Annotated in this window: 428 protein-coding genes, 9 pseudogenes and 3 riboswitches (1 of these 440 running past the window's edge); of the genes and pseudogenes, 221 read left to right on the top strand and 216 right to left on the bottom strand. The window is 53.1% G+C overall.

What is annotated here, in order from left to right; all coding sequences use genetic code 11:
- Positions 1–292 carry the end of a LacI family DNA-binding transcriptional regulator gene (locus ACX8ZY_RS21665; RefSeq protein ID WP_045140186.1) on the top strand. 722 nt of this gene lie to the left of the window's left edge, so only the last 292 of its 1,014 coding nucleotides appear in the window; its start codon lies beyond the left edge, outside the window; it ends in the stop codon at positions 290–292.
- Between the two features lie 235 nt (positions 293–527).
- Here the strand turns inward: ACX8ZY_RS21665 and ACX8ZY_RS21660 are convergent, their stop codons facing one another.
- From ACX8ZY_RS21660 to ACX8ZY_RS21645, 4 genes are all read right to left on the bottom strand, one after another.
- The gene (locus ACX8ZY_RS21660; RefSeq protein ID WP_323168692.1) at positions 528–1,004 is read right to left on the bottom strand and encodes a glutathione peroxidase; all 477 of its coding nucleotides are present in this window, start codon (positions 1,002–1,004) and stop codon (positions 528–530) included.
- 161 nt (positions 1,005–1,165) lie between these two features.
- Positions 1,166–2,188 (bottom strand): NADP-dependent oxidoreductase, encoded by a 1,023-nt coding sequence (locus ACX8ZY_RS21655; protein WP_199267459.1) that lies wholly within the window; start codon positions 2,186–2,188, stop codon positions 1,166–1,168.
- Between the two features lie 200 nt (positions 2,189–2,388).
- The gene (locus ACX8ZY_RS21650) at positions 2,389–3,171 is read right to left on the bottom strand and encodes an SDR family NAD(P)-dependent oxidoreductase (protein WP_158132228.1); all 783 of its coding nucleotides are present in this window, start codon (positions 3,169–3,171) and stop codon (positions 2,389–2,391) included.
- Positions 3,172–3,246: 75 nt separating this feature from the next.
- Positions 3,247–4,335 carry an alkene reductase gene (locus tag ACX8ZY_RS21645; protein WP_022624673.1) on the bottom strand — a complete coding sequence of 363 codons (1,089 nt, stop codon included), beginning with the start codon at positions 4,333–4,335 and terminating at the stop codon, positions 3,247–3,249.
- A gap of 127 nt (positions 4,336–4,462) precedes the next feature.
- Here ACX8ZY_RS21645 and ACX8ZY_RS21640 point away from each other — a divergent pair, with 127 nt between their 5' ends.
- Positions 4,463–5,011: a TetR/AcrR family transcriptional regulator gene (locus ACX8ZY_RS21640; protein ID WP_421665422.1), complete on the top strand. Its 549-nt coding sequence runs from the start codon at positions 4,463–4,465 to the stop codon at positions 5,009–5,011.
- Between the two features lie 180 nt (positions 5,012–5,191).
- Here ACX8ZY_RS21640 and ACX8ZY_RS21635 read toward each other — a convergent pair whose 3' ends face one another.
- On the bottom strand, positions 5,192–5,992 hold the full coding sequence (locus tag ACX8ZY_RS21635) for an SDR family oxidoreductase (RefSeq protein WP_022624674.1): 801 nt from the start codon (positions 5,990–5,992) through the stop codon (positions 5,192–5,194).
- 433 nt (positions 5,993–6,425) lie between these two features.
- Positions 6,426–7,052, bottom strand: a complete 627-nt coding sequence (locus ACX8ZY_RS21630; protein ID WP_060678999.1) for a LysE family translocator — start codon at positions 7,050–7,052, stop codon at positions 6,426–6,428.
- A gap of 472 nt (positions 7,053–7,524) precedes the next feature.
- Between ACX8ZY_RS21630 and ACX8ZY_RS21625 the strand changes: the two genes are divergently transcribed.
- A complete protein-coding gene (locus ACX8ZY_RS21625) occupies positions 7,525–7,998 on the top strand; it encodes an Lrp/AsnC family transcriptional regulator (RefSeq protein WP_010259098.1) in 474 nt (157 codons plus the stop codon).
- Positions 7,999–8,490: 492 nt separating this feature from the next.
- Here ACX8ZY_RS21625 and ACX8ZY_RS21620 read toward each other — a convergent pair whose 3' ends face one another.
- Entirely contained in the window at positions 8,491–9,465 is a 975-nt protein-coding gene (locus ACX8ZY_RS21620) for a nitrilase family protein (RefSeq protein WP_033760089.1), read from the bottom strand.
- 100 nt (positions 9,466–9,565) lie between these two features.
- Between ACX8ZY_RS21620 and ACX8ZY_RS21615 the strand changes: the two genes are divergently transcribed.
- Positions 9,566–10,441 carry a LysR family transcriptional regulator gene (locus ACX8ZY_RS21615; RefSeq protein WP_421665421.1) on the top strand — a complete coding sequence of 292 codons (876 nt, stop codon included), beginning with the start codon at positions 9,566–9,568 and terminating at the stop codon, positions 10,439–10,441.
- A gap of 152 nt (positions 10,442–10,593) precedes the next feature.
- Here ACX8ZY_RS21615 and ACX8ZY_RS21610 read toward each other — a convergent pair whose 3' ends face one another.
- A complete protein-coding gene (locus ACX8ZY_RS21610; RefSeq protein ID WP_064690707.1) occupies positions 10,594–11,064 on the bottom strand; it encodes a DUF1203 domain-containing protein in 471 nt (156 codons plus the stop codon).
- Positions 11,065–11,540: 476 nt separating this feature from the next.
- Between ACX8ZY_RS21610 and ACX8ZY_RS21605 the strand changes: the two genes are divergently transcribed.
- Positions 11,541–12,881: an MFS transporter gene (locus tag ACX8ZY_RS21605; protein ID WP_158132234.1), complete on the top strand. Its 1,341-nt coding sequence runs from the start codon at positions 11,541–11,543 to the stop codon at positions 12,879–12,881.
- A gap of 162 nt (positions 12,882–13,043) precedes the next feature.
- On the opposite strand, the gene ACX8ZY_RS21600 is transcribed toward ACX8ZY_RS21605, so the two are convergent.
- On the bottom strand, positions 13,044–13,973 hold the full coding sequence (locus ACX8ZY_RS21600; RefSeq protein ID WP_124890743.1) for a LysR family transcriptional regulator: 930 nt from the start codon (positions 13,971–13,973) through the stop codon (positions 13,044–13,046).
- Positions 13,974–14,062: 89 nt separating this feature from the next.
- Here ACX8ZY_RS21600 and ACX8ZY_RS21595 point away from each other — a divergent pair, with 89 nt between their 5' ends.
- Together ACX8ZY_RS21595 and ACX8ZY_RS21590 are read left to right on the top strand one after the other, a co-directional pair.
- Positions 14,063–15,079, top strand: a complete 1,017-nt coding sequence (locus ACX8ZY_RS21595; protein ID WP_421665420.1) for an NADP-dependent oxidoreductase — start codon at positions 14,063–14,065, stop codon at positions 15,077–15,079.
- Positions 15,080–15,142: 63 nt separating this feature from the next.
- Positions 15,143–15,445: a putative quinol monooxygenase gene (locus ACX8ZY_RS21590; RefSeq protein ID WP_010670690.1), complete on the top strand. Its 303-nt coding sequence runs from the start codon at positions 15,143–15,145 to the stop codon at positions 15,443–15,445.
- Positions 15,446–15,586: 141 nt separating this feature from the next.
- Here the strand turns inward: ACX8ZY_RS21590 and ACX8ZY_RS21585 are convergent, their stop codons facing one another.
- Entirely contained in the window at positions 15,587–16,189 is a 603-nt protein-coding gene (locus ACX8ZY_RS21585) for a LysE family translocator (protein WP_029519298.1), read from the bottom strand.
- Between the two features lie 165 nt (positions 16,190–16,354).
- Here ACX8ZY_RS21585 and ACX8ZY_RS21580 point away from each other — a divergent pair, with 165 nt between their 5' ends.
- Positions 16,355–16,957 carry a site-specific integrase gene (locus ACX8ZY_RS21580; protein ID WP_010669698.1) on the top strand — a complete coding sequence of 201 codons (603 nt, stop codon included), beginning with the start codon at positions 16,355–16,357 and terminating at the stop codon, positions 16,955–16,957.
- A gap of 78 nt (positions 16,958–17,035) precedes the next feature.
- Here ACX8ZY_RS21580 and ACX8ZY_RS21575 read toward each other — a convergent pair whose 3' ends face one another.
- The gene (locus ACX8ZY_RS21575; protein ID WP_029518932.1) at positions 17,036–17,401 is read right to left on the bottom strand and encodes a VOC family protein; all 366 of its coding nucleotides are present in this window, start codon (positions 17,399–17,401) and stop codon (positions 17,036–17,038) included.
- A gap of 57 nt (positions 17,402–17,458) precedes the next feature.
- On the opposite strand from ACX8ZY_RS21575, the gene ACX8ZY_RS21570 reads away from it, so the two are divergent.
- Together ACX8ZY_RS21570 and ACX8ZY_RS21565 are read left to right on the top strand one after the other, a co-directional pair.
- The gene (locus ACX8ZY_RS21570) at positions 17,459–18,175 is read left to right on the top strand and encodes a helix-turn-helix transcriptional regulator (RefSeq protein WP_421665419.1); all 717 of its coding nucleotides are present in this window, start codon (positions 17,459–17,461) and stop codon (positions 18,173–18,175) included.
- A gap of 209 nt (positions 18,176–18,384) precedes the next feature.
- Positions 18,385–18,891, top strand: coding sequence for a GNAT family N-acetyltransferase (locus tag ACX8ZY_RS21565; protein ID WP_033780375.1), 507 nt, complete (start codon positions 18,385–18,387; stop codon positions 18,889–18,891).
- Positions 18,892–19,031: 140 nt separating this feature from the next.
- On the opposite strand, the gene ACX8ZY_RS21560 is transcribed toward ACX8ZY_RS21565, so the two are convergent.
- The 3 genes from ACX8ZY_RS21560 to ACX8ZY_RS21550 all read right to left on the bottom strand — a co-directional run bounded on the left by ACX8ZY_RS21560 (position 19,032) and on the right by ACX8ZY_RS21550 (position 23,928).
- Positions 19,032–20,672, bottom strand: coding sequence for a methyl-accepting chemotaxis protein (locus ACX8ZY_RS21560; RefSeq protein ID WP_191919104.1), 1,641 nt, complete (start codon positions 20,670–20,672; stop codon positions 19,032–19,034).
- A gap of 420 nt (positions 20,673–21,092) precedes the next feature.
- Positions 21,093–21,296, bottom strand: coding sequence for an Hha/YmoA family nucleoid-associated regulatory protein (locus tag ACX8ZY_RS21555; RefSeq protein WP_191919105.1), 204 nt, complete (start codon positions 21,294–21,296; stop codon positions 21,093–21,095).
- A gap of 985 nt (positions 21,297–22,281) precedes the next feature.
- Positions 22,282–23,928, bottom strand: a complete 1,647-nt coding sequence (locus ACX8ZY_RS21550; protein WP_191919106.1) for a methyl-accepting chemotaxis protein — start codon at positions 23,926–23,928, stop codon at positions 22,282–22,284.
- 895 nt (positions 23,929–24,823) lie between these two features.
- Between ACX8ZY_RS21550 and ACX8ZY_RS21545 the strand changes: the two genes are divergently transcribed.
- The 5 genes from ACX8ZY_RS21545 (at position 24,824) to ACX8ZY_RS21525 (ending at position 31,647) form a co-directional block, all read left to right on the top strand.
- Positions 24,824–25,402, top strand: a complete 579-nt coding sequence (locus ACX8ZY_RS21545) for a TetR/AcrR family transcriptional regulator (RefSeq protein WP_235038349.1) — start codon at positions 24,824–24,826, stop codon at positions 25,400–25,402.
- A gap of 457 nt (positions 25,403–25,859) precedes the next feature.
- The gene (locus tag ACX8ZY_RS21540; protein ID WP_459261234.1) at positions 25,860–27,338 is read left to right on the top strand and encodes a SulP family inorganic anion transporter; all 1,479 of its coding nucleotides are present in this window, start codon (positions 25,860–25,862) and stop codon (positions 27,336–27,338) included.
- Between the two features lie 18 nt (positions 27,339–27,356).
- Complete coding sequence (locus ACX8ZY_RS21535) at positions 27,357–28,184, top strand: universal stress protein (RefSeq protein WP_191919108.1); 828 nt, start codon at positions 27,357–27,359, stop codon at positions 28,182–28,184.
- Between the two features lie 109 nt (positions 28,185–28,293).
- Positions 28,294–29,463, top strand: a complete 1,170-nt coding sequence (locus ACX8ZY_RS21530) for an MFS transporter (protein WP_421665417.1) — start codon at positions 28,294–28,296, stop codon at positions 29,461–29,463.
- A 543-nt stretch (positions 29,464–30,006) separates the two neighbouring features.
- Positions 30,007–31,647, top strand: a complete 1,641-nt coding sequence (locus ACX8ZY_RS21525; protein WP_191919110.1) for a methyl-accepting chemotaxis protein — start codon at positions 30,007–30,009, stop codon at positions 31,645–31,647.
- Positions 31,648–31,778: 131 nt separating this feature from the next.
- On the opposite strand, the gene ACX8ZY_RS21520 is transcribed toward ACX8ZY_RS21525, so the two are convergent.
- The 3 genes from ACX8ZY_RS21520 to ACX8ZY_RS21510 are packed head-to-tail and all read right to left on the bottom strand — an operon-like array spanning position 31,779 to position 34,576.
- Positions 31,779–32,639 carry an SMP-30/gluconolactonase/LRE family protein gene (locus tag ACX8ZY_RS21520; protein WP_010259089.1) on the bottom strand — a complete coding sequence of 287 codons (861 nt, stop codon included), beginning with the start codon at positions 32,637–32,639 and terminating at the stop codon, positions 31,779–31,781.
- A 57-nt stretch (positions 32,640–32,696) separates the two neighbouring features.
- Positions 32,697–33,164 carry a DMT family transporter gene (locus ACX8ZY_RS21515; protein ID WP_010259088.1) on the bottom strand — a complete coding sequence of 156 codons (468 nt, stop codon included), beginning with the start codon at positions 33,162–33,164 and terminating at the stop codon, positions 32,697–32,699.
- 14 nt (positions 33,165–33,178) lie between these two features.
- Positions 33,179–34,576, bottom strand: coding sequence for an amidohydrolase family protein (locus ACX8ZY_RS21510; RefSeq protein WP_010259087.1), 1,398 nt, complete (start codon positions 34,574–34,576; stop codon positions 33,179–33,181).
- Positions 34,577–34,706: 130 nt separating this feature from the next.
- On the opposite strand from ACX8ZY_RS21510, the gene ACX8ZY_RS21505 reads away from it, so the two are divergent.
- On the top strand, positions 34,707–35,624 hold the full coding sequence (locus ACX8ZY_RS21505) for a LysR family transcriptional regulator (RefSeq protein ID WP_010259086.1): 918 nt from the start codon (positions 34,707–34,709) through the stop codon (positions 35,622–35,624).
- 94 nt (positions 35,625–35,718) lie between these two features.
- On the opposite strand, the gene ACX8ZY_RS21500 is transcribed toward ACX8ZY_RS21505, so the two are convergent.
- The gene (locus ACX8ZY_RS21500; protein WP_029519302.1) at positions 35,719–36,909 is read right to left on the bottom strand and encodes an MFS transporter; all 1,191 of its coding nucleotides are present in this window, start codon (positions 36,907–36,909) and stop codon (positions 35,719–35,721) included.
- Between the two features lie 87 nt (positions 36,910–36,996).
- On the opposite strand from ACX8ZY_RS21500, the gene ACX8ZY_RS21495 reads away from it, so the two are divergent.
- Positions 36,997–37,791 (top strand): AraC family transcriptional regulator, encoded by a 795-nt coding sequence (locus ACX8ZY_RS21495; protein WP_010259082.1) that lies wholly within the window; start codon positions 36,997–36,999, stop codon positions 37,789–37,791.
- A 137-nt stretch (positions 37,792–37,928) separates the two neighbouring features.
- Here the strand turns inward: ACX8ZY_RS21495 and ACX8ZY_RS21490 are convergent.
- The 4 genes and pseudogenes from ACX8ZY_RS21490 to ACX8ZY_RS21475 all read right to left on the bottom strand — a co-directional run bounded on the left by ACX8ZY_RS21490 (position 37,929) and on the right by ACX8ZY_RS21475 (position 41,171).
- A pseudogene (locus ACX8ZY_RS21490) lies at positions 37,929–38,525 on the bottom strand (glutathione S-transferase family protein).
- Between the two features lie 228 nt (positions 38,526–38,753).
- Entirely contained in the window at positions 38,754–39,152 is a 399-nt protein-coding gene (locus tag ACX8ZY_RS21485) for a TonB family protein (protein WP_231113934.1), read from the bottom strand.
- Between the two features lie 376 nt (positions 39,153–39,528).
- On the bottom strand, positions 39,529–40,479 hold the full coding sequence (locus ACX8ZY_RS21480; RefSeq protein WP_010247525.1) for a hydroxyacid dehydrogenase: 951 nt from the start codon (positions 40,477–40,479) through the stop codon (positions 39,529–39,531).
- Positions 40,479–41,171, bottom strand: a complete 693-nt coding sequence (locus ACX8ZY_RS21475) for an RraA family protein (protein ID WP_010247523.1) — start codon at positions 41,169–41,171, stop codon at positions 40,479–40,481. The genes ACX8ZY_RS21480 and ACX8ZY_RS21475 overlap by 1 nt, the downstream gene beginning before the upstream one ends.
- Before the next feature lie 172 nt (positions 41,172–41,343).
- Between ACX8ZY_RS21475 and ACX8ZY_RS21470 the strand changes: the two genes are divergently transcribed.
- The 3 genes from ACX8ZY_RS21470 (at position 41,344) to ACX8ZY_RS21460 (ending at position 44,556) form a co-directional block, all read left to right on the top strand.
- Entirely contained in the window at positions 41,344–42,054 is a 711-nt protein-coding gene (locus ACX8ZY_RS21470; protein ID WP_010247520.1) for an IclR family transcriptional regulator, read from the top strand.
- 462 nt (positions 42,055–42,516) lie between these two features.
- The gene (locus ACX8ZY_RS21465; RefSeq protein WP_033786847.1) at positions 42,517–43,497 is read left to right on the top strand and encodes a DUF1852 domain-containing protein; all 981 of its coding nucleotides are present in this window, start codon (positions 42,517–42,519) and stop codon (positions 43,495–43,497) included.
- A gap of 27 nt (positions 43,498–43,524) precedes the next feature.
- Entirely contained in the window at positions 43,525–44,556 is a 1,032-nt protein-coding gene (locus ACX8ZY_RS21460) for a methionine synthase (protein WP_062759120.1), read from the top strand.
- 927 nt (positions 44,557–45,483) lie between these two features.
- Here the strand turns inward: ACX8ZY_RS21460 and ACX8ZY_RS21455 are convergent.
- On the bottom strand, positions 45,484–45,942 hold the full coding sequence (locus ACX8ZY_RS21455; RefSeq protein WP_459261226.1) for a hypothetical protein: 459 nt from the start codon (positions 45,940–45,942) through the stop codon (positions 45,484–45,486).
- 3 nt (positions 45,943–45,945) lie between these two features.
- Positions 45,946–46,800 carry a transcriptional regulator gene (locus tag ACX8ZY_RS21450; RefSeq protein WP_158149951.1) on the bottom strand — a complete coding sequence of 285 codons (855 nt, stop codon included), beginning with the start codon at positions 46,798–46,800 and terminating at the stop codon, positions 45,946–45,948.
- Between the two features lie 446 nt (positions 46,801–47,246).
- Here ACX8ZY_RS21450 and ACX8ZY_RS21445 point away from each other — a divergent pair, with 446 nt between their 5' ends.
- The 10 genes from ACX8ZY_RS21445 (at position 47,247) to ACX8ZY_RS21400 (ending at position 59,901) form a co-directional block, all read left to right on the top strand.
- Positions 47,247–47,795, top strand: coding sequence for a hypothetical protein (locus tag ACX8ZY_RS21445; RefSeq protein WP_158132245.1), 549 nt, complete (start codon positions 47,247–47,249; stop codon positions 47,793–47,795).
- A gap of 40 nt (positions 47,796–47,835) precedes the next feature.
- Positions 47,836–50,853 carry an autotransporter outer membrane beta-barrel domain-containing protein gene (locus ACX8ZY_RS21440; RefSeq protein ID WP_459261223.1) on the top strand — a complete coding sequence of 1,006 codons (3,018 nt, stop codon included), beginning with the start codon at positions 47,836–47,838 and terminating at the stop codon, positions 50,851–50,853.
- Between the two features lie 481 nt (positions 50,854–51,334).
- Positions 51,335–51,949, top strand: coding sequence for a hypothetical protein (locus tag ACX8ZY_RS21435; protein WP_421665416.1), 615 nt, complete (start codon positions 51,335–51,337; stop codon positions 51,947–51,949).
- 24 nt (positions 51,950–51,973) lie between these two features.
- The gene (locus ACX8ZY_RS21430) at positions 51,974–52,519 is read left to right on the top strand and encodes a fimbrial protein (RefSeq protein ID WP_073970676.1); all 546 of its coding nucleotides are present in this window, start codon (positions 51,974–51,976) and stop codon (positions 52,517–52,519) included.
- A gap of 54 nt (positions 52,520–52,573) precedes the next feature.
- On the top strand, positions 52,574–53,332 hold the full coding sequence (locus ACX8ZY_RS21425; protein WP_459261220.1) for a fimbria/pilus periplasmic chaperone: 759 nt from the start codon (positions 52,574–52,576) through the stop codon (positions 53,330–53,332).
- Positions 53,304–55,871, top strand: a complete 2,568-nt coding sequence (locus ACX8ZY_RS21420) for a fimbrial outer membrane usher protein (RefSeq protein ID WP_411828342.1) — start codon at positions 53,304–53,306, stop codon at positions 55,869–55,871. Before ACX8ZY_RS21425 ends, ACX8ZY_RS21420 begins: the two co-directional genes overlap by 29 nt.
- Positions 55,872–55,889: 18 nt before the next feature.
- The gene (gene stbD, locus ACX8ZY_RS21415; RefSeq protein WP_233267966.1) at positions 55,890–57,203 is read left to right on the top strand and encodes a fimbrial usher protein StbD; all 1,314 of its coding nucleotides are present in this window, start codon (positions 55,890–55,892) and stop codon (positions 57,201–57,203) included.
- The gene (locus ACX8ZY_RS21410; RefSeq protein ID WP_158132248.1) at positions 57,169–57,903 is read left to right on the top strand and encodes a fimbrial assembly chaperone; all 735 of its coding nucleotides are present in this window, start codon (positions 57,169–57,171) and stop codon (positions 57,901–57,903) included. The genes stbD and ACX8ZY_RS21410 overlap by 35 nt, the downstream gene beginning before the upstream one ends.
- Before the next feature lie 34 nt (positions 57,904–57,937).
- Positions 57,938–58,786 (top strand): alpha/beta hydrolase, encoded by an 849-nt coding sequence (locus ACX8ZY_RS21405; RefSeq protein ID WP_158132249.1) that lies wholly within the window; start codon positions 57,938–57,940, stop codon positions 58,784–58,786.
- Between the two features lie 71 nt (positions 58,787–58,857).
- Positions 58,858–59,901 (top strand): DAPG hydrolase family protein, encoded by a 1,044-nt coding sequence (locus ACX8ZY_RS21400; RefSeq protein ID WP_031292536.1) that lies wholly within the window; start codon positions 58,858–58,860, stop codon positions 59,899–59,901.
- 400 nt (positions 59,902–60,301) lie between these two features.
- Here ACX8ZY_RS21400 and ACX8ZY_RS21395 read toward each other — a convergent pair whose 3' ends face one another.
- Positions 60,302–60,880: a helix-turn-helix domain-containing protein gene (locus ACX8ZY_RS21395; protein WP_010670714.1), complete on the bottom strand. Its 579-nt coding sequence runs from the start codon at positions 60,878–60,880 to the stop codon at positions 60,302–60,304.
- 63 nt (positions 60,881–60,943) lie between these two features.
- On the opposite strand from ACX8ZY_RS21395, the gene ACX8ZY_RS21390 reads away from it, so the two are divergent.
- The 3 genes from ACX8ZY_RS21390 (at position 60,944) to ACX8ZY_RS21380 (ending at position 62,892) form a co-directional block, all read left to right on the top strand.
- Complete coding sequence (locus tag ACX8ZY_RS21390; protein ID WP_045140174.1) at positions 60,944–61,453, top strand: GNAT family N-acetyltransferase; 510 nt, start codon at positions 60,944–60,946, stop codon at positions 61,451–61,453.
- 195 nt (positions 61,454–61,648) lie between these two features.
- The gene (locus tag ACX8ZY_RS21385) at positions 61,649–62,278 is read left to right on the top strand and encodes a LysE family translocator (RefSeq protein ID WP_158149947.1); all 630 of its coding nucleotides are present in this window, start codon (positions 61,649–61,651) and stop codon (positions 62,276–62,278) included.
- A gap of 185 nt (positions 62,279–62,463) precedes the next feature.
- Complete coding sequence (locus ACX8ZY_RS21380; protein WP_158149946.1) at positions 62,464–62,892, top strand: GFA family protein; 429 nt, start codon at positions 62,464–62,466, stop codon at positions 62,890–62,892.
- Between the two features lie 89 nt (positions 62,893–62,981).
- On the opposite strand, the gene ACX8ZY_RS21375 is transcribed toward ACX8ZY_RS21380, so the two are convergent.
- Positions 62,982–63,536, bottom strand: coding sequence for a P-loop NTPase family protein (locus tag ACX8ZY_RS21375; RefSeq protein ID WP_233267961.1), 555 nt, complete (start codon positions 63,534–63,536; stop codon positions 62,982–62,984).
- A 66-nt stretch (positions 63,537–63,602) separates the two neighbouring features.
- Here ACX8ZY_RS21375 and ACX8ZY_RS21370 point away from each other — a divergent pair, with 66 nt between their 5' ends.
- From ACX8ZY_RS21370 to ACX8ZY_RS21335, 8 genes are all read left to right on the top strand, one after another.
- Positions 63,603–64,136 carry a hypothetical protein gene (locus ACX8ZY_RS21370; protein WP_242462817.1) on the top strand — a complete coding sequence of 178 codons (534 nt, stop codon included), beginning with the start codon at positions 63,603–63,605 and terminating at the stop codon, positions 64,134–64,136.
- A gap of 268 nt (positions 64,137–64,404) precedes the next feature.
- Positions 64,405–65,523 carry an alkene reductase gene (locus ACX8ZY_RS21365; protein WP_033760155.1) on the top strand — a complete coding sequence of 373 codons (1,119 nt, stop codon included), beginning with the start codon at positions 64,405–64,407 and terminating at the stop codon, positions 65,521–65,523.
- Between the two features lie 16 nt (positions 65,524–65,539).
- Positions 65,540–65,854, top strand: coding sequence for an ArsR/SmtB family transcription factor (locus tag ACX8ZY_RS21360; protein WP_010247494.1), 315 nt, complete (start codon positions 65,540–65,542; stop codon positions 65,852–65,854).
- Between the two features lie 245 nt (positions 65,855–66,099).
- Complete coding sequence (locus ACX8ZY_RS21355; RefSeq protein WP_158132253.1) at positions 66,100–66,645, top strand: cysteine hydrolase family protein; 546 nt, start codon at positions 66,100–66,102, stop codon at positions 66,643–66,645.
- 63 nt (positions 66,646–66,708) lie between these two features.
- Positions 66,709–66,828: riboswitch (TPP riboswitch) on the top strand.
- Positions 66,829–66,959: 131 nt separating this feature from the next.
- The gene (locus tag ACX8ZY_RS21350; protein ID WP_158132254.1) at positions 66,960–67,898 is read left to right on the top strand and encodes an FAD-dependent oxidoreductase; all 939 of its coding nucleotides are present in this window, start codon (positions 66,960–66,962) and stop codon (positions 67,896–67,898) included.
- On the top strand, positions 67,888–68,085 hold the full coding sequence (gene thiS / locus ACX8ZY_RS21345) for a sulfur carrier protein ThiS (protein ID WP_010247485.1): 198 nt from the start codon (positions 67,888–67,890) through the stop codon (positions 68,083–68,085). Before ACX8ZY_RS21350 ends, thiS begins: the two co-directional genes overlap by 11 nt.
- 2 nt (positions 68,086–68,087) lie before the next feature.
- The gene (locus tag ACX8ZY_RS21340; protein ID WP_010247482.1) at positions 68,088–68,846 is read left to right on the top strand and encodes a thiazole synthase; all 759 of its coding nucleotides are present in this window, start codon (positions 68,088–68,090) and stop codon (positions 68,844–68,846) included.
- 9 nt (positions 68,847–68,855) lie between these two features.
- The gene (locus tag ACX8ZY_RS21335) at positions 68,856–69,824 is read left to right on the top strand and encodes a HesA/MoeB/ThiF family protein (RefSeq protein ID WP_158132255.1); all 969 of its coding nucleotides are present in this window, start codon (positions 68,856–68,858) and stop codon (positions 69,822–69,824) included.
- Between the two features lie 9 nt (positions 69,825–69,833).
- Here ACX8ZY_RS21335 and ACX8ZY_RS21330 read toward each other — a convergent pair whose 3' ends face one another.
- Both ACX8ZY_RS21330 and ACX8ZY_RS21325 read right to left on the bottom strand, forming a co-directional pair.
- Entirely contained in the window at positions 69,834–70,247 is a 414-nt protein-coding gene (locus ACX8ZY_RS21330) for an ASCH domain-containing protein (RefSeq protein ID WP_158132256.1), read from the bottom strand.
- Between the two features lie 252 nt (positions 70,248–70,499).
- A complete protein-coding gene (locus ACX8ZY_RS21325) occupies positions 70,500–71,042 on the bottom strand; it encodes a DsbA family protein (RefSeq protein ID WP_033768581.1) in 543 nt (180 codons plus the stop codon).
- A 317-nt stretch (positions 71,043–71,359) separates the two neighbouring features.
- Between ACX8ZY_RS21325 and ACX8ZY_RS21320 the strand changes: the two genes are divergently transcribed.
- On the top strand, positions 71,360–71,629 hold the full coding sequence (locus tag ACX8ZY_RS21320; protein ID WP_158132258.1) for a hypothetical protein: 270 nt from the start codon (positions 71,360–71,362) through the stop codon (positions 71,627–71,629).
- A gap of 148 nt (positions 71,630–71,777) precedes the next feature.
- Positions 71,778–72,305: a sterol desaturase family protein gene (locus tag ACX8ZY_RS21315; protein ID WP_010247467.1), complete on the top strand. Its 528-nt coding sequence runs from the start codon at positions 71,778–71,780 to the stop codon at positions 72,303–72,305.
- Here the strand turns inward: ACX8ZY_RS21315 and crtB are convergent.
- The 6 genes from crtB to ACX8ZY_RS21285 all read right to left on the bottom strand — a co-directional run bounded on the left by crtB (position 72,244) and on the right by ACX8ZY_RS21285 (position 78,754).
- Positions 72,244–73,173 (bottom strand): 15-cis-phytoene synthase CrtB, encoded by a 930-nt coding sequence (gene crtB, locus ACX8ZY_RS21310; protein ID WP_060679031.1) that lies wholly within the window; start codon positions 73,171–73,173, stop codon positions 72,244–72,246. The genes ACX8ZY_RS21315 and crtB overlap by 62 nt on opposite strands.
- Positions 73,170–74,648, bottom strand: a complete 1,479-nt coding sequence (locus ACX8ZY_RS21305) for a phytoene desaturase (RefSeq protein WP_010670728.1) — start codon at positions 74,646–74,648, stop codon at positions 73,170–73,172. The genes crtB and ACX8ZY_RS21305 overlap by 4 nt, the downstream gene beginning before the upstream one ends.
- The gene (gene crtY / locus ACX8ZY_RS21300; protein WP_158132259.1) at positions 74,645–75,805 is read right to left on the bottom strand and encodes a lycopene beta-cyclase CrtY; all 1,161 of its coding nucleotides are present in this window, start codon (positions 75,803–75,805) and stop codon (positions 74,645–74,647) included. The genes ACX8ZY_RS21305 and crtY overlap by 4 nt, the downstream gene beginning before the upstream one ends.
- On the bottom strand, positions 75,792–77,087 hold the full coding sequence (locus ACX8ZY_RS21295) for a glycosyltransferase (RefSeq protein ID WP_158132260.1): 1,296 nt from the start codon (positions 77,085–77,087) through the stop codon (positions 75,792–75,794). Before ACX8ZY_RS21295 ends, crtY begins: the two co-directional genes overlap by 14 nt.
- A 9-nt stretch (positions 77,088–77,096) precedes the next feature.
- Positions 77,097–78,005: a polyprenyl synthetase family protein gene (locus ACX8ZY_RS21290; RefSeq protein ID WP_010247444.1), complete on the bottom strand. Its 909-nt coding sequence runs from the start codon at positions 78,003–78,005 to the stop codon at positions 77,097–77,099.
- 218 nt (positions 78,006–78,223) lie between these two features.
- A complete protein-coding gene (locus tag ACX8ZY_RS21285; protein ID WP_010247442.1) occupies positions 78,224–78,754 on the bottom strand; it encodes a YtfJ family protein in 531 nt (176 codons plus the stop codon).
- Positions 78,755–78,926: 172 nt separating this feature from the next.
- On the opposite strand from ACX8ZY_RS21285, the gene ACX8ZY_RS21280 reads away from it, so the two are divergent.
- Entirely contained in the window at positions 78,927–79,154 is a 228-nt protein-coding gene (locus ACX8ZY_RS21280; protein WP_010247439.1) for a hypothetical protein, read from the top strand.
- 44 nt (positions 79,155–79,198) lie between these two features.
- Here the strand turns inward: ACX8ZY_RS21280 and ACX8ZY_RS21275 are convergent, their stop codons facing one another.
- The 3 genes from ACX8ZY_RS21275 to ACX8ZY_RS21265 all read right to left on the bottom strand — a co-directional run bounded on the left by ACX8ZY_RS21275 (position 79,199) and on the right by ACX8ZY_RS21265 (position 82,198).
- Positions 79,199–79,876, bottom strand: coding sequence for a pirin family protein (locus tag ACX8ZY_RS21275; RefSeq protein WP_158132261.1), 678 nt, complete (start codon positions 79,874–79,876; stop codon positions 79,199–79,201).
- Positions 79,877–80,002: 126 nt separating this feature from the next.
- Complete coding sequence (locus ACX8ZY_RS21270; RefSeq protein ID WP_158132262.1) at positions 80,003–81,733, bottom strand: DUF2534 family protein; 1,731 nt, start codon at positions 81,731–81,733, stop codon at positions 80,003–80,005.
- 45 nt (positions 81,734–81,778) lie between these two features.
- Complete coding sequence (locus ACX8ZY_RS21265) at positions 81,779–82,198, bottom strand: DUF2946 domain-containing protein (RefSeq protein WP_022624714.1); 420 nt, start codon at positions 82,196–82,198, stop codon at positions 81,779–81,781.
- A gap of 221 nt (positions 82,199–82,419) precedes the next feature.
- Here ACX8ZY_RS21265 and ACX8ZY_RS21260 point away from each other — a divergent pair, with 221 nt between their 5' ends.
- Entirely contained in the window at positions 82,420–83,358 is a 939-nt protein-coding gene (locus ACX8ZY_RS21260; RefSeq protein ID WP_010670734.1) for a D-2-hydroxyacid dehydrogenase, read from the top strand.
- Positions 83,359–83,572: 214 nt separating this feature from the next.
- Positions 83,573–84,490 carry an Rpn family recombination-promoting nuclease/putative transposase gene (locus ACX8ZY_RS21255; RefSeq protein WP_158132263.1) on the top strand — a complete coding sequence of 306 codons (918 nt, stop codon included), beginning with the start codon at positions 83,573–83,575 and terminating at the stop codon, positions 84,488–84,490.
- A gap of 138 nt (positions 84,491–84,628) precedes the next feature.
- On the opposite strand, the gene glsB is transcribed toward ACX8ZY_RS21255, so the two are convergent.
- The 5 genes from glsB to fucO form a co-directional block, all read right to left on the bottom strand.
- Entirely contained in the window at positions 84,629–85,555 is a 927-nt protein-coding gene (glsB, locus tag ACX8ZY_RS21250) for a glutaminase B (protein ID WP_010247422.1), read from the bottom strand.
- 82 nt (positions 85,556–85,637) lie between these two features.
- A complete protein-coding gene (locus ACX8ZY_RS21245) occupies positions 85,638–86,837 on the bottom strand; it encodes a CynX/NimT family MFS transporter (RefSeq protein WP_050679466.1) in 1,200 nt (399 codons plus the stop codon).
- Positions 86,838–87,012: 175 nt separating this feature from the next.
- Positions 87,013–87,183, bottom strand: a complete 171-nt coding sequence (locus tag ACX8ZY_RS21240; protein ID WP_010247418.1) for a YdgH/BhsA/McbA family protein — start codon at positions 87,181–87,183, stop codon at positions 87,013–87,015.
- 104 nt (positions 87,184–87,287) lie between these two features.
- Positions 87,288–87,461: a GhoT/OrtT family toxin gene (locus ACX8ZY_RS21235; protein ID WP_010247416.1), complete on the bottom strand. Its 174-nt coding sequence runs from the start codon at positions 87,459–87,461 to the stop codon at positions 87,288–87,290.
- A 321-nt stretch (positions 87,462–87,782) separates the two neighbouring features.
- Positions 87,783–88,931, bottom strand: coding sequence for a lactaldehyde reductase (gene fucO, locus ACX8ZY_RS21230; protein ID WP_122459856.1), 1,149 nt, complete (start codon positions 88,929–88,931; stop codon positions 87,783–87,785).
- A 258-nt stretch (positions 88,932–89,189) separates the two neighbouring features.
- Here fucO and ACX8ZY_RS21225 point away from each other — a divergent pair, with 258 nt between their 5' ends.
- Positions 89,190–90,827 carry a dihydroxyacetone kinase subunit DhaK gene (locus ACX8ZY_RS21225; RefSeq protein ID WP_158132264.1) on the top strand — a complete coding sequence of 546 codons (1,638 nt, stop codon included), beginning with the start codon at positions 89,190–89,192 and terminating at the stop codon, positions 90,825–90,827.
- A 5-nt stretch (positions 90,828–90,832) separates the two neighbouring features.
- On the opposite strand, the gene ACX8ZY_RS21220 is transcribed toward ACX8ZY_RS21225, so the two are convergent.
- Entirely contained in the window at positions 90,833–91,711 is an 879-nt protein-coding gene (locus ACX8ZY_RS21220) for a LysR family transcriptional regulator (RefSeq protein WP_033768559.1), read from the bottom strand.
- 257 nt (positions 91,712–91,968) lie between these two features.
- Between ACX8ZY_RS21220 and ACX8ZY_RS21215 the strand changes: the two genes are divergently transcribed.
- Complete coding sequence (locus ACX8ZY_RS21215) at positions 91,969–92,517, top strand: YbhB/YbcL family Raf kinase inhibitor-like protein (protein WP_010247409.1); 549 nt, start codon at positions 91,969–91,971, stop codon at positions 92,515–92,517.
- Positions 92,518–92,569: 52 nt separating this feature from the next.
- On the opposite strand, the gene ACX8ZY_RS21210 is transcribed toward ACX8ZY_RS21215, so the two are convergent.
- Positions 92,570–93,436 carry an alpha/beta fold hydrolase gene (locus tag ACX8ZY_RS21210; protein WP_010247407.1) on the bottom strand — a complete coding sequence of 289 codons (867 nt, stop codon included), beginning with the start codon at positions 93,434–93,436 and terminating at the stop codon, positions 92,570–92,572.
- Between the two features lie 176 nt (positions 93,437–93,612).
- On the opposite strand from ACX8ZY_RS21210, the gene ACX8ZY_RS21205 reads away from it, so the two are divergent.
- On the top strand, positions 93,613–94,200 hold the full coding sequence (locus ACX8ZY_RS21205) for a CGNR zinc finger domain-containing protein (RefSeq protein WP_010247406.1): 588 nt from the start codon (positions 93,613–93,615) through the stop codon (positions 94,198–94,200).
- A gap of 53 nt (positions 94,201–94,253) precedes the next feature.
- Here ACX8ZY_RS21205 and proP read toward each other — a convergent pair whose 3' ends face one another.
- The gene (gene proP, locus ACX8ZY_RS21200) at positions 94,254–95,720 is read right to left on the bottom strand and encodes a glycine betaine/L-proline transporter ProP (RefSeq protein ID WP_010670739.1); all 1,467 of its coding nucleotides are present in this window, start codon (positions 95,718–95,720) and stop codon (positions 94,254–94,256) included.
- A gap of 309 nt (positions 95,721–96,029) precedes the next feature.
- Positions 96,030–97,208 carry an aminotransferase class I/II-fold pyridoxal phosphate-dependent enzyme gene (locus ACX8ZY_RS21195; protein ID WP_158132265.1) on the bottom strand — a complete coding sequence of 393 codons (1,179 nt, stop codon included), beginning with the start codon at positions 97,206–97,208 and terminating at the stop codon, positions 96,030–96,032.
- A gap of 219 nt (positions 97,209–97,427) precedes the next feature.
- Here ACX8ZY_RS21195 and ACX8ZY_RS21190 point away from each other — a divergent pair, with 219 nt between their 5' ends.
- The 11 genes from ACX8ZY_RS21190 (at position 97,428) to ACX8ZY_RS21140 (ending at position 108,034) form a co-directional block, all read left to right on the top strand.
- The gene (locus ACX8ZY_RS21190) at positions 97,428–98,240 is read left to right on the top strand and encodes a MetQ/NlpA family ABC transporter substrate-binding protein (RefSeq protein WP_459261200.1); all 813 of its coding nucleotides are present in this window, start codon (positions 97,428–97,430) and stop codon (positions 98,238–98,240) included.
- Positions 98,237–99,271, top strand: coding sequence for a methionine ABC transporter ATP-binding protein (locus ACX8ZY_RS21185; RefSeq protein WP_010670742.1), 1,035 nt, complete (start codon positions 98,237–98,239; stop codon positions 99,269–99,271). The genes ACX8ZY_RS21190 and ACX8ZY_RS21185 overlap by 4 nt, the downstream gene beginning before the upstream one ends.
- On the top strand, positions 99,255–99,923 hold the full coding sequence (locus tag ACX8ZY_RS21180) for a methionine ABC transporter permease (RefSeq protein ID WP_010670743.1): 669 nt from the start codon (positions 99,255–99,257) through the stop codon (positions 99,921–99,923). The genes ACX8ZY_RS21185 and ACX8ZY_RS21180 overlap by 17 nt, the downstream gene beginning before the upstream one ends.
- Before the next feature lie 3 nt (positions 99,924–99,926).
- Positions 99,927–102,242, top strand: coding sequence for a molybdopterin-dependent oxidoreductase (locus ACX8ZY_RS21175; protein WP_158149939.1), 2,316 nt, complete (start codon positions 99,927–99,929; stop codon positions 102,240–102,242).
- Between the two features lie 131 nt (positions 102,243–102,373).
- Positions 102,374–103,393 carry an isopenicillin N synthase family dioxygenase gene (locus tag ACX8ZY_RS21170; protein WP_010670745.1) on the top strand — a complete coding sequence of 340 codons (1,020 nt, stop codon included), beginning with the start codon at positions 102,374–102,376 and terminating at the stop codon, positions 103,391–103,393.
- A 22-nt stretch (positions 103,394–103,415) separates the two neighbouring features.
- Complete coding sequence (locus ACX8ZY_RS21165) at positions 103,416–104,219, top strand: MetQ/NlpA family ABC transporter substrate-binding protein (RefSeq protein ID WP_158150021.1); 804 nt, start codon at positions 103,416–103,418, stop codon at positions 104,217–104,219.
- Positions 104,212–105,000: a methionine ABC transporter ATP-binding protein gene (locus ACX8ZY_RS21160; RefSeq protein ID WP_421665411.1), complete on the top strand. Its 789-nt coding sequence runs from the start codon at positions 104,212–104,214 to the stop codon at positions 104,998–105,000. Before ACX8ZY_RS21165 ends, ACX8ZY_RS21160 begins: the two co-directional genes overlap by 8 nt.
- Entirely contained in the window at positions 104,988–105,656 is a 669-nt protein-coding gene (locus ACX8ZY_RS21155; protein WP_022624728.1) for a methionine ABC transporter permease, read from the top strand. Before ACX8ZY_RS21160 ends, ACX8ZY_RS21155 begins: the two co-directional genes overlap by 13 nt.
- A 9-nt stretch (positions 105,657–105,665) precedes the next feature.
- Positions 105,666–106,736, top strand: coding sequence for an iron-containing alcohol dehydrogenase family protein (locus tag ACX8ZY_RS21150; RefSeq protein ID WP_258995963.1), 1,071 nt, complete (start codon positions 105,666–105,668; stop codon positions 106,734–106,736).
- 97 nt (positions 106,737–106,833) lie between these two features.
- Entirely contained in the window at positions 106,834–107,436 is a 603-nt protein-coding gene (locus ACX8ZY_RS21145; protein ID WP_129063381.1) for an NAD(P)H-dependent oxidoreductase, read from the top strand.
- On the top strand, positions 107,426–108,034 hold the full coding sequence (locus ACX8ZY_RS21140) for a TetR/AcrR family transcriptional regulator (RefSeq protein ID WP_022624730.1): 609 nt from the start codon (positions 107,426–107,428) through the stop codon (positions 108,032–108,034). Before ACX8ZY_RS21145 ends, ACX8ZY_RS21140 begins: the two co-directional genes overlap by 11 nt.
- Positions 108,035–108,120: 86 nt before the next feature.
- Here ACX8ZY_RS21140 and malG read toward each other — a convergent pair whose 3' ends face one another.
- The 3 genes from malG to malE all read right to left on the bottom strand — a co-directional run bounded on the left by malG (position 108,121) and on the right by malE (position 111,933).
- The gene (gene malG / locus ACX8ZY_RS21135; RefSeq protein ID WP_010247369.1) at positions 108,121–109,011 is read right to left on the bottom strand and encodes a maltose ABC transporter permease MalG; all 891 of its coding nucleotides are present in this window, start codon (positions 109,009–109,011) and stop codon (positions 108,121–108,123) included.
- Between the two features lie 150 nt (positions 109,012–109,161).
- Positions 109,162–110,685, bottom strand: coding sequence for a maltose ABC transporter permease MalF (gene malF / locus ACX8ZY_RS21130; RefSeq protein ID WP_425021163.1), 1,524 nt, complete (start codon positions 110,683–110,685; stop codon positions 109,162–109,164).
- Between the two features lie 57 nt (positions 110,686–110,742).
- Complete coding sequence (gene malE, locus ACX8ZY_RS21125) at positions 110,743–111,933, bottom strand: maltose/maltodextrin ABC transporter substrate-binding protein MalE (protein WP_167423207.1); 1,191 nt, start codon at positions 111,931–111,933, stop codon at positions 110,743–110,745.
- Between the two features lie 362 nt (positions 111,934–112,295).
- Between malE and malK the strand changes: the two genes are divergently transcribed.
- From malK to ACX8ZY_RS21095, 6 genes are all read left to right on the top strand, one after another.
- Entirely contained in the window at positions 112,296–113,405 is a 1,110-nt protein-coding gene (gene malK, locus ACX8ZY_RS21120; RefSeq protein ID WP_010247360.1) for a maltose/maltodextrin ABC transporter ATP-binding protein MalK, read from the top strand.
- Between the two features lie 43 nt (positions 113,406–113,448).
- Positions 113,449–114,750, top strand: a complete 1,302-nt coding sequence (locus ACX8ZY_RS21115; RefSeq protein ID WP_033760237.1) for a maltoporin — start codon at positions 113,449–113,451, stop codon at positions 114,748–114,750.
- A 102-nt stretch (positions 114,751–114,852) separates the two neighbouring features.
- Positions 114,853–115,791: a maltose operon protein MalM gene (gene malM, locus ACX8ZY_RS21110; protein ID WP_167433094.1), complete on the top strand. Its 939-nt coding sequence runs from the start codon at positions 114,853–114,855 to the stop codon at positions 115,789–115,791.
- Between the two features lie 188 nt (positions 115,792–115,979).
- Positions 115,980–116,195 (top strand): type II toxin-antitoxin system Phd/YefM family antitoxin, encoded by a 216-nt coding sequence (locus tag ACX8ZY_RS21105; RefSeq protein ID WP_421665408.1) that lies wholly within the window; start codon positions 115,980–115,982, stop codon positions 116,193–116,195.
- Between the two features lie 99 nt (positions 116,196–116,294).
- Entirely contained in the window at positions 116,295–116,639 is a 345-nt protein-coding gene (locus tag ACX8ZY_RS21100; protein ID WP_256844073.1) for a type II toxin-antitoxin system PrlF family antitoxin, read from the top strand.
- Positions 116,640–116,645: 6 nt separating this feature from the next.
- On the top strand, positions 116,646–117,125 hold the full coding sequence (locus ACX8ZY_RS21095; RefSeq protein WP_421665407.1) for a type II toxin-antitoxin system YhaV family toxin: 480 nt from the start codon (positions 116,646–116,648) through the stop codon (positions 117,123–117,125).
- A gap of 179 nt (positions 117,126–117,304) precedes the next feature.
- On the opposite strand, the gene malQ is transcribed toward ACX8ZY_RS21095, so the two are convergent.
- Together malQ and malP are read right to left on the bottom strand one after the other, a co-directional pair.
- Positions 117,305–119,380, bottom strand: a complete 2,076-nt coding sequence (malQ, locus tag ACX8ZY_RS21090; RefSeq protein ID WP_421665406.1) for a 4-alpha-glucanotransferase — start codon at positions 119,378–119,380, stop codon at positions 117,305–117,307.
- Positions 119,381–119,388: 8 nt separating this feature from the next.
- Positions 119,389–121,791 carry a maltodextrin phosphorylase gene (gene malP, locus ACX8ZY_RS21085; protein ID WP_256849621.1) on the bottom strand — a complete coding sequence of 801 codons (2,403 nt, stop codon included), beginning with the start codon at positions 121,789–121,791 and terminating at the stop codon, positions 119,389–119,391.
- Between the two features lie 282 nt (positions 121,792–122,073).
- Here malP and malT point away from each other — a divergent pair, with 282 nt between their 5' ends.
- The 7 genes from malT (at position 122,074) to ACX8ZY_RS21050 (ending at position 128,912) form a co-directional block, all read left to right on the top strand.
- Positions 122,074–124,776 carry an HTH-type transcriptional regulator MalT gene (gene malT, locus ACX8ZY_RS21080; protein WP_022624740.1) on the top strand — a complete coding sequence of 901 codons (2,703 nt, stop codon included), beginning with the start codon at positions 122,074–122,076 and terminating at the stop codon, positions 124,774–124,776.
- A gap of 921 nt (positions 124,777–125,697) precedes the next feature.
- Positions 125,698–125,850: a hypothetical protein gene (locus tag ACX8ZY_RS21075; RefSeq protein WP_223564369.1), complete on the top strand. Its 153-nt coding sequence runs from the start codon at positions 125,698–125,700 to the stop codon at positions 125,848–125,850.
- Positions 125,851–125,898: 48 nt separating this feature from the next.
- On the top strand, positions 125,899–126,321 hold the full coding sequence (locus tag ACX8ZY_RS21070) for a hypothetical protein (RefSeq protein ID WP_421665404.1): 423 nt from the start codon (positions 125,899–125,901) through the stop codon (positions 126,319–126,321).
- Positions 126,322–126,437: 116 nt separating this feature from the next.
- Positions 126,438–126,674: a hypothetical protein gene (locus ACX8ZY_RS21065; protein ID WP_158149933.1), complete on the top strand. Its 237-nt coding sequence runs from the start codon at positions 126,438–126,440 to the stop codon at positions 126,672–126,674.
- Between the two features lie 152 nt (positions 126,675–126,826).
- On the top strand, positions 126,827–127,072 hold the full coding sequence (locus ACX8ZY_RS21060) for a hypothetical protein (RefSeq protein ID WP_022624743.1): 246 nt from the start codon (positions 126,827–126,829) through the stop codon (positions 127,070–127,072).
- Between the two features lie 612 nt (positions 127,073–127,684).
- A complete protein-coding gene (locus tag ACX8ZY_RS21055; protein ID WP_158149932.1) occupies positions 127,685–128,041 on the top strand; it encodes a hypothetical protein in 357 nt (118 codons plus the stop codon).
- A 385-nt stretch (positions 128,042–128,426) separates the two neighbouring features.
- Entirely contained in the window at positions 128,427–128,912 is a 486-nt protein-coding gene (locus ACX8ZY_RS21050; protein ID WP_033768522.1) for a GNAT family N-acetyltransferase, read from the top strand.
- A 183-nt stretch (positions 128,913–129,095) separates the two neighbouring features.
- Here the strand turns inward: ACX8ZY_RS21050 and ACX8ZY_RS21045 are convergent, their stop codons facing one another.
- Positions 129,096–130,046: an AraC family transcriptional regulator gene (locus tag ACX8ZY_RS21045; protein ID WP_158149931.1), complete on the bottom strand. Its 951-nt coding sequence runs from the start codon at positions 130,044–130,046 to the stop codon at positions 129,096–129,098.
- A 108-nt stretch (positions 130,047–130,154) separates the two neighbouring features.
- Between ACX8ZY_RS21045 and ACX8ZY_RS21040 the strand changes: the two genes are divergently transcribed.
- Entirely contained in the window at positions 130,155–131,381 is a 1,227-nt protein-coding gene (locus tag ACX8ZY_RS21040; protein WP_157353024.1) for an MFS transporter, read from the top strand.
- Positions 131,382–131,713: 332 nt separating this feature from the next.
- Entirely contained in the window at positions 131,714–132,160 is a 447-nt protein-coding gene (locus ACX8ZY_RS21035; RefSeq protein ID WP_421665403.1) for a GNAT family N-acetyltransferase, read from the top strand.
- A gap of 175 nt (positions 132,161–132,335) precedes the next feature.
- Here ACX8ZY_RS21035 and ACX8ZY_RS21030 read toward each other — a convergent pair whose 3' ends face one another.
- Positions 132,336–133,877: an MFS transporter gene (locus ACX8ZY_RS21030; RefSeq protein ID WP_421665402.1), complete on the bottom strand. Its 1,542-nt coding sequence runs from the start codon at positions 133,875–133,877 to the stop codon at positions 132,336–132,338.
- Positions 133,878–133,998: 121 nt separating this feature from the next.
- On the opposite strand from ACX8ZY_RS21030, the gene ACX8ZY_RS21025 reads away from it, so the two are divergent.
- Positions 133,999–134,889 carry a LysR family transcriptional regulator gene (locus ACX8ZY_RS21025; RefSeq protein WP_421665401.1) on the top strand — a complete coding sequence of 297 codons (891 nt, stop codon included), beginning with the start codon at positions 133,999–134,001 and terminating at the stop codon, positions 134,887–134,889.
- 165 nt (positions 134,890–135,054) lie between these two features.
- On the opposite strand, the gene ACX8ZY_RS21020 is transcribed toward ACX8ZY_RS21025, so the two are convergent.
- A complete protein-coding gene (locus ACX8ZY_RS21020) occupies positions 135,055–135,411 on the bottom strand; it encodes an ArsR/SmtB family transcription factor (protein WP_010670459.1) in 357 nt (118 codons plus the stop codon).
- A gap of 130 nt (positions 135,412–135,541) precedes the next feature.
- On the opposite strand from ACX8ZY_RS21020, the gene ACX8ZY_RS21015 reads away from it, so the two are divergent.
- Complete coding sequence (locus ACX8ZY_RS21015; protein WP_109651253.1) at positions 135,542–136,975, top strand: MFS transporter; 1,434 nt, start codon at positions 135,542–135,544, stop codon at positions 136,973–136,975.
- 372 nt (positions 136,976–137,347) lie between these two features.
- On the opposite strand, the gene ACX8ZY_RS21010 is transcribed toward ACX8ZY_RS21015, so the two are convergent.
- The gene (locus ACX8ZY_RS21010) at positions 137,348–138,031 is read right to left on the bottom strand and encodes an O-methyltransferase (protein ID WP_421665400.1); all 684 of its coding nucleotides are present in this window, start codon (positions 138,029–138,031) and stop codon (positions 137,348–137,350) included.
- Positions 138,032–138,186: 155 nt separating this feature from the next.
- Here ACX8ZY_RS21010 and ACX8ZY_RS21005 point away from each other — a divergent pair.
- The 5 genes and pseudogenes from ACX8ZY_RS21005 to ACX8ZY_RS20985 all read left to right on the top strand — a co-directional run.
- Positions 138,187–138,321 (top strand): annotated as a pseudogene (locus tag ACX8ZY_RS21005) (molecular chaperone DnaJ); the annotation flags it as partial.
- Positions 138,322–138,520: 199 nt separating this feature from the next.
- On the top strand, positions 138,521–138,811 hold the full coding sequence (locus tag ACX8ZY_RS21000; RefSeq protein ID WP_010259114.1) for a Bor family protein: 291 nt from the start codon (positions 138,521–138,523) through the stop codon (positions 138,809–138,811).
- 364 nt (positions 138,812–139,175) lie between these two features.
- Entirely contained in the window at positions 139,176–139,976 is an 801-nt protein-coding gene (locus ACX8ZY_RS20995) for a DcrB-related protein (RefSeq protein ID WP_425021207.1), read from the top strand.
- Between the two features lie 2 nt (positions 139,977–139,978).
- Positions 139,979–141,142 carry a PAAR domain-containing protein gene (locus tag ACX8ZY_RS20990; RefSeq protein WP_421665398.1) on the top strand — a complete coding sequence of 388 codons (1,164 nt, stop codon included), beginning with the start codon at positions 139,979–139,981 and terminating at the stop codon, positions 141,140–141,142.
- Position 141,143: 1 nt separating this feature from the next.
- The gene (locus tag ACX8ZY_RS20985) at positions 141,144–141,371 is read left to right on the top strand and encodes an Imm74 family immunity protein (RefSeq protein ID WP_109651256.1); all 228 of its coding nucleotides are present in this window, start codon (positions 141,144–141,146) and stop codon (positions 141,369–141,371) included.
- A 237-nt stretch (positions 141,372–141,608) separates the two neighbouring features.
- Here ACX8ZY_RS20985 and ACX8ZY_RS20980 read toward each other — a convergent pair whose 3' ends face one another.
- The 4 genes and pseudogenes from ACX8ZY_RS20980 to ACX8ZY_RS20965 all read right to left on the bottom strand — a co-directional run bounded on the left by ACX8ZY_RS20980 (position 141,609) and on the right by ACX8ZY_RS20965 (position 145,206).
- A complete protein-coding gene (locus ACX8ZY_RS20980) occupies positions 141,609–142,190 on the bottom strand; it encodes a DUF6886 family protein (RefSeq protein WP_421665397.1) in 582 nt (193 codons plus the stop codon).
- A gap of 465 nt (positions 142,191–142,655) precedes the next feature.
- Positions 142,656–143,414 carry a hypothetical protein gene (locus tag ACX8ZY_RS20975; RefSeq protein WP_421665396.1) on the bottom strand — a complete coding sequence of 253 codons (759 nt, stop codon included), beginning with the start codon at positions 143,412–143,414 and terminating at the stop codon, positions 142,656–142,658.
- Between the two features lie 263 nt (positions 143,415–143,677).
- Positions 143,678–144,412: an SDR family oxidoreductase gene (locus tag ACX8ZY_RS20970; RefSeq protein WP_331843406.1), complete on the bottom strand. Its 735-nt coding sequence runs from the start codon at positions 144,410–144,412 to the stop codon at positions 143,678–143,680.
- A gap of 190 nt (positions 144,413–144,602) precedes the next feature.
- Positions 144,603–145,206: pseudogene (locus tag ACX8ZY_RS20965) on the bottom strand (site-specific integrase).
- Between the two features lie 152 nt (positions 145,207–145,358).
- Between ACX8ZY_RS20965 and ACX8ZY_RS20960 the strand changes: the two are divergent.
- The gene (locus ACX8ZY_RS20960) at positions 145,359–145,799 is read left to right on the top strand and encodes a GNAT family N-acetyltransferase (protein ID WP_421665395.1); all 441 of its coding nucleotides are present in this window, start codon (positions 145,359–145,361) and stop codon (positions 145,797–145,799) included.
- Between the two features lie 97 nt (positions 145,800–145,896).
- Here the strand turns inward: ACX8ZY_RS20960 and ACX8ZY_RS20955 are convergent, their stop codons facing one another.
- The gene (locus ACX8ZY_RS20955; protein ID WP_421665394.1) at positions 145,897–146,445 is read right to left on the bottom strand and encodes a GNAT family N-acetyltransferase; all 549 of its coding nucleotides are present in this window, start codon (positions 146,443–146,445) and stop codon (positions 145,897–145,899) included.
- A gap of 284 nt (positions 146,446–146,729) precedes the next feature.
- On the opposite strand from ACX8ZY_RS20955, the gene ACX8ZY_RS20950 reads away from it, so the two are divergent.
- Positions 146,730–147,173, top strand: a complete 444-nt coding sequence (locus ACX8ZY_RS20950; RefSeq protein WP_331843238.1) for an NUDIX hydrolase — start codon at positions 146,730–146,732, stop codon at positions 147,171–147,173.
- A 115-nt stretch (positions 147,174–147,288) separates the two neighbouring features.
- Here the strand turns inward: ACX8ZY_RS20950 and ACX8ZY_RS20945 are convergent, their stop codons facing one another.
- Positions 147,289–148,062: an AraC family transcriptional regulator gene (locus ACX8ZY_RS20945; protein ID WP_421665519.1), complete on the bottom strand. Its 774-nt coding sequence runs from the start codon at positions 148,060–148,062 to the stop codon at positions 147,289–147,291.
- A 113-nt stretch (positions 148,063–148,175) separates the two neighbouring features.
- On the opposite strand from ACX8ZY_RS20945, the gene ACX8ZY_RS20940 reads away from it, so the two are divergent.
- The 3 genes from ACX8ZY_RS20940 to ACX8ZY_RS20930 all read left to right on the top strand — a co-directional run bounded on the left by ACX8ZY_RS20940 (position 148,176) and on the right by ACX8ZY_RS20930 (position 150,536).
- Positions 148,176–148,901 (top strand): type 1 glutamine amidotransferase, encoded by a 726-nt coding sequence (locus ACX8ZY_RS20940; RefSeq protein ID WP_331843239.1) that lies wholly within the window; start codon positions 148,176–148,178, stop codon positions 148,899–148,901.
- Positions 148,902–148,967: 66 nt separating this feature from the next.
- Complete coding sequence (locus ACX8ZY_RS20935; protein WP_421665393.1) at positions 148,968–149,588, top strand: LysE family translocator; 621 nt, start codon at positions 148,968–148,970, stop codon at positions 149,586–149,588.
- 9 nt (positions 149,589–149,597) lie between these two features.
- Positions 149,598–150,536, top strand: a complete 939-nt coding sequence (locus tag ACX8ZY_RS20930; RefSeq protein ID WP_459261179.1) for a right-handed parallel beta-helix repeat-containing protein — start codon at positions 149,598–149,600, stop codon at positions 150,534–150,536.
- A 46-nt stretch (positions 150,537–150,582) separates the two neighbouring features.
- Here the strand turns inward: ACX8ZY_RS20930 and ACX8ZY_RS20925 are convergent.
- Positions 150,583–151,184 (bottom strand): annotated as a pseudogene (locus tag ACX8ZY_RS20925) (tyrosine-type recombinase/integrase).
- 174 nt (positions 151,185–151,358) lie between these two features.
- Here ACX8ZY_RS20925 and ACX8ZY_RS20920 point away from each other — a divergent pair.
- Complete coding sequence (locus tag ACX8ZY_RS20920; protein WP_033773878.1) at positions 151,359–151,811, top strand: GNAT family N-acetyltransferase; 453 nt, start codon at positions 151,359–151,361, stop codon at positions 151,809–151,811.
- Between the two features lie 131 nt (positions 151,812–151,942).
- Here ACX8ZY_RS20920 and ACX8ZY_RS20915 read toward each other — a convergent pair whose 3' ends face one another.
- Positions 151,943–152,434: a GlcG/HbpS family heme-binding protein gene (locus ACX8ZY_RS20915; protein WP_010247306.1), complete on the bottom strand. Its 492-nt coding sequence runs from the start codon at positions 152,432–152,434 to the stop codon at positions 151,943–151,945.
- A 5-nt stretch (positions 152,435–152,439) separates the two neighbouring features.
- Positions 152,440–152,850, bottom strand: a complete 411-nt coding sequence (gene uraH, locus ACX8ZY_RS20910) for a hydroxyisourate hydrolase (protein WP_187506187.1) — start codon at positions 152,848–152,850, stop codon at positions 152,440–152,442.
- Positions 152,851–152,986: 136 nt separating this feature from the next.
- On the opposite strand from uraH, the gene hprR reads away from it, so the two are divergent.
- Positions 152,987–153,667, top strand: a complete 681-nt coding sequence (gene hprR, locus ACX8ZY_RS20905; protein ID WP_022624753.1) for a response regulator transcription factor HprR — start codon at positions 152,987–152,989, stop codon at positions 153,665–153,667.
- Entirely contained in the window at positions 153,660–155,018 is a 1,359-nt protein-coding gene (locus ACX8ZY_RS20900) for a heavy metal sensor histidine kinase (protein ID WP_033768506.1), read from the top strand. The genes hprR and ACX8ZY_RS20900 overlap by 8 nt, the downstream gene beginning before the upstream one ends.
- Positions 155,019–155,281: 263 nt before the next feature.
- On the opposite strand, the gene ACX8ZY_RS20895 is transcribed toward ACX8ZY_RS20900, so the two are convergent.
- A complete protein-coding gene (locus ACX8ZY_RS20895; protein ID WP_010670299.1) occupies positions 155,282–155,575 on the bottom strand; it encodes a DUF1330 domain-containing protein in 294 nt (97 codons plus the stop codon).
- Between the two features lie 401 nt (positions 155,576–155,976).
- On the opposite strand from ACX8ZY_RS20895, the gene ACX8ZY_RS20890 reads away from it, so the two are divergent.
- From ACX8ZY_RS20890 to ACX8ZY_RS20875, 4 genes are all read left to right on the top strand, one after another.
- The gene (locus ACX8ZY_RS20890) at positions 155,977–156,885 is read left to right on the top strand and encodes a LysR family transcriptional regulator (RefSeq protein ID WP_187506185.1); all 909 of its coding nucleotides are present in this window, start codon (positions 155,977–155,979) and stop codon (positions 156,883–156,885) included.
- Between the two features lie 144 nt (positions 156,886–157,029).
- On the top strand, positions 157,030–157,590 hold the full coding sequence (locus tag ACX8ZY_RS20885; protein WP_033768499.1) for a YfiR family protein: 561 nt from the start codon (positions 157,030–157,032) through the stop codon (positions 157,588–157,590).
- Between the two features lies 1 nt (position 157,591).
- A complete protein-coding gene (locus ACX8ZY_RS20880) occupies positions 157,592–158,800 on the top strand; it encodes a diguanylate cyclase domain-containing protein (RefSeq protein WP_033760306.1) in 1,209 nt (402 codons plus the stop codon).
- Positions 158,801–158,802: 2 nt separating this feature from the next.
- Positions 158,803–159,276, top strand: a complete 474-nt coding sequence (locus ACX8ZY_RS20875; protein ID WP_346459507.1) for an OmpA family protein — start codon at positions 158,803–158,805, stop codon at positions 159,274–159,276.
- A gap of 158 nt (positions 159,277–159,434) precedes the next feature.
- On the opposite strand, the gene ACX8ZY_RS20870 is transcribed toward ACX8ZY_RS20875, so the two are convergent.
- The 4 genes from ACX8ZY_RS20870 to ACX8ZY_RS20855 form a co-directional block, all read right to left on the bottom strand.
- On the bottom strand, positions 159,435–160,445 hold the full coding sequence (locus ACX8ZY_RS20870) for a Gfo/Idh/MocA family protein (protein WP_010247281.1): 1,011 nt from the start codon (positions 160,443–160,445) through the stop codon (positions 159,435–159,437).
- 9 nt (positions 160,446–160,454) lie between these two features.
- Positions 160,455–161,282 carry a TIM barrel protein gene (locus tag ACX8ZY_RS20865; RefSeq protein WP_421665391.1) on the bottom strand — a complete coding sequence of 276 codons (828 nt, stop codon included), beginning with the start codon at positions 161,280–161,282 and terminating at the stop codon, positions 160,455–160,457.
- 98 nt (positions 161,283–161,380) lie between these two features.
- The gene (locus ACX8ZY_RS20860; protein WP_022624758.1) at positions 161,381–162,829 is read right to left on the bottom strand and encodes a sugar porter family MFS transporter; all 1,449 of its coding nucleotides are present in this window, start codon (positions 162,827–162,829) and stop codon (positions 161,381–161,383) included.
- Positions 162,830–163,150: 321 nt separating this feature from the next.
- Positions 163,151–164,053: a LysR family transcriptional regulator gene (locus ACX8ZY_RS20855; protein ID WP_010247278.1), complete on the bottom strand. Its 903-nt coding sequence runs from the start codon at positions 164,051–164,053 to the stop codon at positions 163,151–163,153.
- A 100-nt stretch (positions 164,054–164,153) separates the two neighbouring features.
- Here ACX8ZY_RS20855 and ACX8ZY_RS20850 point away from each other — a divergent pair, with 100 nt between their 5' ends.
- Positions 164,154–165,221 carry an SDR family oxidoreductase gene (locus ACX8ZY_RS20850; RefSeq protein ID WP_421665390.1) on the top strand — a complete coding sequence of 356 codons (1,068 nt, stop codon included), beginning with the start codon at positions 164,154–164,156 and terminating at the stop codon, positions 165,219–165,221.
- A gap of 88 nt (positions 165,222–165,309) precedes the next feature.
- Entirely contained in the window at positions 165,310–165,966 is a 657-nt protein-coding gene (locus ACX8ZY_RS20845) for an SDR family oxidoreductase (RefSeq protein WP_062759223.1), read from the top strand.
- Positions 165,967–166,054: 88 nt separating this feature from the next.
- On the opposite strand, the gene fumA is transcribed toward ACX8ZY_RS20845, so the two are convergent.
- Both fumA and ACX8ZY_RS20835 read right to left on the bottom strand, forming a co-directional pair.
- On the bottom strand, positions 166,055–167,701 hold the full coding sequence (gene fumA / locus ACX8ZY_RS20840; protein WP_033780190.1) for a class I fumarate hydratase FumA: 1,647 nt from the start codon (positions 167,699–167,701) through the stop codon (positions 166,055–166,057).
- 156 nt (positions 167,702–167,857) lie between these two features.
- Entirely contained in the window at positions 167,858–169,366 is a 1,509-nt protein-coding gene (locus ACX8ZY_RS20835; RefSeq protein ID WP_010247273.1) for an anion permease, read from the bottom strand.
- Positions 169,367–169,954: 588 nt separating this feature from the next.
- Here ACX8ZY_RS20835 and ACX8ZY_RS20830 point away from each other — a divergent pair.
- Together ACX8ZY_RS20830 and ACX8ZY_RS20825 are read left to right on the top strand one after the other, a co-directional pair.
- Positions 169,955–172,735 (top strand): flavocytochrome c, encoded by a 2,781-nt coding sequence (locus ACX8ZY_RS20830; RefSeq protein WP_421665517.1) that lies wholly within the window; start codon positions 169,955–169,957, stop codon positions 172,733–172,735.
- Positions 172,736–172,798: 63 nt separating this feature from the next.
- Positions 172,799–173,761 carry an FAD:protein FMN transferase gene (locus ACX8ZY_RS20825; protein WP_421665516.1) on the top strand — a complete coding sequence of 321 codons (963 nt, stop codon included), beginning with the start codon at positions 172,799–172,801 and terminating at the stop codon, positions 173,759–173,761.
- Here the strand turns inward: ACX8ZY_RS20825 and dcuR are convergent.
- A complete protein-coding gene (gene dcuR, locus ACX8ZY_RS20820) occupies positions 173,755–174,474 on the bottom strand; it encodes a two-component system response regulator DcuR (protein ID WP_009093030.1) in 720 nt (239 codons plus the stop codon). The genes ACX8ZY_RS20825 and dcuR overlap by 7 nt on opposite strands.
- Positions 174,471–176,105, bottom strand: coding sequence for a sensor histidine kinase (locus tag ACX8ZY_RS20815; RefSeq protein ID WP_425021208.1), 1,635 nt, complete (start codon positions 176,103–176,105; stop codon positions 174,471–174,473). Before ACX8ZY_RS20815 ends, dcuR begins: the two co-directional genes overlap by 4 nt.
- 306 nt (positions 176,106–176,411) lie before the next feature.
- Here ACX8ZY_RS20815 and mqo point away from each other — a divergent pair, with 306 nt between their 5' ends.
- Complete coding sequence (mqo, locus tag ACX8ZY_RS20810) at positions 176,412–178,061, top strand: malate dehydrogenase (quinone) (RefSeq protein ID WP_033760335.1); 1,650 nt, start codon at positions 176,412–176,414, stop codon at positions 178,059–178,061.
- A gap of 73 nt (positions 178,062–178,134) precedes the next feature.
- Here the strand turns inward: mqo and ACX8ZY_RS20805 are convergent, their stop codons facing one another.
- Complete coding sequence (locus tag ACX8ZY_RS20805; protein WP_010247254.1) at positions 178,135–178,446, bottom strand: VF530 family protein; 312 nt, start codon at positions 178,444–178,446, stop codon at positions 178,135–178,137.
- Between the two features lie 207 nt (positions 178,447–178,653).
- Here ACX8ZY_RS20805 and ACX8ZY_RS20800 point away from each other — a divergent pair, with 207 nt between their 5' ends.
- A complete protein-coding gene (locus ACX8ZY_RS20800; protein WP_421665515.1) occupies positions 178,654–179,967 on the top strand; it encodes an MFS transporter in 1,314 nt (437 codons plus the stop codon).
- Positions 179,968–180,243: 276 nt separating this feature from the next.
- Here the strand turns inward: ACX8ZY_RS20800 and ACX8ZY_RS20795 are convergent, their stop codons facing one another.
- Positions 180,244–180,378, bottom strand: a complete 135-nt coding sequence (locus ACX8ZY_RS20795) for a hypothetical protein (protein WP_254920067.1) — start codon at positions 180,376–180,378, stop codon at positions 180,244–180,246.
- 386 nt (positions 180,379–180,764) lie between these two features.
- Positions 180,765–181,769 (bottom strand): NAD(P)H-dependent flavin oxidoreductase, encoded by a 1,005-nt coding sequence (locus ACX8ZY_RS20790; protein ID WP_421665514.1) that lies wholly within the window; start codon positions 181,767–181,769, stop codon positions 180,765–180,767.
- A 169-nt stretch (positions 181,770–181,938) separates the two neighbouring features.
- Here ACX8ZY_RS20790 and ACX8ZY_RS20785 point away from each other — a divergent pair, with 169 nt between their 5' ends.
- Positions 181,939–182,814 carry a LysR family transcriptional regulator gene (locus ACX8ZY_RS20785; RefSeq protein WP_421665513.1) on the top strand — a complete coding sequence of 292 codons (876 nt, stop codon included), beginning with the start codon at positions 181,939–181,941 and terminating at the stop codon, positions 182,812–182,814.
- 144 nt (positions 182,815–182,958) lie between these two features.
- On the opposite strand, the gene ACX8ZY_RS20780 is transcribed toward ACX8ZY_RS20785, so the two are convergent.
- The 3 genes from ACX8ZY_RS20780 to ACX8ZY_RS20770 form a co-directional block, all read right to left on the bottom strand.
- Positions 182,959–184,425, bottom strand: a complete 1,467-nt coding sequence (locus ACX8ZY_RS20780; RefSeq protein ID WP_010247242.1) for a pyridoxal phosphate-dependent decarboxylase family protein — start codon at positions 184,423–184,425, stop codon at positions 182,959–182,961.
- 14 nt (positions 184,426–184,439) lie between these two features.
- Positions 184,440–185,825, bottom strand: a complete 1,386-nt coding sequence (locus ACX8ZY_RS20775) for a diaminobutyrate--2-oxoglutarate transaminase (RefSeq protein ID WP_010247239.1) — start codon at positions 185,823–185,825, stop codon at positions 184,440–184,442.
- Positions 185,826–186,297: 472 nt separating this feature from the next.
- Positions 186,298–186,873 carry a TetR/AcrR family transcriptional regulator gene (locus tag ACX8ZY_RS20770; RefSeq protein ID WP_421665512.1) on the bottom strand — a complete coding sequence of 192 codons (576 nt, stop codon included), beginning with the start codon at positions 186,871–186,873 and terminating at the stop codon, positions 186,298–186,300.
- 104 nt (positions 186,874–186,977) lie between these two features.
- Between ACX8ZY_RS20770 and ACX8ZY_RS20765 the strand changes: the two genes are divergently transcribed.
- Positions 186,978–187,871 (top strand): ABC transporter six-transmembrane domain-containing protein, encoded by an 894-nt coding sequence (locus ACX8ZY_RS20765; protein WP_033773905.1) that lies wholly within the window; start codon positions 186,978–186,980, stop codon positions 187,869–187,871.
- Positions 187,872–188,012: 141 nt separating this feature from the next.
- Here the strand turns inward: ACX8ZY_RS20765 and ACX8ZY_RS20760 are convergent, their stop codons facing one another.
- Positions 188,013–188,762, bottom strand: a complete 750-nt coding sequence (locus ACX8ZY_RS20760) for an NAD-dependent epimerase/dehydratase family protein (RefSeq protein ID WP_421665511.1) — start codon at positions 188,760–188,762, stop codon at positions 188,013–188,015.
- A gap of 294 nt (positions 188,763–189,056) precedes the next feature.
- On the opposite strand from ACX8ZY_RS20760, the gene ACX8ZY_RS20755 reads away from it, so the two are divergent.
- Together ACX8ZY_RS20755 and cspE are read left to right on the top strand one after the other, a co-directional pair.
- Entirely contained in the window at positions 189,057–190,253 is a 1,197-nt protein-coding gene (locus ACX8ZY_RS20755; protein WP_421665510.1) for an MFS transporter, read from the top strand.
- A 424-nt stretch (positions 190,254–190,677) separates the two neighbouring features.
- The gene (cspE, locus tag ACX8ZY_RS20750; protein WP_003855207.1) at positions 190,678–190,890 is read left to right on the top strand and encodes a transcription antiterminator/RNA stability regulator CspE; all 213 of its coding nucleotides are present in this window, start codon (positions 190,678–190,680) and stop codon (positions 190,888–190,890) included.
- A gap of 179 nt (positions 190,891–191,069) precedes the next feature.
- Here cspE and ACX8ZY_RS20745 read toward each other — a convergent pair whose 3' ends face one another.
- Complete coding sequence (locus tag ACX8ZY_RS20745) at positions 191,070–192,086, bottom strand: lipoate--protein ligase A (protein WP_010247208.1); 1,017 nt, start codon at positions 192,084–192,086, stop codon at positions 191,070–191,072.
- A 232-nt stretch (positions 192,087–192,318) separates the two neighbouring features.
- On the opposite strand from ACX8ZY_RS20745, the gene ACX8ZY_RS20740 reads away from it, so the two are divergent.
- The 5 genes from ACX8ZY_RS20740 (at position 192,319) to ACX8ZY_RS20720 (ending at position 197,617) form a co-directional block, all read left to right on the top strand.
- Entirely contained in the window at positions 192,319–193,230 is a 912-nt protein-coding gene (locus ACX8ZY_RS20740) for a DMT family transporter (protein WP_031292565.1), read from the top strand.
- Between the two features lie 144 nt (positions 193,231–193,374).
- Positions 193,375–194,604, top strand: a complete 1,230-nt coding sequence (locus ACX8ZY_RS20735) for an MFS transporter (RefSeq protein ID WP_022624777.1) — start codon at positions 193,375–193,377, stop codon at positions 194,602–194,604.
- Between the two features lie 26 nt (positions 194,605–194,630).
- Positions 194,631–195,692 carry a sugar phosphate isomerase/epimerase family protein gene (locus ACX8ZY_RS20730; RefSeq protein ID WP_421665509.1) on the top strand — a complete coding sequence of 354 codons (1,062 nt, stop codon included), beginning with the start codon at positions 194,631–194,633 and terminating at the stop codon, positions 195,690–195,692.
- A gap of 54 nt (positions 195,693–195,746) precedes the next feature.
- Complete coding sequence (locus ACX8ZY_RS20725) at positions 195,747–196,727, top strand: LacI family DNA-binding transcriptional regulator (RefSeq protein WP_421665508.1); 981 nt, start codon at positions 195,747–195,749, stop codon at positions 196,725–196,727.
- A gap of 164 nt (positions 196,728–196,891) precedes the next feature.
- Entirely contained in the window at positions 196,892–197,617 is a 726-nt protein-coding gene (locus tag ACX8ZY_RS20720; protein WP_010670327.1) for a pirin family protein, read from the top strand.
- Between the two features lie 40 nt (positions 197,618–197,657).
- Here the strand turns inward: ACX8ZY_RS20720 and ACX8ZY_RS20715 are convergent, their stop codons facing one another.
- The 4 genes from ACX8ZY_RS20715 to ACX8ZY_RS20700 are packed head-to-tail and all read right to left on the bottom strand — an operon-like array spanning position 197,658 to position 202,444.
- A complete protein-coding gene (locus ACX8ZY_RS20715; RefSeq protein WP_010247190.1) occupies positions 197,658–198,479 on the bottom strand; it encodes an alpha/beta fold hydrolase in 822 nt (273 codons plus the stop codon).
- A gap of 47 nt (positions 198,480–198,526) precedes the next feature.
- Positions 198,527–200,155 (bottom strand): MFS transporter, encoded by a 1,629-nt coding sequence (locus ACX8ZY_RS20710; RefSeq protein ID WP_421665507.1) that lies wholly within the window; start codon positions 200,153–200,155, stop codon positions 198,527–198,529.
- Positions 200,142–200,564, bottom strand: a complete 423-nt coding sequence (locus ACX8ZY_RS20705) for a DoxX family protein (protein WP_010670329.1) — start codon at positions 200,562–200,564, stop codon at positions 200,142–200,144. Before ACX8ZY_RS20705 ends, ACX8ZY_RS20710 begins: the two co-directional genes overlap by 14 nt.
- Positions 200,565–200,566: 2 nt before the next feature.
- Complete coding sequence (locus ACX8ZY_RS20700) at positions 200,567–202,444, bottom strand: amidohydrolase (RefSeq protein WP_022624300.1); 1,878 nt, start codon at positions 202,442–202,444, stop codon at positions 200,567–200,569.
- A 287-nt stretch (positions 202,445–202,731) separates the two neighbouring features.
- Here ACX8ZY_RS20700 and ACX8ZY_RS20695 point away from each other — a divergent pair, with 287 nt between their 5' ends.
- From ACX8ZY_RS20695 to ACX8ZY_RS20675, 5 genes are read left to right on the top strand one after another with little or no spacing between them, the layout of a single operon-like run.
- A complete protein-coding gene (locus ACX8ZY_RS20695) occupies positions 202,732–203,424 on the top strand; it encodes a hydrolase (RefSeq protein ID WP_010670331.1) in 693 nt (230 codons plus the stop codon).
- Between the two features lie 59 nt (positions 203,425–203,483).
- A complete protein-coding gene (locus ACX8ZY_RS20690; RefSeq protein ID WP_033773924.1) occupies positions 203,484–203,705 on the top strand; it encodes a XapX domain-containing protein in 222 nt (73 codons plus the stop codon).
- Between the two features lie 2 nt (positions 203,706–203,707).
- Positions 203,708–203,962, top strand: coding sequence for a XapX domain-containing protein (locus tag ACX8ZY_RS20685; protein WP_010247172.1), 255 nt, complete (start codon positions 203,708–203,710; stop codon positions 203,960–203,962).
- Between the two features lie 43 nt (positions 203,963–204,005).
- Entirely contained in the window at positions 204,006–204,389 is a 384-nt protein-coding gene (locus tag ACX8ZY_RS20680) for a response regulator transcription factor (RefSeq protein WP_010670332.1), read from the top strand.
- On the top strand, positions 204,389–209,929 hold the full coding sequence (locus tag ACX8ZY_RS20675; protein WP_421665506.1) for an AAA family ATPase: 5,541 nt from the start codon (positions 204,389–204,391) through the stop codon (positions 209,927–209,929). Before ACX8ZY_RS20680 ends, ACX8ZY_RS20675 begins: the two co-directional genes overlap by 1 nt.
- A gap of 29 nt (positions 209,930–209,958) precedes the next feature.
- Here ACX8ZY_RS20675 and ACX8ZY_RS20670 read toward each other — a convergent pair whose 3' ends face one another.
- Positions 209,959–210,579 (bottom strand): response regulator transcription factor, encoded by a 621-nt coding sequence (locus ACX8ZY_RS20670; protein WP_033760375.1) that lies wholly within the window; start codon positions 210,577–210,579, stop codon positions 209,959–209,961.
- 821 nt (positions 210,580–211,400) lie between these two features.
- Here ACX8ZY_RS20670 and fdhF point away from each other — a divergent pair.
- Together fdhF and ACX8ZY_RS20660 are read left to right on the top strand one after the other, a co-directional pair.
- The gene (fdhF, locus tag ACX8ZY_RS20665; RefSeq protein ID WP_421665505.1) at positions 211,401–214,373 is read left to right on the top strand and encodes a formate dehydrogenase subunit alpha; all 2,973 of its coding nucleotides are present in this window, start codon (positions 211,401–211,403) and stop codon (positions 214,371–214,373) included.
- Complete coding sequence (locus tag ACX8ZY_RS20660; RefSeq protein WP_187513783.1) at positions 214,373–214,858, top strand: helical membrane plugin domain-containing protein; 486 nt, start codon at positions 214,373–214,375, stop codon at positions 214,856–214,858. The genes fdhF and ACX8ZY_RS20660 overlap by 1 nt, the downstream gene beginning before the upstream one ends.
- Before the next feature lie 16 nt (positions 214,859–214,874).
- Here ACX8ZY_RS20660 and ACX8ZY_RS20655 read toward each other — a convergent pair whose 3' ends face one another.
- Positions 214,875–215,285 carry a GFA family protein gene (locus ACX8ZY_RS20655; RefSeq protein WP_158132307.1) on the bottom strand — a complete coding sequence of 137 codons (411 nt, stop codon included), beginning with the start codon at positions 215,283–215,285 and terminating at the stop codon, positions 214,875–214,877.
- A 156-nt stretch (positions 215,286–215,441) separates the two neighbouring features.
- Complete coding sequence (locus tag ACX8ZY_RS20650; RefSeq protein WP_421665504.1) at positions 215,442–216,212, bottom strand: DeoR/GlpR family DNA-binding transcription regulator; 771 nt, start codon at positions 216,210–216,212, stop codon at positions 215,442–215,444.
- A gap of 120 nt (positions 216,213–216,332) precedes the next feature.
- Between ACX8ZY_RS20650 and ACX8ZY_RS20645 the strand changes: the two genes are divergently transcribed.
- Positions 216,333–217,484: an MFS transporter gene (locus ACX8ZY_RS20645; protein ID WP_060679147.1), complete on the top strand. Its 1,152-nt coding sequence runs from the start codon at positions 216,333–216,335 to the stop codon at positions 217,482–217,484.
- Between the two features lie 82 nt (positions 217,485–217,566).
- Here the strand turns inward: ACX8ZY_RS20645 and ACX8ZY_RS20640 are convergent, their stop codons facing one another.
- The 4 genes from ACX8ZY_RS20640 to ACX8ZY_RS20625 form a co-directional block, all read right to left on the bottom strand.
- Positions 217,567–218,208, bottom strand: a complete 642-nt coding sequence (locus ACX8ZY_RS20640; RefSeq protein WP_421665503.1) for a DUF1109 domain-containing protein — start codon at positions 218,206–218,208, stop codon at positions 217,567–217,569.
- The gene (locus ACX8ZY_RS20635; protein ID WP_421665502.1) at positions 218,195–218,749 is read right to left on the bottom strand and encodes a sigma-70 family RNA polymerase sigma factor; all 555 of its coding nucleotides are present in this window, start codon (positions 218,747–218,749) and stop codon (positions 218,195–218,197) included. The genes ACX8ZY_RS20640 and ACX8ZY_RS20635 overlap by 14 nt, the downstream gene beginning before the upstream one ends.
- Positions 218,750–218,820: 71 nt before the next feature.
- Positions 218,821–220,062 (bottom strand): protein-disulfide reductase DsbD family protein, encoded by a 1,242-nt coding sequence (locus ACX8ZY_RS20630; protein WP_158132312.1) that lies wholly within the window; start codon positions 220,060–220,062, stop codon positions 218,821–218,823.
- A 24-nt stretch (positions 220,063–220,086) separates the two neighbouring features.
- A complete protein-coding gene (locus ACX8ZY_RS20625; RefSeq protein ID WP_010670341.1) occupies positions 220,087–220,644 on the bottom strand; it encodes a peroxiredoxin in 558 nt (185 codons plus the stop codon).
- Between the two features lie 366 nt (positions 220,645–221,010).
- Between ACX8ZY_RS20625 and ACX8ZY_RS20620 the strand changes: the two genes are divergently transcribed.
- Positions 221,011–222,219: an aldose 1-epimerase family protein gene (locus ACX8ZY_RS20620; RefSeq protein WP_022624311.1), complete on the top strand. Its 1,209-nt coding sequence runs from the start codon at positions 221,011–221,013 to the stop codon at positions 222,217–222,219.
- Positions 222,220–222,468: 249 nt separating this feature from the next.
- On the top strand, positions 222,469–223,524 hold the full coding sequence (locus ACX8ZY_RS20615; protein ID WP_080701293.1) for an alpha/beta hydrolase family protein: 1,056 nt from the start codon (positions 222,469–222,471) through the stop codon (positions 223,522–223,524).
- On the opposite strand, the gene ACX8ZY_RS20610 is transcribed toward ACX8ZY_RS20615, so the two are convergent.
- The 3 genes from ACX8ZY_RS20610 to ACX8ZY_RS20600 all read right to left on the bottom strand — a co-directional run bounded on the left by ACX8ZY_RS20610 (position 223,466) and on the right by ACX8ZY_RS20600 (position 226,752).
- A complete protein-coding gene (locus tag ACX8ZY_RS20610) occupies positions 223,466–224,452 on the bottom strand; it encodes a helix-turn-helix domain-containing protein (protein WP_223564392.1) in 987 nt (328 codons plus the stop codon). The two genes, ACX8ZY_RS20615 and ACX8ZY_RS20610, sit on opposite strands and share 59 nt — an antisense overlap.
- Before the next feature lie 528 nt (positions 224,453–224,980).
- Complete coding sequence (locus tag ACX8ZY_RS20605) at positions 224,981–225,376, bottom strand: hypothetical protein (RefSeq protein ID WP_010670345.1); 396 nt, start codon at positions 225,374–225,376, stop codon at positions 224,981–224,983.
- Positions 225,373–226,752: an MFS transporter gene (locus tag ACX8ZY_RS20600; RefSeq protein ID WP_425021209.1), complete on the bottom strand. Its 1,380-nt coding sequence runs from the start codon at positions 226,750–226,752 to the stop codon at positions 225,373–225,375. Before ACX8ZY_RS20600 ends, ACX8ZY_RS20605 begins: the two co-directional genes overlap by 4 nt.
- Positions 226,753–226,877: 125 nt before the next feature.
- Between ACX8ZY_RS20600 and ACX8ZY_RS20595 the strand changes: the two genes are divergently transcribed.
- The 3 genes from ACX8ZY_RS20595 (at position 226,878) to ACX8ZY_RS20585 (ending at position 230,123) form a co-directional block, all read left to right on the top strand.
- Entirely contained in the window at positions 226,878–227,789 is a 912-nt protein-coding gene (locus tag ACX8ZY_RS20595; RefSeq protein WP_158149899.1) for a LysR family transcriptional regulator, read from the top strand.
- A gap of 452 nt (positions 227,790–228,241) precedes the next feature.
- Positions 228,242–229,012: an ABC transporter substrate-binding protein gene (locus ACX8ZY_RS20590; RefSeq protein ID WP_158149898.1), complete on the top strand. Its 771-nt coding sequence runs from the start codon at positions 228,242–228,244 to the stop codon at positions 229,010–229,012.
- A 37-nt stretch (positions 229,013–229,049) separates the two neighbouring features.
- Positions 229,050–230,123 carry a DUF2817 domain-containing protein gene (locus ACX8ZY_RS20585; protein ID WP_336999205.1) on the top strand — a complete coding sequence of 358 codons (1,074 nt, stop codon included), beginning with the start codon at positions 229,050–229,052 and terminating at the stop codon, positions 230,121–230,123.
- A 2-nt stretch (positions 230,124–230,125) separates the two neighbouring features.
- Here ACX8ZY_RS20585 and ACX8ZY_RS20580 read toward each other — a convergent pair whose 3' ends face one another.
- Entirely contained in the window at positions 230,126–230,899 is a 774-nt protein-coding gene (locus tag ACX8ZY_RS20580) for a HalD/BesD family halogenase (RefSeq protein WP_158149897.1), read from the bottom strand.
- A 99-nt stretch (positions 230,900–230,998) separates the two neighbouring features.
- Between ACX8ZY_RS20580 and ACX8ZY_RS20575 the strand changes: the two genes are divergently transcribed.
- Positions 230,999–231,907, top strand: coding sequence for a LysR substrate-binding domain-containing protein (locus ACX8ZY_RS20575; RefSeq protein WP_421665500.1), 909 nt, complete (start codon positions 230,999–231,001; stop codon positions 231,905–231,907).
- 98 nt (positions 231,908–232,005) lie between these two features.
- On the opposite strand, the gene uca is transcribed toward ACX8ZY_RS20575, so the two are convergent.
- The 6 genes from uca to ACX8ZY_RS20545 all read right to left on the bottom strand — a co-directional run bounded on the left by uca (position 232,006) and on the right by ACX8ZY_RS20545 (position 239,829).
- Complete coding sequence (uca, locus tag ACX8ZY_RS20570) at positions 232,006–235,617, bottom strand: urea carboxylase (protein ID WP_421665499.1); 3,612 nt, start codon at positions 235,615–235,617, stop codon at positions 232,006–232,008.
- A 163-nt stretch (positions 235,618–235,780) separates the two neighbouring features.
- Positions 235,781–236,416: an urea amidolyase associated protein UAAP2 gene (locus tag ACX8ZY_RS20565; protein WP_158149895.1), complete on the bottom strand. Its 636-nt coding sequence runs from the start codon at positions 236,414–236,416 to the stop codon at positions 235,781–235,783.
- 10 nt (positions 236,417–236,426) lie between these two features.
- Positions 236,427–237,155, bottom strand: coding sequence for an urea amidolyase associated protein UAAP1 (locus tag ACX8ZY_RS20560; protein ID WP_033787021.1), 729 nt, complete (start codon positions 237,153–237,155; stop codon positions 236,427–236,429).
- Positions 237,152–237,937 (bottom strand): ABC transporter ATP-binding protein, encoded by a 786-nt coding sequence (locus tag ACX8ZY_RS20555; protein ID WP_045140106.1) that lies wholly within the window; start codon positions 237,935–237,937, stop codon positions 237,152–237,154. The genes ACX8ZY_RS20560 and ACX8ZY_RS20555 overlap by 4 nt, the downstream gene beginning before the upstream one ends.
- The gene (locus ACX8ZY_RS20550; protein ID WP_010247123.1) at positions 237,934–238,749 is read right to left on the bottom strand and encodes an ABC transporter permease; all 816 of its coding nucleotides are present in this window, start codon (positions 238,747–238,749) and stop codon (positions 237,934–237,936) included. The genes ACX8ZY_RS20555 and ACX8ZY_RS20550 overlap by 4 nt, the downstream gene beginning before the upstream one ends.
- Before the next feature lie 24 nt (positions 238,750–238,773).
- Positions 238,774–239,829, bottom strand: a complete 1,056-nt coding sequence (locus ACX8ZY_RS20545) for a putative urea ABC transporter substrate-binding protein (RefSeq protein WP_223565921.1) — start codon at positions 239,827–239,829, stop codon at positions 238,774–238,776.
- Positions 239,830–239,889: 60 nt separating this feature from the next.
- Positions 239,890–239,988: riboswitch (guanidine-I (ykkC/yxkD leader) on the bottom strand.
- 289 nt (positions 239,989–240,277) lie between these two features.
- Between ACX8ZY_RS20545 and ACX8ZY_RS20540 the strand changes: the two genes are divergently transcribed.
- Positions 240,278–241,327 (top strand): ABC transporter substrate-binding protein, encoded by a 1,050-nt coding sequence (locus tag ACX8ZY_RS20540; RefSeq protein WP_122459801.1) that lies wholly within the window; start codon positions 240,278–240,280, stop codon positions 241,325–241,327.
- Positions 241,327–242,013, top strand: coding sequence for a molybdate ABC transporter substrate-binding protein (locus tag ACX8ZY_RS20535; protein ID WP_010670358.1), 687 nt, complete (start codon positions 241,327–241,329; stop codon positions 242,011–242,013). The genes ACX8ZY_RS20540 and ACX8ZY_RS20535 overlap by 1 nt, the downstream gene beginning before the upstream one ends.
- Positions 242,014–242,083: 70 nt before the next feature.
- Here ACX8ZY_RS20535 and ACX8ZY_RS20530 read toward each other — a convergent pair whose 3' ends face one another.
- Together ACX8ZY_RS20530 and ACX8ZY_RS20525 are read right to left on the bottom strand one after the other, a co-directional pair.
- A complete protein-coding gene (locus ACX8ZY_RS20530; RefSeq protein WP_158132320.1) occupies positions 242,084–242,665 on the bottom strand; it encodes a DJ-1/PfpI family protein in 582 nt (193 codons plus the stop codon).
- A 151-nt stretch (positions 242,666–242,816) separates the two neighbouring features.
- Entirely contained in the window at positions 242,817–243,200 is a 384-nt protein-coding gene (locus ACX8ZY_RS20525) for a cupin domain-containing protein (protein WP_010247112.1), read from the bottom strand.
- A 284-nt stretch (positions 243,201–243,484) separates the two neighbouring features.
- Between ACX8ZY_RS20525 and ACX8ZY_RS20520 the strand changes: the two genes are divergently transcribed.
- Positions 243,485–244,282, top strand: coding sequence for a MetQ/NlpA family ABC transporter substrate-binding protein (locus ACX8ZY_RS20520; protein ID WP_010247110.1), 798 nt, complete (start codon positions 243,485–243,487; stop codon positions 244,280–244,282).
- Positions 244,283–244,414: 132 nt separating this feature from the next.
- Here the strand turns inward: ACX8ZY_RS20520 and ACX8ZY_RS20515 are convergent, their stop codons facing one another.
- Positions 244,415–245,122 carry a phage antirepressor KilAC domain-containing protein gene (locus ACX8ZY_RS20515; RefSeq protein ID WP_010247108.1) on the bottom strand — a complete coding sequence of 236 codons (708 nt, stop codon included), beginning with the start codon at positions 245,120–245,122 and terminating at the stop codon, positions 244,415–244,417.
- A gap of 389 nt (positions 245,123–245,511) precedes the next feature.
- Between ACX8ZY_RS20515 and ACX8ZY_RS20510 the strand changes: the two genes are divergently transcribed.
- The gene (locus tag ACX8ZY_RS20510) at positions 245,512–245,946 is read left to right on the top strand and encodes a 6,7-dimethyl-8-ribityllumazine synthase (RefSeq protein WP_010247107.1); all 435 of its coding nucleotides are present in this window, start codon (positions 245,512–245,514) and stop codon (positions 245,944–245,946) included.
- A 55-nt stretch (positions 245,947–246,001) separates the two neighbouring features.
- On the top strand, positions 246,002–246,475 hold the full coding sequence (locus ACX8ZY_RS20505) for a nuclear transport factor 2 family protein (protein WP_010247104.1): 474 nt from the start codon (positions 246,002–246,004) through the stop codon (positions 246,473–246,475).
- 45 nt (positions 246,476–246,520) lie between these two features.
- Here the strand turns inward: ACX8ZY_RS20505 and ACX8ZY_RS20500 are convergent, their stop codons facing one another.
- Positions 246,521–246,916: a hypothetical protein gene (locus ACX8ZY_RS20500; protein ID WP_033760447.1), complete on the bottom strand. Its 396-nt coding sequence runs from the start codon at positions 246,914–246,916 to the stop codon at positions 246,521–246,523.
- A gap of 361 nt (positions 246,917–247,277) precedes the next feature.
- On the opposite strand from ACX8ZY_RS20500, the gene ACX8ZY_RS20495 reads away from it, so the two are divergent.
- The 3 genes from ACX8ZY_RS20495 (at position 247,278) to ACX8ZY_RS20485 (ending at position 250,300) form a co-directional block, all read left to right on the top strand.
- On the top strand, positions 247,278–248,048 hold the full coding sequence (locus tag ACX8ZY_RS20495; protein ID WP_158149893.1) for a MerR family transcriptional regulator: 771 nt from the start codon (positions 247,278–247,280) through the stop codon (positions 248,046–248,048).
- A 122-nt stretch (positions 248,049–248,170) separates the two neighbouring features.
- The gene (locus tag ACX8ZY_RS20490; RefSeq protein ID WP_158149892.1) at positions 248,171–248,560 is read left to right on the top strand and encodes a DUF1090 domain-containing protein; all 390 of its coding nucleotides are present in this window, start codon (positions 248,171–248,173) and stop codon (positions 248,558–248,560) included.
- Between the two features lie 465 nt (positions 248,561–249,025).
- Positions 249,026–250,300: a Glu/Leu/Phe/Val family dehydrogenase gene (locus ACX8ZY_RS20485; RefSeq protein ID WP_010247095.1), complete on the top strand. Its 1,275-nt coding sequence runs from the start codon at positions 249,026–249,028 to the stop codon at positions 250,298–250,300.
- Between the two features lie 42 nt (positions 250,301–250,342).
- Here the strand turns inward: ACX8ZY_RS20485 and ACX8ZY_RS20480 are convergent, their stop codons facing one another.
- Complete coding sequence (locus tag ACX8ZY_RS20480) at positions 250,343–251,512, bottom strand: ROK family transcriptional regulator (protein ID WP_158149891.1); 1,170 nt, start codon at positions 251,510–251,512, stop codon at positions 250,343–250,345.
- A 297-nt stretch (positions 251,513–251,809) separates the two neighbouring features.
- On the opposite strand from ACX8ZY_RS20480, the gene ACX8ZY_RS20475 reads away from it, so the two are divergent.
- From ACX8ZY_RS20475 to ACX8ZY_RS20455, 5 genes are read left to right on the top strand one after another with little or no spacing between them, the layout of a single operon-like run.
- Complete coding sequence (locus ACX8ZY_RS20475) at positions 251,810–253,057, top strand: extracellular solute-binding protein (protein ID WP_022624333.1); 1,248 nt, start codon at positions 251,810–251,812, stop codon at positions 253,055–253,057.
- A 9-nt stretch (positions 253,058–253,066) separates the two neighbouring features.
- On the top strand, positions 253,067–253,975 hold the full coding sequence (locus ACX8ZY_RS20470; RefSeq protein ID WP_459261336.1) for a carbohydrate ABC transporter permease: 909 nt from the start codon (positions 253,067–253,069) through the stop codon (positions 253,973–253,975).
- Complete coding sequence (locus ACX8ZY_RS20465) at positions 253,965–254,804, top strand: carbohydrate ABC transporter permease (protein WP_022624335.1); 840 nt, start codon at positions 253,965–253,967, stop codon at positions 254,802–254,804. The genes ACX8ZY_RS20470 and ACX8ZY_RS20465 overlap by 11 nt, the downstream gene beginning before the upstream one ends.
- Positions 254,805–254,806: 2 nt before the next feature.
- A complete protein-coding gene (locus ACX8ZY_RS20460; protein WP_033760463.1) occupies positions 254,807–255,754 on the top strand; it encodes a carbohydrate kinase family protein in 948 nt (315 codons plus the stop codon).
- A 2-nt stretch (positions 255,755–255,756) separates the two neighbouring features.
- A complete protein-coding gene (locus ACX8ZY_RS20455; RefSeq protein WP_158149888.1) occupies positions 255,757–256,839 on the top strand; it encodes an ABC transporter ATP-binding protein in 1,083 nt (360 codons plus the stop codon).
- A 471-nt stretch (positions 256,840–257,310) separates the two neighbouring features.
- Here the strand turns inward: ACX8ZY_RS20455 and ACX8ZY_RS20450 are convergent, their stop codons facing one another.
- On the bottom strand, positions 257,311–259,251 hold the full coding sequence (locus ACX8ZY_RS20450) for a methyl-accepting chemotaxis protein (RefSeq protein ID WP_061703154.1): 1,941 nt from the start codon (positions 259,249–259,251) through the stop codon (positions 257,311–257,313).
- Between the two features lie 522 nt (positions 259,252–259,773).
- Between ACX8ZY_RS20450 and ACX8ZY_RS20445 the strand changes: the two genes are divergently transcribed.
- Positions 259,774–260,901, top strand: coding sequence for a Fic family protein (locus tag ACX8ZY_RS20445; RefSeq protein WP_287060789.1), 1,128 nt, complete (start codon positions 259,774–259,776; stop codon positions 260,899–260,901).
- Between the two features lie 68 nt (positions 260,902–260,969).
- Here ACX8ZY_RS20445 and ACX8ZY_RS20440 read toward each other — a convergent pair whose 3' ends face one another.
- The 15 genes from ACX8ZY_RS20440 to ACX8ZY_RS20370 all read right to left on the bottom strand — a co-directional run bounded on the left by ACX8ZY_RS20440 (position 260,970) and on the right by ACX8ZY_RS20370 (position 276,783).
- Positions 260,970–262,364, bottom strand: a complete 1,395-nt coding sequence (locus ACX8ZY_RS20440) for a glycoside hydrolase family 1 protein (protein WP_320513544.1) — start codon at positions 262,362–262,364, stop codon at positions 260,970–260,972.
- Between the two features lie 12 nt (positions 262,365–262,376).
- The gene (gene bglF, locus ACX8ZY_RS20435; RefSeq protein ID WP_346553101.1) at positions 262,377–264,239 is read right to left on the bottom strand and encodes a PTS beta-glucoside transporter subunit IIABC; all 1,863 of its coding nucleotides are present in this window, start codon (positions 264,237–264,239) and stop codon (positions 262,377–262,379) included.
- 137 nt (positions 264,240–264,376) lie between these two features.
- Complete coding sequence (licT, locus tag ACX8ZY_RS20430; RefSeq protein WP_158132327.1) at positions 264,377–265,210, bottom strand: BglG family transcription antiterminator LicT; 834 nt, start codon at positions 265,208–265,210, stop codon at positions 264,377–264,379.
- Positions 265,211–265,825: 615 nt separating this feature from the next.
- The gene (locus ACX8ZY_RS20425; protein ID WP_022624344.1) at positions 265,826–266,170 is read right to left on the bottom strand and encodes a YebG family protein; all 345 of its coding nucleotides are present in this window, start codon (positions 266,168–266,170) and stop codon (positions 265,826–265,828) included.
- Positions 266,171–266,328: 158 nt separating this feature from the next.
- Positions 266,329–267,123: an SIR2 family protein gene (locus ACX8ZY_RS20420; protein ID WP_010247078.1), complete on the bottom strand. Its 795-nt coding sequence runs from the start codon at positions 267,121–267,123 to the stop codon at positions 266,329–266,331.
- On the bottom strand, positions 267,120–267,680 hold the full coding sequence (locus ACX8ZY_RS20415; protein ID WP_010247077.1) for a non-canonical purine NTP pyrophosphatase: 561 nt from the start codon (positions 267,678–267,680) through the stop codon (positions 267,120–267,122). The genes ACX8ZY_RS20420 and ACX8ZY_RS20415 overlap by 4 nt, the downstream gene beginning before the upstream one ends.
- A gap of 156 nt (positions 267,681–267,836) precedes the next feature.
- Positions 267,837–268,736: an ABC transporter substrate-binding protein gene (locus ACX8ZY_RS20410; protein ID WP_425021029.1), complete on the bottom strand. Its 900-nt coding sequence runs from the start codon at positions 268,734–268,736 to the stop codon at positions 267,837–267,839.
- A complete protein-coding gene (locus ACX8ZY_RS20405) occupies positions 268,733–269,527 on the bottom strand; it encodes an amino acid ABC transporter ATP-binding protein (RefSeq protein ID WP_022624346.1) in 795 nt (264 codons plus the stop codon). Before ACX8ZY_RS20405 ends, ACX8ZY_RS20410 begins: the two co-directional genes overlap by 4 nt.
- Positions 269,511–270,437 carry an amino acid ABC transporter permease gene (locus ACX8ZY_RS20400; protein WP_010247074.1) on the bottom strand — a complete coding sequence of 309 codons (927 nt, stop codon included), beginning with the start codon at positions 270,435–270,437 and terminating at the stop codon, positions 269,511–269,513. The genes ACX8ZY_RS20405 and ACX8ZY_RS20400 overlap by 17 nt, the downstream gene beginning before the upstream one ends.
- 9 nt (positions 270,438–270,446) lie before the next feature.
- Positions 270,447–270,965, bottom strand: a complete 519-nt coding sequence (locus ACX8ZY_RS20395; RefSeq protein ID WP_031590716.1) for a GNAT family N-acetyltransferase — start codon at positions 270,963–270,965, stop codon at positions 270,447–270,449.
- A gap of 10 nt (positions 270,966–270,975) precedes the next feature.
- Entirely contained in the window at positions 270,976–271,917 is a 942-nt protein-coding gene (locus ACX8ZY_RS20390; RefSeq protein WP_425021030.1) for an ABC transporter substrate-binding protein, read from the bottom strand.
- 11 nt (positions 271,918–271,928) lie between these two features.
- A complete protein-coding gene (locus ACX8ZY_RS20385; RefSeq protein ID WP_022624348.1) occupies positions 271,929–273,242 on the bottom strand; it encodes an LLM class flavin-dependent oxidoreductase in 1,314 nt (437 codons plus the stop codon).
- 80 nt (positions 273,243–273,322) lie between these two features.
- The gene (locus ACX8ZY_RS20380; protein WP_425021031.1) at positions 273,323–274,474 is read right to left on the bottom strand and encodes an amidohydrolase; all 1,152 of its coding nucleotides are present in this window, start codon (positions 274,472–274,474) and stop codon (positions 273,323–273,325) included.
- Positions 274,475–274,497: 23 nt separating this feature from the next.
- Positions 274,498–275,496 (bottom strand): MsnO8 family LLM class oxidoreductase, encoded by a 999-nt coding sequence (locus tag ACX8ZY_RS20375; protein WP_033780263.1) that lies wholly within the window; start codon positions 275,494–275,496, stop codon positions 274,498–274,500.
- 552 nt (positions 275,497–276,048) lie between these two features.
- Entirely contained in the window at positions 276,049–276,783 is a 735-nt protein-coding gene (locus ACX8ZY_RS20370; protein WP_010247068.1) for a GntR family transcriptional regulator, read from the bottom strand.
- 577 nt (positions 276,784–277,360) lie between these two features.
- Between ACX8ZY_RS20370 and ACX8ZY_RS20365 the strand changes: the two genes are divergently transcribed.
- The 16 genes from ACX8ZY_RS20365 (at position 277,361) to ACX8ZY_RS20290 (ending at position 296,866) form a co-directional block, all read left to right on the top strand.
- Positions 277,361–277,810 (top strand): PTS sugar transporter subunit IIA, encoded by a 450-nt coding sequence (locus ACX8ZY_RS20365; RefSeq protein WP_010247067.1) that lies wholly within the window; start codon positions 277,361–277,363, stop codon positions 277,808–277,810.
- Positions 277,811–277,858: 48 nt separating this feature from the next.
- On the top strand, positions 277,859–278,131 hold the full coding sequence (locus ACX8ZY_RS20360) for a PTS sugar transporter subunit IIB (protein WP_010247066.1): 273 nt from the start codon (positions 277,859–277,861) through the stop codon (positions 278,129–278,131).
- A gap of 39 nt (positions 278,132–278,170) precedes the next feature.
- Positions 278,171–279,544, top strand: a complete 1,374-nt coding sequence (locus ACX8ZY_RS20355) for a PTS ascorbate transporter subunit IIC (protein WP_033760509.1) — start codon at positions 278,171–278,173, stop codon at positions 279,542–279,544.
- Positions 279,545–280,096: 552 nt separating this feature from the next.
- Positions 280,097–281,650: a pyridoxal phosphate-dependent decarboxylase family protein gene (locus ACX8ZY_RS20350; protein WP_187492241.1), complete on the top strand. Its 1,554-nt coding sequence runs from the start codon at positions 280,097–280,099 to the stop codon at positions 281,648–281,650.
- Between the two features lie 10 nt (positions 281,651–281,660).
- Positions 281,661–282,953 (top strand): lysine N(6)-hydroxylase/L-ornithine N(5)-oxygenase family protein, encoded by a 1,293-nt coding sequence (locus ACX8ZY_RS20345; protein ID WP_154210120.1) that lies wholly within the window; start codon positions 281,661–281,663, stop codon positions 282,951–282,953.
- Between the two features lies 1 nt (position 282,954).
- The gene (locus ACX8ZY_RS20340; RefSeq protein ID WP_425021032.1) at positions 282,955–285,309 is read left to right on the top strand and encodes a GNAT family N-acetyltransferase; all 2,355 of its coding nucleotides are present in this window, start codon (positions 282,955–282,957) and stop codon (positions 285,307–285,309) included.
- A 77-nt stretch (positions 285,310–285,386) separates the two neighbouring features.
- Positions 285,387–286,613 carry an MFS transporter gene (locus ACX8ZY_RS20335; protein WP_425021033.1) on the top strand — a complete coding sequence of 409 codons (1,227 nt, stop codon included), beginning with the start codon at positions 285,387–285,389 and terminating at the stop codon, positions 286,611–286,613.
- Positions 286,614–286,931: 318 nt separating this feature from the next.
- Positions 286,932–287,357 (top strand): nucleoside triphosphatase NudI, encoded by a 426-nt coding sequence (nudI, locus tag ACX8ZY_RS20330; RefSeq protein WP_022624355.1) that lies wholly within the window; start codon positions 286,932–286,934, stop codon positions 287,355–287,357.
- 347 nt (positions 287,358–287,704) lie between these two features.
- Positions 287,705–289,339: a TIGR04028 family ABC transporter substrate-binding protein gene (locus ACX8ZY_RS20325; RefSeq protein WP_311979467.1), complete on the top strand. Its 1,635-nt coding sequence runs from the start codon at positions 287,705–287,707 to the stop codon at positions 289,337–289,339.
- A 12-nt stretch (positions 289,340–289,351) separates the two neighbouring features.
- Positions 289,352–290,293, top strand: coding sequence for an ABC transporter permease (locus tag ACX8ZY_RS20320; RefSeq protein ID WP_052270707.1), 942 nt, complete (start codon positions 289,352–289,354; stop codon positions 290,291–290,293).
- Positions 290,290–291,141 carry an ABC transporter permease gene (locus ACX8ZY_RS20315; RefSeq protein WP_158149878.1) on the top strand — a complete coding sequence of 284 codons (852 nt, stop codon included), beginning with the start codon at positions 290,290–290,292 and terminating at the stop codon, positions 291,139–291,141. The genes ACX8ZY_RS20320 and ACX8ZY_RS20315 overlap by 4 nt, the downstream gene beginning before the upstream one ends.
- Entirely contained in the window at positions 291,138–292,757 is a 1,620-nt protein-coding gene (locus tag ACX8ZY_RS20310; protein WP_060679216.1) for a dipeptide ABC transporter ATP-binding protein, read from the top strand. Before ACX8ZY_RS20315 ends, ACX8ZY_RS20310 begins: the two co-directional genes overlap by 4 nt.
- Positions 292,754–293,761, top strand: a complete 1,008-nt coding sequence (locus ACX8ZY_RS20305) for a putative FMN-dependent luciferase-like monooxygenase (RefSeq protein WP_033773391.1) — start codon at positions 292,754–292,756, stop codon at positions 293,759–293,761. The genes ACX8ZY_RS20310 and ACX8ZY_RS20305 overlap by 4 nt, the downstream gene beginning before the upstream one ends.
- Complete coding sequence (locus ACX8ZY_RS20300) at positions 293,758–294,858, top strand: alkylhydroperoxidase domain protein (protein WP_425021034.1); 1,101 nt, start codon at positions 293,758–293,760, stop codon at positions 294,856–294,858. The genes ACX8ZY_RS20305 and ACX8ZY_RS20300 overlap by 4 nt, the downstream gene beginning before the upstream one ends.
- Before the next feature lie 2 nt (positions 294,859–294,860).
- Positions 294,861–296,000, top strand: a complete 1,140-nt coding sequence (locus ACX8ZY_RS20295; protein WP_022624362.1) for an amidohydrolase — start codon at positions 294,861–294,863, stop codon at positions 295,998–296,000.
- A gap of 20 nt (positions 296,001–296,020) precedes the next feature.
- The gene (locus ACX8ZY_RS20290; RefSeq protein ID WP_425021035.1) at positions 296,021–296,866 is read left to right on the top strand and encodes a VOC family protein; all 846 of its coding nucleotides are present in this window, start codon (positions 296,021–296,023) and stop codon (positions 296,864–296,866) included.
- 114 nt (positions 296,867–296,980) lie between these two features.
- Here the strand turns inward: ACX8ZY_RS20290 and ACX8ZY_RS20285 are convergent, their stop codons facing one another.
- Together ACX8ZY_RS20285 and fhuE are read right to left on the bottom strand one after the other, a co-directional pair.
- On the bottom strand, positions 296,981–297,391 hold the full coding sequence (locus ACX8ZY_RS20285; protein WP_022624363.1) for a helix-turn-helix domain-containing protein: 411 nt from the start codon (positions 297,389–297,391) through the stop codon (positions 296,981–296,983).
- A 170-nt stretch (positions 297,392–297,561) separates the two neighbouring features.
- Entirely contained in the window at positions 297,562–299,784 is a 2,223-nt protein-coding gene (fhuE, locus tag ACX8ZY_RS20280; RefSeq protein ID WP_163799874.1) for a ferric-rhodotorulic acid/ferric-coprogen receptor FhuE, read from the bottom strand.
- A gap of 443 nt (positions 299,785–300,227) precedes the next feature.
- Between fhuE and pagP (ACX8ZY_RS20275) the strand changes: the two genes are divergently transcribed.
- Positions 300,228–300,797: a lipid IV(A) palmitoyltransferase PagP gene (pagP, locus tag ACX8ZY_RS20275; protein ID WP_421665489.1), complete on the top strand. Its 570-nt coding sequence runs from the start codon at positions 300,228–300,230 to the stop codon at positions 300,795–300,797.
- An 18-nt stretch (positions 300,798–300,815) separates the two neighbouring features.
- Here the strand turns inward: pagP (ACX8ZY_RS20275) and ACX8ZY_RS20270 are convergent, their stop codons facing one another.
- Complete coding sequence (locus ACX8ZY_RS20270) at positions 300,816–301,922, bottom strand: tyrosine-type recombinase/integrase (RefSeq protein ID WP_061902157.1); 1,107 nt, start codon at positions 301,920–301,922, stop codon at positions 300,816–300,818.
- Between the two features lie 306 nt (positions 301,923–302,228).
- Between ACX8ZY_RS20270 and ACX8ZY_RS20265 the strand changes: the two genes are divergently transcribed.
- Positions 302,229–304,403, top strand: coding sequence for a TonB-dependent siderophore receptor (locus ACX8ZY_RS20265; RefSeq protein WP_187496395.1), 2,175 nt, complete (start codon positions 302,229–302,231; stop codon positions 304,401–304,403).
- Between the two features lie 294 nt (positions 304,404–304,697).
- A complete protein-coding gene (locus tag ACX8ZY_RS20260) occupies positions 304,698–304,919 on the top strand; it encodes a hypothetical protein (protein WP_010247042.1) in 222 nt (73 codons plus the stop codon).
- A gap of 175 nt (positions 304,920–305,094) precedes the next feature.
- Here the strand turns inward: ACX8ZY_RS20260 and ACX8ZY_RS20255 are convergent, their stop codons facing one another.
- The 3 genes from ACX8ZY_RS20255 to ACX8ZY_RS20245 form a co-directional block, all read right to left on the bottom strand.
- Positions 305,095–305,277 (bottom strand): hypothetical protein, encoded by a 183-nt coding sequence (locus tag ACX8ZY_RS20255; protein ID WP_033768919.1) that lies wholly within the window; start codon positions 305,275–305,277, stop codon positions 305,095–305,097.
- Positions 305,274–305,912: a TetR/AcrR family transcriptional regulator gene (locus ACX8ZY_RS20250; protein ID WP_191919220.1), complete on the bottom strand. Its 639-nt coding sequence runs from the start codon at positions 305,910–305,912 to the stop codon at positions 305,274–305,276. Before ACX8ZY_RS20250 ends, ACX8ZY_RS20255 begins: the two co-directional genes overlap by 4 nt.
- A 171-nt stretch (positions 305,913–306,083) precedes the next feature.
- Entirely contained in the window at positions 306,084–306,395 is a 312-nt protein-coding gene (locus ACX8ZY_RS20245) for an antibiotic biosynthesis monooxygenase (RefSeq protein WP_346456999.1), read from the bottom strand.
- Between the two features lie 320 nt (positions 306,396–306,715).
- Here ACX8ZY_RS20245 and ACX8ZY_RS20240 point away from each other — a divergent pair, with 320 nt between their 5' ends.
- The gene (locus tag ACX8ZY_RS20240; protein ID WP_421665488.1) at positions 306,716–307,228 is read left to right on the top strand and encodes an uS7 family ribosomal protein; all 513 of its coding nucleotides are present in this window, start codon (positions 306,716–306,718) and stop codon (positions 307,226–307,228) included.
- A 153-nt stretch (positions 307,229–307,381) separates the two neighbouring features.
- Here ACX8ZY_RS20240 and ACX8ZY_RS20235 read toward each other — a convergent pair.
- Positions 307,382–307,834: pseudogene (locus tag ACX8ZY_RS20235) on the bottom strand (ABC transporter permease subunit); the annotation flags it as partial.
- 201 nt (positions 307,835–308,035) lie between these two features.
- Here ACX8ZY_RS20235 and ACX8ZY_RS20230 point away from each other — a divergent pair.
- Entirely contained in the window at positions 308,036–308,437 is a 402-nt protein-coding gene (locus tag ACX8ZY_RS20230; protein ID WP_256843866.1) for a VOC family protein, read from the top strand.
- Positions 308,438–308,644: 207 nt separating this feature from the next.
- Here the strand turns inward: ACX8ZY_RS20230 and fetB are convergent, their stop codons facing one another.
- From fetB to ACX8ZY_RS20210, 4 genes are all read right to left on the bottom strand, one after another.
- Entirely contained in the window at positions 308,645–309,424 is a 780-nt protein-coding gene (gene fetB / locus ACX8ZY_RS20225; RefSeq protein ID WP_033768913.1) for an iron efflux ABC transporter permease subunit FetB, read from the bottom strand.
- Positions 309,411–310,079, bottom strand: a complete 669-nt coding sequence (gene fetA / locus ACX8ZY_RS20220) for an iron efflux ABC transporter ATP-binding subunit FetA (protein WP_033768911.1) — start codon at positions 310,077–310,079, stop codon at positions 309,411–309,413. The genes fetB and fetA overlap by 14 nt, the downstream gene beginning before the upstream one ends.
- A gap of 297 nt (positions 310,080–310,376) precedes the next feature.
- Positions 310,377–310,865 carry a hypothetical protein gene (locus tag ACX8ZY_RS20215; RefSeq protein ID WP_421665487.1) on the bottom strand — a complete coding sequence of 163 codons (489 nt, stop codon included), beginning with the start codon at positions 310,863–310,865 and terminating at the stop codon, positions 310,377–310,379.
- Positions 310,866–311,294: 429 nt separating this feature from the next.
- Positions 311,295–312,653 carry an esterase-like activity of phytase family protein gene (locus ACX8ZY_RS20210; RefSeq protein WP_421665486.1) on the bottom strand — a complete coding sequence of 453 codons (1,359 nt, stop codon included), beginning with the start codon at positions 312,651–312,653 and terminating at the stop codon, positions 311,295–311,297.
- Between the two features lie 304 nt (positions 312,654–312,957).
- Between ACX8ZY_RS20210 and ACX8ZY_RS20205 the strand changes: the two genes are divergently transcribed.
- On the top strand, positions 312,958–313,557 hold the full coding sequence (locus ACX8ZY_RS20205; protein ID WP_033768909.1) for a hypothetical protein: 600 nt from the start codon (positions 312,958–312,960) through the stop codon (positions 313,555–313,557).
- A gap of 527 nt (positions 313,558–314,084) precedes the next feature.
- Here ACX8ZY_RS20205 and ACX8ZY_RS20200 read toward each other — a convergent pair.
- Positions 314,085–315,260, bottom strand: a complete 1,176-nt coding sequence (locus tag ACX8ZY_RS20200; RefSeq protein WP_421665485.1) for a methyl-accepting chemotaxis protein — start codon at positions 315,258–315,260, stop codon at positions 314,085–314,087.
- 818 nt (positions 315,261–316,078) lie between these two features.
- Here ACX8ZY_RS20200 and ACX8ZY_RS20195 point away from each other — a divergent pair.
- Positions 316,079–317,251, top strand: a complete 1,173-nt coding sequence (locus ACX8ZY_RS20195; RefSeq protein WP_421665484.1) for an EAL domain-containing protein — start codon at positions 316,079–316,081, stop codon at positions 317,249–317,251.
- Between the two features lie 202 nt (positions 317,252–317,453).
- Here ACX8ZY_RS20195 and ACX8ZY_RS20190 read toward each other — a convergent pair whose 3' ends face one another.
- Complete coding sequence (locus ACX8ZY_RS20190) at positions 317,454–318,371, bottom strand: LysR family transcriptional regulator (protein ID WP_256843869.1); 918 nt, start codon at positions 318,369–318,371, stop codon at positions 317,454–317,456.
- 171 nt (positions 318,372–318,542) lie between these two features.
- Between ACX8ZY_RS20190 and ACX8ZY_RS20185 the strand changes: the two are divergent.
- From ACX8ZY_RS20185 to ACX8ZY_RS20165, 5 genes and pseudogenes are all read left to right on the top strand, one after another.
- Positions 318,543–319,544: pseudogene (locus ACX8ZY_RS20185) on the top strand (zinc-binding alcohol dehydrogenase family protein).
- Between the two features lie 122 nt (positions 319,545–319,666).
- Complete coding sequence (locus ACX8ZY_RS20180; RefSeq protein ID WP_459261332.1) at positions 319,667–319,978, top strand: putative quinol monooxygenase; 312 nt, start codon at positions 319,667–319,669, stop codon at positions 319,976–319,978.
- 80 nt (positions 319,979–320,058) lie between these two features.
- The gene (locus ACX8ZY_RS20175; protein WP_423241812.1) at positions 320,059–321,240 is read left to right on the top strand and encodes an L-dopachrome tautomerase-related protein; all 1,182 of its coding nucleotides are present in this window, start codon (positions 320,059–320,061) and stop codon (positions 321,238–321,240) included.
- A 101-nt stretch (positions 321,241–321,341) separates the two neighbouring features.
- Positions 321,342–321,725, top strand: coding sequence for a lysozyme inhibitor LprI family protein (locus ACX8ZY_RS20170; protein WP_163763431.1), 384 nt, complete (start codon positions 321,342–321,344; stop codon positions 321,723–321,725).
- A 395-nt stretch (positions 321,726–322,120) separates the two neighbouring features.
- Positions 322,121–323,116 (top strand): serine hydrolase domain-containing protein, encoded by a 996-nt coding sequence (locus ACX8ZY_RS20165; protein ID WP_425021038.1) that lies wholly within the window; start codon positions 322,121–322,123, stop codon positions 323,114–323,116.
- Between the two features lie 120 nt (positions 323,117–323,236).
- Here the strand turns inward: ACX8ZY_RS20165 and ACX8ZY_RS20160 are convergent, their stop codons facing one another.
- Positions 323,237–324,076, bottom strand: coding sequence for an N-acyl homoserine lactonase family protein (locus ACX8ZY_RS20160; protein WP_033773437.1), 840 nt, complete (start codon positions 324,074–324,076; stop codon positions 323,237–323,239).
- 52 nt (positions 324,077–324,128) lie between these two features.
- Here ACX8ZY_RS20160 and ACX8ZY_RS20155 point away from each other — a divergent pair, with 52 nt between their 5' ends.
- A complete protein-coding gene (locus tag ACX8ZY_RS20155) occupies positions 324,129–324,740 on the top strand; it encodes a TetR/AcrR family transcriptional regulator (RefSeq protein WP_033773439.1) in 612 nt (203 codons plus the stop codon).
- A gap of 758 nt (positions 324,741–325,498) precedes the next feature.
- Positions 325,499–326,626, top strand: a complete 1,128-nt coding sequence (locus tag ACX8ZY_RS20150) for a GGDEF domain-containing protein (protein WP_258996132.1) — start codon at positions 325,499–325,501, stop codon at positions 326,624–326,626.
- A gap of 31 nt (positions 326,627–326,657) precedes the next feature.
- Here ACX8ZY_RS20150 and ACX8ZY_RS20145 read toward each other — a convergent pair.
- The 5 genes and pseudogenes from ACX8ZY_RS20145 to ACX8ZY_RS20125 all read right to left on the bottom strand — a co-directional run.
- Positions 326,658–326,809 (bottom strand): annotated as a pseudogene (locus tag ACX8ZY_RS20145) (mechanosensitive ion channel protein MscS); the annotation flags it as partial.
- 113 nt (positions 326,810–326,922) lie between these two features.
- Complete coding sequence (locus ACX8ZY_RS20140) at positions 326,923–328,113, bottom strand: OmpP1/FadL family transporter (protein WP_421665483.1); 1,191 nt, start codon at positions 328,111–328,113, stop codon at positions 326,923–326,925.
- Positions 328,114–328,145: 32 nt separating this feature from the next.
- Complete coding sequence (locus tag ACX8ZY_RS20135) at positions 328,146–328,439, bottom strand: YicS family protein (RefSeq protein WP_421665482.1); 294 nt, start codon at positions 328,437–328,439, stop codon at positions 328,146–328,148.
- Between the two features lie 115 nt (positions 328,440–328,554).
- The gene (locus ACX8ZY_RS20130; protein ID WP_421665481.1) at positions 328,555–329,346 is read right to left on the bottom strand and encodes a hypothetical protein; all 792 of its coding nucleotides are present in this window, start codon (positions 329,344–329,346) and stop codon (positions 328,555–328,557) included.
- 66 nt (positions 329,347–329,412) lie between these two features.
- Positions 329,413–331,389: an alkyl/aryl-sulfatase gene (locus ACX8ZY_RS20125; protein ID WP_421665480.1), complete on the bottom strand. Its 1,977-nt coding sequence runs from the start codon at positions 331,387–331,389 to the stop codon at positions 329,413–329,415.
- A 1,316-nt stretch (positions 331,390–332,705) separates the two neighbouring features.
- Here ACX8ZY_RS20125 and ACX8ZY_RS20120 point away from each other — a divergent pair.
- Positions 332,706–333,053 (top strand): hypothetical protein, encoded by a 348-nt coding sequence (locus tag ACX8ZY_RS20120; protein ID WP_158132351.1) that lies wholly within the window; start codon positions 332,706–332,708, stop codon positions 333,051–333,053.
- A 163-nt stretch (positions 333,054–333,216) separates the two neighbouring features.
- On the opposite strand, the gene ACX8ZY_RS20115 is transcribed toward ACX8ZY_RS20120, so the two are convergent.
- Both ACX8ZY_RS20115 and ACX8ZY_RS20110 read right to left on the bottom strand, forming a co-directional pair.
- Positions 333,217–334,560 carry an MFS transporter gene (locus ACX8ZY_RS20115; protein ID WP_459261360.1) on the bottom strand — a complete coding sequence of 448 codons (1,344 nt, stop codon included), beginning with the start codon at positions 334,558–334,560 and terminating at the stop codon, positions 333,217–333,219.
- Between the two features lie 483 nt (positions 334,561–335,043).
- On the bottom strand, positions 335,044–336,207 hold the full coding sequence (locus ACX8ZY_RS20110; protein WP_158132353.1) for a mandelate racemase/muconate lactonizing enzyme family protein: 1,164 nt from the start codon (positions 336,205–336,207) through the stop codon (positions 335,044–335,046).
- Positions 336,208–336,399: 192 nt separating this feature from the next.
- On the opposite strand from ACX8ZY_RS20110, the gene ACX8ZY_RS20105 reads away from it, so the two are divergent.
- Entirely contained in the window at positions 336,400–337,326 is a 927-nt protein-coding gene (locus ACX8ZY_RS20105) for a LysR family transcriptional regulator (protein ID WP_158132354.1), read from the top strand.
- 161 nt (positions 337,327–337,487) lie between these two features.
- Here the strand turns inward: ACX8ZY_RS20105 and ACX8ZY_RS20100 are convergent, their stop codons facing one another.
- Together ACX8ZY_RS20100 and ACX8ZY_RS20095 are read right to left on the bottom strand one after the other, a co-directional pair.
- Positions 337,488–337,592 carry a hypothetical protein gene (locus ACX8ZY_RS20100; RefSeq protein ID WP_228312790.1) on the bottom strand — a complete coding sequence of 35 codons (105 nt, stop codon included), beginning with the start codon at positions 337,590–337,592 and terminating at the stop codon, positions 337,488–337,490.
- A 271-nt stretch (positions 337,593–337,863) separates the two neighbouring features.
- The gene (locus tag ACX8ZY_RS20095; protein ID WP_158132355.1) at positions 337,864–338,484 is read right to left on the bottom strand and encodes a TetR/AcrR family transcriptional regulator; all 621 of its coding nucleotides are present in this window, start codon (positions 338,482–338,484) and stop codon (positions 337,864–337,866) included.
- Positions 338,485–338,657: 173 nt separating this feature from the next.
- On the opposite strand from ACX8ZY_RS20095, the gene ACX8ZY_RS20090 reads away from it, so the two are divergent.
- Positions 338,658–339,866 (top strand): MFS transporter, encoded by a 1,209-nt coding sequence (locus ACX8ZY_RS20090; protein WP_158132356.1) that lies wholly within the window; start codon positions 338,658–338,660, stop codon positions 339,864–339,866.
- Between the two features lie 106 nt (positions 339,867–339,972).
- Here ACX8ZY_RS20090 and ACX8ZY_RS20085 read toward each other — a convergent pair whose 3' ends face one another.
- The 3 genes from ACX8ZY_RS20085 to ACX8ZY_RS20075 form a co-directional block, all read right to left on the bottom strand.
- Positions 339,973–340,770, bottom strand: a complete 798-nt coding sequence (locus tag ACX8ZY_RS20085) for an MFS transporter (RefSeq protein WP_425021039.1) — start codon at positions 340,768–340,770, stop codon at positions 339,973–339,975.
- Between the two features lie 176 nt (positions 340,771–340,946).
- The gene (locus ACX8ZY_RS20080) at positions 340,947–341,411 is read right to left on the bottom strand and encodes a cytochrome P450 (RefSeq protein ID WP_229518700.1); all 465 of its coding nucleotides are present in this window, start codon (positions 341,409–341,411) and stop codon (positions 340,947–340,949) included.
- 187 nt (positions 341,412–341,598) lie between these two features.
- Positions 341,599–342,552: an MBL fold metallo-hydrolase gene (locus ACX8ZY_RS20075; protein WP_425021040.1), complete on the bottom strand. Its 954-nt coding sequence runs from the start codon at positions 342,550–342,552 to the stop codon at positions 341,599–341,601.
- Positions 342,553–342,633: 81 nt separating this feature from the next.
- On the opposite strand from ACX8ZY_RS20075, the gene ACX8ZY_RS20070 reads away from it, so the two are divergent.
- Complete coding sequence (locus tag ACX8ZY_RS20070) at positions 342,634–343,560, top strand: LysR family transcriptional regulator (protein WP_425021041.1); 927 nt, start codon at positions 342,634–342,636, stop codon at positions 343,558–343,560.
- A gap of 5 nt (positions 343,561–343,565) precedes the next feature.
- On the opposite strand, the gene ACX8ZY_RS20065 is transcribed toward ACX8ZY_RS20070, so the two are convergent.
- Positions 343,566–344,435, bottom strand: coding sequence for a LysR substrate-binding domain-containing protein (locus ACX8ZY_RS20065; protein WP_010670421.1), 870 nt, complete (start codon positions 344,433–344,435; stop codon positions 343,566–343,568).
- A 198-nt stretch (positions 344,436–344,633) separates the two neighbouring features.
- On the opposite strand from ACX8ZY_RS20065, the gene bla reads away from it, so the two are divergent.
- Positions 344,634–345,473, top strand: coding sequence for a class A beta-lactamase (gene bla, locus ACX8ZY_RS20060; protein ID WP_425021081.1), 840 nt, complete (start codon positions 344,634–344,636; stop codon positions 345,471–345,473).
- Between the two features lie 99 nt (positions 345,474–345,572).
- On the opposite strand, the gene ACX8ZY_RS20055 is transcribed toward bla, so the two are convergent.
- The 6 genes from ACX8ZY_RS20055 to ACX8ZY_RS20030 all read right to left on the bottom strand — a co-directional run bounded on the left by ACX8ZY_RS20055 (position 345,573) and on the right by ACX8ZY_RS20030 (position 351,753).
- Positions 345,573–346,997, bottom strand: coding sequence for an alpha,alpha-trehalose-phosphate synthase (UDP-forming) (locus ACX8ZY_RS20055; protein WP_425021043.1), 1,425 nt, complete (start codon positions 346,995–346,997; stop codon positions 345,573–345,575).
- A 454-nt stretch (positions 346,998–347,451) separates the two neighbouring features.
- Positions 347,452–347,892, bottom strand: coding sequence for a GNAT family N-acetyltransferase (locus tag ACX8ZY_RS20050; RefSeq protein WP_191924124.1), 441 nt, complete (start codon positions 347,890–347,892; stop codon positions 347,452–347,454).
- A 114-nt stretch (positions 347,893–348,006) separates the two neighbouring features.
- Positions 348,007–348,684, bottom strand: a complete 678-nt coding sequence (locus ACX8ZY_RS20045; RefSeq protein WP_346551567.1) for an anti-sigma factor — start codon at positions 348,682–348,684, stop codon at positions 348,007–348,009.
- Positions 348,681–349,229: a sigma-70 family RNA polymerase sigma factor gene (locus tag ACX8ZY_RS20040; RefSeq protein WP_421665478.1), complete on the bottom strand. Its 549-nt coding sequence runs from the start codon at positions 349,227–349,229 to the stop codon at positions 348,681–348,683. Before ACX8ZY_RS20040 ends, ACX8ZY_RS20045 begins: the two co-directional genes overlap by 4 nt.
- Positions 349,230–349,290: 61 nt before the next feature.
- Entirely contained in the window at positions 349,291–349,851 is a 561-nt protein-coding gene (locus tag ACX8ZY_RS20035; RefSeq protein WP_060679269.1) for a fasciclin domain-containing protein, read from the bottom strand.
- A 327-nt stretch (positions 349,852–350,178) separates the two neighbouring features.
- Positions 350,179–351,753 carry a methyl-accepting chemotaxis protein gene (locus ACX8ZY_RS20030; RefSeq protein WP_425021044.1) on the bottom strand — a complete coding sequence of 525 codons (1,575 nt, stop codon included), beginning with the start codon at positions 351,751–351,753 and terminating at the stop codon, positions 350,179–350,181.
- 299 nt (positions 351,754–352,052) lie between these two features.
- Between ACX8ZY_RS20030 and ACX8ZY_RS20025 the strand changes: the two are divergent.
- A pseudogene (locus tag ACX8ZY_RS20025) lies at positions 352,053–352,331 on the top strand (GrpB family protein); the annotation flags it as partial.
- A gap of 28 nt (positions 352,332–352,359) precedes the next feature.
- On the opposite strand, the gene ACX8ZY_RS20020 reads toward ACX8ZY_RS20025, so the two are convergent.
- Both ACX8ZY_RS20020 and ACX8ZY_RS20015 read right to left on the bottom strand, forming a co-directional pair.
- Positions 352,360–352,881, bottom strand: coding sequence for a GNAT family N-acetyltransferase (locus tag ACX8ZY_RS20020; RefSeq protein ID WP_425021045.1), 522 nt, complete (start codon positions 352,879–352,881; stop codon positions 352,360–352,362).
- 109 nt (positions 352,882–352,990) lie between these two features.
- Entirely contained in the window at positions 352,991–353,665 is a 675-nt protein-coding gene (locus ACX8ZY_RS20015; RefSeq protein ID WP_425021046.1) for an SOS response-associated peptidase family protein, read from the bottom strand.
- Between the two features lie 133 nt (positions 353,666–353,798).
- On the opposite strand from ACX8ZY_RS20015, the gene ACX8ZY_RS20010 reads away from it, so the two are divergent.
- The 3 genes from ACX8ZY_RS20010 to map all read left to right on the top strand — a co-directional run bounded on the left by ACX8ZY_RS20010 (position 353,799) and on the right by map (position 356,303).
- Positions 353,799–354,233, top strand: a complete 435-nt coding sequence (locus ACX8ZY_RS20010; protein WP_122459766.1) for a hypothetical protein — start codon at positions 353,799–353,801, stop codon at positions 354,231–354,233.
- Positions 354,234–355,275: 1,042 nt separating this feature from the next.
- Positions 355,276–355,521, top strand: a complete 246-nt coding sequence (locus ACX8ZY_RS20005; protein WP_158132364.1) for a ParD-like family protein — start codon at positions 355,276–355,278, stop codon at positions 355,519–355,521.
- A complete protein-coding gene (gene map, locus ACX8ZY_RS20000) occupies positions 355,518–356,303 on the top strand; it encodes a type I methionyl aminopeptidase (RefSeq protein WP_158149841.1) in 786 nt (261 codons plus the stop codon). Before ACX8ZY_RS20005 ends, map begins: the two co-directional genes overlap by 4 nt.
- 35 nt (positions 356,304–356,338) lie before the next feature.
- On the opposite strand, the gene ACX8ZY_RS19995 is transcribed toward map, so the two are convergent.
- Both ACX8ZY_RS19995 and ACX8ZY_RS19990 read right to left on the bottom strand, forming a co-directional pair.
- On the bottom strand, positions 356,339–357,433 hold the full coding sequence (locus ACX8ZY_RS19995) for a sensor domain-containing diguanylate cyclase (protein WP_158132366.1): 1,095 nt from the start codon (positions 357,431–357,433) through the stop codon (positions 356,339–356,341).
- Positions 357,434–357,635: 202 nt separating this feature from the next.
- On the bottom strand, positions 357,636–357,944 hold the full coding sequence (locus ACX8ZY_RS19990; RefSeq protein WP_010247001.1) for a hypothetical protein: 309 nt from the start codon (positions 357,942–357,944) through the stop codon (positions 357,636–357,638).
- 230 nt (positions 357,945–358,174) lie between these two features.
- Here ACX8ZY_RS19990 and ACX8ZY_RS19985 point away from each other — a divergent pair, with 230 nt between their 5' ends.
- The 3 genes from ACX8ZY_RS19985 (at position 358,175) to ACX8ZY_RS19975 (ending at position 359,424) form a co-directional block, all read left to right on the top strand.
- Positions 358,175–358,399, top strand: coding sequence for a hypothetical protein (locus ACX8ZY_RS19985; RefSeq protein ID WP_010246998.1), 225 nt, complete (start codon positions 358,175–358,177; stop codon positions 358,397–358,399).
- A 2-nt stretch (positions 358,400–358,401) separates the two neighbouring features.
- Entirely contained in the window at positions 358,402–358,644 is a 243-nt protein-coding gene (locus ACX8ZY_RS19980) for a hypothetical protein (protein ID WP_022624412.1), read from the top strand.
- Between the two features lie 93 nt (positions 358,645–358,737).
- Positions 358,738–359,424, top strand: coding sequence for a RipA family octameric membrane protein (locus ACX8ZY_RS19975; protein WP_045140059.1), 687 nt, complete (start codon positions 358,738–358,740; stop codon positions 359,422–359,424).
- A 220-nt stretch (positions 359,425–359,644) separates the two neighbouring features.
- Here ACX8ZY_RS19975 and ACX8ZY_RS19970 read toward each other — a convergent pair whose 3' ends face one another.
- Positions 359,645–360,694 carry an NAD(P)-dependent alcohol dehydrogenase gene (locus ACX8ZY_RS19970; protein ID WP_158132367.1) on the bottom strand — a complete coding sequence of 350 codons (1,050 nt, stop codon included), beginning with the start codon at positions 360,692–360,694 and terminating at the stop codon, positions 359,645–359,647.
- Positions 360,695–360,805: 111 nt separating this feature from the next.
- On the opposite strand from ACX8ZY_RS19970, the gene ACX8ZY_RS19965 reads away from it, so the two are divergent.
- Positions 360,806–361,198: a winged helix-turn-helix transcriptional regulator gene (locus ACX8ZY_RS19965; RefSeq protein ID WP_010246990.1), complete on the top strand. Its 393-nt coding sequence runs from the start codon at positions 360,806–360,808 to the stop codon at positions 361,196–361,198.
- 29 nt (positions 361,199–361,227) lie between these two features.
- Here the strand turns inward: ACX8ZY_RS19965 and ACX8ZY_RS19960 are convergent, their stop codons facing one another.
- Positions 361,228–362,049, bottom strand: coding sequence for a Cof-type HAD-IIB family hydrolase (locus ACX8ZY_RS19960; protein WP_139016403.1), 822 nt, complete (start codon positions 362,047–362,049; stop codon positions 361,228–361,230).
- A 255-nt stretch (positions 362,050–362,304) separates the two neighbouring features.
- On the opposite strand from ACX8ZY_RS19960, the gene ACX8ZY_RS19955 reads away from it, so the two are divergent.
- Positions 362,305–363,567, top strand: coding sequence for a DUF1479 domain-containing protein (locus ACX8ZY_RS19955; RefSeq protein WP_158132368.1), 1,263 nt, complete (start codon positions 362,305–362,307; stop codon positions 363,565–363,567).
- A gap of 76 nt (positions 363,568–363,643) precedes the next feature.
- Complete coding sequence (locus ACX8ZY_RS19950; protein WP_425021048.1) at positions 363,644–364,393, top strand: DeoR family transcriptional regulator; 750 nt, start codon at positions 363,644–363,646, stop codon at positions 364,391–364,393.
- Here ACX8ZY_RS19950 and ACX8ZY_RS19945 read toward each other — a convergent pair.
- Positions 364,390–365,409 (bottom strand): LacI family DNA-binding transcriptional regulator, encoded by a 1,020-nt coding sequence (locus tag ACX8ZY_RS19945; RefSeq protein ID WP_022624417.1) that lies wholly within the window; start codon positions 365,407–365,409, stop codon positions 364,390–364,392. The genes ACX8ZY_RS19950 and ACX8ZY_RS19945 overlap by 4 nt on opposite strands.
- A gap of 256 nt (positions 365,410–365,665) precedes the next feature.
- Between ACX8ZY_RS19945 and ascF the strand changes: the two genes are divergently transcribed.
- From ascF to ACX8ZY_RS19915, 6 genes are all read left to right on the top strand, one after another.
- Positions 365,666–367,132: a PTS cellobiose/arbutin/salicin transporter subunit IIBC gene (gene ascF, locus ACX8ZY_RS19940; protein WP_010246981.1), complete on the top strand. Its 1,467-nt coding sequence runs from the start codon at positions 365,666–365,668 to the stop codon at positions 367,130–367,132.
- Positions 367,133–367,168: 36 nt separating this feature from the next.
- Entirely contained in the window at positions 367,169–368,599 is a 1,431-nt protein-coding gene (locus ACX8ZY_RS19935) for a 6-phospho-beta-glucosidase (RefSeq protein ID WP_039389761.1), read from the top strand.
- 106 nt (positions 368,600–368,705) lie between these two features.
- A riboswitch (TPP riboswitch) is annotated at positions 368,706–368,808 on the top strand.
- 68 nt (positions 368,809–368,876) lie between these two features.
- Positions 368,877–369,578 carry a TenA family protein gene (locus ACX8ZY_RS19930; RefSeq protein WP_346546066.1) on the top strand — a complete coding sequence of 234 codons (702 nt, stop codon included), beginning with the start codon at positions 368,877–368,879 and terminating at the stop codon, positions 369,576–369,578.
- Complete coding sequence (locus ACX8ZY_RS19925; protein WP_425021049.1) at positions 369,575–370,315, top strand: ABC transporter ATP-binding protein; 741 nt, start codon at positions 369,575–369,577, stop codon at positions 370,313–370,315. Before ACX8ZY_RS19930 ends, ACX8ZY_RS19925 begins: the two co-directional genes overlap by 4 nt.
- The gene (locus ACX8ZY_RS19920) at positions 370,312–371,073 is read left to right on the top strand and encodes an ABC transporter permease (RefSeq protein WP_425021050.1); all 762 of its coding nucleotides are present in this window, start codon (positions 370,312–370,314) and stop codon (positions 371,071–371,073) included. Before ACX8ZY_RS19925 ends, ACX8ZY_RS19920 begins: the two co-directional genes overlap by 4 nt.
- A gap of 23 nt (positions 371,074–371,096) precedes the next feature.
- The gene (locus ACX8ZY_RS19915) at positions 371,097–372,032 is read left to right on the top strand and encodes an ABC transporter substrate-binding protein (RefSeq protein WP_158132373.1); all 936 of its coding nucleotides are present in this window, start codon (positions 371,097–371,099) and stop codon (positions 372,030–372,032) included.
- Between the two features lie 42 nt (positions 372,033–372,074).
- Here ACX8ZY_RS19915 and ACX8ZY_RS19910 read toward each other — a convergent pair whose 3' ends face one another.
- Together ACX8ZY_RS19910 and ACX8ZY_RS19905 are read right to left on the bottom strand one after the other, a co-directional pair.
- The gene (locus ACX8ZY_RS19910; RefSeq protein ID WP_159226847.1) at positions 372,075–373,841 is read right to left on the bottom strand and encodes a sensor domain-containing phosphodiesterase; all 1,767 of its coding nucleotides are present in this window, start codon (positions 373,839–373,841) and stop codon (positions 372,075–372,077) included.
- Between the two features lie 152 nt (positions 373,842–373,993).
- Positions 373,994–375,220, bottom strand: a complete 1,227-nt coding sequence (locus ACX8ZY_RS19905; RefSeq protein WP_425021051.1) for an FAD-dependent oxidoreductase — start codon at positions 375,218–375,220, stop codon at positions 373,994–373,996.
- 165 nt (positions 375,221–375,385) lie between these two features.
- On the opposite strand from ACX8ZY_RS19905, the gene ACX8ZY_RS19900 reads away from it, so the two are divergent.
- Positions 375,386–375,694, top strand: a complete 309-nt coding sequence (locus tag ACX8ZY_RS19900; protein ID WP_060679302.1) for a YicS family protein — start codon at positions 375,386–375,388, stop codon at positions 375,692–375,694.
- Positions 375,695–375,848: 154 nt separating this feature from the next.
- Positions 375,849–377,177 carry a H(+)/Cl(-) exchange transporter ClcA gene (gene clcA, locus ACX8ZY_RS19895; RefSeq protein ID WP_233273097.1) on the top strand — a complete coding sequence of 443 codons (1,329 nt, stop codon included), beginning with the start codon at positions 375,849–375,851 and terminating at the stop codon, positions 377,175–377,177.
- A 19-nt stretch (positions 377,178–377,196) separates the two neighbouring features.
- Here clcA and ACX8ZY_RS19890 read toward each other — a convergent pair whose 3' ends face one another.
- Positions 377,197–377,721, bottom strand: coding sequence for a phenolic acid decarboxylase (locus ACX8ZY_RS19890; RefSeq protein ID WP_010246964.1), 525 nt, complete (start codon positions 377,719–377,721; stop codon positions 377,197–377,199).
- A 397-nt stretch (positions 377,722–378,118) separates the two neighbouring features.
- Between ACX8ZY_RS19890 and ACX8ZY_RS19885 the strand changes: the two genes are divergently transcribed.
- Positions 378,119–378,631, top strand: a complete 513-nt coding sequence (locus ACX8ZY_RS19885; RefSeq protein WP_233273093.1) for a LysR substrate-binding domain-containing protein — start codon at positions 378,119–378,121, stop codon at positions 378,629–378,631.
- Positions 378,632–379,711: 1,080 nt separating this feature from the next.
- On the opposite strand, the gene ACX8ZY_RS19880 is transcribed toward ACX8ZY_RS19885, so the two are convergent.
- Entirely contained in the window at positions 379,712–380,392 is a 681-nt protein-coding gene (locus tag ACX8ZY_RS19880; RefSeq protein ID WP_425021052.1) for a type 1 glutamine amidotransferase domain-containing protein, read from the bottom strand.
- Between the two features lie 161 nt (positions 380,393–380,553).
- Here ACX8ZY_RS19880 and ACX8ZY_RS19875 point away from each other — a divergent pair, with 161 nt between their 5' ends.
- Both ACX8ZY_RS19875 and ACX8ZY_RS19870 read left to right on the top strand, forming a co-directional pair.
- A complete protein-coding gene (locus ACX8ZY_RS19875) occupies positions 380,554–381,471 on the top strand; it encodes a LysR family transcriptional regulator (protein WP_010246961.1) in 918 nt (305 codons plus the stop codon).
- A 109-nt stretch (positions 381,472–381,580) separates the two neighbouring features.
- Entirely contained in the window at positions 381,581–381,796 is a 216-nt protein-coding gene (locus ACX8ZY_RS19870; RefSeq protein WP_010246960.1) for a YdgH/BhsA/McbA-like domain containing protein, read from the top strand.
- A 63-nt stretch (positions 381,797–381,859) separates the two neighbouring features.
- Here the strand turns inward: ACX8ZY_RS19870 and ACX8ZY_RS19865 are convergent, their stop codons facing one another.
- The 4 genes from ACX8ZY_RS19865 to pdxR form a co-directional block, all read right to left on the bottom strand.
- Positions 381,860–383,062 carry an MFS transporter gene (locus tag ACX8ZY_RS19865; protein WP_010246959.1) on the bottom strand — a complete coding sequence of 401 codons (1,203 nt, stop codon included), beginning with the start codon at positions 383,060–383,062 and terminating at the stop codon, positions 381,860–381,862.
- A gap of 166 nt (positions 383,063–383,228) precedes the next feature.
- Entirely contained in the window at positions 383,229–383,969 is a 741-nt protein-coding gene (locus ACX8ZY_RS19860; protein WP_158132378.1) for a nitroreductase family protein, read from the bottom strand.
- 83 nt (positions 383,970–384,052) lie between these two features.
- Positions 384,053–385,429 carry a glycoside hydrolase family 10 protein gene (locus tag ACX8ZY_RS19855; RefSeq protein ID WP_346465619.1) on the bottom strand — a complete coding sequence of 459 codons (1,377 nt, stop codon included), beginning with the start codon at positions 385,427–385,429 and terminating at the stop codon, positions 384,053–384,055.
- Positions 385,430–385,526: 97 nt separating this feature from the next.
- On the bottom strand, positions 385,527–387,017 hold the full coding sequence (gene pdxR, locus ACX8ZY_RS19850) for a MocR-like pyridoxine biosynthesis transcription factor PdxR (protein WP_182500568.1): 1,491 nt from the start codon (positions 387,015–387,017) through the stop codon (positions 385,527–385,529).
- Between the two features lie 110 nt (positions 387,018–387,127).
- Here pdxR and gabT point away from each other — a divergent pair, with 110 nt between their 5' ends.
- Both gabT and gabP read left to right on the top strand, forming a co-directional pair.
- Positions 387,128–388,414, top strand: coding sequence for a 4-aminobutyrate--2-oxoglutarate transaminase (gabT, locus tag ACX8ZY_RS19845; RefSeq protein WP_158132379.1), 1,287 nt, complete (start codon positions 387,128–387,130; stop codon positions 388,412–388,414).
- 76 nt (positions 388,415–388,490) lie between these two features.
- Positions 388,491–389,906, top strand: coding sequence for a GABA permease (gene gabP, locus ACX8ZY_RS19840; RefSeq protein ID WP_158132380.1), 1,416 nt, complete (start codon positions 388,491–388,493; stop codon positions 389,904–389,906).
- Between the two features lie 314 nt (positions 389,907–390,220).
- On the opposite strand, the gene ACX8ZY_RS19835 is transcribed toward gabP, so the two are convergent.
- From ACX8ZY_RS19835 to ACX8ZY_RS19825, 3 genes are all read right to left on the bottom strand, one after another.
- Positions 390,221–390,523, bottom strand: a complete 303-nt coding sequence (locus ACX8ZY_RS19835) for a fimbrial protein (protein WP_158132381.1) — start codon at positions 390,521–390,523, stop codon at positions 390,221–390,223.
- A 485-nt stretch (positions 390,524–391,008) separates the two neighbouring features.
- Positions 391,009–391,428, bottom strand: a complete 420-nt coding sequence (locus ACX8ZY_RS19830; protein ID WP_061703275.1) for a bleomycin resistance protein — start codon at positions 391,426–391,428, stop codon at positions 391,009–391,011.
- A gap of 38 nt (positions 391,429–391,466) precedes the next feature.
- Positions 391,467–392,348 (bottom strand): LysR family transcriptional regulator, encoded by an 882-nt coding sequence (locus tag ACX8ZY_RS19825; protein ID WP_158132382.1) that lies wholly within the window; start codon positions 392,346–392,348, stop codon positions 391,467–391,469.
- A gap of 146 nt (positions 392,349–392,494) precedes the next feature.
- On the opposite strand from ACX8ZY_RS19825, the gene ACX8ZY_RS19820 reads away from it, so the two are divergent.
- Positions 392,495–393,346 carry a Vmh family MBL fold metallo-hydrolase gene (locus ACX8ZY_RS19820; RefSeq protein ID WP_033768815.1) on the top strand — a complete coding sequence of 284 codons (852 nt, stop codon included), beginning with the start codon at positions 392,495–392,497 and terminating at the stop codon, positions 393,344–393,346.
- A 90-nt stretch (positions 393,347–393,436) separates the two neighbouring features.
- Here ACX8ZY_RS19820 and ACX8ZY_RS19815 read toward each other — a convergent pair whose 3' ends face one another.
- The 3 genes and pseudogenes from ACX8ZY_RS19815 to ACX8ZY_RS19805 form a co-directional block, all read right to left on the bottom strand.
- A complete protein-coding gene (locus ACX8ZY_RS19815; RefSeq protein ID WP_425021137.1) occupies positions 393,437–394,108 on the bottom strand; it encodes a hypothetical protein in 672 nt (223 codons plus the stop codon).
- 214 nt (positions 394,109–394,322) lie between these two features.
- Positions 394,323–394,418: pseudogene (locus ACX8ZY_RS19810) on the bottom strand (helix-turn-helix domain-containing protein); the annotation flags it as partial.
- Positions 394,396–395,307, bottom strand: coding sequence for a LysR family transcriptional regulator (locus ACX8ZY_RS19805; protein ID WP_158132383.1), 912 nt, complete (start codon positions 395,305–395,307; stop codon positions 394,396–394,398). The pseudogene ACX8ZY_RS19810 and the gene ACX8ZY_RS19805, both read right to left, overlap by 23 nt.
- 97 nt (positions 395,308–395,404) lie before the next feature.
- Between ACX8ZY_RS19805 and ACX8ZY_RS19800 the strand changes: the two genes are divergently transcribed.
- Entirely contained in the window at positions 395,405–396,463 is a 1,059-nt protein-coding gene (locus ACX8ZY_RS19800; RefSeq protein WP_060679407.1) for an SDR family oxidoreductase, read from the top strand.
- Positions 396,464–396,521: 58 nt separating this feature from the next.
- Here ACX8ZY_RS19800 and rluF read toward each other — a convergent pair whose 3' ends face one another.
- Together rluF and ACX8ZY_RS19790 are read right to left on the bottom strand one after the other, a co-directional pair.
- Positions 396,522–397,400: a 23S rRNA pseudouridine(2604) synthase RluF gene (gene rluF / locus ACX8ZY_RS19795; RefSeq protein ID WP_033768811.1), complete on the bottom strand. Its 879-nt coding sequence runs from the start codon at positions 397,398–397,400 to the stop codon at positions 396,522–396,524.
- A 103-nt stretch (positions 397,401–397,503) separates the two neighbouring features.
- Positions 397,504–397,974, bottom strand: coding sequence for a GNAT family N-acetyltransferase (locus ACX8ZY_RS19790; RefSeq protein WP_010670550.1), 471 nt, complete (start codon positions 397,972–397,974; stop codon positions 397,504–397,506).
- 311 nt (positions 397,975–398,285) lie between these two features.
- On the opposite strand from ACX8ZY_RS19790, the gene sfnG reads away from it, so the two are divergent.
- Positions 398,286–399,371 (top strand): dimethylsulfone monooxygenase SfnG, encoded by a 1,086-nt coding sequence (gene sfnG / locus ACX8ZY_RS19785; RefSeq protein ID WP_010246924.1) that lies wholly within the window; start codon positions 398,286–398,288, stop codon positions 399,369–399,371.
- A gap of 145 nt (positions 399,372–399,516) precedes the next feature.
- On the opposite strand, the gene ACX8ZY_RS19780 is transcribed toward sfnG, so the two are convergent.
- Together ACX8ZY_RS19780 and ACX8ZY_RS19775 are read right to left on the bottom strand one after the other, a co-directional pair.
- A complete protein-coding gene (locus tag ACX8ZY_RS19780) occupies positions 399,517–401,490 on the bottom strand; it encodes an autotransporter domain-containing esterase (protein WP_052271326.1) in 1,974 nt (657 codons plus the stop codon).
- Between the two features lie 204 nt (positions 401,491–401,694).
- Entirely contained in the window at positions 401,695–402,585 is an 891-nt protein-coding gene (locus ACX8ZY_RS19775; RefSeq protein ID WP_158132384.1) for a MurR/RpiR family transcriptional regulator, read from the bottom strand.
- A gap of 471 nt (positions 402,586–403,056) precedes the next feature.
- On the opposite strand from ACX8ZY_RS19775, the gene ACX8ZY_RS19770 reads away from it, so the two are divergent.
- Positions 403,057–405,177 (top strand): TonB-dependent siderophore receptor, encoded by a 2,121-nt coding sequence (locus ACX8ZY_RS19770; RefSeq protein WP_158132385.1) that lies wholly within the window; start codon positions 403,057–403,059, stop codon positions 405,175–405,177.
- A 22-nt stretch (positions 405,178–405,199) separates the two neighbouring features.
- Complete coding sequence (locus ACX8ZY_RS19765) at positions 405,200–406,306, top strand: ABC transporter substrate-binding protein (RefSeq protein WP_158132430.1); 1,107 nt, start codon at positions 405,200–405,202, stop codon at positions 406,304–406,306.
- Here ACX8ZY_RS19765 and ACX8ZY_RS19760 read toward each other — a convergent pair.
- From ACX8ZY_RS19760 to ACX8ZY_RS19740, 5 genes are all read right to left on the bottom strand, one after another.
- Positions 406,295–407,278, bottom strand: a complete 984-nt coding sequence (locus ACX8ZY_RS19760; protein ID WP_158132386.1) for an XdhC family protein — start codon at positions 407,276–407,278, stop codon at positions 406,295–406,297. The two genes, ACX8ZY_RS19765 and ACX8ZY_RS19760, sit on opposite strands and share 12 nt — an antisense overlap.
- Positions 407,275–407,841 carry a nucleotidyltransferase family protein gene (locus ACX8ZY_RS19755; RefSeq protein ID WP_050679273.1) on the bottom strand — a complete coding sequence of 189 codons (567 nt, stop codon included), beginning with the start codon at positions 407,839–407,841 and terminating at the stop codon, positions 407,275–407,277. The genes ACX8ZY_RS19760 and ACX8ZY_RS19755 overlap by 4 nt, the downstream gene beginning before the upstream one ends.
- Positions 407,842–407,936: 95 nt before the next feature.
- Positions 407,937–410,321 carry a xanthine dehydrogenase family protein molybdopterin-binding subunit gene (locus ACX8ZY_RS19750; RefSeq protein WP_124890650.1) on the bottom strand — a complete coding sequence of 795 codons (2,385 nt, stop codon included), beginning with the start codon at positions 410,319–410,321 and terminating at the stop codon, positions 407,937–407,939.
- Positions 410,318–411,310, bottom strand: coding sequence for an FAD binding domain-containing protein (locus tag ACX8ZY_RS19745; RefSeq protein ID WP_033760775.1), 993 nt, complete (start codon positions 411,308–411,310; stop codon positions 410,318–410,320). The genes ACX8ZY_RS19750 and ACX8ZY_RS19745 overlap by 4 nt, the downstream gene beginning before the upstream one ends.
- Positions 411,307–411,795 carry a (2Fe-2S)-binding protein gene (locus tag ACX8ZY_RS19740; RefSeq protein WP_022624540.1) on the bottom strand — a complete coding sequence of 163 codons (489 nt, stop codon included), beginning with the start codon at positions 411,793–411,795 and terminating at the stop codon, positions 411,307–411,309. The genes ACX8ZY_RS19745 and ACX8ZY_RS19740 overlap by 4 nt, the downstream gene beginning before the upstream one ends.
- A gap of 439 nt (positions 411,796–412,234) precedes the next feature.
- Here ACX8ZY_RS19740 and ACX8ZY_RS19735 point away from each other — a divergent pair, with 439 nt between their 5' ends.
- On the top strand, positions 412,235–413,128 hold the full coding sequence (locus tag ACX8ZY_RS19735) for a LysR family transcriptional regulator (protein WP_425021136.1): 894 nt from the start codon (positions 412,235–412,237) through the stop codon (positions 413,126–413,128).
- A 20-nt stretch (positions 413,129–413,148) separates the two neighbouring features.
- Here ACX8ZY_RS19735 and ACX8ZY_RS19730 read toward each other — a convergent pair whose 3' ends face one another.
- Genes ACX8ZY_RS19730 through ACX8ZY_RS19715 form a run of 4 tightly spaced genes read right to left on the bottom strand, consistent with a single transcriptional unit; the run spans position 413,149 to position 416,553 of the window.
- Complete coding sequence (locus ACX8ZY_RS19730; protein ID WP_062758976.1) at positions 413,149–413,988, bottom strand: metal ABC transporter permease; 840 nt, start codon at positions 413,986–413,988, stop codon at positions 413,149–413,151.
- Entirely contained in the window at positions 413,988–414,848 is an 861-nt protein-coding gene (sitC, locus tag ACX8ZY_RS19725; protein WP_010246899.1) for an iron/manganese ABC transporter permease subunit SitC, read from the bottom strand. Before sitC ends, ACX8ZY_RS19730 begins: the two co-directional genes overlap by 1 nt.
- Positions 414,849–414,850: 2 nt before the next feature.
- Positions 414,851–415,666 (bottom strand): manganese/iron ABC transporter ATP-binding protein, encoded by an 816-nt coding sequence (locus ACX8ZY_RS19720; protein WP_425021135.1) that lies wholly within the window; start codon positions 415,664–415,666, stop codon positions 414,851–414,853.
- Positions 415,663–416,553: a metal ABC transporter substrate-binding protein gene (locus ACX8ZY_RS19715; protein ID WP_425021134.1), complete on the bottom strand. Its 891-nt coding sequence runs from the start codon at positions 416,551–416,553 to the stop codon at positions 415,663–415,665. The genes ACX8ZY_RS19720 and ACX8ZY_RS19715 overlap by 4 nt, the downstream gene beginning before the upstream one ends.
- A 482-nt stretch (positions 416,554–417,035) precedes the next feature.
- On the opposite strand from ACX8ZY_RS19715, the gene ACX8ZY_RS19710 reads away from it, so the two are divergent.
- The 4 genes from ACX8ZY_RS19710 to ACX8ZY_RS19695 all read left to right on the top strand — a co-directional run bounded on the left by ACX8ZY_RS19710 (position 417,036) and on the right by ACX8ZY_RS19695 (position 418,706).
- Positions 417,036–417,329: a hypothetical protein gene (locus ACX8ZY_RS19710; protein WP_010670559.1), complete on the top strand. Its 294-nt coding sequence runs from the start codon at positions 417,036–417,038 to the stop codon at positions 417,327–417,329.
- A 247-nt stretch (positions 417,330–417,576) separates the two neighbouring features.
- Positions 417,577–417,822 (top strand): regulatory protein YcgZ, encoded by a 246-nt coding sequence (ycgZ, locus tag ACX8ZY_RS19705; RefSeq protein WP_010246891.1) that lies wholly within the window; start codon positions 417,577–417,579, stop codon positions 417,820–417,822.
- A gap of 174 nt (positions 417,823–417,996) precedes the next feature.
- A complete protein-coding gene (locus tag ACX8ZY_RS19700) occupies positions 417,997–418,290 on the top strand; it encodes a hypothetical protein (RefSeq protein WP_010670560.1) in 294 nt (97 codons plus the stop codon).
- A gap of 161 nt (positions 418,291–418,451) precedes the next feature.
- The gene (locus tag ACX8ZY_RS19695) at positions 418,452–418,706 is read left to right on the top strand and encodes a biofilm/acid-resistance regulator YmgB/AriR (protein WP_010246887.1); all 255 of its coding nucleotides are present in this window, start codon (positions 418,452–418,454) and stop codon (positions 418,704–418,706) included.
- Between the two features lie 469 nt (positions 418,707–419,175).
- On the opposite strand, the gene ACX8ZY_RS19690 is transcribed toward ACX8ZY_RS19695, so the two are convergent.
- Complete coding sequence (locus ACX8ZY_RS19690; RefSeq protein WP_010246886.1) at positions 419,176–419,370, bottom strand: hypothetical protein; 195 nt, start codon at positions 419,368–419,370, stop codon at positions 419,176–419,178.
- 424 nt (positions 419,371–419,794) lie between these two features.
- Here ACX8ZY_RS19690 and ACX8ZY_RS19685 point away from each other — a divergent pair, with 424 nt between their 5' ends.
- Positions 419,795–420,811 carry a substrate-binding domain-containing protein gene (locus ACX8ZY_RS19685; RefSeq protein ID WP_459261309.1) on the top strand — a complete coding sequence of 339 codons (1,017 nt, stop codon included), beginning with the start codon at positions 419,795–419,797 and terminating at the stop codon, positions 420,809–420,811.
- A gap of 116 nt (positions 420,812–420,927) precedes the next feature.
- Positions 420,928–421,323, top strand: a complete 396-nt coding sequence (locus ACX8ZY_RS19680; RefSeq protein ID WP_010246880.1) for a (R)-mandelonitrile lyase — start codon at positions 420,928–420,930, stop codon at positions 421,321–421,323.
- 20 nt (positions 421,324–421,343) lie between these two features.
- Here ACX8ZY_RS19680 and ACX8ZY_RS19675 read toward each other — a convergent pair whose 3' ends face one another.
- Positions 421,344–422,228, bottom strand: coding sequence for a LysR family transcriptional regulator (locus ACX8ZY_RS19675; RefSeq protein ID WP_045139983.1), 885 nt, complete (start codon positions 422,226–422,228; stop codon positions 421,344–421,346).
- A gap of 99 nt (positions 422,229–422,327) precedes the next feature.
- On the opposite strand from ACX8ZY_RS19675, the gene ACX8ZY_RS19670 reads away from it, so the two are divergent.
- A complete protein-coding gene (locus tag ACX8ZY_RS19670; RefSeq protein WP_163641150.1) occupies positions 422,328–423,053 on the top strand; it encodes an SDR family oxidoreductase in 726 nt (241 codons plus the stop codon).
- Between the two features lie 46 nt (positions 423,054–423,099).
- Here ACX8ZY_RS19670 and ACX8ZY_RS19665 read toward each other — a convergent pair whose 3' ends face one another.
- The 4 genes from ACX8ZY_RS19665 to ACX8ZY_RS19650 form a co-directional block, all read right to left on the bottom strand.
- Positions 423,100–423,840: a YoaK family protein gene (locus tag ACX8ZY_RS19665; protein WP_010670564.1), complete on the bottom strand. Its 741-nt coding sequence runs from the start codon at positions 423,838–423,840 to the stop codon at positions 423,100–423,102.
- 211 nt (positions 423,841–424,051) lie between these two features.
- Positions 424,052–424,381 (bottom strand): DHCW motif cupin fold protein, encoded by a 330-nt coding sequence (locus tag ACX8ZY_RS19660; RefSeq protein ID WP_010670565.1) that lies wholly within the window; start codon positions 424,379–424,381, stop codon positions 424,052–424,054.
- A gap of 33 nt (positions 424,382–424,414) precedes the next feature.
- The gene (locus tag ACX8ZY_RS19655; RefSeq protein ID WP_033760791.1) at positions 424,415–425,107 is read right to left on the bottom strand and encodes an aspartate/glutamate racemase family protein; all 693 of its coding nucleotides are present in this window, start codon (positions 425,105–425,107) and stop codon (positions 424,415–424,417) included.
- Between the two features lie 67 nt (positions 425,108–425,174).
- Positions 425,175–426,332 carry an MFS transporter gene (locus tag ACX8ZY_RS19650; RefSeq protein ID WP_421665524.1) on the bottom strand — a complete coding sequence of 386 codons (1,158 nt, stop codon included), beginning with the start codon at positions 426,330–426,332 and terminating at the stop codon, positions 425,175–425,177.
- Positions 426,333–426,469: 137 nt separating this feature from the next.
- Between ACX8ZY_RS19650 and ACX8ZY_RS19645 the strand changes: the two genes are divergently transcribed.
- The gene (locus ACX8ZY_RS19645; RefSeq protein ID WP_421665458.1) at positions 426,470–426,976 is read left to right on the top strand and encodes a MarR family winged helix-turn-helix transcriptional regulator; all 507 of its coding nucleotides are present in this window, start codon (positions 426,470–426,472) and stop codon (positions 426,974–426,976) included.
- A 5-nt stretch (positions 426,977–426,981) separates the two neighbouring features.
- On the opposite strand, the gene ACX8ZY_RS19640 is transcribed toward ACX8ZY_RS19645, so the two are convergent.
- Positions 426,982–427,584, bottom strand: a complete 603-nt coding sequence (locus ACX8ZY_RS19640; protein ID WP_033768765.1) for a helix-turn-helix transcriptional regulator — start codon at positions 427,582–427,584, stop codon at positions 426,982–426,984.
- Positions 427,585–427,627: 43 nt separating this feature from the next.
- Here ACX8ZY_RS19640 and ACX8ZY_RS19635 point away from each other — a divergent pair, with 43 nt between their 5' ends.
- Together ACX8ZY_RS19635 and ACX8ZY_RS19630 are read left to right on the top strand one after the other, a co-directional pair.
- Positions 427,628–428,323, top strand: coding sequence for a B3/B4 domain-containing protein (locus ACX8ZY_RS19635; protein WP_421665457.1), 696 nt, complete (start codon positions 427,628–427,630; stop codon positions 428,321–428,323).
- Positions 428,324–428,438: 115 nt separating this feature from the next.
- Entirely contained in the window at positions 428,439–428,759 is a 321-nt protein-coding gene (locus tag ACX8ZY_RS19630) for a hypothetical protein (RefSeq protein ID WP_192073034.1), read from the top strand.
- 294 nt (positions 428,760–429,053) lie between these two features.
- Here the strand turns inward: ACX8ZY_RS19630 and ACX8ZY_RS19625 are convergent, their stop codons facing one another.
- Both ACX8ZY_RS19625 and ACX8ZY_RS19620 read right to left on the bottom strand, forming a co-directional pair.
- Positions 429,054–429,392 carry a type II toxin-antitoxin system RelE/ParE family toxin gene (locus ACX8ZY_RS19625; protein ID WP_010246865.1) on the bottom strand — a complete coding sequence of 113 codons (339 nt, stop codon included), beginning with the start codon at positions 429,390–429,392 and terminating at the stop codon, positions 429,054–429,056.
- Positions 429,393–429,406: 14 nt separating this feature from the next.
- Positions 429,407–429,682, bottom strand: a complete 276-nt coding sequence (locus ACX8ZY_RS19620) for a hypothetical protein (RefSeq protein WP_010246864.1) — start codon at positions 429,680–429,682, stop codon at positions 429,407–429,409.
- A 460-nt stretch (positions 429,683–430,142) separates the two neighbouring features.
- On the opposite strand from ACX8ZY_RS19620, the gene ACX8ZY_RS19615 reads away from it, so the two are divergent.
- A complete protein-coding gene (locus tag ACX8ZY_RS19615; protein WP_033768761.1) occupies positions 430,143–430,520 on the top strand; it encodes a RidA family protein in 378 nt (125 codons plus the stop codon).
- Between the two features lie 25 nt (positions 430,521–430,545).
- Here the strand turns inward: ACX8ZY_RS19615 and ACX8ZY_RS19610 are convergent, their stop codons facing one another.
- From ACX8ZY_RS19610 to ACX8ZY_RS19600, 3 genes are read right to left on the bottom strand one after another with little or no spacing between them, the layout of a single operon-like run.
- Positions 430,546–431,073: a DUF4865 family protein gene (locus tag ACX8ZY_RS19610; RefSeq protein ID WP_421665456.1), complete on the bottom strand. Its 528-nt coding sequence runs from the start codon at positions 431,071–431,073 to the stop codon at positions 430,546–430,548.
- Positions 431,070–431,459, bottom strand: coding sequence for a tautomerase family protein (locus tag ACX8ZY_RS19605; protein WP_187496423.1), 390 nt, complete (start codon positions 431,457–431,459; stop codon positions 431,070–431,072). The genes ACX8ZY_RS19610 and ACX8ZY_RS19605 overlap by 4 nt, the downstream gene beginning before the upstream one ends.
- The gene (locus ACX8ZY_RS19600) at positions 431,459–431,764 is read right to left on the bottom strand and encodes a carboxymuconolactone decarboxylase family protein (RefSeq protein WP_010246860.1); all 306 of its coding nucleotides are present in this window, start codon (positions 431,762–431,764) and stop codon (positions 431,459–431,461) included. Before ACX8ZY_RS19600 ends, ACX8ZY_RS19605 begins: the two co-directional genes overlap by 1 nt.
- Before the next feature lie 96 nt (positions 431,765–431,860).
- Here ACX8ZY_RS19600 and ACX8ZY_RS19595 point away from each other — a divergent pair, with 96 nt between their 5' ends.
- Positions 431,861–432,742: a LysR substrate-binding domain-containing protein gene (locus tag ACX8ZY_RS19595; RefSeq protein WP_421665455.1), complete on the top strand. Its 882-nt coding sequence runs from the start codon at positions 431,861–431,863 to the stop codon at positions 432,740–432,742.
- Here the strand turns inward: ACX8ZY_RS19595 and ACX8ZY_RS19590 are convergent.
- From ACX8ZY_RS19590 to ACX8ZY_RS19580, 3 genes are all read right to left on the bottom strand, one after another.
- Complete coding sequence (locus ACX8ZY_RS19590; protein ID WP_346546105.1) at positions 432,729–433,295, bottom strand: TetR/AcrR family transcriptional regulator; 567 nt, start codon at positions 433,293–433,295, stop codon at positions 432,729–432,731. The two genes, ACX8ZY_RS19595 and ACX8ZY_RS19590, sit on opposite strands and share 14 nt — an antisense overlap.
- Positions 433,296–433,422: 127 nt before the next feature.
- Complete coding sequence (locus ACX8ZY_RS19585; RefSeq protein ID WP_421665454.1) at positions 433,423–433,554, bottom strand: hypothetical protein; 132 nt, start codon at positions 433,552–433,554, stop codon at positions 433,423–433,425.
- Positions 433,555–433,697: 143 nt separating this feature from the next.
- Entirely contained in the window at positions 433,698–434,246 is a 549-nt protein-coding gene (locus ACX8ZY_RS19580) for a GNAT family N-acetyltransferase (RefSeq protein ID WP_010670580.1), read from the bottom strand.
- A 410-nt stretch (positions 434,247–434,656) separates the two neighbouring features.
- On the opposite strand from ACX8ZY_RS19580, the gene ACX8ZY_RS19575 reads away from it, so the two are divergent.
- Positions 434,657–435,274 (top strand): pyridoxamine 5'-phosphate oxidase family protein, encoded by a 618-nt coding sequence (locus ACX8ZY_RS19575; RefSeq protein WP_010246855.1) that lies wholly within the window; start codon positions 434,657–434,659, stop codon positions 435,272–435,274.
- Between the two features lie 123 nt (positions 435,275–435,397).
- Here the strand turns inward: ACX8ZY_RS19575 and ACX8ZY_RS19570 are convergent, their stop codons facing one another.
- The 3 genes from ACX8ZY_RS19570 to ACX8ZY_RS19560 all read right to left on the bottom strand — a co-directional run bounded on the left by ACX8ZY_RS19570 (position 435,398) and on the right by ACX8ZY_RS19560 (position 436,717).
- Entirely contained in the window at positions 435,398–435,790 is a 393-nt protein-coding gene (locus ACX8ZY_RS19570) for a VOC family protein (RefSeq protein ID WP_010246853.1), read from the bottom strand.
- Positions 435,791–436,079: 289 nt separating this feature from the next.
- Entirely contained in the window at positions 436,080–436,445 is a 366-nt protein-coding gene (locus ACX8ZY_RS19565; protein ID WP_029519587.1) for a type II toxin-antitoxin system PemK/MazF family toxin, read from the bottom strand.
- Positions 436,445–436,717, bottom strand: a complete 273-nt coding sequence (locus ACX8ZY_RS19560; RefSeq protein ID WP_010246849.1) for an AbrB/MazE/SpoVT family DNA-binding domain-containing protein — start codon at positions 436,715–436,717, stop codon at positions 436,445–436,447. The genes ACX8ZY_RS19565 and ACX8ZY_RS19560 overlap by 1 nt, the downstream gene beginning before the upstream one ends.
- Positions 436,718–436,868: 151 nt before the next feature.
- Between ACX8ZY_RS19560 and ACX8ZY_RS19555 the strand changes: the two genes are divergently transcribed.
- Positions 436,869–438,059 carry an MFS transporter gene (locus tag ACX8ZY_RS19555; RefSeq protein WP_033773608.1) on the top strand — a complete coding sequence of 397 codons (1,191 nt, stop codon included), beginning with the start codon at positions 436,869–436,871 and terminating at the stop codon, positions 438,057–438,059.
- Between the two features lie 112 nt (positions 438,060–438,171).
- Positions 438,172–442,701, top strand: coding sequence for an ATP-dependent helicase (locus ACX8ZY_RS19550; protein ID WP_421665523.1), 4,530 nt, complete (start codon positions 438,172–438,174; stop codon positions 442,699–442,701).
- On the opposite strand, the gene ACX8ZY_RS19545 is transcribed toward ACX8ZY_RS19550, so the two are convergent.
- The gene (locus ACX8ZY_RS19545) at positions 442,666–443,613 is read right to left on the bottom strand and encodes a LysR family transcriptional regulator (RefSeq protein ID WP_421665453.1); all 948 of its coding nucleotides are present in this window, start codon (positions 443,611–443,613) and stop codon (positions 442,666–442,668) included. The genes ACX8ZY_RS19550 and ACX8ZY_RS19545 overlap by 36 nt on opposite strands.
- Before the next feature lie 95 nt (positions 443,614–443,708).
- Here ACX8ZY_RS19545 and ACX8ZY_RS19540 point away from each other — a divergent pair, with 95 nt between their 5' ends.
- Positions 443,709–444,563: an aldo/keto reductase family oxidoreductase gene (locus tag ACX8ZY_RS19540; RefSeq protein ID WP_421665452.1), complete on the top strand. Its 855-nt coding sequence runs from the start codon at positions 443,709–443,711 to the stop codon at positions 444,561–444,563.
- A 39-nt stretch (positions 444,564–444,602) separates the two neighbouring features.
- On the opposite strand, the gene ACX8ZY_RS19535 is transcribed toward ACX8ZY_RS19540, so the two are convergent.
- From ACX8ZY_RS19535 to ACX8ZY_RS19520, 4 genes are all read right to left on the bottom strand, one after another.
- Positions 444,603–446,102, bottom strand: a complete 1,500-nt coding sequence (locus ACX8ZY_RS19535; protein WP_033787208.1) for an alpha/beta fold hydrolase — start codon at positions 446,100–446,102, stop codon at positions 444,603–444,605.
- A gap of 18 nt (positions 446,103–446,120) precedes the next feature.
- The gene (gene pagP, locus ACX8ZY_RS19530) at positions 446,121–446,681 is read right to left on the bottom strand and encodes a lipid IV(A) palmitoyltransferase PagP (RefSeq protein WP_010246837.1); all 561 of its coding nucleotides are present in this window, start codon (positions 446,679–446,681) and stop codon (positions 446,121–446,123) included.
- Between the two features lie 350 nt (positions 446,682–447,031).
- On the bottom strand, positions 447,032–448,483 hold the full coding sequence (locus ACX8ZY_RS19525) for a sugar porter family MFS transporter (RefSeq protein WP_421665451.1): 1,452 nt from the start codon (positions 448,481–448,483) through the stop codon (positions 447,032–447,034).
- A gap of 198 nt (positions 448,484–448,681) precedes the next feature.
- Positions 448,682–449,584 (bottom strand): LysR substrate-binding domain-containing protein, encoded by a 903-nt coding sequence (locus tag ACX8ZY_RS19520; protein WP_010246833.1) that lies wholly within the window; start codon positions 449,582–449,584, stop codon positions 448,682–448,684.
- A 197-nt stretch (positions 449,585–449,781) separates the two neighbouring features.
- Here ACX8ZY_RS19520 and ACX8ZY_RS19515 point away from each other — a divergent pair, with 197 nt between their 5' ends.
- The 4 genes from ACX8ZY_RS19515 to ACX8ZY_RS19500 are packed head-to-tail and all read left to right on the top strand — an operon-like array spanning position 449,782 to position 453,751.
- Positions 449,782–450,531: an SDR family NAD(P)-dependent oxidoreductase gene (locus tag ACX8ZY_RS19515; RefSeq protein WP_421665450.1), complete on the top strand. Its 750-nt coding sequence runs from the start codon at positions 449,782–449,784 to the stop codon at positions 450,529–450,531.
- Between the two features lie 54 nt (positions 450,532–450,585).
- Entirely contained in the window at positions 450,586–451,884 is a 1,299-nt protein-coding gene (locus ACX8ZY_RS19510) for an MFS transporter (protein ID WP_010246829.1), read from the top strand.
- Between the two features lie 12 nt (positions 451,885–451,896).
- The gene (locus ACX8ZY_RS19505; RefSeq protein WP_033779973.1) at positions 451,897–452,739 is read left to right on the top strand and encodes a transketolase; all 843 of its coding nucleotides are present in this window, start codon (positions 451,897–451,899) and stop codon (positions 452,737–452,739) included.
- 1 nt (position 452,740) lies between these two features.
- On the top strand, positions 452,741–453,751 hold the full coding sequence (locus tag ACX8ZY_RS19500; RefSeq protein ID WP_022624574.1) for a transketolase family protein: 1,011 nt from the start codon (positions 452,741–452,743) through the stop codon (positions 453,749–453,751).
- A gap of 1,145 nt (positions 453,752–454,896) precedes the next feature.
- Here the strand turns inward: ACX8ZY_RS19500 and ACX8ZY_RS19495 are convergent.
- From ACX8ZY_RS19495 to ACX8ZY_RS19485, 3 genes are all read right to left on the bottom strand, one after another.
- The gene (locus tag ACX8ZY_RS19495; RefSeq protein WP_421665449.1) at positions 454,897–455,868 is read right to left on the bottom strand and encodes a ParB family protein; all 972 of its coding nucleotides are present in this window, start codon (positions 455,866–455,868) and stop codon (positions 454,897–454,899) included.
- A gap of 7 nt (positions 455,869–455,875) precedes the next feature.
- A complete protein-coding gene (locus ACX8ZY_RS19490; RefSeq protein WP_010246822.1) occupies positions 455,876–457,075 on the bottom strand; it encodes an AAA family ATPase in 1,200 nt (399 codons plus the stop codon).
- Between the two features lie 1,801 nt (positions 457,076–458,876).
- Positions 458,877–459,806, bottom strand: a complete 930-nt coding sequence (locus tag ACX8ZY_RS19485; protein WP_010246820.1) for a RepB family plasmid replication initiator protein — start codon at positions 459,804–459,806, stop codon at positions 458,877–458,879.

The following is a 459,806-nucleotide window of genomic DNA, read 5'->3' as shown; positions in this document are numbered from 1 at the left end:
ACAGGACTCTTCTATCAAGTCTGTTTACAGCGTGGGCGGGGGAAACAGCGCGATTCTACGGGCTTTTACAGCAATGCAACGGCAGATAGAAGCCTTTATTGGTCACGACCTGGATGAAGAGAACCGCGCTCTGCTGACTGCTGAAAAAATAGATGCGGTGATTGATCATGATCTGAAGGAAGACGCGAGGTCAGCATTTAGCGCGATTCTGCGTTTTCATGGTTTTTTGCCAGAAACAGAGGATGAAGCGGCATTATCACGCGTAATTGTTGTAACCCCTTACAACATCTGACTTATATCTCCATTAAAGTCATCCGAGCCCTGAGAGGTGTACGAGTTAAAAGTTAAATTACTGATGCCCTGGATTATTGACTCCCTCCCCCAATAATCAACGTAGTTAAGGATGAACAACGTCCGCTTCTGGCCCTGAACAGACGTCGATGAGTTACAGGCGCTGCCAGATGGAGCGGAAAGAAACAGTTTACTGGTAATCCCGTCATTGACAGTGAGATGGTAAAACACCTCACTTAAAGAGCAGCAAGAATGGCGGATTCCATTTTCTCCGGGGTGGTAGTCGGGGCAAAGCGTTTGATCGGTTTGCCGTCGCGCCCGATCAGGAACTTAGTGAAGTTCCACTTAATACGACCACCCAGCACGCCGGGTAATTCATCTTTCAGGTAACGGAAAATCGGGTGCGTTGAGGTGCCATTGACCTCAACTTTCCCGAACATCGGAAAACTCACACCATAGTTGATGTGGCATGTCTGCGCGATTTCTTCGGCACCGCCGGGTTCCTGCTTTCCGAACTGGTTGCAGGGAAAACCCATCACCACCAGCCCCTGCGCGGCGTACTTTTTATAGAGCGATTCAAGACCTGCGTATTGTGGCGTGAATCCACAATGGCTGGCGGTATTAACCACCAGAACCACCTTGTCAGCGTAGTCGGCCATCGGGATAAGCTGGCCATTCAGACTGGTGGCAGTGAGTTGATAAAAGGGAGACATGTCGCAATCCTCAGAGCAAAAACCGTATGGCGTTAACATTACCACAGAGTGCATAACGAGAGCGGGGTCTGGGAAGCAGATGCTTAGTTAGCAGGTCACGCATCCTGGCTTCAGGTGCTACCACCTGAGTTAATGACTATTTCCCACGTCAGATTTGGTTGTTATTCCTGATGAATTTTAACCACGACTTTACCCTTTGCATGTCCGCGTTGAAGCCAGTCAAGCGCATCCTGAGTTTCTGCAAATGGGAACACCCTGTCGATTACCGGTTTGATATGTCCTGCTTCAATAAGTTTGCCGATTTGGGTGAGTTGATCGCCATCAGGACACACAAAGAGAAATGAATAATCCAGACCGCGCTTTTTTGAAAGGCGCATAATTTTGCGACTCATCAGGGCAAAAATCATCCGCAGGAAGATATTCAGCTGCCGGGCTCGCGCGAAATTAACGTCTAATGGACCGACCAGAGAAACAATCTTTCCACCAGGTTTAAGAATCTGCATGGATTTTTCAATGGAATCCCCCCGCAGCGTGCCGAGTACGAGATCGTAGCCACTCAGCACGGTTTCAAATTCCTGCTTTTTATAGTCAACCACTTCATCTGCGCCCAGCCGACTCACCCACTCCACGTTGGCTGAACTGGTCGTCGTCGCTACCCGGGCGCCAAGATGCTTTGCCAGCTGAATCGCAATAGTGCCAATCCCTCCCGAACCTGCCGGAATAAACACTTTTTGGCCTGGTCGCAGATGTGCTCTCTCTGTAAACGCCTGCCAGGCGGTGAGGCTAACCATCGGCAGCGAAGCAGCCTCAATGAAATCCAGATTTTCAGGTTTAAAAGCCGCGAGACTTTCAGGTACGCATGCAAAATCGGCGAGTGAACCTGTTCCCCTGTCGAAAATGCAGGCGAAGACTTCATCGCCCGGCTTGAAACGTGTCACCCGACTTCCTGTTGCAATCACCACGCCTGACAAATCACTGCCCAGCGTCGCCGGAAGTTTAAAATGCAGAATCGGTTTGAATATTCCGCCGGGGATCATGTTATCAATGGGATTCAGACCAACGGCATAGACTTTTACCAGGATTTCATCGGCACCGGGGGAAGGGTAATCTACATTTTCAAATCCCAGCTCAGGTGATTTCCCGTAGCGCTTAAACGTAAAGGCTCGCATCGTCCTGGTTTTCATTTGGTGTTTATCCTCTGATATTTAGCACTGACGTACTTTCAGGTGCCTCTGTTGCTGAGCAAAAAATCGGCTCCGCGAGCAACGTAATAAATAATGGAATAAGGTTTTGCCGGTTAATATGCTCATGCCACCATTAAGAGATTCATGGTCGATTTACCGCTCAGCAGAACCCGTAAAAGATTCTGCTGAGCAGGGCTTAGCTAAAGGGTTTTGTATCGCTCTGCGGCCTCTTCCTGTCTGATGTCCGAGAGCAGACCCTGACGGGAGGCATCAAGAACATCCCAGCGCTCAGCTTTATGTAATGGCGGAATCGTCACGTGTTCGCGGCGGTCAAAACCCGCCAGAGCGGCGTCAACCAGTTCGCCCACTTCCATCATTTTTGAGGCGTTACTGATGTCGATACCGGCACGATCCCAGATTTCGGTGTACGTACCTGCAGGGAGCACCGCCTGGATATAAATGCCTTTTGAAGAGAGCTCAACGTTCATTCCCTGAGAGAGGAAAAGAACAAAGGCTTTTGTTGCGCCGTAAACCGTCATTGCAAATTCCGGGGCGAGACCCACTACGGAACTGATATTGACGATCGAACCTTCTCCGGCTTCTGCGAACCGGCCTGCAGCAGCAGTGGCCAGTCTTGTCAGGGCCGTGACGTTAAGCGCGATAAGGCGTTCAATGGAATCAGGCGTCTGCTCGGTAAACGTGCCGGACTGAGCGATACCTGCGTTATTGATAAGAATACCTATCCGCGTGTCTTCCCGGAGGCGTGCTTCAACAGCAGCTAAATCACTCGCCAGCGTGAGGTCGGCAGGCAGCACATCGACGGAAATATGATTTTCCTGTCGCAGCCGTTCAGCAAGCGCCTCTAATTTCAATTTGTCGCGAGCAACCAGAACCAGGTCATGTCCACGACGTGCAAAGCGCTCAGCGTAAACAGCACCAATACCCGTTGATGCGCCTGTAATGAGGACTGAAGTACGAGTCATAATTTTATCTTCTTCATTTGTTTGATAAAAATCGCTGTTAGCGATGTAGGGTTAACCGTGATACCTGAAGAGTGATTAACTGTTACCGCTAAGCGATGGATAGTCGGTGTAGCCCTCCGCACCTCCGCCATACAGTGTTTCAGGATTAAGCGGGGCCAGAGGTGCTCCCGACTTAAGTCTTTCGACAAAATCGGGGTTAGAAATGAAGGGGCGACCGAATGCGAACAAATCGGCTTTGTCCTGTGCAAGATGGTCAGACGCCAGCGCCAGGTCATAGCCATTGTTACCGATGTAAGTGTTTTTAAAGCGGCGACGCAGCGAAGCGTAATCAAACGGTGAGGCATCACGGGGACCTCCCGTCGCGCCTTCAACAACATGCAGATAAACGATACCTGAAGCATCAAGTTGCTCTGCCAGGTAGTCATATTGTGGCTGCGGATCGCTGCATGAAATCGCATTAGCAGGTGAGACCGGTGAGATGCGAACGCCCGTCCGCGCTGCGCCGATCTCATCTTTCACGGCCTCCACGACCTCTAGTAGCAGACGCGCACGATTCTCAACTGAACCGCCATATTCATCGGTGCGCTGATTGGCACCATCTTTCAGGAACTGCTCAAGCAGATAGCCATTCGCACCGTGTATCTCTACGCCATCAAAACCTGCGGTAATGGCATTGGCTGATGCCTTTCTGAAATCGGCAACAATGCCTTTTATTTCCTTCAGCTCAAGCGCTCTGGGTTCTGAAACATCAACAAAATGGTTGTTCACGAAGGTTTTGGTTTCAGCACGGATAGCTGACGGCGCGCCTGGTGCGGCTCCTTCTGGCTGTAAATCGACATGTGAAATTCGACCTGTGTGCCACAACTGCACAAATATCCGTCCGCCTTTGGCATGGACTGCGTCTGTGACTTTACGCCAGCCCTCAATCTGGGCCTGCGTGTAGATCCCCGGCGTATCCTGATAGCCCTGCGCCTCTGCTGATATCTGGGTAGCCTCGGTAATCAGTAACCCTGCTGTGGCACGCTGAGCGTAGTAAGTCGCTGCCAGTTCACCTGGCACCAGACCTGCGCCTGCCCGGTTACGTGTCAGCGGAGCCATCACGATGCGATTCGCAAGCGTGACAGATCCCAGTTCATAGGGCTGAAATAAGGATTGATTCGTCATGGTTATTCCTTTGCGGATTAGCGGGTCAGTAAACTGATTTAATGATGATGATCGTAATCATTAAAGTCAACTGGTTTGATTATGATCATCATCAATGTATACTTAAGCTCAGTTTCAGGAGGAAAAGATGAAAGTGTCAAAAGAGCAGGTTCGCGAAAACAGGAACAGAATCGTTGAAACGGCGTCAGAACTTTTTCGTGAGCGGGGTTACGATGGGGTAGGCGTCGCTGAACTGATGTCAGCCGCAGGGTTAACGCATGGCGGGTTCTATAAGCACTTTGGGTCGAAAGCCGATTTGTTAGCCGAAGCGATGAACTGCGGCTTCGCGCAATCGGCGGAAAAAACTCAGGGTGTGAGTCGGGAAAAGTTCGTTGAATATTACCTTTCCCGCCAGCATCGCGATGATATGGCAAAGGGGTGTGTCATGTCGGCCCTGGGCACCGATGCAGCGCGCCAGTCTGAATCCATCCGCGAGACCTTTGCGGCCGGAATTGAACGACAGCTTGCCCTTTTAGAAACGGAACAGGTCACGCGTGCGGATCTGATCAATACGCTCGCGCATCTTGTGGGTGCCCTGATGCTTTCGCGTGCCTGCCCGGATAATTCCGGGCTTGCTGATGAAATTCTGGAGGTCTGCCGTACGCGTCTGACCAGCCCGGATGCCTGTAAAGATTGAATCGATGCTCTTCCCGTTCAACCTTACTGAAGCCGTTGCGGCATGGACTGAACGCACCAGCCCGCTGGCGTTTTATTATGAACGGCGGGAAAGCGTAATCCGGACTTCCCGTTCCGGATACCATTCCCATCAACGAGCTATCGATCAGTCGGCCATCCACCTGGGACAGTGACGCATCACTCAGCCGTTGTCGCGGAATCCGGGATAAAGGCTCATTCCACCATCGATAAAAAGCGTGGTGCCATGAACGTAATCAGAGAGATCACTGGCAAGCCAGACGACGGCATTCGCCACATCTTCAGCCGCACCGATACGTCCATAAGGAATGAGCTTTAACAGCGCTTTGCCAGCTTCACCCTGGGTGCTTTCCTCGTTGATGGCGGTAGCGATAGCGCCGGGTGCCACTGCATTGACACGAATACGTTCTTCACCCACTTCCTGAGCCAGCGTTTTCATCAGCAAGTCAACGCCGCCTTTTGATGCGGCATAGTTGACGTGTCCGGCCCAGGGAATGAGCTGGTGAACCGAACTCATATGAATAATCTTACCGACAGCTTTGCTGATATCCTGGCGATGCTCCTGCCGCTTGAACTGCCGCAGCGCAGCGCGCGCGCAGAGGAACTGGCCAGTCAGGTTCACGTCCAGAACGGTATTCCAGTCCTCTAGCGTCATCTCAATGGACGGGGCATCTTTCTGCAGTCCTGAGTTCGCCACCAGGATATCCAGCCTGCCAAATTCCTTGATCGTCTGGTCAAAAAGATTCTCTACATCCGCCTCTTTAGACACGTCTCCTTTGACAGCAATTGCACGACCTCCATCGGCGCGGATTTTCTCAGCCAGCTCCTCGGCCGGTTCCGCCTGGCTATGGTAGTTAATCACTACACAGGCCCCTTCTTTAGCGAGTGCTTCTGCGCAGGCATAGCCGAGACCCGAGCTGGCACCGGTAACCAGCGCAACCTGATTTTTGAGAGAAAAGATCATGAGGCATCCTTATTTCTGTAAATGATGAGCGTCTTAAACCCGGCCGGTATCATCGGGAAAGTGAATTTTGATGTATCGCTGACACTACGACGTCCAGCCACCCCCAAACTGATTAATCGGCTAGCCGGATCGGGCGCATGGGCCTGAGTCACTGAATTATAGATGTGAAGTACAGGGTTAGCCGCTAATGCGGTCCTGGTGGATAGTCAGGAAACGTTGAAGCAGGAACATAAGCAGTAAAAAATGGGATATCTGAAAGGCAAAAAAGCAGCTATCAGAAGATAGCTGCTTTTGACGCTCAGGCTTTTCTGGCTGGAATCACTTTTACTATTTATTGTTTATTGCCTGATAAACAGGCCAGAGCTTGATCATTTTCTATCAAGACCACGAGACCGGCCCCCTTTTCCTGAGGCAGAGGAGGTGGTAATGAACGCTAAAGAGTCTTTACCACCATTCCAGCCGCGGCCAGCATCATGATGGTACCGGCTGAACGGAAAAGGAGTCGTTGCGCTTTAGCGCTGGTCAGGAGATGGCGTATTCTGAGGGCTGCAAAAATAAAAACGGCTCCCACACTCAAAAGGACTAACACGGTAAGCGGAACCAGCAGTCCTCCCCACATCTGAAAAGATACATTATCGAGAGAGATAACCAGAGGCAGTATAGCCAGATAGAAAGCGATGGTTTTAGGGTTGCCCAGCGTTATGGTCAGTCCTGAAAACCAGGCTGATGCCAGTTCTCGTTTTGTCGCTTTTTGATCGATATTTATTGCCTGAGGCTGGTGGCACCAGAACTGCCATGCCAGCAGGCATAAAAAGAGTGAGGCAGCCCAGTTAATCAGCGTAAAGAGAGAGGTAAAGGTATGAGCGATCACCGCCAGACCAAATACCGCCACAGATAAATAAATCAAATCTCCGAGAATGAGACCGGCCAGCATCGTAAAGCCTGTTATTGCGCCCCCACTCACGCTGCGAGCGACTAATGCAGTCATCCCCGGACCCGGAATTGCAGCAGCTAAACCGAGTGCAGCAATATAAGATAGTATTTCAGTAGTTCCTGACATAGTTATTCCTGTTGAAATGCACTTCGGTAAAAGGGAACAGAGTTAGTTGTTCAAAAATGCCTGGTTCTGAGCGATGGTTGTCATATAAAAAGCTTAATTAAGGGTTAAAGATATGCATCCTTTTTATCAGTTGGTTTAACGTTGAAAGTGGAGGTTCGATTATTCCAAAGCGGATATTGCTGCATTAATTTAACTACGCAGATGACAAGTTTAATTTTCATGTGCGCGCAGTGCTCTATCCGATCCTCTCTTCAAGAGATGATCAGCTCCCTGCATTCTTTAAATTAAACTGAACCATATGCATTAAATCAGGGTTCAGTTTTTCCTTATATTTTTTGTAATAACAGGCTGGAAAAGTAAAGATATTATGCAGCATGAAAGCGGAAAATTGTTACCTATATTATTTACTTAACGCCTGTTTTTAGGTAAAAGTAACCCTAAACCGCCTCCATAAAGAAAGGAGTTTCCCCTTATGACGCTCAGTTCGACAGATATGAAAATTCTCGAAATTTTACAGGACGATGCCCGGGTAACTAACCAGGTACTGGCGGAGAAGATAAACATTTCAGCATCTCCCTGCTGGCGTAAAGTTCGTAAGCTCGAGGAAGATAAAGTGATTCAGGGCTATCGTGCTGTTCTTGACCGCAAGAAAATTGGGCTGGGAGTAATGGTTTTCATTCGGGTCGTCATTGACAGCCATAGCGAAGCGGAGGCCAGAAAATTTGAAGAGGAAGTGACTGCCCTGGAGGATGTGGTTGCCTGTTATAGCATCGGTGGGGATGCTGACTTTCTGCTACAGGTTGTGGCTTCAGATCTGGACTCCTATGCTGATTTTGCAATGTCAGTGGTACGCAGATTGCCAGGAATTAAAGAAATGCAGAGTATGTTTGTGCTTAAAGAGATCAAACCACTCGTTAGTTATCCTATTAAGAAAATCTCTGAGTAGTCTATCGCTGCCGGGATGCCCAGTGACTGATTATCAATTCCGCATAGAGCGGATTTAATGATCAGGCACGCTACCTGCGTTATTCATCGCACAAAACTGTTATCCGGCATGATCTTACACAAGTTAATAGCGGCATAGCGTTAGCAAGCTTGCTGACTCCCCACATTTTCTCTGCTTTAACAACACGAGTATTTGTGATGACTTGATTGTTGATAACGACCAATAGTGCCTTTCAAAACGGAGCAGCCAGCAGCTTAAACTTTAATTCATAGCCTCTCTTCAGCCAAAGTCAGCTTAAAAAGAGACGCTTATTTACATGAAATTATGCCATCAATCTTCCCCCAGCCATAAAGTCCATGCTTTACCGTGACGATAACCGTTGTACCGGGATTTGCCGGCGTAGTTTAAGCTTTAATGTCAGGGCGGGGTTTTCACGATGCCGCGCCCTGACAATCTTTCTTGCGACTGGATGATTTCAGTCGCCGAGCCTATTTAAGGCGTCTCATCAGAAAATCGGGCGCTAATCGCATCACGTTCGTAGCCCTGCGGTTGTGTCAGAATATGGTATAAATCAGGACGGCGACCATGGATCCAGCGACGTCCGGTACTCATTGCAAGCAGACTCAAATCAAGGTCAGCGCTCACCATAAAATCTTCCGCTGCCCAGGTTTCATTAATGATTCTTCCATAGGGATCCAGGATCATTGCATTACCTGTGCGCACCTCATCATCATCTGCACCTACGCCGTTACTGAAGAGAATAAATAAGCCGTTGTCATGCGCACGAGCTGGCAGCCACCTCATCAGCCATTCCCGACCATTTGCCCCTTTGAATGCAGCAGTAATTTCTTCCCTTCGCGTTTCCCGTTCCGCCCAGAGCGTCAGCGGAATGGGTTTCATCGCATAAGGACTGCGGGAATCGGTACCGCCTGTCTGATGTGGCGCGAGAAGAATATCTGCACCCAGCAATGCCGTTGCACGCACATTTTCTACCAGATTATTGTCCCAGCAAATGAGGATACCTACTTTTACTCCCCAGGGCGTTTCAAAAACGGTAAAGCGGTCACCGCTGCTGATTGACGGATGTTCAAAAGCGTGGAGTTTGCGATGAGTGTGCATTGAGCCGTCCGGCATACAGGCAACATACGCATTATAGAGGCGGCCATCATCGGCTCTTTCGATAAGCCCGGCGCCAATCAGCATTTGATGTTTCATCGCCAGGGAACGAATCAACGTAAGGGAAGGACTCCCCTCGATCGGCTCGGCGAGAGCAGTTACCTCAGCCGAGGTGAGTTTGGGTACATGCCAGTAGCCGGTAATACACATTTCCGGGAATGTGAGGATTTTCACCTGCTCAATCGCTGCCTGTTCAATAAATTTCTCCATTATCAGCAGATTATAATTTTTGTTATTTGCCAGATGCTGAAATTGCACGGTGGCAGCTTTTAAGGATGTATGGTTGCTCATGGTACTTCTCCGGTAGTAATCGAAACTGAATTACATAACCATTGCTGATAACTGTATAATCAAAACATTTCCGGTTTCGATAACCTTTTGGAATGTAAAAATGAACATCCGCTTGCTTAAGGCCTTTTTGATGCTGGCTGAAAAAAGAAATTATGCCGACGCGGCACGGGCGTTGTTTATTTCGCAACCTGCATTGACCAAGCAGATTAATCTCCTTGAGTCCCTGGTGGAAACGTCACTGTTTACGCGGGGGCGACATGGAGCCACACTCACGGGCGGTGGCAGGCGTCTGCTGCCAGAGGCTGAAAAAGTGGTCAGGCAATCCCGATTATTTATGCATCATGCAGAGCGGGTTTCAAAAGGGATTGAAGGGCATTTAGCCGTGGGGTTCGGTCTCTCAAGTTTTTATCTTGCACCACGCTGTATGGCAGAATTTCGTCGGGAGTGTCCGGGGATAGAGATGTCATTGACGGATCTTCCTTCCTTCCAGCAGTACGAACTTTTGCAAAATGATGAGCTCCAGATCGGTTTTGTCAGAGTTCCGCCTCCCGTAGCGCTGGATTACCTGCCATTGTTTACCGATCGATTGGTTTTGATTGCGCCTGCAAGTTCACCGTCATTGCCTGCTGATGACTGGCTGAAGAAACGCCCTCTGTTGCGACTTCATGCCGGGCGAGGACGGGGTTTAAATGCGCAAATTGACCGCTTTCTTCATGACAACGCGCTTTTCATATCATCTACTCAATTGAGTGATGATATACAAACTATTGTCGCGCTGGTCATCGCGGGCACGGGTGTTGCCGTTGTGCCATACAGTGTTATGCATATTGCACCGCCGGAGCTGGTTATTATTCCGTTAACCGGTGAGTCAATAAGCTGGAAAGTTGGCATTGCCTGGAACGCGAACCACGAGGATATAATCCGTGATAATTTTATTGCCAGTATTAAAAAGGGTATCGCGCTTCATGACGTCTGACCCTCCAGAAACAGGCACTCCTTTTACCATATTGGATAGGGCAGGATTACTGACATAATTCTTAGCACCCTCTTCAGAACAGGGGGATGACACCAAGGAACCCTGGCAACGAATAATTTCCTGTTGCGGATAGGGCTTATCAATACAAACCGTCATTCAAAACGTTCTGCACAGCAGGAATAGCATCCCCGTTTCGCATTATGTATCTGGATATAACTAATCTGAGGATCGGCAAAAAAATGGCCGATGAGATTTTCAGCAAATTTCCCCTCAGCTATATCCGCCTCTTTTAAAAAATGCTTTCCGTCATAGGCCCTTAATGACAGCGTTCTGCTTAGCAGGACTTCAGGTAATTCATTGATGTAAATGCCTTGCCGGGTGCATCCCTCCCATATATAGATTGCATGAGTACCAAAATAGGGCGTGTCGGCAGGCTGATAGATGTGATTAATCAGGAGGGCGCTTTCGCCAACGGGGATATCGCACAATGAGATTCTGTCGGGATAACCCGGATAGCATTCTACCGTTTGTCGTACTGCATGGTGTTTTCTCAGATATTCATCGCTCTGTCCAAAAAGATGAGCAAATTGCCCGGCGTTCAGGCCAGAAATTTTATATTTCATAGCATCCCTCTCTTTTCATCGTAACACCGCGAATAATGACGTTATCGAATACTGTGAGGAGAAACTCGCCGTTTTCGGTCAGGGAATTTTATGATGTGGCCGTCCGACAGTGGCAGGCGAGTGCTTCATCAGCTGCAAACTCTCAGACGCTGGCTGATACCTTCACACAAGTGCTAAGGCCTCACTTCCCGACAGCGGCGCTCAAATTACTCTGTTCCCTCTCACTCTTTCCCGTTCTCCTGTCGTCACTTCATTAAAAAGATCGCTGAACTCCACCCGTTAACGACATACTCGTCACATAAACTAAGGTTGATGAATACTTTTTTGTGACAAATAACACAACCTCATTACATCTTCCGGCGGGAAAGAATTTTTATCGTGATAATGGTTTTACTCAGTACATTACAGTTTTACAGAGTAAAACAAAGCGCTTTGCGGATTGCACCTAAAGCGATGACAAAATTGTGAGGATCATCATGTCTGAAAAACAGCACATCCCGACTTTCTCTGCCGATATTGAGCAGCAGACCGTTAAGAAGGTGGTCTGGCGCATTTTGCCCTTCCTGATTGTTTGTTATCTGATTGCCATTATTGATCGCGGCAACATTGGGATGGCTTCGTTACAGATGAACGAAGATTTAGGATTGTCGAAAGCGGTATTTGGTTTTGCGAGTAGTCTGTTTTTTGTCGGTTACTTCCTGTTTGAAGTGCCCAGCAATCTGGCCATGCAGAAAATTGGCGCAAAGATTTGGATCTCTCGCATCATGGTGTCGTGGGGTATCATCTCTGTCTGTACCGCCTTTGTTGAAAGTGCCAATACACTCTATATATTGCGCTTTTTACTGGGTGCCGCTGAGGCTGGATTTTTCCCTGGCGTCATTCTTTATCTGACTTACTGGATTCCCGGAAAGTACCGTGCACGCGTGATTGCTACCTTTATGGTGGCCATTCCTGCGGCAAACTTTATTGGATCGCCCATTTCTGGTCTGATTTTGTCACTGGATGGCTGGTACGGTATGCGTGGCTGGCACTGGTTATTTATCCTGGAAGGTATTCCGGCGGTCATTCTGGGAATTGCAGCCTTCTTTTTACTGAGCAATCGTCCCACTAATGCCAGCTGGTTAAATCAGGAACAAAAAGCGTGGCTGAACAGCACACTCGAAGCCGAAAATGCGAAGAAGAAGGCGATAGGTCATATCTCTTTGTGGCAGTTGCTGAGTCACAAACATATCTGGGTGATGGCGCTGATTTATGCAGGCGCGTCTGCGGCTGGCTCAACGCTGAGCGTCTGGTCTCCGCAACTGCTTAAATCGTTTGGACTGGATAACTTCACCACCGGTTTAGTCAATGCGATTCCTTACGGTCTGGCCTCCATTCTGATGATTATCTGGGGGAGAAGTTCTGACCGCAGCGGCGAGCGTCGCTGGCACACCGCGTTAACGCTGTTCTTAATTGCAGGTGGCCTGCTGTCAGCCTTTATCACCAATAGTCTGACTGGCAGTGTGGTGATTCTGTCGCTGGTATTAATCGGAGCCTACTCAATGAAAGGACCTTTCTGGGCGCTGGCATCGGGATGGATGTCATCGACTACCGCTGCAGCGGGTCTGGCGGCTATCGGTGCGATGGCGAATCTGATCGGCGGTGGGGTGATGGTCAACGTTTATGGCATTATCAATCAGGCGACCGGCAGCCATACGCTGGCTATGGTGCCACTCGCTATCCTCTGTGGCATCGGGGGCATTGCCGTGCTGGTCATGGGCCGCAAAAAAGAGTTAACCATCGACGTTGAAAATAGCGCTTCGTCAGTCAGTAAATAAAGTAATCCCGCCTGCAGACGCTTAGCAGCGCCTCTGCAGGCGGGTTCTTCCGGCTTTATCTCTGCCATATAAACATTCCACATCCTGTCATTACCTGAATCAGTCTGCTGGTTGTTGATGTCTGTTATGTGTCAGATGCGGAAATAACTTACCTTTGGGGATTTACTGACAATACCCAGTTAAAGAGCGTTCAGAACTGTTAAGCATGAGATCAATAAAGGCGCGTACAGCAGGATTTGAACGCCTGCTCGCATGCCATACCGCAGAAATATTATGCCGCTCTACTGAAAAATCAGTGAGAAGGGGCACTAACTCCCCGCGCTTAACCCAGGAAGCAGCCATAAAACTCGACACCATGCCTATTCCGGCACCGGCCGCCACAGCCGCGATAACGGCCTCGCTTGCATCGACGATGACAGCAGATGATGGCACAATTTCAATCTCCCGCTCGCCAATCCGGAACGGCCAGCGAAAAATCTGCCCCGTATTTTGATATCGCAAATTAACCGTTTTATGCCCGATAAGATCATTGGGGTGTTCGGGTTCCGGGCATCGGGTCAAATAATCTGGCGAAGCATAACAACCTATCTGATAGGGCGACAGGCGACGCGACAGAAGATTTGAATCTGCGAGGTCGCCGATCCGAATGGCTATATCAATACTCTCGTCAACAATGCTTATTATGCGATCACTCAGCTTTAAGTCGATTGTCACTTTAGGATGAAGTGCACAGAATTGCGGAAGGAGAGGCGCGATCACATGAACACCAATCGGAAACGATGCCGCAATGCGTAATGTTCCCGCTGGCTCCTCTCGCGATCGCATGGCGACCTGCTCAAGCTCCTCCGCATCGCGTAATAACTGCAGCGTGCGCTCGTGCAGTTCACGACCCTCAGCAGTCAGCACCAGCGAACGGGTGGTTCGGGTGAACAATGTGATGCCAAGACGCTGCTCCAGTCTCTGGATACTTTTACTTATCGCGGAAGGGGATACTGCCAGCGAGCGAGCGGCAGCGGTAAAGCTGCCGAGCGATCCCGCACGAGCGAATGCAATCAGACCTGTTAGTCTTTCAAAGATTATTTGTTCCTTCATGGCAATATTAAAGCGAAATACAGCCCCATTATCAATCATCACAATTGGTCATATTCTGGCACCTGAATCTGTGTTGGAGTGAAATTACCATGACTGAAATGATGAAAGCAGTACAGCTACATGCGTTTGGTGGCCCGGAGAATCTCAGGTATGAATATGCACCCCGCCCAACTATCGGGGCTGACGAAGTCCTTGTGCGCGTGCATGCCGCAAGTCTGAACCCACCAGACTTGTATCTGCGTGATGGTTATCGGCCGCTTCCGGCTGAGTGGCGGCCCGAACCCCACTTTCCCTTAATCCTGGGAACGGATGTTTCAGGTGTTATCGAAGCCGTGGGCGAAAATGTTTCCGCATTCAGCACCGGAGATGAAGTCTATTCAATGGTGCGTTTTCCTGATGGGGTAATGGCCGGTAGTGGAGCTTATGCCGACTATGTAAGCGTTCCTGCATCAGAGGTGGCGTTAAAACCTCATGGAATAGACCATATCCAGGCAGCGGGTGCCCCGATGTCACTGCTCACCGCGTGGCAATTTCTTGTCGACGTCGGCCATGATGCGCCCAATCCGTTTCAATCTTTCAACCATAAACCGGTTCTGCTTGAAGGCCAGACGGTGATGGTTAACGGTGCAGGAGGAGGCGTAGGGCACATTGCTGTTCAGATCGCGAAGTGGAAGGGTGCGAGAGTCATTGCCGTCGCTTCTTCCCGTCATGAAGTGCTTATGCGCGAACTGGGCGCAGATGATTTTATCGACTACACCAAAGTAGCCGCTGAGAATGTAGTGAAAAACGTCGATCTGGTTATTGATGCTGTTGGCGGAAAGCATATAGAGCGCTTTTTAAGCTGCATCAGACAGGGCGGAGCACTATTTCTGGTGAATCCTTTGAGTTTTACCGGGCAGACTGAGGCCGCTCAAAAAGGGATTACTGTGTCAACAACGCAAGTGCGTTCAAGTGGTCTGCAGCTATCCGAAGCGGGGCTTTTACTGGAAAAAGGCATTATCAACGTCGTGATTGACAGCACCTATCCGTTAGCCATGGCATCAGCCGCACATCAGCGCGCTTCGTCAGGAAGTATCCAGGGCAAAATTGTGCTGACTAACTTCTGATTACCCCATCCCTGATCAGCCATTTTCTGAGGGCGAATAGTAGTCAGTTAAAGGAAAAATAAGATGCTTATCATTTCCGGTTATATGTACATTGATCCTTCTGTCCTGGAAAAATTTATGGGAGAACTTAACTTATTGGCAAATGCCGTTCGACAACGTGATGGAAACATTTCATATAAAGCTGCCGTGGAGGACTATCAGACCGGAAGTTTGCTTATATCAGAACGATGGGTGGATCAGGACGCGCTCAATGCCCATCTTATAAAAACCGACACGGTAGAGTTTATCAACCGATGGCAGGGAAAAATGAAGGGGGAACTCTTCAAATATGACGCCTGTAACGAGAGAGGGCTTATGGATGGGTAAATAAAAATCTTATTAAAATCGAGAGTGCTTTATTATCAAGCCTCGGATCTGTGAGTAATCGCTCTTCGCTCATAGCAGGCATAAGCCTGGACGATGGTCCGCTTTGTGCCAGAAGCGGACATTTTTGCTAAAGGTGATGAGTTACTGGGTCAGGCTGTGCAGAGTAAAAGCAATGAGCAACACCCCGCCGGCAATGTTGACGTATTTTTTGAGCATTAATGGATTTGTTTTTTTTACTGAAAATATAAGTGTTTGACTGACAGCGAAAAGCCAAACGCTCATGACCACGACATGTACTGTTGCCAATGTCAGATAGTTGTAGACGCCTCCCTGTATCCCTGCGAACTGCGAAACGACTGTCAGATAAAAAATGATGGCTTTAGGATTCAAAATATTAGCTATCCAGGCCTCTCTTAAAGTCACCGAATGTTTCGTAACAGCAAGCCCGCTGGCATTTGACCTTATCCCGCTGCGGATGAGCATTGCTCCTAACCAGAGCAGATAGGCGGTTCCGAAAACTTTCAACACCGCAAAAGTTGCTGGAGACGAGATGATCACAGCGGTTATACCTAGCCCTATGAGAACCGCATGTGTGTATATACCCAAGGCTGTTCCGGCAAGCGTTCTGAATAGTCCTTTGTAACCGCCAGCCAGAGCTCCATTCATAACAAGAGTGAAGCTTGCTCCGGGGGACAGTGCAACAGGGAGTAGTGCTGGCATAAAGCCATAAAGGTTTATTTCCATAGGTTTTGGATATTAATTGATGCTCTACTTGATTTCCATTAAGGCGCTTCGCCAGAAAGTGATATTTAAAGCAATTGGAATATATAAATCTTTGCCAAAAAAGGTCCGCTCTTCGCTCATACGGGACACTCATAATCACATCTCCTGACCCAATGGAGATTGAACATGACAACATCCCCCTGGAACAAAAGCCGCATTATCGGCCAGAAACGGCCTCTTCAGATCTCTCATATCTGGGGAATTCGTATCCGTCTTGAGCTGGAAGGAAAAGTTCGTGATCTGGCTCTTTTTAACATGGCTCTGGATAGTAAACTTCGGGGCTGTGATTTGGTTAAGCTAAAAGTTTCTGATATAGCCTATGGGCACTCTGTTTCGGGCAGATCGACAGTGCTGCAGCAGAAAACGGGCAGCCCTGTTCAGTTTGAACTGACTAAGGGAACCAGAGAGGCTGTAGCCGCGTGGATCAAAATGGCTCAACTAAGTAATAGCGACTATCTCTTCCAGTCCCGCGTTGGTTCTTCAAGACACATCTCAACCAGACAATATAACCGTATTTTTCATGGATGGATTGGGAAGCTGGGTCTTGATGAGACGCTCTACAGTACGCACTCAATGCGCAGAACCAAGCCATATCTTATCTATAAAAAAACGAAGAACCTTCGGGTAATCCAGTTACTTTTGGGGCACAAAAAACTCGAAAGCACAGTACGTTACCTTGGCATTGAGGTAGATGATGCTCTGGAAATATCGGAGTCAATTGAAGTCTAGCCTGTGAGGGCTGCAACAGCAGCCCTGTGCCAGAAGCGGATGCGTCAGGTTCAAAAATGGGTAGGTAAGCGTTTTAACTTATTCGTCCGGAATACATACCCGGATACGGTGCCCGTCAGGATCAAGCGCAACGAACGTCTTGCCAAAAACAGCATGTTTGGGCTCCTGTTCTATCTGCACACCGCTCTCTGACCATTGCTGATAAAGCACATCAACCTCTTGAATATCTTTCACCATAAAACTCAATTCAGTTCGGCTACCTACACCGCAGGATATAAAGTCACTCGCTGTCGTTGACCATAGTCCAAGGTTCAGGCCGTTATTAAAGGAAAAAGCCACCCACGTCGGAAGCATCACGTCTGGTTCTGTATTGAATAGCTTCTGGTAAAAACCACTGCTGACAATCGGATTATCAACATAAAGAATGATCAGGTTAGGTATCATGAGTCTCTCACGCCAAAAAGAATGAGACATCACTATTGCAGGGAGCATTGACAGAACATGTCAGCATCAGGACCGAAACGAGCAGTACGCCTTCTCAATCTTCTGCAGATTTTTTATCAGCATCGCTATCCGATAAGCGGCCACAGGCTGGCTGAAGAACTTTCAATCAGTCTTCGTACACTTTACCGTGATATTGGCGCACTACGCGCTCAGGGTGCCGACATTCAGGGTGAGGCTGGCACAGGATATATCCTTTCCCGGAGCCATCATTTACCGCCGGTGATGTTTACCCCCGAACAGCTCGATGCACTGGCGCTCGGTTTACGCTGGGTAGCCACATATGGTGATAAGGGCATTGCTAAAGCGGCTTCAGAGGTAACGGGGAAAGTCCGCCACGGTCTTCCGCCACAGTTACAGACACTGTTTGATGACTCGTCATTATTGGTGGGAAAGAGACAGGAAGCTCATCACAACTTTGAAAACCTGAGCGTTGTTCGAAGCGCCATCAGGTGGAGACGTAAAATCCGTGCAGGTTATACAGACAGACTCGGTAATATGAGTGAAAGAACGATATGGCCTTTCGCGCTGGGTTACTTCTCCGGCGCTATTGTGCTTGCTGCATGGTGTGAAAAACGTAACGACTTTCGTCATTTCGACGTAACGCGATTAAAATCTCTTCAGCACCTGCAGGAAGGATATCCTCATTCCCGGCATAGCTTACTCCGTATATGGCGTAATGCAGGTCTGGATAACATCGTTCCCACGCGTAGCTGAAATGGGTATGATTGCTCCAGAAAATCCAGGTCTGTTCTTATCTATAAATATATCCGCTCTTCGCTCATAGCGGACCCTGGCCTGACGCCAGTCCGCTTCGAGCAATAGGTGAGTATTAATGCCGAAGGCATTTCTAAAAACATGGTGCAAAACTCATGTTAAGCTGATCTGAGTGGGAGTGAAAAATCTACGACCGGAGAGAGCCTTAAGTGAAAGCATTTACGGTGCGTCGCATTAATGAGAGCGATCTGGACGATTTCAGAAGAGTAAGGCTGGAAGCGTTGCTCCTTCATCCGGACGCTTTTGGCGCGTCTTACGAAGACTGGAGCCAGAAGCCAGCAACGTTCTTTGCTGAAAAATTGAGAACCAATTATGTTTTCGGGGGATTTGATCTTCACAACACCATACAGGGCCTGATTGGTTTGAGCTTCAGTACCTCACCAAAGCTGAATCATGTCGCTACTATCTGGGGGATGTATGTCCGTGCCGGGATGAGGGGATCGGGACTGTCATCAGGGCTAATGGAGGCTGCGCTGGAAGCTGCAAGCTCAGTAAGAACTATAAAGCTTTCCGTCGTCACAACGAATCATGCTGCATATGCACTCTATCGGTCGTACGGTTTCACTAACTGGGCCACTGATACTGCTGCGCTTTACGCTAATGGTATTTTTCATGACGAATATCTTATGAGACGAGACTCGGAAAACGATTCATAAAAAAGCCATGATGATAAATAATTGCTTATCGTGGCGACATAATCGTTCGAGGTTCAAAGGCTACGTCCGCTCCTCGCTCTTAGCAGCCATTTTTGATAACCGCGCATGACAAATGCGCGGTATCTCAGTCAGAAATGCGTCTAGCCTTCATCGCCACTTGTCTGGCGGCTTTTGGCTGAATCAGTATGAAATGCCGGTCTGGCAGCCGTTGCAGTTTCTTTAACAGAAACAGGAGCTGCCTGGCTGCTAAGACTGAACACGGAAACAGCCTGGAGTAGCCGTTCAGCCTGCTCCCTGAGACTTGCAGCTGCAGAGGCTGACTCCTCGACCAGAGAGGCATTCTGCTGCGTGGCGCTGTCCATTTCTGTTACCGCAATTCCCACCTGTTCAATGCCACGGGCCTGCTCCGCGCTGGCTGACGTGATTTCCTCTACCGTATCCGTGAGTTTCCCGACCGCAGACTGGATATCCGACATGGTATCAGAAGCGTGAACGACGAGTTGGTTACCCTGTTCAACGCTGTGCGCGTTTGCCTCAATAAGCTGGCGTATTTCGCCGGCAGCTGTGGCACTGCGCTGTGCCAGTGACCTGACCTCACTTGCCACGACGGCAAATCCGCGACCGTGTTCACCCGCGCGGGCAGCTTCGACGGCCGCATTCAGCGCAAGAATGTTAGTCTGGAAGGCTATCCCATCAATTACGGCCGTGATTTCGGCAATACGACCAGAACTTTCGCTGATGGATTTCATGGTGCCGGTAATGGCACCCGTCGCACTGCTGCCCTTACTGGCCACATCACGCACGCTGACCGCCAGCTGACCCGCCTGGCGGGCGTTGTCCGCATTGTTTTTCACTGTCATGCCAAGCTGTGTCATGGTTGCCGCAGTCTGCTCCAGCGCGCTGGCCTGCTCTTCGGTCCTCTGTGAAAGATCAGCATTCCCCTGCGCAATCTGGGAACTTGCTGAGGCGACGCTTTCCGCGTTGTTTCTCACCTGGCTGACGGTGTTTATCAGCGAGTCCTGCATGTCACGGATGGCTGACAACAGAATGCCTGTTTCATCTTTGTGGCCGGTGTGAATGGTACCGCTGAGGTCACCGCGTGACACACGCCCTGCGGCTTCTACCGCTTCCAGAAGAGGACGTGTGATACTCCGGGAGATAATCAGGGCAGAAATGGCCGCCAGCAGAACAGCAACAACACCGGCGGCAATAAGTATTGTAAGGGCTTCCGACCGGTCATTGCGCGCCTGTGCAGCAGAACTACTCATGCGCGTTTCCTGATGGTTCTGCAGCTCCTTTATTGAAGCCATGAAGTCACTCTGAGACTTATAACGCGGCCCAAAGAGCAGTTGCGTAGCTTCATCACTCTTCCCCTGCTGCGCGAGCGCAACCACCTCATCAATAAAAGGCAGAAAAAGGTCAGCCCTGACTTTGACAAGGGAAAATATTTCTATCCCCTGCGGTGAGCTGACCTGTTTCGTGAGGAGTGCCATCAGAGTGTCAACCGCATCCCTTTCGCTGCGGTAATCCTGGATGGCTTTGTTTCTCTGCGACTCGTCCTTAAGGAGAATAGCATTTCTTGCAAGACGGCCTATGTCTGACGTGTAGAAGCGAAGTGACTGGGAAGCAGCAGCTTTGCTGTAAGTGCTGCCTGATATCTCATCGTTCGCATTGCCGAGTGAGTTGATTTTATCGATGCCAATCAGCACCATAAAGACGACCAGCAGCGACATGAAGCCAAAAGCGACACCAAGTCTAATTCCAATTCTTATGTTTTTCATACTTTTCTCTGTTGAAATAAATCGGTTCTGATGAGGGTAAAAACAGGTTTATTAGAACGTTCTCCTGCTCAGCAGGAAAATATCTGAGTGATGCACCGCTTCGTTTTCAAGCGGAGTAATTATTATCGGCACAGATAAAAAAATATCGGGTACGCTCTTTACGAAGCTCATGTACGTCCGGGAAATTCGCGTACGCGAGGCATCAAATCTGTCCTTCAGCTGCCTGTCGGTGCGCTTTGTTTGGAAACCACAGTATCTTACGAAATCAGCAAGGTTGAGCTCCAGTTGATACTCCTTATTGATTTAACATTGTTCCTTTGATGTTCCTTTTATTTTCACTACCCAGTGGATGAAAAATTTTGGTATAGACTGATAATCTTATTACCAGGTGAAACGTTAACACGCTAAAAAAGAGTACATTTATTCAACAAACTTCCATATATGTGCAGGCACGCGGTCAAAGATTTTTCCAGCTGCGAACTCAGCCTTTCGATGATCATAAGCCTGTGTCATGGTATAAACTTCATCTTCTCCTATTTTATAACTAAGATATTCGTAAACAGTTTCAAGTGTTGCAAGCGTTTGGCAACGCCTGAATTTCATTAGCCAGTCTGTTTTCGTCATATCGTTCCTCTAAAATATTTATAAAAATTAATTTATAATATCAATGGATGGGAATCTGCCCGACCTGTCATGCTTTCTTTCGGAAATATTGTAGCAGCATCAGGAGATCATTAAGCCGATACTCAAAACATCTTCATGGCGTTGCATAAAGTACGGTCAGGGATTTCAGCCAGACTTGGACGTATTTACGGAACTGTGCCCGACAGGCTTAGTGGTGACAGGTCGAGCAGCGGGTAGTCAGGATGATTTTAACTCGTACTATTTCCGACGGATGTTCGTCTTCCTGAAGATTCTTTGACCGACTCAATAAATGTCATCCATGTGCCTTACCGGGAAGTAAAACCGGGTGAAAATGAACTCTATGATTTACTGACTGTCACTACCAGTGCTTTGTCAGTTGAAAAAAACGATAATCGCTATTCTGGTAAAATATTAAATGCATCCTTCCTTAGGAATCAAGAAGAAATTTTGTACGGCCATTATAATTCTTCCTGTCATAGCAACTTCAATCAATGCTATTGGGTGATTAATCTGTGTCCATGCAATAAATTCAGAATCGGTCATGAATTTAGTAAACTCAGAGTAAGTGTTAATGAGATGTAATAGATTATTCACATAAACATCCTGAGACCTGTAATCACCTTCACTGAGCTGTTTAACCATAAAATCAGACCGTTCTTTAACTTCCTCAAAAAGCTTGTATTTAGCATGCATTGTGTTGTCTCACATGTAGTATGGCAAGTTGCTTTTAAATATAAATAACAGGCTTTGAAATTAATCTGATACCGAAATTTTTATCTTAAAAACTGTTATATATCTTGAAGGTATCTTTAATTGCGTTTAAAAGTCCGACATCAACACATCTCAAGTTAAAAAATGAGAATAAGTGATTTTTATATTGCGTCAGCTCGAGTCAATCTGTGGTGCGTTTTTATTTACAGAGACTACTTATATGTAGTCCCTGATTTTTCTTATTGATTCGCGCTTAGAAACTCTTCCAGTTGCCCCCCTCTTCAGCGGGCATCACCTTATCAAGGTTGGTTGAATGCGTAGATAACACAGTTTTTCCTGTTTTCACTGCGACATTTGATTCCGTGACAGTAAATGCGCTTACAAGGTGATTTAGTGAAGCTGCCTGTTCCATCAGAGACCGTGAGGCTGCTGATGACTCCTGGACAAGGGCTGAGTTCTGCTGAGTTACATCATCCATCTGGTTTACTGCCTGATGTATTTGGCTTATCCCCTGAGACTGTTCCTGCGCAGCTACTGCGATCTCATCAACAAGACTGGTTACTTGATGTACCGCATCGTTCATCCGGCTTATATTTTTTCCGACACCATCGGCTTGATTAACACCAGTTTCAACGTACTCCATCGACGACTCAATCAGATCTTTGATTTCTTTTGCTGAAGCAGAAGAACGCTGTGCCAAATTACGCACCTCACCTGCAACAACTGCAAACCCACGACCCTGTTCTCCCGCCCGTGCTGCTTCTACTGCTGCGTTTAATGCTAAAATATTTGTCTGGAACGCAATACCCTCAATGAGAGAAATAATATCAGTAATTTTGGCAGAACTACTTTTTATGTTTGCCATGGTACCCAGCATGTCTTTAACTCTGAGTGAACTATCCTCAGAAATATCGCATGCATTTTTAGAAAATTTGCTGGCAAGCTGGGTATTTTCTGCTGTTTGTCTTACCGTCTCGCTGAGTTCTGACATGCTGGCTGCAGTTTGCTCCAGTGAAGCGGCCTGCTCTTCTGTCCGCGACGATAAATCTTCGTTGCCAGCTGAAATCTGCGCTGAAGCTGTACTGACAGATTGAGCTGAAGATCTAACTGTTGTAAGCGATACCCCGATTTTTTGAACCAGCTGATTATATGCTTTGGCCATGTCTCCGATTTCGTCTTTACTCGTATCGTCTGCATGCAGAGTCAGATCGAGTCGTTCATTAGCATGATTAAAAAGCGTGCTAATATTTTTAAGCTGACGGCGGATGCTTAATATAGTTATTAATGCATAGGAACCTAATATCAAGACAGCTGATGAAGAAAAACAAATAAGACTCCAAAGTGTTTTCTGATAAATATTGAGGTTATCCACCTTAAACTGGTTACTGACATCAATATTTATCTTGCGCTGTTCTTTGTACCCTTCAATTAGGCTGCGAATAGACTCACCGATGCCCTCTGAATTCTGAAGCGAAGGTAGTGTAATATTATCATCCTGAGCCCTTGAACCTTCTACGAAATCATGCAATCTTGCCTGTATTTCTTTTAAGATTACAAAGGCATGCCTGCTTAACTTTTCATCCTGACTACCTGAAAGATAGTTGTCCAGATATTTTTGGTTGCTGATTTTTATATCATTAATTTTTTTCTCAATCTCTTTTTCTAATTCTGCCTGCTGCTCAATGCTTTTAGAGCTCTGATGCCTGTAGAGTGTGATTAAAAGAGAGTTACTGTCTATAATCATGTCATCAAGTATCGCGACCGAAGGGATGGTGTTTTCCTGTACGTACTGAAACCTGGTCTGAAATCCAGTTAACACGATTACAGCCGTTATAGATAGTACTATTAATGTAACCGAGAGTGTAGAAAAGGCCAGTGCTAACCGCTTTGTAATCGTCATCCGTTCATCCTCACAAGGTATCTTTAAAAGGGTATTTTTTTAACATCCCATGTATCGGATAAAAAAGTGATAAACATTATACTGAAAAAAAATATTTTTTTATTTCACCTCTGAAAGCATTATTTATTTATGTTTTATTTATTTAAAGTTTGATATTTATTTTCTATTTGTATTTTTTTTAACAAAAAGAATGCTTATATAAAGTGGATGCGTTTTTGGTTGGTTTTTGGCGGTTTACCTTGGGGTGAGACTAATATTCTTTTTAAAATAAGTATAATGCTCTATTAATCGTGCACTGCACGAGAGTTAACTTACTCTTCGCTTATCATTAAAGTTGAATTCTAGCATAATCTGAAGGTGGTTTTACCGCTCGGCTTGCCTGCTAAAATAAAAAATTTAGTCAGCTATTGATAAGATTAAATGTAGTATGCAAATGCTTACATTCAGTCTTTCCACTTTTTTATAGTGCTTTCACTCTCTGCTGCTGCTGTGAAGGTCTATTCAGTGAAGAATGAGCGTGTTTACGGACATCTATCCGTTACAGAAAAGGTTAAAGCTGATAACCTGGTAACGGCTCTTTCTAAAAAATCGATGCTTATGATGCATCTGAATTCTGTGTCACATCTGCGAGGGGAAAAAAACATCACGCAGTACCGAATTGCCTCAATAATCCATAATAAATCAGGTCAGTAGTCATCAATCCGCAACACCTTTTACGATGTTGGTCTGGATAGGATTTGCAGTCTTAAAGAATTAACTAATTTTGGAAATGAACTTTCAGCAACATGTAGCAAGACTTTGTAGGTTGATTAAAGCACGTAAAGTCATTTGAATTCAGGTACAAGGCCCGTTGCGGTCACCATTTTATTGATTGTGTGGGTGGAGAGCTTGCATTGTGATCGTAGGTAAAGATAAACGTGAACGTGTTTCGCGTGCGAGAGGCGAGCACACCAGAGAACAGATTCTGGAAGCTGCATCAGAAATAATCAGAAATGAAGGGCTTCACGCTTGTACACAAAGAGCAGTAGCCGCTGAACTGGATATTTCGCCCGGTACTGTTACGTGGCATTTCAGAATGCTTGATGATCTGCATGATGCTGTTGTAAGAAATGCTATTGATAGTTTTAAAGCACAAACTTTGAAATGGTTCATCGAAAGTACATCTGGCGCGCCCGAAGTCCAGTTAACAGAGTTTCTTTTCTGGACATTGCAACAGCACACGCGACTTTTAAGAGAGTATGAACTGTTTGTAGCAGCTGTCAGCCGACCGCGATTGAGAGAGAGTGCTATGCAGTGGCTCCGGACGCACAGTTTAATTTTGCAGGATCGCTTCGGTCTGAATGCAGAGCAGGCTGATGCTGTAGTTGCATATACAGATGCATGGCTATTGCGTAGCCTCCTGAGTGACGGCGCTGAAAAACCAGATATAACTATGACTGAACTCATTTTTATTACCATCATGAAGGTACATTAATCTGACTAAGTTCGAGCTGACGCCAATGCATTAAAATGTGTCAATCCTTAGTACTTTTATACTTCCCACTGCCATTAATGTCCACTCTGTGCCAATAGAGGACGTTAACGAGGGTGCCTTTCTGATTCCTTGCCTGACTATGCTCTGCACAGTGAAACATTGATCTCTTTCTGCTTTCATTTATAGTTAAGCGCCTGATCTGACAAGATCAGGCTTCGCGGTCAGTGTTCATCCCCTGATGAACCGGCTTAATTCAGTCCTGAAGGCATCTTTTTTTTGCCGTAAAGGAGAACTCAAAACATCATGCGTCTTACGCCACCCTGAATCGTAACCCTCTCCTGTTGCACTGAGTAGTCTCAGTCGCGCATCTTTAAACATCCCGTCTGCGGATGTGCTTTTTCGTACCTGAAACTTTTGCCCTTACGGGCTGACTGTATTCAAAATCTGAGAAATTACTATGCTGCTGTCCTCGACACGTAAGGACTGGCTGGGTAACGTCCGTAGTGACGTGCTCGCCGGTATTGTCGTCGCGCTCGCGCTTATTCCCGAAGCGATCGCGTTTTCCATCATTGCTGGAGTCGACCCGCAGGTCGGCCTCTACTCGGCGTTCTGTATTCCCGTGGTAATGGCCATCTTCGGCGGACGCCCCGCCATGATTTCATCGGCCACCGGCGCGATGGCGCTGCTGATGATAACCCTGGTCAAAGACCATGGTCTGCAGTATCTGCTGGCAGCATCGGTGCTCACCGGCCTGCTACAGCTGGCTGCTGGCTACCTCAAGCTCGGCAGCCTGGTGCGCTTTGTGTCGCGCTCTGTCGTGACGGGATTCGTCAACGCGCTGGCCATTCTGATTTTTATGGCGCAGCTGCCGGAGCTGACCAACGTTACCTGGCACGTTTATGCGCTCACCGCCGCTGGCCTGGCAATCATCTACCTCTTTCCGTACCTCAATAAAACCATTCCCTCCCCGCTGATCTGCATCGTGGTGCTGACCGCCATTTCCATGTGGTTGCACCTGGACGTTCGCACCGTGGGCGACATGGGCAAACTGCCTGACAGCCTGCCGGTATTCCTCATTCCGGACATTCCGCTGAACCTGGATACGCTGCTGATTATCCTGCCTTATTCTGCCGGCCTTGCCGTGGTGGGACTGCTGGAATCCATGATGACCGCCACTATCGTGGACGACATGACCGACACCCCGAGCGATAATAACCGCGAGTGCAAGGCGCAGGGTATCGCCAACGTCTGCACGGCATTTATCGGCGGCATGGCGGGCTGCGCCATGATCGGTCAGTCGGTGATTAACGTGAAGTCTGGCGGGCGCGGACGCCTCTCCACCCTGACGGCCGGACTGGTGCTGCTCTGCCTGATAATCTTCCTTCGTGACCAGGTATCGCAGATCCCGATGGCGGCGCTGGTCGCGGTCATGATCATGGTTTCCATCGGCACCTTCTCCTGGCGATCCATCACCGACCTGCGCCGCCATCCGCTGTCAACCAGCGTGGTCATGCTGGCAACCGTGGTCGTGGTGGTGGCAACCGACAATCTGGCCTTCGGCGTGCTGACCGGGGTGCTGATTGCCTCGCTGAATTTTGCCACCAAGGTAGCTCGCTTTATGACGGTCAAATCGTCACTGGAGGGCGATACCCGGACCTATACCGTGACCGGCCAGGTCTTTTTTGCCTCCGCAGATCGCTTTATGAGCCACTTTGACTTCAGGGAAGCGGCAGAGTGCGTGGTCATTGACGTCACACACGCTCACTTCTGGGACATTACCTCCGTGAGCGCGCTTGATAAGGCGGTGATTAAGTTCCGCCGGGAAGGCGCTGGGGTGGAAATACTGGGCATGAACGACGCCACCCGTACCCTCGTTGACCGCTTCGGCGTGCATGACAAGCCGGAAGAAGCGGAAAAACTGATGGGCGGTCACTAACCGACAGGAGATTCAGCTATGAACAATACCGTTGTGGCCTGCGTGGACGGTTCGCCGTCAACCGGGCCGGTCTGTGACTACGCGGCGTGGGCCGCCGCCGGCCTCCCGGCGCCACTGTCCCTGCTGCACGTGCTGGAAAAAGATGGTCATCCGGCCGTCTCTGACCTGAGCGGCAGCATTGGCATCGACAGCAAAGAGCTGCTGACCGAAGAGCTTGTGCGCGTGGAGGGTGAGCGCAGCCGTCTGCTCATGGCACAGGGTAAAGCCATTCTGAGCGGTTGCGCGGAGCGGCTGTCCCGTGCGGGGGTTCCGGAAGTGCGTCAGCTGCAGATGCACGGCGCGCTGGATGAAATACTTGCCGGACTGGATGACGTCAGGCTGATGGTTCTCGGACGTCGGGGCGCGGAACATACGGTGGGCAGCCAGCTGGAAAGCGTCATCCGCCTGCAGAAAGAGCCCGTGCTGGTCGTGCCTGAAACGTTCAGCGCACCATCCCGGGTGCTTTTTGCCTGGGACGGCAGCGAGGCCAGCCGCCGAAACCTGACCCGGCTGACCGTGAGCCCGCTGCTTCGCGGTCTGACCTGCCATGTTGTGATGGTGAACGGCGACGATGCTTCACTGCATGATGCGCAGCAAATCCTGCAGGCAACCGGCATCGATGCAGAGTCCCGGCTGATTCAGGATGAATCCGTCTCGCGCGGCCTGTGTCGTTACGCGGAGGAGAACGGCACGGACCTCATAGTGATGGGAGCCTGGGGATACTCCCGGCTGCGCCAGTTCTTTATCGGCAGTCACACCACAGCGATGCTGGCTGAAAGCCGTCATCCGCTGCTGATGCTGCGGTAAACTTTACGGCCCTGCAATCGCGGGCCCTTTTCATAACGCGCCTCCGGAACATCAGTCCCAGAGCAGTTCATTTGTGCGTCACCTTTGTCAGCCGCGCTCAGGGAATACCATGCGTCAGCTGTTTCGCTTTATGTATCAGCACGGCAGCCATCTGGCTTTTGCCACGATACTGATGGCAATGTCGAGTTTCGGACAGACTTATTTCGTATCGCTCTACGGGCAGGACCTGCGTCAGGCATTCGGGCTCAGCGACGGCTGGCTGGGCGGCCTTTATGCCGCCGGCACCGTGATAAGTGCCGTCACGCTGACCTGGGCAGGCCGGATGATTGATTACACCACCACCCGTCGCTTCACCCTGGCCGTTACCCTGCTGCTGATAACGGCGTGCCTGCTGGTCTCCGGCGCGCAGGCGGCATGGATGCTTTGTGCAGGCTTTTACCTGCTTCGCCTCGGCGGGCAGGGGCTGATGGTGCATACCGCCCTGACGGCAACTGCGCGCCAGTTTCCGCTTGATGCCGGCAAGGCGCTGTTTCCGTTGGCTGCTGTGCAGATTAACTATCTGACGGGATGGCGCATTGCCTGGCTGATAAACGCTGTGGTTCTGATTGCCGGCGTTGCGCTGGCTGTCAGCTGCCTTCCGCGCGCTGCCGAAAAGCCGCTGCGGACGTTCAGAAAGCGGGGCGCAGAGAAGATTCGCGAAGCGTCAGTATGGAAGAACCGGAATCTGCTTCTTGCTCTGCCCGCAGTGCTGGCGTCACCTTTCATCACTACGGGCTTCTTTTTCCATCAGGCGCGCCTGGCAGAGGAGAAAGGATGGGCACTGTCGTGGATTGCAGGGTGGTTTATTGCCTACGCGATAACGCAGGCGGTTTCCCTGTTATCATTTGGTCCGCTGATAGACCGCATGACGCCACGCCGTCTGTTGCCGTGGTTTCTGCCGCCGCAGGGCGCTGGCATGCTGGCGCTGTGGCTCAGCAGCAGTCAGTGGGTCACGCCGTTTTATCTCATAATGACCGGCGTATCGTCAGCCATTGCGTCCACGCTGGCGACCGCGCTGTGGGTGCAGCTGTTTGGCTCCGCGCAGCTGGCAAAAGTGCGATCGGCCGTTGAGGCAGGTACTGTGCTTGCCAGCGGCGCTTCCCCGGTCATCATGGGTGTGCTGATTGATCATCACGTCACTCTCAGAATACAGGCACTGATTTGCCTGGTCTTCATTCTCGCTGCCAGCCTGCTCGCAACCCGGGTTCAGGTAGCCAGCCCCGAGGACATAAACAGTTAAATACAGGACTTATCTGACAGGTCCAAAGTGCAGTAAGTAAATTCAACTCTGTACCAAAGCGGACAACGTCCGCTTTTCGCTCAAAGCGAACATCAATAGAGTTGCATATCACGGAACCGGCAGAAGCACTCATCCTTTCCCAATGGAGATGCATACATTCACTCAGGCGTAATCTTTCATAAGAAATAAAGTTTCTGATAAGCGAACCGATAAAAGCTATGCCTGTCGGTATGATTGCCTCTGTCACTGACAGCGTTTGTCCTTTTAGAAGTGGTTCCCGGCTTTGCTTCCCCTGTGCCGGGATTTTTTATTTCTGTCACCAGACCTGCCGGAGAAACACCGGTTTAATCTTCAAAAAATCATCACAGCATGAATAGGTAAGTGCATCGATATGCATTCCCTGTAGTCCAACATTTTGCGCAAGCCGCATATAGCAATAACCCCCAACTGCCTCTGAATGACCCTACAAAAATAAAAGATAAGATAAGCATTAATCCACATGTAAAGCTCTATTAAATAAACGTTATTTCAGCTAGGAACCTTATGAACAACATCAGAATCGGCACGCGGCTTGGCGCTGCGTTTGCCTTCATCCTTCTTCTTCTGGTTATCGTTGCGTTTACCGGATTTACCCGCATTCAGTCTCTGGGAGAGACGGCGGATACGCTTGCAGGCAGCCGCTATCAGAAGGCCTCGACTGCAACCAATCTGCGTTACTATTCAACTGACCTTAGCCGGCTGGTCCGTAACGTTGTCCTGGCGGATGCACCTGACCGGAAGGCCGTCTTTAAAAAAGATTATGACAGGGTACATGATAAAATTACCGCTACGGTTGATCAGGTTGATGCCCTGCTGAAGGCACCCAAAAGCCGGGAGCTGATTGCGCAAATCAGGAGCACCGGCAGTCAGTATCTGGCCTTTTCTGATGACGTTGTCGCGCTGGGAATGGCAGGCAAGCGGGACGAGGCCGCACAACTTCTTCTTGGTCCGCGCTACCAGACCCAGGTTGACTATCTGAAAACTATTGCAGACCTGGTATCTTTTCAGGAACAACAGATGCAAACGGCGCGTAGTGCTGCTGAAGATGAACAACATGCGGCCACCATTCTGCTGACTTCGCTGAGTGCTGCCGCAATTCTGCTTGCCGTCGCCGCAGCCTGGCTCATCACCCGCAGCATTACCCGCCCACTGAGCATAACGCTTGCCGCCGCACAACGCATCGCACGCGGAGACCTGAGTCAGGCCGTCCCTGTCAGCGGACGGGATGAAACCGGTATGCTGCTCACCGCAGTTGCTGAGATGCAGGACTCGCTGGCGCAGACGGTCAGCACAGTACGCCGGAATGCCGAGAGCGTTGCCGCAGCCAGCCTGCAGATTGCGCAGGGGAACACAGACCTGTCTCAGCGCACCGAGGAGCAGGCCAGTGCACTGGAGCAGACCGCTGCTACCATGAGCGAGCTCAGCGTCACAGTCAAAAACAATGCCGACAATGCCCGTCAGGCGGCACAGCTTGCTGTTAACGTGAGAGAGGTCGCCCGTCAGGGCAGCGAGGTGACTTCCGACATTTTCGGAACCATGAAATCTATCGGCGAAAGTTCTGGCCGGATTGCGGACATCACATCGGTGATTGACAGCATTGCCTTCCAGACCAACATACTGGCCCTTAATGCGGCGGTAGAGGCGGCGCGTGCGGGTGAGCAGGGGCGTGGCTTTGCCGTCGTCGCCGGTGAGGTGCGCACGCTGGCTAGCCGCAGCGCCACAGCAGCCGGTGAGATCCGTCAGCTCATTGAGGCAAACTCTGCAAGCGTAAGTGCAGGCAGCACCCTGGCGAGCCGGTCTGTGACCACGATGGCTGATATAGTGTCATCGGTCGGTCAGTTAAGTGATACCGTTGAGGAAATTACTGCTGCAAGTGCCGAACAGGCCCGCGGTATTGAGCAGGTCGGCATCGCCGTAACGGAGATGGATGGTGTGACGCAGCAGAATGCGTCACTGGTCGAGGAATCAGCTTCAGCCTCGCAGAGCCTGCGCGAACAGGCATCCCTGCTGCTGCAGTCGGTGTCGGTATTCACGCTTGCTGCAGTCTCTCATCCTGCAGCCACCCGGCATGCAAGTGTATCTGTACCAGTCGTAGTGAAGAAAGAAGCGCCTGCTGATACAGACGGTAACTGGACGACCTTCTGATATCTGGCTGCGTCCTGCAGAGCGCAGCCTCTCTCCTTTTCCGTATTGACTCTTAAGAATGTCCGCTTTGTGCCAGAAGCGGACATTTTCTTTGAGCCTGAACTGGCAAAATTCTGTCAGAATCAAAACCGTTAAACTGTGTGTGCCGCAAAGCGATTTTCAGGTAAGCCGGGGCTGACATCAGATTCAGCTTTCAGCAATGCACCGTCATATTCAGACAGCGCAGTGAGTCCCACTGTAGCCGTGGTGCAATAGAGACGGGTAAAACCCTCACCGCCGAGTGTCGGACAGGTGCTCTGGATTCCAGGTGACGTCAGAATAGCGTCTGTGGTCCCAACCGGGCGGTAACGGACAACACGGTTTCCTCCCCATTCAGCATTCCATAGATAGCCCATGTCATCCACGCAGGAGCCGTCAGGCGCGCCGCTGCCTTCGATTTCGGCGAACACGCGCTGGTTCTGCAGCAAGGGGTAATCACAGCACATTATCCGACCCTGCATCGAGTCACAGTAATAGAGCGTACCACCATCGGGGCTGAAACAGATGCTGTTCGGTATAGCGACATCGGGCAGTGCAAGCGTCTCAACAGTCAGCGTTGCCGCGTTGAGTCGATGAAACTTACCGATGACTTTAACGGGATAACCGTCATCCATCGTCCCGAAGACAAAATTACCGGCACGGTCACATCGTCCATCACCTATGCGGGTCCCGATGTCTCCCGGTGAAGCGGCCACTGGGGTAATTAAACTGCTGTTGAGATCATAGAAAGCCAGCCCTGACGCGAATCCCATCAGCAGAATGTTACTCTTTTCGGTCAGTGCAAAAGAGCCAAGGCGTTCAGGCAGCGACCAGCGCATCACTGCATCATTGCCTTCTTCTATGGCGAGCAGTTCACTGGCTTCAATGTCAGTCCAGTAGAGTCTGCGGGTTCTTTCACACCAAAGCGGGCACTCTCCAAGCGTATTCCTGACTTCAGCTGCAATTGAAAACATGTTAATCCTCCGGATATAAAAGGTCGAACTGCACGATGGCAAAAGTGGATAACGCAGTTACTGCAGAAAACGTGCAGAGAGCCGATCGCCGAAAAGCATGACGGCAAGTCCGATCAGCATGACAACCATCCCCCCCAGCCTGAGTAACGAAACCGGTCGCCGCATAGCACCCAGCAACCCATAGTGGTCAATCATCTGCGAGGAAAGTAACTGTCCGACAATCGCCAGCCCGAGCAGAGCTGAAAACCCGATTTTCGGCGCAAGCACGACATAGCTGAACAGGGCACATGCGCCTATCATTCCACCCGTCAGACTCCAGAGGGGTTGCGACGGGATCGCCGCCAGCGATGTCATCAATCCTCCCCTCAGCAGCGCGTAAACCCCCAGACTTAACGCGCCCGCCGTAAAGGAAAACAGCGCCGCAGTGACCGGGTCGCCGCCCAGTCCCTTTGCCAGCTGGCTGTTCAGGGTCGTCTGCAGAGTGATCCCCAGACCTGCGGCAAAAGCGATTACGTAATAGATCATGCTTTTCATTCCTTTCAGTCTGCCTGCTCCAGCGGCAGGAAGGTGTCAGCAAAATTGTCGGGCTGGTAGCCAGAGGCGGCAAACAGGTGCTCACGTGACTCATCAATCGCCGCCCGCAGTCGCGTGCTGTCCACGCCCAGCACCTTACCGTTCTGCTTAACGATGCGTCCGCCGATCATGACGGTGTCGATATTGCTGCGCTCGGCGGCATGAACCACCGTACCAAAGGCATTGCCGGACGGGTAAAGATTGATATCACTGGTATTAATCAGCACCAGGTCAGCCTGTTTGCCTGGCGTCAGGCTGCCCACTTTGTCCTGCATCCCTGCACAGGCCGCGCCATCAAGAGTCGCGGCTTTAAGGAGCTGCGCCGCCGGAAGCGTTTTCAGCGCATGTTCAGAATCGCAGCACTGCTGCTGATGCATGCCCATCACGCGCTGCAGGTAAAAGGCGACGCGCATCTCCATAAACATGTCGGTGCTGTACGACGTTTCATTGTCTACGCTCAGGCCAGGATTGATGCCATGACGCTGCGCGGCCTCAATGGCGAACATTCCGCTTTCGATGCCATAGTGCGAATCTGAGCGCGGGCAGACGTTCACCCGGACACCGGCTTCGCGCAGAATTTTCCATCCCTCGTCAGGCAGCGCCGTGCAGTGATTAAAAATATTGTCCGGACCCAGCAGCCCCTGCTGATGCAGTGATTTAAGTTCAGCTCCCATCTCCGCACCAAAGAACTCAGTGACAATCGACAATCCCAGTCTGCGGGCCTCGGCCCACAACTCCGGCTCCAGCTGCGCCATGACGGCGAGAGAGACCAGGCTTTCAGGGTTGTCGTTGAAATACTTGTCCTGCAGACGCTGCCAGTTTCCCGGCCAGTGCGCTTTATCCCATTCGCCAGCTACCGGTGCGCCGGAAGCATGAATGGCACGAATGCCGGTATCAAGCAGGGCCTCGACGGCGGCATCGGAATGCGCTGCGGTTCGGCTGTTGTGCGAGTTATCGATCATCGTGGTGATGCCCGCGTCAATAGCGCCAAGCGCCGTCAGCAGGTTGCCAACATAGATATCGGCAGGACGGTAATATTTAGCGAACGAGAAGTGTGTGGCATTGCTGTAGTCGTCCAGGCAGGTAGCGTTTGGGTTAATGCGGCGCAGCTGTCCTTCCCATGCGTGACGATGAGAATCGACCATTCCCGGCATGGCGATCATGTTAGTGGCATCAATGACATGCGCACCCGGTACATCAAGGTTCTGGCCAACGGCGGTAATCGTTGAGCCGTTGATGAGAATATCGCCACGCTCAATGTTACCGACGTTCTCGTCCATGCTCAGTATCGTCGCGCCACGAATCAACGTAGCCTGTAAAGTGACATTCTGATTGTTAACAATATTTCTGATGTAGTCGGTCATTAAACCTGCCTCTTTCCTGATTAATGGGGAAACGATACGTCACGTAATTACCCTGAAAAAGATGCTTAAAGCGTTTTCATAATTCATAATTAGCGAATAATCAGACTCACTTTTACCCAGGAGCAGGACGATGGATCGGATTCAGGCTATGCAGGTTTTCACGCGGGTTGCTGAAGCCGGGAGTTTTGTACGCGCGGCAGAAACCCTGTCGCTGCCTTCTTCCACCGTCACCAGCACGATTAAAAACCTGGAGAAATACCTGCAGGTGCGTCTGCTGAACCGCACGACAAGGCGGGTCAGCCTTACTCCTGAAGGCCTGCAGTATCTGGCGCAATGCCGGGAGATCCTGTCGCTAATTGAACATAGTGAATCCAGCCTGACTGAATCCATCAGACGCCCTCAGGGGCGGCTGCGGGTTGATATGCCTGGTGGAATTGCCCATTTCATCGTCATGCCCAATCTGAAAGACTTTTACCGGCATTATCCGGATATTTACCTGATGATTGGTGTCAGCGACCGGCAGGTCGATCTTGTTCAGGAAGGAGTGGATTGCGTCATCCGAACCGGGGAATTAACTGACTCCACACTGGTTGCCCGTCCGCTTGGCCGGTTTCGCTGGGTAACCTGCGCCTCTCCGGACTATCTCAGGGAGTATGGTGTCCCTGAGACGCCGGAAGCGTTGTCGCAGCATCGGGCGATTCATTACTTTTCCGGTTCGGTAAGGCGCACTAATGAACTGCGTTTCACACGAGGCACTGAGCCCTTCTCTGTTCAGGTTGAGGGGGATGCAGCCGTTAACGAAACGGGACTCTACATCAGACTGTGTCTTGAAGGTTTTGGGCTGGCACAGCTTGCTGAGAATGTGATTTCGGAGAATCTGCAACAAGGCAAACTGATCGAAGTTCTGGCGGACTGGCAGCCACCCTCCGTGCCGGTGACGATGCTCTATCCGCATCAGCGTTTTCTCTCTCCTGCCGTGCGTGCTTTTGCTGACTGGGTTGCCGGACTTTTCAACGAAGGAGCAGGTGAGAAACGGTCTTCCCGGTAAAAGACGGCTCCGGTAACAGGTAAACGCTTCAGAACGACAATTAATAGCATCCTCAGCAGAGAAACCGATCGTTTCCCCTGCTGTGTCAGCTAATTCACCCCGGCTGCTGTACAGGTTCCAGGTGAGCGTTTCGTCCGGCAGCCATTCCGGTGCAGGCACCTGCGACTGCGATTGCTGCGGTTATCAGTAATGGTACCGTCCAGCCTCCGGACAACTCCTGTACTTTGCCCAGCAACAGCGGACCCATCGCCGCCATCAGATAACCGACACTCTGCGCCATGCCTGACAACGCGGCAGCATCACCGGCGTTTTTAGTACGCAGCCCGATGAAGGTCAGACCCAGCATCATGCTGGCACCTGAGCCAAAGCCGAGAAGCGCAGCCCAAAGCATCGCCAGATTCGGCAAATACAGGATGCCGATAAATGACACCCCGGTTAACAGGCTGACGCCAGCAGCAGCTAATTTCTGATCGTTAAGACGACGCAGCGTGGCTGCCAGAATCAGGCCGGGAATGGCGGTGGTAAGCTGAAGGATGCCATGTACCTCACCAGCCTGAGCTGAAGAGAGTCCACTGTCCGTAAGAATGGCTGGCAGCCAGCCGACAGCAACATAAAACGGCATCGCATTCAGGCCCATAAACAAGGTGACCTGCCATGCCAGAGGCGAGCGCCACACCGCGACGGTCGCCGCTTTTTTCTCACCCGCTACTGGCAGCTGATGCTTCTTCTTTAACTGGGGCAACCATAAAAGCAACGCAAGCAGCGGTGCTAAAACCAGCATGGCTAACGCGATGTTCCAGCCCCAGATCTGCGTCAGAGGAATGACAATGGCAGAGCCAATGGCGCCAGCGGCGCCCATGGTGATGGAATATGCCCCTGTTACGGAAGCCACGTTGCCAGAAAAGTCACGCTTTATAAGGCCAGGCAGCAGGACATTGCCCAGAGCAATCCCGATACCTATCAATATGGTTCCGCCATAAAGCGCCCAGACACTGCCTGTGGAGCGAAGCAGGATACCCCCCGAAATCACGGCCAGGGCACCAAAAAGGGTGCGCTCCAGACCGTACTTCCGGGAAATTGATGCACTCAGGGGAGAAAATGCGGCAAATGCCAGTAAAGGCAGTGAGTTAAGCAACCCAACGGCAGTGATACTTAGCCCAAAATCATGGCGAACGGACTCTAAAACGGGTGCGATAGCGGTAAATGGAACTCGCAGGTTAATGGCAATAAAAAGGATGCCGGTCGCAAGTATGATTGAAGACCACCTGTTCGTAGTGTAGGACATAAATTTTGCGTTCTCTGGTAAAAAGAAAGACTTTAAAGGACGCATGAGTTACACAATATAGATAACCTGACAACATATAACTAAATCATGCCAGTTAATAAAAAACCGGTGACCTCACCGGATGAGTTTAATGCCGATGCTTTCAGTCAGGCTGCTATCGCGCTACATGTATCATCGTCAGGCGAGTATGCAGGTCAGAGTCCGCACGCTCACCGTAAGGGACAACTTATTCTCTCTTTGCGCGGTGCAGTGAGCTGTAAGGTTCAGGATGCGCTGTGGCTTGTTCCACCGGGACATGCTGTCTGGGTTCCGGGAAAAATCCCCCACAGTTGTCGGGTCACGAAGAATGCAGACACCTGCTTTTTATTTATTGAGCCCGGCGCGGCAGCGATGCCGGAAACCTGCTGTACCCTTGCTATTACTCCTCTGGTCCGCGAGCTGGTTCTTTTTCTGGCAGAGCAGGAACATGCTTATTCGCCTGACAGTAAAACCGCGAGGCTGGCAGCGGTGCTGCTGGAACATATACCGGATGTGCCGGTTAAAGCGCTCCACCTGCCTGTATCCGACCATCCTAAAATCCGGAATATGGCTGAGGCACTTTTTAATGATCCTGATGACCGGAGAACGCTAAAGCAGTGGGCTGCGCATCTGGCTACCAGCGAACGATCTCTGGCCAGGCTGATAAAAGATGCGACAGGAATGAGCTTTGGTCGCTGGCGTCAGCAACTGCATTTAATGGTTGCGCTGAGCCATCTGGCAGAAGGCCAATCCGTGCAGCACGTAGCCGGAACGCTGGGATATGATTCGGTCAGCGCGTTTATTACAATGTTCAGGAAAGCGCTGGGTAAATCGCCGACACAATATTTTTCGTCCCTAAACTAATGCAACCCAACACAAACCGGATTTTTACAAAGAACGCCAGCGTCCGCTTTTCGCTCATAGCGGACCCTGGCCTGCCGTCAGTCCGCTTTGTGCCAGAAGCGGACATCAATGCATCCTTAAGAGATGACAAAACCTGATTAGCGATTATTTATTTCCTGAGCCTTTAAGAAAGCGGGGCGACTCGTTGCTCTTGATATGTAGCTATCAAGCTCTTCGGTGATTTCCAATCCGCACAGTTTTGCCCATAACAACGTATGAGAAAGAAAAATATCGGCCAGTGTAAAGTTGTTACTCGCAATCCATGTTTGAGTTGGGTTAAACCTAATCTGAGAGATAACTTTATCTGCTTCCTTACTGAGGTAATTCATTAAATCTGGGGAACGTTGATTTTCGGGAGTGAAGACAACATGTTTGAGCAGACTCCAGACGGGGGCTTCCAGATCGGATAGCGTGAAGCTTAATCACGAATTAACGGAGGATTTTTCTTCAGCAGTTGCGGGATAAATAGAGATGTTTTTATGTTGTTCACACAGGTAAATACAGATCGCTAAGGTTTCACTGATTGACACTTCACCATCGGTCAAAAAAGGAACTTTTCCCAATGGATGGGGTGATTTAACCTCAGAAGCAGGGTTCAAAAGATCGACTCTGATAGACTCGTAATTCACTCCCATTTCTTCAAGAGCCCAGAGTACTCTTAATGATCGGCTTTTGGGGTAAGTATAGATCTTCATTTCAATATCCCTTTGTTGTGAAAACAATTTTATAAGGCAAGTGGGTAGCTCATGTCAAAATTTCTGCTCCTCGCTCATACCGAATCTTGGCCTGCATTTAGTCCGCTTTGTGCCAGAAGCGGACATCGGATAATAATTTATGTTAATATTTAGAAGAAGAACATTCAGCCATAATAACCTCCTGAATTACAGTCATTAATTTTCATTTATGCAGCCTTAAAATCAAATCTATTTTTGCACTTTTAATTTTACAGTCATGGGAAGATTCCTGGCAGGTTTGCCCTTTTCAAAACGCCATTTTGAAACGGCTGTTATTACAGCATCATCGAACAAGTGGTCTGGTGTAGACTCGATAATTCTCATCTGACTTACCCTGCCTTCTGCATCAACGTCAAAGTTAAACTTAACCATACCTTCTATCCGGTTCTTAGCCGCATAGTATGGGTAAACGGGTCGATCTTGTCGAAGGGGCTTGGGTTGTTCAACTTTAACAGGTGAATAAGTAGTACATGCATTGAGTACAAGAACAGCCAGAATCATCATAAACCCATACATAACAATATCCTTTTGTTGATAAACATTATCATTATACTTAAACATCAACGGAAGGACATTTGCTGAAATCATCGAATATCGCGTTATAATCCAAAAAAACAGTGGATATAACCCCAATAAATCCTGCTCCCGTCTTGCTGCAAACTAGTCATCCGCTCCTCGCTCATAGCGGACATATCCTTCATAACACATGACCTACAATGAACACTTCAAAGAAACCGCTGCAGGCAGCCACCTTATTCAATACGCGGGAAGAGTCGTTAACGATTGAAGGGTAATAAACCTATTAATGTGGGCGAAGGCAAGTAAGCCAGGACGGCATAGAACAGAATAAGATTCGTATCGGAAACCCTGACAGCTAAGCATTACGCTCTAATGCAGCAGATTTACCTATTAACCAGCCGACCAGAAAGCGCTGTTACCTGTCTGGTCGGCTGGAGAGGGCGGTTCAGACTACCGGACTTTCGTTTTTCAGTGGTTCTGCCAGTACATTTAATATGTTACTGGCCGCGACGGTACCCATCTTCACGTAGGAGTTATCGCTGACGCCGCCGATGTGTGGCGACAGAATCACATTTCCAACACTCTGCCAGATATGCGGCGCAGTCAGGGGTTCTGTGGCAAAACTGTCCAGTGCGGCCCAGGCGACAGTGCCATTATCCAGCGCGGCTAACAGCGCTTCTTCATCAATGAGACCACCGCGCGCCGTGTTCACCAGGATGGCGCCTTTTTTAAACAGAGCCAGTTTCTCAGCGTTAATCATCTGGCGCGTCTGTTCGGTTAACGGGCAGTGCAGCGAAATGACATCTGCCTGTTGCAGCAGGTCGTCAAGTGAGGAGGATTCACACTCATCGGGAAAGGTTCTGGCAAAAGGATCATAAGCGAGCACCTTCATGCCAAAAGCACGGCCAATGCGGGCAACACGACCGCCTATGGCACCAAGCCCTACCAGACCCAGCGTTCTGCCCTCCAGCTCCACCGACTTATGGGTCGATTTGTCCCAGTGTCCCTGGCGCATGCGCTGATCAAGCGGTATCACCGATTTTGCACAGGCTAAAATTAACGCCCAGGTATGCTCGGCCACGGCCGCTGCGTTGGCCCCCGGGGCTGACTGAACACTGATATGACGTTCAGCCGCCGCCTTTTGGTCGATAACGTCAATGCCGCTGCCGTGTTTGGAAATAACCCGCAGGTCAGGCGCGGCATCCATAATGCGGGCGTTGATTTTTCCGTATCGGACGATAATCGCCACAGGATTATGCTGCTGGCAGAGCTGGAACAGGCTATCTTCGCTGGGCTGTTTGCCGGCATAAACAATGCTGAAGTCACTAAGCAGGTTTACTGCCTGCGGTGCCAGGTCATTACCCGTCACCAGGATTACGGGAGAAGAGGTTGTCATCAGAGCGTCTCCCCATCGTCCAGCATGCCAGCGGTTTGCAGGGCTTTTTCTAACCACGGCGCGCGAAGGTCGCCATCACGAATGGCTGCAATACGGCTGGTCTCGAAATCGAGTTTTTTTTGTGCCAGTTCGAGCAACGCAGGAACGTCTTCACGCGGCAGAACCACCACGCCATCAATATCCCCGATGACGAGATCGCCTGGCTGAATGGCTGCGCCCGCCACAGAAACAGGGTAGTTGACCCGTCCCGCAATGGACTTGGTCGGGCCGCAGGGATTCAGGCCCGCAGAGAAAACCGGAAAGCCGTTCGCGCTCAGTGCATCGGCGTCACGCACCGCACCATCAATAATAATTCCGGCGATGCCGGAGGCTTCTGCCTGGGTGGACATTATCTCACCGATTAATGCACAGCTGATATCGCCTTTGCCATCGACCACAATGACATCGCCCGGCTGGGCAATCGCCAGCGCGGCGTGGATCGCCAGGTTGTCGCCCGGTCTCACCTCGACAGTGATAGCCGGTCCGGCGACTTTCATTGTGGGGGACACAGGTTTTACGCGACCGTGCAGCGTTCCGCGTCGTCCGGCAACATCAGCAAGAATCGCCGCCTGAAACTGAGCAGCCTGTTTTACGCGCTCTGGTGCGATACGGATAATGTCGCGATTGATGAAGGTATTCTCTGCATGGGGCATAGATTAATCCTCTTTGTTTTACCAGGCACAACTAAGTTGTACAATATAAAACTACTATATCGATGTTAATTGAGTTCGCACCAGTGTTAAGCATTCATTTGTGATGTAAATACGATGTGAATCACAAATTGCGCGGTAAACTGCCTGCCGTCGCAAACAGGAGGACGTACCGATGGGGAATGAAGGCGTAATTGCCGTAGAAAAAGCGCTGGCGCTGCTGGATTGTTTCAGGCCTGGTGAGGAATCACTGACGCTGACCGCGCTGGCGCAGCTCTCGGGGTACCATAAAACGACAGTTTATCGTCTGATGAACTCACTTGAGCGCATGAACTATGTCATTCGTCGCGACAATGGCGTTTATACCCTGGGGCCAAGACTGCTTTATCTGGGCAAGCTCTATGAACAGTCCTTTCATCTGGCCAGTATCGTTCAGCCTGAACTTCACGCACTGGCGACTGCGACAGGCGAAAGCGCCACATGGTATGTGATTGAAAACGGTCAACGACTCTGTCTTTTCAGAGCGGAGCCCTCTGAAGGACTGCGTGAAACACGTCTGCCCGGCACTTATCTGCCGCTGGATAATTCGGCCATCGGGCAGGTGCTTCGTTACTGGGGGCTGAATGAACCTCTGTTTGACTCTGTACCTGAACTCCCGCTGTTCACGTCAGGTATCCGCGATCCGCATATCGCGGCATTCTCCGTACCGGTGTTTGGTGAAGGTAACAAACTGCTCGCGGCGCTGGCATTAACCGGTCCGGCTTCACGCCTGACGCAGTCGATGCGCGACAGTGAGATGGGAAAACTGATGAAAGAGGCAGCGTGCAGGCTTTCGGTAAAATCAGGCGCACATAAAGTGATGTGTGATAACGTTTATAAAATTTAGTCGTGTTGCCTGGCTGTGACCGGGATTTATTAGCTGCTGCATCCATGCTGCGTTTAACGCTCTGCGGGTGGGAACCGATTGATTTCCGCTAAATGACTAACAGCACGCTGGCGTGCCTGATTATGGGATCATGAAAGCCTCCGCGCCTTAAGTTGAGGCGAAAGATCACTCCACCTCTGACATCTCTTGCTAAGCGCTCTTTGTGCGAGGCTTTTTACACCCGGATTTTACATCAGGTGTTAAAAGACTCGCAGCCTCATGAAAATTTCCCCGCTTTAATACCTCAACATGAATTTCCTTCATGTTCGTTGAAATTTAATCACTTTTTTTCAACCGGGTGTTGAGGCATAAAGTAAGAATTGTTAATAACTTTGAGTCATATGAATAGTTGTAAAGGGATAGCCACGCTGGATAACCCTTAAAAGCAACAATGCATATCAGCGACCAGGATACCCGATAGCGATGAACAACTTAGCCTTTACCCTCAAGCGCATTCGTTTCGACGAAAACTATAATCCTTCGAAAAATACGCGGGCGACGACTAACTTCGCTAATTTAGCGCGCGGCGAAAAACGTCAGGAAAACCTGCACAACGCCCTGGTGATGATCGACAATCGTTTCAACTCTCTGGCGCACTGGGACAATCCAAAGGGCGACCGCTACTCAGTTGAACTTGAGATTATTTCTGCTGAGCTGAATCTTCGTCCCGGAAGCAGCGACGAATCGTTCCCAGCGATTGAGATTTTAAAAACGCATATCGTGGATCATAAAACCGGTGAGCGCACCGAGGGGATTGTCGGCAATAACTTCTCTTCCTATGTGCGTGATTATGATTTCAGCGTTGTTCTGTCAGAACATAACAAAGGTCAGACTGAATTCAGCCTGCCGGATGATTTTGGTCAGCTGCATGGCAACATTTTCAAAAGTTTCGTGAACTCAGCGGTCTATAAAGAGAACTTCAGTAAATCGCCGGTTATCTGCCTGAGTGTATCGAGCAAAAACACCTACGTGCGCACCGGTAATCAGCATCCGGTATTGGGCATTGAATATCAGCAGGATGAACCTTCCCTGACTGACTTCTATTTCGGAAAAATGGGTCTGAAAGTGCGTTTCTTCATGCCACAGGGCAGTGTTGCGCCGCTGGCTTTCTATTTCCACGGTGACCTGCTTAGCGATTACACCAATCTTGAGCTGATCAGCACCATCAGCACCATGGAAACCTTCCAGAAGATCTATCGCCCTGAAATTTACAACGCGAATTCTGCTGCGGGACAGTGCTATCAACCCACGCTGCAGCATCAGGATTATTCGTTAACCCGGATTGTTTACGATCGCGAAGAACGCAGCCGCCTGGCCGTCGAACAGGGTAAGTTTACTGAGACGCATTTTATTAAGCCGAATCAGACACTTCTCGCGCAATGGTCTGCTGAATTCGTTCTTTGATTAATTAAATATAGAAGGTCACCTGCTATGAAAACCTTATTACCGACATCTACTGCTGGCAGCTTGCCTAAACCCTCCTGGATTGCGCAGCCAGAGGTGCTCTGGTCACCCTGGAAACTGCAGGATGAAGAGTTAGTCGACGGCAAAAGAGATGCGTTGCGTCTGTGTCTGGACGATCAGGTTCGGGCCGGTATTGATATCGTCAGTGATGGCGAGCAGACCCGTCAGCACTTCGTGACCACGTTTATTGAACACCTCAGCGGTGTGGATTTTGAAAAGCGTGAAGTGGTGCGAATCCGTAATCGCTATGATGCGAGCGTTCCGACCGTGGTGGGTGAAGTCTCACGTCAGAAACCCGTATTTGTTGAAGATGCGAAAATCCTGCGTAAGCTGACCGATCGTCCTATTAAGTGGGCGTTGCCGGGTCCGATGACGATGATCGATACCCTTTATGACAATCACTATAAAAGTCGCGAAAAGCTGGCCTGGGAATTCGCAAAGATTCTGAATCAGGAAGCCAAAGAATTAGAAGCCGCTGGCGTGGATATTATTCAGTTTGATGAGCCTGCGTTTAACGTCTTTTTCGACGAAGTGAACGACTGGGGCATCGCCGCGTTGGAGCGCGCTATCGAAGGTCTGAAGTGTGAAACCGCGGTTCATATCTGCTACGGCTACGGCATTAAAGCGAATACAGACTGGAAGAAAACTCTGGGTACAGAGTGGCGTCAGTACGAAGAGGTCTTCCCGAAATTACAGCGTTCAGCTATCGATATTGTCTCACTGGAGTGTCAGAACTCGCGGGTTCCAATGGATCTGATCGAGCTGATTCGCGGTAAAAAAGTCATGGTCGGTGCCATCGACGTGGCAACCCATACCATTGAGACACCTGAAGAAGTGGCGAATACGCTGCGCAAAGCGCTGCAGTTTGTGGATGCTGAAAATCTCTATCCTTCAACCAACTGCGGCATGATTCCACTGCCGCGTCAGGTTGCCAATGGCAAGCTGCATGCGTTAAGTGCGGGCGCTGAGATTGTCCGCAGAGAGATTCTGGGGAGATAGTCCTCACTTCTGCACACTTCAACAGGCTCAGTCCGGACCGCATCATGCGGCCAGTATTCGGGAATTTTCCGGACTGATCTCATCCGAATTTGTACTTTCTAAAGCGGTGGTCAAAAGAGTTTTCTGCAAAACGGATTACTATTATCACCATCCGCTCCCATCTCTGATCACGAGCATCTTTATATTTATCTGTCATTTCTTAAATACATATCCCTAAAGCGTTTATGTATCGACACCCTGTTTTCGGTAAATCTTTTCAGAAAATGAAGGCTGCTCATGGAAGACTGGCGCTGTGGCTGTTTCCCCTCTCAGGTCCATTGATTGACGAGCTGCCAGAAAAGAGCCGCAGGCTAGGTGACGTCACCAAATCGAATTTTCAAAATGACCCGCTTTTCCTGATGCGATGCAGGATAGCAGGATATTATTTCAGCAAAGGTTTATCCTCTCATTAAGACTTAAGCAGATATATTAACTACATAGTAATAAACGAATAGCCATCGCCTGACGACTTTTACTGCTGCACATGATGTTCCCGGTGCCGGAAATCCGTAAACTTGATTTTATATAGCAGTCATACGGTCATACTATGAACGTTAACTAATACCATCAGTATGGCGCGCTACCGATAATCGGGATAAGCCGACATTCATTTACTTTCTGCAAGGCGTTTACCGTGCTGTCTGCGTCTGATTCCGAGTTTAGATGGGAAAATTAAAATTTTCCGTTGCAGAAAAAGATGCTGCTCAATAAAAAAATTTTATTTATTGAAAGTCGATCAAAATCCCCAACTAATAATAAATCAGCTGAACACGCTTCAAGCAGATTATCATAAAAAGTATAGGCTAACCAGAGTTAGCTACTTATTGGTATTTTAACAATCCACTACTTAGTAAGTAATAATGAGATAATTAGAAAAATATAACTATATTAATGAGAACATATATAGGTTACAGAACCTCTATCTTTAACAATGACATCACCATCTGGCGATGCATAAAAAGAGAGGTAGTAAGTTGAGTCTTTACTGAGCATTTTTTTAAACGTAATATCTTCTGGCACCGTATCGTTATTTTTCTTAACGGTCTGACCGTAGGTGATAGATTTCACTTTAGCTCCCTGAATTCTATTAGGCATGTCGGAATTAAGGATGTATTCTTTATCGCCGTTTATAACGGTTCCACGATATGTTGATAAACCACTTCCATCGCTATAGTTGAAGCCAATGAAGGAGGCGTAAATTCTATATCCATCCGGATATGCCAGGGTTAGCTCAGACGAGCACGTGTAAATGAGCCTGGTGCTTTTAAAATATGCATAATTAATGCTCGCCGAGAAAATAACCGATGCACAAACTGACCAAACGAAAAATTTATTTGATTTCAACATTTCTTAGCCCGCCAGATGTTTAATAGTCTCACAGGAGTTTTTTTTCTCATTACGAGAGCAGATGCCAAGTGTATATTCTGCGAGTAGCCCAGAGCGAAGAAAGTTACCCTGAAAATAAATGATTTTATTACCGTTTTTGCAATTAATTTTATTTACATCAATAACATGCAAGGCCTTATCTCTGAGTTGTGCGATGTCATATCCAGCACTCCTGTTAATAATGTAAATCCGGCAGGCTTGAAAATCGAAAGAATCATAAAGGCTTAGTTTTTGTATGCTGAATTCCTGTACATGCTGAAGGTAAAGGCTCCCCATTCCTATAAGGAGTATGAAAGGCAGGATTAACCAGCGATAATTATGAAAAGTTCTATCAGCTCTGTTTTCCTCCACAACAACATGCATCCCCGGACTTCCATCTGAAATTTTCTCACTCTGTAAATCAGGCACAGTGTCTTCAGAGGAATTTAAAGTTGACTCGGAGCCTGAAAGTGTCGGGCCAGGTGATCTATTATTTTGGCCGCGATTTAACTCAAATATATCAACATCTGCGACAAGTTTAATGCCTATTTTTGGCACGGTAATAATTATATTCTTGCTGTGGCCAAGAGTAGTAATTGCTTTTCTCAGTTCGCTGACTGCCATGTAAACATTGTTATAAGAAGAGGTATAGCCATAATCCTCCCATACTTTTTGAAGAAGCTCATCACGCGTGGAAATTTCGTTAACATTACGTATCAGCTCATCAAGTAATCGGGAAGCTGCATTCGATATAAGTATGCTATTCCCATCATGTAAAACCAGGCATAACTCATTGGTTGCGGGTATAAACTTAATACTTTTATTCAAAATAAAATACATAAATACTCCTTGTGAATTCACTCAACTCGCTGAAATCACTGATACATATCTTCTGGGACAAGTCAGTCATCCGGGAATGTGCCTCTACAGATGCATTAATACTATCTTTTTCTTATGCTAAAAACACCCCCGGATACTCTAATAATCTTTTAAATATCATTTATGCAGAATTTTTGTCTTTATTATTGCCTTTTGGTGAAATAAATACCCAATCAAGCTTAAAAAAGTGAGAATTATCTCACTCAAAGTGCCGAGAAAATGATGCTGAAGATTGTAGTGGAGTAGGGTTAACCAGGACCAAATTTTAAACCCATCCTCTATTCGACTGTTTTCACTATCTGAAATGTATAAGCACGACATAGCTATTTAATAAAGGGGAGGTCTCTTCTTCCAATAGAGATTCGGTACAAATTATTAAGCCTGTTAAAAGATAAGGAGCACTCAAAATGGAGTTTATGAATGAATTGATTTTATGGCCAGACTCAAACTTTTACCTTAAAACAGGTCTTTGTGCCCTTGAATCATTATGTATAAATAAAAGCGTCAGGAAAGAGTACTTGTTTGTTGATTTTTCATGTCTCAATATCAGGTGCTTTATTAATGATAAATGGATTATCCTGTTAAAGAAAGCTAAAAGAAAAATAATACTCATCTGTGACAGCGTACTGGAGCCTTTAGCAGAATACTGGAGAATCCGTGAGAGAAAGATTAGCGCTGTGATTTACAGTGATTTTTCTCTGGAAAAAACAATCGGAGTTTTTAATGCGGCTCATTATATTTCACATATCCCTTCAGATAAGAAAATTAACAGATTGGATAGAGTTGAAATAAAATATATTAATCTCTCATTGAAGGGGTTAGATCCGATGTGTATTTCTAAAGCACTGTACTTACCAATTAAAAAGGTTTATCAGCTCAAGCCGATGATAAGCCGAAAGTTGGGTAGAGATATAACGAAAGTATTATTCAATCAATGCCCGCCCGTAATTAAGTAGCCCAATAAGTCGCTAATAACTTCATCAGGTGATTACAGCCATGCAAAATTCATTGAAAAGAAAAAAAGCAATATTTTTTATTGTCGCCTCTATGTCTCCCCCTGTTGGGGCAGATGTTATATTCGACGGGGATGTTAATCAAAAAAGTAGTAGTGAATCATTTTCATCCTATGAGGGGGACATAATCGTTGGTGATAAAGATACTTCGGGAGACCACATGTTTCCCTCAGGCACTTTGAAAATCGATAATGCATCCGATGTTTACGGTAGTCAGAGCCTTTATATTGGTAAGGGGGAAGCGTCCAGTGGCAGATTTACTATCAAAGGGGCATGGATAAATGTACAGAACAGTTTCAGAGTTGCTAACGGTAAGGGATCATATGGTGAAATGAACATTCTGGATGGAGCCGGGATTATGGCTTCTGGATCGGGCTCAAGCATTGGCGGCGGGGCTGGCTCTACAGGTATCGTACATGTTGCAGGACTTAACTCAGTATGGAGAATACCTTCGGGAACATTAGTTGTAGGCGAGAATGGAACAGGCAGACTTTATATCAGCCCTGGCAGTGAAGTGACGACACTAACGCTTCGAGTCGCTAATAGAAGTGGTTCTAAAGGCATTATCAATGTCGACGGCGGTGCACTTAAAGTCTGGGGATCTGATTCAATAGGTTATGCCTATGTCGGAGTTAATGGCATAGCTGAGCTGAATGTATTCAATGGGGGAACAGTAACTAATAAATATACGAAAATTGGAGGGGAAGGTGGTGTCGGTATTATTAATGTTTCAGATGCCGGTTCTAGTTTCTTAAGCCACAGGTTTATGACAGTTGGTGCCGAAGATAATGGTACCGGCCTGGTTGCTGTTGAGAATGGCGGAAAGATATTTATTGCATCATACCCTCCTTCGCCTGAAGGAGGATCTCTTATTATTGGAGGTGCTGCTGGTGCAACAGGAAAAGTACATATCACAGGTTTAAATTCGGGGATATATGCTGTAGGTGAGAAGACGATTATAGGCAAAGCTGGCAGAGGAAACCTTATCCTTCAAAAGGAAGGAGAATTAGAAAGTGCTGGTATAGTGATTGCTCAGCAGAGTGGTTCAACGGGCGTGTTTGATATTGGTGCTCCTGCAAGGCTATCCGCTGTTTCTGCGGGCAAGCTAAATCCTGATGCTACGATCAGCTTTGGAGAGGGTGAAGGCAGGCTAAATTTTAACCATACTGAAAGTGAATACCTGTTTGCAAATCTCATTCAGGGTAAAGGTACTGTTGAAAATAATAATGGTACGACTGTACTCACAGCACCAAATACGTGGGAGGGTGCTACTAAAATTTCAGGTGGTGTTCTGAAGGCGGGCACAGAAAATACCTTCAGCCCTAATGCTACTTACGATGTGGGATCCTCTGGCACATTAAATCTCAATGGCTATAACCAAACTATTGGCAGCCTGACAAATGCCGGTAAAGTAATCGTGTCGGCTAATCAGCCTGGAACAACTTTGAAAGTAAATGGCAATTATATTGGCAATAACGGCTTACTCGTTTTCGGTACAGCGCTGGGAGGTGATGATTCAATTTCCGATCGGCTCCTTATATCAGGAGATACCTCCGGCACTTCCCGCGTTGCTGTAACTAATCTCGGTGGAAACGGAGCGCAAACCCTCAATGGAATCGAACTGATCACTGTAGGCGGCAAGTCATCAGGGGAATTTGTCCAGCAAGGCCGAATCGTTGCTGGAGCATTTGAATATCATCTGACCCGAGGGAAGAACGACGAAACATCAAACTGGTATTTATCTAACTATAAAGATGATGTCGGTAGTAGCGGGTCTGGTGGAGACAACGAAGGAAACGGTATAGATTCAGGTAGCAATGAAGCTGGTAGCGGGTCTGGCGGAGGCAACGAAGGAAACGGTATAGATTCAGATAACAATGAAGATGGCGTCGGTAGTGCAGGCAGCGGCAGTAACGAAGGTCAAAATGGCGACTCAGATAGCGGAAGCCACGAAGGGAATATCGACGGCGGAGTCACTGATAGTGGTGAAGAAAATGCCGGGATTGATGCTAATAAAATCCAGCTTCTTCGCCCGGAGGGGGGCGTTTATTCAGCCAGTTTGATCGCCGCTGACACTATGTTCCGCTCAAACCTGAGCGACAGGCTTGGGGAAACGGAATATACAGATAACATTACAGGCGAAGATAAAAGCACCAGTCTATGGATTAAAAACAGGGGTAGTCATTCCCGTTATACCGATAAATCAGGACAGCTGAAAACCCGATCCAATAGTTACACGCTATTAATGGGGGGAGATATGGCAAGATTTAATTCAGATAATGGCTCCTCGTTACGCATCGGTGCGCTGGCAGGATATGGCTACAGCCATATACGTTCCGGTTCCATATTGTCAGGTTATAGCGCGCGAGGCATCATTAAGGGTTACACGCTTGGTCTTTACTCTACCTGGTTCGGCGATGGTTCAAGCGAACATGGTCCTTACCTTGATGCTTTGCTGCAATACAGCTGGTTTAATAACACAATTAATGGTGAAGGACTCAGTGCTGAGAAATATGATTCAAAAGGCCTGAACACCACCTTCGAGACGGGTTATGTAATTGCTATGGGTAACTTAGGTCGTCATGAAGAATTGAACTGGTACGTTCAGCCGCTGATCAGTGCTAGATGGTCTGGTATTCGTAGCGATACAAACCACGAATCTAACGGCACAGAAATACGAGGTGATGGAAATGACAATATCACTACCCGGCTGGCATTGAAGTCTTTCCTTAAAGGTCATAGTACTCTGGATGAAGGAAAACAGCGCAATTTTAAGCCATTTGTTGAAACATCATGGATACATAATACAGAATTACGTGGCATCACCATGGATGGCGTTACTGTTAGTCAGGCTGGCACCCGAAATATTGGGGAGCTAAAACTTGGCGTTGAGGGACGAATTGCTCCGGAACTTAACCTGACCGGCTATGTATCACAGCAAATGGGAGGTAAGGGGTATTCTGAGTCGCAGGCTATGTTAGGCCTGAAATATAGTTTTTAAATCAGAAAACCATATTACAGTAATCAGATTGTTGATTCATAGGAACTATACAATCTGATTACTGGTTTCCTGTTCGTATTGGTTATTTTCCTGCACTATCTTTAACACTCCGTATATCGGCTAAGATGCTTCTGCAATTTATAGCACAATAATATCTCAGGGTTAAATAAACTCCTGAGTGTTAAATCAAGGAGAATCTACAGCAGGCATAACAAAACCAACCTTTCCCGGAACCGTTCTAAGGCACTTCCTTATCTTCCCTTTAACTAAATGCAATACAGAGACAATGCGAAAACCTGTGTTACGCCTTCTCAGCATATAAAGTACTCTTCAGTTCGGAATCAACCTGTCATATCAGAGTAATATTCTTTATTTATCTTTATTAATAATATAAATCACTAAAAACAGTGATTTGCGTTAGGATGATTGCACCTTCTGAGAGACATAGATTCATCTGCAAAACCTCTGAATGGAGCAGTTAATGAAACATTTAATAAAACCAAATCTGTGTTGCATACGCTGTTCGCGCAAATGCCTTATTACACCGTACACAGATGTACTCATAGGTAGATGTGAAATTCAGAAGTTCACTGTATGGCCGGGTAATAATAATTATTTAATTGAGGGGTTGAAATCTTCATTCCCACAGAAAAAAGAAAGCACTCTACTGCGAAATATCGTTTTTGTGGATTTCTCTATCTATAACCTGCGGTATTTCACTAACAGTTATTGGCTGGAGAACCTGAAGAAAACCGGGTTGGTAATCATCCTTGTTTGTGATGATAAAATGATATCAATTGCTAATTTCTGGTCCGAGAACGATATGTCTGTAAATAAAATGCTTCACCGGGGGAGTAACATCGATAATATCAATGAGGTCATTTGCAGTAATCGTATCCACACGGAGGGAGGTGAAAATAAAAGAATTGTTTCGCTAAATGAAAATGAAATGAAATTTCTCGATCTGACATTTCAAGGTTGTGCGCTTTCAGCCATGCCCACGGTAATGTCCCTTGGCAAAAAGAAAGTTTACAACATAAAACAATCTATCCACCGCAAAATGGGCGCTGATCTTCATCAGCTCATTTGCATCTAATAGACTTTTAAAGGTAATAAAGAAATGAAAATTAAATTAAATAAAGCATGCCTTTCCCTGTTTATTTGTGGAGCGCTGTCCGCCGGATCAGCTTATTCTGCTTCAGATAACACAATCAATTTCCAGGGAGAAGTATCTGATGAAACCTGCTCCGTTACAGTTAACGGCAATGCAGCATCGCCTGTAGTTTTAATGCCGACAGTGAGTAAATCTGATCTTACAACAAGTGGCGCTACTGCGGGACTGACAGCATTTACAGTAGGACTTAGCGGTTGCACGGGTGATAGCACCGCATCTACCAAGATTTCTACAGTCTTCATTGGTAATAATGTAAGTTCCTCTGGCAATCTGATTAATAGTGGTACAGCGCAAAATGTTGAAGTTCAGCTGCTGGACACTAAGGATGCCGTCATCGATCTTACAAGTGGTTTTAATGGTAGCGGCGATTTGACTCTTGAACCTGGTGCTACTGAAACTTCAGCAGATTATAGTGCACAATATTATTCTACAGGTGGTACTACCGCAGGTACTGTTGCGGCTTCGCTCCAATATGCAGTGACTTACCAGTAATTAATTATGATGCGCATTATATAATGCGCATCGTTTTTGCACTGAGAAAAAAGAATGAAAAAACTCAATCCTACTAATTATTGTGCTCGTGCGATATTTTTAATTTTATCGTTATTAACCAGTCATGCATACGGCAGTGTTACTATTTTAGGAAGTAGGATAATTTATCCAGAAAAATCTGGTTCGGTGGATGTACTGTTAAAAAATAATGACGATATTCCTTATGTCATTCAGACCTGGTTTGATGATGGAGATACTGATTCTCAACCGCAAAAACAAAATAATGCGATTTTTATTTCATCACCTCCTGTATTTCGTATTCAGCCACGCTCAGGTCAAATCATCAGAGTGATCTTTTCATCCAGTAGAAAATTAGCAACCGACAGGGAGACGCTTGGGTGGTTCAATATGCTACAGATACCACCTTCAAATCTGGATGATTCAAAAAATAAAAACGCTATGTTAGTTATAGTCCGAAATCGAATAAAAACATTTTACAGGCCTGCTGCTATCGGTAACCCCGGGAATATTCTCAAAAACTTGAAGTTAACTTATGTGTACGATTTAAAAAAAGGAGGTGGCATCGAAATTGAAAATCCTCAGCCATGGCATGCATCAATCGTTGATATTAAAGCAAATATTAATAGTGGAACCTATAAAAGTGATGCTGAGATGATTCCACCGTTTTCAAAAAAAACGTTTTGGTTCAACTCTTCAAAATTGCGTCCTAACGACAGTGGCGAAGTAATCGTAGCAGCGATTAATGATCAAGGAGCAAGATTAAGTGAAAGATATAACATTAATCACAAATAATAAAAAACTTGCTATATTCTCATTTATTTTTACTTTCTGCACTTCCAAAGTAGGTCATTGCGATGATTATTTTTTTGATTCATCTATGTTCAAAGGTACTGCCTATGGGAAAAATATTGACCAATTTAACCATGATGCAACGCCTTCAGGTAATTATATTGTTGATATCTATCTGAACGGGAATCTTGTTTCATCCCAGGAAAAAGTTAATTTTACAGAAAGTCACGATAGTAAAGGTGCACAGCCCTGCCTGACACCACAACAAATGCAGAAACTTCAGTTAAAAATCACTGATAAAGACATAGCCACTCATGCGTGCAGGAGCCTGGTAAAATGGTCTGAAAAGGGAGGCTGGGAGTTTGATCAAGCCTCACTTCGTTTACAACTCACGATCCCCATGACGGAGTTAAATAGAAAACCCCGAGGTTACATACCTCCATCAGAGTGGGATAAAGGAATTACAGCGTTATTTTTTAGACATAATACTAACTTTACATGGACCAATAATACTGATTCTGATTTTGAATATAAGTACCTTTGGAGTGGCATTACAGCAGGCACTAACTTAGGCAAATGGCAACTGCGTCATCAAGGAAATTTTCGTTATATTGATGCCAGCACGGGCAGCAGTGCATATGATTATAACTCTGTTAGAACATGGATACAGCGTCCACTTGAAAATTTCAATAGTCAGATTTCCATTGGTGACAATTACACTGATAATTCTCTGTTTGGCAGTTTATCTTTTAATGGGATTAAACTGGCCACCGACGAAAGAATGTGGCCGCAGGGTAAGCGCGGTTATGCCCCTGAAGTGCATGGTGTTGCATTATCAAACGCCCGTGTGGTTGTTAAGCAGCTTGACAAGGTAGTTTACGAAGTAAATGTTCCACCCGGCCCATTCATTATTGATGATTTATATAACACGCGCAGCCAGGGTGACCTTAAAGTTGAAGTTATCGAGGCAAATGGTAAAAGTTCTACATTCATTGTCCCGTATTCTTCAGTCCCTGATTCCGTTCGTCCTGGCACCTGGCATTATTCGGTTTCATTAGGCCGCGTAAGACAATTTTATTCAGTTGAAAATGAATTTTTTGAGGGGATTTTGCAGAGAGGCTTAAGCAACAGCATTACCGGAACGGCTGGCTCCAGACTGGCTAAGGACTATCAGGCATGGCTGGTTGGGGGAGTCTGGTCAACCAGCGCGGGAGCAATTGGCGTTAATAGTACTTTTTCAAATGCAAAAGTCGAAAATGATGAGACTCTGAGAGGGTGGCGAGGAGAAGTTAGCTACAGCAAAACATTCCAGACTAAGACCAATTTAGTTCTTGCTGCCTATCGTTACTCTACCAGCGGATTCAGGGATCTACAGGATGTACTTGGTGTAAGACGTCAGAGTCACTCGAATATTGATTACTATTCCGATACGTTGCATCAGCGGAATCGTCTGTCTGCCACAGTTAGTCAGTCCATGGATAATCTTGGTTTACTTAGCCTGAGTGCGAGTACTTCTGACTACTATAATAATCAATCACGCATCACTCAGTTACAATTAGGCTACAACAATAACTGGAAAAAAATCAGTTATGGCTTAAATTTCGGACGACAAAGAACATCCTGGAACTATAGCAGAAGTCGTCTCGATTTTGATAAAAATCAGGATGACAGTCGACGTGAAAAATACACCGAAAATACGTTTTCTTTTAATGTTTCTGTACCGCTGGACTGGGGTAGAAGCCTTTCCTCTGTTTCATATAATTATAATCAATCAAAGGAAACCCGCTCATCCATTGTTTCTACTACAGGATCGCTTGGTGAAAACAGGGAACTTTCATACTCAGTATATGCAGGCACAGATCATGCGCGTAGTTCATCAGATGAAGATACAACAACATTTGGTGCCAATATGCAACAGAATAGCCGCATAGGTAGCTTACGCGCAAATTATGGTCAAGGTGATCACTACCGACAGGCTGGCTTAGGAATGAGTGGAACAGTGTTGATTCATAAAGGTGGCATCACGGCAGGGCCTTACACTAATGATACTTTCGCTCTGATTCATGCAGAAGGTGCGGAAGGCGCAGAGGTTCAAAATGGTCAAGGTGCTGTGGTAGATAGTTACGGATACGCAATTTTACCTTCACTAACGCCATATCGCACAAACGATGTAAGTTTGAATACTTTGAAAATGAATCCTGATGCAGAATTAAGCGGCGGAAGCAAGCGAGTCGTTCCCTATGCGGGTGCTATTGCCAAAGTTAACTTCTCCACTATAAGGGGAAAAGCACTCCTTATTAGCCTTGTTACTGAAGCAGGCGATACGCCTCCTATGGGTGCTGAAGTTCATGATGCAGAAAGTAATTTAATAGGTGTCATAGGGCAAGGTGGGCAGCTTTATGCAAGGGTACCGAATAATTCAGGAACATTAAGAGTTGACTGGGAAGATAATGAAAAGAAACGTTGTCTGGTCAGTTATCAGCTTGATAGATCCATGAATGAGTCAATTATTCATCTCAATCGCACGTGTAAAAAGGCGTAGATTATGAAAAAAGAAAAAATGATTATTTCATTATTATGTTCTTTTTTTGGTTTTAGTTTTCCTGCTTTGTCTAATTGCATAAAAGTAACAAGTACATCATCTCTTTCTGCTCAGGCGATATCAGCAGGATATACCGCATCGCCATGGACTGGGGCGTGCGATACTTGCTCTGGGAATTTAGGTTTACCTTCAGTAGTCAGCCTTAGCAGTGGTTCTTTCCAGCCATCAGGTACTCTTCTGGCGAGTTCTGTTGCTAGCTTTATTAACTCAGCAAGCAATAAAAGTTACAGCCCAAACCAGATTCTTTTCAGATGTGAACTTAATGACAGTGATAGTCTCTATGAAATGTATGCTACAAATGGTGATAGCACATATGCTGGCAGAAATGCTGCATCAGAATTAGACGGCGCGTATTTCGATGTGGCTAAAAATGTCGCTGTGCGCATGACAAATGTGGCGACGGGTGAGTATTACAGCCGGTTCTGGAAAGCCAGAAGACTCAATGCTGATAGCTGGTATTCTGATGAAAAATATATCTATGTACCTGCAAGTGCTTTCAGTGATGTCTTATACGAAATGTTTAAAATCGATGCGACTAATTATTATATGAATGGTGCCAGCAGATATGTCGATCTTATGACACAGCCGCGTGGCTACATAGCTTTTAAGGGACCAGGTCTCGCGACTAACAACCTTTCTCCTGGTCAGGATAGCGCCAGTAACTTCCCAGGATTCTATGATATATGGCCAGCTGCGTGGAGTACTTATAAAGATGTTACTTACATCCGTGGGGCGCTTTGTGAGGTTTTAGATTATCCTTCACTGGTTATATTACCCCCGATTAGTGTTGGTGCATTACGTGGTGGCGGAAGTAGTCAGACCCCATTCAACATTAGTCTGCAATGTGATGCCGGAGCGGTTTCTGATACGAACAACTCAACAAGTACTTCAGCAAACGTAGCAATGGGTTTTTTAGTTAATCAGGCAAGTGCAGTTCGTCAGGCTAATAATCTTGGACTGGTAAATAGCGGTGGGGGTCTGACCTGGCTTCTTGACACTAATTATGGTAGTGGAGGTGTCGCGTCAGGGGTTGGAATAAAAATTTATGATAAAACTGGTACACCTATCAATCTTCTGCCTGAGCAAGGTAGTAAAGGTTCCGGTAATATCCGAGGCTGGTATGCCTATAAAGATCTTACCTCATTAGTATCTTCTGATTATGCAGAAATTTATAGTGGTGACTTTACTGCATCACTTGAAGCTATCAGCGGGCAGAATGTTTCGTCAGGTACAGTCAATGCGCAATTACAAGTTGTTATCAGTTTTCAGTAATGTTTTTATAGCCGCTACTTTTATTTTAAGCTTAGAATCTTTTGCAGCGGTTAATGTTGATAAAACACGTCTGATTTTTAATTCTTCAGATATGACTCAAACTATTAATCTATATAACAATAGTTCAAGTCCTGCTGTTGTTCAACTATGGACTGATGATCAGGATATCAATGTTTCTCCTGATGAAAGCAAAACACCGGTGATCGTGTTGCCGCCAGTATTGAAGATACTACCTAATGAAAAACGTTCTTTGCGTGTCATACTGACGACCAGGAAAGAGTTGACGTCAGATCGTGAATCTCTTTATTGGTTAAATATTTATCAAATACCATCAATTATTAAGTCAAAAGACAGAGATATGAATAAGATCTTTTTCCCGTTGCGTTTGAGGTTGAAAGTTTTTGTCCGTCCTGCTCATTTAGGATCACCTTCATTTGATGATATGCAAAAGTTGAAGTTTTTAAAAAGAGGAGCTGAGTTAAGGGTTGTCAACCCTACCGCATGGTATGCATCCTTGAATGTCAGTATTCCTGGGTTCAAAAAAATAAATAAAATCATGATCGCTCCGCTTGCTGAAGCGTCAATCCAGACAGAAAGAGAAATAACAGAAGATAAAATAAATTATGAAGTTATAGGTGATAGTGGGTTCTCTGTTATGCATACTACAAAAATCACTTCACTTTATGATTCCCTTAAATAAAATGCAATTAATAAGGCAACGCTCGGAGGTTGTAATGCAAAATAATCTTTATCATGGTATGACTGAAACAGAACTGGATGAAGCTTACAACAATACTGCAATTGTCAAAGACTTCGATGGATTATTAAAAAAACTACAAGCGAGAAGTCGTGCGCTCTACAAAAAGTATCACTGGATCCGTGATCGGTCTTATGGCCGTAAGCCCCGGCAACGCTACGACTTCCTGTCATCTGGTATAAAAAACTCGCCTACTTATATTTTTATACACGGTGGGTATTGGACACATTGTAATAAAGAAGATTTTGCCTTTATTGCGCAGGGACCTCACGCAAACGGCATGAATGTCATTCTGGCTGAATATACTCTTGCACCTGATGCAACAATGACAGAAATTGTTAATGAAATCGGGCACCTGATTAAGAAAATCAAAGACGATCAGGATTTTCTAGGGGTCCGCGATAGTCCGCTATACCTGGCTGGTCATTCCGCAGGTGGACATCTTGCCGCACTTTACCGCTCACATCATGCTATATCCAGGGTACATATGATCAGTGCACTCGTGGATCTTAATCCGATAAGTATGTGTTGGTTGCAAGATAAATTAAAGTTAACGCCTGTAGAAATAAAATTATATAGCCCACTTTTTCATCTGGAAAAAGGTGCTCCAACGCTGGTTTCGGTTGGTGGCGATGAGTTACCTGAACTTATAAGGCAGTCAAGCTGTTATGCAGACGAATTAGTCAGGATAGATAAATCAGTGAAAATGTTTACTCTTCCCATGGCAACCCATTTCACCATATTAGATGATTTAGCTAATCCTGATGGGTTTCTTATGAAGCAATTCATGACTCTGAAAAAACCGGGCACTCCTAAAATATACTAACTTATTAGGCTGTAGTAATAATTTCGGTTTTTATGCAATTTTATCTATTCGCATTTTTAAAAGGCTACAACATGAAGTTAAAACTCTCACGCCGTAAATTACTAAGAAGTATTCCTTTACTGACGGGTAGCGCTTTTTTATCACATTCGTTACTTAATAATGTTTATGCTACGAGCGGTTCGTCTGTTTATAACAACTCATCAGTAACTGAAAATTTATTTAATGCAGGGGCTTCATTAAACAAAACTCTCATAACCTATTTTCAGGTGCCTATGCAAAAACGTTTGAGGGTCAATGAAAAAGAGATACAGGGAAAGCCCTATTCGCACTTCTTTAACAGCAGACTTGATGCTCCACTCGAAATGGTTACTTCTCTGGAAAAGGGCCCATTAGCAAAAAATCACATCCTGCCTCCGACAATTGAGGGGCTAAAGGTTTTATTAGAAGATTTCGATAAATATCCACCATCCGGATACGGTGTAGTTGAAGATGGGCCATGTGCTTATGCGCAAAGCCAGCATCTCTTTCCTGGAGTAACGACGGATATGTTCAGGTGGTGGTTTACCTGGCATCCAGTTGAAAGTGAGCGTTATTATCTGTGGTTCCCTCATGCACATATTCATAATTCTGTTGCAGATCCTAAGCGATTAGCTGATAGCAGTCTGAGTTATGATAAGCGCCTATACGGAAACCCTAATCACATAATTGAATATATCGGTGAGAACTATCTCGATGGAATTATTAATTTTGACGCTCCGGAAAGCCTGGGTTTAGATAGTGAACTACTGAGACGAAACAATTTCACCTTTAACGCGAGTGGCATAATTACCCCTTATGATCATCGCTTAACACCACTGGTCATGATGATTCATCTTGGGCGCGATACTCCAGCTGGTATGCAAATGATAAACCGTTACTGGATAGGGACACATCCGTCGTGGAATCGCTTTTCAAATTTTCCAAACGGAGCAAAGCTTTCTGAAGAATACATTACCAGGGCAGGTATGAACGCGGAATCGTTAGAGTTATTTGCATATGAAATGGCAGTGCATGATATGACAGAATTTACGTCGCTGGGACGCTTCCTGCCTCATATTTATAAGGAATTCGCCTGATAACAGATAAGACAGGAAAATATCAGACGCCAGCGAATATGAAAGATTCCATGAGTATTTTTGTGTTTTGCCGGGGCCTCTGTCCCGGTTTTTTTACCTTCTCTGTTTAACCGATTATATTGAATATGTGCCATAACGAACTTAAGAACTTCGGTGTATTTTACCCACCATCGACTGTAAAGACCTGCGTAATTCCATGGGTCAAAAGCTTCATTAATTATCCCCTGGACGATATTTATGGAGTCACAACTATTTCATTTTTCATCAGCAACTCTTATTTTTAAATATAGCCCTGCTGATACCGGTAATCGCTGCTTTTAAAAAAGTTATCAGCCATTATGTTCTTCCTCCAATCGAGTCATTTTTTACGTATCACTTGTTTGTGTACGTCACTGGTTAATCAGGCAGGCCGGAGTACGATAACGGCATATCGACAGCCCTGAGCCGTTTTATTTCTGAACACGCAGTCAGCCGGATCGCCCAGTTCCAGACAATCGCCAGCAGCCATCTCATAGGTGCTGGAACCTGCTTCAAAAGTCAGTGTCCCTTCAATTACCCATATCAGCTGGCGTCTTGAAACATAGGAGATTGCCGGCATCGGCACAGCGGTATTTGCCGGCAGTTCGACACTGACCAGATCGACCGGCATCTCGCCCGGTGAAACGTGGCGACGCAGATAGCCGGTTTCCGGATCCTGCCACACCGGCTGATTTTCATGCCTGACCAGCGTCCCGGTTTGCACTTCGGTCTGAGCAAGCAGCTGTGAGATAGTCATATCAAACGAGCCTGAGAGGCGCGCTAACAGAACCGCCGTCGGGCTGCTCTCCCCACGCTCAATCTTATGGATCATCGCCCGTGAAACGCCTGAGTTATCAGCCAGCTCGGTAAGTGACCAGCCGCGTTTTTCCCTTTCCTCTTTTACCTTCTGACCGATGCGGATGTTCAGGCTGTCTTCTTTGCTGGACTTTTTATCTAACATAATGGATAACTATCATAGTGAACAATTCATCTACTTTAGTGAGTGAGCAAAGGGGTGTCCACCATGATTATCCGTGCGGCTGTAGAGAGCGATGCTGAAATCATCGCAGAGATTTATAACGATGCGGTGCTTAACACCACCGCGATCTGGAATGAAAATCGTATTGATGTGGCTAACCGCATCACGTGGATAAACAGCCGCCAGCAGGCCGGTTTTCCTGTGATTGTGGCGACAGACAAAGATGATACCGTGCTGGGATATGCCTCTTATGGTGACTGGCGTCCCTGGGACGGATATCGTCATACGGTTGAGCATTCGGTTTATGTTCATAAAGATGCACGAGGTAAAGGCGCGGGTGCCGCCCTGATGCAGGGGCTTATCCAGCTTGCTCGCGAAGCCGGGAAGCACGTTATGGTGGCGGCGATTGAATCGGAAAATGCAGCATCCATAGCCCTGCATAAAAAACTGGGATTTATTGAGGCTGGCAGAATGACGGAGGTTGGAACTAAGTTTGGACGCTGGCTGGATTTGACATTTTTGCAGCTGCGTCTGGATGACCGTAAACGACCCTGAGTTGTCCCTTAAAGTGAATCCTTTGATGATACTTCCGGCAGGATGCCGATCCCCGCAGAAGAAAGCTATATCTGGAAAACGTTTGATTGCGCAGATCGTTTAAAGCGAGAAACGAAGTCGCAGCGAACCAGGAGATAGCAAATTTGCACGTCAGCCGATATAACAGATAAATAACAACCCATCGCAGAGGACATCATGGCGCTTTCGCACGAATTAATCCTGATCTTCACCACCTACTTTGTCGCTACAGCCAGTCCCGGGCCAAGTAATATGGCGATAATGGGAACGGCAATGAAAAAGGGCAGGGGTGCCGCACTGGCGCTGGCTGCGGGTGTCGTGAGTGGTTCGATGCTCTGGGCGCTGCTGGCCGCCTGCGGTGTGCTGACCGTGCTGGCCACCTTCGCACAGTTGCTGATCGTATTAAAAATTGGCGGAGGGTTATATCTGTTATGGCTGGCGTTTAAAGCCGGCAAATCTGCGATACGCCGCACTGAGGCCAGCGATTTTAAAGCCAGCGATGAGCGTGTCGCGTATGGCAGACTGTTCCGTCAGGGGATACTGATGCATATCGGCAACCCCAAAGCGATTCTTACCTGGGTGGCCATTATGTCGTTTGCACTGAAGCCGGATGTGGTCGCCGCCACGCTGCCGATAATCATCTGCGGCTGTGCGGTGATTTGCGTGGTTGTGTTCGGCGGCTATGCTCTGCTGTTCTCAACTGCCGTGATGGGCGCATTTTACCGTCGCATTCGTCGCGGACTCGATGCGCTATTAGCCTGCTGCTTTGCGCTGGCAGGGCTGAAACTGGTATTCAGCCGCAGTTAGTACTGATGAAGGTGTACGAGGGGTTATCCGCTTCTGGCTCAAATCCGCAAAAGATCATGCAATGAGCCGGAGCGGCATTAAATTAACAAGGTTGCGGTAGCGCTTCAGCAGCCCCTTACTTTAACACCACTATGATCAGGCAAGTAGTCAGACAATCCAGGAATCTGAGTGAACAGGATGATGAAATGAAAGGCGCATGTCTGTGTGAAACCGTTGTTTTCGAAATATCAGTAACCCCCACGCGCTATTACCGTTGTCACTGTTCTTTGTGCAGAAAACAGAGCGGAACCGGCTATAACCTGGCAACGATCGTAAAAGAGAGTGACTTCAGCTGGATTTCTGGTGAGAGCCAGATCGCGTCATGGCGCAAACCCACAGGTTATCGCAACGATTTTTGCGCCAGCTGTGGCTCCACAGTGCCTAACCGGTTGCGTGGCAGGCCTTATATCTGGCTTCCGGTTGGTTTACTCAGTGAGCCTGCCGATATGCAGTGCACAGGTGATTATTGTACTGATGACGCCATGCCCTGGGACACAATCCGTTCAGAGACAAATCATGCCGGGCCGGTAGATTCGCTGGACTCTCTTCTGACGAGCTTAATGCTTTTTGATTGATGGCAGTGATGCTTCTTTGTTATTCAAAAAGTTACTGAGTCAAAGCGACCCCATTAACGGAAAACAGACGTTATTCCGGCAGCCTGTGTTCATCGATCATTTTTCGTTAGCTGTAATCCCCAGTAGTCAGAACAGGCTTTAACATCGCGGGGAGAAGGAAGCAGAAGTTTTGGCAGTCTGACCTGGTCGTAAAGCTTTTTATGGCGCTTTCGATTCTGCGGGGCAGTACGGAGAATATATTTCAGCATCTCCAGGCTCATCTGCTCTCTGCCCATCCCCAGGCCGCCAATACGCGGCGTGGATGAGTAACATCTGCGAATGTACCGCAGCAGTGCCACTGTCACTTTTACATCCAGCAGAATTAAGCCTGTGGCACGCGCGAATCGTTCTTCAATGCATTTGGTGTAATTACCCTCCATCACCCATCTTTCCTGACTCACCGCCTCAGCATGCAAACGGAGAAATTCTGCCGGTGCTCTGGGCATCCATTGACTGTCCGGAATATGGTGAAGCTGATCCAGATGAACTGCTGGTAGATCTGTTTTGCGAGCAATGGCTTCAGCTAAGGTCGATTTTCCGCTGTTCGAGGGACCCATAATACAAATGCGCGGCCCAAGCGCGTCTAATGGAAGTGCACTATTCACAACGTCTCCTCTGAATTAACCCTGTCTGAAATGGATAAATGCGCGGCTGCTAATACGCAGACCGCTATGGATGAGTTTGCCGCTGCACTCCATGAGGTGCTGGCTGAAGGCCAGGTGGGCCGTAATCAGTATGATAATTCGGATACCTCGGAAGCCATGGCGCTGACCCTGACGCAGTCTAAGCTCCATAAACTGATAGAAAAATATGTCTCCGGCGATAACCAGAAGCAGGCGAATGACATTGCTGATGAGATGATAAGCGTCAAAGTCGCCATTCGTGAACGTCAGACGTTGCTGGGAGCACAGGATACGCTGGCGTTAGCCATACGTCATGGAACACGCGACATGCAGGAGAGCGCACGTGACTATCTCAGCCAGGTTAAGAGCGCAACCGCACGGCCACAGGTGGAGCTGGCCGGGATGATGGAAGCCATGAAGTCGGGCCGTGATATGGACTCTGTCTTCAGCACCTTTGCCGATTTGATTCGTGCCACGCCGAATCCTGACAACAAAGCACAGCCCTCCATTGATGGCGCACTCAGTCAACTGGAGGTTTATCGCCAGCAGTGGCAGGCGTTCACTGAAAAATACGCTTCTTAATGTTCTTATGATCCTGCAGGCAGCACCTCCGTCCCGGCGAAGCAATTTGCCTGAAAGCGGCGTCTGCAGGATCTCCTCCTGACGTTACGCAGTCAGGCGCTGCGATGAGGGACTGTTAATCCCACGCGCTGTCAGCACTCCACCCTGATAGTGACCCTCTGCCAGAAACCACAGATACCGCCCTGGACAAAAAGCACAGATTACACATTTACAAATTTAAATGTGTAAATATAATGTCGCCTCTTCACACATCAGAGGATTTTTTGTCATGCCGTCACTTTTTACCCCCTTGAGTCTGGGCGACCTTCAGCTTCGTAACCGCATTGTACTGCCGCCGCTGACGCGCTGCCGCAGTGAACAACCGGGCAACATTCCCGGCGAGATGATGGTGGAGTACTACCGCCAGCGTTCCAGCGCGGGACTGATGATCACCGAAGGCACCCAGATTGAGCCTCGCGGGCAGGGCTATGCATGGACGCCGGGGATCCACAGCGAAGCGCAGATCGCCGGCTGGAAAAAGGTTACAGAGGCAGTACATCAGCAAGGGGCCACGATTTTCTGCCAGCTCTGGCATGTTGGCCGCGTGTCGCATAATGAACTGCAGCCGGGCAAGCAGGCACCCGTTGCCCCTTCAGCCATCGCAGCCGATAACGTCCGGGTATTTATTGAAACCGGGCCTGGCGCCGGCATATTGACCGCACCCAGCGAGCCACGCGCACTGACTACATCGGAAGTTAAAGAGATTGTAGAGCTTTACCGACGCGCGGCGGAGAATGCCAAAGCGGCCGGTTTCGACGGTGTGGAACTGCATTCCGCCAACGGTTATCTGATTAACCAGTTTATTTCTGAGCACACCAACTTCCGTACGGATGAATATGGCGGCTCTGCTGAGAATCGTCTGCGCTTCCTGCGAGAAGTCGTTGAGGCGGTCAGCTCAGTATTTGGCAGCCACCGCGTTGGCGTCAGATTTGCACCTCTGTTTACCAGTACCGACGAAGAGCGCGTCTATCTCGGCCTGGTTGAAAGTGATCCACACGCGACCTACATCCGCGCAGCAGCACTGCTGAACGAGCTGGAAGTTGGCTATCTCTCCATTGCTGAAGCCGACTGGGACAACAGCCCGGAGATGCCAGAGAGCTTCCGTGTCGCGCTGCGGGAAACATTCCGCTCTCCGATCATCTATTCGGGTCGCTACACGGCTGAAAAAGCGCAGCATGTGCTGGAAAAAGGCTGGGGCGATCTGTTTGGTTTTGGCCGCTCATTTATCGCTAATCCCGATTTGCCCGCGCGGATTAAATCAGGATATCCGCTGAATGAGGTCGATCACGCCTCCCTGTATGGCGGCACTGAGAAAGGCTATACTGACTATCCATTTTACCCATCCTGATATTCTGTGAGGCGGCATGTCCCCCGAAAATGCCCTGAAGTTACTGTCCAACCCGACCAGAGTGGCAGTGCTGAAGTGGCTTAAAAATCCTGACGAAGCGTTTGCGGGCTATACCCAGCTCTATCCCTTCGATCAGTATGGCGTTTGTGCCAGCCTCATACAGGACAAGGCGGGCTTATCACAGCCCGCCACCTCGTTATGCCTGAAAGCACTTCACAATGCGGGGCTGGTTGAAGCCAGCAAAGTCGGGAAATGGACTTACTATCGCCGCGCCGAACCGCGCATTCGTGAAATAACCGATGCGGTAACCCAATCGCTGCAGGCGCTTTAAAAGCGACGGCGTACAGGGTAATGTAGATGTCAGCACCATCCTTCTGAGGGTGACTTCACCGAACGCATTAACTCAGGGTCAGAAAATGTTTATGTCAGTTCTGTCTTTCACAACCGTCACCACCACCGCCTCTGGCGGCGGCGTGAGCGACTCTGTGACTGGCACCTGACACAACAGATTCTCACTCCCCGCCGAACCGGACGGGGAGCTGTTCTCCGTTCTTAAAAACTGAATGGAGACAGGTCATGGTTACATCTGAAAGTGCACTTTTAATTATCGACATGCAGCAGGGCCTTTTTAATGGTCCCGAGGCTCCCTTTGCCGCAAATTCGATCTTGTCGAATACCTCAATTCTCATTACTAAAGCCCGGGCTTCTGCCGTCCCCCTCTTTTTCGCACGCCATATCGGCCCGGATGATTCCCCTTTTAACGAGCAAAGCCCGCTGACGCGCCTGATCCCGGAATTGCAGGTTAACCCGCAGAGTGATGTCGTCTTCACCAAAAGATATCCCAGCTGTTTCAGGGATACTGGCCTGCAGCTTCAGCTGAAGCAAAAGGGCATTAAGCAACTGGTGATTGCGGGGATGAAAACAGAGTTCTGCGTTGATACTACCTGTCGGGCAGCCCCGGAGCTGGGTTTTAACGTCGTACTGATTTCCGATGCGCACACCACCGTCGATAATCCCCACCTCTCTGCGGAGAAGATTATTGCGCATCACAACCAGACGCTGGCGGGCCCCTTTGTGACGCTGGCAACCGCAACTGACTGGCATTTCGGTTCTGCCGGTTAAGTCCGATTTTCTTACCCGGTTCTATGCAGTCTGCTTGACGAAGCTGTCTGCTTAACTTACAACTAAATCCGTCAGGGGAGTCTCGCCAGAGAGACTGAGAGGCTAATAGCGCACCGCGCGGCTTAGCGACCCTTAGAACCTGACCCAGTTGATACTGGCGTAGGAAGACGGGTATCTCATCAGATACTTGCCGCAGGGGCGCATTCGCAACGTTCCTGCCTTTTCCCTCTGTATCACGGGTCTTCGTTAACGGATAACGAGGCCAAATTGAAATATCTCATCCTGAATCTTTCTTTTCCTGTCCGGTGGACACCATGAGCCGCTGGTCGGTGCTCGGCAGCGGCGTTGCCGGGCTTTGTGTCGCCACGCTGCTGCTGGAGCGGGGAGAAACGGTCGAAGTTATTACTCAGCCTGACTGCCGTGCGGCCTCGCACTGGGCGGGCGGCATGCTCGCGCCCTGGTGTGAAGCAGAAAGCGCACCGCCACAGGTGATCGAATGGGGCCAGCACGCGGCCAGATGGTGGGCGAAACGCGTTGATGGCGTGGAACAGCAGGGCACGCTGGTGGTTGCTCCGCCGCGTGACAGCCGCGAACTCACGCGCTTCGCCAGTATGACGCAGCAGCATCAGTGGGTCTCTCCCGGTGACATCGAACCCGCGCTGGAAAACCGCTTTGCCCGCGGCCTGTTTTTCGCCGCAGAGGCGCATCTCGATCCGCGCCGCGCCTTGCAGCAACTGCGCGACAAACTGCAACAGGCTGGCGTCCCCTTTCACAGTGGTAAACCCGGCGGCAAAATCATCGACTGCCGTGGCATCCACGCCACCGATCGGCAGCCCGCCCTGCGCGCCGTGCGGGGCGAAATGGTGATCCTGCACACATCCGACGTACAACTCTCCCGTCCTGTCCGGCTGCTGCACCCGCGCTTTCCCTGCTATCTGGTGCCGCGTGCCGGGGGCCACTTCATGCTGGGTGCCACCATGGTCGAAAGCCACGACAGCAGCCCGATCAGCGCCCGGGCGATGATGGAATTGCTCAGCGCCGCTTACAGCCTGCATCCGGCGCTTGCCGAAGCGCGGATCGTGGAGAGCGGCACCGGTCTGCGTCCTGCTTACCGGCAGAACCTGCCGGAAGTCCGCTACGAAAATGGCCGTTTCTCACTTAACGGCCTCTACCGCCACGGCTTTTTGCTGGCCCCGATCATGGCTGAAAAACTTATGCTGCAACTGACTCAGGAGATGACTCATGCGCGTTGAACTGAATGGACGCACGATTGAAACCGGCGCAACGACGCTGGCGGAGCTTATGGCGGAGCAGCAGATCGATCCGCGGACCGTCGCCACCGCGCTGAACGGGGAGTTTGTACCGCGTAGCCGCTATGCCAGCCAGCAACTTGAGGCGGGCAACCAGCTCGAAATCCTGTCACCGATGCAGGGAGGTTAACCATGTTCTATCAATTTACTCCGCAATCCCGATTTCTGCTCGGCACGGCCGGTTATCCGTCACCGGACATTCTGCATCAGGCGATCAACGCGTCAGGCGCGGAAATTATTACCGTCAGCCTGCGACGGGAAGGCAGTGAAGGCGGCGCTTTCCGCACGCTGCTGCAACAGCTCAACAAACGTATTCTGCCGAATACGGCGGGTTGCCACACGGTGAAAGAGGCGGTGACGACGGCGCAGATGGCGCGTGAACTGTTCGACACACCGTGGATCAAGCTGGAGGTGATTGGCCATGCCGACACGCTGCAGCCCGATCCTTTTGCCCTGGTTGAGGCCGCACGGATTCTCTGCGCTGACGGGTTCCAGGTGTTTCCCTACACTACGGAAGATCTGATTGTTGGCGAAAAATTGCTGGAAGCGGGCTGTGAAGTGCTGATGCCCTGGGGCGCGCCGATCGGCTCCGGCCAGGGACTGCGTAATATCGAGGGACTGCGCGCTATGCGTGCGTGGTTTAAAGATGTGCCGCTGATTATTGATGCGGGCATTGGCGCGCCTGGCCAGGCGGCTCAAGCAATGGAGATGGGTTTCGATGGCGTGCTGCTCAACACGGCGGTGGCAAAAGCGCGCGATCCGGTGCGTATGGCTGGAGCCTTTGCTGCTGCAATCCACGGCGGACACGAGGCGTTTCAGGCGGGATTGATGGAGCAGCGCGACATGGCGTCTGCTTCTACGCCTATTTTTGGTCTGGCACAATTCAGTTAAGGAGCAGCGATGGAGCGTTATCAGCGACAGACGATGTTGCCTGAGATTGGTGAAGCGGGGCAGCAGCGGCTGAGCAGGGCAAGGGTGCTGGTGGTGGGGGCGGGCGGGCTTAGTGCAATGCTGCTGCCGTTACTGGCAGGCGCGGGTGTGGGATTTATCCGTCTTTACGATGGCGATCGGGTTGAACTGCACAACCTCCACCGGCAGACGCTGTTTGGCGTCGACGATGTGGGTCAGCAGAAAGTATTTTGCGCTCAGCGTGCGCTGGCGCAGCGCAATCCTGACTGTCGCGTTGAGGCGCATCCTCACGCGCTAAGCGCCAGTCAACTGCCGCAGGCGCTGGAGGGGATCGATCTGGTGGTGGACGCGGCGGATAACTTCGCTATTACTTATCAGCTCTCCGATGCCTGTTATCCGGCAGGCCTGCCGCTGATCTGCGCCTCGGTGCTGGGACGCAAAGGCTATGTTGGCGGATTCTGTGGCGGTGCGCCTGGCTATCGCGCGCTGTTCCCGCAGCTGCCCACGGCCTCGGGTAACTGCAATACGGCAGGCGTAATGGGACCGGCGGTAGCGACGCTGGGCGCAATGCAGGCACAGATGGCGCTGAGCGTATTGTTAAAACTAACGCCATCGCCGCTCGGCTGCATGATCCACTGCGACTTTGTTGACTGGCATATCAGGCAGTTTCGTTTTGATGACGCACCTGAACCTGACGCGCCCGGCACACCCTTTATCGATCGGGCCATGCTGATGGAGGATGATTGCATAGTGGAGTTGCGCAGCCTGGAAGAGGCACCGGTCAGTGTGGCCGAGCAGGTGGTGCGAATTCTGCCGCAGCAGATAGCGGCCTGGCAACCGCCGGTCAATCAGCGTGTGGTTCTGGTGTGTGCCAGTGGCATGCGCGCAGCCCAGGCGGCTGAGAACCTTGCCGCGCGGGGGATTGCGCGGCTTGCGCTGGTGGCGGCAAACACGCTGTAGCGTGCCGGTTTAGACCACCTCGACCAGCTGGAACGTCTCGAAGATCAGCTCCATTTCGCTGTGAAAATAGCCTTCACGCTCGAAGTAGCGCTGATGTTCCTGACGCCAGTGGTCGAGGCTCAGATCGCCTTCACCCTCCAGCATCGCCATCTCTGGCGAGACGCGATCAAAGCGCGTCAGGAACAAGCCGGTGGTGCGGATCACGCAGACGGGCTGCTGTTCGCCGTTGAGAACAATGCTGTAACCGCCCGGTTGAGGCAATGCTTCCTGATCCTGCCAGCTCCGCAACGACCCGCAGGTAGCCACTTTCTTACCGGCAATAATCAGCGTTGCGAGCTCGCTGGCTAATTCCGGGGAGTCACCAAATGCATCTGTGAAGGCACCCGGATATTTGTCCTGCAGTTGTTGCAGCGTCATCGTCATCAGCAAATCCTCAATGAATTAGGCGTGCGGGCCCGGCGTAACGTCAGGTTATCGCCATGCAGGCCAGCGGTGCCGTTAAGATGAACAGCAGCAGCGGCTTTATTCCCACCGTCTGCTGCTGATAGCGGTACAGCTTACCCGGCCTCCACATGGGAAAACAGGCTTAATTATCAGGATATTGAGTTTGCGCGTGAGTAGGGTCGCAAAGGAGAGACTCAGTCTGGCGCGGCCAGGCACAGCCGCGCACTAAGATTAACGAATCAGAAAGCTTGCCCAGTGCGCTATATCGTCACCGCTGCTGATTTCGGGCTGTACCAGGCCGTTAACCATAAAGGTTGGTGAAACGTGAATGCCGTTCTGACGGGCATACTTGCAGTGCCATTTAATGGCGTTCTGCAGGTCGGGCTGATCAAACGCGGCGCTGGCATTCACGCCGCTGTAATCTTTCAGGCGGGCGAGGATCTGATTCGGCGTGGCATCGCGGTTCGGACCGGTACAGTGATCGGTGAACTCAAATTCTTCACGGTGATCGGCCACCGCCTGCATCACCTTTTTCGCGGCCTCTTTACTTTCGCAGGCGGCGGCAAGGATATAGCGCACTATCAGCCCGGAATAGAGGTGCCACGGCTGTGATTGCAGACGGATCTTCAGGGTGATGTTCTCTTCACCCGCGTGCGCCAGTAACGCGTCGAATTTATTGAAGGCGCGCACCGAAAAAGGACAGGTGGGTTCCAGAAAGACTTCAAATATCTCAGGGCCGTGGCCCCATACCAGTACATCAGCGTGCTGACTCATCGACAACTCCTTGAACATTAACGAGACGGGAAACCTGTTTACCCTGGCAAATCCCTCTGACATCAGCCAGTTAAGAATCAGCTGCAATTGTTACAAAAAACAGCAATCAGCTGATGAGTCGCGTGTAATACGCGACAGGCAGGTCCATTAGTCGTTAGAATTGCCAACTTTGGCATTTTCAACTGCTGGCACGGCGTAGCCGCCCACGAACAGCTATAGTTGTCAGCAGTGTGCAATCTTTTGCAGGATGCAGCCATTTAAGCTGTTTCACTGCTGTTTGTTTGCCCGGAGCTGATAAGCGTTAGAAGAGGTTAATTTTGCATACCGATCTCACCTGGAAAACTCTCCATCACGTCATCAATCAGACGATCTCTGACATGCTTGACGAGCAGCAGACCATTGATGTGATATCACTGCGCGCCCGCCTGCATGAACTGGCTGAAAAAGAGGAGGATGAGGTCATGCTGCTCTGTTACTGGCAGGCGAGCAAAATTCTGATGCGCTTACCCACGACCGTCACCGCCAGTCAGTTAATGACCGCGGCACGCCACGCTTTTCGTACCCCGCTGAATCACGATCTGCTTTAAAGGCTGCGTCCTACACAAATATCAGGATGGTCCTCACTCAAGCTTCAACAGCGTGTTCCCTTATTTTTCTCCTGAACACTGTTTTCCCCAATCTCTGTTAAAATTGAACCTCTGCGCCACTTTGCAGGATGCATGTTCGGGAGAAACTATGTTGTGGATTTGGAATGCCCTGATTGTTCTGGTCACTGTTATCGGAATGGAGATAACGGCTGCACTGGCGCACAGATACATTATGCATGGCTGGGGTTGGGGCTGGCATCTGTCACATCATGAACCGCATAAAGGCTGGTTTGAGGTTAATGACCTCTATGCCGTAGTGTTCGCCGCTCTGTCGATTTTGCTCATTTATCTGGGCAGCACGGGTGTCTGGCCCTTGCAGTGGATCGGCGCGGGTATGACGCTCTACGGCCTGCTCTATTTTATTGTGCATGACGGCCTGGTGCATCAGCGCTGGCCATTCCGCTATGTTCCGCGCCGGGGTTATTTACGCAGGCTTTATATGGCGCACCGCATGCATCATGCGGTACGAGGCAAAGAGGGCTGTGTCTCGTTTGGCTTTCTTTACGCGCCGCCGCTGTCAAAACTGCAGGCGACGCTGCGAGAACGCCATGGCGTTAAACGGGGCGCTGCCAGAGATCAGCGGAGCGTGGAGCGTGACGCGCCACCCGGGAAGTAACCGCCTGACCCGATGCCGCCACCAGCAGTGCCAGTTTCTCTGGCGTGCTGGTGGACTGGCGTTGCTCCCACGCCTGTGAACCCGCCTGAACCACCTTCATACCTATTTTACGATAGACCTGCTGCGCGGTAGCAATCGCCCACGCTGAACGCAGCGGTAAACCCGGCAGGCCAGCCGACGCCGATCGATAATAGGGCTCCGCCGTTTCCACCAGCCGACGGGCGACGCGGCTTAATGCCTGGCGATTTTGCGGTTCGGCCAGATTCTCTCGGGTCAGCCCCTCTTCAGCCAGCCACGTAGCGGGCAGATAGCAGCGTCCCGCTTCAGCATCTTCAACGATATCGCGCGCAATATTGGTCAGCTGAAACGCCAGACCGAGATCGCAGGCGCGATCCAGCGTGGCGTTGTCGCGTACGCCCATAATCTGCGCCATCATCAGGCCAACCACGCCCGCAACGTGGTAACAGTAACGCAGCGTATCATCCAGCGTCTGATAGCGTGTCTCATGCACGTCCATCGCAAAGCCCGCCAGATGATCAAAAGCGTAAGCAGGCAGAATATCGTGTGCCATTGCCACCTCCTGAAAGGCCGCAAAGGCGGGCTCATGCATCTGCGATCCGGCATAGGCCTGACGTGTTTTCATCTCCAGCTGCGCCAGGCGCTGTTCGGCGGATTGCAGCGATGGTGTATCGTTGCTGAATCCCAGGACCTGATCGTCAATCACATCATCACAGTGACGGCACCAGGCGTAGAGCATCAGCACGCTGCGTCGGGTTTTGGCATCAAACAGTTTTGACGCGGTGGCAAAGCTTTTCGATCCTACCTCCATGGTGTCTACGGCATGATCGAGCAGTGACGGACTATTCAAGCCAGATCCTCCAGCATCAATCCTGCGGTAGCCTTGGCCGAGCCAATCACGCCTGGAATACCCGCGCCAGGATGGGTACCTGCACCGACCAGATAGAGATTATTAATATTTTTATCGCGGTTGTGAGGCCGGAACCAGGCGCTTTGCGTCAGGATCGGCTCCACCGAGAAGGCCGAACCCTGATACGCATTCAGCTCATCGCGGAAATCAAACGGCGTGAAGATGCGATGCGTGACCAACTGGCTACGCAGGCCCGGCATGTAGTGCTGTTCCAGATAGTCGAAAATGCGATCACGCAGGCGCGGACCTTCAACGGCCCAGTCGATATCAGCGGTGCCGAGGTGCGGTACCGGCGCCAGCACGTAGTAGCTGCCGCAGCCTTCCGGTGCCAGTGAGGGATCGGTCACGCAGGGCGCATGCAGATAGAGCGAGAAGTCCTCTGCCAGGCCATCTTTGTTAAAGATTTCATCAATCAACTCACGATAGCGCGGACCAAAGCAGACCGTGTGGTGCGCCAGCTGATCGTGATGATGATTCAGGCCAAAATAGATCACAAACAGCGAGTTGCTCATGCGTTTGTTCTGCAGTGACCGTCCCTGCGCCTGCGAAGCGGGGTGCTGGCTCAGCAGTTCGCGGTAGGTGTGAACCACATCTGCGTTGGAGGCAACCGCGCGGGTCGGGAAGACCCGGCCATCTTTCAGGTGCACCGCGGTAATCCTGTTTTCCTGGGTCTCCAGCCGGGCAACGCTGGCATTGAGCTCCACTTCGCCGCCCAGATCTTCAAACAGTTTCACCATGCCCTGCACCAGCGCGCCCGTGCCACCGCGCGGGAACCAGACGCCCCATTCACGTTCCAGCGCATGAATCAGGGTATAGATTGAGGAAGTGGCAAACGGATTTCCGCCCACCAGCAGTGAGTGGAAAGAGAAGGCCTGACGCAGATGCTCATCTTCAATGTAGCTCGCCACTTTGCTGTAAACGCTGCGCCATGCCTGAAGTTTTGCCAGCTGAGGCGCGGCCCGCAGCATGTCGCGGAATGACAGAAACGGCACGGTGCCAAGCTTCAGATAGCCTTCAGCAAACACCGCTCGGGAATAGGCCAGAAAGCGACGATATCCTTCAACGTCACGTGGATTAAACGCGGCAATCTGCGCTTCCAGCGCGGGCTGATCGTTGTCATAACTGAACACCTTGCCGGACTCCCAGCAGAGGCGATAAAACGGCTTCACCGGCATCAGCTCGACATAGTCAGAGAGCTTTTTACCCGCCAGGGTGAACAGCTCTTCAATAGCGCTGGGATCGGTGATTACCGTGGGGCCGGCATCAAACGTGAAGCCCTGATCCTGATAGACATAAGCCCGGCCGCCCGGCTTGTCACGCTGCTCCAGCAGTCGGGTGGGAACGCCTGACGCCTGAAGGCGAATGGCCAGAGCCAGACCACCAAAGCCTGCGCCAATTACTGTAGTTCTATTCATTGCATCGCCTGTTGACGGTGAGGAGTCATAATAGCCTGTAACGCCGCCAGAACGGGGACCGGGGGCTTGCCGCTTAAGATGCGCAGCCGATCAGGCAAAGTGAGTTTTCCCGCATAAAAACGGGCGATCAGACCTTCGGGAAGGCCGTAAAAACGTTGCATAACCTGCCAGCGCTGGTCAGCCGGACCCGCCAGAAACAGCATACGGTTCAGCATGCGGAAGAAGCGCTGTTGCTGCCATGCCTGACTGGCGAATTGCTGAATGGTGGCGTGCAGGGTCTCAGAGGTAAACGTCTGCATCTGCGCCAGCCGATCAGCCAGCGCGACCGCCAGCGGCAGAGAATAGCCGGTGGTGGGATGGAATAACCCGGCACGCAAACCGCTGCAGGGCAGATCGTGTTTCTGCCAGAAGGCGGCCACGTCGCCGGTCAGCGTAATGGGTAACGCGCCTTGCTCTTCGCGTAGCAGCCGGTCTAATCGCCACCCCTGCTGCGCGGCATAGTCGCGGATATTCTGACGGGCGCGATCGCCTTCCAGCGTGGCGTTATCAATGTAGTGGGTATCTTCAATCAGCAGGGTGTCTGCAGAAAAGGGCAGGCTGTAGACAAAGCGATATCCTGCCTGCTGATCTACCGTGGCATCCATGATGATTGGCGCAGTCAGGCCATGTGGCTCGCTGAGCTGCCACTCCTGTCCGACAAACGACTGGAAGCCCATGCGCAGCGCGGCATCGGGCTGGTAGCCACGGCCATCAATCACTGCATCACTCTCCAGCACCCGGCCATCGTCCAGCGTGACCGCGCGTGAAGCGATGCTCGCAACCCGGGTATTCAGCAGCAGATCCGGCGCAAACCTGTCGCGGATGAACTGCGCGAAGCGCTCCGCAGTCACGCAAAAATAGCCACTGTTCAGACTGCGACTGCGTTGGGGAAAGCGGACCTCATAACCGGACCAGTGATGTACTACCAGCGGAGCGATCCAGCGATGCTGCGTTTCGGTGAGATCTTCCGCATGAAACGACCAGGTGTGATTGGCACCCGGTTCACGTTCGGCGTCAATCAGCAGAATGCGCAGGGAAGGCCGCTGCCGCCGCAGGCGCAGGGCGATCAGACCGTTGGCCAGTCCCGCGCCCACCAGAATCAGATCATACCGCGGCATAGTCTCTCCTGGTGAGCACCGGCTGGCGGGTCAGCATCGCCTGTTCGACAATGTCCGCCGCCAGGGTGGTTCCGCCCGCCTGACGAAGTGCGCTACGCAGCGTTTTCATCTGCTGAACGTAGCTTTTATCAGCCAGCAAGGTCTGGAGCTGACGCGCCATGGAGTGGCTGGTGGTAAAGCGTGAGGCGCGACGTCCGATACCGTGCCAGACCACTCTGGCAGCCACACCCGGCTGATCAAAGGCCAGCGGGATCGTCAGCAGCGGCGTCAGATGGTTAATCCCATCCAGCACCGTATTCATGCCGCCGTGCGTAATGGCAAGATCGGCCTGCGCCAGTGCAGCCGCCTGGTCGGCAAAATCGACCACCTGAACATGGCTGGCCTGCGCCAGTTTCTCCGCCTGGAAAGGTGACAACCGACCGCAGTGCGCCAGCAATAACTGAGCATCGAGCTCCTGGCAGGCGCGGACGATGGTTTTAAACAGGCCGTAGCGATGTCCCTGCAGCGTGCCGAGTGAAGCAAAAATGCGCGGTCTGTCACCATGCGGGAAGTAGCGAGGCTGCGACGCGGCGGGTGCCGGTTCAGTGGTACGCAGCGGGCCAACCGAATGGAAATGATCGGGCAGCGCCTGGCGGGGAAAATCCAGTTCCGGAATCAGCTGGCTGAGCTGCGCCAGCGGTGAAAAACAGTGATGCAGTTTTTCCCGTGGCGCTAATCCCATCGCATGAGCGTTGCGGGCGATCACCCGATCGTGACGTCGCATCAGCCAGTCATAGATTTTTTCACTGGTGCGATAGCGTTCCCGTGCCTGATCGGTCCTGGCATAGTCAAACGGCATCACGGCCAGCGGGAAATCCGCTTCACGGTTAAGTGGCAGCGCACAGGCAACCGAAACATAAGGCAGGTTCAGCGCTTCTGCCGCCAGTGCACCGGCAGGCTCCATCTGATCGACGATCACGCCATCAATTGCCAGGGTGCTCAGCACCACGGGCAGTTCACGACAGAGCATATCGGTGCTGCGGGCCATCTCATTGATCAGTTTCAGCATTGAGGGGCCGAGAGGATGCGCCGCCAGTTGCAGGGTGTGTGCCAGACTGCCCGCCGGATGCGAGGCTAAACCCAGCGGGAAAAAGCCGATACGGCAATCGGTGAGTAGCGCGCTAACGTCCGTCTGCTGGATGAAAGTGATCTGGTGTCCGCGTGCGATTAAGGCCTGGCTAAGATGCTGAAGCGCCTGCACATGGCTATAGAAAGGCGGTGCAATGACCGCAAAGTGGCTCATGCAGCATCCTTAACTGACGGCAGCGAGTTTTTTCTCAAACCAGGCCTGAACAAAATGGTGTGTGGCATAACCGTCCTGGCAGGCCGATAACAGATGCTCGCTGGCGCAGCGCAGATGATCGCGCAGTCGCGTTTCAACCGCCTGTGGTCCCAGCAGATTCACCAGCGTTGATTTCCCGTCATCCTGATGGGCATCTTTACCGGTGTCGGCCATGCCGTCAGTGAGATCGTCCAGTAGCTGGAAAGCCTGACCAAGATTAAGCGAAAAACGGTGCAGCTGTTCGCGGGCTTCACCTGAGGCTTCAGCCACGATAGAAGCCATCTGCATGGAGGCGCAGAACAGGGTGCTGGTTTTATAGTGATTGGTCATCAGAATGGCGTCAGCGCTGCGTGGCTTGTCACCTTCGGAGAGATCCTTAAACTGCCCCTGCACCAGCCCCTGCATGCCGACTGCGTGGGATAATTCTGCCACAGCGTCGGCTCTGGCGGTTGCCGTTAAGCCTTCTGCCGCAGCGACCACGCCGAATGCCTTACTCAGCAGGGCCACCGCGGCCAGAATCGCGACATGTTCACCATACTGGCAATGAATGGTCGGACGTCCGCGACGCAGTTGCGCATCATCCATGCAGGGCATGTCATCCAGAATCAGTGATGCGGCATGCACCATCTCTACCGCGCAGGCGAGATCAAGCAGGCCGGCAGGCGTGGCGTTGCAGCCCAGATCGCGCGCTGCCAGCAACAACAGCAGTGGACGGATACGCTTTCCTGGTGCCAGCGCACCGTCGCGCATGGCAGCGCCCACTAAGTCACGTTCGCTTTCAACCGGTAAAAGCTGATCAAGCCGTTGCTCAATGTCGTTCAACAGGCTGGCTGCATCGCTGTGTATGAAATTGACGTGTTGTTCTGCACAGACCGTCATCATGGCTGTCCTTATCTACAGAGGAAGTCACAGCAGGTCGAATGATTCGATGCCATCTTCAATAATCGTCCCCGACTGCCATAGCATAGTTGGCAGGTTTTCAAAGAACGGCGGGTTAATCCATTACAACTAAGAGTAGTTCACGATAATAAAAATGTCGGAGAATTCAGCAGCCTTCCGCGTTTTGCGGCGATAGCCGGATGGGCATTATGCGTGATTTAACCCAGTAATGCGCGTAGCTGTTTCATCACGCTGGCGACATCCTCCGCAGATAATGCGCCATCTTTAGCAAAGCGCACAATGCCTGCCGGATCAATCACCACCACGGACGCGCTTTCCGGCTTAAGATGCCAGCTGTGCGCGGTTACGCCACTGCTGTCGATAATGAATTGCTGCCACGGTGCCGCTTTTTTACTGGAAGCGATGCTGCGCACCACAAAAATGGCACTGCCAGGCAGCGCATCGTCAGTATTCACGATGGTAGTGGTCTGAAAACGGTCACGCGGCAGGCTGGCCTGCTGAATGGCTTCGATTAATCGTGCACTCTGATCCTTCGCTGAGAGACGACCCGCCACATGAATCACCAGACGCACTTTTCCGGTCAGAGTCTGACTGTTCCAGCGCTGATAATTTATGTCGCCCTGATTCAGCACCATTTCGCCTTTATCGGCAACGAAGACAGGTGGTACAGGCTGACCAGGGGTCAGGGTGTGAGCGGTGGCAAAGCCGGAAAACAGCAGGGCAATCATCAATCCATAATGGCGCACGGGTTCCTCACTTCTTTCTCGGTTTGCGTCAGACGCGGTGAACGCTCTCATTAGCAGGCAGAAGATTAGTACCACATCTATGTTTCAGATCAATAAAAGCATTCAGGATTTGGCCTGAAAATGCAGGGGAGATTGTGTTTACAGGAGGTGGGAAATGAGTACAGCATTGATGACATTACCTGAATTTGCCCGTTATATCGGCATTGCCACCCCAACGCTGGCGCGTGCCTTTTGCTGCCGGGGATCGCTGGCGGGTGTGCCGCTGCCGCAGGCGCTGGATGATGCTCCGCTGACGCAACGCCACTGGCTGCGCGATGATGTACGTCAGTTCGATCATGCCTATAAACGGGTTCAGGCGATGCAGCAACGTAGCACGCTTTAATCTGCTTAAAGCAAGAGATGAGCGCGGGAAGTTCCCGCGCTTTTTTATGCAAAATTATCGGGCTTTATCAGGAAGCAGACCAGATTGGCATCCCGATCGCCCACGATCTCAATGCTGGAATCCAGCCCGCTGACGGCATCACCGCGACTCAGTCGCAGATCGCCGACGCGAATAATCCCTTCAAGCACGGTGAGATAAGCGACAAAGCCCGGCATCGACGGCACGTCCAGCGTATGGTTGCGCTCAAGCAGTGTGTCGAAGATGTAGACTTCCTGGCGAAGTTCCAGCGGCGCATCAGACTCTTCCGGCCCGGCCAGTTCGGTCCAGCCATTGGTCATAATGCCCTGATCGCGCTCCAGCACCTGGGTCATTGCTTCACCGCCCCGAAGTGCCGGTCGGATAACCGCCTGTAACAGCTCCGCTTCATATAACGGCACCGACTCTTCGTATTGAACGCCATCACCCGCGTTCACCACCATCACGCGTTTTGCAGAAAGCTGGGTACGTTCGCCATTACTGTCCTGATGCTGCATCGAACCACGCCACAGGTAGGTGAAAACTTCTTCATCCTGATGCTGCTGCATCGGAATGCGGGCATCAAGTTTTAGCGACATCAGATCAACACTGACCAGCGGGCTTAACGCCTCGCCAGGACGCTGGCGACGGACGGTAAAAGGACCGTACTCAAACAGTTGTTCAGGATTAGCTCGCACAATGTTCATGATTTGCTCTCAAATAAAGTGACTCATAACAACGATCATAGACCTCAGGCGGAGAATGAGAAGCCGGGAGTTTTGCCCGGCTTCGTCAGTTATTTTGAATAACAGAGTGTTCGGCGTCTTGCCAGCCTACTTGCCCTGTTCGTCGCTCTCACCGAGGAAGAAATACCAGAGTGGAATCGACAACAGCCCGGTAAAGACCGTGGAGTAGAGCAGGATCATCATCGCCTGGGTGATATACATGGTCAGCGACCAGTGACTGAAGGGGATCTGATACTGATCAATCACTCCGCCAATCATCGCATTCGCCATCACCGTAATGACAATCAGCGCCAGCACCGTCACGCTGCGCAGAAAATAGCGCATCTCTTTGCGCTTCCCGGCAAAACGCGACTGGACGATGGCCAGCGGCGACTGTTTGTCCGGAGCGACATCCACGCGGACGACCGCGGCGCGCTGTGCGCTGCGCCAGCGCTGAATATCCAGCAGCACCAGCACCAGCAGGCTGATACCCATAACGGGCAGGGCATATCCCAGCGCCAGCATCACTATCAGGCTGGTGCCCTGCGCATAGCGCGGCAGCGCCAGCCAGGCGGATAACAGCGTCTGCGAGGGGTTGAGCTGCGGAACAGCCGGGCGACGAATCCACCACATGCGGTAGCCCAGCACAATCATTGTGCAGAGTCCAAAGCCAGACAGCGCCAGAATCAGCTGATTAGGCAGGCCAAACAGCACGCCCATATGCGCATCCACGCCCCAGCGGGTCAGTTTCGCCACCAGCGGGAAGCTGGCAAACTCAACGCGGTCGACCACGCTAAAATCAGTCGGATTAATTGAAACCGCATCGACCTGGCTTGGCCAGCTGCGGTCAATCTCCGAAACCGTCCACGCCTGTTCAGCGTTCTTAGGCTGACGTAGTTCCAGTTTCGCTGAGTGCAGTCCGGCCTGACGCGCCGCTGCCAGCGCCTGATCCCAGCTGGCATCCGGCTGATTGAGAATCACCGGCGCAGCGGTTTTCGCTGGCATGGTCATTCCGGACATCGTCATCCCTTCCATCGCACCGCGATGGTCAGCATGGGGATCGGCGGCTTCAGCGGGCGCGTTACCGTTTAGCGCGGTATTAACCTGCGGCGTTTTCCAGCCAAAGTCGCTGCGCATCTTTTCAATATTATTGCCCGCCCACTGTGACCAGGTCAGTCCGGTTACTGAAAAGAACACCAGTCCGATTGCCAGCAGCAGCCCCAGCGTGACATGCCAGTGACGGGTTGCCGCGAAGCCGCTCCGTGCTTTACTGCGGGTGCGCGGCGGCCGGGTGCCGGACCATAAGACAATCCCACCCAGCGCAGCGACCCACAGCCAGGAGGCTGCCAGTTCACTGTAGTTTCGGCCAAAATCACCCAGCAACAGGCCGCGATGCAGCTGATCCAGCCACATGCGCAGCGGCAGCACACCGCTGGTGCCATACACCGTCATATCGCCTTTCACCTGCAGGGTGTAGGGGTCAATAAACAGCGATCGTGATTCCGATGGGCCAAGCTGTGGCTCGGCAAACTGCACGCGGGTTGTATCCTGCGGGCCGGGTGCCGGACGCACAGCGTAAATGCGAGCTGATTCACCGGCACGGGCTCGCGCAGCGGCAATCTGGGCGGACAGCGGTTGTGCCACACCCTGCGCATCGGTGGTCAGGGCATCATGGTAGATAGCCTGTTCCAGTTGCGGCGTCAGAACGTAGAGCGTGCCGGTGAGTGCCGCGACAAAAATAAACGGCGCAATAAACAGGCCGATATAAAAATGCAGGCGGCGAAAGAGATTAAACACCGTGCCGCGCGGTGCAGGGGACATTTCCTGAGAAGAGGACATAGCATTCCACACTTTTCAAAAGACAAAGACGATCAGGTGACGTTGTCACGCAATCGGATTAGTAAGCAGTGAGTGTGACGCGATAAAGGGTGGCGCGCGCGGTCGATGAAGACGCAACAGCCGTCGCCATTGGGGTGGATTGATAGCCGCTGGCGGCGGGGCGCGGCTGATCAGGCACATCCACCAGATAAACGGGATAAAAACCCAGAGCATCAGCGGAACATGCACCAGCAGATCGCAGTAGCCACAGGCAAAGCCCGGGCCCATCATCATCCCGTGGTCCGCCATCGACATCTCGCTATGATGATCCATCATCGGCATCTCTGCGCTCATGATCGAAGCGCCTTGCATCGTGGCATGATGCTCAGCGAGATTCTTTGAGATCATCGGTGCGACAAACAACAGCAGCACGGCCAGTATCGCAATACCGGCGGTGAGTCGTTGTCTGAGTGAAGATCCCGGCATGATTTAAACGGTCGTATGAGGTCTGAATTCAGGGCGGCAGTGTAACGCGAAGGGAATAAAAGGGTTAAATAAAGTGGCATCTGTTCCGAAAAAATTCGCACTCTTTGAACATTTTCACTTTAATTTCAGCATCATTTAACTTAGTTGTTACTCTCGGTGCACATACAAATAACATTAATCATTCGCCTGCGGTTTAACCATACCCAATGAAGGAATAAAAAATGAAAATTGTAATGCTGGATGGTGACACGCTGCCGGTACCCCTGCCGACCGGTCAACAGCAGGCTGACTGGGAGATGCGCGCGCAGACTCCGGCTGATGACATTGTATCTTCTCTGGCGGGCGCAACGGTCGCTATCACCAATAAAGTGCCGTTGCGGGCTGACACACTGCAACAACTGCCTGAACTGCGTTTTATCTGTGTCGCAGCGACGGGCTATGACTGTATCGATCTTGATGCCTGCCGCGCACGCGGCATCGTGGTCAGTAATGTTCCAGGCTATTCAACTCAGAGCGTTTCAGAGGCGGTGATAGCCGCGATTTTTGCCCTGCGCCGTCAGCTGATGGCTTATGCCAGCAATACCCGCATCGACTGGCCCCAGGCTAAGCACTTCTGTGTGCATCATCAGCCGATAGGGGATATTGGCGGTGCCACGCTGGGCATCGCGGGCAAAGGCGACATCGGCCAGGCGGTCGGCAGGCTGGCCCAGGCGCTGGGAATGCAGGTGCAGTACGCCGAGCGCAAAGGCAGTGAAAGGGTGCGTGACGGTTATATCAGCTTTGAGCAGATGCTGGCGACCAGCGACATCATTTCGCTGCACTGCCCGCTGAGTGACAGCACCCGCCAGATGATTGATCGCGAGGCGCTGGATAAAATGAAGCCACAGGCGCTGCTGATAAACACGGCTCGTGGCGGACTGATTAACGAAGCCGATCTTGCTGCCGCGTTAAAGCAGGGGCTGATTGGTGGTGCGGCGCTGGATGTGCTGAGCAGCGAGCCGCCCGCTCCGGATAATCCGCTGCTGGCGGATCTGCCAACGCTGCTGCTGACACCGCACATCGCCTGGGCAAGTCGCAGCGGCGTGGAGAATCTGGTGGCTGGCGTGATGGCCAATATCGCGGCCTTTATTCAGGGCGAGCCAATTAATGTGGTGAGCTGAGTCAGATGGAATAGTTTTTAATGCCCGACAGGGGTTGATATTCAGAGCAACCTCGTAGATTTCAGGAAAAGCCTTTTACGCGGTTTAGTCATCAGGGTATTAATTTCGTTATTTCCATCAGAACTTTAAACGTTCGTGCGCTACAGGAATTAGCGCCTTTTACTGGCTGAATCAGCCGATGTAAGCGCTTCAGGAACAGAAAGGATTCTGGCCAGTGAAAAAGAAGAACAGCACGCCTGTGCCTCATGATGCCACATTCCGGCTATTTCTGACTCAGCCGGATATTGCCCGGGATTTCATGGAGCTGCATTTGCCGCCAGAGCTGCGCATATGCTGTGATCTCAGCACGCTGAAACTGGAGTCGGGGTCGTTTGTCGAGGATGACCTCCGGCAGTACTTCAGCGACGTGCTTTACAGTCTTAAAACAACCGCTGGCGATGGATATATCCATGTACTCATTGAGCATCAGTCTGTGCCAGACAAACATATGGCATTTCGGCTGATGCGTTATGCAGTGGCTGCCATGCAACGCCATCTTGAAGCAGGGCATAAGCGGTTGCCGCTGGTGATTCCCGTCCTGTTTTACACTGGCAGACGCACTCCCTATCCCTATTCGACCCGGTGGCTGGATGAGTTCGACGACCCGGCGCTGGCAGACAGGCTTTACAGCCGCAGTTTTCCGCTGGTCGATGTCACGGTGATTCCTGACGATGAGATCATGCAACATCGCAGCATGGCAGCTCTGACCCTGTTGCAGAAGCATATCCGGCAGCGTGATCTGGCAGAAATGATGGACAGGCTGGTAATCATTTTGCAGGCTGGCTATCACTCTTCATCACAGGTGATAACGCTGGTACACTACATTGTACAGGCGGGTGAAACATCGGACGCCAAAGCCTTTGTACGGGAACTGGCACAGCGTGTGCCCCAACACGAGAACGCACTTATGACTATCGCACAACAGCTTGAGCAGATAGGGCTTGAAAAAGGTATTGAACAGGGACGGACAGAGGGTAGTCGTGGAGCAAGCCTCAGAATTGCCCGAACCATGCTAGAGAGTGGCATGGATCGCAATACCGTTATGCAGATGACTGGTCTGAATGAAGACGATCTGGCGCAGATTTCGCACTAATTAGTTTTTTGAGTTCTGATTATCGCTGACGACTCAAATCGCCAGCGGACTACACGGAAAATGCAAAATCAGCTTCCCGAAATCATGGAAATCCCGCCGCATTTCAGCACAGCGAGCCTGTGACTTGCGCGCTCAGACTCAGAAAATCGATCGCCCCAGCTTCTCGGTCAGCAATTCCAGCACTGCGGTACCAGCCAGAGAATTGCCCGCGCTATCCAGCCCAGGCGACCAGACGGCAATACTCATCTCACCTGGGATGATGGCAATAATCCCGCCACCCACGCCCGATTTTGCGGGCATCCCGACCCGCCACGCGAATTCGCCTGCGCCGTCATACATCCCGCTGGTGATCATCAGTGCGTTAATCTGCCGCGCCTGACGTGGAGTAATCATCTGGCTGCCATCCAGCGTTTTGCCCTGATTCGCCAGATAGATAAACGTGCGGGCCAGCTCAACGCAGTTCATCGACAGCGAACAGTAGTGGAAATAGGTCTGCATCACGCTGGTGACATCGTTATCGAAATTTCCAAACGACTTCATCAGCCAGGCGATCGCTGCATTGCGGGCCGAATGTTCGAACTCAGAGCGGGCAACGTGGCGATCATAATTGATATCGGACTGCTGACTCAGCTGGCGCACAATTTCCAGCATTCGCTGACGCGGGGCGGTCAGTCGGGTTTCCAGCAGATCGCAAATCACCAGCGCACCGGCATTAATAAACGGATTACGCGGCTTGCCCTGTTCCAGCTCCAGCTGAACCAATGAATTAAATGGCTGGCCAGAAGGCTCTTTGCCGACCCGCTGCCATATTTCGCTGTCCTCATAGCGTGTCAGTGCTACGGTCAGAGAAAGCGCCTTGGAGATCGACTGAATCGAAAAGCGCGTCTCAGCATCGCCCGCCTGAAAGAGGGTGCCATCACGCAGGCAAACCGCTATTGCCAGATGATCGGCAGCCACATCCGCCAGCGCAGGGATATAGTCAGCCACCTTTCCCTGATGGATCAGCGGACGCACCTGATCCAGGATCTCCTGCAGCAGAGCATTATTCAGTTCAGACACGCACATTCTCCCGTCGATTCCCGCCGACCGGTGATGCCAGGCATCCGCGATCCGCGAGTCATTTATTGTTAACGGCTCCGCCGCATTTTCAGCTAATGGGTTTTGACTGCGCTGCCAGCGGAGCCAGCAGCATCTGTAACAGGCTCAGCATTGCCAGCACGCTGAAGGGCAGCGTCCAGTTACCGCTCTGCTCATGGAGCACGCCAAAGAACAAAGGGCCGAGTGCCGCCAGCGCATATCCGACACACTGTGCCATGCCCGACAGCTGTGAAGCCTGACGGTGATGAGTGGCTCGCAGATTAAACAGTGAGAGGCAGAGCACCAGTGATGCGCCTGCGCCCAGTCCGGCCAGTGTCAGCCAGATGACGGCCCACTGCGGATTGAGCAATAGGCCCAGCATGCCGAGGAAAATGCCTGATGAAGCAATAAACGCGGTAAGCCGGGCATCTTTTACCCGCTTCAGCGCCACCATGCAGCCCAGGTTAGCGACGATCGCAATTGCCTGATACCAGAACAGCAGCCAGCCTGCGTGGGCCTGACTGAAGCCGTTATCCTGGGCAAACAGCGTAAACCAGTCAATCAGGGTATAAAACGCCAGCGATTGCAGCGCCATAAACAGTGCAATTTGCCAGCCGCCTGCCGTTCGCCACGGATGGCGATATGCAACGGGCGCATCTGCGGGCGCTACGGTTGAACGCCGTTGACGTAACAGCGGCAGCCAGACGAGTAGCGCAATCAGTCCCGGTAGCGCCCAGACAACCAGCGAGAGTCGCCAGCCTGCCGCTGAAAGCTGGCTCAGCGGAACGGCAATGCCAGATGCCAGGCTGGCAGTAATCGACATGGTGGCGGCATAAAGGCCAATATATTTAGCGGTGTGGGCGGTGAAATCGCGTTTAATCAGTGGCGGCAGCAGCACGTTGGCGGCGGCAATGCCTGCGCTGAGTAACAGCGTTCCGCTCCACAACGCCGCTTCAGCAGGCAGCCAGCGCAACAGCGAACCGGCAGTGATCAGGCATAGCGCGCCCCATAAACTGCGCTCAAGCCCGACGCGATTTCCCAGCCAGGCGGCCAGTGGGGCGAGCAGGGCAAACAGCATCAGTGGAATAAAGTTAAACAGACCTGCTTCACCGACACTCAGGCCAAAGGTCTGGCGGATATCCTGTAGTACCGGGCCGATGACAGTAATGGGCGCACGAAGATTAGCCGCGGTCAGCAGCAGGACGAACAAAAAAAATGTGGCGCTGGAATACGCAGCGAGAGGTTTAGCTGGGTGTTGTACAGGCATCATGGCAGGGATCATCACATGCAGCAGTGCTGCGGGGGCGTTGGTTGACGTTAACGCTTACGCATCAGAATTGATGTCTGGGCGCTACTTTACTGACCGGTTAGCAGCGTGTAAAGCCTTGTTATGCGATGAAATAGCGTAATTGAGATCTCACAGCAGCGATCGCCTTGTGACAGGATCAATGGAATTCAGGTTCAGGGAAATGACCGCAGTCGTTCTGGCTGGGATTGGAGCCTGGCTGGCAGGTCTGCTGGCGGGTTTCGGCCGCCGGAACCGGTTTTTCAGCATGCCATGGGGCACTACAGGCACTGAGAAGAGAAACCAGAATCATCACACTGATAACGCGCATATCCGCTCCTTATTAACCGTCATGAACAAGGCCACGTCGGTGATCGGCGGTTTGCAGGTCAGGGACGTCTTACCTGAGTGTGGTATCTAAGGGGATAATGTCAATTAAAACAGAGCAAACATCAGCGCGACAGGAAAACTCATCGGCCAGGTGGCCCCCACCAGAAAGGCGCTCAGCAGTTTGATGCTCAGCTTATCTTTGGCGATGAAGAACGTGATCAGCGTAGCGATCAATGCAACAACGGCATAGAAAATTAGCATACCCTGGTACAGTGTCATTGATATCTCCGCAGCGTCATTAAGGTTTTCGCTGCGCATGATGCGGATTTTTGTGATCCAGATCAAGTGAATCAGGGTTTAGCATCTAAAGAAATCATGGGTAAGGGCAGTTGGTTCGCTCGCTGAACTTCATCGTAACAGCGGGCGATTTCAGGCTGAAACCAGGCAGGATAAACGCGGCTAAAACCTTGGCTGATGCCGTAAGTCAGACTGAACAACCTCTGGCGAAGGCTCCCGGATTAAGCGTTGCCATGACGTAAAAAAAGCCCGCCAGCGAGGACGGGCCTGTTATCGGCAGTGCATCACTACAGGATAGGCGCTTTAACTCTGGCGGTATAACGCCATCACGTCCTCCAGGTCCGGCGTACGTGGGTTGCCGCCGGTGCAGACATCATCCAGCGCGGCCTGTGCCAGTGCAGGGATATCCGCCTCTTTTAAACCCACTTCACGCAGCGAGCGGGGAATACCCACATCGCGACAGAGCTGACGCACCGCGGCGACCGCCGCTTCCCGCGCCTGATCAAGCGACAATGACTCAACCTGTTTCACACCCATTGCACGGGCAATGTCGCGATATTTTTCGCCAGTGCCTGAGGCATTCCACGCCATCACCTGCGGCAGCAAAATGGCATTGGCTACGCCGTGCGGGACATTGTAAAAGGCGCCCAGCGGGTGTGCCATGCCATGCACCAGACCAAGGCCGACATTAGAGAAACCCATACCGGCCACATATTGTCCCAGCGCCATCTGCTCAACCGCCTCAATATTTCCTGCCACCGATTCGCGCAGTGACTGGCTGATAATCTCAATGGCTTTGAGGTGCAGCATATCGGTCAGGGTCCAGGCACCGTGTGTGATGTAGCCTTCAATGGCATGGGTTAGGGCATCAATACCGGTCGCAGCCTTCAGCGACGCGGGCATGCTCGCCATCATCTCCGCATCAATGATCGCCACTTTCGGAATGTCATGGGGATCGACACAGACAAACTTACGGCGATTCTCTTCATCGGTAATGACGTAATTAATCGTCACTTCTGCGGCGGTGCCTGCCGTGGTCGGGATAGCGATGATCGGCACGCATGGATGACGGGTGGGGCTGACGCCTTCCAGGCTGCGGACATCTTCAAACTCAGGGTTATTAATAATAATGCCGATCGCCTTGCTGGTATCCTGTGGTGAGCCGCCGCCAATGGCGATCAGGTAGTCGGCACCTGACTCTCTGAACACCGCAACACCCTGCTGCACAACCCGAATGGTAGGATTCGGCACCACCTCATCATACACCGCCCAGTCAAGCTGATGTTGCGCCAGCAGATCGGTCACCCGCTTCAGCGCACCCGCCGCGACCAGCGCTTTGTCAGTGACGATCAATGCTTTTCGCATCCCGCGACGTTGTACCTCTTCCGGCAAATGGCGCAATGCACCAGCACCAAACCAGGCGGTTTCATTGAGAATCATACGTTGGGTCATTAAAACATCCTCTGTTAACAAATGAATTTTTACCATCCGTGATCCCCGGTTCATGTTCTGCGCAGAACCTCTCACTTTCAGGTAAAGATATTTGATAAAAATCAATCAATTAGTAAAAATCACTGCGCCTGTGCCCGCTGGTTTTCGTGCGGTATGTCTGAAATCAGACTACAGACCTGTTGATGGATTTCTCACTGTCGTCAGTGGTATGTAACACTGGGTCATCAGCAAACCCGCATGCCTATGAGGAAAGAAGACATGACCCGATTCGTAATGAATAAAAAGGATGATCTCGTCGACAGCGCGTTAGATGGCATGATTTACGCCAGCCCGTGGCGCAATCTGGTCCGGTTGCAGGTCGATCCGCGCATTCGCATCGTGATGCGTAATGACTGGCAAAAACAGCAGGTCGCGCTGATTTCCGGTGGTGGTTCAGGCCATGAACCGGCCCATGTCGGCTTTATCGGCAAAGGGATGCTGACGGCTGCCGTCTGTGGCGATGTTTTTGCTTCCCCCAGCGTTGACGCGGTTTACAACGCCATCATCAATATTACCGGTGAGGCGGGATGTCTGCTGATTGTGAAAAACTACACCGGAGATCGCCTCAACTTCGGTCTGGCGGCAGAAAAAGCGCGCAAAGCGGGATTCGGCGTCAATATGGTGATTGTCGGTGATGATGTTGCGTTGCCCGATAACCCTCAGCCACGCGGCGTCGCGGGCACGTTGCTGGTGCATAAAGTGGCGGGCTTCGTCGCAGAGCGGGGTGATGACCTGACGGCGGTGACCGAGGCAGCAGAGGCAGCCAGTCGTGCTATCGCCACCATGGGCGTTGCGCTCTCAAGCTGCCATCTGCCGGATGAACAGACCGGCCAGCGGGTGCCAGACGGCAGCGTTGAAATGGGGCTGGGGATTCACGGCGAACCGGGTGTTGACGTCATGCAGACGCAAAACAGTCAGCAGATTGTGCAGCATCTGCTGGAGAAAGTGATGCCGGACAACGATCAGCCACGCGCGCTGTTAATCAATAATCTTGGCGGCATGTCCGCGCTGGAGATGAGTCTGGTTACGCGGGATTTGATTGAGTCGCCGCTAAGCCTGGGCAGTGATTATCTGATTGGCCCGGCTCCGTTGATGACCGCGCTGGACATGAAGGGCTTTTCCGTCACCTCCATGACGCTGACGCCGTTGTTCGAAGAGGCGATCTGCGCGCCGGTTGAGGTCACCGGCTGGGTTCAGGCGGTTAAAGTCGCACCGCTGCAGCCGGTAAACGCGACAAAAGAGGCAACAGCGCATCCGGCGCAACCCTCAGATAACCCGACCGTCGCTGCGTTTGTTAACAGCATCTGTGAAACCCTGATCGCCAGCGAAAGCGAGCTGAACAAACTGGATGCGCAGGTCGGTGATGGCGATACCGGTTCGACCTTTGCTGCTGGCGCACGCCAGATCCAGCGCGAATGTGCAGATAATCAGCTGCCGTTAAATGCCTTGCCCGATCTGCTCGCGGTGACGGGTGAGCGACTGGCGACCGTGATGGGCGGCTCCAGCGGCGTACTGATGGCGATCTTTTTCACCGCTGCTGCGCAGCAGCTGGCCAAAGGGGATGCGCTGCCCGCGGCCCTGCAACAGGGTCTGGAGAAGATGAAGCAGTATGGCGGGGCACAACCAGGAGATCGCACGCTGATTGATGCGCTGCAACCGGCAATCGAGGCGTTGGTGGCGGGTAAATCGCTGGCAGAGGCGGCTGATGCGGCACAGCAGGGCAGTGATGCAACCGCCAGCATGGGGAAAGCAAAAGCGGGCCGATCATCTTATCTCAACAGTGCTAACCTCAACGGCGTGTCTGATCCGGGTGCCGTTGCTGTCGCCAGGGTCTTTGCGGCATTAAAAAAACTTTAATCCTGTCACGACGCTAAACGCGCCTGGAGAAAGGCCAGTAACTGGCGGTTTACTTCGCTGCGCTGACGGTGCTGCGGGTAAACCGCATTCAGAGAGAGTGCGGGCGGCAGATAGTCGTCCAGCACGGTCACCAGCTCACCGCGTTGCAGGGCTGTCTCAACGATAAAGGCGGGTAACAATACCAGTCCTAAGCCTGCCAGTGCGGCATCACGCAGGACCTCGCCATTGTTACTCACCATCGGTCCCTGAACCGCCAGCCACTTGGGTTTACCATTGACCTGAAGTTCCCAGCCATTCTGACCTTCACGTCCGTAGCGCAGACAGGCATGTTGCAGCAAGGCTTCTGGCTGCTGAGGCACGCCTGCCCGTTCCAGATAGCGGGGGCTGCAGCAGATAACCCGCTTCAGCTCGCCGAGCGGACGGGCAATCAGTGTGGAATCAGCCAGCGTACCGATGCGAATCGCCATATCAACGCCTTCGCCAATCACATCGGCATAGCGGTCAGCCAGCTCAATATGAAACTGCAATGACGGATGGTGGCTCAGAAATTCGGCAATCAGGGGGGAGAGGTGGCTCATGCCAAAGGACATCGGCAGATTGATTCGGAAGGTGCCGCGCAGCGCCTGCTGCTGCTCTGACACTGCCAGTTGCGCTTCCTGAATCTCATCCAGAATGCGCTGAGCATGTTGCGCGAACAGTAAACCTGCATCCGTTACAGACAGCTTACGGGTGTTACGGATCAACAGTCGTACCCCTAATGATGCCTCCAGCGCAGCCATACGGCGGCTGACATACTGTTTCGATAGCATCAGATGCTCAGCTGCTGCAGTAAAGTTGCCAGCATGCATTACGGCAACGTAAATCCGGAGATCTTCAATCTGCATAGTGTCCACTTATCGATGACAGTGACGATGATTCAGGCGTAACTTCAGCCAGACGCGTTAACTTATATCGGGTAATGCGTCACAGGGCAATGCGTCAGCTCTCTCAGCCAGCGCGACGGAGATCATAGATTTGCCGTTTCCTTACCCCTGAACAGGCGGTCAGTCGGGTCAATCGCGTTAAAGCCGTTATAGTAATCAGGCAGTGACGCAATCCATACGGAATATAATCTCTTGAGTAATCTGATAAGGAGTGGCTGGTGAAAAAATTACTCTGCGCGACGGTGCTGGCCGTTTTGCCAATGACCACGCTGGCGGCGTCGGTATTTACGCTGCAATCACAAGACTTCAGCGATAATGCGCTACTGGATAAAAAGTTTGCCGGTGCCAATAAAAGTAATCCTTCCTGTACCGGTGAGAATATCTCTCCCGAATTGAACTGGTCTGCGATTCCGGCGGGCACCCGCAGTCTGGCTCTTCTGATGACCGATCCGGTCGGGGCCAAAGGGCTCGGCGTTACCCACATGGTGGCCTATAACATTCCCGCCAGCCGCTCGTCATTTGCGCAGGGTGCTCTGACAAAGGGCAAGGACTACACCGGCGGAAAAAATACCCCAGGGACGCTGCACTATTATGGCCCTTGCCCGCCTGCAGGCAGTGGGCTGCATCACTATAACTTTGTGCTGATCGCCACCGATTTGCCGGTGGGTCAGTTGAAAGCGGGGTTAACCCAGGCAGAGCTGGTGGCACAGCTAAAAGGCCATGCGCTGGGCGCGGCCAGCACCGTTGGCCGCTTTAGCAATGAATGACCTGCACGTTTGCAGAGGCAGCGCTGAATAGCCTGCCTCTGCGCGCAGCGGATCAGTCGCCACTGAACATCTCGCGGATGCGCGACGCAATGTGATGGGTGTGCGTCTCCAGCGCGAAGTGGCCGCTATCCAGCATCTCGACCACCGCCTGCGGATTATCCCGCTGCCAGGCCACTGCGCCCGGTGGAATAAAGAACGGATCGTGCTTGCCCCAGATCACCAGCGTTGGCACCTGCTGCTGGCGAAAGAACGCCTGGAATTCCGGATAACGTTTCAGATTACTGGCGTAATTGAGAAACAGGGCCTGCTGAATATCTTTGTTACCGGGGCGCTCCATCAGCAGAGTATCCAGGGTATAGGTTTCCGGGGCGATCTGCTGCGGATCGCTCACGCCATGCAGATACTGCCACTTCACCCCTTCCAGCGTCAGGATGGCGTCACGGATCACCTGACCATTTGCTTCGCTGGGATCGTCCCAGTAGGCGCGGACCGGCGCCCAGGCCTCTCCTAATCCCTCCAGATAGGCGTTACCATTTTGTGATATCAGTCCGCTGACGCGATCGGGGTAAGCCAGCGCCAGTCGCAGACCGGCAGGTGCGCCATAGTCGAAAACATACATCGCATAACGTTCCAGCCCCAGTGCATCGACAAAGGCGGTCAGCGTCTGGCCAAGCGCGTCGAAGGTCCAGGAATAGTTGCGCTCAGCAGGCACTTCAGTGAAGCCAAAGCCTGGCATATCGGGTGCGATGAGATGAAATTTATCGGCCAGAAGCGGGATCAGATTGCGGAACTGATGTGAAGAGGTGGGAAAGCCATGCAACAGCAGCAGTACCGGCAGGGAAGGATCGCCTGCTTCGCGATAGAAAATATTGACGCCATCGGCCTGCTGGTAACGATACGAAATGGATTGATCACGCATGCTGAACTCCTGTAACTGGTTAAATGATGTTTATGGGGTTACTAAGAGTCATTATGCAGCCAGAATGTAACCTGTCAAATCAATTTATAATGGTTACAAAAGGTGCGGTGTAACTATTCAAATAGTACTTTGTCGGTTACAGTGGCATCAGCAGAGTTAACAAGGGAGGCAATATCATGGCGGAAACGCAATCACACACCGCCCAGGGACCGTGGTTTCTGGCCGATCATCCGGCGCTGGATTTCATCAATACCCTGGCCATCGTGGAAGGCCAGCCGCACGACTTCTGGCAAACCGATCAGGATGTTGAAGCCTGGCTACACCAGGCAGGACTGGCACCAGATGCCCCGGCTCCGCAGCATGAACCGGGTGCACTGTTGGAAGCAGCGCGTCACTTACGTCAGATCATTCGTGATAACGTGCAGCAGCACAAAGCGGGAGAGGGCGTTGATATTCAGGCGCTGAACGCCTGGCTGGGTGAAGCGACCAGCCATCTGCAAATGACCGGGGAGCCGGGTGCCTTAAAAATCAGGCGGGTCTATGCGGGCCAGAGTGTGATGCAGCGGCTGGGACAGGTTGCGGAACAGGCTGCGATGTTGCTGGCGCAGGAGGATTTCAGCAGAGTCCGTGGCTGTGAACATCCCGCCTGTACACTGTGGTTTTACGATCGCACCAAAGCGCATCGCCGCCGCTGGTGCAGCATGGCGCTGTGTGGCAATCGGGCGAAAGTGGCGCGTTTCAGGGCAGTTAAATCAGCTGGGTAAACAGATCGGATTGCAGATAAAAAAACACCCTGCAGAGCAGGGTGTCAGAACAGTTATTTCGCGGTGGTCGCTGATGGCTTGTGCCGCTTGCGCAGCTTGTCGATCAGGCGATGCGCTTCCGCTTTGGTCGCTACCGCAGGGGATGAACCGGTCAGCGGTTGACGGGCTGTTTCACGTACCGTCAGAATGGTGAGCAGGCCAATCACGCCCGCACCCATCATGTAGTAAGCTGGCATCATATTGTTTTTAGTGGTATCCACCAGCCACGCGGTAATCAGCGGTGTCGTACCCCCAAACAGCGATACCGACAGGTTGAAGCCGATGGCCAGCGCACTGTAACGGATATCGGTAGTAAACAGCGCAGGCAGCGTCGAAGGCATAGTGCCGCTGAAGCAGGTGTGCAGTACACCCAGAATCATCAGGCCGCCAAATACCGCCCACATATTACCGGACCCGATCAGCATAAAGCTCGGGATGGCGAGCAGGATCAGACCCACCGCACCAAAGGCAATCACCGGACGACGACCAATGCGGTCGGTCCAGCGACCCCACAGCAGCGTCAGCGGCATCATCACGAACATCGCCACCATCACCAGCAGCAGGCCACTTAACTCTGGCAGACCCAGCACGCCGGTCAGATAGCTCGGCATGTACGAGGTCAGCATGTAGTTAGAGACGTTAAACAGCAGCACCAGACCGATACATTTCATCATCGGTGCGCGGTATTTGCTCAGCATCTGCATCAGCGTCAGACGCGGCTTGCTTTGCTCCAGCGCTTCCTGTTTTTCCATGTGCTGCTGGAAGGCCGGAGTCTCTTCCAGCTTCAGTCGCACATAGAGACCAAACAGGCCCAGCGGTGCGGCGATAAAGAACGGCACGCGCCAGCCCCAGGACATCATCGCCTCATTCGACATCACGGTGGTCATCACCGTGACCAGGCTGGCACCCAGCAGGTAACCACCGATGGTGCCGAATTCCAGGAAGCTGCCCATAAAGCCCCGGCGTTTATCGGTAGAGTACTCCGCGATAAAGGTCGCTGCGCCACCATATTCACCACCGGTTGAGAAGCCCTGGATCAGACGTGCCACCAGCAGCAGAATCGGTGCCATGATGCCTATTGAAGAGTAAGCCGGGATCAGACCGATACAGAACGTACCAATCGACATCATGATCATCGTCATCGCCAGCACTTTCTGCCGTCCGATGCGGTCACCCAGCGGGCCAAATACCAGGCCGCCAATCGGACGTACCAGGAAGGCCGCGGCAAACGTACCAAAGGTGGCGATTAGCTGCACCGCGTTGTTGGCATCCGGGAAGAAGACTTTGCCGATGATCACGGCGAGATAGCTGTATACGCCAAAGTCGAACCATTCCATCGCATTACCTAACGCAGCTGCGCCAACTGCACGCTTCAGCATGTCGTTGTCGATGACGGTAATGTCGTCAACAGTCAGCTCTTTTGGCTTCCTGTTCCAGAAATGTTTCTTTGGGTGTTCAGACGATGAGTTTCTGGTGTCCATATTCTCCTCAGGTGCATCAATGAAGGAGTCTTATAGCTTTCGCAGCCGCAAACAATGTTCAGAAGAAACCGTGGAAATGAAAGCTATAAGAAGCCGAATAATTTTTAAGTGAAGCGGCAGAAACCGCAGCCGGTAAACTCTAGACTACGATTGTAAGTTTTTGCAAGTTTTCAGCCGAAATAACTGCATTTACTGACAAACCCAGCATAGTGAACTTATTCACGCCTGCTTACGGGTCTGAACATTTGGTAATAACTTGCGGCTGGTGCTCTGGTTATATCTGGAACTGGTTTTCCCGGTGCTGATGCGCTACTTAAACAGTTTCAGTTCGTCGATGCGATCCAGCGCCTGCAGTAATTGCTCCGTCCCGGTTGTCAGGCTGATGCGAATATAATCACGACCCGCTGCGCCAAACCCGTTACCCGGTGCCACCAGCAGATGACACCGGGCCAGTAGCAGGGCGGCGAATTGCTCCCCGGTGAAACCAGCTGGCGCTGCCAGCCAGAGGAAAAAGGTGCCCTGACGGGCGCGTACCGGCCAGTGCATTGCTGCCAGCCTGGCTAAAATCACTCTGCGGCGCTGATGGTAATGCTCTGCCAGCAAGCTGAGTTGTTCAGCGGGCAGCGACAACGCGGTGATGGCGGCATCCTGCACCGCGCCATACACCGTGCTGTAGCTATGATTATGAAGTTTTTTAAATGCTGCAATCATCGAGGCGTTTCCCACCGCAAATCCCACCCGCCAGCCTGCCATGAGTGCGCTTTTTGACAGCGTGTAGATTTCCACGCCCCAGGCTTTGCCATCGGGCTGTGCCAGCAGACTCAGCGGCTGTTCGCCCGACTCACTGCCCAGCGTGGCATAGGCGAAGTCATGAATCAGCGGAACATGATGCTGGCGGGCGAAGGCCAGCGCGTCGGCGAACAGCGCGGCTGTCGCCAGTGCGCCGGTGGGGTTATGGGGATAATTGAGCAGCAGCAGACCGGCACGCGCCGCGATCTTGTCTGGCACCTGGGTGAAATCGGGCAGGAAATCATTGCGCGCCTCCAGCGAAATGCCATAAAAATCGGCACCTGCCTGACGGGCCGCTGAGCGGTAGAGCGGATAGCAGGGATCGGTAGAGATCAACACCTGACCCGGATTAAGCAGGGCGCGGGGAAAACCATTGACGCCAATGTGCGCGCCCTGGAACAGCGCCACTTCAGTTTCAGGATCGAGCGTGACGCCGTAGTGACGCTGGTAAAAGGCTGCGATAGCACGAAGCAGCGCGGGTTTGCCCCAGAACGAGGGATACTCATGGTTCTCCGGTTTCGCTGCCGCAGCCTGTAATGAAGCGATTACCGCGGGCGGCGTCGGCTGACGCGGACTGCCGGAAGAGAGATCGATCAGCGGTAACAGCGCATCATCCAGTTGTGCTGCCTGCTTTTCCAGCATGCTGAAGAGGTTCTCTTCGAGCCCTGCGACCATCTCTGAAGCTGCAAACTCCGCCATATCTCTCCCGCAATAAACAGTGTTAAGCGGGGAAGGATGACACAGCTGACATTAAAATCTTTAGCAGAAATAACGCTGTTCTTTGCAAGGATTCGAATATCCAGCATGTGACTATCGTTAGCATAAATAAGCCAAAGTCGGGGCTGGGTTTTGCCTGTTCCTCTCCGCGATAGCTGTGATTAAATCGATCGCTCTCACAATAATGAATCAGGGCAAACAATGCAGATCACATCCCGGGGAATTATTCTGGCACTGACCACCGCCAGCCTTTTTATTTCTGCCGCTCAGGCAGCCGACCAGAAGAAAATACGGATTGGATTTAATCCAGGGCCTTATAAAGAGCAGTTTGAAAAAGGCGTTGCGCCCTTATTAATCAGGCAGGGGTATACCCTGGAATATAAAGATTTCAGTGATGGGATTCAGGTTAATGATGCCGTTCACCGCGGGACGATTGACGCCAATATCATGCAGCATCCCGTCTATCTTAAGTCGGTTAATGACCGGCTTGGCATTGATAACGTTGGGATTGTGCAGGTGCCGACCCCGCCAATGGGGCTCTACTCTGGGCGCGTGAAAACGCTGACTCAACCCGCGCCGGGCAGCACGGTCTCTGTGCCCAACCAGCCCTCAAATGAGTATCGGGCGGCGCTGTTACTCCAGAGCATCGGCTGGCTCAAAATCAGCCCCGATAGCGATGCTGCCACTTTTTCGCAGAAAAATATCATGGAAAACCCCTACAAAATCGTGCTCAAAGAGATGGATAACGCCCAGCAGGTGCGTGCACTTCCCGACGTTGACTATGGAGTCATTCAGGGCAACTTCGCGGTATCCAGTGGCATGAAACTCAATTCGGCACTGAAACTGGAAGCGGCAACCAGCCAGTTTATTAACGTGGTGACGGTAGCCGATAAAAATAAGCAGGCTCAGTTTGCCCGTGACATTATTGCCGGCTACCACTCAGCAGAATTTAAAAGCTATATCACCGGTAATGCGCAGTATGCGGGCTATCTGCTGCCAGATTATTTCAAATGAGTCAGGTAGCCATTGCGTTTCGCCATGTCAGCAAAACATTTGCGCGTAACGGTGCAGAAGTGCAGGCGCTGAAGGAGATTAATCTGCGCATCAACCAGGGTGACATCTTTGGCGTCATCGGCACCAGTGGAGCCGGAAAAAGTACGCTGCTGCGCCTGATTAATCACCTGGAGACCCCCACAACCGGCTCGGTTGAGGTGCAGGGTGAAGCGTTACAAGGGATCAGCAAAAAGCGCTTAATTCAGGTCAAAAAGCAGATTGGCATGATCTTCCAGCACTTCAATCTGCTCAATGCCCGAACGGTGTTTCACAACGTCGCCATCCCACTGATTTTACAGGGCCGGGATAAAGATTTTATCGCCACCCGCGTGGCGGAGCTGCTGGCGTTTGTTAACCTCAGCGACAAAGCCCACAGCTACCCGGATGAACTCTCCGGCGGACAAAAACAGCGCGTCGGAATTGCCCGCGCGCTGGCAACCAATCCCGCGATTCTGTTGTGTGATGAGGCGACCTCCGCGCTGGATCCCCAGACCACGGTACAGATTCTGCTGCTGTTACAGGAGATTAATCAGCGTTACGGCATCACCATTGTCCTGATCACCCATGAGATGTCGGTGGTCCAGAAGATCTGCAACCGGATGGCGGTGATGGAGCAGGGCCGTATCGTTGAACAGGGCGATGTCCTGTCGCTGTTTGCTGAACCGCAACAGTCGGTGAGCGCCAGCTTTGTGCAGTCCGTCATCCACGATCGTCTGCCACAGCAGACCCTTGCGCTGTTAAGCCAGCATCCGGCTGTCGACGTGTTGCGGCTGGAGTTTGTCGGCAGCACGGCACAACAGCCGATCATCAATCGCCTGATCCGTGAACATGAGGTTGAAGTGAATATCCTGTTCGCCAGCATGACGGAAGTACAACGTACCATTCTGGGTTTCATGATTGTGCAGATCAAAGGCGAGCCCGCAAGACGCGAGGCGGCCATCCAGTTTCTCATCGCGACCGGAGTGAAAATCAGTGATGTCAGAACTCTTTGAAACCGCCGTTACCGGCGATCAGTTCCTGACGGCGATGCAGGACACGCTGATTATGGTGGCGCTGTCGCTGGGCTTTGGTTCGCTGCTGGGCCTGCCGCTTGGCATTGTGCTGGTGATCTGTCGTCCGGGTGGGATACAGCCGAATCGACTGGTACATCAGTTGCTGAACCCGATCGTGAATATCATCCGTTCACTGCCGTTTATTATTCTGCTGATCACTATTCTGCCGCTGACGCGCCTGCTGGTGAACACCACCATCGGTACGGCGGGGGCCATTGTGCCACTGGTGATATTTATCGCGCCCTATATTTCACGGCTGGTGGAGAATGCCCTGCTGGAGGTGGATGAGGGCATTCTGGAGTCAGCCAATGCGATGGGTGCCACCACGCTGCAGACCATCTGGTATTTCATGATACCGGAAGCCGCCTCGTCGCTGGTGTTAGCCCTGACCACCGCCACTATCGGCCTGCTGGGTGCGACGGCGATGGCGGGCACGGTGGGCGGCGGCGGCATTGGCGACCTCGCCATCACTTACGGCTATCAGCGCTTTGATGCCTTTGCCACGATTTCGACTGCGCTGGTGCTGATTGTCATTGTCCAGCTACTGCAAACCCTGGGTACGCGTCTCTCGCGCCGTATCCGACGCGAGTGAGCCATGAAAAAGAATGATTTAGCTGTTATGCACTGGGGCACGTATCACGTCACCACCGAAGGGGACACGCTGACGTCGGTCAGGCCGGTGGCGTGGGACCGTAATCCCTCTGCGATCGGGCAGTCGTTACCGGGCGCGGTGCAAAGCGAAACCCGGGTCAAAAATCCGGCCGTCAGGCTCGGTTATCTCCAGAACAGAAGCGCATCCCGCAACGGGCGCGGCAAAGAGCCGTTTGTGGAAGTGAGTTGGGATGTTGCGTTGCAACTGGTGGCGGAGGAGCTGGGGCGTGTCAAAACAGAGCACGGCAATCAGGCGATCTACGCCGGCTCTTACGGCTGGTCGAGTGCCGGACGTTTCCATCATGCCCAGAGCCAGCTTCATCGTTTCTTTAACCACTATGGCGGCTATATCGCCAGCACCAACACCTACAGCATTGCGGCCGGTGAACGCACGCTGCCGCACATCATCGGCAACCTCGATGAGTTACAACGTCACCATACCCATTGGCCGGTTCTGGCAGAGCATTGCGAACTGTTTGTGGCTATCGGGGGTTTGCCGCTGCGCAATGCGCAGGTCAATGGCGGCGGGGCTAATGACCATGCGCTTTCTCATTGGTTAACCACGCTACGGCAGAATGGCACCCGGTTTATCAACATCAGTCCGGTCAGAAACGATCTCGCTGGGGTGGCGGATGCGGAGTGGCTGGCGATACAGCCCGGCTCCGATACGGCGCTGTTACTGGCAATCGGGCAGGTGTTAATTACTGAATCTCTCTATGACGCGCCATTCACAGAACGTTACACGGTGGGCTTTGACCACTATGCCGCCTACCTGCTGGGTGAACGCGACGGTATAGCTAAAACGCCAGAATGGGCCGCTCCGCTGACCGGGCTGGCGGCCGCGGAAATCCGTGCGTTGGCACGGCAGATGGCGGCGCATAAAACGATGGTGAATATTGCGTGGTCAGTGCAGCGGGCGCGGCAGGGCGAGCAGGCTTTCTGGGCCACCGTTGCGACTAGCGCTCTTCTGGGTCAGATCGGCACGCCCGGCGGCGGGCTGGGCTTTGGTTACGCCTCAACCAATCTGGCCGGTGCCGCCCGGCGACAGTTTTCCGGGCCTCGTCTGCCCGCCGGTCATAATCCGGTTCAGGAGACGATTCCGGTGGCACGCATCGCCGACATGTTGCTCAATCCCGGAGGGCACTATGAGTTTGATGGGCAACAGCGGGTCTATCCCGACATCCGGCTGGTCTACTGGGCGGGCGGCAATGTCTTTCATCATCATCAGGATATCAACAAGCTGATACGCGCCTGGCAGCGGCCGGACACTGTAATTGTGCATGAGCAGTTCTGGACGGCGCAGGCAAAATTTGCCGACATCGTGCTGCCTGCGACCACGTCGCTGGAGCGTGAAGATATTGGCAGCGCCAGCAACGACGGTTTTATCATCGCCATGCCGCAGCATCTGCCGCCGTTTGCAGCTGCAAAATCGGATTACGCAATTTTTGCCGCTCTGTCGCAGCGGCTCGGTTTTGCTGACGCCTTTACGCAGGGGCGTGATGAGCGCCAGTGGCTTCAGTCACTCTATGAAGATTCCCGGCCACGCGCGGCAGCGCAGGGCATCGAACTGCCGCCCTTTGAGGCGTTCTGGTCACAGGGAGTGGTGGAGTATCCCGCGCCAGAGACGCCGCAGATCCTGCTAAAAGCGTTTCGCGATAACCCGGATTCAGCCCCGCTCAGCACGCCGTCGGGGAAAATCGAGCTTTTTTCTCAGCAGGTGGCCGATTTCGGGTATGACGAAGCGCCCGGATTTGCCTGCTGGTATGCGCCGGAATACCAGGCGCAACAGCAGGAAAAGCAGCAGTGGCCGTTGCATCTGCTCTCCAGCCAGCCACGGACCCGGTTGCATAGTCAGTACGATCATGGACGGGTCAGCCGGGCCACCAAAATTGCCGGGCGTGAGCCACTCTGGATGCATCCTGAAGATGCTGCTGCGCGCGGCATTGAGGAGAACAGCATCGTAAAAGTCTTTAACGGACGTGGCGCGCTGCTGGCGGGCGTGCATCTGACGCAGGATATCCTGCCGGGTGTCGTACAGATGTCGACCGGCGCCTGGTATGACCCGCTCGATCAGCAGGAGGGCCAGCCGCTGGATAAACACGGCAATCCCAATGTGCTGACCCAGGATAGCGGCAGTTCACGACTCGGCCAGGGGTGCAGTGCGCAGACCTGTTTTGTCGAGATTGCGCTTTATCAACAGCCTTTGCCTGAGATTACGGCATGGTTACCGCCGGCATTCGTGGCGTGGAGCGCAGAGTAATCTGCGGGTTTAAAGCCCGCGGCGTGGTGGGATATTCCCATCCGTCGCATATACATAGCAGGATTAGTTGGTAGTTAACGCATAAATGAAATGGCAGTGTAAAGCGATTCCATGCCAACAGAGTGTCAATCATGAGCGCGTTAACCACAGCAGAATTGCCGGTAATTGATTTCGCATTATTGTCAGGTAATCAACAGCAGCAGCAACAGGTCCTGGAAAAATTAAGCCAGGCCGCGCGTGATGTCGGTTTCTTCTATTTAATCAATCACGGCATCGACCGTGAACTATTAGATGAGGTTCAGCACGTCGCGCGGAAATTTTTTGCCCTGCCACAGGCGGATAAATCCGCAGTGGCGATGGCGAACTCGCCGCATTTTCGCGGCTATAACCTGGCGGGGGTTGAAATAACCCGCAGCCAGCCTGACTATCGCGAGCAGTTTGATATTGGTGCGGAACGGGAAGCGCTGCCCGTTACCGCCGATTCACCCACCTGGCAACGGATGCAGGGGCCGAATCAGTGGCCTGAAGCCTTACCTGAACTGCAAACGGTGGTCACCCGCTGGCAGCAGCAGATGACAGCGGTGGCGCTGGAGCTGCTGCGCGCCTTTGCCGGGGCACTGAATCTGCCGCGCAACGCCTTCGATAACCTCTATGGCGACTATCCCAACGAACATATCAAACTGATCCGTTATCCGGGCCGCACGGAGGGCGAATCACGCCAGGGTGTTGGCGCGCACAAAGATTCAGGCTTCCTGACGATGTTACTGCAGGACGATCAGCCGGGCTTACAGGTGGAAGTGACGCCGGACAACTGGATCGATGCCTCACCACTGCCGGGCGCGTTTGTGGTGAACATTGGCGAGCTGCTGGAGCTGGCAACCAACGGTTATCTTCGCGCAACGGTGCACCGTGTGGTGTCGCCACCGCAGAGCAGCGAGCGCTTATCCATCGCCTTTTTCCTTGGCGCGCAACTCGACGCCGTGGTGCCGATCTATCAACTGCCTCCTCAGCTGGCTGAACTGGCACAGGGACCGAGCAGCGATCCGCTTAATCCGCTGCTGCGCGAAGTGGGCTGGAACTACCTTAAAGGCCGGCTGCGTTCGCATCCGGAAGTTGCCCAGCGTTTCTACCCCGAACACAACACCCACTGATAACGATAAGAGATAAATGATGATGATTAAAAAGCGCTTTCTGGCCCTTGCCGGTCTTTCACTGCTGATTGCCCAGAGTTTACAGGCCGCGCCGCTGCGCGTAGCGGCCGATCCGCTGCCCCATGCGGAAATCCTGGAGTATGTCAAAACCCTGGATCCGAAACTGGATCTCAAAATTGTTGAGCTGAGCGGGGGCGTGAATGCCAATGAGCTGCTGGCCGCCGGGGATGTGGATGCCAACTACTTCCAGCATCTGCCTTACCTGAAAGATCAGGAGAAGGCGCTGGGGAAAACCTTTGCCGTGGCCGCCAGTGTTCACATCGAGCCGCTGGGTATCTATTCGCGGAAAGTGAAAAGTTTAGCGGCGCTACCTGAAGGGGCCAGCATTGCGGTACCGAACAATACCACTAACCTGAGCCGCGCACTCTGGCTGTTGCAGGACAAAGGGGTGATCAAACTCAACGCGCAGGGTGAAACGGGTTCGACGCTGGTGACGCCAAAAGATATCAGTGAAAACCCGAAGAAAATTAAGATCGTTGAGATTGAGTCGCCGCAACTGCCACGCTCGCTGGATGATGTGGATGCCGCAATTATCAACGGCAACTACGCGCTTGAAGCAGGTCTGACCCCATCGAAAGATGCGCTGGGACTGGAGTCTGCAGCACATAATCCCTACGCCAACCTGCTGGTAACGACGCCAGAACTGGCGAAAGATCCCCGCGTGTTACAGCTGGCGAAAGATCTGCGCTCGCCGCAGGTAGCGGAGTTTATCCGTAAAAATTATCAGGGCTCAGTGATTCCGGTTGCGGACCAGCAGCATGATTAAACTCAGTCATCTCAGCAAACAGTATCCTGGCGCATCTGCGCCAGCGTTAGACGACATCTCACTCACCATCGAAGAAGGGACCATCTTTGGCATCCTCGGTCGGAGCGGAGCGGGAAAAAGTACACTATTGCGCTGCCTCAATCGGCTGGAGAGTCCCACCAACGGCCTGATTGAAATTGACGGGCAGGATCTCGCTGCGATGAGCCTGGCGCAACTGCGTCAGCAGCGACAGCAGATGGGGATGATCTTCCAGCACTTCAATCTGCTGCATTCGCGCAACGTGCAGGACAACGTCGATCTGGCGCTGGAGATTGCCGGTGTGCCTGCGGCTGAACGCCGCGAGCGGGTCGCATCGCTGCTGAAACTGGTAGGGCTGGCCTCCTTTGCTGCGGCCTGGCCGTCGCAGCTCTCCGGTGGACAGAAACAGCGCGTCGGCATCGCCCGCGCGCTAGCCGCCCGACCCCGTTATCTGTTGTGCGATGAGGCGACCAGCGCGCTGGATCCCGAAACCACCACTTCGATTCTCGATCTGCTGGCCGATATTCAGCAGCAGCTCAATATCACCATTGTATTGATCACCCATGAAATGGCGGTGGTGAAGCGGATTTGTGACGGGGCGGCGCTACTTGAGAATGGCCAGCTGGTTGAGACCGGCAGCCTGAGCCAGATCATGGGACGTGAAGAGGGACGCCTGCGCAAAATGCTGCTGAAGGATGGCGAAGCAGACCGGGCGTTTATCGAAAAATATCAGCACGAGGCGTTAACCCGATGCGTAGCATGAGTAGTGAGCGGTTTCAGGAACTGCTGCTGAACGCCACTGGCGAAACACTGTATATGGTGTTGCTGGCGGCCCTTTTCACGGTCGCGATAGGGCTGCCGGTAGGCGTGCTGCTGTTTCTGACCCGGCCAAAAGGCATTCTGCCCAATCGCGCGATTTCACTGCTGCTGAATACGCTGGTAAATACCGGACGCGCCTTGCCGTTTGTGGTGCTGCTGATTGCGCTGATCCCCTTTACCCGTCTGCTGGTCGGCACCACGCTGGGCAGCACTGCCGCCATTGTGCCGATTACGCTGGGGGCATTTCCCTTTTTCGCCCGCATCGTGGAGAACGCGCTGGATGAGGTCGACCGCGGCCGCATAGAAGCGGTGGTATCAATGGGCGGTACCCTGTGGCATATCGTCAGCCGTGTGCTGCTGCCGGAAGCGCTTCCCGCGCTGGTGGCGGGCGTTACCCTGACGATTGTGATGTTGATTGGCTTCTCGGCGATGGCGGGCGTGGTTGGCGGTGGCGGGCTGGGCGATCTGGCGATTCGCTACGGTTATCAGCGTTTCGATAACCAAATCATGGCGGCCACCATTGTGGTGCTGCTGGCGCTTGTGATGCTTATTCAGAAACTCGGCGACCGGCTGGTACGCTCGCTGGCTTATCGTCGATAAGGGGGAACGATGTTTCGCGTGATGTCGCCGAAAGGCTATCTGCAACGGCCAGGGCTGCGGGCCGGGGTGGGAGAAATTATCCGGCCGCTTGCCTCGCATATTCACATCTTCACCTCGCCGCGGGCCTGGCAGGCGGTGAATCCTGACATGAGCATAAGTCTGGAACGGGCGGGGATCCGCTGGCAGCTCGACACCCTGACCGGTGAGTGTACCGATGCGGCGATTGCTGCCCTGCAACAGCAGGTGCAGACGCACGGCGCTACCCTGATTCTGGCAGTCGGCGGCGGGCGGGTTCTGGACTGCGCCAAAGCGGTCAATGATGCGCTGCCGGATATCCGGCTGGTTAACTTCGCCACGCTGGCCGCCACCTGTGCCGCCTGGTCTCCGCTGGCGATTATCTATGATGAGCGCGGCGGCCATCTGCGCAGCCAGCCGCTTAATGCCATGCCGGAGCGGATTCTGGTGGACAGCGAGGTTATCGCCCGCAGCGAGGTACGTTATCTGCGGGCCGGGATCGTGGATGCGCTGGCCAAATGGTTTGAATTTGAGCCTTATCAGCGACAGACGCCGCACCAGCTGGCGCTGGATCTTAAAGTCGCAGCCGCCTGGCAGGCGGTGACGGTGCTGAAACGCTGGGGAGACACGGCAGTGGCCGATAACATCAGGCAGCAGGTCACCCCGGCGCTGGAGAAAGTGATTGAAGCCAACATTATGCTGGCGGGGCTGGCTAACAGTATTCAGGATGAGATGGCAACCCCCGGTTTTGCCCATATCATCCACGATCGCCTGACTCACCAGCCAGAGCTGCATCACTGGCTGCATGGTGAAAAGGTCGGTTTCAGCTTGCTGGTACAATCCTGGATTGAACAGCAGGGTAAGCAGGTGGAGCCTGAACTGCTGGCGCTGCTGCGCCGTTTCCACTCGCCTCTGACGCTGCCTGCGGCGATTAACGCGGACAGGATGAGACAGATTGCGCAGCAGATCCATTTCCCCTCCGCCAGCCTGGCGCACCTTCCCTTTACGTTCGATCACCCTCTGCTGGAGCAGGCCTTGCTGGCGACTTCTGCGTTTAAACAGTAAGTGCGGTCAGCGAATCGATCAACGGTCGCCGCTTGCTAACCTACCAATAGTAACTTACCTTTAGTAGCTTAATGGCTAATCAGGTAAGGTGACGACGATGCATGCATTAATAGTGACTTCCCATCCCAATCAGGACGCTCACACCCATCGCGTGGCGGACCAGCTGGCGCAGGGCATTATCGCGACAGGCCACCATACAGCTGAAAAGGCCGATCTGGCGGCAGAAGGGTTTGATCCACGTTTTACGCTCAGCGATCACAGACATTTCAACGGTCTGGCACCGACGCCGCCCGATGTGCTGGCAGAACAGCAGCGGCTGGATCGTGCCGATGCACTGGTGCTGGTCTATCCGGTCTACTGGTGGTCATTTCCGGCACAGCTTAAAGGCTGGATAGACCGCGTTTTCATCGCGGGCTGGGCCTTTGATGAGCAGGATGGCCATATCGTAAAACGCCTCGGCCATCTTCCCGTGCATCTGCTTGCGATTGGCGCGGCTGACAACCGAACCTTTCTGCGGCGCGGCTATTTCGCCAGCATGCGGAATCAGATTGATCACGGCATCTTTGACTATTGCGGTGCGCCGGTGGTGACCAGTGAACTGTTGCTTAGCGGCGATGAAGGTTATCCTGAGTCACACTATCAGCTGGCGCATCAACTGGGCCAGCGTCTGTTCGCCCATCAGGAAAAACATGACCGTTGAAAAAACACCCCGTAAGCGTCTGTCACGCGAAGCACGACGCAGGCAGTTGTCAGACGTCGCGTGGCAGATAATGCAAACCGAAGGCAGCGAGGCACTGACGCTGGCCAGAGTCGGCGATGCGGCGGGGGTCAGTAAACCGGTGGTTTATGACCACTTCACCACCCGTCATGGATTGCTGGCGGCATTGTATGACGATTTTGATCGCCGCCAGACCGAAAAGATGGAAGCGGCGATGAATGCCGCGCCGATGGTGATGCAACAAAAAGCGGAAGTGCTTGCGGCCTGTTATGTGGATTGTGTGATGACGGAAGGGCGTGAGATTCCGGAGTTGCTGTCAGCGCTCAGCACCTCACCGGAACTGGCTGCCGTCAAACGCCACTATCAGCTCGACTTTATCGCCCGCTGTCAGCGCTGGTTTGTCCCTCTGGCAGGCAGCAGCGGTATTCCGGAAGCAGGCATGTGGGGCTTGCTGGGGGGCGCGGATGCCATCGCAGGTGCGGTGGCACGCGGCGATGTCAGCAAACGGGAAGGAGAACAGGCGATCACTGCCATGGTCGTGGCGCTGGTGGCAGGCAGCCGTGCGTCGGAATCGGATTAGCATAAAAAAGGCGGCCCGCAGGCCGCCGAATCCTTCAACCACAACAGGCGTTGTGTAAGTAGTGGCAACGTACAATGATGATCGTTTTAGCCTTTCACCCCGCCTGCGGTTAAACCGCTCACCAGCCAGCGCTGCGCCAGCAGGAAAACCAGGGTGATCGGAATCGCGGAGAGCACCGCCGCAGCGGCGAAATCGCCCCACAGATAGTTCTGCGGATTGAGGTACTGCTGCATCCCGACCGCCAGGGTGTAGCTGTTTACATCGCGCAGCAGCAGCGAGGCGACCGGCACTTCAGTCACCGCGGCGATAAACGCCAGAATAAACACCACCGCCAGAATCGGCACCGACAGCGGCAGCAGCACCAGCCGGAACGCCTGCCACGGCGTTGCGCCATCCAGCGCGGCGGCCTCTTCCAGTGACCCGTCGATAGTTTCGAAATAGCCTTTGATAGTCCAGACATGCAGCGCGATACCGCCCAGATAGGCGAATATCACCCCACCGTGGGTATTCAGCCCTATAAAAGGCAGATACTGACCGAGACGATCAAACAGGGCATAGAGCGCCACCAGCGACAGCACCGCCGGGAACATCTGGAAAATCAGCATTCCTTTTAGCAGGCTGGCACGGCCGGTAAAGCGCATACGGGCAAAGGCATAGGCGCAGGTGGTAGAGAGCGCCACGATGCCCAGCGCACTGATTGCCGCAATCTTGATCGAGTTCCATAACCAGAGCAGCACCGGGAAGGGCGGCGGTGTCACCCGGCCATCCGCATGTTCCACGCTGAAACCCAGCGCCAGACGCCAGTGCTCCCACGAGATCTGCTCCGGGATCAGGCTGCCGGTGGCGAAGTTCCCGGCACGCAGCGAAATCGCAATCACCATCAGCAGGGGAAAGAGAATCGCCGCGATAAATAACAGCAGCAGCAGATGCGTGGTGAACAGACGCAGCCGTTGCGATTTCGGTTGTACCATAGCCATAACAACTCCTCTGAGCCTGGTCCCTCAGGCTATTTTATTTGTCAGTCTGACCCCGGGCAGTGCTCACAATCCTCACCTCCCAGGTTGCGGTTGTTCCACGCTCTTCGCGTCCGGACTGCCTGCAACCATGACGCCAGTCGGGCCAGGCGCTTAGTCGAATTTCATTCGCGAGGCTTTCAGGTTAATCACCGCCAGCGCACCTACCAGCAGGAAGATCAGCGTGGCGATAGCGGCGGCCAGCCCAAAGTCCTGCCCGCCGCCGCCCTCAAAGGCGATGCGCCAGGTGTAGTTCACCAGCAAATCGGTGTAACCGGCTGGCGTGGTGGTGCCGAGGCGATCCGGCCCGCCGTTGGTGAGTAACTGCACCAGCACAAAGTTATTAAAGTTAAAGGCAAAGCTGGCGATCATCAGCGGCATCAGTGGTTTCAGCAGCAGCGGCAGAGTAATCAGAAAGAAGTTCTGCAGCGGTCCCGCACCGTCCATCGCCGAGGCTTCATAGAGATCGTCCGGAATCGCCTTCAGCAGGCCCATGCAGAGGATCATCATGTAGGGGTAGCCGAGCCAGGTATTGACGATAATCAGCATGGCGCGCGCCAGCGTCGGGTCACTGAACCAGGCGGGCTTCACGCCAAACAGCGCGCTGAGCATCACGTTGATTTCACCAAAGCTCTGGTTGAACAGTCCTTTGAAAATCAGGATCGAGATAAACGCCGGCACGGCATAGGGCAGAATCAGCATTACCCGATAGACCGCTTTGCCGCGCAACGCCTCCCACTGCACCAGACAGGCCAGCACCATGCCCACCGCGACGGTCAGCACCACGGTGATCAGCGAGAAGAGTAGCGTCCAGCCAAATATCGCCAGGAACGGCTTCTGAATCCCTTCGTCAGTAAACACCCGCACGAAGTTTTTCCAGCCGGTATTCACGGTAAAGCCGGGACTCAGGGTTTCGTTCGCCCAACTGCCGTCGGCGTTAATCGCCTGGTAGAAACCAGTCTGCGGATTAGCACGATAGCGCGCGTTACTCTGCTGGTTGATCAGCTCATCCTGCACACCCACCCGATAGAGCGGCTGGGTGCCGGAGAACTGGCGCAGCGAACTCATCCGCAACTGACGACCATCCGGCAGTTCCGCCCGGATCTGGCTCAGTGCCTGACGATGGGTCGTGATCGCTCTGAAGTTCGCCCGTTCACCTGAAGGTGGTGCGGCAGGGGCCATTTTCAGTGTCTGTTCAGCGCCAAACTGAAACGGCGGTGAAACATAGTCTTTGCCATCATTCAGCACCAGCTGCCAGCGATCGCCGGCCGGGAACAGAGAAAAACTGACTGCTTCACCCGACTGGAAGGTGCGGCCCAGCAAAACCTGCTGCGCCCGTTCAAAGGTGAGCTGGTTGCTGCTGCTGTAGTTGGTAAAGGCAATGGCAATCGTGCAGGCGAGAGGGAACAGTACAAACAGCGCCATTCCCGCTACGCCGGGATAGACATAACGCCACGCATAGGCGCGACGGTTAGCAAAAATCCACAGTCCGGTCGCACTGAGGATCAGCGTCAGCAGCGCAAACAGATATTCGCCCTGCGCGTACATCAGCACCAGCAGATAGCCGACCAGCAGACAGCAGATCCCGATGAGAACGCTTTTCAACAGCACACTGCGCGTTTTCGGTTTTCCTGACATGATGCGGTTTTCCTTAACGGTCACTCAAGCCGGGTTGCCCCGGCTGCAAGGGGAGAATTACTTCTTCAGACGGGCCTGAGCATCTTTCAGTGCGGCGTCGACGCTCTGACGACCGCCCAGCGCGTTCAGGGTAGCGGTGCGCATCGCATACCAGAATGCCGCCATCTGCGGGATATTCGGCATGATGTCACCCTGACGGGCGTTGTTCATGGTGGCGGCGATACGCGAATCTTTTTCCAGCGTCTGCTGGAAAGATTTCAGCGCCACAGCACCCAGCGGCTTATCTTTGTTGACCGCATCCAGACCGGTGTCAGTCAGCAGATAATTCTCCAGGAACTCTTTCGCCAGCTCTTTGTTAGGACTGGCGGCGTTGATCCCGGCACTCAGCACGCCGACAAAGGCTTTCGACGGTTTACCGTTCAGGGTTGGCAATTCGGTGACGCCATAGTCGATGCCGCTTTTGTCGAGGTTGCCCCACGCCCACGGACCATTAATGGTCATGGCGGTTTCGCCCTTGTTAAAGGCGGCCTCAGCAATCGAATAATCGGTGTCCGCATTCAGGGTTTTGGCTTTAACCTGATCGACCAGGAACTGCATGCCCGCTTTAGCTCCGGCGTTATCGACGCCGACATCCTTCACGTCATAATGTCCGTCGGTGAGCTTAAAGGCGTAAGCCCCGCCTGCGGCCAGCAGCGGCCAGGTGAAGTAGGGTTCCTGCAGGTTAAACATGATGGCGCTTTTGCCTTTGGCGCGCAGTTGCTTGTCGAGACCGGCGATCTCTTCCCAGGTTTTTGGCGGGGTCGGCAGCAGCTTTTTGTTGTAGATCAGTGACAGCGACTCAACGGAAATCGGGTAGCCAATCAGCTTGCCGTCAAAGCGCACCGCGTCCCAGGTGAACGGGAAAATCTTCTCGCGGAAGCTGGCATCCGGCGTGATCTCAGCCAGCAGGCCGGACTGCGCGTAGCCGCCGAAACGGTCATGTGCCCAGAAGATAATATCCGGGCCATCGCCGGTCGCTGCGACCTGCGGATACTTCTCTTCCATTTTGTCAGGATGTTCGACCGTAACTTTGATGCCGGTCTCCTGCTCAAATTTCTTACCCACTTCGGCAAGGCCGTTGTAGCCCTTGTCACCGTTGATCCAGATGACCAGTTTACCTTCCTCAATTTTTGCCATCGCGCTGGCCGAAAAGAGCACGGCAGAGAGGGCAGAAAGGGCCAGAATTCTTGCTCCGGTTTTCATCGTCATAAATCCATCCTGTTAGCGGAAGTGGTGAATGCTGTACCGGCATCATTGTGCTTATCCGCCACGGCTTCTCATCCTCCTCTGCTCTACGCCCCTCGGCCTGCCGCTGTGATCGCGCTGGCAAAAAGCCCCTCAAGCGGGCGCTTACGCGGCAAAAATTCCTGCGGGTCTGCGTTAGCGATCACAAAAAAGCGCGTCAGCGTGCGGGCCGCGGCGTCAGCCCGCGTTTCTCCTCCTCCCGCCTCCTCCCCCAGCGGAATGCATTGCGGTGGAGGATGTTACCGTCAGTTTCCTCTCGCATAGTGAGCCCCGGAACTCGTCTGCCGCTGGGCAGACACGACTATGCAGCTAAGAGGGAAGGGATCATGGCGAGCGTTGTGTTACGCAATGTCACGAAAGCCTGGGGCGATACGGTGGTGTCGAAAGATATCGATCTCACTATTCGTGAAGGGGAATTTGTTGTTTTCGTCGGCCCATCAGGCTGTGGCAAATCGACGCTGCTGCGCATGATTGCCGGACTGGAGACCATCACCAGCGGCGAGCTGTTAATCGGCGACCGGCGCATGAATGAAGTGCCACCCGCCGAACGCGGCATCGGCATGGTGTTTCAGTCCTATGCGCTCTATCCCCATCTGTCGGTGGCGGAGAACATGTCTTTTGGCCTCAAACTGGCCGGGGTGAAAAAAGCGGAGATCCAGCAGCGGGTTAATCAGGTGGCGGAGATTCTGCAACTGGCGCATCTGCTCGATCGTCGGCCTAAAGCTCTCTCTGGCGGGCAGCGTCAGCGCGTGGCGATTGGCCGCACGCTGGTGGCGGAACCGCGCGTCTTCCTGCTGGATGAACCACTGTCGAACCTTGACGCCGCGCTGCGCGTTCAGATGCGCATTGAGATCTCCCGTCTGCATAAGCGCCTGAAGCGCACCATGATTTACGTGACCCACGATCAGATCGAAGCGATGACGCTGGCCGACAAAATCGTGGTGCTGGATGCCGGACGCATTGCGCAGGTCGGCAAGCCGCTTGAGCTGTACCACTATCCCGCCAACCGCTTTGTCGCCGGATTTATCGGCTCACCAAAAATGAATTTCCTGCCGGTCAAAGTGACCGCCACCGCCATCGATCAGGTTCAGGTGCGGCTGCCGAATCAGCAGCTGGTCTGGCTGCCGGTTGACAGCGCCGGTGTGCAGGTCGGCAGCAACATGTCACTGGGTATTCGCCCGGAACATCTGCTCTCCAGCGATATCGCCGACGTCACCCTGGAAGGGGAAGTGCAGGTGGTGGAACAGCTGGGGCATGAAACACAGATCCACATCGAGATTCCCGCTATCCGTCAGAACCTGGTTTACCGCCAGGAGGACGTCGTGCTGGTAAAAGAGGGCGCCATCCTCGGTATTGGCCTGCCGCCCGAGCGTTGTCACCTGTTCCGCGAGGACGGGAGCGCGTGCCGCAGGCTGTATCAGGAGCCGGGTGTATAGCCCTGCCAAAAACAATAAAAGCAATGACCTCAGGAGATAGAAAATGTTAACTCTGCGCAAACTTCCCATCGCCGTTGCCGTCGCGGTGGGAACCCTCTCCGCCCCGACGATGGCGGTTGATTTTACCGGTTACGCCCGTTCCGGCATTGGCTGGACCGGCAGCGGTGGTGAACAGCAATGTTTCCAGGCCACCGGTGCCCAAAGTAAATACCGTCTGGGCAACGAATGTGAAACCTACGCCGAACTGAAATTAGGCCAGGAAGTGTGGAAAGAGGGCGACAAAAGCTTCTATTTCGACACCAACGTGGCTTACTCCGTGGCACAGCAGAATGACTGGGAAGCCACATCGCCCGCCTTCCGTGAAGCCAACGTAAAAGGTAAAAACCTGATCGACGCGCTGCCAGGCTCTACCATCTGGGCCGGTAAGCGTTTCTATCAGCGTCATGACGTCCATATGATCGACTTCTACTACTGGGATATTTCCGGTCCGGGTGCCGGTCTGGAAGATGTCGATCTCGGCTTCGGTAAACTCTCTTTCGCCGCAACCCGTTCATCTGAAGCGGGCGGCTCTTACACCTTCTCCAGCGATCGTATCCGTGACTTCGCCACCAGTACTGCCAACGACGTGTTTGATGTGCGTCTGGCCGGTCTGGAAACCAACACCAACGGCGTGCTGGAGCTGGGTGTCGATTACGGTCGTGCCAACGCCCGTGACGACTATCGTCTGGAAGAGGGTGCCTCTAAAGATGGCTGGATGTTCACTGCTGAACATACCCAGAGCATGCTGAAGGGCTACAACAAATTCGTGTTGCAGTATGCCACCGATGCGCTGACCTCTCAGGGCAAAGGCGTGCCGCAGGGCACCAGCCTCAATAACAATGGTGACATGTACCGCATCCTCGACCACGGTGCGATCTCGCTGGCCGAACGCTGGGATCTGATGTACGTCGCTATGTACCAGAACATCGATCTGGACAACAACCGCGGCACCGAGTGGTACACCGTGGGTGTGCGTCCGATGTACAAATGGACGCCGATTATGAGCACGTTGCTGGAACTGGGCTACGACAACGTCAAATCACAGCAGGCTAACGAGCGCAACGGCCAGTACAAAGTGACGCTGGCGCAGCAGTGGCAGGCGGGCGACAGCATCTGGTCACGTCCGGCTCTGCGTCTGTTCGCGACCTACGCCAAATGGGATGAAAAGTGGGGTTACAACAAAGATAACTCAGGCGATCTCACCACCTTCGCCTCTGCGGACACCAGCGGCAACGGCATCCTGACCAACAGCCGTGGTAAAGACGATGAAGTGACCTTCGGCGCGCAGATGGAAATCTGGTGGTAAGCCAGCACCTTTTCTGACAGGCGCGCCTGCGCCTGATGGATCTCTTTGGTCGCGGTGTGCCATTGCCTGGTTCACGCCGCGACCTGCAATAAGGTAGACATAATGAAAATGAAAAAACTGGCTGCACTCTGCCTGAGTGCGGCGTTACTGACAGGACACGCGCTTCCCGCCCTGGCGGATGTCAATCTGGTGCCGCAGGATCTCTCGTCCGCACCGGTCGTGGCACCCGAGACACTGCAACGCCTGAGCTGGCAACCGCTGGCTGCTTCTCAGACACAGACCACAAAACTCGCTAACAGCGGACAGATGCTGAATGCGCCACACATTGCCGGTCCGGTCGCGGCCTACAGTCTGCCCGCCAATATCGGCGAACTGACGCTGACGCTGAGCAGTGAAGTGGCGAACGGTCAGGTTTTCGCGCCGAACGTGCTGGTGCTGGATGAAAACCTGCGTCCCGCGGCCTGGTTCCCCAGCCGCTACTTTACCTATCAGAAGCCGGGCGTGATGGCGGCAGATCGACTGGAAGGGGTGATGAAATTAACCCCGGCGCTGGGTCAGCAAAAAATCTACCTGCTGGTGTTCACCACCGACAGCGATCTGACACAAACCACCACGCTGCTTGACCCGGCCAAGGCCTACGCCCAGGGCACCGGTCATGCGGTACCGGATATCCCCGATCCCGTCGCCCGCCACAGCCGGGAAGGCACGATCAAGCTGAAGATGCAGACCAGCTCCGGCTCATCCATTCTGGTCGGGCCGCTGTTTGGTTCATCCGGCCCGAGCGCGGTGACCGTCGGCAACACCGCACCTGCGGCAGCGTACAGCGCAGCACCGGCGCCTGCACCCGCCGCAGCGCCCGCGCCAAAAGCCCGTGCGGAACCGATCATGAGCGACACCGAGAGTTACTTTAACCAGAAGATCAGACAGGCGGTGAACAGCGGTAATATCGATAAGGCGTTGAAACTGCTGGATGAAGCCGAGCGGCTGGGTTCCACCTCTGCACGGCAGACCTTTATCAGTAGTGTTAAAGGCAAGGGGTGAAGCTGCCCCGACAATACTGATGTTGTTCCATCTGGTGCGCTGCGGCGCACCTTTTTTTGTTGCAGAGATCCTGATTGCATGATTTTTTTGCGTGGTTTTACGCATTGCGTAAGTCATGCTGTGGGCAATAGCGTTTGATGAATATAGGCTAACTAAGCTGTTTCAGGGATGACTTTTCTGGAGGCTATATGCGAAGTTACACGACAACACAGGCCCGAAAATATCTTGCTGAAATCATGGATATCGTGAGGGCGGGTGAGCCTGTGATTATCACCCGCCGGGGCGGCTCTGCTGCTGTGCTTATCAGTCGCGAAGAGTTTGATGTCTGGCAGGAAATAAAACAGGGCGCCAATTTTTCAGGCGATACGGAAAAGCATAATCAGAAACTTTTAATGAAGACTTAGTAACAAAACATTCGCTCTTATCGCGATCAATGCATTTGCATTACCAATGTAACTGCATCACTGCTGACTTATCCTGGTTAATAATAGTGAGAATCCACGATGGGAACTCTGACTCATGCAAACATCTCTCTGCGTGCTTCATCAAAACTGACAGCCCGCGGACAGACCACCATCCCTGCCGCAGTTCGTGATGCGATGAATCTGCAACCTGGTGAGAATATCGAATACGCTGTTCTGCCGGGCGGCAAAGTCCTTATTACCCGTCAGGAAACGGTGGCTGATGATGATCCAGTGAAGGCGAGCTTTCTGAGTTTTCTTCCTGCTGACAGGCGCAACACGGCTGCAAATATTAAAATGCTGGATCGAGGATTATTAACTCGCATTACATCGTTGACCGAAGGTATGGACGTTGATTTGGATGCTCCACTCATGGACGATGAGTAATTAAGTATGGAAGACAGCACGGTTATAAATGGATGGCACGTTTATGTTCCTCCCTGTTTTGAATCGCAGCTGAATGCGCTGACCAATGAAGTGGAGTTACTCAGGGCTAAATATCCTGAAAGTTACCAGCGAAAAGCGACGACGAAGCTTTTAGCCGCTGTGTTTAAAGTTATCAATAGTGAGATTTGCGCCGATCCACATCAGGCAAAGTTTCGCCAGGGCGATACGCTGGGAGAACAAAATAAGCATTGGTTCCGTGCAAAGTTTTTGATGCAGTATCGTTTGTTCTTTAGATTCAGCGAGCAACATAAAACCATCATTCTTGCATGGATGAATGACGCTGAGACCAAACGTGCTTATGGCAGTAAGCGTGACGCCTATAAAGTATTTTCAGGAATGTTGCATAACGGCTATCCACCTGACGACTGGGCATTGCTGTTAAAGCAATCTCAGGATTGGGCGAATACAAATTCGGAATATCCATAAATCCTGAAAAATATCCGGTTAGTGTTTTTAGACGCTCGTGCTCAGGGTGATCTTTTCACTGTTGAGAGGTGCTGATTACAGTAGCAGAGTGCGAGCCGTTGCCGGCCCGCACGCTGTAATAACTGAAAATTATGTAAAACAGGCTGCGTGAGACACGAGTCTGAGTCGCGCGTTAACCTTCAATTGCGCAGTAGTCGCTTCCGGCGTGCCGTCAGATCACGCAGCAGCGTGTCAGTGGCAGGATCGCTGAACAGCGTTTCCAGCGTGGCGCTGAGCTTGCGTCGCCAGTTCGGATATTCATCGCTGGTGCCCGGAATATTGACCGGCGCCGCCATATCCAGCCAGTCCTCCGGTTGCAGTCCCAGCAGGGCGCTGTGACTGTCAGCCAGATAGCGCTGCATCGCCCGGTTTAATGCCTTGCTCATGCCGGTGCGACGTGCATCGCGTCCGGCACGTTTCGGCAGGGCACCAACGCGATGCAGACTCTGCAGCAGCGCCTGCTTCGCCCGCAGCCGATCCTGATACAGCCCGGCCAGCACCACCTTGTCGGGATAGAGGCCGAGTTGTGCGCCGGTGGTCAAATCATCGCTCTGCCACCAGCCACGCAGCGTCGGAAGATCGTGAGTGGTCGCGACCGCCATTGCCTGCCGTGGCCATTCGGCGGGCGGACGAAAACGCTGGCCTGACTCCTGCTCAAAATAGAGCACCTTATAGGAGTAGACCCCGCCATCGCGCAGCTTATCGACAATCGCTTCCGGCACGGTACCGAGATCTTCACCAATTACCATGCAGCGATGACGCTGACTTTCCAGCGCCAAAATCGCCAGCAGATCGTCGATGGGATAGTGCACGTAGGCACCGTGCATGGCACGCTCACCGGCCGGAATCCACCACAGCCGCATTAGCGCCATCACATGGTCAATGCGCAGTGCGCCGCAGTGGCGCATGTTGGCGCGCAGCAGGGCGATCCATGGCTCCCAGGCGCGCTGACGCATCACCTGCGGATCCATGGGCGGCAATCCCCAGTCCTGGCCGCGCGGGCCGAGAATATCGGGCGGCGCACCGATGCTGGCATCCATGCAGTAGAGATCGCGCTCGCTCCAGGTCTCTGCGCCACCCTGCGCAACACCCACCGCCAGATCGCGGTAAAGGCCAATCGGCATCTGCTGCTGCTGGCAGATGTCCCAGCTGTCGGCAAACTGCTTCGCGGCCAGCCACTGCAGCCAGAGCCAGAAGCGCACCTGATCGGCGTGCTGTTGCAGGAAGGCCTGCACGGCCGGACTGCCGGGATCCTGCAACGCCTCCGGCCACACCGGCCAGCCCCAGCGCTCACTATCCTGCGCTATCTGATCGGCGTGCAGCGCATCAAACAGCGCCTGATGCTGAAGACTCTCGCCTCCTTCACGTATAAATCTATTAAACGCCTGCACCTCGGGATCGCTGGCGTCACGCTGAGTAAACTGCGGCCACGCCAGCCTCAGCGCGTCAATTTTCAGCCGGGTCACCGCCGCATAATCGACCCATTCTGCTGCGCGAGCCTGCTCCAGCGCCTGCTCTGTTTCCGGACGATGCCACCAGGCCTGAGCGGCAGCGCTCTGCCGGAAATCAGCGACTGCGCCCACGTCGATGTAGAGCACATTAAGCCAGCGCCGGGACGAGGGGCTGTAAGGGCTGGCACTCTCCGGGCTGGAGGGAAACAGCGCATGGATAGGGTTAAGACCGATAAACGCGCCGCCGCGTGCAGCGACCTCCGGCAGCATCCGACGCAGATCGCCAAAGTCGCCTATTCCCCAGTTCTCCGCCGAGCGCAGGGTATAGAGCTGCACGCAGGCGCCCCATAATGACTCACCTGCCAGCAGGGCCGGGGGTTCATAACAGCGGGCCGGGGCAATTATTATCCGGCACGACCACTGCTGCGCACCCTGTTGCAGCGTCAGCTCATGATAGCCTTCAGGCAGCGGCGGCAGATGCAGCGGCTGAGCGGGCTGGCAGCGACCTGAGCTGATTTCACCCGCTTCACTGGTGAGATGCCAGTGGGCATCGTCAGCGAGCTGTGGCGACAGGCTCAGAAGATCGCCGCTGCGAAAAATCACCACCGGTGGCAGCGGCGTGCTCAGCGGATGGGAAGGCTGCATCACCGCCAGCAAACGCTGGCGGGTCAGGGTCGGGATCGCCTGTGGCTTGCCGTGAGCATTGATATACTCAGCGGCGATGCCCGCCCGGGAGAAATCGTCCATAACCGGATCTGTTTTCATGGCGTTCCTTAGCGTTTCGCTTGCCAGATGCGCTGCTGGTAATCGCGGATAGCGCGATCGGAGCTGAACATGCCACAGCGTGCGGTATTGAGGATGGTGGCACGTGTCCAGGCCTCCTGATCGCTCCACAGCGCTTCTACCTGCGCCTGTGCGTCAAGGTAGGGCTGGAAGTCAGCCAGTACCAGATAAGGATCACCGCCTTCCGGGCCGAGACTCTGCAACATCGCATCAAAGGCGTGGCAGTCGCCCTGGCTGAAGGTGCCATCTTCCAGCGCCAGTAAGACCTGATTGAGCTGCGGATCTTTCTTGCGCCACTGCGCTGGGGCATAACCGTCTGCTTTTAAAGCCACCACCTGTTCCACGGTATGCCCGAAGATAAAGATGTTCTCGCTGCCAACCTGCTCAGCGATCTCGACGTTCGCTCCATCCAGTGTGCCGATGGTCAGTGCGCCGTTCAGCGCCAGTTTCATATTTCCGGTGCCGGACGCTTCTTTACCGGCGGTGGAGATCTGCTCAGAAAGGTCGGCGGCGGGAATCAGCCGCTCGGCGACGGAGACGTTGTAATCGGGAATAAACACGACTTTCAGCCGGTCACCGATGCGGGGATCCTGATTGATCACCTCGGCCACTTTGTTGATGGCATAGATGATGTTTTTCGCCAGTGCATAGCCGGGCGCGGCTTTGGCACCAAACAGCACCACGCGCGGCGTCCGGTTAGCCTGCGGATCGGTGACCAGCGTCTGCCACAGCGCAATGATGTGCAGCAGGCTCAGATGCTGGCGTTTGTACTCATGCAGTCGTTTGATCTGTACGTCAAACAGCGCGGTAGGGTCAATCTCAATGCCGGTCCGCTGTTTCACCCAGTGCGCCAGCGCGACTTTGTTCTGCTGCTTGATGGCGCGATATTCCGCGCAGAAGGCGGCGTCATCCGCAAAGGCTTCCAGCCCCTGCAAGGCATCGAGATCGTTCAGCCAGGGTTTTTGCAATGTCCGGGTGATCAGCGCACTAAGCGCCGGGTTGCACTGATTGATCCAGCGGCGCGGCGTAATGCCGTTGGTCACGTTGTGGAATTTCTCCGGCCACATCTGGTGATATTCCGGGAAGAGATCCTGCACCACCAGTTTCGAGTGCAGCGCCGCCACACCGTTGACCGCGAACCCGCTGGTGACGCAGAGGTTTGCCATCCGCAGCTGGTTATTATGCACCAGCGCCAGTCTGGCCCACTTCGCTTCATCGTCCGGCCAGCGCGCGGTGACAGCCGTTTTTAGCTGCGCGTTCAGGGTATTGATGATCATCATATGGCGCGGCAGCAGGCTGCGCACCAGACGCACATCCCAGCACTCCAGCGCTTCCGGCATCAGGGTGTGATTGGTGTAGGCAAAAGTGTGCTGTGTGATCTGCCAGGCGCGATCCCAGCTCAGCTGATGCTCATCCAGCAGCAGACGCATCAGCTCCGGGATGGCCAGCGTCGGATGGGTGTCATTAAGCTGGATCACTTCATGATCGGCCAGGGTTTCGATGCTGCGGCCGGCCCGATGATGGCGACGCAGAATGTCAGCCAGCGCACAGGCGCACTGAAAATATTGCTGCATCAGACGCAGTTTTTTACCGTTCTGATGATTGTCATTGGGGTAGAGCACTTTAGTCAGTTTTTCAGCATCAATACCCTGTTGTTCAGCGCGCAGAAAGTCGCCGTCGTTAAAGCGACTGAGGTTAAACGGCTGGGCATGTTTCGCCTGCCATAGACGCAGTGGCTGGCTGATACCATTCTGATAACCCACCACCGGCAGATCCCAGGCTTCGCCGAGCAGTTCAAACGCCGGTTGCCACTGTGGCTGACCCGCAACCGTCACCACTTTACCGCCCAGCCCGACCCGCACGTTAAGCGCGGCGTTGTGGTTAAACCACGGATAGCGGTCGCGCTGCCAGTCATCCGGGCCTTCAATCTGCGCGCCCTGTTCGAAGCGCTGGCGGAACAGACCGTACTGATAGTTCAGACCGTAGCCCGTAGCGGGCTGACCCACATTCGCCATGGAATCCAGGAAACAGGCTGCCAGGCGACCCAGGCCGCCATTACCCAGCGCCGGATCCGTTTCGGTTTCCAGCACGTCAGTGAGTGAGATCTCCCAGGCGGCCAGGGCCTCGTTGACCGGGTCATACCAGCCCAGGTTCAGCAGGTTGTTGCCGGTCAGGCGACCGATCAAAAACTCCATCGACAGATAGTTAACATGGCGCAGTTCTGTCGGGGCCGGGGGAGCAGGCTGCGCGACCAGCATATCGGCCAGCGCACCGCTGAGTGCCTGCCACCACTGTGTCGTGGTCATCTCCTGCGCATCGCGCAGGCCAAAACGCTGCCACTGACGGGTCAAGGCAGCATTGAACTGAATCGGGTTGAAATCGGGCTGTGTCATGGTTGATGTCCTGTGAAAACGGAAAATGGATCAATGTGGCGACAGTTTGCCCGCGCGGAAACCCTCGCTCATCCTCCTGCAAAAAATTAGCGGAGGAGGATGGGGAGGGTGGAGAGGATGAGGCTAATCCGAAATCGTTGAAGGAGTGTGATTGCGCACGCTTTTGTAAAGTTTAATTAATGGGTTTGCTTGCATTCATCTGACGAAATGCTGAACCTGTGTAAGGAATAATTACGAAGCGTAAAATAATGATGCGCTCGACAAATGGAGAAACGCGCGCCCATGTTAATACCCGCTAAACTCAGCCGCCCGGTGCGTCTTGAAGGCACTGTGATTCGGGAGAGATTGCTGCAAAAACTCACCGCTGCCGGTAACTATCGGCTGGTGCTGGTCACCAGTCCGGCGGGCTACGGTAAAACCACACTGGTGTCGCAGTGGGCGGCAGGGAAAAGCGATCTGGGGTGGGTTTCTTTAGATGAGGGCGATAATCAGCCGGAGCGTTTTGCCGATTACCTGATCGCTGCACTGCAACAGGCCACCCACAGTGGCTGTCCGCGCAGTGAGCTGCTGGCCCAGAAGCGGCAGTATGTGAATCTCAATGCCCTGTTTTCTCAGCTCTTTATCGAGCTGGTGGAGTGGCAGCAGCCTCTGTGGCTGATCGTTGATGACTACCATCTGATTACCAATCCGGTGATCCACGACGCGATGCGCTTTTTCCTGCGCCATCAGCCTGAAAATCTGACGCTGATTCTGATGTCACGTAATCTGCCGCAACTCGGTATCGCCAACCTGCGGGTGCGTGAGCAACTGATTGAGCTGGGCAGCCAGCAGCTGGCTTTTACCCACCAGGAGGCGCGACAGTTTTTTGACTGCCGACTGGCGGCCCCGCTGGAAAGCGAAGAGAGCAGCCGACTCTGTGATGATGTAGCGGGCTGGGCTACGGCGCTGCAACTGATCGTACTGTCGGCGCGACAGGGGGCCAGTTCGGCTCAGCATTCCGCCCGGCGTCTCTCTGGCATTAATGCCAGCCACCTCTCCGATTATCTTGTTGAAGAAGTCCTGGATAACGTCGATCTGCCTACCCGTCATTTCTTACTGAAAACCGCGCTGCTGCGTTCAATGAACGATGAACTGATCGCCTGTGTCACCCGCGAAGAGAACGGCCAGATGCGGCTGGAAGAGATTGAGCGTCAGGGTCTGTTTCTGCAGCGCATGGACGATTCCGGCTGCTGGTTCAGCTACCATCCGCTGTTTGGTAACTTCCTGCGTCAGCGCTGCCAGTGGGAACTGGCGGCGGAACTGCCTGCGCTGCATCGGGCTGCGGCAGAGAGCTGGATGGCGCAGGGATTTCCCGGCGAGGCGATTCATCATGCGCTCGCCTCTGGCGACGCTACCATGCTGCGGGACGTGCTGCTGAAGCACGCCTGGACGCTGTTTAATCAGAGCGAGCTGCCACTGCTGGAGAACTCCCTGAAAGCACTGCCGTGGGAGATGATGCTGGAAAATCCAATGCTGGTACTGCTGCAGGCGTGGCTGATGCAGAGTCAGCATCGCTTCTCCGAAGTCGACAGTCTGCTGGCGCGTTTTGAACAGGCCAGCCGCTGCGAGATCGATGCAGCACTGCGCGGTGAATTTAATGCGTTGCGCGCCCAGGTGGCGATTAACGATGGCAATACCGATGAAGCGGAGCGGCTGGCGAAAGTGGCGCTCGACACTCTGCCAGCGAGCCGTCACTACAGCCGCATTGTGGCAACCTCGGTACATGGCGAAGTGATGCACTGCAAAGGTGAGCTGGATGATTCACTCAAACTGATGCGGCAGACCGAACAGATGGCGCGGCGCGATGAAGTGTGGCACTACGCCCTTTGGAGCCTGATTCAGCAGAGCGAGATTCTGTTTGCTCAGGGCTTTTTGCAGGCAGCCTATGAGATCCAGAGCCGCGCCTTTGTGCTGGTCGACGAGCAGCACCTGGCTCAGTTCCCGCTGCATGAGTTTCTGCTGCGCATTCGCGCTCAGTTGCTGTGGGCCTGGGGACGACTGGAAGAGGCGGAGCAAGCGGCCCGGGAAGGCATCAAGGTACTGAACGGTTTCCAGCCGCAGCAGCAGATTCAGTGTCTGGGATTGCTGGTGCAGTGCTCACTGGCACGTGGCAATCTGGATAACGCCCGCAGCTACCTGAACCGGCTGGAAAACCTGCTGAACAATGGCAACTGGCACAGCGACTGGATAGCCAATGCCGACAAAGTCCGGGTCATTTACTGGCAGTTGACCGGCGACAGCCAGAACGCCCGTGACTGGATGCGGCAGACGCCTAAACCCGCCTTCGCCAATAACCATTTTCTGCAGGGACAATGGCGGAACATCGCCCGCGCGCAGATCCTGCTGGGTGATGTCAGCCAGGCGGAAGTGGTGCTGGAGGAGCTGAATGAGAATGCCCGTGCCCTGCGCCTGATGAGCGATTTAAACCGTAATCTGCTGCTGCTGAATCAGATCTACTGGCAGACCGACCGCAAAGCGGAGGCGCAGCGTGTCCTGATAGAGGCGCTGAAACTGGCGCGCAGCACCGGTTTTATCAGCCATTTTGTGATTGAAGGCGAGATGATGGCGCAGCAGCTGCGGCAATTGATTCAGCTGAATACCCTGAATGAGCTGGACAGCCACCGCGCCCGGCGCATCCTGCTGGAGATCAATAAATATCACCGTCACAAATTCGCCCATTTCGATGAAGGCTTTGTCAGCCGTTTGCTTAACCATCCTGACGTGCCGGAGCTGATCCGAACCAGTCCGCTGACGCAGCGTGAATGGCAGGTGCTGGGATTGATCTATTCGGGCTACAGCAACGATCAAATCGCCGGTGAGCTGGCGGTGGCCTCCACCACCATCAAAACCCACATTCGCAATCTCTATCAGAAGCTGGGCGTCACCCATCGCAGCGAAGCGATGAATCAGGTGCAGTCGCTGCTGAAAATGATGGGATATGTCTGACGACAGGCGTATTCAGGGGCGGGCTTCAGCCCGCTCCGCCGCATAACAGCACACCGTCGAAACAGGCGGTCTGTATCAATGGGAAGCGGGGCAGTTACTTTACTGCGCAACATGCAGCTCTGATTTGCCGGATTTCGGGCCCTGATTTCTTCCAGCCGGTGCATAAATATCGCATGCATCAGCGCGTTACGGGCTTCACCTTTATTCAGCCTCGCGAGGTCCCGCCTGCAGCAGTTAGGGTAGTGCTTCCTGAAATTACGGATTTCTGAGGTTCAGGAAAATTAATTCTGAGTGGTTAAACAGTGTCCCCTTACCATACCTCTTAAAAGTCAGATGAATTATAGAAAATGATATATGCTTTTGCTTTTTTTTGAGTTCAGGATTGTCATTCCCTGCTTATGAAAAAAGTGCCTTAATAAAAATGCAATATGTATTATTTCATGAAAAGAGTAAATTGTTAGCAGGGTAATTATTAGCCTTTAATGTCATTAGCTATTAACTAGTTAGTTAAAAAATAGCATCCCCGAAAATTTTTTTTAAAATTAAACGAAAACATTATAAAACAACGAAAAACGTTTCATTACACTCCATAGTTTTTATTTTTTAGATAATTTACTTTTAATGAAATAGCTCATTAGCTATGGGGTGGGCCAGCGATTATCTCATGTATTTATTATCTTTAAGGATGGATTATGAGACATAAAAAATTAACGCTTGCTTTGGCTGTTTTAGTCCTCTCTGCGGCGCGACTTGCAGTCGCTGCACCGTTACATAACCAACCGTTTACGAATCACTCCCCACAGACCTTCTTACTTGTCGGCGATGCTAATGGAGGTGACGGCGGCAACGGGGGTTCTGGTTCTAATTCTCCTGGTGGCCCTGGCGGCGATGGAGGAAATAACAGCGCCAGCGGTAACGGGAATGGCAGCGGTAATGATAACGGCACTGGCAACGGCTCCGCTAACGGTAATGGTTCCGGAGACGGTGACGGCGGCGGTGATGGTGGTGACAGCGGTGGCGATGGTGGTGGTGGTGATGGCGGCGGTGCGTAATCAGGCTGCAGAATCTAACTAAAAATGGTCGCCTCATGAAGGCGGCCATTAATTAAAGGATGAAACTTCTATGTCAAAGCTACACAACACGCTGATTTTTTTTCCACTATCTGCAGGGCTGCTCCTTTCCCTGCCGGTATTCAGTCAGACACTCCCGCAGGACACTATTCAGATGTCTGCCTGTGAGAGCCTGAACGGACAAGATGGGAACGGCAGTTCGCCTGATGGAGAAAGTGGTAAAGACGGCGTGCCCGGTACAGGCTGTCTGAACGGAGGTAACGGCGGTAACGGTTCTGCTACAGGTGGTAACGGCGGAAATGGGGGAAATGGGGCAGGCGCCGCGACTGAACCCTACCATAAACACCACAAACATCATAAAAATGGACAGGGTAGCGCCAATGGTGGCAACGGGGGTGATGGTGGTTCAACTGACAATGCGCCCGGAGGTGCTGGCGGTGATGGAGGTAACAATGACCAGTCAGAACATCTGTAAACGATACCGTACCCTACTAAGGTGCTCCACTCTGATACTGGTGATTTTTACACACTGCGGTTATGCCTCTCCGGCCTCCCCGATTCCTTTTCCTGATTCCTTATCACTGATTTCTGATGGTGGAAACGGCGGGGACGGTGGTCCGGGCGAAAACGGAGGGGATGGCGGTAACGGCGGTAATGCTGGTACAGGCTCCAACTCAAATGGCGGAGATGGCGGAAATGGCGGCACTAACGGAGCCGATGGAGGGGATGGTGGCAACGGAGGAAGCGGGAACAACTCATCCGGTGGTGATGGTGATGGTGGTGATGGTGGTGATGGCGGTGATAGCGGCGGCGGCATATAAGTCATAGCGCAGAGGATGATATGAAAAACCTTCTCATGAAAGCTGTATATCTCATTATTCTCACCTCAGCATTACTGAGACCTTTCATGGTCGTACTCACGGTAACCTCTTCTCTGGCGGCCGGAATATTCAGCACTGCGGCATGGGCAGACGGCGACGGTGGCGACGGTGGTGACGGTGGCGGTGACGGAAACGGGGGAGACGGAGGGAATGCTGGTTCTGGCAGCAACGGAAATGGCGGCGACGGCGGTAATGGTGGTGAAAACGGAGGAAATGGAGGGAACGGCGGTAATGGTGACGGATCAGGTAATGGCGGAAACGGAGGCGATGCGGGTCCTGGCGGCGTCGGCGGGCAGGGTGGCAGTGGCGGGAATGAGGGAGGACATGATGGTTCTCCCGGGATGAGTGGAGCTAAATAGTTATCCCTATGCCGTTAACGTGGTCTGCCGGAGGTTAATTACCCCGGCGACTTCATGCATACAGACTAAGCAGACAGCAAGGCAATGCTGAGACACCGGGTTGCCAGGCCTGAACTGCGAAAGCCGGTGAAGTCATATCAGTCGTTTTTACCGGCACCAGTAAATCCCGATCTTCCTTAAAAGACATCGCATAGTGTCAGCCTGAGTGATGGCAGTTTATCCGGCACCACCAACGATCCATTTCCCGCCCGGCCTCTTCTGCAGGGGAACGGGTTGAATCGCGGCATGCTGGTCACAGATGTTATGTTGCATTAGAGCTGAAAGTCGTTCGTATCATGCCAGGATATTAAGGATCGCAACATAAAAAGAAGATACAGGCGGTGAACGTCCGTAATGAGCAAGGAGCGGACGTTCCGTTCTTAATGACTGACTGTTACCATTGCATCCAACATAGCACCCGGCTCATCCAACCTTACCCACAACAAAAATTAATATCCATAAATCAGCTCTATACACGTATGACATCACCAATTCCTCAAGTCACAAAATATTTTGCCGATAACGATTTTTTAACGATCCAAAGTCCTGGAAGACAGATATGAATAAATTTGTTTATTGTATGATTGCTTTGTGTTTTTCCGGTTTATGTTCCGCAGCTGAAGGTTTAGGCTTGGGGACATATTTATGTGATGTCCGGATAACCAGCTCTCATACAGAGACGCAGCTTTTGCCAAAAGCTGCTGTCGTTGAAGACAATGGAAGTAACTACAAAGTGAAAATGCTGAGTAATGAGGTAGCATCCCCAGCGCTTGAAAGTGTCATGGGTGGTATTAAACAGCAGGCTACTGTTAACGGAATAACCTTCGTAAGACGTCCAAATTACGATGATCGTTTTATCATCGAAAATGCGCATTCCGGCTTCTTTTATAAAATGAGAAACTGCAAAAAAAACTAATATTTTTTTCAGCTGATGCTTTAAGCATTAGTATAGGATGGCTTTTAAATTAATTGTGTTTTAAAAGTCCCTGTTTACTATATTATCTTGATTGTGAACCTCATATCTTTGCAGCCATGTTATGATTAAAATGCTTCGACAAATTGCCGTCACCTATTCGGCCGATGAGCAATTTAAACTGCTATCATGTCCGTATGCCTTCCAGTTTAACGTTCAAGCTGTATTACCTTTGTATTAATTTCTGGCAACAGCAATGAGGCGGGCCAGACTAAGTTCAGATTTATTTCCGCTATGAGTGAGGAGCAGCCATGACCCCAGGGATGGTTTGAATAAGTGATATCCCTTTACCCGTTTTGAGCTGATGCTTTTCTTAGCAGGATGCTTTATGTTGGTCACACTCATCCTGCAGGGTATAACCATGATAAAAGTAGAAAAATCAGATCCATTCTCTTCAGAATCCCATCGTTTAATCGAAATGCTATCAGCAGAACTTGCCGCTATTACTGGTGATAACGGCAAAAGCAATTTCACCACCCAAGCAATGGGTGATGACAAAGCTTTATGGGCATTAGCAAAGAATTCTCAAGGCAAAGCTGTGGGATGCGGTGCTATACGGCCATTTACCCAAAATATAGCCGAGCTTAAAAGAATGTTTTCAGACCGAAGTGAGTCAGGGATTGGTGGTGCTTTACTCACTTTTCTTGAAAAATCAGCAAAAGAGATGGGATATATCGAAGTTAGGCTGGAAACCCGCCACATCAACTATCGTGCTGTAAATTTCTACATGAAAAATGGTTATGTCCCTATTGAGAATTACGGCCTATATATAGGCAGGACAGAAGCTATCTGTTTCTCAAAGGCATTGCGCTGACTATATTAATTGGAACTGACGTCTGCTCCTGTCACAAAGTGGACTGTCATCGGGCTGATGACCGCTATATGCCAGTAGCGGACACTGTTTTTAATGTGATTCATTTTGTTCTGCACTTCCTGGAGCACAAAGGAAGTAAAACTACGTAGCGATTATTGCTATCCCCGCTAAGGATAAAACCCATTAGCTAAGCAAACGAACCGCGCCTGGAGACTTGCCCGTTACACGCTTAAAAGCCCGGCTGAAAGCAGCCTGAGAGGAGTATCCTAACCGTTGCGATGCGATGTCGACGGTGATGTTTTCTGACGACAGCCAGCGGACAGCGAGATGCATCTTTACTTCCGTTACATACCGTAGCGGTGGGACGCCGATAGTGGTCTGAAACCTTTCGGCGAATGCGGAGCGGGATATATGCGATTCGGCGGCGAGTTCTGCCACGCTCCAGTCCCGGCCCGGTTCGCGATGAATCGCCAGGATGGCCTGAGCCAGACGCGGATCGCGCAGTGCTGCAGCCAGACCAGGGCTATTGCCGCAACCGTCTTCCACCCATCCTCTGATAAACATCGCTCCAGCCACATCGGCAAGCCTGGCGAGAATACCTGCATAGCCCACGCGTCCGGAGCATATCTCACGCTTCATCGCATCAAGGATATGCATAAGTCCCGGCCACTGAATCCCCTTTGCATCGGCATGCATAATTTCAGGCAGCACATCCGCCAGCCGCTGCATGCTTCCCAGATCGATTTTCATGCAACCAAAAAACAGCACAGCGCCTGGCGTTTCCTGAGTACTCGGGCAGGTATCAATCCCACTCACTTTTTCATCCAGTGGTGCCGTTTCAATATTGTCGATATCCAGCACGTCGGCGGCTGTTGCCGACAAAAGCTGATGCCGTTCGCCGTGGGGAAGAAATACAGCCTCTCCGGCTGAAAGCGTAAGAACTTCGCCGTTTGCACTATGGAGCACCATCTCCCCCACAGCGACGTAGTGCAGATAAGCATGACCTGGCCTGCTTGCGAAGTTCAGGCCAAACGTATCTCCCGTCTGGATACGCTGATATCGCACGCCGTATAGCCGCAGGCCGGAAAGCAACTCGCTGATGAGTTCTGATGACAGAGCGAAGGATGAAGTCATATGCCTTTCCGGGTTTTGGGTAAAAAAGTGAGGGTTTTAGAGCATAGATCATCCAGCTGCGCCTGAATAGACTTCTTCTCCTGAAACGACTTTCCAGGAGACTTAGAAATGACGGATGAAACTTCTATCAGGGTTCACAAAGAAAGAGTGCAAAGAGATGAGAAAATCCAGCCAGCCTGGCTTGCGGTTTTTTCGTTAACCATGGGTGTTTTTGGCCTGCTCACCGCAGAGTACCTGCCTGCCAGCTTATTAACGCCTATTGCACGGGATTTGGGGGTGTCAGAGTCTCTTGCAGGACAGGCCGTAACAGTGACGGCGGTGATTGCGTTATTTGCCGGATTACTGATACCGCGATTAACGCGTGCGCTGGACCGGCGCATCGTGTTGTTGAGCTTTACTGCCCTTATGATCTTCTCAAATCTGCTTGTGGCGCTCTCTTCAGGCATTGTCATGCTGCTGGCAATGCGCATCCTGCTGGGGATCGCGTTGGGTGGATTCTGGAGTATGGCAGCGGCGGTTGCGATGAGGCTAGTGCCGGAGAGGCTGGTACCGCGGGCGCTGTCGATCATTTTTAGTGGAATCGCGGTAGGTACTGTTGTTGCCGTACCGCTGGGAAGTTATCTGGGCGAGATGTCTGGCTGGCGTAGTGCGTTTATTGCTGCTGCTGCGGTTGGCGCACTCTCTTTCATTTTTCAGTGGCTGACGCTGCCCGGAATGCCGCCGGTAGTCAGGACCAGGACGGCATCCGTATTTTCTCTGCTCCAGAGGCCGGGCGTGAGCGTGGGCATGCTGGGGTGCGTGCTTGCACACACCGGCCAGTATGCGCTGTTTACCTATATACGGCCTGCGCTGGAAGGACTCGCACACATAGATGCAAAAGGGCTGGCGTTAATACTTCTGGTGTTTGGCGTTGCTAACTTTATCGGGACACTGTCGGCAGGGTGGCTGATGGAACGCAGCCTGCGTTTTACGCTGATTATTATGCCTGCTCTGGTGGGAGCTGCGGCACTGGGTATGATCACTCTGCCGTTATCAATCGCCGGGCTTACGGCGCTGGTCATGCTGTGGGGGCTGGCATTTGGTGGCATACCGGTGGCGTGGTCAGGTTGGGTCGCCCGGACTCTTCCTGATGAGGCCGAGAGCGCAGGGGGTATGGTGGTCGCCGCCGTTCAATCCTCCATTGCCGCGGGTGCAGCAATAGGTGGTCTGATATATGGCCTCAACGGGGTGACGGGGGTATTCATTACAGCTGCCTGTATCATGCTCACTGCCGCGCTGGTTATTGCATTCCGGGTCAGAGTCTCGTCATCAGCTGAAGGAACGCAAAGCATATAATTTCAGTGACATTTAAGATGTCAGGACACCTCAATCGAGCATCTTAAGATCCCCGGACCGTACAGCGTTCCGGGCCTGCTGGCTGAGTGTGATGGCAAAGGGGCGGGTTAACTGCAGAAGCTGGTTAAAATGCGTTTTGAGCGAGGAGCGGAGCTTAGCAATAATCAGTAAGTGCCGTTTACTCGCTATTTTGAAATATCACCATTCTCAGTGGTGATTCAAACGTGCAGAGAAAACATTCCTTAACAGAGAAGCTTGAAAAACAGTTTCCAGGTGATATCTTCAACACATAACTACCTCATCAGGAAGACAGTGTGATTACTCTCAGGAATATGAATGAAGAAGAATTCGTAAATTATCGTTCTCTTTTCATCCATGAATATTCGCAGGATCTGCAAAACAATCGCGGATATCTTTCCGAAAAAGCACTAATCAAAGCCATAGAATCTATTGATACAGTGTTAACAAAGGGAGTTGTGACCCCGGCTAATCAGCTGTGGTGTATCCAACAGCCTGATGAACCAGAGGACGTTATTGGCATCCTCTGGCTGTCGATCACCGGGTCATCAGCCTGGATAAGTGATTTCTACATTTATCCTGACTGGCGCGGCCGTGGATTCGGTGGTCTGGCCTTATGCGAAATGAAAAGATTGCTAAAAATAATGAACATCGATGAAGTCGGACTTAGGGTAGCTCCGAATAATGCCTCAGCCAAAGCACTGTATCAGAAGAATACCTTTCATATTACCGGCATTAATATGTCTCAAAATTTAAACTAAATAATTCCAGAAAGCGTTTTTACCAATAGCAAAAGAAAATATCTTTTTTAAAGATCCCGCAGTGCAGCACCTCATAATACACATTTGAGAAAATATTTTTTACGACACACTGCATTATTCTCCATAACCCGCTGAGCAAAGAACGGCCCCTTAATCACAACGGGTTTAGGATTTTTCACTCATCTCTGGCCAGCGTATTGCCTGCAGCACAGCCCTGCCTCTGCCGAACCAGGGTGATCCAGACCATTAGCGCGCAAATCAGCGTGACAGCAGCCAGAACTCTAAAAAGAAACGTATACGCAGTGTCATAACTGTCCTGAAGCAATAATCGTGAAATACCGGGTAACATCGCAGCGGCCTGCTCAGTACTGCCGCCCCCCAGCCATGCGGCAGCCTGGTGAATGACCTCTGGCGCATACCCGTGAACGGTGTTTTTCAGATTCAAATCATTCATTTCTGTTAAAAATGCTGACGCCATCGCCAGAGCGATCCCTTCTCCAGCAACGCGAACGGTATTAAAGAGGCCTGCGGCCATGCCCGCTTTCTCCACAGATACAGCTGAAAGTGCCAGACCATCCATCAGTCCCCATGGAAGCGCAGCGCCGGTACCCGTCATAATCAGTGAAAGCACAAGAAAATTACTGCTGTTACCCGGTAGTGCGTATCCGAGGAAAAGCAGCCCGACTGATGCAATAATAAGTCCCGCAGCTGAAACGGTTCCCGGAGAAAACCACCTTGTCAGCAGTGCGGCAATGGACGGGAAAACCAGCATTGGAGACGTCAGCGCCATAAGATAAAAAGCGCTCCGGGACTCACTCATCCCGTCACCGCCCATAAAATGAAGCGGAATAATAATCAGCAGCACAACATAGCAATAGCATGTTGCTATCGGCAGTAGCAGAACGCCGGCAAAGCGCGGGCGCAGCAGCAGAGAGATATCCAGAACAGGATTTTCAACCCCCAGGCAACGCACTACAAACCCGCTGAAAAGCAGCATGGCGGAAATGAAAAGGGCGAATGTGGGAAACGATAAAAACCCAAAGGCAGGTATAAGCATCACCGCTGATGTAAATAACATCAGGGCTGCAGTAAACATGATTAATCCTGTGCCGTCTGGTTTCTGATGTCCGCTCTCCTCTGATGCTGGCAGAAACGCAGCACCAGTCAAAATTACAATGCCTGAAAGCAGAGCTAACATGGCATACAACCATCTCCAGCCCAAAGCATCCGTAATGAAACCCATCAACACAGGGCCGAACGCCAGGCCCACGCCAAACATAGTGCCAAGTACGCTGAAGGCCCGGGTCCTGTCCGGACCTTCATAGAGACGGGCCAGTGCGGCGCTGCCGCTGGCCAATATCAAGGCCGCCGCAAGACCCTGCAGTGACCTGAACAACCCAGCCATAAAGATATCCTGTGTCAGGCAGATCATAACGCTGCTCAGGCAAAACAGGGCTGAGCCTGCGGTAAAAATGCGCTTTCTGCCAGTAACATCCGCAGCAACACCGGCTGACAACAAAAAACTGCCGAAAGTCAGCATAAATCCATTCGTCAGCCATGACAGCGCGGCAGGCGAGCCGCCAAGAGCCTGTTGTATTGCCGGCGTGGAGATTACACCACCGGTAAAGCTTAACGGCAGCAATATAGCCGCCAGATAGACAGAAAAGGCTGCCATATTCCTGGCATATGGACTGGGTGTTCTGGCTGAAGTTGCCATTGGGTGACCTTATGTTTCCGAAAAGCGGATGGGTTAACAAACTTCAGTAATGTTATTGCAGACATCAGAGTGAATAAATACACTGAAAATCTCTTCTTAACGGACATTAAGTTTATAATCAATGGACAGTTTGACCTCTCTTACTTCGTTTGTCCGGACAGCGGAGACGCTGAGTTTTGTACAGGCCGCAAGGCTGCTTGGGATTTCTGCCTCAGCGGTCGGGAAGAATGTCGCCAGACTTGAGCATAAACTGGGCGTACGTCTCTTAAACCGCAGTACAAGAAACGTGAGTCTGACAGCGGAGGGGGCTGCTTTATTAATCCGCTGCCAGCAGATTCTTGAGCAATTACATGAGGCGGAGTCAGAACTGACGAGCAGCTTAGCGCAGCCTGCCGGGAAGCTCAGGGTTTCACTGCCTGTCATTGGCTACAGGTTGATCCTTCCTCTTCTGCCGGACTTTTCCCGCCGTTATCCTCATGTAGAACTCGATCTCGATTTCAGCGACCGGCTGGTAAACATCATTGATGAAGGATTTGATGTAGCCATACGAAGCGGTGAACTGACGGACTCCCGACTGAAATCTAAAAAGGTTGGTGATTTTCGTTTTGTGCTCTGCGCCAGCCCTGACTATTTGAATGAGTATGGCGTACCCGGCTCGCCAGCGGATTTAACGATGCACAGGTGCATTTCTTTTCGTTTTCCTTCAACTGGGCTGCTCCAGCCCTGGGAACTGCGCGGTATGTGCCCGGGTACTGACTTGAGGACAGCCCCTGTACTGACCGTAAATAATATAGAGGCTTCTGTTCGCCTGAGCCTGTCAGGTATGGGGATTTGCTATGTGCCCGGTTTTGTCGTTCGCGAATCTTTGAACACGGGGCAACTGAAAGAGGTATTGCCAGGTAGCTGTACCAGGCAGGGGGTTTTCTCGGCACTCTGGCCAGCCAGCCGGTATCTCTCACCGAGAATACGCTGCTTTGTCGATTTTATTGGTGAGTCCGGCCTGTCTCTGTAATCTGTACCAGGCAGTTAATGCTTTCTGAAATCGTATGCACTTTTATGCTTATCTCAAAATCATGAACGTCCGCTCCTGAAAAAAAGGGGCTGGTAACAGTCAGATGTCCGCTTTGAGCGAGGAGCGGACATATACGCTTAGTTCACTTCATTCTGTATGTGCCTGCTATTCAGAGGATGGCGGCGGCAGATTCCTTGTCGTTGATTCCTGTGTTAGTTCGTCGTTTTCCACGGCTCCCAACAGAACATCAAGCAGACCGGGGAAGCGGGCATCCAGGTCTTCACGACGTAGAGACAATAAATTTTCGCGGCCAAAAGGACGCTGCCAGATAACGCCACTGTCTCTTAGTACACGCCAGTGGTGAGTCAGCGTTGATTTGGGAATACCACTCAGCACGGCGCTACAGGCATGTTCACCGCCGCCAGCCAGTACACGGACTACAGTCAGACGTAGGGGATTTCCCAAAGCCGTCAGCACATTCTCAAGCCGTATTTGTTCCTTATCAGGATGATTAACAAGCATTAGATTTCTCATCAGGTTAGCAACATACCGACACTCTACTTTAAATTTTATCTGTTGACTAATGTACGGGTACATACATACATTTATTGTACGCATGTACTCGTACTTTGGTTTATACGGAGATTGTCAGATGGCTATTGCCTTACCGGATTCATTCACCCCTCGCTTACAGCACTGGAGCCTTGCGCTGCTTGCTTTTGCCCAGCTTATTTACTCCCTGGATATCAATATCGTGTTTGTAGCACTGCCGGAAATTGGCGCAGGACTGGGCTTTTCAGAGCACACACTTCAGTGGGTGGTCAGTGCTTATACGGTGTGCTGCGGAGGTTTTTTATTACTCGGTGGACGGGCTGCCGATCTTATGGGGCAGCGCCGCGTGTTTATCGGTGCGTTATGGCTGTACGCGCTATCTTCGCTTGCCGGTGGGTTCGCGTGGAGTCCTATGGTCATCGTAATTGCACGTGCCTTACAGGGCATTGGCGCAGCATTACTTTTTCCAGCCACGCTTTCGCTTATAAACAGACTGTTTGAGGAAGGGCCGTCACGCAACCGGGCACTGGCTATCTGGGGCGGTGCAGGCGCAAGTGGGCTTACCCTGGGATCGCTTGCCGGCGGGATACTCACCAGTGCCTGTGGCTGGCCGGCGGTATTTTTTGTCAACGTTGTACTGGCAGCCATCGCAATTTTTGCAGCTTTTTTTGTCTTACCTAAAGACAGGTTCCGGAACGAACGCCGCAGCTTCGATTTTCCGGGCGCTCTGACCGTAACCGTGGGATCAACACTGCTGGTTTATGCTCTGGTTCAGGGGCCGGAAGATGGCTGGCTTACGGGACAAGTTCTCTTATCGCTGGGACTGGCAATGGTATGTCTGCTGACGTTTACTGCTATTGAAGTTGGCAGCCACGATCCACTGATGCCAGTACGCTTATTCAGAAACCGCAGTCTGGTTACAGGCATGGTGATTACGTTCATTTATATGGGAACCTTTGGTGCTCTGCCTTATTTTCTGACGGTCATGTTTCAGAGCATTATGGGATACAGCGCTTTGCAGACCGGCCTTTCGTTTATTATTCCTTCGCTGGCAATTTTTGCCGGAACGCAAATCGGAGCCCGACTTGCAAATCGTCTGCCGGTGCGCACGGTATTACTGGCCGGTTTTTTAACCGGAATTGCGGGTACGCTGGCACTGGTGCCGGCAGCCTTTTCTGATGCATCTTATGCGAGCATATTGCCCGGGCTGGTCATTTCAGGAACAGGCCAGGGGATTGTATGGACGGCAATGTGGATAGCTTCTGGTTCAGGTGTAACGCATAACGAACAGGGGATCGCTTCGGGCATGGCATCTACAACGCTGAATGTGGGTAATGCTGTTGGTATTGCTTTGTTGATAGCTTTTTCCGGAAGCGGGGGCGAAAATCTGCAGCAGCAAACGTCTGTGAGCAGTCTCGAAAATGCCTTACAGCTTGCTTTTTATCTGGCTGCAGCCGGACAGGTTGCAGGCCTTCTTGTCTCCCGACTGTTACCGCGTAAAGCTGCAACTGGTTTATCAGCAGAAATAACGTAACTGAAAATCACTTTTCTAGTGTAACCGCTTCCGAATGAAAAATAAGCGCATCAAAGATCTGCTGACAAGCGGATCTTTTTGTTACCGGCTCGAATTGACGGTTGCATAAGAATCTTAACATCCTGCTGTACCGGCCTCTATATGAATATCGGTTTCTGGCACAAAGCAGATTGACCCAGATGCAAAGTCCGCTATGAGCTAGAAGCAGACCTGCTTGCTAAAAAAACTTCAGAATTAATTGGGCCAGAACGAAAGTATGAGTAAAATCAGTACGCGATAATCAATGAGGAGTTCGGCGTCTAATAATCTACAGGGAATGGTATGAAAAGACCGCCTGGCGGCGGCTGAAATTTGCGTTGGTAAGATAGATAATTATATGGCTTTAACTACAGCCATGACGAAACCATCCCATCCCTTTTCACCAACAGTCTGAATGGCTGTGGCCTCAAGTCGCTCATCAGCTGAAATTATCTGAATAAACTCTCTCAGACCCTTCACATTAGGATCATCACTAGCAGAATCAATCACACTACCACCACGCACTGAGTTATCCCCCACAATTACAGTGCCTTGCTTCGACAATCTGATTGCCCATTCCAGATAGCGTGGGTTATTTACTTTATCGGCGTCGATAAAAATAAGGTCAAACGGTGCTTTAAGCGTAGGTAGGACATCAAGTGCAGCACCAGTGTGAAGCTCGACGCGCTCAGTTAATCCGGCATTTTTTATATTCTGGTGGGCAACCTCTGCATGATGCTTATTAAACTCAATGGTCGTTATGCTTCCATGTTGGGGCAGAGCATTGGCCATCCATATCGTGCTGTAACCTCCAAGCGTTCCTATTTCAAGAACGCGGACAGATCGAGTCATTTTAATGAAAATGGCCAGCATTTTCCCCTGCAAAGCAGACACATCGTGTGTGGGTAATCCTTGCTCTAAGTTATTAGAAAGTGTGTATTTTAAATCTGCTCCTTCAGGCGCGAGCTGTTCAGCAAACCAGGCATCTACCTGTGACCATTTATCAGAATCTCGGGAGGCGTAATCAGGGGTTCGCATAGGGAATCTATTCTCCATCAGTGTCCATTTAGGAAGTTTAGATGCCTATTGTTACAGCACCTGGCACGTTACCGCTCCTCGGGACATTAAATTTTGCAGAGCTACGAATGTCCGCTCCTGGTACAAAGCGGACTGACGGCAGCCCTGGGTCCGCTATGAGCGAGAAGCATAAGTCGCTGCTGCGTGAGCCGGAATAGAGCTTTGATGGTGCGGCGGGCGAGAAGAACAGTCCGCATTCAAAAAGCTTTCTCGATGGCGTCAAAAAGTTCTTCTACGATTTGACTCGCTAAGCGGAAACGCTGCGGTAAACATAAAAAGCTCCTGCTGTGCAGGGGCTTTTTTTATTGCTGTACTATTCAGCAAAACGTATCCGTTAGGGGTACTTAAAAATTTTTCTCATGTTTCCGCTTTCGTTGTCGATAACCTGATTGCTGGCTGAGTGATGATTTCACTCAGCATTTTTTTTCATTTCAGGCGATAAGGATATTTATGAACAAGCTTTGTGTTGCGGCGTTGTTGGCTCTGAGTTTAACCGGCTGTGCGCAGCAGACTTTCGTAATGAAACAGAATCAAGTTGGTGCGGCGACGAAAACCACCAGCCAGCCGTTCTTTGTTTCAGGTATCGGTCAGCGTAAGAGCATTGATGCGGCGCAGGTGTGCGGCGGCCAGGAAAAAGTTAACCGGGTTGAAGTGCAGCAGACGTTTGTTAATGGCTTACTGAGCGTGGTGACGTTTGGTATCTACACGCCACGTGAAGCGCGCGTTTATTGCGCCATCTGATAATGCCTCAGGCCGGTTCGCCGGCCTAATCCTGCGCCTGTTATTAAATCGCATTAGTATATTGTAACTATTAAATTCTGCTCTCGCACCGCTGCGCGGCTCGCCTGCTGACGACGATATCCGAAACGAGTTCAGGCAACGTCGTCCAGCCTGGTAAAAGCAGTGGTAAGCTGTTGATGCGTGTCAGTCCGCTTTGAGCGAAAAGCGGACATTGATAACAGTCTTCTGTGTGAATTATCAGGGAGCAGGTCAGAAGGTGTAAAGAAACCCTTTGAATTAGATCAAATTTAAATCAGAATCATTAGAGACCATTTTTATAAACGTTGATATTCTGGTCCGGACTCACGGACCGGAGAAGCTTTACGTGTCTGAATATACCTTGCAGGACTGCAACATTACGGTGCCTGACGTATTTCGCGATCGCACCATGAACCTCTTTACCCTCAGCCATACGAATGCCAATGAATTCACCTTCGTGATTTCACGTGCTACGGCTGCTGCAGAAGACACGCTTCAGTCAGTATCCCAGAGGCTGTCATCCGAACTCCAGGCGACTTTGCAGGATCTCTCACTCAAACATGCTCGGCTCACTGAACTGAATGGCAGGCAGGCTCTGGAACTGTTTTACAGTTTCAAATCCGGCGAAAGAATCATCTTTCAGAAGCAGAGGGTGGTACTGACATCTGAAAATAGTACGGGAATAAAGCTGCTCTGCTTTATTGGCACCTGCCCGGATGCGTTTGACGATTACCACGGCAGGATCTACGACAGTATCACGGACAGCATTACGTTTCCGGATAATGCACCGGGTTCTCCTGCAAGGGGAAGCCAGATCCCCGCCGACAGTCAGGAACTCTTCTTCAGCTTTGACCGTGACAGCCGCGAACTGAGCGTGTTCCCTTCAATTTCTGACCTTTACTCGTCGATTGATCTCAGTAGGGCCAGGAACGGCAGCTATTTGTTCTTTGACGTTGCCGGCGAACCGCTGATGCTGTCTCCGATACCTGACGGCGAGCATGCTGGCCGCTTTGCGCTGTGGGAGATGACAGGTGCCAGGATACCTGGACTGATATCAAGTCTGCTTCTGGCCAGAAGTGTCCGGGGTATTGACGGACTGGATACCACTGAAGCCGTTGAGGCTTATCTCAGTCAGCGGATGAATTAAAAATGAGTGGTGCCGTTGAAGCCTTTTCCGCTGCGCGCGTGGGGGACGGCATTGAACACTCCGCCTCTAAAGGCTGGCTGGTGCTCGGTCTGATAGGTGGGGCTATTGCCGGTGCGGCGTTCACGCTGGCCACGGGGGGCGTCGGAACGGTAGTCCTGGCCGCGACGGTCGCTGGCGCAGCTGGCGGTGGTGGGCTGGGAGAAGTTCTGGGCAGTATGTCATGGGCACCCCACCACGAAACCGGCCATCTGGTTACTGGTTCGTCCAATGTGTTCATCAACGGAAGGCCGGCGGTAATGTCGCATATGTCTGTGGGGGACTGTGACGAGCACGGCCCGGCCTTACAGCGGGTGGCAGAAGGATCTTCACGCGTTTATATCAACGGACTGCCCGCTGCTAGGTCGGGGGACCGCCTGGCTTGCAGTGGTGTCATCAACGACGGATCTCCTAACGTCATTATTGGTGGCAGTAAAGAGCAGACTGACGTAATCAGTCCTGAAATCCCTGACTGGGTGGATAGAGTACTACTGGGCGTGGGGCTCGCGGCCACGGCCGTTCTGGCAGGACCGGCGATAGCCCTGCTGGGTTTTGCAGGAGGCCTTGGTGGGGGCTATGGTGGCGCTTACATAGGCGGGAAGTTATGGGGAGAAGACTCTGACGGTCAGAAGTGGCTTTCGCTAGGCGGTGCGTTTGCAGGCGGCTTTGCCGGTGCAAAAGGAGGTGCAGCCTTCAATGCGTGGCGCAACACGCCTAAGAGCCTTATCAACCTTAAAGAAATTGAAACCCAATTTGCCACAGATCCGGACAGTGCCTTTTTCTGGTCAGGACGCACTGAAGGTGTCGGCGGCCCTGATGTCGCAGAATCCATCGCGAAGTCCCGTGGAGGTGTCACGCTCGAATCCACAATCAAAGATAAAAATATTAAAATGCCTGAATGGGATTTCGATAACCCCCAGAGCATCAAGGCTTGGGAGGATGTCTCCACGTCTTATGCAAAACAGGTATCAGGAGAAGTCAGAGCCGTAGTGGGACAGTCGCTGCGTGAAGGCAATATATGGGAAAACGTTGAGTTACCGCGCCTTATGGGTAATGATAATGTCACGAAAATCACCACAATCGATCCGGTATCACAGACGGAAAAAGTCATTTTTGTAAGGGATAACTGAAATGAAAATTACAGGCACCAGTTCGTATGTGATGCTCGATATCGACGGCAGAAAAATCAGGGCAGAAGGTGAGATGGTCGTGGGTGGTTTTGTGGCTGAAAAAAACACCATGAGACAGTTTGAACCCCCCTATGAAAGTGAACCTGTTACTGATGCCGTTCGCCAGCACTATATCGATGAAGCAGTCAAAAAAACCCAAGGATCTCATATGGTCCTGAAATTTGTTTAAATCTGTACCGTGAAGGTGGCCTGCTAATCACTTTCACATACCACTCCCGCCACAACATTCAGACAGGCGGTGAGGGGGGAATAGCCGTTCTGACCAGCCCTCCGTAAATTAACATACCATGATGCAAGCAATGTCCGCTTCTGGCACAAAGCGGGCTGACGGCAGGCAAGGTCCGCTATGAGCGAGAGGCGGACATCACTGACGTTTGCTCAAAGGCCTAACTTATCAATTATAAATTTATACGATAACCTGGCGGCCCGGTTTCGAATGCGACCAGCCTGGTTTTCCCCAGTCTTGTGCGTTTCTCAATCTAATGCCGCTAGCGTGAAGCGATGTCAGCCATATACTTTTGAGTGGCGTGAGTCTCTCCATTACACGAAGCGTGATATTCCTTGATATAAGTTCAGCATCCAGGTTTGAAATTACCTTCAAGCCAGTTGGGATAACGTTTGTCCGGGATACCCACATACCGACCTCTCCCGTTGGCTCAAAGTGATCTACAGGCAATTCATATCTGTAAACTTTTCCATTTTGAAAGCGTGATAGCCATGCATGCTCGATGCAGGCAATGGCAGTAGCATGTGAGTTGTTTCCCATCCATTGTTCAAGGTCCACTCTGTTTGTATCAGGTAGTGGCCAAAATACGATGCGCGGACACTCCCGAGGGAAAAGATAAAGTAATTCGTGAGCTTCATCAGTAGCCCATACCAGTGACCCATTTAACCACTCTTGTCCAGCAGGCCTGTCGACATGAACCCTTATTGGGCGAGGTTTGAATATGCTGATATCAGGACTATCGCTGAAATGAAAAAGACGCACTTAAGGCTCCATTCAAAATGTATCCAATATTCCGAATAAATCATTTTGAGTATCTAAAGTGTCATCCATATGAATGTTACTTAGCTTAATTTCCTTGAAGTAGGCCGCAGCGGATCATATGCGAATGTGGATATGTGAGATGTCCGCTACTGGCACGCAGAAAACCTGCGCTCTTGAAGGTCCGCAATGAGCGAGGAGCGGATATCAACATACCTTTGACCGTGGCCAAATTTAGCTATCCACGACACAGAGAAATAAAAGGCATCTTCTATAAAAAATGCCTGTGACCGATAAGGTGGAGGGCTATTACGAAACCTTATTTCTAAGCCATTGGGCTAGCCCGGTGACCAGTATGAGTTCTGCAAGCTTTGTAGGCCCAATCATAGTGACGCCTTCAGCATTGAGATCCTCACTTAATGTCCCTTGATGCCAGACAAAGAACATCCGATCATAGCTGTCACTTGTCTAAAACCGTGACAAATACTCTGAGAATACAGACTGATTAGCATCAGACTTCACCTGCACAAATGCCCGTTCTTTGGTAGTGGGTAGTTCAAGTTCAATATCGACAGTTTTTTGTGTCTTGCCAAGGCTCCCAGTTCTTCTCCATCCACTAGCAGAGAAAATTAGATCTACGAGCAACTCAAAGTCCTGCCAGGTAAGCAAACTATACAGATTGGTAATAGCCATCAGATATTGAGCCTTAGCATTATCAGCGATGATAATTTCCGGCGATTGTTCATCATTGATTTTTCGCAGAGCGTAATCGGCTAAACGCACATCGCAGATGGTCCCCCGGTAATTCTGTGTAGCGAGTAAAGCTCCGCTCAGGACGCTGTGGGACAGTAGGTTACCGGCCAGACTATGGCTGTGCCATCCGTCCACCGTTTGGCGGATCCTGCTGCCATCTTCCAGTTCAGTGACTTCTCCAGAAGGATGGCACCAATGCAATAACCCCTGGCTGAAGGTAATGAAAAGTGTTTCGGGGGTAGCGGTATAAAATGTCTTTATCTGTCTGACATCATTTTTGGCAGTGGTCTTATTATTGTTCCTTTCTTTTTCCCAGACTTTCTGCACATCCTGCCACTTTCCTTCAAGGCACATCTTATGGGGCGTCTTATGGTATCCAAACTTAATAATGCCAGATGTCAGGCACTCATGTTCCCATTCGCCTCCCACTCCCAGCTTGATATATTTCACCTCAGTTGCATGAATCTTTTCCAAAATACAATCACTCCGTTAAACGAATTTCCTAACTAAATGTTCCTTCCATTACCTCTGAACAGAGCGTAAAGGCGCGCAATTTCCATTACCGGATAAATCAGAGTGGTGGCAGATGGTGGTCTGCTCGCCGATGATCAACTTAGATTGTTGTAAGAAACGTCCGCTTCTGGCACGAAGCGGACAAGCTAACTGAGCTAGAGGCCGCTATGAGCGAAGAGCGGAAGTATGAATGTTTGTTTAACTCTATTGGCTTTTAGCCACTCTTATCCCAGGTCTTCGCGAGTTGGACCTTGAAAGTAGATACTGCTTATATGACAACTACGTGGCTGAGTCAGCACAAAACGAATTGTTTCCCAGACTGAGCGCCCATTCATCAGACATTCCCCCATTCTGAATTCACTGTCGACAAGCGTATCTAATCCTGTAAGTTCGAAATCCGGTGGATATAACCCGGTCACACGTATGTTTTCTTCGGACAACTGCTGTGACAGTTTGGTGATAAACCCGCTAAGCCCATGTTTGCTAGCGAAAAAAGCAGGATGCGCAATTGAATCCGTAAAATTCGGGATCCCACATGAAGATATAATTGAGACGATATCAGCATTGTCTGAACGTCTTAACCCGGGCAGCAGAGCCTGAGTCAGTAGAATCGAACCTGTCAGACCTGAACTGATGGTATTGATAATTTCTGTGTCGGGCTGATCGTCTAATCTCCCTGACAACCACTGAGCAGCATTCAGGATTAAAATGTCTATAGGCTTGTCTGAAATTAACAGCTGTGAAGAAAACTGAGAAAGGGATTCAGGCCGGGTTAAATCACAGATATACCCTTTTGCAATGCCGCTTTCAGCAGTGATGATGCTGCAGGTTTTTTGAATATCTTCAGCCCGCCGTGCGCAAAAATCCACCTCGACGCCCTCTCGTGCCAGCCACACGCACAGCGCCTGGCCAAATCCCCCGCCGCCGCCGGTAATAACAGCTCTTTTACCTCTCAGCATCTTCATTCATCCCTTTCCTGATGACTATGTGTGGATGTAGATATACATGAGGAAGTTAATTGACATCTTTCAGTTAATGCTCTTTTTACATAGGGAACAGAAATAAGCTGCACTGCAAACTGTTTAGCGTGTGTCAGGGGATTAGCAATGTCCGCTTCTGGCACAGGGCTGCTGTTGCAGCCCTCACAAATTAAACTTCAATAGACTCAGATATCTCCAGGGCATCATCCACTTCAATACCGAGATAACGGACTGTACTTTCGAGTTTTTTGTGACCTAACAGTAGCTGGATCACTCGAAGATTCTTCGTTTTTTTTTATAGATCAGATATGGCTTGGTTCTTCGCATAGAATGCGTACTGTACAGAGTCTCGTCGAGACCTAGCTTATCAATCCATCCATGAAAAATACGGTTATATTGCCTGGTTGAGATATGTCGTGAAGAACCGACGCGGGACTGGAACAGATAGTCGCTACTACGTAGATGAGCCATTTTAATCAACGCGGCTACAGCCTCTTTGGTTCCCTTAGTCAGTTCAAACTGAACGGGGCTTCCCGTTTTTTGCTGCAGCACTGTCGCTCTGCCCGAAACAGAGTGCCATAGGCCACATCAGAAACTTTTAGCTTAACCAGATCACAGCCCCGAAGTTTACTGTCCAGAGCCATGTTAAACAGAGCTAAATCGCGTACTTTTCCTTCCAGCTCAAGTCTGATACTGATTCCCCAGATATGAGAGATCTGAAGAGGCCGTTTCTGGCCAATAAGACGACCCTTGTTCCATGGGAATGTTGTCATGCTCAATCTCCATTGGGTTAGGAGATGTGATTATGGTCGTCCAATATGAGCGAGCAGCGGAGATGATGTGCAGCAGCGATTTCGCTCAAAGTTCAATCATTCTGTAAAGGATATGATTAAAATTTATCTTTGTCATACATAGAATAAGACTAATGAATATACATATAAGACCAGCTCAATTGTCTGACGTTGAAGGTATTTTCACTGTCAGAACATCAGTCGCCGAAAATCATCTGAGCCGTGAAGAGATGCGGGAGATGGGCATCACCGAAACTACCGTGAGCAATATGATCAAAGAGGGTAGTTGCGCATGGGTTGCAACAGATGATGATGAAGTGGTGGGTTTTTTGATGATTTTAAGGGAGAAAGGCTCTCTTTATGGTCTTTTTGTCCTTCCTGCCTATGAAGGCAGAGGCATCGGTCGCAGACTTACAAAGATTGCGGAACAAGAGTTGTTCAAACATCACGAAGTTGCCTGGCTGGAAACAGATAAAAACAGCCGTGCGGCCAAATTCTACATGCAACTCGGCTGGGGTAATAAGACAACATTAGATGACGCTTTTATTCGATTAGAGAAGCATCGTGGTAGTTGACCTTCTACAGCTCTTATAGAGCTCCGCTTTTGGCAGGCAGCAGCCAGTGGACCGGCATGTCTGTTATGAGAGCGAAGCGAACGTGTTATTCCTGGTATCATTGAAATTTTCGAGCATTCCACTCATCGCGGGTGATTTCCCAAAGCTCAGAATCCAGAAGGCCGCTGACATACTCCTTCTTAACAGTTTTGATAAGCCGCATTCCGCTAGTGACCGAAATACGTTGAGAGCGGCTGTTAAGGGCTGCTTTAGGTGCGCGTAACACCGGCTTATTCAACACATTGAACCAGTAATCTGTAGCCGCAATACTAGCCTCACGCATATAGCCCTGACCCTGATATTCCGGTGCGAGCCAGAATCCACGATTGTTATCTTCTTCATCGTAAAGACAGATCAAGCCCATGACTTTATCTGGTATCTCACGATTTCTGATAGTCCAGAACCATGCAATTCTGCTCGCCATGTCAGGCAGAGCAACGTTATTGACGTAATTCTCTGCACCATTCTCTGGATAAGGCCAGGGGACCGATGCCACCATATAGCGGACTATTTCCCAGCGGGGATAAAGCGTCTGGATCTGCTTAGCATCTTCGGCGACTAATGGTTTCAAAAGCAACCGATCTGTTGTAAGTGTGGGGGTTGGCATGGGCAATTATCCTTGGTGGTTGATGAATTCCCGATCAGATTTTGTTTACCTTACGAAAAATATGCACATACCGTCATCTGTTGCATCATGCAAAGATGGTATTACGGCTTCAGCGTCCGCTACTGGCACAATACCGACGCTAAATAATGTCCGCTTTGAGCGAGGAGCGGACGCTGAGTGAGATTAAAGATGTAAGAAAATACAGACCAATAGGCCGATTCAGGCTGCAATTTATGTATATATAAATATCAAGAATCAGTATTTATGCTTTTTAAGGGGGGTACGTGCGCATTCGACCATCATCTCGACTGATCATTCTTTCGCCTGAAAATCGCGTCCTGCTCTTTAGGTTCTGTCATAAAGATGGTGCTCTGAGAGGAAAAACATACTGGGCAACTCCAGGTGGAGGGCTTGAAAAAAATGAATCTTTCGAGCAGGCCGCTATACGCGAATTATTTGAAGAAACGGGTTTGACAAGAACATTAACAGGACCACAGATAGCATCCCAGACCTTCACAATGATGCTACCAAGTGGGGAGAATGTACTTGCTGAAGAGCATTTCTTTATGATTGATGCAAATACAGTTGAGCTCGACCTCTCAGGGTGGAGTAGCAATGAAAAGGAAGTCATACGCGATTATCACTGGTGGACAATAGAAGAACTCATACACACCAGTGAGACAATTTTTCCACGCGATTTAATCATTAACATACTTGAAAGCGAGTAAGCCGGACCTTTAACGTTAACTGCAACATGATACCCTGAACGTCCGCTCCTGGCTCAAAGCGGACGTTGAGCAGGCTAATGTCCGCTATGAGCGAAAAGCGGACATTGGCCGTGTGCTAAAGAAGAAAATTGCGTGGTGTTAATTCCAGAATGGAACGAAATGCAGCGGTAAATGCAGCCGGACATGAGAAACCCAGTTGGTAGGAGACCTGCTTAATTGAGATGCCATTGGCGAGGAGATCTAATGACGCACAAATTCTTGCTCTTTGCTTCCAGGTTCTGAAGCTGAAGCCCGTATCCTTAATAAACATTCGCGAAAAGGTGCGTTCAGACATATTGGCAATATGGGCCAGATCGCTTAGAGACGCTTCCCAGCGGTGACTGACCAGTAACTCTTTGGTTGCCCTGTTTAAGCGCTCATCATGCGGCATAGGTAGCTCCGCGGTCAAAGGCGTTGCCTCACTGAGAATTTCTAAAATTAACAGCGCCATTTTACGCTGGCTCGGTCCAGTGTAATCGACATTGAAAAGCCCGGCTATCAGCTCTTTCACCAGTGCGGTGGCTGTAATCACATGCACCTGGCGACTCTTCGTAAAATTCAGGCATTCTTCGATAAGACTGCTACTGAAATAAATAGCCCGTAAGTCGGTGTGGGATAGCAGGTTGTAGCTGTGAATCTGCAGAGGCGGTAGCCACAATGCCCGCTGAGGGGGGATCACCCAACGATTGCCCTCTGTTTCAACCAACATAACGCCCCTGGTAGCAAATAACAGCTGTCCTTCAATATGATGATGAGGAGGATCGGTCTCTCCGCGTTGATAGCTGATGGCGGTGCAAGACCATCCCGTCGCTTCATCATGTCTTGGCGCTTTATCTATGCTACCTGGCATTTCAAATTTAGTTCCTGCAGTTATCTTAGTTGGACTCACCCGATTCATAACATCCCGGCAGGGTGAAACTTGAAAAATTAAGGTTAACATAAGCATTACAGGAGCATCTTTAAATGCACGTGCATTTCATCATCCATGAAAGTTTTGAGGCTCCCGGCGCTTATGAGTCCTGGGCCATAGGCAAAGGTAATCACGTCACCTATTCACGAGTTTATGAAGGTGAGGCTCTACCGTCCAGCGTGGATGACATCGATTTTTTGATTGTTATGGGCGGTCCACAGGACCCGGAAACCACCCCTGAAGAGTGCCCGCATTTTGATGCAAAGGCTGAGCAGGCGGTCATCGCATCCGCTGTGCGCGCAGGTAAAGCCGTTATTGGCATCTGCCTGGGTTCCCAGCTCATTGGTGAGGCGCTCGGTGCTTCTTTTGCACACAGCCCGGAAAAAGAGATCGGCAAGTTTCCTGTCTCTCTGACGCAGGCAGGGCAACAGCATGAGCTGTTTTCACATTTCGGACACACGCTTGAGGTCGGTCACTGGCATAACGATATGCCTGGGCTGACGCCTGATGCCACGGTCATCGCCCACAGTGAAGGGTGCCCGCGTCAGATCGTCGCCTACAGCGATCTGGTGTTCGGTTTCCAGTGCCACATGGAGCTGACACCGGAAGTAGTCGAACTGCTTATTGCCCACTCCGAAAAGGATCTGGGCCGGGCGGGTGAATACCGCTTTGTCCATACGCCTGCACAACTGCGTGCACATGATTACCGGGAGATGAACCAGGCTCTGTTCACATTCCTGGACAAACTGGCCGGGCGTTACAACCAGAGCCGTCAATGATCGTCTTTTGCGCAGATTATCCAGCTCAAAAGAGGCAATTCTGAAACTAACAGTGCAGGTAACACTATGACTGAATCGCCAGCCGCCCTTCTGACGATAGCCGGCGCTATCCTGGTAGGCGCCATGAGTCCCGGACCAAGCTTCATCATGATAGTACGTACTGCCGTCGTCTCATCTCGCCTCAGTGCGCTCTCCGCCGCCGCAGGCATGGGCGTGGGATGCATGATTTTCTCAGTTATTGCGCTGGCCGGGCTGCACTCTCTGCTGGAGCTGGTTCCCTGGCAGTATGCCGTGCTTAAAACCGCCGGTGGGGTTTACCTTCTCTGGCTTGGCTGTGGCATGCTTTTCAGAACGGGCAACAGCCTGGATCTGAGCCTGGGAGGCGAAAACGCACACCGTCCGGGCCGCGCGTTTCTTACCGGTATGGCGACTCAGCTCAGTAATCCGAATACAGCAATTGTATTTGGCAGTATTTTTGCTGCGCTGCTCAGTCAGCATATCTCGCCCTATCTTTATCTTTTGTTGCCCGGTATGGCGTTCTTCATTGATGCAGTCTGGTATGGCCTGGTGGCATGGCTGTTATCGGCTGAAAAGCCACGTCTCACCTATATGAAATACAAATCCCGGCTGGATAAAGCGAGTGGGCTGGTGATGGGGTATCTGGGGATCCGGCTCCTTCTGAGATGATCTCTGTCAGTGTTGACCTCTCCCTCTGTTCTTAAGTTAACTGTGAGCAAAATTACTTTGAAAGCCCTTTTACGCAATGTCAGTTTTATCGCTGGTTTCATGCTGGCATGTTACCTCCCCGCTGCAGTTGCTGCTGGCACGGTGGCGTGTTCATCTTCACAAAAACTGTCTGAATGCATTAAGCAGGTCGCCGGTGGCGGCACGGTACTGCTCGGTAAAGGTACCTGGTTTCAGGACAGCAGCCTGTTGCTGAGCAGCAATGTGGCACTTCAAGGCACGGGGCCGGGGACAGTTATCACCTGGAGTCCTGCGGTGAGGAGCACCATTAATGCGCCGCTGCTCTATACCACTGCCGCCAGCCACGTCACGATAAAGGATGTGAAACTGGTCGGCACCATTGACCAACGGTCTGACAGTCAGGATTTGAGGAGTAATCAGATTGGTCTCTTTTTTAACTGCAGAGGAGACCCGACCGCCGGTGAAAAAACCGGCTGTAATGATATTACTCTTCAGAACGTTGAAGTGGAGAACAGCAGCGATGGGATCCATATCAAAGGCGCCAGTCATGTCACGGCGACGGATCTGAAGTTGCATAACAATGGCAACACTGAGAATGACTATTTTCACAATATCTACCTTCGCCGCGTCGCAGATGTTCGTCTAATCCAGACCGGAAAAAACAGCGGAGGTTATTATGCCAGCCCACGCGGGCACGGCATTCGGGGTTCGCACTTGATCAACGTTTATATGAGCGATCTGGAGGTGCATGACAATGCCGATTACGGTATCCATATGGATACCGTCTTTAATGTCAGACTGCATAACATGCACGTTTATCACAATTGCCTCAGCGGTAAGCCTGCCTGCCAGCAGATACAATGCTTTGGGCCTCAGTGTGATGTTCATCTCAATGCGCCGGCTGAACCAGCGTCCATAATATCCCAATAAATTTTGTCCGCTTTTGACACAGCGCTGCTGTTGCAGCCCTGACAAGTTAGACTTCAATCGACTCTGATATCTCCAGGGCATCATCTACTTCGATGCCCAGGTAACGTACTGTGCTTTCGAGTTTTTTGTGACCCAAAAGTAACTGGATCACACGAAGATTTTTCGTTTTTTAAGGATCAGATATGGCTTGGTTCTGCGCATGGAATGCGTACTGTAGAGCGTTTCATCAAGACCCAGCTTCTCAATCCATCCATGAAAAATACGATTATATTGTCTGGTTGAAATGTGTCTTGATGAACTAATACGGGACTGAGAAAGATAGTCGCTACTGCGTAGATGAGCCATTTTGATCCATGCGGCTACAACCTCTCTGGTTCCCTTCGTCAGTTCAAACTGGACAGGGCTGACCGTTTTTTGCTGCATCACAGTCGCTCTGCCCGAAACAGTGTGTCCATAGGCCACATCAGAAAATTTCAACTTAACCAGATCACAGCCCCGAAGTTTACTGTTCAGAGCCATGTTAAACAGAGCCAAATCGCGGACTTTTCCTTCCCGCTCAAGACGGATACGAATCCCCCAGATATGAGAGATCTGAAGAGGCCGTTTCTGGCCGATAATGCGGCTTTTGTTCCAGGGGGATGTTGTCATGTTCAATCTCCATTGGGTTAGGAGATGTGATTATGAGTGTCCCGTATGAGCGAGGAGCGGACATGACATCCAAAGGATGGTTTGAATAATTGTTGTCCCATCACCCGTTTTAGGCTGATGCTTTCCTTAACAGGATGCTTTAAGTTGGTCACATTTATCCTGCAGGATATAACCATGATAACAGTAGAAAAATCAGATCCATTTTCTTCAGAGTCCCGTCGCTTAGTCGAAGCTCTATCAGCAGAACTTGCCGCTATTACTGGTGATAACGGCAAAAGCAATTTCACCGTCGAAGCAATGAGTGATGACAATGCTTTATGGGCATTAGCAAAGAATTCTCAAGGCAAAGCTGTGGGATGTGGTGCTATACGGCCATTAACCAAAAATATAGCCGAGATTAAAAGGATGTTTTCAGACCGAAGTGCGTCAGGGATTGGCGGTGCTTTACTCACTTTTCTTGAAAAATCTGCAAAAGAGATGGGATATATCGAAATTAGGCTGGAAACCCGACACATCAACTATCGTGCAGTAAATTTCTACATGAAAAATGGTTATGTCCCTATCGAGAATTACGGCCCATATATAGGCAGGGCAGAAGCTGTCTGTTTCTCAAAGGCATTGCGCTGACTATATTAATTGGAACTGATGTCCGCTCCTGGCACAAAGCAGTCGTTCTTGCGGCGACTTATCTAAACAACATGGGGAACAGTTTATTCCCCATGTATGGCAGGAATATACCCGCCGCGCGTTCATCATGATTACGGTTGCTTGCTGTTACCCAGCACTTTGTTAATCGCTTCAGTCCCACATTGATCGTCGGATTCCGCGCCGCCGGTGCCCGCCATGCCGATAGCGCCAATCCACTGGCCGCGATATTGCACCGGCACGCCGCCGCCAAGCAGCAATAGCTCATTAACCGTATTCAGGTTGACGCTTTCCGGTGAGGATTGCGCCTTTATGGTCAGTTGTCTGGTTGGCGTTTTGGTGGAGAGCGCAGTAAACGCTTTACGCCATGCCGCCTGGGTGTTGTGCGGCCCCACGTTGTCATCCCGCATCAGTGTGACCAGATTTCCACCCCGATCCACCACGGCGACTACGCCTTGACGATTCATATTATGGCAGGCGGACAAGGCCTCCGTTGCCAGTTGATTACTCAGCGCCTGCGTCATGTCATAGACGGAGGCTGGCTCAGCAGCGAGCGCCACGGCAGGTCCGGTAGTCAGCATCAATGCCAGCAGTAAACGTTTCATTTATTTCAGCTCCCGCGATAGGTGGAATATCCGTACTGGCTCAGCAGCAACGGAATATGATAGGTGGTCGTGGTATTGGTGATATGGAACTCCACCGGGATTTCGGGGAAGAAACTCTGCTGTTGATGTGCCGCAAAATAGTGACCGGTTTTAAAAATCACCCGATAGTCACCCCCCTCAAAGGGCTTTGCTGGCCAAAGTGCATCTATCCGACCCTGCTGGTTAGTATTGGCGGTATTCAGTACTTTCCAGCTTTCTCCCTGTTTCTGCTCAAGCATCACCTCAACCTCTGAGGCAGGCAGCCCGGTCTGCTGGTTCAGCACGTGAACGCTCAGCGGATTTTTACTGGCCGCGAAGGTGACCGCGGGAACGGCAAGCAGCGTAGTGAGGGCCAGGGCAGTGAGACTCTTTTTCATTTTTTAATACTCCGGTGTTAATCACCCCGCTGTTATACCTGTACGGTTGTTCGTTCTGCCTGTCAGAAAGATGACCATATTGTCATCTGGCGCTGAAACACTGGGGCGGTCATAAATTTCATGGCAAACTGCGCCGATGAAACTATTGCTGATCGAAGATAACCAGAAGGCGAGCGCCTGGGTGCGTAAGGGGCTGGAAGAAGCGGGCTATATCGTGGATTACGCCGCAGACGGCCGGGATGGCCTGCATCTGGGGCTGTCACATCCCTACAGCCTGGTGATACTGGATATTATGCTGCCGGGAATGGATGGGTGGCAGGTGCTGAAAACCCTGCGTACCGCCAGTCAGATTCCGGTGATTTGCCTGACCGCCAGAGACTCGGTGGATGATCGGGTGAAAGGGCTGGAACTGGGGGCCAATGATTACCTGGTTAAGCCGTTCTCTTTTGCGGAGTTGCTGGCTCGGGTAAGAAATCAGCTCCGGCAGCAGCAGCCGCACAGTAGCGTACTACGGGTGGGCGATCTGGTGCTGGACTCAGCGCGCTTTCAGGTTCTGCGTGACGGTGTCACTCTTGCACTGACGCGCAAAGAGTTCATGCTGTTATGGCTGCTCGCCAGCCGTCACGGTGAGATTCTGCCGCGGACGCTACTGGCCAGCGAAATATGGGGCGTTAATTTCGACAGTGAAACCAATATCGTCGATGTTGCTATCCGCCGCCTGCGCCGTAAAGTCGACGACCCCTTTCCTAAAAAGCTCATCACTACGGTAAGGGGCATGGGATATTGCCTGTCAGAAAAAGGAGGCGAGGGTGACTAGCCCTTCTCTGACGCTGCGGCTGACGGCAATTTTTACGCTGATCATGGCGATGGCCTGTGGCGGCATCAGCCTGATTCTGTATAAAGCGTTACGCAGTGAACTGGTCTGGCGGGACGATCAAACGCTGATTAATCGGGCGGCGCAGTTAAGACAACTGCTTGAAGATGGTGCCCATCCCAGCTCGCTGCCGCTCTACTTCAATCGGATGGTCGATATCCATCAGGACATTCTCAGCATCCGCTCGCAGCATGAGCAAAACGTCAGTATTAATCATACCGGGATAACGTTGCCCGCGATCTCGCCCACGCCGGTCAGCACGCCACCCAGTGAGAAACAGCTGCACCGCTGGATCAATGCGGATAAGACGGAAGCGTCGGCGTTAAGCCTGCAGGCAAACTCCTCGCTCGGGCCGGTAACTATTACCCTTGCCAGGGTCGCGCGGGAGCGAGCACTGATGCTTGAGCGTTATCGCCAGCAAAGCATTCTGGTTTCACTGGCGGCCATTTTGCTGTGCGCCGCAGTCAGTCCGCTGTTGATTCGCAGAGGGCTAAGGGCGATCGGCCGGTTAAGTAAGATCGTGGCAGAAACGGCCAGTGACCGGTTAAATCAGCCCGTGCCGCTTCAGGCTATCCCGCAGGAGCTGCTACCGATTGGCAATGCGCTTAACGCTATGCGTCAGCGCTTATCCACGGACTTTATCCGTCTGACCCAGTTTGCCGACGATCTGGCGCACGAAATCCGCACGCCTATTAATGTGTTACTGGGCCAGAATCAGGTCGCGCTGGGTCATGAACGCTCAGCCGCTGAATATCAGAGGCTGCTCGAAGGCAACATTGAAGAGCTGGAGAGTCTGTCGCGTCTCACTGAAAACATTCTCTTCCTGGCTCGCGCCACGCACCACAATATCAGACTCAATAAACAGGACTTCCTGCTGCAGGATGCGCTGGAAGCGCTGATCGACTTTCTTGAACCGGTTGCGGAAGAGCAGGAGAAGCTCATTGAGCTGAGCGCCGAAGGCAGCCTCACCGCGGATAAAATGCTGTTCCAGCGTGCGATGAGTAATCTGTTGATCAACGCCATTCGTTATTCGCCAGAAAAAGACACGATTCAGGTCAGTACCTGTCATCACGCTGACTACGTTGAGATTGAGGTGTTGAACGCGGGCGAAGCGCTGGAGGAGCCTGAAAAATTATTTGAACGCTTCTGGCGGGGCGATAACGTCCGTCATACGGCCGGAAGCGGGCTGGGACTGTCGCTGGTACGCGCCATCGCCGCTTTACATGGCGGAAGTGCTTACTACCGGCATGAGAACGGGCACACTATCTTTGGCCTGCGCCTGCCCCGAAAGTGAGCGTCTGTAAGAAAAACCTCATCCGTGCTGCTTTAATGAAAGCAGAAGGGGATGGAAGCGATCTGCGGAAGTCATAAAGTCAGACACAGCCACCCCCTTGCCAGTTACACGCTACCTAACCGGCACGGTGGTCAGGTAGCGTCAATTACCAGAATATCCCTTGTCACTTTCTCGGGTAAATCCCGGCACCACTGAGCATACTGGTGACATCCTGCGGGCCCCAGGTTCGCTGGAGTCTGCATCGGCACATGACGGAGAAGTGTTTAAAGGCTGGCCCCTTCAACCAGCACAAACGTCCCGTGTGCAGCCCCTGCACGCAACAGCCTGGCAGCCTGATACGCAGGGCTTTCATAAAAACCTTTGGCTTCGGCAAAAGATTCGAACTCAAATACCACATGCCGTTCATGCGCCTCTCCCTCCAGATTTTCATACTGCCCTGACCAGGCAACGATCTTCGGATTAAACGCCTGCATGGCTTCGCCTGCAGCTCTGGCATAGTCAGCGTATGCGACAGGGTCCGATACGGTCACGTGAGCGATTAAATAACCTTTGTTCATTTCTCTTTTCCTTCCTGACAGGGGGGTGAAATCCAGCGTAAGGCAGCGCGACTGGCGTTAACCAAATCCGGAATGGGGGCTAAGTTTTCAAATCTTCCTTCGGGTCAACGGATTGAGTGGTGAGTAACAACCTTTTCACTGAGTGCTTCCCGATACCCTGAGCAATGTTTGCCGCGAACCGACAGTGCTCTGAATGATGCGGGGATCTGAACCAGTGCTTATGTACACAAACCTGCATGGCAGTTCGCAACGGCGTTGAGCCTTTCAGAAAGACGGTTCACCTTCATAACGTTCAGATCGCGTTCTGTAATATCCGCGGTGTGAAAGCAGTCTATTACCCATTAATATGGTGATAAATAACGTAAGAAATAACGCACTGTTACTCTGAAGGGGAACAATGAATGAAAAACCTTGAGGCGCTGATTATTTTTGCACGCGTGGCGGAAATGAAGAGTTTTACTCAGGCAGCTGAAAGCCTGGGTATTCAGAAAGGACGCGCCTCACTAGTGGTGCGCGAACTCGAAAGGGAGACAGGCGCGACACTTCTGCATCGCACCACGCGAACAGTGCAGTTAACGGAAGATGGACGGGCTTTTTACTCACGCGCCCGCGATCTGTTATCGGAAGCCGAAGAATTACAGTCCATGTTCTCTCACGAGGGGATGTCACTGCGGGGCAGAATACGCGTTGATATGCCTGCCGTGCTGGCACAATGCGTGGTAATCCCCGCGCTGCCTCAGTTGCTGGAGGCACACCCTGAACTGGAGATCGAGCTTTCAAGTACCGATCGGCGCGTTGATTTAGTTCATGAAGGGTTTGATTGTGTCATCCGTCTGGGGCCAATCGTTGATGACACGCTTATTGCTCGCCCTCTGGGGCAGCTACGCATGATTAATGCCGCCAGTCCGGGCTATCTGGCGCGCTTTGGGATACCGCAGACGATTGATGACCTTCTCAGTCAGGGACACCAGATGGTCCATTACCAGCGGAGCTTTGGTTCGAAGCCAGATGGCTGGGAGTATCCGGTGGATGGCGGCTACCAATTGCTGATGTTACCCGGCGCCATAAGGGTAAATAGCGTACCGGCCTATCATGAGGCGGGACTGGCCGGGCTGGGCTTGATTCAGGGCGGTTACTCCACGCTGGCGCCCTATATTGAGCGCGGTGCGCTGGTTGAAGTCCTTCCCAATCTGCGTCCTGAGCCGCTCAGTGCCTCTTTTGTTGTCGCACACCGACGAAATCTGTCGCGGCGTGTCAGAGCCTTTATGCACTGGACAGAAGAAATTTTAAAACCTTATTTTGACAGATAGCACAGTGATTCTTACGCCAGATAAAAGTACAACAACAGGGTATGTGGCGAACCAAACCAGAAGTACAAATTTAATCACCGCTATGCTAATATTTCCGCGCTTATTAAGGCGTCCTGCCATGCGTAGAATTTTTGGGAACGCAGTATGATCGATAAATATCAAATTCATCATGACGTCGATGTGCTGCTTTTCATACGCCACATCTGCAAACTCGTTTATACGGGACTTATTTTGCTGCTGCTTATTCCTCATATTGCCAGTGCCGAAATAAAAGATGGCAAAGCCAATGATATCGTCAGTGGTATTATCAGCTTCACCCAGTGGACGGGCTTAAAACAACCGCCTCAATTATGTATTTTTTCTTCAGCCCGGCATCTCTCCTTGCCGGACTCTGCCTCCTCGGCGGCAGCCACATTCACCGTTGTTTATCTTGCCAGCGCAGGCGACCTGCCGTCGCACAGATGCGACGCCGTCTATTTCGGCGATCAGACGTCACAACAGCAGGTGGACCTTATTCAGCAGTTTAAGGGCAGAGCCGTTCTTACACTCGCGGAGAACAATGCGGATTGCACGCGGGGCGCCGCGTTTTGCCTGATTTTTCATCCGGGCCACACGCTTTTTTCCGTTAACCTTGATTCGCTTGCCAGAAGCGGTGTCAGGGTGAGTCCGGACGTGCTTTTGCTGTCCCGCGAGAGAAGCGAATAAAATGAAATTCGATAAATTAAGAAATGACAAATCATCGATACGCAATAAACTGCGAAAAATAAGCACCATCAACGCTGCGGTGATATTACTGTTGTGCTGGCTGTTGCTCTCCTCGACGTCGCTGCTATTTATTAAAAATTACGAGAAGCGAAACCTTGAATTAATCGGCGCAACCCTCAGCACCACGCTAACCGCTGCGACCGTTTTTTCCGACAGTTACGATGCGCATAATAAAATTGCACGGCTCGGCAATGAAGGGATGTATGCATCTGCGAAACTGGTCACTAAAGATCACATTGTTCTGGTCAACTGGCATGCTCAGCAGGAGCAGACGGGCTGGTATTCGCGGTTATTACGTGAGTGGATTTATCTTAAACCGCTTAACGTCAGTATCATTCACTCTGACGTTGCTGTCGGTACATTAACGCTGGAAGGCACCGTGACCGGCGCGGTGAGTTTCATTCGATACTCCTTCATGATTCTGACCAGCGGTATGCTATGTGTCCTGATTATCTCCCTTTTGCTGAGTGAATTTCTGCATCGGGGTATGCTCGCTACGTTGCGCAACATTACCAGTTCGATTCACTATGTGATTCATTCCGGTGATTTTTCCTTGCGTATACCGGAGAGCACGACGAGTGAGTTTCAGCTATTTTCAGATGATCTGAATTCGTTGTTGAGGGAAATGCAATCGCTGAAGGCTTCGCTTATGCGGGATAATCGCTCGCTGGCAGCCAAAGCGCTGGAGGACCCGTTAACCGGTCTTGCAAACCGCAGCGCCTTTGCTGCTCACCTTTCCCGGCTTCTCGACCAGCAATATGCTGAGGAGCGTTTTGCCTTACTGTTTCTTGATGGCGATCGCTTTAAAAGTATCAATGATAACTGGGGCCATGCCGCCGGGGATGAGGTATTAAAAGCGATAGCAGCACGCCTGCTATCACTGGCATCTGAACAGGATTTAGTCGCCCGTTTAGGTGGGGATGAATTTGCCATGCTGGTGAGCAGTCAGGTCAGTGAGGAGCAATTACAGCAACTCATGCAGGACATCCATGACCTCATCATGGAAAAAATCATCCTTGCAGAAGGTACGCCGATAAATACCTCGGTTACCATTGGCTACGCCTGGTCACAACACGGCGATACGGTTGAGTCTATTCTCGAACGCGCTGACATGAATATGTACAAAAATAAGCGAACCAATAAGGCTTAAAGATGAAAAAAAATATTTCCCTGATGCTGCTTATTTTAGCGCTGGTCGGTTGTCAGTCTAAAGAACGTTTTAGTGAGGCGCAGATCGCAGCGATGCAGCGTGCGGGATTCACTCAAAATAGGGAAGGCTGGGGATTAGGCTTATCAGATAAGATCCTGTTTGGTGTAAACGAATCAGAACTTACACCCTCCAGCAAAAGAAATATTCAGGGGATGGCAAAAAACCTGGCGTCGACCGGTATTAAGCATGTGCGAATTGACGGGCACACCGATAATTACGGCAAACCAGATTATAACCAACAGCTGTCGCTAAAAAGAGCTAACGCAGTCGCGGCACAGTGGGCGGAAGGGGCTGCTATACCGCGCGAAAATATTATCACACGTGGATTAGGCATGAGTGCACCCGTTACCAGCAACAATAGCGCGCAGGGACGCGCGCAAAATCGGCGTGTGGCAATTGTGATTACTGCGCCGTGATAATGAGTTAACAGTGGGCAGTGCTGCGCGCTCAGGCCGGTATGACTCAATGTCCTGCCTGGCGGCTTTATCCGGTTACCGATGATGCGTGAAAAGCCGCTGGAAAAGGTGAAACGGAGGGAAAAATGCACGGCGGAACCCGCCGTGCAGTGTTGCTATCAGCGATAAAACGCCGGTCTTGCTGGCATACTGACCGGCACAATCTCACCGGAAGTCTGGGCCGCGACGCAGGCATCAGCGGCCACCGCGGCGGCGTAACCATCCCAGGCGGAGGGACCGGTCATCTCACCGCTGATGACGTTGTTGATAAATGCCTGTAACTCCACGTCATACGCATCGATAAAGCGCTTTTTCCAGTCAGTCAGAATGGTGGTGGAGAGCTTAGCCGCGCTGCGAAGCTGCACAGAGACCGGCTCCGGCAGACGAGCAATGCCGCTTTCACCCACCACTTCACACTGAATATCGTAACCATATTCACAGTTCACGAAGATTTCGACATCAATGCGCGCCCCTTTGGTGGTCTCAAGCAGCACGATTTGCGGATCGCGCAGATGTGACGACGCCTTACGGGTTTTACGCGGGAAGATTACCTGCACGCTGGCATAGTCATCATCCAGCAGCCAGCGCAGCACATCGAGTTCGTGGATCAGCGTGTCGGTGATCGCCATGTCGGTGGTGTAGCTGTCGCCCACTTCCGGGTTGCGGTGTGCGCAGTGCAGCATCAAAGGCTCACCAATTTCGCCGCTGTCGATCACCGCTTTTAGTGCGCGATAGCCGCTGTCATAAGGGCGCATAAACCCGACCTGCACCAGCTGACGTCCTGCCTTAATTTCTGCTTCCACAATGTTCATGCAGCCCTGCGCGGTAACCGCCAGCGGTTTTTCGCAGAACACCGCTTTACCCGCCTCAATGCAGGCCAGCACAAAGGCTTCATGCGTCGGCCCCCAGGAGGTGACCAGCACCGCATTGACCTGCGGATCGTTAATCAGATCGATAGCATTGTCATAAATACGCGCTTCCGGCGTCAGCTCGTTAACGATTTGCTGGCAGTTTTCACGGTTGATATCGTTAAGCGCCACCACGCGCGCATTCTGTAACACGGTGCTGCAACGGCGGATGTGTTCGCGACCGATTGCGCCGGTGCCGATGACGCCAATATTAATAGTCATGATAATTCCTTAAGCTGAGTGGTTTAACAGCTGGATGCTGTCGCGAATTTCGCGGGCAATGTCCGCTTCCTGCCAGCTGTTCATCACTGAGGAGAACGGCTCAAAGGCGTAAAGGCCGGTGTAACCCATCTTCTCCAGTCGCTCGACCTGCTGCTTACTGCGCAAGCGGTCGTCCGCGCTGAGCATGATGCGCTCTTCGTCGGTTAGCTGATTAACCGGGCGCGGGTCGGTGACGCCGGAAAGGTGAACCAGACCGATCTGCTGAATATCGATCTCCTGTTCGAAGGTCTGTTCCGCATCTTCAAACAGATGATGATGGAAGGTATCGATCAGCAATCTGAATGGCACACCCGCTTCATGGATCAGCGTCTGAGCCTGAGTCGCTGAACGCAGCGAGCTTTGCGGAAAGCCCAGCGGTTCCACCAGCCCCTGAATACCTGCCTCAGCGAACAGCGGGGCCAGGGTTTTCAGCGCGCTTACGGTGTCGGCAGCGCTAATCGGCGTGCCATCATTAAGCGGGCAGAGCACCAGCGATTCAGCGCCGACCGCCTGCGCATCACTTAACAGCTGGCGGGTGCGTTGCAGCACCTCTTCATTCAGCTGATTAAAGGGATAGAGCGCATTGATGGTCACAATCCGGATGCCTGACTCACGCGCCAGGGCTTTTACCTCGTCGCCGGTGAGATCGTCGGTGACGCGGCCGCTGGGCATATCATTACGCAGTTCGACATTATGGATACCGAGCTGGCTGACCAGTTTAAAAAACTGCGGAAGGGTGAGGCTGGGCGCAATTTTACGGTTGATGCAAAAGCGCGCGTTGGGAATATTCAGGCTCATAACAATTTCCTTGAATGTAGGGGTACAGTGTTAATAGCAATCGGGTAGTCAGCGTAATGACGCGGGCCGTGGATTATTCAATACAGACGTTTCAGGCACTATTTTTTGCCGTTGCCGTTATAAAGCGCATAGAAATAGTGCTCGACCTGCTCAAGACTTCTTCCCCGGGTCTCGGGAATAAACTTCACAACAAAAACAGAACCGCCGATGCCGATAGCCGCGAATATAAAGAAGGCTCCGGCCAGACCAAATGCGGCTAATAACAGCGGGAAGGCCATGGAGATGGCGAAATTGGCGATCCACAGTGAGAAGACAGCGCCACCCATACAGATGCCACGCATCCGGGCGGGGAAGATTTCCGACAGCAGCAGCCAGGTAACGGGTGACAATGCGCCCTGCTGGAAGCAGAGAAACATCAGCATCCCCGCCAGCACCAGATAAGCCCGTAGCAGGTTGACCGTGCCGTTGAGGTATTCCGGCATCAGCCAGCAGACCAGCCCGATAAAGAACAGGCAGCAGGTGCAGCCCATCTGTCCGATTAACACCAGCGGACGGCGTCCCACTTTGCCGATTAGCCAGATACCCGCCAGCGTCATCACCACGGAGATCACGCCATTGGCGATGGTGGCGAACAGCGCGGCATCGTTGCTCAGTCCGGCGGCGGTCAGCATGGTGGGGGCGTAATACATAATGGTATTCACCCCGGTCAGCTGCTGGATGGCGGCAATACCCACGCCCAGCAGGAAGATTTTCATCAGCCAGGGTGTGGCGAGATCGCGCAGGCGGCCTTTGCCACGCTGACGGTTCTCTTCAATGGTTTCCTCAATCTCTTCCAGTTCCCACTCGACATCGTCGGCGGCGCGGGTTTTTTCCAGTACCTCGCGCGCTGCCTGACTGCGGCCTTTCATTACGTGCCAGCGCGGGGTTTCAGGCATAAAAATCATGCCGATCCAGAGCAGAACAGCGGGGACAATCGACAGCGCCAGCATCCAGCGCCAGGTATTTTCGCCGCCCCAGATATCGTTAAAGGTGGCGTTGGAGATGTACGCCAGCAGCTGACCGCTGACGATCATCAGCTCCTGCAGGGTGACCAGCTGGCCACGTTTATTGGCGGGGGCGATTTCTGCGATGTAGACCGGCACGGTCGCGGCAGCACCCCCCACGGCAAAGCCCAGGAACAGGCGAGAAGCGATCATCCAGGTGACATCAGGCGCCAGCGCCGAGCCGACAGCGCCAAAAGCGAAGATAAGCGCCAGCGCAATGATAATGCGTCGTCTGCCGAGGCCATCCGCCAGATGACCGGCTGCCAGCGCGCCGAAGGCTGCACCAAACAGCAGGGAGCTGGTGACCAGCCCGGTAGTAAATGGGGTGAGATGCAAATCGCCGCGCATAAACAGTAATGCGCCTGAGACTACACCGGTGTCATAACCAAACAGCAATCCACCCAGGGTGGCGACCAGCGCAATAATCTTCACAAAAGGCTCGGTGCGGGTGGTGCTATTTGGACCGGATGCCGGGTTCGACGAGATATAAAGTTCTTTTTCCATGAATACTCCTGGTAATAACGGCAAAGACAAAACGTCAGAACATGAAGAAGACATCACCCTACTGATATTTTTATTTCGGGTTAAATTATATTTGAAACTTAGTTTTCATTATGTGAGCTCAACCCTTCCGCCATTTTTATTTTGATGGGATTCCATCAAGGCGAAAATAAAAACATTAAATTTAAGCGGGTTATAGGGGAGATCGATAAGTTACCGGCGGTTAAGGCAGGGCAGAACACGGGAAAATCAGCGTCTGGAAAGAGTAAATGATCGCAGTCAGGATGAAACATCCCAACCGCGATAAACAGATAGCAGGGCGGGTTAGCGGATTTCCAGCGCGGTGAGCGCCGATAACAGTGCATCGACCTTAGGCAGGAACTGTTTACGGCGTGGCCACACCACGCTCAGCGTCAGCCCCTCGGGCTGCAACTGCGGCAAAATTATCTCCAGATCGCCCTGTTTCACGGCATGCTGAATCAGCCACGAGGGCATTTGTGCCACACCCAGCCCGGCGATGACAGCCTGCAGCTGGGCATCGACGTCGCCCAGTGCCAGCCGGTACGGCACCTCGCGCCAGTGCGGCTGACCATCTTCGGTGGTGAACAGCCAGGGTTTGGTGCTGCCATCTACACGCTCATAAAGAATGGCGCGGTGGTTCAGCAGTGCCGCCTCATCTTCAGGTCGACCCTCGCGTGCCAGATAAGCGGGTGAGGCACAGAACTGCATCTGCTCGCGGCCCATATTACGCCAGCCCAGCGAAGCAGGCAGGTCGGGCGCGCCGCCGATCCGTACCGCCACATCCACGCCCTCTTCAAACAGGTCCACAAAGCGGTCAGAAAAACTCAGGCTCAGAGCCAGTTCCGGGTGTTGCTGACAAAAGGGCATCAGCAGCGGCATCACATTGAGGCGGCCATAGGTGGTGGGCACCGCCAGGCGCAGGCGACCGGAAGGAATCGTTCGCTGTGCCGCCAGCACCGCTTCGGCTTCGGCCAGATCCTCCAGAATGCGCAGGCAGGTCTGGTAATAGGCGCTGCCCGCGTCGGTGAGGTGCAGGCTCCGTGTGGTGCGCTCCAGCAGTCGCGAGCCTAATCGTGTCTCCAGGCGGCTGACGCTTTTACTGATCGCCGATCCGGTCACGTGCAGACGCTCCGCAGCGGCGGTAAAACTGCCACACTCTACGCTGGCAACAAACGGCAGAATATCTTTGAGGCGATGATCGTGCATCGATTAATGAACTCAGGTTGAGAATGCTGTGAATAAATGCCAGAGATAAGAACTGAATTCTCTATTAGGCTTAGCATTACGCAAAATGAGGAGAAATCAAATGAAAAAGCATGCTTTGATTGTGGGCATCAGTGGCGTTATTGGTCGCGGACTGGCAGATAAATTACAGAAGGAAGGCTGGCAGGTCAGCGGTCTGTCACGCGGACGTGGCGCGGTACCTGAAGGTGTCACCAGCCTGACGGCCGATCTGACCGATGCGGATGCCGTTCGGGACGCGCTGAAAACAGTGAAACCGGATGCGCTGTTCTTTAGCGTCTGGGCGCGTCAGGAAAATGAAAAAGAGAATATCCGCGTTAACGGCGGCATGGTGCGAAATGTGATTGAAGCACTCGGCGACCGCTTACAGGGTTCGCACGTGGCGCTGGTAACCGGACTGAAGCACTACCTGGGGCCGTTTGAAGCTTACGGCAAAGGCGCTGTGCCAGTCACGCCGTTCCGTGAAGAGCAGGGCCGTCAGCCGGTCGATAACTTCTACTACGCGCAGGAAGATGAAGTGTTCGCTGGTGCAGAGAAGTATGACTACCGCTGGAGTGTGCATCGCCCGCACACCATCATCGGTTATGCCGTGGGCAATGCGATGAATATGGGTCAGACACTGGCGGTCTACGCAACGCTGTGTAAAGAGAAAGGCTGGCCGTTTATCTTCCCTGGCTCACCTGAGCAGTGGAACGGTGTCGTTGATATGACCGATGCGGGCCTGCTGGCTGAGCAGCTGCACTGGGCGGCGACCTCACCTAATGCCGCTAATCAGGATTTCAATGCGGTAAACGGCGATGTGTTCCGCTGGAACTGGATGTGGCCAAAACTGGCTGACTATTTCGGCATTGAAGCAGCGGAATACCCGGCGCAGATGATGCCGCTGGAAGATCGCATGCAGGAAGCCGCCAGTGCATGGCAGGCGATTGCAGAGCAGCATCAGTTGCGTGAATCGGATGTCAACAGACTGGCTTCCTGGTGGCATACCGATGCAGACCTGGGACGTCCGATGGAAGCCTTTACCGATATGAGTAAGAGCCGTAAAGCGGGCTTCACCGGCTATCGCAGCACGCTCGACTCCTTTACTCAGCTGTTTGATAAGCTGAAAGCAGAAAAAGTGATCCCGCAATAACCCAGCAGGCGCCGCATCAGGCGCCTGTTTTGTTTCTGACTGATAACTATACTCTGGCACTCAATCAGTAAATGGAGGATTGGATCCTATGGCGACATGTTTCATTATCGGCGCAGCGGGCAAAGTGGGCCAAAAGCTGACTCGTCAGCTGAGCAGTAAAGGCCATACAGTGACGGCGCTGCACCGCAAACCGGAACAGGCAGAGACGCTGCATGCCGCTGGTGCTAAACCGGTGGCTGGCGATATTCAGCAGCTGAGCGTGATGGCACTGGCAGATCTGATGACCGGTCACGATGTGGCTGTCTTCACGGCGGGTGCGGGCGGTGCCGGGATCGAGCTGACCAATGCCATCGACGGAGAAGGACTGAAGCTGGCGGTTGCCGCAGCAGAGCAGGCGGGAGTATCACGCTTTATGCTGGTTTCCGCTTTCCCGGATGCGGGTCGCGGCAAAACACCCTCAGAGGGATTTGAGAATTACATGCGGGTGAAGCGTCTGGCGGATGCGGAGCTGGTGGCGAGTAAGCTGGAGTGGGTGATCCTGCGACCGGGTACGCTGACCGATGAAGCGGGTACCGGCCGGGTTCATGCCGATCTGGCGATTCCGTATGGTGAGATCCCGCGCGAAGATGTGGCGGCGACACTGGTCGGCCTGATCGAAAATCCGGCGATTAAGTATCAGATCATCGAACTCACCAAAGGTGATGTGCAGATTGATGTGGCGTTGCAGCGATTGCTGCGGGGCTAAAAAAGGCTCGTTATCACAGCCAATACGCCTGAATGCGTAACAAATAAAAGCCCCGAAGTCGGGGCTTTTTTCTTTCTTAACGCATGTGCTACTTAACGCATTTCGCGCAGTGCGCGCGCTCAATGTGCTGGAAGAAATCGTTACCTTTGTCATCGACCAGAATAAAGGCAGGGAAGTTCTCCACCTCGATTTTCCAGATTGCTTCCATTCCCAGCTCGGGATACTCCACGCATTCCAGACTTTTGATGCTCTGCTGCGCCAGAACCGCTGCCGGTCCACCAATGCTGCCGAGATAGAAGCCGCCATGTTTATGACAGGCATCCGTCACCTGCTGGCTGCGATTGCCCTTGGCCAGCATGATCTTACTTCCGCCGTGCGCCTGCAGCAGATCCACGTAGGAATCCATACGACCGGCAGTGGTCGGGCCGAGTGAACCAGAAGCATAACCTTCAGGCGTTTTCGCCGGACCAGCGTAATAGACCGGATGATCTTTGATGTACTGCGGTAATCCTTCGCCGTTATCGATGCGCTCTTTGAGTTTTGCATGTGCAATATCGCGCGCCACGATAATAGTGCCGGTCAGTGACAGGCGGGTTGAAACCGGATAAGAGGACAGTTGCGCCAGAATCTCTTCCATTGGGCGGTTGAGATCAACCTGCAACGCTTCACCTTCGCCCTGCTGACGCAGTGCTTCCGGGATCAGGCGGCCTGGGTTGGCTTCCAGTTTCTCAATCCAGATACCTTCACGGTTAATCTTCGCTTTGATGTTACGGTCAGCCGAGCAGGAGACGCCCATGCCGATCGGGCAGGAGGCGCCGTGACGTGGCAGACGCACCACGCGGATATCGTGCGCAAAATATTTGCCGCCAAACTGCGCACCCAGACCGAGCTGTTGCGCCGCTTCCAGCAGTTCCTGCTCCAGCTGAACGTCGCGGAACGCCTGACCGTGCTCGTTGCCTTCAGTGGGCAGCCCGTCGTAATAGTGAGTTGAGGCGAGCTTCACGGTTTTCAGGGTGCTTTCTGCCGAGGTGCCGCCGATGACAAACGCAATATGGTAGGGCGGACAGGCTGCGGTGCCGAGGGTACGCATCTTATCTACCAGGTAATTTTTCAGCTTGCCCGGGCTCAGCAGCGCTTTGGTTTCCTGATAGAGATAGGTTTTATTGGCGGAACCGCCACCTTTGGCGATACAGAGGAACTTGTACTCATCGCCATCCACGCTGTAGAGGTCGATCTGCGCTGGCAGGTTAGTGCCGGTATTCACCTCTTTATACATATCCAGAGCGGCATTCTGCGAATAGCGCAGGTTATCTTCGATATAGGTGTTGTAGATACCCTGTGACAGCGCAGCTTCATCACCGCCGCCGGTCCAGACGCGCTGGCCCTTTTTGCCCATGATGATCGCGGTGCCGGTATCCTGACAGGTTGGCAGCACGCCTTTGGCGGCAATTTCAGAGTTCCTTAAAAACTGCAGGGCGACATATTTATCATTGTCGCTGGCTTCCGGGTCATCAAGGATGGAGGCGACCTGCTGCTGGTGGGCCGGACGCAGCATAAAAGAGGCGTCGTGGAACGCCTGCTGGCTGAGTAACGTCAGCGCCTGCGGATCGACTTTAAGGATCTCCTGACCCTCAAACTCGGAGACGGAGACATGCTCACGACTCAGCAGATAGTATTCGGTATCTTCGTGGGACAGCGGGAAAGGGTTCTGATAGACAAAAGGCTTGTTCGACATTTTTTCTCACTTAATGACCGGCTGAACCTCCGCGGACAGGCTGCGGGGCGCAACATCATAGGCGAATTAATTGTTTATTATGCTTCCCCACCGCGGGTGCGGTGGGGAAGTGCAGGAATGGTATCTTATAACGCGTTGATCTGCATGTTGTATCCGTCAGAACAACCACACCATCCACGGATAGGCAATCAGCATCATGGAGCCTAAGAAGATGGCACCGAAGATGGTTCCCAGACGCCAGTAGTCTTTGGTAGGCAGATAACCGCTGCCGTAGTAAATCGGGCTTGGACCAGTACCGTATGGCGTGATGATGCCCATCACACCCAGAGAGGTACACAACATCAGGCAGAAGACCGGCATATTGATGCCCGGAATGGAGGCTGCAATGGTCAGCATGGCCGGTAACAGCGCGGTGGTGTGTGCGGTGGTACTGGCAAACAGGTAGTGCAGCAGGAAGAAGGCGATTAACAGCACCACGGCCGAAACCTGTGGGTCATAACCCTGCAGCAGCATGCCACCCTCTTTACCTAACCAGGTAATAAAGCCAACGCGGGCCAGACCATCGGCCAGTGCCACCAGGGTGGCGAACCAGGCAAAGGTGTTCCAGGCCGGTTTATTACTGGTGATGTCATTCCAGGTCAGTACGCCGGTCCACAACATCAGAACGACCACCAACAGCGCCGCCATGGCAGGTTCGATCCACGAGGTGGCGAAAATCCACATCAGCAGTGCACAGACTACAAACACCAGCAGCAGGATTTCATTGCGGGTCAGTCTGCCCAGTTTTTCCAGTTCAGCGATGGCCCATTTCGGCACTTCATCATTGATTTTAACTTCAGGTGGGTAGAACCAGTAAGCCAGCAGCGGCATGGTCAGAATCAGCAGCACACCCAGCGGCAGGAAGGCCAGGAACCACATGCCCCATGAGATATCAAAACCGACGATGCTTTTTACCAGTGCCAGTGCCAGCAGGTTGGGTGCCAGCGCAGAGAGGAACATGGAGCTGGTAATACAGGCCGCGGTAATCGCTACCCACATCAGATAGGAACCGATTTTACGGGCGCTCGGGTCGTTAGGTTTAGAGCCGTAAAGCGGCGGAAGGTTGGCAATAATCGGGTAGATGGTACCGCCACTGCGCGCGGTGTTTGACGGCGTAAAGGGCGCAAGAAGCAGGTCAGCAAAGGTAATGGCATAACCCAGCGTCAGACTGCGGCGACCCAGATACTTCACCAGAATCAGGGCCAGGCGGCGACCAAACTGCGTTTTGTCATAACCTGCGGCGAACATAAAGGCACCGAAGATCAGCCAGACCGTGGAGTTGCCGAACCCGCTGACCGCCCATTTGAACGACTCACTGGCGACTTTGAATTTCGGGTTAGCCAGTTCAGCCGGGCTGAAGAGCAGAAACTGGCTGAACAGCGCGATGACTACCACGCCGGTCAGGCCGATCACCGCGCCTGGCAGGGGTTCAAAGATCAATCCGACAATCACGCCGACGAAGATGGCGAAGAAGTGCCAGGCGTAGGGTTCGAGTCCGGCTGGTGTGGGCACCAGCAACAGCAACACGGCAACGAGCACCGGCAGAGCAAGCATGATAGCTTTCTTTTTACCCGGCGCCGCAGGTGCGACTTTTGGGGGTTCAGTTACAGCTGAGAGTGGTTTCATAGTATTTTATCTGCAAGTTAAGAAGAATGCGATTTGCGCCCCGGACCTTCACTGATGACTTTCTTTCTTATTCTTAATAGTGTGAATAAACCGCGATGCACTGATTTTTTAATCGACTGCTTAGCTATTGAGCTGCATTTTTAAATCCATGTAAATATGATGCGATTTTTGCAAATATAGATTTTGATCCAGATCAAAGAAATTAATTCATTATTCCCCATTTTTAACATTTATTTTTTATTTATATTTACGGCATCGACATTTTGACAGTTCTGTGAAGCTGGTCGACAAATCACCAGCTCACGCAAACTGAATGCCTTGCTTTAACTTCTTGATGATAAACGATTTATTTTTTATGTAAACGAATGGTTGATTTTTGGTTACCCATGATTAACAATTAATATAACTTCACTTTATGCATTCGGCAAATAAAAACTCTAAATCATTTAAAAGTTAAAAAAGTAAATTTATCGCTTATGAAAGCAAAGAAAAGGGTATATTAGTCTCATGACATCGGACCACTTAATTAAGCGATAATTTGCGTCCGCTAAAAAATTTCCAGACTTTTAAATCTTGGAGTTTATCGCAATGAAATCTCTCACCCCCATCCTTAATCCATTGACTCTGCCTAACGGCGCTGTGTTGAAAAACCGACTGGTAATGGCGCCGATGACCACCTGTACCGGTTTTTATGACGGTACGGTCACCAGTGAGCTGGTCGAGTACTACCGCGCACGTGCAGGCAGCATCGGAACCGTAATCGTTGAATGCTGCTTTATTGACAACCGTGGCCCGGCATTTCCGGGTGCCATTGCTATCGACAGCGACAACAAAATTCCTGGTCTGAAACGCATCGCGGACGCGATTAAATCTGAAGGCTCTACGGCCATTTTGCAGATCTATCACGGCGGCCGTATGGTCGAACCGGAGCTGATTGGCGGCAAAACGCCGGTTGCGCCAAGCGCCATCGCGGCACCGCGTGAAGGGGCAACCAAACCCCTGGCGCTGAGCGCCGAAGAAGTCGAAACCATGATCACCAAATTTGGTGATGCGGTGAACCGCGCCATCAAGGCCGGTTTCGATGGCGTCGAAATTCATGGTGCTAACACCTACCTGATTCAGCAGTTCTATTCGCCGAACTCTAACCAGCGCGATGACAAGTGGGGCGGCAGCCGCGATAACCGCGCACGCTTCCCGCTGGAAGTGCTGGAAATCACCCACAAGATGGCTGAGCGCTTCGCCCATAACTCTTTCATCATCGGCTATCGCTTCTCGCCGGAAGAGATCGAAGTGCCCGGCATTCGTTTTGACGACACGCTCTATCTGCTGGAAAAACTGGCGGCGCGCGGACTCGATTACGTCCACTTCTCGGTAGGCCAGCTGCTGCGTCCGTCCATTGTCGATACCCAGGACCCGACGCCGCTGATTGAGAAATTCGTCGCGATGCGTTCGCCTGTGCTGGCAAAAGTGCCGGTGATTGGTGTTGGCGGCGTCGTCAATAAAGCCGATGCCGAACTGGCGCTGGAGAAAGGCTACGATCTGGTGGCGATTGGTAAAGCCTGCATCGCTTACCCGAACTGGGCTGACCGCATCATCAATAACGAACACCTCGATCTCTACATCGACAGCAACAAACGCGAAGAGCTGCAGATCCCGGAACCGCTGTGGCGCTTCTCCCTGGTCGATGCGATGATCCGCGACATGAGTGAATCGGGCCGTAAATACAAAGCGGGCGTCTATCAGGAAAAAGTCGAAGCCGAAGCGCTGAAACTGAAAATCAACGTCACGCTGGATACTGACCGTATCACCGACATCTCGCTGGTGCCGGATGACACCCTGGATGTGGACTTCACCACCACCTTTGAAAGCCTGCGTAGCCGCATCCTGGTGGCTAACAGCCCGCACGTCGATGCGATTACCGGTGCGACTACCCAGAGTGAGGCGCTGAAAAAAGCGGTTTCACGCGCGCTGACCACCTCCAGCAAAGAGCATGTGATTGAAGAGGGCGGCAACCCTAACGCACCGCAGAATTACGATGTGGTGATTGTGGGCAGCGGCGGCGCCGGTCTTGCGGCGGCGATTCAGGCGCATGATGAAGGTGCGCGCGTGGTCATCATCGAGAAGATGCCGACCATCGGCGGTAACACCATTAAAGCTTCAGTGGGCATGAACGCCGCGGAAACCCGTTTCCAGAAACTCAAAGGCATCGAAGACAGCAAAGAGCTGTTCTACGAGGAGACGCTGAAAGGCGGTCAGTTTAAAAATAATCCGGTGCTGCTGCGTGAGTTTGTAGAGCTGGCTCCGGAGGCGATTGAGTGGCTGGCGAATCACGGCATTGAGCTTAACGACATCACCATCACCGGCGGGATGAGCATCGATCGTACCCACCGTCCGGCGGATCGTTCAGCGGTGGGTGGCTTCCTGATCAGCGGTCTGGTTAAAAACATCAACAGCCGCAACATCGAAGTCCTGCTGGAAACCTCAGTCTCAGAAATCCTTTATGAGAACGGCGCGGTAGCGGGTGTGAGAGTGGTCGATGAGTACAACGACAGCCGTATCCTGAACGCGAAAAGCGTGATTGTGGCGACTGGTGGATTCAGTGCGAACCGTGAACTGGTAGTGAAATATCGCCCTGAACTCGATGGCTTTGTCACCACCAACCACAAAGGTGCCACCGGCAGCGGTATTGCCATGCTGGAAAAAATTGGTGCCGGTACCGTGGATATGGGCGAAATCCAGATTCACCCAACGGTTGAACAGACCACCTCTTATCTGGTCTCCGAATCCATTCGTGGCGGCGGTGCTATCCTGGTCAGTCAGGCGGGTGAGCGCTTCTACAACGAAATGGAAACCCGCGATAAAGTCTCGGCGCAGATTATCGCCTTGCCAGAGAAGAGTGCCTGGATTGTGTTTGACGAGCAGGTGCGGATGAATAACAAAGCGGCTGACGAATATATCGCCAAAGGCTTTGTGGTCAGCGCGCCAAACGTGGCAGAACTGGCGGTGAAACTCAACATGAGTGAGCATCATACGCTGGAAGCCACGCTGGCCCGTTACAACAACTTCGTTATCATGCAGAAAGATGAAGACTTCGGTCGTCAGACCGCGCTGCGTCATCCTCTGAGTGAAGCACCGTTCTACGCGATTCGTGTTGCACCGGGCGTACACCACACCATGGGCGGCGTCACCATCGACACCACCACCGCGGTGCTGGACAGCCAGAAACAGGTGATTAACGGCGCCTGGGCCTGTGGCGAGGTGGTTGGCGGCATCCACGGCGCGAACCGCATCGGCGGTAACGCAGTCGCCGATATCATTATCTTCGGCATTCTGGCCGGTGGTAACGCCGCCGCTTACGCCCGACGTTAAGGGTCGTCTCCGGCATCCGCGCTCTGCGGATGCCGTTCTATTCTCTTTAAAGCAGAGTCGCCTATGTTAACTGATGCGCGTGTCTATGCTTACTCCGCTGTCTTAATGGGTTCACCCATCCTGCTCAAACTCTTCGACGATAATCAGACCCTGGCCAGACAGGTCTTCCGCCTGATTAAACAGCAGGAGAATCTCTTCACGGTTAACCGCGCGGCGTCGGAAGTGATGGCGATTAATCACGCGGCAGGGCAGCATCCGGTGGTCGTCAGTCAGCCGGTGTTTGACCTGATCGCCTGCGCGCATGCGGTGAGCCTGCTGCCCGACAGCCTGTTTAATCTGGCTATCGGCCCGCTGGTGAAGTGCTGGAAAATCGGCTTTCAGGGCCACCGTGTTCCATCAGAGACAGAACTTCAGGCGCGCATGGCGCTGACGAATCCGCATGACGTTATTCTTGATGACACAAGCCGCAGTGTCATGCTGGCCCGGCCGGGGATGGAGATTGACCTGGGCGCGATCGCCAAAGGCTATATCGCCGATGTTGTGCAGGCTTTTTTGCGCCAGCAGCAGGTCAGCAGTGCGCTGATTAATCTGGGCGGAAATGTGCAGACAGTGGGTGCGCCGCCAGAAGAGGCGGGCTGGGCAATCGGCCTGAAAAAACCGTTTGGTGAGGCCGAAGAGCTGATCGGGGTGATCAGCGTGAATAATCGCTCGGTGGTGACATCCGGTATCTATGAGCGTTATTTTGAGCTGGATGGCGTCTGTTATCACCATATCCTCGACCCGCGTAGCGGTCATCCGCTGGATAACGACCTGCTGAGCGTCACCGTGATCTCTGACCGTTCACTGGATGGCGACATCTACACCACGCTGCTTTATGGCCTCGGCGTTGAACAGGGCATTGCCTGCCTGGCGGAGCAACCGGGCATTGAAGCGATATTTGTGACCCGTGACAGGCAGGTGATCTGCTCGTCACAACGTCACTTTTCTTTTCAGTTACTGGACACCGATTACCGGCTGGTTCACTGACAATATTGTTTGAGTAAAGTGTGATACTCCGGCTGCAGGCGATAGCGATAAACCGGACGGCCCGTGACCCCATAATGAATGCTGGTGAACAGGATATTAATCTGCGCCAGCCAGATCAGATACTTGCGGCAGGAGACGCGAGAGATATTCACCTCGGTTGCCAGTTCGTCGGTGGAGAACTCGGTACCCGGATGGGCGTCGATCCACAGACACAGCGTGCGCAGCGTCTGCGGTGTTAATCCTTTCGGCAGTCGCTTCTGCTCGCTGGCCCCCGGCGGATTGCCATGCAACAACTGATCAACGTCCGACTGCTGATAGAACTGATGATTATCCATCAGCGATTTTTTCTGTCGCCAGCCAGTCAGCGCCTCTTCAAAGCGGGCAAACTGGAAAGGCTTGATCAGATAATCCACCACACCGTAGTTGAGTGAGGTTTTGATGGTGGCGGCATCTGCTGCTGACGAGATAATAATCACGTCAACCGGACGTCCTGCGCTGCGCAGTTCCGGCAACAGGTCGAGACCGTTCTCCTGCTGCATATAGATATCCAGCAGGATCAGATCAACCTGAGGTTCGGCCTGCGCCAGCCGCTCTTTGGCCTGCTGTAAGGTTGAGGCGGTGCCGCAGCAGGTAAAGCCTGGGATCTGCCCGATATAACAGCGATTCAGCTCGGCTACCATGGCGTCATCATCGACAACTAACACATTGATCATTGGGTAATCATTCCTCTCTCCCACGGAAGTTGTACTAAGAATTGGGTGAATACACCCGGTTCCGACTCGACACTGACACTGCCGCCCAGGCTTTCGGTCTGCTGCTTAACCAGAAACAATCCGACACCGCGATCTTCGCCTTTTGACGAGACGCCACGCTCAAAAATGGCGCTGAGCTGCGTACCGCCGATCCCGGGTCCGTCATCACTCACTTCACAGGCTAACCAGCCATTCTGATAATGCAGCATGAGGTGGATTTCCCCTTCGGTTTCCGGATCCAGCGCCTCAAGCGCATTTTCGATTAAATTGCCCAGCACCGTAATCAATACCGCGCTCTGCTCCTCGCTGCCGCAGTCGGGCAGAAAACTCGCCTCATCGATAATCAGCTGATGGCCTTCATCGGTCACCCGGTTGATTTTGCTGAGCAGGAAACCCGCAATGATGGGCGATTTGATCTTTTGCAGCAGCGAACCAATCTCCGTCTGATAGGCGTTGGCGGTTTTCAGGATGTACTCTTCCATCTGCGCATAGTTTTTCATATGCAGCAGGCCCAGAATGACATGCAGCTTGTTCATGAACTCATGGGACCGTTCACGTAACGCGTCTACATAGTTTACCATGCCGTCCAGACGCTGCATCAGCTGGCTGATCTCGGTCTTGTCCCTGAAGGTGGTTACCGCTCCGATAATGCGGTCACGACTGCGAACCGGCACGGTATTGCTGATCAGGATGCGATTACCCAGCGTCAGCTCCTGATCGTGCCAGGCTTTGCCCGCATGCAGCGCATCCTGCTGATGGCGGTGCATCACGCTCTCTTCAGCAATCAGATCGCCGCTTAATGGCATCTTGCGGGTGGTCTCATGCAGCAGCTGCTGCGCCGCGTGGTTAATCAGGCTGACGCGTGACTCATCATCGACCGCAATCACACCCTCTTTAATAGAATTGAGGATCGCCTGACGCTGCTCGAACAGGCTGGAGATTTCATGCGGCTCCAGCCCGAGCAATATGCTCTTCAGGCGCCTGACCAGAATAAGAATCCCCAGCAGACCCACCAGGCCGCCAAATAAGACAGTCCAGACAATGTTCCAGCGGCTTTTGGCAATCTGCGCCGCCACATCATTCAGCGCAATGCCGATCGCCACCACACCAATCTGCTGATGATCTGCGTTATAAACCGGGGTAAATACCCGCAGTGCCTCTACCAGCACGCCGTGATTTACCGCCACATTTTCCCGCCCGCTGAGTGCCGGATAGATATCGTTGCCGACAAAATGTTTGCCAATCACCGCCGCGTTTGGGTGTGAAAAGCGAATGCCACGCATATCCGTCACCACCACAAACAGCAGGCCGTTGCGTTTGCGCGCGGCTTCAGCCAGTGGCTGAATCTGGCTGCTGCCGTCCGGTAACAGTAACCCACGCTGCACTTCAGGGCTGTCTGCCAGAGTGCGTGCCACTGCCATCGCCTTATCTTTAAGATGCGACTGAGCAAAGTTATCGATCTGCACAAAATAGAGCAGATGGACAGCGAGCAGCACGGTGACGATAACCGCGGTCATCATCAGGGTGGTCAGGGTACTGAGTTTCATGGGGCGTTTAGTCACGGCATGTAGGTTCTGTGGTTGGCTTGTCATTGGCGTTCAGCACGGGTGGGAGATCGCCCGGAAACATACGCTAACTGACCGCATCAGTACAGTTTTAGCGGTCTGCGCGCGGGCAATCGCCGGAGAACAATATTTGTGTTAGGGGATTGTATAATTCAAAGGACACCCTTAATGTGTGGTTAAAATATGTGAGCAATTCGGTAAGCCTTTTGTAATTAAATTAAGGCTAAATTGCTATTTTTAATTTTATAACTATTTTCACATTAACTCACAAATAACATTATTTTAAACTTTAAGGACTTTTTTTAACCAGTACCGTCTGAGCTGTAGATTAAAATGATGAATTCAAAGAAAGTTATTCCCACTCTTTCCCTCGCGGCCTTGTTAGTTTCTTCAGCACTGCATGCTGAAACTTCACCAGAAAAAACCGACGTCCTGTTAATTGGTGGCGGCATCATGAGCGCCTCAATGGGCACCATGCTGGAAGAGCTGCAGCCTGGCTGGAAACAGATCATGGTTGAGAAGCTGGATGGTGTGGCACTGGAATCCTCTAACGGCTGGAACAACGCCGGTACCGGTCACTCTGCCAATATGGAGCTGAACTATACGCCAGAGCGTAAAGACGGCTCGATCGACGTGACGAAAGCGCTGGAAATCAACGAAGCCTTCATGGTTTCACGCCAGTTCTGGAGTTCGCAGGTCAAAGAGGGTGTGATGCACGATCCGCGCTCTTTCATCAACTCAACGCCACACATGAGCTTCGTCTGGGGCGACAACGTCGACTTCCTGACTAAACGCTATGCGGCGTTACAGAAAACCGCGCTGTTCCAGGGCATGAAGTTCTCTACCGATCACAAGCAGATCGAACAGTGGGCACCGCTGGTGATGGAAGGTCGTGATCCACAGCAGAAAGTGGCCGCAACCTGGACGCCAGTCGGCACCGACGTAAACTACGGCGAAATTACCCGTCAGCTAATCGGCAGCCTGAAGAAGAATGACAACTTCCGTCTGGAAACCTCGTCTGAAGTCACCGATTTCAAACGTAACGGTGATAACTCGTGGCACGTCACCATTAAAGATGCCAAAAACGGTAACGAGCGTGCGGTTGACGCGAAATATGTCTTTATTGGTGCTGGCGGCGGCGCGCTGAAATTACTGCAGAAGACCGGCATCCCGGAAGCGGAAAACTATGCAGGCTTCCCGGTCGGTGGTTCATTCCTGGTAACCGAAAACAAGGCGATTGCCGATCGTCACCTGGCGAAAGTCTACGGTCAGGCGTCTACCGGTGCACCACCGATGTCCGTTCCGCATCTGGATACCCGTTATCTGGATGGCAAACGCGTCGTGCTGTTTGGACCGTTTGCGACCTTCTCAACCAAGTTCCTGAAAAATGGTTCACTGTTTGACCTGCTGAGCACCACCACTACCCATAACATCGTGCCAATGACCGATGTGGGTATGGATAACTTCGACCTGGTGAAATACCTGGTTGGCCAGGTGATGCTGACAGAAGAAGATCGCTTCGAAGCGCTGAAAGAGTACTACCCGGACGCGAAGAAAGAGGACTGGAAACTGATTCAGGCCGGTCAGCGCGTACAGATCATCAAGAAAGATGCTGACAAAGGTGGCGTGCTGAAACTGGGTACAGAAATTGTGACCGATCAGCAGAAAACCGTGGCGGCACTGCTGGGTGCTTCTCCTGGTGCATCGACCGCTGCGCCTATCGCGTTAAGCGTGATGCAGAAACTGTTCCCGGAAGAGTTTAAGTCAGCGGAATGGCAGGCCAAAATCCACAAGATGATCCCAGGCTACGGTCAGAAACTGAATGACAATGTGCCGATGCTGCAGCAGGTATGGAATGACACCGCTGCGACTCTGCAGCTGACCACGCCGCCGGTTATCAACATGGATGGCAAAGCAGCCGAGGCACCAGCAGCACAGCCTGAGCAGGCAGCGCCTTCAGCGAAGCACGACATGGCGCTGTAACAGCGACCTGACGTAAAAAAAGCCCGCACAGGTTATCCTGCGCGGGCTTTTTTATTGCTGCGTTTTCTGCCCGTTACTCCGGCTGGTTACCGCGCCAGTTGCCCCAGGGATCTTCTGCGGGTGCTTGATCCGCCTCTTCAGACGGTGCTTCGCGGGAGGCTGGTTCCTCTTTTAACGAGGCGAGATAAAGCGCTTCGACTTCAGCCCGCGCCCAGGGCGTGCGCCGCAAAAACTTCAGGCTTGATTTAACACTCGGATCGCTTTTAAAGCAGTTAATGTTGATCCGTTTTCCCAACTCCGCCCAGCCATACTGCGCGACTAAACTGTTTATCTGCATCTCCAGCGTTACGCCATGCAGAGGATCTTTTGAGGTTTGTGCGTTCATCATCTATCCGCCTGATTCATTCAATGCCGCACATCCTGACAATCGTAAAGCCGTTGTGCAAGGCGTGAAGGTGAAAAAGGGCGTGCCGTGGCGCGTTAAGCGCAGATTTCTGTGTCTGAGTTAACGTGACAGGCAGAAGAGTGCGCAGGCGTGCGGCGATTGTGCTAATCATAAGCGACTGATGATGCTCAAAAAGGATCTCCTGCCATGTCTGTGCCCGTCGATAATCTGCTCAGCTCCGCCAGCCGTAAACGTGCTCTGATTGCCGGTTCGGTAGGTAATTTCATTGAATGGTATGAGTTTGCCGTCTATGGCTTTCTTGCCACCGTGATAGCGCAGAACTTTTTCCGGCTGGAAGGGGAGTCAGCGCTGACCGGGCTTCTGCTGACCTATGCGTCATTTGCCATCGCCTTTTTCTTCCGTCCACTCGGAGCAATCATTTTCGGCCGGATGGGTGATCGCATCGGGCGCAAACCCACGCTGATTTTTGTGTTAATCATGATGACGCTGGCGACGGCGGCTATCGGCCTGGTGCCCACCTATGCCCAGTTGGGCATCCTGGCGCCGCTGATCGTGACCGGTCTGCGTATTCTGCAGGGCCTGTTCGCGGGGGGTGAGTATGGCGGGGCGGTATCGCTGATGACCGAGTTTGCACCGCGCGGTAAGCGGGGCCTTTATGGGGCGTGGCAATCTTTTACTGTGGCGCTGGGATTACTGGCTGGCGCGGGCATCGTAGCGCTGCTCTCACTGCTGCTGTCGCCGGAGCAGATGCTGAGCTGGGGCTGGCGCATCCCGTTCTTCATTGCCCTGCCGCTGGGTGTCATCGCGCTCTGGCTGCGGGTTCAGATGGAGGAGACCCCGGCGTTTATTCAGCAGCAGGCAAAACCCGTTGCAAAAGTTGACGCCAGCCTTGGCGATACGCTGAAAACGATCCTGCTCGGTATCTGTCGGCTGATGGTCTGGTCGGCGGCCGGTTACACCTGGCTGGTGATTATGCCGACGTACCTGCAGGCATCGCTGCACACCGGTTTTAACCAGGCGTTGCTGATTGCGGTGATATCGAACCTGGGCTTTGCTGCCACCATCATCCCGGCCGGCATGCTGAGTGACAGGATTGGCCGCCGTGCGGTGATGGTGACGGCGGCGGTATTGCTGCTGGTGCTCTCTCTGCCTCTGCTTAACATACTTCAGGCAGAGAGCACCGGGCTGCTGCTTAAAGCGCTGGTGGTGTTTATCGCGGGCGGAGTGGTCGGGTTGCTGGCCGGACCGGGGCCTGCAATGCTGGCAGAGATGTTCCCGACGCGGGTGCGTTATACCGGACTGGGTCTGGCCTATTCGCTTTCTAACGCGGTGTTTTCAGGCTGTGCCGGATTGATCATCACCGGGTTGATTAAACAGACCGGTAATCCCGATATCCCCGCCTGGTATGTGATGGCGACTGCGCTGGTCAGTATTGTTGCGCTGATGACCCTGAACAAAGATGACCATCTGCGTCTGCTGGATGAGCCACCGTCGCGCTAAGTGTCGGTAAGCGAGCTGAGCGGGAAATTCAGGCTGCATAAGTGCCATGCAGCCTTTTTTGGCAGGTCTGCCAGGAAGGGCAACAAACAAGCCTGCTTATCAGAAATGCAGTTGTAATATCACTGGCGTAACGTGCCGCTCTGTTCGGGCCGATGTAACAGGGTTTTATCCCGCAAGCGATTCAGCCGGGTCAAAGTCTCTGGCCTTCACGCTTCATCAACACCGCCAACAGGTCTGAAGCCAAAGAGGATGCTGGAGAGAAGGATTCAGACAAGGTCATTCACTTTGCGATGATGGCAAACTGAAAACCTGATCACGGCAATTAACTTTATGAGCATGGTTGTCGGCAATAATGATGACAGCAGCCATAATCATACCGAGAAGAATGATAACTATTTTACGCAGGAGCATAAGCGTTAATTCCTGTGAAATTAAACTATTCTTATCTGTAATATGTTATTCACTTTTATCAGTGACTTAACGTGAGTGTTGATTAATTATGGCTGAAGTAAAATCTTTATATATTGATCGCGATGCGGTTTTCCAGACTCTGCTGAAATAAAGGCGTCATGCAAATTATAAAATAAACGAAATCTAAATGAGGGAATAAAAGCTGTTAATTTATCTTGTGTCTGTTTGACTGAAAAGGGTTGAACCTGTATGGCTTCAGGCTGTGAAGAGGAAAAGCTGAATAACGGCCCACAGTTGAACACTGCGGGCAGCACGCTGGACCCGGTCGGGACTCATCCGACAACCGGATCCCGCTGGTGGCGGTCACATCACTAACTTTAAACAGATTACAGACTGAGAACGGTGTCGTCAGATTTCTGTTTCTCCGGCTGAGTGATGAAATCTTGTGCCAGATCGGCGACGATGGCTGCAACGGTTCGCACCGATTTGATCATCGAGATGCCGGTGCCTGTCGAAACGACGCCTTTGTCAAGATTTCCCAGTCGCATCGCCTGCCATAAAGAGTGGTAGCCATTCATTGCAGTGAACAGGGTTTCACGGTCAGCGCCGTGCGCATCAAGTTCTGCCAGCCTGGGGCTGAGCGGCGTTGGCAATGTCCGGTAATAAGCGGGCAGGGTGCGGAAAAGTAGCAAATCTTCTGCGCTCGATGAAACAATCAGCTGCTTAACCTTCTCATCCGCCGGGTTCTCCTGCGCGGTTAAAAACAGGCTGCCTATCCAGACGCCTTCTGCACCTAACGTCATGGCTGCACGCACGCCACGCACATCCCCAATGCCGCCTGCCGCCAGCACCGGAATTTTCACACTGTCAGCGATCATAGGCACGATGCTGAACGTTCCGATAATGCGTGATGGCACGGTGCCGCCTTCATCAAATCCGGTGGCGACAATGATATCGGCGCCAAGCTTTTCAGCCTGCTGAGAATTCGCTACGTCAGGCGTCAGCGCACGATAAAGGATTTTGATGCGATGTTGTTTCAGAAAATCGAATATTTCGGCATCAAGCACTTCATTAACTAAAACGACATCTACCTTCTCTTCAACAAACATTTCAGCGGTGGGCCGCCAGAAACTCATATCCGGCCCATTGATCAGGGTTGCCCCAAAAGGTTTATCGGTCAGCTGTTTGGTTTTTCTGATTTGCTCACGCATGCGCTCCAGCGCCATGAAACGAGAGTCTGGCAATGTATCCTGCCCGGCGTTGGGGCCAATTATGCCTAATCCGCCTGCGTTTGATACTGCGGCAACAAACGTTGCATTGGTCAGAAAGTACATGGGTGCCTGAATAATGGGATAGCGAATATTCAGAATTTCTGTCACACGGTTTTTCATCGCTTTTTCCTTATCCGGATACGGTGTAGCCAGACTTATTCGTTAAAATAAGAATTTTTTTACAGGCCGTTTTATTTTTATTCTCTTAGCCAAAACAGGGAGTTTAATAGTTGAAAATAAGAAGTAAATGGTCAGAATTGGGTACATGTTTGCCAGATATGGAAAGATAATGGATCTCAACGCGACAAAACTCTTTATTGCAGTCGTTCAGGCAGGCAGCTTTTCAGCGGCAAGCGAGAGAACAGCTATCCCCATCTCTACGCTGGTGCGGAAAGTGAACGAGCTGGAGCGGGCACTGGGTGTACAGTTGCTGGAGCGATCAAAGAAAGGGGTCAGGCCGACCTATAAAGGACAACAGTTCTTTGAGCAATCGCGACCTGGCCTTGAATTGCTGGAAGAGGCCACCAAAACGGTCAGGTCTGCGCACAAACTGGCGGGCAAGCTGAGAATATCGGTGCCGCCTGACTTCACCATCTGGTGGGAATTGCTGCATGCGTTTCAGCAACGCTATCCTGATATCAAAGTGTTTTGCCACTCAGGGGAAAGAGTGGTGGATCTGTTTGAAGATGGCATTGACGTGGCACTCAGGCTGGGCGAGTTGCATACCGAAGATGTGATTGCGAAACCGGTTATGAATGTCGAGGCATGGTTTGTTGCCACGCCTGAACTGGCTGAACGCTTTGGTCATCCGCAGACGCTCGCGGCGCTGGCGACGTGCCCGATAGCCAGCTGGGAAGGGCTTAACAGTGGTTCCTTTGAGTGGGTATCCGGAGACGAGAAGGTAAAATTTGAGCCTTTTTTTTCCTCCAACAACACGCAGGGCCTGCGTCATTACGCACTGAGCGGTGCCGGAGTATCGCTGTTGTTTGATTTTTTAGTGAAACCTGATGTGGAGAGCGGGAAGCTGGTGCGACTGCTGCCCGATTATCCGACTCACTCGATGCCTTTACATCTGGTCTATGTCCGGCACAAACATCCTTCAGCCATCACACTCGCGTATCTGGATTTTTGTGCTGAATGGGTAAGTCAATACAAAATCGGTTAGGGGCTACACAAAAGGGGCATAGGCGAAGATGTCCGGCAAACCAGCTCACAGGCGCTGTGGCCTCACCGATGAAAGAACAGGGGTAAACACAGTAAAAGAAAAGGCGCCCTGAGGCGCCTCTGATAGTGACCCTGACGCCACTATTTACACCAGCTGCTGTGCCGTGGTTTCCACCAATGTCAGCAACACTTTGATATCTTCCAGCGTCACTGTCGGATTCAGCAGGGTCATCTTCAGGCAGGTCACGCCATCGAACTCGGTTACACCAACGTTGGCGCGGCCCGATTCCAGCAGGGCATCACCGATGCGCTGATTCAGCAGCGCAATATCCGCACTGCTGAAGTGCGCCAGATGCGCCGGACGATAGCGGAACAGCACGCTGGCCAGTTGCGGTTTCATCACCAGCTCCAGCGCAGGCTGCTCATCAACGTACTGTGCAACCTGCTGCGCCAGTGTCACACCGTGATCGATGATTTCGGCATACTGTTTCTGACCCAGCGCTTCCAGACCCATCCACAGTTTCAGTGCATCAAAACGGCGGGTGGTCTGAAGCGATTTGGACACCAGATTCGGTACGCCCTGCGCTTCATCAAACTCAGAGTTCAGATAGGCCGCCTGGTAGCGCATCAGCTCATAGTGGCGTGCTTCCTTCAGCAGGAAAGCACCACAGCTGATGGTCTGGAAGAACTGCTTGTGGAAGTCCAGGGTAATGGAATCGACCAGCTCAATGCCATCCAGATAGTCACGATACTTTTCTGAGAGCAGCAGCGCGCCGCCCCAGGCCGCATCGACGTGCACCCAGATGTTCTCTTCGGCCGCCAGCGCCGCGATTTCACGCAGGGGATCGATCGCACCGGCATCGGTAGTACCCGCCGTGGCAACAATCGCCAGAATGTTTTCACCGTTGGCTTTGGAGGCTGCCAGTTTGTGGCGCAGGTCATCCATATCCATGCGGGCAAAGCGATCGCATTTCACCTGCGTCACGGATTGATAGCCCAGACCCAGCAGCGCCATGTTCTTCTGAACCGAGAAGTGCGCATTCTCTGAACAGAAGACTTTAATCTTCTTCAGATCGCCGGTTAAACCATCCTGCTGAACAGAATGACCCTGGCGGGCAAACCAGGCATCACGCGCCAGCATCAGACCCATCAGGTTGCTCTGGGTGCCGCCGCTGGTGAAGACACCCGCGTCGCCGGACTGATAACCGACCTGGGAACGCAGCCACTCAATCAGCTTCATCTCAATCAGAGTGGCTGAAGGTGCCTGGTCCCACGAATCCATACTCTGGTTGGTGGCGTTAATCAGCACTTCCGCTGCCTGGCTGATAACCAGGCTCGGGCAGTGCAGATGCGCCACACACTGCGGGTGATGAACCGACAGGCTGTCTTTGAGGAAGTACTCAATGGCGCGTTCAATCGCGGCCTGGTTGCCCAGGCCCTGAGGATTGAAGTCCAGCTTAATGCGCTCGCGCAGCTCTGCGACGGTTTTTCCCTGATACATCTCAGGTTGTTCCAGCCACTTCACGACGGCCGCGCTACTCTGGGCAATCGCCTGCTGGTAGGCCTCGGTACTTTGTGCTGAGGCCGCCAGAATCGGGTTTAACCGGGACATTGCATTCACTCCACTCAAACTGGTTTCACGCCAGCTGACAGCAGGGCGTTTTCAAATTTATCCATAAACACGTCCAGTTCTGCATCTGTGATCAGCAGGGAAGGCAGCAGACGTAATACGCTGCCGTGACGTCCGCCACGCTCCAGAATCAGGCCGTTCTCAAAACATTTTTTCTGTACCAGCGCGGAGAGCTCGCCGTCTGCCGGGAAGCTGCCCATGTGATCAGCGGCTTCGTCAGGTTTCACCAGCTCAATGCCGATCATCAGACCCAGACCACGCACGTTGCCGATTACCGGGTAGCGCTGCTGCAGCTCGCCCAGTTTGCCTTTCAGCCATTCGCCCTGTGCAGCAACTTTGTCAGCGATGTTGTTATCTTTCAGCAGTTTCAGCGTAGTCAGGCCGGTCGCCATTGCGAGCTGGTTGCCACGGAAGGTGCCGGTGTGGTGGCCAGGAGACCAGGCGTCGAACTCTTTCTTAATGCCCAGTACCGCCAGTGGCAGACCGCCGCCGACCGCTTTTGACATCACGATGATGTCCGGCTCAATACCGGCGTGCTCAAAGGCGAAGAATTTACCGGTACGGGCAATGCCCGCCTGCACTTCGTCGATGATCAGCAGAATGCCATGCTCTTTGGTCACTTTACGGATGCGCTGCAGCCACTCAGCCGGAGCCGGGTTAACACCGCCTTCGCCCTGAACTGCTTCCAGAATGACGGCTGCCGGTTTACGAACGCCGCTCTCAACGTCGTTGATCAGGTTTTCGAAGTAGTAGGTCAGCGCTTTCACGCCCGCTTCACCGCCAATGCCCAGCGGGCAGCGGTAGAGGTGCGGATAAGGCATGAACTGCACTTCCGGCATCAAGCCGTCGACGGCTTCTTTCGGTGACAGGTTGCCGGTAACAGACAGCGCGCCGTGGGTCATGCCGTGATACGCACCAGAGAAGCTGATGATGCCGGAACGACCGGTGTGTTTTTTCGCCAGTTTCAGCGCCGCTTCAACGGCATCCGCGCCCGACGGGCCGGTAAACTGCAGGCAGTACTCTTTGCCCTGACCCGGTAATAACGAGAGCAGGTACTCAGAAAACTCGTCTTTTAACGGCGTGGTTAAATCAAGAGTATGTAACGGCAAGCCGCTGGTAATGACATTTTGAATGCTCTGCAGAACGTCTGGATGGTTATGACCCAATGCCAGCGTTCCGGCACCTGCAAGACAGTCGAGATACTGATTATTCTCGACGTCTGTGATCCAGACACCCTGTGCTTTCGCAATCGCGAACGGCAATTTGCGAGGATAACTTCGAACGTTTGATTCAAATTCAGCCTGACGGGCTAAATAGGTTTCATTGGTTGCGTTTAAGTTCTGTGCATTCAAACTATCAATACGGACTTTATCCGTCATCATATCTCTCCTACAACCGGGACGGGCGTAGCGTCGCAGTTGAATAAATGTATTTAAATTGGGGTATGTGTTTTAAGCGCGGCCAATATAGGTGTTTTTAAGGTCCGACTCAACGTTTAATTTTATCGGCAGATAACAGATTCTTTGCTATAGGAATCAATCATTTGGTGAGTTTGTGAACGTATACATTATTGCCGCTTCGCTAGTCCGTTGTTAATAAGTGGCGTAAAAACACCAGCTTACCCGGCGCGGAGCGTGCTAAGTCAATGATAATAATCTGTGTAAATAGCTGTTTCCGGGGCAAAACGCTATCAAAAAGGGGCCTTTTCAGATGGAAAAAGCATAAGTCAGTTTGACTGAAGAAGCTGCATTTATAGCGGGTTAAAAGCGCAGACTAATTAAAATAATAAACCTTTTATTAACATTTAATTAAAATCTGGCGTTGTTAAAGCCTTTATAACGCGTCAGATCCACGTTACGACAGGAGATGATCAATAAACTGCGTTAAGTCAGCCATCCCTTCGCTTGCCTTTTTCTCCGACGGATTGATTGTCAGCAAATCGGCATAGCCGTTAAGCATCGCACTGATTTGCCGGGCGGTGCGTGGAATATCGGCACAACGCAGCGTTCCATCTGTGACGCCGTCACGAATTATCTCCTCCACCAGCGCCTGCCACGCTGCCGTCATCTGTTCTGCCAGCGCGGCATAGGCTTCGCGATGCGCAGCCATCTGCCAGAATGAAGCATAAAGTTGCCAGGTTGCATCCGGTGCGCTCGGCAGATGACTTTCGAACAGCGTCAGCAACCTCTGGCGGGGTGTGAGTAGAGTCAGGGAGTCAGCAAAATTTTCTAAATCCACGTGCATAAAGCGTTCAAGCGCTGCCAGGCAGAGCGTCTGCCAGTTGCTGAAATAGTGATAAATATGACTGCGTGAAATGCCCACCGACTCAGTGAGTTCCCGAGTGGTCACTTTTTCGATCCCTTTCTCGATAAATAACACTATCGCGGCATCCAGGATTTTGGTTCTCAGTGCTTCAGCTGACTCTTTCATCTCTCTCTCAATGAGTGTCACGTTGACTTTGAGCAACTGCTCAAATAGACTGCTTTTCGTTCTTGAGCAACCGCTCAAGACTCATGATATCAGAAACAGAAACTATGCATTCCTCAAAAACGATCCTGCCGGTAGCAAAACCCCGCAGCGCTATTCTGACATTAAAAATGCTCGGCCGTCGCCATAGCCGCAAGCTGTTCCTCACGCTGCTGCTGGTGGTGGCGGAAAATGTCATGTATCTCCTCTATCCGCTGCTGGCGGGCTTCGCTATTAATGCGATTCTCTCCGGCAGGACCTGGCATGCGGTGCTCTATGCGGTGATGGTGTTTACCATGTGGGCCATCGGAGCGGCACGACGCAGCGTCGATACCCGCACCTTTGCCCGTATTTACGCCGGGCTGGCCGTGCCGGTGATTGTGGCACAGCGTAACGAAAACCAGAGCGCTTCCACCATTGCCGCGCGGGTGGCCTTGTCACGCGAGTTTGTCGACTTTTTTGAGAAACATCTGCCGGTGCTGATTACCTCGCTGGCCTCTATGACCGGCGCCGCGGTGATGCTGCTGGCTATCGAGTTCTGGACCGGCGCGGGCTGTCTGGCGATCCTGCTGTTCTTCGCCTGTTTCCTGCCGGGATTTACCCGCAAAAACGATGTGCTGTTTGGTCGTCTGAATAACCGGCTGGAGAAAGAGGTGAGCTTTGTCAGCAACGCTAACGCTGCGTCACTGGACCGTCATTATGGCGTGCTGGCCAGCCTGCGGATCCGTCTCTCCGATCGGGAAGCCTGGGGTTATCTGGCCATCGGTAGCGTGGCAGCGCTGCTATTTGCTGTCACCATTGCGGTAATGTCGAACCGTGGCGGGACCAATGCGGGTCACATCTATTCGGTGATGACCTATATGTGGATGTTTGCCATGAGCCTGGATGATGGCCCACAGCTGCTGGAAAAATATTCCCAGCTGAAAGACATAGGTCGCCGGGTGAATACCGGCACACACTGATTTGGCCGATTCAGCCGCTGCCTTCTTTTCGGCGTTGTCTCAGTTGAGGGCTGAAGCAGCCGCCGGAGAGACCGGCGGCAACGGAGATGAAGAATAACGAGCCGACTCGGGACCGAAAGCGATCACGGCTCAGGGGAGGGGCTAATAATCCAGCTCACCTGGCGCAAATGCTCTGAATGCGTTATCAGATGGCGTATAGCCCAGCACTTCTCGCGTCTGTGTCAGATCAAAGCGCTTAAAGCGGTTATCGGAAATGCCGTAGCCAATAAAGAAGGTGATCTTCTCTGCCTCGACGGCGCCAGTCAGCAATCTGACGGCATCTTCCGGACTCAGCCATGCGCTGTAATCCCGTGCATTATGCAGGCTGTTATCCAGTGCAGGTTCAAACGCCCCGATTCTCAGCGCCACACAGCTCAACCCGTGCTGGCTGGCATAGAAGGCGCAAAGTGCTTCACCATAACATTTGGTGACGCCATACAGATTCGCGGGAGAGACGGCCATGCCGGGATGTATCTGGACATCCGCCGGGTAGCCCTCAATGGTCTGCGCACTGCTGGCAAAGACCAGACGACGACAGCGGTGCTCAACTGCTGCCTTGAGTATCCAGGTCGTAGAGAGAATATTGGCGGGCAGCAGATCGTCGAAACTGGCCTGCGCATCCGGGATACCGGCGAGGTGGATGACGGTATCGACAGGCTCTTCAGCCAGTAATTTCTCCGGCGCACCAGGTTGTGACAGATCCGCCACAATAAAACGATGGGGTGCGGGTATCGTGTAATCCGGCTCACGTAAATCGGTCAGGATAAAACGGTAGTTGTTCTGGCTGGCCGCAAAGAAAGTGCGCCCGATGCGCCCGCTGGCACCGGTAAGAAGGATAACTCTGGTCGTCATCTGCTGATTCCTGTTATGCAAAAGAAGCGCTGAGAGGTCAGTTAAACAGAGATTCACGACTCAGGCCTGCGTAGCTTTCCGGATTGTGATCTTAAACAGGTCGCTATGCGCCAGAGTGGCACGGATAAAGACCTACGTTACCGCAGCCTTCACTGTGCGCCAGATCACATAAATGGGTTGCTAAGCGCAGCCTGACTTTTTATAGTCTGCCCGCTTCACCCGGACGGGAACACGCTCTGCTTTCTCTCTCCGGCTCACTTCAGTTTTTTCAGTTCTGGCCATTGGGAATCAATTTTGTTAAGAAAAAATCATAAAACCGACGATGCCGGTTTTGTCCGCTGGGCATTACTGGCCCTCGCGCTGGGCGGCTTTGGCATCGGTACCGGTGAGTTCATCATGATGGGCCTGCTGCCAGATGTTTCACGCTCCCTTGCGATTACCGAGCCGCAGGCGGGCAACGCTATCGCCAGTTACGCACTGGGCGTGGTGGTCGGTGCGCCGTTTATTGCGGTGCTGGCGGCGCGAATGGCGCGTAAATCGCTGCTGCTGATCCTGATGGCGCTGTTCAGTATCGGTAATGTTGCCAGCGCGATGGCCGACAGCTATCACGGCCTGCTCGTGGCGCGTTTTCTGACCGGACTGCCTCACGGCGCCTACTTTGGTGTGGCGTCGCTGGTGGCCGTTTCGCTGGTGCCGATTGAACGTCGTGGCCGCGCGCTGGCGTCACTGATGCTGGGACTGACGGTAGCGACCCTGATTGGTGTGCCGCTGGGCTCCTGGATAGGGCAGTTATTTAGCTGGCACGTGGTGTTCACCTTTGTGGGCGCAATTGGACTGCTAACCTGCCTGCTGATTGGCCGCTATGTTCCTTACACGCCTGGCGATGTGGATGCGCATCCGCTGCGGGAACTGGGCGCGCTGAAAAACGCGCAGGTGCTGCTGACCCTGCTGGTAGGGGCGGTAGGATTTGGCGGGATGTTCGCTATCTTCAGTTATATCGCGCCGACGCTGATTAACATTGCTGGCATCTCTCCCTCGCTGATCCCCTGGGCGATGGTGGCGTTTGGGCTGGGAATGATTATCGGTAATCTGGTGGGTGGCCGTCTGGCTGATGGCCCGGTGCTGAATATTATTGGCTGGACGCTGTTATGGAACGTGCTGGTGATGCTGGCCTTCCCGGTGCTGGTTCAGCATGTGGCAACCGGCCTGCTGGCCACATTCCTGATCGGCACCTGCTCAGTGTTGCTGCCGTCATTGCAGATTCGCCTGATGGATGTCGCCAATGAGTCGCAAACCCTGACGGCTGCGATGAATCACTCGGCGCTGAACATTGCCAATGCGATGGGCGCTTATCTTGGGGGCCTGACGGTGTCGCTTGGCTATGGCTGGATCTCAACAGCGTGGGTGGGTGTTGCGCTGGGCGTGGCCGGTCTGATGGTGTTTGTGCTCACGACGCGACATGCTGCCCGTCAGCAGACTCAACTGGCCTGAGTTCTATAAAGCAGGGCGCAGCGATACTGTTTATCGCTGCGCTTTATTAGTACAGGGCCGCCGTATTATTTTTCAGCAATAATTAACCGCACTATTATTTACTCTCTGACCGTTCAGCGAAAATTATCATTCTGTCAGCCCTGATATTTCAAAATGCTCGGAAAATCAACAGGGGCGCTCCGGACGTCTGGATGTTAAAAGTAAATTAAAATAATGTTTGCTAATGTCGGCGAGGCGTGGCTTAATAGCGTCATCGGTTTGGAACACAGACCTTATCAAAGCAGTTTTAGTAAAGCAGTCCTCAGTGCAAGCGATATCACAAGATACCCTTATTCATGAGTCTCCTCCTAAAAGCCTGGTAAGTTACCTTCTGAAAGACAGGCCATCTTCGCCACTTTGTGGCTCATAAATTAAGGAATTATCGATGTCTAATAAAATGACTGGTTTAGTAAAATGGTTTGACGCTGGTAAAGGTTTCGGTTTTATCTCTCCTCAGGATGGCAGCAAAGATGTATTCGTACATTTCTCTGCAATTCAGAGCAACGATTATAAAACTCTGGACGAAGGTCAGCAGGTCGAATTCACTATTGAAAACGGCGCTAAAGGTCCTTCAGCGGCAAACGTTGTCCCTATGTAAGCCTTAATTATCAATGGTGCTTATCAACGCGTGATGGCAATAGCCTGAGCAGATAAGCCTGATATTGATAATTAATTAAAACCCGCCTTGTGCGGGTTTTTTGCGTTGATGGTTTGCCAGATGCTTACGCGATGTTTTTTGCCCGCGCCAGATATCCGCGCGGGCCAGTAAAAAAATGTTCAGCGCACGCTGGCGACCAGCCACTGCTGCAATTCTGTCAGCTCCGCGCGTTGCTCCGGAAAATCCGCAATAAGCTGATTCAGCACCGGTTCAAGGGCATCGGGCCTATAGGTCACACCCTGCAACCGCTGCGCCAGCGCTTCCAGCGGCGCAGGGTTGAGGCTGTCGCTGAAGATCTGACAGCGGCTGATCACGCCGCGTTCTACATCGAAATGAATCTCCACACCGCCCCAGACAAAACGCTGGTCCAGCAGATGCGAGAAATCGGGTGCCTGACCGAAATTCCACTCCCAGCTACTCTGCTTTGCGAACTGCTCTCTGAAACCCGGCAGATCGGGCAGGGCGTCGGGAGAGATCCTCTCTGGCTCACAGCGCTCACCGTAATAGTTGAAAAATGCGTCCGTCACCGCGGAGCAGATCGCCTGATAGCTGATACCCGGCGTTAACTCCGCCAGATTGGTCACTCTGGCGCGCACTGAGGTAATCCCCTTCGCCTGCAATTTCTTCACATCCGGATTAAGGTAATCCGCCAGGCGAGAGAGGTCGGCATCCATCAGAATAGTGCCGTGATGGAAACCGCGATCCGGCGTTTCACGGTAGGCTGAACCGGATATTTTGCGCAGCCCGTCAGCGGTGTTCACCACTAAGTCATTACGGCCAGAAGCCTCCGCGGGTACGCCAAGCGAAGTCAGTGCGCGCAGGATGATCTCAGTCGAGACGCTTTTATCATACTCCGGCTTGCCGGCCATAAAGGTAAAACAGCAATTGCCGAGATCGTGAAACACCGCGCCACCGCCGCTGCTGCGACGTGCCAGCCGGATGCCATCTTCCGCCATGCGTCGGGTATTGCACTCTTTCCAAGGATTCTGTGCCCGCCCGATCACCACCGTTTCCGCATTACGCCACAAAAACAGCACCCGCTGGGTGGCCGGCATCTGGCGGAAAATGCACTCTTCTACCGCCAGGTTAAACCAGGGATCGTTGGATTCAGATAACAGTAAACGCAGCGTGGACATCGGTGACTCCCGTTCCTTAAGAGAAGAGGCCCATAAAGCAGGGCAGAAGGCAGAGTGTACCAGCCGGGAAACGGGACTACATGCCTCTTCATGCCGTGATGCTGCGGCAAAAAAAGATAAAATGCCGTCTGCAGAGTAATCGCGGCAGATTGGTGTACGACATTATGACAATATGGATAAGGAGTGTGCTGATTCCCCTGCTTATTTTCCCTTTTGAGAGAACAAAAATCGTATGAACGCTTCCGCTGGCATAGCGATGAAGATCACCGCTGCATTAAGTAGCACGCTGATGCTGGCCTGTGTAAAAGAACTCGATGGGGCGATACCGGTCGGCGAAGTCATATTTTTTCGCTCGCTGCTGGCACTGGTGCCGCTGTTAATCTGGCTGCGCTTGCAGGGCAGCGTGCTGGACGGCATTCGCACCCGCAATATCCGGGGGCATTTTGTGCGCGGGCTGGCCGGAACCGGTGGACTCTATTTCAGTTATCTGTCGCTGCTCTACATTTCTCTGACCGACGCCACGGCTATCAACTATGCCGCGCCGCTGTTTACCGTGCTGCTGGCGGCGCTATTTCTGCGCGAAAAAGTGCGTCACCATCGCTGGGTCGCGGTCTTTACCGGTTTCAGTGGCATTCTGGTGATGTTCTCCGGGCATCTCACACTGACACGTCAGGCAACATTTTCCCTTTCTGCATCGGCGGGTATTCTGCTGGCGTTGATGGCGGCCTTCTGTACCGCCTGTGCGCTGGTGCAGATCCGCTTTCTTAACGGCAAAGAGAAGCCGGGCGCCATCGCTTTCTGGTTCGCTATTACCACGGCCTTAACATCGCTGGTCACGCTGCCAGGCGGCTGGAAAGTGCCGCATGGCAATCAGCTGGCATTACTGGTGGGATGTGGGCTGCTGGGCGGTATTACTCAGATTCTGATGACTCTGAGCCTGCGCTATGCCGAAGCGTCGTTGCTGGCCCCGTTCGACTACACCACCTTAATCTGGTCAGTGGCGGTGGGTTATCTGCTGCTCGGCAATCTGCCAACCTCCACTACGGTGATGGGTGCGATTCTGGTGGTGGCAGGCGGCCTTTACTCGGTGCTGTATGAGCGTTACCGCTTCCGTAAAGCGCGGGTAGTTAATGCCAGTCGTTGATCGGCCCGTCCGGCATCGCCTTGTTATTTCCAGAGTGATAACGCAGAGTTAATAATTTGTGATCGCGGCGAAGGAACAGTCGGCTGCATTCGTTTACGTTGTGAGCAATCAGAATGTAATCGATTACTTATTCGTGAGGTTCCCATGATTGCAACAGTGCAGGAGAGAGCAGGCCAGCAGATGCAGCATAAGCTGCTGGTGCCGCGCCTCTCTCTGATGATGTTTATGCAGTTCTTTATCTGGGGCAGCTGGTCGGTGACGCTGGGGCTGGTAATGACCCGTCACAACATGCCGTTGCTGATTGGGGATGCGTTTTCGGCCGGACCTATCGCCTCAATTCTCTCGCCGTTTGTGCTCGGTATGCTGGTGGATCGCTTTTTTCCCTCGCAGAAAGTGATGGCGGTGATGAACCTGGCGGGCGCAGCGATTCTCTGGTTCGTGCCCCAGGCGCTAATCGCGGAGAATGGGGCGCAGCTGATCGCACTGTTATTTGGCTATACACTCTGCTTTATGCCGACCCTGGCGCTCTCAAATAACATCGCCTTTCACAGCCTCGCCAGCAGCGAGAAAAGCTTTCCTATCGTCAGAGTCTTCGGCACCATCGGCTGGATCGTGGCGGGGATCTTTATCGGCGTAACGGGCATTGCTGACAGCGTGGCAGTGTTCCAGCTGGCGGCGCTCTGTTCTGTATTGCTGGCCATCTACAGCCTGACGCTGCCACATACGCCGGCTCCGGCCAAAGGATTGCCGTTAAAAGTTCGCGATCTCTTCTGCGCCGATGCCTTCGCACTGCTGCGACTGCGTCATTTCCTGGTCTTTGCGCTGTGTGCCACCCTGATCTCGATTCCGCTCGGCACCTACTACGCTTTTACCGCCTCCTGGCTGGCGGATGCCGGTATCCGGGAAGTCAGCACCCTGATGTCACTGGGTCAGATGTCTGAAATTGTTTTCATGCTGATCATTCCACTGCTGTTCCGCCGTCTTGGCGTAAAAGTCATGCTGCTGATTGGCATGACAGCGTGGTTTGTCCGCTATGCACTGTTTGCGCTGGGCATGAGTGATGAGACGCGCACGCTGATTTATCTGGGCATTCTGCTGCATGGCGTCTGCTATGACTTCTTCTTTGTGGTGGGATTCATCTACACCGATCGGATCGCCGGTGAAAAGGTCAAGGGGCAGGCGCAGAGCATGGTGGTGATGTTCACCTACGGCATCGGCATGCTGCTGGGATCGCAAATCTCCGGTGCGCTCTACAATCAGCTGGTGGCGGGTAACGCCAGCGCAGAGAGCTGGGCAATATTCTGGTGGATCCCTGCCGTGGCTGCTGCGGTGATTGCGATTATTTTCTTCTTCTCATTCAAATACCGTGATTAAGCGGTAACTGAAATCAGGAGTCACAGATGAAAACAGTTAAGGGACCCGGCATCTTCCTGTCACAGTTCATCACCACCCAGCCGCCTTTTAACTCGCTGACGGGGCTGGCGGAGTGGGCCGCCGGGCTGGGATACCGGGCACTGCAGATCCCCTGCCACCAGCCCGCTATTTTCGACCTTAAGCAGGCAGCGGTCAGCCAGACTTACTGCGACGAGGTGCGGGGAACACTGGCCGGTTTCGGGCTGGAGATCAGTGAGCTTTCAACGCATCTGGAAGGGCAACTGGTTGCCGTGAACCCCGCATACGATCTCGCTTTTGATAATTTTGCGCCTGCCGCGCTGCGAGGCGATCCCGCCCGGCGCACCGACTGGGCCATCGCTACGCTAAAGCATGCGGCTGCTGCTTCTGAAAAACTCGGCCTGCGCGCACATGCCACCTTTTCCGGCTCGCTCGCCTGGCCCTGGTTCTATCCCTGGCCGCCACACCACGAAGCCCTGTTTGATGAGGCGTTTGCTGAGCTGGCGCGCCGCTGGCTGCCGGTGCTGGATAGTTTTGACCATCACGGTGTGGACCTCTGCTATGAGATACATCCCGGCGAAGACCTGCATGACGGTGTCACGTTTGAGCGCTTTTTGTCAGAGGTGAATCACCACCCGCGCTGCAATATCCTGTTCGATCCCAGCCATCTTCTTCTGCAACACATCGACTATCTGCAGTTCATCGACCTCTATCATCCGCGTATCAAAGCCTTTCACGTTAAGGATGCGGAGTACCAATTAAGTGGACGCAGCGGAGTATATGGCGGTTATCAGCCGTGGCTGGCGCGCGCCGGACGCTTCCGCTCGCCGGGCGATGGCCAGATCGACTTCAGCCGCATTTTCAGCAAACTTGCCCAGTACGACTATGACGGCTGGGCGGTGCTGGAGTGGGAGTGCTGTCTGAAGGATGGCGAGACCGGGGCGCGTGAAGGGGCAGAATTCATCCGCCGGCATATCATCCCGGTGGCTGACCGCGCTTTTGATGATTTTGCTTTATCAGAGAACGCCCCTGCGGTGCGCCATCAGCTGGGTCTGGATCGCGACGTCTGAGGCGGCATGGATTCAAAAGTTTTCTGCGGGTGAGTTAAAAACAGAGGGATCGCTATGTCTATTCAGAAAATCGCCCGGATGGCGGGTGTTTCGGTTGCCACTGTTTCCCGGGTGTTGAATAACAGCGACAGCGTAAAACCGGCTAACCGGCAGAAAGTCCTTGAGGCGATCGAAGAGAGCAACTATCAGCCTAACCTGCTGGCGCGCCAGCTGCGCACGGCGCGCAGCTCGATGATTCTGGTTCTGGTTTCCGATATCTCTAACCCGTTCTGCGCGGAGGTGGTCAAAGGCATTGAGGAGCAGGCGGAGAAAAATGGCTATCGCATCCTGTTGTGTAACTCGGGCGCGGATATTGCCCGTTCGCGATCCAGCCTGCAACTGCTCTCCGGCAAGATGGTGGATGGCATTATCACCATGGATGCATTCAGCAAGCTGCCGGAGCTGAGCCAGCTGATAGGCAGGGCACCCTGGGTTCAGTGCGCCGAACATGATGATAATGGCCAGATCTCCTGCGTCGGGATTGATGATGACGTCGCTGCGCAGTCAGTGGTGCACTATCTGGCCGGACAGGGACGTCAGCGCATTGCGCTGATCAATCACGACCTCCGCTACCGATATGCCCGCCTGCGTCAGCAGGGCTACGCATATCAACTCAAAGAGCAACAACTCGCATGGCAGGCCATCGCTTACGCCAGTGAGTTAAGCTTCAGCGCCGGTAAAGCCGCGATGAATCAGCTGCTGGCGGGCGAGACACGACCGGACGCCGTGTTTGCGGTTTCCGATACGCTGGCAGCGGGTGCCATGGCGGCGATACAGCAGGCGGGTCTGCGGATACCTCAGGACATTGCCGTGGTGGGTTTTGACGGCAGTGAACTGGCCGACATGGTATCGCCGCCGCTGACGACTCTGGCTCAGCCCTCCAGGGAGATTGGCCGTCGTGCCTGTGAGCTGGTGCTGCAAAAAATCATCCGGCCAGACTCTCTGCCACAATGTGTGATCATGCAGGGTGAGCTGGTGGTACGAGCCAGTAGCTGAAGGATTAATCCGCAAAACCTGGCCCCGCCATAACTTCGTCTTTATTGTCTACTAAAACGCGACAGTCATTGCCAGTTCACGCCATTGTGTGACTACCTGGTTTACTTATATGCTGTTTCCATCGAAGGGCATTCGCACTTCCCGAATCAACGAAGGGGCAGAATATGATTGAGCAAAGATTGTCAGAGCAACGCGGCGTGGGCGATCACGGCTGGCTGAATTCACGTCACACCTTCTCTTTTGCAAACTACTGGGATCCAAAGCAGGCGGGCTTTTCAGATCTGCTGGTGATCAATGATGATCGGGTAGCCAAAGGTCGCGGTTTTGGCGCCCATCCTCACAGCAACATGGAGATTATCTCCTATGTCCTGGAGGGCGCGCTGGAGCATAAAGACTCCATGGGCACCGGCTCTGTGATTGTTCCCGGGGATGTGCAGCTGATGAGTGCCGGTAGCGGTGTAACTCACAGTGAGTTCAACCACTCGGGCACCGAGGGTGTTCACTTTCTGCAAATCTGGGTGGTGCCGGCAGAGAAAAATAGTCCGCCAGGCTACCAGCAGGTCTCCGTTAGCGAAGCGGATAAACGCGGTAATCTGCGACTGATTATTTCGCCGGAAGGTGAAAACGGCGCATTGCGGGTGCGCCAGGATATTCGCATCTATGCGGGACTGTTCCAGGGGGATGAGCAGCAGACAATCACTCTGCCGGACGACCGCTATGCGTATATTCATGTGGCGCGCGGCAGTGTCAGGGTAAATGGCCTGCAATTTAGTGCCGGAGACGGTGCGCGGGTTCGCAATGAGAAAACGCTGTCGTTCAGTCACGGTGAAGGAGCGGAGGTGTTGTTATTCGATCTGCGTCCCAACGAAGTGAATCATCCAACCCGTTAAAATGAAAACTGCGCGGCTGTCACCGCGCAGTTTTTTTGCATCACTGTGCGTTAAGAAACGCCAGCAGATCCTGATTCAGTTGATCCTGATGCGTCACCGCAAAACCGTGCGGCGCATTGTCATAAACCTTGAGTTCAGCACCCTCAATCATCTCCGCCGCCACTTTGCCGGTGGATTCAAACGGAACGATCTGGTCGTTGCTGCCATGAATCACCAGCGTCGGCACATTCACTTTCGCTACGTCAGCACGGAAATCGGTCTCAGCAAAAGCGGTGACGCAATCAACGGTGCTCTTCAGCGAAGCGAGCAGCGCGATGTTCAGCGTCTGCGTCATGACGCCATCAGAAACGGTCTGTCCGGCATTGGTACCATAAAACGGCGTAGCGAACTCTTTGATAAACTGCGCGCGATCCTTAAGCAGGCCATCACGAATCCCTTCAAACACCGACATATCGACACCCTGCGGGTAGTCTGCCGTTTTGCCAAAGATTGGCGTGACGGCACCCAGCAGCACCAGTGCCGCGACGCGATCGCTGCCATAGCTGCCGATATAGCGCGTGACGTCGCCGCCACCCATTGAGAAACCCACCAGCGTCACATTCTGCAGGTCGAGATGGGTGATTAAATCGTTGATGTCAGAAGCAAAGGTATCGTAGTTATTACCGGTCCAGGGCTGATCAGAACGACCAAATCCACGACGGTCAAAGGCGATAACCCGATAACCGTGCTCCGCCAGGAAGTTCATCTGGCTGTCCCACATATCGGCATCCAGCGGCCAGCCGTGGCTGAACAGAACCGGCTTACCGGTGCCCCAGTCTTTAAAGTAGATCTGTGTGCCGTCGGTCGTTTTAAAGGTGCTCATGGTATTGCCCTCTGTATGACGTGATGGATGAAAAGATGGTGTGCCAGTCATGCTGGCGCCACCAGATAGCGAACCTCGGGTGAATGTTCACCCTGATGAAAAGCGAAAACCCGTCGCTCTATCTTTTTGTCGTTGATGGTGTAGCGCTCTTTCTGACGCAGATGCTCGACCCAGGAGCCGACGACAAAGGTCTCAACGAAAATGCCGGGCTGCAGAATATCTTCATACAGTGACCAGTTGATGGCGCCACCGCGACGCCTGACCCGCCGCATATCCTGCATGCAGACGGTAAAGGCATGTGCATCATTAATAGTAATCCGGTATTCGTAATTCACCATCACCGGGCCGCGTTCGTGACGAATATCCAGTGCGGGCGCGTTAACGCCATCACCAATCATATCGAGATTGAGGTCGGGATCCTGGTCGAGCCGCCACCGCCAGACGGTGCTGCTGGCCAGCACCATGCCCAGTGCGGCGATGCAGAGCGACAGCGGAATGCTGAAGTGCGAGGCGAGCTGTCCCCAGAGTGCGCTGCCAGCGGTCATGGAGCCGAAGAACACCGTCAGATAGACCGCCAGCGCGCGGGCTTTTACCCATTTCGCGGCGCTGCGCTGTGCGCCGAGATTCAGCGTCGAGAGCACGGCAATCCAGGCAAATCCGGTAAAAAATTCACACGCATTCAGTAGCCAGAAGTGACGTACAAAAGCCAGAGCCAGCATGGTCAGGGCGAAAACAAGACTGGCGAGTACCATCAGGCGATCGGAGCTCAGGCGACGACGCAGGCGTGGCAACAGCACCGCGCCGGAAATCGCGCCAACACCGATACAGGCCAGCATGATGCCGTAGCCGCCAGGGCCCAGGCCGAGTTCACGACGCGCCACCAGCGGCAGCAATGCCCAGCCCGCGCTGCCAAACAGGAAGAAGGCAAAGGTTCGCACCAGCACATTACGCAACACCGGTGCCGCGTGAACGTAGCGCAGTCCGGCACGCACCGCCGGAAAGAAGTGCTCAGGCGGGAGGCGCTGCACGCTCGGCTCCGCCTTCCAGCGCCAGAGCACCCAGGTGACGCCCAGCACTGATAGCGCATTCAGCAGGAAGACCATCCAGGGACCAGTGAACGAGAGGATCAGGCCACCCAGCGCCGGGCCGATGGCACGACTGATATTAATACCGAGTGAGTTAAGGGCAATGGCCGCGCCCAGCTCAGGTTTCGACACCAGATCCGGCACTACCGCCTGAAAGGGCGGTGAACTCATGGCGGCACCGGCGCTCAGCAAGAAGGCTGCCACCAGCAGCACCTCGGGAGTGACATGGCCGGTCCAGGCGAGCACCGTCAGTCCACAGGCGGCGATAAAGGTCCATAGCTGGGAAAACAGCAGATATTTGCGGCGGTCAACGATATCCGCCATCACGCCTGATGGCAGCGCGAACAGAAACATCGGCAGGCTGCTGGCCGCCTGCACCAGCGCCACGGCCAGCGGATCGGCACTCAGCGTCAGCATGCTCCAGTTCACACCCACATCGTTCATCCATGAACCGATATTGGAGACGACGGTGGCGATCCACAGCATGCGGAACACCGGCCTGCGTAGCGGCTGTAACGGCGAAATCTCGCCAGCGGCCTGGACCTCAGGCTGCTCCTGCTCCAGCTGGTGGATATCATTAACCTGCGCCATGACGAACCCCCTGATGTTTCACCGCGCCGATTCGCCAGCCGCCAGGCCCGGTCAGCGCCAGCGTGGTAAAGATAATCAGCAGCAGCCAGCCGAACTGGCCTTCCGCCAGTGACCAGCCAGGGTGTACCACCAGCATCGCGACCAGCAGCACCGCGATGATCGGCAGGCAGGCAATCCGGCTACCCCAGCCGAGAATAATAAAGATCGGGCAGATGACTTCTGCCACTATCGCTGGCAGCAGGCTCATCATCGGTCCCAGACCAAACGGGTCTTCTATACGCGTCAGTTCTTCGCTGAAATGCAGAATTTTCGGCAGTCCATGCACCTGTAACAGCAGCAGGCTGCCGGTCAGGCGCAGGAAGAACAGCCCCGCGTTGATGCGGGGCGATTGAGTGATAGCGTTATTCATGATTAAAACGCGAAGCAGCTGCAGCCGAGCGCGCCCCAGAAGGCGTTATCTTCGGCAACCGGAACGCTGGAACCACGGGCGATCTCATGCGAGTGGCGATGAACACCGCAGGGGCCGCTGCAGTGGTGCACAGCGGGCATCATACCCGCACGGCTCTGCGCAACCGGCGGAGCGCTGCGATAGTGACCAGGCACATTCACCACCGGTGACCACTCAGGCAGAACCGGAATAGCGGGCGGTGCATCCGCGCTGAACGATCCGGCGGCATAGACAATATTGCCATCCACCACCGTCAGCACTGACTCAATGCCTTTAATTTCCTCTTCCGGCACGCTGAAGAAGTCTTTACTCAGCACGGCCAGATCCGCCAGAAGACCTACCTGAATCCGACCTTTTTTATTTTGTTCGCTGGAGAACCAGGCGCTGCCCTGTGTCCAGAGCATCAGCGCCGTTTCACGGTCAAGGCGGGCATTGACGTCATACATCTGCATGCCGCCCACGGTGCGACCGGAAACCAGCCAGTAGAGCGCGGTCCAGGGGTTATAACTGGCGACGCGGGTTGCATCGGTGCCGAGTCCGACCGGGACGCCGGTTTCCAGCATTTTCTGAACCGGTGGTGTATGGCGGGTGGCTTCAATACCGTAGCGTTCGGCAAAGTATTCGCCCTGGAATGCCATGCGATGCTGCACCGCAATGCCACCGCCCAGCTCTTTGATACGATCGATATTACGCTGAGTAACGGTTTCCGCGTGGTCAAAGAACCAGTGCAGACCATTAAACGGGATATCGCGGTTGACCTTCTCAAAGACATCCAGCATCCGGCTGATCGACTCGTCATAGGTTGCATGCAGACGGAAAGGCCAGCGATGTTCCACCAGATGACGCACCACGCGCTCCAGTTCATCCTCCATGCCAGGCGCTAAGTCCGGACGTGGCTCCAGAAAATCTTCGAAATCGGCGGCCGAGAACACCAGCATTTCGCCTGCGCCGTTGTGACGGAAATAGTCGCTGCCCTGGCCTGGCGTCAGCATATCCGTCCACTTCTCAAAATCTTCCAGTTCATGCCCCGGACGCTGAGTGAAGAGGTTGTAGGCGATACGCAGCGTCATCTGCTTTTTCTGATGCAGTTCAGCGATCACTTCGTAATCTTCGGGATAGTTCTGGAAGCCGCCGCCCGCATCAATGGCGCTGGTCAGACCCAGTCGATTCAGCTCGCGCATAAACTGACGGGTCGAGTTGATCTGCTGTTCCAGCGGCAGTTTCGGTCCTTTGGCCAGGGTGGCGTAGAGGATCATCGCATTGGGACGGGCGATCAGCAGGCCGGTGGGATTGCCGTTGCTGTCGCGCTGGATTTCGCCACCCGGCGGGTTCGGTGTCTCTTTGGTGTAGCCGACGACTTTCAGCGCTGCGCGGTTGAGCAGGGCGCGGTCATAAAGATGCAGCACGAAGACCGGCGTGTCGGGGGCAGCTTCGTTGATCTCATCCAGCGTGGGCATCCGTCGCTCGGCAAACTGGAACTCGGTCCAGCCGCCTACCACACGCACCCACTGCGGTGACGGCGTGCGCAGCGCCTGCTCTTTCAGCATTCGCAGCGCATCGGCAACCGACGGCACCCCTTCCCAGCGCAGCTCAAGGTTGTAGTTCAGACCACCACGTATCAGGTGCAGGTGGGAATCGTTCAGGCCCGGTACGGCGGTGTGACCTTTAAGATCGATCACTTTGGTGCCGTCGCAGTGATACTCCATCGCCTCTGCCAGTGTGCCTACCGCAACGAATTTGCCATCACGAATCGCAACCGCTTCTGCCACCGGATTGCTGCGGTCAACAGTATGAAATTTGCCATGGGTCAGTATCAGTTCTGCTTTACCCAGCGTAACCATAGATCCTCCTCAACGGGGTTGTCCGACGTAGTGCGGGACAGGAAGTGCCGCAGATAACAGGGCACGAATAAGCCGGATTATGGTGAGCGGGTTAATGCGTCGTCTAGTTATACAGAGGGATACCTATACCTTCGTATAGTTATACGCAGAGATAATAGTTTGCCTTCGCCCGTCGCCCTACACTGCGACCAGACAGCCAGCAGCAGGACGTTAAACCTGCACTGACCGTCCTTTTGCTCCGCGCCAATTGGCGAAAATTCCGTTACATAACCTCTATGGGTGAACGCATGTCCAACGCTAAGCTTGAAGTCCTCACGCCACATAACAGCCAGATTATTTTCATCGACCAGCAGCCACAGATGGCCTTTGGCGTGCAGTCGATTGACCGCCAGGTGCTGAAAAACAACACCGTTGCGCTGGCGAAGGCGGCGAAAGTCTTCAATATCCCCACCATCATTACCACCGTCGAAACCGAAAGCTTCTCGGGCCACACCTATCCTGAACTGCTGGATGTGTTTCCGGGTCAGGACATTCTGGAGCGCAGCTCAATGAACTCCTGGGATGACCAGAAAGTGCGTGATGCGCTGGCCGCGAACGGCAAGAAAAAAGTGGTGGTGTCCGGTCTCTGGACGGAAGTGTGTAACAACAGCTTTGCGCTGTGCGCAATGCTGGAAGGGGATTACGAGATCTATATGGTGGCGGATGCGTCAGGCGGCACCACCAAAGAAGCGCACGACTACGCGATGCAGCGCATGATTCAGGCGGGTGTGGTGCCGGTCACCTGGCAGCAGGTCATGCTGGAGTGGCAGCGTGACTGGGCCAACCGTGACACTTACGATGCGGTGATGAACATCGCCAAAGAGCATTCAGGTGCCTATGGCATTGGTGTGGATTATGCCTACACCATGGTACACAAAGCGCCGTCACGTCAGAAAAGTGAACACCGTACCCTGGCACCGGTTCACGCACCGGTCCGCTAAGGGGCGTCCTGCTGATCGGCTTACGTCTGCCGGTCAGCAGGCATAACAGGAGTCCGGTTATGAATCCTTTACTGCTTTCTCTGGCTGCAGGGGTATTGATTGGCCTGCTTTACGGCCTGCTAAAGGTGCGTTCACCGGCTCCGCCCGCCATTGCGCTGGTGGGGCTGCTGGGGATGTTGCTGGGTGGGGCGCTGGTGCACGCAGTCTTGCCCGCAGAGCATACGACCACCCTGCAGCGATCGGATGCGCCGTTTGTTACACCTGTTTCGCGGGTAAGCTGAACATGTTGAAATCCTACATTATTTCTCTCACGGTGGGGCTGCTTGCCGGGGTAATCTATGCCCTGATCAACGTGAACTCTCCGGCACCTCCGGTTATTGCTTTAGTGGGGCTGTTTGGCATGCTGGTGGGTGAGCAGTTGATTCCGCTGGGTACGCGTCTGTTCCGCCGGCAGCCGGTGACGCTGAAGTGGTTTCGCCATGAGTGTGTGCCAAAAATCAGTGGGACACCGCCACCCGATGGCGATGACCACCCTTAAGTCCTCGCGTGCCGTACGATGAGGCGTTTCAGAGGATAACTGCATGGCGCTGTCACAGCGTATTGTCATTGTGGATGATGAACGCGCGGTCCGCAGTGGACTCAGCAATCTGTTGCATTCAGACGGCTATTCGACCCGACTATTTGAGTCAGGTGAGGCGCTGCTGAGCGATGACGATGCACTTTCAGAGGTGGGCATGCTGATCATCGATGTCGGACTCAAGGGCATGTCCGGCTTTGAGCTGTTCACTATTTTGAAACAGCGGGCAGGTCTGCCACCGGTGATTTTTATCTCAGCAGATCTGGAAGAGACCACCCTGTGGTATGCCATTGCCTTGGGTGCCGTGACTTTTTTGCGAAAGCCGATTGATGTTGATACGCTGCTGACACTGATCCGTTGCGAGTTATCTCAGGGAAAGGTGCGCTGATGAGCATGCTTTCGGTTAATTTTCAGGAGAGTGACGACGCAGGGATCGCGATTGAAGATTTCGACACGCTGACGCCGCTGGCGCAGGATGGCTGTCTGCTCTGGATGCTGGCGCGCCGTCACTCAGGTGAGTCACTGATAATCGCCACCGGACAGAGTGACGACGTCACGTTTCAGGCGACGCAGCGGTTGAAAAATGAACGAGCGCTGGCCGCTTATCTTTCGCCCCGCTGGGCCATCACCGCGACGGGCACCACCCGTTACCTCAACCGCTATGCGCTGATCTACCCCACGTTTCCGTTTCGCAGCCTGGCGAATAACCTCGCGACCCCTCCCGATAAAATCGCTGACTTCCTGCAGATTGCATTGCAGCTTTGCTACACGCTCGGCCAGGCGCATCATCAGGGCATCGTGCATGGGGATATCAAGCCGGGCCATTTTTTTATCAGTGACGAGGGCCGGTTCCGGCTGGGCGGATTTGGCCTCGCCTCGCTGGCGGCGCAGTCGGCGGAAAAAAACAGCCTGCGCGTCTCTGGCGGTACGCTGGCCTATATGTCACCTGAACATACCGGCCGCACGCCGCATCCGGTCAGTAGCCTCAGCGATCTCTACAGTCTGGGTGTCGTGCTGTATGAATATCTCACCGGTAAGTTGCCGTTTGGCTCACCGGATGCGGGGGAGGCGGAGTGGATTCATCATCACATCGCCAGCGCACCCCGGCCAGCCGGACAGGTCAGAGAGGATGTGCCGCCGATGCTCTCTGTGATTCTGCTGCGTCTGCTGGCAAAGTCACCTGCTGACGGGTATCAGACCGTGCAGGGGCTGATGGCTGATTTACGCCGCTGTCAGGCGACGCTGACCGCAGAAAACACCATTGCGCCGTTCACGCCCGGTCTGCAGGAGCGGTTCAGCACCAGTTTCCGGCCCGAGACACTCTTCACGCAACATCCGCAGGCTCGCGTGCTGCTGACGACGCTGGATGCGGTCAACCGTACTGGCACGCAGAGCCTGGTGATGCTGAGCGGTTCCCCCGGCTCGGGTAAGTCCGCCATTATCGCTTCCGCGCTGAAAACCCTGCAGCACCGACAGATTCTGCTGGCAGCCAGCAAGGCCGATCAACATTCGCCTGCCGCACCTTATGCCGCAGTCGCCTCAGCGTTTCGCACGGTTACGCTTTATCTGCTGGGATTGTCAGCCCTGGAGCTAAGCAAATGGCGGGTTCGCCTGTTGCGCTTGCTGGGTGGCTATACCGATTTAGCCATTGAACTGGTGCCTGAACTAAAACAGCTGCTGAATATCCGGACAGTGCAGCCGGTGGTGCGCCATGCTCCGGACGCCCGCGAGCAGTTTAATCAGATGGCGTCTGCGCTTATCCAGGCCTTTGCCACCCCGGGCCGTCCGCTGGTGATGCTGATTGATGATGTTCACTGGGCAGACAATGCCACGCTGCAACTGCTGGAAAATCTGATTACCCGTAATGAGCATCTGCCTTTTATGCTGGTGCTCGCCTTCCGGGAGGGTGAGTCGATGCCCTGTCCGATGATTGCCGTGTTTCTGCTGCGCCTCAGAGCATCAGCGGCACGTGTCGTGGCGCTGACGCCGCAGCCGCTCAGTGTTAAAAGCATCACCCGCTGGCTGGCGGGGATGCTGCATACCCGTCCCGGCGGCAATCGTGAGCTGGCACAGATTATCTTTGAGAAAACCGGCGGTAATCCACTCTCGATGCAGGAGTTCTTCCGTCAGGCGGTGGATGATGGGGTGATTGTCTATCGTCAGAATCCGCTGAAGTGGCATTACGACAGCCAGGCGCTGATTGCGCGTCAGTACACCGACAATGTGGCGACGCTGGTATTAAATCAGCTGGCGCGGATGCCGGAGGCTACACGCCAGCTGCTGGGTTCGCTGGCCTGTCTGGGGGCCAGCGGTGAACTGTCGCTATTAAGTCATATCAACGCGACGTCCGTATCGCGGATTCAGCAGCAGCTTGAGCCTGCCGTCAGCGGCCGTTTTATAACCCTGACTGGCGGGAACTACGCCTTTACCCACGACCGCGTGCACAACGCAGCGTTTTTACTGCTCGACCTCCGGCAGCAACACTCTCTTCATCAGCAGGCGGCGGCATGGCTGTCGGCCGCGGTGGTAAATGCCGATCACAGTGAGACGCTGTTCCGCGCGGCTTATCACATCGGCATGATTGCTGAACTGCCGCTTAGTGTCGCAGACCGTGAACGCTATTATCCCCTCTGTTTACGTGCTGCGCAGGGAGCGAAACGTGCCGGAGATTATCTCTCGGCGCTGCGCTATCTGCGCAGCGCCCAGCAACTCAGCCAGCGGATGGTGACCGGCAATGACTTTATGCTGGGCATCGATGAGGCGGAGTGCGAATTTCTGCACGGTAATCTCACGACCGCGCAAAAGCTCTGTACCCGACTGCTGAGTGAGCCAGGCACGCTCAGTGAAAAATCGATGGCAGCCTGTCTCTCTGCTGAAATTCATATGCGTCAGTCCGACAACCATCTGGCGCTGGAAACTGCGCTCGCCTGGCTGGCTGTCTTTGGTGTGCATCTCAGGCGTGATCCGGACGACGCGGAGATTAACGCCGCCTGGCAGGCGATCAGGGCGCGGATCGGCGATTCTCCGCAAGCGGCTTTTTCCCACCTGCCACGCAACACCGATCAGGAAACTGAGTCGGTGCTGAACCTGATGGCCAGCACCATTTTTGTCTCCGCCTACGACTGCCCGCAGCTGCATCTGTTGCTGGTCTGCCGGATGCTGGAGATGACGCTGGATCACGGCGTGACCGGTGCTTCTGCGTTTGGTCTCGCCTGGTTCAGCGTGCTGATCAGCGAACGCTATCAGGCCTGGCATTTTGGCTATGCCTGTGGTCGGGTGGCCCGTGAGCTGGTGGAGCGGCATGACTTTACCCGCTATAAAGCCCGCACGCTGCTGCCTCTGGATCAGCTGGGGATCTGGACGCAGCCGCTGGATGTGGCCGTAGAGAGTGCCCGTGATAGTTTTCGCGTCGCGGTGATGCACGGTGACCGTTCCTTTGCCTGCCTCTCGTTGCGTCATCAGATCATGAACACGCTGACACGCGGCGATCATCTGGAGTCGGTCATGACCTCCATTGAGCGCGGACTCGCTTTTACCCGCAAAACCTTTTATCCCGATGTTGAAAACGTGCTGGTCATGCAGAAGCAACTGGTGATGCAACTGCGGAACAGCAACGGGTTCAGGGCAGGCGATCGCGATGGCGCTTTGCCGATGGTGGCGGGCAGCGAGCCGGGCGTGATCTCTGGCCCAAAAGCGATGGTGCTGTTCTGGGCGGGGTTGTATCGGGGAATGGCACATTTCTTTGCGGCAGAATACCGGGAGGCGCTGCGCTGTTTTGCAGAAATTCGTCCGCTGACCAGCGCAGTGCCCGCTTACATCTACCTGATGGATATGCATTTTTACAGCGCACTATCGCTGAGCCTGCAGCCCGGTGCGGCTGACAGCAACACGCTGCGCTGCGATCTGGACAAATTTGCGGGCTGGGCCGACCTCAATCCCGGACTCTTTGCTGATAAATATGCCCTGCTCAGGGCAGAGTGTGCCCGTCTTGCGGGCAACACGGGCGAGGCGCTGAAACAGTATGAAAATGCGATCTGTCTCTCCCGCCAGGGGGGATATCTGCACATTCATGCGCTGGCGAATCAGCTGGCTGGCCGCTACTGCAAAGCATTACAGCTAGATACCGCCGCCGATGCCTACGTTAAAGCGTCGATGAGAAGCTGGGAGAGCTGGGGCGCGCTGGCGATGGTGCGCCAGCTTGAGCAGCACTATCCGCATCTGACCACGCCGATGCAAAACAGTGCAGTGGCGACCATTCCCTTTACGCAGGATGCCTCGTTCTACGACCTGGAGAGTGTGCTGACCGCCGTGCGCGCCCTGACGGAGGAGATCAACCTTGATCGGTTGATTCATACCCTGATGCGCATCCTGCTGGAGCGGGCCGGGGCCCAGCGCTGTCGGCTTATCCGGATTCTGGATGGTACGCTTCCGGAAACGCAGGCCTGGGCAGAAAGCACGGCTGATGGCGTGCGGGTGCAGATTGTCAAAGAGCGCCCCGTCGCAACTGACCTGCCGCTATCGGTACTGGCCGCGGTGATCCGTACCGGTCAGGAGATACGTACTGGCAAGCCGGAAGAGTTCAGTCCGTTCAGTCAGGATCCTTACCTGGTGGCCTCGGGCGCTGCGGTGTTATGTGTTCCGATGTTCAGGCAGGCCAATATGGTTGGGGTGCTCTATCTGGAGAATCGCCTGATGCCTGATGCGTTCACGGCTGAGCACTCCCACATTGTTAAAACGTTGAGTGCTCAGGCGGCAGTTTCGCTGGAGACGGCGCGCCTCTACGCTGAACTGCTGGAGGAGAACAACCATCGGCGACGGGTTGAGAAGCAGCTACGCGCCAGCAAAACCTCGCTGATGCTCGGCGAGAAGATCAGCCATACCGGCACCTGGCGCTGGGAAGTGGCAGAGGACATGATGATGGTGTCTGAAGAGTATGGCCGTATTCTGGGCCTGCCAGCCCATCAAAAAGGGTTGTCGATGGCAGATTTTCTGACCCGCGTTCATCCCGATGATTATGAGTGCATCAGCGAACTGGTGACGCACAGCGTCAGTCAGGGACGTAGTATGCAGGCTGAGTTCCGTGTGCTCAGGCCGGATGGGGAATGCCGTTATATCAAAGGTATCGGAGAGCCGGTAGAAAACTTCCCCGAGGTGAAAGAGTACTTCGGCACCATTTCCGATATCACCTCGCAGCGCCAGGCAGAAGATGCCGCGCGCATGGCACAGGCGGATCTGGCCCGTGTAACCCGCGCCACCACAGTCGGGCAACTGACTGCCTCAATCGCGCACGAAATTAACCAGCCACTGATGTCGATCGTGGCCAATGCCGGTGCCAGCCTGCGCTGGTTAAAGCGTGAACCGGTGATGCTGGAGAATGCCAGCAGCAGTCTGGATGAAATTATCAAAGAGGGAAAACGTGCCGGAGAGATAATTCGTGGCCTGCAGGCGCTGACCCGCAATCATGAATCGAGCTTTGCCTCGGAAAACCTCCATCTGATCGCCCGCGATATCCTGGCGCTCTCCAGAGTGGAGCTGGAGCGACGCGGAATTTCGCTGGAGCTGAAACTAAGGGCCGGAAAGGCGGATATCTATTGCGACCGCGTTCAGATTCAGCAGGTGCTGCTGAATCTGGTAATCAATGCCATCGATGCCATGTCCGACGATTTACCACGCGCGGCGCTTTTGCGGCTGACGTCAGAGAACCCTACGCCGGACACGCTGCGTTTTGAGGTGCTGGATAGCGGCTGCGGCTTGCCGGATGGCGTGCGTGAACGGATCTTTGAGTCGTTCTACACCACGAAGAAAAGTGGCATGGGCATGGGATTAACCATCAGCAAAGGGATTATCAAAAAGCATTGTGGTGAATTAGGCGCAGAGAACCGGGCGGAAGGCGGCAGCCGTTTCTGGTTCACTCTGCCACTGGGATAATCGTATTGAGGCCAGGTGTCTGCCTGGCCTTAGCGGCGTCGGGTATGATCAATATTGAGCCGCTCTGCCGCCCGCACCAGATCGGTGAGCGACCGCGCCTTCATTTTCTCCATCACCCGCCGCTTGTGAACTTTAGCTGTGATCTCACTAACGCCCATTTCGGCGGCGATCTGCTTATTCAGCAGGCCGCTAATCGCCAGCAGCATGACCTCGCTTTCACGCGGTGTCAGGGTCTGATGTCGCTCCAGTATCTCCCTTCGCTCCTCGGAAGAGGCCATATTCTGCCCGGCGATCTGTAAGGCTTCTGCAACCGCCTGCAAAATACGATCGGGATCGACAGGTTTAGTCAGAAACTCATAAGCACCGGTTTTCATAGCCCGCACTGTGACCGGAATAGTCCCGAAGCCGGTTAAGAAGATAGTGGGAATGGCGTAGCCACGATCGATCAATGCCTGTGCGACATCAAATCCATCTGCACCCGGCAGATTAATATCCAGAATCAGGCAACAGGGAAGGGGAGTAAAAGCGTGAGCCAGGAAATCATCAGCCGAAGAAAAAGAGATAACCGTGTAATCGTCGGCAGTGAGCAGATTACGCAGTGCAGCAGTCACAGCAGCGTCGTCGTCAACGATATAAACGATGGGATTCATAGGGACCTCATTTCAGCCAGGTATTTACTGATAATTTAATTAAGCATGACGCGTAAAGAGGCCCTGATGAGAATGTGTCGGGCAGGGTTAACAGGATATTACCATAACAGTTATCATTATCATCTTATAATTATCAGCTTGTTAAAATTAAGATAAATGGCTGATAGGTATGACTAAAATGTGAGCGTCAACTCTGGGGTGGAGCGCCACTGTTCTGGGCGTAAATGCTGATAACTGTCATTTGATCGACATAGCTATGCCATAAATTGTTCGCTCACTCACGGGCAGGAGAATAGTCCCGTTTAATAGCTAAAATAATCCATAAACCCGTTATCCAGATTAAATCGTTTCAGCCTGATATGTACTGGAATAAGTTAGTGGCGGTACGTAATTAATTCGGAAGTAGTCTGTTAACTCGCGGCGGTCCTGATAATTAATTTGCCTGAGGGCAAAACGACGGATTGATAAGCGTGCCGATCATTACCCTGCGTCTTATAGCGAAATAAGCTAGTTGATTATATAGTTACAACATACATTGTGTTTGGTTATTAACCCCAAACTTCACCATTGTGCGGCAAATGCTTATCAACGCGAAGCCTCTGTGCCAGATTCTGACGATCAGCCGGGTAAAAACTGACCCGTTTTTAGCCGGTAAGAAGTCATTACATTTAAAAAAGCCTTATCTGTCAGCAAGTAACCTTGATAAGCGTAGCGGTATTCATGGCGTGGCTGCTAATCCTCACTAAGCTTGTGAAGCAACCCTTTAAATAGAGGGAGATTTTCCATTCGGTAGCTCGTCGCAATGTCGTCATGAGGCTTATATGAGTCAAAATTACTGCACCATTATCTACAATGGTGAACGGTTAAAAGGGTTAGCTGATCAACCGCTAATCGATTTTCTGGATGCTCAAGGGAAAAAACTACCTCATGTCTGTTACCACCCGGCGTTGCCACCGCTGCAAAGTTGTGATGTCTGCTGGGTAGATGCCAACGGCGAGCGGGTTCGCGGCTGCACGCTCCGCACTGAAGAGGGGCTGGAGGTGCAGAGTGAAGGCAGTGCGCTTAAGGCCGCGCAGCAGGAGGGAATGGATCGGCTGCTCAATCGTCATGAGCTTTACTGTACCGTCTGTGAGCACAACACCGGCGACTGCACGCTACATAATGCCGTGGCAGATATGCACATTCCGATTCAGTACTATCCTCATGAGCCCAAGCCCTACGCGAAAGATCATTCCAATCCTTTTTACACCTACGATCCTGACCAGTGCATCTTATGCGGTCGCTGTGTCGAAGCGTGTCAGAATGTCGAGGTCAATGAGACGCTGTCGATTGACTACACCCAGGCGCATCCTCGCGTGCTCTGGGATGGCGGAACGGAAATCGCCGGTTCCAGCTGCGTCAGCTGCGGACATTGCGTCACTGTTTGCCCGTGCAATGCGCTGCTGGAAAAAACCATGCAGCCAGATGCAGGCCCCTTTACCGCGATGGATGAAGGGCTGAAGCGTCCGCTGATCGACTTTGTTAAAACGCTGGAAAATAGTATCGGCATGGAGCCGATTACCGGCGTTTCGAAAATCGATGTGGCGCTGCGCCAGTCGGAGATCAAACGCACCAAAACCGTTTGCACCTATTGCGGTGTAGGCTGCAGCTTTGAAATCTTGACCCGTGACCGCCATATCCTGAAAGTTCAGCCGGTTGCTGAAGCCCCGGCCAACGGCATCTCGACCTGCGTTAAAGGTAAGTTCGGCTGGGATTTCGTCAACAGCCCGGAGCGCCTGACTACGCCGTTGATCCGCGAGAATGGCCACTTCCGGCCTGCCAGCTGGGATGAAGCACTACAGCGGGTTGCCGAAGGATTACAGGGTATCGCTCAGAATTGTGGAGGCGATGCGATTGGCTTTATTGGCTCAAGCAAGGCCAGCAATGAAGAAGCCTATCTGACCCAAAAAATCGCCCGTTTAATTTTCGGCACCAACAACGTTGATAACTCCTCGCGCTATTGTCAGAACCCGGCCACAGAAGGGCTGTTCCGCACGGTGGGCTACGGCGGAGATGCCGGGACGATTAAGGATCTGCAACAGACCGATTTGATCGTGCTGGTCGGCAGCAACCTGGCCGAGAACCATCCGGTGATTGCTTCACACATCAAACAGAGCCACAAACATCGCGGTCAGAAACTGCTGGTCGTTGATCCGCGCCGTCATGAAATGGCGGAACGTGCTGACTGCTATCTGCGCATCCGACCGGGTACTGACCTGGTCTGGGCCTCGGCGATGGCAAAATATATGTTCGATCACGGTTATGCGGATGAGGCTTTTCTGGCCCAGCGGGTCAACCAGGTTGATGAGTACCGCGCCTCACTCGCTCCCTTTACGCTGGCCTTTGCCAGTGAGAAATGTGGACTGAGTGAATCAGAACTGATTGAAGCAGCGGAAATGATCGGCCAGGCGGGCAGCGCCTGTGTGTTGTGGGCGATGGGAATTACCCAGCACAGCCACGGGGCAGACACCAGTACGGCGCTGTCGAACCTGCTGCTGGTCACCGGTAACTATGGCCGGCCTGGCACCGGCGGTTATCCGATGCGCGGACACAACAACGTACAGGGCGCCAGCGACTTTGGCTGCCTCAGTAATCTCTATCCCGGCTATGAAAAAGTCACTGACCCAGCGGTGCGCGAAAAATGGGCGCGTGCCTGGGGCGTCTCACCTGAAGCGCTTTCCGATCAGCCTGGTGCTGATAATTTCAAAATGGTGCAGCAGGCCGGTGAAGGCAAAATTCGCGCGATGTATATCACCGGTGAAGAGACGGCGTTTGCGGATGCCGATGCCACTTCGGTGCATGCCGCCTTCAGCAAGCTGGAATTTATGGTGGTACAGGACATTTTCATGTCACGCACTGCCGAATTTGCCGATGTGGTGCTGCCCGGTGCGCCCAGCGTGGAGAAGGAGGGCACCTTTGTGAACACCGAGCGGCGGATCCAGCACTTTTCACCCGTCATGAAGCCGCTGGGTGATTGTCGGCCCGACTGGGAGATCTTTACCGATCTCGCCGCCCGTCTCGGTCATCCGTGGCATTACCCGAACCCAGGCGCGATTATGGCGGAAGCGGCAGGCATCGCAGAGGTTTTCGCGGGTGTCAGCTATGAGCAACTGGTCGGCTGGCAGTCCCAGCTCTGGCCCGTCAGCGCCGCAGGCGAAAGCACGCCGCGACTCTACACGGAACGGTTTAACTTTCCGGATGGCAAAGCGCGACTCTATCCGCTGAGCTGGCAGCCGCCCGCGGAGCAGGAGGATTCACAGTATAATCTGCTGCTGAATAATGGCCGGATGCTGGAGCATTTCCAGTCGATGAATCAGACCGGGCAGGGTGGCCGCATGATGTCGCTGTCGCCTAATGCCTTTGTTGAGATCTCGCCGGAGCTGGCCGCCGAGCGCGCGCTGAACGAAGGAGAGTGGGTACGCATTACCTCGCGGCGCGGATCGCTGGATGTGCCTGTCGTGATCACTGAGCGTGTGGCAGGAAACGTACTGTTTATGCCGATTCATCATGGCAAAGATGGCGTCAACGCCCTGACCGGCGAACATCATGATCCCGACGTCAACACACCGGCTTATAAAGAGATTGCCGTAAATATGAAGCGCGTTGATCGCCGGTCGCAGCCTAATCCGGTGCCACTACACAACTTCCGTCACGGCAGTCGTACGCCGCTGGATCACCTGCCGATAGAGCAAAAATGGCAGCAGGCTGGCTATCGGGAACCGCCTGAACATGTCGAAAAACCGGAGAAATTCTAATGGCAGAACGGATGAAATATCAGGTCCCGCCGACACCTACCGAGCCGACCGCCCGGGAGGCGATGGATGAGCTAATCGAAAATCTTCACCAGCACGGTTTTCTGCGGCTGGCGAACGACCTGGTTAAATCAAATAGCGAGGTGGGGAAAATCCTGGTTTCGGGCCTTAATCAGCCAGGTACGCAGAACGCGCTGCAGAATCTCTCGATACTGATGATGACGCTGGGCAGCGTGCCGCCAGAACGGTTTAATCATCTGCTGTTGGCCGTCCGCGATGCCGCGATGGCCGTTAAACCAGCGCGCGATGAGGCCCGTCAGGATAAAGCCGCGCCGGGCATCCGCGGCATTATCCGGTTACTCAATGATGAGGATCTGTGGCGCGGACTGCGCCCCATCTTCGCGGCGCTTGAAGTCTTCTCACAACAGATTGACCGTGAAGAGCAGAAGCCGATTACTCGCTTCAGTGGCAAGCCCACACGGGAGTAGTTCAGCCTGCGATCGTTCAGGATTGCGTGGGGGTGTAGATCAGATGACCGGCTACACCGCCCGCGCCGCCATCTTTTGGATGATTGATACCATCGGAGACCGGGACATCGGTGAAATCAAACGGCGAAACCCCCTCAAGGCAGGCGACATTCACCCCGAACTGATCGGGTTGTGAGCGGCTCTGATGAAAGGTGTAAATGCCGCAAACGGAACAGAAGTAGTGGCCCACCTCTTTGCTGTTGAAACGATACTCTGTGAGCTGCGCTTCACCCCAGGTAAGCTCCACTTTTGTCGCAAATACCACCACCGCGCCGCGCATCCGGCAAAACGAGCAGTTGCAGCGGCGCACCGTATTAAATCCATCCTTCAGCGTCACCCGGTACGCCACGGCGCCACAGTGGCATTGTGCTGTCATTTCATTTTGCATCGTGATCTCCTGTGTTGTGAAACCAACCAGCTTTCAGCCTACGCCAAAGCCTGGGATTTGGCAGCACCGGGTGCGGATTTGTCGACTATTAGTACAGCCAGGGCAAGGTGCGTTGATCGGGTTCGTCTGCGACACGATTTATTTCATCACCCCGTATCAGACAGTAATAAGCGTTATCTCTTCCGCTTCAAACGCCTCAAGCAGTTCTTTATCAAGCTTCTCTTCCACGACGAGCGTTGAGATTTCACGGCATTTCGCCACGCTGAATCGCGCTACGGCGGGGATTTTATCCGCTGTCAGCCCGACAATGATCTGATTGCTTTGCGCCATGGCAACTTTCTTGAATTCGCAATCCGCATAGTTAAAACCGGTCAGACCGGCCTCCGGACTCATGGCACAGCCGCCAATAAACGCCTGATCAAACAGAATCCCCTGGATCTGGTTGATCGCGGTTTGCCCGACCGCGCCGCCGGTGCTCTTCTGTATCTGCCCGCCCAGCATAATCACCTCCGCAGCAGGATGGTTGATCAGTAGCGCAGCAATATCGGGTGCATTGGTGACGACGGTGATATTCAAATCTGGTGATAGCGCCTGTGCCAGCGCCAGATTGGTCGTACCGGCATCAATAAAAATGCAGCTATTGGTTTTCACCAGGCTGGCACAGCGCTGCGCGATCAGGGCTTTTGCTGCGTAATCGTGAGCTTTCCGGCTGACAAAGCTGCCCGCCTCCTGAAGCTGTAACACCGCACCGCCATAGACCTTTTTACATAAACCCTCTTTACTGAGTTCATGAAGATCGCGGCGGATAGTGTGCTCTGACACGGCCAATTGCCTTGCAAGGTCAGCGCAGGCCACCCGTCCTTTGTCCTGCAATATCTCACGAATCAGCGCTTGTCGCTGCTGCGGGAAAGCTGCATAATCGAGCATATAAACCTCAAAATATTCACAATCGAGCTATAGTGAGCATAATCGTTCACTGCCGGGCAGGGAGTCAATAGCGATCTCTCGGTCCTGTCAGCTCTCCCCGACATCCCTCAAAGGAATGCAATGGCTAATAACGTCTCTTCCACGCTGGCAACACGCATCATCTTTTTTATAGCCGGATTTATCACCGCGACCTGGGCGGTGATTGTGCCTTTCGCCCGCGGCAATACCGGCGTTAATGAGGCGCAACTCGGCACCTTGCTGCTTTGTCTTGGCGTCGGCGCGCTGATTGCGATGCCGGTGACGGGCTGGCTGACCAGCCGCTTTGGCTGCCGCCGGGTGATTCTGGTCGCTGTTGCGCTGGTCATCATCAGTACGCCATGGCTGTCGGTGCTGAGCAACCCGCTGTTGCTGGCGCTGGCGTTGCTGGTTTTTGGCGTCGGCATCGGTGTGACCGACTGCGCCATGAACATCCAGGCGATTCTGGTGGAGAAGCAGGCGGAAAAGCCAGTCATGTCAGGCTTTCACGGCATGTACAGCGTGGGCGGCATTGCCGGGGCGGGCTTTATGACGCTGCTGCTGGCGATGGGTTTTAGCGTGCTGACCGGCTGTTTGCTGGCGGTCGCGGCGGTGATTATCATGACGCTGGTCAGCGCACCGGGCTTACTGACCTACGCGAACCCCGCTGAAGGCCCGGTATTTGCTGTTCCGCGCGGCAGCGTACTGATTATCGGCATCATCTGCTTTGCCGTCTTCCTGACCGAAGGCACCGTGCTGGACTGGAGTGCTGTCTATCTGACCGACGTCCGGGCCATTCCGGCGTCACTGGGTGGGCTGGGCTATACCTGCTTTGCCATTGCGATGACGGTGGCGCGTCTGACCGGGGACCGGATTATCTCATCGCTGGGACGTTTACCGGTTGTGCTGGGCGGCGCACTGGTTGCCGCGGCTGGCATGGCAATGGTGACCTTTATCGCCTCCTGGCCGCTGGCGTTGCTGGGCTACACCCTTGTCGGCGCAGGCTGCGCCAATATCGTGCCGGTAATGTTCTCCGCCGCCGGACGTCAGACGGTGATGCCGCAGGCGGTCGCCGTGCCTGCCATTACTACTCTGGGTTACCTGGGGGTACTGAGCGGGCCAGCCGTGATTGGCTACGTGGCGCATTACACGCATCTCGCTTTCTCGTTTTCACTGATTATGGCGCTGATGCTGGTTGTCGGTGCGGTCTCTCTGACCCTGGATCTGGGCCGTAGCCGCGCGGGGGAGAATGCATAAAATTACCCAGTCCGCGCTCCTGACAGAATTTCATTGAACGGGGCGCGGAGTCATCTTCAGGAGGAACGGAAGCGGCGTGCCATTACTCTCCCAGCCTGACCCAGCGGCGGCCTGCCAGCACCGTCAGCGCCACGATGGTGATGCCCGCAGCCAGATGCATAGAAAAATCGATGGCGTGCAGATGGTTATCGTGGCACAACGACAGCAGCATCGATGAGGTAAACGCACTGCCGCAGCCGCTCAGCGCCAGACTGCGCGCCGGATAGAGGGATCGGGTGCGCTGCAGGGCGAACACGGACATCAGCATCATCGGGACACTGGCCGACAGCATAAACAGATAGCAGTGCATCCCTTCACCCAACCGGTTCGCGCCCGATGGCGGTGCTGAAGATGACATATTGATCAGATTCAGCACCAGCCACATCATCGCCATCAGCAGCGGCCAGCGCAGGCTGATCGGTTTTCTGCCTGCAATACTCAGCGTAAAGGCTGCCGCCAGCGTGCTGCCCGCGATGATGAGTGACAGCAGCAGGGCAACCAGCGCGAAAAACGCGCCAGGCTGCGACCAGTCAGTGAAACGGCTGTGAAATGCCCAGCTGGTCAGCGCGCCACAGGGCAGGGCAAGGGCAATCCAGCCCGCAACGCGCCAGGCGGTGGGCCAGACGCGCTGCACCGGCTGGGCAGACGCGCTGAGCTGATTAATTAACTGGTCATGATTTCTCATGATGACCCCGTCCATATTTACGAAGGTTGACCATTGCGCGATGCAACAGAGATTTAACCGCAGAGAGCGACTGATTAGTTTCAGCTGCTGCCTGCGCCAGGCTCTGCTCGCGCAGATGCACGGATTCGACGATCTCCCGCTGGCGCAGCGGAAGGTTATCCAGATAACCGGAGAGGATATCCATATCGGCTGAGGACTCTGCACTTGCAGCGGGTTGTCGTTGCAGCTCTTCCTCATCCTGTACTTCCTGGCGACGGCCGCGATGGCGCATCGCATCAATGGCCCGGGCAGAGGCGATGGCAGCAACCCAGGGGAGTATCGGACGCTGCGGATCGTAGGTATGCCGCACCCGATGGATCGCCAGCAGCGTCTCCTGAATCACATCCTCGACCAGTCCCTCATCACGGATTTTTTTGCATACCAATGCCCGGATGGCCGGAACCATCGCTTTCAGTAACTGGTTATAGGCAGCTCTGTCACCCGCCTGCGCCCGGGCCATTAATGCTGGCCACTGCTGTGCGCGTTGATCAGTTTCTGGCATCGATCATCAGCAGTTCAGCACGCTGTCGCCGCGCCCTGACCACTCGCCAGGCAATCGTTTCATCAGTAATCTCAGGATTTATTTCCTTTTTCTGTTGCCTGATCCAGCGCTGAAATCACAATGCCAGGCGTCAGCACCTGCGGCAGTACCTCAGGTTTACCGCCGTCAGCCGGATAGACCACGTAGAGGGGTAATCCACCGCGTCCGAAATCGCTCAGCGCCTGTTCAACATCGGGATTATATTTGGTGGAATCCGCGACCATATAAATGGTGTTGGTTCGCGCCATCGCCGCTTTTACCGCCTGCGTCGAAAGCGAAGTACGATCGTTAACCTGGCAGGTAATACACCATGATGCGGTAAAGTTCACCAGTATTGGCTTGCCCTGACCTTTGATGGCATCAACGTTCTGGGGCGACCACGCCACAGCGGCGGCAGCCTGTGAGGCGGTTGCCGTTTCAGCCGGAGCTTCGGCAAACCTGTTCAGGTTCAGTAACGGCACCACGACCAGCGCCAGAAAGAATGCGGTCGCCACATGCAGCACCCAATGACGCTGTCCCATCATACGGCGTTTCTGCGCCATGCCATACAGCCAGGCGGCGAAACTAAACAGTAAACAGCAGGCCAGAATGGCAGCCAGCGCCGCCGATCCCGCCTGACGTTCAAGTACCCAGATCAGCCAGCCCACCGCGCCCAGCATGGGAAACGCCAGTCCCTGCTTTAACGTGATCATCCATGCACCCGGTTTTGGCAAAATTCGCGCCAGCACCGGGAAGAATGAGATGAGGGTGAAGGGCGCAGCAAAGCCCAGCGCCAGTGAAATAAAGATCACCAGACTGATCAGTGGAGGCTGGGTAAGCGCATAGCCTACCGCGCTGGCCATAAAGGGCGCGCTGCAGGGAGTTGCGACAATGATGGCCAGCGCGCCAGTCAGAGCTGAACCGACTAAACCACTGCGATCGCCTCCCACTTCGCCAACCCGCTGTACCGATAATCCTACTTCAAACAGACCGAGCAGGTTCAGCGCCGACCCAAGCATCACCAGAATCAGTGCGGCAATGACCAGCGGCGATTGCAGCTGGAATCCCCAGCCCACCGATGCACCGCCCGCCCTGGCCAGCAACAGAACTGCGGTCAGAGCGACCATCGTCACGACTACGCCCAGTAAAAAGGCCAGGCCTTCGGCTCTGGCGTGGGAAGGTGATTCGTGATGCCGGATCAGGCTCAGTGCTTTCAGCGAGATCACCGGAAACACGCAGGGCATGAGGTTCAGAATAATGCCGCCCAGGAAGGCGGCTGCAATCGCAGTCAGCATGATGTACCTGCTCTGAAGATGAAGTTATGCCGGATTGGCCTGGCGGTATTTTTTAACGGCATCCATCGCTTTCTGGATATGCGTATCAGGATTTTTATCGGTGAAGCTCAGCAGGATTTTGCCATCGGGCGCAATCACGTAAGAGGTACGGTCTGAGAGTTTCTGCCCTTTCATCTCCATGGTGCTCTTATATTCTGCCGCCACTTTGGCACCGGGATCGGCTGCGACGGTGAATTTGTCACGGCATTCAAGCTGCGAGAATTTCGCAATCTGATCGGTATTACCCGCCGTCACGCCAATGACGGTCGCACCCTGCTTTTTAAATTCATCGGTCGCTTCAGCAAAATCGTGTGCTTCCAGCGTACAGCCTGCACTGAAAGCAGCAGGGAAGAAGTAGAGGACAACCGGGCCTTTCTGCAGCGCCTGTTGCAATGAGAAGGTGGTCGATTTACCGGCCAGCGCGGCTTCCAGTTTAAAGTCCGGTGCTTTTTCACCGACCTGTAACGCTGCAAAAGCAGATGTTGCCGGAACACTCAGTGCCAGCAGCGTAGCGACGGCCAGGGTTTTCAGGGTGTTTTTCATTGGCTTTACTCTCTCCATTGACGAACAGACGGAGTTGTCTGACGTCCCTGATAACAGGTTCGTTTAAAAATGGAAAAAGTTGCGCGTTTGAGGAATTTTTTTCGTGTTTTTTTTATGGTGCTTAACCAGCCGTCCTTTATCAGATCCCTCATTTTTAGCTGAATCGAATAAAGCTAATGTCAGCAAATTTCACCTGATTCGCTGTAGTTATTCCTCTCTGGCCATAATCACTGTGATTTGGCCCACAATAATAGGGCTAACTCGCTGCCTTTTCCCAACAGGTGAGCATCATCACGTTTATCTTCAGTCCCATTAAGTAAATTTCCCTTACGGAATGAAAAAACGATTCAGCTAATGGGGTGAAGGATGAAGATTAAACTGGCGTTAACGGTACTGGCAGTGCTGGTTTCAGGCTCTGCAGCGGCAAAAACCTGGGTGCTGACGAGTGCTGAACAGGGCACCGAGCAGGGAAACTGGAAGATTTCCAGTAGTGAGCTGAAGTCTCAGGGCAAACCGTTCAGCATCGAACAGAAAGTCCTGCATGGCGGCAAGCAGGAAGGCAGTAAAATACTGACGATCCGCAGTGAGGATGGCCTGACGATTACGCTAAGCCCGACACGTGGCATGAACTTACTGCGTGTTGAAGGCTTTGGCACCCGCATGGGCTGGGATTCACCGGTTAAAGAGGTCGTCAATCCTGCCTACATCAATCTTGAGAGCCGCAACGGTCTGGGCTGGCTGGATGGTTTCAACGAGATGATGGTGCGCTGCGGCTACGAATGGACCGGCCATCCGGTCACCGATGAAGGCCGAATCTATACGCTGCACGGTAAAGCGGGGAATACGCCGGTTTCTCAGCTGGAAGTTGAAGTGGCAGATGCGGCACCACACGAAATCCGTATTCGCGGCCTGATTAAAGAGAGCACCTTTAAGAAAGCTGATTTGCAGACCATGACCGAGCTGCGTTACGTGCCAGGCAGCAACAGTTTCAGCCTGCATGATGTGTTAACCAACCATGCCGACTATCCGCACGATTACCAGATCATCTATCACAGCAACTTCGGCAAACCTATTCTTGAAGAGGGCGCACGCTTCCTGGCGCCGATGTCCGGCATCAGCCCGTTCAATGACTACGCGAAAGCCGGGTTAAAAGAGTGGCAGACCTATAAAGGTCCGACCAAAGACTTCGATGAGATGGTGTTCAACATCAAGCCGCTTTCAGACAGCAATCATCAGACCGTCGCTGCGGTAATAAATAAAGCGGGCAACAGCGGCGCATCCATTCAGTTCGATACGCGTCAGCTCCCAATGCTGACCTTATGGAAAAATACCGACACCCTGAAACAGGGCTACGTGACCGGCATCGAACCTGGTACCAGTTACGCCTATCCGGTCACCATTGAACGTGAACAAAAACGCGTGAAGCAGCTGCAACCGGGTGCCAGTACGGCATTTGATCTGACGTACACCTTGCTGCACAGCAGCGAGCAGGTTAATGACGTTGAGAAACGCATTAAGGGCATTCAGGGCGACACGAAGATTGATGTGAGCGAGACGCCGATAGCGAAAGAGTAACTGGAATGAATGAAATCCCGATGACGTGAAGTCGCGTGTCGGGATTTTTTTAGATTTGAGAACGGATTTTATGACTTACAGGCTGCCGCGCCATGGATATTGCTGGTCGTGAGCGGCACCATAAAACTGAAGCAGACGGATAAATAATCACTGATTTTGCAAATTTGAAGACCTGGATCGTGTAAGAGGACGCATTCGTACGTTGTGGCAGATTACAAATATGTCTTCATTTATCACAGCAAGGCATCAATGATGTTCAGAACAGTGTTTATAGCAGCATCGGTATTACTTTACTGCTGGCAGGTCCAGGCATCGCCGGGTTTTCGCCAGATGACAGTGTCAGACACCAAGGGAGATCCTCTGAAAGTAGCGGTGTGGTACCCGGCGATTCAGAATGGAGTAAGTGAAACTGTTGGAGAAAATGTCGCTTTTGTCGGCGTTGAGATTATCCGTAACGCCACACCCGTTTCGGGAACGCATCCACTTGTAGTGATTTCACATGGATTTAATGGAAGCTGGAAAAATCTTTCCTGGCTTGCTGCAGCGTTGGCCGCTCAGGGATACATTGTGGCTGCGCCTGATCACCCCGGTACGACAATCTTTAATCAAAATCCTGAAGACGCCAGAAAACTATGGCGTCGTCCTGGTGAAATATCCCGGGTAATTGATTTCGTCGGTCGATCTTCTGACTTATCTGGCACAGTAGATGATAAGCGCATTGCGGCTATTGGGCATTCTCTTGGAGGCTGGACAGTCATGTCGCTGGCTGGAGCGCGTTTTGATCCTTCGTTGTTCCTGAATGACTGTCAGCAGCATGTCCTTCGCGGTGACTGTAAGCTGACGACCAAACTTGGAATAGATGACGTTACTGCGCATAAACTTTTGTCATCTGACAATCTTGATACAAGAATCAAAGCCGTCGTGTCACTTGATGCTGGATTAGCGCCAGGTTTTACCCCTGCTAGCCTGAGCAAAATTAACATACCCGTACTTATTCTCGCGGCCAGTAATGACAAGCTGGGTCAGTTGCCTGCTTCTGAGGAATCTGAGTATCTTGCTGATAAAATGCGCGGATCATTGCGACAATTCAGTATCATCAAGGGGGCGACTCATTTCAGTTTTATGCAGTTATGTAAACCAGGTGCAGAGAAACTTATTGACGATGAAACGCCGGGCGATGGCATTGTTTGTCAGGACGACAAGGGTGCTAGCCGATCAGAACTACATCAACTGATAACGACTAAAATCACACTTTTTCTGGATTCTGCACTGAGTTATCACGCGCCTGCTGACGAAATAGACTAGGGGAGAGGCCTGAAAGGCGCTGGAATTCACGATTGAAATTAGACTTAGTCATGAATCCGCACTCCAGCATGATATGAGTAACGGGCAAAGAAGTGTTAAGCAGTAGCTCTTTTGCCCGTTCAACCCTGAAACCATTGATCCACTGCGATACATTACACTGTTTAACCGAGTTAACGGCTGCAGAGAAATTACGGGCGGGTATGCCGGTTTTCCTTGCCAGTAGAGCAAGCGTCAAATCGGGATTCAGGTAGAGCTCTGTTTCATGGACCTGTTTTTCGAGCATCATATATAACTCAGTCATATCTGCCGCTGGAGCTTGATCATCGATCTTGTCTGTTTTTTGCCCGATAACAGGTTCAAAGCGCTGGGATGAGTTTAAAAAGCCGAAAATAATCGTGCCGACAATGGGCAAGAGCGCAAGTTGAGTGATGAGGATGATCGAAGTGGCATGTTTTCCACCGCTGATACCAAAGTCAGTTGCAATGAGAAGGTCTGTCAGCGCGGAGAGACACAGAAAGCCGCCTGCGAAAAAAGTCAAAGTATGATGCTGAGCTATTGCGCCCAGAGTATTGAGCCTTATAGGTTTTCCACTAATCACTGCTTTTCTTAGCAGGGCGAATCCATAGCTGAAAAAAAGCATACTGAGGATGAAGTCAGTAGCAGGTGCCCATACCAGCCTGATCACTAGCGATACTATTGCGGGTACAAGCAAAATCAGTAAGTCATGTTTACGTCTTTCTTCACTTAGCGGGACGAAACTGTGCCATGCAATGGCAGGTAAAAGCATTGCAAACACACTCTGCACATTTCTCAAAATCTCAGAGTCATACTCCCAGCGGATCGTATTAATCGAAATAAGAACGATGCAGGCAGAAAGAAAACGCAGCGTGCCGTTGTTACGTTGTTTTCCGGAATAGATTGTTGCCATCAGCAACAGCAGAGAAAGAAGTGTAATGACAGGAAAAGGCACTGAGAGCATGGGTGCAGAACCAGAGCAGCAAATTTCCTGAATGATTACACAATTGCCCGCGGGTTGTCTTGTTTGACAGGGGGCGTCAAATGCGGAGCTGGTGCTTTCATAAAGCGAGATTTCGCCATTATTTCAGCACTATCAAACTGATTAGCAGCAGACAGGATAAGAGGGGATGACTTCGTCAGTGTTAATTTAACATAAGATAGATTATGCGCACTTAAGGTAAGGAGGTAACGTAGAGGCTAAAGCTCTAAGCTAACCTTATTCGGGCGCTTCAGACAACCTGCTGAAGCCCCTGTAGAACGGCCTCTGGTGAGGAATTTTCACGATCAATAAAGCCGTCGCCTCACCACCACTGTATCTCTCACGGCGATCGGTTCAGCATAGACAGCGGCGAGCATCGCTGGTTTAAGAAACGCGGTTCAGCCTGCACGCTGTTGCTCTCAACCCGTCGCACCCTGACACACTGCGAATCGACAGCATCTATGGCTTAGGCAATGAAGTCTCGTGCAGATGTCGCCACAAAACCTTGCCAGCATCATTTACCTCGAACACAACCGTAGAAAACCGCAGCGTGACCTCCTGACCCGGAAGCTGCTGCAACTCCTTATATACCACAGTGGCGTTTCCTTCACTCTCAGCAACCATCTGCATGTCGCAGATATCAATCGCTAAACCCGGACGTGCACCGCGCTGAGTGCGGAAAAACCCATTTAGTGTCGTGAAATCCAGTAAGGCACCGCCCGGTGTCACCATGGAATATGCAGGACTAAAACGCGCTAAAAGTTCCTCACAAACCTCATCATGTGCTTCTATGTTACCCAGCCAGTTGCGAATCAATTCGTGGGCGTCCAGTACTTCCTTAAAATAACGGTTCATTTTTGATCCCTTTTAAGCATAGAAATAACCTTCTGATTTGAAATGCGTAAACAGCACAGAAGCGGAATCACAGCGCTGAATGCCGCTATAACAAAACAGAGGTGATAAGCGTATTCTTCAGGCATGCCGCTATTCGCAATCAGATTGAACAGCAGGCAGACCAGCGTAACGCCGAGACAAAAACTGAGCTGGCGATTGATATTCCAGAGTGCGCTGGCATCAGCAAGTTCGCTGTCGGTGATGTGAATAAAAGCAGAACTCTGGGCCGTGCTGCTGCACAGGCTGCCGCCAAATCCCATCAAGGCGAAAGCAAGTACAAAGACTAAGGTGTCCGATGTCTGGCCAGTCAGCGCCAGCAGGCCAATACCCAGCGCCTGAAACAGACAGCCGGTGATAAATAGCGGGCGTGGTCCCCAGAGGTTGAACGTCTTACCTGTCAGACTAATTGCCGCAAAGGAAGCCAGAGACCATGGCAGCATGAGCGCGCCGACAATGCTGGCATGCATACCTAATTGATTTTGCAGGTATAGCATAGTGATCATACTGACGCCGGTGAACACGCCTGGTATAAACTGATAGATCAGCATTGCGGTGTGTAAGAGCGGATCCTTTATCAGATGCAGGTTAATGAGTGGATGGCTTTTTCGAAGTGCGTCCCACACATAGCCCGCCAGAGTAAGGACGCCAGCAAGCAGCATCATCGCCCCCTGATAAAGCCTGTCAGCATCGCCCAGGTAAGTCAGCCCGAGAAGGATCAGCGTGAGCGCGGTACAACCACTGACTAAACCCACCAGGTCCAGCGGTTCAGATGAGTTCGCCGGTCTGTCTGCTTTGAGCCAGCATCCCGCCAGCAGCAATGCCCCAACTGCGAGCGGCAGGCTCACAAGAAAAACCCAACGCCAGCTAAGGCTCTCAACCACTATTCCACCAATAGCTGGCGACAAGGCGGGTGCCAGCAATGCAATTAACATCACGACTGACGATAACTTCGCACGTTCATTGCTCCTGTATAACGCATAGGTCATCGTCTGACCGATGGGTATCAACAGTCCGCCGCCGATGCCCTGTATCCATCGGAAGGCGATGAGCTGAGAAACTGACGCTGATGCCCCCACACCACAGGTGCCCGCAATGAAAATAAGCAGTGAGAGCATGAACAGACGTTTTGCGCCCATGCGCCGTACCAGCCAGCTACTGAGCGGTATGACCAGCGTCAGGCCTAAGATGTAGCCATTACTGATCCATGCCAGCTGGCTAACGGGGGCATCAAAATGTCTGCCAATCTCTGGATAAGCAACATTGGCGATAAACATGTTGACCAGATCAATAAAAAATCCCAGCAAATAGACACTGGCTACGCGCACACGATAGCTCATTTTTTTCCCAGACAGATCAGCGTAAGGCGCGCAGTATAGGTGCTTAAATTATCGGGATAAATTCACTTTCTGTTGTTACACTGTCAAAGATATTTTGACAGTAAGCTGTCGTTTAAGGGTTAACGATGATCAATATGCAACGGCTGGGGATCTTTGTCGCGGTAGTCGAGGCAGGCAGTTTCACAGGTGCAGCTCAGACACTCGGGTTAACTAAAGCCGTTGTGAGTTTCAATATTAAACATCTCGAAGAGGAGCTGGGTGTCTCGTTACTCATCAGGAGCACCAGACGTGTTTCAGCCACGGATACGGGTGAAAGATTTTATCATCGTTGCCTTCAGCTTCTTCAGGATGCGGAAAGCGTATTAGAGGATGTGAGAAGTGATCACGCTGGATTAAGCGGGACACTCCGGATCACAACCACTCTGGAATATGGCGCTCGTGTGATCGTCCCTGCCCTTGCTGACTTTGCAGCCCAACACCCGCAGTTACGCATACATCACGTCTCTTCATCAAAAAATGACGACCTGATTGCCGGCCGCTTCGATGTGGCGATACGACTTGGGCATCTTGCCGATTCCAGTCATCACGCCCGCCTTATCGATCAGTTTGATATCCTGGCAATCGCTGCACCTTGTTATCTCAACAGCCTGAATGAAGCGTCTATCCGGGATCTTTCACATCTCGCGTCAGCAAAATGGATTGCGCATAGCCGTTTATCGACGCCACTCAGCTGGCAGGTGATCACGCCCGAAGGCGAGTCTGTGCTGATGAGCGCATTTCAGCCTGCCATGATCACGGCTGACAGTGCCTCTTCTTTACTCGCTTTTGCTTTAGCCGGTGCTGGCGTGGCGATTCTGCCCGCCTGGCTGGTACAGGATGAAATTGATAAAGGTGGATTAGTACGGCTACTGCCCGATCATCAATTCCCCCGTCAGGGAATTTACGCGCTCTACCCTAATACTCGTCATGTGCCAGAAAAAGTACGCGCGTTTATAGATTTCCTGCATGAACGTTTAGCGCTGTACAGCAGAAAATAAGCGCATCCATCACATTATTCTGATGGGCTAAGCGTTAATTTATCTCAACTGATTTAAATCCCATAAACTTTATTTTATGCAGGGCGGGAAGGTAAATATTTACTGTCTGGCTAATGACAATTCAGTTTAACGCAGGCGCATTACTTAATTCCCTGTCATGATAAATCACTGCTGCGCGATAATCTAAAAACTGGCGCTGGGGCTTGTCTTGTTATCCCATCCCCAGCGCCTGCGGCTTCAGGCCCAGACCTGCGCCACACCCTGGTATGGCTCAGTCATTTGATGCACAGTATTAAGTAAAAATTAACGCCGTATAAATAATTCGCACAGTACCTTAATAACATAAGATTTTAATCTGGATGATTGCGGTTTATTCGCTGGCAGGAAAACAGGTCGCATGTTATTAAATTTGAATGTCGCGCTTAAATTCACTTGCATCCGGGAATTAAAACATGAAAAAGAGCTTATCCCTCGCATTACTGTTTTCGCTCACAACAGTTAGTCACGCGGCACTGGCGCAGCAGACCCTGCGCTTTGGCGTTGACCCTACGTTCCCGCCGTTTGAATTCAAGGCGGCTGATGGATCATTGCAGGGCTTTGATGTTGATCTGGGCAATGCCATCTGCGCTCAGGCAAAGGTGAAGTGCCAGTGGGTGCAAATGGGTTTTGATAGCAGCATCCCTGCCCTGCAGGCGAAGAAATTTGATGCCATCCTGTCAGCGATGTCGATGACCGATAAGCGTCGTCAGCAGGTGGCTTTCAGCGATATGTTGTACAACACGCCCAGTGCTTTACTGGCACCGGCTGCCAGCACGCTGACGACCGATGTTGCCTCATTGCGCGGTAAGACGATCGGTGTGGCACAGGGCACCATCCAGGAAACCTATGCCAAAACCAAATGGGAGCCGGAGGGCGTTAAAGTCATCTCCTATCCTAACCAGATGGAAGTTTATCCGGATCTGGTCGCCGGGCGTCTTGATGGCAGCCTGGCCAATGCGGTCTCTGCTGAACAGGGATTCCTGACCTCAGCCGAAGGCAAGCCGTACGCCATCAAAGGGACCCTGGTGGATAAAGTGATTTTTGGTGATGGCGTGGGTATCGCGCTACGCAAAGAAGATGAGGCAAACCTGAAGATGATTAACGCGGCACTGGCGGAGATGCATAAAAACGGGACTTATGACCAGCTCACCAAAAAATATTTTAAATTCAGTGTTTATCCCTGATCCGCACAACGTGAAGAATCGCAGGAGTATGAAGACTATGGCGTTGCCCGACTACCACGTTCAGCGCGCGCGGTTTATGGCAGCGGCGCAGAGCAAAGGTGCTGAGACGACCTCTTATCCGCATCCTCTGCCTGGTCCTCTGGGAGAAGCTCTGTATACAGACGTGGCACGGATAGGACCGGCCAGCGCATCACGTCTGATGCTGGTCGTTTCCGGCACTCACGGCGTTGAAGGCTATTATGGTTCCGATTGCCAGATAGCCTGGCTCGAGACGCTGGATGAAAAAGCGTTGCCCGCTGATACCGCGCTGTTGCTGATTCATCTGCTCAATCCATGGGGCGCGGCGCATTTACGGCGCGTGAACGAAGACAATATTGATCTGAACCGTAACTTTATCGATTTCAGTCAGCCACCTCCTGCTAACCCGGATTATGCACAGTGGCACGATATTTTTCATGGCGACCGTGCAAGCGCCGATCGGCAACTGGCCGACGCACTCGAGGGCGCGGGCTGGCAGGCGGTTAAACGTGTCACAGAAGCCGGACAGTATAGTTTTGCTGACGGCTTTTTTTTCGGCGGTGAGAAGCCCTGCTGGTCACACCTTACGATGGCGGCAATCGTTGAACAGCATCTCTCTGTGGTGAAAACCATCATCAGCTTTGACCTTCATACCGGGGCTGGCGCATGGGGGCATCCGATGCTGCTCTCTATTGCGGAGCAGCGTTATCCGGCGCATGACTGGGGCAAAGTCATTTACGGTGAGTGGCTGACCTTATTGTTTACTGGCGCCGGACGTGACAGCGTAACTGGTGTGACAGCAACGGCAACAGGCTATCTGTCGCACTATCTGCTGACATCGCTGGCTGACACCCGGATTTTGCCTCTGGTGGTGGAATGCGGGACTTACGATGGGCAGGATATGCATCAGCGGGTGCGTGAAGATCACTGGCTGCACCTCTATGGCGACCCTGCCAGTGCGGGCGGCCAGGTGATAAAGCAGCAACTGGTCGAGGGGTTCTGGCCAGAAGATGCGGACTGGCGTGCATTGGTGGCTTTCCGCACGCAGCAAATCTTTCTGCGCGGCTGGCGTGCCCTTGCAGACACGCCATGATGTCATAGTCTGCCGTAAAAGGTCATACGCGCGGTTTCTGACAACGCAATATCCGGCTGCGTATTGTAAGCCAGCACGGCCAGCATCCGGGTGACCTCGCCTTCAGTTGGGGTCACCCGGTGCAGGGAATTACGGCCACGAAACAGCACCAGATCCCCGGCATCTATCTCCAGCGCGTCAACGGTCTGGCGTTCTTCCAGCACTGCGTCGACACCGGCAAAGTTCATCTCACCGGCATCGGCATCCCGCAGATCTTTCACATACTGCAACACGCCGCCCGCCAGCGGTTTCTGTACCAGTAAGGTGATCGCAAATGAGGAGTTGTCGAAGTGCCAGCCCAGCTCCTGGCCGTGTGATGCATAGTGCAGATTGATCGAGGAAAGCGGGTCAGCATAGGGATAGAGCGCTTTTTCACCCAGTACATCGCACAGGAAATGTTTGAACAACTCATCATTATAAAGCTGACGCAGCGGCGAGTCGGCAGCGATAACATCATCAGTGATGCAGCCTTTGGTGCTGATCACATCCCTGTTACGCGGATGCTCAGCACTGAAAGCGTCATCAGGTTTCATCAGATAGACATTGTGCATGCTGCGGGTGTGATAAGCCTGGTGACGTTGTGCATTGCCCTCTTCGATGATCGCCTCTAAAGCGTGTGGTTTTAAAAACTGACGCAGTACCAGCGCGCCGGACTGGTTTAACTGCTCACGACAACGTTGACGCCAGCCATGATCGGCCAGTGGATGAAGATCGAGACGGACAAGGGAACCAGACATAGCAACAATTCTCATGATGAGCAGGTGTGATGTTACTCTACCGGTCGCCTGCAACGCTGCGTAACGATAAAAACTTAATGCCCTGATAAGGAAGAGTTAATGCCTGCCCAATTGCCAAGGTTGCCAAAGATCAGCGTCATACAGTCATTTAAAGTGGCTGCCGAACTGGGCAGCCTGGCAAAAGCGGCCGCTCAACTGGCCTTAACCCCGGCGGCAGTCAGTCAGCAGATTCGCCAGTTGGAGGAGCAACTCGGCAGCGCCCTTTTTTTACGTACGCAGAGCGGCGTGATGCTGACCGAAACCGGAAAAGAGTATCTGCGCTATGTTACTGAGGCGTTTGATATTCTGCATCTCGGTCAGCAAAACATCCGCCATGCGGCCAGCGCGCCAAAACTCACGGTTTACACATTGCCGGCGCTGGCGTCCAAATGGCTGTTGCCCCAGCTGGCGAGCTGGCGCGACCATTGCCCGAATATCGATCTCTCGTTACACGGTACGCATTCTCAGGTCGATTTCACCGCGATGCCCGCCGATTTTGTGATCTGCTTTGGTGAGGATCGTTACCCGCAGTCAGATAAGCTGAAGTTGTTTCATGATGACGTACTGCCGGTGGCCAGTCCTGCTCTGTTACATCGCTTTACGCCGGAAACGATCTTAAGCCAGGCGCCGCTGATCCACCTCGACTGGGGTAATGAAGGCCGTTTTCTGCCGGACTGGCGAAGCTGGTTTCAGGCTAAAGGCATGGACGAACCTCTGCCGCAGCCCGCGTTCAGCTTTAATCTGACCTCGCTGGCGATTGATGCGGCTGTCGCGGGAGCTGGTGTGCTGCTCGGGCAGCGACGCCTTATCGCGGCGGAACTGGCGCGGGGCGATCTGGTGGTAGTGAATGATCTTTGCCTGCCGCTGAGCAAACCCTATTACCTTGTCTGGCCGCAACGCACCCTGAGCCAGCCAGGCAGTGAGGCGATGATCAGCTGGTTAAGCCAACTGGGTGCGAGCGGCGAATAGCCCTTCGCCGTGATCGGACTCGCCTGCGCCCGCCAGTCTGGAACCATCAGCGGGCGCAGGGGCAGATTATCACTGCGCCACAAGGTGATCAGGTGTCATCATCTTTCCGCATTATCCTCAACAATCACCGCCACGCGTTGCCCTGCACGTACAGCGCTGCCTGGCTGCACGCTGACCTGCTGAACAATGCCGTCGCACGGCGCCAGAAGCGGGATCTCCATCTTCATCGACTCCAGCACCACCAGTGTATCCCCTTCCTTCACCCGGCTGCCCGCCGTCGCCTGCACCTGCCATAAATTGCCGGAAACCGGGCTTTCAACCCCCTGCTCGCCTGGCTGCAGCGGCGCGTCGCCGCCTTCATCGGCCACACTTTCCTGACTGTCAAAATGGGCCTGTCCGCTGGCGATCCAGCGGTCACGTTCCGCATGGAACGCGGCTTGCTGGTGATGGCGAAACAGACCGATGCTCTGCGCTTCACGGGCGAGGAAATCCTGATATTCCGCCAGCCGCAGCGTGCTGTGCTCAATGCGCAGCGGATAGCGACCGAGGGGAAAATCGCGGCGAATCTGCAACAGCTCACTGGCTGAAACCGGATAAAAACGGATCTGATCGAAAAAGCGCAGCAGCCAGGGTTTCCCGCCAAAATCGGCGACTTCATGATACCGGTTCCACATCTGCAGCGTGCGGCCGACAAACTGATAGCCGCCTGGCCCCTCCATGCCATACACACACAGATAGGCACCGCCGATGCCAACCGAGTTTTCCGCCGTCCAGGTGCGGGCCGGATTATATTTTGTCGTCACCAGCCGATGACGGGGATCCAGCGGCGTGGCGACCGGCGCGCCGAGGTAGACATCGCCCAGCCCCATCACCAGATAGCTGGCTTCAAAGACCGTGTTCCAGACAGCCTGCTCATCCGGCAGATCGTTTATCCGGCGGATAAATTCAAGATTACTCGGGCACCACGGCGCATCCTGCCGCACGGTGGTCATATATTTTTCGATGGCCTTCTGACAGGCCGGATCGTCCCAGGAGAGCGGCAGATGCACCACGCGTGTGGGAACCTGAAGGTCATCACTCGTGCAGACCCTCTCCCACTCACCGCGCACCCACATCAGCAGCACGTCGGGCGTCAGCGTCTCCGGCTGAAAGTGGATTTGCAGCGAGCGGATCCCCGGCGTGATATCAATAATGCCGTTGCGGGATTGCGCTTCCAGCGCCTGCATCAACGCATGAATGCGAAAACGTAACACCAGATCCAGTTCCGGTTCGCCAGCCTCCAGCAGCAGATGCGTATCACCAGAGAGGCGCGCCACCAGGCGTTTATCCGCTGCGCCGCAGGTCATCACGATGGGCGAAATCAGCGGCGCAGGCTGCCAGTCTGTTTCCTGTGGCTGGAGCGTGGTCAGCTCGGTGCGTCGGCCCTCTGCCAGTCGGCGGGCGGTAGGAATATCCACCGCGACAAATTTCACTTTGTCACCGGCTTTGAGCTGTCCCAGTTGCCAGAGGTCAGCCTCGATTACCGTCACCGGGCAGACGAACCCGCCAAGGCTCGGGCCATCCGGCCCCAGGATCACCGGCATATCACCGGTAAAATCGACCGCGCCGATCGCGTACGGGTTGTCATGGATGTTTGAGGGGTGCAGCCCTGCTTCACCACCGCTGTCGCGGGTCCAGATTGGCTTTGGCCCGATCAGGCGAACGCCGGTGCGGCTGGAGTTAAAATGCACTTCCCATTCTGTGGCAAAAAACGTCTCGATATACTCCGGCGCAAAAAACTCAGGCGCACCGTGCGGACCATAAATGACGCGCAGCGTGCGCACCGTGGCAAGCTCTGTTTGCAGTCCGACGGGCAGTTCCGTTCCGGTTGCGCTCGCAGAACGCGGAGCGAGATGCAGCACGTCACCGCTACGCAGTGCCCGTCCGGCATGTCCGCCAAACTGACCAAGGGTGAAGGTGCTTTTGCTGCCTAAATAGTCCGGCACCTGAATGCCGCCGCTCAGACAGAGATAACTTCTGACGCCCGCGCCACTTATCGCGCCCAGCTTCAGCGTTGCCCCGGCCGGAATGGTAAATACAGAATTCATTGACTGTCCGACGCCATCCAGTGTGACAGTGAGCGGCGCGCCAGAGATCACCGCCTGAATCTCAGTGTTAAATTTCAGGGTGGGTCCATTCAGGGTGATTTCCAGCGCGGCGTCACCCTCCTCATTGCCCAGCAGACGGTTGCCCAGACGCAGTGCGCGATCGTCCATCGGCCCCGACGGCGGCACGCCCACCGCCCAGTATCCCATACGTCCGGGATAGTCCTGAACGCTGGTCTGGGTTCCGGCACTCACCACTTCAACCGTTGCCGCCTGATAGGCGAGCTGCTCCAGGCAGCGGGTCCAGGGTTCGCCAGCCGTGAAGGGCGAGAAGGCCAGAATCTGCAACAGATAGAGGCGATTGGTTTCTACGCCATAGAAACGGGTCTCCGCCAGCGCCTGTGCCAGTGTGGCGATGGCTTCCTCGCGGGTGGGGCGCCAGGTGATAACTTTTGCCAGCATCGGGTCGAAGAATGGCGGGACTTCGCACCCCGCTTCCACCCAGCGGTCAATACGCAGGGTTTTACCGTCGGCTGCCGGAAAGAGAACCTGGGTTAACAGCCCTGGCGAAGGCTGGAACTGCCGCCCCGGATCTTCCGCATAAATTCGCGCCTGCACGGCATGGCCCTGAGGATTCAGCGCGGCGGCTAACGCATGAAGCGGAGGAAGATCGCCTGCTGCCAGCTCAATCATCCACTGCACCAGGTCAACGCCCCACACCTGCTCCGTGACGCCATGTTCAACCTGCAGCCGGGTATTCACTTCAAGAAAATAGAACTGCTGCGCCACGCTGTCATAGACAAACTCAACCGTTCCGGCGCTGCGATAGTTCACCGCTTTTCCCAGCGCGATAGCCGCCGCGCATAAAGCCTCCGCCATACCTGCGGGCAGATTCGGCGCTGGCGTCTCTTCGACCACTTTCTGGTTACGCCGCTGTACCGAGCAGTCGCGTACGCCCAGCGCGATTACCCCGCCCTTACCGTTACCGAAAATCTGCACTTCAAGATGTCGGGCGCGTTCGATATATTTTTCGAGAAATACCCCGGCATCGCTGAAGTTGTTCTGGCCGAGGCGCTGGACCGTTTCAAACGCCTCTGACAGCGCATTCGCATCACGACAGACCCGCATACCGATGCCACCACCGCCCGCGGTGCTTTTGAGCATCACCGGATAGCCGACCCTCTCTGCGGCGCGGCGGGCTTCACTGATATCTGCCAGCAGTTCACTGCCTTCCAGCAACGGCACCCCTTCGGCTTCCGCCAGCGCGCGGGCCGTGTGTTTCAGGCCAAAAGTCCGCAACTGCTGCGGTGTGGGGCCGACAAAAATCAGACCGGCAGCCTCGCACGCCTCAGCAAAGGCGGCGTTTTCCGAAAGGAAACCGTAGCCAGGATGAATCGCTTTCGCTCCGCTCTGCTGCGCGGCGGCGATGATCTTTTCCGTTACCAGATAGGTTTGTGCGGCCGGGCCTTCGCCAAGACTTAGCGCCACATCCGCCTCGCGGATATGTAAACTGCTCAGATCGGCTTCGGAGTAAACGGCGACCCCTTTCACCTGCATGGCACGTAGCGTGCGCAGGATGCGACAGGCGATAGCACCGCGATTAGCAATCAGTAAGGTATCAAACATAAGCGAACTCTCAGGGATGCGGGTCGTCCCGCAAAATTCGATATTCCCTGGGGCCGTCCCCGGGGCTGACCGGCACGTAACAGGCGTGCGCCGGTGGTGTGTTGAGAGGTCTGACGCACAAGGCTGAGAAACTCAGTCCCCTTGTCGCCATGGCAACGCTGACTCAGTTCCACACCAGCACTTCAGCGGGCGTCGGGTTCCAGCCGTTACAGGGGTTATTCAGCTGCGGGCAGTTGGAGATCAGCACCATCACATTGCATTCGGCTACCAGCTCAACGTATTTGCCGGGCGCCGATAGCCCATCCTCAAAGGTCAGACCGCCTTCCGGCGTGACCGGAACGTTCATGAAAAAGTTGATGTTGGCACCGATATCACGTTTGTGAAGGCGGCCATCGTGCAGGCAGGCGCAGAGAAAGTTATCCCGACAGCTGTGCATGTAGCGCTTATCCTGGGCATAGCGCACGGTGTTGCTCTCCTGCGAGCAGGCTCCGCCCAGGGTATCGTGACGACCGCAGGTGTCGGCGACGATAGTCAGCAGCGGATTGCCGAGATTCGAATAGAGCACGCTGCCGGTGGTCAGATAGACGTTTCCCTGACGACGCAGCGTGCGCTGAGGATCGTAGCGTTCCCGCGGGTCATCGCTGTTATAGAACAGGGTATCAATTGCCTGATTCCCTTCGAGGTCGAGCAGGCGCAGCGTCTGCCCTTTTTTCACTTCGAACAGCCACGGCTCGCCTGCCGGTATCACGTGGCGATAGACGGCATCTTCAGGACGACGATCAGAGTTGATAAGGGTCATCGCAGCCTCCTTACAGGGCAAAAAGTTGGGTGTTATGAAGCGCGCGCTGGTTTTCACCGCGCGTGACCATCGCTTCGCTGACGGCCTGCATATCGTCGGCCTGATACCAGCTCAGCTGAACCGGTCGTGGGAGATAGTCAGCGGCGGGATCCTGCGGATGTGGCAGCGCGGTCAGCACCATCAGCACGTCCATGGGTGCGTACAGTTCAGTGAAATCGCCGGCGCGGCTGTTGCCCGCGCTGAACCGGAAGCGGCCCTTCTCATCAACCGTGACCTTGCTGAAAAAATTGACGACCATCAGCAGATCCTCCAGGCCCAGATCCCATTTGCCCATCTCAACCAGCAGATTATCGGTGCCGTTGCGGTAGAAGCCGTTGCGCAACTCCTGATAGCGTCCGGCTCCATACTTATCGTGTGTTTCCGCCGCGTTGAGAACGCCGCCAAACGGGTCGTGCCAGCCGCAGCTATCCGCCACGATCGCGGCCAGTACGCGTCCCATGTCGGAGTAGAAACAGTGCCCGGTGGTCAGGCGAGCCGTATGCTGGCCTTTCAGGGTGTCCGGCAGATTCAGGCGTTCACTTTTCTCGTGGGGATTGAGCATCATCATGCTGACGTTCGCGCCGCCCTCGATGTCGGTCAGGCGCAGGATCTGCCCTTTCCGCAGAATCAGCGAGGTGTGCCCTCCGCCAGGCAGCTGCTCTTCGCGCAGGCTCGGAGCTGAATGAAAAAGTGCGGTCATTGAGCGGTCTCCTTGAAGGGATAAATGTTGTTTTTACTGCCGGTTGCCAGCTGCGACAGCCGCGTTTCATTAAGCGGGATGTCGTAAGTGATACGCGCGCCCCAGGCATTGGGGGCCTGAGGATCGATGCGCACTTTGTCGAAAACCAGCAGCCGGGTGCCAAGATTGAAGCCTTCGGCAAGGTCGTGAGTGACCATAAACACCGTCATGCGGGTTTCGCTCCAGAGCTGGAGCAGCAGCGCATGCATATCTTTGCGGATGCCGGGGTCCAGCGCGCCGAAGGGCTCATCCAGCAGCAGTACGCGCGGCTGCATGACAAAAGCCTGCGCAATCGCCAGCCGCTGCTGCATCCCGCCCGAAAGCTGCGCCGGATATTTATCGAGAGAATGGCCCAGCCCGACTTTCTCCAGCATCTGTTTTGCCTGCTCACGGGCATGGCGTTTTCGGGTGCCAAACAGCCGGCCAGTAAACGGTGAAGCCGGTAGCTCGAGGCCAATGGTGACGTTATCCAGTACGTTGAGATGAGGAAAAACCGAATAACGCTGAAACACCACGCCACGGCTGCGATCGGGTTCCGCGCGCAGCTGTACGCCATCCAGCGTGATTGTTCCCCGTGTCGGCCTTTCCTGCCCCAGCAGCAGGCGTAAAAACGTCGACTTACCACAGCCGGACGCGCCCACCAGCGAGCAGAATTCACCTTCTTTGACCTGCAAATTGATGCGTTCCAGCACCACGTGGTCGCCATACTCCTGCCAGATATTTTTGATATCGATAAAACTCATTCCCGGCCTCCTTCCGCCCAGGGGAAACAGGCTTTGTGCAATTGACGCAGCGCGAGATCCATCAGCCACGCCAGCAGCGTTATCCAGATGACATAGGGAATGATCACATCCATCGCCATGTAGCGACGAACCAGGAAAATGCGATAGCCCAGTCCGGCGGTTGCGGAAATGGCTTCGGCGGAGATCAGAAAAAGCCATGCGGATCCCAGCAACAGGCGCAGCGAGGTGATCAGCCGCGACAAGAGCTGCGGCAGCACAACCCGCAGCACCACCGTCCAGCTGTTCGCCCCCAGAGTTTGTGCTTTGATAAACAGCTCTGCGGGGATTTCCCGCGCCCGATGTTCAAGGTCGCGCGCCAGCATCGGCGTAATCCCGATAACAATCAGCATCACTTTTGACAGCTCATCCAGCCCGAAGACGATAAACAGCATCGGCAGGAGCGCCAGCGGCGGGATCATCGACACCACGGTCATAAAGGGTGACAGCGCCGCGCGACTCATCGGGAAGACGCCCGCAGCAACACCGATGCAGAGACCAATCAGTGAAGAGATCGCCAGGCCGGTCAGCAGACGGCTTAAGCTAATCCACGTATCCGCCCACAGCAGATATTCGCCGCTGCGCTTATCGGGCGTGAAGGCCATCCGATCAATGGCGGCGATCATCTGTGACAGTCCGGGCAGCAGTTTATCGTGTGGGTTGGCTTCAAGACGCACCGCCGAACTGATAAACCAGACGGCGATCAGCAGCACAAAAGGTAATAGCATCAGCGTCAGGCGCATTCCCTGCCGGGGATAGCGGTTGATGTGGCGCATGGCAAATACTCCTGAGATCGGTGATTACAGCTTGCCCGCAGCGGCCATCTTCAGATAGCTGTCGTCAAAGCGCAGTTTGATGTTCGCTGTATCACCGACGGTGATGTTGCCAGGGAAGCTCATACCGATGAAGTCAGCGCTTTGTGCGCCCTCGCCCAGTAATCCCTTATCAAAGGAGAACGCGGCGACGCGCTGCATGGTTTTCGCCAGATCGGGAGAAGAAACAAATGCCTGGGTTTCGGCTGGGGTCCAGAACAGGTGGGTGGTTTTCAGCTGCGCCTTGTATCCGGCGAGGTCAGTACCGGAATCGGCAGCCATCGCGCTCAGCGCCTGCGCATCTCCGGCCTGCATTTTCGCCATCATCTCAAACCAGGCTCCGGTCAGTGCCTTACCCAGCGCGGGGTTATCTTTCAGGGTCTCGGTGTTCACCACCATCATGTCAATCAGTTCGCCCGGCACGGCCGAAGAGCTGAACACCTCTGTGGTTTGCGGGGTTTTCTTGATCACTGAAAGCTGTGGATTCCAGGCAACCGCCGCCTGCACGCCGCTGGTACCAAAGGCGGAGACAATATCGGCATCGGAGGTGTTCACGACCTTAACGTCTTTTTCCTGTAAACCGGCCTTCTCCAGACCGCGAACCAGCAGATAGTGCGAAACCGACAGCGCAGGAAGATAGACAGACATCCCTTTCAGGTCGCTGAGTTTTTTATTTGCGCCTTTCAGCACCACACCGTCATTGCCATCGGAGAAGCTGCCGGTGATCAGCGCCGTGGAATCAATGCCGCCCGCCGCAGGTATGGTCAGCGCATCCATGTTGGTCATGGTGCAGCCGTCGAACTGACCCGCGGTGTACTGGTTGATCGACTCGATATAGTCATTGAGCTGGGTGATATGAATTTTGATGCCGTATTTGCTGGCCCATTTATCGATGATTTTCTCGTTGCTGATGGTGCCCCAGGGCATCCAGCCCGCATAGATGGTCCAGCAGATATTGAACTCTTTTTTGACCGCGGCGAAAGATGGCGCGCTGACCAGCAGCGTCAGCGACAGAATAAGCGTCAGGAGGGGTGATTTCTTCATGGTTGACCTCTGGTTGGCACAAAAAAACGGGAGCAGCGCAAGACACCATTTGGTGCCGCTGTCTCCCGGGCTTTTGTCCCGCCGTGTAACCTCGCAGAGGTCGCCAGCTCTCGGACCAGACATTCACCTGCGTGAACCGGAACCCTAGCCAGCTATTTGCTATCAATTGTGTCGAACGCTGCTTACTGTTCAGACTTCAGCAAATGGCGTGCCAGAAATTAACTTAAGTAAAATCAGAGAAATAGAGAGAGCATAATCCAGAAAGCACCGGGATGGTGAGTCAGTAACGGGCGTTGCACATTATCAGTGCCGGGCAGGCAAGAGTTATCAGAACCCGCGCTCAGTCTCTTTTCGTACTGAACATCTATACCGGAATGCAGACCCGGACCGTGACGCCCATCACTTATCGCTATATAATCAACTGCATAACGAATTTTGAGGATAGTTAATGAAGCGTTTCTGGCAGGCATGCACACTCGGTTTACTGATACTCCTTCCGCTCTCTTCCCAGGCATCGCGCCAGATAACCGATCAGACAGGCCGCCAGGTCACGATTCCTGACCGTGTTGATCGTATTGTGGTGCTTCAGCATCAGACGCTGAACCTGCTGGTGCAGATGAACGCGACCGATAAAATCGTCGGTGTGATGGCGAACTGGAAGCAGCAACTTGGCGACAGCTATGCCCGCCTGGCTCCTGAGCTGAATCAGAAAGCGACACTGGGGGATCTGACGCATGTTGATCCCGAAAAACTGGTGGCGCTGCATCCGCAGGTGGTGTTTGTGACCAACTACGCACCGCAGGAGATGATCGACAGCATTACCGCGCTGGGCATTCCGGTGGTGGCTATCTCACTGCGTCATGACGAGCCGGGTGAAAAGGCAAAAATGAACCCGTCTATCCGCGATGAGGAAATGGCCTATGACAAAGGATTGCGTGAAGGGATTACGCTTATCGGCGAGATCATCAATAAACCGGCAGAAGCAAAAGCGCTGATTACGGCCACCGATGAGGGCCGCAAAATCGTCAGCGATCGCCTGAAGGATGTTCCGGCGGAGAAACGCATTCGCGCCTATATGGCGAACCCGGAACTGACCACCTACGGCTCAGGAAAATATACCGGCCTGATGATGCTGCATGCGGGCGCGGTCAATGTCGCCGCAGCGACTGTAAAGGGATTCAAAACCGTGTCGATGGAGCAGATAATCGCCTGGGATCCACAGGTGATTTTTGTGCAGGACCGTTATCCCTCCGTCGTGAATGAAATCAACAGTTCACCACAGTGGCAGGCTATCGACGCGGTAAAAAATCATCGTGTCTGGCTGATGCCGGACTACGCCAAAGCATGGGGTTATCCAATGCCGGAAGCGATGGGGATTGGCGAATTGTGGATGGCGAAAAAACTCTATCCGCAGAAATTTCAGGATGTGGACATGAATAAGCTGGCCAATAAGTGGTATCAGCGCTTCTATCGCACCGCTTATCAGGGAACAGAGTGATGCGCGCACTGACGGCGGGCAGCCTGAAAGCGGTCTGGCCCGCGCTGATGGCGTACTTTCCTGAGCCAGTTGAAACCCGGTTTGGCCCCGCCGGTCTGCTTCGCGAACGGATTGAAGCCGGTGAGCCCTGCGATCTCTTTGCTTCAGCCAGTGAGGAGCATCCGCAAAAATTGCTGAACGCTGAGCGAGCGCTGGCAGTCATACCGTTCACGACTAATAAACTCTGCATCACGGTTCGCAGCGATCGGCTACAGGCGGGAGACGACTGGTATCAGCTAGTGACCCGCGACACACTGCGGATCGCAACCTCTACGCCCACAGCGGATCCCTCTGGCGACTACGCGCAGGCCCTTTTCACCCGGATGGGCAAAGCCGGTGAAGCGGTGCGCCAGCGCGCAAAGGCACTGGTGGGTGGGCGCGACTCTGCACCCATTCCCGCAGGCAGGCTGGCGGCAGAATGGATTATCCTGGAGGATCAGGCGGATCTGTTTATCGGTTATGCCAGCCATCGGGCTGCCCTGAGCCAGATTGCCGGGCTGACAGTCGTTGATATCCCTGCGGCTTTCAATTCTGTTGCGCGCTACGCCTGTGCAGTCATTACGCCAGAGGCGCGTCGGCTGGCGGATTTTTTAGAATCTGAGCAGGCAAAAAAGGTACTGCGGGAAGCGGGGTTTGGCGGGGAGTAAATGCCTTTTCTGTCGCGGATGACTTTGCGCCCTGTCAGCATGTCGCTTTAAGGGCGCGAAATACCGCTCATTAAAGCTTAGCGAAATCCACCTTAAGCTTGTGACTGATATGTTCAGCCTGCTCGGTAGCACTATCAGCCTCGTCAGTCAGGATAAAAGCGATCGCGAAGGCGAAATCAAACGCCGCGCCCAGATCCTGTCCACTCAGCAAATTGCCATCTTTCACTACCGAGGCATTAACGTAAACGCCATCGGTAACACCTTCTGATGACGTACCAGAACTGACATAGCGACGCCCCCTTAAAAGACCCTGTGGTGCCAGTACTCTGGCCGCTGCGGAGCATATTGGGCAGACCAGGCGGCCCGCCTCATCATGGCGGCGAATAAAATCTATCACTGCCGCATTTGCCGCCAGATTTTTGCTGCCGTCAGGACCACCCGGCACAATCACCGCATCAAACAGCCTGTCCCGATTCGCCTCCAGCAGCTCATCGGCGACAACCTTCACATGATGATAACTGTTCACTTCGCGATAGGGCTGACAGGCCAGGGTTGTAACCTGAACGCCCAGGCGTGAGAGGATGTCGAGAGTGATAATAGCCTCAGCTTCTTCAAAGCCAGGGGCAAGCAGCAGAGCAACATTCTTATCCATGAAAATTCCTTTTTAATTGGTGTGGATGAAGCAAAGAGCGTTTAATCCTGGTCTGTGCAGGCGCACCCTTTACTGATCCGAATCAAGTCTGAGCAGGGTTTTTAAACGGCAGCGGGCGACACTACCGTGGTGCGTCATGAAGTAAGTGCGTTTAAAACTCTTCCGGCTCGCCCGGCAGTGGCTCGGTCAGTTCCTGCCCCTTTACACCGGCATAGGTAATCACCAGTTCGGCTGGCTCATCCAGTGTGTAACCGCGATGCGCACTGTTGACCGTCTCATTGAGGGCTTCACCCGCATGGAAGGTGCGCTGTTCGCCGCTCTCTTTATCCTCAACAATCAGGGTGCCGGAAAGAATAAACGCCGCATTCGGCATTGGATGGGTATGCCAGGGCAATGACGTATGGGCAGGTAGCGAGAGCCGCATAACGGTCAGCTCAGGTTCGCCGGTGGGATAGGCCTCGAGAACGTCACCGTTCCAGGCCTGGCTGCTGCGCATTACTTCAACCGCGTTAATCCCGTTATCTTGCTTCGACATGGTTAATCCCTGTTAATAATCAATAGAATGCCAGTAGTGACCGATAATTAAGCTTAGAAGAAAACTGTGTTGATGCCCGCCTGCGTTTTAATAAGCCTGTTAACAGGAATTTTCCGCCAGCGAACAGAGGGATGAAAACCGGCCATTAGCGGACTGGCTGAATTGCTGATTAATTAATGTTCAATATTCGCGTTGTGGTTATAAGATATATTCCTCAGTCAGTACGCAACCTGTGAGTTCTGTATTATCTTTGAAGCCATCAACCACCTGAGGGATTTCTGATAATGAAAGGTCTGTTTACGGCATTACTCGCCAGTTCTGTTCTACTATTATCCGCCTGCTCAAAAGATGACGATAACAAAGTTAAAGTTGCGATTAATACCGGGCCTGATGAAGCAATCTGGCAGGTGGTAAAGCAGGTGGCGAAAGATAAATACAAGCTCGATGTCGAAGTGCTTAACTTCAATGACTATGTGCTGCCAAATGAAGCGCTGAATAACAAAGAAGTTGATGCTAACGCCTTCCAGAGCCTGCCTTATCTGGAATCACAGTCTAAAGAGCGCGGCTATAAGTTTGCGGTAGTGGGTAAAACGTTCGTCTTCCCGATTGCTGCCTATTCGCACAAAATCAAGAACATCAGTGAGCTGCAGAATGGTGCCACTATTACCATCTCTAACGAAGCCACCACGCTGGGGCGCAGCCTGCTGCTGCTGCAGGCGCAGGGTCTGATTAAACTTAAACCGGATGTGGGTTATTTACCGACCTCACTGGATATCATCGAAAATCCAAAAAATCTGAAGCTGGTTGAAGTGGACACCCCACAGCTGACCCGCACCTTAGACGATCCCAACGTGACCCTGTCGATCATTAATACTAATTTCTCGGCTCAGGCTGGATTATCAGCGCACCGCGATGGCTTATTTATGGAAAGTGCCTCATCGCCTTACGTCAATGCGCTGGTATCACGTGAAGATAATAAAGACAGCGATAAAATTCAGAAGCTGAAGTCAGCGCTGCAGTCACCGGAGGTGGCGGCCAAAGCCGAAGAAGTTTACAAGGGTGATGCGATTAAAGGCTGGTGAGTTGCCCGATAATCGATCATTAACGATCAAAAAAGGCCGCACTCTGTTGCGGCCTTTTTTATATCTGCACTTTTACAGGCACATCTGCCAGCACTTATACATCCGCGCCAGCCCGCAAGATCACAGGAACGGTTACGCAGCTGCGCCTTTTGGCTGAGCAGAGAGGTGCCCTGCCCACAGACTGGCGACCCATTTCACCCCTTTAGACGTAAAACGTGCCTGAGAGAAAGCGTGCTGATTTTCGCCCGTGCCGGTATGCAGCGTAAAGTAGCCGGCCTGCATATGGTAGTGCTGCGGCGTCAGGGTGCCTTTTGCGCGATACATGATGTTGCGCTCCAGCAGAAACTGGCGAAACTCCGGTTCTTTCACTTTCAGCATTTTGCAGAGCTGCCGAAAGCCCAGCGAGTCATCAACCTCAACGAAGTTATCAAAGAACGCCGCCTTGGGTGCCGAGAGAGCCAGCTGCTGCTCCGCCGCCTGACGCTGTTCAAACTGCTCAGCCCAGGCGCGAGCGGCTTCAGCCGGATTGGTAAAGTCAGGCAGATGGGTCGTCTTCTCGCGGTCCTGCCAGCGATCCAGCACTTCTGCAGTGAAGCCTGGCGACAGGCGTGCCACGGCCAGCAGCGAGTCACGCTTGCACAGACGGTACTCCTGACGCACTTCCCCTTCCCGCTCATACTCATTCACGCTGAGCGGCTGGGAGAGACGCTGAGCCGTCTCCAGACTTTTGATTAACCGCTTCACTTCTCCGTGTGTAATACCGGTCATCTGAGCCAGTTCACGACTGCTCATTGTGACCGATTGTTCCAGAGATTTGAGGCTTTCAGTTGAAATCATCATGGGTTCACCCCTCGCTAACGCTACCAATACCCGGCGGGCAGTCGATTAATTATACAAACACCTGTTCAAATATCCAGTATTTTATTTAAGCAATAACGTAACTGGAAGCTGTTACGCAAACAACAGGGTGTGAGGCGGTTTGGCGGGCTGAAGCGTGCGTGTTGAGTGCCTTGCAGGAGGCGTTGCGGGCTTTTGCGGCAGCATAAGCGGGTAATCCATCGCTAAGTTATTTACATATAATCACAATGATGGACACAGACTCTTTACATTACAGTATAGTGAAGGCTGTCAGCAGGTTACTGGCCTGCCGGGCTCACTATTTTGATTCGGGGTGCAGGGGCGAAATCTGGCCCGTTACCACTGAATGTCACCTTTTACTGGAGTAAGTCATGCAGCCGTTGAAAGTCGCCTTTATTAAAGCTAACTGGCACAGCGAAATCGTTTCTCAGGTTCTGACAGGATTCGAACAGGAACTGGAAAGCCGCGGTACCTCATATGAGATTAAGACATGGGATGTTCCGGGCGCTTTTGAAATGCCGCTGCTGGCGCAACGCCTGGCGCAGACCGGCAACTACGATGCGATTGTCTGTGCAGCACTGGTGGTGGATGGCGGCATCTATCGCCATGATTTTGTCGCGCAGGCTGTGGTAAGTGGTCTGATGCAGGCACAGCTGGCAACCAATGTGCCCGTCTTCTCGGTGTCACTCACGCCGCATAATTTCCAGCCATCGGCCGAGTTTATCGACTTCTATACTCAGCATTTCGTGAAAAAAGGTCAGGAAGCGGCGCGTGCCGTCTGCCAGATTCACGCCCTGGAACTCTGACACGACTGTAACGAATGCTGACAATGCGTTTGCCTGCGCTGTTAAGGAGAGAAAGTTGGAAAATACACGTCCGCCTCTACCGCCATTTACCCTGGCTGCACAGGCGATTGAAAAAGTCCGGCTGGCTGAGGATGGCTGGAACAGCCGGGATGCGGAGCGGGTCGCTCTGGCCTATTCAGCGGACAGTAAATGGCGCAATCGCGATACCTTTCTGACCGGCCGGGCAGAAATCATCGCCTTCCTGCAGCAAAAATGGCAGCGGGAGCAGCAGTATCGGCTGATTAAAGAGTTGTGGAGTTTTGACCAGAACCGGATTGCGGTGCGGTTCGCCTATGAATGGCATGACGAGCAACGGCAGTGGTATCGCTCATATGGCAACGAGAACTGGGCCTTTGATGAGCAGGGTTTAATGCAGCAGCGTTATGCCAGCATCAACGATCTGAAAATCAGTGAAGAACAGCGGCTGTTTCACTGGCCGCAGGGCCGACGCCCTGACGACCATCCTTCACTGAGCGAACTGGGCTTATAGCGCCAGCCCTTCCAGCGGAGAGCGCAGCTCTCCGCCGTCATCCACTCAGCCCTGCTCGTCCTTGTTCTCAACAAAGGTCGCTTTGTTGCGTGTGACCGTATAAGCCACCTTTTTGACATCGTCCGGTGACGTGGTCACTTCTACCGGCGCAATGGTCACCCGACCCATACCAAACAGAGTGGGTACATAGCCACCGACCTGGTGTTTTCCGGCCGGAACATGCAGCAGCATGCTTTCGCCGTTAGGCAATCTGCCGGCGTCTTTACCATCTACAGTTAGGAATACACTGGAGCCATCATCTGCGCGGGTCTTGATGTGTGAGACATCAATCTGCGTCGGGCCAGCAGCAAATTCATCTGGCGCATCGCTGGCGGCATGTTTTGCACAGCCAGTCAGTACAGCAGCAACCGTTACAACGGCGAGACTAAAACGATAACGCATTGGGCACTCTTTCTCCTGATCATCAGAACCCGCTATTTTAGCGATTTAGCGGGAGGATGTAAGGGGGATAAGAGTCGGCATGCTCTTAAAAGAGGCTTAAAAGTACCGATTTCCCGGTATATTTGCGTAAAGAATATTTACTGAATAAATACACAGTATTTTTATTGCCTGATTGCAGCGCTTTTAACCTGCTGATCAGCATAAATTTAATCGGAGAATAACAACGAATAAGCGTAGCGTCACAGGCACATAGCGCCGATTTGCCTTAACTCTGCCTCTGTTAATTGGCTGTTATAAGGTTCATAGTGGTGGTTCATCCCCGGTTAATCCCGGCGGCCTTCCCCTCTACAGAGGGCACGATATGCATTCTTATACCACCGATACTGTTTGCGCCATAACCGGCACCCATCCCGCTAACCTGAAGAGCTGGATGAAGCAGGGATTACTGACGCCGCAGCAGTATCAGGAACGCTGGAGTGAGCATCACCTCAGTGAAATCCAGACCCTGGTTGGCTTAACAGCCACTGGCGCGACGCTCGACGAAATCTGGCAAGGTCAGCAGGCTGCTTCGACGGTCACCACCTTTGGCTGGGCGGCGCGCAAAGGTGACCTGCTCTGGCAGCTGGAATATGGCACACCGCTGTCGCTTTCACGTCAGATGCACACGATGTCCAGCCACTATAGCGGTGATGATTTCGTCATTAATCTGCTGCGGCCGCTGAGCGCCTGGCTTTACGCCGATCTCCGTCGGGGAGCGTCACGTCGCCTCAACCGTTTTGAGCAAACCGTGCAGCAACAGGCAGATAAAGTCATACGCGCCTCATCGCGCAATGAATCTTCTATTCCTCTGTTTCTGGAAGCGGTGAGCGTACTTGATAAAACCGAAATCTGGCTTGAAGCCATTCGTCTTACTGCGATGGGCTTTAATGTCGAGGTTGACTCGCGTGCAACCGGGCTGCCAGCCGTTAAAACCGACCTTCATCAGCATCATGTGATGTGGTGTGGTGCCGGCATCAGCCAGCAGATGCAGGACTATTTTGAACAGCAGAGTCTGGATGGCCATCCGGTAATGCTCAGTGGACCTGATTGTAACCTGAAATTTGCCCAATCCAACGCCTCCAGCGCTGCCTGACAGCAGGCAGCGCCTTCTTTACCCCTGTTTTTCCGCGCCAGTAAATAATTTTTTTCGTTAAGAATCTCTTAAGGTGGTTCCGTATACTGGTGCCACAACCCTGACTCATTGACGAGACTAAGATGAAAAAGACCTTACTGACCTTCAGCCTTCTCCTGTTACCACTCACTTTTACTGCTGCTCACGCGGCCTCTGACCTGACCGGTTGTGCAGCCAAAAAGCAGGAGATTGAGACCCAGCTCTCTTTTGCCCGCCAGCACAATAATACCCATCAGGTTGCCGGCCTTGAAAAAGCGCTGAGCGAAGTAAATCAGAACTGTACCGAAAGCAGTCTGCTAAAGCAGGGTCAGGAAAAAGTGGCAGAGAAAAAGTTGAAGGTACAGGAACGCGAACAGGAACTGGCTAAAGCGAAAGCTGAAGGCCGCAGCGCCAGCAAGATCCAGAAGCGCGAAGATAAACTGGCTGACGCTCGCCAGGAACTGAAAGAAGCCGAGCAGGCTCTGCATCAGTAAAACTCATTCTGGCCAGCCACTGCGCTGGCCCGTTATTCTCCCTTCCCCAGCCCTGACCCTCTCTCCTTTCTAAATACCTGATTAGCCTGCGCTATTAACGTCCAATCCATTACTTTATGTAATCCTTTGATTACTTATTCTCATGCACTTAATTGGTGCAGCAAAGTCAACATGGTTACGATCAATTATTTAACTTTTTGAACACCCTCAAAGATTTGAAAGATAGCGATATTTCCTGTCCTATGCAGAAAATACGCACTCCACGCGCATCTTTATTCGTCTGTAAGGGGTCAGCAATACTAATCTATTCACTCACCCTGCCCCAAAACAGGGCATTACGGCGTTGTGGCATGGCTGATGCCACATCTTATTTGTTTCAGGAGTGTTAGATTATGTCGGCGCAATGCAATGCGCTCTCCATCCACGGCTCCACACAATAAATAACTTCATTAAGAAAGGTTTTTTATGGATAAGTTATCTTATGCGTCTGAAAGCAGCACATCTGCCTGGTCCACCTATTTACAGCAAATCGACCGGGTTGCGCCCTATCTGGGCGATCTTTCACGTTGGATAGATACTTTGCGTCATCCAAAACGTGCGTTGATTGTTGATATTCCTCTCCAGATGGATGATGGCTCAATTCGCCATTTCGAAGGCTATCGCGTTCAGCACAACCTTTCGCGCGGCCCAGGAAAAGGCGGTATTCGCTACCATCCGGATGTCGACCTTAATGAAGTGATGGCGCTCTCCGCATGGATGACCATCAAATGTGCGGCGGTTAACCTGCCTTATGGCGGCGCTAAGGGCGGCATCCGCGTTGATCCGTTCAAACTGTCCGACGGTGAACTTGAGCGACTGACCCGCCGTTACACCAGCGAGATCGGCATCATCATCGGGCCGCAAAAAGATATTCCTGCGCCAGATGTCGGGACCAACAGCAAAGTGATGGCGTGGATGATGGATACCTACTCCATGAACCACGGCACAACGATTACCGGCGTTGTCACGGGCAAACCGATTCATCTGGGCGGTTCACTGGGGCGTGAAAAAGCCACCGGTCGCGGCGTGTTTATTACCGGACGCGAAGTGGCACGCCGTGCAGGTATTGAAATTGAAGGCGCACGCGTTGCGGTCCAGGGTTTCGGTAACGTCGGCAGCGAAGCGGCACGCCTGTTTGATGAGGCGGGTGCTCGTGTGGTAGTGATTCAGGATCACACCGCGACGCTGTTTAATGCCGATGGCATCAACATGGCTGCCCTGACCGAATGGCAGATCGCCAATAAGCAGATTGCCGGTTTCCCTGGTGCGCAGAGCATTGATAAAGAGGCGTTCTGGACCACAGGGATGGATATTCTGATCCCGGCGGCACTGGAAGGTCAGATTACCCGCGAGCGTGCTGAAGTCCTGAGCTGCAAAATCGTGCTGGAAGGCGCAAACGGCCCGACCTATCCGGATGCCGATGACATGCTGGCCACCCGCGGCATTATCGTGGTGCCGGACGTGGTCTGTAATGCCGGTGGCGTGACCGTCAGCTACTTCGAGTGGGTTCAGGACATGGCCAGCTTCTTCTGGAGCGAAGATGAGATCAATCGTCGCTCAGACAAGATCATGACGGAAGCGATGGTACACGTCTGGGAAAAGTCGAAGGAGAAAGATTGCTCGCTGCGTACCGCGGCCTATATCGTGGCCTGTGAGCGTATTCTGATGGCGCGTAAAGATCGCGGTATCTACCCGGGTTAATGCCTGTGGCGCTGTTGCCTGCAGCAGCGCCCTTTTCCCTGACTACTTCATCAGCACCTGAAACTTCGGATTAAATTCATCGAAAATCGGTAAAGCGGCGGCGCCGAGAGCGGCTGTATCGCTGCCGGTCATGCCAATTTTTAGTCGCATATCGTTAAGATAACGTCCGCGCACCGACTGATAAAGCGGCGGCAATCGCTGCACCATCTGCTCCAGCAACGGCGCAGGCATCATCCCGCCAATAATCACCGCCTCAGCATCAAACACCGACTCCAGAATATTGATCGCCTGACGCAACGGCGTCGTCACATTCTCAATCCATGCGGTAAAACGCGCGGGTTCAATCTGTAACAGATCTTCGGGCAGCGCCCGCATTGGATCGAGACCGCAGAATTCATAAGCGGCCTGCAGCGAGACGTAACGCTCGAGGCAGCCCTGATTTCCGCAGTAGCAGTCGCGACCGCCCGGCTCGACCACAATGTGTCCGATTTCGCCCGCATTATGAGCGTGGCCGGTATAGATATGACCATCGGTGAAGATCCCCGCGCCCAGGCCGGTGCCGATATAGAGATAGATAAAGGAGTTCAGGTGGCGCGCTGTGCCGTGAAAGCGTTCGCCTATGGCGGCGACCGTAGCATCATTTTCCAGCGTCACCGGCAGACCGCTAATGGTGGCGAGTTCAGCCTCGATATCGACCTGCTCCCAGCCGTTCAGCGTGGTCGGCCCCACTGATGAAATGCCCTCCACACCAAAAGGCCCTGGCATCACCACGCCAATCCCCAGCACTTTCTGCCACTGAGTACCCAGGAAGGCGCGCATCTCCTCCAGCACGCTGGCAATGCACGCCAGGGTGGCAGCAGGCTGGGGCTTTTGCACCAGAACGAGGCGGCGGAAACGCACTTCGCCGCTGAGATCGACCAGAACCAGCAGCAGCGTCTGGTGATCAAGATGGATGCCGATCGACCAGGCACTGGTGGAATTGAGCGTAACCGGAATTGAGGGCTGACCACGCCCGCTGCGGCGCGGCTGGCGGCTGGTCAGCAGTTCGGCCTGCTCCAGTTCCGCCACGATATTCGAGACGGTCTGCGGCGTCAGCGCCGTCATGCGGGCCAGTTCGGCACGGGTCAGTTCACCGTGCAGGCGAATGGCTTCAATCACCACACGTCGGTTATGCGCCCGCGCATGTTCAAGGTTGGTACCCGAGGTTTTCATGTTGTTTTCCATTTCAGCGGGACCCGACAGTATTGGTCTCCGAAAGCATTCGGGCAAACAATATCTTTGATGCTGCACGCAATTCTCGCGCATCAGGATAGGCAATTTTGCCATAAAAGCGCAGTCTGAGTTTCAGCGTTGTTACGGCTTTGTTGCTATGCCCTCCGGCACTGTGGCACGCCGTTTGCTTAGATTCAGACAGGTCAGTTCACCCACTGACCAAAATTACGCCCCCGATTAAATCAATCAAATTGATTTAATTAACCGACAGCCTGTTGCTGCACAGTGGAGAAGACCATGTCACAGCGTTACACACCCCAACTAAAAGCCGGTTTTGCCGCCTTACTGATGTTAAGCGCAGGCAGCGCGGCGGCGGCCAGCCAGATCAATGCCCTGTTTATGACCCAGGCGGCGTATAGCGAAAATGATATCCGCGCGATGACGCAAAATTTTCAGAAGCAGCACCCGGATGTCAGCGTCAATCTGGAGTTTGTTCCTTATGAGGCGCTGCACGACAAGATTGTGGCGGCGCGTGGCGCGGGCGGCAATGGCTATGATGTGGTGCTGTTCGATGCCATCTGGCCAGCGGAATTCGCCCGTTTCGATCTGCTGCAGGATGTCAGCGCACGCATTACGCCAGAGGATAAAGAGAAGGTCTTCCCGGGCGCGATGAACACTGTGGTTTACAAAGGTAAAACGCTGGGTATGCCGTGGATTCTCGACACCAAATACCTTTACTACAACAAAGCGATGCTGGCTAAAGCGGGCATCACCACGCCGCCACAGACCTGGCAGCAGGTGCTGGATGACGCGAAGATCATCAAGGATAAAAAGATTGTCACCTGGCCGCTGGTCTGGAGCTGGTCCCAGGCTGAGGCGCTGGTGTGTGACTACACCACGCTTGTTTCAGGCTTTGGTGGTCAGTTCTATCAGAACGGCAAACTTAACTTCTCCAGCCCGGCTTCACTCAAGGCGCTTAACCTGATGAAAAGCTCGCTCGATGAGGGCCTGAGTAACCCGGCGTCGCGTGAATATCTGGAAGAGGATGTGCGTAAATCGTTTTCTAATGGCGATGCGGCTTTCGCGCTGAACTGGACCTACATGTACAACATGGCGAACGATCCGAAGCAGAGCAAAGTGGCGGGCGACGTTGGGATCATGCCTGCGCCCGGCGATGCGCCAGGAAAAGTGGGGGCGGTAAACGGCTCAATGGGGCTGGGGATCACCAAAGGCAGCACCCATGCCAACGAGGCGTGGCAGTACATTCAGTACATGACCTCACAGCCGGTACAGAATCAGTATGCGAAGCTCAGCCTGCCGATCTGGAAATCCTCTTATCAGGATGAAGCAGTGAAAAAGGATCAGGAGAGCCTGATTGCCGCGGCGGACAAATCGCTAAACGTGATGCTGTCACGTCCGGAGACCGCTGACTATTCCCGTCTGTCGAACCAGCTGCAGCAGCAGTTACAGCAGGTGTTGCTGGGTAAAGCCCCGGTGCAGGACGCGATGGCGACGGTTGATAAAAGCGCCGCCCGGCTGCGTTAAGGAGTCACGATGCTGAGTTTGCGTCAACGCGAACAGCGTCAGGCATGGGTGCTGCTGGCACCCATGTTGCTGGTGATGCTGCTGTTAACCGCCTGGCCTCTGCTGCGTACCATCTGGCTCAGCTTTACCGATGCTGCGCTGATTGGCAGTGGTGAAACGCCTGCCTGGATTGGGCTGGAAAACTATCTCTATGCGCTTAGCGATCCCGACTTTCGGGCGTCGATCTGGCGCACACTCTATTTCACCCTTGTGTCTGTCACCGTTGAAGGGATTATCGGCGTGCTGGTGGCGCTGCTGCTGAATCAGAAATTCATCGGGCGCAACGTTTTGCGTGTACTGGTGATTCTGCCGTGGGCGCTGCCGACCATCGTCAATGCCATGATGTGGCGGCTCAACTTCAACCCTGACTACGGCAGCATCAATGCCCTGCTCAGCCAGCTCGGTATCATTGACGGTTATCGCAGCTGGCTGGGATCGCCGGAGGCGGCGCTCAATGCGGTTATGTTTGCGGATATCTGGAAAAACTATCCGCTGGTCACCCTGCTGGTGCTGGCGGCGCTGCAGTCGATCCCCGAGGATCTGTTTGAAGCGGCACGACTGGACGGTGCCTCCGCCTGGCGGCGTTTCCGGGCGATTACCTTCCCGGCGATTGTTGCACCGCTCGGCGTCGCGCTGGTGTTACGCACCATCGATGCTTTCAAAATCTTCGACATCATCTACGTGATGACGCGCGGCGGCCCAGTGAACAGCACCAAAACCCTGAGCTTTTTCGTTTATCAGGAGTCGTTCAGCTATCTGCGTGCCGGCAGCGGTGCCGCCTACGCGATACTGATGACCCTGATGTGCGCCCTGCTGATCACGCTCTATCTGCTGATGTTATGGCATCAGCGCCGCCGGAGTACCGCTTATGAAAACTAAACTGCGACGGGTCCTGCGTTACGGGGCTGCACTGCTGGTCGCCGTCAGCATCCTGGCCCCGATGGGCTGGCTGTTTCTGATGAGCGTCAGTTCCGCCAGCGATCTCTCCCGCGTGCCGCTGGAGTGGCTGCCGCGTCAGTGGGATTTCAGCCGCTATCAGGGGCTGATTTCGCTGGCACCGAATCAGCCCGGCAACGTTTTTCTGCACGCGCTGGGTAATAGTTTGCTGGTGGCGACGGTGGCCACAGCGATCTCGCTGCTGCTGGCGATACCTGCGGCGTTCAGCTTCTCACGCTACAGTGGTCGTGATGCCTGGCTTTCCGGCGCTCTGGCAATCTATATGGTGCCGCCCGTGGCGTTTGTGCTGCCGCTCTACTTTCTGCTGCAACAACTGGGGCTGCTCAACACCCGTCCCGGCCTGGTGATGGTCTACTGCTCACTGATCCTGCCGTTTCTGACCTGGATGCTGAAGAACCAGTTCGACTCACTGCCACGTGATATCGAACAGGCAGCACGGCTTGATGGCCTGCGCTTCTGGCAGGTTCTGCTGCGCATTACGCTGCCGCTGGCAAAGCCGGTGCTGGGCGCTGCCGCGCTGTTCGGCTGGCTGCTCGCCTGGGATGAGTTTTTCTACGCGCTGCTGTTCACCAGCAATATTTCGGCACAGACCCTGCCGGTCGCCATTGCCGGTTTTACCGCCGGACGCGCGACCGATGACGGGCTGATCGCGGCAATCGGCATTCTGGCTTCGGTGCCGCCACTGTTTATTGCCATCTGGTTGCAGAAGACGCTGGTCAGCGGTCTCACCAGCGGCGGAAGTAAGGGATAATTATGGTCACTACCCTCACGCCCACCCTCTATGTGGTGGGCAATATAAATGTTGATTTAATCATGAGTACGCTCAGCGACTGGCCGCAGCGCGGCACGGAAGTGATGCTGCAGCACAGTGAGTTACGTCCCGGCGGGTCCGCAGGTAACTGTGCGCTGGCGCTGGAGGCGATGCAGGTGCCGCATCGGGCCATTGCCAATCAGGGCGACGATGGCTTCAGTCACTGGCTCGCCAGTCACTTTCCTCATAGCGCTGCATACTGGCCGCGCTATGCCTGTGAAACCTCGCTGACGGTAGGCGTGACCCATCCCGATAACGAACGCTCGTTTCTCAGCAATCACGGCCATATTACCGTGCTGACCGCGGACGATGTGCTGGCCCAGTTGCCGTCGCAGGCGACGTCGGGCGACATCGTCCTGCTGTGCGGCACCTTTCTCTGTCTGGAACTCTATGATCACTACCCGGCGCTGCTGGCCGCGCTGCAACAGCGTGGCTTCTGTGTCGCCGTGGATACCGGCTGGCCGCCTGCGGGCTGGAGCGATGGGCTTCGCTTACAGATTGGCAACTGGTTAGCGGACTGTGACTGGCTGCTGCTGAATGAGGTGGAAGCGCTGGGCTTATCGGGCGCAGAACTGCTGGATGAAAGCGGTAAACAGCTGGCGGCCCGGCTCAGTGGTCGCGGCGGCTGTGTGATTAAGTGTGGCGCAGAGGGCGCACGTCTCTGGTCTGCCGCCTCTGTGCAGTATGCTGCTGCCCAGCCGGTGACGGTGGTAGATACCATTGGAGCCGGTGACAGTTTTAATGCCGGTTTTCTTACTGCACTGCTCTATCACCAGCCATCGCACACGGCGCTGCGCTGGGGCATTGAAGTGGCATCACAGGCGATAAGCAGCTCTCCGCGCCGCTATCCCAGCTGGCAACAACTCCAACTATCAAATGAGGTGCGCTGAACATGGCCAGTGTTGAACTTGTACAGGTGGCGAAGCGCTACGGTAAACAGAGCGTGCTGCACCCGCTGGATTTAACCATTCCTGATGGCAGTTTCACTGTGCTGGTCGGCCCCTCCGGCTGCGGCAAATCAACCTTGCTGCGGCTGCTTGCCGGTCTGGATACCGTCTCTGACGGGGCGATCATGCTGGATAAAAAACAGATTAACGATCTCGATCCTGCTGACCGGGATATCGCCATGGTGTTTCAGAGCTATGCGCTCTATCCGCATCTCACCGTCGCGGAGAATCTGGCGTTTCACATGCAGGTGAAAAAGGTGAAGCGCGAGGAGCAAAAAAGCAAAATCGCCCGCATTGCCGGCATTCTCGGCATCGATCAGCTGCTGCAGCGTTATCCAAGAGCGTTGTCGGGTGGACAGCGGCAGCGCGTGGCGATGGGCCGCGCCATGGTGCGCAATCCGCAGGTGTTTCTGTTTGATGAGCCGCTTTCTAATCTTGATGCGCAGTTACGCATGGAGCTGCGGGCCGAGATTAAGTCGCTGCATCAGCGTTTCAAAACCACTATGGTCTATGTTACCCATGATCAGGTTGAGGCGATGACGCTGGCGGATCAGATTGTAGTGATGAAAGAAGGGGTCATTGTGCAACAGGGTGCACCGCTGGCGATTTATGACCGCCCGGTAAACACCTTCGTGGCGCGGTTTATCGGGTCACCGCCGATGAATCTGCTGGATGCCCGTTTCCAGACACGCGATGGCCTGCCTGGCGTCTGCTGTGGCGAGCAGTGGCTGCCGTTGCCGCGTCGCTGGCACAGTGCGGCACAGCAGCAGGCCGATCAGCCGGTCACGCTCGGCGTACGTCCGCACGATCTGATTTTTGATGCCAGCGGGCAACCGGCGGCGGTCAATATTGTTGAGATCACCGGCGAATCGACCCTGCTACATCTGAAATGGCAGGGTTTCCCGCTGCATATGCAACTGACCGGCCGCAGCGATGCCGTGCCTGGCGGCACGCTGCCGGTGACCGTTAATCCGGATAAAATGCATTTGTTTGATGCCAGCAGCGGCATGCGGCTGACGGAACAGTGATAAAAATAAACCCGCCAGCGGTAATGTCAGTCAGTTAAGCGACAGGTGATAACGCAGTCTGGTGCCGGGCCTGCTCTGAAACTTCAGTGTGTATTGTTAAAAAAGGGCACGAGAGTGGAGGCCTGAGCGCCTCTGCTGCTGAAAGGGCTATCCGCAGCGCTGAGGCGTGACGGTGGGCCAGAAGTCCACGCAGGGAAGCGTGGACAGGTCGGGGCCGGCCAGGGAGGGCCGATCCCCGAACGGTTCGTCGGCACGACGTCAAAGCCGAAGGTACCGCGTGAGCGGCGCGAGGACGGCCCGGCAGCAGCAGAGGTGCGCTGGCCCGCACTGCGGCTCGCTCGCCCGGAAAAAAAGGCTGTCACGTTTAACCGTGACAGCCTTTACAAATCTAATCTTAACTGATCAGCATTGCGCCAGCGGCGGGTTTTTTATTTTGTGAAGCAGAGTCTGGATCAGGAAACATACGCCTGCTTACGCCAGATGAAACTGCTCTACCGTCTGTGACAGTTGCTGCGCCTGATCTTCCAGCGAACTGGCGGCAGCCGACATCTGCTGCACCAGCGCGGCATTCTGCTGGGTGACGCCATCCATTTCATTGACGGCAATCGTTACCTGACTGATGCCACGCGCCTGTTCGCTTGATGCTGTAACAATCTCACCGATAATCCCCTGCACCGAATTCACCGCCTGCATCATCTCCTGCATGGTTTTACCGGCATCGTTTACCAGCCGGACGCCGCTCTCGACCCGCACGCTCGACTCTTCAATCAGTGCGCCGATCTCTTTCACCGCGTTCGCGCTGCGCTGGGCCAGATTACGCACTTCAGAAGCCACCACGGCAAAACCGCGTCCCTGCTCACCGGCGCGTGCAGCTTCTACAGCCGCGTTCAGCGCCAGAATATTGGTCTGGAAGGCGATACTGTTAATCATGGTGGTAATGTCGCCGATCTTTTTCGAACTGTCATCGATCTGCGCCATGGTCTGCACCACCTCACCCACCAGCGAGGCACCACGACTGGCGATGTGGGTAGCGTTTTCAGTCAGGCTGGTCGCCTGCTGCGCGTTATCGGCATTCAGGCGAATCGTGGCGCTGATCTGCTCCATGCTGGCTGCGGTCTGCTCCAGCGCGGCGGCCTGTTGTTCGGTGCGTGACGCCAGATTGAGGTTTCCGCTGGCAATTTCACCCGCCCCCTGGCGTACTGATTCACTGGAATCTTTAATCTGCCCGACAATCTGCCGGAGCTGGCTTTGCATGGTATCCAGGGCGAAAAAGAGGCTGCTGCGATCGCCGTTTTTCACCACAATCGCGTTATCCAGCTTGCCATCGGCGACGGCCAGCGCAATATGCGCCGCTTCAGCCGGCTCGCCACCAATCGGACGCAGCACTTTACGGCTGAACAGCATGCCCAGCACCGTCCCGACCAGCAGAACGCTCACGACCATCAGGATCACCGCCCACATCAGCTGCCGGTTTGAGGCGGCCATCACCTGACTGACCGGTGCCACCACGCCCAGATACCAGGGTTTGTCGCTGTTACCTATCATCACCGGTTGCCAGGTGACTAAAGCGTCTTCACCCAGCACGGCATCAAATCGCTGGACGACTTTCGACGTAAAACCCTCTTTTTCGCCTTTCCAGGGCTTCCCGGCTTCATCTTTCACCGGCGAAGAGACCACATTCCCGCCGTGAGAAAGCAGCAGCGCATAGCCGCTTCCCTGCCAGGGTTTGATCTGATTCACTTTCTGTTGCAGTGATGCCAGTGAAATGTCAGAGGTAACGATCGCCTTTAAGGTGCCCTGATCGATAATCGCGGCGGCGACGGAGGTGAGCAATGTTGGCACGCCGTTATAGGCATAGCTATAGGGTTCGGTGAGCGTATCTTTTTGTGTTTTTTGCGGGATCAGATAGTAATCACCCTGACCCGGTGTCAGATAGGAGAGCAGCGGATGCATCGAGTAATTACCTGACGCGTCACGATCGACAAAAAAGGCATAACGGCCCTGCGGTGCCTGACCCGGCTGTGAAGCGAACTCGGCATCACGGCCATCAAACGCATTCTGTTCAAATATCACTGACATCGACAGATAGTCAGGGTTAGCACGCAGCGCATACTCCATCACCTTATCGGCCGCTTTGCGATCGGTAATACCAACGTGGGGCAAGGCAATCAGACTTTGTCCAAGGTGACTCGCGACATCACGGGCATGGCTCAATTCCTGCTGCACCTGTAAGGCACGGCTCTGCGCAATCTGCTGCAGATATTGTTCGGCCAGCGCCTTCTGCTCTTTACCGGATTGCCAGCTGAGAACGCCAATCGTCACGGTAAATCCCAGCACTATCGTTAAACCACCCATGATCAGCATCTGGGCACGGGTACTCATTCTTTTCTTATGTGTTAACTGACTGACCATAGTGCTTCCCCTGAAATTTACCTGGCTCAATACCTCCTTGTAGTTATGGTGCTCCTGAGATCATCTATCGGCGGCGTTTTTTTGAACTTTAATGGCCATTTCCCCGCCGTGATGGGGGTCTCACAGCGCGTGACTACGGGAAGTTGATCGCAAAGGGATTATGGCGCTGCGAATGAACGGCCTTTTTTTGATCTGCAACAATACTGGTGCCCGCCATTACTGTCAGTTTATGTCAACAGTTGCTGTAGCCCCCTTATCGCAGTGGAGATAGAACAATGATCGGTAAATCAGGATTAGCTGTCGGGATGGTTGTCTGGCTGGCGTATGTCGCCTGGATCGTTCACTACTATTCAGACACATTTATGCAGTTCTCCCGCTAAGCAAACAGGACCTTCGGGTCCTTTTTTTTGCCCTCACTTCAGCCGGGTTGGCCTGTGAGCCCAATATTCGCTATTATCGACTCATTCTGTGAGCCGAATAACCTTCTTTATTCGGCTCATCCACCCTTAGCGTGAGCCGATTATGAGCGTTACCTGGATCTGGCAACAGCCGGACTGGCCCCATTTTCAGTGGCAGGACGCCGTGCTGTTACCGCGCCTGCGCCATCTGCAGCAGCAGCGCGGATTGCTGCTGGGCCGTGCCAGCCTGCATTCAGACAGTGAAACCCAGACGCTGGATACCCTGCTGAGTAATATCCTCTCCTCTTCCGCGATTGAAGAGGAGCGGGTCAACGTGCAATCGGTCCGCTCATCGCTGGCGCGTCGGTTAGGCGTGACGGAAGAGCAACCCTATCCGGTCTCTGATCGTTCAGAAGGCCTGGCCGCCATGATGCTGGATGCCATCAACAACCGCAGCCAGCCGCTGACGCCTGAGCGTCTCTGTCAGTGGCACCGCTGGCTTTTCCCCGCCGATGAGTGGACGGTGCAGCGCCTGAGCGTCGGCACGCTGCGCGGCAGTGAGCCGATGCAGGTCATATCAGGTCGCATCGATCGTCCCACGGTGCATTTTGAAGCGCCGCCGCGACAGGGGCTGGAGCCGCAACTGAACCAGTTTATTGAGTGGTTCAACAGCAGTCAGCATGATGTGATGCTGGACCCGTTGCTGCGCGCCGCCATCTGCCACCTCTGGTTTGTCACCCTGCACCCTTTTGATGATGGTAATGGTCGTATCACGCGTGCGTTAACCGATCTGGCGCTGGCGCAGGCCGACAGTCAGAGCATCCGGCTGTATGCCATGTCACCCGCCATTCTGACGCAGCGTGCCGGTTATTACCGCATCCTTGAGCAGACGCAGAAAGGCGGCCTGGATATCACTCACTGGCTGGTGTGGTTTCTTGATATCCTGGATGAGAGTCTGCAACAGGCGATGAACGTCATCGATCGCACTCAGATGAAAGCGCGTTTCTGGCTGCGGCATCAGGGGATGGGATTGAGTCCGGAACAGGTGAAAGTGTTGAACCGGCTGCTGGATGGCGGCGAGCAGGGTTTCGAACTGGGGATCAGCGCCAGTCAGTACCAGAAGGTCGCCAAAGTGAGTAAAGCCACCGCGACCCGTCATCTGACCGATCTGGTTGAAAAAGGCTGCCTTTACCGGCTCGAAGGCGGAGGCAGGAGTACCCGCTATCAGGTTAACACCCACGAGACGCCCTGAGCCGGGCTGTTTTGACTGCTAACCGGGAGTACATCGCGATCGTTGTGATGTACTCCTGAGTGCGGGAATTACTCTTTAAGTGAAGCCCCGTTGGTCGCAATGACCTCTTTATACCAGTAAAAGCTTTTCTTCCGGCTGCGGGCCAGCGAACCTTCACCAGTATCATCGCGGTCAACATAAATAAAACCGTAACGCTTAGACAATTCGGCTTTTGATGCGCTGACAAGATCGATAGGTCCCCAGCTGGTATAACCCATGACCTCCACGCCATCGTCAATGGCCTCACGCACCTGAACCAGATGATCGTTGAGGTAGCTGATGCGATAATCATCCTGCACGACACCCGTTGCATCCGGTATATCTTTGGCGCCCAGTCCGTTCTCAACAATAAACAGCGGCTTCTGATAACGATCCCACAGCAGATTCAGTAAGGTCCGCAAGCCCACCGGGTCAATCTGCCAGCCCCATTCAGAACTCTGCAGGTGAGGATTGGGCACCATGCTCAGAATGTTACCCCGCATCTGCTGATTCAGTGCTTCATCGGCGGTCACGCAGCCGGACATGTAATAGCTGAACGAGATAAAATCGACGGTCGACTGGAGTATCTGGCGATCGGCATCCGTGATATCCAGCTGAATATTATTCTCGCGAAAGAACCGCAACATATAGCCCGGATAAACACCACGGCACTGAACATCGCCAAAAAATTGCCATTTCCGGTTCTCCTGCAGCGCTTCCAGCACATCATCAGGCTTACAACTGAGTGGATAGACCAGCCCGCCCAGCAGCATATTGCCAATGCTGGCGTCCGGGTTAATCTCGCGGCAGGCTTTTACCGCCAGCGCACTGGCGACCAGTTGATGATGAATCGCCTGATACACCTCAGCTTTGCTGCTGGTTTCAGGCAGACCCACGCCGGTCATCGGCGCATGCAGAGACATGTTAATTTCGTTAAAGGTCAGCCAGAGTCTGACTTTCTTCCTGTAGCGGGCAAACACCGTACGGGCATAATGCTCAAAGAAGCCAATCACCTGACGGTTACCCCAGCCACCATACTGCTTCACCAGGTGCCAGGGCATCTCATAATGTGACAACGTAACAAGTGGAGTAATGTGATGTGCGGCCAACTCGTCGAATAGCCGGTCATAAAAGGCCAGACCGGCCTCATTAGGTTGTTGCTCGTCACCGTTCGGAAAGATGCGCGTCCATGCGATTGAAACCCGCAGACAGCTGAACCCCATCTCTGCAAACAGCCTGATATCGTCCGGATAGCGGTGGTAAAAGTCGATCGCGATGTCTTTGAGGCTTTGGCTGCCCTCAACGCGCTCCGATACCGGGCCAAAGATTCCCTGTGGCTGAACGTCTGAGGTTGAGAGGCCTTTGCCCTCTTCTCGCCATGCGCCTTCAACCTGATTAGCGGCAATAGCACCGCCCCATAAAAATGAATCCGGGAAAGTTTTCATCCTGTTCTCCTTTTATTGACGAGTGACGCTGAGTAAAGGCGTACCTGCAGTGACCGCGGTCCCTGCCACAGTCATCACCTCAGGATACTCATCGCTGTTAGTGATAATGATCGGTGTTGCCAGGTCATATCCGGCATCAAGAATGGCCTGACGATCGAACTCCAGCAGCAGATCGCCGGCCCTGAATGTGTCGCCCACTTTTACATGTGCCGTGAAAGGTTTGCCGTCGAGCCTGACGGTATCGATACCCACATGGATCAACAGCTCAATCCCGCTGTGACTCAGGAGTCCTATTGCGTGTCGGGTCTGAAACAGGGAGGCCACCTCACCCGCAAAAGGCGCAATGACTTTATTATCAGAAGGGATGATGGCCACACCCTGTCCCAGCAGGCCACTGGCGAAGGTTGGATCGGGAATCTGACTAAGCCCCAGAACGGTGCCTGTCATTGGTGACAGAATGTCATCTTCGCCAGGGGTAATCGGGAGCGCTGCGTCTGGCGCCGTGTTTCGGGGCATACCGGCTACCAGCGTCATGCCGCAACCCAGTATCAGCGCGAGTAGCGTCCCGGCAATACCGCCCCATAACGTGGAATCCACACCGCCAGGTGGGATCATCTGTGCGATGGTAAAAATGTTGGCAAAGCCAAATGAATAAACGTGGGTGCTACTGAAGCCAACAATAGCACCGCCGATAGCGCCCGCCACACAGCCAAAGATAAAGGGACGGCGCAGCGGCAGATTAACGCCATAGACGGCCGGTTCAGTGATACCAAAGATCCCTGCGGTCACGGATGAACCCGCCAGCATCTTCTGCCGCGCATCCCGACTGCGCAGAAACACCCCCAGCGCCGCGCCAACCTGGCCCATGACAGCAGGCAACAGCATGGGCAGCATTGAGTCATGCCCCAGTACGGCAAGATTGTTGATCATCAGTGGCACCAGTCCCCAGTGCAAACCAAAAATCACACAGACCTGCCACAACGCGCCCAGGGCGGCGCCAGCCAGCCAGGGTGCCAGCGCATAAATCCACTGGTAGCCGTTCGCCAGTATCTGACTTAAGCCCGTGGCCAGTGGGCCAATCACCAGGAAGGTCAGCGGCACGGTGACGCTCAGGCAGATCAGTGGCGCAAAGAAGTTTTTCATGGAGGCGGGAAGTCGCCGGCTGCTCTGTTTTTCCAGCCAGCAACTTACCCAGGCAGCGAGAATAATCGGGATAACCGACGCACTGTAATTAAACCAGGTTACAGGGATGCCGAGAAACGCGTCCGTCATTTCACCGGACTGCTGGCTGGCATTAAAAGCTGCAATCATCGTCGGGTGGGTCAGCGCCCCGCCAATCACCATGGTAATAAAGGGATTGCCGCCAAATTTCTTCCCGGCGGTGTAGCCCAGCACCAGAGGAAAGAAGAAAAACAGGGCATCACTGGCTGCAAACCAGATTTTATACGTTCCACTTTCAACAGAAAGCCAGCCACAGACCACGGCCAGCGCCAGCAAACCTTTTAGGATCCCTGAGGCGGCGAGAATGCCGATAAACGGGGTAAAAATGCCTGACACAATGTCGATCAGATGGTTGAAAACATTACCCCCGGTCTTTTCCCCTTCTGTTGCTGCAGAAAGCTCATCAGCCAGCCCCGCTTCACTACGCACAGCCTGCCAGACATCATGAACGTGGTTGCCAATCACCACCTGAAACTGCCCGCCGCTTTCAACGACCATAATAACGCCCGGATTTTTCTTTAGTCCTTCAGCGTCGGCTTTATGGTTGTCTTTCAGTTTGAAGCGTAACCGGGTGGCACAATGAACCAGACTTACGATGTTCTCCCGGCCACCAATATGGCTGAGGATATCCTGCGCCAGCGTGTGATATTCCATCTCGATTTCCTTACAACCGATGCCTGCGGACATCAGTTAACTGAGCCAAAAATGAAAAAAACCTGAGAACGTCCTCCTTTCAGAGTTCGCGCTCAGGTTTTGCCTGCGTTAAGCAGTAACAATCCGGTTTATAGAGCTTATTGCCCCTCTTTTCTCACCCGTTCGATGTTAATGGCGAGAAACATGATCTCTTCTGCAGTCAGATCACGCTGATAGCTTTGTTGCAGATGCTGCGCGATTTTCACCGCACATTTCCAGGCTTTGGGATAGTTATCTTTTACTGCTGTATGCAGCGATACATCGTCATCGTTCACCACGGTACGCGTCAGCATCCGCTGAGCAAAAAACTTCAGATGAGTGACAAAACGCTGGTAACTCAGCGACGATTCGATGTACTCCAGCTGCAGTTGATACTTCACCAGTTGCAGAATCTCCTGCATAACCCGGGTGACATGCATCACTTCCGGCATTTCATTATTGAGCTGCGCCGTCACCAGATGTAGCGCGATAAAGCCGGCTTCATCCTCCGCCAGTTCGACATTCAGACGACGGGAAATGATAGCCCTGGCCTCCTGACCCAGTTCGAACTCTTTGGGGTAGAGGCGTTTGATATCCCATAGCAACACATTTTTAATTGCCAGACCTTTTTTCTGCCTTTCAATGGCAAAGTAGCAGTGGTCGGTCAACGTGATATACAAGCTCTCCTGCAATGTCCCCAGACGTTGTGTTGCCAGATCAATAATGCGGTCGCAGGTGGTCATCACTTCAGGAGGGATCTGGTGTAACAACTCCTCAAGACGACGTACCAGCAGATCACTTTGCAGCGCAAATACCTTCTCAATGTGCGCAGCGTTGAGACTGTCACCGATGCGCTTCTGGAAAGCCAGTCCACGCCCCATCACGACCTGTTCGCGTCCCTGCTCATCCTGAACCATCACCACGTTGTTATTAAGAATTTTGGCGATTTTCATCGGAACCCCAGAAACAAAAAAACCTGACATCCGACAGAGGCCAGAAGTCAGGTTTTGCCTGCCTAAGCAGTAACAATCCAGTTCGGGAACTCTATCAGTTTTAGTCGTGACCTCAATCTGTCAGGGCAAAAAGCGTGACAGCGATCGAAATCCTCTTATTAACTTAAAAAGTGACTACCGTGTTGAGTTCAGTCACCCAGGCATCCTGCGTGTGGCGATACCCGCCGGACGAGACCAGTATTAAAGCCGGGGGTGCGGTTCCGGGCAGCAAAAGGGGTATGACGCTCAGCGGAATGAAAACTCACGTTATGGGAGGAAGATAGTCATGCGAGGAAGGTCGTCTGAAAAATCGACTAATGGACTGCAGTGTTCATTAACTGCCATTTAGCGATTAAAAACACACCGCTTTGAACGCTTTTGTCACTGATCACAATGTTTTGATTTATCGGACGAAAAGCCCTTAATGTGTGAAATCGTTCTGTTGAGCGTCAGAGCCCGTTATGCAGGGTAAAAGAGTGGAAGGAAGACTATCTGTAAAAAAGTTAGCAGGAGAACAGCTCAAACCGCTATTCAGAAACAGCAACGCCGGAAGGTTCGCTTCCGGCGCTGTTGAGATTACGCGGCTTTAACGGCGCGTACTTTCTTTGCAGCAGGCTCTTCCTGCGGCTCATCCGCGCTATCGTCTGAGACAGCTTCTGGCTGAGAGACGGGTGCTGCTGCCGCTTCCGGCAGTTTGCTGGTGCGCAGAATATGCTGAACCGCATCTTTTTGCTCTGCAATCAGCAGACCCAGCGTTTCTGCCTGAGATTCATCCAGTGCAGGTTGATGCTGTAACAGCCAGTCGGTGAAGGCTTCGGCCATATCGAGCATTTTGTCGTAGGCATCGGCCTCTTTCTTATTGGCAAACGTCATCTTCTCTTCACCCTTTCTGACTACTACAAATTTTGTTTCAACAGCCATCTTTTCGCCCCCAGGTACTGTGTATACATACAGTATATCATGCCGATCCTGCTTTGCCAGCAGAGAATAGAGTTTATCGGTTGTGCACGGGCTAACCTTAACCTGGCACAGGCTTTTTTCATTTTTCCTGACACATTCTCCGCCGCGAGGGTCGGCGGCTACACCAGCAGCTCTTCAAGAAACATCGCCAATGCCTTACGGGGATCGTCCTCTTCCGAGACGATCACCTCGATCCCCCACTGCCCCAGCACCTCTTTGGCCACCGGGTTGTTCCGGTTAGTGAACAGGTAGGATTTTGGCCGGGCGGTTGCCAGCCCGGTGCGGCCCCACATCTTGGTCAGACGGTAAAACAGCAGGCGAATATTGAAATCACTGATGCTGTAGCCGACAAACAGTACTGAGTTGCCCATCACATCGTGAGTCAGTTTAATGTCGAGCGGCGAATCAAAATAGAGGCGTTCAAAATAGCTGCTCTCATCGAGCACGATTGAGGTGTCATCATCAAAATCACCGTGCAGCTTGATGATGTGACGCTTATCTTCGGTGAGAGAGACCAGGTCCGCGGCGTTGGCCACTTTGTAATAGGGTACGCCGTGCGCTTCATGCGCCGCTTCCAGCCAGCGATCGTAATTGGTGGTGTAGATACGCGAAAAGTTACCCTGGGTAATCATGGTATGAATTTCAGAAGAGCGGACATCAATATCGGGGCGATGCCATTCGCGATCCATCCAGCTGCGCAGCGGGCCAAGCGAACCTTTTTTCTGTTTGTAATACTCCGCCAGCGACAGGTGCGTGCCATAGGTATTAAAGATTTTTGGATCGTAACCCAGCTCATTAGCAAGATGCGCAATCAGTTCATGCCACTCGGGCAGGCCAAAATTGCGCGAAATACCGGCACCGGCAAACAGAATCAGTTTGCCGGAATCATAGGCGCGTTTGAGTTCAGGTTTCATGCCATGCCCCGCGAGGTTTTTAAAAAGGTGGCGAAGCGATCCAGCGCGATGCGCCGCATCGAGATCTCATTCTTGAGTTCGCCCATTTCAGCAAACGTCTGCTCATAGCCTTCGGGAATAAAGACGCAGTCCCACTGGAAGCCACGCGTTCCGGCAGGTTTCGCGGCGATGGTGCCGCGCAGTTCACCCGAAAACTGGTACATTTTGCGGCCATCGCAGTAGCCCAGCACCGTTTTGGCCGTCACGGCCTGGCTGTCGAGCCCCTGCACCAGTGCGGTAAAGCGCTCAGCGTCCAGGCGGTTCCAGAAGATGCGGGTCAGACCGGCGGGCAGGCCATTGAGGCCATCCAGATAGAGGCCTGTATGCTCTACAAATAGCGGTCGCCCAATCAGCGAAAAGGCTTTGGTCAGTTTGTCGCGCACCAGGTCGAGTTCGTTTTCAGTCTGAATTTCTTCGATGCGACGGGCGATGGGCAGAACTTCGACCCCGACAGGTTCGAGTATTTTGCGCACCTCCGCCAGCTTTTGCTCATTGGCAGAAAGGAATCTGATTTTCATGGGGCTTCCAGGTCAATTACTCCGCCACACAGTGAGGATTTTACGGAAACAGGCGGGCAGGATAAATCACTAACGCTGGAGAGTGTAGTTCAATTCTGTGCTCATCAGGTTGAAGTGCGCAGAACCGGCCGCAGCAGGCGAGCCGGTTCTGCAGACTCAGTAAACAATGCCGGGTGGATTCACCGTGGACTGAGTGATGGCCTCATCCTGTTCGCCCCAGCGTGCCAGCACCTGCTGATACTGCCCGCCTGCGATGGTGCCATCCAGCGCAGCCTGCAGCGCGGGTGCCAGGCCATTGCCCTTTTTGGTGGTCACGGCGACCCAGGCGCGAAACGGTCCGCTGCCAACCAGCTTTGTCTGTCCGCGTGACGCCACTTTCCAGGCCGCCATAGAGTGAGGGCCAAACATCGCATCTGCCCGTCCCGACAGCAACGTCAGCGTCGCGGAGGCATCATCAGTCAGGTAAATCGGCGTTACCGCAGGCAAACCTTTAGCCCGGTTCTGCTCATCCCAGCTCAGTAAAATACGCTCCTGATTGGTGCCCGAGGCGACGATAATCCGCTTACCGGCAATATCCGCCGGACTATTAATCTTACTGATATGACTGTCGCTTTTCACCGCAAAAGCGTGGTTGTCGGCGCGATACGTCGCAAAATCGAACTTCTTCTTGCGCTCTTCGGTCACGGCAATATTGAACATCGCAACATCATAGCGTCCGGCGCTGATGCCCAGCGGCCAGTCCTCCCAGGAAGCCGGAACCAGCCTGAGTTTCAGCCCCAGGCTATCAGCAAGGAGTCGGGCGATATCGTGATCGCTGCCGATCCGCGTGACGTTATCAGACGCCAGCAGCGACAGCGGCGGCGAGTTGGTCGCCGAGGTAGCGACCGTCAGGGTGCCCGGTTCAATAAAGCGGTAATTGTCCGGAATTTGAGCAATAGCCTGCGGATTGGCCGGGGCATGAATCGGCGTCTCGTTTTGCAGGACATCGAGCTTCTCAGCCGCAGAACAGGCCAGCGCCGGAAGCAGCGTCAGAACCGTTAACGTTAATGCCCTCATAACACGCGCGCCAGAAAACGGCGGGTGCGCTCATGACGCGGATTATTGAGCACCTGGGTGGTGCTGCCCTGTTCCACAATCCGGCCATCCACCATAAAGACCACGTTATCCGCCACTTCCCGGGCAAAGCCGATCTCATGCGTCACAATCACCAGCGTGGTGCCGGAACGCGCCAGCTTTTTAATTACATCCAGCACTTCGCCCACCAGTTCAGGATCCAGCGCCGAGGTCGGTTCATCGAACAACATGACCCGTGGATTGAGCATCAGCGCACGCGCAATCGCGATGCGCTGTTGCTGCCCGCCCGACAGGTGACGCGGCCACGCATCGGCTTTATGCCGCAGGCCCACAATATCCAGCAGTTCGCCTGCACGCTGTATCGCTTCCGGTTTCGTTAACTGACGATGGGCAATCGGCGCTTCAATCAGGTTATCCAGCACGCTGAGGTGTGGGAACAGATTGAAGTTCTGGAACACGTAGCCGACATTGATGCGCTGGCGCAGAATCGCCTTCTCTTTCAGTTCATACAGCTTATTGCCGCGCTGCTGATAGCCGATGTAGTCGCCATCAATCTGAATAAATCCTTCGTCGACCCGTTCCAGATGATTGATGGTACGCAGCAGCGTGGATTTACCGGAGCCGGACGGCCCGAGGATCACCGTGACGGACCCCGGTGCCAGTGACAGCGATACATCATCCAGCGCTTTATGTTTACCAAATCGTTTACTGACGCCGGTGATGCTGATGGCACCGGTAGTGTGTGAGTTGCGGTAATCAATGGCTTCGGACATGGCTGATCTCCTCGGTCGGATGAAGTGGCGTGACGCGGTTGCGCCATTGTCGCCAGCGCGACGGTTGCGGTTCACGGGTGACGCTGCGGGCCATCCAGCGTTCGGCGTTGTACTGAATCACGGACAACACGGTGGTGATAATCAGATACCAGGCGGCACCGACCATCAGCAGTGGGATTACTTCCTGATTGCGGTTGTAGATCATCTGGATGGTGTAGAACAGCTCCGGCATCGCCAGCACATAAACCACGGATGTGCCTTTCGCCAGACTGATGATCTCGTTGAACGCGGTGGGAATAATGGCGCGCAGCGCCTGCGGCAGAATGATGCGGAAGGTGCGGCGTGTGGCGGAGAGACCCAGCGCGGACGCGGCTTCCACCTGACCGTGATCGACGCCGAGGATCCCGCCGCGAATAATTTCCGCGCTGTAGGCCGCCTGCACCAGCGTCAGACCGATAACGGCTGCCTGAAACTGCCCCAGCACGTTAATCGTCTGATACGCCCCCCAGGAGAGGCCGGTAAACGGAATGCCGACAGACAGGGTGTCGTAGAGATACGAGAAGTTATAAAGAATGATCAGCACCACAATCAGCGGCAGTGACCTGAACAGCCAGATATAACCCCACGCCAGTGTGCTCAGCAGCCACGATGAGGAGAGACGTGCCAGCGCCAGCAGACCACCCAGAAACAGACTGAATATCGTACCCAGCAGCGTCAGCAGCAGCGTCTGGCCCAGACCGTGCAGGATCACCGGGTCAAAGAACCAGCGGGCAAACACGCTCCATTCCCAGCGCGGATTAAAGGCCACTGACTGCACCACGCCTGCCAGAATAAACAGCGCAACGATAGCCCCTGCGGTGCGTGCCGGGTAGCGTGCCGGCACCACCTGCAGATGTTGATGTTTGCTCATGGTCACCTCTTAACTTGCCGCGGCGACGTTATAGACGCCGATCACTTTGATAAAACGCAGTCGTCCGTCGTGCGGCGGCTGGCCATAACGCTCCAGATCCCCGCTGAGATCGAACTGTGGCTGATAACCGTGACCGGTATAGAGCCGCACCGCCTCCGGCTGACGGAAGCCGGTGGTGAGAAACAGCCGCTGATAGCCCGCCTGTAAGGCGCGACGCTCCAGCTCCTGTAACACCACCAGCGCCAGCCCCTGACGCCGCAGATCGCTGCGGGTCCAGATGCGCTTCAGCTCGGCGGTCTGCGGGTCATAGGGTTTGTAAGCACCCATCGCGATGATCTCGCCGTCACGCTCCAGCACGATAAACAGCCCCTGCGGCGGCAGATACCATTCGGTCAGCTCCTGCTCCTGCTCATTACGACGGGAAAAATAGTCGCCATAGCGTGCGGAATATTCGCCAAACAGGCCGCCCAGGATCGGTTGCAACTCCGGCGCGTCGGGTGAAACTTCGCGAAAAGTCGATTCACTCATGGTCAGCTCCTTAGTCGCCCAGCCCGGAGGGATTGATTTCAGAACGATCGATCTTCTCAACGCCTTCACCCCAGCGGTTCAGCACCTTCTGATAGTCACCGTTGTTGATCACGCCGTTCAGCGCGGTGCTGATCGGTTCCGCCAGACCGCTGCCTTTCTTCACGGTAACGGCAATGTGCGCCGCTTTGGGCCAGCCGCCATCGACGCTGCCGACCAGACGGGTTTTACCGGTCAGTGCCGCTTTCCAGGCACCAATCACATTGGGACCAAAGAAGGCATCGGCCCGGCCTGCCTGCAGCGCCAGCGTCTGAGCGGCATCATCTTTGGTATAAACCGGCGTAAAAGCTTTCAGTCCCTTTGCCTGATTCTCTTTATCCCACGCCAGCAGAATCGCCTCCTGATTGGTGCCGGATCCCACAATGATCCTCAGCCCGGCAATATCTTCTGCTTTGGTCAGTGACTTTATCGGGCTGCTGGTTTTGACATAAAAACCCAGTGAATCTTTGCGGTAGGTGGCGAAGTCGAACTTCTCTTTACGATCTTTGGTCACGGTAATGTTGGAGATCGCCGCGTCATACTTGCCCGAGGCCACACCCAGCGGCCAGTCTTCCCAGGACGCTGGTACCACGTTGAGTTTTAATCCCAGGCTGTCAGCCACCAGCCGGGCAATATCCACTTCGCTGCCAAGCAGGGTTTTATTGTCATCGGAAAACACCGTCAACGGCGGGGAGTTCAGCGCTGCGACTGCCACGGTAAAAGAACCCGGCACCACAAAATGGTGACCCGCAGGCAGTTGCGCTATCGCCTCCGGATTCTTCACGGTATTGATCGGCGCTTTGTTAGCTTCAAGGCTGACGCGCTGGCCGTTATAGGAGACGCTGGTATCTTCAGCCAGCGCATGGCTACTGGCCGCCAGAATAAGCAGGGCGATAAGACGCGATGTTTTGTTCATGGCTTGTGCTCTTATTGTGAGGTGAACTGATTAACGGGTTGTTTCAGGGCGAAGCTGTCACGAAGCGTGCTGCCCGGATAGTCGCGGCGCGTCAGGCCGCGAGCCTGCAAAATCGGCACCACGCGGTCGACAAAACGTTCAAAGGTATCGGGCGTGCCGCCATTAATGATGAAGCCGTCAGTAGCCTGGGTTTCAAACCAGAGCTGCAGGCCATCCGCCACCTCTTCCGGCGTGCCGTGAAACAGCGGGCGTGGCGTTGCCGCTTCCAGTGCGGCCTGGCGCAGGGTATGCCCATGCTGCTGTGCTTTGCGTTTGATCTCGTCGGTGGTGCTGCGGAAGCTGTTCTGACCGATGTCACCGATATCCGGGAACGGCTGATCCAGCGGGTACTGTGAGAAGTCGTGATGGTCGAAGAAACGCCCGAGGTAGTTAAGCGCATCGGTAATCGACACCAGCGCCGCCGTGGTCTGATACTGGCGTTCCACGTCCTCTGCATCATCGCCAACAATTACACTGACACCCTGGAAGATGTGCAAATCGTCTGGCTGACGGCCATTCGCCACCAGTTGCTGTTTCACATCCTGGTAAAATGCCTGCGCCTCTTCACGCGTCGGCTGATGGGTGAAGATGGCGTCAGCATGACGCGCCGCCAGTTTTTTACCGTCATCGGACGCGCCAGCCTGGAAGATAATCGGACGACCCTGCGGCGTGCGGGCGATGTTCAGCGGCCCCTGCACCTGGAAGAAATCACCGTGATGATCGAGCGTGTGCAGCTTCGCCGGATCGAAAAATTGCCCGCTGGCCTTATCACGTACAAAAGCATCCTGCTCCCACGAATCCCACAATCCTTTCACCACCTGCAGATACTCATCGGCAATGCGGTAACGCAATGCGTGCTCCGGGTGTTGCTGGCGTGAGAAGTTTTTGGCCGATCCTTCCAGCGGTGACGTCACCACGTTCCAGCCCGCACGCCCGCCGCTGAGATGATCAAGGCTGGCAAACTGACGCGCCACGGTGAAGGGCTCGCTGTAAGAGGTCGATACCGTGCCAACCAGCCCCAGATGTTCAGTGACGCCCGCCAGCGCTGAGAGCAGCGTCAGCGGCTCAAAGCGATTCAGAAAGTGCGGGATCGACTTTTCGTTAATAAACAACCCGTCGGCGACAAACAGAAAATCGAGTTTGCCCTGCTCCGCCTTGCGGGCAATTTTTTTGGCGTAATCCAGATTAATACTGGCATCGGCCTGCGCCGCCGGATGGCGCCAGGCGGACATGTTTCCCGATGCGCCATGCAGAATGGTGCCCAGCCGAAGTTGTCTAGTGGTCATGATGCTCTCTCTTTTTTAGTCGTAGCGATGCCCGACGACGGTGGTCAGAACCGTCGTGCTTTAGCGGGTTGCAGATGAATTCAGTTCAGAATGGCTTCCCGACATCGCGCGTTAAGATGTTGCAGCGCCTGGCGGGCCAGTCGGGCGAAGTAGTCGGCGGCGGGCGCAATCAGCGCCTCATCCGGGGTAAAGCTGGCATGGTGCAGACCAAAGTCACTGGCGCTGCCGATGCTGACAAACGCCCCCGGCACCTGTTGCAGATAAAAGGCAAAATCCTCCCCCAGCAGATGGAGATCGGCGGTCTGCACCCGATAGCCCGCCTGCTGCGCCACTTCGCTGCTGAAGGTCGCCCAGTGCGCATCGTTGATCAGCACTGGCGGGCCAGGATGCCAGCTCAGGGTTGCCTGCGCGCCATTGGCTTCGGCGAAGTGCTCAACCAGCGTGCGCACCCGCTGTTCCAGTTCGGCGCGCACCTGTAAATCGTGGGTTCGGGCCGTGCCGCCAAACTCAACGCCGCCGGGTAATACATTCCAGCTTTTGCCGCCGTCGATGCGGGTAATGCTCAGTACCAGACTGTCCAGGGCACTGAAGCTGCGGCTGGTGAGTCCCTGTAACGCCTGGATAATCTGGCTGGCCGTCACAATGCTGTCGACACCCTGCTCCGGATACGCGGCATGTGCGCCTTTGCCGGTGACGCGGATAATAAATTTGTCAGCATTCGCGTAGAACGCCCCGCTGCGGGTGGCAAAGGTGCCGACGGGCAGCGAAGGCTCGTTGTGCATTCCGAAGATAGCCTGCACCTCATCCAGTACGCCCGCCTCAATGAACTGACGCGCCCCGCGCGCTATCTCTTCAGCGGGCTGGAACAGGATGCGCACCCGGCCAGCTAACCGATCGGCCTGTGCGTTGAGCTTTAAGGCCGCACCCAGCATCACCGCGCTGTGCAGGTCATGACCGCAGGCGTGCATCACGCCAGGATGGCGGGAGTGAAAACGCACCCCGCTCGCCTCATGGATCGGCAGCGCATCGATGTCGGCGCGCAGCGCGATCACCGTCTCTCCGCTGCCAATTTCTGCCACCAGGCCGGTTTCCAGTGGATAGTCCAGCAGCCGGATGCCCGCCGCCTGCAACCAGCCCCGCAGTCGCGCGGTGGTGGCAAATTCCTGACCCGACAGCTCCGGCCAGGTGTGCAGTTCGCGTCGCCATTCAATCAGTTGTGACTCAGGGTTCATGATGACTCTCCACTGACGGGGATTCAGGCTGCGACCAGATGATGCGTGGCCAGCAGTTCAAGTGACTGCAGACGTGCAACCGGCTCGGTAATCGGCGTGTCGATAACAAACTCATCAATGTCAAAATTATGATGCAGCGCGTCCAGCTGGGCATGAACCTGCGCCGCCGTGCCTTTCAGAAGTGACGGCGTGCGCGGCTCAATCTGATAATCGCGGTATCCACCCTGACGCACATAGCGCTCCGCCTGCTCAAGGCTGGCGACGTTGACGCTCGGGCCATCTTTCACCGCTACATGGTAGTGACGAAGATTGGCTACCAGCAGGTCAGCCCCGGCGGGTGAGTCGGCTACCACCACCTGCACGGCCACCAGGGCGCGCTGACCCTGGCTCAGGCGGGAGTAGGTACTCAGCGCATGCTCCAGTAACTGGCGGTCGCCATTGAGGTGAGCGGCAAAGACAAACTGCCAGCCCAGACTCGCGGCCAGCCGGGCGCTCTCTTCACTGGCACCCAACAGAAAACGGTTCGCCGGACGTGACGGCAGTGGCGTGGCGGCTAAACCCTCATCGTCAGGATCAGCCTGACCGGGCTTCAGCCAGCTATCCAGCAGCTGAAGCTGTTCGGCAAAGCTCCCTTTTTTAGCGGCATCAACACCCTGTTGCAGCGCATGGGTGGAGAGTGGAAGTCCGCCCGGCGCTTTGCCCACGCCGAGGTCAATGCGGCCCGGCGCCAGCGAAGCGAGCAGATTAAAGTTCTCTGCCACTTTATAAGGGCTGTAGTGCTGCAACATCACGCCGCCCGATCCGACGCGAATATGTCGTGTCTGGGCAATGATCCAGGCAATCAATACCTCAGGTGAAGGACTGGCCAGCTGCGCGGTGTTGTGATGTTCCGCCAGCCAGAAGCGGTGATAACCCCACTCCTCTGCCCGCTGCGCCATCTGCAGCGTGCGCTGCAGCGCCGCGGTGGGTGATTCACCCTGCAGCACGGGCGCTTTATCTAACAGACTTAATCGATATGCCATTCACCTGGTCCTTGTTTATTCCGGTTGCAGACCAGTGTGCTGCGCAGTCGATCATTGGTAAAACATCATATTGTTTTATGCATTATTGATTTCGTCATAATGGAGAACAGTGAGAAGTGAAAGAGGGAAAACGGGCTCTGAAACAGGTAATCAGGCAGATATTTTGCGTATAACGCTATTTGTTGCCTGATATTCAGGTGAGTAAAATCGGCGAACTGGCAAAGGTTTGCAGAAAATCGTCTTACGTATCGAGAGATGACAGCTGTTGTTAGCCGCGACTGCAGAAATTCAGACAGCCTGAATTCATGGCATTGAAATACATTCTTCACAGGATGGTGAAGCACGGGTCGCCAGATAGATAAATAAGCATATGAAGAATGTAATTGAGTCAGAGATACTCATTGCAACTGCCAGATGATTTACAGGCCCTTATACATTATCCGGAATTAAGATCCTCTACTGTAATGAGAGGTGTAAACCGGGCATGAATCTGTCTGATAGGGTCATATCTGGGCACAGCAAAGCATTGAGCCCAGAAACAAGATTATTTTTCTAAGGCCGTTGCGAATTTTGTTTCAACGGGAAAAATCGGGTGTTGATAAGCGCCACATTGACTTCACATGGAACGCCGTCGTCGAGATAAACAGTTTCATTAAGCTGAATGACAGCATCCCCTTCCGCTAAATTAAGCAGTGTAAGCGACTGTGTATCCGTAAGATTGACGGCCGTTAAATGCTGGTCCCTTAGCTGCACTTTCTTACCGGTAACTTCTTCAATGTAGGCATATTTTGACAGTTCCAGCTTGCTGAACTCCATGCTGCTAAACATATTAACCGGCAGGTGAATATGTTCCAGAGCTACCGGGATGTCATCGAAACACATCAGGCGTAAAATTTTATAGATCTGATCGCTGTTTTTAATACGCAGCGCCTGAGCGATATCAGCAGAAGGAACCTTGATTATGCTGACCGATATGATTTTTCTTACACCTTTATGGCCATTTCTTTGAGCCTGATAATCAAAAGGTGAAAGCACATGATATCGGTTCGCCTGGCTACTCATCTCCGTGGAACCGACAAAAATACCCGACCCTTTAACCCGGTAAATTCTCTGCTGCTCCACCAGAATACGTGTGGCTTCACGCACCGTTGCGCGAGTAATGCCGATGCTTTTGGCAATTGATATTTCGGTATCCAGTTTCTCTCCGGGTCGAAGGCCATCATCCTTAATTTTATTGAGGATGTAATCAACAACCTCTTTTTGTTTTTCAGTAATGCCATCAACCATTGGCTTTCTTCCCGTTTGAGTGAAGGACAGACTCCCTCTAATCCGTGTCAGTACAGTTCTGCCTGACATTGCCGGATGAGTACCACTTCCGCTAGCTGAATATGTGATCAACTTATCAAATTGGCACTGATGTTAAGCCTGATAAGCAATATTTTAACTTTACATGTTGTGTCCGTACACGTCGAAGGACATCATCAGGATGACTAGACACCTTTAACATGTACAGATGTGATGACCGTTGTGAAATATAATCCCATCTGAACAATGAGAAAATATTTTTTTTAATAACTCCATGAAAATCATGACTTTTAAGGATGTCACCTCCTTTAACTACATTCGATTTTTGTCTCGCTCTGCTGACAAAAAGTTTATCTAAAAAAGTGATAACGGGGTTTTTGAGGGAAACTGACTGTACATACTCAGGAATTTATGAAAAATCGGAATGCATAACAGGCCCTGTTCCGGTTGAGAAAATTTTATATGAGATGGGTTATGCGCAACCGGGAGCAGGCAAACGCCACACGGTTTATGCGTTTAGTTAAATTTTATTGCGCATTTAAACAGGAGGAGTAAGACGATGTCACACCTGGCTAAGTGGTTAAATAACGAGAAAATCCAGTACGTCGAAAGCGTGACTGACTGGCAGGAAGCGTTAGTTATTGCGGGACGTCCTCTGCTCAGTGAGGGCGCAATATCGCAGGATTATATTGATGCGATTATTCAGCAAAAAGAGGAGATCGGCCCCTTTTTTGTCATCGCGCCGCAGATTGCCATGCCCCACGCACGCCCGGAACAAGGCGCACACAAACTGGGGTTGTCGATTGTGCTGCTGGGTACAGCAGTGAAATTTGACTCCGAAGAGAACGACCCGGTGAAGGCTATTTTCATGTTTGCCGCACCGGACAGTAATAGCCATATCGAAATGATCTCCCAGCTGGCGGAAGTGCTGTCCGATGAAGAGATCATGGCGCAGATATTCAATGCGAGCAGCAAAGAAGCGCTCATGACGATTTTATCAGGCGTTTAGTCTGCCCGTTGAAACGCGACTTTTAATCATTAGTTAATGAGGTTTGATATGAAAATTATGGCGGTGTGTGGTTCAGGTTTAGGCAGCAGCTTCATGATGGAAATGAACATCAAGAAAGTGCTTAAAACGATCGGGGTTGAGGCTGAAGTGGAACATTCGGATCTCGGCTCTGTCACCCCCGATGTGGCGGATGTTTTTGTTATGGCCAAAGACATTGCTTATAGCGCAAACCTTCCTGAACAGAAGGTCATCATCATTAATAACATCATTGACCTGAAAGAAGTGGAGCAGAAAATACGTGAGTATTTTGAGAAAAAGTGACGCTAATAACTAGATAAACACCTTACCCTCGAGGTTAATATGTTTACTCAAAATCTTTTACAGTTCGTCGTCGACGTGCTGAAAGTGCCCTCTATATTAGTCGGACTGGTGGCATTTTTCGGACTGATTGCGCAGAAGAAGCCGTTTCCTGATGTTATCAAGGGCACGGTAAAAACTATTCTGGGCTTTCTGGTGCTGGCAGGCGGTGCGACCGTACTGGTCGGTTCACTGACGCCACTGGGCGACATTTTCAAACATGCGTTTGATGTTCAGGGCATCATTCCTAATAACGAAGCGATGGTCTCTATCGCTCTGGCAAAATATGGTGCGCCTACCACGATGATCATGGCCTTCGGCATGGTCGCCAACATCGTTGTCGCCCGCTTCACCCGACTGAAATATATCTATCTGTCAGGGCATGTGACGTTTTATATGGCCTGTATGATCGCGATTATTTTATCGGTTGCTGGTTTTGAAGGTATTCAGCTTATTTACACCGGGTCACTGCTGTTGGGCATTCTGATGGCCACCTTCCCGGCGATCGCCCAGCCCTATATGCGTAAGATCATTGGTGGCGATCATGTCGCGCTGGCGCATACCGGGACAATTGGCTATGTCTTATCAGGCTGGATCGGCTCTTTGGTAGGCAAAGGATCTAAATCCACCGAAGAGATGAACATGCCAAAAAACCTCAGTTTTTTGCGTGACAGTACCATCTCGATCTCTCTGACGATGATGATTATCTACTTAATCCTGTCGGTGTCTGCCGGTAAAGAATATGTAGAGGCTAATTTCAGCAATGGTCAGAACTACCTTGTTTACTCCTTTATCCAGGCCATTACCTTTGCGGCGGGTGTCTTTATCATTCTGCAGGGTGTGCGCTTAATCCTGGCTGAAATTGTCCCTGCCTTTACCGGCTTTTCAGAAAAACTGGTTCCGGAAGCCAGACCGGCGCTGGATTGCCCGATTGTTTTCCCCTACGCCCCGAATGCGGTGCTGGTTGGCTTTATCTCCAGCTTTGTCGGTGGCCTGGTGGGGCTGTTTGTTCTCGGTCAGCTGCATTGGGTATTGATTCTGCCGGGTGTGGTTCCTCACTTCTTCTGTGGCGCTACGGCTGGCGTGTTTGGTAATGCGACCGGCGGCAAGCGTGGGGCGATTTGCGGTGCCTTTGCTCATGGCCTGTTAATTACCTTCCTGCCTGTCGCCCTGCTGCCGGTACTCGGACAGATAGGGCTGACCAACACCACCTTCTCGGATACCGACTTCGGCGTCACCGGCATCCTGCTGGGTAATATGGCTCACTTTATGGATAAGGGAACCATCACCATGATTATCACCGGCATTTTTGGCTTGTTAGTGATTTATAACTTTACGGCTAAAAAGAAGACACCTGTAGAAACAAATGCAGGATAATCAGAACGCTTAATGGCAACCAGAAAGGGCAATGAGCGCTTTCTGGTTGTTAGTGTGTAACCTGCTTTACAGCTCCGCTTATGCCCCGCCTGAATACCAATCAGAATGAGCCTCATTTAGCGCCAACTAAAATTATTATTACCACTCGTTTTCGCCCACCCCTGACCAATAGCCACTAATCGCAATCCCAATTACCTGACATCTGATGGCGCTAAACCGCGTAAAAAAAGGATTATTCCGATCCAGAAAAGTGATCAACATCACATTTTCAACATTAGACATACTAATAAATAAAATTTAACAACAAAACATTTGAATGATAATGATTAACATTTACACTCTCATCCGCATATAACAAAGCGTTTAACGCTGCCAAATCCACAAATAATATGCGGTATTTACTCTTTTTAAGGTGAAAACACTAATCCATTTAATGGTCAGGGTTTTTATCTGGTTAGTTAGTTTTATGTTTACTGGAGTTGTTGAGCGGACATCCAACGCTGCTGACCTTACGTCGGCAGGGTCACTGGTATTAACGCACAGGAACTGAACATGCTTTTACGCTCATCCACTCAGGCGGCACAGGATCTCGCGCCAGCATCCAATGCCAGCGGTGCCGAAACGGCTATTTTTAACGATCAGCAACTGGCGGCCTGGTCGCAGCAGACTCAGGAGGTGCTGGCGCTGATGACCCGTACCGTTACCGGCGTTGAGAAGCCTTTCAGCGGTATCCTGCCCCATGAACTGGCGGCGGAATTCAGTGAGGTCGATCTCGATCGTCCGCTGGGTAACAACGATGACGCCCTGACAGAGCTGAGTCAGCTCTATCTGCGTGACGCCGTCTGGTTTCACCACCCTAAATACCTGGCGCACCTGAACTGCCCGGTCGTGCTGCCCTCTCTGATGGCTGAGCAGATTATGGCGGCAGTGAATAGCTCGGTCGACACCTGGGATCAGAGCGCAGGCGGTACGCTGATTGAGCAGAAGGTGATCGACTGGACGCTTGGCCGCATCGGCCTGCCTGCCGGATCTGATGGGATCTTCACCAGCGGCGGCACCCAGTCCAACCTGATGGCAATGCTGCTGGCGCGTGATAGCTGGTGCGCGGCACATCATCCGGGGCATCTGATTAAACATCGCGGCCTGCCTGAGACCGCGTCGAAATGGCGAGTGTTTACCTCCAAACTCAGCCACTTCAGCATCCAGAAATCGATGGCGATTTTAGGGCTGGGCTATGACGCAGTTATCGCCGTTGATCACGACGCTCACTACCGTATGGACGCAGCGTGCCTGGCGCAGGAGATCGAAAAATGTCGCAGTGAAGGGCTGATCCCGATTGCTGTGGTTGCCACCAGCGGCACCACGGACTTTGGCAGCATCGATCCGCTGCCGGAGATTGCCCGTCTCTGTGACAATTATGGTTTGTGGATGCACGTTGACGCCGCTTACGGCTGTGGGCTGCTGGTCTCAGAGAATCATCGCTCACGCCTGAATGGCATTGAACGGGCTGATTCCGTCACCGTCGATTATCACAAATCTTTCTTCCAGACCGTCAGCTGCGGTGCGTTCTTTGTGCGGGACAGCCACAACCTGAAGCATGTCACGCACCATGCAGATTACCTGAATCCGCTCAGCGCCCAGCAGGAAGGCACGCCGAACCTGGTCAACAAAAGCATTCAGACCACCCGCCGATTTGATGCGCTAAAAATGTGGCTGACCCTGCGCGTGATGGGTCCGGCGGCGCTGGGTGACGCTTTCGATACGCTGATAGAGCTGACACAGGCGGCTCATGAGCGGTTAACTGCGCATTCTGCTATCGAAGTGCTGCACGCGCCTGAGCTGACCACCCAGATTTTCCGCTACGTGCCCGGCAAAAACGCCAGCGACGCACAGATCGACGAAATCAACGCCGCTATCCGTAAAGCGCTCTTCCGCTCCGGCAACGCAGTGATTGCCGGAACCAAAGTCGATGGGCGTCAGTACCTGAAATTCACCCTGTTAAATCCCACCACGACCATCGCCGACATCGAAGATGTGCTGAGCCTGATCGCGCACTATGGCCGCGAGCAGGTACGTGCGTCTGCGCTGAACGCGGCGAAACAGTGAGAGCTCTGAAATGAATAATTCCGTTTACGATTTTATTGGTATCGGTATCGGCCCTTTCAACCTGAGTCTGGCCTGTCTGAGTGAGCCGGTTGAGGGACTGAACGGTCTTTTCCTGGATGAGAACCCGGGCTTTGACTGGCACACCGGCATGATGCTGGAAAATGCCCATCTGCAGACGCCGTTTATGGCCGATCTGGTGACGCTCGCCGATCCGACCAGCCCTTACAGCCTGCTTAACTACATGAAGGAAAAGGGGAAATTATACTCTTTTTATATCCGTGAAGACTTCTTCCTGATGCGCAAAGAGTATAATCAGTACTGCCAGTGGGCCAGTTCGCGGCTCTCTAATCTGCGCTGGAACAGCCACGTTGAGTATGTCAGCTACGATGAGGCGGCTGGCGTCTATCACCTTCAGGTGACCGACACCCGGAATGGTCAGAAACAGAACTATCTGGCACGACATCTGATCCTCGGCACCGGGCCTAAAGCCTGGATGCCGGAGTGCAGCCAGCCGCACCGCCAGCGCCTGACGCACTCAAGCCACTATCTGGTCAACAAAGCGGAACTGCAGCAGAAGCGTTCCATCACCGTGCTGGGCAGCGGCCAGAGCGCGGCAGAAATCTACTACGACCTGCTGACCGATATCGACCGCTTTGGCTATCAGCTCAACTGGATCACCCGCGCGCCGCGCTTCTATCCGCTGGAGTACACCAAGCTCACGCTGGAGATGACTTCGCCGGAGTGGGTCGACTATTTCCACGCGCTGCCCGCCAGCACCCGCGACGAACTGAATGCGCGCCACAAGAATCTCTACAAAGGCATCAACAGCAGCCTGATTAACGACATTTATGACCTGATGTATGTCAAACAGCTCGACGGCGATCTGAACGTTAACCTGTTTACTCACTCGGCGCTGACCGCTATGCGCTGGCTGCCGCAGGGAGAGTTTGAGCTGACGCTGCATCAGGAGGAGCAGGATTGCACCTTCACCCGTCGCACCGAAGGACTGGTGATGGCGACCGGCTATCACTACCAGCCACCGATGTTTTTAGAGGGCATCAACGCCCGCCTGCGCTGGGATGACAAAGGCCGCTACGACGTGCAGCGCAACTACAGCATCGATTATCACAATCAGATCTTCGTGCAGAACGCCGAACTGCACACCCACGGTTTTGTTACGCCGGATCTCGGCATGGCCTGCTACCGCAACTCGGTGCTGCTGCGCGAACTGACAGGACGCGAGGTCTACCCGATCGAGCGTCAGATTGCCTTCCAGACCTTCCCGGCTAAATCGGAGCACTGAGATGAGTTCACAAACACTGTTCAGCGCCGCCCGCCCCGCAGGCCAGTTCACCCTGAGGCCCATGCTCGCCAGCGATGCGCCGCTGATTCATAGCTGGGTCACCCGCGATTACGCCCGCTTCTGGGGCATGCAGCAGCAGAGCCTGAATCAGGTCGCTGAGTTCTATCAGACGCTGACTGCAGCCGATCCCCATGCTGCGCTGATTGGTTGCTGCAACGACCAGCCGGTCTGCCTGATTGAGTGCTATCGCGCCAGCGACGATGAGGTCGGCAAGTTTTATCCTGCCGCACCCGATGATTACGGCATGCATATTCTGATTGCCCCCGCCAGCCAGCCGATCAGAGCCTTCAGCTGGCAGGTCTTCACGCTGGTGATGGACTACATGTTCAGCCACCCCGAGGTGCGCCGCGTGGTGGTAGAGCCAGATGTGCGCAATGAGAAGATTCACGTGCTGAATAAGCGTGCCGGGTTCCGCTATCAGCACACCATCGACATGGGTCATAAAACCGCCTGGCTGGCCTTTTGCCAGCGGGAAGATTATCAACACGCGTTACTGCAGGAGTCGCAGACTATGAACACCCCCTCTTCTCTGATGAACGGTACACATCTGACGGGCGACCAATGGGCGCAGGCAAACCGCATGCTGATCCGGAAAGCGATTGCCGAGTTCGCGCATGAGAAAATCATTACGCCACAGGAGTCGGGCGACGGCAGCTATCAGCTTGCGGTGCCAGGCGGTGAAGCGAGCTACCATTTCCGGGCGTCGCGGCTGGCGCTGGATCACTGGGAAATCGACGCCGGCTCACTGCGCAAGCAGGAGAACGGTCGTGATCTGCCGCTGGATGCGCTGAAATTTATCGTGGAGTTTAACGGGGAGATCGGTATTACACAGGCACTGCTGGCGACCTACATGGAAGAGATCAGCAGCACGCTGTGCAGCAGCGTTTATAAGCTGCAGAAGAATAATCCTGACAGCCAGGCGCTGGTCTCAGCCGATTTCCAGACGGTGGAAGCGGCGATGACCGAAGGCCATCCCTGCTTTGTTGCCAACAACGGGCGTATTGGCTTCGATGCCCATGATTATCTGGCGTATGCGCCCGAGGCCGCCGCGCCCGTTCACCTCATCTGGGTCGCGGTTCATCGCCGCAACGCCCATTTCTCCAGCCTCAGCGAGCTGAGCTATGAGCAGTTGATGCGTGATGAACTGGGCGACACCACCCTGGAGCAGTTTACTGCGCAGCTGGTGAATAAAGGGCTGGCGGTTGAGGAGTATATCCTGATGCCGGTGCATCCGTGGCAGTGGCAGAACAAACTGCTGACCGTATTTGCGGCGGACATCGCCAGTCACGATATTGTTTATCTCGGCACCGGAGACGATGCTTACCAGGCGCAGCAGTCGATCCGCACCTTCTTTAACCGCAGCCAGCCCACGAAGCGCTACGTGAAAACCGCCCTGTCGGTGCTGAACATGGGCTTTATGCGCGGACTGTCCCCCTACTATATGGCGACAACGCCTGCGATAAACGGCTGGCTGGAACAACTGGTTGCTGGCGATGCGTGGCTGAATCGCTGTGATTTCCGCATCCTGCGCGAAGTCGCGGCGGTCGGCTATCACAACCGCTACTATGAGCAGGCGATCAAAGGCGACTCCGCCTATAAAAAGATGTTTGCAGCGCTGTGGCGGGATAATCCTGCGGCCAGCCTGCAGTCCGGCCAGCGTCTGATGACCATGGCCTCTTTCCTGCACGTCGATCACCATCAGCAGGCACTGCTGCCAGCGCTGATAGCGGATTCTGGTTTGCCCGCGAAGCAGTGGATAGAACGCTACCTGACCTGCTATCTCAGCCCGCTGCTGCACTGCTTCTATCAGCATGACCTGGTGTTTATGCCGCACGGTGAAAACCTCATCATGCTGCTGGAGAACAACGTGCCGGTCAGTGCATACATGAAGGATATCGGCGAAGAGATCGCCGTGATGAATCCGGATGCGGTGCTGCCGGAAGGCGTGCAGCGTCTGGCGGTCGATGTGCCGGAGAACCTGAAGCTGCTCTCGATCTTCACCGATGTGTTTGACTGCATTTTCCGCTTTATCAGCGCGATTCTGCATCAGTCAGGAACGCTGCCGGAGGAAGAGTTCTGGCAGGCGGTGGCGCAGTGCGTGAAGGATTACCAGCAGGCGCACCCGGAGCATGCCACTAAGTTCGCGCGCTATGACATGTTCGCGCCGGAGTTTACCCGCTCCTGTCTGAACCGCCTGCAGCTGGCGAATAACCAGCAGATGATAAACCTCGCCGATCCCGCTGAGAACCTCAAGTTCGCCGGAACGCTGAATAACCCGATCGCCCGCTGGCGATAAGCGTTACACCGTCACGCTGCAATTATGCGGTCACCCTGGTGGCCGCTTTTTTAATGGCTTTATCGTAGGTATCCGTAATGGTTTCTTTCGAACCGGTCGCGCAACTGACCCGACGACATCTGATCTTCCCGCTGTCGCTGGTGTTGTTTGAGTTCGCTACCTATATCGCTCACGACATGATCCAGCCCGGCATGCTGCTGGTGACTCAGGAATTTAAGGTCGGGCCGGAGTGGGTCTCTACTTCGCTCACCGCCTATCTGGCCGGTGGCATTATGCTGCAATGGCTGCTTGGCCCCCTCTCTGACCGCATCGGGCGGCGTCCGGTGCTACTTAGCGGCGTGGCCTTTTTTATGCTCTCGTGTGTGGCGACGCACTGGGTACAAAGCATTGAGCAGTTCGTCCTGCTGCGTTTTCTGCAGGGCGTCAGCCTATGTTTTATTGGCGCGGTAGGCTACGCGGCGGTGCAGGAGGCCTTTACGGAATCGCTCAGCATCAAAATGATGGCGCTGATGGCCAACGTCGCCCTGCTGGCTCCGCTGGCCGGTCCGCTGGCGGGCGCGGCTTTTCTTACCGTGGGTGAATGGCGCACCCTGTTCTGGCTGATTGGCGCTGTCGCGGCGCTGGCGCTGGCAGGTCTGTGGTATGCGATGCCCGAAACCGCAGGCGACCGGCAGAAACCGCTGTCGCTTCGATCGATTATCAACGGTTACGCGGCATTGCTGAAGGATCGTCAGGTGATGCGCGGCTCGCTGGCCATCGGGCTGGTCACCGTGCCCTGCATCGCCTGGGTCGCGTTGTCGCCGGTGATTTTAATTCATGATGCGGGACTCAGCCGCATCGGCTATGCGTTATTACAGCTGCCGGTCTTCGCCGCCATGATTGCGGGCAACCTGACGCTGGGACGCTTATCCAGCCGTCTGCCCATTGAACAGCCGTTACGGCTCGGTGCCTGGCCGGTGGTCTGCGGGCTGGCAATCGCAGTAACCGCTACCGTGCTAAATCCGCAAAGCTATCTGTGGCTGACTGCCGGAATTAGCCTCTACGGCTTCGGCGCCGGGCTGGTTAGCGCCGGACTCTATCGCATGACGCTTTTTTCCAGCAGCGCCGGAAAAGGCAGCGTGGCGGCGATGCTCGGCATGGTGAGTATTCTGATTATTGCGCTGGGCATTGAAGCAGCCAAAACCGCCTATTTTAGTTACGGCACCGGCGGCTTCAGTGTGGTGAACCTGATCTGCGGTCTGCTGTGGCTGGTTCTGGTCAGCGCTTTTCTGCGTGCAGGCCAGCGGAAATTGTGCACGGAATAATCGAATATATTTAGCAGTGCGATATAGTACTTGCCCGCACTGCTAACCATAAAGAATCCGATTACGGCATCATTAAAGCGTGATCGCCGCACCATACCCTTACAATTCCCATGGTTATAATCTTTCTGATTTGAGGATTCTTAAGAGTGCTTCCTGGTTTTTATAACAGGAATGCCACTTTTGTGACATCGGTGTCAGAAGCATTGTCTCGCTAAGCTGTTGAGCGGTAAGTATGACCAGAAAAATGACAAAACAACTATCGGCCTTCTGAACCGCCCATTTCAGATCTGGAATTTTTAACATCAATAAGGAGAAGTAATGCGACAGAGAGTCATTGTGTGCCCGGTCATTCAAAATGAGGGTAAATATTTGCTATGTAAAATGGCATCTGACAGGGGTGTTTTTCCTGGACAGTGGGCTTTGCCAGGCGGCGGAATGGAGCCAGGTGAAACAATCGAAGAAGCATTAAAGCGGGAAATCAGGGAAGAATTAGGCGAGGCGCTCAAGATAACAAATATCACACCCTGGACGTTTCGGGATGATGTCAGAATCAAAACCTATTCTGATGGAATGACTGAAGAAATTTATATGATCTATCTTATCTTTGATTGTCTGAGCGCAAACCGAACAATAACCTTCAATGAAGAGTTTCAGGAGATTATCTGGGTAGAACCTGAGGCTTTAAAAAACATTGATCTGAATGAAGCCACCCGGATTACGTTTAGCCAAAAAGGACTTATCTGAATATGCATTGCAGGAACTCCTTAAAAGTCTATCGATAACTTAAGTACGATTTTAGCTAAACGGGGCAGTGCTTATGCAACGGAAAACTTCAGCGTTTTCTGGCATGTCCAGTGTTTCAACACTGCCTCATCTTACACTCTATTCATGGGCTCCCTGCTCTGGCAATGGATGCCGATTTACACTTTGAACGTTTATCTTAGGTCATCCCATTCAGACTAATATCAACCACCCAATCCCGCATTTATTTTTTTCAGATAAGCTTTGACCAAATCGTTACTTTATCTGTGTGTTGCGTCATTCGATGATGATTCCGCCTGCTGAGGCAATTGATAACAAAGGAATTCACCATGAAGACGTTATTTCCCCTTAAACCACGCGCACAAACGCTGGTTTTTACTTTACTTGCCGGGACTCTGACCTTTAACGCGGTGGCTGCACCGGTCAAAGGCGGTACGCTGATTTATCTTGAACAGCAGGCACATACCAACCTCTATCCGCCTGCCGGCGGCTTTTACCCTAATGGCGGCATTCTCAATCAGATTACCGATAAATTAACCTGGCAGAATCCCGAAACGCTGCAGGTTGAACCCTGGATTGCGGAAAGCTGGACCACCAATGCCGACAAAACCGAATATACCTTTAAATTACGGCCTGGCGTGACTTTTTCCGATGGCACACCATTAGATGCGAACGCGGTGGCGAAAAACTTTGATACTTACGGGCTGGGAAATAAAGCGCTGCGCCTGCCGGTATCGGAAGTGATTAATAACTATGAACGCAGCGAGGTGATCGACCCGCTGACGGTGAAATTCTATTTTAAAAAGCCCTCACCCGGATTTTTGCAGGGCACCGCCACCATTGGCTCTGGCCTGGTCTCACTGAGTACCCTGGCGCGCAGTTTCGATCAGCTGGGCGATGCCCGTCACATCATCGGCTCCGGCCCGTTTGTGGTAAGTGATGAGAAGCTCGGTCGGGAAGTGGATCTGGTGGCACGTAAAGATTATCAGTGGGGACCGAAAAACATTCAGCAACAAGGTCCGGCCAATCTGGATGCGATAAAAGTGATCGTGACGCCAGAAGACAGCGTGCGCATCGGTGCACTGCTGGCGGGCCAGGCAGGCCTGATCCGTCAGGTGCAGGCCTACGATGAGAAGCAGGCTAAAGATCAGAACTTCACGGTTTATGCCGCGCCGACCCGTGGCGTAAACGACAGCCTCAGCTTCCGTCCGGATAATCCGCTGGTCAGCGATATCCGGGTGCGTCAGGCGCTGCTGCACGCCACCAATGCCAAACAGGTGGTTGAGACGCTCTTCTCGCCGAACTATCCACAGGCAACCTCGGTCGTGGCCACCACCGCCGCCGGCTACGTCAATCTGGCGGACAAACTCACTTTTGATCTGACAAAAGCGAAGGCATTGCTGGACCAGGCGGGCTGGCAACCGGGTGCCGATGGCATCCGTGAAAAAGCAGGCCAGCGACTGGCGCTAACCGTCTATGAATCACTGCCACAGCCTCAAAACAAAGAGGTGCTGCAATTGGTGGCACAGCAGTGGCGCCAGGCGGGCGTCGCCCTCAGCGTTAAAGCGGGCGATGCCGGCAGCAAAACGCTGGATAACCTCGACCCCCTAAAGACCCCGCTGAACGTCACCGAAGTCGGCCGCGCCGATCCCGACGTGATCAAAAGCAGCTTCTACCCGGCTAACCGCGACAACCTGCTGCAGAAAGGCGGCTCCAGCGACAAAGTGAAAAACTTCCGTGATGACAAGCTGAACCAGCTGCTGGTCGCCATCTCCGCTGAAGTTGACCCGGCAAAAAGATTACAGCTGACCGGTGACGTTCAGCGGTATCTGCTGGACCAGGCCTATGTGATTCCGATCTTCGAAGAGCCGCAGGTCTATGCCGGTGCGCCCTGGCTGAAAGGGGTCAGTTTTGAAGCGGTGGGCCGTCCGGCACTCTATGGCGCCTGGCTGGAAAAACAGTAACCGGAGGTGAGGATGCGTCATTATCTGCTGCAACGCGCTGGCCTGGGGGTATTGGTCCTGTGGGCCGCGTTTACCCTGTCGTTTGTGCTGCTGCAGGTGCTGCCAGGCGATGCGGTCCTGATCAAATTTCAGAATCCGGATCTCGGCCTGAGTCCGCAGCAGATTGCTGAGATGCGTCAGGCCTATGGCGCGGACAGCCCGCTGTGGCAGCAATATCTGCACACGCTGGCGGCAATGCTGCACGGCGACTTCGGCTATTCGGTGCAGGCGGGCGTACCGGTCAGTGAACTGCTGACCAGCAATCTGCCTGGCACGCTGCGACTGGCTCTGTGCGGCTTTTTGCTGGCGACACTGCTGGCATTCGTGCTGGCGACACTGTCGCGGCTGCCTGCCCTGCGCGGCCTGCGTAATCTGCTGCAGTCACTGCCCGCGCTGTTTATCTCAGTGCCGACCTTCTGGCTCGGCATAGCCCTGATTCAGCTCTTCTCATTCCAGCTGCGCTGGATCCCGGTAATCAATCCCTCACCGTGGCAGGGACTGATTCTGCCCATTATTACGGTCGCCGTTCCGATCTCAGCGCCGCTGGCTCAGATTCTGTTGCGCAGCATCGATGAGGTTTCAACCCGGCCTTTTGTGGCGGTGGCGCGCGCCAAAGGGGCCAGCGAGCACTCTGTGCTGTGGCGGCACATCCTGCGCAACGCCATGCTGCCGGTGCTCACCGTGGCGGGCCTGCTGCTGGGAGAACTGATTGCCGGTGCGCTGATCACCGAAACGGTGTTTGGCCTGGGCGGTCTCGGTCAGCTGACGCAGCAGGCGGTGAACAATCAGGATGTGGCGGTGTTGCAGGCGGTGGTGATGATCTCTGCGCTGGGTTTTGTGGTGATCAACCTGCTGGTGGATCTGCTGATGCCGCTGTTTGACCCGCGCTTACAGCTGTTACGAGGTGCAACATGAGTCTGGTTGATTACGCTGCTGCGCGGCAACCCGTGGCGGCAAAGATGCGCACTTTACAGTTCTCGCCGGGCCTGTGGCTCGCCGTTTCAGTCATGCTGCTGGCCGTACTGGCAGCCCTGTTCCCGGCCCTCTTTACCCAGGCCAGCCCGATTGAAGGAATTGCGGGTGCACAGCGACTCGCTCCGCAGGCCGGACACTGGCTCGGCACCGATCAGCTCGGCCGCGATCTTTTTGCCCGCATCGTTTACGGCGCGTCCCATTCACTCTCCGCCGCCGTCATGGCGGTGGCGATCGGACTGCTGGCAGGTACCGCGCTGGGTCTGGTGGCAGGGGCTATCGGTGGCAAAACTGAATCAATTGTGATGCGCGCAGTGGATGTCCTGCTGGCGATTCCGGCGCTGCTGCTCTCTCTGAGCGTGCTGATTTTACTCGGCTTCGGCACCCTGAATGCCGCATTAGCGGTGGGCATCGCCTCCATCGCCAGCTTCGCCCGACTGGCACGCGCCGAAGTGGTACGCATCCGTCACAGCGAGTATGTCGAAGCGGCTTACGGCAGTGGCGGCCGCTTTTTCAGCGTGCTGTGGCGTCACATTCTGCCCAATGCGCTGACGCCGGTGATCGCCTATGCCGCCCTGCAATTTGGTCAGGCGATTCTGGCGCTGTCGACTCTGAGCTTCCTCGGCTACGGCACCCCACCGCCGGTGCCGGAATGGGGTCTGTTAATCGCTGAAGGGCGTAATTATCTGGCTACCGCCTGGTGGCTGACCACTTTTCCTGGTGTGGTGGTAGTCGCTGTGGTGCTTGCAGCCAACCGTATCAGCCAGCAACTTTCAGGAGGACGCCGATGAGCGCTCAGCCGTTACTCGCGGTCAACAATCTGACGCTAAGCTATCGCAGCGGCAACCGTTGGCAGCCGGTGGTACATAACGTCAGCTTCGAGCTGCAGCCCGGTGAGATGGTGGCGCTGGTCGGGGAGTCCGGCTCCGGTAAAACCACCACCGCACAGGCGATAATGGGTCTGATGGCGGAAAATGGCCGTCGCGAAGGGGGAGAGATCCTGCTCAACGGCGTGGATATCAGTCAGTGGTCGCAAAAGCGTTTCGATACGCTGCGCGGGGCGCGCATCAGTCTGGTACCGCAGGATCCCGGTAATTCCCTGAACCCGGTGAAAACGGTCGGCGAACAGGTGGAAGAGATCCTGCGACTGCACCTGAAATTACCGTCAGCGCAGCGCCAGCAGCGGGTGATTGACCTGCTGAATCGCGTCGGACTTAGCCATCCGGAACAGCGGGTTAAGCAGTATCCGCATCAGCTGTCGGGCGGCATGAAGCAGCGGGTATTGATCGCCATTGCCCTCGCCTTGCAGCCGGAGATCATTATTGCGGATGAGCCGACCAGCGCGCTGGATGTCACCGTGCAAAAGCGCATTCTCGATCTGCTGGACAACCTGCGGCAGGAATCCCGCACCGCCGTGCTGTTTGTCACCCACGACCTGGCGCTGGCGGCGCAACGCGCAGATCGTATTATCGTGTTTCGTCACGGCGAGATTCAGGAATCGGGCCGCACTGAACAGGTTATCAGCGCGCCTGCTCATCCTTATACCCGTCAGTTACTGAATGATGCGGCACCGCAGCGACCCGCCAGAGTTAAATCTGCAACCGCCCGTTTTTCTGCCCCCGCCATCCGGGCAACCGGCGTGATGAAAAGCTTTTCGCTGGGCAAACAGCAGCGTTTGCAGGCGCTGAACCAGGTCAGCTTTCAGGTTGCGCGCGGCACTACGCATGCACTGGTAGGCGAATCCGGCTCAGGCAAAACCACGCTGGCGCGCATCGTTATGGGTTTTGAAACCGCAGACAGCGGCGAGGTGACGCTGGATGGCATCGTGGTCAACGGATTACGCGGCGAGGCGCTGCGTCAGCTGCGGCGGAAGATCCAGTTTGTCTATCAGAACCCATTTGCCTCGCTCGATCCGCGTCAGACGCTATATGCAATTATTGAAGAGCCACTGCGTAATTTTGAGCGACTGAGCCGCAGTCAGCGCCGTGAGCGCGTAGAAGGGATGACCACGCGGGTGGCGCTGCCGCTCTCTCTTCTGTCACGTCATCCTCACGAACTCTCGGGCGGTCAGCGGCAGCGTGTGGCGCTTGCCCGGGCACTGATCTGCAAGCCGGAGATTCTGGTACTGGATGAGGCGACCTCGGCGCTGGATGTCACGGTGCAGGCGCAAATCCTCGACCTGTTGCAGCAGCTCCAGGCCGAACTGGGTCTGACCTATCTGTTTATCACGCACGACCTGGCGACGGTGCGGCAGATTGCCGACAGCGTCACGGTGTTAAAAGCGGGCGAAGTCGCAGAGCAAGGTGACGTTGTCACTATTTTCAGTGCGCCACAGCATCCTTATACCCGGGAATTAATGGCTGCCATTCCTCCGCTTATTCCCTTAACCCACAAGGAGTCAGCATGAGCCGACGTCTCGGATTTTTTACCCGACTGCTGGATAAGGTGCCGGCGAAACAGCGCTATCAGCTGGCCACCGAACAGATTCAGCATGCCGAACGCTGCGGATTTGATAATGCGTGGATTGCTCAGCACCATTTTCATCAGGATGAGGGTGGTCTGCCGTCGCCGCTGCTCTTCCTGGCGCATGTCGCCGCGCAGACCCGCACCATCCGGCTCGGCACCGCCATCATCACCCTGCCAATGGAAAATGCGCTGCGGGTGGCTGAAGATGCCGCAGTACTGGATCTGCTGGCAGATGGGCGGCTGGAGATCGGGCTGGGCTCCGGTGGCACGCCGGATTCGTTTTTGCCGTTTGGTCTGACCTTTACCGAGCGCGGTGCCGCTTTTGCCGACCATCTGCATACGCTGCTCAGCGCCTGGCGCGGGGATTCACTGGGGCATCCTGATAATCATCTCTATCCCGCCGCGCCGCAACTTGCCGGACGGGTGTGGATCGCCACCTTCTCGGTTGAGGGCGCGATCCGTGCCGCTCAGGGCGGCCATGGCCTGATGCTGTCCCGCACCCAGCCGCGTCCGGCGGGCCAGCCTGAGCTGCCGCTGGATGCATTGCAGAATCCGCTGATCGATGCCTATCTTGCGGCACTTCCTGCGGGAACCACTCCGCGCATCCTCGCCTCCCGTACCGCATTCGTGGCCGATTCTGACCGCTATGCCCGTCAGGTAGCTGAACCGGGAATTCGTCAGCAGGCTGCGCAGTATCGTGGCGAATTACGCGGTGAACGCTTTGATGACCTGCTGGCGCAGTTTGATGCCCATGTTGGCGGCATCGATCAGGTGCAGCACTCGCTGGCGCAGGACAGCGCACTGGCGCGCGTCACCGACATCTCATTTCAGGTGCATTCGGTTGAGCCTTCGCATGCCGACACGCTGCGCTCGATTGAACTGATTGCCCAACATCTTGCGCCCGCGCTTCGTGCCGCTGGCGAACCTCACAGGAGAATTTCATGAATCAACCTGACGATTTGATTGCCACACTGGCAGATATCGATCCCGATTCCGAACTGGCCCATGCGCGCCAGACACGTCACGCCGCCACACAACATGCTCAGGGTAGCTACACCCTGTTGTTTAGCCAGGGTGATGAAGATTTTCCGCTGGCGGAGCGCCGTCTGCTGGCCGCACAGGTTGCCGGCTGGCATGCACAACCCGGCCTGCAGGCGCACTACCAGCCACAGGAGAGTCTGGCCGGGAGTGATCGGATCAACGCGGCACAGGCTTTTGCCCATCGCCTGACCTTTGAGCCGGTTACTGCTGCACCCGCGCATCTGGAGGCTTTGAAACAGGCGGGCTGGAGCCTGCGCGGCATTGTCACACTGGCACAGCTGGTGGCGTTTGTCAGTTTTCAGAGCCGGTTGCTGGCGGGTCTGCGCAGCTTACAGGGCGATGAGGCACCGCATGAGGTTGCCCCGGTAGTCGCCGGTCACTGGCACGAGGCCTTACATACCGCCAGCGGCAAAACTGCCCTGACCGCGTTTACGCAACAGGAACTCGGCTGGGAGCCCTGGCTGCCGGCAAAACCGCTGACGGAATTCAGCGAGGAAGAGCAGGCGACACTGGCAAAATTCGGTCACACCGACTCCGACTATTTTCGCCTGCTGGCGCGCAATCTGCCGTTGCTGGAACAGCGCACCCTGACCGATAAAGGCATTTTTTATACCGCAGGAGGGCTGCCACGCGCCGAGCGCGAACTGGCTGCCACCGTGGTGAGTAAGGTCAACGGCTGCATTTACTGCGCCTCAGTCCATGCGCGTAAAGCCAGCCAGCTCTCAAAGCAGGATGAAGCGGTACAGAAGCTGCTGAATGTTGCACCCGGCGCGGTGTTATCTCACGGACACGCCGCGCGCTGGCAGGCGATCATCGCATTCTCAGCAGCACTGTCGCTGACCCCTGCCCAGCCGACACAGTCGCAGCTCTCTGCACTGCGTGAACAGGGTCTGGATACGCTCGCCCTGCTCGATCTGATTCAATCAACCGCCTTTTTTGCCTGGGCTAATCGCCTGATGCTGACGCTGGGCGAACCTTTTCTGCCGGAACAACAGGGATAATCATGACTTTGCCTTTAACCGACCAACTGGTGCAGTGGCGTCGCGAACTGCATCAGCATCCGGAACTTTCGAATCATGAATTTGCCACCACGGAACGTATTACCCGCTGGCTGGAGCAGGCCGGGATCCGGCTGTTGCCGCTGGGGCTGAAAACCGGCGTCGTGGCAGAAATCGGTCATGGCGAACCCCTGATCGCCCTGCGCGCGGATATCGATGCGTTACCGATTGAAGAAACCACCGAACGCCCGTGGCGATCACAGCAGCCGGGCGTGATGCACGCCTGTGGTCACGACGTTCACAGCGCCGTGATGCTCGGCGTGGCGTTGCAGCTGAAACAGCAGGAAGACACGCTGCAAGGCCGGGTACGGATTCTGTTTCAGCCCGCTGAAGAGACCTTTAATGGCGCACGTCAGCTGATTGATGCCGGTGCGCTGGAAGGCGTTCAGGCGATATTCGGCCTGCACAACGCGCCCGACCTGCCGCTGGGCACGCTGCGTAGTCGGGCGGGTGCGTTTTATGCCAACGTAGACCGCTTTGTTATCCGCATTGAGGGCAAAGGCGCCCATGCCGCACGACCGCAGGAGGGTATCGATTCGATTGTGATTGCCAGCCATATCGTAACGGCTCTGCAGACCCTGCCGAGCCGGGTATTCAGCTCGCTGGAAACGGTGGTGCTGAGCGTGACGCGCTTTACCGCCGGAAATACCTGGAACGTGCTGCCACAAAGCGTTGAGCTGGAGGGCACCGTGCGCACCCACAACGGCGAAATTCGGGCGCAGATCCCGCACCGAATGCGATCCCTGATTCAGGGTATTGCCGCCGGGTTTGGTGCGACCGCCGAACTGGAGTGGACTGAAGGACCGCCGGCCCTGATTAACACGCCAGGCTGGGTGGATGTTGCTCTGGACGTTGCCCAACAGAGTGGCTATCTCGCGGAGCACGCTGAGTCGCCGCAGATGGGCGGAGAAGATTTTGCCTTCTATCTGCAGCAGGTTCCGGGGGCGTTTGTCAGCATCGGCAGTGCCAGCGAGTTTGGTCTGCATCACGCCGCCTTCGATCCTGATGAAGCGTTAATTGGCCCGGCGGTGGACTACTTCACGCAGCTGGTGCCACGCGCGTTGCAGATTGTGGCGGCGCAATGACGAAAAAAAGGAGTGCTGCTATGTCAGTTCAGGTTCCACAACCGATTCTTGATCATGCTGTGATTAACGTGGCCGACCAGCTCGACAGCGCCAGCGCGCGCTTCCGAAGGCTCGGCTTTCAGCTCACTGAACGGGGTCATCACTCGCTGGGATCGAGTAATCACCTGGCTATTTTTGGTGAGAACTACCTGGAACTGCTGGGCTATGAGACGGGCAAAGGGAGCCAGCGCGCCGATCTCTGGCAGTCGCCGCTGGGATTGAGCGGTCTGGTGTGGAAAAGCAGCGATGCAGAGAGTGAGTTTCAGCATCTGCAACGGCAGGATCTGGATGGCGATCCGCCAGCGGCTTTTCATCGACCGGTCACCCTGCCCGACGGTTCGGTGAGTGAAGCGCACTTTAGGACCGTACGGATTCGCCCTTCGCTGGTACCCAATGGCCGCAGCTTTTTTTGCCAGCATCTGACGCCCGAAGCGGTATGGCAGCCGGCATGGCAGCGTCACCCCAACGGCGTGCGTAATATCAGTGAGTTTGTGATTGTCGCTCAGGATCCGGCGCTTTCAGCGCAGGTCTATAGCCGCCTGTTTGGGGCCGCTAAGGTGCTCGCCTGTCCCGAAGGCGCCTTTGTCCTGCGCGCGGGTGCCGCCACGGTTCGTTTTGCTTCGGCAGACTATGCGCAGCAGCGATTTGGCCCGCTGCCGGAAGACTATGATGGCAGCGCCCGGATGGTCGCGCTGGGTTTTGAGACGGAAGATCTCGACCTGGTGAAACGCGCGCTGGTGAAGGGTGAAATTGCCTTTCAGGAGCAGCCCGAGGCGATTGTGGTGGAGTCGGCAGAAGGTTTTAACCTGGCACTGCGTTTTACCTGAGTACAGATTCAGGAGGGGATGAAAAACGCCTCAAGTGAGGCGTTTCTTCAGAGCACGGACCGATAAAATATAAAGACTTATCGAATCTTAATAGTCCATCGCAGCACGCTTAAATCAGAAAAACAGAGATGGCGACAGGCCAAACCGGGCGCATAATGCCCGGATATGCGACACAGTCAACTGACGTTCGCCGCTGAGGATTCGGCTAACCAGCGATTTTTTACCGATCTCATTTTCGAAGTCGCTCAGGCTAAGATTGTGTTGCTCAATAAGCACGCGCAGAATGCCGGGGCCTGTGCTGATTTCATTTTGACGTGCATTAAATTCGGCCAGCTCCGGATCTTTATCTTCATAGTGAGCAATGCGCGCGCAAAGCAGGTCAACCAGCGGATTATCCGGCTCATGTTCAATCAGATATTCGACCAGTTCCAGTGCTTCTTCATAATCCTCGCGCTGGCTGCTGCCAGCCAGCAGCGGTACCGCTTCAGCGAGCTTATTTGACAGCCTGATAGCTTCAGTATTCATTCGGTAACCTCCCGATATTTCGCGGACAACTGTTGATCGCTCTGCACATGCTGTGAAGCCTTTCAGCCGATCGTTTCAGCAGACAAAGGCCATAAAATTAAACTCTCCGATCTTAATATAAAAAAACGCCTCAACTGAGGCGTTTTTCACAGGCTTTACAACGACACAAATCAGAAAGTGTAGCTGGCGGTCACTGAGAAATTACGCGGTTCGCCGTAGACTACGGAGCTGGCCACGTTAGTGTCATACTCTTTGTCGAAGAGGTTATTGAGGTTGCCCTGCAGCGACAGATTTTTGTTCACCTGATAACGGGCGAAGAGATCAACCAGCGCATAGCTGCCCTGACGGGCACGCCAGGTGCCATTGCCTTCCGGGCCACCGACATCATTCCAGATATGTGTCTGCCAGTTCACGCCGCCACCCAGCGTCAGCTGCTGCAGCGTCGGCAGGCGGTAGCTGCTGAACAGGTTAAAGCTAGTCTGCGGCAGTTGCGGGTTAAAGGTGCTGCCATCGCGGTTTTCCGCAATGTAGCGCGTGCCGCCCAGGGTCATCTGCCAGTTGTCGGTTAATGCGCCGTTGACTTCAAACTCCACGCCACGACTCACCACGCCTTTACGGCCAATGTACGCGACATCACCTGACCCCTGAACCGTCTGAGTGGTTGCTTCACCGACATTATTCAGCTCGGTGCGGAACACCGAAATCGAGGTGGTGAAGCGACTATCCATCCAGTCAGATTTCAGGCCTGCCTCGTAGTTTTTGCCGATAACGGGCGACAGGAAAGCGCCGCTGGCATCGCGATAGTCCTGTGGCTGGAACACCGAGGTATAGCTGGCGTAAGCCGACCAGTTTTCAGCGAAGTCATAAATCAATCCGCCGTAAGGGGTGGTGTTATTTTCTTCCATTTCACCGCCTGGCGTTTCACGGTTCCAGTTAGTGTAACGAGCACCGATAATCAGGTGCAGCGGATCGGCGAGCGACAGACGGGTCGCCATATAAGTCGATTTCTGGCGAACCAGTTGGGTATCGCTTGCTGGCAGACGCGGCGTCCAGGCCGATTCCGGATACTGACCGTTAAACTCGTTGTAGTTGCCCAGCGACTCCGATGAGATATTCTCAAAGGTACTGAAGTACTTGTTATCCTGGCGGGTGTAATTGACGCCGACCATCAGCTCATGCTGACGACCCAGCAATTCATAAGGACCGCTGGCGAAGGCATCAACGGCATCCACTTTACGTTTACCGGTGTTGTAACCGGTCCCGCCTACCACCGGATAGTTGGCATACGAAGAGACGCCCGCCCCGGTGTTACGATCGAAATAGCCATCAAGATAGATCTGCTTACTGTCGAGGCGCATCTCGTTGTGCGCGCCGTTCAGCGTGATGTTCCAGCCGTTATCGAAGTCCTGTTTCAGGTTCACAAAGACTTTACGGTTCTCTTTATCGTTGTAGGCCCAGTCAGGTGCGGTGTTGTAGCCGCGTCGGGTATGTATCTGCGTGCCGTCTGTGTACCAGCGCGGCGCGCCACCCCACATGGTGGAATCCGTATTGACCTGGCTGAATTCATAGCCGACCGAAAGCGTGGCAGAGTCGGTCAGGTCAGCGTCAACCACGCCATAGATGAACTGTTTTTTGGCGCCATAGCGCTCTATGAAGCTGTTGTTATCCTGCCATCCCGCGATCAGCCGGCCACGAACATTGCCTGAGTCACTGAGCGGAGCCGAGAGATCGGCCACATAACGCTGCTTATTCCAGCTGCCGTAACTGGCGGAGACGGTGCCGCCGAACTCTTTGCTGTCGGCGTGTTTGCGCACCATATTGATGGCAGCTGATGGATTGCCCGGTCCGGTTAACAGACCGGTCGCTCCGCGCACCACTTCAACGCGCTCATAGAGCGCCATATCGGTCTGCGCATCACCCAGGTTCCAGCGAGCGGCAAAGGCAGTAGGGATACCATCGACCATGTAGTTGTCGATCATAAAGCCGCGCGCATAGTAGTTGGTGCGATCCATATCACCACTGATACCGCGAATACCGGTGGTATTTGCGAGCACATCATTCAGTGACTGGAGTTGCTGATCGGCCATACGCTGCTTACTGACAATGCTGACTGACTGCGGGACATCACGTACGGTGCCCAGCATTTTAGTGCCCGCACGGGTAACCGGTACGCTGTAATCAGTGGCGGGCGAAGCGGCTACGGCATCATCGGCTGACGCGCTGACCGTCATAGTCTGGTTATCGCTGGCAGCGGGTGCGCCGGTCTCTGCGGCATGAGCAGCGTTATGCGCCAGCGACGAGGCGACGATGACAGCCAGCAAGGAGAAGCGGAATGGACGTTGCAGAACAGAAGTGTCCGTCGCCCTGGGGTGTTGAAGATCGAAAGCGTTCATTAATTCCTCAATTATCTTTATGTTTTTATGCTGCCACTGTCACGACCATGCTTCCTGCGGACATCGCTGCCCTGCTTATGGTTTGAGGAACCAGAAACCTTTCCCTGAGCGCCTGCGCGCGGGTGTGATGAACTTCTAAAACAAATGAGAAATATACGCATTGCGATTATCATTGCAAGATTTTGTTAGCAAACAATACGAATTTTTTCAGGGAATTGTCTGCACGTGAAAGGCGGCTGCAAGGTGATAATGGCAGGGAGGCGTTTATGGGGTCAGCGCACCTGCTGACTTGTCAGAGAAACAGGGCTGCTGCATCACTTTTGATAAAGATAAAATCCTGTAATGGCCGTTCATTGAACTATAGTTGTCACTCCTGATGCCACAATATCCGTCTTAAATCTTTTATCACCTTATTTAACACCAGATATTGCAGGAATTCGTACGTGCGCAAAATTTCAATGCTTAAAGCGCTGATAACGACCACCGTTTTCAGTGTTTTTTCAGCCCACTCCGCCACACTTGTGGAGACCGTGAGTGCGGGCTGGGATAATTTCAGTGATAAAGTCGCCACAACCTGGCAGCAGCCTGAAGGTTACGACTTTTATCTGCCCGCGATTACCTGGCACAACCGTGCCACTTACGATCGTGAACACATCAATAAATATAATGAAAGACCCTGGGGCGCGGGCGGAGGTATCTCCCGCTACGATGAAAAAGGGAACTGGAACGGCATCTACTTAATGGCGTTTAAGGACTCCTTTAATAAATGGGAACCCTTTGGTGGCTATGGCTGGGTGGCAACCTGGCGTCCGCTGGCCGACCAGAATTTTCACTGGGGTGTGGGTTACACGGCGGGCTTTACCGCACGGCACAACTGGGATTATATTCCGGTGCCAGCGATACTGCCGCTGGCCTCTGTCGGCTATGGCGATCTCGATTTCCAGATGACCTATATTCCCGGCACCCATAACAACGGCAACGTCTATTTTGCCTGGCTGCGCTACCACTTCTGACAGTTGCCGATATAAGCGTTAGCGTGACATTGCCATGAGCGAGAGATCGTCCAGCGTGAGGGTTTCGCCATCATAGCGATGACGCAGCAGATGGTAGCTTTCGCATTCAATAATCTGCTCAACCGCGTCCGAAAAGATAGTCATGGCGCTGCGCATCTGGCTCAGATAGTCATGGGTGTCATAGACCCGATCGATTCCTTCCAGCGCATGGTTCATAATTTTTCGGGCGACGTCATTAGGCGTGTCGAGCGCTGAGAGTTTTGAACGCGCAGTCCTGCGCAGATCGCGCGGGGTAAACGCCTCAAGTCCCAGCCCACGGGGAGCGCGGATCATCCGGCGAAGTGCCTGATTCAACGCGCCTTTTGACAGCGGCTGTTGCGGATCGCGTGGCGCGGGCACCAGCCAGGGTGAGGCCGGATCGGCGGCGCGCAGCAGTGCTTCGATGCACTGACGCATCAGCGGTGAAATGGGCAGCACATGCTCCCGCTGCGATTTATTGCGCGTACCCTGCATCCACAATCCTAATTGCAGATCGAACTCCGCTTTCTGCGCCTGCACAATTTCATCCGGCCGCCGGGCGCTGACCAGGCATAAACGCAGCGCCCAGCGCGCCTGTTCCGAGAGTGCCCAGTTATCCAGCCCGTGCCAGAACACCCAGATTTCTGCATCGGTAAGTTGCCGACTGCGCGGCGGCGTAGCGCGACCCGCGACATCACGCTTTTTCATTGAAGCGATGGGTGAATGATCGAGATAGCCCTGCATCTCGGCCCAGGCAAGAAATTGTTTGGTCAGCGCGAACACCCGCCGCGCCTCCTCTTTTTTACCGTCGGCGATCAGAATGTTATAGAGCCGGTTAAGGCGTAAGCGGTTCAGCGTTTTGAGTGGCTGCGAACCGATGTTCGGCAGGACATGTTTCAGCAATGAGGAGATGGCGATCTCAGGACGACGCCGACTGATCAGCAGCGAGAGTTTTACCCAGACCTTCATCACCTGCTCCACCGTGCCTTCATCGCCAAAATTATCCAGCTCGCTAAGTGAAGCCTTTTTAACCTGCTCCAGCCAGAGCAATACATGGCGGCCTACGTGGGCTGAACGCGCAGGGATCTGTGTCAGATCTGGGGTCACATTTATACCTGTTAGACATGAAGAGCGGGCCATTCTATCCATTGTTTATCTATGACTCCAGACCTAATAAGTCTGGAGTCATAAAGACGCGTTCTGATGAAATCTGAGGAAGTTTTCGGGTGATGACCAACAAGTAAAACTAACGTCACTTATCCCTTCTGGTCACGGTCATGGCGAATAAATAGCCCATTGTTATGGAATGTAAAGGTGGCTTACCGCGATATACAATGATAACTATTATCATTATCATACGCATTTGCTTACATACCTTAATACTTCAGGGAGATTTTCTAAGTGAATGTAACCATGCGTGTCCATAAGCGCCCTGTTGCGCTACTGCTGGCCGGTTTATTGAGTACCTCTGCTAACGGCGCTAATCAGGAAGAGACAGAAAAGCTGGCTGATGATGAGACGATGCTGGTCACTGCTGAACAGGAGCTGAAACAGCAGCCTGGCGTTTCGGTGATCACCTCGCAGGACATTGAGAAAAACCCGCCGGTCAACGACCTTTCCGACATTATCCGTAAAATGCCAGGCGTTAACCTTACCGGCAACAGCGCCAACGGCGTACGCGGTAACAATCGTCAGATCGATATTCGCGGCATGGGGCCGGAAAATACGCTGATTCTGATTGATGGTGTGCCGACCACCTCGCGCAATTCGGTTCGTTATAGCTGGCGTGGCGAGCGCGATTCCCGCGGTGACTCAAACTGGGTACCACCAGAGATGGTTGAACGGATTGAAGTGATTCGTGGACCGGCGGCAGCGCGTTACGGTTCCGGCGCGGCTGGTGGCGTGGTTAATATCATTACCAAACGCCCGACCAATGACTGGAGCGGATCGCTGTCGCTCTACACTAACCAGCCGGAAGATGATAAAGAAGGCGCAACCCGCCGCGCTAACTTTAACCTGAGTGGTCCGCTGGCGGGCGATGCTCTGACCATGCGGCTCTATGGCAACATCAACAAAACCGACAGCGATGCTTTCGACATTAACCAGTCGCACAATGGCTCCGGCGCCGCCGGTCGCGAAGGCGTTCGCAATAAAGACATCAACAGTGTGCTGTCGTGGAAGATTACGCCATTACAGGTGCTGGATTTCAGTTACGGATACAGCCGTCAGGGCAACATTTACACCGGGGATACCCAGTACAGCAACGGTGCCGGTAATGCCTTGATCGAATCTCTCGATGGTTCGGAAACCAACCGTCTGTATCGTCAGACCTGGGGCCTTGCGCATAATGGCATCTGGGACTGGGGACAATCTAAGCTCACCTTTAACTATGAAAAAACCAATAACACCCGCCTGAATGAAGGCACGGCGGGTGCGGGTGAAGGCCGGATCAACAGCAACACGTTCTCAACCAGTCGCTTTGAAAGTTACCGGGCCGGAGGTGAAGTCAGCTTCCCGCTGGAACTGCTGCGTGAGCAGACCGTTACGCTGGGAGCCGAGTGGAACCGTGATGAGCTGAACGATCCAAATTCAATGAACGGCACCAGTGCGCCTGGCGTATCCATCGACGGTGTCAGTGGTGATGCGGGCAGCCGCAACAGTAAAAACAGCGCAACGCTGAGCTCACTCTATTTTGAAGATAATATTGCTGCGACCGATAGCACTGAAGTGATCCCCGGTCTGCGTTTTGATTATCACGACACCTTTGGTGCGAACTGGAGTCCGTCGCTCAATATTTCTCAGGCTCTGGGAGAAAGTTTTACCCTGAAAGCGGGTATCGCCCGTGCGTTTAAAGCCCCTAACCTTTATCAGTCCAGCGAAGGCTATTTACTGGCGACGCGGGGAAATGGCTGTCCGATCAACGTTACCCGTGGCAGTTGTTATCTGCTGGGTAATGAAAATCTCGATCCTGAAGTCAGCGTAAATAAAGAGCTGGGTATCGAGTTCAGTCAGGATGGCTATATTGCGGGTATCACCTGGTTCCGCAATGACTATAAAAACAAAATCGTCTCCGGGACGGAAGTATTGGGTTACGCCTCAAATGGCAACAATATCCTGCAATGGAGTAACGGCGGCAAAGCGGTAGTCGAAGGTCTGGAAGGCAATTTCACTATCCCGCTGGTCAGTGACGAGCTGGAGTGGCGGACTAACGCAACTTATATGATCGAGTCGAAGGATAAAAAGACCGGCAATCCGCTGTCGATTATTCCTGAATACACGATCAATACAATGCTGGACTGGCAGGTGACGCAGGATTTCTCCACTAATCTGAACTGGACGATGTATGGCCGTCAGAAACCACGCCAGTATGCGGAATCCCGCACAGAAAACAATTCAATGTCGAATCGCGAAGTTGGTGCTTATTCAGTATTTGGGGTCAATTTTAATTATGACATCACCAAAAATCTGCGTGCCAATGCCGGGATTAATAACCTGCTGGATAAACAGCTATATCGCGAGGCTGATGGCGCATCGACCTATAACGAACCGGGACGCGCTTATTATGCCGGGCTGACAATGTCCTTCTGATCTGCAGCAGCGCTTCCCGATGGAAGCGCTGTTTTTTCGTCTTCGTCGAAAAACCTCCTGTTTACACTCCCCCCGATTTATCTTCTCAGTGCTAATCTCTGGCTGCCGCTTAACGAGCCGGAAAGTATCTGGCTCACGGGTATGGCATTAAATACTTACATTCCCTCTGGAAAGCGTAACGACAGGTAACTAATGTCGTGATTCCTGTATCCCGGCCAGCGAAACACCCCAGAGTGCGGCTATGCTCTGTCGGGTTCAACCTGCAACTATAACTAACTATCAGGATATTAAGTGATGAAAAAATTATCAGTTATCGTTATTGCTACCGGACTGTTTTTGTCGGTGAATTTACAGGCTAATGCCCAGGGCTGTCTTAAGGGAGCCGCAGTAGGCGGCGTCGCAGGTCATGTTGCTCATCATGGTGTGGCCGGTGCCGCAGCGGGCTGCGCAGTCGGTCATCATATGGCGAAGAAAAAACAGAAAGAGGCTGAGCAAAATCAGCAGTCTCAAAAATAAGCTGAGGTTGTAGCACCGATGTAAATCAGCCGATTACCGGGCAATGATGATGTCCGGTGATCGCTGAGTGATGAGCATCCTGAGTCTGTTGACTCACAAAAGTACGGTGAATTAAGGGCAGCCGGTTATGCTAATTATATTTATTTGAATCAGATGTCTTTAAAGGTGCAATGATTTAGGTGAGTGACCAGAAATTTGAATAAGGCACGCCTATTTTTAATTCAGACAGTGGAAAACGTCTTTTGAAAAAACGTCCTTTATCGACCCAGCCGCATAATGCCATGCCATCTGAATATTCAATTACCACCATTATTCTTCTTCTTTTTCTTCGCCGAACAATGGTGCCCACTTCAATCATGCGGATGCCTTAACCGCACTATTGCCGGTTACGTCATGGGTGTCTGAAAGTATCGTTCTGACCATGAAGTCATTACTTTTTCTCAGATCTCCAATCTCTGGCTGGAGTTTTCCATATATCCGCATACCTTCCATCATCATGAAAATGCTTTGAGCCATGACTCGCGCATCTTCATCCTGGCGAAATACCCGCTGATCCTGGCCTCTTTTTAAGATATTCTCTAACTCGTTAATTAAACGGTTAAATTTAAAGGAAACTTTGCCTTTAACCTCTTCGTCTCCGGGTAAAAGCTCGCTGGCTGCCGCAATAGTAAAGCACCCTTTCTCTCCGGCAGGAGCAGATGATAACTGAGCCACAAATTCGAGCGTTTCTCGCAATGCAGCTTCTGGCGACAATTCTGCATTTCGTTTCACTGTCCTTGAAATGCCTTCATCCATGTATCGCTGCAAAGCAGCCAGGTAGATAGCGCGCTTATCGGGATAAAGTTTATAGATGCTGGCACTTGCCAGACCCGATGCTTTCATAAGATCAGCCATAGATGTTGCCTGATATCCCTTCTGCCAGAAGCATTCGAGTGCGGTGTTGAGGAACGCCTCTGGATCGAATTCTCTGGGTCTGCCTGCTGATGCTTTCATAAGGTTCTCCTGTGCTGACGATTTATTGTAGATCGATCAATCTACAATTAAAAGGCTTTATCTAAACCTTGTGTTAAAAGTCATGCTTTTTGCCTGGTAAAATTTAATGCTGAGTCAGTGGACAGGCACAGGTGAGTCATTGGCCGCCTTCTGGCGGCGGCAGGCAAATACTTATAATGGGATTACAGTCTGGACCTGATGCTGAAAAACGTAGGGATCTGATAGCAACTCATATTGTTCATCATCCGGATAGGTAACGGCAATCTGATACTGGTCGCCTGCAAAGGCTTTGATGGCTTCTAAATCTTCCCAGTACGTCGCAAGGAAGAAATGCTCCCATTCGCCCTGCGTTTCTCTGCGTACATAGGCTCCCAGATTCCCTGGCGTCGCTTCTGAATGTTCAACACCAGTCTCCTGCAAGTGAGTTGCAAAGCCTTCAGCGTGCCTGGCCGGTACGCATCCGTGCCATGTTCTTACAATCATGTTGCTATCCTCATGTTGTTGAAGAGTTTAACCATAACATGACAATGCAGGAACAACGATTCGTTCTCTGGGAGTGTAAGAAGGAATATTAATAAATTACTTATCGGCTAGTTGACCATAAACAGAGCGTCGGGCATACAAACAATCGCCCATTTTGACCATCATAAAGCTCATGCTTTTTGTCTTAAGAAAGACCGACGTGATAACCTTCGAACATACGATAATTTCGCCTGACGTTTGGTTTACCATGAGAACTAACCGGTTCAGGGAACTGCCGCTTATCAGCGCCAAATACTTAAGACTCAGGGAGAGAGCTGCCAATGAATACCTATTCAACCCGCCGTTTCGCGCTGTTAATTACCGGAGTGCTTGGCTGCTTATTTACTTTTTTTGTGTGGCGCAATGAAATTGACCGTAATACCTTTCTGACTCAACCTGTGCTCGACGCATTATGGTGTGCCGTCCTGCCGCTGGGACTGGCTCTTTTTTTTATTATTAAAAAATGGGGTAAAGGTGAGGCTGTCAACGGCATAATGAATAACATCAAACTTTTCGCAGGGTCCGTTCTGCTGATGGCCTTTTTTAGCTATATGCTGCTGACCACGGTTATCTGGCTTCTTCCGGGCACCCTCAGCAAGTATACCGCTTATAGCGAGTTTTCGGGCGGCGGGCGTCACGACTGTTCGGGTGTTGAGGTTAACGACCCGGACCTGCAAAGACGGATAAAGGTCTGTGAACCCGTGGGCAATTATTTTGCCGGCGGAACGGTTCACGTGACTAAACGAAGCAATGCGGCAGGCATGAGCATTGTTAACGCTAAAATCAAAGAGTAAACGTCATTACGCAGCTCGGGGCCTGAGTACCTTCAGGCCCACACATAAACAGCATGATTTCTTTATACAACAGCCGTCATTCTTTTGTTAAAACTCAGAACTCGATATCTTCCAGGCTGAAGATTTCAGTCTGATCATTGTAGGAAAAAATTATGCCAGAATCACAATCACCATCGTGAGCAATACCCAGCCTATGGCGTGAATATCTTTATGCATGATAGCCTGAGCCAGATAGCCGCCTACGCCGGGCAGCGTATAAGCGTTATTGCCCACGGTGATCGCTTCGGAGGCCACGAAAAAGAACCAGCCACCAGACATTGACATCATCATGTTCCAGATCAGCCCCGGAACGGCAAAAGGCACCTCCAGTTTCCAGAAACATTGCCATGCTGTCAGATGGAAACTGCGAGAAACCTCCACCAAATCCGCAGATACGGTGCGTAACGATTGATAGAAGCTAAAGGTCATGTTCCATGCCTGGCTGGTGAACAATGCGAAGATCGCCGCCAGCTCTATGCCCAGTACCTGTCCAGGAAACAGCGCAATAAAGAACGTCACGGTAAAAGAGATTTAGCCTAGCACCGGAACGGATTGCAGAATATCGAGTGTGTATGAGTAAATCCCTCAAACTTTTTTTTATACCCGCGCCATGAATTTATAAAAATTATAGGCTGATGTCAGCTGATGTATCTTTATTGCAACGGCTGAATACTGTGATGACTGAATCAATTCACTTAAACCAGGGATACTCGTTTGTGTTAAAACAATGTTTCAAGGCAACCAGGCCTGAAACATGACGGAGCAGAAATGAGAACGCAGAAGCGATGTATGGGATATGTGGCCATCGTGGTTGATGACTATGATCGGGCAATTGAGTATTACACCGAAAAGCTGGGTTTTACCCTTGTTGAGGATACACCGCAGCCAGGTAAACGCTGGGTTGTAGTTACACCTGACCCTGAAAGCGACTGCAATCTTCTTCTGGCTCGCGCTTCAGATGACAGACAGGAAGGTTTTATTGGCAATCAGTGCGGCGGAAGAGTATTCCTTTTTCTGCAGACGGATGACTTCTGGCGAGACTACAAAGCCATGAAATCGAAAGGCGTTACATTCTCCCAGGAGCCTCATGAAGAGGAGTACGGAACCGTGGTGGTATTTGAAGATCTGTACGGCAACCGCTGGGACCTTTATCAGAACAGGCAGAATTAAAAACCAAAGCCAGTTGTGTATCAGGCATCCAGATGAACAATCAAAGCACGAACCCTGCCGGGATATTTCAGATTCAGCGGGGAGTTTTTTGCAGCATCCCCTGAGCACTCTGCTATCAGTTAAGCGCTCGCGAGCAACAGAGCGCCGTCTGATAGCAGACTTACTTTACTGACAAGTTATAAGCTTCAGATCCGCCAATCAGTTTCGCTAATCCAGCGATCTATCCGATATTTTTAGCTGCGCCCTGGCATTATAAAAACGACGATAGGATAAATAGACAGCAATGATCGTTGACAGACTGGCAGTCCCTATCAGCATAAACGTGACCATAATCTGATACTTAATCGCCTTGAGCGGATCTATTCCGGCGAAAATCAGTCCGGACATCATCCCTGGCAGGCTGACCAGTCCGACGGTTTTGGCAGCGTCCACCGTCGGCATCATGGCTGTACGAATGCTGTCGGCAATGATGCGGCCCGATGCCAGCTTCACCGATGCGCCAAGGCTCAGCATCTCCATAATTTTCTGCTGGTTGTCGCTGAAGCGCTGGTTCAGGTTGCTGTAACAGAGCCCTACTGCGACCATGGCATTACCGGCGATCATGCCCGTGATGGGGATGACCTGCATCGGAACAAACGCTATCGCCCCGCTCAGCACCAGAATCGTCAGCGTGATAACGGTGCCACTAAAAATAGCAACAAACGATATCGTAAAAGCGTTATCAATATTTCGACCGCGTTTACGGGCGTTGATCGCGGCATTAACGCAGATAAACAGCACCATCAGTACCGTCAGCCAGCTGTTATTAACATCGAAGATCGACTTCAATACAAAGCCGACAATGACCAGCTGAATTATCGCCCGGAATACACTCCAGAGAATATCTTTGCTCATGCCGAGCTTTTCTTTCTGGCTGATAAGCAGCGCTATAGCCACCAGCGTCAGTGACAGCAATAGAGAGGTGTCACTGATATTATGCTGATTCACGCTTATTCTCCTTTTCTGGCGGCTCAAGCCGAAGCACCTGCTCAGCCTGCTGGATATCGTTAACGTCATGGCTAATCCGCACCACGGCTACCTTTTCTTCAGCTGAGATCCGGTTAATCAGTGAAAGTACTGATAGTCTGTTCTCTTCATCAAGTGCGCTGGTGACTTCATCCAGTAACAGTACCTCAGGCATAAACTGCAGATTGCGCAGTAGTCCGACACGCTGCTTTTCTCCGCCTGATAGTTGTTCAACAGGTTTATTCAGCATATCCGGAGAGAGATTTACGCTTTCCAGCGCAGCAACAAGTTTGTCCCGCTGAGGTTTCTGACGTCGAATCTGCCATGGCAGCGCCAGGTTGTCATATACCGTCTGACCAAACAGTTGCGGCGTCTGAAAACAGTACGAGACCTGCTGGCGATAGGCCTCTGCTCTCAGCGTGGTGATATCACTGTTCCTGAAGAAAAGTTGCCCGGAGGTGGGGGTAATCAGCGAAGCAAGGATTTTGAGGAAGGTACTTTTTCCGCTTCCGGATGGGCCGGTCAGCAAGACGCAATCACCCTGATATAACTGCAGGGAGACCGGTTTCAGTAGCTGACGATCCCCGACTGAAAAAGCGACGTCCTGCACATCCAGCAGGAGTGAAACTCTGTCCATATTTACGCCTCAGGACCTGACAAATTGAGTGTTGTCAGTATCAAAAAAAGCAGGAGTTACCCTTCACAGTCAGATTACCGGTACTGCATGTTGCAGCGCGATCGCACTGCTGTCGTGGGCGCGGCAAATATACATCAGACTATGAAATATAAGGCATTTAATTGCGGCTATGCATCTTCTGAGTAAAAAATCAGTGTGTGGAGGTGTCCGCCAGCCAAAACTCAATATGATCCTGCGCGAGGAACGTGGCAGGCATCGGGTTTAAATCAGAGTGGCAGACACGCTGCCACCCGACAATTATTTGTTTTTCCAGCTGGTAGAGACCGGGTTGGTTACGGTGTTTTTTTCCTGAGTATAGGTGCCGTTCTGCTGCGCAATGGCTTCACCGGTATCCACAATGGCATTCTGAATAAAGACGTTCTGCTCGTCACCCCTGATAAAAGTTAACTGATGAAAAGCCGTTTTATTGCCCCAGTCAGCAGAAGGCAGAGAGATAAAACGCACCGTGAAAGTTTCATCATCAAACTTGCCCTGCATGACGTAAACACCGTAGTGGTTTTCGCCCTGAGAAATGATTTTATAGGTACCGTTGTCGTAATAATAAATCTCCGCATCCGGAAACGGCTTTTTGTCATACATTTTTCGGTAGTGCAGCACCTGTTTGATGGTGGGCTGGCCGAAGCTGACGGTGAGGTTGTTACCCTCTGCCGACGTCGTCAGACCTTCAGCGTGAACACTGCTCATCAGCATTAACAGACTTGTAGCGGCCATTGCGGTTGCTTTCACTCTCTTTCTCCTCAGCGGATTATGGGGACAACAAGCGTATGAGACCCCAGAACTTACACGGTGGTGAGTATCTGTTGAAGAGGCAGATAACATATTATTACACAATGTTATAATCACGCCCTGCAACCTGGCGACTTGAGCCGTAGTTGACCGGGTTGCCCGATATCGAAAGCGCTCGGATGCAGAAGGAAGCGGTTATCGCATTGAAAATAAAAAATAAACGCCAGGCTGACGTTTAAAGTTCGCCAGTGACGCTTAATGCCGCAACGCGGTGGAAAGCTGTTTAACTGCTTAAACGAATATCGGTCTGCTGCCGGCCGCTATAACAAAACGGCGCAGACCGATCTTTCGCTGGCAAATTCGGGCTGAATCCTGCTCTTTTACAGAAAGTCAGGCACTAAAAGAGACAGCCAAGGGTAAGGGGACTGTTTATTTCAACGATTCCGGCAGCGTTACGATCCATAACTCGCTGTCCGACTCCGGTTTCTTCAGCGGCTTCACGCCGATCGTCGTTGCAACCGGCTTACCCTCTACAGTAAGTTCCCCCTTTTCGTTCAGCCGATAATCCTTGCGCTTCTTACCTTCCACCGGATTTTGCATGACCGTTTTCACGCCGAAGTCATTGTCATTGGCGACCGCCAGCGTTTTACTGTCGATCAGCGCCAGTCCTTCGGCCTTCTCCTGCTGCCAGCCGAGTTGACGTAAATCGACCACCAGCGTTTTAGCTGCGAGCTTAATGCCTCGCTGCGCCAGCGCTTTCTCGTCGTCCGACTCCGGATACTTACCAGGTTTGTCAAATGCGGCAAGATCGGTAGCCGCACTGAGGTCCACCTTATAGATGAGGTTGCGCATCGCGTCGTTTTTATCGCTGCCTTGTTCAATCAAGAGAATATGCTGATTATCGAGCGCCACGATATCGCCAATTTTGGCGTCGCTATTTTTACTATAAGCCTGGCTGTCGATAGGGTATCCATACATCGCGGTTTTCCCGGTCGCCGGATCGAAGCTCACCAGCCGGGTAAAGCGCGCCTGCTTTTTACTTTTACCGTTGATATCCAGCGTACTCTGCACCGCGGCGATGATGCGCCCGTCCGGCATACGGGTAAGCCCTTCAAAACCACGATTAGGCTGACGCCACTTAAGAATATTAGGCAGTCCGCCCGCAATGGATTTTTCCCCTTCAATAGCCTGCGGCCCGTGAATCGCCAGAATCTTGCCGCGTTGATCAACGTTAATCAGAAACGGGCCATATTCGTCGCACAACCAGTACCCGCCCTTCCCGTCCGGCGTAATGCCTTCCGTATCCAGACCACGGTTATCGCCCTTCAGCACTTTCAGTGTGTCGCTTAACGCGACTTCATTGGTTGAGCCGATGACACCATCCTGTAGCGGCAATCCGTTGATATTGCCCTTGTCGTCATGCAGCGGTCTGGCATCCGTGGCTTCTGCTTTGCCGTTCTGCACCTGAATATTCATCAGCAGCGGAGCGAAGTCTGGCGTGACGAAAATCTTTGACTCATGTTTGCCCACATCGGGTGAGTCGGCATTCGGCCCACGATCGGTGACGGTCGCGAAGGTGAGCGCATCCCCCTGCTTACCGGTAAACAGCAAACCGGAGCCGATTCCCACCGGCAAACCATCCGGAAACGCACTGGCGAACGCGCCGCTGTAGCTCACGCGCGTACCTTCCGGAAAACTGACGATATAGTGCTCAGCCTGAGGTTGCGCCGCAAGACCAGAAAACGAGAGCGCACAACTGATAACCAAAGAAATCGTTTTTATTTTCATAATATTAAATCCATGAGAGAAAGCTGACAGCGTAAAGAACATAAATGACAGGGAAATGATATTTGCGGTAAAAACGGACAGCTAACAGGTTGATTTTGCCACCGTTAAGGCGCCGGCTGGTGAGGTGGTGAACGTATAGTGAACGTTGCCTTGTGCGCAACGCTGCCTGCTCAGTGCCAGGAGCTGACATTGGCAGAAAAATGATTGTTATTCATCACCATATTGCTATCGTTATGCACTTCCGGATGTGAACCACAGTTGAGAAAGCTTGCGGGCTACTCACTTTTCAAAAAAAGGATTTGATATGTTTATGCGCCGTGCTTCTCTGTTTTTAATGTCAATGATGGCTATATCCCAGGCCCATGCTGCTAACCTGCGGGCTGCCGATGTAATCACCTTTGATGTTGCCGGGGTAAAAACCGGTATGGATTATGATGAGGCCGTAAAAGCCATGACTGAGCACTTTCATGTGCCAGCATCATCGTTAGACGTTGATAAATACCCGGCTCTAAATGTGGTAACAGGAGATAAGCAGCCACAGTATATTGCTTACGAAAAAAACGGCGTCAAACTGCTTGTACATTTTGAAGGCCGTGTTCCTGCAGATCCGAAACATGCGCTGGCTGTGTCTCAGATTTCTTACGAGCTCCCATACTCCACTGAGAATAAAAATGCCATGGCCAAAGCCGCCGTTGAAAAATATGGTGTCCAGTCAAATGCACCTTATACACCAATGGTTTGGTGTAAAGCGCCCGGAAAAATGGCAACCATGGCATGCGGCCCGGATCCTGAGCAGCCGGTACTGAAATTATCAGGCACATCCCTGGAGATGAATGACCCATCGTGGACAAATGCCCGTATTAAACTGATGGACAGTAAACAAACCCGCACACCTGGTTTCTAAAGTGACTGATGCCGCCAGATGATCTTCTGGCGGCTAAGTGCCAGACGCTGATCATGGTTTTATGACAAAGGCTGAAGAGCAGCAGGTGATATTCAGGCGAGATGATTATCAAACGTGATGCGGGACAGATCTGCACAAAGCCAGCTCAGATAAGCTTTCAGTCCTTATTGAAAATTTTTATACACACAGAGCCTCAGCCACCAGCAGGCTGGCATTTTCTAATGACTTTAATCTGACTTAACGTCTCCCTTCCGCCCATAACAAACCTCTATCAGACACATGATTTCTTAAAGCCCAGGCTGATAAAAGATGACAAGGCCATACTCTCTGCTCTGAGGTGGTGAGTAACTCCCAGAGCCAGTTTGCATACGGAAATGTGTACTCGCTCCGGGAGAATTTTCATAGGTTGAAACTGCGAACTGAATTGATGTTCTGGTTAGAGTAAATCAGAGACAGGCCGTCGTATCTCTTCACCAGAACATCCCTGTATTTACCTGTGGTAAGTGTTCATCAATGTGTGATGTTTATTATTCAGGCGATTTTTCTATGCCGCTAGCAGAATTACTTATTCGCATCTGAAGACGAGAAATGTGCCCGGTGATATCTGCCGTTCTTTCTGCTAATCCCCGGATAGCACTGGCGATGACAGAAAACCCACGGCCATGTACACCTGCTCTCGCGGCTTCGATACTGGCGTTCAGTGAAATGAGTTTGATCTGCGCAGCAATAATCCCGTTTTCAGAGACGAGTTCGGCAATTTCTTTTGCGGTTTCGGCGGTCTGAATGTTTCGCCTGACTTCGCTTTCCTCATGTCGCCCACGGTCTTTACGGCCCTGAATATCAATAAGCGCGCCGACGGCACGCAAAGGGGTACCATCAGGTGCACGTTTAGTCTGCCCGCGGGCCTGAAACCACCGGTATTCACCACTTCGCAGTTTAAGACGATATTCAATATCAAAACCGGTTTTACCACTGAAGTCCATCAGGTGGCTGACGAAAGCATCGAGCGCATTCTGTTTGTCATCCGGGTGAAGGCGTGATGCCCAACTGTCCATCACATCAGGGAACTCTTCAATGGTTTCAAAACCCAGCAGCTTCCTGAACTGCGGTGACCACCAGAATACGTTGTCGGGATTCAGGGGATTTCCGCCAATAATATCCAGATCCCAGAGGCCGTCATTAAGCATTTCGCGCGACAGGTCAAAACGGGTGGAGACAATATCAAACTTGCGGGACTGTGACGTTTCTTCTTCTGTATTCTCTATAACGGCAACCAGGCGCGGCGGCGTAAATTCACGACTGTATGATGCACGAATGCAAAACCACTGAAAGGTATTTGCGCCAGTTTTTATCAGGCAGCGTAACAGCTTTTCATCACCGCTATGTTTGAGTGTATGACTTATCAAACCTTTGAACGCTTCCCGGAAATCCGCATGGATCATCTGGATCAGCGAAGAGAGCCCGACCTCCTTCTGCAGAGGCAATCCCATAAGCTGGCGTGCTTCAGGTGAAACAAATGCAGGCGCGTCACTTTTAAGAGCGGTCGTCTCAACATACCAGTAGCCTTTCTGGCTGAGGTTCATAATACATTTCAGCAGCGTGGCATCACTATGATCCACATCCAGCGTTTCATCGATAAATTTCTCAGCGATATCCATCGTTGTCGGCTCTTTGGCGGACTGTTTCCGGAATAAATTCAGCATTATTTCTCCTGGTGAGCATATACAGGCATAAAAATATGCCTGAAAGGGTTATCGGCAGAACTTTCTGGATATTCAGTTAAAGGTCGCTGGTTTGAATTAATACTGTAACAAGATGCTATAGATAGCTCGCCAGCTATAGCTACCGGAACAGAGATGATGGATGAGCCTCACCGCCAGCGTGCTAAATGTATTTTTTTGAAATCATGTGGCACAAAATTATCTTTGGTCTATGATATCTGAAAAATTTCAGGCCTTATAATCCCGACGCTCCGATCCCCCATGAAGATTCACAGTGAATTGTTATGCTGAGTTTTGACATACGGTTGTGAGTTTATATTTTCCGGCTATCGCAGGTATTAAATGAGTGGCTTAGCTTTGAGCTGCCACCTCTGCCTGCAGACAAAAGTCCGGACATGACTTATTGATATCCATAAGTATAATTCGTCAACGCATAAGAGAGCCTGGCTGCTGATCATGTTAAATGCATTAACAGGGTTTAATATTTAACTTAAGCGATATTTTTATGAGATTGGTTTCACTTTGTTTCTGGCTTACCATACCAGATACCATCAGCCTCATGCAGACCCGTGAGTTAAATAAGTATGGCATTTTATGTTCATGAACTTTCCCCGCTCACTGACATCATAGCTATGTGTATCGCACTTAATAACCATAGACAATTTAAGGCCTCCGGAAAAACGACGTTTGCAAAAGATTAATTTCCCGCCGCAAACAAAACAGGGTTTTAAAAAAGGGTTTCTATTCCGTTCCCGCTCAGGTCATCAATGCCTTACAGAAATACGTTTCAGGATATTTAAATGAATGAAAAATTGAAAGATGCTGATGCTCGTGCAACTTATCAGCAGCTAATTAAATCGGGCGAGTTTAAACCTTTTTTTCAGCCGATAGTCTCACTTGAGGATCAGCGCGTAGTAGGTTTTGAATTGCTGGCACGGCGTATTTTGCCCGAAGGGCTTATCGTATCTCCGGCTGAGTTCATTCCGGCTATGGAACATCATGGGTTACTCAATGAGCTGATGACAAGTCTGGCCGCTCAGGGATTCATGACAGCGAGCACCTGGCCAGAACACCAGTTTCTGTCTTTAAACGTATCTCCTTCACAACTGAACGGTAAGCACCTTCCCGAAATTTTAAGAAAACTGGCTGAACGTTATCAGTTCAGCCTTTCGCGGCTCAGGATAGAAATCACCGAGACAGCATTGATCGATGATATTGAGACGGCTCATGCAGAACTCGAAGCATTGTCTGAAATGGGTTGTATGATTGCTATGGATGACTTTGGCACCGGCTGTTCAAGCCTTGCCTGGCTTATCCAGCTTCCCGCCAGCACGATTAAGATTGATGGCAGTTTTATTCGTTCAATGCTTCAGAAAAAGGATAGTCGGAAAATTATCTCCAGCGTAGTCGGTTTGGGCCGCAGCCTGGATATGGACGTCATTGCTGAGGGTGTTGAAACAGAGGAACAAGCTGAGATGTTGCGGGGTATCGGCTGCGCTTATGTACAAGGCTACTTATTCAGCAGGCCGATCCCGGCTGAAGAAACACATAATTTTCTCACCGCTGGCTCTGGCCGCAAATTTCATAGTCGTGTGGCACGAATGTCTCTTGAGCAGCGCGCGCATCAGATTTCATCGATGTTTGCTGCGCCTGACACCTCTATCTGTTTTCTCAGCCCTGAACTGATGATTGTTGACGCAAGTGATACCTTTGCAGCGCGGGTTGGCTGGCCAATGCAGGACATTACCCATCGCCATATTTTTGAAGTGATACCGTCTCAAGCTGAGAAGCTGCTTTGGTTGCAGGATTTCAGGACAAAAGGTCTTCCTTACCCTCCGTTTGAGGTAAAGCTGCCCGGCGGTAGCACCGATTTGGTTATGATTACGCGGGTGGAGGATGAGGCAAAAGATTTACTGGGGTTTTGTGTGTTTGGCTTTAACATTGACCGTCAGAACAACCTTGTTCAGCCTTAGTGTCAGTTCACAACATCATCTGATATTTCCCCACCGCCAGCTTAATTTTACCGAGGCAGGCTTCAGTTTCAGGTTGTTAGCTGAAGATGAGGAAAATGTCCGCTTAGTGCCAGAAGCGGACATTACGCATATAGATTTTGAGTTATGTATCAGGTAAAGCCAGACAGATAAAACTGCTGTTATTTTAAGGAAAATACAAAATTTAGTCAGTTAGAGTAAAGTGGCGCGCGAGTTTGTCGAAGTGAGATTTGAATTCTGAATATAATGACCTGGTGGCCGGATTTAGCTGACTACGGTGTGGGCAGATAAAGCTCAGAGGATTACTTTCTCCTTTAAAATGCGGAAGAACCGGAACGAGGGCTTTTCGATCAATGTCTGCATGAACGTCCAGCCAGGACTTGTACCCAATCCCCACTCCCTCAAGAGCAAGCCTGCGTGTGGTTTCGGAGTCATTACAGACAAAACGGCTTTTTACTGATATGGAATGTTTTTTATCCTTATCATAAAAAGACCATGTCCCATAAGGATGACCATTCAGGGTAAACAGAATGCAGTCCCTGCTGGGGACCTCCTCGAGCGAATGCGGTTCTCCATGACGTTCAAGATAATCGGGGGATGCGACCAGGATACGTCTGTTGTAATCAGCCAGTGGCAAGGCGACATAACTCTTGTCCGGAAGAATACCGTAGCGCACAGCAACATCTACAGGGTCCCGGTGTATATCACTCACAGCGTCGGTGAATATAAGCTGTACAGAAATACCGGTATGCTTTTTACAAAACGATGAAATTATCGGTAGAAGTGTACTTCTGCCGATATCGGACGGCATCGAAATCTTTATTAGCCCCTTCAGCACACCTGAATGACTATCAAGGCTTTCTCTACCCGCCTTAATCACCTCAAGCATTTCATTGGCATAGGGAAGATACGTGTTTCCTTCCTTTGTTAATCTTATCGTTCGGGTAGTGCGCACAAAAAGGCTGACGCCGAGCTCTTTTTCCAGTCTCGATATAGCCGCACTGACCTGTGCAGGTAGTAAACCGGCCTCTCTGGCTACACTGGAGAAGCTTTCCAGTTGCGTGGCTCGCACAAACATTCTGACATCCTCAATCCTTAACATTGCGCATACCTTCTTCAACCTTTAACCACGTATAACGAAAAACCACGAGCGGATTTACACTCCTGGAGTGTAAATCTTACTCTATTAAGTCTCTTTTTGTGTAGGAAAGGTTCATTTAAGATTTGCCTGTCAGATAAGCAATCAATACAACTAAATACCCGGAAAGGCGATATGAAAGCAATTGTATATAAAGATAATCAATTACCTATCAGTAACACTGACTCACTTTACGAAACCATTCTTCCAAAACCCGAGCCGGGCAGGTCTGATCTTCTTGTCAGAATTCAGGCAATCGCTGTAAACCCTGTAGATACGAAAGTTCGCCGTAACGTCTCCGTGACAGAACCGCGGGTCCTTGGCTGGGATGCTGCTGGTATCGTGGAGGCTGTTGGTGAAGATGTGACCATGTTCAAACCGGGTGACGAAGTTTACTATGCGGGTTCCATCCTGCGAGCCGGATCATATGCTGAGTAAGGGCTGGTTGATGAAAAGATTGCTGGCCCTAAAGCTGCCTCTCTTTCAATGGCCGCTGCGGCAGCGTTACCCCTGACCTCACTCACAGCCTGGGAATTGCTGTTTGATCGCCTTGAAGTAAAAACAGGCATAAACGACGTATTGCTTATTATCGGAGCCGGGGGCGGCGTCGGCTCAATCCTTACTCAGCTTGCCAGTAGTCTGACCCAGCTTACGGTAGTAGGCACCAGCTCTCGCAGCGAAACAGCTGAATGGATTAAGTCACTTGGCGCCCATCATATTATCGACCATACCAAACCGTTTGGTCCGCAGCTGAAAGCTTTGGGTATTTCGGACGTGCGTTATGTAGCCAGCCTGACGCACACCGATACGCATTATGAACAGATAATCGACGTAATGGCTCCTCAGGGCAGACTCGCTGTCATTGATGATCCTGATATGCTTGATGCCATGCCACTTAAAAACAAATCAATCTCCCTCCACTGGGAGCTGATGTTTACCCGCTCCATGTTCAATACAGCCGATATGCAGCGTCAGAATGAAATATTGTCGGATGTAAGTAATCTTCTGGATAAAGGCATTATCAGCTCAACGCTGGGCGAACATTATGGAACTATCAACGCTGAAAATTTACGCAGGGCTCATGCAGTTATTGAGGCTGGAACAGCAAAAGGGAAAATTGTACTGGAAGGATTCTAACTGAATTAAAGATTAAAAAAAGAATTTAACCTTAACTATTTAAGGTTAAAAAAACTGACTGAGATTTTCTGCCGGGCAGAAAAATTTAGTTAACCGTACCATGCAAACCATAAAGGTAAAAAATGTTATATCTGGTCTTTAGTGGAAAAATTAAAGAGAATAAAGTTACTGAGTTTTATGAAAAAGTAGCGAAAGTCAGCCAGGATGCGACGCTTCAGCAGGATAAACCCGTTGTCTATCAGTGGCATAAAAACGTTCACGACCCCAGATTGTTCTTCCTGAATGAACAGTGGAAAAGCGTGGAAGACTTACATGCTCACTTCGAAACTCTGTACAAGATTTTTGGAGCAGCTAAGCCAACTGAACGACTGCCTGCTGCAATTCTGGAGTATCTTGATGAACCAAGTGTAGCCTATTACGATCCTGTTTCTTGATCAAAAAGCCCCTCTGTGAGGGGCATTCAATCCATTATTTAAATCTACAGAATATATGTTACGGGAGTTATGGTTTGCTACTGAATAAAAAAATAGTACTCACTAGCGTTATTTTACTCAGCTGCTTCTGCGCGGCCACTTCGGCCGGACAGTCGGATCTGGCAAAAAAAAACATTCAGCTTACGAGAGATAAATCTACAGGCAAAGCAGAAGTAGTCGCAACGTTTTGGCATGCTATGCCTACAGGCGTGACGGTGACCGAAACCGGCCGTATTTTTGTAAGTTTTCCGCGATGGGGAGATGATGTCCCTTTTACTGTCGCAGAGATTAACAGAGGGGCCGTTGTTCCTTATCCGAATTCGGTTATCAATATCGCGGATATAAATAACCCTGGTAAAAGCTTTCTGAGCGTTCAAAGCGTTGTTGCTGATGGCAGAGGAAAACTCTGGGTGTTAGACACAGCATCGCCAGGGTTCTCAAAACCTATTGCTGGCGGAGCTAAACTTGTTGCAATTGACCTGAACACAAACAAAGTCGTTAAAACCATCGTTTTGTCTGAAAACGTTGTGTTACCAGCAACCTATGTTAACGACGTTCGCATTGATTATCGCGCTGGTAAATCCGGTATAGCCTACATCACCGACTCATCGCTTTCCGGAACGGGTGGCATCATAGTAGTTGATCTTTACTCAGGAAGCGCGGTACGTCGTCTGACCGGCGATCTAACCACTTCTCCTGAGAAAGGTTTTGTGCCTGTTGTTGAAGGTGAAACCCTTTTACAACGTCATCCGGACGGTTCAACCACTCCTTTTAGCGTTGCATCTGACGGTATTGCATTGTCTTCAGACGGTAAAACACTTTATTACAGCCCTCTGTCAGGGCGTCACCTGTATTCGGTGGACACAGCGAAACTTAGAGATCCGGATATCAGTGAGAAGGAGCTGTCTGCTTCTGTCAGGGATTTGGGCGAAAAAGGTGCCTCCGATGGTCTTGAATCCGATGCCGCAGGAAATATCTACGCTGGTGATTATGAGCGAAACTCAGTCAGAAAAATGGATAAAAATGGAGTATGGTCAACTATTGTTCATGGGCCTGATATTTTATGGCCGGACACACTTTCTGTCGGCCATGATGGCTATCTGTATTTTATTGTAAATCAGCTGCATCGCCAGCCGGTGTTTCATATGAATAAAGATATGCGCCAGAAACCCTATGCACTTATGCGTGTAAAAATAGATGAAAAGCCGATCATTACCAGATAAAATCGAAATAAAATATCCAGAAAACCAGCAACCTCCATTGCCATTAACCTGTATCTGGTGTGTCAAATTAAACGTTAATTAATCATATTAATGGAATATTTATGAAAAAACTGATTCTTGCTTCACTGCTCCTCTGGCCAGTATCTCAGGTCTGGGCAGCAGACTGTGACAATGCAGATACCCAGCTTGAAATGAACCAGTGCGCAAGTGCAGATTACAAGAAAGCTGATAAGGAATTGAATGCTACCTACCAGCAGGTACTGAAATCCACCGCTGGAGAACAGACAGCACTTTTTCGGAAAGCCCAGAGAAAATGGATCGAATATCGTGATGCTGATTGTCAGTCTCAGACTTTTGCATCGCGTGATGGTTCCATTAGTTCAATGAATTTCGGGCTATGCCTCAAGGCAAAAACCGAACAACGGACCAAAGAACTGAAAGACATGCTTAACTGTCCTGAAGGTGATGTGAGCTGTCCGTTATGAAAAAATTCGCACTGTTCCTTGAGTGATATTCGAATTCGACCCGGACAGGGTTAGTGCAATTATGAGTTCCTGTCTTGAAAGTTATGTCCGCCTTTCGCTCTGGCGGACATATTAAACCTTTAGCATGTCTGCTTCATCCCAGATGCAAAAATCAGAACATTGTATAACCAGAAAACCGCGCGCGAGCCTCAGAAGTTTGCGGTTCTGGAGCTATAAAAACTTTACACTTAATGGTCTTTAAGGCGATTATTAATTCTCTATTAACCACGCTTGTATGACAAGCGCGACTCAGGAAGACCACAAGGAAGGAGTAATTATTTCTTTGAAAAAATCGCATTGACTATTTTTTCGCACCTATTAATAATTAATAAAATTAACAGATTTGATGGATTATCATGACTAACTCATCTTTTAACAGGCCCGGTGCTATTGCACTTATGCAATTTGATGATGGCAGAACTATCGAGTTCATAATGGGTGTTGAAGATATACTGACGGGTGTGGCTATCAATAAAAATAGCATATTCGATCTTGCTTCAGTATCAAAGCAGTTTACAGCATTCAGCATTCTTCTCCTGGAGAAATACGGATTATTGCATTTAAATGACTATCTCCTCGATTTCATTCCAGAAGTTAAACTCTCCCAAAACAATATAACACTTGAGAACTTAATTTATCACACCTCTGGACTTCCTTGTCTTTTTGATATCGCTGAAGATAATGGCATTGATTATTATTCAGCATTTAAAAATGAGGATATAATTAAAGGAATTAGCAAAAGGAAAAATTTAAATTTCTATCCCGGAACCAGGCACGAGTATAGTAACACTGGATATATTTTACTTGCCCAAATAGTTGAAAAGGTCTCAGGATTAAGCTATCCGGATTTTGTTAAACGGGAAATATTTTTACCCCTGGATATGCATGATTCCTTTGTTTCTGATGGAGTCTCTATGGAGAAGGAATCTGTAAGCGGATATCAAGAAAAAGATAACAATATATTTTTTCCTGTTCGCAGCCCATGGGGCGTTACCGGAGCAGGCCTTGTGCACTCATCCGCTAATGATTTAATGAAATGGGGCCTGAATTTTTCTTCGGGCCTGGTCGGAGGAAAGGAGTTAATAAGAAAAATGCTTACCCCACTCCCCCTGATTACTGACACCAACATTATGATTGAAGATCATATTTCATACTGCTTTGGCATTGAACTGGACGAGGATAAATCAGGAAAATTTTATTGTCATCAGGGTTCTACATTTGGAAGAGAAACATATTTTGTGCGCTCACAGGAAGCAGCCTATACTCTGGCAGTATTATCAAACATAGAAGGTTATGATGTCTGTTCAATGGCCGTAAGATTGTTTAATAGCATGACTTCAATAACCACATAAAAAATTCTTCCCTTATTTGGCACAATGATAAGGGCATAAGCAGGATGTCCGCTTTTCGCTCATAGCGGACGTGATCATATAACATTTTCATTTTTGATACTAAGCCACATGAGACATCTACTATTCGCTGACAAGAGTGAATATTTTCTCTTCCAGGCGTTTTGCACTGTCAAAATCGTGGGCGAACTGGGTAATTGTTGGTTTACGTTTACATAATTCGCGCATTCTGCGCGTTGAGTCATGATGTAACGTTGCATCAACTGCAACACCATCAATGCGGCCTTCCAGCATATAGCTTTCCCGGTATGAAGCATCCCCGGCAATCATTATATAGTGAGAGCCAGCATCGACCACTACGGACTGGTGCCCAAGAGTATGTCCCGGGGTTGGAACGATTCTCACCGCGCCGTCTTTCGTTACCGCCATGCTTCTGTCAAAGCTTTCAAACGGACCGTCATCATGGGTAGTGATGGTCGGTTTAAGCCATTTGGGGTAATGCATGTTAAGGAAACCCTGCACTGGCCCATTCCATGCAAGGGCGTCATGCGCCTCTTTTTTGCTCAGGATTATCTCGCTACCAGGAAAATGCCCGATCCCTCCAGCATGATCGCCGTGCATATGCGTCATTATTACCCATCTCACATCCCGGGGATTAAATCCCAGGGACTGAATTCTCGCGTTAACTTCTTCTTCAGGTTTGACCCACCTTCTCTCACATCTCTGCATAAATGGGTGCCACCAGGGTTGATAGCCAGGATCATTCGCATGTGAGCTTTCACCAGTATCCACTAAGATAAGCCCTTCCGGGTGTTCAATAAGCCAGCATCCAATCGGGAGACGAGGACTCCACTCTTTGTCTATCAGAATATCTACAACCCGGGCAGGACGAGCCTCGTAACGTGCGAGTTGATGACGGTATTTAATCTGAACATCTCCGGTTTGCAGGCAGTGTATTTTCATGTCATCCTCTTAAAGCAACAAGTGTTGCGTTAAATCTTAGGCTTTGATCGCGATGAGAGCAACAACTAAAGAAAATGAATCACTCGACGCAGTAACAGAGAGAACAGGTGGGCGTAGTGCAAAAGTCAGAGAGGCAGTGCTGCAGGCTGCCAGACAAGTACTGCTGGAAGAAGGAGCAAATGCCTTAACGCACCGCAACGTGGCGCAAATTGCCGGGGTAAATGCTTCGACGGTCTATCGCCGGTGGCCTGACAGAGCAAGACTAATTGCCGAGGTATTCAGAACTACCGCTGAAAGCATGGTTACAATTCCAGATAGTGGCAGCCTGCATTCTGATTTGTACGAATTTTTAAAGATGATAACCAGTATGCTTTCTTCATCAGAGGGAAGGAAATTGATACAAGCCGCGATCAGCGCCAGCTCGTCAGGTGACGAGATGGTTGATACTGCGATTCGGGATGTCTGGGAGCAAAGGTTTCAGCAGGCCGAGGTGATGTTTGAACAGGCAGTCCTTCGTGGCGAAGCTGGCTATAAGGGACAACGCAGAATCATACTTGAGACGCTGATTGCACCTGTCTGGTTCAGAATTTTGATTACTCAGCAGCCTGTGGATGAGAAATATCTGGCTGCCAACATCAACCGAATTTTAAAGCAGATGTCATGAAACCGAGTTCTATTAAGGCTCAATCCCCTGAGTGTTCATAATTGTCTTTTTCCAAAGACACACTTTCTTAGAGCGGATGGATGTCCGCTCCTCACTCATAGCGGAAAGTCCCCCAGTGGCAGGCGACCAGGCACCAGAAGCGACTGAAAATGCTCAACAATTTGCAGCGGTTAACGACCATGACTGCCTTATTTTTTCAGGTTATTCGTGTACGCAGCGGCAGCAACGTTATGTGTCTGGCATGCCGGGGAATTCCACTGAAAAGCTGTCTTTGCCTCGATACCCGGCCGTAACCGTTGCTCATCGGTGTAATCTTCCCGCGGATGAAAGAACAATGGCGCTTCCTGCTCAATGTGCCGCAGCCGTGTAGCCCACTGATCCAGACAGGCTTCTCTGTTTTCCTGCGACGTATTATCTGCCATCTAAGCCATAAAAGGTGGCTGTACATAAAAGCCTGCGTAATGAAAGATGCCGTTATGGATAGGCCAGAATTCGTTGTTTATTGCCATGTTTCAAAGGCAAACGGGGATCACACCCGGGCAGGCGATATGTTTACGATCTTCATTTTGAATGCAGCGTTGTGGCCCCAATGCGGTAAACCCTGTTTTTTTTATCATTGCAGAAGTCCGCCTGATTTGTGCTTAGGGATAAATTTTGCATTCCTCCATAATACTTATCCCACCACTCCGGACATTTCCCCCTCAAACCTATCTGTCTATTACACTGGAAGGTAATACTTCATTTTTGAGGCTCTCAGGATGGTGCAGAACACGGACAGACGCCGTACTTTAAATAAAGATAAAGTGTGGCAGGATCAAAAGGATATGGTCAGACAGGCGCTATCAGCAAGTCTTCCATGGTTTGCATTTGTGAATGTCAGTTTTGCTCTGATCATCCTGTTCCGGCATGTTCTTATTCGTGACTTTGATCGATCGATAGGCGCTCACACTGAAATACTGCCATTAATCGATCTCACCGCGGGCGCTATTATCGCTCTGTCACTACTGTTTCTCCTTCTTGCTTACCGCCTGCCAGCGCGTTTGATACCGCTAAGCACGGCGCTGTTGCTGATTCTCGGCGTGATGTGGAGCTATTGTAGCTACTGCTTTATTGTCTGGTGGCAGCTGCCTTTTGCCTGGCCTCTCAGTGTCATCCTTATGCTCACCGCACTGGCGGCGTTTTATTATCACCCTCCCGCGTTAATGCTGTTTACCATACCCCTATGGCTCACTGCCCTGTTGGCCAGCGTGCAGCTTAACCAGGGGGTGAATATCCGGTTTTTACTGGTCTGGCTTCCGCTTACCGCTATTCTTATTTATGGCCGCGTTATCCTGCAGCGCTGGTTTGATGAAGCTTGGTTGCGTTATCAGGAGAACCGGATGCTTATCGCCCGACTCGACCTGTTGGCGCATCAGGATGCGCTGACCGGGACCGCTAATCGGCGTCTGATGGAGAAGTTTCTTGCTGACGCTTTTCGCCAGGCACTGCCGTTTGCGCTGATCATGCTTGATGTGGACTATTTCAAACGCTACAACGATCACTACGGACATCAGGCAGGAGATACATGCCTGGCGAAAGTGGCCGATATTTTGAAATCATCAGTCCGGACACCCGCGGATCTGGTGGCGCGTTACGGGGGCGAAGAGTTTGTGATTGTGCTGCCCGCGGCTTCTCTGGATGAAGCTACGCGGGTTGCTGAACGTATTCAGGCAATCCTGCATGAAACGGCACTGCCACATGCAGCATCAGCAGTTAGCGAGTCGGTCACTGTCAGCATGGGGATCGCGCTTTCAGGCATGCATGATAACGCAGAAGGCGTGATTGCCCGCGCGGATGAGGCGCTTTATCGTGCAAAACAACAGGGACGTAACCGGTGGGAGAAATAAATCCACTCTCTCAGCGCTAATCACTAGGATATCACTCCTTTTGTTCTTCAGCCGGAGGGGCAAACCAGTTCGCCTGGTCACAATAAAAGGCTGTTCGGGCTGGCTGATGAAGTTTGGCGACATGATTTGTACACCGAATTGATTGAATACATCCTGTATATGGCCGTGGAGAACGCTCCTTACTCCGGCCAGCGACTCTCCCGGAGGCTGCGCAGGCGTTGCCAGCCAAATCAAAAAGCATCACAACGGCAGTTCTGCATCCCATTCTTTTCATCTGCCCTCCCGGGAAGGCGTTATCAGAAGGTGTGACTGTAATTCATGCTAAAGAAGTACAGATCCGGATCGCGGTATTCTCCCCGCAGCAGCGGCGAGGAAACGGCGGACGAAGACATGTTCAGATACTCAAACGCTGCGCCGACGCTGCTGGAAGGCGTCAGCTGGTACTGTGCTCCGGTGCCAAACCGCCACGCGTCGCCAGAAGGCATCGTCATAGCAGTGTCATCCTGGTTTTTATAAAAGCTGCTGTCATAGGCGATACCGGCATTCAGACGCCAGCGTTCATCCGGCCGGAACTGTAGCCCCAGTGCCGTGTGCCAGGTGTCCCGCAGGCGGCTGGTGCGCTTAACCTGCTGTCCGGCAACATAAATCTGATTACCGCCGTACACACTCCAGTCCTGCCAGCCCAGATCGCCCATGACCGACCAGCGGTTATTCAGGTCGTGCACCACGCTCAGCATCAGCTGCGCGGGTGTATTAATCTGTGATGAGAGAGGGAGAGTAAATTCAGTGTTACCGAGCTGAGGGAACCGTGCCGTGGCATCAATATTGAAGTGGTATTCGGTCTTGCTGGTATAAGCAAGGCCGATGCGGGTTGCCTCGGTCACGTCAAACAGCAATCCGGTGCGGAAGTTCAGTGCCCAGTCATGATCGCTCGCTTTTTCATCCTGCCCGTCCACATTCCGGGTAAGGGATAAAAAACCATAGTTAATCCCGACGCCCATCCCCCATGAAAGTCGGTCGTTTATCTGCCAGGCCACTGCCGGACTAAGCGTCAGACCAACCAGCGTACTCTTTTTGATTAAGCGCTCGCCTGCCCAGTCGCCAAAGTCCAGCCCCAGCCCGTAATTGCCGAACAGGCCGATGCCGGCTGAAACAGACTCATTCAGGCGTTGATGATAGAAGATGCTGGCACCAGGAAACCAGCCGATAGTATTGCCCGGACTCTCTCCACTGAGCGCAGCATTGTCATCAAGGGTGTAAGGCGTATCACCGTAGAGTGCCTGCAAACCACCTGTCAGCATCCGATCCGGCAGACGCGTCAGGCTCGCCGGGTTAGTGACAAGCGTGGAGGCATCCTGGGCTCGGGCGGCCTGGCCAGCTCCGGCCAGACCGGTGTCTTCCGTGGCAATTTCATAAAGGTACAGCCCGCTGGCCTGTGAAGAAGCGGATACTAAAAGCAGTGCAAACAGTCCTGTGATTCGCCGCATAGCGTCTCCGGAAGGTTATGGCTGTGGCGGGTTTATTTGATGTCGGGACACTGAATCTTTTCTACAGAATATGCGTAAACCTGCTGGTTACTCGTAGAGAGAGCCTTTGCTGCAGCAAGGATCAGGTCATGACTGCTTTCGTTGCTGAGAAATACGGACCGGATTTTTTCGTCCGAAATGTTTTCTCCGAGCGTGCAGTGTGTCCGCAGGTCAGAAATAATCTTCTGTTCCTTTAGTGCGTACTCAAGATTCTGGTAGGGCGAGGCCGCAATCGGCATCGCTGATAGCAGTAGCAGTGAGCCAACAGCGGCTGAGGTAAGTTTCATTTTCGGGCTCCGCTAAACGGTGAAATTTTGCCTGATTTCCTGTAAAGCTTCAGGCCGGTGGCGCGAGTCACTCTTCTCTCTTCGCCGGTAAAAATGTTGGGGCATCCCCCGGCTATCAGTTCAGGAACTGCAGGTTAAGCCCGGCAAAAATCTGCCAGCGAGGCTGTCCCGGCCCGTCGTCGGCGACCGATGCCTGCGGCTCAACGAAAAAGTTATAAACCGTTTTACCCTGTTTGATGACCTGCCCGACGCCCAGCCCCAGCGGCACGCCATAGCTGTCGTTCTGGAAATTATAATTCCAGATAGGTGCCGCTCGCAGATACGTCCCGCCGCCCAGCTGATAAAAAACAAACGGCTGGAAAGCGCCCAGGTTAACGTCGCTGCGGTCACCCTCGCCTGCAAAGCTGTGCTGCCAGGAGGCCAGATAGCCATACTGAATTTTCGGTGAGCTGGCATCAAACAACACGTTCACCAGCCCGGCGGACCACTTCTCGCTGCCGAGTGAGTTTTCGGTCGCGGTGGGTGCGGTGATCTGCGGGCCAAAGCCAAAACTGACGGCCGGATTTCCGGTATCTATCAGATAAGCGGTAAACAGGTTCAGGTCGCCCAACCCTGTCTGGTGTCCGCCGGTGGGCGGAGAGGGATAAGTATTCACAGGAAGCGAGGCGCGAAGCAGCCATTTGCTTTCACCCAGCGAGAAAGGCTGGGCGTAGCGGAACCAGAACTGGTTGGCGTCTTTGTCACTTTCGCTGACGTCACCGATGTAATAATTCTGCATGTTAAATGCAGTCATGTTCGCCAGCGGGTTATTCGCCTGAGCGGCGTCTGCCGGCGGTTCGGCTGAGTGCGCATTGCCTGCAAGGGAAGAAAAAAGCAGACACGCGACGCTCATCTTGGCAGTTTTCATTGAATATCACCCGGCGTTTCTGTCGCTTAAAAAAAAGCCGGTAGCGTTATGCTACCGGCTGGGTTTTTACGGCGTCACCATGTTGAACCAGAAGTCGAACTTATCCATGTAGCCCAGCAGCTCGCTGACCTTGTCGGCGTTGCCGGTGATTTTTACTTCGCCTTTATCCTGCGCCTGCTTCAGCGTTTCCTCTTTCAGGATCACCTTATTCAGGGTTTCACGGGAAAGCGTCAGCGTTGCATCCGCGTTCTGCGCTTCTGAATTTGCCGTGTGGTTAAGCACGCCATTTTCCAGCTCCAGCTTGTACTTGCCGCCGTCTTCACCAAAATCTACGTTCAGCACGGCTTTCGCATTGGCGGCTTTTTCACCGTTAATGTGCAGTGCCAGGTAATCAAAGAACATCTCCGGCGTCATGGCACGGACCGTGTCCGGACTGGCGGTATTCGGCGTCGGCAACTGTTTCACGCCGTTACGCAATTCCTGCGCACCCGTCAGGTAGAAGTTACGCCACGGGCCGGATTCGGCCTGATAGCCCAACTGCTCCAGCGCATCGGCTTCCAGATTACGCGCGGCTTTATTCTCCGGATCGGCAAACACCACCTTACTGACCACCTGGGCGACCCAGCGGTAATCCCCTTTGTCATAGTCCGTTTTGGCTTTCTGCAGAATGCTGTCGGCACCGCCCATGTACTCAACGTATTTCTTCGCAGCATCTTCCGGCGGCAGTTCGTCAAGCGTTGCCGGGTTGCCGTCAAACCAGCCGAGATACAGCACGTAGGTCGCCTTCACGTCATGGCTGACCGAGCCGTAATAGCCGCGGTTGGCCCACATGGTGGCCAGTGATGGCGGAAGTTTGAACTGAGCGGCAATCTCATCGCGCGTCAGGCCTTCGTTGGCCATGCGCAGAGTCTGGTCATTGATGTAACGGTAAAGGTCGCGCTGACTTTTCAGCAGCTTGTTAACATTTTCATTGCCCCAGGTCGGCCAGTGGTGCTGCGCCATCAGGATGTCTGCCTTGTGGCCCCAGCGACTGATAGCGTCGTTGATGTACTTGGACCAGGGAAGCGGCTCACGGATTTTGGCCCCGCGCAGCGAGTAGGTGTTATGCAGGGTATGAGTGACGTCTTCAGCAGTCTGGATAACCTTTTTCTCTTCGATAAACCACAGCATCTCTGCCGGGGCTTCCGAGCCGGGAGCCATCATAAAATCGTAGGTCAGACCATCAATGACGCGTTTCTCACCGGTTTTGGTCACATAATCGGTAGGCGCTATCAGGGTGACGGTGCCAGCAGAAGTGGTGGTGCCCAGCCCTGCGCCAACCTGACCTTTAGCATCGGCTTTCAACAGGTTGCCGTACATGTAACTGGCACGACGGCTCATCACGTTGCCTGCCATGATGTTTTCAGAGACGGCAGATTCCATAAAGCCGGCCGGTGCATAGATTTTGACTTTGCCCGATTTGACTTCAGCTTCATCGACAACGCCACGGACGCCGCCGTAGTGGTCAACGTGGCTATGGGTATAAATGACCGCAACGACAGGTTTTTTACCGCGATTTTTGAAATAGAGATCCATGCCCACTTTAGCCGTTTCCGCAGAAACCAATGGATCAACGACGGTGACACCCTCTTTACCCTCAATAATCGTCATATTGGAGAGGTCGAGATTGCGAATCTGGTAGATTCCCTCAGTCACTTCAAACAGACCACTGATATTGATCAACTGAGACTGGCGCCACAGGCTGGGATTGACCGTATCCGGTGCTTTTTCACCCTCTTTAATAAATGCGTACTGTTTCGGATCCCAGATAACGTTGCCGGACTCGCCTTTAATGACGGCATCAGGCAGTGCAGCAATGAACCCTTTATGGGCATCTTCAAAGTCGCTTTTGTTATCGAAGGGTAATTGCTGGTAGAGGGCATCATTAGCCTGTTTGGTAGCAGGCGCAGCATCTTTCTGTGCCTCATCTGCAAATACACTAAGCGAAGCGGTAGAAAGTAAACCGGCCAGGGCCAGACTGCGGGCTAGAGGTGTTAATTTCATGTGTTTCCTCGGGATTTCAGACGAATGAAAACTGCATCCGATACAATGGAATTAAAGACGTGATTACAGCGTCCGGCATGAAGAGCCAGCAGCAACTGTTACGAGGTAGCAATAATTGCTAACATTTGTTTTAACGTTAGCAAGATCTTAAAAATCCACCAGTTTGAGTTAAGTCAAACAGCGGCTTTTATTCGCTAACTTTGATGAGCATCAAAAATCTATAATTTAAAATTACAATGAAACCAATCTTATCTATATGATTTTAAATCATATTCTACTTATTCTCCTGAATCTGAATTTATTCCTTATGTAAGTCAGCATCTTGATTTTTGAGAATTACCTCATTTTGTGGTGTGAGGAGTGTTCAGGGCGGATTAATATAAAATACAGAATTAAATGGTCCTGATACGCACAGAATCACCGGACACATTTGAATTCAAATCATGTAATTCAGATGTTTTGCTGACGGCGCTTTTTTCCGATTTCCGTTGTGAGACTAATTCAATGCTCATAGTGCCGCGGTATGGTATACGTCATGAGAAAATTGATTGTCAGAAGGCTTTTAGACATAGCCCTGCGGCGTCAAAGTACTCATTCGCCTGTAAATTTGTGATAAAAATGAATAATATATTCAGGCTGTCAGGGTGAATAAAATACCTTTTCATTTGTAGCGTATATAACGCGCTTCATTTCCGCCCCCGGTACTTTAGCCAGGCAGTAATCAGGTCTTTTTAATACCGTTTGCTTGTTGGAGAGGGGTTCACTCTGACGATGTTGTCTGCATGTTTTAAGGAAATGAATGATCAAAATTTAAAATTGCCGTTCATGGATATAGGTCAGAGGTGATGCACCAGGTTGCGGGATGGCGTCAGTACTGAGCAGACTTCAGCGATGCTACACAGACAGTATATGAGTCAGCACCTGATGTCATACTGACGGCCTCCGGTTAAACGTGACGGCCGGATTGAGAAATGAGCGATTGAAGAGCGCGAAAAATCTTAAACTTAATCTGATGTTCATCCTGTTAAGTGGCTGAAACACGCAGCTAACGCGTTGCGCGTACAGATAAATACATTCCCCACTGGAACGAATAACCTGCCACCTGCTGGCCTTTCCTTAAGTCAAATCCGCGCCCCGACGCCATGATCGGGTTACACCTCAGTCATTGATAGTACCAGCGAAAACTGGAGTAAACATAACGCGCGTTATCGTAACCTTAGAACTCTACATTTTTCATTCAAAAACAGTAACTTCTCCTCTGATTACAGTTCGCCTATGCTGGCTGCTCATTAAATTTCACTTCAGAAGGATCTGTTATGTTTGTTGTGCCCGCATCCTACAGTGCAGAGGCTGTTCAGTGCCTGTATGAAGTTATCGGCATACTCAACCTGAACGGCGTACGCTGCCACGTTATCTTTGACAGTCAGGCATCGCGCGCCGCAGTGATCAAGGCGGACGCAACAGAGGAACATGGCGAAATGCGCCATCCTGTGCTGGCCGTGCTGGAAATGGAACGCGTAACGAGTATCAACACCATACTGCGCATCAAATCGTTCTGGACCGATTCCGAGGGCGCTCAATCAGGTGTGGAGCCAGGCACGCTGGCAAAAGCATTGTATAAAGCGCTGACAACAAAGAAACATATCACGCTGGTGGGATTGTAGGCATTCTGAAGCCCGTGAAGTACGGGCTGTAACAGTCAGGTATTGAGAGAGATACACGCCGGGGATGAGCATAATAATTCCACAGGTGCACAAGAGTGCTTAATGCTGATCCGCGCATCCTGACCGATCGGGCGTTCGATGGCAGTGTGAAGATTCCGCTTTATTATTGACGTGTTGATACTGCTCTGTGTGAAGACACAGAGAATGCCTTGCTGAAGTCCCGGATGCGTTCCTCACGTCCCACGGCAAGGGCAAACAGCATGCCACCCACAATTGAGAACAGCCCCAGAACACCCCATGCCAGCGTCATATCACTACCGCCACCCAGATGCTTGAGGTATCCGGCAACAAGGGGGCCGCCAGACTGTCCAATGAAGTTGCTGCATGCGCCGACAAAAGCCACCGCAGGGACTGCTTTCTTTGTCGGGAGAATTTCAGTCAGCCTGACGTAAACCAGCGGCACCAGCATCTTCATTGTCAGGCCGACAAACATGAACAATCCTATCTGAGCCCAGTAATATGACAGCGGCACAAAAGCGGCTGCCAGTAATGCCACACCACAGAGGACGGTAGGAATAGCGGCATGCAGTCGTCGCTCCTGGTTGTACTTATCTGAACGCCGGGTGATGTACCAGATGCCCAGCATCGTCATCAGGAATGGCATCCCACTGATGAGACCGACCATAAATTCACTGAGCGTGCCATACCCTTTGAGAGCTGTCGGCAGCCAGAGCGTAAAACCGTAAGCGAGCATGCTATGCAGGGAGTAGCCGATCAGCATCAGCCAGAGGGCTGGTATTTTGAGAATGGTCCACCAGGGATCGGATTTCTCATTCCTGTAGTTTGACTGCTCAGCGGCCAGGTCTTTCTGGATATAATCCCGATCTTCGGCACTCAGCCAGCTAGCGGCCTGAATACTTTTGGGTACCAGATAAAACCAGATGATGCAGAACAGCCAGGCCGGTGCACCTTCAATCACCATCATCATGCGCCAGTTATGATGTGCAAGGATCCAGCCAGATATCGGACCGGCCAGAAACGCGCCCGCACCCAGGCTAAGATTCCAGATTCCGAATGCCCGCCCCCTTTCAGGCTTCATAAACCACTGGGCCAGGAACATGGCCGTGGCGGCCTGAATTGGACCTTCAGCGATGCCCAGTAAGAAACGGATCGCTACCAGTTCACCGAAGTTACGCGTCAGGCCGGTAAGCATTGCGCAGGCCCCAAACAGAAACAGGCTGATACCTGGTATTTTCCGTGATCCAAAACGAAGAGCCAGCCATCCTGCGGTAAACTGCGTGGCGACGTAACCCCAGGCAAAGGCACCGCCAAGCCAGCCGGCTTTAACAGGACTCAGGCCCATTTCAGCTGTTATATGGGGCAGCGCCATGCCTATATTCACCCGATCAAAAAATGAAATGGTATACATGATGAATACAGCAGGTAATATGATTGTCCAGCGTTTATTTCCGATAAGCGCATTACCCTTGAGAGTTTTCTCACTCATGATAACTTCCTCATTTAACACTGTGGCAGGGGGAAGAAATACTGATTGCAAATCCATCTGAATATCAGTCAAAATGTTTTATTCATTACCCGTAGGATGTAACGGAGAAATGAGCGATCTGAAAGCAAAAGGCGCGGATAAACAGGCCGGGCGCCAGGGTTAATGAGTGGTTCGAAATGCCTGATATTTCTCAAAATTTCCAGTGCATATCTAATCCAAAAATAATATCTGAATGCCGATAATTCAATGGATGGCTGATATACCTACAAGAAGATGTTGTGCCTGAATCAAAGCCAGCCCTTCAACCCGAAATTATTAACAATGCTACCGTTAGCCAGTTCAATAACGCCCTCTCCTCTCAGATTCAGATAAATTTATTCTTCCTGAGGCGTCAGGTTAATTAAGAGATTGATATTTTTCCGCAGCCCCTCGGCTTAACGAGGGGCGCATTGACATTAAACATACCGTAATGTAAGCGAAAACTTATTCAGCCAGCGCCCGCATCTCTTTAATAAGGTCTGATTTGCCTTCGAATCCGATACCCGGCAGTTCCGGCATAATAATATGGCCATCTTCAACTTTCACCGAGTCAGGGAAACCGCCGTAAGGCTGGAAAAGATCGGGATAGCTTTCGTTACCACCCAGACCGAGGCCGGCGGCGATATTCAGGGACATCTGATGGCCGCCATGAGGTATGCAGCGTGACGGTGACCAGCCAAACTGCTCCAGCACATCCAGTGTGCGCAGATACTCAACCAGCCCATAGGAGAGCGCGCAGTCAAATTGCAGATAGTCGCGATCCGGACGCATACCGCCATAACGCAGCAGGTTTCGCGCGTCCTGATGTGAAAAGAGGTTTTCGCCCGTTGCCATTGCGCCTGGATAGAACTCTGACAGGGCTGCCTGCAGAGAATAATCGAGCGGATCGCCAACCTCTTCGTACCAAAAGAGCGGATATTCACGCAGCATTTTTGCGTAGGCAATACCGGTTTCCAGATCAAAGCGACCATTAGCATCAACAGCGAGGCGCGCTTCGCTGCCGATTTCTTCCAGTACAGCCTCAATACGGCGGCGGTCTTCGTCCAGAGAGGCACCACCGATTTTCATTTTCACAACGTTATAGCCGCGGTTCAGGTAGCCGCGCATTTCCTGTCGCAGTGCGCCAAGGTCTTTACCCGGATAGTAGTAACCCCCAGCCGCATAGACGAAGACGCGCGGATTAGCCTCAACGCCCTTCATTTCGGCCAGCAGGCGGAACAGCGGCTTGTTTGCAATTTTTGCCGTTGCATCCCAGATGGCCATGTCCAGGGTTCCCACTGCAACTGAACGCTCGCCATGACCGCCAGGCTTTTCGTTGCTCATCATCACAGCCCAGACTTTATGCGGATCCAGGTTGTTACCTTTGGCATTCAGCAGGCTTTCGGGATCGGCTTCCAGGATGCGGTCACGGAAGCGTTCCCGGATGAGGCCACCCTGGCCATAACGGCCGTTAGAGTTAAATCCGTATCCCACTACACGGTGCCCGTCGACTTCTACATCTGTCACAACGGCGACAAGGCTTGTCGTCATCTTGCTGAAATCGATGTACGCGTTACGAATAGGAGAAGCAATGGGTTTGGTAATTTCTACAACATCAAGGATGCGCATGATCTCTCCGGTAGTTCTCAGTCAAAGACTGTATTACTAAAATACCTACGCAATCGGTTATGTCATGCCATCTGTTTATCGGCATTCATCGGCACAATGAAGTAGCGTAGTGTTAAGGGACCTGATTGTTCTGTCTGCTATTATCCTAAGCAGTACATGGGTTCCGTTCTAATGCCAAAGAGGCAGCCTGTAATGCAAAATCGGCATCACCTGGAGTTAACCTGGCTTGAAGACTGTATTGCGCTGGCGCAATCACTCAATTTTTCCCGTGCGGCAGCTTCACGATATGTGACACAGCCTGCATTCAGCCGCAGAATCGTCTCGCTAGAAGAGTGGCTTGGCACGCCAATTTTTGAAAGAAATCGTCGGGGCGTCAGCCTGACCCGCGCTGGAGAGGTTTTCGTCAGGCAGGTGCCGGAACTTATTCGTGCACTTTATACACTGAGGAGTGAATCTATCGAGGCCGCAGGAGAAGCCCGGCCGGATGTTATTTTTTCCGCCACGCACGCGCTGTCATTTTCTTTTTTTCCGGCACTGATGCGGAACAACGAAAAAATTGCCCGCTTCGGATCATTTCGCCTGCTGTCTGACACATTAAGTGCCTGCGAGCGCATGATTGAGAAAGGTGACGCGCAATTTCTGCTTTCTTATTACCATCCTCATATGCACATCCATCTCGATCAGTCGAAATATCTCAGCGTCCGGCTTGGACAGGAAATTTTACAGCCGTATTCACGATGCGATCCGACAACGCGTGAGCCTCTATTACATGCGTCAGGCGGTAAGAAGTTTCCTTTCCTCTCCTATTCTGCAGAGTCCGGCCTGGGCCGCATCCTGTCTAATACCTCACAGGTTAACCGGGCCAGACGCGGAATGGATATTGCTTTCACGGCCGATCTTGCTGCCACATTACTCGCCATGGTTAAAGCCGGAGATGGCGTTGCCTGGCTGCCGGAAACACTGGCAGCGCCGGATGTTGATGCTGGCTCGATTGCCGTAGCAGCTAATAAGGAGAGCGCACTCTGGATACCCATAGAGATCCGGCTGTTCAGACCCGCAGCGAGGATGTCTCGGGCGGTAGAAGCGTTGTGGGAAATTTTCTTAGATGGCCAAATCTGAGCGGAAAACCATTTTGCGCTAATCGCTACGACATCTGAAATGAATAAAGCGAGAACACATCAGAACCACAAGCTGACGCTCTAAGTGGCCTGACAAGCAGAGTAGCACAAACTACCCATATCAATATAAACACCGCTTGCCTTCATGCGACCGACCGGAGATTAACTAGCTTGCGCTGCGGTTTCCCGGTTTTCACGCATGACATCGACTGGGTAAGACGTCCCAGGCACTATAAGCAGGTAATCGGGATAACCGATGATGGGAATGAAATCGGGTATTAAATCAAGTGGGTTAAACAGTATAGGCTGCGACAGTCAACGCCAGCACTTCAGCGAGCATCGGCGTGCGGAGATCACGGGCGGCAAGCCATACCGCGTGCAGTCCCGTTTGATGTCTCACACCCATTGTCTGGTGTCAGCAATAAGTTTGATACTCACTAACAGGCATTAACTTATTGAGACGTGCTTACTTTACGCTTCCGCACAGTTGCTCTCTGACAGGCACAAGCTTCGTGCTGAAACTAAGCGCCGTTCTCTGTCACTCAACAACGTTCAGTGCATTAGCATCCCAGGCTTTCATCGCGGTTGATACCGCCGAATCGAGTTCATTGCCGGTTGCGCCATCACGGGCTTCAGTCGACAGGCCGATCTCAAAACTGTGAAGGGTCGTGGCCAGCGCGCGCACGTCGGTATCGGAAGCCAGGAGTCCCGCCTCTTTCGCTCTTGTGACACATCGCAAAAATCCCGCCCTGGTCCGATCGCGCTGCGCTGCCAGAATCTCACGGATGTGCTCATTCGCTGGCGAACAGGTATTAACGGATAGCGCAATCAGGCAACCACTGGGATGCCCCTGTTCTGTCTGCATTTTTGCAGAACGACGCAACGCCAGTTCAATAGCGTCACGGGGTTCAAGCGTGTCATCCCATAGGCAATCGTTAACCTGACCAAAAGTCGTCATATAACAATCGACAACCTCCTCAAACAGCGCTTCTTTTGAACCAAACGCGGCGTAAAAACTTGGGGCGGTGATGCCGTTGCCGAGGTTTGACTTGAGCATGGCAAGCGAAGTGGACTCGTAACCATGCCGCCAGAAAAGGGTCATCGCCTGACGAATTGCCTCTTCCCGGTCAAATGTCCGTGGGCGTCCCATCTGAGCCATATCCGCTCCTTTTTCGCTTATCGTATATAAATACTAATCGATACATATATACTTGACAAGCCTCAGTGTGCCCTATACTTTCTGATATATACCGATCGGTATATATATTGTAAAACCCGTTATCCGGAGGGTTTCGCAATTTTTAGTCGTTACAAACTAAAAAAGGGGCCAACGTGCACGCCAATACAGTATCCAGTGAGACCACAACACAACGGGGTCTGCCACTGGCTTCCCTGCTGGCATTTGCCATGACAGGCTTTATTGCCATCCTGACCGAGACCCTTCCGGCGGGTTTACTTCCGGAAATTGGAATGGGTCTTGACGTATCTCAGGTGATGGCGGGTCAGCTGGTCAGCATTTATGCGCTGGGTTCGCTACTCGCGGCAATCCCTCTGACGGTTCTGACCAGTGGCTGGCGTCGTAAAAAGGTACTATTACTCGCCGTAGGTACCTTCCTGATTTTCAACACTATTACCACCCTTTCGTTCAGTTACTGGCTGACGATGGCAGCCCGATTCATGTCGGGTGTGGCTGCAGGACTTGCATGGGGAATTCTGGCGGGCTATGCCCGCCGCCTCGTTCCTGCTGAAATGCAGGGCCGCGCTCTCGCTATTGCTATGGTTGGAATACCGGTTGCCCTGTCCCTTGGAACCCCGGCTGGCGCATGGCTTGGCAGCACGATGGGATGGAGAGTCCCCTTTGGTATCATGGCAGCATTGGCAGTCATTCTGTTCATCTGGACATGGGTGGCGGTTCCTGACCTGCCGGGACAGCAGGCCGACCGCCGACTACCGGTATGGCAAGTTTTCCAGATGCCCGGAGTCAGACCTGTTCTGGCGGTTATCTTTCTATGGATGACGGCACACAATATTCTTTATACATTCATCGGACCGTTCCTGCAGTTGTCGGGGCTGACCGGAAATGTCGGGCTTATCCTGCTGATTTTTGGCATTGCGGCACTTATTGGCATCTGGATAACCGGGATGCTGGTGGATCGCCATCTGCGCAATCTGGTTCTGCTCAGTCTGGCGGCACTGGCGGCGGTTTCTGTGGCACTGGCCGCAGGCATGCGGGAACAGATTGTGGTCTTTCTGGCCGTCATCGTATGGGGATGGTCGTTTGGCGGCGCGTCAACTCAGATGCAGACGGCTGCCGCTGATGCGGCAGGCAATCATGTCGATGTCGTTCAGGCAATGGTGACAACTGCCTGGAATCTGGCTATCGCAAGCGGCGGCGTCATTGGTGGTCTGCTTCTCAATAATGCCGGTGCGGTATCTTTCCCATGGGCGCTACTGATCTTTATGGCTGTTGCGTTGATTATCGCCTGGTGCGCGAAAAAGCATGCTTTCAGGCCCGGTGCAAGAGAACCTTTAGTAAAATAGTAACTTCCAGGGACGTCCGGAACGGACGCCCCGTTTTGGCACCAACCGCCTGCTTTGGATATCTAAAAGAGACCTCAGTTATTTAAGTCGTCCATTTGGGCACTCTTTAAACAGAACTATCGGATTCGTTGCTTCCCGAAATATTCTTTTGTTTTTTGTCTGGAAGACAAGCCATTGAGATAATGCCAGTGAGTACGATGAGTGAACTCATGCCTGCAAAAGCAACCATCAGACTCGCAGCGGCGGCCAGTCCGGAAAGGAGACCAGAAAGTGCTTCAGCAGTATTAGCCAGGGTAGAAAACGTGCCGAATGTCTTGCCTGTGTTCTCTGCAAAAGACCAGGACTGTATGAGTGTCACCAGAAAAATATCAACGAATGCACCACTCATACCAAGGACGAATGCTACCGGCAGCAGAGCCTCGAGCGAATAGAGGGCAATAAATGACATTAAAACCAGTAAAATTCCGTAAAAGAACCAATTGCGCATAACATTCAATGGTGAAATATTTATGGCAAACCGTCCGTAAATGAGCCCCCCGGTAATTGTGCCTGCAGCCATTAGAGAAAATATCCAGCTGGTAAATATCTCCCCATTCCCCTGACTGACAGCTACAGCGGGAATAATAAAACGAAGTAATGATCCGGTAAAGAGAATGCAAACAGATGAACCAAAAATAGCAATAAATAAGCCAGGAGCTTCCTGAAATAAACTTTTAATGCAGGATAGACTCTCCTGATATACTTTTTTCAATCTGAACGCCGACGTTTTATTCTGTGAATTTTCTGAAAACGTACAAAGTATAACAATTGAAATTGCATACGTTAATGTATTGAACATCAGCACCCAGGGCTTGTCTGCCAATGAGAGTATAACTGAACATTTGATGCGCCAATTGTCTGCCATCCAGCCACCAGCGGTGGCCGAAAAATAGAAAAGGAATAAAACGAAAAAAATAGACGCAGCCGGCAAGAAGATAATTATTATGCGTGTTCTCGAGCACAATAAACACAAAAACGACCTCATATACATAATCGCCCAACTTCGAGATGAAAAGAGAAGCGAGTAACGTGCGGAAATCTTTAATTTTCAGCCAGTTCATTGAAGTCTATTCCAATATTAAAATCTGAAGCACCTGGCGCAGACACACCCTCTGCAAATTCGATTATGCTAACGTCCCTGAGCATGTAATGTGAGTTTATGTGGCCAATAAACGACGAAGCAAAGCTGAGTGCTATGCCCATACCAATACACATATGCATGCCCGTGCCGAATGATAGTGGCTTTTCTTTTCGCCCCGCAATAAAACGGAATGGGTTATCGAAAACTTTTTCATCGAAGTTAGCCAGCGCCGTGTAAAACATGACCCTGTCACCTTCTTTAAGGTTCTGGCCTCGGAAAATCAGGTCCTGCGCTATTACTCTACCTACAGAAAGAACGGGACTGTATAAGCGAGAAGCTTCTACAACGATATCCCGAACATTGACTGTATTCACCTTCAGGTTGAAGTGAGAAATGGCCCAGAGCGCAGCGACAATGAGTGGCATAACGCTGTCGACTTTATCAGCCCCATAACCTCATTGATTACTAATCTGTACGGCAACGCTCTGGCCCCTCTTACAGAGAAGCCTCTAAACTAAAAGACATTATTCAATTTGTTAATATTGAAGCGCCGCCTGTTAACTCACAGCAAAATATTTCTCCCTGATATTATTACGTTTTTTAGTTAAAAACCTACTGCCCAAGCTGCGTGGTGTAATTAGCGGGCACCCAGCGATAAGCGTTACCTTCATGCTGCACATGGCCCAGGCCAGGGAAGGCGATATGCGCCGCTGCCACCCAGTAGCCCTGATCTGCAGCCTGTTTCAGTACCCTTTCACGTGTAGTGATAGCCTGTTTCTGATCGACATCAAAATGGATGGCCACTTCAGGATCGGGCATTTGCACCGCTTTGGCATGGATAATATCTCCCCACAACACCAGGGTCTGACCTTCACTCTCTACGCGATAAAGTACGCTGCCCGGCGTGTGGCCGGCTGTCGACTCTGCACGGATTCCCCCCGGTAATGTGGCTGGTGCCATAAACGTTTTAAGCAGGCCAGCATTGATGACCGGGCGAAGAGTCCTTTCAGATTCTGCAAAGGTATGGGCCTGACTGGTCTCTACCCTGCTGACGTTAGCCGGATTAAGCCAGAAATCGACATCCCGTTTATCCACGAACACTTCGGCCTTTGGAAAAGCAGGCTTGCCCGCGCGTGAAACACCGCCTGAATGATCGGCATGAATATGGGTTAAGAGTACGGCATCGATCGACTCTGCCGGATAGCCAGCGGCGGCCAGGTTAGTCAGCAGATGTCCGCCATTGTGTCCAAAAAGCTCACCGGCCCCGGTGTCGATTAAAATGCGCTTTTTACCATCATCGATAACGAAGGCATTGATTGATGTTTCGGCCTGTGGCGTCATCGAATCTCTGGCCATTGCCTGTTTTAGTTTTTCAGGCGAAATGTTAGTAAGTAATTTATTCAGGGGAACGGTCACCGTGCCGTCCGAAACTGCGGTAATGCGTAATTTCCCCAATGTCATCCGGTAATAACCCGGAGCTTGCTGATCCCGTGCAGAGGTCTGTTCGGCAGCATAGACCGGACTGAACGCGATAAGAGAAGCCACCAGCATCAGTAAAATTTTCATAAATATCTCTCCAGAAAGTTTCATCACAACGTGGTGGGCAGTATCATTACGCAACCTGTATCACTCAAATTGATTAAACTGATGCTCACTATCAGAGAAAATGATTTTCATCGAATCGACCTGAATTTACTGACGGTGTTGTTGGTTCTGAAGCGGGAAGGCAGCGTGTCGCGTGCGGCAGAAAAGCTGCATCTGGGTCAGCCAGCAGTCAGTAATGCACTGGCCCGATTGCGGCTAATGTTCAGCGATCCACTGTTTGTGCGCACGGCGAAAGGCATGGAGCCTACCCCGCGTGCTGAAGCGCTGATCGCTGAGCTGGGCCCGTTAATGGCACAGATGCAGAACGTATTGTTTCAGCCAGCATCCTTCACGCCTTCTGAGGCGACACATGTTTTTCGGCTGGGGATGAGCGACTGGGTTGAACGCTGGCTGATGCCGGGACTATATGCGCGCATCACACGCACCGCTCCCGGCGTGACTCTTCAGGTTACGGCCAGCGATCCCTTCCGGGATGCGGAGCTGGTCGCGCGCGGAGAGATCGATCTTGCCATTTTGGTTGGCGAGAGCACACCCGCCACGCTCCAGCGCGAGAAAATTGTGTCACACAACTTTTGTACGTTGTGGCACCCGGAACAGCTTTCGTTGCGTGCACCGTTGACGCTGGAGGATTATGTGGCGCATGACCATCTGCTGGTTTCCTATCGCGGGGCGAACTGGAGCTCCATCGATGACCAGCTTGCGGCATCAGGAAAGGCCCGTTCGATTCGCTACGTGACGCCGCATTTTTCCTCTCTGCCTCCGCTGCTGGCGCGCGCACCCGCGTTAGCCACCGTTCCCGCCGGGCTGTCGGATGAGTGGGTGACGCATTACGGCTTATGCTGTAGCCCGGTACCCATTGAAACACCGGAAATAGCCCTGTCACTGCTCTGGCATAAACGGCTTGATAACGATTTGTCACTGCGCTGGCTCAGGGAAGAACTGCGTAGCGTGATGACAGAACGAACCTGAATAAATTACGGCCTAATTATTTGCTCAATAATCCATTCGCGAAATATTTCCATCGACTGGGTCATCTTTCTGGCTCTCTGCCAAGTTAACCAGTACCCATCATGACCAGAATAAATATTAAATGGTCTGGCGAGCAAACCTTGCTTTATTTCCGTTTGAAACATGACATCAGGTGCCAGTGCCAGGCCGCCAGTGATCATCACAGCATCAATAATAAGGCGTGAAGAATCGAATACAGGTCCATTAATTCTGAATGGGGAAATACCCGCCGCAGCAAACCAGTTATCCCACTCTTCAAGACGGTAAGAACGTAATAACGTCTCGCCGGATATATCGCCAGGTTTTGTCAGTCTCTTCGCCGTTTCAGGCCGGCATAACAGGGTCAGCGGCGCATCCAGCAATAGCTGGTTATGCGATGACGCCCATTTACCCGAACCGTATCTTATAGCAAAATCCACTCCCTCTCCGGCAATGCTTACGACATTGTTGTTCGTCTGAATACTCAGTTCGATAGCGGGATGTCTCTGCTGAAAATCTTCAATTTTTGGTAAAAGCCAGCCCAGCGCAAAGGTGCCCACACAGGATATCGTCAGTGCCTCCCTGACTTTACCTCCTTCAAACTGACGATAAGCCTTCTCAATACGATGAAATTCTTCTGAAATTTTTGAGAATAGCAACCGCGCCTCATCGGTCAACTCCAGGCCCCGGGAAAGCCTTTTGAACAAAATCACCCCTAATTTCTCTTCCAGCAGCCTGACCTGCTGACTGACCGCAGCCTGAGAGACAAAGAGTTCCATGCCTGCCCTGGTAAAGTTGAGGTGGCGGGCAGATGCTTCAAATGCACGCAGCGCATTGAGTGGGATATCACTTTTCAAATCAGCCCCCAGAAAAACTTATGACTGGCATCAATTTATACCGTTTTTTCTTACAAGGAAATTGATTTATTTTGGGGCAAATAATTTAAGGGATGCATTTTTTCTGCGTGACTTAAAAGACCCCATGATTTTACTAATGCCAGAATAAGGTAATGCAAGATGATAAACTTTAAAGGAAGCCTGACCGGCATGTTACTGATGGCCGCAACAGGTTGTTCAGTGTCAGCCCATGCTGCTTTTGACCAGCTAACGCTAAAGAGCCAGTTTGAGACACTGGAAAATAAATCTGGTGGCAGACTCGGCGTTACGGTCGTTGACACATCCGATGGTTCTGAATATTCATGGCGGGGCAATGAAAGATTCCCGCTGTGCAGCACAAGTAAAGTAATGGCAGTAGCAGCGATATTAAAGAAAAATGAAAGTGACCATAGTTTGCTTGATAAGAAAATTCATATAAATAAAAGCGACATGGTTAATTATAATCCCATCACCCAAAAACATATCGGCTCATCAATGACTGTTGCTGAACTGAGTGCTGCGGCGTTGCAATACAGCGATAATGCCGCGATGAATAAATTACTTGCGTATCTGGGTGGCCCGCAACAGGCTACGCATTTTGCCCGAACAATCGGCGATAAGGCTTTTCGCCTGGACAGAAAGGAACCAGAACTCAATACAGCAATCCCGGATGATGTGCGTGACACTACGACTCCTTCAGCGATGGCTGACACGCTTAATAAGCTTGTTCTCGGCACCGCCCTCAAAGGAGAGCAGCGAGCCAAACTGTCAGAATGGATGAAGGGCAATACAACAGGTGCAAACAGTATTAAAGCAGGCCTGCCGGCTGACTGGATAGTGGCTGATAAAACCGGCAGTGGTGACTATGGCACAACTAATGATATTGCCGTCATGTGGCCGAAGGATCAGGCACCCATCATCCTGACGACCTACTTCACCCAGAAGGACAAAGACGCGGTCGCGCGCAAAGACGTACTGGCCAGTGCGGCAAAACTAGTTGTGGACGCAATCAGTAAATAATTAGCTTCAGCTTCAGATAATCGGCTCAGAGTGGGCCGATTATCTGGCTTTCGCCCCGCTAACCCGCGCACCAGCGAAATACCACTTCAACTCAAAAACTCAGTACCTCGCCCGGCTACTGCTCAGGTGCGGAAAAAAGGCAGGCGACGGCAAGGCTTCCGGGGCAGTTGGCTCAGCGTTCAGCATGCGCAAAAATGACTCAGCCCAGTGATGGCTGTTCTGCATATGCAGTCCCTTCATCAGACGGGCATGCAGAGACCGCCGTTCGTGTAACGGCATCTGCAATGCGCGATGTACCGCACTGGCCATTGCATCAGGATCATAAGGATTGACGATGATGGCACCCTCCATCTGCCCGGCTGCACCGGCAAACTGCGAGAGGATAAGCACCCCGGGATTTTTCGGGTCCTGTAAGGCGATATACATTTTGGCCATCAGGCTCATGCCTGCCATCAACGGCGTCACCAGCGCAACGCGTGAGGCACGATAGATACCGGCCTGCTCTTCCCGGCTGTAACCATGAGTCAGATAGTTCACCGGATACCAGTTCATTGTGCCATGCACGCCATTAAGTTCCCCGCACAGTGCTTCCAGAGCGTGACCGAGTTCTGACGCATCATGTGCGTGTCCGGCTGCCGGAGGCGCCAGCTGCAACAGCGTGATATTTTTCTGGTAGCAATCATATTTTCGCAGCAGCACCTCCAGGGTGCTGATTCGGTAAGGCAGCCCTGAGCTCTCATCAAGATGGCCGCCGCTTAGCACGGTATTATCGGGCAGGGTTTCGCGGCACTGCATTTCCATGTAAGCACAGCTGTTGCTATCACGCAGAGACTGGACATCGTCAAGGTCAATTCCGACAGGAAACACACCCACCCTGATAATCCGGCCATGAACACGAAAGCTTTGCGCCTCCAGCCGTTCTATACGGAATTCGCTCTCCAGCCAGACAAGGAAGTTATTCATATCCTGCACGGTCTGAAAGCCAATCAGATCACAACATAACAGTGAGTCAGTGAACCAGCGCCATTCGGGTATGGTTTCAAACATTCTGCCAGCCGGGAAAGGCTGATGCAGAAAAATACCCACTAAGTTGGTCAATCCTTCTTCACGGATATAGGTGGCACAGCCTAGCAGATGGTAATCCTGAATCCAGATAACATCGTCGGGTGTGGCATTTTCGCAGATGGCGCGCGCATAGGCTTTATTGATGTTTTTATATTCCTGATAGCCGCTTGTAGAAAAACGGGCCATGTCCGGACGCTGATGAAAAACAGGCCAGAGCCCTTTGTGAATATAATTGTGGTACCCCTCATTAAGCTCGCCAGGCGTATACGGGAAGGTCACGGTTTCATACTGACCCATCTGCTGCACGGCGTAGGGTCTTGACGCATCCGGAGGCATCACCCTGCTTTTACCATCCCAGCTAATCCAGACGCCTCCCTGACGGGAAAGGATGCCGTCATAAATTGCAGTAAGCGTCGAACGTTGACATTGATTATGCGAAACAAGAATAAGGCCTGACATGCTGTATTCCTTAAGAACCCGCTGCGGAGAGGCACCAGTGCCTGGCAGCGAGCCGCTATTAATAGGAGGTCGGAGAATAAACTGGAGAAAACCACTCATGAATGTACACCCCGTCCACTTATTGCCTGCAGACGCTTTTTGCAAAATTGGGTTGTGACTGCCATCGTGTAACGTTGTCACGTAAACGCCCGGTGCCGTTAATTAAACCGAACGGCCTGTAAAAAAGGCGTAAAAAGAGTCTGATGAAGTGTAAAAACGCTGCAAATCACGCGCCCGATATAGCATTAGCGGACAGCGATGGCGCAAAAAGTCAGTGAGTTGAAGACAGGGAATATACGCGGGTATAAATAAGGCGGGTTGGCCCGGTTCCGCTCACCCTCAAAGCTGGTTTGATAAATGCGTGGCCGGGCCGTTTTATTGCGGAAACAGAGAACCTAAAAATCTCTTTGTTAATTCAGAGCTGAGCGCTCATTGTCTGGAAAGATACGCCGTTAAAAAATTTTACCTCCCCGACTTTTTTAAATCCCCTTTTCTCATAAAAAGGGACGGCAAGGAGTGAAGACCGTACGCTAATTTCTGAACGCAGTTCGGGAATCGCCTGCTGCCAGAGAGCCCTCGCTACCCCTTTACGCTGAAATTTCGGATGTACAAAAAGGTATTTAACTAAATTGCCTTCGAAAAGGGTGAGTACGCCTGTCACTTCACCTCTTTCCACGGCAATCAGCCAGAGATAGTCATCTGAAACAATCAACGGCTGAAGCACATCGGGCTTTGTGCTGTCGATGAACCATTGCGGACAGGGCTCTGTCTCTGAAAAATTACATTGCACAGACACAAGCTGTATCAGCTCACTGATGCCTGCCGCATCAGACTCCAACGCCGTTCTGATTTCCATTCTTTTGTCATTCCCCCTGATTTGGTTAAGGCAAGGGGATGAGGTTTGCCATTTGAAAAGCCATCCACTCCCCTTTTCCGCTGAATCCCGGTCCGTGGACCCGCGTCCTGATGATTAAAGCACCGTGACTTTGCCCTGGAATATCACCGGACCGGACGGCCCGCTGAGCGTAGATCCCCCCACCGGCTCCAGACTTACCGCCAGTACCGTCTGATTATCTAACTCGCCAGGCGGTAAGCGGAAAACATTACTGTCGCTATGATTGATCAATCCCAGAGATTGTGGTGGAGCACTGCCCCTGATCAGCCAGAGCTGCAGGTTTTTATTCTCTGGCAGCGTGATGTTCAGCGCCGAAACCTGAAGGAGTGAAGCTGACTTATCCAGATTCACCACAAACTGTGCATCGGGCTGTGCGCCGCTGAGTACCGCAATCGGCTGCAGGGATTGTGGGGCATCAGGCTTGTTTAAATGGGTGAAAATGAGGATGCCAGCCATTGCCGCCGCCAGGCCCCAGCCGAGCCAGAAGCCAGGATGCCTGTGGATTGATATCGTGCCAGAGAAGCCTGCATTCCGGCCAAGATCCTGCTCAATCTGCTGCCAGACCGCAGAAGACGGGATAACGGCGTGAGTGAGCAGGTCAATGCCGCTGAACGCTTTCTGCCAGTGCAGCACCTCTGCAGCAAATAATGAATCGTCATTGAGGCGTTTATCCAGCCGATGACGTGTCACATCGTCGGTAAGGCCAAGCACATATTCGGCCGCAGTGAGATCATGTTGTTCCTGACCAGTCATAAGCCTATGCACTCCCGAAGATGGGTTAACGCGCGACGGATCCAGCTTTTCACCGTCCCTTCCGGCTGACTCATGGAGAGCGCAATCTCACTCTGTGACAGGCCACGATAATAGGCGAGCGAAATACTTTGTCGCTGTTCGGAAGGTAAGTGCGCCATACAGTGCTGAAGGCGACGCGCTTCCGCATGGCTCGCATCGGCAGGAAGTGGCGTCTGGAAACCCGCTTCCGCTTCGCTGACCTCCTCCAAGGAACAGCTTCTGTTTTCATGTTTACGGAGGAAATCAATCGCCCGATTTCTGGCAATGTGGCTGAGCCAGATATGCGGCTCACTGCGCTTATCGTCGTAATAGTTAGCCGACTGCCAGATTTGAATAAACGTATCGTGCAGGATCTCTTCTGCCCAGTCCCGGCGTCTCACCATCCGCAGGATGATCCCATAGAGTCGGGGCGACAGAACGCGATAAAGCTGCTCAAGAGCAGCTTTATCACCGACGGCTATCTGGTTCATTAAACCGGCCTGAATATGGGGCACATTTTTTGTCATCGGCTTCCCTGTGAAAGATGTAGCCACGCGATAAGTGGCTACACACAGTATAGGTAACGCTTTACGGCATCAGCACGGTATCAATAACGTCAATCACACCGTTACTCTGGTTCACATCATACGTGGTGATACTGGCAATATTGCCCTGAGCATCTTTAAGCTGAATGTTGTGTGGGCCGTTTGCCATTACCCACAATGATTCGCCATTGACCGTTTTCAGCTCGGCTTTACCGCCACCCGCTTTGATTTTTTTCTCCAGCGCTTTCATGTCCAGTTTTCCTGCGACAACGTGATAGGTCAGGACACTGGTGAGTTTTTGTTTGTTCTCTGGCTTAAGTAGGGAGTCGACGGTGCCCTTAGGCAATTTATCAAAGGCGGCATTGGTGGGCGCGAAAACGGTAAATGGCCCCTTTCCTTCAAGTGTCTGGACCAGACCGGCGGCTTTAACAGCCGCGACCAGCGTGGTGTGGTCTTTCGAGTTAACAGCATTCTCAACAATATTTTTCGATGGGTACATGGCGGCACCGCCGACCATCACCGTGTCGCTGTCCATGCTCGCCGCGTAAGTGGCGCCACTGAAGACTAATGCAGAAAAAATCAGAGTTGGCAGGAATGGTTTCATTTTCACTTCCCTCATTGAGTTAACGGACAGGGCGAGAGCGCCCTTATCTGTTAATACGAATGAGCAGCGAAAACGGATGCAAAAAATTTTAATTTTTTTTAGCTGGGGGGGTTCAGGCTGAGGCGATATGCAATAAGCCCACCAGAGGTGGGCTTATCATAACGAGTCCATACTGCGTCAACGTCTGCTTTTCACGCACAGCAGACAGCCATCATTACTGGCAAGAAATAGCTCCCGGTCATACATTTCAGTAATGTAAAAACCTATGACCCGGACAGCTCAGATGCTCTCCACCCACGTCTTTCGCCGTGAGCTACACGCATGAACTTAAATGCGAAAAGCATTCACTGCTTCACGTAAAGCGTGTGCCTGGGCTGAAAGCGACTGTGATGCGGAAGAGGATTCCTCAACCAGCGCGGCGTTATTCTGCGTGACGCCATCCATCTCGTTTACCGCAATGCTGACCTGTGAAATGCCCTGCATCTGTTCAGCTGAGGCGAGTGAGATGTTATCCATCGCGACGGCAAGTTTTCCAACCATCGCATTGATATCAAGAATGCTCTTGCCGGTGCCGGTTGCCACGACAACACCACTTTCGACCTGCGCCACAGCCTCTTCAATCAGATGTTTAATATCTCTGGCTGCCGTTGCACTGCGTTGCGCCAGCGTCCTGACTTCACCCGCGACAACGGCGAAACCCCGGCCCTGTTCGCCCGCTCGCGCTGCTTCGACTGCCGCGTTAAGCGCCAGAATGTTGGTCTGAAATGCAATTCCTTCGATAACGGAGGTAATATCCCGGACTTTCACCGCGCTTTTTGAAATATCATTCATCGTCTCTGACATGCGCTGCATATCGTGTTCACCCGAACGCGCCAGCGCAGCGGTTTCGCGAGCCGAATCCGCTGTCTGCTGCGCGCCCGCTGCATTGCTTTTCACTGTAACCGTGAGCTGTTCAATACTGGCGGCGGTTTCCTGCAAAGCGGCGGCCTGCTGCTCTGTACGGGAAGAGAGTTCGGTATTGCCCTGAGAAATTTCATCAGCTGCCATGGCGACCGAAGCGGAAGAATCTTTAATCTGCGAGACCAGGTCACGCAGATTGCTCTGCATGCTATCCAGAGAAGCCATCATGCTGACGGTATCTCCCTGACGAAGGGTGACCTTTGTCGTCAGATCGCCCGCCGCAATCGCAGCGGCCAGGCCCTGCGCATGCGAAGGTTCGCCACCCAGCTGAGTCTTGATCCAGCGGGTGATCAGCCCACTCATCACAAATCCCATCACAACAAACAGGGTGGTCAGGCCAGCCAGCGTCATATAAACACCGGAGAGCGCCTGCGTGGACGTTTCCGCCGTTTTACTCGTTACCCTCGCCTGATAATCAACCATCTCATCCACTGCATTGCGGTAGTGCGAAAGCGCAGGGATCAGTTCACCACGGAGTTTTTCCGGGAACGGAGTGGCGTTCTGCATAAACAGGTTTTGCTCTGCCTGATGAAGCGGACCCGCTGCCACTTCGATTTTATTTAATTGCGTGGAAGCTTCTTCTACTTCAGCAATATTGATCCCCGGAATGCTTTTGGCACCGTTGATCAGTTCCCGGAAATGCGCAGTGGTATTATCACTGTTGGTCTGCAACGCAGAGAACTGGGTTTTTATAGTGGCCTCTGCCTGAGGCTGAGTGTCTGAAGCCACGGACAGTAAAAGGACAGTTTGCTGAGTTAAATTATCTTTTAGCGTCTGCAAGGCCTGGAGATCGCCCAGCCGCGCGCGCGTCAATTCCTGCTGATCGCTGGCCGTATTGAGTTTAAATCCGGCAAATCCTGTCACAAAAACGCCCGTTAAGATGACAGTAAGGAATGCCGCAGTGAGCATGACGCTTAATTTTATTTTTTTGTTCCGATACATAGGAGACCCCGATGTTTGAATTAATAGGTTATCACCGACGTTCCGCTTCTATGGCTCGCTGGTACTGGATCTGTTATCGGCAGCGAGGAAAGAAATTACAGTAATGAAAGGGGTAAGAAGCGATGATTCCTGGGCTGAGTAAAAGGGTAAATCCCTGACGGATGCCATTAAGGCAGTGAGTGTGATTCTCGTAACTTGTCGCCTGAATGCGGATAAAACTATTCCAGCTTCGCTTGTGGCACCACGGATTTAACAGACTCTTCAGCGTAATTTGAGATGACTGACAATAGAAGTGTCCTCGTGGTGAGAACGGAATCTCAGGCCGCAGATATTTTATTAAGGGTGGAGAAAGGCGTAGCCATCAGGTGCATGCGTTTGCAGCTGGAGACGAACAGATAATAAGGCACCTTGCTTTCCGTGATTACCTCAGAGAAAACAGAGATATCGCAGCAACCTATGCTGAGATAAAGCGTGAAGCAGCATCACTCTGTAACAACGATGCTCAACGCTACAGCGCGCTCAAAGCGAACTTTATAGCGCATCATCTACAGCTCGCACTGATTGACCTGAAACGATAGGTACTGAGCAGGACAGGATATATCCTCCTCACCCCCGTTTTTGATTCCATTCATCCTGACTCAGGGTAAACAGCATGCTTGCGGGCGCATTTTCCACATCATAAATATCCCGGATATGCCGGAGGCCGGCATTAATCAGAACCTTTTGTGAAGCCAGATGATTTGCTCTTACGACTGCAGAAATCTCAGCCAGTTTTACTTCTTCGAATCCATAACTAACCGCATAGTTCGCAAATTCCGTCGCCAGTCCTTTCCCCCAGGATTCCGGAGAGAAACGATATCCCAGATTATTGATCGTGATATCGGCAAAGCTTCTGATGCTCAATCCCCCAAAACCGATGATTCTATCTGGATTATCCTGAAGCGAGATAGCCCAACTGCCGAAGCCATTCAATTCCCAGTGACGGATAGAGCGCGATAGCACTTCCCGTGAATGATGGATATCCGGATGTGGGCCCGCGGGATTAAACGTATTCGTCGCAGGGTCGCCGTAGATCCTGTAAAGATCATCGGCATCTGATGGGGTGACTGGCCGAAGAAACAACCGCATAGTGTCTTGCTGCAAAATAAACGCTCTCAGATTAAGAAACGAGTGATCCTGTTTTTATAACGGGAAACGGTGCGGGAAACTATGTAAATCTCTCACCTCATCAGTCTGTTCAGTCAGGCTTGATCTCTTTAATAAGCGCTTCACGCTGATTGTGGATGTTGCCGACTTTGGCTGTAACAGGATGCCAGGTAAAGTCCTTTTCCGGCAATGCGGCTTCATGTGCAATTTCCTGAGCACGTTCTGACGTGGTTCCGGCACTGAGCCATTCGCGTACAGCATCCGCACTTAAAACCAGCGGGCGTCGGTCATGGATATCAACCATGCCTTTATTGCTCGCTGCCGTTACGATAACAAAACCCTCATGCCCATGATCCTTACCATAAGGAGCGTTGCCGATAGCGGCGAAGAACAGCGGTTCTTTCTCTTTGTGGTAGATAAAGTAAGGCTGTTTTTTGTCGCCCTCTCGCTTCCATTCATACCAGCCATTGGCAGGAACAATGGCGCGACCATGCTCCCACAGCGGTTTGAACATGCGTCCCGTCGCAGCGGTTTCACCACGCGCATTGATAAGCGGTTGTTTGTCCCACCACTCCGGACCGTAACCCCAGTAAACTGTATCAAAGTGCAGTTCATTATCCCGCTCATTGAGCAAGAGCACTTTGGTGCCTGGCGCTACGTTAAAGCGGTCTATCGGCTCCGGATCATAAATAATTTCATCGGGCTTCAGCCCCAGGGATTCAAAGTAATCATCTCTGCTGCTGTACTGCGCAAACCGTCCACACATGGGGACCTCCTCTCATAAGGATAGCGCAGCGTTGAACGAGTTAAATAAATCTAAAAAAATTGTTCTTCTGGCTGAAGATATCGTGATTTTTGACGAGAACATAATTAATGAATATGAATAAACTGGAGCAGTAATGAAGGGAATTATTTTAAGTCTGGCTATGGCATCACTGATGGCTGCCTCGTTTACAGCTGATGCGCGCGGCCATCGTGGTGGGGGTGGGCATAGAAGCTACAGCCATAGTTTTAGTTCAGCTTACTCATCACAAACAACGACACCCAGAATCAAGAAGAGATATTCCAGCAGCAAGCGAACGGCCAGATATGCTACTGCGGGCGTGGCGGGTTATGGCGCATACCAGGCCCATAACTACACGTCATCCTACGTGCGTGAGAAGGGCCGTCAGGCCGCAAGAAAACCCTCAACGAACAGCTATGACAACCAGTATCCAAATCAGCCCCAGGCTCAGCCAGTTAGCCAGAATATGGCACCGACATGTTCACCCTTATCTATGGTAAGCCAGCCGGGCTATACAAACCTGCCTGTATGCCTGGGCAGTGTTAATTGATTTCAAGCCTTGTAGCGATGAAACGACGATGAATTGATATTTTTCAGGAAGACACATTTTACAGAATGCCACTTACCGCACCCCGGAGAGGTCATATTTTAGTGACTTCGTAGGGACACGAACCTTTAATAATATGAGATATAACTCATGACCATAGTTTTTATACCTGCCCTCATCCCATTACTGATGAGAATTGAGAATGAGAAAGGAAGCCCGCTTACTGAGCAGGAAGTCAGTAGCATCCGTGACAATGCCACAACTATCGAAGTGCCGCGTGATGTTGCTCTCGCCATGGCTGAATGCCGCGGTTACTTCGATATCAACCCTGAAAGTTGCTGGGCTGAATGGAGCTTGTACCGGAGTAAGACTTTGCTGTCTGTTGCTGACAACGGATAACTGCATCGCGGTGCACATCTGCACCTCATGTTTTAGCAGCCGGTATCTGACGGCATAGCTTCAGAGATCGACATACTGTTAGCATCAGTTCTGGCTGGCTCATGGGCTACTACATATAGCCATACCGTGTAAAAGTAGTCAGGAAAATATTTTTTAACTGTGTTTGTTGTCATGAGCCGCAGAGAGGAAATTCCTGAAGCTGCAGAACGTTGCATGCAACAGAAAGGGTTTTATCAGACACCGGTTTAGCTTATTGTCGGTCTGACTTGAAAATTTTATGAAAATTAAGAAGCAATTATTTTCTTCATGATTACATCCCTGATGTTTGCCCGGATTTTATATCATCTATTCTACAGTCTTAATATCCACAGCCACCAGAACAACCCAGTAATTCATCTGCTCAGTCATCAGCTACGTTTTCAAAAAAAGACAGTGTTTCGGCGCTTTTTCGGCGGGACTGCACTACTGTTACCTGGCAATACACACCTTCCTATTACCTATAAATTTTTCTGTTCCGATCGAAATGCGTGGCCGTTGGTCATCATTCTGTACCCTGCTTCAGACGCGCAACAATCTCACCCCTCTTTTCAAACCACGCCGATAACGTTAAGCTATACGAAACATATACGTTTCATATAAGGCTTGCATGGGTATCGTAAAAATCTCCGATCTGATGCATGAGAATCTGCGCATCGCCAGTCAGGCGATGAGCCGCTCAATTAATGCACAGGCAGAACACTGGCTAAAACTCGGTATGCTGGCAGAACTCTATCCACAGCAGACCCAACATCAACTGGCGCAGATGCTAATCCGGCTTGAACTGGAAGGCAGCGCTGATATACGCAATATACTCCCTAAAGAGAGCCTCACCACACAAGGAGACGTGTCATGAACAGCGTTAAAATTCATACCGCAGCGGAAATCGAAATGGCACGGGCAGCCGGACAGGCTGCGGCTCAGGTGCTGGCGATGATTACACCTCACGTCCGTCCCGGCATCACCACGGAAGAACTGGATGATATCTGTCACGACTTCATCGTGAATGAGCTTAAAGTGACGCCAGCAAACATCGGTTATCACGGTTATACCCGTACCACCTGCACGTCGGTCAATCATGTGGTCTGCCACGGCATCCCGGCCAGCAAAAAACTCAAGGATGGCGATATCGTTAATATCGATGTAGCGATCATCAAAGATGGCTGGTATGGCGATACCAGCCGGATGTACTTTGTCGGCACACCGTCAGTCCGTGCCAATCGTCTGGTGGAGATCACCTATCAGTCGATGGTCGCCGGTATCAAAACCGTACGTCCTGGCGCGACGCTGGGCGATGTGGGTGCGGCTATCCAGCGTGTCGCTGAATCGGCTGGCTTCTCGGTGGTGCGTGAATATTGCGGTCACGGCGTCGGTGAAATTTACCACACCGATCCACAGGTGCTGCACTACGGCACGCCGGGCGAAGGGATGCCACTGAAAGCAGGCATGATTTTCACTATCGAACCGATGATTAATGCCGGTAAAGCCGGAACCAGCGTGCTGTCAGATGGCTGGACGGTGGTCACCAAAGATCGCTCGCTCTCGGCGCAATGGGAACATACCGTCGCCGTCACCGATGAGGGTTTTGATCTGCTCACGCCCTGGCCTGAAGGCACCGGCGACTACCCGGCGATTTAATCTCTCAGCCTGAGACCGGGTCTCAGGCTGCATTGTTAACTGCCCCTGACTTCACTCAGCGTTTCCAGCGTGCCGGAATGCCACACCTGCACATCGTTACGTCCGGCGCGCTTGACCTGATACAGCGCCTCATCGGCGCATCTCAGCCATTCATGAATTGTCGCCGCATCGCATGCCGGTGCAATCCCGATACTCACCGAGCACTGAAAGGTAGATGAAGCCGGTAGCCGCAGCAGGGCAATCCCCTGTCTGATCTGCTCTGCCAGCAACATGATGCTGGTTTCATCCGCATCCCGCACAATCACACACAGCTCATCGCCGCCAAAGCGGGCAGGTATATCTTTCAGGCCGACGCTGTCACGCAGTAGTGCCGAGATTTCTGCCAGCAGAAAGTCGCCGGCTTCATGCCCGAAGGTGTCGTTAACCTGTTTGAAGTGATCGACATCCAGCAGCATCAGCCAGGCTTTACCCTCACCTCGCTGTGTACGTAAAAACTCACTTTCAAGCCGCCGCTCAAACAGACGTCGGTTAGGTATTTTCAGACCAGGATCCATCAGCGCAATGCGTTCCAGCTCCTGATTCTTCTTTCGCAGACTCAGGGTCAGATTGTGTGAAACCACGCTGAGCGCCAGCAGATAGCCGCTGGCGAGCGGCAGAGTCAGCCAGACGGTGCGGGTAGAGAAGGTCAGTTGCAAAGGCGCCTTTTCGGCTAACCAGGCCAGTAAAAAGGTCAACAGAAAGGCCTGCAGAGCAGACTTCAGCTGACCCCAACCGCCCGCCGAGTAACGATCAGAGATCAGTACCGCCATAATAATAATTGAGGGAAGCGGACTCAGCGCCATGGTTGCCACCCAGAAGCCGCCGAAAGCGGCATCCAGCGTCAGATTCTTACGTTCAAAACCCGTGGGATCGCGCGATCGCAATGCCAGTCTGAAGGCGGCATAGGGCCAGACAAACGCATTAGTAAATAGCAGTGCGCAGAGTTCCAGGCTTTTTCCCATCTCCATCAATACTGACAGAATGGGCAGGAAACAGAGAAAGGTGCCGAGCTGGCGCATCATGAACATGCGGCGCACAAATCGCGTCGATCGGCGCTTCAGCTGAATATCGTCAGGAGTGTAGTAATTCATATGCAGACTGAAGCAGCAACAGGTTATGGCAGTTTATCGGCAATTAATGAATTAAGGTAAACTATTTACAGAATATTCTTATTGCGGGTCGCGAAGGGAATCTAATCAGGCTTTGACTTGTGTGCCTGGGACGATGGCAGTCAGGGAACAATGGCAGTAATGTGAAAAGATACCGCGCGCCATGAATACGCGCGGAAGCTTTTTATCGGCGGCCTTTAACCACTGAGGCAGACCAGTTGAAATCGCTGACTTCGCTGGCGGTCATTGAAGAAGGTTTTTTCTTACGCAGCGGTTTTTTCTTCTCCTTCTCAGCCTGCGCCCTCTCCTTCTCCAGTTTGCTGGTCATGATGATCTGACGAGCTTCACTATTGAATTCTTTCTCTTTTTTGCTATCAGGCTCTTTACCGGTTCGTTGACGGTACTTCTCGGCCAGGCCCTTATAGGTTTGCTCGACGGCCAGTCGTTCATCAGCGTTGAACTGATCAATGGAAATCATCTTTTTATCGTTCATAGCGGCGTGTCCTGTGGCGAGTTATTCCGGCAAGTGTACCGCATTTGCGGTCCGTTAACGCAGGGAATGGCATTAATCCGGTGAGCTGCTGATTCCGTCAGCACACACAGCCCGGTAATTTCTCTGAAACATGCGTTTAGCCCTGTAAAAAATAGGGTTATCTCTTAATATAAAACTAATGTTCATCAGGTTTACTGGCAGTGACCACGTACTGCCGAGGAGCTGAAGGAATGATAAAAGAGACCGATCGCCTGTCACAGGCATTATTACGGCGGCATGGGATTGGCGTTAAACAGAAACGTATACACTTCCGTGGCAGGGATCTGCTGTTTCAGCTGCACAACGCCCGCTATGAGGTGTTCAACGGCGATCGCTGTATTGCAACCGTCGATACCAACAATATCAATGAAGCCATTAAGCAGTTTAAAGCGCTGGACCATCCAGGGGAGAAATAGCCATGCCAGACTATCGTCTGTTTCAGAAAGAGCAAACAGTCAGAGCCGTGAACACTGAGCGGCAGGATCAGCAGGACGCGTTAATGGCTGATGGCTATAAGATGGTGTGGGACGTGGTGCATGCCGATAACGCCGATGCCGCGCTGCTGCGCTATCAGCAATTGCGTCACGAAGAGGATAATGCTGAGCAGAGTTTCGCAACCGATTCAGTTTCAGGTAGCCTGATGAACCTGATATCCCGCTGAGTCAGTGCGGGGCTGAAGGTATAAAGCCAAAGTTACTGTTAATTCATGCTGTGCTGATTAGAATAAAGGAAATTTCCCGAATACAGGTTTCTGATGAAAATCACCATTCACAAAGAAGATGAGCTGTTTATGCACAACTTCTTTGCTGCGCCATGCCACACCGTTGAAACAGACTCACCACAGGCACAACAGATTCAGCAATCGCTTCAGCTGGCCATCCAGCAAAAAGGTGCAGAGGCTGATGGCGACTGGAAACGTAGTCTGACTTTTCTGATTCTGTTTCTCTTTTTATATGCTGCGCTGGGTGCCTCGCTGACGCTTGATCTCAGCACCACTGGCACGCCTCATAAGAGTATTGAATATGCGCTGGAAGCGATTCCGGTACTCATCGCCTTCTCCGGCTTCTTCATCTCTATTCTCTATCTGTTCCTGACCCGCGCCAGCGCGCGTAAACAGCGTAACTGGGAAAGGACTATCCTGGTGCTGGAGAAATACTCCATCGGAAATCTGTTTAAAGCGACGCATACCCAGGGCGGTGGTACCAGCAACTACTCCGTGCCCAACCTTTCTATTTCGCTCGCGCTGTTTATCTGCCTGACCTGGCTGGTGATTTATAACTATCTGACGTTTACCACCAGCGGGGTGTTTGGCAGTGTCATCTCCCTGTTTATCAGCACCATGGTTTATGTGATTCTGGATATTCAGCTGCTTAAGCCTTTTACCCATGCTGTGGAGAAAGAAGAAGCGGAAAAGAGTGACGCGGATAAAGAGCAGGATTAACTGCGCCTGGTAAGCGGCAAAAGAGATACCCGGTCAATGAGCCGGGTATTTTTTTGTTTAATCAGAACGATCTTGCTGCAAGACCCCTGTTGCACGGAGTTCAATGAGAACGGTCGATACTAAAGTATATAAGTATGTTGTAACTATAGGCAGGGCTTAATCCTTTGGGTTCAGCCCGGGTAAAAGTCAGACGGCCCGCTTTCACAGCGGGCCGTATTCATCACCAGTGGGTTTTCTGCATATCAATGACAAAACGATATTTCACATCGCTGGTCAGCATACGTTCAAAGGCAGTTTCGACCTCTTCACCGGTGATCATCTCAACATCAGCCGTGATGTTGTGCTGACCACAGAAGTCGAGCATCTGCTGCGTCTCCTGGATGCTGCCAATTGAGGTGCCAGTGATGCTCAGGCGACGAAACACCATCGGTGTCACATTCGGTGATGGATGAGGTTGATCGGGTATGCCCACCAGCACCAGCTGACCATTGGTTTTCAGCGCACCGAGATAAGGATCAAGGTCGTGTGGTGCAGCGACACAGTCCAGAATGATATCCAGTGACGCCTGGCAGTCAGCCATTTGTGCGGCGTCTCGTGAGATCACCACGTTCTTAGCGCCGAGCCGGCGTGCATCTTCCCCTTTCGCCGGAGAAGTCGTAAACAGGGTGACTTCTGCGCCCAGTGCACTGGCCAGTTTAACCGCCATATGGCCCAATCCCCCAAGCCCGACCACACCCACACGATCGCCTGCTTTGACTTTAAAATGCTGCAACGGTGACCAGACGGTCACGCCAGCGCACAGCAGCGGTGCCACCGCATTCAGCGCCAGATTGTCGGGCACCGTGACCACAAAATGCTGGTCGGCGATGACATGCTGCGCATAGCCACCAAATGTCGTATTGCCGGTGTATTTATCCGTACCGTTGTAGGTCGGCGTGAAACCCGCCTCACAATATTGCTCTTCCTGCTGCTGACAGAAATGGCATTCACCGCACGAGTCGACCATCACGCCCACGCCAACCGTATCCCCGGCGGCAAATTTAGTGACGTTGCCGCCCACTGCCACTACGCGTCCGACAATTTCGTGACCGGGAACCAGCGGATAGCGGCTAACTCCCCATTCATTACGGGCCATATGCAGATCGGAGTGACAAACACCGCAGTAAAGAATTTCGATTTTCACATCGTCAGCCTGCAGCTCGCGTAACTCTACCTGGCCTGCCCGCAGCGGCTGATCTGCCTGGGACGCTATCAGTGCGTTAATTTTCATCTGTTGCCTCTTTTCACCTGGTGGTCGTAAAGAAAGCGGCCCACTATAGACACACGGAACCCCATTTGGTAGTAGTTACCTTTTGGTTACCATACTATCTGGGAAGTCACTATGCCGGTCTGGGTTGAAGGAAAACTTTGCTTTTATGCGGATTCACCGCCACGCCGCCTGCTGGAACTCTTTTCGGTGAAGTGGAGCACGATGGTGCTGCATGCGCTCTATCACTGGCCGGAAAATCGGGCACGCACGGGTGAACTGGAGCGTAGCCTGCAGGGTATTTCGAAGAAGATGCTGATTCAGACGCTGCGTGAGCTGGAGCAGCGCGGACTGGTGTCGCGTCAGGTGTGGCAGGTGGTGCCACCAAAAGTGGAATACAGCCTCACGCCGTTGGGGCATACCTTTGCCCAGCCGATTGAGCAGATGTATCAGTGGGGACTGGAGAATCAGGCTGCGCTGGATGAAATGGAACATCACGCGCGCAGCCATCAGGAGAGTGGCGGATAGAAGGCCGCCAGTTCTCACGCAGTGCAGGCTTAATCGAACGGGAATTCGCGCGCCAGCACGCGGGAAATGACATTCAGCGCGCCTTCATCATTGTTGCTCTGAGTCTGATAGCGCGCCACGGCAGCGACCGAATCAGCGGCATTGGCCATTGAGAAACTGAAGCAGGCCTGACGCAGCATCTCAATATCATTGGCGCTGTCACCAATCGCCAGCACTTCGCAATCGCTGATGCCCCACTTTTCCTGCAGCAGCGCAATGCCGTGTGCCTTATGGCAGCCGGGAATAATGAGATCAATAAAGCCAAAACCGCTGGATACCGGATGCATGATGTTTTCCAGCTCGCCCAGACGGGAATGCAGTCTTTGCAGCAGTGCATCCACCCCTTCGTGCTCCAGCTTCAGCGAGAATTTGAAAATGGTGTCGTCGATGGCATAGAGGTCATCGCGTTTTTCCAGCCGGTGATAGTGGTTTGCAAGCATCGCCATCACCTCGTCAGAGGTGGATGAATGCATATAGGCGCCGTTGCGTCCACAGACCACGACCGCGATGTCAGGTTCATGCGCCAGGATATCGAGGATCTTATGCACTTTCTCCTGAGCTAACTCTCCGCAGAAGATCTCTTCATTACAGTCAGAAACCCATGCGCCATTTTCCGCCACGAAAGCGATCTCATCTTTGATGTCGGGAAAATAGCGCTGCAGCTGGTAATACTGATTACCACTGGCCACCACAAAACGGATGCCCTTCTGCTTCAGCAGCGCATACTGACGTGAAAACCGCTGAACGTTGTACTGCTTATTGTCGTCCAGAAAGGTGCCGTCCATATCCACCGCAATCATCTTAACCGCCATCTCGCCTGCCCCTATACGTTCGCCGTTCTGTCCTTTCGGCTGATTGATTTGATTCATAAAGCTTACTCGCTGTGTGGATTAATGAGAATGCAAATAGTGACTTTGCTAACGGCTTTCAGAGCGTTCCGGTTCCGGAGTTGTGTTATCACGCACGTTTTTTTTCGTTAAAAGGATGTTAACCTCAGCCGAATATTACGAATGAAGGTTATTTTAATTACATTCGTAACTCAACCCCCAGATATTCAGGAGCACGAGATGCGTGAAGATTCCCGATCAACCCCTTTACCTGACGACGTCAAAACCGCTATTCGCGAGATGAAACAGCAGTTACGTCAACAGATTGGTGATGTCGATGCCCTTTTCCGTCAGGTTTGCGACAACATCACTGCTGCGATTGCTGAAGCAAAAGCAGATGAAAAGCGCACGGGCAGTGCCTGGCCGGTAGTGCCCATGCAGGACATTGCAGCGGGAAAGGTTTCGGATGAAACCCGGGCGCTGATTAAACGTCGCGGCTGTGTGGTAATTAAGCAGCACTTCGCGCGTGAGCAGGCGCTGGCATGGGATAAGTCGATGCTCGACTATCTGGATCACAACCGGTTTGACGAACACTATCGCGGCCCTGGCGATGACTTTTTTGGATCGCTGGCCGCCTCCCGCCCCGAAATCTATCCGATTTACTGGTCACAGGCGCAAATGCAGGCGCGGCAGAGCGCGGCAATGGCTGACGCGCAATCTTTTCTGAACCGGTTATGGAAGTCTGAATCACAGGGAAAGCAGTGGTTTGACCCGGATGTCAGCGTTATCTATCCCGATCGCATCCGTCGCCGCTTGCCGGGCACCACCTCGAAGGGATTAGGCGCCCATACCGATTCCGGCGCGCTGGAACGCTGGTTACTCCCCGCGTATCAGCAGGTTTTCAGTAAGCTGTTTCACGGTGATTTTGCCGCTTACGACCCCTGGGATGCAGCTCACCGCACCGAAGTGGATGAGTATGATCTGCCGGGTACCACCAAATGTTCCGTGTTCCGGACCTTTCAGGGCTGGACCGCACTCTCCGATATGATCCCCGGTCAGGGCCTGCTGCACGTGGTGCCGGTGCCGCAGGCGATGGCCTATGTTCTGCTGCGCCCGCTGCTTTCAGACGTACCTGAAGATGAACTGTGCGGCGTCGCGCCGGGCCGGGTGTTGCCCGTTAATGAACAGTGGCATCCGCACCTGATTGCAGGACTCTGTTCGATACCGGCCTTAGAGGCGGGCGATTCGGTATGGTGGCACTGTGATGTGATCCACGCCGTTGCACCGGTTGAAGATCAGCAGGGCTGGGGCAATGTGATGTATATCCCCGCTGCACCTATGTGTGACAAAAACCGCGCCTATGCCCGGCGGGTTGCACAGTCCCTGGAGCAGGGACGTTCACCGGGAGATTTTCCGCCAGAAGATTATGAAACAGAGTGGGGCCAGCGTTTTACGCTGCAGGATCTCAATCTTAACGGACGCCGGTCGCTGGATTTGTCCTGATCCCAATCCCGCGTTGTACACCAGCGCGGGATATCCCTGTTACACTGGAGCTTCTTTTTTTCTGCGAAACACAATTATGAACCCGCGACATCATCAGATTATTCAACTGGTTAATAGCCGGGGCAGCGTAACGGTCAGCGAACTGGCGCAGCTTACCGGGGTTTCTGAAGTGACGGTGCGTCAGGATCTCACACTGCTGGAACGCGACCGGTTGCTGCGGCGGGTTCACGGTTCCGCGCTGGCGCTGGACAGCGATAACGTCGGCACCCGCATGAATACCCGCTATCTCACTAAGCAGGCGCTGGCACGACATGCGGCCAGCCTGGTTCAGGCGGGTGAATCGGTCTTCATCGAAGGCGGCAGCACCAATGCGCTGCTGGCGCGTGCGCTGGCTGACCGCGCCGATCTTACGCTGATTACCGTCAGTCACTATATTGCCCAGCTTCTTCGGGAAGCCACCTGTGAGGTGATTGTGCTCGGTGGCCTGCTGCAGAAAAGCAGTGAGTCAGTAGTCGGCCCGCTGACGCGGTATTCCATCCAGCAGGTTCATTTTCACCGGGCATTTGTTGGCGTGGATGGCTGGCATCCGGAGACCGGTTTTACCGGCCGCAACATGCTGCGCTGTGATGTGGTGGATGCCGTGCTGGCGAAAGGCGCTGAGAGCTATGCCCTGACCGACGCCTCCAAGTTTGGTCAGATTCACCCTTATCCGCTTTCATCCGGTTATCAGGTCGGGCACGTGATTACCGATGAGACGCTGGATGCGGCGGCGGCAGCGCAGCTCAGGGAAAAGGCGATAGAGGTGATACAGATCGCCGCAGGTTAAGCAGAACGGCCGGGGCCTTTAGTAACGGAGTCCCGCATCATCAGGCTGGCCGTGAAGGGTGCCTGAGTATGCCAGTCTCCGCCATCCAGCATGGTCAGCAGGCGGTTAATCGTCTCATCGATCATCTCGGTGACCGGCAGTTTCATGCTGGATAACGACGGCGTGATGAAGGGCGCCAGCGGAATATCATCGAAGCCAATCACCGAAACCTGCCCGGGTACCGCGATGTTGCATTCAGTCAGACGTTTGATGGCACCAATCGCCATCTCATCATTACTCGCCACCAGCGCGCTGAATGTCACCCTGCGTTCCAGCAGCTGGTCCACGGCCGCCATACCGCTCTGCGCCGTCCATTTACCGGTCACGATTCGCCGGGAATCGGCTTCAATGCCCTGTGCGGCCAGCGCAGCGTGATAGCCGGAAAGTCGCTCGACGCCGGTCGGCGAATCGAGTGAACCGGTGATAAACGCGATCTCGCGATGCCCCTGATTCAGCAGATGGCTCACCGCCGTGGCGCTGCTGGCGTGCTGATCGCTGTAAATGCAGTAGCTATGGTTGACGCGCAGCCGCCGGTTGATCACCAGTATCGGCTGTTTGTGCCGGGAGATAATCGCATCCAGCGCGTCAATGCTCAGGAAGCGCGGATAGATAATGATGCCGTCACAGCGCAGATCGAGCAGAAACTGAATCGCCGCCTCTTCCTGCTCAGCGGTGTGTTTGCCGTCCGCCAGAATCAGCTGGCGGCCCTGCTGCTCCAGTATGCGCGCGGAGTGTGCCATTAGTTCAGTGAAGTAGCTGCCGCTGTAGAGCGTATTGGTGATCACCAGTCCAATGGTCTGAGACGTTTTTGTCGCCAGGTTGCGCGCCAGCAGATTGGGCCGGTATCCGGTTTCGGCAATCGCCTTCAGTACTTTTTCACGCTTTTCCTGCCCGACATAGCCATTGCCCGAGAGCACACGTGACACTGTCGCTTTAGAGACGCCCGCCCTGTTTGCCACTTCCTGAATCGTTGCCATGGTGATGCTCCTTTGCTGCGTCGTCCTGCAGTCTACCTAAGCCTCTCAATGTTGGAAATATTTACCCCGTCTTAGTATGAGGTTACCTGGCAGCATCAGGTGATGGAGTTCACAAAAAAGAGATCTGGATGATTTTGGCGCTTGTCGGCGCTGTGAAAGCACTTCATGATTTTGTGAAACCGGTTTCCTATTTACCTGCCCGCAGGCGAAAAAACATAAAAACTTTAACCGATTTACCCTACAGAGAAGAGCGATCATGCCCAGAAATTATGCCGAGGTGTCACGCGCCATCGTCGATGCGCTAGGCGGCCTCACCAATATCGAAGCCGTAACCCACTGCATGACCCGCCTGCGGTTTGTGTTGAAAGATGAAAACCAGGTCGACTATCCCCGGCTCAAGGCGATCAATGGCGTTATGGGCGTGGTGCACAACGACACTCAATGCCAGGTGATCATTGGTAACAACGTGTCACAGGCTTATCAGGCGGTGCTGGAGCTGGGATCGCCCGCAGCGACATCAACTGCACCCGTGAAACGTAAAATCACGCTGCGAGGCATCGGTGCAGGTATTCTTGATGCGCTGGTGGGCACCATGTCGCCGCTGATTCCGGCCATTATTGGCGGGTCAATGGTTAAGCTGCTGGCGATGATCCTGGATATGGCGGGCGTGTTTGAGAAAGGCTCATCAACGCTGGTCATCCTCAACGTGATTGGCGATGGCGCATTCTTCTTCCTGCCGATCATGGTGGCCGCCTCTGCGGCGCTGAAATTCAAAACGAACATGTCGCTGGCGATCGCCATTGCCGGTGTACTGGTTCATCCCAACTTTGTTGAACTGATGGCGAAAGCGGCACAGGGTCAGGCGGTGGAATTTGCTTACATCCCGGTGACCGCGGTGAAATATACCTATACGGTGATCCCGGCGCTGGTGATGACCTGGATCCTGTCGCACATCGAGCGCGGCGTGGATCGTATTACCCCTGCCGTCACTAAAAACTTCCTGAAACCGATGCTGATTGTGCTGATTGCGGCACCCATCGCGATTGTGCTGATTGGTCCGATTGGTATCTGGATCGGCAGCGGCATCTCCGCGCTGGTCTACACCGTGCATGGCTATCTTGGCTGGCTTTCCGTCGCGATTATGGGCGCAATCTGGCCGCTGCTGGTGATGACCGGGATGCATCGGGTGTTCACCCCCACCATCATCCAGACCATTGCCGAAACCGGCAAAGAGGGCATGGTGATGCCGTCAGAGATTGGTGCCAACCTCTCGCTGGGGGGATCGTCGCTGGCGGTGGCGTTCCGGACCAAAAACCGTGAACTGCGCCAGACCGCGCTGGCAGCGGCGGCATCAGCGATTATTGCCGGCATTTCAGAACCGGCGCTCTATGGCGTTGCGGTCCGCTTAAAACGACCGCTGATCGCCTGTCTGATCAGTGGTTTTATCTGCGGCGCGGTCGCGGGCATTGGCGGGCTGGCCAGCCACTCCATGGCCTCTCCCGGCCTGTTTACCAGCGTACAGTTCTTCGATCCCACCAATCCCATGAGTATTGTCTGGGTCGGTGCGGTCATGGTGTTGTCTGTGGTGCTGTCATTTGTGCTGACGCTGCTGTTAGGTTTTGAAGATATTCCTGAAACCGAACCCGAAACCAAAACCGCACCCGAAAGCGCAACGCAACCTGCGCCCGTTACCGAACGCGCTAACGCGATTAATAGCCACTAAAGGAAAGGGTCACGCTGACCCGGAAAAGAGGATTGCATGTCTGATTCAAGGTTTCCGCAAGGATTTTTATGGGGCGGCGCACTGGCCGCCAACCAGAGTGAAGGCGGCTTTCGTGAAGGCGGAAAGGGCTTAACCACCGTCGACATGATTCCACATGGCCCGCACCGTATGCCGGTCAAACTCGGTCTGGAAAAGCGTTTTACCCTGCGTGACGATGAATTTTATCCCAGCCATGAAGCCATCGATTTTTATCACCGCTATCCGGAAGACATTGCGCTGATGGCGGAGATGGGGTTCAGCGTGTTCCGCACGTCGATTGCGTGGAGCCGTCTCTATCCCAATGGCGATGAACTGACGCCCAATCCGCAAGGCATCGCCTTTTACCGCGCGGTCTTTGAGGAGTGCCGGAAATATAATATCGAACCGCTGGTCACGCTCTGTCACTTTGATGTGCCGATGCATCTGGTGACTGAATATGGCTCGTGGCGCAATCGCAAAATGGTCGACTTTTTTGCCCGCTATGCCCGCAGCTGCTTTGAGGCGTTTGATGGCCTGGTGAAATACTGGCTGACCTTCAATGAGATTAATATCCTGCTGCACAGCCCGTTTTCCGGCGCCGGTCTGGTGTTCGAACCCGGTGAGAACAAGGATCAGGTAAAGTATCAGGCGGCCCATCATGAACTGGTCGCCAGCGCGCTGGTAACGCGCATCGCGCATGAAGTAAATCCGATGAACCAGGTCGGCTGCATGCTGGCAGGCGGCAACTTCTATCCCTGGTCGAGCAAGCCGGAAGATGTCTGGGCTGCGCTGGAAAAGGATCGCGAAAACCTGTTCTTTATTGATGTGCAGGCGCGTGGGGCCTATCCGGCCTACGCCGCGCGCGTGTTCCGTGAAAAAGGTGTGACGCTTGAGATCGCTGACGGCGATGCCGACATTCTGAAAAACAGCGTCGATTTTGTCTCGTTCAGCTATTACGCCTCACGTTGCGCCTCGGCAGAGATGAATGAGCAGAACAGCAGCGCCGCCAATGTGGTGAAATCCCTGACCAATCCGCATGTACCGCGCAGTGAGTGGGGCTGGGGTATCGATCCGCTCGGCTTACGCATCACGATGAATATGATGTATGACCGCTATCAGAAGCCGCTGTTTCTGGTGGAGAATGGCCTGGGCGCGCGCGATGAGATCGAATCAAATGGCGAGATCAACGATGATTACCGCATCAGCTATCTGCGCGAACATATCCGCGCCATGGGCGACGCGATCGAGGATGGCGTGCCAGTGATGGGTTACACCAGCTGGGGCTGTATCGATCTGGTTGCCGCCTCAACGGGTGAAATGAGCAAGCGCTACGGATTTGTCTATGTTGACCGCGACGACCTGGGTAACGGCACGCTGGCGCGCACGCGGAAGAAATCCTTCTGGTGGTACAAAAAAGTCATTGCCAGTAATGGTGCGGATCTTGAGTGACAACGTCACTTAAAATCTATCGTCATGCTGTTACTGGCGCGACAGCAACGCCGGAACAGAACGCTTATTACTGCCGTTGTACTCCGGCAGTAATTATCGTATAACCAATGTCTCCGAGGGGTGTCCTGTAATGGGCTGAGATGGCGTAAGCCGAACCCTTTGAACCTGATCTGGGTCATGCCAGCGAAGGGACGGGTCGGCAGATTTTCTGCGTCATCTCCTGCAACATTCCCTGTTCCAGACCGTATGCCCGGATCTCCCTGTTACTGGAGATCCTATGTCACATCCGCTTTTCGACACCGGCTTTTATGGTCGTCTGCGCCAGCAGGCGGGCAGTCAATGGCACGCCTATATCGGGCACGATTTTGTGCGGCAACTCGGTCAGGGCACCCTGCCACCCGCCGCCTTCCGCCACTATCTCACCCAGGATTATCTGTTTCTGTTGCACTTCGCCCGTGCCTGGGGCCTGCTGATCAGCAAACTTTCCGAGCCTGCAGCCTTACGCAGCGCAACGGCATCGCTTAACGCTATCGTCAGCGAACTGCCACTTCACCAGGCTTACTGCCAGCAATGGGGCATCAGCGAGGCGGCTATGGCGAGTGAACCCGAAGCCGTGGAAACGCTCAACTACACCCGCTACGTGCTGGACGTGGGTCACACCGGGGATGCGCTGGAGCTGCTGACCGCGCTGATGCCGTGCGTTGCCGGTTACGCTGAAATTGGCCTGACACTACTGCATGATCCCGCAACCCGCTTTGAGGGGAATCCTTACGCGGCATGGATAGAAAATTACGGCGACGAAGCCTATCTGGCTGGCGTTCGCTCCTCACTTTCACTGTTTGAAACCCTGGCCCGGCAGCGTGCCGGTGAACACCGGTTTCACCCGCTGGAGGCGATCTTCACCACTGCAACCCGGCTGGAAGCCGCTTTCTGGCAGATGGGTCTCAACCATGCTGCCGCCCAGCGGATCAGCTCATGAACCTGCCGTGCAGTCCGGTGCCGCCAGGCATTTCAATTCGCCAGCTCAGCCTGAATTATGGCCAGCAGCCACTCTTCAGCCAGCTTGATCTGGAGATCGCGGGCGGTGCTTTTACCGCTTTACTGGGTGCCAGCGGCGTCGGAAAAAGCAGCCTGATGCGGGTTATTGCTGGTCTGACGCCACCCACCGCCGGGCAGGTCAGCGGCAGCGACGGCCTGCCACTGACCGGACGCATCGCCTGGATGGGGCAACAGGATCTGCTCTATCCATGGCTGACGGTTGAACAAAATGTCTGCCTCGCCAGTCGCCTGAAAGGTGAAAGCGCCGATCGCGACTGGGCGCAGCATCTGCTGATGCGGGTAGGTCTTAGCCATTCTGCAAACGCGCGACCCGCGACACTTTCCGGCGGGATGCGTCAGCGCGCCGCGCTGGCCCGCACCCTCTACACCCGTCAGCCCGTTGTGCTGATGGATGAGCCCTTCTCCGCACTGGATGCACTCACCCGCGCTCAGATCCAGACGCTGGCCGCAGAAGTGCTGGTCGGACACACCGTGCTGCTGATTACCCATGACGCCGCTGAAGCCAGTCGGCTCAGTCACCACATGCTGGTGATCGGTTCTGCGGGAATTGAAACCTGCCCGCCCCTGGCGGGCCAGCCACCGCGGGCTGCAGACGACATACAGGTAATGCAGAGTCAGGCCGCATTGCTGAAGCAGCTGAGCAGGATAGCGGGATGAGATTACACAAAGGTTTTGCCGGTCTTCACCGTGGAGTGATGCTGTTTGCCGGACTAATTGCGCTGTGGTGGCTCGCCACGCTGACTTCGGTTCCGGCCTTTCTGCTGCCCTCACCCGCTGCGGTCGTCATCGCACTGTGGCAAAACGCAGGTTATCTCGGCCATCACACTTTGATTACCCTGACCGAGATCGTCAGCGGCATGGCCCTCGGCGTGCTGCTTGGGAGCGTGCTGGCGCTGGGTATGACCTTTTCACCGTGGCTGCAGCGCTGGATGATGCCGCTGGTGATCACCAGCCAGGCGATTCCGGTTTTTGCCCTGGCGCCGCTGCTGGTGCTCTGGTTTGGTTTCGGCATGGGCGCAAAGGTCGCGATGGCCGTCCTCGTAATCTTCTTCCCGGTGACCTCCGCCTTTTTTGATGGCCTGCGTAGCGTCACGCCCGGCTATCTCGATCTGGCCCGCACGCTGGGCGCATCACCTGCAGCGCAACTGCGCCATGTCCGGCTGTTAGCCGCGCTGCCCGCCCTGGGCTCAGGATTGCGGATGGCGGCAGCCGTCGCGCCAATAGGCGCAATCATCGGTGAATGGGTCGGCTCGGCCGAAGGGCTGGGCTACGTGATGCTGAATGCCAACGCCCGGATGCAGAGCGACCTCTGTTTCGCCGCCTTGTTTATTCTGGTGCTGATGACGCTGGCCCTGTGGCTGACCCTCGACATCCTGCTACGCCGCCTGATTACCTGGGCACCCGAGACACATTAATGACCATACCAATGAGAAAACCCATGACAAAAATGCCTCTGTTTACCCTGCTGTTCAGCGCCACCTTAGCCACACAGGCTCAGGCGATGGAGAAACTGACACTGGTGCTCGACTGGTATATCAATCCCGATCACGCACCCATTATGGTGGCCCAGCAGACCGGCGCGTTTGCGGCAGAAGGGCTGGAGGTTAACATTGTGCCGCCTTCCGATCCGGCGCTGCCGCCGCGTCTGGTGGCAGCAAAGCAGGCGGACTTAGCGATTACCTATCAGCCGCAGCTGCATTTCTTCGCCGATCAGGGATTGCCCTTGATGCGTGTGGGGACGTTGATTAACAGTCCGCTGAATACGCTGATGACGTTAGACGAAACGGTAAAAAAACCAGCCGATTTAAAAGGGAAACGTATCGGCTATTCCGTCAGTGGCATTGAACAGGCGACGCTGGCGACCATGCTGAACCATGATGGCGTTAAAGCCGATCAGGTTAAGCTGGTTAACGTCAATTTCCAGCTCACCAGCGCCCTGATGACCGGGCAGGTGGATGCGGTTATCGGCGGCTATCGCAATATCGAAGCGCTGGAGATGAAACAGCACGGTAAAAAACCGGTAGTCTTCAACGTCGAGGATTATGGTGTTCCGGCCTATGACGAACTGATCATCGTCGCCAACCGTGATGAGGCACACTCGGAGAAAATCAAAAAGTTTTTGCGGGCACTGAAGAAGGGTAATGCGCTGTTGCAGGCGCACCCGGAGGAGAGCTGGCAGGCCTTTGCCCGCGCGCATCCGGAGCTGAACACGCCGCTGAATCATCAGGCATGGCGTGCTGCCCTGCCGCTATTCGCTGCCGATCCGGCAAAACTGGATCGCGCACGCTATCAGGCTTACGAGCAATTTCTGTTTGATAACAAGCTGATTAAAAGCATCACGCCGGTTGAGCGCTACGCCACCGGCAGTGAGTAATAAGAGAGCCCGCAACGATCGCTGCGGGCCATTTTCCTGGCATCACTTCTGATAAAGCCAGTGTTCAATATCGCTGGCTGGCAGCGGTTTTGAAAAGAAGTAGCCCTGGATTTGATCGCAACCGTAAGTTTTCAGCAACGTCAGGGTGGCTTCCGTCTCAACGCCCTCGGCCAGCACGGTGTAATTGAGCTCTTTCAGCATCTGAATAATGCATCTGACGATGATTTTTGATGCATCATCTTCACTCATACGCGAGATCAGGGATCGGTCGATCTTGATCACATCCAGCGGGATATCCTGCAGATAGCTGATGTTGCTGTAGCCGGTGCCGAAATCATCCAGCGAGATCACAAAGCCGTGTGATTTCAGCGCTTCCAGCCCGCTGATCGCCACATTGGTTTTGGTGATCAGTTCATTCTCCAGGCACTCAATGCCCAGAATAGAATTGGGTAACTGAGCCGCCGCTAATTTTGCCACCAGCCGATCGGCAAAATCGGGCTTTGCGAAGTCGCGTTCGCTGACGTTGATCGAAACCGGAATCAGATCGTATTCGCGATCCCAGCGCGCAAGCTGCTCAATGGTGTGATCGATAACCCAGTTGGTCAGATCGGAAATCAGGTTAGTTTTACCTGCTAACGGAATGAATTCTGAAGGGAAAAGCTCGCCCCGTTCAGGATGATTCCAGCGGATAAGCGCCTCCAGCCCGACCGTTTTACCGCTTTTGAGACACACTTTCGGTTGCCAGGCCAGGTAAAGCTCTTCGTCTTTATTCAGCGCCTGAGCCAGATCGTTCATGATCATAAAGTCATCGGTGCGCCGCGAGTCGTAACTCTCTTCAAAACACATTGCACTGATGTTCTCATCAACCGCTTCATGCAGCGCGCTCACGGCCTGTCGCACCGTTTCATTGGCATCCATCTGGCCCGGTACAAACTCTGTTTCACCGGTAAAGACATCCAGGTCGAGCGTGATATTTTCCGCCAGATCGGCCTTCATGCCCTTAAACAGGTCGATCATGTTATGTGCGGTATAACGACCCGAGTAGGGCTGAACAATGGCAAAACGGCCTGGAGCGAAAGTATAGAGCGTTTCATTCTCCGGAAGATTGAGCCGGTGAGCGACATCCTGCGCCATCTGCTTTAGCAGTTTCTCCATCGGCGCAATGCCCACCGCACGGGAAAGCTCATAGGCGCGAATGATGTCGAGGCAGTCGATAAGAATCAGGCGGAAGCGGCTCTGTGGTGCGACAAGGGTCAGTTGCTGAATATCACGAATCAGGCGTGGACGATTCGGCAGGTGCGTAATGACGTCGGCAAAACCCGCGTTGTTCCAGGCATCCAGAAATGAGGTGACCAGCGTAGCCAGTGAGCGCAGCGTAGCGAGTTTCTCATCCGTAAAGGGATGTGGCTGGGTATCGGTGACGCAGAGCGTGCCCAGCACCGCACCGTCGAGGTTCTGCAGCGAGACACCGGCGTAGAAACGAATATGCGGATCGCCTTTCACAAACGGGTGCGTGACAAAGCGCTCATCCAGTAGGGTGTCATACACCACCAGATGTCCCTCACCATCAATGACGTGGCGGCAAAGAGATTCATCACGGGTCGATTGCTTAAGATCGAAGTTGCGGGACGCTTTAATATATTGGTTATGATCGTCAATAATTGAAATGAAGCTGCCAGAAATACCCAGCACCTGGCTGGCGAGATTAACGAATCTTTCCAGCACCTTATCCCGGGCTTCATCCGGGGACAAAAGTGCCTTGATCGCACTCAGACGTTTTACGTCGCTGCCATTTTGCTCGTTATGCACTGAAACCTCTCCTATGCAGGCGCAAAAATCGAAAATAATTTAGCTCAGGAATGCTCAATTAGCGCCCAATTATCAGATAAATAGCGGCTCAATCTGACAGTACTTTCACAGTGAAACAGTGTCGCATGATATCTGATCGCTGTCGAAATCATTTAACGCTCTTCTTTCATGCGCGCAACCTGCGGCGACTCCGTCCTGAAGCCCAGACCGATCAGGCGTCCCAGTACAAAACGCAGAAACGGCAGGCGCTGGATAATCGCGGGAACCTTGCTGCTTCCCGTAGGTTTTCTTTTTGCTTTGCTGCGGCTCATTTTGATCTGCAAAAACTGTGTGGCGACGGTAGGGAACTGACGGCGCTTCTGCACTTTTTCCAGATCGCGCAGCTGCAGTTCTCCCCGCTTCAGGGGATCGGTCAAAAGATTCGCCGTCGCTACCGCATCCTGAATCGCCAGATTTACGCCAACCCCACCAATCGGCGACATAGCATGCGCCGCATCACCAATGCAGAGAACCCCGGGCTTCGCCCACTTGTCCAGGCGGTCGATACGTATCGACAACAGTTTGAACGCCTCCCAGCTCTCGATTTCCGCCATGCGCGCAGGCCCGAACGGCGACAGTGCGGCAACTTCCGCTTTAAATGCGTCGAGTCCGGCGGCCTGTTTCGCTTCAAACTCCCCTTTCGGAATAGTCAGTCCGCACTGCCAGTAGTCGCCGCGGTCGATAACAATAAAGTTCTGGCGTGGCCCTTTATGCCCCATACCCAGATCGCGATCCTGCGGCTGTTTACTTAAGCGGAACCAGATGACATCGCGTGCTGCGCCGAACTCCTGTCCGGTCAGTCCTGCCGCTTCGCGTACGCGTGAATGGCGGCCATCTGCACCGACCACCAGTTTACAGCGGATGTGCAGTTGCTGATTCCCGCGGGAAGCTATCACACCACTGACCTTGCCATTTTCAACGTTCAGCGACTCAAAAGAGGTCGACTGCAGCAGGCTGAAGCCCGAATACCGGGCGCTCTGTTCAGCCATATAGTTCAGGAAATCCCACTGCGGCATAAAGGCGATAAAACGGCACTGAACCGGCAGGCGTGAGAAATCGGCCATCGTAATACTCTGTCCGCCGATTTCCGCCTCCAGCTTTTCAGCACGCTGATGCGGCAGCGTCAGGAAAGATTCCAGCAGACCGAGCTGATGCATAATTTCCAGCGTCGAGGGATGGATGGTGTCACCGCGAAAATCGTGGAGAAAATCGGCGTGCTTTTCGATCACCACCACGCGCAGGCCTGCGCGGGCGAACAGATAACCCAGCATTAATCCGGCCGGGCCACCGCCGACGATACAACAGTCAGCGGTGAGAATTTCAGTGGAATGTGGCTGCATGTCAGCTCCCTGTCACGCCAGTATTGCTATGATTATTGCGTCGACCGTGGCGACGTTGCCGCAGTCGGTCGGGGATATTGTGCTCAGGCTAATCACTCAATGCGATTAATATCAACTGAAAACTGCCGAAGACCCGATCCTGTCCTCAGCAGTCAGGAGACCATCATGAACGTGATCCGCAACACGCTGTTTATTCTGCCGCTGTTAAGCCCGCTGATTGTGGCAGCCGCACCCTACGACACGCTGAAGTTTGCGCTGCGTCAGCAGCAGATAACTGACGATCTGCGCCAGAAGTGCCAGCTATCGCCAGCCATCTCCGATGAAAAACTGCGTCAGACGTTTCTTAACGATAAGCAGAACCAGAAGCAGAATCAGGTCACGCTGACCGCGGCGGCTCAGGCGCTGAAAAACCAGGATGATCCAGCCTACCGCGAACGCATGGCGCAAGTGGTTTGTCCACCACAGACGAATTAACCCTTTACCCCGATGAAATTGATCCTGACGTTTGTTTTCACCTTATCACTCAGTAAACTGGGGCGCTGGTCTGGTTGAACAAGAATGTCTCTCAATGAATGAAGAATCACCGCAGCCGGTTTATGTTCCCCGCTCCATCGCGGCGCGCAGCCGGATGTTTCGCGCCCTGCTCTATCGTGATAAAACACCGCTGGCGATGCTGTTCTGTGCCGCGCTGGTCGGTACGCTGGTTGGCCTGGCGGGCGTGGCGTTTGCCCGGGCCGTTGAAACAATACAGCAGTGGCGTGCTGACACGCTTATACCATCGCAGTTTCAGGGCTGGATGCTCTACGCCGCCGCCTTTGCCATCTCGGCTCTGCTGGCGATGGTGGGCTATTTTCTCGTCAGGCGCTTTGCTCCCGAAGCGGGTGGCTCCGGTATCCCTGAAATTGAAGGGGCGCTGGAAGAGCTGAGGCCTGTGCGCTGGTGGCGGGTGATTCCGGTGAAGTTCTTTGGCGGCATGGGCACGCTGGGTGCCGGTATGGTGCTGGGCCGGGAAGGCCCGACAGTGCAGCTGGGCGGGAACATTGGCCGCATGGTCATTGATATTCTGGGGATGCGCAGCAATGAGGCACGCCATACGCTGCTGGCAACCGGCGCGGCGGCTGGTCTGGCGGCAGCGTTTAATGCGCCGCTGGCGGGCATCCTGTTTATCATCGAGGAGATGCGTCCGCAATTCCGCTATAACCTGATTTCAATTAAAGCCGTGTTTACCGGTGTGATTATGGCCAGCATTGTGTTCCGCTGTTTCAACGGCGAACAGGCGGTGATCTCCGTCGGCAAGCTGGCTGATGCGCCCGTGCAGACGCTGTGGCTCTATCTGGTGCTCGGGATGATTATCGGTATGGTCGGCGTCCTGTTTAACCGCCTGATATTTATCACGCAGGACCTTTTTGCCCGCTTTTATGCAGGTAAAACGGCGCGCGTGGTGCTGGCCGGTGCATTACTGGGCGGCAGTTGCGGTATTCTGGCTCTGCTGTTTGCTCCTGGCGCAGGCGGCGGTTCAGAACTGATTCCACAGGCGGTCCATGGCGTCTTTCCGTTCGCCCTGCTGCTGGTCATCTTCCTGGTCAGGCTGGTGACCACCCTGCTCTGTTTTGGCTCAGGTGCGCCAGGCGGTATTTTTGCGCCGATGCTGGCGCTGGGTACGCTGCTCGGCACAGCCTTTGGGGTGGCCATGTCGGACCTCTTCCCGTTTTATCATCTGGAAGCGGGCACTTTTGCTATCGCGGGGATGGGAGCACTGTTTGCGGCGTCGGTAAGGGCACCGCTGACCGGTATCGTGCTGGTGCTGGAGATGACCGATAACTATCAGCTGATATTGCCGATGATTATTACCTGTCTGGGCGCTACGCTGCTGGCGCAGTTTCTGGGAGGGAAACCACTCTACTCCTCAATACTGGCCCGCACGCTGGCGCGTCAGGCAGAAGCTACCCGCCCGTAGGGGCGGGTGACCGGCTTAATTACTTACCATCAAAATAGTCAGCAGGCATCTGTCCAGGTGCCTGATTAATCACTTCATCGTTATCTGGACCTTCATTCTTCATATAGGTCACTTTCGCAAACTCTGGAATGATCACATACGGATAGGCCGGCCCTTCATCGCGGAAGCGGTGCATATCTTCAATGAAATCATTCTGATAACAGATAGTTTTTTCCGGATGCTGACCTTCACCGGCAATCCACTGCGGGAAGAAAATTGTGCCGTGAACCAGGGTGCGATTCAGATCAAAAAGCAGGCTGACGCAGGTGCCGGTGGGTTCATGCCAGTCTACTTTGTAGATGCCCGGGGCGAACTGAATCGCGTGCATTTTCTGGTTGGTCACCCAGCGGCCACCTACCAGTCCCTGATGAATGCGGTAGTCGCAGGTGGTTTCGTTGCGAGCGTACCACTCATATTTCCAGCCATTATCATAGGTATAGACAAAATGCGTACCGACGAACTGAGAAAGATCGCTGGAGATATTCTCTGGAGATTCTGCAGACATTTTAACCTCTGTTTGAATAGCGCACTTAACAGGCGCAGATGAATTTCAAAAGAAAGCTATAGCGCAATAACTCGGTGAATATTGACTATGACGCAGATTGATTTTTTTGCCATCTGAAACAGAAAAGGTTTGCGATGGGTAAATTAAAAATCCATTAAAAAACCCTTCCCGGCCCCTGAAGGCTATAGACTCCAGAAAAGAGATATTTTCATATAAATTACTAATTAAATCTTATAGATGAATAGTTTTGATGTGAGATATCCATCAGTCATCTATCACCATGCTGAGTAAGTCTTTCTTCAGTATATTTTGGATATAGAGCTTATTTTTCAATAATTTAAAAATTTATAACGGATGTATTTTCCTTTTTTGGGTTGATTATGTTTTCATCATTACTTTGCCAGATAAGACCCTGTCAGGACAATTTGAACATGGGGACGTTGATGTGGCGTTGCTGACGCCAGAGACCACGCCGCCGACATTGCATACGCAGCAACTGTTCAATGAAGAATATGTTTGTCTGCTGAGTGAAAATCATCCTCTGGCGGGCAGTGCGACGCTGTCGCTGGGTGAGTTCTGTGCGCAGGATCATGCGCTGGTTTCGTGGCCCGTCGGAAAATTTCATGGGGTCACCGACCAGGCTTTGGCTGCGATTGGCCAGGCCCGCCGTGCAACGCTCTCAGTTTGCAGTTTTCTGGTGCTCCCGGAAATTTTGCGCGTCACTGATTTGGTAAGCGTGGTACCGAAACGACTTGCGGTCGACACTACGGGTCTGGTCATGTTGCCAGCACCGCTGATCATCCCCGGCTTCAGTAAAATCATGGCCTGGCATAACCGAACCCATCATCACAAAGGGCATGAGTGGCTGCGTGAACGACTGGCGTCCGTGGCTAAAACGGTGGTGTATTAACAGAGATAGCGGACTGCGGCTCACTGTTTTGCGATTTTGTTTAAGCAACAGACAGGATAACGGGGCGTTATATCGCATTCTGTCCGACGTCGAAAAGGCAAAATCGCGCTTTACTATGTCGATAGCGGGGTAAAAGTGATGCTGGGGAGATCAGGAAAGAGAGTGTTGAACTGAGGAAACAATAGCAGGAGAATAAATCGCGCGTGAATCACTTTAAATATTATCGATAAAAGCTGCTTTGATAATGTTAATTACTCATATTTACGTTCTGAAAAGAACTGACAGACAACGTAAAATGATAAAAGCCCTGACTGAAATAGCCAGGGCTTTTAAGGTACTACAGATTTTACGTTTACCATTAACTAACTTAATTGATAGGTACTACTTCGGTACTGCTATTTATGAACAGATCCTGCGGATAATAATGATCACGATACTGAAATGTCACTATTATTAGCGGTTTCAACCACCTGATAGTCTTTCAGGAGACAAAGACAGGTCAGGCCCGTATAAATCTGCACACCCCCATCGCGATATATACTCTTTGATGCGTTGCCTTACTTTCATTACGACGTTTAAACCGCAATCGTATCCTGTCGTAACGTAACGTTCAGAACTACGAGGCCTTACATCATCGCGACGCGATACTACATACTTCTTAAAGACTTACTTCGACTCCATTTAACAGGGTTATCTTAACTAACGAACAGTTTTAAAGAACAATGTTTAACAGAACCACCGACAAGTTCAACTCAAACACTTGTCGGCACCTTTAACACATAACACCTTTGGTTTTCAGTCTATCAGGGCAACTGCACGCCGCTGATGAATTCTACTTTACGGATATAAAAAACGATGTCAACACTGGTTTTAAAAACATGTTTATATTTGCAGTGAATTTTTCAGGCAATCATTTAGATCTGAAACGCCCGTAAATTTATTATCAATGTTAAGAAAAATTGAGCCCTAATCTATTCAACCTGAATAATTAAGCAGGTCACTATCTGCCCTGGCACTTAGCGGTAGTAATAAAAAAAGCGCCCGCAGGCGCCCTCAAAACTCAGCATGCTGTAAAGATCTTTATTTCGTCAGGCTTGCCAGTAAAACCTTCGCGGTTTCGGCTGAAGAACCTGGGTTCTGACCGGTAATTAGCAAACCATCCTGAACCGTATAGGATTGCCAGTCATCACCGCGTGAGTAAAGGCCGCCGTTCTGTTTTAGCACATCTTCAACCAGGAACGGCACCACGTCAGTCAGGCCAACGCCCTCTTCTTCACTGTTCGTAAAGCCAGTAACTTTCTTTCCTTTGACCAGAGGCGTGCCATCAGCATTTTTCACATCACGCAGGACACCTGGAGCATGACAGACCAGCGCAACCGGTTTGCCCGCCTGCAGGGTTTGCTCAATCAGCGAAATGGAGTGTTTGTCGTTTGCCAGATCCCATAAAGGACCATGGCCTCCTGGGTAGAAAACGGCATCAAACGCTGCCTGATCAACAGTATCAAGCTTGACGGTCGAGGCCAGTACTGCCTGAGCAGCAGAGTCGGCATGGAAGCGGCGGGTCTCATCAGTCTGAGAATCGGATTCATCACTTTTTGGATCGAGTGGAGGCTGTCCGCCCTTCGGTGAAGCCAGGGTAATCTCTACGCCCGCATCAAGAAATGCATAGTAAGGTGCCGCAAGCTCTTCCAGCCAGAAACCGGTCTTCTTGCCAGTGGTGCCCAACTCATCATGCGAGGTCAAAACCATTAAAATTTTCATTTCCGCTCCATATAACAGTTAGTCGGTTTCAGGTGTAAGGATAGTCAGAACCAGCGTCTGAGCCGCTATCTTCTGCGTTGACCCGTTAATCATGGCGGGGTTACGAATATTTATGAAATTTATTTCTTCAATTTCAGTTATTCACATAGCATTATAGCTTAATGAAATACGATCTGAATTTACTGCCAGTTTTGCTGGTCATGATGGAGGAGCGCAACGTTACCCGCGCAGCGGAACGGCTTGGCATAACCCAGCCGGCGCTTTCTAATGCATTAAACCGGCTGCGTGAAACGCTCAACGATCCGCTATTTATCCGCGAACGTTACGGGATGCGGCCGACGCCGAAAGCGGAACAGCTGGCTCAGGTGGTCGGTGCTGCGCTGTCATCGATCGACAAGGTTATTCTTGGCCAGCAGGACTTTGATCCGCTTCATGCCACCCGGCTCTTCACGCTTGCGCCAAACAGCTATGTAGAATTCATCATGATGCCTGCCATCGTGGCCCGCCTGAGGAGCTGTGCGCCCGGCATCCGACTCCGCCTCACTCCTTTTGGTAATGATGTCACTGAAACCGGTGTGATTTCAGGTAATACCGATATGGTGCTGGGCCGTATCGTGGAGCCGCCCGACAATCTCGTCGTTCAGCACCTGATGAATGAAGGTCTGGCCTGCGTGATACGCGCCGATCATCCGCTGGTGGGCGAAAACCTCAGCGCGGAGCAATATGAGCAGCTAAAGCACGTCAACGTTCTGCCGCCTGGCCGTATGCGCGCCGGTTTATATCAGGCGCTTGAACAGCGAGGCCTGCGTCGTCAGGTTGCAGTCTCCGTCACACACTTTCTGGCCGTGCCGGAAATGATTGCGGTCACGGACTACTGCGCGACCCTGCCGCGTTTGATCTGTCAGCACCTTTCACGCGATCAGCGGCTCAGAATCATTCCCGCGCCGGTTGACCTGGGCACCTTTCCGGTTGAAATGGGCTGGCATGCACGCTATCGCGACGATCCTGCCCATCGCTGGTTCAGGGCGTTGATAACGGAGACGGCACAGTCGCTGTCTGATCCTCAGATAAACAATTAGCACGATCACCATTGCCGCACTAATAGTTAATATTGATATCATAACCTGAGTTACTATTATTCCCATCGGAGGCAAACATCCTCCCAATTCATAACTCAGGAATATGACCATGAAAAACGTAAAAGCACTTTCAATCGCCGCACTCGCAACTCTTTCTCTGATCTCTTTTGGCAGCTTTGCCGAGAGCGTTTCTGTCACCTCATCCACACTGGATGGCGCAGAATCAAAAATTGCTGCTCAGGCTCAGGAACAGGGTGCGCAGTATAAAATTACGGAAGCGAACACCAACAACCGTGTTCACATGACCGCAGAACTGTATAAATAACGGATGGTCGCAAACGGATTTGCCAGAACAGGCTGCCCAATGGGCAGCCTTTTTTGTATTTGATCAGGCCAGACGGGCGGCTGGGGCGCTACCGGTGCGCCACCATAGAATCAGCGCTGCCAGCGCAATTGCGCCGAGTACCGCAAACGCGGTGCTGTAGGAATAACGTGCGGCGATCATGCCCGTCATGGCGGGACTCAGCGCTGCACCTGCGCCCTGCATCAGCATAATAACGCTTTGCCCGGCGTTAACATGCCCCGTACCCCGCAGCAGGGAGACAATATAGCCTGGCACTGCCACACCGAGAATCCCAGCCGCAATACCATCCAGAACCTGAACCGGAATGACAAAAATCGGCCCGGCAAAGCCGGCGGCGAGAACCGCGCGCAGCGGTAATATCATCAGGGCGATCATGATAAACAGGCGATAGCCGTGCGTATCAACGCGTTTAGATACCCACAGCGCGACCGGGATCATCACCAGTTGGGAAATCACCACCGTTGCCGCCGCGTAAAGGCCCGGACTGATCGCCGCCTGGCCGCCTGCCGAGGCGACGCGCATGCTCAGCATCGGCAGCAGCGCGGCATTGGCAAGATGAAACAGCAGCAGCGTCAAACCGGCGATCATCAGCGCCGGGTTTCGCAACAACATTGATAAGTGCAGCGCTGGCTGACGCTCTTCATGCGGTTCATAACCGCGCGCCACATCGTTATCGATCTCATTTCCGCGAATTGCCAGCGTAGCGAAAGCAGCGAAAACCGCCATTACCGTCATAAGAATGAAAACGGCACCCATGCCCCAGTACCAGGCTGAAAAACCGGCCAGCAATGCAGCAATCGTATTCCCGCCATGATTAAACGCCTCGTTGCGTCCCATCTGCTGGTTAAAGCCGCGCTGACCCGTGAGCCCTAAGGTGATCCCCGCCACAGTCGGGCCGATAAACGCCGCAGCCAGGCCTGCTACAACCTGCGAGACCATCGCCGTCCAGGTCTGATTGCTGTACCACAGCAGCAGTGTGGCAACGGTAATCACCAGACAGCCCAGCAGCACAATGATTTTTTTATGACGGGTCGCATCGGCGGCGATCCCTGCCGGTAGCGTGGCAAGTAATCCGGCGATACCGCCACAGGTCATTACCAGACCGATTTCGTCGGGTTGCCAGTGTCGCTCCGTAAGAAAGATGCCCAGAAATGGCCCCAGGCCGTCGCGGACATCGGCCAGAAAAAAGCTCATTAAACAGAGCGCGTAGAGTGAACGCTGAGACATGTTATTTCCCTGGAAGGTAAGTGTTAGAGGCAGTTGCGCTTCGGTTAAAAGGGAAATTATGTGTTACGACGTGGAAAGTCACCTTTCGTTATAGTAACAAAATGAAAAAGGCCACCCGTAAACGCTACGGATGGCCTTTTTCTATTCACTCAATAACGAGAGCGAACTATTTATCTGTGCCAAAACCCTGCTTCAGCAGTGCTGGCAGTACATTCGGGAAGTAGATGTTTTTATAGTAACCGCTGACGCTTTCGCTCCAGCTCTCACCGTCATTACGACCAATCGTCTTCCAGTGCTGAACCATCTCATCGTTGTAGGCTGCAATCTGCTGCTCCAGACCCTGCGTCTGGTAAGTCTCATCATGGCGGAACGTTGCCAGAGGCAGACGTGGTTTCTGATGAGCCGGTTCGTCTACGTGACCGATTACCACACCCGCTACCGGGAAGGTCAGCGGCGGCAGCTCCAGCAGTGAAATCATCGACTGTGGGTCGCGACGGATACCGCCAATTGGCACAATTCCCAGACCTTCGGCACGCGCAGCCGCCATTACCGATCCCAGCGCGATACCGATATCGGTAGAACCCGACACGATACTCTCAATGCTCTGATGGGCGATCTGCTGCTGATCGACAGCGGCCATTCCCACGGCTGATTTATGCATATCCAGCACAAAGGTGATAAACACCGGTGCTTTGGCAATCCACGGCTGACCGCCTGCAATGGCGGCGATCTGTGCGCGACGTCCGGCATCACGCGTGATCACCACAGAAACCTGCTGCGAGTTTACTGATGTCGGTGCGCGATAAGCGGTACTGATAATCCGATCCAGCACAGCTTCATCGACAGGTTGCTCAGTGAAACTGCGTTCACTTTTGTGACTTGTAAAAATATCAATCAGTTCGCTCATGGTTCCTCCCATATAAAGCGCAAGAATAGCAGCAAGTCACAAGGAAAAACTTAACCGCACTGGTCATGCTGTCGCGGCGTTTCTCAGCCTCCCCAGCGGCTTTTAAGATAGCTTACCGCCTGCTGAGTCTGCGGCTGATTCAGATAGTTCTCTCTGAACAGAATCGTGCCATCAATATTGGGGTTCGATTCATTAAGGTCGAGCTGCTTTTTCAGCTCCGGTACGCCGCCCTGCTGTGTCCAGTCAGGCTCAACTTTTGACGGCTCGCCCACTTTATAGAGAGCAAGGCCGATGTAGAGCCGGGTTTTAGTCGGTTTCACGACCTCTGCCCACCAGTTTGCCAGCACATCGTATCGGGCCGCCTGACGGGAAAAAGGCCAGTAGAGCTGAGGTGCAATGTAATCCAGCAAGCCCTGCTGCACCCAGCGGCGGGTATCGGCAAAAGCTTCATCATACGCCGCCGCTCCGCGGGTATCGGAACCGGCAGGATCATGCGACAGATTACGCCAGACGCCCGCCGGGCTGACACCAAACTCCACGTCCGGCTTCAGTTGTTTGATGGTACGTGACACCTGCTCAATCAGCTGCTGAGTATTGTGACGCCGCCAGTCCGCTTTGCTGGCAAGCCCCTGACCGTAGCGGCTGAAGGTCTGATTATCGTTGAGCAGTGAACCGGCAGATTCCGCATAGAAGTAGTCATCGAACTGCACACCGTCGATGGGATAACGCGCCACCACCTCGGCCACAATACTGGTGATCCAGTCACGCGCCTCAGGGATACCCGGATCGAGTACATAGCGATCGCCTGCAGTGCGGATCCAGTCGCGATGCAGCACAAAAACGCTGGCCGGATGCAGTGACAGCGTGCGGTTGAGTTCGCTGACGGTAGACGATTTAGTGTTTACCGACACCCGGTAAGGGTTGAACCAGGCATGGACTTTGATACCGCGCTTATGCGCCTCATCCAGCATAAACTGCAGCGGATCATAGCCCGGATCTTCACCAATTTTTCCTGTCAGCATATCTGACCAGGGGAGGATTTTTGAGGGCCAGAGCGCAGTGGCATCAGGCTTAACCTGGAAAAACACCGTATTGATGCCCAGGCTTTTCAGCTTATCCAGCTTTTCGATCAGCGATTGCTGCTGCTGGCGGATACGCTGCGCCGGACTGGTGCCATTCACCGAGGCAACGGGCGGCCAGTCAAGACGCGAAACCGTGGCTAACCAGACGCCCCGCATCGGTTCCTGCGCATGAGGTTGTGCTGGCTTGCCGGGCGTCGGTAGCGGCTGTTTCGTCACGGGCGGAAAAGGTGTAACCAGCGATTTCGGCGGCTCAGATGCGCAACTGACCAGCAACAACGCGGCAGCCAGCGCGGCGCCTCGCTTAATAGCCGCACGGGCCGGTGCAGTAAAGGGTTTAAAGGCGATGATAGACTCCAGTATTGTCTGGTCGGGGCGCAAAGAGGAGTATTCTCGGTGACTCTGATTAAATGTCAATGCGTTAGCACAGAGGCGGCAGTAAAACCGCCCTCCTTCAAAAAAAGCACCCTTGAACCCGCTAGCGCTGCGGAGTGAATACCATTCCGGCGGACGCAAGACAGGCTTTAAGTGTGCCAAACGCATCCTGACACTGCCGCTCATTGACGCAGGCGTAACCCAGCAGCAATCCGCGCGCCTCCTGAGGGTGCATATAATATTGCGAAAGTGGCCGTACTTTGACGCCGCGCTTTAGCGCCTCCGCGGCTATCGCCACGTCATCCGCGCCTGCTGGCAGCGGGATCACCAGATGCAGTCCCGCTTCATGATTGAATGCCGGTAAAAAGGCTGGCCCCAGATAGCGCTCGATCAGCCTGCAGAGAAACTGCCGCCGCTGGCGGTAAAGCAGGCGCATCCGGCGGATATGCTCCATGTAATGGCCCAGCCGGATAAACTCCGCCAGCGCACGCTGAATCAGCAGATGTCCGCCGCGATAGAGCTCTGCCGCGGCGATGCGCAACGGCTGTGCCAGCGGTTTCGGCACCACCATGTAGCCAATGCGCAGCGCGGGATAGAGCGTTTTGCTGAACGTTCCCATGTAAATGACCGGCGCATCCGCTTCCAGCCCCTGTAGTGAGGGATGAGGCTGGCCGGAAAAACGAAATTCGCTGTCGTAGTCATCTTCCACAATCCAGCTCTGATGGCGACGTGCAAGGGTGAGCAATGCCTGACGACGGGCCAGGCTTAGATGCACACCCAGCGGATATTGATGAGAGGGCGTCACAAACACCATCTTTGGTGCCGGGCCGCTGTCCGGCACCAGTCCCTGCTCATCCACGGGCATCGCCCGAATCTTCAGGCCATTCATGCGCAGCAGATTGCGTGTTCCCCAGTAGCCGGGCTCCTCCATCCAGACCCGATCGCCAGGATCGCACAACACCCGCGTCACCAGATCAACCGCCTGATGAACCCCTTCGGTGATCAGGATCTGGTCAGCATCGGCCCGCACTGAGCGTGCCACCCGCAGATAATCCACCAGCGCATGGCGCAGATCGGGACAGCCACCGCCGCTGCTGTAGACCAGGCGGTGAACGTCAGGTTCGCGATTCAGACGCGCCTGAATCTGACTGAACAGCTTGTGGGGGAATTCGGTCACATCGGGCGCGCCGGGGACAAACGCGCCCCACTGGTAAGGCGATGCTGTCGCGTGCCCCAGCAGACTGGCGCCACGCTTCGACAGCGTCGCCGGTCGTTGCGCCTTTACCGCCTGAAGGTCAGCAATTGCATCACTCTGCAGAGAGTTTTCCGGCAGCGTCTCTGCAATCCAGGTGCCGCTGCCGGTCCGCGCGGTGACATAGCCCTGCGCCATCAGGCTCTCATAAACATGCATAACCGTGTTTCGCGACACGCCCAGTTCGCGCGCCAGATCGCGGGTTGGCGGTAAACGGCTTCCGCGCGGAAACACCTCTTCAGCGATCGCGGCCTGCATGCAGTTCAGCAGCCGCTGATGTAATGAGCCAGTTCTTAAAAACTGTAACCGCGCTAATAGATGATCTGCGTATAAGAGTCGCAATTGGCTCCACCTTTCCTCTGACAATTGGCTCTGGCAACTCACCACGCCTCAGGCATAAATAAACGTGTTTGTCGGGAATTGTAAACACGCATATTAACGAGGTGGAATAAATGAGCGAAAAAAATAACCTGTTGCAGCAGCGCAAAGCACAGGCTCTCCCCAAAGGTATCGGTACGCTGTGCGACTGGTACGTTGCCCGGGCAGAGAACGCCACCTTATGGGATCAGGAGGGTAATAGCTGGATCGACTTCGCGGGCGGCATCGCGGTACTGAACACCGGCCACCGCCATCCACGCATTGAAAAGGCGATTGCCGATCAATTAACAAAGTTTACCCATACGGCCTTCCAGATCACCCCTTACGAAAGCTACATCGCACTGGCCGAGCGTATTAATCAGCGGGTTCCCATCGCCGGTGCGGCGAAAACGGCCTTCTTCACCACCGGGGCGGAAGCGGTAGAAAATGCCGTAAAAGTGGCGCGTGCCTATACCCGCCGTCACGGCATCATTACCTTTGGTAACGCATTCCATGGCCGCACCTTTATGACCATGGCGATGACCGGAAAAGTGGCGCCTTACAAGCGAGATTTCGGCCCGATGCCGCCGTCAGTCTTCCATGCACGCTATCCCAGCGCGGTTCAGGGGATCAGCATCGAGGCGGCACTGACCAGCCTTGAAGAAATTTTTACGCAGGACATTGCGCCTCATGACGTCGCCGCGATCGTGCTGGAGCCGGTGCAGGGTGAAGGTGGATTCCATGCGGCACCTGCAGAGTTTATGGTGCAGTTGCGGGAGCTGGCTGACCGTCACGGCATTCTGCTGATTGCGGATGAAGTCCAGAGTGGATTTGCGCGTACCGGCAAACTGTTTGCCATGGAACACTACCCGGTGAAGGCCGATATCATCACCATGGCGAAAAGCCTGGCAGGCGGGATGCCGCTCTCCGCGGTCGCCGGTCGTGCAGAGGTGATGGATGCACCTGCACCAGGTGGTCTGGGCGGAACCTATGCCGGAAACCCGCTGGCTATCGCCTCGGCCCATGCGGTGCTGGATGTAATAGAAGAGGAGCAGCTCTGCCAGCGCGCCGTTGATCTCGGTGCCCGGCTTGAAGCAGAACTCCAGGAACATCAACGCAAACATCCGGATATTGCTGAAGTGCGTGCGCTGGGTTCGATGGTGGCGATGGAGTTCTATCAGGCCAGCACCGCGCAGGCGGTTCAGAAGATGGCGATGGAACAGGGCTTGCTGCTGCTGACCTGCGGAGCCAAAGGCAACGTCATCCGCTTCCTCTACCCGCTCACCATTCCGGATGCCCAGTTCAGCCAGGCGCTGACCATTCTCTCCACGGTGATCGATCACTGTGTCGCACCCGCCGGACATCCCGTCGTCCCGGCCTGATTTCGCTGACGCGTTAACGCAAGTTCATCCCCGTTCGTCCGGCCATCCAGGCCGGACGTCGACAGGAGACGTTTACATGACGATGACTCAGAGTGCGAATGCAGATTCGCTGGCTCAAAACCTGAAACCGCGCCACGTGCGTATGCTCTCAATTGCGGGCGTGATTGGCGCCGGGCTATTTGTTGGCTCCGGCCATGCTATTTCTGAAGCGGGCCCCGCGGTGTTGATCTCTTATGCCGCTGCCGGTGCGCTGGTGGTCCTGATTATGCGGATGCTGGCCGAGATGGCCGTCGCCTCACCCGATTCAGGCTCGTTCTCAACCTACGCCGATAAAGCGCTGGGACGCTGGGCCGGATTTACCATCGGCTGGCTCTACTGGTGGTTCTGGGTGCTGGTGATCCCACTGGAGGCCAACGCAGCGGGAACCATTCTTCATGCCTGGTTCCCCGCTGTCGCCATCTGGCAGTTCACGTTTGCTATCACCCTGTTGCTGACCATTACTAATCTGCTCAGCGTGAAAAATTATGGTGAGTTTGAGTTCTGGTTTGCATTGATCAAGGTCGTTGCCATCATCCTGTTCCTGGGCGTGGCAGGTGCGGCAGTGTTTGGTCTGCTGCCTGACAGCAATACCAGCGGCCTGTCGCATCTCTATGACACTCACGGATTTATGCCGAATGGTATCGGCGCGGTCGTGGCTGCCATCCTGACCACCATGTTCTCTTTCATGGGCACAGAAATTGTCACGATTGCCGCCGCAGAGTCGAAGAATCCCGGCAAGCAGATTACTCAGGCGACTAACTCCGTCATCTGGCGTATTGCGCTGTTCTATCTGCTGTCGATTTTCTTTGTGGTGGCGCTGGTGCCGTGGAATGCGCCAGGGCTGGTTGAACAGGGTTCATGGCAGACGGTGTTACAGGCGATGAACATCCCGCACGCCCGACTGATTGTCGATCTGGTGGTACTGATGGCGGTGTGCAGTTGTCTTAACTCTGCGCTTTATACCTCATCGCGCATGCTCTACTCCCTGTCACGCCGCAAAGATGCACCGGCGGCTGCCTCACGTACCAATCGCAGCGGCACGCCGTGGATTGCTGTGCTGCTCTCTACCGCGGCTGCATTTCTGGCGGTGATCGCCAATTATCTGGCGCCCAGCGTGGTGTTTGAATTTTTACTGGCCACGTCGGGAGCGATTGCACTGCTGGTCTATCTGGTGATCGCTGCGTCCCACCTGGTGCTGCGTAAAAAGCGCGAGAAAGCGGGTGAAGTCCTGAGTTACCGGATGTGGTTATTTCCTGGCCTGACGTGGGTCACTATCCTGTTTATCGTCACGGTGCTGGTAATCATGTTGTTTGATGCGAAACATCAGGCTGAATTACTGGCAACCGGCGGTTTGACGCTGCTGATTATTACCACCAGCCTGGTGCTGCGTCGTAAAAAGGAGAAGCGTCAGAACACGAAATATTTTACTCAGCGCTCTTCTGACTCTTACTGATCTTCACGCAAGCTTTTTATAAATTAAACCCACCTTTGACAGCAAAGGTGGTTTTTTTTCATATCAACAGATGCAACGCGTGTTAACCCTCAATTATGCAGGGGTTTAATAAGATGCGCACACTATCTGATGATCAATCCGGCAAACTGAATTCCCCGATGCTGACTTAAAAATTTCACAAAAGATACTTCACTGGCTCTTGGTGACTTAATGATAAACCCTGTATGAGCTATGGGTTTATATCTTTAGATTCCATATCACCGTTGCTGCTAAGCTATTGCACTGTCGTTCAGAATAAAACCTCAAGAGAAGCGTTAAAGATAGGTAACGTAAAGTATCCCTTTGCTCTTTTCAGGATTAAACCAGTGCATTTTTAATTCCAGAGGTAATTTGGTCAGCGATTCGGGATTCATCAGGTCAGCAGTAGTGACCACAGCCTTACCACGGGCGGGATCATAACAGTCAAACACGACAGGATTTTTTCCGACATTCATATTACATGAACCATTAGTAATGGCTCCGCTGAAGGTGAGCATGCCTGAATCTGAATCCGCAATAACCGGTCCGGCCAGGGCAATCAGCAACGTGCTAATGCCGACAGATAAAAAAGATTTCATTGTGCGTCCTCCTGAGTATGTATCACCTGTTATCGGCTCACATTCCCAAAGATTAAGTGCTGAGTGAACGAATAAATGTAAATGTACGAACGCTTAGCCCAATGAAATCCCTTAAAAAACTTTTGTTAAGAATAATCCTAATCCAGCCAGCTAACGAGAGTGTAGACCATCGCTGGATAAATTTTCTTTCTTACATTCATTTTTTATTATGGCCTTGTAGCAGCAAATCATGGCTGCCTGTGACTTAATGACGCTTTGCAATAGTTAACACGCTATTCATAGCGCCTTCCGTTAGTGGAAAAGGTCATGATTAATGTGACGGTGGTAAACAGCAGGTAACTCTTCGCGCTTTAGATGACTTTACTACGCTGCTATTAAAGGCTTCCGTTGATCATGATTGAACAGTCAATATAAAATATCCGAAGAGAATGTCTATTTTACTTAAGCCATTCTCCTGCTGATTAATATTGCCAAAAACATTCAGCTTATTCCAGATACTGGCTGAAACGCAGCAGATAACCATCGGGGTCCTGCACCAGAAACTCCCGCTGACAGGCGGTGGTCTCGCCGATGTCATAGTGGTTGTCCCGAAGCGGCCGATAGAGCGGAACGGCATGCTGCTGCAAACGCATCAGCACAGCCTGAACATCATCGACTTCAATCTGGAAATTAATACCTCGCCCCAGCGGCCAGCGCAGATCGGCTATGTTCCAGCCCTGCGGGTGGAACTGCTCAATCATCAATTGCACCTCTCCATAGCAGAGGTAAGCAAAATCAGGCTGCTGGCGCTGAATTCTCACACTGAAACCCAGCACCACGGTGTAAAAATGCAGCGAAGCGGTAAAGTCAGTGACGGTCAGTTCTGGCACCATAGGGTTCCAGTAAAGGGTTTGATTATCACTCATAGTAAGGTTCCATTTTAATCGGTTACTCTCCCCTCTGATCACCGGCTCTGGATTGTGATTTGCAGCTCATCCAGCATCAGCCGCAATGCGGCAGACTGGTGCTCACGCGACAGGTAAAGCCCCCATATGCCGATGCGTTGCGGCTCATAATCGGGAAGTAATTTTACCAGCTTCCCTGTTTCCAGTGCGTGACGAGCCTCCTGCTCAGGCACCATCGCTATCCCGCAATGCGCTATCGCCGCGTCACACAACAGTGAGGAGATACCCGCACTGAAATTTCCTCTGACGGCAACCGCGATTTTCTCCCCGCCAGCCGCCGTAAAATGCCAGCTCTGTCCGGCAAATCGACTGTAGTAGAGGCAGTTATGCTGAGCCAGATCGTCCGGGGTTTCCGGGTTACCCCGCGCCTTAAGATACTCAGTTGAGGCGCAGAGTACCGAGTGACATTCGCCAAGACGGCGTGCGATCGCCCCCGGCTCTGGCGAGTCGGTGATGCGAATAGCGAGATCGATACGCTCACCAATCAGGCTTACTGGCTGATTGTTAATTTCCAGCTCGATGCGCAGTGCCGGATAACGCGCCAGAAAATCGGGGATCACCGGGCCGACAAGATGAAGAGCCGTAAAGTGGGCGCAGGCGATGCGAAGCGTTCCGGCCGGGACGCCCTGGGTGGTTTCCTGCTGGATCGCCTCTGAGAGCAGGGCCAGCTGACGGGTTTTTTGCAGGATCGCCTCTCCGGCAGGTGTAAGGGTCAGCTGGCGAGAAGAGCGATGCAGCAGACGCGTTCCCGCCCACTTTTCCATCTCCTCCAGATAACGGCTGACCATCGGGCGGGAGATCCCCAGCGATCGTGAGGCGGCACTCAGGCTGCCCAGTTCACATATCCGGTTGAAAACGGCTGCCGCCGTGACTCTGTCCATCCACTCCACCTGTTCGGATTATGAAACTCAGCATCTCTGATTGCGGGAATTCTAACAGATAGCCAGATGCGTAGAATAGCGCCACTGATACTGAACATCGCCCGTTACGCCTGCCTGAATCGGGCATTTATCTCTGAGGATCCTCAATGAAAATTAAGTTTTTACCTGTGATGCTGGTGCTGGCCTCGGCCTCCGCCAGCGCAGCCACCCTGCAACTGCAAACCTATAATCCGCAGGAAAAGGGCATCTTTGCCGTCTCCTCAACGCTGGTTACCGGGCCAACCGAAGCGATTCTGTTTGATGCCCAGTTCAGCACCCAGGACGGTGAGAAACTGGCAGAGATGATTAAAAAGAGCGGAAAAACGTTAAAGAAAATTGTGATCACTTCTGGCGATCCCGATTTCTACTTTGGTCTGGAGCCAATTGTTAAAGCCTGGCCGGACGTGAAGGTGGTTGCCGCGCCGGCGGTGGTGAAGCATATCCAGCAGACGCATGACGCCAAGCTGAAATACTGGGGTCCACAGATGAAGCAGGGCGCGCCGGATAAGGTGTTTGTGCCTGAAGTGACCCATCAGACCCGCTTTAGCGTCGACGGCGAGGTGCTGGAGCTGCGTCATCCGGAGCAATACGCCGCTTATATCTGGATCCCGTCTGCGAGCACCATTCTGGGCGGTACCGCCCTCTCCTCGGGCATTCATGTCTGGACGGCTGACACTCAGACCGTTCAGAGCCGCGCTGAATGGCGTCATATCCTGACCGAAATGCAGACGCTGAACGCGAAGAACGTGATTCCGGGTCACTATCTTGGTGCCCGTCCGGCCGGTTCACAAGCGGTGGATTTCACCCTGAATTATCTGAAGAGTTTTGAAGCGGCGCTGGCGCAACATAAAACCTCAGCGCAGGTGATTACCGCCATGAAAGCCGCCTGGCCGAAACTGGCAGAACCGGCTTCACTGGAACTCAGCGCCAAAGTCAATACCGGCGAGATGAAGTGGTAAACCCCGCTGAGAGGTCAGCTGACCACCGGGTTTGCAACGTTTAAGCAGACCCGGCTGAACCCATTGACCTGATCTGAAGATGCCCGGGCGCTATCTTTTCGCCAGATAGCGCCTGTCATCGCGCGCCTGCAACCGCGCCTCCGCTGGTGAGGGGAAGATATAGTGAAACAGATCGCGGTAAAAACTCAAGTGCTTCAGTAATCCTTCCTGTATGGATCTACTGATGTCTTTGATCAGAAATTCCTGGGTGGTGCTGAAGTTAGTCACGCTAAAAAAGTTTTTGTCATAGACGTTGACCACACCTTCCCATTTCATCACCTGCTCTTCCGGGGAAGCCCCTTCTGAGGCGACAAATATCCCTTTATGGGATTTCACACCCTGCTTGCTGATATAGGTAGTTAACGCATCATAGCCGCGCTTGTTACGCCAGCGGCAGAATTCGTAGGGCACATCGTAATGGGGCAGCACAAAGTCCGGACTACGAAAATGTTCATCACCAATTAACCCATCCAGCGTAACCGTGAAATGCAGAAAGTCCTGCAGGAAGTCGAACTGGCGGGTTTTAGTCAGTGTGACATTAATGGTGTAGTGACCTGCATGCACATACCAGTAATTGGTAAAGCCGGTGACCAGAATACAGAACGCCTGCCAGTCACTGAGTCTTCGATCCCCCGCCAGCCCCCTGAAACGACTGATCATCATCCGTGATTTGGGATGCTGATACGCTTTCAGCAGCGGATCGTTCATACCTTTCAGTAACATCAGGCACACTCCTTGATAGATTGCGCTTATCCTGCCACGCCCTGATCAGGGTGAAAAGTGTCGTTGGTCTGAATGTGACCCCCATTAAAATCTGTCCGGAGGCATGAAACGGACTATCGGATCGGGGAGAGGGGTTAGCGTTTTAAATTCGTCAGCGAGGGGAAACCGGAGGCATCGATAATGAAACAGGATGCCAGCCTTACGGGCTCGCCTGTCAGAGCTTCGCGAGCGTCTTCAGCGTTTCTGGGTTCTGCTGCACCATGCGGATCAGTAAAACAGCCTGGGCGTTAGGTCTCGCCCTGCCCTGTTCCCTGCAACCGCACCAGCTCCTGAGTTAACAACGTGACCAGCTTCCGCACTTTATCCGGGATAAAGCGGGCATCGGGGAAAACTGCATAAAGATAGCGGTCGGGAAGCCGCCAGTCCGATAAAACCCGCACCAGTCGGCCGGATGCCAGCGCGTCTGCGCCGATAAGTGTTTGTAACCCACCGATCCCCAGCCCCGCTTCAAGGGCCTGCATCATTGCATCACTGTTGTTAGAGCGAAAAGCACTTTCTACCGGCACAGACACCCTCGTGGTCGCGGACACCAGCTGCAGCGGCGCATCGGGCGACACGCCGCTAAAACGTATGTGGGGATGGTGCTGCAGGTCACTGGGGGCTTGCGGCGTGCCGTTTCGCGCTATCCACTCAGGGGAAGCCACCAGCACGGTTTCAACCGTGGTGAGTGAAAGGGCAGCCAGTGTAGCGGGCGGCGATTCGCTGAGGCGGATTGCCACATCAACGCCTTCACCAATGAGATCCGACAGGCGATCCTCCAGCGCAATATTCAGACGCAGCGCGGGATGCGCCTGCTGGAATGCAATCAGATGCGGCATAAGCCGCTGCCCGATGCCGCTCGGTAGTTGCATATAGAGTTTGCCGTGAAGAGGCTGCGACTCAGGCCGTAGTTGCTGCTCCAGCTCTTCCATCGCGCTGAGCAGCTGCCTGACCTGCTGCAGATAATGCTGACCCTGCTCCGTCAGCGCCATTTTGCGGGTGGTGCGGTGCAGCAACACAACCCCCAGCGCCTCTTCAAGCGCGGCAATCTGCTGGCTTACCGCCGACTGCTTCATGCCGTTTTGCCGGGCCGCCGCCGAAAAAGATCCCGCTTCAGCAACCCGGATGAAGGTCTGAATCGCATTCAGTTTGTTCTGCATTTATTGATTTTCCTGATAAGTGACATCCGGTTCAGGGGATTTAATCAGAAATAAACGCAGGTGAGAATGCAGCTTCTCTCTTAACAGGGCAATGATCATGAAAACGACGCAGGATAAGAAGGTTGCGCTGGTGGCGGGTGCCAGCGGGATTGTCGGTCAGCAACTGAGTCAGGCACTGGTAGCAGACCACTGGCAGGTCAAAGCACTGACGCATCGGTCAGACTATGCAGTCAGCGGCACAGAGGTGATTGCGGTTGATCTGCGCGATAGCCAGCAGTGCCAGCAACGGCTGGCATCACTCACCGACGTCACGCATATCTTTTACAGCGCCTGGCTGAATGCTTCTGACTGGGGAACCATGGTCGGGCCGAATCTTGCCATGCTGCAGAATCTGGTTCAGACCATGGAGGATGTCGCCCCACTTGAGCATGTCAGTCTGATGCAGGGATACAAGGTGTATGGCGCCCATCTCGGACGCTTTAAAACGCCGGCGCGGGAAAGCGATCCTGGCGTACCGGGTGCTGAGTTTAACGCCGCGCAGCTGAACTGGCTGAGCGCACAACAGCAAGGTAAAGCCTGGCACTGGAGTGCGCTGCGGCCCGGTGTGGTCGGCAGTGACAGGCCGGGCAACAGCATGAACCTGGCGCTGAGCCTGGCGCTGTACGCTTCAATCTGTCGCGCGGCGCGGCTGCCCTTACGCTTTCCCGGTTCGCCGGAAACCTGGCACAGTATGGTCGATTTTACCGATGCCACTCTGCTGGCCGACGCGACGATCTGGGCCGCACGCACTTCTGACGCACGCAATCAGGCCTTTAATATCAATAATGGCGATCTCTGGCGCTGGAGTGAGCTATGGCCGGTCATTGCAGCGTGGTTTGAACTGGAGATCGCGCCGCCGGTTTCGCTGTCGTTACGGCAACTATTTCAGGATTATCGTGCGCTGTGGCGGGAAATCGCCGCTGCAAACGCGCTACTCCAGCCCGATATTCTGGCGCTCAGTGATGGTGTCTTCGCTGATTTTGTTTTTGGCTGGGATTACGACATGTTTGGCGATGGCAGCAAGCTGCGGCGGGCGGGATTCCACGGTTATCGCGCAACGGATAAGATGTTCTGCGATCTGTTTGCCCGCTTCCGGGCGGCCCGGATCATTCCGTGATAATCCGTTGAATACAGATGCAGAGAGCAGGAAAGTCGCTCTCTGCATCGGACCAGCATTAGCGCCCTTTCTTCTTACGTCCCGGCTGGACAAAGCGCTTGCGTGAGGCACCGTTAGCATCCGCTTTTTCAGCAGGTTTCGCCGCACTCTTCTGCGGTTTTTTGGCGGCGGCCGGTTTCGCCGGAGCTTTAGCTTTCTTCGCAGGTTTATCTTCTGAAGAGGAGTTCTCCAGCAGTTTAAACAGCTCAACGAGTTCGTCGTCAGTGAGATCGCGCCATTCCCCCAGCGGCAATCCCTTGAGATTAACGTTCATGATGCGGGTGCGCTCAAGCTTGGTCACTTCAAAGCCAAAATGCTTACACATGCGGCGGATCTGGCGATTCAGCCCCTGGACCAGCGTGATGCGGAAGACAAATGGCGCTTCTTTCTTCACTTTGCACTTTTTGGTCACCGTGCCCAGCATCGGCACGCCTGCGCTCATTCCGGCAATAAACTCATCGGTGATCGGCTTGTCGACCGTAACGACATACTCTTTTTCGTGGTTGTTACCGGCCCGCAGGATCTTGTTGACCAGATCACCGTGGTTGGTAAGGAAAATCAGGCCCTGAGAATCTTTGTCGAGTCGGCCAATCGGGAAGACGCGCTTGCTGTGATTGACGAAATCGCTGATGTTATCGCGCTCGCCCTCTTCCATGGTGGTGATAATCCCCACCGGCTTATTCAGGGCAATCAGCACCAGATCGTCTTCATCGCGCGGCTCGATAAGCTGACCATTGACCTTCACCACATCGCCTGCAAATACCTGCGCGCCTACAGTGGCGCGTTTGCCGTTAATGAAAACGTTGCCCTGCTCGATGTAACGATCGGCGTCACGACGGGAGCAGATGCCGCTCTCGCTGATGTATTTATTAAGACGAGTTGATGAGTCAGTCAGCATGATTCCTCCAAAAAACGCGGACTATACCTTACCGGCGGGGGCTTGCGAAGTCTTTGCACCGGAAACTTTTGCTCTGCTTTGCCAGCCTGACGGCAGCGGGCATTCACAGATCAATCGCCATCTCAGTACAGCGCAAATCGCTGCCCGCCAGCTTTGACGGATAGAAACTTTCGCCCAGCGGCCGGAAGCCATGCTGCTGGTAAAAACCCACGGCGTTCGGCGTCGACGCGAGCGTCAACCGGCGGTAGCCACGCTGCAGCGCCTCCGCTTTGATGGTGTTGATGATTAGGCCCGCCATTCCCTGTCCGGTGAACCCAGGCAGGGTAAAAATGGCTTCCACGCTGGCGGCGGCAAGGTCCAGCGATCCCATAGCAACCGGTACGTCGTCCGGACCATCAATCACGAAGAAGGGATTCATGCGGATCATTGCGGGAAAGCTGGCGGGCATGCGGTCTGGCGTCCAGGCGGCGAGCACGTCGGGTGGATAAGCATGCTGGCAGCCATGACGGATGGCCAGATTTCTGATGTTCCATAAATGGTGCGCCTCTTCGGGCGATGCCTGTCTGACAATCATAGTGCCCTCCGGCTCTGCAACAGAACCGCTACGTTATCACATCGCTTTGCGGCTATCTGCGAATACCGCCGGGTTCAGTGCCCCTGGCCTCGCCGCAGTTACGCGCGGTCATGAAGCGCTGCTGCATCAGCAACCGTGCTGTTTACGTGTTGCTGCATTTGCAACAGCTCGCTTATGCAAAACTGGATTTTAATCCTTTAACTTCAATTATTTAATCTCTGGCACGGTTACTGCTAAGTCTTTTCTTTTATATCTGAAAGTTTGGAAAAATTTACTGTTCCATTAATCCAGCTATATGCCAGGAGAAAATCATGTCACTGAACCAACCTTTACAGTTCGCCTACTGGGTGCCGAATGTCTCGGGCGGACTGGTGATCAGTCAGATAGAGCAGCGTACGCGCTGGGATGCCGAATACAACCGCAAACTGGCGCAGATCGCTGAACAGGCGGGTTTTGATTACGCGCTGACGCAGATTCGCTTTACTGCCGGATATGGGGCAGATAACCAGCATGAATCGGTCACATTCTCGCAGGATTTACTCAGCCACACCTCGAAATTAAAAGTGATTGCCGCTCTGCTTCCCGGCCCGTGGAATCCGGTATTGGCGGCAAAGCAGATTGCCACTATCAGCCATCTTTATGGTCCACGCATCGCCGTTAATATTGTCAGCGGCTGGTTCCGGGGCGAGTTCAAAGCAATTGGTGAACCCTGGCTCGATCATGAAGAGCGCTATCTGCGTTCAGAAGAGTTTATTCGCTGCCTGCGCGGCATCTGGCGTGAAGAGAGCTTTAGCTTTGCCGGCGATTTCTATCGCTTCCGCGATTACGTGATGAAACCCAAGCCGTTGTCACCGCTACCGGAAATTTTCCAGGGTGGCAGTTCACGCGCGGCGCGCGACATGGCCGCCCGGGTGTCAGACTGGTATTTTACCAACGGTAATACCCCGGACGGCGTTCGTCTGCAGGTCGCGGATATCCGTGAAAAAGCCGGACGTCATCAGCATCAGGTCAGAATCGGGCTGAACGGTTTTGTGATTGCCCGCGAGAGCGAACAGCAGGCGCAGGCGGTGCTTCATGAGATCATCAGCAAAGCCAACCCGGATGCGGTAAAAGGCTTTCAGCATGAGGTCAAAAATGCTGGCAGTGCCTCACCCGAAGGAGAGGGGAACTGGGCGAAATCGTCGTTTGAGGATCTGGTGCAGTACAACGACGGCTTTAAAACCAATCTGATTGGCACACCGCAGCAGATTGCTGAACGTATTATCGAACTGAAGCAGGCCGGAGTGGATCTGCTGCTGCTGGCATTTCTGCACTTTCATGAAGAGGTCGAATTCTTTGGCCGCGAAGTGATACCGCGGGTCCGCGAACTGGAGGCGCAGGCTTTGATCGAAGCGTGAAAAAGGTACGCCACAGAAGAGAGTTATACCCGACTGCATCCGGGGTGTGATGAACGCTCAGATCTGCTGCAACGTCGCCCGCCGCTATCATTATGAGAGCGACGGACAACGTCTGCAGGGCTTTTCACTCCGCAAAGCAGATCCGTTAAAAGCGGGCGTTAAGCCCGACGTTCCATGTCACCTGATGCATGTCGCTGTTGCCTGTTACCGCCGAGACGCCCGCAAAGGCATTCACCGAGGTGCCAAGCGGCACGCTCGCACCCACCGCCATATCGATCCAGTTATCATCACTGGAATCGCTGCTGCGGGTAAAGGCGGTGCGGGTCGATTTCAGTCCGGCGGTCACCGCCGAATCGCTGTCACCAAACTGGTGATTGTAGCTGACCTGCGCCCAGGGATTGATCAGCAAATCTTTGCTGTCGATACGCCAGCCCACTGCGCCGATTTGAGAGTGCAGCGTCTGGTCGCCAAAGCGCATTGAGGTGCTGCTGTTGCCCTCCTCTTTATAGCCATCGACCTGGGTGTAGTCGAGCGCATAGCTGGCCACCGGGCCAGTAGAAACATAGCTACCCAGCGGCAAATCCCAGCCGGTCTGCAGCCGCATTCCCAGCACCTTACCATTGCTGTTGCCCTTTTCCGTGCGGGTCGCCGGTCCCAGCCTGATCTGACGCTCAATATCATCAAAGTCGAGATCGGCATAATGGGCGTCCGCATTAATCCATCCCCGATCGAGATAATTCAACTGACTCCAGAGTGCCACCAGATTGCCGCGTAAACGGTAATCAAAGCGCGACGAGGGATCCTGACGTTGCGAGGTCGTAGAGAGCATGGCACCGGCCTGCCAGTGATCGGTCAGCTGATAGCCCACACCCACGGTGCCGCTGGCGCTGGTCGCATCGCCATCCTGCAGGCTGTCGCCGCGGAAATCACGCTGCTGCCCGGCATAACCGCCGAAAACAGTAAACTCGCCAGCACTGGCGGGCTGCTGACGCTGCTGCTGCAGATGTCCATCCAGCGTATTGCGCGCATCGCCCACCAGCATCGACGGCGCCTGACTCAGTGCAGCTACCTGCAGCGGCGCATTCAGCACCGACTGAATGTAATCGGCGATCAGCGCATGGACCGCCGGGCTGGGATGCAGTCTGTCTGCAAACAGATACTGCTGTGACTGCGAAAATCCTGTCGTCGAGGAGGTGCAGTCCATCGCCGAGACACCTGGCGGACAGGCCATTCCGGCCGTATTCGTGAGTCCATACAGGCCCGGATTATCGATCACCTCATTAAACAGGCCATTGATATCCACTCGCGCAATGTTCCCGCGTGCGGTCACCAGCCCCTGCTCTTCAGCCTGGTTGTAACGGTCGGTGAGGGCCGCCGCCTCCTGACTCAGTAACTGCCAGGCGGCAATCAGCTGCTGTGCAATGGCATCCCGGATCAGCGGAATTGAAGAGATTTGTCCGGCCGCCTCGCCAAGCGCGGTTTCAATCGCCTGCTCTCTTGCGGCACGGTCAGGCGTAGTGGTGGTGCTCAGCGACTGAAACAGCGCCGCCGTGGCAGGTTGTGCCGCTGGGCCAAGCACCTGCAGAATCGCCTGCAGCAGGGCGGGCGTTGCCCCTACATTAGGTACCGTCGGTACAATCACCGTTCCGGCTCCGGCATCCAGCAACCGGCTGACCTGTGAGGCCGCTGCACTGGCGCTGTTATCCACTATCTGCCGGGCAGCGAGAGGGGCAAGAGCCGCCGCCGCTAAATCATTGCCGCCAATCCAGTGAATATAGAGACCGTCCGAATCAGCTCGTCCGCCTCGCGCCGCAAGGTAGTTATCAAGCTGATCCTGAGTGTTAAACAGGGGATTAATTGCAGGTACCGCAACTGCGCCACCTTCGGCATAGTTGCTTCCGCCCTGCGATGAAGGGCGCAGGTTATCACCCAGCGACTGCGCTACGATCTCGTCATAGAGCGGATGGGTCGCGCCATCATAGGTAAAGCGCCCGACGTTCCCGCCATCACTCAGGCTATCGCCAAAGACGGTGAGGTCGCTCCAGGCCATCGCAGGGAGCGGCGACAGCAGGCTCAGGGTGGCACAGCAGAAAAGGTATTGCGCGTGAAGGGGTTTCATCAGCAGCTCCGCACAAATCAAATGAAAGTCAGTATCAGTAAGAACCGCACCGGCTGGCGCAGCAAGCTGTAAGCGTAGACGGCTGAGGAAAGGGGTGGCAGAAAATACGGGATCGCGCTCGCAAAGCGGAGAAATTTGACTTAAAGATCAGCCGTGCCGGTTCAGGTGAAATACCGGGAACCCACCACGGCGTCGTTACACTGGCTACTTTTTGCTGGCGGGCTTCAGCCCGCGATTAAGATCCTGTAACCGTTTCATCGTCTTAACGGTACGCTGTGGCAGCGTTGAGGCAACGGACAGGATCAGCATCTCCAGACAGACCATAATCGTGCCGTGCAGGGGAATGCGTCCCTTCTCGCCGCCGCGCGGCACATTGATTACGACATCCGCCTCGCGGGCGAAAAAGGAGTCGGTGGCGTTGGTCAGCAGAATAATCGGAATATCCAGCCGCTTCGCTTCACGTACCACGGTTGTCCCTTCCCGGTGCGCCGACTGTTGCGCCATCATGATCAGCACGTCGCCACGCTGTAGCGCCAGCATCTGCTCTGCCAGCGCAATTCCGGCACGGTTAAGGGAAAAGGCGGGCAGACCGATACGGTTGAGCAGCCGCACGCTGTAGTCCGCCAGAATACCAGAGGCGTTGATGCCGAAAATAGCGACCTGCCGCGCTTCGCCCAGCAGCGCCACGCTATCCGCTACCGCCACCCGATTCATTGACTGCGACAGCACCTCACAGGCGTGACGGTGGCCCTCCAGCACAAAGTCGATGGCGCTGTTCACATCACTGGTCACCTCACTGACGGTGGTGATCATCTTATCTTCAGAGGTCAGCGAAGGACCAAACCAGGCCTTTAGTGTCTGTTTGAGGTCACGCAGTCCGCTAAAGCCCAGCGCCTGAATCGCGCGGATTACAGTGGCATCAGAGGTGTGATTCGCCACAGCGATCTCCATCGCGGTGCTCTCCAGCACCGTTTCCCGCTGTTGATCGATATAGCGCGCCACCGCCAGCAGGCGGGGTGAAAGCTGCTTTTCACGGGCGCGAAGACGTTCTGCCACCACATCCACTCTGTTTTTAACGGGCCTGCTCTGTTTCATGCTGCACCTGCAACTGGGGTTAAATGTGTGAAAGACTCATTGCTGGTCTGGCTAAATGGAGAGTTTCAGGGCCGGGAGATGTAGTAAAAACGTCATGCTGCTTTATATTTCACCTGAAGAAGATGTGGATTTAACCAAAAACCTCACCTCCCCATGAAAATATATTCACTATTTTCAATTAAATAAAACTGCCAGCCAACATTTTTGCAGCGATAAACGACACGGAAAAAATGTAGTCAATTCTATTCAAATTATGTTTACTACTACAATATCGGATGTTTGAATGATTCTCAATTACAGATGAGAAGTATTGTCGTCCGGGAGACGAAATGATGTCTGACCCCTGATGCGATTCTCCTCTGCTTAAAGCGCTGCATATTGCAGACCACCTCCAGGGAAGCCCTGAGTGACAGACCGTCATGCAGGGCGTATTTGCTTCAGAAACTGCCAGTTACAGACACCAAAAGAAAAATGATAAACAAAGACTCACGATATCCGGCCCGGCACCCCGCTCTGGTCGTGGCGATCTGCAGCAGCATCATGCTGCCACAGGTCAATGCAGCAACCGACAGCGCCCCGGATATGACCGTGACCGCGGATGCCAGTTCAGAGGGAAATTACAGCGCCAGCCAGAGTAGCGTTGCCAGTAAAATGCCGACCGCGCGGATCGATGAGGCGCAGTCGGTCAGCGTGGTCACGCAGCAGCAGCTGGACGATTACCAGGCAAGCTCACTGGCGGATGCGATGCGCTTCGTCAGCGGTGTGACTGAAGCGAACACGCTGGCTGGCACCGAAGATGGCTTTGTACGACGCGGATTTGGCAGCAACGCCGATGGCTCCATCTACCGGGATGGCATCCGCAGCAGTCAGGGATTGAATTTCGATGCCACGACCGAGCGGGTTGAGGTGCTGAAAGGCTCCTCCTCGCTGCTGTATGGCATTCAGAATCCGGGCGGCATTATCAATGTAGTCAGCAAAAAGCCGCAATACAGCTGGCACTCCAGCGTCAGCGGACGTTACGCCAGTGAAGGTGGCGGTGCAGGCACCCTGGATGTCACCGGCCCGCTGGGCAACGGCTTCGCCTTCCGCCTGATCGCCGAAAAGCAAAATCAGGATTACTGGCGCAACTTTGGCAGTGAAGAGCACACACTGCTGGCACCCTCTCTGCAATGGTATGGCGAGCAGGCAAGTTTTCTGATCAGCTATGCCGACTACCGCTATGACATTCCCTACGATCGCGGCACGGCCTTTATCGACGGCAAGCCGATCGACATCGGTTATAAAGATCGGCTGGATGACAAAGCCAATCACGCCTGGGGCCATAACAAAACCCTGAATGCTCATTATGACTGGCAGTTTAATGATGAGTGGCGCACCCGGTTAACCCTGGGCTGGAACCAGCGGCGTTATGACAACAATGAAGTGCGCGTGACGGCGGTGAACGCCAGCAGCGGCGTGGTCACACGTCGCGCCGATGCCAATCGCGGGTTTAACCACAAAACCAAATATCTGAGCTGGGATCTGCTGGGTAATCCCGAAATTCTGGGTATGCAGCACGCGCTGGTGGTGGGCACCGACTATGAGATGAACCAGACTTATCGCGCCCATCAGTATCAGGGCAAGGTCAACCGCCAGTTCAACTATTACACGCCTGAATATGACCTGCTGTCACCGGTCACGGATGCCAGCACGGAAAATAGCGCAGCCGCCAATAACCTGAACCGTATTCATAGCCGGTCACTCTACGCCAAAGACAGCATTTCTCTGTCACCCCACTGGATTGTGGTGCTGGGCGGTCGTTATCAGCATTATGAACAGCGCGCCTCGCGCGGATTTAATCCGCAGGTGGAAACCCTGAATGATGAGGGTAATAAGTTTCTGCCGCAGGCGGGGGTGATCTACAAACTCACACCTGACCTCTCTTTCTACACCAGCGTCAGTAAGTCGTTCACCCCGTCAACCGACGTGGATGATGATGGCAATGTCGGCAAACCGGAACAGGGCACCAGCTGGGAGGTTGGCAGTAAATGGCAACTCTCGCCGAAACTGTTCGCCACCGTCGCGCTCTATCGGATAGACGAAAAAGCGATGTCGCTGAATATTAATGGCAGCACGCGGGCCATTGATAAAGCCCGATCGACCGGCGCTGAGTTTGAGCTGAACGGCGAAATTGCACCCGGCTGGGATTTAAGTGCGAACTACAGCTATGATCAGGCAGAGATCGTTAATGACCGGGTTAATCCGGATAACAATGGCAATCGTCTGCAGAATGCGCCGCGCCATGCCGGTGCGCTCTATCTCAGTCATGAGATGCAAATCAGCAGCCTGCCCGGCTCGTTCCGGCTCGGTGGTGGTGCTCGCTATGTCGGCAGCCGTGCGGGCGATCCCGATAACAGTTTCACCCTGCCCGACTATGTGGTGGCAGACAGTTTTGTGGCATGGAACAACCGCCTGTTCGGTGAAAAAACGCAGCTGCGTCTGAACATCAATAACCTGTTTAACCAGCACTATTACAGTTCAAGCGGCGGCAACCTGCGCGTCCGTGAAGGTGAAACCCGCAATCTGATGGTACAGGCCCGTGTTGAATTTTAAATCGCTGCGCTGTGCGTTATTAATGCTGAGCGTGATACTGGCCAGCGCTGGCGCACACGCCCGCACGCTGACCGACATCACCGGCCGCGAAGTAGAGATACCCGACCATCCGCAGCGTATTGTACTGGGTGAAAGCCGGATGCTCTACAGCGTCGCGCTGCTGACGCCCGGCAATCCGCTGCAGCATATCGCTGGCTGGCCACAGGATCTGAAAAAGTATGATCCCCAGACCTGGCAGATTTTTGCCCGCAAGTTTCCGCAGATGGAGGACATTCCGGTACTGGGTCTGGATGGCGTCAATGACATGAATCCCGAACAGGTGATCGCACTGAAACCGGACCTGGTGATCCTGCCGCAGCTGGCGCGCGGCAGTGAAAGCGGAGCAGTGCTGGAGAAGATGCTCAGCGCGGCGCATATCCCGGTGGTGAGGATCGATCTGCGGGTTGAGCTGCTGAAAAATACCGAGCGCAGCATGACCCTGCTGGGCGAGGTGCTGAATCAGCCCCAGCGGGCTGCTGACTTCAATCGCTTTTACCGCAGCCACATGCAGCGCATTGAGAGACGACTGGCGGACTATCACGGAGCTAAACCTAAAGTTCTTTTGCAGCTGCATCTCGGGCGGCGCAGTGAATGCTGCGTGACGTCGGTGAATGGCAATCTGGGTGAGCTGCTGCGCTTTGCCGGGGGCGACAACATCGCCAGTCAGCAGATCAAAGGCGTGTTCGGACGGCTGAGTGAGGAGAGTGTGATTGCGGCACAGCCCGACTTTTACTTCGCCACCGGCACCGGCAGCGCCGATGAAGCGGGAGCCTTAAAACTCGGCCCCGCCGTCACAACAGCGCAGACCCGGCAGAGCCTGCTGGCGCTGACCGGTCAGCAGAATGCGCTGAAGCAGCTGACGGCATTGCGGGACGGTCATGCCGGGGCAATCTGGCACAACTTTTACCTCAGTCCGTGGCACGTGGTAGCGACAGAATTCTTCGCCACCACGCTCTATCCGCAACTGTTCCGCGATGTCGATCCTGAACAGACATTGCGGCAGCTGTTCCATGATTTCCTGCCGATCCCCTATTCGGGCAGCTACCTCTACCGGCTCGCACCGGAGGCGACGTCGGACTCAGGCGGCTGACAGCCCGCGATTTTTCACCCGGACGATATCGGCCATCACCGACAGCGCAATCTCCGCCGGGGTTTTGCTGCCGATAGGCAGGCCGATGGGCGCATGGATGCGGTCCAGTTCGGCACGATCCATGCCGGCGATCTGTTGTAGTCGCGCCCGTCGTTTCTCGCTGTTTTTCGCCGAGCCCATGATGCCGATATAGAACGCGGGTGTCGCGATCGCCTCCATCATCGTCAGGTCATCAATGCGGGGATCGTGGGTCAGTGCCACAATCGCCACCGCTGCATGCGCCCCGTTCAGCTCCAGCCAGCGCGCCGGATGCTGTGACACCAGCGTCACATTGTCCGCAGCACTGAAGTGGCTCTCCAGCTCCGTCAGCATCTCCGGTCGGTGCTCACAGACCCGCACATGAAAACCCAGCATCTGCCCGAGCCGGATGCACTCATATGCCACAGTCGAGTAGCCCGCGATCAGCAGTTCCGGTATCGCGCCAACCGGCAGTAACATCTGCTGCTCACTGGCATCCAGCGCAGGCAACACCCTGTCAGGGGCGAGCACTTCCCACTGCGCACGTTCGCCGGGTCGTATCATTTTCACCATCGGCTGCTGTCCGCTCAGCGCGCGCTGCATGGCCGTCAGCAGCGCCAGCGTGGCATCATCGGGCGGCAGAAACTCAATGACGATCTCCAGGCTGCCGCCGCACGGCAGGCTGACGTCAGGACGTATTCCGCCTTCACCGTACCGCACCCGCTGACTGCTGGCGCGATAGGCTCCTGCCGCCAGTTGCGCCAGAAAATCCTCTTCAATGCAGCCGCCCGACAGCGATCCGCAGTAAGCACCCGTTTCGTTGACCGTCATCAGGGTGCCAGGCGCGCGCGGCGAAGATCCATAAGTGCGCAGCACCGTGCAGAGCCAGACCTGCTGACCCGCCTGGCAGCTGCTCAGTGCCGCATTAATCACACGTTGATCCAGCGTAATCATGAAAATTCCTTTATTAACTGCAGATCAGCAGGAAGATCGATATCACACAAACAGCCGCGATCCTGAAGCGGCAGCCGAACGGCGAATGACTTCACCGCTGCCTGCGGCCCGGCATCGCCCTGTAGCGTGCTCAGCATCGGGTAGTAGTGGTGCTGAAAGCCCACCGGATGGCCCGGCCTGCCGTCAATCCACGGTCTGACGATCGGCGCGTCAGCCAGCGCGGCGCTGACGGCGCGGTAACTTTCAGGCGTGACAAACGGCATATCGCCCAGCGCAATCAGCCAGCCGTCATAGTCACGGCTGGCTTTGACTCCTGCGGCGATCGATTCGCCCAGCCCGCCGCTGTCACACAGCACCAGGGTAGCCTGCGAGCAGAGCGCCTTAAGCGCAGCGGCGTCCGGGCGCGTGACCACAAACAGGTCAAGACCACTGGCAGCGGCCTGCTCCAGCGTGCGTTGCAGCACCGGTTTGCCATCCAGATCGGCCAGCAGCTTATGCTCACCCGCCTGCTGGCGAAAACGGCGACTCAGCCCGGCGGCCAGCACAATCAACGCTATCTTCACTCTTTCTCTCCGCTAAGCGTGAAAAACGGGCGCAGGTTTCATCCCGCGCCCGCATATCCTCACATCGACCTGCTGGCAGCAGGTCAGGAACAGGCTCAGATAATCTTATCGAGAGTAATAGGTAAGTCGCGCACCCGCTTACCGGTGGCATGGAACACCGCATTACTGATCGCTGCCGCCACGCCCACGATACCCAGCTCACCCACGGCTTTACCGCCCATGGTGGTCGCCTCAAAATCGGGCTCGCCAACGTTGATGGTGGTAATGCTCGGGATGTCACCGTTAACCGGCACCAGATAGTCCGCCAGGTTGTTGTTGATCACCCGACCATTGCGTGGATCGACGATGCCCTCTTCCATCAGCGCCTGACCGACGCCCATGATCATGCCGCCAATCCACTGGCTGCGCGCCAGTTTAGGGTTGTAGAGACGACCGCTGTCGAGCGCCGCCACCATCCGTTTGACCCGGATAGTGCCGAAATCTTCATCGACCCGCACTTCCACAAACTGCGCGCTCCAGCTGTGGGCCGAGAATTTTTCAGGGCGGCTCATGTCATTAAGGTTGCGCACCATCTTGTCGCGCTCGCTCTGTGACAGATCGTCCGGGAAAGTGCCGCCTTTCACCGTCAGACTCTCCGCCGGTGCCAGGCTTGCCAGCCGGGCAAATGAGACCGCCAGACCGCTGCGCAGATTATGCTGAACCCCGTCGCCTTTCAGCGTGAGCTGAGATGCCGGAGTGCCATTCAGTGGCGACTGTGGCAGCTCGCTGGCGAGTTTCAGCAGCTGGTCGCGCATTCGTCTGGCGGTATCGTTCACCGCCGCGGTCACGTTGCCCGCCAGCTGCGATCCACCTGCGACACCGGCACGCGGCAGCTCAGTATCACCCAGCTGAACCTCAATGGTGGTGGAGGCGACGCCAAGAATGTCGGCAGCGGTCTGCGCCAGGATGGTATAGGTCCCGGTGCCGATATCCGCACCGGCGCACTGCACCACAAATTTACCCTGTGGGGTCAGGATGATTTTTGCCTCGGCAGGCAGTTTGTTGACCGGATAGGTGCCAGAGGCCATGCCCCAGCCAATCAGTTCACGCCCTTCGCGCATCGACCGCGGCGTCATAATGCGCTTATCCCAGCCAAAGGCTTCAGCCCCTTTCTGATAGGCTTCTTTCAGGCGACGCGAACTCCACGGCAGATCGAGCTGATAATCTTTGTCCGCCCAGTTGCGCAGACGCAACTCCAGCGGATCGATATTCAGGGCATAGGCCATCTCATCCATCGCCACTTCAAGACCAAAGGCGCTGGGGTTTTCGCCTGGCGCACGCATCCAGCCTGGCGTCACGGTATTGATCGGCCTGACCTGATGCTGGGCGGAGACGTTGCCCACCGCATACATGCGGGCGGTGACTTTGCTGCAGTTCTCAGCAAATACATCGATTAATGAGGTTTCACTGAAACTGCGCTGGATAATCGCCTGGATCTTGCCGTCACGCGAGGCACCCAGTTCCAGCTGCTGCGAGGTGGCGGGACGTCCGCCCAGACCAGTAAAGGTCTGCGGTCGGGTCAGCGACACTTTGATAGGACGCTTCAGCGCTCGTGATGCCACACTGGCCAGTGCGACGTGGGTGTAAGGCACCGGCTTGGACCCAAATCCCCCGCCGACATAGGGCGAAATAATCCGCACATCTTCAACGTCAATGCCCATCCACTCGGCGATTTCCACCTGCGCGCCTGCCACCCACTGACTCGGCTCCCAGACGGTCATGCGTCCATCCTGCCACTCAGCGACACAGGCGTGCGGTTCCATCGGCATGTTGTATTCGCGCGGCGTGGTATAGCGCTGGCTCAGACGCACCTCGGCCTGCTGCATCGCCGCCTGTGCATCGCCCATATCGATATCCTGTTTCGATACCGGTTTCGGTTCGACACCCTCATCGGTGGCAAAAATCAGTGCAGGCGAGGTTTCATAGTCGATCTCCACCAGCGAGGCGGCATAAGTTGCCTGCTCAAACGTCTCTGCCACCACCAGACCGATGTTCTGGCCATTGTGAATAATCACATCGTCCTGAATCGGGGTATAGGTTGACTGCGCCGCACCGCCGTCTGCAATCGCGGTAGGTTTGTTGATCTTCAGGCTATTCAGATGGGTATAAACCGCCACCACACCCGAGGCCTGCTGCGCCTTTTCCGTCGACATCCGGCTGATACGGCCGCTGGCAACAGTAGACTGGATCACCACGCCATAGAGCGGATTTCCCGGCTGATGTTCTACCGCATACCGCGCCTCACCGGTGACTTTTACTTTGCCGTCACCCCGCGAGCGCCCGGCGCCCAGTCCCTCAATCGGATCGGTGGTTTCTGGTTCCGCCGTGGCAGTATCACTGGCACTGGCGCTTTGCATACTCAGACCCAGGCTGCCCGCCGCTGAGATCGCCGCCGTCGCCTTCAGTAACTCCCGACGTGCTTTGTCATTTACGTCACTCATGCGGTTTCTCCTGCTGCCATCAGCGCACGTGCAATCACACGCGGCGCCAGTTTTACTTTATAGGCGTTGTGGGTCAGCGCCTGCGTCTCCTGAGTAATCCGTTCTGCCGCCTGGAAGACCGTCTCTTCATTAAACGGCTGGCCCTCCAGCGCCTGCTCCACCGACCTGACCCGCCAGGGTTTGGTGGCGACGCCGCCCAGCGCAATATGGACCTGACGCATCACGCCGTTCTCCAGCGTGAAGCCTGCGGCCGCGCTAGCTGCAGCAAACTCATAAGAGCTGCGGTCACGGACTTTAAGGTAGTGTGAGTGTCGCAGTGACTCGGTTTGCGGCACTTCAATGGCCACAATAATTTCGTCATCGCGCAGATCGTGCTCACGATCAGGTGTGTCACCCGGCAACAGGAAGAAATCATCAATCGCGATGCGACGGGTTTCGCCCTGCTGATTCTGCAGGACCACGATGGCGTCAAACGCCACCAGCGCCACCGCCAGATCGCCGGGATAGACCGCGATGCAGCTGTCGCTGGCGCCCAGGATGGCATGATTGCTGTTAACGCCATCCAGTGCGGCGCAGCCGGAACCCGGATTGCGTTTGTTGCAGGCGGAAAAGGTCGCCGGATCGCGGTAATAGGCGCAACGGGTACGCTGGCGTAAATTACCGCCCAGCGTGGCCATGTTACGAATCTGCGGTGACGCGGCCTGCCACAGGCTGCCGTAGATGGCTGGCGCGTTCTGCTGGCAGGCGGGATGATCTGCCAGGCCGCTCATGGTGACCAGCGCGCCGGCCGTGATCTTATCGTCGTCAAACTGCAGGTTTTTAAGCCCGGTCAATCCAGTGATGCCGATGAGCTGCGGCGGCGTGAAGACCCCACACTTCATCAGATCGAGTTGTGTGGTGCCCCCTGCCAGAAACTGGCTGCCAGACTGCTGTTTCAGGGCTGCGGCTTCCTCAGGCGACTGCGCGACTTTCCAGCTGAATTCATTCATGCGGACTCCTTCGCCATCTCTGCTGCGGCCTGTTTAATCGCATCCACAATGTGCGGATATGCTCCACAACGGCAAAGGTTGCCGCTCATATACTCACGGATCTCATCTTCTGAACCCGCATGGCCCTCTTTGATGCAGGCGACGGCGGACATAATCTGACCCGGTGTACAGTAGCCGCACTGGAAGGCGTCATTCTCCATAAAGCAGCGCTGCACCGGGTGCAGCTCACCTTCGGTGGAAGCCAGCCCTTCAATGCTGGTCACTTCGGCGCCATCCGCCTGAGCCGCCAGCGTCAGGCAACTCAGCACCCGCTGGCCATTAATCAGTACCGTACAGGCACCGCACTGCCCCTGATCGCACCCTTTTTTGGTGCCGGTCAGGTTAAGATGCTCACGCAGCGCATCAAGCAGGGTGACACGGGGATCGACCTGCATCTGCTGCGACTGACCATTAACCTGCATTGTTAGCGATATTTTTTCCGACATTGTCTGCTTCCCATTGTTGGGGGCCAAAAGATTTAATTTTTTATAGGTTTATTTCTGACGGGGTTCGAATCGGGGGAAAATCGTGATAACCCTAATCTTTACGCGCGTATCTCTGCTTTAAGGTTTAGCAGCTTTTTGGCAATTTTGCGGGGAAGCCGGGAAAAGTAAGTGTTATCTGAATGGCGGAGCGAGGTTGAATCGGGATAAATATGTGTTCATACAACGCTCATCTAAATGATTTTATTAATTTTATTGAAAAAAGCTTTTATAGCCGTCGTTCATAGGGTTTATCTGTCCGCCTCATTAATCCTGCCGCGAAATGTGTAACCCTGAAAGGCAATTTCGGGTCTGATAGCAGGTCGGGTAGCGAAGCCGTAGTTAACGTCGATAAATCGGCCTGTCCCGACCGGGATAACCGATCAAACAGGTCAGAGGGCCTATGCTGAAAGAAAATTTTAACGATCTAATCTATCTGGTGGTGGTAGCAGAAGAGCGCAGCTTCACCCGGGCAGCGGCGAAGCTGGGTGTGTCGCAGTCGGCACTGAGCCACGCGATTCGCGCTCTGGAAGAGCGTCTTAGCGTCCGGTTGCTGACGCGCACTACTCGCAGCGTTGCCCCGACAGAAGCGGGTGAAAGGCTGATCACTACCCTCGCCCCGCTGTTCAGCGAGATTGAGTCTGAACTGGTCAATGTCACTGACAGTCAGGGTAAAATCTCCGGCAACATTCGTATCACCGCAGGCGAACATGCGCTCACCTCTACACTCTGGCCGCTGCTCAGGCCCTTTCTTCAGCAATACCCCCATGTCCATGTTGAAGTGTCGGTGGATAACAGTCTGACCGATATTGTCAGCGGCCGTTTCGATGCAGGCGTGCGACTGGGTGAGCAGGTCGAAAAGGATATGGTGGCGGTACGCATCGGGCCGGACTGGAATATGTGCGTGGTGGCAGCCAGCAGCTATTTTGATCAGCACGGCAGACCTGAGACTCCCTATGATTTACAGCATCATAACTGCATCAACCTGCGGCTGCCGACGCTGGGTGGCCTCTATAACTGGGAGTTTATGCGTGATGGCAAGGAGATCAGGGTCAAAACGCAGGGTCAGTTAATTTTTAATCATCTCGCGTCGCGCATTGATGCCGCACTGAGCGGGATGGGGATCTGCTATGTGCCGCAGGATAGCGTTGCGGAACACCTTAAAAGTGGCCGTCTGGTTCAGGTTTTGGCTGACTGGTGTGAGCCTTTTCCGGGTTATTATCTTTACTATCCCAGCCGCAGACAGCACACCAGCGCCTTTACACGTTTGATTGATGCGGTGCGCTATCGCGGTTGAGAGACAGCCGCGATAGCCAGTCAGCTGGCATTAAGCCGCTGACGTTCAAGCTGTCGCGTTTTGCGGCCTGAAATCACCATCGCCACGATAAACACCAGTGCAAACAGCACCACGATCGTGGGTGCTGGCGCGCTGTCGATAAAGAACGAGAGATAGACCCCACTCAGCGACACCAGCACCGACACCACGACCGCCACCAGCAGCGCATGTGAAAAGCGGCGGGTAAGCAGAATTGCGATAGCACCGGGTGCAATCAGCAGGGAAATCGACAGGATAATTCCTACTGCTTTCAGCGTCGCCACAATGGTCAGCGAGACCATGCAGAGCAGCCCATAATGCAGCCAGCGTGCGGGTAAGCCAGAGACCTGCGCCTGCTGCGGATCAAAACTGAACAGCATAAAATCACGCCATTTCACCGCAATGACCCCAACGATCACCGCTGCGATAAGCGAGGTCTGAATTATGTCAGCGCCCGTAATGCCCAGCATGTCACCAAACAGAATGTGATCAAGATGCACCTCCGGTTTCACGGCGATATAGAGGATCAATCCCACCGCGAACATGCCGGAAAAGACGATTCCCAGCACCGTATCCTGCTTGATGCGACTGTTGTCCTGCAGAAATCCACTGGCAACGGCACAGAACAGACCGGCGACAAACGCGCCCACCGCCAGCGGCAGCCCGGCCATCCAGGCGAGGACGATGCCAGGGAATACCGCATGGCTCATGGCATCGCCCATCAGCGCCCAGCCTTTCAGTACCAGAAAGACCGACAGCAGCGCACAGGGGACCGCCACCACCAGCGCAATCAGCAACGCGCTGTTCATAAAAGCGAACTGGAAAGGTTCAAAGATCCACATCAGCCAGGCTCCTTTTCGGGACGATGGCGGCCGCGACGCCGGTTAGCAAGCAAGCCATGTTTGGGCGCAAAAACAAACGCCAGCAGGAACAGCAACGTCTGCGCCACCACGATGATGCCGCCCGTTGCGCCATCCAGGTAGTAACTCGCCCAGGCACCGAGAAAACTGGTGATACTGCCAATCGCTACGGCAATCATCAGCAGACGCGGGAAGCGGTCAGTGAGCATCCAGGCCGTCGCGCCTGGCGTCACCACCAGACAGATCACCAGAAATGCACCGACGGTTTGCAGCGCCGCCACGGTTGAGACTGCCAGCAGGGTAAAGAAGAGGACTTTCAGTCGTTCAGGACGCAGTCCGATGGCGCGCGCGTGATTCTCATCAAAGAAGGTGACCATCAGATCCTTCCACTTAAACAGCAGAATGATGATCGACAGCCCGCCAATCAGCGCCAGCTGAAGTATATCTGCGGGCGCAATCGCCAGAATATTGCCGAGCACAATGGTCTGAATGTTTACCGCGGTCGGATTGAGCGACACCATAAACAGACCCAGACCAAAGAAGGAGGAGAAGATCAGGCCGATGATTGCATCTTCTTTTAAGCGGGTGCGCTGATTGAGTAACAGCATACTGCCCGCCGCCAGCCCACCTGAGAGAAACGCGCCCAGCGCAAAGGGCAGTCCCAGCATGTAAGCACCCGCTACGCCCGGCACGATGGAGTGCGACAGCGCATCGCCAATCAGCGACCAGCCTTTGAGCATCAGGTAGCAGGAGAGAAACGCACACAGGCCGCCGACCATGGCGGAGACCCACATCGCGTTGAGCATGTAGTGATAACCAAAAGGCTCCAGTAACAGTTCCATGGTCAGTTCCCGTCTTCAGGTGCCGTACGTGGCGCAATAAAAGGCCGCTCATCGTCGGTGATAATCTGATCGTCCAGCCCTTTCACCATCACATGACGCAGCACCCCACTGAATGCACGCTCAAGGTTGGCGGCAGTAAAGGTGGTGCGGGTCGGGCCGCTGGCCAGAATGGTGCCTTTAACCATCACGGTGTAATCGCAGAACTCCGTGACCGATCCCAGATTATGCGTTGAGACCAGCATGGTCTTGCCTTCATCGCGCAGCTCACCCAGCAGACTGATGATTCTGGCCTCAGTCTGAACGTCCACGCCGGTAAACGGCTCATCCAGCAGGATAACGCTGCCCTGCTGGGCAATGGCGCGCGCCAGAAATACCCTTTTCTTCTGTCCGCCGGAGAGTTCACCGATTTGACGATGCCGGTAATCCAGCATATCGACCCGCGCCAGCGCATCACTGACAATTTGCTGGTCGTGCGGTTTCGGTCGACGCAGCAGGCCCATATGACCGTAGCGACCCATCATTACCACATCTTCCACCAGCACCGGAAAAGACCAGTCCACCTCTTCCGACTGCGGCACATACGCGACCAGAGTCTGACGCAGTGCTTCACGGGTTGGCATGCCGAGCACTGAGATGCTGCCGCTGGCGAGCCGGACAAAGCCCATCAGCGCTTTGAACAGGGTTGACTTGCCTGAGCCATTGACGCCCACCAGCGCCGCAATCGATCCGCCCGGCACGCTGAAGCTGGCATCATGCAACGCGGTGTGACCGTTGCGATAGGTCACGGTGACATCCGAAACAACGATGGTGTCTGTCATTGCGCTTTCTCTCCCGCTTTAATGCCCTGTGCCAGCCTCTCCGTGGTGACTCTGAGCAGATCCAGATAGGTCGGCACCGGTCCCTGAGCGTTGCTTAATGAGTCGACGTAAAGCACCCCACCGTAATGCGCACCCGTTTCCCGCGCGACCTGGCGGGCTGGCTTATCCGACACGGTGCTTTCACTGAACACCGCCGGAATCGCATTTTTCTTCACCTGGTCGATCACTTTTCTCACCTGTTGCGGCGTGCCTTGTTGATCAGCATTTACAGGCCACAGGTAGAGTTCTTTCATGCCCAGGTCGCGAGCCAGATAGGAGAATGCGCCTTCGCTGGTCACCATCCAGCGTTTATCCTCCGGGATGTCGGCAATCTGCTGGCGAAGCGGATCCAGCGCTGCGGTGATTTTTTGTTTATAGGCAGCTGCGTTCTGACGATAGGTTTCCGCATGCGCCGGGTCATATTTCACCAGCGCATCACGGATATTATCGACATAGATCAGCGCATTGTCCGGAGACATCCAGGCGTGCGGATTCGGTTTACCGTTATAAGGCCCCTCGCCAATACCGATCGGTTTTACCCCGGCAGAGACAATCACTTCCGGCACCCCATCCAGATGCTGATAAAAACGCTCAAACCAGCGTTCGAGATTAAGCCCGTTCGCCATGATTAACTGCGCACCCTGCGCACGTTTGATATCGCCGGGCGTCGGCTGATATTCGTGTATTTCAGCACCCGGTTTGGTAATGGAAGTGACTTCGGCCGCATCGCCCGCCACGTTTTTTACCATGTCAGCGATGACCGTAAACGTCGTCACTACCTTAAATTTTTCTGCTGCATAGCTGCTGGTCGCCATCAGGGTTGTCAGTAGCGCACTCAGTAGCATCATGGTTATTTTTCTTTTCGGGACCATAGGGCGATCTCCAGAGGTGATTAAAAACAGAACACAATTAGCATAGGCTATTTTTTATAGCACAGGCTATACCTTTGTAACAGCGAAGGGTTGTGAAGTTTCTTCAGCGTCCGGGCCCGAATGTGAAGTTTTGTAAGCTAGGTGTTTTACTTATTGATATGTAAAAAGTTAATTTCATTGATGGAAAGTTTATGGAAAGCGTGATGTATAGCTATAACCGGGTTTTACGCCTTTCTCATCTGTGGTTGAGTAAACCGCAAAAGCGATAACAGGATTACAAAAAGGCCATCCTGGCTGTGCAATTGACCGAAAAGCGCTCTGACACCTGGCGGCACTCACATGACACGCATAGCAGACCGACAATTAAAATAATCTTATTGATAGGCTGAATTGATTAAGCTTCGTAAATTTTTTTGCTACAGTTAATGTTACTTACCGCAATCACCCAGGAGGATAATTTGTATTTTTCCAGCGACGAAAAAGCGAATGTCATCATTGGCGAAGCCGCAATGAACCTGTTTAATGCCGGTCAGGAAGTGAATGTTGAACTGCTGATTAATGAACTAAGGGTCATGGCTGACTCTGAAGTTAATGAGACTCGCCTTGAGCAGATGCAGCATGCGCTTCAATGGCTGATGGGGTTCAAAACCATCGGTTCCCGCAGCACCGCCCCGGCGAACTGGCTTGCCAAAACCACTGGCAAAGAGCCCGCTGCTCCTGTCTCTGCCGATGACATCTTCTTTAAACACTAACCCAGGTGTGCCGTTCCTCTCCGGCCTTAATATTCAGGTCGGAGCGTCGGTGGGGTGTGAATGATACAAGAATCTGGTACAATTTTTACCTCGCTACAAACTCCTCGTAACACCCTGTTTTAAAAGCCTTAGCACTTTTTGCACAAAAAAATTAATCCCAAAAATCCAAAATTCTGTACAAGTTTTGCAAAGATGTATAACTTGCGCATCCAGAGTGCATACATTTAAATCACCTGAGGACAACAACATGCGTCAGAACGGACAAGCTCCGGAAACGATCAGCGATATTGCCCGTTACTTTAATCAGGCCAGCTCACCGTCGCAACAGGAGACGCTGGGTTCGGTTGTGGTGGAAATTCTGCGCGCAGGTCATAGCCTTAGTCGGAAAACGATTTGCAGTAAACTGCTGAGTCGCCTTGAACTGGCTGCCACGCCAGAAGAAGAGAGTCATCTGCATGAACTCATTGCGATGCTGTTTCGTCGCGAAGATTAATGCCCTCTCACGGTCGTGCATGTTAATCAGGACGCCTGTTTCAGCCATCACCCAGGAAGATCTATCCTAGCAATAAAGCCCAGTTCTGCTTCCCGTATCGGGTGCACTAAGTCGCACCCGCTGACGCATACGGACCCGCAGCATGGCCATTGATTCGCAATCAGAGAAGCCAGTATGTACAGAAGTGAAGATGAGAAACTGACAGATGTTATGATCGGCGAAGCCGTTCTGACATTACTCAAGTCAGACAAACCGGTATCCAGCAACGCCTTAATCGCACAGCTCGAACTGATGGCTGCTGATGCTGACGACGCCGTGAAAGTGTCAGTGATTCGCAAAGCCATCACTGAAGTCCGTAATGGTATGGTTGCCGCGCGCAAACGCGTGCAGGGCGACGGTGCCGAACGTGATAACACGGCTCATCGTATGAACAGTGATGGCCCGCCTGAAGGTTCGAAAAAGCACTGATTGAGCGTACTGCGTACCTGATACATGCGGCTAATTTTAAGCGAAGCGGCAGACCTGAACAGAATTTTTAAGGCGGGCTGGGCAAAACGAAAACTGCGCCTACACTCGTTTTTGACTTCAACCATTGCATCTGACCCATTTTCCTCAGAGAAAGAATAATCATGCAGCATTCATCATCAGATTCTTCAATCATTGACTACTTCCGTAGCGCAGGCGATCAGCTTGCTCCGGAAACTGAACTGCTGGGCGCAGTGATTCGTGACATTGTTGCTGATCAGGGACGTGTAACCAATAAAGCGATCATCCTCTATTTGATCGCTGAACTGGAATGCACTTCAGATGTTGTCAGGCTGGATGTGTTACGCAAAACGCTGGAAATCGTGGTTGGCCGCACGCCAGACGATACCGGCATCTGATACGCCATTCTGCGTTACCTCTGGTAACGCAGGATACTCTTCCCCCTCGCCCGCTTTTGTTTCCTTCCCTCACTTTCGCTGTATACCCGATATGCCACACAGAAATTATCCGATATAAAAATTCTTTTGCAGGTTAATGATGTAGCAGGGATTTGATCCCGACGATAACGCTTTTTTGCAATCATGCCAGATGATGATCATTCAGGCTTAATAAGACCTGCCAATGAAAAGGCGAACTTCTTTATCAGAAATTCGCCACCCCTAATGAATAATCAACAGAAAGATCTGACTGACATTTTTAATGAGGTCATCAACCGTCTCGCTGAATAAAAAACAAACGACTCACAAAAAATCCGTTTTAATGGCTGCGAGCAATATGCAAAGCCTCTTATGATCGCCGATGTCAAAGGTAGCAGGGACGCTATCATGACACAGGCCGGGACAACGCCCGGCATCAGGCCTGGCAACCTTAATGCATCTTACGAGTGAAAAAGCTTATCGCTTCCTGACACAATGCTTTCAGCCTGCTGTCACGCGTCTCTTCGCTCAGGCGAAACAGCGCGTCCGTAATGTCGTGGAAATGAACCGGCTCTCCCGCCTTGATCAAATCACTGACTACCGCACCAACCAGCGCACGGATTTCATTATCGTTGTCGTACTTCACACGACCTCCCGATGGTGTATGCATATACAGTCTATCATTAGCGGGAGCCAAAAAACAAAAAAGCCGTAGGGTGGGAAATATAAGCGAAGCGGCAAAAAGGTTATTAACTATACAACTTCAGAATATTATCTTGCTTTATTTTCACCCCATGCAGCCCTGAAGCTATAAATAGCCAAAACGTGGTAGCAACCGCTGTAATCTATTTATGCCCATGTATATTGAGAGTTGGATAGTTATATATCGCGGAAACAGACTTTTGGCTGAATGTGTTATAAACACTTTTACGACTCACTGTTTGTTGCGATAACCTGCGGGGCAGCTTTCCCGGCCTGATATGTGCTGACCAGCCTTTCACAAATGATCATCTGACAATGGCCAGCAGTATGATAAAACTATCGTCATCCTCTGGTGTCACGAGCAGCACATGGCTAAATTTACCCTGAAACAGATTGCTGCCCAGTCGGGACTCAGTCTGGCGACCATCGACCGGGCCCTGCATCAGCGCGGCAACGTGCATGCCACGACCCAGCACCGAATCCAGCAGGCGATAGCGGACCTGGAACTGATGCAAAAAGCGGGACTCGCCAGGGGAAGAACGATCTATTTCGACGTCATCATGCATACACCTGACCGCTTTCAGCCACTGATACGTGAGGCGTTCAGCAGTCAGATTGCCAGTTTTACTGCCTTTAAACTTCAGCTTCGTTTCCACTTCGGCGCGAATTTGACTGCGGAGGCGATTAACGCGCTGCTGAATAAAAAAGCGTTGCATAGTCACGGCGTCATTCTTAAGGCAGCCTGTTCTGGTGAACTTCATCCCACCCTTGAATCACTGCTGAAACAACGCGTTCCGGTGGTCACCATGATGAGTGACCTGCCCGGCAGCGCGCGCCTGCGCTATATCGGCATGGATAATTTTGATGCCGGTAAAGTGGCGGCTTTTCTGATGTCAAAATGGCTGCGGGTGAGTCGTTCGCATATTGTGGCTGTGACCGGCAGTCACGATTTCATTGGCGAACACGAGAGAATTCAGGGGTTTCAGCGAGCAATGCAGGTGTTTGCGCCCCAGCATCAGGTGAGCGTGGTGGCAGGCGGTTATGGCATTGACGCCCGGATGCAGCAGTCTGTGACACAGTTTTTGCAGAGACATCCGGATGCAGATGCGGTCTACACAGTCGGTGGCGGTAATCCCGGCATACTGCGCGCTTTTGCCGAACAAAAGCGGACGGTTAACGCTTTTATTGGTCACGATCTCGATCGTGAGAATCGTGCACTGCTGCAGGCTGGTAAAATTGATGCATTAATCGGGCATAATTTACAGCTTGATGCGCTGCACGCCTTCAGAACGCTGCTGGCGTTTCATGGATTTTTGCCCGCCTCAGAACCGCCCGCGCCCTACTCTAAAATCAACATCATCACCCGTTACAACATGACAGCCTGAAAAACTGTCAGGCAATTAATGAGCCCGGCTCATAACCGTTTGCCGACTGAGCGGGCTAATCACGCTCCGGCTTGCCGGTTACACTGTGCATGACACGTTAACAACAGGAGTGAGTAATGAAAATTATCGCCAACGGATCGCTGCCTTCGCGTAAAGGACCTGCTGAATATTTTACCGGTACGGTTCGGATTGATGCACCATTCCAGGCAACCGAACCCGCCCGCGTGGGTGGCGCAACGGTGACTTTTGAACCGGGTGCCCGCACCGCATGGCATACCCATCCACTCGGGCAAACCCTGATCGTCACGCATGGCCAGGGCTGGATTCAGTGTGAGGGTGAAGCCATTCAGGTGATGAACACCGGTGATATCGTCTGGATCCCGGAAAACGTGAAGCACTGGCACGGTGCAACGCCGGATAACGCCATGACGCATATTGCTATCGCTGAGTCACTGAACGGCTCGCCGGTAGACTGGCTGGAGCAGGTCAGCGATCAGCAATATCAGCGCTAAATCAGACGTGCACTCTGTCGCTAAAGTCTGACGTGATCGATCAGCGCCCTCAGCTTAGGGGCCAGGTTTTTACGGCTGGGAAAATAGAGATAGAAGCCGGCAAAGGCAGGCAACCATGCGTCGAGCAGGGTCACCAGTTCGCCACGTGCGATGTAAGGCTGGAAGGTTTCTTCCATGCCAAAGCTGATGCCGCCCCCGGCGCAGGCGGTGCGGATCATCACCCCCATGTCGTTGGTGGTGAGTTGCGGATTGACGGCAACATCAAACTCGCGTCCCTGCTCTGCGAACTCCCAGCGATAAGGGGCCAGACCAGGCCCTTTTCGCCAGCCGATGCAGCGATGATTGACCAGATCCTGAGGATGTTGCGGCGTGCCTGCGCGAGCCAGATAGGCGGGTGACGCCACCGCCACCTGACGCTGCGCGGTGGATACCGGCACCGCAATCATATCCTGAGCAATCACCTCCCCCAGCCGCACGCCCGCGTCATAGCCCTGCCCGACAATATCAAACTCCTCATCGGTGACGGTGATTTCCAGCTCAACCTGCGGGTAAGCGGTAATAAAGCTCGCCAGCAGTTCTCCCCCCAGCATCCGCTCTGCAATCGAGGAGATCGCCAGCCGCAGCTGGCCCCGAGGTTCAGCAGCCAGTTCGGCAATATCGGTCACGGCGCGATTGAGCTGGTTGATCGCCGGCGCCACTTCGGCATAGAGCCGCTGTCCGGCTTCTGTCAGCTGAACCGATCGTGTGGTGCGCTGCATCAGCGTGATGTTAAGCCGGTCTTCCAGACGCCGCAGACTCTGGCTGATCGCCGGACGCGTAACACCCAATTGTTCTGCGGCCAGCCGGAAATTTCGCGTCTGCGCCACAATCACAAAAACTTCGAGAGCATTTTTATCGGCATTCATTGGTCAGATTGAGTTACCAGTGCGTAAAGCGTTCGGTGGATTATCTTTATAATCCAGTCGCCGTATGATCGCCAGTGACAACCTGACTGGAGAAACAAAATGACTCAGAAAGTGATTTTAATTACCGGCGCCTCAAGCGGCATCGGTGCAGGCATTGCACGTGAACTGGCGAAAACAGATGTCATTCTGCTGCTGGGTGCGCGGCGGGAAAGCCGCCTGGCCGCGCTGGCTGAAGAGCTGCAGTTCAATGGTGCAGAGGTGGCGATCAAAGCGCTTGATGTAACGCGCCGCGAAGAGATGACGCAGTTCGTTGAGTATGCGCTGGAGAGATGGGGCCGGGTGGATGTAATGATCAATAACGCCGGTATTATGCCCTTGTCACCGATGGCGTCGCTGCGGGTGGAAGAGTGGGAACAGATGATCGACGTAAACATCAAAGGGGTGCTGTATGGCATTGCGTCAGTGTTGCCGACCATGCTGGCCCACCAGCGCGGCCACATCATCAACGTCGCGTCGATAGGGGCGCTGGCCGTGTCGCCCACCGCAGCCGTCTACTGCGCCACTAAGTTTGCGGTGCGGGCGATTTCCGACGGATTACGGCAGGAGAATAGTCAGCTACGGGTGACCTGTGTCCATCCCGGTGTGGTGGAGAGCGAGCTGGCATCAACCATTACCGATCCGGCAGCCGTCGAGGCGATGCAGCACTATCGCGCTATCGCGTTGCAGCCGGACGCCATTGGTCGCGCCGTGTGCTATGCCATTGAACAGCCTGAAGAGGTAGATGTGAACGAAATCGTGGTGCGGCCAACCCGAACGCAGCAGTAAGCAACCCGCCCGATGCGCTGTGTGCATCGGGCGGGAGGTTTTACTCTCAGTAGAGGCTTCTGCGGGTACGCTGCACGGTGATAGCGATGGCCGTCAGTGCCACTAGCATCAGAAATATCCCCAGTCCAACCATGGCGTTAAAGCCATAGACTTTGAACAGCAGCAGACCGGCAATACAGCCGCTCAGGAATGAAAACACGGTAGTCAGATGGGTGTGCAGAACCTTCTGGAAAAAGCGACGATCGTCGGTTTCAAGATGCACGGCGTGGGACGTATGGGCAAAGATCCACGACCCCAGCGCAATACCCGCATCGGTCAGCGTGCCAGTAATGTGGGTCGATCTGACGCGGCCATTGGAGAGCTGCGTTGAGGTCGCATTATGAATCCCCATTAAAAAGCCCAGCATTAACAGCACTTCCCCGTTAAAGCTTGGCCGGTAGAACACGATCTCAAAGATTGATGCCGCCGTCAGTGCCGCCCCTTCCGCCAGAATGATCAGACAGAATATGGTGCGTAACTTATGTTTGATCCCCACTACCACCGCCAGCCGGGCAACGGTACAGCCCAGCACAAAGGCAATAATCAGTGCCATCAAAAACAGCATGGTATGGAGGTCGCTGGTGGTCACTTCCTGGGAGATTTGCGAGGTGTTACCCGTCATATGCGATGGAAAAAATCCAAACGCGCCCAGCGCCATGGCATTAAGGATGCCGGCGGTAGTGGCAAGCACCAGCGCCAGCAGTCGATCTTCGGTATGCGAACGAACTTTCTTCTTTTTTATCAGCACAGGCTTCCCCACCTCAGGTGAATGCAAAACGTTCTTATAAGGCTTCTAGCATACAACCTGATGGAAATTATTCCTGTCAGAACCAGATAACTCTGATGAAATAAGCCATTAATTTTGCTGATTTTTATAAAGCTGATTCAGTTTACTTTTAAAAGTGTCAACGACGCGAGGATTCACCAGCAGGTGATCACCAGAGAGGCTGATGGTGAACTCAGTCAACGATGAAGAGTTGCGCGCCTGTGGACGTAAAGGAGCGATGTGGTTCAGCATCGTCCGCCACCTGATAGCTGACGCCCGGTGTCAGCACGAAACGGCGACCATCTGCCAGTTCAGTGTGCAACTCACCCGCCATGCACAGCAAAATATGGCCCTTTGTGCACCAGTGATCGGCGACATAGCCTGGTGAATAGTCGACCATCCGCACCCGGATATCGTTAAACTTCACAGTTCGCCAGGTCGCCTGCCCCTGGTCGCCGGGATGAATCGTCTCTTCAATCTGATCCCACTGGGTCAGGCCAAACGGCAGATTTTCAATTTTCATGCGATTCCCTCAAGGCTAAGTGCAGGATAAACGTCAGGCCAGCGCCTGGGTAACAGCCTCTTCCGCGTGGATAAGCGTGGTATCAAACAGTGGCACGCTGGCATCCGTGGCATCCACCAGCAGTGTGATTTCGGTGCAACCCAGAATAATGGCCTCCGCCCCCTGCGCGACCAGCTGCTGCATGATCTCACCATAACGGCGACGCGACGCGGGATTGATCTCGCCCAGACAAAGCTCGTGGTAAATCACCTCATGCACAAAAATCCGATCCTCTCTATCCGGCGTGATCACCTCTAGACCAAACTGCTGCTGAAGTCGCCCGCGATAGAAATCCTGTTCCATGGTGAATCGCGTCGCCAGTAATCCGACCTTACGCACCCCTGCCTGCTGAATGCGCCGTCCGGTGGCGTCGGCAATATGCAGCAGCGGGATGCCCGTTGCGGCGCTGATTTGTGCTGCCACTTTATGCATGGTGTTAGTACAGAGTACGATGAACTGCGCGCCAGCCCGTTCCAGATTGCGTGCCGCTTCAGCCAGTATCTCTCCCGCCTGCTGCCACTCGCCCGCGGCCTGTAGTTGCTCAATGCGCTGAAAATCCACGCTATAGAGCACCAGCTCCGCCGAGTGCAGGCCGCCCAGCCGCTGCTTAACCTGCTGATTGAGAATGCGGTAATAGAGCGCGGTAGACTCCCACGACATACCGCCTAACAGACCAATCACTTTCACAATGCACTCCGGGTTCAGGGGTTTTATTCCAGCATGCCAGATCGACATTGATCGGCAACGGCTTTGTTCAGTTGATACTGTTCTGAGGTCTGAAGCGTCGGGCAATCACCATCAACAGCACCACGCCAGCGCTCATGATCAGCCAGGCCTGGGTCATTGACGTGCCGCTATCACGCACCCAGCCTGCCAGCAGCGGCATCAGAGCCGCAATCAGATATCCGCCTCCCTGCACGCGTGACAGCAGAATGCCCGCCTCTCTGGCACTGCGCGCATGATCCAGCGTGACGATCAGCGACAGCGGAAAGAGCGCACCGATGCCCGTACCCAGTAACAGTGAAGAGAGTATCGGCATCGTGCCCGGGTAAAAGACCAGACTCAGCAGCCCCAGCAGCAACAGGGCCAGCACACCGAGCAGCAGCGGACGGCGATCGGGAAAGCGATGTAACGTCGCCGAGACAATGAATCCTGCCACCACTTCGGTTAACGTCAGCGCGGCGAGCAGATAGCCACTGTGGCGAGCACTCCAGCCCAGTTGAATATAGAATGGCGGCAGCCAGGCCAGCACCAGCGTATAAGCACCCGTGCCAATGCCGAAAAAGAGCATCAGCAACAGGGTACGCCGCACAGGCAGCGTCGCTGCATCAGAGGCCACGCTCACCTGCGGCGATCGCCTGACTAAAGTCAGCCAGATCATCAGTGTGACCAGCGTTAACCCGCCGGAAAGCGCCAGCGCGGGTTGCAGGCCCAGCCATGAAAACAGCGGGTCAGCACCGGCAGCAGTCAGTGCCGCGCCCGCCATAATGCCCGTGCTGAACAGCGCCATCAGCGTCGCCGCGGCCTCAGCAAAGCGTTGCCGGATCAGAGCGGGCATCAGCGCCTGTATCACGCCAATCCCTGCGCCCCCCGCCAGCGCGGTGAGCAGCAGCTGAGAGGGAGTAAGCGTAACGCCGCGCCACAGGCAGGCGACCGTCAGACAGAGCAAACCGGCGGCGATTCCCTTTACCGGCCCGATGCGGGCGATCAGCCACGGGCCAGAGAGTGCGGCCAGGCCCATCATCGCCACCGGCAGCGTAGTCAGCAGACTGAACGTCGTTGCCGTCAGCCCGGCCTGCAGTTGCAACACCGGGAACAGCGGGCCGATAATCGCCAGCATAGGGCGCAGGTTCAGCCCGATAAGAAAAGCGATCACGGCAAACAGAATGGGGAACAACACCTTATTTTTCATCATCGACGCCTTAACAGAGGATTGACGATGACAGCACCGGGCTGCCACCATTTATCTTAACGTTAAGATAAATTCCCCCCGGTGTTAAGAGGCTGCGCACAACCCGACAACATAACCACAATATTTAAAGGTAATTTATGCATGACCATATTGATTTCGTTGTCAGTCAGTGGGACGACGCGATGCCCGATCTCGACGCCTCTTCAATGCGGATCTTCGGCAGGGTGCTGCGTCTGATGAAACATCTGGCGAAAGCGCGCAGTCAGGCACTGGAGCCTTTTGGTTTTCAGGAGGGGGAATTTGATGTGCTGGCGACATTGCGACGGGCGGGATCGCCTTTTCGCCTGTCGCCCACCCAGCTCTACCAGGCGCTGCTGGTGACTTCCGGTGCGATGACAAATCGTCTGAACCGGCTGGAGCAGCAGCATCTGATTGAGCGTATTGCCGCGCCAGAGGATAAGCGCAGCATGCTGGTCGGGCTGACGCCGCACGGGCAGCAGCAGATTGAGCATGCACTCCGCGTCCATACCGCTACGCAGGAGGCGGTGCTGGCCCCGCTTGGCGCTTCAGATCGTGCCGAACTGGAAAGGTTGCTGAAAACGCTGCTGCTGGCGTGTCCAGGCGAAGCGACAGCCGCAGAATAGCGCCGTCAGCGCTGCAGTTCGGCCACCGTCATGGTGAAGATAACCGGCAGGTGATCGGCGCTGGCATAGGCATGCGGCATATCGGTTCGGGCTACGGCTGCACAGCCCTGCTGCACCACCAGGGTCTGCTCACCCACCGTTAAGGCGAGCGTGCCCTGCTCGACATGCAACAGTTCGAGTGTGCCTGAGGAGTGACCGGCAGAACGGAAAGCTTCGCCCGCAAACATCTGCCAGCGCCAGAGCTCGATCATATCCGGCCCACGGGTTCCCGCCAGCAGCTGCGCATAACCGCCCTGCTCGCCCTGCCACAGCCGGGGCATTTCGCTGTTCTCAATCAGCCAGGCGTCAGGCGCATGCGCAACGTTGACGATATCTGCCACCGAGACGCCCAGTGCGGCAGCCACTTTACAGAGAATGGCAATGCTGGGATTGGCGGCACCCTTTTCGATCTCCACCAGCATGCCTTTACTGACGCCAGCCCGGCGCGATAACTCATCCAGCGAGAGTTTCTGACTTTTACGCCAGCTTTTGATGCTGTCCGAAACAGCCTGATTGACACTGGCGACATCGGCACCCGCATCGGTCGTTATATTGACTTTTTTGGTCATCGGTCATTACTATGAAATAAATTAGTCACTGAGAGAGTATCCGATGTTATCCGTTCACCCGTCAATCGATCCCGCTGTTTTCTCGCTCGCTCCCGGCTTTCGTGCCATGAGTATTGTGGTGGAAGCCACACCGATTACCCGACCAGACGTTGCCAGCGATGCACTGAAGAGCGCATGCCAGCAGGTGTTAAGTGATGATGCGGCGTGGGCAGACGCGCATCTCGCCGCCTGGGCTGAGGTGTTTAAAGCCTTTGGTGCCAAAGCGAAACGTAAACCCTGTTCGGCAGAAGCATTGCGTAAGCGTGTGCTGCGGGATGGCGCATTGCCTGCCATCGATCCGGTTGTCGATCTCTATAACGCCATCAGCATTCGTTATGCGCTGCCGGTCGGAGGTGAAAATATCGAGGCCTATGCTGGCGAGCCACGCCTGGTGATAGCTGACGGCAGTGAACGTTTCGATACCGTTAAAGAGGGCGAGGTGGTTTATGAGTCGCCAGAACCAGGCGAAGTGATCTGGCGCGACGATCAGGGCGTAACCTGTCGCCGCTGGAACTGGCGTCAGGGTGTAAGAACCCGACTGGATGCCAGCGCGCAGCAGATGTGGTTCATTCTGGAAAGTCTGCCCGCTATGCCGCTTTCCGCGCTGCAACAGGCCAGCGACGATCTGGTTTCGGGATTACAGCAGATGATGCCGGGTGCGCAAATCAGTACAACGCTGATTGAAGCGCCAGCAAACTGAACATTGCCTCAACAGCGGCTGAACAAGGTAAACGGTTAGCGGAAACTGTGGCAGGATACGCGCCCTGCGTCTGGCCATACCCGGCTGACTTAACTGCACTCAACCGGTGACTAAAATGGCTAAAGCAAAATATATCCTGCCCCTGCTGCTGATCCTCGCCCTGGCCGCCTGGTGGTTTATCCCACACGACAGTGAGGAAGATAAGGCGTATTACGTCGCAGTGTTGTGCGCGATTGATCATGATAGTAAGCAGCCCCTCGACCGGCAGATGCAGAACGTCATTGAAGGCGGCAACTCTGATTATGCGCTGCAAAAAATCACTTATAAACCGGGGCTGGGCAGCAGCGTGATTGCTCGCTGGCAGCAACTGACACCTGATGAGCAACAGCGCGCCGTGCAGGATAACCTCGCCTGCCAGCAATTGCTGAAACGCTGATTTCTGACGGGCGTGTTCATATCGTTATTCATATGATTTCGCGCTGGTCATCATTATGGCCGCGCCCGTCCTGGCTTATCCCTACACATCTGAAATTAAAGTGTTTTTTGTCTACGACTAACAGGTAAGCGGGCTTATGAATCCCTGATAACCTGATGCCGGAAGAATATGGGCTGATGGCTGAGAATCCGGAAATCTCAAAAATTGAGTGAAACTAAAACGGGGATGCTGACAGTGGCACTTACGTCCATAAGCTTTCATTATGAAAAAGCCCGCATTAGCGGGCTCTGAGCATCATTTCAATATGTTGTATCTGTAGAGCAAATTTCCGAAATCCTGTTTCATGCTAACGAAAAGAAGAATCTGGATAGTATTGTCCACGAAATCGTACAGAACACGATACTCTCCTTCAACATCAAGACGTTCGCGTAACAAAAGCCCGCGCTCTGAAAGATAAGCATTGTAGCGATACCTTTCAGGATCCTGACTGATATTGTCGACTGAATCCATGAGTAGATTATCGACAAATGCAGCCGCTTGCTGCGCCCCAACTGTTCCGCTCTTATAGGACTCAATGTCCTTGAGACACTGTTCAGCCAGAGGCGCGATTACCAGCTGATATTGTTCTGACACTCAAAGCCTCTCTATTATTTTCTTGCGGCACGTAACCTTCCCAGAACGTCTTCAGGGGTCATGCCTTTGCCATCAGCGACTTCCTTTTTAGCTTGCAAGGCCAGCTTGAAAAGGGCGTTTATGTTTCTTTCCTGCTCGATCTCTCTAATCTCAGCCTGACGCTCAGCAGCAGTCTGGATGAAGAGTTCAGAGACGCCGTTTTTTGTTACGTATACTCCACCTTCGAAGGCGGCAGCATTTCCGAGACTGTCTCTGGCAAGCTTCTGGGACATGGTTTGATTTGAGTTCATACATGATTTCCGATTAGACAGGACGGGTAAAATCAAAGGGATTGCCGGTAGAGCCATCCAGATTTCATCGTTGATTAAAAAATTTCACAGACCGTAAGATTAGAACTGCCCCTCTCTTTTCCGAGGGTCATAGGATGAATATAACCTACGAGTGAAATCGTGTACATATTTATCCACCCTATCCACGTTACTGAATCTGGATGGCAAGGCATCGTCCTGATAGGTTTAAAATCAGAAGGTAGTCATGCTATTCAATGTATTGTATATAGCACGCAACACAGGACCGGCGTTGATGTCTGAAATCGACTGAAATCGACTGAAATCGTCAAAAGATCGCCTTAACCACCAGCAATCACCTCTTCTGCCTATTGCCGATTTGTTAACACAACCCGCTATCGACTCTCAGCCTGCTTTAATGCCAGTAGCCTGTATGGTATGAAATCACTTAAAAGAGGAAAATATGACGATGCCAGAACGCAAAAATTATCCGCAACTGGGCGAAGTAAAAGCGCCTTATGTCCACGCAGTGAAACATGGCGTGACGCTGTATGTCTCTGGGCTGACCGCTTTCGGTACGGCGGCTCAGCAGGGAGATATGGCTGAACAGGCAGAGGCTATTTTTGATCAACTCAGGGCGGTTGCCGCAGCTGAGCATACGTCGCTCGCAGCGCTGCTGAAGGTCACGATATTCATCACCTCTTTCACAGAGATCACCGCGCTGCGGGAAGTGCTTTATCGCAACTACGGCGAGCATCTGCCCGCCAGCTCACTGGTACAGGTCAGCGGACTTTTCTCCACTGACCTGCGCATAGAGATTGAAGCCATTTTTGCCCTGTGAGTAGAAAGCAGCGACATTCCCGATGCTAGAGCTGCAGATCCGCGGCGGCTGCGCCCCGCGCCAGATAACCGATGCGATAGACTTCCTGCTCGCCAGCGGGGCGCTGGTGTGAAGCGTTAACGTCTACTCCCTGCCAGCGGCTCACATCCCAGGCGCTGATCCCTGTTGTTACCGGCAGTGTCGTAAGGTCTGAATGCGGTGGAATCGTCCAGCGGTTCAGCGTTATAAAGCGGGCATCGGCCAGATCCGGCATGTGGGTCTGCCCCTCAAGCGCCAGCCAGCTTTCGATGATCGGCCAGCCAAAATCCCTGACCAGCGTCGCAAAGCCAGGACTTTGCAGGAAACGCTGCATACCACTCGCCTCCCGCCAGAAATAGAGCGGCGCATAACGGTTTTCATTCTGTCCGTCATCATCACGGCAGGTGTAGAGATACGCCTTGGCCACCAGCCCTGGAAAGCCATCAAGCAGGGCTCCGTTCAGACTGATGCGCTGTTCGATGATGCCTATGTCGTAGTCAGCGGGCAGGGTAAAACGGTAGTGCATGATAATCATAACGCCTCCTGTGCCAGCATCCGGCCGCCGCTAAAGCTCCACTCTTCGGTGCTGTTAAACTGAATGATGATCATCACGTCGTCAGGATCGATCGCCATCTCCGCCTGAAGCGTCGTACAGAGTGAATGATAAAACTGCTGCTTCTGTTGTCGGGTTCGCGGTCGGCCTGCTGTCACCTGAAACAGCACGAAATTATCGCTACGCCCGCCGCTGAGATAGTGACGATCAAATACCCGCTGTCCGGCGGGCAGCATCTCAATCACCTGAAAGCAATCATGCTCAGGAACGTCAAATTCTGCGACCAGCGCCTGCTGAAGCAGCGTGGAGATCTGATGCAGAGCCGCCTCGCTGTAGCCCTGACGCAGGGTAATTCGGGTATAGGGCATCAGTGATTATCCTCCAGATAACCCAGCGCGGTGACGGCGGCGGGCCAGCCTGCGTAAAACGCCAGATGGGTGAAGCTCTCCACCAGCTCATCCTGCGTCAGTCCATTTTGCCGGGCGAAATCGATGTGCCACGGCAGCTGCTGGACCCGCCCCAGCGCGGTTAACGTTGCCAGCGTCAGCAGGCTGCGTTCACGCGGTGACAGCAGTTCGCGCTGCCAGATATCGCCAAACAGCACCTGCTGTGTCAGTTCGGCTAGTTTTGGCGCGCGCTGCGCCAGTGTTTCCCGATCAAGCGATTTTTTCATTGCACACTCCTCAGTGGTGAGACAGAGTGTCACTCAGGCCTTCAATCCTGAAAATCAAATTAATCAGCTCTTACCATCCATAATTACAGGACAATAATGAACAAGGTACCGGAGTCCCTCGATATGGATGCGCTGCGCAGTTTCGTCGCGGGCATTGATGCCGGCAGCTTTGCCCTGGCGGCACAGCATCTGTGCCGGTCTGCCTCGGCCGTGAGTGCGCAGCTTAAGAAACTTGAGCAGCAATGCGGCACGGCGCTGGTGATGAAAAAAGGGCGTCATGTGCAGCTGACCCGCAGCGGTGAACAGCTGATGAGTTACGCCAGACGCCTGCTGTCGCTGAACGATGAGACATTGCGGGCAGTGAAAGGCGAAGCGTTACAGGGCGAAATACGCATCGGGATGCAGGAGGATTTTGGCGAGGCATTGATGCCGGCCATTCTCGGCGCGTTCAACCGGCAGCATCCGGATGTGATGCTGACCGCACGCGTCGACAGAAATCTGCCACTGCTTACGGCACTGGCCCGTCATGAACTGGACCTGGCGCTGCTGTGGCAGGCAGAGCAGCAGGCTGGCACGCAGTTGATCGGTCAGTGTCCGTTAGCCTGGATACAGCATCCGGCGTTTGATCTGGCGGGATATCTGCAGTGCGGCGAGCCGCTGCCGCTGGTGGCATTCGATGCGCCGTGTGTCATGCGATCGCGCGCCATCGAGGTGCTGGATAAGGCAGGTATTCCGTGGCGGGTAGTGTTCACCAGCCACAGTCTTAGCGGGATCTGGGCGGCATTACAGGCCGGGCTGGGCATCACCCTGCGCACCCGCGCAGGGTTGCCGGAGACGCTGGTGATTGAATCACACCGGCTGCCAATGCCCGGCTATCTGGGTATCGCGCTCGCCCGCTCAGATCAGGGTGACGATCCGGCGCGAGCACTCTTGCAGCATCTGATCACGCAAGCCGCCCTGCCCTTTATTCAGCGCTGACTACTGTCTGAAATGCCCGCTGAACCAGAGACGAACAGTATTCTGCTGAGATGTCGCGGTCGCCGAACAGAATATGAAACATCACCGGCGCCACGACCACATCGATGATGCGATCAACGTCAAAGCCTGATTCGCCGCGTGCCTCGGCCCGACTTTTCAGTGTTTCAAGATGCTGATAGGTAAACCCACAGCATTTCTGGCTCGCCACTTCAGCCTGACTTCCTATCACATCAGCCAGAAGCTCACGACCGACTTTGGACGACATCTCTTCAGCATACTGCTGGATGAACGCGGTAAGATCGCCGGCCGTCGATCCGGTATCTTCCGGTTCTGCAATGGGCCGCATCCGTGCCACGGCCACATCCGCCAGCAACTGGGACAGATCGCCCCAGCGCCGATAGATCGTGGAAGGTGTCACACCCGCCTGTTCGGCGATCATCGGCACTGTAATAGCTGAACGATCAAGCGTTTCAAGCAAGCGGTTAACGGTGTTATGCACTTCCGCCTGAATACGTGCGCTGCGCCCACCCTGCCGAATCATCTCCCTCGCCATCTCTTTCTCCCGCTTTTATCAGCCTCAAGGTCATGGTTAAAGCAACGAAGTTGCATTAACAGATAGCGGCAGTGTACCGCATCTCAGGCTGAGCAGGCGCTAATGTGTGCTATCGGAGGATTGAGAATCAAGGCTGCAGCTTACTCAGGACAGATTTAACCGGCTCGGCGGTGAGATGTGACGAATGGTTATCTGATGCGCCTATCCATAAAAGACTGACTGCCATGACTGCTGAAATAAAAATTGTACGAATATCCATAAAGCCTCCCCCTGATTAAGGTGGCTAAAGTAATCCACACAGCGGAGTATTAATCGCGGGATAAGAGAGGGTTTAAAGGGACTTTGCGCGAAAAGGTGGCGCAGATTTCGCCACGCCTGAATCACAAACGGGAAAGATCAAACTTATTCGGTAACGATGTTGCCAGCCGCAAGCCAGTCACGTCGTGTCAGGGTGTACATCAGGCTGGGAGGCAACCCCTCAGGATCGTCGACCTTTTTCAAAAAGGTCAGGCCCGCTTTTTCTAGTACCCGCCGCGAAGCCAGATGGTTTTCGCGCGTCACACCCGTAATGATGCTCAGCCCGGCCTCTTCGAATCCGTAGCGAATGGCTCTGCGGGAAAGCTCGGTGGCATACCCTTTTCCCCAGGCAGCTGGCTCAAACCGGTAACCGAGATTATTCGTCTGACGACCGTCAAACTGGCTTCTGAAAACACCGCCAAAACCAATAATTTTATCCGGATGGGCTTTCTCAAATATCGTCCAGTCGCCAAAACCCTGTTCCTGATAGCTCTGTAATATGCGCTCTATGGCCTGAATGGCATACGTTCTGTCGGGCCATGGACCTCGCGGGTTAAATTTATGCGTTTCGGGGTCGCCATAAATTCTGAAAAGGTCGTCAAGATCCTCGCGAAGAGTATATCTGTAGAGCAGCCGCTCTGATTCCCAAACCATCCTGCGCTCCTTTTGGGTGCTGAATAAGCAATCTTTACTCTTTATATCAGCAAGTTCTGCTGTCACCAACTCTGTTAATACTCTTAACGAACGGCGGCTAATTTCAGTGCACAAGGCGCGGTTTTCGTGCTCATCTGAATGCAGAATATGGATCTCTCATCAGAGGCTGTCACTACGTTGTGTTGTGCTTCTGATTTTGGTAAAGGGTGGGAAGAGGTTGCCGCCCCAGGTAATAAGCTGTTTTCGCGGCGGGAAGACGGATTCACCTGGGGCGATTGCCATAAAGGGTGGCGCACGGGTTCTGAATACGCTGCATGGGTGTTAAAGTGCTGCTTAAACTGGCGCGTCGGGTCTGTGTAGTCTCACCTTCAGCGTTATGAGGATCTGAATAGTGAAAGGAAAGTGCAAAAATGTCTGAACAGAGCAGCATTATCACTGAACTTACCGAACTTGAAGGTCTTTACGGCACGGTCGCCCGGCCCTCTGTCGCTAAAGAAACCGATCATATTCATCCCGCCTATCGTCCGTTTATCGCCGCCTCGCCTTTTGTGGCGCTGGCAACGTCGGGGCCTGAGGGACTGGATGTTTCACCGCGCGGCGATCCGGCCGGATTTATCGAAATCGAAGATGACAAGACCCTGTTATTACCCGACAGACGCGGCAATAACCGCATCGACAGCCTGCGCAACATTCTGCATGACAATCGGGTAGCGCTGCTTTTTCTCATCCCTGGCATTGGCGAGACGTTGCGCGTGAACGGCACGGCAGCGATCAGCACCGACCCGGCGCTACTTGAGCGCTTTGCCATCAACAATCAGCTGCCAAAAACCGTATTGCGCATCACTGTGGAGAGCGTTTTCTTTCAGTGCAGCCGGGCGATTATTCGCTCCGGATTATGGGATGCCGAAACGCAGATCTCACGGCAGTCGCTGCCCAGCACCGGTTCGATCCTCAAACAGATTGCAGAGATTGATGGCGATGCCTACGACAAAGCGCTGCCTGAGCGATTGAAGAACTCACTTTATTAATCGCCGTTCAGGGCCTGGAGGCTTAACTTCCTCCAGCGTGCTGATGAGTGAAGTACTTATACTTTCGGAGCGGAGATCACAGTGCGCCTGCAGTCACGCCTCTAAGCGCAAACTGCGATAGCGTTACGCAAAGCTCTCCAGTATCTGCTTTGCATGCAGGTAGTCGTAAGAGGTCACTTCAATTTTATTATTACTGAGATCGCTGAAATAGACGGACATCGACACGTCGTGGTCACTGACGCTGAAAGGGATTTTATTCTTACGGAGTACAGGCATAAGTTCGTTGAAAAATGATGCTGCCACCCCGAAAGCCACCGTATGGCCTGGTGGCTGAGATTTTCGCAGGAAAAGAGAGAGTGATGCCCTGTTATTTCTTATGACCAGCGGCCCACCCTGTTCAAACCAGAAGTACAGGGAAGGGTCGCGTTCAAAGCCCAGGATCTCGTTGTACCACTTTTCTGCCTGTTCAATATTTTCAACGTAGAGATGGATATGATCGATCTCAGCTATCTTCATCATCTGGCTCCCTGATTGTTATTAACAGTGAGACTCGCCGAAATATTATTGATAAACAACCCGCAAAGCACATAACAACACGTATCAGGAAACGGACAGAGAAGAGCGCAGGAAAGCGGCCCGGAGAGACAAAGCGCAGGCGAAGGGAGAGCGGATGTGAGTTAGCATAAACGGGCCCCATTTGGGGTTGTAACGCTTGCATCAGGTCACACGATTACAATATGGGCCAGCCCTTTATGCTTTCCAGGAATTTATAATTATTAAGTTTTAACTTTCAGCCAGTGTTGATTTACCGCGGGTCGATAAGGTCTACGACCAAAGACAATATTTCATCCATAACATGTGGCTCAACTGTGGCGGCATAGCTTGCCCTGCGCGCAGTCAGGTCAAGCGAGCGCACCTGATAGCACAGCGCCACGCCGGTCACTTTGCCGGTATCTGTGCTGTTACCGTCCAGATAAACAGTCACGCCCTGTGAGCGTGATGCGCCGCCGCCGCTTGTTACCGGCACGCAAACTGCCGTTCCCAAAGCCGCAACCAACTCCCGTTGCGAGATAACAAGGTAATAATGCGGCCCTTTAAACTCTCGCCCTTCAACCGGATCGCCATTAACGTGCCAGATTTCGCCTTTCTGCGGCACTCTCCTTGAAACCATCAGATATGCTCCCTGCCCTGCGGCGCGTCGTTCAGCCCGTCGGCGGCCTCTTCGTTATACTGTTGAATTTCATGCTGATCGATACCGGCGAGCAACTGAGCAACTGTGCGGCGACCGCGTGGTACACGCGTTACCGGCACAATATTCACGGATTCGCCTTCTGCGGTGACGTCCAGCTCAATGCCAACGGTCCAGCCCGCTCTGGCAGCAATCTCGCTGGGGATAGTCAGCACGACCGCCCCGCCCTGCTGACGAAGTCTTGTTGAAGCCATATCTCCTCCAATGTGTGACTTAGTAACACAAAGCTTACCACAGGGTGACACTAAGTCACACAGCAAAATAGGTTAAAGCAAAGATATTGCATTAAGGCACAGATAGCCGTATACCTTATTAAAAGCTAATACTTTGCATTAAGGTAATTTCATGAACCCCACATTGACGCCTCAGGCTGCTGCCCGCACCACGCTTTTCAGTTTTACCGGTGCGGCGCTGATCTCCGCCACCAGCAGTGCGCCAACGCCGCTCTACCCACTTTATCGCAGCCTGTTCCATTTGACGCCGACCATGCTGACGCTGATCTTTGGTGCCTATGCTTTCGCGTTGCTGGCCGCGCTGCTGACGGTCGGTAAAGTGTCCGACTATACCGGCCGCCGCCCGCTGATGCTGCTGGCGCTGGCGATCAATGCGGTCGCGCTGGTGATCTTTATGTCTGCCGGTTCTGCGGCGACCTTAATCGCCGCCCGGCTGGTGCAGGGCTTTGCAACCGGTATTGCCTTACCGACCTTTGGTGCCAGCCTGATTGACGCCAGTAAAACCCGTGGGCCACTGCTGAACTCATTCACCGCCTTTCTGGGGATGACGCTGGGCACGCTGGCGGGCGGCATACTGGTCACCTTTGCGCCCTTTCCCACGGTGACGCTTTACGCGCTGCTGCTGATACTGATGCTGGTTGCCATGGCGCTGTTGCCGCTAATACCAGAAACCATTGCGCCTCAGCCGGGTGTTCTGGCCGCACTGCGACCTCAGGTCAGCATACCGCGACGCGCGCTGGGCCCGCTGTTAATGGTGACGCCGGTTAATATCGCAACCTGGATGCTGGGCGGATTTTACCTTTCACTGATGCCCTCAATGGTGGCGAACGCAACCGGCCTGACCTCGCCTTTTATCGGCGGCTCGATTGTGGCGACGCTGATGCTGAGCGCAACGGCAGCAGTATTTCTCTTTCGCCCGTTACCGCCTGCGCGGGCATTGGTTATCGGTACGCTGATGCTGATAGCGGGCGTCAGCGTCACTCTTGCGGGCCTTTCTCTGCACAGCGTGGCTTGGCTCTATCTCGGCACTGCCATTGCGGGTCAGGGATTTGGATCGATTTTCTCCAGCGTGCTGAAGATCATTATGCAGTTAGCTGAAAGTCATGAACGCGCCGGACTGTTCTCCGCCTTTTTGATCAAAAGCTATCTCGCCTTTGCCCTGCCTGCGATTGCCGCCGGAATGGCAGCGCCCCATATCGGGCTGAACCAGACCGCCTGGTTCTATGGCATGACTATCATCGTGCTGGCACTGGTGTCGCTGCTGGCGATCAGAGGTCGCGCTTTAGCCGGAGCGGCCAGTTAATAAATCCGCCCGACGCGGCCAGATATCTGCCGCGTCATCCACAAACGGCAATTTTCACTTACACTCAACGGATTAATTTCAGGCGCAGTTGCTGCGTGATACCGTGAGTATGATGTCGAAATCCCAATCTGATGCGGTTTTAGCCCGGTTTTCATCCGCCACACGACGCTGGTTTTCTGCCACCTTTGCTGCACCCACGCCGGTGCAGCAGGCGGCATGGCAGGCGATAGCCAGCGGAGAGCATGCGCTGGTGATCGCCCCGACCGGTTCAGGGAAGACGCTGGCGGCCTTCCTCACCGCCATCGACACGCTGTTTCAGTTCCGAACCACCCAGCCCTCACCTGCACGTGAAACGACCACTCGCATTCTCTATATTTCACCGGTTAAAGCGCTGGCCGCGGACGTACAGCGCAACCTGAATCTGCCGCTGGCAGGCGTTTACGCTGAGCGGCAGGCGCTGAATGAGCCAGAGATCACTCTGAATATCGGAATGCGATCAGGCGATACGCCCGGTGCAGAGCGCGCCAGGCTGGTGCGCCGCCCGCCCGATATCCTGATCACCACACCCGAATCACTGTTTCTGATGCTGACCTCAAAAGCGCGAACGACGCTGCAGGGCGTGACCACGGTCATCGTCGATGAGGTGCATGCGGTGGCGGGATCGAAGCGGGGTTCCCAGCTGGCGCTGAGCCTGGAGAGGCTGGATGCGCTGCTGCCACAGCCCGCCCAGCGTATCGGGCTTTCCGCTACGGTACGGCCGGTTGAGCGGGTCGCCGCCTTCCTTGGCGGCTGTCAGCCCGTTCAGGTCGTTAATCCGGCCGCCGATCGGACGCTGCACCTGACCATCGAGGTTCCGGTCGAAGATATGACCGATATCGCCAGCCCCGATGACCTGACCGGGGAAGCCACCTCTGCCAGCGGTTCGATCTGGCCGCACATTGAAGCGCGCATTCTGCAGCAGGTCATGTCCCATCGCGCCACGCTGGTGTTTGTGAATTCGCGTGGCCTGGCGGAAAAGCTGACTGCGCGGCTCAATGCGCGTTATCTGGCGCAGCAGACAACCGCTGGCGATCGGGATGCAGAACCGGACGACAGTGACGATCTTATTGCCCGCTCGCACCACGGGTCCGTCTCGAAGGAGCAGCGAGGCGAGATTGAAGCCGCATTGAAGCTGGGCAGACTGCGCTGCGTAGTGGCGACTTCCAGTCTGGAACTTGGCATTGATATGGGACCGGTGGATCTGGTGATCCAGGTGGGCGCACCGCTTTCAGTCGCCAGTGCACTGCAGCGCGTGGGACGCGCCGGACATCAGGTTGGCGGCGTATCAACCGGCATCCTGTTTCCGCGCACCCGGCGCGATCTGCTGGATTCGGCCGTCATATTGCAGTCGATGCGTGCGGGCCAGCTCGATGCGCTGGCTCCGCCGCGTAACCCGCTCGATATTCTGGCGCAGCAAACCCTGGCGGCCGTCGCAATGGATCCCTTACAGGTCGATGATTGGTATGCGCAGGTCTGTCGGGCCGATCCGTTTCGCACTCTGTCGCGTCGGCTGTTTGATGCCACGCTCGATATGCTGGCGGGTAAGTTTCCCTCAGACGCTTTTGCTCAGCTACGGCCGCAGCTGGTGTGGGATCGTCAGAGCGGACTGCTGACGCCGCGACCCGGCGCTCAGCATCTGGCCGTGACCAGCGGCGGCACCATTCCCGATCGCGGCATGTTCAGCGTCATCCTGCCGGAAGGCGAAGAGCAGGCTGGCTCACGTCGTGTCGGCGAACTGGATGAAGAGATGGTCTATGAGTCGCGGGTCAATGACATTATTACCCTGGGCGCAACGTCGTGGCGGATTCAGCAGATTACCCACGACCAGGTACTGGTGGTGCCTGCGCCAGGCCGTCCGGCTCGTCTGCCTTTCTGGCGCGGAGAAGGTGTGGGCCGCTCGGCCGATTCGGGTGCCAGCCTCGGGCTGTTTCTGCGTCATCTGAGTGCGGCTTCACCGGCGGACGCGCAGGAGCAGTTGCGTGCGCTGGGGCTGGATGCCCGCGCAGTCACGAATCTGCTGGCTTTGCTGGCTGAACAACGCGCCGTCACCGGCGTACTGCCGGACGATCGCACATTGCTGATCGAACGCTGCCGTGACGAAATCGGCGACTGGCGGGTGATCCTGCATTCGCCCTGGGGAAAGCGGGTCAATGCGCCCTGGGCGCTGGCGATTGCCGCCCGAATCCAGCAACGCCTGGGCATTGATGCTTCTGTTGCGGCCAGCGATGACGGCATCGTGGCCCGCTTTCCCGCCAGTGAGGGAGTATTACCCGGCGCTGACCTGTTTATGTTCGACGCTGACCAGTTGACCCGGGAGGTCACTGAGAGTGTCGGTCAGTCGGCGCTGTTTGCCGCCCGCTTCCGTGAATGTGCCTCACGCGCTCTGCTGCTGCCGAGGCGAAATCCGGGCAAACGTTCGCCGCTCTGGCAGCAGCGGCTGCGCGCCGGTCAGTTGCTGGAAGTTGCACGACAGTATGACGATTTCCCAATCCTTATCGAAACCGCACGCGAATGTCTGCAGGATGTCTACGATCTGCCTGCCCTGCACCAGCTGATGGAACAGATGGCACAGGGAAAGGTAAAGCTGGTCGAGGTGACGACCGAACAGCCCTCCCCTTTTGCCGCGCCGCTGCTGTTTGGCTATGTTGCAGAGTTTATTTACGCCAGCGACGCCCCTCAGGCAGAACGGCGCGCCTCACTGCTGGCGCTCGACAGTAACCTGCTGGGTGAGCTGCTCGGCCAGACCAGCAAGCGTGATTTGCTGGCACCTGACGTCGTTGAGCAGGTTGAACAGGAACTGCAGCGCATTGATTCCCGCTATCAGGCACAACACGCCGAAGGCATTATCGATCTGCTGCGCGATCTTGGCCCGCTCCCGGTTGCCGGTATTGCGGCACGTTTCAGTGGCAACGCCCAGCAGATCGCGGAAGCCATAACGCAGTTCGCTGCCGCGCAGCGAATGATTACGGTCACCCTTGCCGGTGAAGAGCGCTGGGCGATCATTGAAGATGCAGCCCGCCTGCGCGATGCACTGGCCGTTGTACTGCCTGACGATCTACCCGAAACATTTCTGGAGCCGCAGGCCGATCCGCTACGCGATCTCATTAACCGCTACGCCCGAACCCATACCCTGTTCACTGCCCGACAGCTGGCCACGTATTTTGGTCTGGGTATCGCCATTGTGAATGAGGTGCTGCTTTCCCTGCATCAGCAGGGCAACCTGCTCAATATGGGTTCGCCAGAGGGCGCATCGGAAACGGAGTGGGTTTCCATTGAGATCTTCAAACGGTTACGCTTACGTTCACTGCAATCAGCACGTGAAGCAACCCGGCCTGTTCCACCTGCCGCCTGGATCAACCTGCTGCTGGAGCGTCACGGTGTGCTTAACACGCAGCGTGAAGAGCATCACGGGGTTAACGGGCTGTTACGTGTGATTGAGCAACTTGCGGGCGTGCCGCTACCGGCCTCGCTCTGGGAGTCACAAATCCTGCGCGCCAGGATAGCCGACTATCAGCCCGAGATGCTCGATGAACTGTTAGCCAGTGGCGAGGTTATCTGGTGCGGACACAAAGCGCTGGGTCAGAATGATGGGTTGATCTCGCTGCACCTCACGGAATATGCCGCTGAAACACTGCCGATGATTGACACTACGCAGCCTCTGACGCCGATTCAGCAGGCGACTCTCGACGCATTGAGCCGGGGTGGCTCGTGGTTTGTTCATGAGATCATGGCACAGATGGACGAGGCAGAGACGCAAACCACCGACATTTATGCTGCCCTGTGGCAACTGGTGTGGCAGGGCTATGTCACTGCCGATAGCTGGATTGCGGTGCGTGGGCTGCTGACCACGCCAGGCGCGACCCGTTCACGTCCCGCGCGTTCCCTGCGCACCCGTTTTGGTCAGCGCTTCACCCCGGGCGCACTTTCTGCACGCCGACCGGCGGTCAACACGCTGGCTGGTCGCTGGTCGCGGGTTAACCGACAGGAGGTTGCTCCTGCCCGGCTGGCCCTGTCGCTGGTGGAAAATCTTCTCGACCGTTATGGGGTGATCAGCCGGGGTAGCGCGATATCGGAGCAGATCCCGGGAGGATTCCCGGCGTTACAGCCGGTATTACGCAGCATGGAAGATGCCGGACGATTGCTGCGTGGCCGGTTTGTCGCTGGTGCGGGCGGCGCGCAATTTGCCGACCATAACACCATTGAGCGGCTGCGGGAGCTGGCAGAAAAGCCGCTGACCGCGACAGAGGCGGTGGCGCTGGCCGCACCGGACCCGGCGAATCCGTTTGGCGCGTTACTGAGCTGGCCGCTCCACGCCAGCGGCATCCGCCCGACCCGCCGTCAGGGGGGACGCGTGGTGATTGCAGGCGGCGCGCTGGTGCTTTATCTGACGCCGGGAGGCAAAGAGTTGCTGACATTCATCGACGATCCCGCGCTGCATCAGATCGCGGTGGCGGCGCTGGGCCTGGCACTGAAGCGTGAAAAGCCCGCGAGTTTCACGCTGGAGAAGGTAGATGGTGAACCGGTTTCGCAGTCACCGCTGCTTAACGCGTTGCGACATGCCGGATTTTCACGGGTACCACAGGGGTTTAGCTGGTATAGCTGATTTGTTTTCGCGCCCGTTTTTTTCGCGGACAAAGTCGATAAATGCCTGAAGCGGAGCGGGGATCAGGCGGCGATCGTTGTAGTAGAGCCACGGACCGGAGAAAGTCAGCCACCAGGGTTGCAGCAGCGGTTCCAGCCTGCCGCTGTCAAGGGCTGGCCTGAGCCACTCGTCAAACAGATATATCACGCCGCTTCCGGCGATGGCCGCCTCCACCGCCAGATCCATTGCGCCACCGACCGAAACCACCAGCGGCCCGCTGGTTTCAACGCTGATCTCTTCGCCCTCGTGGCTGAAGGTCCAGTCAGCCATGATGCCGCTGGCATAACGGCCACGCAGACAGCGATGATGGATCAGGTCGCGCGGATGTTCCGGTCGGCCATGTTCTGCCAGATAAGCCGGAGAAGCCGCCAGCGCGAACTGTTGCTGTCTGGGGCCAATGGGCATCGCCACAATATCCTGCTCCAGCCGCTCATCATAACGAATCCCGGCGTCACAACCGTCTCGAAAGACATCCTGCACGCTGCTCTCCGCCACAATTTCCAGCCGGATGTCGGGATAACGCTGCAAAAATTCCGGCACCAGCGCGGGCAGCACCAGCCGGGTTGCACTGACCGGCACATTCAGCCGCAGCGTGCCACCAGGGGTGTTACGGTAGCGATTAACCGCATCCAGCGCGGCGTTAACTTCATTGATCGCGGGCAGCAGACGTTCCATCAGCGCCCTGCCCGCTTCGGTTAATACCACGGTGCGGGTGGTACGGTGAAACAGACGAATGCCCAGCTGTTGTTCCGCCCGTCGTACCGCATCGCTCAGGCGTGACGCATTGCTGCCGGTGACGCGTGCCGCTTCCCGAAATCCTCCCGCTTTTGCCACCGCCACGACGGCATCCAGCAGCGCCATATCGATCGCCATTGTGCATCACCCCGTACAGTCTGTCCTGATTTCACCGGATAGTTGCACAGCTGAATCACCGTTACAATTGATCTACATTCACGCAGGAGGTTTTCATGTCAAACACCACCATGACTTTTACGTTAGGCGATCGTGAAGTTAACCGTATTGGCTACGGCGCAATGCAACTGGCCGGGCCGGGCGTGTTCGGCCCGGTAAAAGATGAAGCCCGGGCAATCCAGGTTTTGCGCGACGCTGTCGCGGCAGGCGTTAATCATATCGACACCAGCGATTTTTACGGTCCGCACGAAACCAACCAGCTGATTAAAAAGGCGCTACATCCCTACCCGCAGGATCTCTGCATCGTCACCAAAGTGGGTGCCCGCCGCGACGCCAAAGGCGGCTGGCTGGCGGCGATGGAGCCAGAGGCGCTGACGCAGGCAGTTGAAGATAACCTGCGCAACCTGGGGCTGGATGTGATTGAAGTGGTGAACCTGCGCAGTATGTTGCATCCGGCCAGGCCCAAAGAAGGCTCTCTGAAGCCACAACTGGAGGCGCTGATGGCGTTACAGGCACGCGGACTGATTCGCAATATTGGCCTGAGTAACGTTACCGCCACGCAGATCGCAGAAGCTCAGGCGATGACGCCGATTGTCTGCGTGCAGAATATGTATAACCTGGCGCATCGACAGGATGATGAGCTGGTGGATCAGCTGGCGCAGCAGGGAATTGCGTATGTGCCGTTCTTCCCGCTGGGCGGCTTTTCTCCGTTGCAGTCGGATCAGCTTAATGAAGTGGCTGCATCCCTGAATGCCACGCCGATGCAGTTCGCACTTGCGTGGCTGCTGCGGCGATCGCCAAATATTCTGCTGATTCCAGGCACCTCTTCCCCGGAACATCTTAAAGAGAATCTTGCCAGCGGCAGCCTGGAACTGTCGGATGATGTGATGGAAAAGCTGAACGCTATTTAACATCAGGCCCGCACGATGCGGGCCTGATGCTGTACTGATTCAGAAACTGCTGAGGCAGGCCGCAAGTTGCGGCTTGTCGCTACAACTGATGTGATGATCGATTCGGTTAATCATATAAGGATAAAACGGGTTAGAGGTGGCGCGCATAATTGAGTCCAGCCCGACAATCAGTACTGCACTCTCGCCGCGCAGTGACAACGTCCCAAAACTGATACCAAACTCATTCTTCTGCGCGGGCGCACTGCCATATAACCCATCCTCGGCCGGGAACGGAATCGCAACGTGCGACAGCGAGTAGAGACCCGCAGGATAGGCAATTGCCAGCGGCTGAATCCGTTCCTGCATCTCTCCCGCGGGAACGCTTTTTGTCACCATCTCCAGTGAGGTGGCGGAGGCATTAGTGATCACCGTGGATGAGTAATTCCGACGCGCTGCAGGCAACAGCTGATTAACCGCGGTATATGAGGAGTGGCGGAATAACGGACTGACGCTGACCGCCTGATTGATATCGAACAGCACCAGTTCGCTGCCGTTCACTGGCAGATAATTATAGAGCGAGCGGATGACCGAAGGCGTACTGACGGTGGAGTCCATCACCGACTGAAAGGTTAGCACGGGCGGGAAACCGGAGAGCTGCTGATTACGCGCATATTGCAGGATCTCTTTCTGCAGCGCCTGCGTCAGCAAATAGGTCTGCCGGGCAGCGTGAACCGGAAAAGAGTTGTATTTAAACGGATTAAACTCCGGCACGATATTCAGCCAGGCCGTTTTCGAAAAGGCAGGGAAAACAGAGGGCAACCCGGCAACACCTGCGAACCGGGCAAAACGAGTCACACCGATCATCGGCGATAACAGAATCAATTGCTGCGGACGACGCAGCGTGTGATCGCCCAGGCTGTCGAGCGCATATTTTACCGCCAGCGCCCCGCCGTTCGAGAAACCCACCAGATGCAGCGGCGTCTGCGTGCCCGCCAGCCGGGTCGCTTCCCGCACCGCCAGGCGTGTGGCGGCCATCCAGTCCTGCCAGTCAACATCGGTCAGACCCGCAGGCACCGTACCGTGACCCGGTAACCGTATCGCCACCGCCACATAACCCTGCTGACGGTAAGCCTCTGCCACATGCCGCAGACTGTAAGGACTGTCGGTCAGTCCATGTAACAGCACTACCGCACCGCGCGGCCTGCCCGTCGGTTGCAGAATATAGGAACGGTTCCAGTCCTGCGCGAAATGCCCCGGATAGATCATGCTGCCAGCATAGTATCGGTTGAGTGGCGTTTTTTCTTCCGCATCCAGTCGGTCACTGACCTGTTGCTTCATCTCGTCGAACAGATGATTTTCGGCCTTGAGGTAGTCAGCATAGGTCGCATTATCAAGCTGTTCCACTGTCAGTTCATGCGGGACCCAGGTGTGCCAGCGATGTAACTCCGGCCCGCGCTCCGCTTCATAGATTCGAATAATCAGTAGCAGCAGTAACAATACTCCAGACACAATCGCAAGACGCCAGAGCCTGCGGGTGACGGTTTTCCACCTACGGGTCATAAATCCTTTCCTGAAAAATTAAAATGCATAGCGAAACCACGCGAACAGCACGTTGCCATTATTGTACGTGCCCGGAATATAGGTGAACTGTACATTCAGCGCCTTATAACCGGCAGAGAACAGCGGCAGAATAATCGGTAGCGGAATATAGTTACCAAAATCTTCGCGTGCGGTGATACCGGCGGTTAATCCCGCGCCAAGACGAAAGTCCTGATTCGAACCTGGATACCAGCCCTTCTCCCAGCCATAACCGACAATCGGCTGCCACTCATTGTGTGAGTCTTTGAAAGCCATTGCATAAAGCGCGCTCCAGTTGCCGCTGTCGCTGTAGCGGGAAATGCCCAGACCGCCTCCCCAGGGATTCTCGTTATAGTTATCGGTTTTTTCTTTGTCGTACATAAAGCGGGCGTGCCAGCTGATAAATGGCAGGTAGAGATCGGTATGCTGAGGCGCGTTCCAGGTCTGCGCAACATCGTCAGTGAATCCATTCCACCAGGAGGAGATTGGTGTGTTTTCAGCATGCAATGGCGCAGCAGTCAGCAATGCGGCAAAAACTGCCGTGGTGGTTGAAATTTTCATAGTGCGTACCGGTCAGCGTGCGGAGCAGATGAAAAATGAGTATAGCGCAGAGCCTGAGGCAATCTTTGTCAGCGGTCATGCTTCGCTTAACCGGTAGTTTCTGAAGACAATAACGACAGCTTATTCAGTCAGGGTCTGGCGATTTCAGCCTGAAATCGCCAGACCTGTTTGAAAATTAATCGAGGAAAAGAGGAAAAATGGCTGATTACAGTGAATGTTGTCTGCTGGGATTTAGTGAGGATAAGGACCGGGAAAATGCGGTGCAACGGTATGTAAGTAAGAAGATAACAAGATAAGGCGATAAGGAGGTAAAACCGGATTCAGCCGGTGGGCTGAATCCGGTGGGAGACTCACGAGGCTTGAGCCTCTTTTGGCTTTTCACCAAACTTCTCTTTCATGTGTGACTCAATCTCTTCCAGGCTTTTGCCCCGCGTCTCTGGCACCATCGCCATCACGAAGAACAGTGACCCGACGTTAATCGCGGCAAAGATGAAGAAGGTGGTGCTACCAGCATATTCCATTATCGGTGGAAAACCGAAGGCGACTATCGCGTTAAAGATCCACTGTAGTGAGACAGCGCCGCCGGTTAATACGCCACGCAGCTGCATCGGGAACAGCTCCGACATCATCAGCCAGTAGACCGGCGAGATGCACATCTGCATGCAGAACAGGAACAGCAGAATACAGGCCAGGGCGAGGTAGCTCTGCATCAGGCTGGGAGCGATAAAGGTCATCACGCTGCCCAGCATAATCTGCGAAGCGACCACCAGACACAGGCCGGTAATCAGCATCGTCCGGCGCGGGAAGCGACTGACCGCCCAGATACCTACAATCGCCGCCACCACTGAGACCACGCCGTTACCGATGGTCGCGGCAATCGAGGCGCTGGTGCCAAGTCCGGTCTGTTTAAGGATGATCGGGGTGTAATACATAAAACCATTTACCCCGGTGAACTGGGCGACAAAGCCCAGACCGACGCCGATAACCATCAGGCGAATCACCCACTTTTCACGGATCAGGGTTTTCGCATCCGGCCCACGTTCCGCCGCCCTCGCCTGCTTCTTCATCTGCGCCATCTCATGGCGCACTTCACGCGGCGTTTCACGCAGATATTTCAGGATCTTTTTAGCCTCTTTCAGACGCCCTTCCGCGACCAGCCAGTGTGGTGAGGCGGGAACGAAGAACGTGCCGATAAACAGCAAAAGACCCGGCACCATGGCAATTGCCAGCATGTAGCGCCACAGGTGCTCATCATGCAGCAGATAGCTCAGCAGCGTACTGGCAACATAAGCAATGAGCTGTCCGGTAACGATCATCAGCTCATTGCGGCTGACCAGCGGCGCACGCAGGCGCGGTCCGGCAATTTCGGCGATAAACACCGGCACGGTAGAGGAACCGCCACCGACAGCAATCCCCAGCAGGAAGCGCATTGCCACCATGACATTGACAGAAGGCGCCAGCGCTGTTCCCAGTGAACCCAGCACAAAAATAACCGCCAGGCTGCGTAGTGTAATACGCCGGCCAAACCGGTCAGAGAAGAAACCACTCAGGAAAGAGCCTATCGCGGCACCGAACACCAGCGAAGAGGCTACCAGCCCTTCAGTGAATGAATTCAGTCCAAGTCCACCCTGATCGGGTGATGAGGTCATGTAGGGTAACGCACCCGAGATTATCCCGGTGTCATAACCAAAAGCCAGCGCGCCCATAGTGGCAACCAGTACCACTAAAAAAATGCGCTGGCGTACCGTATCCGCAGGCGCGTGATCGCCCGCTTCACCAGAGTCTGGTGTATTCGTACTCATAATATCCCTGCCATTAATTAGTTAAACATCCGTTTGATTAAATTTCATACGGAATAGAAATGGAACATATTTACCGAGTGGGTAAAGAAGTGTAGACGGTATTTAAAAGTTAGCTTTAGCAATGCGATTTTATAACAGGGATAGTTAACCGGATAAATAAACCAGCGCAATAATGACGTCGTGAAAGTTATTTTAACATTAGGTTAACACTTTCAGTTCCTGCTGGATCCAGCTCAGGAAATGCGCGACGCGGGGAAACTGGGCAAATCCACGCGGGAAGACCAGATGATGGGCGCTGACGGGCAGACTCTCCTGTTCGGACAAGACTCTGACCAGTTTTCCACTGCGCAGATAATCCTCCGCCAGCAATTCACTTTCAAATATAAGACCGTGGCCTAACATCGCCGCCTCAAGACTCATATAAGAGCGATCAAAGCGAAATAACCACTCTTTATCTGGCTGAGGTAATTGCTGAGAAGCAAACCACTGCGGCCACTGAATAAGCGGCGACTCCGATAATATCAGCGCATGATGAATTAAATCAGCGGCCTGATTAACAGGATGTTTTTTCAGATACTCAGGCGAGGCCAGCACCGACATTCTTTCGTGGCGGATCGTTTTAATCTCGAATGAGTTCCAGTCCGGGAATCCATGGCGTATCGCAATATCAATATTGTCGCGGCTGAAAGATAAATTCTCGTAAGAGCAGGAGAGCGTGAGCTGGAACTCGGGATAGCTGTCGCGAAATTTATGGATGCGCGGCAACAGCCACAGCAGACCGAAACTGGGCGCGCAGTGGATCCTGAGGTTGCTGCGGGCTTTCTCGTTACTGATGCGTGCAGTCGCCTGCGTCAGACTCAGCAGTATCGGACCAATCTCCCTGAGGTAATGCTCACCCGACAGCGTCAGCACTACGCCCTTTGCCGAACGATTAAACAGAATACAGCCCAGTTCACGCTCCAGTTTTGCCAGCTGATGACTGGCCGCCGAAGGCGTAATACTTAATTCCTCGGCCGCACGCGCGACATTACCAAAATGGGCCACCTGCTCAAAAACCCGCAGTGATTTAATCGAAGGTAAGTGATCAGACTGCTTTTCCATCCGCCTCTCCACACTGGAATTTTGTGATGTGTGCCCATTTTTAAATCGCAGAATTGTTAACTGCATCAAACCAACAAATTCATTCAGCATCAAATGAATTTTTTTGCATTGCCAATATTAGCCGCTTTATCAATTCTGATCGTGACCCTGCCGGTAGCGATACCGAACCACTAATAATTATTTTTCTGGAGTAGACAATGTTACTCGAAAATAAAGTTGCGATTATTACAGGTGCCGCCTCTCAGCGCGGCATTGGCCGGGCCACAGCCGCCTGTTTTGCTCAGCATGGCGCGCGCGTAATAGTGCTCGATTTAGATCTGCAGGCCGCCCAGGCCAGCGCACTGTCTTGTGGTGACGGGCATCTCGGCCTGGCCACCGATGTAACCGATCCCCTCTCTGTTCGTCGTGCCATCGACCAGGTTCTTGAGCACTTCGGCCGTATTGATGTGCTGGTCAACAATGCAGGTATTACTCAGCCGGTTAAAACACTGGAAATCGGCATCGAGGATTACAACCGTATTCTTGATGTCAATCTGCGCGGCACGCTGCTGATGTCTCAGGCGGTGATCCCCACCATGCAGCAGCAGAAAGGCGGCAGCATCATCTGCCTGTCCTCGGTCTCAGCACAGCGCGGCGGCGGGATTTTCGGCGGCCCGCACTACAGTGCCGCTAAAGCGGGCGTTCTGGGCCTGACTAAAGCGATGGCGCGCGAATTTGGCCCTGACCAGATACGCATTAATGCCCTGACGCCCGGTCTGATCCAGACGGACATCACTGGTGGCCTGTTACAGGATGAACGCCGCCACGCCATTCTCGACGGAATTCCGCTCGGCCGCCTTGGGTCCGCCAGTGACGTCGCCAACGCTGCGCTGTTTCTCGCCAGCGATCTCTCCGGTTATCTCACCGGCATCACGCTGGATGTGAACGGCGGCATGCTGATCCATTAAATAGCGCCCTTCCCTGCCCGCACGCCTGGCGGGGTAACCTCGGGAGTGAACACCATGACCACGCTTAATCTGAGCGCAGCCTCTGCTGCGCGCGATATCACCTATCGCAAAATTGCCTGGCGCCTGATGCCCTGGCTGATGCTCTGTTATCTCTGCGCCTATCTTGATCGCGTCAATGTGGGCTTCGCTAAATTACAGATGATGGATGATTTGTCTCTCAGCGAAACCGTGTATGGACTGGGTGCCGGGATCTTTTTTATCGGCTACTTCTTCTTTGAGGTGCCGAGTAACCTGATCCTGCACCGTGTCGGCGCACGCCGCTGGATTGCCCGCATTATGATCACATGGGGAATCATCTCAGCCCTGTTCGCCTTTGTAGAAACCGCATGGCAGTTCTACCTGCTGCGCTTTCTGCTCGGCGTCGCCGAGGCCGGTCTTGCGCCAGGTTTACTGCTCTACCTGACCTACTGGTTTCCATCACACCGTCGCGCACGTATGACCGTGCTCTGGTTTGTCGCCATTCCACTCTCAGGGATGATTGGCGGCCCGCTCTCAGGCTGGATTATGGCGACCTTTGCAGGCTTTCACGGATGGGCAGGCTGGCAGTGGATGTTTATGCTGGAAGCTATCCCCACCCTTGTTATGGGATTAGTGGTACTGCTGGTTCTGAAGGATCGTGTTGAACAGGCAGATTGGCTGGACGAAGATGAGAAACGCCGGGTGCGTGCCGATCTGGATGAGGATAATCAGCAGAAAGCCTGTCATGGCACGGTAAAAGCCTTTGTCGCCGACCGTCGTCTGTGGCTGCTGGCGCTGATCTACTTCTGTGTGGTGATGGGTCAGTACGCCCTGACGTTCTGGTTACCGACGCTGGTGAGAAACTCAGGCGTCAGTGAACCGCTGCATATTGGGCTGCTGACCAGTCTGCCTTACCTCTGCGCCATTATCTTTATGCTGCTGGCCGGGCGCAGTGGCGATCGCTATCGTGAACGCCGCTGGCATCTGATTGTTCCAATGCTGATCGGACTCACCGGACTGACGCTGGCAACTCTGCTGAGCCATAGCGTTTCCCTGTCACTGCTCTCCCTTTGTATTGCCGCTGCGGGCATTCTTTCCGCCTCATCGCTGTTCTGGATGTTGCCGACCAATCTGTTAGGTGGCGTCTCTGCCGCCGCAGGCATCGCCGCCGTGAACTGCATTGCTAATCTGGCCGGTTTTTTCTCACCGTGGCTGATAGGCACCATCACCACCGCAACCGGTACGCCCGCTTCCGGAATGTACTTTATTGCTGCCGTCCTGCTGGGTGGCGCGCTATGCGTGCTGCGCATCCGGGCAGCGGACGTTAATCGTTAATCAGGAGGTAATATGACTGACTCTCGTCACGCTTCACACGTGCTCTCATTGCAGCAACGAGCCACCAATATTCGCCGCCATGCCTTATTAATGGGGCAGATTCAGGGTCAGGGATATATCGGTCAGGCGCTGGGTGCCGCCGATTTGCTTGCTGTCAGCTATTTCCACGCCATGAATTACCGGCCGGATCAACCTGAGTGGGAAGAGCGCGATCGCTTCTATCTGTCGATTGGCCATTACGCTATCGCCCTTTACGCCGCCTTGCTGGAAGCAGGCGTGATACCTGAAGAAGAAAGGGAAACTTATGGGACTGATGAGAGCCGCTTGCCGATGTCCGGCATGGCTGCCTATACCCCAGGCATGGAAATTACCGGCGGTTCACTGGGTCATGGATTAGGTATTGCCGTGGGTGCCTGTCTGGGGCTGAAACAGAAAGGCTCGCAGGCACGAGTCTATAACCTGCTTTCAGATGGTGAACTGAATGAAGGCTCTACCTGGGAAGCGGCAATGTCCGCCTCACACTGGCAACTTGATAACCTGATCGCCCTTATCGACGTCAACAATCAGCAGGCTGACGGCCATAGCAGTGAGATTCTCGCTTTTGAACCCATTGTGGATCGCTGGCAGGCTTTTGGCTGGTACACCCAGCGGGTTGATGGCAACGATATCTCTGCTTTGCAGGCCGCCTTTGATGCGGCTCGCAGCTGGCCCGAACCCCAGCCGCGCGTCATCATTTGCGATACCCGAATGGGCAAAGGGGTGCCGTTTCTGGAAAGTCGTGAGAAAACCCACTTTATTCGGGTCGATGCCGATGAGTGGGACAAAGCCCTGACAGCACTTGAGCAAGGAGTCTGAGATGAGTTCACAACCGCAAAAAAAACGTCTGACCACATCCGCCATGATCGCCTCGATCGCCGCTGAAGGCCAGCCCACGGTTTCAGCTCCTTTTGGACATGCCCTGGTCTCTCTGGCAGAGCAGCGCTCAGATGTGGTCGGTCTGACGGCTGATTTAAGTAAATACACCGATCTGCACCTGTTCGCAGAGGCTTTTCCGAAACGCTTTTATCAGATGGGCATGGCGGAACAGTTACTGATGAGCGCCGCAGCAGGTATGGCGCGTGAAGGCTTTATGCCTTTTGTCACCACTTATGCCGTCTTTGCTTCCCGCCGCGCTTATGATTTTATCTGCATGGCCATCGCCGAAGAGAATCTGAACGTTAAAATCGCCTGCGCACTGCCGGGCCTGACCACCGGTTATGGACCGAGTCATCAGGCGACTGATGACCTGGCAATCTTCCGTGGCATGCCGAACCTGACTATCATCGATCCCTGCGATGCACTGGAGATTAGCCAGGTGATACCGGCTATCGCTGAACATCAGGGTCCGGTCTATTTGCGCCTGCTGCGCGGTAAGGTTCCGCTGGTGCTGGATAAATATGACTATCGCTATCAGCACGGTAAGGCTCAGCGCCTGCGCGGCGGTAAGCATGCCGTTATTATCAGCAGCGGATTGATGACCATGCGGGCGCTTGAGGCCGCTGAAGCGCTGGAGAAGCAGGGGATTGAGGTCGGTGTGGTTCACTCACCCATGATTAAGCCTCTGGATGAAGAGACCATCCTGCGTGAGGCGGGAGTAGCACTGCATCATAACCAGCTGGTTATCACCGCTGAAAATCATTCGATAACCGGTGGCTTAGGCGAAGCTATTGCCGGCCTGTTAATGCGAAACCATGTGACACCGCGCTTTAAACAGATTGCGCTGCCGGATGCTTTCCTTGCAGCAGGCGCACTACCGACGCTGCATGACCGTTATGGCATCTCAACGGATGCCATGGTTAAGCAAATCACCGCCTGGCTTGAAGCCTGATTCATATCAAAACCGGGCCTGGCCCGGTTTTCTTCTGCATAGGTTCGCTGCTGCCGTGGAAGATCATCATTGCATTACGTCACTTCACATCGGTCTGATTACTGATTGCAGTGGTCAGCACTCTCTGCGCATCAGCAACTACGCTGTATGCTGATAACAGCCACTTATAACCCGGTTCAATGCCATACAGACGTTATTTCTCGCAATTCACTGTAAACAGCAGTGCAGTGAGCCATCGCCTTTTATCAGGTAGGCCGATAGGGGCTCTTCGTCCGTAAGCTGCCGATTTCATCTGCTTTACCCAATACAGTGAATCTGATGCCATGCAACTACCTTTCCGTCATGAGCAGACTGTGACAATCTTTTCGCGCTGATCAGGTTTTAATGGAGTTCCCTGCCAAAGCTGCATCTTGTATCGCACCTCTTCAAAAAAAATTTTATCGCGCAGAAAAAGTTATCCACTTTTTCTGTGGATAAGTGAGGGATAGTTTCTGAGTATCTTTTTTCACTCTCTGTTCAGGACTTTACTGCTCTCAAGATACGCCTCTTTTCTGATCTTATCCGTTCGCCCTCAGGCCTGAAACGTGGGAGCGTTTAACTGCAGGCATGGCGATTTCAGGCTGAAATTCTTGCATCTTTTATATTAAAAACAAACAGTTAATCACGAAATATCGCTGGCTAGCTAATGTTTGGAGAAAGGCCAGGCAGAGGGTTTAGCGGAGTGTGTGAAGCCGGTACGCTGTTACTGAGGTTCAGTGGGGGTTGATTGGTCACTAATGAACCAGCCCCGGAAAATCATTACTTGCAATATTCTGACCGTCGGATGCGCGCTAACGGCGATGAGATTCATCAACGATAGCATCAGACGAAAAACGTTATCTCTGTTTATAGTGACCTGTGCGGTTTGGAAGGGGCCTAGGTATCTGGCGAAAGAGTTCAGCGAAGTGGCGATTTCATGCAGTTTTTCAGCAAGAGATAATAAATAAATTTATTATATTTCAATATCTTAAGCAGGAATTCACACTTAAAAATCTGGCGATTTCAGCCTGAAATTTGGGTGTCCGCCATCTCTTTTAACGACGACTCGCTACAAAAATCGAAAAAAAAGCCAGCGTTTATCGCTGGCTGATTTGAGTGCATATACGTTAACGGTTGAGATATTTTTTCAGGGTCTCCGCAACAACTTTATCCAGCTCTTCCTGCAACTCTTTCGACTGCCGGTTAAATTCATAACTGAACATCCGTCCGCGTACCTTTTTTCGGGCGAACCGATCTTTATCAGCAAAAGACCAGAGCGCAGTCGCCTGGGTTTTATCTTTCTCCGGTTCTTTGATCAGAGTCTGGCTGCCCTGTCGAATCAGACGCAGAATATGATTTTTAAGCTCGTCCTCGGCCAGACCTTCACGGGCACAGACCACATCAATTTCCCTGGAAATGGATTTGATCAGAGCTTCAACGCTTTGCCCCGACTCACTCAACTTGTCCGCTGCCTGTAACAACGCTTTATAGTCGGGATAGGTCAGCTCAGCGTGATTAGGAAAAAGTGAAATCAAATCTGATGGAACGCTGGCGGCCTGCAGGGCACGCGTCACTTTCGCCTGGGACAAACCCTGATTTTCAGCAATCTCCTTCTGCGACAAACCGCCATCTTTAAGTGTTAACAGACGCATACCCACTTCGCGCAGATTGTGTTCCCGTGCCGTCTGAATATCCTGCGCCAGTCGGCGGGCTTCATCAGCGGTGATGGCCGCGTCAGTGATCAGCACGTCCAGGCCGGTTTTGCAGTAGAGTGCGGCTGCACGACGACGTGAGCCATCCAGGATTTCGATGCGGTCATCGCGCATCACGCCAATAGCGGGAAAGAACTGCTGCAGCTTAATGGTCCGGATAATGTCGCGCAGCGAATCAGGTGTCAGGCCTGCCTGATCGCGACCGTTGGTTTCCATTGTGACGAACGTTTTGCTTTCAACGTCGCTGGCGGCAATGCGTTCAAAGCGAAACAGGGCGCGCTTGCCCGTTGCCAGAACGAATGTCTGGTTGTGCTGGCTGTCTGGCGTGTCATTTTCCAGTGGAGTCTGGCTGAAGGTTCTGCCAATCGTAATTCTTTTTGCGCTCATACAAACCTCAGTTCAGGCGAATAAATTCGATACGGTCGAAGACGGCTTTAGCAAAGTCTTCTGCGGCGGATCGTGCATTCTTCAACGCTTCGCTGCTGCCGACGTAGGTCGAAGGATTGGCGGAGATAACCGTATCAAAGGATTCGCCACAACGTTCGAAACCATCAAGGCGGGGAAGGGCAGCATCAAGCATGTCGCCACCAAAAATCTCTTTTGCCAGGCTATGACAGAGTTTGTGGTCTGCTTTATTGGAGAGCTTCGACATGAAGCCAATATTACCCTGCAGCCGACAGGTCGCGCCGGAGTCTTCGATAATCGCAATCAGTTCCGGAAGACGAGTCAGGTATTTCAGTGTCGAGTGAAAGTCTACCTGAGCCGGTGGCACCGGAGTCATCAGAAGATCTGACGCTGCAATCGCATTCTTCAGGAAGGCATCAAGATGCGGGCCGCTGTCGATAAAGATAAAGTCATAATCTTTTTTCAGTTTGGCAATAACGTTGTCATACAACACGGCGTGAACGTTCTGTTGCGGAAGATGCTCAGCACAAAGCTGATCCCAGCTTGAGGCGATAAAGGCGTCATCAATCGATGCTGGCAGCACATCCACACCCGGAATGATCGACGGAACGATAAACTCGTTGACCAGCTCATCTCGTGAGACATTCTGCAGCATTGCCTGCGCCGCAGTCGCTTCCACCAGCCCGACGGAGCGCTCGTGGTTCAGAAACATGGTTGCTGAGGACTGCGGATCAAGGTCGATAACCAGGATGCGCAAATCTTCAAAAAGCAGATGGGGATGTGCGCGCAACGCATGTGCCAGCGAGACGGTTGAAACCGTTTTGGAGACACCGCCCTTCAGATTACCGACAAACAGGGTGTAAGCGTCACTATGGCGATCGCGATACTTCGGCACGCCACGATGATGATAGATATCGATAATATTCTGAATCGACATAGCATATTTAACGGAAGAACCGGCCGCACGTTTATCAAATTGATAACCGCTTTCTTCCATCTCATTGACTGCGTAATCCACACTGGCTCGGGTCAGTTTGGGCAACTTTGCCAGCGCCGCTTTGGCATAGACCTGATAGTAGGTATTTTCATGCAGTTCCTGCTTTTGCGCCTGAATTTGCTCGGTGAGGCTTAGCAGCATGCGTTCTGAACGCTGCGCAACCTTCATCACCTGCTTGTCATCATTAGCCATAGTTGCTCCAAACATGTAGGATTTATGACTTTATACAGAAATCCTGCACGTGAGGCAATAAATTATCTTCTCAACATAATCTCCGTTTTTATGTAACCACACGGGTTTTGGTGAGCTTCATCACATTATTTCGTCTGGCCGAATATATTTTGCAGGTTAATTGCGGTCAGCATTCACTGTAATCAGCAGAACATTCACTGTAGTGAGCAAACAGGTTTAAAAAATCATCAGACAAACCGGGTACATTGAGCGGGAAAGGGGGAGAACACAGAAGACGAACCTTGAGATCAAACGTTCACTGTAGTCAGTAAAGCTTGTGTCTCTTTCGGTGACGTTATGGAGCAGGCGAAAGCGCGATGGATACATTGATAAATGGATTTCAGGCAGTGACTGCAGGTTGCTGTGCTGATCTTTGCCACTGCATCACTGCAACATTCACTATAGTCAGTAGCGTTTTACGTGTTCAGCTCTGTGAAGAGCAACGTTCACTGTAATCAGTAAACTTGCCGATCAGGAGCCAGAAGAGGGAGCAGGGCAGAGTAAACGTTCACTGTAGTCAGTAAGGATGGGTTGAAAAATCCTCAGCGGATGATAAAAGCATCGGAATCTGGAGAGGGAATATACACCGGCAACGTCACAACCAACTCTGGTCTGCGATACAGAAGCGTAAAGCCCATAAACGTTCACTGTAATCAGTAAATCCAGAAAGCAGTAAACATTCACTATAGTCAGTAACATCACAAACAGAAGAGGCATTAGAAGGAGAACAACCGCGCAAACATTCACTGTAGTCAGTAGTCAGCAGTAAGTAGACAGAAGCGATTCTGTTCTGAATCAGGGCGTGCCGACGGGGTCGTAATATGAGTCAGTAGATAGCAGTAAGTAGACAGAGGCGATTCTGTTCTGCATCAGAGTGTGCCGACGTTGTTCCGAGTCATGAAGTGACCAGACCTTGCGAGCAACGGCTTCTTCTGTCGCCCTTCAGCCAGTCATGCACCAGCCCCGTATCGTTTACATCAGCAATGCCGTCAGCAGGTTCACTTTAACGTTCACTGTAATCAGTAGAATGCACGATGCCTTCAGGTACACCGCAGCAAACATTCACTGTAATCAGCAGAACGTTCACTGTAATCAGTACAAGATTAGCATCCCGCCATGGCAGTTATGACTCGCCTCAGACCGGGCATCTGGCAATAACATTCACTGTAATCAGTAGCGATTCGGAAAGCCGTTAAAGAGATTCAATGGTGAGGCGACGGTAGCGCCCATCAGCAAACATTCACTGTAATCAGTAACAGTGTCACGCTGTTCTCTCTGGTTACGTGTGTCATTCAGGTCATACGTATCATGTGAATCACGCTGAGCAGACCCCTCATGGTAAACCGCATCCAACCCTGATTTGCTGGCCAGCCAGTAATGCTCTTTGAGAACAGGGCAGAGCAAAGGCATTCACTGTAGTCAGTAAAAAGGATTCACTGTAATCAGCAGAGAGAGGCTTAGCCAACCGAAGTCAGGGCATTCACTGTAATCAGTAAACACGGTATTAGTGAGTGCTAACCAATATGAGAGTAAGTACTAACTTACTTATAAGACCTTGTTATCAGGCGCATTGAAGGGGGGTAGGGTCTGAACACACATTTGCACGGCGGCCCGGTTACTGATTACAGTGAACGTTACTGATCACAGTGAATCCCCGGAGAGTACTGATTACAGTGAATGAAGAGTGGATGGCGCAATGTCACCGGTAACGCAGAAAGTGACACTGCCACGCAGGAATACTGATTACAGTGAACATGAGGAGTTAATCATCAAACTCGATCTCATCCAGCGAATCGATGCTCTCCAGATTACTGATGCCATCAAGCTTAGGCGTACGGCTGTGGATAATAAAAAAGACTGAGCGGCCACGCTTCACTTCTGAGTAATCCAGATAACCGATCTCTTTCAGCTGCTCCATCGCGCGCCGCACGACATGGTTCTGCGTGGTGGTCTTAGAGCCGAGGTTCAGGCGCATACGCAGGCGTGCAAGCGAGATAGGCGCTGGATTGGTTGGCAGGCTTTCCAGGAAGGTGTAAAGCGCCTGCGCAGACTCTTTACGCTTCAGACGGGATATTGCACGGAGCTGAAGCAGGACCTTGTGGTCGAAGTTATAGAGTTCGAACAGCTTGGGGTCGGCCTGGATGCGCACAATATCTTTTTCGCGATCGTAATAAGCAGACTGAACAAGGTGGGTATGATAGGCCTTGCCGTTACCTTCAAAAGAGAGCGTATTGGTCGCGATGCGGCGCAGAGAGGCATCAAGACGCTTGCGCAGGGCAGCTGAAGAGTTGGCAGAGGGAATGCCACACATCTTCACAAAATCGATAAACGGTAGCGTGACGGTATCGCCTTTGGTCGGATAGCGGGAAAACGATTGAATAATACCCGCCCAGGTTTTGAAATCGTTATCCATATCCAGCCGCGCGCCGGTAATGGTAATCTTTTCGTAGCCTTCCGCTTTCACCAGCGTCAGATTCTTCAGCTCTTTCGTCGCATCCGTTGATGCCATCGCACCGGATTTACCGCGTGCAGTAGATTTCAGCGTCGGCACGAACAGCCCAAGACGCATTAAAGCGACAGGCTGAACGGTATTATTCTTGTTGGGATGAAGCTGAATAACTTCACCGCTGTTTTTTGTCACTGACAGAAAAGGTTCAAGTAACGCTTTGTTTTCGTTGTCTTTATCTGCCAT

The sequence above is a fragment of the Pantoea sp. XAF26B01_ASV70 genome (assembly GCF_054512635.1).
Note: the sequence above shows the minus strand (reverse complement) of the source record. Positions and strands in the feature narration are given on the sequence as shown.

Coding starts and splice junctions, on each gene's coding strand:
- thiS (WP_010247485.1), top strand. CDS start 67,888: ATGCGCGTTGAACTGAATGGACGCACGATTGAAACCGGCGCAACGACG.
- fdhF (WP_421665505.1), top strand. CDS start 211,401: ATGAGTCAAAATTACTGCACCATTATCTACAATGGTGAACGGTTAAAA.
- ACX8ZY_RS19765 (WP_158132430.1), top strand. CDS start 405,200: ATGCTGAGCGTGATACTGGCCAGCGCTGGCGCACACGCCCGCACGCTG.
- ACX8ZY_RS19825 (WP_158132382.1), bottom strand. CDS start 392,348: ATGGACAGAGTCACGGCGGCAGCCGTTTTCAACCGGATATGTGAACTG.
- ACX8ZY_RS21525 (WP_191919110.1), top strand. CDS start 30,007: ATGAACAACATCAGAATCGGCACGCGGCTTGGCGCTGCGTTTGCCTTC.
- ACX8ZY_RS20480 (WP_158149891.1), bottom strand. CDS start 251,512: ATGAAAACCTCGGGTACCAACCTTGAACATGCGCGGGCGCATAACCGA.
- ACX8ZY_RS19820 (WP_033768815.1), top strand. CDS start 392,495: ATGAAAATTAAGTTTTTACCTGTGATGCTGGTGCTGGCCTCGGCCTCC.
- ACX8ZY_RS21580 (WP_010669698.1), top strand. CDS start 16,355: ATGACAACATCCCCCTGGAACAAAAGCCGCATTATCGGCCAGAAACGG.
- ACX8ZY_RS19890 (WP_010246964.1), bottom strand. CDS start 377,721: ATGTCTGCAGAATCTCCAGAGAATATCTCCAGCGATCTTTCTCAGTTC.
- ACX8ZY_RS20775 (WP_010247239.1), bottom strand. CDS start 185,825: ATGATGACGGATAAAGTCCGTATTGATAGTTTGAATGCACAGAACTTA.
- ACX8ZY_RS19515 (WP_421665450.1), top strand. CDS start 449,782: ATGTTACTCGAAAATAAAGTTGCGATTATTACAGGTGCCGCCTCTCAG.
- ACX8ZY_RS20120 (WP_158132351.1), top strand. CDS start 332,706: ATGTTTGTTGTGCCCGCATCCTACAGTGCAGAGGCTGTTCAGTGCCTG.
- ACX8ZY_RS20110 (WP_158132353.1), bottom strand. CDS start 336,207: ATGCGCATCCTTGATGTTGTAGAAATTACCAAACCCATTGCTTCTCCT.
- ACX8ZY_RS21205 (WP_010247406.1), top strand. CDS start 93,613: ATGGCGGAAACGCAATCACACACCGCCCAGGGACCGTGGTTTCTGGCC.
- ACX8ZY_RS20700 (WP_022624300.1), bottom strand. CDS start 202,444: ATGGTTACGCTGGGTAAAGCAGAACTGATACTGACCCATGGCAAATTT.
- ACX8ZY_RS20500 (WP_033760447.1), bottom strand. CDS start 246,916: ATGCGTTATCGTTTTAGTCTCGCCGTTGTAACGGTTGCTGCTGTACTG.
- ACX8ZY_RS20390 (WP_425021030.1), bottom strand. CDS start 271,917: ATGAACAAAACATCGCGTCTTATCGCCCTGCTTATTCTGGCGGCCAGT.
- ACX8ZY_RS19615 (WP_033768761.1), top strand. CDS start 430,143: ATGACGATGCCAGAACGCAAAAATTATCCGCAACTGGGCGAAGTAAAA.
- ACX8ZY_RS21365 (WP_033760155.1), top strand. CDS start 64,405: ATGCCGTCACTTTTTACCCCCTTGAGTCTGGGCGACCTTCAGCTTCGT.
- ACX8ZY_RS19805 (WP_158132383.1), bottom strand. CDS start 395,307: ATGCAGAACAAACTGAATGCGATTCAGACCTTCATCCGGGTTGCTGAA.
- ACX8ZY_RS21575 (WP_029518932.1), bottom strand. CDS start 17,401: ATGATACCTAACCTGATCATTCTTTATGTTGATAATCCGATTGTCAGC.
- ACX8ZY_RS20580 (WP_158149897.1), bottom strand. CDS start 230,899: ATGTCTGGTTCCCTTGTCCGTCTCGATCTTCATCCACTGGCCGATCAT.
- ACX8ZY_RS20795 (WP_254920067.1), bottom strand. CDS start 180,378: ATGCTCCTGCGTAAAATAGTTATCATTCTTCTCGGTATGATTATGGCT.
- ACX8ZY_RS21540 (WP_459261234.1), top strand. CDS start 25,860: ATGCTGCTGTCCTCGACACGTAAGGACTGGCTGGGTAACGTCCGTAGT.
- sitC (WP_010246899.1), bottom strand. CDS start 414,848: ATGGAACTGTTACTGGAGCCTTTTGGTTATCACTACATGCTCAACGCG.
- ACX8ZY_RS20180 (WP_459261332.1), top strand. CDS start 319,667: ATGTTATATCTGGTCTTTAGTGGAAAAATTAAAGAGAATAAAGTTACT.
- fucO (WP_122459856.1), bottom strand. CDS start 88,931: ATGACCCAACGTATGATTCTCAATGAAACCGCCTGGTTTGGTGCTGGT.
- ACX8ZY_RS19790 (WP_010670550.1), bottom strand. CDS start 397,974: ATGATTGTCAGACAGGCATCGCCCGAAGAGGCGCACCATTTATGGAAC.
- ACX8ZY_RS20040 (WP_421665478.1), bottom strand. CDS start 349,229: ATGACAAAAAATGTGCCCCATATTCAGGCCGGTTTAATGAACCAGATA.
- nudI (WP_022624355.1), top strand. CDS start 286,932: ATGCGACAGAGAGTCATTGTGTGCCCGGTCATTCAAAATGAGGGTAAA.
- mqo (WP_033760335.1), top strand. CDS start 176,412: ATGATGAATTCAAAGAAAGTTATTCCCACTCTTTCCCTCGCGGCCTTG.
- ACX8ZY_RS20300 (WP_425021034.1), top strand. CDS start 293,758: ATGAATCAACCTGACGATTTGATTGCCACACTGGCAGATATCGATCCC.
- ACX8ZY_RS19775 (WP_158132384.1), bottom strand. CDS start 402,585: ATGAAACAGAGCAGGCCCGTTAAAAACAGAGTGGATGTGGTGGCAGAA.
- ACX8ZY_RS19505 (WP_033779973.1), top strand. CDS start 451,897: ATGACTGACTCTCGTCACGCTTCACACGTGCTCTCATTGCAGCAACGA.
- ACX8ZY_RS20845 (WP_062759223.1), top strand. CDS start 165,310: ATGGCGACATGTTTCATTATCGGCGCAGCGGGCAAAGTGGGCCAAAAG.
- ACX8ZY_RS19565 (WP_029519587.1), bottom strand. CDS start 436,445: ATGGTTTCAAGGAGAGTGCCGCAGAAAGGCGAAATCTGGCACGTTAAT.
- ACX8ZY_RS19830 (WP_061703275.1), bottom strand. CDS start 391,428: ATGAGTGATAATCAAACCCTTTACTGGAACCCTATGGTGCCAGAACTG.
- ACX8ZY_RS19675 (WP_045139983.1), bottom strand. CDS start 422,228: ATGAATGCCGATAAAAATGCTCTCGAAGTTTTTGTGATTGTGGCGCAG.
- ACX8ZY_RS21630 (WP_060678999.1), bottom strand. CDS start 7,052: ATGTCAGGAACTACTGAAATACTATCTTATATTGCTGCACTCGGTTTA.
- ACX8ZY_RS21510 (WP_010259087.1), bottom strand. CDS start 34,576: ATGACCGACTACATCAGAAATATTGTTAACAATCAGAATGTCACTTTA.
- ACX8ZY_RS21195 (WP_158132265.1), bottom strand. CDS start 97,208: ATGGCGGAGTTTGCAGCTTCAGAGATGGTCGCAGGGCTCGAAGAGAAC.
- ACX8ZY_RS21395 (WP_010670714.1), bottom strand. CDS start 60,880: ATGTTAGATAAAAAGTCCAGCAAAGAAGACAGCCTGAACATCCGCATC.
- ACX8ZY_RS20675 (WP_421665506.1), top strand. CDS start 204,389: ATGAGCATGCTTTCGGTTAATTTTCAGGAGAGTGACGACGCAGGGATC.
- ACX8ZY_RS19970 (WP_158132367.1), bottom strand. CDS start 360,694: ATGAAAATTAACGCACTGATAGCGTCCCAGGCAGATCAGCCGCTGCGG.
- ACX8ZY_RS19975 (WP_045140059.1), top strand. CDS start 358,738: ATGAAAATCACCATTCACAAAGAAGATGAGCTGTTTATGCACAACTTC.
- ACX8ZY_RS19545 (WP_421665453.1), bottom strand. CDS start 443,613: ATGGCGATCGATATGGCGCTGCTGGATGCCGTCGTGGCGGTGGCAAAA.
- malM (WP_167433094.1), top strand. CDS start 114,853: ATGAAAATGAAAAAACTGGCTGCACTCTGCCTGAGTGCGGCGTTACTG.
- ACX8ZY_RS21605 (WP_158132234.1), top strand. CDS start 11,541: ATGTCTGAAAAACAGCACATCCCGACTTTCTCTGCCGATATTGAGCAG.
- ACX8ZY_RS19585 (WP_421665454.1), bottom strand. CDS start 433,554: ATGGATATTCGTACAATTTTTATTTCAGCAGTCATGGCAGTCAGTCTT.
- ACX8ZY_RS21465 (WP_033786847.1), top strand. CDS start 42,517: ATGAACAACTTAGCCTTTACCCTCAAGCGCATTCGTTTCGACGAAAAC.
- ACX8ZY_RS19540 (WP_421665452.1), top strand. CDS start 443,709: ATGTCAAACACCACCATGACTTTTACGTTAGGCGATCGTGAAGTTAAC.
- ACX8ZY_RS21410 (WP_158132248.1), top strand. CDS start 57,169: ATGCGCAATTACAAGTTGTTATCAGTTTTCAGTAATGTTTTTATAGCC.
- ACX8ZY_RS20535 (WP_010670358.1), top strand. CDS start 241,327: ATGCGCGCACTGACGGCGGGCAGCCTGAAAGCGGTCTGGCCCGCGCTG.
- ACX8ZY_RS19670 (WP_163641150.1), top strand. CDS start 422,328: ATGACTCAGAAAGTGATTTTAATTACCGGCGCCTCAAGCGGCATCGGT.
- ACX8ZY_RS20515 (WP_010247108.1), bottom strand. CDS start 245,122: ATGATGATTTCAACTGAAAGCCTCAAATCTCTGGAACAATCGGTCACA.
- ACX8ZY_RS19700 (WP_010670560.1), top strand. CDS start 417,997: ATGTACAGAAGTGAAGATGAGAAACTGACAGATGTTATGATCGGCGAA.
- ACX8ZY_RS21535 (WP_191919108.1), top strand. CDS start 27,357: ATGAACAATACCGTTGTGGCCTGCGTGGACGGTTCGCCGTCAACCGGG.
- ACX8ZY_RS19730 (WP_062758976.1), bottom strand. CDS start 413,988: ATGTGGATCTTTGAACCTTTCCAGTTCGCTTTTATGAACAGCGCGTTG.
- ACX8ZY_RS21660 (WP_323168692.1), bottom strand. CDS start 1,004: ATGTCTCCCTTTTATCAACTCACTGCCACCAGTCTGAATGGCCAGCTT.
- ACX8ZY_RS19645 (WP_421665458.1), top strand. CDS start 426,470: ATGCATGACCATATTGATTTCGTTGTCAGTCAGTGGGACGACGCGATG.
- ACX8ZY_RS21280 (WP_010247439.1), top strand. CDS start 78,927: ATGAGTACAGCATTGATGACATTACCTGAATTTGCCCGTTATATCGGC.
- fetA (WP_033768911.1), bottom strand. CDS start 310,079: ATGGACAGAGTTTCACTCCTGCTGGATGTGCAGGACGTCGCTTTTTCA.
- malQ (WP_421665406.1), bottom strand. CDS start 119,380: ATGAAAACAGATCCGGTTATGGACGATTTCTCCCGGGCGGGCATCGCC.
- ACX8ZY_RS19490 (WP_010246822.1), bottom strand. CDS start 457,075: ATGGCTAATGATGACAAGCAGGTGATGAAGGTTGCGCAGCGTTCAGAA.
- ACX8ZY_RS19535 (WP_033787208.1), bottom strand. CDS start 446,102: ATGACCCGTAGGTGGAAAACCGTCACCCGCAGGCTCTGGCGTCTTGCG.
- ACX8ZY_RS21020 (WP_010670459.1), bottom strand. CDS start 135,411: ATGCTTGTTAATCATCCTGATAAGGAACAAATACGGCTTGAGAATGTG.
- ACX8ZY_RS21590 (WP_010670690.1), top strand. CDS start 15,143: ATGCTTATCATTTCCGGTTATATGTACATTGATCCTTCTGTCCTGGAA.
- ACX8ZY_RS21435 (WP_421665416.1), top strand. CDS start 51,335: ATGAAACATTTAATAAAACCAAATCTGTGTTGCATACGCTGTTCGCGC.
- ACX8ZY_RS20575 (WP_421665500.1), top strand. CDS start 230,999: ATGCCTGCCCAATTGCCAAGGTTGCCAAAGATCAGCGTCATACAGTCA.
- ACX8ZY_RS20730 (WP_421665509.1), top strand. CDS start 194,631: ATGAAAACAGTTAAGGGACCCGGCATCTTCCTGTCACAGTTCATCACC.
- glsB (WP_010247422.1), bottom strand. CDS start 85,555: ATGTGCGTGTCTGAACTGAATAATGCTCTGCTGCAGGAGATCCTGGAT.
- ACX8ZY_RS20420 (WP_010247078.1), bottom strand. CDS start 267,123: ATGAAACCTGAACTCAAACGCGCCTATGATTCCGGCAAACTGATTCTG.
- ACX8ZY_RS20725 (WP_421665508.1), top strand. CDS start 195,747: ATGTCTATTCAGAAAATCGCCCGGATGGCGGGTGTTTCGGTTGCCACT.
- ACX8ZY_RS20595 (WP_158149899.1), top strand. CDS start 226,878: ATGATCAATATGCAACGGCTGGGGATCTTTGTCGCGGTAGTCGAGGCA.
- ACX8ZY_RS21325 (WP_033768581.1), bottom strand. CDS start 71,042: ATGAGTCAGCACGCTGATGTACTGGTATGGGGCCACGGCCCTGAGATA.
- ACX8ZY_RS19770 (WP_158132385.1), top strand. CDS start 403,057: ATGATAAACAAAGACTCACGATATCCGGCCCGGCACCCCGCTCTGGTC.
- ACX8ZY_RS20230 (WP_256843866.1), top strand. CDS start 308,036: ATGAGAACGCAGAAGCGATGTATGGGATATGTGGCCATCGTGGTTGAT.
- ACX8ZY_RS21470 (WP_010247520.1), top strand. CDS start 41,344: ATGGGGAATGAAGGCGTAATTGCCGTAGAAAAAGCGCTGGCGCTGCTG.
- ACX8ZY_RS20970 (WP_331843406.1), bottom strand. CDS start 144,412: ATGCTGAGAGGTAAAAGAGCTGTTATTACCGGCGGCGGCGGGGGATTT.
- ACX8ZY_RS20540 (WP_122459801.1), top strand. CDS start 240,278: ATGAAGCGTTTCTGGCAGGCATGCACACTCGGTTTACTGATACTCCTT.
- ACX8ZY_RS20765 (WP_033773905.1), top strand. CDS start 186,978: ATGCATTCCTCAAAAACGATCCTGCCGGTAGCAAAACCCCGCAGCGCT.
- ACX8ZY_RS20890 (WP_187506185.1), top strand. CDS start 155,977: ATGAAAAACCTTGAGGCGCTGATTATTTTTGCACGCGTGGCGGAAATG.
- sfnG (WP_010246924.1), top strand. CDS start 398,286: ATGTCACTGAACCAACCTTTACAGTTCGCCTACTGGGTGCCGAATGTC.
- ACX8ZY_RS21155 (WP_022624728.1), top strand. CDS start 104,988: ATGCGTAGCATGAGTAGTGAGCGGTTTCAGGAACTGCTGCTGAACGCC.
- ACX8ZY_RS21065 (WP_158149933.1), top strand. CDS start 126,438: ATGGTGGAAACGGCGGGGACGGTGGTCCGGGCGAAAACGGAGGGGATG.
- fhuE (WP_163799874.1), bottom strand. CDS start 299,784: ATGAACGCTTTCGATCTTCAACACCCCAGGGCGACGGACACTTCTGTT.
- ACX8ZY_RS21045 (WP_158149931.1), bottom strand. CDS start 130,046: ATGACTTCATCCTTCGCTCTGTCATCAGAACTCATCAGCGAGTTGCTT.
- ACX8ZY_RS19945 (WP_022624417.1), bottom strand. CDS start 365,409: ATGGCAACGATTCAGGAAGTGGCAAACAGGGCGGGCGTCTCTAAAGCG.
- ACX8ZY_RS20425 (WP_022624344.1), bottom strand. CDS start 266,170: ATGGCTGTTGAAACAAAATTTGTAGTAGTCAGAAAGGGTGAAGAGAAG.
- ACX8ZY_RS19600 (WP_010246860.1), bottom strand. CDS start 431,764: ATGAAAAAATCGCTTGATCGGGAAACACTGGCGCAGCGCGCGCCAAAA.
- gabP (WP_158132380.1), top strand. CDS start 388,491: ATGACGATGACTCAGAGTGCGAATGCAGATTCGCTGGCTCAAAACCTG.
- ACX8ZY_RS19980 (WP_022624412.1), top strand. CDS start 358,402: ATGCCAGACTATCGTCTGTTTCAGAAAGAGCAAACAGTCAGAGCCGTG.
- ACX8ZY_RS21225 (WP_158132264.1), top strand. CDS start 89,190: ATGACCCGATTCGTAATGAATAAAAAGGATGATCTCGTCGACAGCGCG.
- ACX8ZY_RS21050 (WP_033768522.1), top strand. CDS start 128,427: ATGTTGGTCACACTCATCCTGCAGGGTATAACCATGATAAAAGTAGAA.
- ACX8ZY_RS21335 (WP_158132255.1), top strand. CDS start 68,856: ATGGAGCGTTATCAGCGACAGACGATGTTGCCTGAGATTGGTGAAGCG.
- ACX8ZY_RS20780 (WP_010247242.1), bottom strand. CDS start 184,425: ATGTCCCGGTTAAACCCGATTCTGGCGGCCTCAGCACAAAGTACCGAG.
- ACX8ZY_RS20945 (WP_421665519.1), bottom strand. CDS start 148,062: ATGCCAGGTAGCATAGATAAAGCGCCAAGACATGATGAAGCGACGGGA.
- hprR (WP_022624753.1), top strand. CDS start 152,987: ATGAAACTATTGCTGATCGAAGATAACCAGAAGGCGAGCGCCTGGGTG.
- ACX8ZY_RS21625 (WP_010259098.1), top strand. CDS start 7,525: ATGACGCTCAGTTCGACAGATATGAAAATTCTCGAAATTTTACAGGAC.
- ACX8ZY_RS21400 (WP_031292536.1), top strand. CDS start 58,858: ATGAAGTTAAAACTCTCACGCCGTAAATTACTAAGAAGTATTCCTTTA.
- malT (WP_022624740.1), top strand. CDS start 122,074: ATGTTAATACCCGCTAAACTCAGCCGCCCGGTGCGTCTTGAAGGCACT.
- ACX8ZY_RS20935 (WP_421665393.1), top strand. CDS start 148,968: ATGACTGAATCGCCAGCCGCCCTTCTGACGATAGCCGGCGCTATCCTG.
- ACX8ZY_RS20350 (WP_187492241.1), top strand. CDS start 280,097: ATGCTTTTACGCTCATCCACTCAGGCGGCACAGGATCTCGCGCCAGCA.
- malK (WP_010247360.1), top strand. CDS start 112,296: ATGGCGAGCGTTGTGTTACGCAATGTCACGAAAGCCTGGGGCGATACG.
- ACX8ZY_RS21455 (WP_459261226.1), bottom strand. CDS start 45,942: ATGTTGAAATCAAATAAATTTTTCGTTTGGTCAGTTTGTGCATCGGTT.
- ACX8ZY_RS20165 (WP_425021038.1), top strand. CDS start 322,121: ATGACTAACTCATCTTTTAACAGGCCCGGTGCTATTGCACTTATGCAA.
- ACX8ZY_RS19870 (WP_010246960.1), top strand. CDS start 381,581: ATGAAAAACGTAAAAGCACTTTCAATCGCCGCACTCGCAACTCTTTCT.
- crtY (WP_158132259.1), bottom strand. CDS start 75,805: ATGCCGCGGTATGATCTGATTCTGGTGGGCGCGGGACTGGCCAACGGT.
- ACX8ZY_RS21015 (WP_109651253.1), top strand. CDS start 135,542: ATGGCTATTGCCTTACCGGATTCATTCACCCCTCGCTTACAGCACTGG.
- ACX8ZY_RS20915 (WP_010247306.1), bottom strand. CDS start 152,434: ATGAAACGTTTACTGCTGGCATTGATGCTGACTACCGGACCTGCCGTG.
- ACX8ZY_RS20010 (WP_122459766.1), top strand. CDS start 353,799: ATGAAGGGAATTATTTTAAGTCTGGCTATGGCATCACTGATGGCTGCC.
- ACX8ZY_RS19630 (WP_192073034.1), top strand. CDS start 428,439: ATGGCTAAAGCAAAATATATCCTGCCCCTGCTGCTGATCCTCGCCCTG.
- ACX8ZY_RS19610 (WP_421665456.1), bottom strand. CDS start 431,073: ATGATTATCATGCACTACCGTTTTACCCTGCCCGCTGACTACGACATA.
- ACX8ZY_RS20710 (WP_421665507.1), bottom strand. CDS start 200,155: ATGGCGCAGGTTAATGATATCCACCAGCTGGAGCAGGAGCAGCCTGAG.
- ACX8ZY_RS19835 (WP_158132381.1), bottom strand. CDS start 390,523: ATGAAATCTTTTTTATCTGTCGGCATTAGCACGTTGCTGATTGCCCTG.
- ACX8ZY_RS20620 (WP_022624311.1), top strand. CDS start 221,011: ATGAAGATTAAACTGGCGTTAACGGTACTGGCAGTGCTGGTTTCAGGC.
- ACX8ZY_RS20985 (WP_109651256.1), top strand. CDS start 141,144: ATGAAAATTACAGGCACCAGTTCGTATGTGATGCTCGATATCGACGGC.
- ACX8ZY_RS20355 (WP_033760509.1), top strand. CDS start 278,171: ATGTTTACTCAAAATCTTTTACAGTTCGTCGTCGACGTGCTGAAAGTG.
- ACX8ZY_RS20250 (WP_191919220.1), bottom strand. CDS start 305,912: ATGAAAGCATCAGCAGGCAGACCCAGAGAATTCGATCCAGAGGCGTTC.
- ACX8ZY_RS21440 (WP_459261223.1), top strand. CDS start 47,836: ATGCAAAATTCATTGAAAAGAAAAAAAGCAATATTTTTTATTGTCGCC.
- ACX8ZY_RS20850 (WP_421665390.1), top strand. CDS start 164,154: ATGAAAAAGCATGCTTTGATTGTGGGCATCAGTGGCGTTATTGGTCGC.
- ACX8ZY_RS20035 (WP_060679269.1), bottom strand. CDS start 349,851: ATGAAACCATTCCTGCCAACTCTGATTTTTTCTGCATTAGTCTTCAGT.
- ACX8ZY_RS21165 (WP_158150021.1), top strand. CDS start 103,416: ATGATTAAAAAGCGCTTTCTGGCCCTTGCCGGTCTTTCACTGCTGATT.
- ACX8ZY_RS19500 (WP_022624574.1), top strand. CDS start 452,741: ATGAGTTCACAACCGCAAAAAAAACGTCTGACCACATCCGCCATGATC.
- ACX8ZY_RS20360 (WP_010247066.1), top strand. CDS start 277,859: ATGAAAATTATGGCGGTGTGTGGTTCAGGTTTAGGCAGCAGCTTCATG.
- ACX8ZY_RS20345 (WP_154210120.1), top strand. CDS start 281,661: ATGAATAATTCCGTTTACGATTTTATTGGTATCGGTATCGGCCCTTTC.
- ACX8ZY_RS20715 (WP_010247190.1), bottom strand. CDS start 198,479: ATGAGCACCTTTAAAACGACCGACGGCACACAGATCTACTTTAAAGAC.
- ACX8ZY_RS20290 (WP_425021035.1), top strand. CDS start 296,021: ATGTCAGTTCAGGTTCCACAACCGATTCTTGATCATGCTGTGATTAAC.
- pagP (WP_010246837.1), bottom strand. CDS start 446,681: ATGAAAATTTCAACCACCACGGCAGTTTTTGCCGCATTGCTGACTGCT.
- ACX8ZY_RS21505 (WP_010259086.1), top strand. CDS start 34,707: ATGGATCGGATTCAGGCTATGCAGGTTTTCACGCGGGTTGCTGAAGCC.
- ACX8ZY_RS19555 (WP_033773608.1), top strand. CDS start 436,869: ATGAACCCCACATTGACGCCTCAGGCTGCTGCCCGCACCACGCTTTTC.
- ACX8ZY_RS21000 (WP_010259114.1), top strand. CDS start 138,521: ATGAACAAGCTTTGTGTTGCGGCGTTGTTGGCTCTGAGTTTAACCGGC.
- ACX8ZY_RS20155 (WP_033773439.1), top strand. CDS start 324,129: ATGAGAGCAACAACTAAAGAAAATGAATCACTCGACGCAGTAACAGAG.
- ACX8ZY_RS20885 (WP_033768499.1), top strand. CDS start 157,030: ATGATCGATAAATATCAAATTCATCATGACGTCGATGTGCTGCTTTTC.
- ACX8ZY_RS19590 (WP_346546105.1), bottom strand. CDS start 433,295: ATGGCGAGGGAGATGATTCGGCAGGGTGGGCGCAGCGCACGTATTCAG.
- ACX8ZY_RS19510 (WP_010246829.1), top strand. CDS start 450,586: ATGACCACGCTTAATCTGAGCGCAGCCTCTGCTGCGCGCGATATCACC.
- ACX8ZY_RS21520 (WP_010259089.1), bottom strand. CDS start 32,639: ATGTTTTCAATTGCAGCTGAAGTCAGGAATACGCTTGGAGAGTGCCCG.
- ACX8ZY_RS20735 (WP_022624777.1), top strand. CDS start 193,375: ATGATTGCAACAGTGCAGGAGAGAGCAGGCCAGCAGATGCAGCATAAG.
- ACX8ZY_RS21340 (WP_010247482.1), top strand. CDS start 68,088: ATGTTCTATCAATTTACTCCGCAATCCCGATTTCTGCTCGGCACGGCC.
- dcuR (WP_009093030.1), bottom strand. CDS start 174,474: ATGATCAATGTGTTAGTTGTCGATGATGACGCCATGGTAGCCGAGCTG.
- ACX8ZY_RS20105 (WP_158132354.1), top strand. CDS start 336,400: ATGCAAAATCGGCATCACCTGGAGTTAACCTGGCTTGAAGACTGTATT.
- ACX8ZY_RS19800 (WP_060679407.1), top strand. CDS start 395,405: ATGAAAACGACGCAGGATAAGAAGGTTGCGCTGGTGGCGGGTGCCAGC.
- ACX8ZY_RS19750 (WP_124890650.1), bottom strand. CDS start 410,321: ATGAGTGACGTAAATGACAAAGCACGTCGGGAGTTACTGAAGGCGACG.
- ACX8ZY_RS19640 (WP_033768765.1), bottom strand. CDS start 427,584: ATGACCAAAAAAGTCAATATAACGACCGATGCGGGTGCCGATGTCGCC.
- ACX8ZY_RS19950 (WP_425021048.1), top strand. CDS start 363,644: ATGAACCCGCGACATCATCAGATTATTCAACTGGTTAATAGCCGGGGC.
- ACX8ZY_RS20955 (WP_421665394.1), bottom strand. CDS start 146,445: ATGCCAACCCCCACACTTACAACAGATCGGTTGCTTTTGAAACCATTA.
- ACX8ZY_RS20070 (WP_425021041.1), top strand. CDS start 342,634: ATGCTCACTATCAGAGAAAATGATTTTCATCGAATCGACCTGAATTTA.
- ACX8ZY_RS20630 (WP_158132312.1), bottom strand. CDS start 220,062: ATGCTGACTGCGATTGCAGCCGCCTTCCTGGGCGGCATTATTCTGAAC.
- ACX8ZY_RS20740 (WP_031292565.1), top strand. CDS start 192,319: ATGAACGCTTCCGCTGGCATAGCGATGAAGATCACCGCTGCATTAAGT.
- ACX8ZY_RS20440 (WP_320513544.1), bottom strand. CDS start 262,364: ATGAAAACTTTCCCGGATTCATTTTTATGGGGCGGTGCTATTGCCGCT.
- ACX8ZY_RS20400 (WP_010247074.1), bottom strand. CDS start 270,437: ATGAGCAAACATCAACATCTGCAGGTGGTGCCGGCACGCTACCCGGCA.
- ACX8ZY_RS21025 (WP_421665401.1), top strand. CDS start 133,999: ATGGACAGTTTGACCTCTCTTACTTCGTTTGTCCGGACAGCGGAGACG.
- ACX8ZY_RS19685 (WP_459261309.1), top strand. CDS start 419,795: ATGGCTAAATTTACCCTGAAACAGATTGCTGCCCAGTCGGGACTCAGT.
- ACX8ZY_RS21405 (WP_158132249.1), top strand. CDS start 57,938: ATGCAAAATAATCTTTATCATGGTATGACTGAAACAGAACTGGATGAA.
- ACX8ZY_RS20005 (WP_158132364.1), top strand. CDS start 355,276: ATGGGTATCGTAAAAATCTCCGATCTGATGCATGAGAATCTGCGCATC.
- ACX8ZY_RS21530 (WP_421665417.1), top strand. CDS start 28,294: ATGCGTCAGCTGTTTCGCTTTATGTATCAGCACGGCAGCCATCTGGCT.
- ACX8ZY_RS20875 (WP_346459507.1), top strand. CDS start 158,803: ATGAAAAAAAATATTTCCCTGATGCTGCTTATTTTAGCGCTGGTCGGT.
- ACX8ZY_RS20835 (WP_010247273.1), bottom strand. CDS start 169,366: ATGAAACCACTCTCAGCTGTAACTGAACCCCCAAAAGTCGCACCTGCG.
- ACX8ZY_RS21350 (WP_158132254.1), top strand. CDS start 66,960: ATGAGCCGCTGGTCGGTGCTCGGCAGCGGCGTTGCCGGGCTTTGTGTC.
- ACX8ZY_RS20245 (WP_346456999.1), bottom strand. CDS start 306,395: ATGATTGTAAGAACATGGCACGGATGCGTACCGGCCAGGCACGCTGAA.
- ACX8ZY_RS20600 (WP_425021209.1), bottom strand. CDS start 226,752: ATGAGCTATCGTGTGCGCGTAGCCAGTGTCTATTTGCTGGGATTTTTT.
- stbD (WP_233267966.1), top strand. CDS start 55,890: ATGATTATTTCATTATTATGTTCTTTTTTTGGTTTTAGTTTTCCTGCT.
- ACX8ZY_RS21170 (WP_010670745.1), top strand. CDS start 102,374: ATGAGCGCGTTAACCACAGCAGAATTGCCGGTAATTGATTTCGCATTA.
- ACX8ZY_RS20265 (WP_187496395.1), top strand. CDS start 302,229: ATGCGTGTCCATAAGCGCCCTGTTGCGCTACTGCTGGCCGGTTTATTG.
- ACX8ZY_RS19920 (WP_425021050.1), top strand. CDS start 370,312: ATGAGATTACACAAAGGTTTTGCCGGTCTTCACCGTGGAGTGATGCTG.
- ACX8ZY_RS21220 (WP_033768559.1), bottom strand. CDS start 91,711: ATGCAGATTGAAGATCTCCGGATTTACGTTGCCGTAATGCATGCTGGC.
- ACX8ZY_RS19650 (WP_421665524.1), bottom strand. CDS start 426,332: ATGAAAAATAAGGTGTTGTTCCCCATTCTGTTTGCCGTGATCGCTTTT.
- ACX8ZY_RS20085 (WP_425021039.1), bottom strand. CDS start 340,770: ATGGCAGACAATTGGCGCATCAAATGTTCAGTTATACTCTCATTGGCA.
- ACX8ZY_RS20460 (WP_033760463.1), top strand. CDS start 254,807: ATGGTCACTACCCTCACGCCCACCCTCTATGTGGTGGGCAATATAAAT.
- ACX8ZY_RS19860 (WP_158132378.1), bottom strand. CDS start 383,969: ATGAGCGAACTGATTGATATTTTTACAAGTCACAAAAGTGAACGCAGT.
- rluF (WP_033768811.1), bottom strand. CDS start 397,400: ATGCTGACTGACTCATCAACTCGTCTTAATAAATACATCAGCGAGAGC.
- ACX8ZY_RS21160 (WP_421665411.1), top strand. CDS start 104,212: ATGATTAAACTCAGTCATCTCAGCAAACAGTATCCTGGCGCATCTGCG.
- ACX8ZY_RS20030 (WP_425021044.1), bottom strand. CDS start 351,753: ATGTATCGGAACAAAAAAATAAAATTAAGCGTCATGCTCACTGCGGCA.
- ACX8ZY_RS21275 (WP_158132261.1), bottom strand. CDS start 79,876: ATGAACATTGTGCGAGCTAATCCTGAACAACTGTTTGAGTACGGTCCT.
- ACX8ZY_RS20450 (WP_061703154.1), bottom strand. CDS start 259,251: ATGGTCAGTCAGTTAACACATAAGAAAAGAATGAGTACCCGTGCCCAG.
- ACX8ZY_RS19995 (WP_158132366.1), bottom strand. CDS start 357,433: ATGAATTACTACACTCCTGACGATATTCAGCTGAAGCGCCGATCGACG.
- ACX8ZY_RS20510 (WP_010247107.1), top strand. CDS start 245,512: ATGCAGCCGTTGAAAGTCGCCTTTATTAAAGCTAACTGGCACAGCGAA.
- ACX8ZY_RS20920 (WP_033773878.1), top strand. CDS start 151,359: ATGATAACAGTAGAAAAATCAGATCCATTTTCTTCAGAGTCCCGTCGC.
- ACX8ZY_RS19525 (WP_421665451.1), bottom strand. CDS start 448,483: ATGAGTACGAATACACCAGACTCTGGTGAAGCGGGCGATCACGCGCCT.
- ACX8ZY_RS20405 (WP_022624346.1), bottom strand. CDS start 269,527: ATGTCCGAAGCCATTGATTACCGCAACTCACACACTACCGGTGCCATC.
- ACX8ZY_RS19495 (WP_421665449.1), bottom strand. CDS start 455,868: ATGAGCGCAAAAAGAATTACGATTGGCAGAACCTTCAGCCAGACTCCA.
- ACX8ZY_RS20160 (WP_033773437.1), bottom strand. CDS start 324,076: ATGAAAATACACTGCCTGCAAACCGGAGATGTTCAGATTAAATACCGT.
- ACX8ZY_RS20315 (WP_158149878.1), top strand. CDS start 290,290: ATGAGTCTGGTTGATTACGCTGCTGCGCGGCAACCCGTGGCGGCAAAG.
- ACX8ZY_RS20705 (WP_010670329.1), bottom strand. CDS start 200,564: ATGAATAACGCTATCACTCAATCGCCCCGCATCAACGCGGGGCTGTTC.
- ACX8ZY_RS21040 (WP_157353024.1), top strand. CDS start 130,155: ATGACGGATGAAACTTCTATCAGGGTTCACAAAGAAAGAGTGCAAAGA.
- ACX8ZY_RS21265 (WP_022624714.1), bottom strand. CDS start 82,198: ATGCCGGGATCTTCACTCAGACAACGACTCACCGCCGGTATTGCGATA.
- ACX8ZY_RS19960 (WP_139016403.1), bottom strand. CDS start 362,049: ATGGCGGTTAAGATGATTGCGGTGGATATGGACGGCACCTTTCTGGAC.
- ACX8ZY_RS19935 (WP_039389761.1), top strand. CDS start 367,169: ATGTCTGATTCAAGGTTTCCGCAAGGATTTTTATGGGGCGGCGCACTG.
- ACX8ZY_RS21620 (WP_033760089.1), bottom strand. CDS start 9,465: ATGAGCAACCATACATCCTTAAAAGCTGCCACCGTGCAATTTCAGCAT.
- ACX8ZY_RS20670 (WP_033760375.1), bottom strand. CDS start 210,579: ATGAATCCCATCGTTTATATCGTTGACGACGACGCTGCTGTGACTGCT.
- ACX8ZY_RS19815 (WP_425021137.1), bottom strand. CDS start 394,108: ATGTTACTGAAAGGTATGAACGATCCGCTGCTGAAAGCGTATCAGCAT.
- ACX8ZY_RS21260 (WP_010670734.1), top strand. CDS start 82,420: ATGAAAATTGTAATGCTGGATGGTGACACGCTGCCGGTACCCCTGCCG.
- ACX8ZY_RS21635 (WP_022624674.1), bottom strand. CDS start 5,992: ATGATCTTTTCTCTCAAAAATCAGGTTGCGCTGGTTACCGGTGCCAGC.
- ACX8ZY_RS20880 (WP_033760306.1), top strand. CDS start 157,592: ATGAAATTCGATAAATTAAGAAATGACAAATCATCGATACGCAATAAA.
- ACX8ZY_RS20525 (WP_010247112.1), bottom strand. CDS start 243,200: ATGTCGAAGCAAGATAACGGGATTAACGCGGTTGAAGTAATGCGCAGC.
- malF (WP_425021163.1), bottom strand. CDS start 110,685: ATGTCAGGAAAACCGAAAACGCGCAGTGTGCTGTTGAAAAGCGTTCTC.
- ACX8ZY_RS20805 (WP_010247254.1), bottom strand. CDS start 178,446: ATGAACGCACAAACCTCAAAAGATCCTCTGCATGGCGTAACGCTGGAG.
- ACX8ZY_RS20240 (WP_421665488.1), top strand. CDS start 306,716: ATGAATACCTATTCAACCCGCCGTTTCGCGCTGTTAATTACCGGAGTG.
- malG (WP_010247369.1), bottom strand. CDS start 109,011: ATGGCTATGGTACAACCGAAATCGCAACGGCTGCGTCTGTTCACCACG.
- ACX8ZY_RS20410 (WP_425021029.1), bottom strand. CDS start 268,736: ATGAGGGCATTAACGTTAACGGTTCTGACGCTGCTTCCGGCGCTGGCC.
- ACX8ZY_RS20320 (WP_052270707.1), top strand. CDS start 289,352: ATGCGTCATTATCTGCTGCAACGCGCTGGCCTGGGGGTATTGGTCCTG.
- ACX8ZY_RS19965 (WP_010246990.1), top strand. CDS start 360,806: ATGCCGGTCTGGGTTGAAGGAAAACTTTGCTTTTATGCGGATTCACCG.
- ACX8ZY_RS19575 (WP_010246855.1), top strand. CDS start 434,657: ATGTCTGAACAGAGCAGCATTATCACTGAACTTACCGAACTTGAAGGT.
- ACX8ZY_RS20860 (WP_022624758.1), bottom strand. CDS start 162,829: ATGGAAAAAGAACTTTATATCTCGTCGAACCCGGCATCCGGTCCAAAT.
- ACX8ZY_RS20615 (WP_080701293.1), top strand. CDS start 222,469: ATGATGTTCAGAACAGTGTTTATAGCAGCATCGGTATTACTTTACTGC.
- ACX8ZY_RS20800 (WP_421665515.1), top strand. CDS start 178,654: ATGTCTGTGCCCGTCGATAATCTGCTCAGCTCCGCCAGCCGTAAACGT.
- uca (WP_421665499.1), bottom strand. CDS start 235,617: ATGTTTGATACCTTACTGATTGCTAATCGCGGTGCTATCGCCTGTCGC.
- ACX8ZY_RS19635 (WP_421665457.1), top strand. CDS start 427,628: ATGTTATCCGTTCACCCGTCAATCGATCCCGCTGTTTTCTCGCTCGCT.
- ACX8ZY_RS19740 (WP_022624540.1), bottom strand. CDS start 411,795: ATGTCGGAAAAAATATCGCTAACAATGCAGGTTAATGGTCAGTCGCAG.
- ACX8ZY_RS21560 (WP_191919104.1), bottom strand. CDS start 20,672: ATGAAAAACATAAGAATTGGAATTAGACTTGGTGTCGCTTTTGGCTTC.
- ACX8ZY_RS21305 (WP_010670728.1), bottom strand. CDS start 74,648: ATGAATAGAACTACAGTAATTGGCGCAGGCTTTGGTGGTCTGGCTCTG.
- ACX8ZY_RS20455 (WP_158149888.1), top strand. CDS start 255,757: ATGGCCAGTGTTGAACTTGTACAGGTGGCGAAGCGCTACGGTAAACAG.
- ACX8ZY_RS19990 (WP_010247001.1), bottom strand. CDS start 357,944: ATGAACGATAAAAAGATGATTTCCATTGATCAGTTCAACGCTGATGAA.
- ACX8ZY_RS21030 (WP_421665402.1), bottom strand. CDS start 133,877: ATGGCAACTTCAGCCAGAACACCCAGTCCATATGCCAGGAATATGGCA.
- ACX8ZY_RS20295 (WP_022624362.1), top strand. CDS start 294,861: ATGACTTTGCCTTTAACCGACCAACTGGTGCAGTGGCGTCGCGAACTG.
- ACX8ZY_RS21595 (WP_421665420.1), top strand. CDS start 14,063: ATGACTGAAATGATGAAAGCAGTACAGCTACATGCGTTTGGTGGCCCG.
- ACX8ZY_RS21140 (WP_022624730.1), top strand. CDS start 107,426: ATGACCGTTGAAAAAACACCCCGTAAGCGTCTGTCACGCGAAGCACGA.
- ACX8ZY_RS21615 (WP_421665421.1), top strand. CDS start 9,566: ATGAACATCCGCTTGCTTAAGGCCTTTTTGATGCTGGCTGAAAAAAGA.
- ACX8ZY_RS21445 (WP_158132245.1), top strand. CDS start 47,247: ATGGAGTTTATGAATGAATTGATTTTATGGCCAGACTCAAACTTTTAC.
- ACX8ZY_RS20075 (WP_425021040.1), bottom strand. CDS start 342,552: ATGAAAATTTTACTGATGCTGGTGGCTTCTCTTATCGCGTTCAGTCCG.
- ACX8ZY_RS20960 (WP_421665395.1), top strand. CDS start 145,359: ATGAATATACATATAAGACCAGCTCAATTGTCTGACGTTGAAGGTATT.
- ACX8ZY_RS20685 (WP_010247172.1), top strand. CDS start 203,708: ATGTTGAAATCCTACATTATTTCTCTCACGGTGGGGCTGCTTGCCGGG.
- ACX8ZY_RS20475 (WP_022624333.1), top strand. CDS start 251,810: ATGTCACAGCGTTACACACCCCAACTAAAAGCCGGTTTTGCCGCCTTA.
- ACX8ZY_RS21500 (WP_029519302.1), bottom strand. CDS start 36,909: ATGTCCTACACTACGAACAGGTGGTCTTCAATCATACTTGCGACCGGC.
- fumA (WP_033780190.1), bottom strand. CDS start 167,701: ATGTCGAACAAGCCTTTTGTCTATCAGAACCCTTTCCCGCTGTCCCAC.
- ACX8ZY_RS19875 (WP_010246961.1), top strand. CDS start 380,554: ATGAAATACGATCTGAATTTACTGCCAGTTTTGCTGGTCATGATGGAG.
- ACX8ZY_RS20115 (WP_459261360.1), bottom strand. CDS start 334,560: ATGAGTGAGAAAACTCTCAAGGGTAATGCGCTTATCGGAAATAAACGC.
- ACX8ZY_RS20415 (WP_010247077.1), bottom strand. CDS start 267,680: ATGAAAATCAGATTCCTTTCTGCCAATGAGCAAAAGCTGGCGGAGGTG.
- ACX8ZY_RS20530 (WP_158132320.1), bottom strand. CDS start 242,665: ATGGATAAGAATGTTGCTCTGCTGCTTGCCCCTGGCTTTGAAGAAGCT.
- ACX8ZY_RS21585 (WP_029519298.1), bottom strand. CDS start 16,189: ATGGAAATAAACCTTTATGGCTTTATGCCAGCACTACTCCCTGTTGCA.
- ACX8ZY_RS19745 (WP_033760775.1), bottom strand. CDS start 411,310: ATGAATGAATTCAGCTGGAAAGTCGCGCAGTCGCCTGAGGAAGCCGCA.
- ACX8ZY_RS20210 (WP_421665486.1), bottom strand. CDS start 312,653: ATGAAAATAAAAACGATTTCTTTGGTTATCAGTTGTGCGCTCTCGTTT.
- ACX8ZY_RS21210 (WP_010247407.1), bottom strand. CDS start 93,436: ATGCGTGATCAATCCATTTCGTATCGTTACCAGCAGGCCGATGGCGTC.
- ACX8ZY_RS21295 (WP_158132260.1), bottom strand. CDS start 77,087: ATGAGCCACTTTGCGGTCATTGCACCGCCTTTCTATAGCCATGTGCAG.
- ACX8ZY_RS20080 (WP_229518700.1), bottom strand. CDS start 341,411: ATGCCACTCATTGTCGCTGCGCTCTGGGCCATTTCTCACTTCAACCTG.
- ACX8ZY_RS20200 (WP_421665485.1), bottom strand. CDS start 315,260: ATGCTGAATTTATTCCGGAAACAGTCCGCCAAAGAGCCGACAACGATG.
- ACX8ZY_RS19780 (WP_052271326.1), bottom strand. CDS start 401,490: ATGAAACCCCTTCACGCGCAATACCTTTTCTGCTGTGCCACCCTGAGC.
- ACX8ZY_RS20395 (WP_031590716.1), bottom strand. CDS start 270,965: ATGAGTGAATCGACTTTTCGCGAAGTTTCACCCGACGCGCCGGAGTTG.
- ACX8ZY_RS20335 (WP_425021033.1), top strand. CDS start 285,387: ATGGTTTCTTTCGAACCGGTCGCGCAACTGACCCGACGACATCTGATC.
- ACX8ZY_RS21145 (WP_129063381.1), top strand. CDS start 106,834: ATGCATGCATTAATAGTGACTTCCCATCCCAATCAGGACGCTCACACC.
- ACX8ZY_RS21315 (WP_010247467.1), top strand. CDS start 71,778: ATGTTGTGGATTTGGAATGCCCTGATTGTTCTGGTCACTGTTATCGGA.
- clcA (WP_233273097.1), top strand. CDS start 375,849: ATGTTTCGCGCCCTGCTCTATCGTGATAAAACACCGCTGGCGATGCTG.
- ACX8ZY_RS20260 (WP_010247042.1), top strand. CDS start 304,698: ATGAAAAAATTATCAGTTATCGTTATTGCTACCGGACTGTTTTTGTCG.
- ACX8ZY_RS20870 (WP_010247281.1), bottom strand. CDS start 160,445: ATGACTATTAATATTGGCGTCATCGGCACCGGCGCAATCGGTCGCGAA.
- ACX8ZY_RS21190 (WP_459261200.1), top strand. CDS start 97,428: ATGCAGATCACATCCCGGGGAATTATTCTGGCACTGACCACCGCCAGC.
- ACX8ZY_RS21655 (WP_199267459.1), bottom strand. CDS start 2,188: ATGAAAACCAGGACGATGCGAGCCTTTACGTTTAAGCGCTACGGGAAA.
- ACX8ZY_RS21285 (WP_010247442.1), bottom strand. CDS start 78,754: ATGATTGCCCTGCTGTTTTCCGGCTTTGCCACCGCTCACACCCTGACC.
- ACX8ZY_RS20045 (WP_346551567.1), bottom strand. CDS start 348,684: ATGACTGGTCAGGAACAACATGATCTCACTGCGGCCGAATATGTGCTT.
- ACX8ZY_RS20170 (WP_163763431.1), top strand. CDS start 321,342: ATGAAAAAACTGATTCTTGCTTCACTGCTCCTCTGGCCAGTATCTCAG.
- ACX8ZY_RS19900 (WP_060679302.1), top strand. CDS start 375,386: ATGAACGTGATCCGCAACACGCTGTTTATTCTGCCGCTGTTAAGCCCG.
- ACX8ZY_RS21240 (WP_010247418.1), bottom strand. CDS start 87,183: ATGCGCGTTATCAGTGTGATGATTCTGGTTTCTCTTCTCAGTGCCTGT.
- ACX8ZY_RS20490 (WP_158149892.1), top strand. CDS start 248,171: ATGAAAAAGACCTTACTGACCTTCAGCCTTCTCCTGTTACCACTCACT.
- ACX8ZY_RS20590 (WP_158149898.1), top strand. CDS start 228,242: ATGAAAAAGAGCTTATCCCTCGCATTACTGTTTTCGCTCACAACAGTT.
- ACX8ZY_RS20940 (WP_331843239.1), top strand. CDS start 148,176: ATGCACGTGCATTTCATCATCCATGAAAGTTTTGAGGCTCCCGGCGCT.
- ACX8ZY_RS21390 (WP_045140174.1), top strand. CDS start 60,944: ATGATTATCCGTGCGGCTGTAGAGAGCGATGCTGAAATCATCGCAGAG.
- ACX8ZY_RS21475 (WP_010247523.1), bottom strand. CDS start 41,171: ATGCCCCATGCAGAGAATACCTTCATCAATCGCGACATTATCCGTATC.
- ACX8ZY_RS19925 (WP_425021049.1), top strand. CDS start 369,575: ATGAACCTGCCGTGCAGTCCGGTGCCGCCAGGCATTTCAATTCGCCAG.
- ACX8ZY_RS19680 (WP_010246880.1), top strand. CDS start 420,928: ATGAAAATTATCGCCAACGGATCGCTGCCTTCGCGTAAAGGACCTGCT.
- ACX8ZY_RS21245 (WP_050679466.1), bottom strand. CDS start 86,837: ATGATGCCTGTACAACACCCAGCTAAACCTCTCGCTGCGTATTCCAGC.
- ACX8ZY_RS20650 (WP_421665504.1), bottom strand. CDS start 216,212: ATGCTCGATTATGCAGCTTTCCCGCAGCAGCGACAAGCGCTGATTCGT.
- ACX8ZY_RS19580 (WP_010670580.1), bottom strand. CDS start 434,246: ATGGTTTGGGAATCAGAGCGGCTGCTCTACAGATATACTCTTCGCGAG.
- ACX8ZY_RS21010 (WP_421665400.1), bottom strand. CDS start 138,031: ATGCGAACCCCTGATTACGCCTCCCGAGATTCTGATAAATGGTCACAG.
- ACX8ZY_RS20310 (WP_060679216.1), top strand. CDS start 291,138: ATGAGCGCTCAGCCGTTACTCGCGGTCAACAATCTGACGCTAAGCTAT.
- ACX8ZY_RS20635 (WP_421665502.1), bottom strand. CDS start 218,749: ATGCCAGAAACTGATCAACGCGCACAGCAGTGGCCAGCATTAATGGCC.
- ACX8ZY_RS20720 (WP_010670327.1), top strand. CDS start 196,892: ATGATTGAGCAAAGATTGTCAGAGCAACGCGGCGTGGGCGATCACGGC.
- ACX8ZY_RS20585 (WP_336999205.1), top strand. CDS start 229,050: ATGGCGTTGCCCGACTACCACGTTCAGCGCGCGCGGTTTATGGCAGCG.
- ACX8ZY_RS20470 (WP_459261336.1), top strand. CDS start 253,067: ATGCTGAGTTTGCGTCAACGCGAACAGCGTCAGGCATGGGTGCTGCTG.
- ACX8ZY_RS20830 (WP_421665517.1), top strand. CDS start 169,955: ATGAAATCTCTCACCCCCATCCTTAATCCATTGACTCTGCCTAACGGC.
- ACX8ZY_RS21385 (WP_158149947.1), top strand. CDS start 61,649: ATGGCGCTTTCGCACGAATTAATCCTGATCTTCACCACCTACTTTGTC.
- ACX8ZY_RS21235 (WP_010247416.1), bottom strand. CDS start 87,461: ATGACACTGTACCAGGGTATGCTAATTTTCTATGCCGTTGTTGCATTG.
- ACX8ZY_RS21185 (WP_010670742.1), top strand. CDS start 98,237: ATGAGTCAGGTAGCCATTGCGTTTCGCCATGTCAGCAAAACATTTGCG.
- ACX8ZY_RS21430 (WP_073970676.1), top strand. CDS start 51,974: ATGAAAATTAAATTAAATAAAGCATGCCTTTCCCTGTTTATTTGTGGA.
- ACX8ZY_RS20365 (WP_010247067.1), top strand. CDS start 277,361: ATGTCACACCTGGCTAAGTGGTTAAATAACGAGAAAATCCAGTACGTC.
- ACX8ZY_RS20625 (WP_010670341.1), bottom strand. CDS start 220,644: ATGAAAAACACCCTGAAAACCCTGGCCGTCGCTACGCTGCTGGCACTG.
- ACX8ZY_RS20770 (WP_421665512.1), bottom strand. CDS start 186,873: ATGAAAGAGTCAGCTGAAGCACTGAGAACCAAAATCCTGGATGCCGCG.
- ACX8ZY_RS19560 (WP_010246849.1), bottom strand. CDS start 436,717: ATGGCTTCAACAAGACTTCGTCAGCAGGGCGGGGCGGTCGTGCTGACT.
- ACX8ZY_RS20130 (WP_421665481.1), bottom strand. CDS start 329,346: ATGAAAACTGCCAAGATGAGCGTCGCGTGTCTGCTTTTTTCTTCCCTT.
- ACX8ZY_RS20605 (WP_010670345.1), bottom strand. CDS start 225,376: ATGAACCGTTATTTTAAGGAAGTACTGGACGCCCACGAATTGATTCGC.
- ACX8ZY_RS19905 (WP_425021051.1), bottom strand. CDS start 375,220: ATGCAGCCACATTCCACTGAAATTCTCACCGCTGACTGTTGTATCGTC.
- uraH (WP_187506187.1), bottom strand. CDS start 152,850: ATGAAAAAGAGTCTCACTGCCCTGGCCCTCACTACGCTGCTTGCCGTT.
- ACX8ZY_RS20340 (WP_425021032.1), top strand. CDS start 282,955: ATGAGTTCACAAACACTGTTCAGCGCCGCCCGCCCCGCAGGCCAGTTC.
- ACX8ZY_RS20695 (WP_010670331.1), top strand. CDS start 202,732: ATGTCCAACGCTAAGCTTGAAGTCCTCACGCCACATAACAGCCAGATT.
- ACX8ZY_RS20655 (WP_158132307.1), bottom strand. CDS start 215,285: ATGCAAAATGAAATGACAGCACAATGCCACTGTGGCGCCGTGGCGTAC.
- ACX8ZY_RS21055 (WP_158149932.1), top strand. CDS start 127,685: ATGAATAAATTTGTTTATTGTATGATTGCTTTGTGTTTTTCCGGTTTA.
- map (WP_158149841.1), top strand. CDS start 355,518: ATGAACAGCGTTAAAATTCATACCGCAGCGGAAATCGAAATGGCACGG.
- ACX8ZY_RS20545 (WP_223565921.1), bottom strand. CDS start 239,829: ATGAAGAAATCACCCCTCCTGACGCTTATTCTGTCGCTGACGCTGCTG.
- ACX8ZY_RS20760 (WP_421665511.1), bottom strand. CDS start 188,762: ATGACGACCAGAGTTATCCTTCTTACCGGTGCCAGCGGGCGCATCGGG.
- proP (WP_010670739.1), bottom strand. CDS start 95,720: ATGGACACCAGAAACTCATCGTCTGAACACCCAAAGAAACATTTCTGG.
- malE (WP_167423207.1), bottom strand. CDS start 111,933: ATGACGATGAAAACCGGAGCAAGAATTCTGGCCCTTTCTGCCCTCTCT.
- ACX8ZY_RS20745 (WP_010247208.1), bottom strand. CDS start 192,086: ATGTCCACGCTGCGTTTACTGTTATCTGAATCCAACGATCCCTGGTTT.
- ACX8ZY_RS21425 (WP_459261220.1), top strand. CDS start 52,574: ATGAAAAAACTCAATCCTACTAATTATTGTGCTCGTGCGATATTTTTA.
- ACX8ZY_RS21355 (WP_158132253.1), top strand. CDS start 66,100: ATGGTTACATCTGAAAGTGCACTTTTAATTATCGACATGCAGCAGGGC.
- ACX8ZY_RS21645 (WP_022624673.1), bottom strand. CDS start 4,335: ATGACGAATCAATCCTTATTTCAGCCCTATGAACTGGGATCTGTCACG.
- ACX8ZY_RS19660 (WP_010670565.1), bottom strand. CDS start 424,381: ATGAAAATTGAAAATCTGCCGTTTGGCCTGACCCAGTGGGATCAGATT.
- ACX8ZY_RS20485 (WP_010247095.1), top strand. CDS start 249,026: ATGGATAAGTTATCTTATGCGTCTGAAAGCAGCACATCTGCCTGGTCC.
- ACX8ZY_RS21095 (WP_421665407.1), top strand. CDS start 116,646: ATGGAAGACAGCACGGTTATAAATGGATGGCACGTTTATGTTCCTCCC.
- ACX8ZY_RS21150 (WP_258995963.1), top strand. CDS start 105,666: ATGTTTCGCGTGATGTCGCCGAAAGGCTATCTGCAACGGCCAGGGCTG.
- ACX8ZY_RS21290 (WP_010247444.1), bottom strand. CDS start 78,005: ATGACGGTCTGTGCAGAACAACACGTCAATTTCATACACAGCGATGCA.
- ACX8ZY_RS19735 (WP_425021136.1), top strand. CDS start 412,235: ATGCTGAAAGAAAATTTTAACGATCTAATCTATCTGGTGGTGGTAGCA.
- ACX8ZY_RS20125 (WP_421665480.1), bottom strand. CDS start 331,389: ATGAAATTAACACCTCTAGCCCGCAGTCTGGCCCTGGCCGGTTTACTT.
- ACX8ZY_RS19955 (WP_158132368.1), top strand. CDS start 362,305: ATGCGTGAAGATTCCCGATCAACCCCTTTACCTGACGACGTCAAAACC.
- ACX8ZY_RS19485 (WP_010246820.1), bottom strand. CDS start 459,806: ATGGCAGATAAAGACAACGAAAACAAAGCGTTACTTGAACCTTTTCTG.
- ACX8ZY_RS20690 (WP_033773924.1), top strand. CDS start 203,484: ATGAATCCTTTACTGCTTTCTCTGGCTGCAGGGGTATTGATTGGCCTG.
- ACX8ZY_RS20865 (WP_421665391.1), bottom strand. CDS start 161,282: ATGAGCCTGAATATTCCCAACGCGCGCTTTTGCATCAACCGTAAAATT.
- ACX8ZY_RS21555 (WP_191919105.1), bottom strand. CDS start 21,296: ATGACGAAAACAGACTGGCTAATGAAATTCAGGCGTTGCCAAACGCTT.
- ACX8ZY_RS20495 (WP_158149893.1), top strand. CDS start 247,278: ATGCATTCTTATACCACCGATACTGTTTGCGCCATAACCGGCACCCAT.
- ACX8ZY_RS21450 (WP_158149951.1), bottom strand. CDS start 46,800: ATGTATTTTATTTTGAATAAAAGTATTAAGTTTATACCCGCAACCAAT.
- ACX8ZY_RS20825 (WP_421665516.1), top strand. CDS start 172,799: ATGTTAACTGATGCGCGTGTCTATGCTTACTCCGCTGTCTTAATGGGT.
- ACX8ZY_RS21550 (WP_191919106.1), bottom strand. CDS start 23,928: ATGACGATTACAAAGCGGTTAGCACTGGCCTTTTCTACACTCTCGGTT.
- ACX8ZY_RS19915 (WP_158132373.1), top strand. CDS start 371,097: ATGACAAAAATGCCTCTGTTTACCCTGCTGTTCAGCGCCACCTTAGCC.
- ACX8ZY_RS19550 (WP_421665523.1), top strand. CDS start 438,172: ATGTCGAAATCCCAATCTGATGCGGTTTTAGCCCGGTTTTCATCCGCC.
- ACX8ZY_RS19880 (WP_425021052.1), bottom strand. CDS start 380,392: ATGAAAATTTTAATGGTTTTGACCTCGCATGATGAGTTGGGCACCACT.
- ACX8ZY_RS20055 (WP_425021043.1), bottom strand. CDS start 346,997: ATGTCAGGCCTTATTCTTGTTTCGCATAATCAATGTCAACGTTCGACG.
- licT (WP_158132327.1), bottom strand. CDS start 265,210: ATGAAAATCGCCAAAATTCTTAATAACAACGTGGTGATGGTTCAGGAT.
- ACX8ZY_RS19865 (WP_010246959.1), bottom strand. CDS start 383,062: ATGTCTCAGCGTTCACTCTACGCGCTCTGTTTAATGAGCTTTTTTCTG.
- ACX8ZY_RS20790 (WP_421665514.1), bottom strand. CDS start 181,769: ATGAAAAACCGTGTGACAGAAATTCTGAATATTCGCTATCCCATTATT.
- ascF (WP_010246981.1), top strand. CDS start 365,666: ATGCCCAGAAATTATGCCGAGGTGTCACGCGCCATCGTCGATGCGCTA.
- ACX8ZY_RS20660 (WP_187513783.1), top strand. CDS start 214,373: ATGGCAGAACGGATGAAATATCAGGTCCCGCCGACACCTACCGAGCCG.
- ACX8ZY_RS20015 (WP_425021046.1), bottom strand. CDS start 353,665: ATGTGTGGACGGTTTGCGCAGTACAGCAGCAGAGATGATTACTTTGAA.
- ACX8ZY_RS20095 (WP_158132355.1), bottom strand. CDS start 338,484: ATGGCTCAGATGGGACGCCCACGGACATTTGACCGGGAAGAGGCAATT.
- ACX8ZY_RS20140 (WP_421665483.1), bottom strand. CDS start 328,113: ATGCGGCGAATCACAGGACTGTTTGCACTGCTTTTAGTATCCGCTTCT.
- ACX8ZY_RS21570 (WP_421665419.1), top strand. CDS start 17,459: ATGTCAGCATCAGGACCGAAACGAGCAGTACGCCTTCTCAATCTTCTG.
- ycgZ (WP_010246891.1), top strand. CDS start 417,577: ATGCGTCAGAACGGACAAGCTCCGGAAACGATCAGCGATATTGCCCGT.
- ACX8ZY_RS21105 (WP_421665408.1), top strand. CDS start 115,980: ATGCGAAGTTACACGACAACACAGGCCCGAAAATATCTTGCTGAAATC.
- cspE (WP_003855207.1), top strand. CDS start 190,678: ATGTCTAATAAAATGACTGGTTTAGTAAAATGGTTTGACGCTGGTAAA.
- ACX8ZY_RS19605 (WP_187496423.1), bottom strand. CDS start 431,459: ATGCCCTATACCCGAATTACCCTGCGTCAGGGCTACAGCGAGGCGGCT.
- ACX8ZY_RS20135 (WP_421665482.1), bottom strand. CDS start 328,439: ATGAAACTTACCTCAGCCGCTGTTGGCTCACTGCTACTGCTATCAGCG.
- gabT (WP_158132379.1), top strand. CDS start 387,128: ATGAGCGAAAAAAATAACCTGTTGCAGCAGCGCAAAGCACAGGCTCTC.
- ACX8ZY_RS20855 (WP_010247278.1), bottom strand. CDS start 164,053: ATGCACGATCATCGCCTCAAAGATATTCTGCCGTTTGTTGCCAGCGTA.
- ACX8ZY_RS21175 (WP_158149939.1), top strand. CDS start 99,927: ATGAAAAAGAATGATTTAGCTGTTATGCACTGGGGCACGTATCACGTC.
- ACX8ZY_RS19930 (WP_346546066.1), top strand. CDS start 368,877: ATGTCACATCCGCTTTTCGACACCGGCTTTTATGGTCGTCTGCGCCAG.
- ACX8ZY_RS20205 (WP_033768909.1), top strand. CDS start 312,958: ATGTTTATGCGCCGTGCTTCTCTGTTTTTAATGTCAATGATGGCTATA.
- ACX8ZY_RS19720 (WP_425021135.1), bottom strand. CDS start 415,666: ATGACAGACACCATCGTTGTTTCGGATGTCACCGTGACCTATCGCAAC.
- ACX8ZY_RS20990 (WP_421665398.1), top strand. CDS start 139,979: ATGAGTGGTGCCGTTGAAGCCTTTTCCGCTGCGCGCGTGGGGGACGGC.
- ACX8ZY_RS19520 (WP_010246833.1), bottom strand. CDS start 449,584: ATGGAAAAGCAGTCTGATCACTTACCTTCGATTAAATCACTGCGGGTT.
- malP (WP_256849621.1), bottom strand. CDS start 121,791: ATGACACAGCCCGATTTCAACCCGATTCAGTTCAATGCTGCCTTGACC.
- ACX8ZY_RS20815 (WP_425021208.1), bottom strand. CDS start 176,105: ATGACAAGCCAACCACAGAACCTACATGCCGTGACTAAACGCCCCATG.
- ACX8ZY_RS21270 (WP_158132262.1), bottom strand. CDS start 81,733: ATGTCCTCTTCTCAGGAAATGTCCCCTGCACCGCGCGGCACGGTGTTT.
- ACX8ZY_RS20785 (WP_421665513.1), top strand. CDS start 181,939: ATGGATCTCAACGCGACAAAACTCTTTATTGCAGTCGTTCAGGCAGGC.
- ACX8ZY_RS20680 (WP_010670332.1), top strand. CDS start 204,006: ATGGCGCTGTCACAGCGTATTGTCATTGTGGATGATGAACGCGCGGTC.
- ACX8ZY_RS20610 (WP_223564392.1), bottom strand. CDS start 224,452: ATGGCAACAATCTATTCCGGAAAACAACGTAACAACGGCACGCTGCGT.
- ACX8ZY_RS20190 (WP_256843869.1), bottom strand. CDS start 318,371: ATGTTAAGGATTGAGGATGTCAGAATGTTTGTGCGAGCCACGCAACTG.
- ACX8ZY_RS19715 (WP_425021134.1), bottom strand. CDS start 416,553: ATGATGCTACTGAGTGCGCTACTGACAACCCTGATGGCGACCAGCAGC.
- ACX8ZY_RS20565 (WP_158149895.1), bottom strand. CDS start 236,416: ATGACCCTTATCAACTCTGATCGTCGTCCTGAAGATGCCGTCTATCGC.
- ACX8ZY_RS21610 (WP_064690707.1), bottom strand. CDS start 11,064: ATGAAATATAAAATTTCTGGCCTGAACGCCGGGCAATTTGCTCATCTT.
- ACX8ZY_RS20050 (WP_191924124.1), bottom strand. CDS start 347,892: ATGGAAATCAGAACGGCGTTGGAGTCTGATGCGGCAGGCATCAGTGAG.
- ACX8ZY_RS21380 (WP_158149946.1), top strand. CDS start 62,464: ATGAAAGGCGCATGTCTGTGTGAAACCGTTGTTTTCGAAATATCAGTA.
- ACX8ZY_RS21600 (WP_124890743.1), bottom strand. CDS start 13,973: ATGAAGGAACAAATAATCTTTGAAAGACTAACAGGTCTGATTGCATTC.
- ACX8ZY_RS20195 (WP_421665484.1), top strand. CDS start 316,079: ATGAATGAAAAATTGAAAGATGCTGATGCTCGTGCAACTTATCAGCAG.
- ACX8ZY_RS19595 (WP_421665455.1), top strand. CDS start 431,861: ATGAACAAGGTACCGGAGTCCCTCGATATGGATGCGCTGCGCAGTTTC.
- ACX8ZY_RS21360 (WP_010247494.1), top strand. CDS start 65,540: ATGTCCCCCGAAAATGCCCTGAAGTTACTGTCCAACCCGACCAGAGTG.
- ACX8ZY_RS21480 (WP_010247525.1), bottom strand. CDS start 40,479: ATGACAACCTCTTCTCCCGTAATCCTGGTGACGGGTAATGACCTGGCA.
- ACX8ZY_RS20895 (WP_010670299.1), bottom strand. CDS start 155,575: ATGAACAAAGGTTATTTAATCGCTCACGTGACCGTATCGGACCCTGTC.
- ACX8ZY_RS20640 (WP_421665503.1), bottom strand. CDS start 218,208: ATGAGAAATCATGACCAGTTAATTAATCAGCTCAGCGCGTCTGCCCAG.
- ACX8ZY_RS21460 (WP_062759120.1), top strand. CDS start 43,525: ATGAAAACCTTATTACCGACATCTACTGCTGGCAGCTTGCCTAAACCC.
- ACX8ZY_RS20285 (WP_022624363.1), bottom strand. CDS start 297,391: ATGAATACTGAAGCTATCAGGCTGTCAAATAAGCTCGCTGAAGCGGTA.
- ACX8ZY_RS19985 (WP_010246998.1), top strand. CDS start 358,175: ATGATAAAAGAGACCGATCGCCTGTCACAGGCATTATTACGGCGGCAT.
- ACX8ZY_RS20020 (WP_425021045.1), bottom strand. CDS start 352,881: ATGCGGTTGTTTCTTCGGCCAGTCACCCCATCAGATGCCGATGATCTT.
- ACX8ZY_RS21485 (WP_231113934.1), bottom strand. CDS start 39,152: ATGATTTCAGCAAATGTCCTTCCGTTGATGTTTAAGTATAATGATAAT.
- bla (WP_425021081.1), top strand. CDS start 344,634: ATGGCCGCAACAGGTTGTTCAGTGTCAGCCCATGCTGCTTTTGACCAG.
- ACX8ZY_RS20550 (WP_010247123.1), bottom strand. CDS start 238,749: ATGCGCCACATCAACCGCTATCCCCGGCAGGGAATGCGCCTGACGCTG.
- ACX8ZY_RS21100 (WP_256844073.1), top strand. CDS start 116,295: ATGGGAACTCTGACTCATGCAAACATCTCTCTGCGTGCTTCATCAAAA.
- ACX8ZY_RS20305 (WP_033773391.1), top strand. CDS start 292,754: ATGAGCCGACGTCTCGGATTTTTTACCCGACTGCTGGATAAGGTGCCG.
- bglF (WP_346553101.1), bottom strand. CDS start 264,239: ATGGAATATCACACGCTGGCGCAGGATATCCTCAGCCATATTGGTGGC.
- ACX8ZY_RS20375 (WP_033780263.1), bottom strand. CDS start 275,496: ATGGCATATCGATTAAGTCTGTTAGATAAAGCGCCCGTGCTGCAGGGT.
- ACX8ZY_RS20555 (WP_045140106.1), bottom strand. CDS start 237,937: ATGAGTTTTATCGATATCAAAAATATCTGGCAGGAGTATGGCGACCAC.
- ACX8ZY_RS21370 (WP_242462817.1), top strand. CDS start 63,603: ATGGATGAGTTTGCCGCTGCACTCCATGAGGTGCTGGCTGAAGGCCAG.
- ACX8ZY_RS21070 (WP_421665404.1), top strand. CDS start 125,899: ATGTCAAAGCTACACAACACGCTGATTTTTTTTCCACTATCTGCAGGG.
- ACX8ZY_RS20385 (WP_022624348.1), bottom strand. CDS start 273,242: ATGACCACTAGACAACTTCGGCTGGGCACCATTCTGCATGGCGCATCG.
- ACX8ZY_RS20560 (WP_033787021.1), bottom strand. CDS start 237,155: ATGACCGCACTTTTTCATTCAGCTCCGAGCCTGCGCGAAGAGCAGCTG.
- ACX8ZY_RS19620 (WP_010246864.1), bottom strand. CDS start 429,682: ATGAACTCAAATCAAACCATGTCCCAGAAGCTTGCCAGAGACAGTCTC.
- ACX8ZY_RS21640 (WP_421665422.1), top strand. CDS start 4,463: ATGAAAGTGTCAAAAGAGCAGGTTCGCGAAAACAGGAACAGAATCGTT.
- ACX8ZY_RS21035 (WP_421665403.1), top strand. CDS start 131,714: ATGAATGAAGAAGAATTCGTAAATTATCGTTCTCTTTTCATCCATGAA.
- ACX8ZY_RS19570 (WP_010246853.1), bottom strand. CDS start 435,790: ATGAAGATAGCTGAGATCGATCATATCCATCTCTACGTTGAAAATATT.
- ACX8ZY_RS19695 (WP_010246887.1), top strand. CDS start 418,452: ATGCAGCATTCATCATCAGATTCTTCAATCATTGACTACTTCCGTAGC.
- ACX8ZY_RS20255 (WP_033768919.1), bottom strand. CDS start 305,277: ATGATTGAAGTGGGCACCATTGTTCGGCGAAGAAAAAGAAGAAGAATA.
- ACX8ZY_RS20465 (WP_022624335.1), top strand. CDS start 253,965: ATGAAAACTAAACTGCGACGGGTCCTGCGTTACGGGGCTGCACTGCTG.
- ACX8ZY_RS21495 (WP_010259082.1), top strand. CDS start 36,997: ATGCCAGTTAATAAAAAACCGGTGACCTCACCGGATGAGTTTAATGCC.
- ACX8ZY_RS19760 (WP_158132386.1), bottom strand. CDS start 407,278: ATGATTACGCTGGATCAACGTGTGATTAATGCGGCACTGAGCAGCTGC.
- ACX8ZY_RS21115 (WP_033760237.1), top strand. CDS start 113,449: ATGTTAACTCTGCGCAAACTTCCCATCGCCGTTGCCGTCGCGGTGGGA.
- ACX8ZY_RS20380 (WP_425021031.1), bottom strand. CDS start 274,474: ATGAACCCTGAGTCACAACTGATTGAATGGCGACGCGAACTGCACACC.
- ACX8ZY_RS21180 (WP_010670743.1), top strand. CDS start 99,255: ATGTCAGAACTCTTTGAAACCGCCGTTACCGGCGATCAGTTCCTGACG.
- ACX8ZY_RS20645 (WP_060679147.1), top strand. CDS start 216,333: ATGGCTAATAACGTCTCTTCCACGCTGGCAACACGCATCATCTTTTTT.
- ACX8ZY_RS20445 (WP_287060789.1), top strand. CDS start 259,774: ATGAGCGTTACCTGGATCTGGCAACAGCCGGACTGGCCCCATTTTCAG.
- ACX8ZY_RS21330 (WP_158132256.1), bottom strand. CDS start 70,247: ATGACGATGACGCTGCAACAACTGCAGGACAAATATCCGGGTGCCTTC.
- ACX8ZY_RS21650 (WP_158132228.1), bottom strand. CDS start 3,171: ATGACTCGTACTTCAGTCCTCATTACAGGCGCATCAACGGGTATTGGT.
- ACX8ZY_RS21515 (WP_010259088.1), bottom strand. CDS start 33,164: ATGATCTATTACGTAATCGCTTTTGCCGCAGGTCTGGGGATCACTCTG.
- ACX8ZY_RS20325 (WP_311979467.1), top strand. CDS start 287,705: ATGAAGACGTTATTTCCCCTTAAACCACGCGCACAAACGCTGGTTTTT.
- ACX8ZY_RS20370 (WP_010247068.1), bottom strand. CDS start 276,783: ATGGTTGATGGCATTACTGAAAAACAAAAAGAGGTTGTTGATTACATC.
- ACX8ZY_RS21075 (WP_223564369.1), top strand. CDS start 125,698: ATGGCAGCGGTAATGATAACGGCACTGGCAACGGCTCCGCTAACGGTA.
- ACX8ZY_RS20150 (WP_258996132.1), top strand. CDS start 325,499: ATGGTGCAGAACACGGACAGACGCCGTACTTTAAATAAAGATAAAGTG.
- ACX8ZY_RS20520 (WP_010247110.1), top strand. CDS start 243,485: ATGAAAGGTCTGTTTACGGCATTACTCGCCAGTTCTGTTCTACTATTA.